Genomic DNA, 461,373 nt, shown 5'->3' on the forward strand with positions numbered 1-461,373 from the left:
TGCCGCCCTCGGCGATCAGGCATTTATCGACGATTGCGTGAGAAAAAACAATGAAGGGCTCAAACAGTACTACGATTTCTGTGATGAGCACGGGCTAACTTACTATCCTTCACAAACGAACTTTGTGCTGATCGATTTTAAACGGGATGCAGACGAACTTTTCCTCAAGCTGCTGAAAAAAGGCTATATCGTCAGATCGGGGAATGCGCTCGGCTTTCCGACATTCCTTAGAATATCGGTCGGTACGAAGGAACAGAACGAAGGCTTTTTGAAAACGTTAGCCGGCATGTTGTAAGAGGTGATGATTCAGTCACCTCTTTAGTCTATTGATGAACTAGGTGATAAAAAATGACTCAACCAAATGAAACGATTTTATTGGCCGGTTTGGGCTTAATCGGCGGTTCGATCGCCCTTGCCATCAAAAAGGAACACCCCGGCAAACGGATCATCGGGTTTGACGTGTCAGAAGAGCAGGCAAGAGCTGCACAAAAGCTTGGCGTTATTGATACTCCGGCTGCTTCTTTTTTAGAAGGGGTGAAGGAAGCGTCGACCGTTTTTTTAGCGGCGCCGGTCGAACAGACGCTTCACATGCTCGATGAACTTGCCGCTTCAGGCATCAAGAAAAAGCTGCTCATTACAGATGTCGGCAGCACAAAACAAAAGGTCGTCAGCCATGCCGAAAAAGTTTTGCCGAATGAATACAGGTTTATCGGGGGCCATCCGATGGCCGGCTCTCATAAATCGGGCGTCGCAGCCGCCAAAGACTTCCTTTTCGAGAACGCGTTTTATATTTTGACGCCTTCCGGCTCCGCCGGCAAAGAAGCGGTTGCTTCTTTAAAAGATCTGCTCAAAGGAACAAACGCAAAGTTTGTGGAAATGTCTCCGGCTGAACACGACGCCGTTACAAGCGTGATCAGCCATTTTCCGCATGTCGTGGCGGCGAGTCTCGTCCATCAGACCGTCAAATTCGAAGATCAGTACCCGCTCGTCAAGCGTTTTGCCGCAGGAGGCTTCCGCGATATCACGAGGATTGCCTCAAGCAGCCCGGCGATGTGGCGCGATATTCTTTTGCACAATAAAGATAAAATATTGGAGCGGTTTGACGAATGGAAACAAGAGCTGGACAGAATTCAGTCTTTTGTCGAAAATGAAGATGCAGACGGACTGTTTGAATTTTTTCGGCAAGCCAAGGAATACCGTGACGGTCTGCCTTTACGGCAAAAAGGCGCGATCCCTTCCTTTTACGATCTTTATGTCGATGTTCCGGACCATCCCGGGGTCATCTCGGAAATTACGGCGATCCTCGCCGACGAGCAAATCAGCATTACGAACATCCGGATTATTGAAACAAGGGAAGACATAAACGGTGTTCTCAGAATCAGCTTTCAATCCGATGAAGATCGAAAACGTGCCGAAAAATGCATTCAAATCCGCGCAAAATATGAAACATTTTATGCTGATTGAGGTGGAATACATGAAAAGAGGAAAAATCAGTTCACTAAAAGGAGAGCTTCATATTCCGGGAGATAAATCCATCTCTCATCGTTCTGTTATGTTCGGAGCCATAGCAGAAGGGAAAACGGTCATCAAAAACTTTTTGCCAGGAGCCGACTGCTTGAGCACGATCGCCTGCTTTCGGAAAATGGGCGTGGAAATCGAACAGAATGGCAGTGATGTCACCGTCCTCGGCAAAGGGCTCGATCAGCTGACTGAGCCTGCTGAACTCCTCGATGTAGGGAATTCCGGAACGACGATCAGGCTGATGCTCGGCATTTTGGCGGGACTCCCGTTTCACAGTACGGTCGCCGGCGATGAGAGCATCGCCAAAAGGCCGATGAAGCGTGTCACAGAACCGCTTCGAAAAATGGGAGCGAAAATCGACGGCCGCGCCGGAGGGGAATACACACCGCTTTCTGTCCGTGGCGGACATCTGACCGCGATCGATTTTCAGTCGCCTGTTGCAAGTGCGCAAATCAAATCGGCCGTTCTGCTTGCGGGTCTGCAGGCCGAAGGCACCACAACGGTGACGGAGCCTCATAAATCAAGAGACCATACGGAACGGATGCTGTCGATGTTCGGCGTCAGCCTTCAGGAAGATGAAACAAGCGTATCGATTGAGGGCGGGCAGCAGCTGAAAGCAGCCGAAGTCTTTGTGCCGGGTGATATTTCATCTGCTGCGTTTTTCCTGGCAGCGGCATCGCTTGTTCCTGACAGTGAAGTCGTGCTTCGCAATGTCGGACTCAACCCGACCAGGACGGGAATCATCGATGTCTTGAAAGAAATGGGCGCCGATCTTGAAATCGAAGAAAAAGACACCGGAAACGCTGAGCCGTACGGCGATCTGAGAATCAAAACGTCCTCTTTGAAAGCCGCTGAAATTTCAGGCGATTTGATTCCGCGCCTCATCGACGAAATACCGATCATCGCCCTTCTAGCTACACAGGCTGAAGGAACGACGGTCATCAAAGACGCGGCTGAGCTCAAAGTAAAAGAAACGAACCGAATCGATACCGTCGCCTCAGAGCTGAAAAAAATCGGTGCGAACATCGAGCCGACGGAAGACGGGATGAAGATTCACGGCAGGACGCCTCTTACAGGCGGTGCGAAGGTCTCAAGCCATGGGGACCACCGGATCGGAATGATGCTGGGGATCGCCGCCTGCATCTGCGAGCAGCCGATCGACATTTTACAGCCAGAAGCTGTGAGCGTCTCATATCCTTCATTTTTTGAACATATTGAAAAGCTTGCTGAAAAAGCCTGAAGCATTGTGCTCCAGGCTTTTTCAGCCCGGAAAATCATGAAAGCCGGGCGTTTGATCATAAAACGAATGTCTTCGGCATAGCTTGTCTTAACAGAATCAATCTGCTTCCATACAGCTGTGCGGGCAACATATTTGCCGGAAACCGCCGCGTGAATTATGATAGTAAGTAACTCACCGCGTTATCCCGGCTGATACGGCCGGCGATGAATTGACGAAAGAAAGGGACGTTTAGATTTGAATACTTCGATTCAAGAAGCCATAAAATTAGTTGAAGCAGGCCACCCGGAAAGCGGATTGAAAAAGCTTGCTGATATCGAGTCTGACCTTCATGATGAAGACAAAGCCATAGTAGCCCAGCTGTATTACGAATGGGGAATTGTCGATAAGGCTATCGCCATCGTGAATGACCTTCATGAACTGTATCCGGATGAAACGGAACTGACATGCTTTTATGCTGAACTCCTCATCGAAACCGACCAGGATGAAAAAGCGCTCAGCGTGCTCGAAACGATTCCGGAAACAGACGAAGCATACCCGCAGTGCCTGCTTTTAATGGCTGACCTCTATCAGATGCAGGGTCTGTTTGAAGTCAGCGAGCAAAAGCTGTTGAAGGCGCGAGCCATTTTGCCTGATGAGCCGGTCATCGATTTTGCTTTGGGAGAGCTGTATTTCACTCAGGGAGCTTACGGAAAAGCGGTCCGTCAATTCAAAAAAGCGGCCGAAGAAGAAGCCGTCATCGGTGGCGTGAATGTGTACCAAAGGCTGGCGGAATCATTGAGTTCATCCGGAGCGTTTGAAGAAGCGCTTGAATGGTATGAAAAAGCCGTCAAGGAGAACCCGGAGCCCAACACACTGTTCGGGTTTGGTTTTACGGCACTGAAAGCGGGGTATCCTAAAACTGCGATTAAACAGCTGACAGAGCTGAAGGAAATGGACCCTGCTTATTCTTCGCTTTACAAGCCTCTGGCAAACAGCTATGAAGCAGAAGGGCTTTATGAGGAGGCATTCGAAACGGCAAAAGAAGGAATCCGCGTCGATGAGTTCAACAAAGAGCTTTATCTTTCTGCTGCAAAATCAGCTTTAAAAACGAAAAGGCATTCGGAAGCGAAAGAACTGCTTCGTGAAGCGCTGGCGCTGGACCCCGGATATCTGGAAGCCGTCCATACCCTGCTTGCCCTGTTTCTTGAAGAAGATGATGATGAGAGCATCATTGAACTCGTTCAGGAAGTGCGCAAATACGGAGAGGATGATCCGAAGTTCAGCTGGCATGTGGCATCAGCATTCGCCCGGACCGAAGCGTACGACAAAGCCCGTGAGGAATATGAGAACGCATTTTTGCACTACCGGGATGACGCCGATTTCCTTTACGAATATTCCATGTTTCTGCTTGAAGAAGGACGGCAGAAAGAAGCGCTGCCTCTGCTGAAAAAACTGGCAGAGCTCGACCCGGCAAACGAGGAAGTCCAGGAGACGATTTTCAGAATCGAAGATGAAAATTCCTTTGAATAAGCAGGATATAATCGGTTTGTGTGGAATTTATAAAGTAATACACAAGATGCGATAGAGGAGGGAATAACATGCAGACCCCTGTTTCTGTCAATGAAAAAAAAGATTTTATCCGCTGGTTTCTCAACCATTATCAGCTGAAACGAAGAGAGTGTGTATGGATTCTGAATTATTTAATGAGCCATGACTCGCTGATGGAAAAAGTGCATTTTGTCGAGCAGGCCGAATTTTGTCCGAGGGGCATTATCATGTCTACCCACTGCGTTGAGGAAGTGCCTTTTCGTTTTTATAAAGAAAATGTCATGACGACCGATGCAGAAAAATCATTTCATGATATCAGGCTGAATAAGCAGCAGGATCTTTTTATCCAGCTGAACTTCCGCTCAGCCTATAATTCTCCGGAATATGCGGCTGTACTCGAAGCCAATCCGCATATTCCGAAAGACCTATATGAAAATGAAAAAGATAAAATTGTCGCTGAACAGATTTTGGAGCATTCCATTTCCACTTTTCAGAGACAAAAGCTGCTGCGGGAAATCGATGAAGCGCTTGACCGCCAGGATAAAGAAAGCTTCGAAAAACTAGCTAAACAACTGAGCCAGCTGCGATAATCCGCTGCCAATCAAGCCTTGCCGAGAGCAAGGCTTGTTCAGCTCCGGAGAAAGCGCTGTCATAACGAGGAGGCCGGGAGCCGTGAAATGGAATACGCACGATGCGGATGTTTACTTGAATGCGAAAGAATACATCGATACAGCTGTCATCCCTTTAATATCGGTTGATTTGGGAGATCAGTTTAAATCTGCCGTATCAAAAGGGGAATTTACGTCTATACTTGCAGAGGAACTCGAAAGGCAGCTGAAGGGCAGAATCTATCTGTTTCCGCCCTGTACATATTTGCAAGCGGATGAGAAATCGGCGCAGCATATCGCCGATTTAAAAGAAATGGCCGAAAAACATTTTCGCCACATCGTTTTTTTAACGACGGATGAACGCTGGAAGCAGGTGCTCGAAAGCGAGCAAAAGCTGCTGTGGGTTCCGGCGATTCCTCTCGAACATATGAAGGATTCGTTAAAGCAGAAGCTGCTTGAAGATCAAATCGAGCAAATATTGAACATTTTGTTACAATATTGGAACTCTTAATAAAAACACTTACATTTCCTTTGTATAATGATTTTGGGAATGTTGACCTTCCTAAAATATTGATATATTATGAGGGTGTCCTAGTTTCATGAATTTTTTTCTATTTCAGTTATATTGTAGCTGGGGACTTGAGGGGGGATATGAAGATGAGCGAAAAAAGACATCGGGTATCCAGACGTCAGTTTTTAAACTATACGCTGACCGGAGTCGGCGGCTTTATGGCGGCGGGGATGCTCATGCCTATGGTTCGCTTCGCGCTCGATCCGGTTTTAAGGCCGACTGAAGATCAGGACATGGTTCAGGTTGTCAGCGTTGATGAATTGACAAATGAACCGCAGCGCTTCGATTTTAAAATCAAACAAGTGGATGCCTGGTACGAATCGGAAGAATCGAGATCAGCGTGGGTTTTCAAAAGTGGGGACGAAATTGTAGCTTTATCACCGGTTTGTAAACATTTGGGGTGTACGGTCAACTGGAACAGCGATCCTAAAAATCCGAATAAGTTCTTTTGTCCGTGCCATTACGGACTTTATGAAAAGGATGGTACCAACGTGCCCGGAACTCCGCCGCTTGCTCCTTTGGATCACTATGAGCAAGAGGTTAAAGACGGCTACCTTTACTTAGGGAAAGCCAAGCCGAGGAAGGATGGGTGATCATGCTAAACAAAATTTATGACTGGGTGGATGAAAGACTTGACATTACGCCGCTCTGGCGGGACATCGCCGACCATGAAGTTCCTGAACACGTAAACCCGGCTCACCATTTTTCAGCTTTCGTGTACTGCTTCGGGGGGTTGACGTTTTTCGTAACGGTGATTCAGGTGCTGTCCGGCATGTTTTTGACGATGTATTACGTTCCGGATATTAAAAATGCCTGGGAATCTGTTTATTATTTGCAAAATGAAGTGGCGTTCGGACAGATTGTAAGGGGAATGCACCACTGGGGTGCGAGTTTGGTCATCGTGATGATGTTTCTTCATACGCTCAGGGTTTTCTTCCAGGGAGCTTATAAGAAACCTAGAGAGCTGAACTGGATTGTCGGCGTTTTGATTTTCTTTGTCATGCTCGGTTTAGGTTTTACAGGCTACCTTTTGCCTTGGGATATGAAAGCTCTGTTTGCGACAAAAGTAGGTTTGCAGATTGCTGAGGCGACGCCGCTGATCGGCTCGGAAATTAAAACATTGCTTGCCGGTCATCCGGATATTGTCGGCGCTCAGACGTTGACGCGCTTTTTTGCCATACACGTCTTTTTCCTGCCAGCCGCTCTGTTTGGACTGATGGCAGCACACTTTATCATGATTCGCAAGCAAGGAATTTCTGGGCCGCTGTAAACGAGCGACTCAATTGAGAAGGAGGGGATGGCATGAAAAGGGGAAAAGGGATGAAGTTTGTCGGTGATTCACGGATCCCGGCGGAAAGAAAACCGAATATTCCAAAAGATTATTCCGAATTTCCAGGGAAAACGGAAGCGTTCTGGCCGAATTTCCTGCTGAAAGAATGGATGGTCGGAGCGGTTTTCCTTGTCGGTTTTCTCGTGCTGACCATCGTCCATGAGCCTCCGCTCGAGCGGATGGCAGATCCGACTGATACCGGCTACATACCTTTGCCAGACTGGTATTTTCTATTTCTTTACCAATTGTTGAAATACGAATATGCTGCCGGACCGTATACGGTGGTCGGCGCGATTATTATCCCGACAATTGCATTCGGAGCGCTTTTATTGGCGCCGTTTCTTGACAGAGGCCCTGAGAGAAGGCCGTTTAAACGTCCGGTTGCCGTAGGGTTGATGCTTTTGGCAATTGCAGCGACTGTTTTCTTAACATGGCAGTCCGTTGCAACTCACGACTGGGCCGCTGCTGAAGAGCAGGGTAAAATCAAGGAAGAGGCCGATATTGATACGAGTGCAGCAGGGTATAAGATTTATCAGGAACAGGGCTGTATCTCGTGCCATGGAGACAACATGCAGGGAGGAGCGGCAGGCCCGTCTCTCGTTGACAACGGCTTGTCTCCGGAAGAGATTGCGAAAATCGCTAAAGAAGGAAAAGGCGAAATGCCTGCTGGCGTTTTTAAAGGATCTGACAAAGAGCTTAAAGAACTGTCTAAATTCATCTCTGAAACAACGGCGAAATAAAACGGTTGTCAAGTTGATGAAGGCAGGCTATACTCTTGATAGAGCTGAAGCTGACGCCAAGTCAGCCTCTCGGGCTGTCGACGATGTCGATGGCCTTTTCAATTTTGACCGCTGCTGATCGTGAACCGGCACGGAAGCTGGAAAGGCGCCGCTTCTTGGCATGCGTTTTGCGGTTAATCTATGAAGCTGACCCGGCGGCGGCTTTTTTTATTTAAAGAGACTGTGAGTTGATTGCTTTGAAACTGATTTGCTACATGCTCGCTCAAAAGCCGATGCTTCTGCTGCTTTTGATCATTAATTTCTTCGGTACGGTTTACGGGTATTACTGGTATCTTCCGCAGCTGATGAATACGCCTGTAAAATTTCTGATTTTCGTACCCGACAGCCCGACGGCGACATTGTTCTTTTTATTTGTTCTCATCGGACTTTTATTGGGAAGGAATGCTCCTCTCTTTGAAGCGCTTGCGCTGGTTACGCTTGTCAAATACGGGCTGTGGGCGGTTGTGATGAATATTCTCGTGCTTGTAGTGAGTGGAAGCCTTCATTGGACGGGGTATATGCTGATCGCGTCGCACTTCGCAATGGCTGTGCAAGGCGTGCTGTACGCCCCCCATTACCGGTTTAAAGGGTGGCATTTGGCGCTTGCGGCTGTTTGGACGCTGCATAACGATGTCATTGATTACTTGTTTGGAATGATGCCGAATTATTCAATGCTCGATCAATATATGCCGCAGATCGGCTATTTTACATTTTGGCTCAGCATCGCTTCGATCGGTCTGGCCTATTACCTGGTCTTGTCCCGAAAAGCTTTTAAGCTGTAACACTGCTTCACAATCTTGGTCTAACCTTGTCCCTCTCTTCATACGCTTTAATAGAAGGAGTGGGAGGGACCGTAATGATACGAAAGGTGATCCTTTGCATGATGCTTGCGCTTGTTTTTCCTGCGGCCGGTTTGAAAGCGAAAGAATCATCGGCTTTGCAGGAATTGACGGAACTGTCAGATACGGTATTCCAGCTAACAAGGCAGTCTCAATATGAGGAAGCGGTACAAATTCTTCAATACTTTGAAAAACGGCTGAAAGCAGCAGAGAAAGACGGAACAGAAGAGATGATGACGGGCTCGGAAATCCGCCAGGTCAGTCTGGCCTACCATGATACGCTGAAAAGGCTGGAAAGCGAAGAGGTCGCACAGCAGGAGAAATTTAAAGCCGCTGCCCAGTTTAGAATGCTGATGGACGCCATTGAATCTGACCATGATCCGCTGTGGAGCAGTTTGAAAAAACCGATCATGGATTCTTTCAGCGCTTTGAAGGCTGGGATTCAGAAGGAAGACAACTTGACATTCAGGGAAAAGTGGAATCATTTTTTATCCTTGTATGATACGATTTATCCAAGCTTAACGATTGATGTTTCGCCAAAGCAGTTAAAAAGCGTCTCCAACCATATTGCAGTCGTGGAAAACGGGGGCTTTCAGCAAATGACGGAAAGCAGCAAGCTGGAAAGGCTGACGCTTTTGGAAAAAGATTTGGAAGATGTGTTTGATCAAGTAGAAGAAGATGATGCAGACCCTTCCCTGTTATGGGTCATCCTGACGACGGGGAGCATTATCCTATCGACGCTGACATATGTCGGTTTCAGAAAGTATAAAGCCGAAGAGGACAGGCGCAGAAAAAGAGAAAAAGATTGGCCGAAATAAGAAGCTCCGCTGATCGCGAGCTTCTTTTTTGCTGATCTTCAATCAGCGTGTGATGGGATTTTTGTTCTCATCAAGCGTAAAACCTTCTCCAAGAACGTCGTGTACGTCGCTGACGGCTACAAAAGCGTGCGGATCGACCGAGGTAATCACGTTTTTCAGCTGGAAAACCTCATTTTTCGGAACGACGCAGTATAAAACGTCCCGCTCGGTTTTCGTATAAGACCCCTGACCTTTTAAAACCGTGACGCCTCTTTCCATTTCTTCAATGATTTTTCGCTGAATCTGGTCGTTCTTTTCAGAGATGATGGTTGCGCCTTTTGCGGCATAACCGCCTTCCTGCATAAAGTCGATGACCTTTGAGGCGACAAATACGGCAACAAGCGTGTACATCGCTTCCTTATAGGAAAGGTAAAAAATAAGGGATAATGTAATGACGCAGGCGTCAAACACAAACATGGCTTTGCCCATCGGCACTTGAAAATATTTGTTGATCAGCCGCACAATAATATCGACGCCGCCCGTTGTTCCGCCGTATCTGAAAATAATGCCCAATCCGGTGCCGATAAACACGCCTGCAAAAAGAGCCGCGAGCGCAAGATCGTTTTGAAGCGGCATATGAATCTGGAAGCGCTGAAAAATCCATAAAAACACCGACAGACTGACTGTGCCGAGAATGGTATATGAGAAGACTGTTCTGCCGAGGAGTTTCCAGCCGATGAAGAAGACCGGGATGTTCAGCACCAGATTGGATATGGAAGGATCGATGTTAAACAGGAAATAAAGCAGCAGGGTAATGCCGGTAAAACCGCCTTCCGACAAGTTGTTCTGCATATTAAAATGAACGAGTCCAAAGGAAAAAACAGCAGCGCCTGCTAAAATAAACAGGACGTTCTTCATTCTGATGTCTCCGAACATAAAAAAACTCCTTTCCTTCCATAAGCTGGCGTTAATATTATAGTGTATCCGTTTTAAAACAGCAAACCCGTCTTAAACATTTGTCAAACTTGTTTGAATTCGCTAACATGTAAGAGATGACAGGAGGTTTTGTCAGCATGACGAAAGAAAAAACGATGAAAGATATACAGCGTGAGGTTGACGAATATATCGGCCAGTTTAAAGAAGGCTATTTCAGTCCGCTTGCCATGATGGCCAGGCTGACGGAAGAGCTTGGCGAACTGGCGAGGGAGATCAACCATCATTACGGCGAAAAACCGAAGAAAAAAACCGAATCGGAAAAAAAGATCGATGAAGAAATCGGCGATGTATTGTTCGTTTTAGTTTGTCTTGCGAATTCGCTTCATATATCATTGGATGAAGCGCATGATATGGTCATGGAGAAGTTCAACACCCGTGACAAAGACCGCTGGACAAGAAAAGAAGAAGGAAAGTAGAGGAGAATCAAGATGCAAAAGGAGACCATTAAAATCGCAATAGCTGGACCGCGCGGAAGAATGGGAAGCGAAGCGGTCAAACTTGTTGAAGAAACCACACATTTTGAGCTTGTCGGTGCAATCGACCGTACATATAACCGTGAAAAGCTGTCAGATGTGATGATGTCAAGTTCAGATGCCGTCATTTACACCGACATCACCGAATGCTTTTCAGAAACGGCTCCGGACGTTCTGATTGATTTGACAACGCCGGAAATCGGCAAGCTACATACAAAAATCGCATTGGAGCACGGCGTCCGTCCTGTTGTGGGAACGACAGGATTTTCTGAGAGCGACTTGAACGAGCTTACGGAACTGACCGATGATAAGGGAATCGGAGCCATTATCGCACCAAACTTCGCGCTTGGAGCCGTGCTGATGATGAAGTTTTCACAAATGGCTGCCAACTATTTTACCGATGTCGAAATCATTGAACAGCACCATGATCAAAAACTTGACGCACCAAGCGGAACGGCCTTAAAAACGGCGGAAATGATTTCGGCTGTTCGCGAAGCGAAAACGCAGGGGCACCCGGATGAAAAGGAAATTCTGCCGGGAGCAAGAGGCGCCGATCAAAACGGAATCCGTCTCCACAGCGTTCGTCTGCCGGGATTGATCGCCCATCAGGAAGTGATGTTCGGCGGAGACGGCCAAACCCTGAAAATCCGTCATGATTCATACAATCGCACATCTTTTATGTCTGGTGTGAAACTGGCTGTTGAACAAGTAATGAAAATCGATCAGCTTGTCTACGGCCTTGAAAATATCATAGAGTAACAAAAAGGGGGAAATCGCTTTGAAAATCGCCTTAATTGCCCATGACCGAAAAAAACAGGATATGATTCAGCTGACGACCGCTTATAAAGACATTTTAAAAAAGCATGAGCTGTTTGCGACAGGAACGACAGGTTTAAAAATCACCGAAGCGACAGGGCTGCCTGTCGAGCGCTTTCAATCGGGGCCGCTTGGCGGAGACCAGCAGATCGGCGCTTTGATCGCGAAAAATGACATCGACCTTGTGATTTTTCTGAGAGACCCGCTGACGGCCCAGCCGCACGAACCTGACGTGTCAGCTCTTATCCGCTTGTCTGACGTTTATGCCATTCCGCTCGCCACCAACATGGGAACGGCGGAAATCTTAATCCGATCTGTCGAGGAAGGCGCGTTTGAATTCAGAAACATTATCCACGGCGGGGATCGCGATGCTTGATATACTGGCTTTCGGTGCGCACAGCGATGATGTAGAAATCGGCATGGGAGGAACCATTGCCAAATATACTAAAAAAGGCTTTCAAATTGGAATCTGCGATTTAACCCAAGCTGAACTGTCTTCAAACGGAACAGTCGAAACGAGAAAAAGCGAAGCGTCGCTGGCGGCCGAAATTCTCGGAGTTAGTCCGCGGATTTCCCTCACGCTGCCGGACAGGGGCCTGTTTCCCATCCAGGCGGCGATCAGGGAAGCGGTTGCCGTCATTCGGAAACATAAGCCGAAGCTTGTCTTTGTTCCTTATCCAAAGGACCGGCATCCCGATCACGGGCACGCAGCGGAAATCGTCGAAGAAGCGGTCTTTTCCGCTGGAATACATAAATACGAAGATGCAGAAAAACAGCCGGCCCATAAAGTCCAAAACGTGTACTACTATATGATCAACGGTTTTCACAAACCTGAATTTGTCATCGACATTTCCGAAACGATCAATCAAAAAAAGGAAAGCCTTGCTGCTTATCAGAGCCAGTTCACCCGTTCCCGGCAGTCGGTTGAAACACCGCTGACGAACGGATATATTGAAACGGTCGAAGCCAGGGAAAAGCTATTGGGAAAAGAGGTCGGCGTCGCATACGCGGAAGGGTTTTTTTCAAAGCGGACTCTTCTGTTAAACAACGATTTATTTGGGGGCGGATGATGAAACAGTTAAAAATCGGAATCACGTGTTATCCGAGTGTCGGCGGATCAGGAATTATCGCCACTGAGCTCGGCAAACTGCTTGCGGAAAAAGGACATGAAATTCATTTTATTACATCAAGTGTTCCGTACAGGCTCAATAAAGTGTATTCCAACATCTATTTTCACGAAGTCGAAGTCAATCAATATGCCGTGTTTAAGTACCCGCCGTATGATTTGGCTTTGGCCAGCAAAATGGCGGAGGTGGCAAAGCGGGAACAGCTTGATGTTCTGCATGCCCACTACGCGGTGCCTCACGCGATTTCCGCTTTTTTAGCGAAGCAAATGCTGAACGGAAACATTAAAACAGTCACAACGCTGCATGGCACAGATATAACCGTTCTCGGCTATGATCCGTCATTAAAAGACCTGATCAAGTTTGCGATCGAATCGTCTGACCGCGTTACCGCGGTCTCTTCGGCTCTTGCCGCGCAAACGTATGATCTGATCAAACCGAACAAAAAAATCGAAACGATCTATAATTTTGTGGATGAGCGCGTGTATTTAAAAAAACAGGAGTATCATTCGTTGAAAGAGCAGTACGGCATTGCCCCTGATGAAAAAGTGATCATCCACGTATCCAATTTCAGACAGGTAAAGCGCGTACAGGACGTCATCCATGTATTCAGCCGCATTGTCAAACGAATGAAATCGAAGCTGATTCTCGTCGGTGACGGGCCGGAAATGACCGTCATCTGTCAGCTTGTCAGACAGCTCGGATTAAAAGACGACGTTCTTTTCCTGGGCAAACAGGACAGCGTGGAAGAGCTTTACGCCATCAGCGATTTAAAGCTGCTTTTGTCCGAGAAGGAAAGCTTCGGTTTAGTGCTGCTGGAAGCGATGGCCTGCGGCGTTCCGTGCATCGGCACAAATATCGGGGGGATTCCTGAGGTGATCAAAAACGGTATATCCGGTTATTTGGTCGATGTAGGAGATATTGAAGGCGCGGCTAGTAAGGCGCTCCATTTGCTGACTGATGAAAGCCTGCAGCGCCGTTTTGCGGAAGCGGCTCTGCAAAGCATCAAGGAGCGCTTTTCTTCCGACAAAATCATCGCGCAATATGAGGAAATTTATCAACAATTAACAGACTGGGAGTGTGACAATGGAGGATCTCTTTTTGAAGGCTCTTCCTCTCCTTCGTGAGCTGAAAAAACACGGCCGGCAGGCCTACTTTGTAGGCGGAGCCGTCAGGGATGCCCAAATGAACCGGGATGTCGGTGATATTGACATCGCTACAGATGCATCCCCGGAAGAAATTGAAGCCATTTTTCCGAAAACCGTTGATGTCGGAAAGGAACACGGAACCATCATCGTCCTCTTTGAGGGAGAATCCTATGAGGTGACAACCTTTCGCGCTGAGCTTGAGTACGAGGATTACAGAAGGCCGAGCGGCGTTCAGTTTATCAAATCGCTGAAGGAAGACCTGAAGAGGCGGGACCTGACGATTAATGCCATGGCGATGGATGAACAAGGCAGACTGATCGACTATTTCGGCGGACTCCGCGACATACGGGAAAAATTGATTCAAACGGTCGGCGACCCGGCGGAGCGTTTTCACGAAGATGCGCTTCGCATGTTGCGGGCGCTTCGTTTTATGAGTCAGCTCGAGTTTGAGCTTTCTCCAAATACAAAAAAAGCGATTTGCGAAAACCGTCTGCTATTGGCCCATATTTCTACAGAGCGGAAAACGGTTGAATTCGAAAAGCTTTTAAAAGGAAAAGCAGCGGACCGGGCTCTGGAAGCAGCGGCCGAAACAGGGCTTTACAAGGAGCTTCCGGGGCTGGACGGCAAAAAGGAGCGCGTTCTGGCTGCCCGAGCTTTTCCTTTTCATCAACTTCAAAAAAGAGCTGATATATGGGCGGCTTTCATTCACATGATATCGATCGATTCCGCTGAAGCGCACCGATTTTTAAAAGGGTGGAAGCTACCGGGGAAAGTCGTAAAACAGGCGCTCCTGACGGCTGAACGGATCGATCAAAAATGGGATGCCGTCTCGATGTATGAGGCGGGGGAAGAGACGCTGCTGTCCGCTTCCGCCATTCGCAGCTTGAGGGACAAGCAGGCAATCGACCAACAGCGGCTGGCTGAAATCAGACAGTCGTACCGCGCGCTTCCGATTAAAAGCCTGAAAGACCTGGCGGTGTCTGGAAGCGATTTGCTGAATTTCAGAAACAAGCCGGCCGGGAAATGGGTCTCCGATGATTTGAAACGGATTGAGCGGGCCGTGTTAAACGGGGAGCTTGCCAATCAAAAAAAAGCCATAGAGGAGTGGCTGGATTCATGCAGTCAAATTTAAGAAAGAAACTCATTCAATTGTTTACAGAGGCCGACGGCGAATTCATTTCAGGCCAGAAAATCAGCGAAGAGCTTGGATGCTCGAGAACCGCCGTTTGGAAGCATATCGAAGATCTGAGAAAATCGGGATATGAACTTGAAGCGGTCCGAAAGCTCGGCTATAAAATGATAAAAAAACCTGACAAAATCACCGAAGATGAAATCAGGCTCGGGTTAAAAACGAAAAAAATGGGACAAACCATCCATTTTCAGGATGTCGTTTCATCAACACAAAAAATCGCTCATGAACTAGCAAACAACGGTGCGCCGGAAGGAACGATCATCGTTGCCGACAAGCAAACAGAAGGAAGGGGAAGAATGGCGAGAGCATGGCATTCACCGGAAGGAAACGGCATTTGGATGAGCATCATTTTAAGGCCTGAAATGCCCGTGCAAAAAACGCCGCAGCTGACGCTTTTAGCCGCTGTCGCGATCGTTCAGGCAATCGAAGAGCAAACCGGCATCGCAGCCGAAATTAAATGGCCGAACGATATTTTGATCAACGGCAAAAAAGTGGTCGGGATCTTAACCGAACTGCAGGCGGAAGCCGATCAGGTCCATTCCGTCATTGTCGGAACGGGGATCAACGTCAATCAGCTTGCTGGCGACTTTCCTGAAGAATTAAAAGAAACAGCGACAAGCCTTCGTCTCACAAGCGGTGAAAAAATCGACAGAGCGGCTTTGATTCAAACAATAATGGCAATTTTCGAAAAAAGGTATGAAGACTATCTCGCCTACGGTTTCGAACCGATCAAGCTTTTATGGGAGAGCTACGCTTTGTCCCTGAACCGCGAATTGACGGCCAGGACGCTGAACGGAACGTTTCACGGAAAAGCGCTGGGAATAGACGAAGAAGGCGTCTTGATCCTGGAAACGAGTGACGGCATCAAAAAAATATACTCTGCCGATATCGATATTAATCCGTCATAGTTGGAAGGACCCGAGCGTTTTTGGTATACTTCGGATGGGCAGTATCCTCTGGGAACTGCACCTGGAAAACATGCAACTCATAAAAAAACAGTCTGCCTTGATCCAAAAAGGACTGGGACAGAGGGATGATTCTTGCCGAACACGGACGATTTAAAATCCTTCTCCTTACCGGAAGGTTTTTTTGCTGTCCGAAAAGATGCAGATGCAAACACGGCAGCTCATCTCCTCTGAAAAAGAGGAGGAGAAAACATGAAGACAAAAATTGATTTTCTAAAAATGAAACAAGAGGGAGAGCCGATCGTCATGCTGACGGCCTACGACTATCCGGCGGCAAAGCTTGCCGAACAGGCCGGCGTCGATATGATCCTTGTCGGCGATTCGCTCGGCATGGTGGTGCTCGGCCTTGACTCGACCGTATCTGTGACGGTCGCTGATATGATCCACCATACAAAAGCCGTCAAACGCGGTGCAAAAGATACGTTTGTTGTAACAGATATGCCATTTATGTCTTACCACTGCTCTTTGGAAAGCGCACTGAATAATGCTGCGGCGATCGTTCAGGAAAGCGGTGCCGATGCTTTGAAGCTTGAAGGCGGCGACGGTGTGTTTGAGACGATCACGGCTTTAACACGCGGCGGTATACCTGTTGTCAGCCACTTAGGCTTGACTCCTCAATCCGTCGGTGTCCTGGGAGGCTATAAAGTTCAGGGGAAAGACGAAGAAAGCGCCCGCAAGCTGATTGAAGACAGCAGGCGCTGTGAAGAAGCAGGTGCGATTGCGCTTGTTCTCGAATGCGTCCCGGCAGCGCTCGCTGAACGCATTTCAAAGGAGCTCACGATTCCTGTCATCGGCATTGGAGCAGGAGCGGGTACGGACGGACAGGTTCTCGTTTACCACGATGTTGTCGGACACGGAGTGGGACGTACGCCTAAATTTGTAAAACAATATGCGCAAATCGATCAGCCGCTTGAAAAAGCGCTTCGGGGATATGTTGAGGATGTCAGAAGCCGTGTGTTTCCTGAAGATGCTCATTCGTTCCGTATCGATCATCAAGTTCTCGAAGGATTATACGGAGGGAAGTAGGCATGATTCAGATCCATACAGCAAAAGATATACAAAATGTAACGAAAAATTACCGCAAAGAAGGCAAAACTATCGGTTTTGTGCCGACAATGGGCTTCCTTCATGAAGGCCATATGTCGCTTGTGGAAAAAGCGCGAAAAGACAACGATATTGTCGTGATGAGCATTTTTGTCAATCCTATGCAGTTCGGTCCGGGAGAAGACTATGAAGCGTACCCGAGAGATATTGAAAGAGACCGGCAGCTTGCGGCCGACGGCGGAGTGGACGTTTTGTTCACCCCTGAGCCTGAAGAAATGTACGGCCAGGAGCCGACGGTTACCGCAAGCGTGAAAAAGCGGACGGATGTCCTTTGCGGCCGTTCAAGGGAAGGGCATTTCGACGGTGTTGCAACAGTGCTCACAAAGCTGTTCAATCTCACGTCTCCGACAAGGGTTTATTTCGGCATGAAGGATGCGCAGCAGGTTGCCGTTGTCGACGGGCTGATCAACGACTTTTTTATGGATATTGAGCTGATCCCGGTCGAAACAAAACGGGAAGAAGACGGGCTTGCCAAAAGCTCAAGAAATGTCAACCTGCGAGCTGAAGAACGGCAGGAAGCACCCGCTCTCTATCAGGCCCTTCAGCGCGGCGCCGAGCTGATCCGCGATGGAGAGAGGGACCCAGAGGCCGTTAAGCGAGAGGTTCGGAGCATTCTTGAAAAAACGAGCGGTGTCATTGATTATGCGGATATTTATTCATATCCCGATCTGGTGATCAGGGAACCATTGACTGGAAAGGTCATCATAGCGGTTGCCGTTCAGTTTTCCAAAGCCCGCTTAATTGATAATATCATCGTCGATATCCCGGCAGATCAAAAGGAGGATTTGTGATGTACCGTACGTTAATGAGCGCAAAACTTCACAGAGCGAGAGTGACGGAGGCCAATTTGAACTATGTCGGCAGCGTGACAATTGATGAAGATTTGCTGGATGCCGTCGGAATGATGGCAAATGAAAAAGTGCAAATTGTAAATAATAATAACGGGGCCCGGCTGGAAACGTACATTATTCCCGGTGAAAGGGGGAGCGGCGTCGTTTGTTTAAACGGAGCTGCCGCCCGCCTTGTCCAGGTAGGAGATGTCGTCATCATCGTTTCTTATGCCATGATGTCTGAAGAGGAAGCAAAGACCCATAAGCCGAAGGTTGCCGTTTTGAACGAGAGAAACGAAATCGAGGAAATGCTGGGTCAGGAGCCAGCCCGTACCATTCTGTAGCCCCCTTGCCTTTAGGGGGCTTTCATATCGTTTAGAAAGAGTAAAAGGTGAAGCTTTTCCCCCGCACCTTTCTAAAACGTGTTACACTTTTGTCGAAGGTATCGAAATTGAGGTGTCCATTGAATGAACAATCAACGATATGTGGTCATTGATGTGGAAACGACAGGGAATTCGCCGAAAAAAGGCGACAGAATCATTCAAATTGCAGCGGTTGTGATTGAAAATGGACAAATGACCGAACGTTTCTCCAAATATGTGAATCCCAATCAGCCGATTCCCGCTTTTATCGAGCAGCTGACGGGAATTTCGAATGAAATGGTTGAAAATGAAGAACCATTTTCGGCGATTGCCGAAGATATTTTTGAGCTGCTTCATGACAGCTGTTTTATCGCTCATAACATTCATTTTGATCTTGCTTTTGTAAAACATGAGCTGCAGCTGGCCGGCTTTGGTGAGCTTGAATGCAGCGTTCTCGATACGGTTGAGCTTTCGAGAATCGTTTTTCCGGGTTTTGACGGCTATAAATTAACTGAACTGAGCGAAGAGCTTCAGATTCGCCATGAAAACCCGCACAGGGCTGACAGCGATGCAGAAGTGACCGCTTTGATCTTTTTACATATGATGGACAGACTGAAAAGGCTGCCGATTCCTGTTTTGAAATCAATCAGACGTCTGTCTTGGCATTTGATCAGCGACGCGCAGGAGCTTTTTGACGGTTTGATTGCTGAAAAGGGCGCCGATGCTGAACTTGAGGCCGGCTTTATGAAGGTCGGTTCCTTTGTGATCAGGAACCCTGAAGGCGAGGATGAAGAGGCCGGTCATAAGAGCCCTGTCTCACAGACAGAGCCGCTCATTTGGGAAAAAGACGGCGGGCTTTCTTCATTGGACGACCGGTTTGACAGGAGAGAAGGACAGACAAAAATGATGCGGGAGGTCTGGACCGCTTTTCAAAATCATGAGCATGCTCTGATTGAAGCCGCTACTGGAATCGGAAAAACGCTCGGATATCTCGTGCCGGCTGCAATCCACGCCAAGCAAACAGGCAAGCCGGTCGTGATCAGCACATATACGACATTGCTTCAGCAGCAGATGATAAACCGCGATATCCCGCTTTTGGAAAAGATTTTTCCTTTCCCGATAAAAGCCGCGGTTTTAAAGGGCCGTTCCCATTATTTATCCATTCGCAAGTTCAAACATATTTTACAGGAAGATGATGACAATTATGATAGCGTCCTTGCAAAAGCGCAAATTCTCGTCTGGCTGACAGATACGGAAACGGGCGATTTATCCGAAATTAACCTTCCGTCAGGCGGAAAGCTTCTCTGGGACAGACTGGCATATGATTCGCATTCATATGCAGAAAACAGCAGCATAAGGAAATTGTGTTTTTATGAGAGAGCCAAAGCGCGGGCGCAGAAGGCTGATATCATCATTACCAATCATGCGCTTCTGTTGACTGACGAAGCCAATCAGCGAACCCATACCGGAGATGCCGATACGTTCGTTATTGATGAAGCTCATCATTTTGAACGCGCGGCGGGCGAACAATATGGAGCAAGAGCAGACTATGTCTTTCTCCATAAAAGATTGATGCGGCTCGGCACCCTCAAGCAAAGGGGGATTTTGAAAAAAGCCGAACGGCTCTACCGGTCCGCAGGTATTTCATCAGAATCCTTTTTCCAAATGGACGAATGGCTCGCTCAGCTTCTTGAAGAAAGTGATCTATTCTTTACGGCTGTTCATTCTTTTGTCAAGCGGAGGAAACCAAGAAACGATCTAAACCGTCTCTTATATAAGATCGGCGAAACCGGTGAAAGCAGAGCATGGAACAGGCTTGAAGAAGGAGCAAGAAGACTGTGTTCCATGCTGTATGACATGCATCGGCTGTTTACAGATCAAAAGAAAAGCCTCGCTGAAAAACAGGCTTCTTTCACCAGCCGTCAGGCGTTTTTGTTAGACGAATACGATTCGTGCATGAACGAACTTGAAGAATATCGAAAGACGCTCGGCCGCTTGATGTTTGACCCTGTCGAAGATGAGGTCGTCTGGATCGAAATTGACGCGAAGGGCGCAAAAAACGCCGCTGCCATTTACGCTCAACCGCTTGATACCGGCGAAATTCTGGCCGACCGGTTTTTCACCGAGAAAAAAAGCGTTGTGCTCACATCGGGGACGCTTGTCGTCGAAAACTCATTTGGCTATATGATCAAAAAGCTCGGTTTAAGCGATTTCTATCCGAGGACCTTGCAAATCGAGTCGCCTTTTTCTTATGATAAGCATATGAACATCATGATTCCGACGGATGTCAGCCCGATTCAAAACGATCCGGGAGACTATATTCAGGATGTCACGCGTTACGTCAAGGCGCTTGCAAAACAGAAATACGCTAAAGTGCTCGTCCTGTTTACGTCGCACGATATGCTGCGAGACGTCTACCATACAATAAAAAATGAGGAAGACTTTCCTTGTCAGCTCCTTGCTCAGGGGATTTCCGGCGGAAGTCCCGTCAAGGTCATGAAATTGTTTAAATCTTATCCCCATGCGGTTCTTCTCGGAACGAACCATTTTTGGGAGGGCGTTGACTTTCCGGGTGACGAGCTGACGACGCTGATCATCGCAAGACTGCCGTTCAGACCGCCTGACCATCCGGTTGAATCAGCCAAATGCGATCGGGCAAAGAGAAGGGGAGAAAGCCCGTTTCAAGCGGTATCTCTGCCGGAAGCTGTCTTGGCTTTCAGGCAGGGGATCGGCAGGCTGCTCCGCTCAGAGAAAGACAGCGGAACGGTCGTTATTCTTGACCGCCGCATCCGAACCTCTTCCTACGGCAAGGTGTTTATGAAGGCTCTGCCCCCTGCAAAAGTCATGGAGCCTACATTCCTTGAGCTTGAAGCCTACATAGCCGGGAAAAATAGCTAAAAGCCGCATAAAGCGGCTCTTAAATGGTGTGGATTAAGGTTTTATTTTTTGGCTGTTTATTTAAACGGTTATCCCGTTGTAACAACTAGTATGGCTTTTGGCACAAAGATTATGAATTACAATTATTGTTTCGTTCGGAGGTATTTGAAAAATGGAAAACAAAATCGAAATTCTATCTACCGTAAGCGTCGAGCATTCAGAAGACCTGTATAAAATCGTTGATCTTTTGAACCGTACGCTCAAACGTGATGATCTCATGTTCGGCCTTGCTCTCGATGAAGAAGATCAAAAACAGGCCATTTTTACGATTTATCGTACTTAGGAGCAGAAAATGGGCAAAAAAACATTAATTTTCATACTGATATTTGGTATTATCATTTTAACAGCACTTCTTGCGGGAGCGAATGTCTACCGTACGGCAATGGATCAGAAAGAAAGCGGCCACGAGCAGGCTGCCGAAACAGCCAAGCAGGAAGCAGGCTTAAAACAAGTTGACAGCGTGGAGACGTTTGTCGGAAAAGAAAAGCAGTACATTGTCACAGGGGCAGACAAAAAAGGCGGCAAAATGTATGTTTGGGTGCCTGCTGACAAAAAGCAGAAAACGATTTACAAAAAAGCATCAGACGGCATTACCGGCAGCAAAGCTGCAAAAGCGGTTCAGGATGAAGGCCTGATGTCTGAGCTTAAAGAGGTGCACCTTGCAAGGGAAGGCAATGTTCTATTGTGGGAAGTTACATACTTAAATAAAGACGGGCAGTACAGTTTAAGCTATGTGGACTTTATAAACGGAAAAATTCACAAAAATATTACGCCTTAGACGAAACAGGGGGAAATCGAGTTGAATCTAGCTAAAAGAGTATCAGCGTTAACACCATCTGCAACATTGGCAATCACTGCAAAAGCAAAAGATTTAAAAGCGGCAGGGCACGACGTCATCGGTCTTGGTGCAGGAGAGCCGGATTTTAATACGCCTGAGCACATCATTGAAGCAGCAGTCCGTTCGATGAATGAAGGACATACCAAATACACGCCTTCCGGCGGTCTTGCGGCACTGAAAGACAGCATCCGCGAAAAATTTAAGCGCGATCAGGGAATCGAATACCGCCAATCTGAAGTTATTGTGTGCACAGGTGCAAAGCATGCTCTTTACACCCTATTTCAAGTGCTCCTCGACGAAGGGGACGAAGTGATTATTCCGACTCCGTACTGGGTCAGCTATCCTGAACAAGTCAAGCTTGCAGGCGGCAAACCCGTGTTTGTTGAAGGCCTTGAGGAAAACAACTTTAAGATTTCTCCGGAACAGCTTGAAAAAGCCGTCACGGAAAAAACGAAGGCTGTGATCATCAATTCCCCAAGCAATCCGACAGGCATGATGTATACGGAAGAAGAGCTTAAAGCTCTTGGTGAAGTATGCCTTCGCCGCAACATTTTAATCGTATCTGATGAAATATATGAAAAGCTGATTTACGGCGGAAAAAAACATGTATCCATTGCACAGCTTTCTCCAGAACTTAAAAACCAAACCGTGATCATCAACGGGGTTTCCAAGTCACACAGCATGACCGGCTGGAGAATCGGGTATGCAGCAGGCAGCGAACCGATCATTAAAGCGATGACGAACCTTGCCAGCCACAGTACATCAAATCCGACATCTGTCGCTCAATATGGAGCCATTGCCGCTTACAATGGGCCAAACGAGCCTGTTGAAGAGATGAGAAGAGCTTTTGAAGAACGGCTGAACAAAGTGTATGAACTGCTTGTTGACATTCCGGGATTGACATGCCTGAAGCCTGAAGGGGCCTTCTACTTGTTCCCGAATGCAAAAAAAGCGGCAGAATTGTGCGGCTTTTCAAGCGTTGATGAATTCGCTGAAGCGCTTTTGGAAGAAGAAAAAGTTGCGATCGTTCCTGGTTCAGGGTTCGGTGCACCGGACAACATCCGTCTGTCGTACGCGACATCCCTGTCACTTTTGGAAGAAGCGGTCGAACGCATCCGCCGCTTTGTCGTGAATCGCAGCCGCTAGTTATAAAAAGCGTCCGCAGGCGGGCGCTTTTTTCATGCACGTCAGCTGCATTGACCTGATCGATTTAAAAAAGGTATAATATACGTTATGGACGTCAGAAAGAATGAGGTCTTAACCGAATTCTTTCGTGTTTTGGAGGGAAACGATAGTGAAAACAACAATAAACCAAGTGTACAAGCATGTTGGTGAAGAAGTAACAATCGGCGCTTGGATCGCCAACAAACGTTCAAGCGGCAAAATTGCGTTTTTGCAGCTTAGAGACGGGACAGGCTTTATCCAAGGAGTCGTCGTCAAAGCGGAAGTGGATGAAGAAACATTTCAAACCGCTAAATCTGTCACACAGGAAACATCATTATATGTAAAAGGCATCGTCAAAGAAGACGAGCGTTCGCCTCTCGGCTACGAGCTTGCTGTTACATCGCTTGAAGTCATTCATGAAGCGACAGATTATCCGATTACACCAAAAGAACACGGAACAGAATTTTTGATGGATCACAGACATTTGTGGCTCCGTTCAAAACGGCAGCATGCAACGATGAAAATCCGCAATGAGATCATTCGCGCTACATACGAATTTTTCAATAAGGAAGGCTTTGTTAAAGTCGATCCTCCGATTTTGACGGGAAGCGCACCTGAAGGAACGACAGAGCTTTTTGCGACAAAGTATTTTGACGAGGATGCCTATCTTTCACAAAGCGGCCAGCTGTACATGGAAGCTGCTGCAATGGCTTTGGGAAAAGTCTTTTCATTCGGACCGACTTTCAGAGCTGAGAAATCAAAAACGAAGCGCCATCTGATTGAATTCTGGATGATCGAACCGGAAATGGCGTTTGTCGAATTCAATGAAAACCTTGAAGTTCAAGAGAACTATGTTTCTTTTGTCGTCCAAAGCGTGCTTGAAAACTGCAAAATCGAACTGAATACGCTCGGCAGAGACACTTCCAAACTCGAGCTTATCAAAGCGCCTTTCCCAAGAATCACGTATGATGAAGCGCTTCAGTTCTTAAAAGAGAAAGGTTTTGACGATATTGAATGGGGCGATGATTTCGGCGCTCCTCACGAAACGGCGATCGCCGAAAGCTATGACAAGCCGGTATTTATTACACACTATCCGACTTCATTAAAGCCGTTTTATATGCAGCCTGCACCTGACAGGGAAGATGTCGTATTGTGTGCCGACTTGATTGCGCCTGAAGGCTACGGTGAAATTATCGGCGGATCTGAACGGATCCATGATCTTGAGCTTCTCGAAGCGCGCCTGAAAGAGCACGGTTTAGAATCTGATGCTTATCAATGGTATGCAGAGCTGAGAAAATACGGCTCAGTTCCGCATTCAGGATTCGGGCTCGGACTCGAACGGACGGTTGCCTGGATCTGCGGCTCTCCGCACGTCCGCGAAACGATTCCGTTCCCAAGGCTCTTAAATCGTTTATATCCTTAAGAAAAAAGTCTCCTGATTGCAGGAGACTTTTTCACAGTCATCCATGATATACTGGAAGGTAAGAGGTGTATCGAATGAAAAAACAGCACTTTATTAAGATGCAGGATATGGGATCTGTCACCATTCCGAATCTGCTTTTTTTGAACTATCGGGAGCTAGGCTTAAATGAGACAGAATTCATGCTGCTCTTAAACATTAAAATGCATGTTGAAAGAGGTTCATTTTTTCCGACGCCGGAGGAATTAAGCAAGACGATGTCGATTGAAACCGAACAATGTATGAACATGCTGAGAATGTTCATTCAAAAAGGCTTCATCTATATAGAAGAATGCGAAGACCAGAACGGCATTAAGTTTGAAAAATATTCGCTCGAACCTCTCTGGGGCAAGCTGTTTGAGCATCTTGAAATGGCCGAGCAGAAGACGCTCGCCGAACAAAATCAAGGCGAACAGAAAAGCCTTTATACGATCTTTGAAGAGGAATTTGCACGGCCGCTGTCACCATTGGAATGCGAGACGCTCAGCATCTGGCTTGACCAGGATCATCACGATGCACAATTGATCAAACAGGCTCTCAAAGAAGCTGTCATATCAGGAAAACTAAATTTCCGCTACATTGACCGGATTCTGTTTGAGTGGAAGAAAAACGGCGTTTCAACAGTCGAACAAGCCGTCAACTACAGCCAAAGATTCAGGCGGAAGACTGCTCCGCGGCAAAATGAGCAAAAGGAGTATACAAGACAAGTTCCTTTTTACAATTGGCTTGAACAATAAAGTGAAAGGTGAAGACATGCTAACAAAAAAACAGATCGAGTTTTGTTTAGAAACAATCGGTGAAATGTTTCCGGATGCAGAATGCGAATTAGTCCATGACAATCCGTTTGAACTTGTCATCGCCGTCGCTTTATCGGCCCAGTGCACAGACGCGCTTGTCAATAAAGTGACGAAAACGCTTTTCAAAAAATATAAAAAGCCTGAAGATTATCTTGCTGTTCCGCTTGAAGAGTTGCAGCAGGACATCAAATCGATCGGCTTATACCGCAACAAAGCAAAAAATATTCAAAAGCTCTGCAAAATGCTGCTGGAAGAATACGGCGGTGAAGTGCCGAAAGACCGCGATGAGCTGGTGAAACTTCCGGGCGTCGGGAGAAAAACCGCCAATGTCGTCGTTTCCGTAGCATTCGGCGTTCCTGCCATTGCCGTCGACACCCATGTAGAAAGGGTTTCAAAAAGGCTCGGTATTTGCAGATGGAAGGATTCGGTCACGGAAGTCGAGAAGACGCTGATGAAAAAAGTGCCTGAATCAGAGTGGTCCGTCACTCATCACCGCTTGATCTTTTTCGGACGCTATCATTGCAAGGCGCAAAGGCCGAAATGTGAAGAATGCCCGTTGTTTTCTCTGTGCAGGGAAGGGCAAAAACGATATAAAAAAGGGCTGGTGAAGCTGCCGTGACAAGCGTTTCACTGTTGGACGAATACGAAATAACGCTGCGGAAGAGAAGGCCGGAATCCGGCGAAAGGCTTGACGTTCTTTCGGAAAATCCGCTCTGCTATGATTTTTTTCAGGACGCTGAAGAGGACAAGCCGTGGGAGCATGCGGAAGAATGGGTCCCGCTTTTGTTTGCAGCATGGGAACGCACAAAAGAAAAGCTTCTGCCCGTCTTTAAAACGAGAAAGTCAAGGTGCAGCCAGGATGATATGCTGCACGGGGTGTGCTGCTTGATCGCAAGCTTCCACTGGACGATGGGGGAGCCTGTCAAAAGTCTCAACTGGGAGCTCATCACCCGTAAGGATTTTGGAGCCAAGCCGATGAACTGGACGGAACGCCTTGAGTTTATCCTGCTGAAACCGACGCAGTACCATTGTTTTATTCAGCTTGACGAATTGTTTACGGAAATGAAAAAGCAATTTTATAAATATATTGCCATCAATCATAAAAAAGCCACTCACTAAACTGTGAGTGGCTTTTTAGATTAATTGTTGCCGGTTGATTGACCGTTGGAATTTGTTTGATCACCTGTATTGCTGCCTGGATCCGGGTTTTTGTCTTTGTCTTTATTCTGATCTTTGTCTTGATCATCGGCGTCATCATCTTTTCTGCCGTTGTTTTGGTCTGTATTTCCCGGATTTTTATTGTTTTGATCCGTATTGCCTGAATTTTGATCATCCGGCTGATTTGAATTGCCGTTATTTTGTTTGTCTTTGTCTTGAGCATCATCAGCATCCTGTTTCTTCTCGTCATCCTCGTTTTTCTTTTCATCGTCCGCTTTTGACTCATCCTCTTCAGCCGCGTTGACTTTAAGCGTCACAGAAGCTGGATCGCTTTCACCATATTCGGTAACGGCCGTAACTTGGAATTTGTAGACGGATCCTTCTTTTGCATTCGGTATGACGGCTTCTTTCGCGCTGCTGTTTTGAATTTCGCTGTATCCGCCTCCGTCAACAGACTGTTTGACTTTAAAGGATACATCATCGTCTCCGGAGTATGACCATGAAAGTTTAATACTCTTAGATGCTTCATCATACTCTGCGCTCAAACCTGACGGCTTGTCGGCATCTTCTTTTTCCTCATATTTTTTCGAAACGGTCGTCGGCTGTGTGCCTTTTACAAAGTACTCAGTGACTTTTTTATCGCTAGGCGTGTTGCTGCTCGCGAGCACCGGCGGGTTCGAGCCTTTTAGAACAGTCGCTTCAACGACGCTGTCAGGCTTTTCAAATGAGCCGCTGCCGTTGTCAACCTTGGCAATCAGCTTTTTAAACAGGAGCTTGGCGACTTGCTGTTCGCTCGTGCTCAGCGAATTAAAGCCTTCTTTACCGGTCCAGACCGCTGCGGTATATTGCGGCGTATAGCCGACGAACCATGAATCTCTCGCTCCGTTTCGATTTATGCCGTGTTTTCTAATGTCGTCCTCGGTAAAGTTCGTCGTACCCGTTTTACCTGCTACAGTAACGCCATTGACTTGTGCGGCTGTTCCTGTTCCTCGCTGAACAGCACTTTTCAACATATCCGTTATCATAAATGCGGTATAATCGCTCATGGCTGCCTTTGATTCAGGCGTCAAATCAAGCTTTGTGCCATCATTGAATTCCACCGCGGTAACGGTATGAGGCTCATTGTAGTAGCCGTTGTTGCCGAAGGCGCTGTACGCTCCGGCCATTTGCAGAGGCGACACACCGTTTCCGAAGCCGCCGATTGCATAAGCTTCCACTAAATCATCTGAATTTATGTTAAGACCAAGGTTGCCTGCGAATTTTACAATATTGTCTTTGCCGGCTGCCTGGAACGCTTTTAAAGCCGGGATGTTTCGAGAATCGACCAGCGCCTCTCTCATCGATATCCAGCCTCTGTATCTTCTGTCATAGTTATTAATCGGATCTCCAGTTGAATACGTGTATGCTTCATCTTTAATCTGTTCATACGTCGACCATTTCTTGTTCTCAATGACAGGGCCGTAGTCAAGGATTGGCTTGATCGTTGAACCAGGTTGACGCTTCGTATCTACTGCATAGTTAAAGTCGCCTGCTTTCCGGTCGCGTCCGCCGCCGAGCGCGCGGATTTCTCCGGTTTTTGTATCAAGCAGGGTGAGGCCAGCTTGCATTTTTTCGGTATACTGAATAGAATCGCCGTCCATCAGCTCATCAACATAATCCTGTGCGTCTGTATCAATCGTCGTGTAAATCTTCAGTCCGTCCGTTCCCGGAGTGACGTTCGCTTTTTCTTTCACTTCGGCGACAGCCTGCTCGATAAACGCGCTGTATTTGTTGGACGTTGATTTTGCGTACTCCTTCGGAGAGACAAGGCCTTTTGTGACGGCTACATTTTTCGCTTTGTTGTATTCTGCGTCTGAGATAAAGCCGTGTTTATTCATCAGGCTCAACACGACGTTGCGCCGTTTCTCGGCTTTTTCCGGATGTTTGATCGGGTTGTAGTTATTCGGGCTTTGCGGCATGCCGGCAAGCGTTGCGGCCTGCTCGACCGTCAAGTCGTTTAGATCTGTAACCCCGTAGAACTGCTCAGCCGCTTTTCCGACACCGTAGGCCTGCGGCGAGAAGTAAATCCGGTTTAAATACATTTCAAGAATTTCGTCTTTTGAATATTTTCTTTCCAACTGGAACGACAGCCAGACTTCCTGGACTTTCCGTTTCAGCGTTTTTTCATGTGACAGAAGGGAGTTTTTGACGACCTGCTGTGTGATCGTACTTCCGCCTTCAGAACCGAATCCGCCTTCGAAGTTTGCCAGAAGCGCTCCTCCGATCCGGATCGGGTCCACGCCGTGGTGGTCATAGAAACGCGCGTCTTCCGTTGCAAGAAATGCGTTTTTAACGGAATCCGGGATGTCTTTAATTGACACGTATGTCCGTTTTTCCGAACCGATTTCGGCGATTTCTTTTCCGTTTTTGTCATAGATGGTAGAAGAGTACGGTGTTTTCAGTTTTGCTTCATCAAGGGACGGAGAGTCCGCTACCATCACCGCAAAAGTGACGCCCCCGGCAATCAAGCCGATAACACCGATGATTAAAATGGATAAAAGAATTTTCTTGAACAATCCTGCTTTTTTCTTTTTCTTGGGTTTAGAATGAGTATTAGACCTGCTTTTGCCCTGCTGGGCTTTTCGCCGTTCCTGGCGGCTGTTAAATTGATCTGACATAACATCTCAACCTTTCGTAGTTAAACCTTTCCGCTCACATGACTTTAAAATCATAATTTATGATGGCGAAAAATACAACTGATCAATAATCTTAATATAATCAATTCTTGGCGAGTATCCAAGTGAAATGGGGTGAGCGGCTTCCTGAAGCTCGTCTTTTCGGATCGATTTTCTTCCGTTTTGCTTTTTCCGCTCCCAGAAATAAAATAATTTTTCTGCTTCCAAAAAATAAATTTCTTCAAAAGCGGATATGATAACAAAACAAATGCCGTCTTGCGCCACAACCTGCTTCATATGCTCGATCTGATGATCGTGGAAATTCTGAAGCGGGAAGGAGGTCCGGCTCTTTGTTTCTTTCGCTTCAAAATCGATGTAGCGGCCTTTATAAACCCCATTATAATCAGTAGTTGATGACTGCTTGAAATATGCTTCCTTGATAACCGCAGCGCTTCGCTTCGGATAATCGACCTGGACAATCTGTACAGGTGTCGGTTTTTTATGGATGACCGCAATCGAATGAGATTGATAATACATATTCGTTTCATTCAGGTCATCTTCGAGGGTCATGCCGCGATTGGAATACGACGGCTTCTTTTGCAAGGATGAGGCAGCTGTTTTCGGCTGATAGGATTTGCCGTTCGGGTAACGAATCACTTTCTTCATCCTCCTTTTACAAAAAAATCTAGATACTAACGGAAGTGGCTGATCTTGCACAACACTTTTTCCGCGGCGGAGCTGACGAGCCGCATTCAAGAGCTGACCGCAAAACTGAACAAGGACAATATCTCACGGACAAATGCCTACAAACGCTACTTTGACCGCCATCCTGAAATCAAGTGGTCGCTTTTAGCTTCATTTGTTTCCCGGAATGCCGGCTGGTCGATGACCGATTTAAAAGGGCGCTTATTCGAGCTCGGACTTACGGCTTTTCAGCAGAAATGGCTGTTTTTAACGTATGAAAGAGCGAACTGGCTGATTTTTTCGGACGCCTATCCGCAGCTCCTGTTATACCATTGGTCCAAGCAGCTTGGCCAGCCGCTGTTTCATTTGCTCTCCTCATTTGGCGTGTCTTCATTTATGAAAACGGAGTGGGAGCGGTTCTGGCATGAGCGCGATCAAAAGCGGCTCATGTACGCTCTCATTATAAATGAACAAAACACTATCCAAACTCCTATTATACAAAATCCTTTGTTTAAAAAGAATGTTTTTCAGACGATTCCTTTTCAGCTATGTGAATGGTTTCACTTCAACACGGTCATTTTTCCGACGGTTGAAGGCGTTTTTTACGGCGTGTCTGTTAAACGCTTCACTAGTTTAAAGGAAAGGATCAAGCTCGGCAAGCAATTAAGCGAGCTGCTGTTTTCGCCCGAGCTTTTCCCCGGTTTTTTTCATTTTACATCATGTGTTCCGCATACCGGGTCGCGCTTTGATATGGAGCGCTGGGCAGGGGTTAAAATCAGAACCTCACCGTTTTTGAGAACGTGTTATCCCGTTGTTGCCCATTCATTAGACGGATTAAAATACGATTGGTTTCGCGGAGGAAAGAGAGAGGCGATGTTCAAGGATGAAAAACTCCCGAAAACGATTGAAATCACCGATTGGTATTTTCAAAAAAGAAGGCAGCTGCAGGCATTGTTTTCGCTGGAGCATTGGCTGAATAAGAGGTAAAACAGAAAAAAGCAAGGGTTCTCCTTGCTTTTTAAGTGGACGGGCGGTTAGGTCCGCCTAATTTCTTATCCAGTGTGTCTGTTTGTTTGGCATCAGGTTTCGTTTTCGCAGGTGATTTCTTTTTGTTGTTTTCCACAGCGGGCACCTCCTTACCCTTTTAGATTTTGCAAAAAAGCGCTGATCATACCATTTTTCGCAAGATCACTTGTCGAAAGCGGCGCGTTTGGCTGGAAAATGGGTTTCTTTGGCGGTTTGCTTCTAGTTTTGTCAGCTGTGGAGGAGAGGGGGCGCATAGAGGAGAATCCATAGAAGGGGATCAAAAAGGAGGGAAGCAAATGAATGGATTTGCAAGCAAAGACTCTGTCCTTCAAATGCTTTTGGAAACGGAATCAGACATGTCGTCTGCGGAGAAGGCTTTGACAGAAGCTGTACGCCGGACGGAGCATGAAAAGCAGGCTGCCTGGAACGAACGGCTAGATCTGATTGAAAAAGAACTGGCAGAGCTCTTGGCTTGTTTAAACAGCACGTTAATGGGAGTGGAGCCCGGGGTAGAGACGGCTTAAGCCGGATTCATTGTAACGGTCGTTTTCCTTTGGTACGATAAACCCGAGGTGAAAAAATTGGATACACAGACTCTTCTTGTACAGACACGGGAATTAATCCGCCTTGTAAAAGAAGCGGAAGAACGATACAGTAAGGGAAAAGAGGAAGGGACGGAATACGATTTTTTCGAAGTTGTCAAACCTTCTGTCGAGAGTTTCGAACAAACAGTGAAAAGCTGGCTGGCGGAAAGCCTGCCTTATATCAAGGCCAATCGGCCAAAATACATTTACGAAGAACAGCTCAACTCGGTTGAGGAAAATGCGAATGAAATTTTCATGCAGTCCTATTTCTGCAAAATTCATAAAAAACGCTTTAAAGATCTGACGGAATCCGTCCTCTACACGCTGAAAAACGTAGAAGACGATATATTAAAAGAAGACCGGGCCTAATTCCCGGTCTCTTTTTTATGAGGGCTGTTTGTTTAGCTGGCGTCCGTATTCATATCATAAGCAGGGTGCTGTGCGCCATTCGCTTCAAGAACTTTCATACTTGTGCGAAATTCGTTTAATGTCAGATGTCCTTGGATATACAAAAACTTGGCGAAATCCATCAGTTTGTTCATGCAGTCTGTCTCATACTGTTTCATCTCGGCAAAACAATTTCTTAAGTATGATACGTTCATATGGTGCATCCCCTCTCCTTTATATTAATAATATAGTACCATAACAATTCGACTTTTTTCTGTTTTTCAAATATTAAAATTTTCGACACTTTTTGACAAACTTGTGACAAAACCGTTGGAACGAGAAATGTTGCTATATCATACACTTATAAAAAAAGGGCTTTAGGAGGAGAGGAAAGATGGAAGAGAGGAGAGCCGCCGTATATCCTTATTCCGGCCCTGGTGCGTATGCTCAAGCCTATCAGCAAAATCATCAGGCCTATCATCCCGTTCAGCCGTACTACAGCCAGGAAACCGTCCCGTACGCCCATCCCGCTCAGCGGCCGCAGGCATATCAACAGCCGATTGAACAGAATTTGGACCCGTTTTCAGTCTATCATCAGCCTGTTCAGCAGCAAATGCAGCCGCTTCCGCCGTTTCAGGCATTTCCTTATCAGCATCCATATCCTTCGCCGCGGCCGAATCTTCACCAGCCATCACAATTTCAAAGCTTTCTGTCGCAATTCAAAAAAAAGAACGGGCAGTTTGATTTCAGCAAAATGATGGACACCGCAGGCCAGATGGTGAGCACGGTCAACCAGGTCGGAGCGCTGGCCAAAGGGTTTATGGGATTCTTCAAATAAAAAAAGCATGGATGAAGGTCATTCATGCTTTTTTTGCTCCGGAAATGAGACCGTGAGGACATTTCGGTTCCACGACGTCTTCATTGTTTCTTCACGGACGGGATATGGGAGCAGAACGGTTCTGGACAGGCTTGTAAATGATGAAGAACCGCCGCTTTCTTGTTTTTCCTTCAAGGCGACATGAAGATACCTCGATTTCGCTTCAATCATGATATCTCCGTTTTGAAACGATTCAGGAACGGCGATATCGATGTGAAGCGCCCCATCCTCCTCTCTGATGTGCATGGAAATGGTGGAGTTCTGAAGCTGATCTGATATCAGCTTTTGGAATGAATTTAAAATATCGTGAAAAGGTGAGTTGTAAAATAACTGTTCAACCGATTCTTGAATTTCGTCTTTCTTGTTGAGTGAGTGATTATCGTTTTCCTTGAAATCCATTCTTCATCACCCCCGATTTTTTTATTTTCAGCTTATGCAGGGGCTCTTGATATGGTTATTCATTGATGGGAATTTGAAAGTGTGGTTAAATAATGGGGAATCCAAAGATTTGATATTTAACCTGTTCCTCTTTTAATAGCCATCATAAAGAGGCGTTTTGAAAGGAGCCCAACTGTATTGCTGAAAAAATTATTCGGTATTGGTCAGAAACAAAATGAAGTGAAAGAAGAAACCGTTTTTTCACCGGTTGACGGACAAGTTTTAGAACTTTCAAAAGTCCCTGACCCCGTTTTCTCCCAAAAGATGATGGGCGACGGAATGGCTGTCGAGCCTTCCGCGGGCGAGATCGTGTCACCTGTCGACGGGGAAGTGATCCAGCTGTTCCACACAAAACATGCCATCGGCATTCGTTCATTGTCCGGTGTGGAGCTCTTGATTCACATCGGTCTGGAAACAGTAGCGATGGAAGGCGAAGGTTTCACAGCCCATGTCAAAGAAGGAGACAAAGTAAAAGTCGGCGATCCTTTAATAACGTGCGATTTGGAACTGATCAAGGAAAAAGCGAGCAGCACAATTACACCGATCGTCATTATGAACGGCGATGTGTTGGAGCGCGTCACAAAACATGAAGAGGCAGAAGCGAAAAAAAGCGAGACAAAGCTTATGGAGCTTAAAGTTAAGTAACAGCAAAAAGCAGAGAGCGATTCTCTGCTTTTTCATTTTGTCAGAAAATCACCTCTTTCAGAACGAACGGACATTCGCTAAAATAGAAAGGAGAGGTGACAGCGTTGTTTCAAAAACGAAATTTGATAGATATGATTCAGCTTCTGAAAGAAGACCAAGCTTTCAGCAGGCAAATTGTTCATTGGCATACAATCGAGGAAAAAGAAGCGGATTACCGCGATTTTCCTGAAGGTTTAGATAAGAGAATCGTGCATGCTTTACATCAAAGAGGGATAGAAAAGCTGTATTCCCATCAGGCTGACGCATTTCTGCACAGCACCGCCGGCAAAAACGTGACGCTTGTGACGCCGACGGCATCAGGCAAGACGCTTTGCTACAATCTGCCCGTCATTCAGCGGATCACAGAAGACCAAGATGCACGTAGCTTATACCTTTTTCCGACAAAGGCATTGTCGCAGGACCAAAAAAGCGAACTGAATGAATTAATCGATGAAATCGGTGCGTCGATCAACTGTTATACATATGACGGAGATACGTCGCCTTCGATCAGGCAGAAAGTCAGAAAAGCAGGCCATATCGTCATTACAAATCCAGATATGCTGCATTCGGCGATCTTGCCCCATCATACAAAATGGGTGTCATTGTTCGAAAACCTGAAATATATCGTCATCGATGAACTTCACGTATACAGGGGAGTCTTTGGCAGCCATGTAGCCAATGTCATCAGACGGCTGATGCGGATCGCTGAATTTTATGGAAGCAAGCCGCAGTTTATCTGTACATCCGCGACGATCGCCAATCCATTGGAGCTCGCTGAGACGCTCACGGGGCAGCCGATGCACCTGATTTCAAACAACGGTGCCCCGTCGGGAAGAAAGCACTTTTTATTTTACAACCCGCCGATGGTCAACCGTTCGCTTAACATCAGGAAAAGCGCGACCCTTGAAGTGAGAAGGCTCGCATCCGAATTTCTGAAAAACGGCATTCAGACGATTGTGTTTGCGAGAAGCAGAGTCCGGGTTGAAATTATATTGACATACTTGCAGGAAGTGATGAAACCGATTGTCGGCCCTCATTCGATTCAGGGATACAGGGGCGGCTATCTGCCGAACGAGCGGCGCGTCATTGAAAAAGGCCTTCGCAGCGGGGACATTAAAGGCGTTGTCAGCACGAATGCACTCGAACTGGGCGTTGACATCGGACAGCTGCAGACATGCATCATGACCGGATATCCGGGAACGATCTCGAGCGCCTGGCAGCAGGCCGGCCGCGCCGGAAGAAGGCACAACGAAGCGCTGATTGTCATGGTGGCAAGTTCAGCCCCGCTCGATCAGTACATCGTACAGAATCCGGATTATTTCTTTAAACAAAATCCCGAGACTGCCGTCATTAATCCGGACAACCTGGTCATTCTCGTCGATCATATCAAATGCGCAGCCTTTGAACTGCCCTTCAAAAGAACGGACACATTCGGCGGTGCCGAAATCGAGGATATTCTTGACTACTTGGCAGAAGAAAGGGTTCTCCACTTAACCGGGAACACGTATCACTGGATGAATGACGCTTTTCCGGCGCACGGCATCAGCTTGAGGTCGGCTTCTCAGGAAAATGTTGTCATTATTGATCAGTCAAGACGAGAGAAGGCGCTAGTGATTGGGGAAATGGACAGGTTCAGTGCCATGACACTTCTTCACGATGAAGCCATTTATTTGCATCAAGGCATCCAATACCAGGTGGAAAAGCTTGACTGGGAGGAGAAAAAGGCGTTTGTCCGCGAGGTTCAAGTTGATTACTATACGGATGCCAATCTTGCCGTCCTATTGAGAGTTCTCGAAGTTGACAAGGAGAAAAAGACGGAAACCGCAGCGTTCGGTTTTGGGGATGTGACCGTTCAGGCAAAAGCGACAATTTTTAAGAAAATAAAATTTGAAACGCATGAAAATATTGGTTCAGGACCGATTCATCTGCCGGAAGAGGAGCTGCATACCAATGCCGCTTGGGTGCAGGTGAACGATGATGAGCGGCAAAATTGGAACGACATCAAATTGGAAGAGGCTTTGCTTGGGACTGCAAACGTCCTGGGACATGTCGCTGCCTTAAAAGTGATGTGCGATCCATCTGACCTGCATGTTTTTCCGCAAATCAAAGCCGTTCATAACGAAAAGCCGACGATCTTTTTGTATGATCGCTATCCCGGCGGAGTGGGTCTGTCTCAGAAAGTGTATGAACAAATGCCCGAGATCATCAGTGAAGCGCACCGGCTGATTTCAAGATGTCCGTGTGAGTCAGGATGCCCTTCCTGCATAGGAGTGGGCGGCAGCGGCGAACAGACAAAAAACAATGCTCTGCGCCTTTTAAAAGGCTGGAAAGGTTGAGCGGCATGTCTTTAAAACGAAAACTTAATCGCTATAAGCATCACCTGGGAAATCAAGCGAAAGAAGAAAAAACGGAACCTCCGGCAGAAAAGCGGACTTCCATGTCCGTCGGTTTTGAGAAAGAATGGACCGAACTCGGTGTTAAACCATATGTGTTTGAGGAATGCTATTGCCTGATCAGGGAAGTCGTTTATCCGTTGACGTATGTTCATGGCCATTACGCGTTTTCTGAGCTTCATGAGACGGTTAGGCGATGGAACAATAGCACCGTTTCCCACTCGCTTTCAAGCAAAGGGTATACACCGAGCCAGCTTTTTTTCTTTGATACGGAAACGACCGGTCTCGGAGGAGGGGCTGGCAATGCGATCTTCTTGCTCGGCCATGCAAGGGTGTATGACGACCGCGTAGTCGTCAAACAGCATCTCCTGCCAAAGCCGGGGCACGAAGCGGCCCTTTATCACAGTTTTCTGAGTGAAGTCGATATTCAGTCTCTTGTCACCTATAACGGCAAAGCGTTCGACTGGCCCCAGGTGAAAACGAGGCACACGCTGATTCGCGACAGGGTCCCAAAGCTGCCGGATTTCGGCCACTTTGACCTGCTGCACGGATCCCGCCGCCTTTGGAAGCATAAATTTGACCGCGTCTCCTTGGGGACAGTGGAAAAGGAAGAGCTGGGCGTTGTAAGAACTGAAGATACGCCGGGCTACCTGGCGCCGATGATGTATTTTCATTTTTTAAAGGAGGAACGTCCGGAAATCATTGAAGGCGTTTTGCACCACAATGAGCTTGACGTGCTTTCTTTAATCTCTCTTTACATCCATTTATCGAAAAAAATCCTCACTCCGGAGCAGACAGCAGAAGCAAATGAAAAGTATGCGATGGCAAAATGGCTCCTCGCCAACCGGGAGACAGAGCTTGCGACAGCGCAATTGCAGGAGCTTGAAAAAAAGCCTTTTGAGCAGTCTGAACGCGCATCATTCGATTTATCCATGCAGTACAAAAAACAAGGCATGCTAAAAGAAGCCGCAGCTCTTTGGCTGAAGCTCCAAAATGGAGAAGACGGAAAAACCGCCTGGCGCGCAGGCATCGAACTCGCCAAATACCTTGAACATCGAAAGCGGGATATTCAGGCCGCTCTCGAAGTAACGGATAACCTGCTCAAACAGCACGGTTCACAAAAGTTTGAGTTGACCGAAAAAGAAATGGCCGGCCTCTTGAGACGGCGCGAGCGGCTGGAGAGGAAATACGGACGAAATATTCCCCGGGCAAGCGCAGAAAACGACGATCTTCGAAAGCCAAACATTTCAAGCACGTTATGAATTGTAGAAACCGATCGCTTCTTGTAAAATAACGTTAGAATGGTTTGAAGGGAGCGTCGATATGTATAAGGGGCTGTTTTATCTGTTTTTTGTCGTCGTATTGTTTATCGTATTGATCATGACGAATTTCAAGGAAAGCTTTATGGCTTACTTTTAAAATAGGTTTTTATATTAGTACATGTTTACCCCTTGCTTCATAGTTTAATAGTGTATATAGAAGCTTAAAGAAAGGGGAATTTTCATGCACTGTAAACCGCATGTAATGGCGCCGATTGTTCATCCTACTCAATGCTGCTACAATCATACGCAAAGCAAAACCGTCGTACCGCACATTCACCCGCAGCACACAACAAATGTCAACCATCAGCATTTTCAGCATGTTCATTACTACCCGCAAACTCAATCAGCTGTCAACCAGGCATCACACCAGCACTTCGTGAGCCCTGGAGCAGGAATGATGCCTGGGCCTGGAGGGATGCCAGGACCTGGAATGGGCATGGGACCTTACTAAAAAGGGTTTTCGGAAGTTTTGTCAGGATGAACGAGCGCCGGATTGAACGTGAGCAACAGAATATCTTTAAAAAAATGGGGCGGAATACGGCCCCATTTTTTAGCAGGTGATCATAATGAAAGTATTGGCCGTTACAGGGTACAAGCCGTTTGAACTCGGGATTTTCAAACAGGATGACAAGGCTCTGTTCTACATAAAAAAAGCGCTTGAAAACCGGATGATCGCCCTCCTTGAGGAAGGCCTGGAATGGATCCTTATCTCAGGCCAGCTTGGCACTGAACTATGGGCGGCTGAAGTCGCGTTTTCGCTGCAGGAAGAATATCCCGACTTGAAAGTGGCGGTTATCACTCCGTTTTTGGAACAGGAAAAGAAGTGGAATGAGAAAAACCAAGAGCAGTATGAAGCTGTGCTCGCAGCCAGCGATTTCACTGAAAGCTTGACACACAGGCCGTACGAAAGCCCGGTGCAATTTAAACAAAAAAACCGGTTCTTCATCGAAAAGGCGGATGGCTTATTGATTCTGTACGACGAAGAAATCGAAGGCTCGCCTGTGTATATGCTGAATGAAGCAAAAAAGGCTCAGGAAAAGCGCGATTTTCCGATCTACACGATTACGATGGATGACCTGAGAGTCACCGTTGAAGAATGCAGCTTTTACGAAGAGTAAAAAGTGCAAGAGAAAATTTGACATTGCACACGTTTTCTGAAAAAATATAAGATGATGATTCACGATATGAGGTGAAAAAGATGCTTGCTGATAAAGTGAAGCTTTCTGCTAAAGAAATTTTGGAAAAAGAATTCAAAACAGGAGTCAGAGGCTACAAGCAGGAAGACGTTGACAAATTCTTGGACATGGTCATTAAAGACTATGAAGCCTTCCATCAGGAGATCGAAGAATTGCAGCAGGAAAACCTGCAGTTGAAAAAACAGCTTGAAGAAGCCAACAAGAGACAGCCGGCTCAATCAAATACGACCAATTTTGATATTCTAAAACGACTTTCCAATTTGGAAAAACATGTGTTTGGAAGCAAATTATACGATTGATGAAAACCGCTTGCCCTTTAGAACAAACTAAGCTATAATAGTGGATGTCTTAACGTTCGGGTAATCGCTGCAGATTTTACATCTGTAGAGGAAAGTCCATGCTCGCACGGTGCTGAGATGCCCGTAGTGTTCGTGCCTAGCGAAGTCATAAGCTAGGGCAGCCTTGCAGAAGGCTGACGGCAGGAAAAAAGCCTACGTCCTTTATGGATATGGCTGAGTATCCTTGAAAGTGCCACAGTGACGAAGTCTCACTAGAAATGGTGAGAGTGGAACGCGGTAAACCCCTCGAGCGAGAAACCCAAATTTTGGTAGGGGAACCTTCTGGACGGAAATGAACGGAAGGAAGGACAGAGTTGACTCTGTAGATAGATGATTACCACCCGAGTACGAGGCTTCGCAGCCGACGGCAGTACGACGGAACAAAACATGGCTTACAGAACGTTACACACTATTATGATGATGACAATGTATAAGCTCTCCGCAGGTAGGAGAGCTTTTATCATGTAAAAAACATACATAAAAACAGGTGATATGATGAAAACCTATACACTAATCGCAACAGCGCCGATGGGAATTGAAGCGATCGTCGCCAAAGAGGTACGCGACCTTGGATATGATTGTACAGTTGACAACGGCAAAGTCGTGTTTGAAGGCGATGCCCTCGCCATCTGCAGAGCCAATCTGTGGCTGAGAACAGCTGACAGGGTGAAAGTTCAGGTTGCCGAATTTACAGCCAAGACTTTTGACGAATTATTCGAGAAGACAAAAGCGATCGACTGGAGCGCCTATCTTCCTGAACACGCGTCATTCCCTGTGACGGGAAAGTCTGTTAAATCAGTGCTAGCAAGCGTGCCGGACTGCCAGCGCATCGTCAAAAAAGCGATCGCCGAAAAGTTGAAATCAGAGTATCGAACACAAGGCGAGTGGCTTGAGGAAACAGGCCCGGAATACAAAATTGAGGTCTCTCTTTTAAAAGACAAAGCGGTCATAACGCTTGATTCATCCGGAGCCGGGCTCCATAAACGGGGATACCGAACCGGCCAAGGGGAAGCGCCGCTGAAAGAAACCCTTGCTGCAGCTTTGATTCTATTGACAAATTGGACGCCTGACAGGCCTTTTGTCGATCCGTTTTGCGGTTCGGGTACGATACCGATTGAAGCCGCTTTGATCGGCCAAAATATCGCGCCGGGTTTCAACAGGGATTTTGCATCTGAAAGATGGGAATGGATCGGCAAAGAAGTGTGGGATCAAGCGAGGCTGGAAGTCGAAGACAAAGCGAATTATGATCAGCCGCTTTTAATTTCGGGGTATGACCTCGATCATCGGATGATCGAGATCGCCAAGGCAAATGCCGAGGAAGCGGGACTCGCCGATTTCATCGAATTTAAGCAAATGCAGGTAAAGGATTTTCGGACGAAAGAGGAATACGGCGTGATCGTCGGAAATCCGCCGTACGGGGAACGCCTCGGTGAAAAGAAAGCAGTCGAAGCCATGTATAAAGATATGGGCAAAGCATTTGCCGAACTTGATACGTGGTCTGTTTATATGCTGACATCTAACGAGCGTTTTGAAGATTGCTACGGGAAAAAAGCAACAAAAAAACGGAAACTTTTTAACGGTTTTATTAAGACGGACTATTACCAGTATTGGGGGAAAAGGCCGCCAAAACCGAATAAAGAGAAGTAAAGTTTAAAGGCTGCCATGTAAAACGGCAGCCTTTTTTTCTTTCCATAGCTGGAAAGCCGCCGAACGGCGTTTATAAATTCGCGCCCCTCGAGGTTATCTTAGCCCCTTAAAAGCGCATGGCAAAACATCGACTCACTAATAAATCCATGAATCATTTTTCTTTTTATAAGACGAATCATAGCATTTTTTGCGCGGCTCATAGTAGCAGTCTTTTTTGCAAGGCTTGTGGTAATCATAATCTTTTTTACAAGGCTCATGGTAGTAGAAGTCCTTTTTACAGTAATCGTAATCCTTCTTGCAAGGCTTGTGGTAATCGTAGTCTTTTTTGTAATCCTCATGGTAGTAATAATCCTTTTTGCAATAATCGTAATCCTTCTTGCAAGGTTCATGGTAATAGAAGTCTTTTTTGCAAGGCTCATGATAATAATAATCCTTCTTGCAAGGCTCATGATAGTAGAAGTCCTTTTTGCAATAATCGTGATCCTTCTTGTAAGGATCATAATCATAATCCCAATAATCTTTCTTTGCCGGTTCATAATAGTACATAAACTCTCCACCTTTAGTCTATAAATTTTTAAGTCCCTACAGGATATGATAGAAAAACAGAATAGACTGGGTTTTTATGATGGATAAAGAGCACATTGTCTAACACAGTCCTTGTTATCTGATGTTAAGCTTTTATATGAATGAAAAAAGGGTGTTTGACCGCTGCGAAAACGGTCCGCCCCAAGAGTAAAGAAAGAAAAAACATAAAATCAGCCTGTATAAAAACGATTCATCCTGCATATACTCGGGATTATTCGATTTGAAAAGGGGTGATTTCATGTTGAACAGCGATCACATTCAAATGATTCAAAAAGCGCTGGAGACGTCAGAAAACCAGCTCGAGGACATTGGCGGAGAGCGCCTTACATATGCAAAGGAAGAATTGAAAAACGCGATCAGCCATATGGAATCGACAGATCATCCGTTTTTGACGCATTCGATTTACCGGAAATAGTTGAGAGAGGCTTCCTGCTCCTTTTTTCAAATCTTTCTTGTTGAATTTCCCGAATCATAGTGATAGGATAGAAGTTCTGAAAACTCGATAGTTGGGGGTTGGAGCAGGGTGACAGCATCTCGTCTGCCTTTTTCATTAACAAAAACAAAAAACTTTTATGAAGAACTGAACAATTGGATCGGTGATGTATTTTACGATATTCTTCCTGAAAAAGGCTTTGATTTGCGCGATGAGCAAATATTCATGGCTTTTCAATTAGAACGTGCATTTAAGGAAAAGAAGGTCATGTTTGCTGAAGCCGGAGTCGGAACCGGAAAAACGCTCGTCTATCTTCTGTTTGCCTTGAGCTATGCCAGGTATACGGGCAAGCCGGCGGTCATCGCTTGTGCGGATGAGACGCTGATCGAACAGCTCGTCAAAAAAGAAGGCGATATTTACAAAATTTCCGAGCATTTAGGCTTGACGATTGACGCAAGGCTCAGCAAGTCGCATGATCAATATTTATGTTTGAAAAAACTGGAGAAAACGATGCAGCGCTCTGATGATGAGAAATGGCTTGACCTTTACGAAAGTCTGCCGTCTTTCGTTCATGAATCGCAGGGCATGCAGACTTTTTATCCGTACGGAGATAGAAAAGAGTATTCGTCTTTATCAAATGATGAATGGTCTGAAATCGGTTACGATTCTTTTCAAGACTGCCTCACATGTGATATGAGGCATCGCTGCGGGCTCACACTGTCAAGAGACCATTATCGAAAATCAACCGATTTCATCATCTGTTCCCATGATTTCTATATGGAGCATGTTTGGACAGAAGAGGCGAGAAAACGGGAAGGTCAGCTTCCGCTTTTGCCGGATCACAGCGCAGTGGTTTTCGATGAAGGACATTTGCTCGAGTTTGCCGCGCAAAAAGCGCTGACGTACAGGGTGAAGCAATCGACGCTCGAAATGTTTCTCGAGCGCCTGCTCGGCAATGACATCAGAGAAGAATTTGCAGAGCTAGTCGAAGAAGCGCTTCGCGCCAACGACGAATTTTTCGGTTTGCTTTCGGAAAACGCCGAAAAAGCAGAAGGCTCTGAGCGCATGCGCATCAAAGATCATACCAATCTAAAAAAAGCAGCCGCCGAGCTGTATGATTTGCTTGAAAAAATCGGGGAGGCGCTCGTTTTTGAAGGCGAGCTGTACACGATCGATCAGTACGCTTTAACTGTTGTCGAAGAGTATCTCGAACAGATGGCTTACTCCCTTTCCCTCTACAGGAAAAATGCGATCAGCTGGCTTGAGCAAAAAGAGCTTGAGTCTACATTCGTCGTCATGCCGAGAACCGTTTCCGAAGTTCTCGGAGAAAAGGTGTTCTCCAAGCAGATTCCGTTTATTTTCTCATCGGCGACATTATCGGAAAACGGATCGTTCGATTATTTGGCGACAAGCCTAGGGATCCGCGACTACTTATCATTTACCGTTGATTCGCCGTACGATTATGAAGAGCAGATGAAAGTGTACATCCATCGAAACGAGGAAAGAGAAGCGAAAGAAAAAGTGGCAATCCGTGCGATCAAAGAATCGGGCGGGAAGACGCTGATCCTGTTTCCGTCTTTTGAGGAGCTTCTGTCCTTCAAGCGCCGGATTGTACAGGAATCATTTTCGTTTCCCGTTTACTTTGAAGGGGATGAAGAAATCAGTACAATCGTGGAAAAGTTTCAAACGGTAGAAGAATCCGTATTGTGCTCTGTACATCTATGGGAAGGGCTCGATATTCCCGGAGACCCGCTTCAAAATGTCATCATCTGGTCGCTTCCTTTTCCGCCGCATGATCCTGTGTTTGAAGCGAAGCGGGGCGGCATGGAAAACGCCTTTCGCGAAGTTGACCTTCCTTACATGCTGCTAAGGTTGCGCCAAGGCATCGGACGTCTGATCAGATCAAACAGCGACTCCGGCACGATCAGCATTTTTGCGGGCGATGAAAAAGAATGGAATGTGATAAAAGAAGTCGAATCTGTGCTTCCTGTTCAGCCAGTCTATGTATAAAGAAAAGCGGACATCCCGCTTTTCTTTTTTTTGGTCGCATAAAAGTTGACTTTCGTAAATATTTCCATTAGTCTGATTACAATTCGCATCATATACGGGAAGAGGAGGATGAATGATGTCGATCAATACATATGAAAAAGAGTTTTTAGAAACATTAAAGAAAATCAGCCGGTATGAGCAGGCGATTAACGTCATGTACTGGGATATGAGGACGGGCGCGCCGATAAAAGGGGAAGAAAGCCGCGCTGAAGCCATCGGCCAATTGTCGGCAGACGTCTTTCAGATGAGAACGTCCCCGCGGATGAAAGAACTATTGGATGCCCTCACCGAGCAAAAACAAGATCTGCCTTCCGATACACGGAAAGCGGTTGAGGAAGCGAAAAAAGAGTACGATTTAAACAGCAAGATTCCGGAAGAGGAGTTCAAAGAATATACGACGCTGACATCCAGAGCGGAATCCGCCTGGGAAAAAGCAAAAAAGGCGTCCGATTTTTCTCTCTTTGCTCCGTATTTAGAAAAAATCATCGACTTTAAAAAACGGTTTATCTCATACTGGGGATATGAAGGCCATCCTTATAATACGCTTCTGGATCAATACGAACCAGGCGTTACAGTCGAAAAGCTCGACGGCCTTTTTTCTGAATTGCGGGAGGCGATCGTTCCGCTTGTGCAAAAGATTGCCGCCAGTGATCAAAAGCCTGATACGGGCTTTGTGCATGAACGTTTCCCGAAAGAGCGGCAGCGCGATGTATGCCACTTCTTCTTAAAAGAACTGGGCTATGATTTTGAGGCGGGGCGCCTGGATGAGACGGTTCATCCTTTCCAGGTGACGATCAGCCAAGGAGATGCTCGGGTGACCACAGCATACAATGAAGACGATTTTCGCTCGGCTGTTTTCGGAACGATTCATGAATGCGGCCATGCCATTTATGAACAGAACATTGATGAAGCGCTGGGTGGAACCAATTTAGCAGACGGCGCATCAATGGGCATTCATGAATCCCAATCCCTTTTCTATGAGAATTTTATCGGCAGGCATCAAGGCTTTTGGACGCGGTATTTTGAGAAAATAAAAGAAGCAAGTCCTGACCAGTTTGCAGGCGTTACTGCCGAAGGGTTCTACAGGGCCGTTAATGAATCAAAGCCGTCGCTGATTCGGATTGAGGCTGATGAGCTGACATATCCGCTGCATATTATGATTCGCTACGAAATTGAAAAAGCGATTTTCAGCGGCGAAGTATCGGTCGGAGACCTTCCGAAACTATGGAATGACAAATATGAAGCATATCTGGGCATTACGCCTCCTGACGATGCTAAAGGGATTCTGCAGGATGTCCATTGGTCCGGCGGCGATTTCGGTTATTTCCCTTCATATGCGCTCGGATATATGTATGCAGCTCAACTGAAATCAAGCATGCTGAAAGACCTTCCGGAGTTTGACCGCCTGATTGAAAACGGAGATTTTCAACCGATTAGAAAGTGGCTGACAGAGCATGTTCACGTCCACGGCAAAAGAAAAAAACCGCTGGAAATCATCAAATCTGCAACAGGCGAAGAATTAAACGTCCGTCATTTAATCCGCTACCTGGAAGAAAAATATACAACACTCTATTTATAAAAGAACCCCCTCCCGTGTGCCTGGGAGGGGTTTTTGGGTCAGAATTTTCTGTTAAATACGAACGTTTAAACTGAAAAAATGTGTGCAGGTTCGTCTTTTTTTGTTTTAACCCTTTTCATTCGTGCCGAAAGTTGATATAATTTGATACATTATATCACTCATATAATCGCGTGGATATGGCACGCAAGTTTCTACCGGACACCGTAAATGTCCGACTATGAGTGGGCGATAAGAAAACGAACGTCTTTTAGTGAAACAGACGGAATTCGTCTTTTTAAGCATTGCCCGCTCGCATTCAATATCCGAGCGGACAATGCTTTTTTTAATGAAGGGCAATTGATGAACGGAGGGGTTTAATGGAAAAGCTAAAACGAAAAATTGCAGAGCAGGGCACGGTGTTGTCTGATGAAGTGCTGAAAGTTGATTCATTTTTAAATCATCAAATCGATCCGGAATTAATGCTTGCTGTCGGTGAAGAGTTTGCCACGCTTTTCCGGGAGGAAGGCGTCACGAAGATTGTGACGATTGAATCCTCGGGCATCGCACCTGCCGTGATGGCAGGCTTGAAGCTGGGCGTGCCGGTAGTATTTGCAAGAAAGCGTCAATCGCTTACCTTAACGGAAAATCTGTTGACGGCTTCTGTCTATTCATTTACAAAGAAAACGGAAAGTACGATTGCCGTATCAGCCAGCCACCTTTCAAAGGATGACAAAGTTCTGATCATCGACGACTTTTTGGCAAACGGACAAGCAGCGAAAGGACTCGTTTCCATCATTGAACAGGCCGGCGCAAAGGTGTGCGGAATCGGGATTGTCATCGAAAAATCATTCCAGACGGGCAGGGAGGAGCTTAACAATCTTGGAATCAGAGTCGAATCCCTTGCGCGTATTGCATCTCTTGCCGACGGAAAAGTTACCTTTTTACAGGAGGTTGGGTCATGAAACTTACGGCCGGTAAAACCGTTTCATTAAGCATTCAGCACGTCCTGGCCATGTATGCAGGAGCCGTTGTCGTACCGCTGATCGTCGGCGGCGCTCTCGGTCTGACGCCGGCTCAGCTGACATACCTTGTGTCTGCCGACATTTTAATGTGCGGTGTGGCGACGCTGCTGCAAGTTTGGAAAAACCGCTTTTTCGGAATCGGCTTGCCCGTTGTATTGGGATGTACGTTCACAGCCGTGTCCCCGATGATTTCGATCGCCGCGAAATACGGTATTCCAGCGATCTACGGAAGCATCATAGCAGGCGGTGTGATTGTCGTCATCGTTTCTTTTTTCTTCGGAAAGCTTGTTAAGTTTTTCCCTCCCGTTGTCACAGGATCGGTCGTCACGGTGATCGGTATCACCTTGATTCCGGTTGCGATGAACAACATGGCCGGCGGTGAAGGCAGCAGCGATTTCGGCGAGCTGTCCAATCTTGCTTTAGCTTTTTCCGTTTTACTGGTCATCGTTCTTTTATATCGTTTTACAACAGGATTTATCAAATCGATTTCCATTTTAATCGGCCTGATCGCAGGAACAGCCGGCGCCGCACTGATGGGAAAAGTTGATTTTACAGAAGTGGCAAACGCGGGCTGGGTGCAGATGATCCATCCGTTTTACTTCGGTGCCCCTGTTTTTGAGGTCACACCGATCTTGACGATGTCCCTCGTGCTGATCGTCAGCCTTGTCGAGTCTACAGGCGTCTACTTTGCATTGGGTGATTTGACGGATCGCCGGCTGACAGAAAAAGATTTAGCAAAAGGATATCGCGCCGAAGGGATTGCCGTGCTGCTGGGCGGGGTTTTCAATGCCTTCCCTTATACGGCCTATTCGCAAAACGTCGGTCTCGTTCAGCTGACAGGGGTTAAGAAAAACAGCGTGATCGCGCTTGCTGGAGCTTTTCTTATTCTGTTAGGGCTGTTTCCGAAAGCCGCTGCTTTAACGACGATCATTCCTAAACCTGTTCTCGGCGGCGCTATGGTAGCGATGTTCGGCATGGTGATCGCCTACGGGATCAAAATGCTGAGCAGGGTTGATTTCGGAAAGCAGGAGAACTTATTGATCGTAGCATGTTCAATCGGAATCGGCCTCGGCGTGACGGTTGTACCACAAATGTTTCAAAACCTTCCTGACGCCGTCAAACTTTTGACAGAGAACGGAATTGTCGCGGGAAGCTTTACCGCCATTCTCTTAAATGCGATCTTTCACATCCATCCGTTTTCGCGTCATGCTGAACAGCCTGAAGCAGTTCCAACTGAAAAATCCGCCGTTTAAAACCTCACAGATTGTGAGGTTTTTTTGTTGTGTTTTCTCATTGCGGATAAGCCATACTACCGGTATGAAGAGGAGGCGTAATCAATGGAAACTGTGAATGAGCTTGTCGAACGCATCAGTACGAAAGACGGCGGTGAAGCTGTCATCCGTCCCGTCAAAATGGAGGATGCGCCTGAAATCATTGAAGCGGTGAAAGATGTGATTCAAACGGGTGTTTACATCCAAAAAGAACAGCCGCGCACACTTGAGGAAGAGCGTCAATTCATCAGCGATATGATGGAAAAAGACAACATGTATGCGGCGATTGAAATCGATGGTAAGGTGTACGGAATTGCCCGGGTCATTCGCGGCGAACTCAAAATGAAGCGGCACACGGGGCTGTTCAGAACTTGGCTCCACAGCAAGGCGCAGGGGCTTGGGATCGGCAGGGAAATCATGTCCTACACTCTGAACTGGTGCAGGCTGCATCGTCTGCATAAGCTTTGTCTGACCGTATTTTCCGCAAATAAAGCAGCGCTGTCGCTCTATGAGAAAAGCGGCTTTATCATTGAAGGGGTTCAAAAGGAACAGGTTTTGACGGACGGGAAATATGAAGATGAAGTGCTGATGGCCTATTTTTTCGAGAGGTCCACATAAGGCCGCGCGATTCGGGAGACGCTGTAAATAGAGGTGGTGTTATGGCCTATGTCATTTCGGCGGGGACAAGCATTCCCCGCTGCCATGTCGATCAGAAGGAAGCAGCCGTTTTTGCGAAGGAGATGTTCAAAGATTCATTTAAAGACATTGACCGTCTGCTGGCAGCTTTTCAAAATGGAGAAATCGCTTCAAGACAATTTGTCATGCCTTTGGATTGGTATAAAGAAGCCAAGGGCTTCAAGGAAAAAAATCATGCGTACATTGATATGGCTGTCAGACACAGTGCTGAAGCCGTTTCGAATTGCCTGTCAGACGAACGGTTTTTGAAAAAAGAAATCCCTCTCGAAAAAATTGAAGCGATTTTTTTTATTTCTTCTACAGGTATTTCGACTCCCAGCATTGATGCGAGGCTCATGAACATTCTGCCTTTTTCAAAACGGACGAAGCGGATTCCGATTTGGGGGCTCGGCTGTGCAGGAGGGGCTTCAGGTATAGCGCGGGCATTCGAATACTGCAAAGCTTTTCCGGAAGCCCATGTCCTTGTGATCGCGGCGGAACTGTGCAGTTTAACATTTCAAAAGGATGATCAATCGAAAAGCAACCTTATCGGCACATCTTTATTTGGCGATGGAATCGCCGCACTCTTAATGTGCGGCAAGGAAGCGGATATTTCATCAGCCAGATTGGAGGTTCTTCCGGAAGTATTGAGCTCACAATCTGCCATCTTGGAAGATTCTGAAGATGTCATGGGCTGGGAAATCAATGACAACGGTTTTCGAGTCGTCTTCTCCAGAGACATTCCGACATTGATCAAAACACATTTAAAGAACGATGTCGAAGCATTCCTCCATAAGGAACAGATCGCTTTGGAGAACATCCAAGTATTTCTGGCCCACCCGGGCGGAAAAAAAGTTCTCGACGCTTATATGGAAAGCCTCGGCTTTTCTGAAGCGCACATCGACTGTTCACGAAAAATTTTAGCCAGGCACGGCAATATGTCATCGGCCACTGTGATGTATGTTTTAAAAGAATATTGCTTGCATCGCAGTCCCGTGCCGGAAAAATACGGTCTCTTAGGGGCACTCGGTCCGGGCTTTTCATCGGAGCTGCTGCTCTTGAGATGGACAAAAAGAGAGTGACTGACACATGTTTTGGACGATCTTAAGCATTTTTGCTGCCCAGCGCCTGCTTGAGCTGGCAGCCGCAAAGTTCAATGAAAAAAACGCTTTGAAAGAGGGAGCGGTCGAATACGGGAAACGCCATTACCCTTACATCGTCGCGCTGCATGTTTTATTTTTCGTATCTTTGATTTGGGAAACGATCGCTTTCCAACGCGGACCCCTTCCGATGGCGTTTGTCGTAGTAACAGGCCTCATCTTCACTCAGGCCCTCCGGTATTGGGCGCTCTTTTCACTGGGGAGATGCTGGAACACGAAAATCATTGTCATTCCTGGAACCAACCTTGTCCGAAAGGGGCCCTATCAATGGTTCAAACATCCGAATTATGTGGCGGTGGCTCTTGAATTTCTGCTTTTGCCCTTGCTTTTCCAGGCATATGCCACCGCACTTTTATTTACGGTGCTCAACGCTGCTGTCATGTACATCCGCATTCGTACAGAAGAACAGGCATTAGAAAAATTACACCATTGAAAATGATTATCATTTCATTTATAATGATGATAAACATTCTCATTATAGGATGGTGAGTCGCGTATGACGATGTTTTTTTTACTGGCGGCCGTCAGTACATACAGTTTATTGATCGGATATGTTTTAAAAGGAATCGCTGGAGCGAATCCGCAAAAATAAATAGATACACGTGCTGAAGCTGCCGAAACCGGCAGCTTTTTCTCGTTTTTTTCTTTCAGATTGTGAAGAAAAATACAGCAAGGTTGTGTAAAATGGGAGAAAGGGCTAAGATGGCAAACAACAAAGCATAAAAGGGGTAGGAAACATGGCACAAATAAACACGAAAGACGATCTGATGAAAAGAGCCGGAGCGGTTTTCGGGGAGCTCAGGAAAAACGGGGATGACAAGCGGTCGGCGCAGCTTGCGGGAATCATCCGAAAGTGGCTGAGAAAAGAAGTGTACATCGCGTTAACCGGACATTATTCAGCAGGAAAATCATCGCTCCTGAACGCGCTGCTTCAGGAAGACGTCCTGCCGACAAGTCCGATACCGACGAGCGCCAACCTCGTGCTGGTCCGCCGGGGAGAAATGAAAACAACACTCCATACGATCGATGGAAGGTACGCAGAGATGGATGGCTCTTATGATAAAGAAAAAGTGCAGGCGTACTGCAGGGACGGCAGCCAGATTGAAATGGTGGAAATCGAGGGGCCTTTTTCTGGAATTGCGCCTCAGGCTGTCTTAATCGACACGCCCGGAATTGATTCTACGGACGATGCCCATTTTCTATCGGCGTCTTCGATTCTTCACCAGGCAGATGCCTTGTTTTATGTCGTGCATTACAATCATGTCCATTCCGAAGAAAATGTGAAATTTCTTCGATCAATAAAAGATAAGATACTCAATATTTTTTTCATCGTGAATCAGATTGACCGCCACGACGAAGCAGAAACAGGCTTCCATGACTATAAAAAACAAGTGCTCGATATGCTGATGAAAGAAGGGATCAATGAAGATCATCTCTTTTTTACATCGGTCACTGCAGCCGATCATCCGCTGAACGAATTCAACCGGCTTCGCGCTGCGCTGGAAAGGCTGCAGCATCAATCCGAACAGCAGCTAAAGGTATACACGGAGCAAAAAATCAGCAGCCTGATTCACGAACATATCAAAATGCTGATCAGTGACGAAGATACGGCTCTGTCGGAAGAAACCGCTTCCTTAAGAGAAAACGTCGAGACTTTAAAAGCACAGCTTGCCGATTTGGCAGAACAGGAAAAACGGGCGGAGGAACACATTAAAAAAGACATCCAAACGATTGCCCAAAACGCAAATATAACGCCGTTTGAGATGAGAGAGCTTGCCAAATCGTATTTGGAATCAATCGAAAAGGGCTTTAAAAAAGGATTTCTATTCAGTAAGGCCAAAACGCTTGAAGAAAAACAAAAACGAAAAGAAGCTTTTCTTGCCGATGTCCAAAAAAGGGTTCAAGCCGAAATCGATTGGCATGTCATTGAAGCAATCAAGGCATTCATGAACCGCTTTAACGTCCAGAGTGATGAAATGCTTCGGGAAGTTCTTCAATTTCGGACGATGATCGATGAAAAGGAACTGCTTCGTTCCCAGAAAAAAGGGGCTGAGCTTACACCGGAATATGTGCTGAACTATACGAAAGAACTGGCTGAAAACATCAGAAGAAAGGCGAAGAGACAAGCACAGCCGCTTATCGACCAGCTCAAAACCTTCATCAAAGAAAGAAGCGACCTGCAGGCGGAAGCGATGAAAGCCGAATATGAAGCGGAACAAGCGAAGCTCGCCGAGCGCGAAAGCCGGTTGATCGAGCAGCAGAAGTCATATGAAAAAGCAAACCGTCTCTGGGATCAATGGGAACACGGCAATTTGAACGAGCTGCCAGCGAATTGGTATGCCGCCGAAAAAAAGCCTCTTGAAAAACCGCTTGATGCGGGACGGGCGGAACCGGTCCGTGCGCAAGGGGAGAACAGCAGCCGTAAAGACGAGGCGCTCCATCCGAAAAAGGGCGTTTCTGCTTATATTGAGCACTTTTTCGAACTTGCCCGGTTTTTGGCGGATATCCCGGTTTTGGAAAAGCAGCGAAAAGCATTCTTAGACAAAACGGAGCGCCTTCATACAAGGCAGTTTACCCTCGCGCTCTTCGGCGCATTCAGTTCCGGCAAATCGTCTTTTGCAAATGCGCTTTGCGGGAGGAAAGTGCTGCCGTCATCTCCGACGCCGACAACGGCAACGATTAATAAAATAACCAAACCGTCGGGAACCAAAAGGGACGGGACAGCAGAAGTCGCTTTTAAAACGGAAGGGGAAATCACAGCGGAACTGGATCAGCTTTTGGATGGGAAAATGGCTGCGACAAAAGGCTCCGTTTTTGGCGAAAAACTTGGAAACCTCTTGAAAAAAAGAGAACTGCACGATGATGAACGGCTGCTGATCAAGAACTTCCTCAAGGCTTATGAGCGCTATGGTTCATATATCAACGATCAGGAAATCCTGACGATTTCCGCTGACGATCTGCATCCGTATGTCGCTGAAGAACAAACGGCCTGTGCCGTCCGCGAAGTCACCGTTTATTTGAGCACGCCGGTCACGGAGAAAGGAATTACGATCGTCGACACACCGGGCGCCAGCAGCATGAATAAACGGCATACAGAGCTTGCGTTTCAATACATGAAAGATGCCGATGCCCTGCTTTACCTAACATACTACCAGCATGCATTTTCCAAAGCGGACCGGTCGTTTTTGCGCAAGCTCGGGCTCATTAAAGACGCTTTCAGCATGGATAAAATGTTTTTTATTTTAAATGCGGCTGACCTCGCGGAAAGCCCGGTCGAATTACAGACGGTTGAAGACTATGTAAGGGGAGAGCTCTTGAAAGAAGGCATTCAAAATCCGCACTTGTACCATGTATCGAGCAAACAGGAGCTCAGCCAAAAAGCTTCGCCGTACAACGACTTCAGCAGATTAAAGCGTGAGCTCGACGATTTTATCGAACACGGTTTGGCCAGAACAGCTGTCGAAGAACTGCTTGATGAAGGCAAAAAACTGTGTGAAACCGTCTTTCAGCTCCGCCGTTCACTGCACCGGTCCGCTGAAGAAACGGAAGCGGAGCAAAAGCGGATCGCCAAAGCTTATCAAGAGGCATTGGCTGCCATTGAAGAAGCAGAGAAGGGATCATCAATCCTTCAAATGACGGAAAAGGATGTGGAAGAGCAATTTTACCACATGAGGCAGCGCCTGGCCTTTTATGCACACGATTTATTTAAAGCTGCGATACATCCCGGGCTTCAGAACGGAGATTGGCGCGCCAATCTGCAAACGGCTTTGAAAAGCTGCTTAAAAGAGTATGAATTCGAATTTTTGCAGGAACTAAAAGCGCTTGATATCAGAATGGAAAACATGATGCTAAAATTTGCCGGCGAACAGTGGGCAAATGCCGTAAAAGAGCGGCTTGCCGGTAATTCTTATTTTTCGGTTCATATCCAAGCTGAACGGCCTGAGAACGACAATTGGGAAACGGCTGAAGCGTCAGCGGATGAAGGGGAGTTTACAGATGAACTGAAAATGTTCAAAACGCCTAAAACGTTTTTTCAGCAAAATGGCAAAGCCCGGCTTGTCGAGGCGTTTACTGCAAAGCTTTCGGCTATCACGGACAAATGGATTCAACGTGAAAAGCAGACATTTTTAAACCGCTGCAAAACGAGCGCCGGACAATTACAGAAAGCGGCTGTCCTGTCCGCAAAAGCTCAACTCGAAGAACAAAAAGAAGCATATTTTCATGAGCCGTTGGAAAGCGCAGAGCGTGAAAACATTGAAAAAGCGCATGCCTTGGCAGGCGAATGGCTCCGCTCATGTTGAATCAGATTGATATGGGTCTGGATATCTGGCTGGCAGGCATGATAGACTGAATAAAAAAGAAGGGAATTAGACGATGACAAACGTTCATGAAGCTATTACAGCACATTCGAAAAAACAGCACCAGCATATCAAGCAGTTCGTGCGTCTCGAACAGGAGAGGGAAAAAGCGATCGATGAAGCGGTCGATAAGTGCCGGCGAAACGAAGCATTTTCAACCGACCTCATCAACCACATTACAGTGCAGATGAACGAATTGGCCAAAAAAGGAATCGTTCCCACAAGACGGCTCGTTTCGAAAGAAATGGTCGCCGAATACGTCAGCCGAAAATATCCACAGGCCTAGCTGGTGGATCCTTCCGCGTGTGGTGTCATGTTTTTTTGCAAAACATAAACCTGACCCGCCCGCTGGAGGTGAAGTGTAATGGGAAGAACAAAGCTTGGCAACGCTAATGCACAGCGGAACAACAACGCTAAAAAGAAGAACGGCTTTAACACTGAATTTGCGACTGAATCCTATTCGCAAATGGAAGCCGCAAAATTAATTTCAAGCAAAAAACAGCACCAAAAATAGAAACAGCGTCGCTAGACGCTGTTTTCATCATTTTTGCTCCTGTGGTACAATAAGTGCATTGTATGATGAAAGGAAGTTTCCATAATGAACAAGAAGCTGCTGCTTATAGACGGGATGGCTTTATTATTCCGGTCTTTTTTTGCGACTGCGGTGCACCGCAATTTTATGCTGAATGACAAAGGCGTACCGACAAACGGGGTTCACGGCTTTTTAAAACACCTGTTAACCGCGGTGTCTGCGTTTGAACCGAGCCATATCGTCTGCTGTTGGGACATGGGAAGCAAAACGTACCGCAACGATTTATTTAAGGACTATAAAGCGAACCGGAGCGAGCCGCCTCTAGAATTGATTCCGCAATTTGACATGGCAAAGGAAGCGGCGGAAGAGCTCGGGATTTTAAATATCGGCCTTGCGGGCTATGAAGCCGATGACTGCATCGGCACGCTGTCAGCGATGTTCAGCGAAGAAGCGGAGATCACGATCGTCACCGGTGATAAAGATTTGCTTCAGCTTTTAACAGTCAATGTTAAAGTTGCTCTGCTTCAAAAAGGAATCGGCAATTATAAAGTATACACGGAAGAATCATTCAGTGAAGAGACCGGTGTCGAACCGAAGGCTTTGATTGACATCAAAGCGCTGATGGGTGATACAAGCGATAATTACCCGGGGGTAAAAGGCATCGGCGAAAAAACGGCCTACAAGCTGATCAAGGAATATTCAACTGTTGACCGGCTGCTGGAAAACATCGGTCAGTTGACGAAGGGCCAGCAGACGAAAATAACCGAATGTCTTGAAGACTTGAAGCTGTCCAGAATCCTTGCAGAAATCAAATGCGATGTACCGCTTTCCTGCTCATTGGACGATGCGGACTTCACCTTGATGCATGACAGGGCGAAGGAGATGCTGAGACTTCATCAAATACGGGGAATCGAACCGCTGCTGATGAAATTCGAAAAAAGAGAGATCGGATAAACCGATCTCTCTAATGTTTTGTATTGCTTTTTTTCGCCCGATTTTCAAGCTCAGTTTTTGGGTCTGTATGCCGATTATCCCGGTTCAATACAATATCTCCCTGGGGCGTGACACCGCCTGTCAGGCGGCCTCTTCCTGCTGAATGCTGTTTTTCCACATGAACCACCTCACTCGTTATGATGTGCAGCGGGAATGGATTTTACTCGGGGGCGTTCAGCAATATCGCTTTTTTCGCAAGCTTGTCAGCCGCCTGATTTGACTTCGAAGGAATCCACTTGATAAAAAATAAATCAAAATCCTTTTTTAAGCGGATGATTTCATCCAGATAAGGCTTAAAATCTTGATTTTTGACAAACTCCGAATCCGCCGTGCGCTCGACGATCTGCGAATCGGTCCGAAACGAAACGATCCGGTAGTTCCGTTCGGCGCACAGCTTCATTCCTTCGATCAGCGCCTTGAATTCTGCTTCATGGTTGCTCAGTGAGCCGGCGGGAAGAGAGAAGGACTCGGTCTTCTGACCGTCTTTGATGAAAATGCCAAGTCCGGACGGTCCGGGATCACCGGCGCTTGCCCCGTCGATATAGACCTCAACCGGCATTGTTTTCGCTCCTTTCATCCAAAGGGGTGATTCTTTTAGCGGCATAAGCGTACGGTGCTGCGAAAACAGCGACAACGAATTTCAAGACGTATGTCGTGATAAAAATCTGAATCCATACATCCAGCGGATAAGCGCCCATAAACGCGACGCTTGTAAAAATCAACGTATCGAGCAGCTGGCTTAGGGCTGTACTGCCGCTGTTGCGAAGCCATAGTGCCCGATCGGAAGGAAATAACCTTCTGATTCCCGAATATACATAAACATCAAGCGTTTGGCTGATGATATAGGCGAGCAGGCTGCCGAGCGCGACGCGGGGCAAGAAGCCGAAGATCGTCTCCAGCGCAGGCTGTGCGATGTCTTCAGGATGCGGCTTGAATAGGAGCGCTCCCTGCATGACGAGCGTCAAGGTAATCAGAATGAAAAAACCGATTGAAACGGCTTTTTTCGCTTCTTCCTTTCCGTATCTTTCATTGATGACGTCGGTCGCAAAAAATACGCTTCCGTACAGGATGTTGCCGAGTGTCGCAGTCAAACCGAACAGCTCGACCGTTTTGACCACCTCTATATTGGCGGCGGCTGTCGCAAAACCGATCCAGACAAATAAACCGGTTTTGCCAAATCGTTTAAAAAAGAAGAGAACAATGATAAAATTAATGATCGCAAAACTAATCCATAATAATTCGTTAAACAAGAACGGGTACTTCCTTTCTGAATAAACTGTTTTGATTATAGCATAACAAGCCATAATTTGAATAAAGGTGATTTTGTGAAACTGAGAGCAGGCATGAAAATTAAGATTAAAGGGTCTTCACCCATTCATTTTACAGCTGATGAATGGATCGAGGTGAAAGAGGCAGTGGCGTCCGGGCGTCAGCTTACTCAAAGTCCGTATGTCACTGAACTCGAGTTCGAAGATGAGAAGGGCAGCTTTTGGACCCTGAAAGAGCTGGAAAAGCTGAAAGAAGAACTTGCGGCTGAACCGGATGAGATCACCGTGTATTTTGACGGCAGCTATGATAAAGAAAGTCAGCTCGCCGGTTTAGGCATTGTGATATATTACTCCCTCGGCGGGGAGCGGTATCGATTGAGAAAGAACAAGAGCTTTCGGCTGACAACGAATAACGAGGCGGAATATGCGGCTCTCTCCGAAGCTGTTAAAGAGCTTAGAGATCTCGGGGCAAGCAGGAACTCCGTCGTCATTAAAGGAGATTCGCTTGTCGTGCTGAACCAGCTCGAAGGAAACTGGCCATGCTATGATCCCGTTCATTCGAAATGGCTGGACATAATTGAAAGCCAGCTTCAAAAATTAAAACTCACGCCTACCTATATTCAAATCAGCCGCAAAGACAACAAGGAAGCGGATCAGCTCGCAAAAAAAATGCTTGAGCATACCATTGTGGAAAGCAAAATCAAACTAGATGAATAACGGAGATGAACGTTTTGGATAAGAAAGAGATCTTTAAGGAACTGACACATTTGCAGGACACCTACTGTGAAGGGTGCTTCATCAAAAAACACTTCAGAAAAGAATACGGAAAAACGTATGCCCACGCATTTTGCATTTCAAAATGTACGGTCGGAGAAAAGCTCCGCACCTATGGAGACGTGCTGACAAACAAAAATTGATCCCTTAAAATTCCCCAATAGGCCATCATCCATGAAAACCGGGTTTTCGGGCCACGCTAAAAAACCGCTGAACGCGGTTTTTTTAATGCTGTGATTCGTCAAGCTGGTGCTGGCAATCATTTAATATGTTGAGCTGTTCGTTTAAAAAGGCTTCATCCAGTGCTGATAATTCCTCAGCCTGTGACAGCTGTCTGGCATCTTCAATGGATTGATACGCCGATTTCAGCAAAGTGGAGCTTTTTTGCCTCGTTGCCATTCCCGTCGTTTTTTGGGCTGTTTCTACGGCTATTTCAAGCTGCTTGCGCTGATTAAATCCCGTTTCGAGATCATCGTGATGTTCTGATGTCATGATCATACACCTCCGACAAGTATTTTTTCTAAAAAAGGCATTTTTATGTGTAAAATAGAAAAAATAAAGTAAAATTAATCCGATATAACTATTGAACCTAAAATATATAAGTCTTTATTACTAATTTAGGTAATCAGAAAAAAAGGAGTCTGAGGAACAGTGGAAAGCAATGAACTGCAAACCGTTCTTCACAAGACATTTGTGGAGGTATATAAAGATCTTGAACAGCTCGTTGATATTGCGAAAAAGGGGCGTCCATCTCTCGAGAAGAACATTGAGGAAATCGAGCAAAGACTGAAGCAAAATATACTGGCGATCGAAATTCAGCTGAAAATTAAATAGGAGAGGCAAAAAATGCCTCTCCTCTTATTTGAAGTCTCAATTTGTTCTGATTTTGTTAAAGCTTTACAACGTTAGATGCTTGAGGTCCACGATTACCTTCAACAATTTCGAAAGAAACTTCTTGTCCTTCTTCTAGAGATTTGTATCCGTCACCTTCGATTGCAGTGAAATGAACGAACACATCGTCTCCGCCTTCAACTTCGATGAAGCCGAAGCCTTTTTCATTGTTAAACCATTTTACTTTACCGTTTTGCATATTGCTTAATCCTCCTAGTACTGTAGCACAATGTGCTAAAAAAAATTTTCATCATTTAACGGTGTTCTGCTAAATGATGGTTTCACTATACACTATCTATGGAGGCTTCGTCAAGCTGTCAAGAGAAAAAAATGAACTTTAATGCTTTTTTAAGGAATTTCTTTGAAATCGTTTTCAATTTATGGTTATTCATCATCATTTTTCGCAAAGCGGATGAAACATTTTAAGCGTCAGTCCGTATATAATAAAACCAATATCAGGAATGTGAACAGGAGTGTTAATAGATGAGCCGTTATTCGGTTGATGAGTTTGTATCCAAAACCCAGCAGGAAGACAAAGGGGAGGGGCTGTTTGAAATGGAAACGCCCCGTCTCCTGGAAGTCAATCTTGACGGAAAAGTGTGGGCAAAGGCCGGTTCGATGGTTTCCTACAGAGGAAGAGTCAAATTTAAGCGTGAAGGGGTATTTGAACACGGAATTGGACGGATGATGAAAAAAGTGTTCAGCGGTGAAGGGGCTGCACTGATGAAAGCGGAAGGAAATGGAAAGGTGTACCTTGCGGATCAAGGAAAGAAGATATCCATTTTAAACTTAAATGAAGACTCCATATTTGTGAATGGGCACGATCTGCTCGCATTTGAGCCGTCGATTCATTGGGACATCAAACTGATGAAAAGAATTTCCGGCATGCTTGCCGGCGGACTGTTTAACATTAAGCTTGAGGGAACAGGAATGGCTGCAATCACAAGCCATTATGAGCCACTCACTTTGATCGTAACCCCGGAAAGCCCCGTCTATACCGATCCAAACGCAACGGTTGCCTGGTCTGGAAGCCTGCAGCCCGAATTTGTGACAGATGTCTCTTTTAAGACGTTCATCGGCAGGGGAAGCGGGGAATCGATCCAAATGAAGTTTTCAGGGAACGGGTTTGTCGTTGTGCAGCCGTTTGAAGAAGTTTATTACTCGGAATCTTAATATCAAACAAAAAAACACTTGCAGAGCAAGTGTTTTTTTCTGAATCGAACTTTTTTAGGACAGCGCCCGGACAGTCTGTTTTTTGTTCATGATGATTTCAGACTGCTCGATAATGTCCGTCAGGATGACTTCTGATGAATTGGATAAATGCAGACTTTTAATGTTTTTCTTCATTTCGTTTAATTTTTTCTCATCAGCCAACAGGGAAGAGACTGATTCAAGAATCTCCTCATGCCTGTTGACGACGATGGCAGCCCCTCTGTCTTCGAAGAACAGGGCATTTTCCTTTTCCTGCCCGGGAACAGGCTTGTAAAGGATGACGGGAACGCCGATTGCCGTGGCCTCTGTCAAGGTAATTCCGCCCGGCTTTGTGATCATGCAGTCAGCCACCCTGAACAGCTCGTCAATTCTTTCGATATAGCCGAGCGTTTTCAGCTTGTTTGGATAAAGGGTTTCAATTTCTTCCAATGAGGATTTCAGCATCGTATTTTTTCCGCACACAACGACGACTTGAACATCTTCTTCCGTCACCAGAGATTCGCACAGTTCTTTTACGTTTTTAAGAACCCCGTGTGCGCCTGCCATGATCAGCAATATCTTCTTGTCGGGAGACAGCTGATACTTCTCGTAGATCTTATCTTTGTCCATTTCTTCTTCAAACTGCCTGCGGATCGGAATGCCCGTAATCTTGACGTTGCTCGGGTGAGTGCCGATTTCGAGCAGTTTTTCTTTCACGTAATCAGTTGCTACGTAATATTTATCAATATGTTCGTGGACCCAGATTTTATGAAGACAGAAATCCGTCATGACGTTAAAAGTCGGAATGACTTTTCCCACTCTCCGTCTGTATTCGGGCACGACAATCATTGGAAACGTATTGATGATGATATCTGGCTGATGTTTTTTAACCAGTTGGTCCAGCCGTTTATTTCCCATTTTGAAATAAATATTAAACTTTCTTTTATTGTAAATTTTATCGACCCCATAGTAGAAAAGGCGATAAAACTGTTTACCGATTGAGAAGCTTTTCAGGTAGAGATACTGAGTGATCTCTGACACAATCGGATTTGATTCTTGATACAAATTCGAAACAGTTACATTCTTAAAACCGAGCCGTTCGCACTCTTGGTAGAGCGTTTTGGCTACTTGAACATGGCCATTTCCGTAATTTGCAGTCAAAATTAATATATTTTTATTGGTATTCAAGCATATTCACCTCAATTAATTCAAACAGCAAGAGCTAAAATGGTAAAAAAACAGGAGTCAATGTCCACACATACCATACCATAGATATTATTTTAATTATAAATGAAGAACAAAAATTAAGGTATTTTTAAAGTATGGATCGGCAGGAAAGCACTGGGTTCCTTATAATTCCTGCTTTCGCGGCAAAGCCGAAACCCCCTTATGGAAGACTAACCCAACTGTATTTTAACACATTTTGAATGTCTTGCATCAGACCAGGGCATGAGAATTTCATTTCCACTCATATGGTGTTTCCTGGTAAACGTAGTAGTTCAGCCAGTTCATGAACAAAAGAGTCGCATGGGCTTTCCAGCGGTTTACAGGCACCGCACCGTCCGGCCCGTCTTTAAAATAATTCACCGGCGAATCAATGTCCATGTTCCTGGCTAAATCTCTTTCATACTCTTCTTTAAGAGTATCTGTATCATACTCAGGATGTCCAGTTAAAAAAACTTGTTTTTCATCTTTTGAAGCAATTAAACAGACGCCCGCTTCATCGGATATGCTGAGCACTTTTAAGTGGGAAACGGCTTTTAAGTCATCCATATTTATATCTGTATGCCTCGAATGCGGGACATAGTAGAACTCTTCAAAGCCTCTGACCAGTCTTTCATTTTTCTCCATTATTCTGTGTTCAAAAACGCCAAATGTTTTTTTCGGCAGTTTGACTTTGCGAATCCCGTAGTGATGATACAGTCCTGCCTGCGCTCCCCAGCAGATGTGAAGCGTTGATGTGACATGCGTTTTGCTCCAGTCTAAAATCTCCTGGAGTTCTTCCCAATAGGATACCTCTTCGAACTCCAGGTGCTCGATCGGTGCACCGGTAATAATCATGCCGTCGAATTTTCGGTCCCTGATTGAAGAAAAAGTTGTATAAAACTGTTCCAAATGCTGCCTTGGTGTATGTTTTGGCGTGTGTGTAGACGGTATTAAAAAAGTGAAATATACCTGTAAAGGAGAATTTCCGAGCATCCTGAGCAGCTGTGTCTCGGTCTTAATTTTCTGCGGCATCAGATTAAGAATCACAATATTTAATGGTCTGATGTCCTGATGAAAAGCTCGTTTTTCATCCATGACAAAAATATTTTCACTTTCAAGAATCTGCTTAGCTGGCAAATTGATAGGTATGTTGATAGGCAACACGCCACCTCCGGTTTTCTCCGCTGATTTTTCTTCATTATAGGAACTTTTTGGCGATATTTCAATGTGTGAATTGTGTTACAATGAAAGAAGTGTGTGAAAAATATGGAAAATCATCGTGTGATGAACCAAAAGGAGGCTCCTCTTGCAAATGAAATCCCATTTATCAGACATAGAAATCGCCCAAAGTACGGAATTAAAACCGATTACCGAAATTGCACGGAAACTCAATATAAATGACGAAGAAATAGAGTGTTTTGGTTGCACAAAAGCGAAAATTTCTTTAAAAATTTTTGAGCGTTTAAAAGAAAAACCCGATGGACAGGTAATCTTGGTAACCTCCATCAACCCGACCCCGGCAGGCGAGGGGAAGTCGACTGTCACCGTCGGATTGAGCCAGGCGCTCTGGCAGATTGGCAAAAAATCGATCGTGGCGCTGAGGGAACCTTCACTTGGTCCGACAATGGGCCTGAAAGGCGGGGCTGCCGGAGGAGGATATTCCCAGGTTCTTCCGATGGAGGATATCAACCTTCACTTTACGGGAGATATGCATGCAATCACAACTGCAAACAACGCTTTGGCGGCTTTTATAGACAATCATATTCATCAGGGAAACGAATTAAACATCGATATCAGAAAAATCGTCTGGAAAAGGACGCTTGATCTCAATGACAGGGCGCTGCGCGAAACCGTTGTCGGCTTGGGCGGAAAAGCGAACGGATTTCCCCGGGAAGACGGCTTTGACATTACCGTCGCCTCGGAAATCATGGCCGTTTTATGCCTGGCCATCGCTTTGGCCGATTTAAAAAAGCGCCTGGCTGCAATGATCGTTGCCTACACCGTTGACGGACAGCCGGTGACGGCCGGCATGCTCGGTGTACAGGGAGCGCTTGCCCTCCTGTTAAAAGATGCAATCAAACCAAACCTTGTTCAAACTGTTGAAGGAACACCGGCGCTCGTCCACGGAGGCCCGTTTGCAAACATCGCTCACGGGGCAAACAGTCTGATCGCGACTAAAACGGCTGCGAAACTGGCTGATTATGTTGTGACTGAAGCGGGCTTTGGCGCTGATTTGGGTGCGGAAAAATTCATGCACATCAAAACGAGAGCCGGCGGGTTTACCCCGGGAGCGGTTGTGATCGTCGCCACCGTCAGAGCGCTGAAAATGCATGGCGGAACGCCTCTCGCCGATTTGAAGCAAAAAGACGTAAAAGCATTAAAAAGCGGAATTGCAAACCTTGCGAAGCATATCGAAACGATAGACGCGTTCGGTCTTCCATACGTTGTGGCCGTCAACAGATTCGTACAGGATACGGAGGACGAGCTTGAGACGGTTCTTGGCTGGTGCAGGGACAACGGGCATCCGGCTGCACTGTGCAATGTTTGGGAAGAGGGCGGAAAAGGCGGGATAGACCTGGCAAGGGAAGTCATTCATGTCATGGAACAAAAGGACAATCGTTTTTCTTATTTATACGAATTAACCGACTCGATCGAAGACAAATTAACCAAGGTTTCCCGCACCGTTTATGGAGCCGAAGGGGTAGAGTTTACCGAAAAGGCGAAAAAGCAGCTGCTTGAATTGAAAAAGAACGGGTTGGACGGACTGCCTGTCTGCGTGGCGAAAACTCAGTATTCTTTATCAGATGACCCGGGGAAAACCGGCAGGCCGCAAGGGTTTATCATCACCGTCCGCGAATTAAAACCATCGAGGGGCGCAGGATTTATCGTCGCTTTGACAGGCAGTATTTTAACAATGCCCGGACTGCCGAAACATCCTGCTGCACTTAAGATGGATGTCGACGAAAACGGCAAGGCTAAAGGTTTATTCTAAAAAGGAGGGACCGTCATGTCCATTTACGATATCAGCGTCAAGACGATTAAAGGCGAGGACACGACACTGAGGCCGTATAAAGGCAAAGTGCTTCTCATCGTCAACACGGCCTCAAAGTGCGGATTTACACCTCAATATCAACAGCTTCAAGACTTGTATGAAGCATATAAAGACCGGGGACTTGAGATTCTTGGCTTTCCCAGCAACCAATTCATGAATCAGGAGCCGGGCGATGAAAAAAGCATTGAAGAATTTTGCAGCGTCAATTACGGTGTCACGTTTCCGATGTTTTCGAAGGTGAATGTAAAAGGGGATCAAATCCACCCGCTGTTCCGTCACTTGACGAACAAGGCGAAGGGCATGCTTGGAACAAAAGCGGTCAAATGGAATTTCACAAAATTTCTCGTCGATCAAACCGGCGAGAACGTCGAGCGTTTTTCACCGCAAACCAATCCAAAGGAGATAGAGGAGACCATTCAGAAATGGCTGGGCTGAATCAGGAACAAACAGAACAGATCCGCTTGATGTCCGAATGGGTTAAAGAGAAGCTCGCAGCCGAAGGTACAGGACATGACTGGCTGCATATCGAAAGGGTGCGGAACGTAAGCCTTCAGATCGCAAAAGAAGAGGGTGCAGACCTTTTTATGACCGAAGCTTGCGCACTTCTCCATGATGTGATTGATGAAAAGCTGTCCGATGAACACCGGGTTCCGCTTCAGGAGCTGAAAAGGCGCCTGTCAGAAGACTGGAAGGTCGATCCGGAAGCGGTTGACGGGATTCTTGCCATCATCACAAGAATTTCATTCAGAGACAGAGAGAAATATAAAGACGACCCCCTTTCAAAAGAAGGAATGGCTGTCCAGGATGCCGATCGGCTTGATGCGATCGGCGCCGTCGGGATCGCCAGGGCTTTGATGTATGCAGGGGCAAAGGGCCATCTCCTCTACGGGAGCGCCAATGCACCTACTGCGGTCGGCCACTTTTACGAGAAGCTTCTCCTATTAAAAGATTTGATGAATACGAAAACGGGACGGATGCTCGCGGAAAAAAGGCATAAGCTGATGCTCGAATTCCTCGGCGAACTGGAAAATGAATGCGCCTTCTCTAGAGAAAGCCGCCTTGATAGATCAGGGCTGGGGGTTATGGTAGAATAGGACCGGATCTTTAAACAGAGGGGGACAATGATGAAAATTAAATCGATAGAACCGACACCGAGTCCGAATACAATGAAGGTGATTTTGACCGAAGAACTGCCGGGCGGTAAAAGCAATAATTATAAAAAGGATCATGCGGAAGGCGCGCCTCCCGTCATTCAAGAGGTTTTAAACATAGACGGAGTAAAAGGCGTCTACCATGTGGCCGATTTTATTGCTGTCGAGCGCAATGCGAGATTTGACTGGAAAGACATCCTCCCTGCGGTGCGCGCTGCATTCGGAATGGGCGAAGCCGAAGAGGCGGGGGGGGCGTTCCGAAGAAAAAGAATCGTTTGGCGAGGTTAAAGTCTTCGTGCAAATGTTCAGCGGGATACCGATGCAGGTGAAATTGACCGACGGCGAGCGCGAGGAGCGCTTTGGCCTTCCGGAACGTTTCCAGGAAGCGATCTTGAAGCTTAAAACAGCGTCTTCCAACGTCGTGCTCGAACGGTCATGGAAAGAGCAAGGCGTCAGATTCGGCGATTTTTCAGAAATCGGCCGCGAAGTAACGGAAGAGCTTGAGGCGGCTTACGATGAAGAGCGCCTGCGGAAGCTGACGGAATCAGCCGCCTCAAGCGATGCTGAGGATAAACGCGCGGCTGTGCAGCGAAAGTCTTACCGGGTAACGCTTGAAATGATGGATGAGGAAGATTGGCAAAAACGCTATGCCCATCTTGAACAAATGGATCCGACTGAAGAGGATATTCCCGTCCTCGAAAAAGCGCTCAATGACCCGAAAACATCGATCAGAAGGCTTGCTGTCGTTTATTTAGGCATGATCGAGACGCCTGCGGTGCTTCCTCTTTTATATAAAGCGCTCGAAGACAAAACGATCACGGTCAGAAGAACGGCCGGTGATTGTCTGTCAGATATCGGAAACCCGGAAGCGATTCCGGCGATGATCAAAGCGCTGAAGGACCCGAGCAAGCTTGTGCGCTGGAGAGCCGCCATGTTTCTGTACGAAGTCGGCGATGAAAGCGCGCTTCCCGCTTTAAAAGAAGCTGAAAACGATCCGGAATTTGAAGTCAGCCTTCAGGTCAAAATGGCGATCGAACGGATCGAATACGGTGAAGAAGCTAAAGGCTCCGTTTGGAAGCAAATGACGGAAAGCCGCAAAAAAGACAGCTGACAAGGACGCTGGAAACAGCGTCTTTTTTTATACCTCAAGCCCTCTGCTCCGAAGCTGCCAATCCTGGTATTTTGAAAAAAGTCACGCGCCTTGTTATAAAATATCACTTTTTCTATAAAAATATTTCGAATATTGTTGAAAAACACTCTGAAAATATATATAGTAGTTAGCAATCATATTGAATGTGGAGGTTCTGATTCATGGGGAATGATTTACAGATGAAGATCAAAACAGCCGTCATCTTGCGGATCAGTCCGGCAAGCGGTTAACAGACAGTTTTTTAAAACTGAATATTCAGAAAATACAGAATGTAAATACGAAGATGTTTAGGAGGATCACGATGACAGGTTTACGCAGTGACATGATTACAAAAGGGATCGACAGAGCACCGCACCGCAGTTTGCTGCGAGCGGCTGGGGTAAAAGAAGAGGACTTCGGCAAACCGTTTATTGCCGTTTGCAACTCATACATCGATATCGTACCGGGTCATGTCCATTTACAAGAGTTTGGAAAAATCGTCAAAGAGGCGATCAGAGAGGCCGGCGGTGTTCCGTTTGAATTTAATACAATCGGGGTTGACGACGGAATTGCGATGGGGCACATCGGAATGAGATATTCTCTCCCGAGCCGCGAAATCATCGCAGATTCAGTAGAAACGGTTGTATCGGCGCACTGGTTTGACGGAATGGTATGTATTCCAAACTGCGATAAAATCACACCGGGCATGATCATGGCGGCAATGCGGATCAACATTCCGACCGTGTTTGTCAGCGGAGGACCGATGGAAGCGGGAAGAACGAGCGACGGACGAAAAATCTCGCTTTCCTCTGTATTTGAAGGCGTTGGCGCTTATCAATCCGGCAAAATCGATGAGAAAGGACTCGAGGAGCTTGAACAGTTCGGCTGTCCGACTTGCGGATCATGCTCGGGCATGTTCACGGCCAACTCGATGAACTGTCTTTCTGAAGCTCTTGGCATCGCCATGCCGGGCAACGGCACCATTTTGGCGACATCACCCGACCGCAGGGAATTTGCCAAACAGTCGGCCCGCCAGCTGATGGAGCTGATCAAGGCGGATATCAAACCGCGCGACATCGTGACCGAAAAAGCGATCGACAACGCTTTCGCGTTAGACATGGCGCTCGGCGGATCAACGAATACGATCCTTCATACGCTTGCGATCGCCAATGAAGCGGGTGTAGACTATTCGCTTGAACGGATCAATGAGGTAGCAGCAAGGGTTCCGCATTTATCAAAGCTTGCACCGGCTTCCGATGTGTTTATTGAAGATTTGCATGAAGCAGGAGGCGTATCGGCAGTCTTAAACGAGCTGTCGAAAAAAGAAGGCGCGCTTCACTTGGATACACTGACTGTAACGGGAAAAACGCTTGGCGAAAATATTGCCGGGCGCGAAGTGAAAGATTACGAGGTCATTCATCCGATCGATCAGCCATTTTCAGAGCAAGGCGGACTCGCCGTCCTGTTCGGCAACCTGGCGCCTGACGGTGCAATCATTAAAACGGGCGGCGTTCAAGACGGGATTACCCGCCATGAAGGACCTGCGGTTGTCTTTGATTCACAGGAAGAAGCGCTTGACGGTATCATCAACCGTAAAGTAAAAGCGGGAGATGTCGTCATCATCCGCTATGAAGGTCCTAAAGGCGGACCGGGAATGCCTGAAATGCTTGCTCCGACTTCGCAGATCGTTGGAATGGGACTCGGTCCGAAAGTCGCCTTGATTACCGACGGACGCTTTTCTGGAGCCTCCCGCGGTCTTTCGATCGGCCACGTCTCGCCAGAAGCAGCCGAAGGCGGCCCTCTTGCTTTTGTAGAAAACGGCGACCATATCGTTGTCGATATTGAAAAGCGGATTTTAAACATCGAAATCTCCGATGAAGAATGGGAAAAAAGAAAAGCAAACTGGCCCGGATTTGAACCGAAAGTGAAAACAGGCTATCTCGCCCGATATTCAAAGCTTGTGACTTCTGCCAATACCGGCGGCATTATGAAAATCTAGCGGTTTTTTCGCCCGGTGTTTGAAATTCAGCCCCCTCTGTAGTATCCTTGACATCAGTAGTCAAGGTTTATAGAGGGGGCTTTTTAATATGTCAACAGCTTATGAAGAATACATGCGCCAGCTTGTTCTTCCGATGCGTCAGGAATTGGTGCAGGCCGGCTTTAAAGAGTTAACGACCGCGGAAGAAGTTGAGACATTCATGGAAGGTGCAGAAGGCACGACTTTCGTCGTCGTCAACTCAGTCTGCGGATGTGCCGCCGGGCTGGCGAGACCGGCAGCCGTTCAAGCCGTCTCCGGAAGCGAAAACGGGCCTGACGAGACCGTTACAGTCTTTGCTGGACAGGACCGTGAAGCAACGGCGAAAATGAGGGAATACTTCGAAGGATATGAACCGTCTTCACCTTCAATGGCACTGCTGAAAGGCAAAGAAGTCGTTCATTTCATTCCGCGTGAACAGATTGAAGGCCGTGAAATGACGGAGATTATGAAAAACATCACGGACGCTTTTGAAAAACATTGCTAAAATGCCCTTTGAAGGGCATTTTTTACGGAGAAAAACATGATTGTCACAACAAGCTACAGACCGACTGAAAGCACGATTTTAACGGCAGAAAAAATCAGCCAGACGCTCGGCGCCCGCTTTTCCGAACGGAGAAAACGGCCGATTCGTCAAATCCGGCAAACAGAGCAGGATGATGTTCTCGTGGTTGGAAAAGAGCGCTTCGAGCTGTATCATTCAGAAGGTGAAAAGTTTTTTTTTCACCCGAACTCTGCGATGTTCCGGGCCAAGCGCATGTTAAAAGGCGAACCGGACCCTTTTGTCGAAGCTGCACAAGTTGAACCGGGGGACAAGCTGCTCGATTGTACGCTCGGCCTTGGTTCAGACGCGATCATTGCGAGTCTTGCCGCAGGCGAACAAGGCGAAGTGCGCGGAATTGAAAAAAGTCAGCTCCTCGCTTTTCTTGTCGAGGCGGGGCTTCAATCGTGGGAGACAGGCCTTGACGCTTTGGATCAGGCGATGAAAAGGATTCGGGTTCATTCAGGCGACAGCATTGATTACCTGCTGGAACTTGATGATGATTCAGCAGATATCGTCTACTTCGACCCGATGTTTGATGATGGAATCAAAGAATCAGACGGCATCGCCCCTTTAAGAAAGTGGGCGCATTCCGAGTTTACGCTTGACGGTGCTTTACATGAAGCCCTTCGGGTCGCCAAAAAAAGAGTGGTCCTGAAAGACCACTGGAAGAGTCCACGCTTCGAAAAATACGGATTTCGCGTAAAAAAACGCAAAACGGCCCTGTTTCATTACGGTGTCCTCGAAAAATGAAAACCCAAGGTATATACCTTGGGTTTTTTTAATCTGCGATTTCCATGACGATAAAATAAGCAAGGGTAATCAATGAAGCGGCTATAAAAAGACCTTCAACCATGAACGATCACTCCCAGTTTTGGAATTTTCATCTTTGATTGTAAACGTTTTATCGCTAAAAGAAAAGGCGTTTTGTGTTTCTGCACATCCACTTTATGAATGACTGAAAATTCAACCTATGATAGAATAAGAGAAAACGAAAAAGCGATCAGAAGGGAACAAATCAGTCATGAAGATGTGGATGAGAAAAGCGCTTGTCGCATTATTTACAATTGCAACGTTCGGCCTTGTATCTCCTCCTGCGGCATTGATGGCGGACAAGCCGCAGGAGCATCAGAGCGTGAAAGAATCCGGGTATACAGCTGTTTATCTAAAGGATGAAGAGCCCGAGCTTGACGAAGACGGCGAATCCCAATCTTCATTTGACACCTACAAGGATGAACTGCTTAATGAAGCGGAAGATCTTTCATTCGTAAAATTCGGCAGCAGGATATCGCCGGTCATTGAAGACGAGTACAGGGAAGAAGTGCTTCCTAAGATCGAGGAGATCATCGTCAGCCATCTCATGACAATGCAGGACAATGACGCTTACCAGGATCTTGTCATTTCTAAAACGCCGACGGCGGGGAAGTCGGAGAAAATCTTCCACGTTTACAACCGGAAAACGGGGGAAGATGTGCTAAGGTTCCATGTGCGCAGGGACAAGCCGCCTCATAACGGCTACTGGTTTAACTTTCATTACCATACTGCCGAAGACGGCTTTCAAAAACATCACGATCTCGGAAGCATTTACTGGGATCGCAATACACCGCCTAACTGGATGAGTCACTAAAGGAGATTGATGCAGATGAAGAAGTATACGATGAATGAAATGGTGCACTTAACGAAAAATATGTTGAATGAGCGCGGGGTTACGATTGAGGATATCGCGCTGATCGTCCAAAAACTGCAGGAAAAATACCATCCTGATCTCCCGCTTGATGTATGCGTTGAGAATGTCGAAAAGGTCTTAAACAAAAGGGAAATCGTTCATGCCGTTCTAACGGGGATAGCGCTTGACCAGCTGGCCGAGAAAAAACTGTTGCCTGAACCGCTTCAATATTTGGTCGAAACGGATGAACCCCTTTATGGGATCGACGAGATTATTCCGCTTTCTATCGTAAACGTCTACGGTTCGATCGGCTTGACGAACTTCGGCTATCTGGATAAAGAAAAATTCGGCATCATTAAAGAACTGGACGACTGTCCGGACGATGAGGTTCATACGTTCCTTGATGATATCGTCGCTGCCTTGGCGGCAGCTGCGGCAAGCCGAATTGCCCATTCGCATCAGGATCTTGAGGATGAAGTGCAGGAAGAGAGAACAGACGGACAGAGCGTTGCGAAAAGCCGCTGAAAGGCTCAGCCGTTCCCGCCATCAGGCGGGGTTTTTTTATGCCGCATATTTTATGCCTTTTCTCGAAAAATATCTTGTTTTCGAAAGGTTAAACAAGATACACTACAAAAGGATGAAAAAAATGAAACATCATGCGGATATGTGCCGTCATATGTAAGAAAACCGGAAAAGAATAAAACGGGGAATGAGACCAATGCATTCGGGCGGTCTGATCAGAATGAAAACCTCGAAGAAAGGTTTCCTCTCATCACAGCTTTAACCTCCATCTTCATCATCATGTTCACAGATGATCACACAAAGAGATGAGTATCATCCGGCATTATTTCACTACAAACATCATAAGGGGGCTTTAAACAATGATTTCATTGATTGCTGCCATGGACAGAAACCGCCTGATCGGAAAAGACAATGATCTGCCATGGCATCTGCCGCAAGATTTGAAGTATTTTAAAGAAGTAACGAAAGGGCACGCCGTGATCATGGGGAGAAAGACGTTTGAATCCATCGGCAGACCTTTGCCACACCGGGAGAACATCATCGTCACATCCAATAAAGAACTGGATATCCCGAATTGTCAGGTGATGCATTCGACAGAGGAAGCGGTGCGGTTTGCGAAAAACCGAAATGAAGAATGTTTTGTCATCGGCGGTTCAACACTATACACGGAGATTCTGCCTTTTGCGGACAAGCTGTATGTGACAAAAATCGATGAAACCTTTGAAGGGGACCGGTATTTTCCTGAATTCAACGAAGCTGAGTGGGAAATCGTTTCGAGGCGGAAAGGCCTGAAAGATGACAAAAATCCTTATGACTACGAATTCCTCGTTTATCAAAGAAAAGGATAGAGGAGAGGTTTTTCATGTTTCGCTATTGTTTTTTATGGATTTATTCGGCCTATATGCTTATCAAGCATATCAAGCTCCTGCAGGCACTGCAGACACTTGACCCGCGCCTTTCGTATGCCAATCAGATGGAAGCTGTCTTTGATAAGCCAAAAGCTTTTTTGCGGGGGTGCATCGGCTTAACCGGTTCGACTGTTTCCATCCATCAGAATGGGGGATCGCCGGCGGGCCCCGTGCTTTACGTACACCCAAAGCTCGGCCTGTCAGAGCTCGCTGTGCTGCTTGGACACCTTGACAAAACCGCCTCGTTTTTTGCTGATCCGCGCGCCTTTCGTTATCCGCTGATCAACGGCTGGCTCAATAAAATGGCCGCGGTCAGAAAAAGCGCCGACAAGGAAGCAGCGCTTGAAGACGTGGAAGAAATCGTCCGGAGAGGGCAAAGCTTTATTCTGTCTGAAGATGACGGACTCGATTACAAAGCTTTATCCAAAAGGCTCGGCATTCCGATCGTTGCAGTCGAAACAGCCGGTACGGAAGACATGAAGAAAGGCACGTTGTTCAAGCGGCTGAGACCTGCTGATATCGATTTGACGATCCACCCGGCATACGTCATGACTGAAAACAAACAGCTTCGGGCATAAAAAAACCAGGCTCCCATATAGGAAGCCTGGTTTTCGCCATTTATGATACAAACGGCACCTTTGCCACGTAGAAAAGCACGCAGAAAAACATTGAGGCGCTGCCGCCGAGCACGAAAGTGTGCCAAATCGCATGATGATACGGGATCTTTCTCCATAAATAAAAGATGGTTCCGACGGAATACAAGATTCCTCCTAAAAGCAGCAGGGCGAATCCTTCTCCGGTCAAGGCCGTATAAAGCGGCTTGATCGCAATGATCGCCATCCATCCCATCACAAGATACACCAGCGTGCTGACCACGATAAATCGTTTCACAAAAAAGATTTTAAACACAACCCCGCCAATCGCAAGTCCCCAGACGACCGCCAGCATCGTATAGCCAAGCGCGCCTTTCAAAGGTCCGAGGAGCAGCGGTGTATATGTTCCCGCAATCAATACGTAGATGGCTGAGTGATCAATGATCTCAAGAATATCTTTCGTTTTTTGGTGCTGAATGCTGTGCAGAAGGGTCGAACTTAAATACAGGAACAGCATGGAAGCGCCGAAAATTGAAAAGCTGACAACATCCACCGGACTTCCGTAGCGGATCGCAAATATCACCAAAAATACGATGGCGGGAATTGACAGGAGGACGCCGAGTCCATGGGTTATTGCATTTGCAATTTCTTCTTTAATCGTGTACATACCAAGACACCCTTTCTAATCTTGAATAATGTGATGCTTTAAAGAGCTTAAAAAGCGGAGGCCTTCAAGCGTGATTTTTGTCCCGGCTCTTCCGCGGCCCTTTGTAATAAACTCTCTTTTTTCCAAATAATCCAATCTACTTCGCACTTGCTGGGGTGTAAGCTCCGACTTGCCGTTTTTGCTCAGCTCGGACAGAACCCTGCGGCTGGCAGGCTCTCCTTTTTCATTTAATTGCTTGATTGCATCGAGCAAAAACGCAAACTCCTCTTTTTCCATTAAGGTAAGTGATGTTGAAGCCGTTTTTTTGTCTTTTGGCTTCTTCTTTTCGATTTGTTCTCTTAACGCCGGCGGTGTGTCGTAAAGTTGAATCGTTTTTCCGTCTGAGACGGTTTTCATATAATCCGTCATGTTTTTGAGTTCTCTGACGTTCCCCTCAAACTCATGCTGCTCTAAAGCTTTCCAAACGACCGGTTCGACATATATGTCATGATCCCCGCTTTTTAAAAAATGATGCACGAGAAGGGGGATGTCGCTTCGCCGTTCAGCAAGGGAGGGAAGCGGAAGGTCGAGCACATTGAGCCTGTAGTACAGATCCTTGCGGAATTCGCTGCTTTCAATCCGTTCACCGAGAGGCACGCTTGAAGAGGTGATCAGTCTTTTGGGCATCCCTTTTTCAATCGCTGCCAAAAGCTTGCCCTGAAGAGGCAAGGAAAGGCCCCACACTTCGTCGAGAAACAGGGTTCCGGGTTCATTCATCTCTGAAAGAAAAAAGTCTTCAGCCGTTTCATCTTCATCCAGCGTGCTGCAGCTTACGCGTGTGAAGGGATCATGCTTGAAAGATGATCCGGAGTGAATGGCTTTGGCGAACAGCTCTTTGCCTGTGCCTGTTTCCCCATGAATCAGAATCGGATGGGAAGAGGCTGCGAATTGTATCGCTCTGTTTTTCGTTTGCAAAAAGGAATCGCATTCCCCGATCAGCTCCGAGAAGCCTACGGACGGATACGTGTGTTTAATCATGGCGGTTCTCCTTTTGGTTCTAATTGGTTCTATTATAACACCCAATTAGAACAAATAAAGAGTTTTTTGAAAAAAAGTGTATTTGGCTGCACATTAAGAATCGAAAAGAACTCGTATATATTGAGAAAGTGTATAATATTCTGTAAATAACAAAGAATTGCTCTTTAAATTTTGAATATTCATGATATAATGGCGTATTAAATAAAGCTTTAAAAAGAAAGGATCTTATACATGAAACCGTTGCTTAAAGAAAACTCTCTCATCCAAGTCAAAGACATTTTAAAAGCCCACCAAAATGTAAAAGATGTTGTTATTCATACCCCTCTCCAAAAAAATGAGAGGCTGTCCGAGAGGTACGATTGCAACGTATATTTAAAAAGAGAAGACCTGCAGGTTGTCCGCTCTTTTAAACTGAGAGGCGCCTATTATAAAATGAAGCAGCTTTCAAAAGAAACGACGAAAAACGGGGTGGTCTGCGCCAGTGCAGGAAACCATGCACAGGGGGTCGCTTTTTCCTGTAAACATCTCGGTATTCACGGAAAGATTTTTATGCCGTCGACGACCCCGAGGCAAAAAATTTCCCAAGTCGAATTGTTCGGCAAGGAATACGTTGAGATCATCCTGACAGGCGACACGTTCGATGATGCGTATCAAAGCGCTGTCGCCTGCTGCGAGGAAGAAAAACGCGCATTTATCCACCCGTTTGACGACCCTGCCGTCATGGCTGGCCAGGGAACGGTCGCGGTCGAAATCTTAAACGATATCGAAACTGAACCCCATTATTTATTCGCAAGCGTTGGCGGAGGCGGCCTGCTTTCAGGAGTGGGAACCTACATGAAAAACGTGTCCCCGGATACAAAGCTGATCGCGGTTGAACCTAAAGGCGCACCGGCTCTTTTTGAATCAAACAAAAAAGGCGAAGTCGTCACCCTCGAGAAAATCGATAAATTTGTAGACGGAGCCGCTGTCCAGAAAATCGGCGAAGAGACATTTAAAACGCTTGAAACCGTTGTAGATGATATTTTGCTCGTTCCTGAAGGAAAGGTATGCACCGCGATTCTGGAACTGTACAACCAATGCGCGATTGTCGCCGAACCTGCGGGAGCACTGCCGATCGCCGCTTTAGACCTTTACAGGGATGAAATTAAAGGGAAAAATGTCGTATGCATCGTGAGCGGAGGAAACAACGATATCGGCAGAATGCAGGAAATCAAAGACAGATCGATGATGTATGAAGGACTCCAGCATTATTTCATCGTGAACTTCCCGCAAAGGGCGGGAGCTTTGCGCGAATTTTTAGATGAAGTGCTCGGGCCGACCGACGATATCACCCGGTTTGAATATACGAAGAAAAATAATAAGAGCAGCGGCCCTGCGCTCGTCGGCATTGAATTAAAGCAGCGCGATGACTACGAGCCGCTGATCGCGAGGATGGACCGGAAAGGCTTCCGCTATGTCGAAGTCAATAAAGATGAAGGGCTCTTTCATTTGCTGATTTAAGAAATTTTTTTGAAAACACGCATAAATCACAGACAACTGCTCCTGAGATTATGTATAATAAAGAAAATATCTCATAAATGAGGATTGATAGCTTGTTACTTAAAAGCCTAGAGTTCAAACGTTCGGATGGACAGAAGGTGAAGGTGACGGAAATACCCCTGCTGAAGGAGGACGACCCGCATTTTTTCATGGCCAATCTGAGGCTCGAAATCTTTTTAAAGACGCTCTATTGCTCAAAGCGGAAAAAAAACGTCTACTCCTTTAGGGACTACTTAAAGAGAGCATTGAAATGGCAGGATTACCTGGCCATTTATCAACAGGAAGAATTGAAGCATAATGCATAAGAATTCATAGCATTCTTTGCCGGTCCATGAAGAGAGCCAAATCCGCTTTGAAAAGGGCGGAAGATGGCATTCGGCCGGCAAAGAATTTTTCATGCCGATTTGGCCTCACTAGGAAATACACCATTTGAACCGACAGGATGTGAAGGAGATTGACAAAGATTAAAATTGTAACGGACTCAACCGCTGACTTGAGCGAAGAACTGCTCAGAGAATATCATATTTCCGTTCTCCCGCTCTCGATATCGATCGACGGCACTGTATACAGAGACAGATTCGATATTCAGCCGGACGAATTTATTGAGAAAATGGAGAGAGCCGCAGAACTCCCGAAAAGTTCACAGCCGCCTTTAGGTGCTTTTATCGAACTGTATGAAGAGCTGACCGCTGACGGAAGCGAAGTGATCAGCATTCATCTCTCAAGCCAATTGAGCGGGACATACCAGACGGCTGTAAGCGCTTCAAATATGGTCGACGGGAAAATTACGGTGATTGATTCCATGTATATTTCAAAAGGCCTCGGTTTTCAGGTCGTGCGGGCCGCCTTGCTGGCCGAAGAGGGCATGACGGCCGAAGCGATTGTAAAAGACTTGGAGAACTTACGCAACCGGACATCCCTCTATGTGACAATTGATCATTTTGACAACTTGATCAAAGGCGGCCGCATCGGGAGGGGAAAAGCGCTGATCGGCTCGTTGCTCAAGGTTAAGCCGATCGCGAGGCTTGAGGACGGAATCTATACGCCTGAAAAAAATGTCCGGAGCAGCGGTCAGCTTATCCGTTATTTAACTGGTCAATTTCTTTCCACGGTTAAGGGAAGGACGGTGCAGGCGATCGGAATCGCCCATGCCGATGCACTTGACCTCGCCCATAGGCTGAAAGACTCTTTGCTTGAACATATCCCGGGAATCGATATTGATATTTCATACACAACGCCGATTATCTCGGTTCATACCGGAAAAGGAGCAATCGGTTTTACCTTTTACACCGATTGAAAAAGGGGATGGAAGGATTGAAAAACGTTTTTGGCATTTTCCTTGCAGGTATTCTCACAGTGTTTCTTTCGTCCTGCGGAACTAGCAAGATTGAAAATCCTTTAAACTATGATGTACAGTCTTTTTCTTTTCAAAATCAAGATGGGAAAGCGGTGTCTCTTGAAAGTTTAAAAGGCCAGGTCTGGGTGGCTGACTTTATATTTACGAACTGTGAAACGATCTGTCCGCCAATGACTTCACATATGGCTGAACTGCAAAAACAAATGGAAGAGGAAAAGCTGCAGGCCCGGATCGTCTCATTCAGCGTTGATCCTGAAAATGATACGCCTGAAAAATTGAAGAAATTTGCAGCCAACTATCCGCTCAGTTTTCAAAATTGGGATTTTTTAACCGGATACTCGCAGAAGGAAATCGAAAAGTTTGCGCTGAAAAGCTTCAAATCAATAGTAAAAAAACCTGAAGATGAAGATCAGGTGATACACCAATCGTCATTTTATCTAGTCGATCAAAACGGCAAAGTCGTCAAGGATTATGACGGTGCAAGAAATACGCCGTACGATGAAATCATCGCCGATATTAAGACGCTGGAAAACCGTTGATAAGAACGGGCGACCTGCAGCGAAAGCCTGTTTCCTGACCACCGGAAAACAGGCTTTTTTTTACACCGGCCAAATGATTTTCAAAAGAATCAAAACATGGTACACTTTTTTTTAGGTTATCTAGAAGGAAGGGGCATCATTATTGAACATACGGTTTATAACAGTCATGATGACCCTCGTCTGTCTGCTTTCAGCCTGTACGGAATGGAATGCGGGCGTTGAAAAAACATCGGTCTCCCCTAAGCGCGATATCGTGATTGCAGCAGTGGGCGATTCTCTGACAGAGGGGGTAGGCGATCAAGAGAAGAAAGGCTATGTCGGCATTGTAGCCGCCGAGCTTGAAAGCCGGAACGATGTGAAGTCCGTAACGGTCAAAAATTATGCCGTTAAAGGCTCCCGGACTGATCAGCTGCTTGAAAGATTAAAAGAAAAAGAAGTACAAGAGGGCCTAAAAGATGCAGACTACATTTTGTTTACAATCGGGGGCAACGACCTGATGAAAGTCGTCCGCCAAAACTTCGCGCACTTAACGCTCACACCTTTCCGTGCCGAACAAAAACTGTTTGAAAAGCGGTTTTCGAATATTTTAGCGGAAATCAGAGAGCAAAACGCCAGCGCTGAATTGATTTATGTCAGCATGTATAATCCGTTTAAGTTTACGCTGTCTGAACTGAGGGAAGTTGACCAAGTCGTAGACGAATGGAATGAAGGCGCAGAAAAAAGCCTGAAAAAGGTCTCCAATACGAAAATGGCGGATATCGCTGATATTTTTGAGGAATACAGCGATGAAAAGAAGATTTCAGAAGATGAGTTTCATCCTAATCAATATGGGTATTCTTTAATAGCGAAACGCGTTTACGAACAAATTAAAAACGAAGACCTCCCAGCAGAATAAGGTGAAAAAAATGAAGAAATGGAAGAGCTTATTTTTAATTTTAGCAGCAGTCAACGTCATCATACTTGCCGGGATTTTCATTCTCATATTCCTGCCCGGCGGTCAAAAGGAACCGCCGCGGCCGACTCCGAGTGAATACCAACTGAACGTGACGAGCACGAAAGAGTCATTGGCCGCATTCATCAACACGTATTTGGCGAAGGAGTCTTCGCCGGATCTTGACTATCAAATCGAAATCGATGATGAATTCCACATCGTCGGTGCGATCCGTGCCTTTTCCTCGACAGTCGATGCGAGGGTGTCCTTTCGGCCGACGGTGGAAAAAAACGGAGATGTGGTCCTTGACGTGACGAGATTTTCGATTGGCAAGTTAAATGTTCCGATATCGATGGTGCTGAACTACATGGATCAATTTTATGATCTTCCTGATTTTGTACACGTTCGTTCGGACGCTAAAGAAATTCAAGTTCGTCTGTCAGAGATGCCGCTTAAAAACGGAATGTATGTGAAAGCAAAAGACATTGATTTAGAAAAAGATCAAATCGAATTTGTTTATTATCAGCCTGCACAAAAAGATTCATAGATCGTGCAGCGGGATTTACAGGGGTGAACATATGGAACGTATCTACACATATTTCAGCTTGCTGTCTATGTTGTTTTCATTGTACTTCGGCGGTCTCGCCGCCTTCAGTTTCGTCGATGAAAACATGGACAAGATGTATTTGAACATCGGGTATTGTGCGTTGTTTTTAAGCATTATGATCTTTACGCTTGATGCGAAAAAACATAAAAAAACTGACCATCACAATCAATAATTGCCGGCAAAATCCTAAAACATGAGACCGTTTTAGGATTTTGTCGTCCCTGCATTCAGCAGACTGTAAAAGAGACATCGGGTCTCTTTTTTTTCGCTATGAAGGCGGAGCTTTGACAGGAAACGGCGCTGCTTTTATTTCGAGAGCAGGAGAGCCGTTGACGAAACCGAGGCCATACAAAGTTGCGGATTCGCCGGCATGAAGCGTGATTTTCGGGGATTTCAGCAGGACTGCTGTTGAACCGGCGGCCCTTAGCTCGACGTCGATTTTCTGTGAACGCACCGGGAGATACCGGGTAACCGCTTGAAAGGGGACGCCGGAAAACAGGACAGGTCCGTTTTGCACTGCAAAGTCAAGAGCTGGGGAGTCCGGCGAGAGATGGACGCATCGGATGCTGCGGCTTTCCGGATCAGCCGCAGGCTGGTCATACATTCCGACGGGAACGAGCTTTGCGGCTGTGCCTGTGACGGCAACCGTACAGTACCCGCCGTGGATCAGGTGATACCGTACCGTCAGCAGGGGACTATGCGCCCTGCCTCTCCGGAAAACATCGATTTGAATACGGCCGGCAGGAAACCGGACATAGGAAGATAAATCTGTATAGGAGACGTTTTGAAAAACGGATATCCCGTTTACGAATACGTCGAGATTGTCGGTGTGAGGAGCCGCGTGGAGCAGTCTGATCATCGCTGCTTTTCCGCTGTTTCGAAAATAATAGGGCGCCTCGGCAGGCGGAACATGATAGCAGCTCCTCCGAAAGCCTCCCGCCATTTGACGGGCATCATGAACTGTAGAGAACATCTTGTCACGCCCCTTTGCATGCTTTCTGACATCATATGAGGCTGCGAAGCCATCGGTCACATCGTGATCAAGACGACAGATTAAAGGAGAAAACAATGAAAACGGATTTTACATACGGAAATGTGTTTAAACAGCTGGTCTTTTTTTCTGGCCCGATCATTTTAGCCAACCTTTTACAGATTTCATTTCAATTCGTTGACAGCTTGTGGGTCGGAAATCTGCTCGGAGCAAAAGCTCTCGGTGCTGCGGCCGTCTCAGGGACGGTTTTCTTTACGGTGCTGTCGTTCGTATTGGGCGTTAACACTGCGGCGCTGACGATTCTTGCGCAGCAAAAAGGAAAAGGGGATAAAAAGGGACTTGCTTCATATGTCAACGCGTTTGTCGTTCTGATGACGGCGATGAGCGTATTGCTCGGGGTTATCGGCTATTTTTTCACAGAGCCTTTGCTTTCGCTTCTTCAAACGCCCGGCAATATGATGGATTTGGCTGCAAGCTATTTGAGCATTCATTTTATCGGGATTATATTTTTATTCGGCTATAATTTCATCAGTACAGTGTTAAGAGCGGTCGGCGACAGTCAAACACCTTTGCGTTTCGTCCTGTTGGCCGTCATCCTGAACCTGTTCATGGATCCGCTGTTTATCTCGGTATTCAACCTCGGAATTGCCGGAGCGGCCTATGCAACCGTCGTTTCCCAAGGGATTGCTTTCATTTACGGAGTGGTCTATACGGTGAGAAAGCGGCTTGTTCCATTTTCAAAGCCGGCGCTTCCCTCGCTGGAAGAGACGTCCGTCATTTTGAAACTCGGAGTGCCTGCCGGCTTGCAAATGATGGTGATTTCAGGCGGCTCGATGGCGATTATGAGCGTTGTCAATTCATTTGGAGAAAGTGTTGTGTCAGGGTTTGGCGCGGTACAGCGGCTTGACAGCCTGCTGATTCTCCCGGCGATGGCCATCGGCACGGCTGTCAACAGTATGGCTGGCCAAACCGTCGGCAGCGGCGACATGGAGCGTACGAAAAAAATCGCTCATTACGGCGTCATTTATGTCTTGCTGTTTATGGCTGCCGTCAGTACCGCGATATTTCTGACAGGCTATCATGCGGTCAGGCTGTTTATTTCGGAAGCCGATTCAGCCGCATTCGGGGAAGAGTATTTAAAAACAATTGCTTTTTTCTATCCGTTTATCGGGATTAACTTTGTGTTAAACGGTGTTGTAAGGGCAGCCGGAGCGATGTTTCAAATTTTGGTGCTGAACGTGATTTCTTTTTGGGTTTTGCGCTATCCGTTTACATACCTATTTTCAAAGTGGCTTGGCGAGAACGGCATAGCGCTTGGCATCGGAATGAGCTTTATGCTGAGCAGCCTGACTGCATTTTTATATTACCGCTACGGGAAGTGGAAGCACCTCGTTCTATTTGAAAAATGAAAGCAAGCTCCTGCGGCAAGCCCACAAAGCCAGCTCCCGCCGGGCGTCAGAAGCAAAGGAACAAAAATGCTTTTAACGTCTTAATAATTGACGATATATACAATATAAAATGAGTTTGGTGCTGGGGGCTTGTCATGTTTTTAATCGATTTATTTTTGAATTTGTGCATTTTAATTACTTCGCTCTTTATTTACACTCAGCTAAAGTGGAATATTTTTTCCCGAAAAGCTACAAGCAAACAACTTGATTGGATTGACGGCATTTTGGGCGGGTTGCTCGGAAATGTGCTCATGTTCTTTTCGATCCAGGCAACCGAGGAGACGATCGTTGATTTGCGTTATGTGCCCGTCATGATTTTGTTTTTATTTACAGGCGCCTTTCCGGCATTCATCTGTTCTCTGCTGATTATAGGAGGAAGGTTTGTTTACGGGGGGAGTACATCTTCGATTGCTGCGCTCATAGGAATGATCGTTATATTCATGGGATATTATCTCATCCTCCGAATCATGGATAAAGACGCTGACACTTATCGAAAGACATTTGCATTAGTCATTTTTGCCAATGTGGCGATTTCAATTGTGATCTTGATGCTCCTCCACGATTTCTTCTTAGTGAAAATTTTATTGACTTGGTTCTGGATTTTATCTACTATCGGCGGCTTTACGTCAGTATACGTTGTCTCATATTTAAGAAAATCTCATTTTCTGTTAAAAAAGTATGAAGAGGAATCGTCGATTGATTATTTAACGGGATTGAATAATGTCCGCCATTTTGATGCGATATGGAATGCTCATATTTCAAACGCAAAGGAGAAGAACGAGAAACTGTCTTTGCTTATGATCGATATCGATTATTTCAAAACGATTAATGATACGTACGGACATTCAAATGGAGACGTGATTTTAAAAGAATTAGGAACGATTTTAAAAAAGTCAACACGTACGGAGGATATTGTATCAAGAAACGGCGGAGAAGAGTTTTCAGTCATATTGCCGAACAGTTCCCATTCGCAGGCCGCAGAGATTGCTGAAAGGATACGCAAGGAAGTAGAGACACACACTTTTTTCATTTCTCATTCTAAAAAGATTCATATTACGGTTTCGATTGGAGTTGCGGCCTTTCCGGAGGTCATTCACAGTACGGACGAGTTGATTGAAAAAGCGGATCAATGTTTGTACAGGGCTAAACACCTTGGGAGAAACCGGGTGTGCACCTTCGTTTGAATGCACGTTAAGCTGAACGAAAAAGGATAGATGGAACGATGTCCATCTATCCTGTCTTTTTTATGTTCGTTTATCAAATTCAGCAAGTTTGATAAAAGTCTTCTCATCTTCAATTAATCCGCACGCGCCGCACTGCACTTTTATGGCAGGGCCGCTGTACGGCAGGTGAAATGGAGAAAGCTCGTCATCTGAATACGTTTCCATGATCTCCCCTGTTGCCGGAGCAATCTTAACGGATGTCGGGGACTGTTCGATTAAGTTGAACCGTGTTCGGTTTGTTTTGCAGTTTGGACAAAGATAAGGAGCTGTCATAAAGTCAGTACACCTCTTTTTTATTTTAAGGTGCACGAATTCAGGCCCATTTATGTAAAATCCGGGTCAGCGCTGTTCCCGTTTCTTGTCCAATTTGCTGAACAGTTCAATCAGCGTTTTCAGCTCTTCATCACTGTAGCTGCTGAACCGCTTGAAATAATATTCCGTTTTCTTTTCTTCGAAATATCTAATAATTTCTTTTCCTGCGTCTGTCAGATGGATTTTGATGATCCGTCTGTCTTCTTTTGACCGGACTCTCGTAATCCAGCCTTTTTCAACCAATGCATCGGTTACAGCTGTGATATGGCTCGCAGAAACGCCTAGAATCGTTGCAAACTCCGTGACTTTCTTCGGACCTTGCTCGCTCAGCAGGCGGAGAATCATGAATTCATTGCGGGACATCTCTTTTTCGAGCAGCTCATTTATTTCATCACGTATCTGTTTAAATACTGTGCGAAGCAGTGCTTCCATATCATACATCATTTGTTCTCTAACTTTCAAAATTTCGCCCCTCCATATAAGTAGCAAATTTCAGCTTTTTTAAAAAAGGAATGACCGAATCAGCATGAATATTATTTTTCATGAACATGATATCACTATGATACCATAATTTTTGCTTTTCAAGTGTATGTTTCAGAAGATTTTTAGTTCATTTGACCATCAATTGAACAACGGTCCATAGGCAATGATAGATGAATCCTGCTGTTTCTTAAAATACGGTGATGGCAATGACATATTATTGTCATTTTTTCTTTTTAGGCAGCAGCTGATTTTACGATGAGCGGGAGCTGCTTAAAAATGAGCATGCTGTGATATAATGGTTCCCAACAAGTGTTGAAGAGAAGGAGGCAGAACAGATGGCTGAAAAACGAGAACTCGCCACATTTGCCGGAGGCTGCTTTTGGTGTATGGTCAAGCCTTTTGACGAACAGCCGGGCATTATCAAAGTCGAATCCGGCTATACCGGCGGCCATACGGAAAATCCGACCTATGAAGAGGTTTGCAGCAATACAACGGGACACAGGGAAGCGGTGCAAATCACGTTTGATCCCGATGTCTTTCCATACGAAAAACTGCTGGAACTCTACTGGCAGCAAATCGACCCTACTGACAGTGGAGGACAATTCGCAGACCGCGGTGAGTCTTACCGGACAGCGATTTTTTACCATCATGACAAGCAGCGGAAACTCGCTGAGGAATCTAAGAAAAAGCTTGAAGAAAGCGGCATCTTTAAAGATCCGATCGCGACCGACATTCTGGAAGCCGGGCCATTTTATCCGGCTGAAGAGTATCACCAGGATTATCATAAAAAGCATCCTCAACGCTACACACAGTATCGGATCGGAAGCGGAAGAGAAGGATTTTTACAACAGCATTGGGGGCGAAAGCATGACGAACAATAAAGAAGAACGGCTGAAACAACTGACCCGGATGCAGTATGAAGTGACGCAAAAAAACGGGACGGAGCCTCCATTCCAAAACGAATACTGGGATCTGCGCGAAGACGGAATCTATGTCGATATCGTTTCGGGGAAACCGCTGTTTTCGTCGCTTGACAAATTTGACGCACATTGCGGCTGGCCAAGCTTTACAAAACCGGTAGATGCCGGGGAGATCGAAGAAAAACTTGATACTTCACACGGCATGATTCGGACTGAGGTGAGAAGCAAGTCTGCCGATTCCCATCTTGGACACGTTTTCCCAGACGGACCCGGACCGGACGGCCTGCGCTATTGCATCAATTCAGCGGCCCTCCGGTTTGTGCCGAAGGACGACCTTGAGAAAGAAGGGTACGGCGAATATATCAAGCTGTTTGAACGTGAAAAATAGGTCTTAAAGGCGCTCGTCGTGTACCTCAGATCTCACATCTACAAACGTATTTTGGTTCAAGTTGATTCAAACCCAGCTTGAACTTTACAAAAAACTTAACAGATTTAAAGCATCGGCATCTTGCTGATGCTTTTTTCTGGCATTAATTCGAGATAATAATTTTGTGTTGTTTGAATATTGATATGTCCTAATCGTTTTGATACATATGCTATATCTATATCTTGAGCAAATAAAAATGACGCATGTGTATCTCTTAAACCGTGAAATGTAGTTTTCTTTATGTTTATCTTCTTCAAATAATTCTACTAATAGTTCCGCTTGTTTAAATCCCCTAAAGCTAAAAATATAACCATCATTTGATTCCCAAACACAATACTAATTACATTTTTTGATAAAGGTTTCTTTTGTGTCTGTTATAATAAAATTAATGAAAATATAAAATTTTACAACAGAAAGAAGTGATTGTTTGAGGAAGTATAAAAATATAATTTCAACAATCGGTCGTAATAAGTTAAGTCGATGTACGGATGCTGAAGGAAGAACCTTCAATCGAGAAGAACTTATTAATAGTTGGAAAGAGTCATATCATGAGAGAGTTTCTCGAAATGAAGATGAGGTTGGTTTACGCTTGCCTCAATTTGGAGCATTATCTGCAATTCGTGCACATTGGGCTACATCAAATTCTCCAGCAACAATTGTCTTACCAACTGGAACAGGGAAGTCTGAAACAATGTATGCTACGATAATTTCTGAAAGAATAGCTTCATCACTTATCATTGTACCTTCTAATCTTTTGAGGGAACAAATTTTTGAAGGAGCAAGACATTTCGGGATACTTCCAAAATTAGAAATGATATCAGACGAAGTTATTTATCCAACGACTTTTCTTTATAAGTCAAAAGTTGAAGACGAGGAAGAAACAATTCTGATTGATGCTCTTGAAGAGGCTAATATAGTTGTTTCAACTCCTAGTATGATTAAAAAAATGCCTTCTCCTATGTTGGATACACTCGTTGAAAAGGTAGAGGTTGTAATATTTGATGAAGCGCACCATATCGTAGCTCCCGATTGGGGAACAGTAAGAGAAAGATTTTCAGGGAAAAAAATTCTGCAATTTACTGCTACTCCATTTAGAAATGATGGTAAAAAGATTGATGGTAAAATAATTTTTAATTATGGTTTGGCGCTGGCTCAAAAAGCTGGGTATTTCAAACCGATCGATTTTTTTCCAATTCAAGAATTTGATGAGCGAAAGTCTGACGAAGAAATTGCGAAAATTGCCATTAAACAATTAGAAAAAGATTTTTTGGAAAATGAATATGAGCATGTACTTTTAGCAAGAGCAAATACCCGAAAACGAGCTGATGAGTTGTATGAAAAAATTTACTCTAAGTATAAACTGTATAATCCAGTTGTGATTCACGGGGGCATTCCCCCTGTGAAGAGGAATAAATACTTACAGCAAGTTAAAGATGGTAAATCGAAAATTGTGGTATGTGTAGATATGTTTGGTGAAGGCATCGATATTCCAACTTTGAAAATTGCAGCAATTCATGACAAATATAAGTCGCTTCCGATTACACTTCAATTCATTGGACGATTTGCTCGAACGAGTGGAAATAAGTTAGGAAATGCAAAGCTCATCACGAATGTGGCAATGGATGATTTGAAAGTAGCAATTGATGAGTTGTACCATCAAGATGCCGATTGGAATCAACTTCTTAATATCCACTCAAATCGAGCTATCAATAAGGAAGTTGAGTTAGATGAATTCATTGGTAAGTTTAAAAAAGGTCATGTGAAGGAGATAGATTTATCCCAATTAAAAATGAAAGTAAGCACAAGGATGTTCCAGCACCCTTCAAAAAAATTTTCTGTTAATGGGTGGAAACAAGTTTTGGATCCAGATAGAACTACGTCATTAATAAATGAAGAAGATTTTGTTTATGTTTTCATTGAGGAAATTGAAACAAAGGTTGTCTGGTCAGATCAAAAGGATATAGTTCAATATGATTATGATTTCTTTGTGTTGTTCTTTGATAAGGATAATGGAATCGTTCATATAAACGAAACTGATGCTGGAAAAGGAAATCGGCTTGTGGATAGTATGTTTTCGGAAGCATCAGCAATTAAGGGAGATTCAATTTATCGGAGCTTAGATGGAATTAATAGATTAATGATTGGAACGTTGGGGTTAAAGCAAAAACCTAGCGGAAGGATTAGCTTTAGAATGTTTGCAGGTGCTGATATTAAGGCTGGAATTAGTGAGGCTGTTGCATCGGGTTCGATTAAGTCAAATTTATTCGGTTATGGCTATCGAGAAGGAGAACGAATTAGTATAGGCTGTTCATACAAAGGTAAAATTTGGATGCGTTGGGTAGAACGGATAAAATTTTGGACAGACTGGTGTCAAAAAATAGGGAAGAAGGTATTGGATAATTCCATTAATACAAATAATATATTGAATAATTCCCTTGCTTTAGAGGTTATTACGGAATTTCCAGAAGGCGTTCCTTATAAAATATCGATGCCAGAAATGATTGAAGTTTCCAATTCCTCTAGCAAACTGTTGTATATTTCTAAAGAACAAAAGACATTTCCGTTCTTTCAAACAATGTTAAAGAATCCACGTTTAGTTAATGGAAATCTTCGCTTTGAATTTTGGATAAATGAACGAAAATTTATCTTTGAGGAGATTATTAATGAGACTTCATATAGTTTCAATCAAATCGAAGGTGAAGAACTATTAGTGAAATTAGGTAATGGAACTGTTACAATGACTGATTATCTGTATGAACACTCACCGGAAGTATCATTCATACAAAGCGATGGAACTATTATTGTAGTACAAGAAAATTTACAAACAGTTATAAAACCAAAAAGTGGAATGGAAATACCACAGGACTCTTTCATTGCTATCGATTGGACTGAATTTAAAGTAGATATTAAATCTGAATCTCAAGGAAGAGGAAGAAAGGCTGATTCGATTCAATATGCTACAATACATAATATTGTAGATCAGAAATCAGATATTATTTTTGATGACGATGGAGCGGGAGAAATTGCAGATGTCGTTTCAATTAAAATTGATTCCAGAAATCAAAAGATTATATTTCATCTTTATCATTGTAAATATTCAGCCGAAAAACTTCCCGGAGCTCGTGTTAGTGACTTATATGAAGTATGTGGTCAAGCTGAAAAGTCAATTATGTGGAATGATAATGTCTTACAAATTATTCAGCGGATGATTGAACGAGAAAATATGAGGCAAAGAAAATATAATGAAACTCGGTTTGAGAAGGGAAACTTACGAACTCTGCATATGCTGAAAAAGATGGTGACATCTGGTTTTGAAACAGAATTTGAAATATCAATTGTTCAGCCAGGAGTCTCGATTATGAAAATTACAGATTCAATGAAACAAATTATTCTGGCAACTGATACTTACCTCAAAGATACTTACGGCTTACGTCTAACATGTTATTTTAGTCAATAGAAAAACTGGTTGTAGCAGTAAATGTTTTAGTCGTTTTAAAAGCAGCATGTTCAGATGATCTTTTTTTCAAAGGGTCATCTTTTTTTAGAGGATTTTCTACTCTGAAAGCGAAAAAACATTATAATAGAACATCTTGAGAAAAGAGGCAACTGTTGTGACCCCCATTACAAACACAGAAGACCGTTATTTAATGCTGACATGCAGCAAAAAAATTGAATCGCATTATCATATATACACAGATGACCAGATCCCGCAGATGTTTTCCTCTCATTTTCTGCAGCTGCAGGACGATTTTCCGCTGACAGAGCTGTATTCCCTGCTTGTTCGGGTACCCGAAATTTTAAAACGAAATTATGTTCATGTGAAAAGCTCTTTTAAGCGCGATCTCCCTTTTACGATGAAAAAGTCGCTCTTTGACCTTGGATATATTCTAGATGAAGAATTGTTTTATTCCATTAGGCTTGCAGATTGGAAAGGAGATTCCCCTGGTGTGCGGGCAGAGTGGGGGACGGAGAAATCGCTCATTGACGGCTGCCGGATGATGCAGGCTTATGATACATTGTCGATCAGTGAAGCGTTTGCGAAGGAAAAGCTGCTGCGCAAATATCCTTTTTACGAGGAAGGCATCATTCAGCTGTGTGTCTGCTACTCGGAAGAAGGAGAACCGATTGGATGTGCTGAGCTTTACCTCGATCAGAACGAAAACGTTGCTAAAATCGAAGAAGTCGCCATTTTGGAGCCTTACCAGCGGAAAGGCTATGGATCGGGCCTTATCAAGCAGATGCTCAACGCTGCCAAACAATCGGGCATGGAATCGTGCTATCTTGTAACTACGGGAAGCGATCAGGTGAAAACGTTTTATGAAAAGCTGGGTTTTAAGCAGGAGGAAAAGCTCACAACGATATTTAAGTATTTGTTTGAATAAAGTAGGCAGGTGCACATACCAATTGGGACTTGGCCTGCATAGGCTGGGGTGTAGACTTTATACGAAAGGATGATCGCCTGTGCATTACTCCCATTATTGCTGTCCTACTGGAGGATACGGCTACGGGTTTCACGGCAGAAACACATTTGTGCTCATCGTTGTCCTCTTTATTTTGCTCATCATTGTCGGTGCGGCTTTCATTTGTTAGCTAAAAGCCAACGCCCGGCGCTTGACATGCTCACAAAGCCTTCCATCCGGAAGGTTTTTGTTTTTGTTGTCAAATTTTGCATATATATGTAATATAATCATGAGGTGAAAATATCGGACAAGCGGGGGAGAAACTTTGAAATATGCTTGGGTCATAAAAGGGGATTTTTTCAGACTGTGGTCTGGAACATTTTTATCGCTCTTTAGTTCGGTTCTTTTCTATTATTCATTGGTATGGTGGTCCTTATCGGAAACCGGAAGCGCCCTTTCTGGAAGCATCGTGATCGGCATCGGGCTGACTGTCTCGATTTTGATATCTCCGTTTACAGGCTGGCTTTCCGACAGGTTTCACAGGGGGAAGCTGATTGCGGCTTCAGATATGATCATTTCAGCTGTATTTTTAATGATCGGATTTTTGGCGCTGTCAGGCATGAGTTCGGTTATTTTACTGGCGGCTGCAAGGGTGATTGTATCGGCATGTTTGACCGCAATCGAACCCGCGGCAAGATCACTCTTGCCAGATACACTGAGAAAACAACAAATTGAAAAAGGAATCGCATTTCAAGAAGTGATCACACAGTTCATCCAAGTGATTGTTCCGCTTGTCACAGGGGTTCTGTTTTCCTTTTTGCATTTCGGCTGGTTATGGGTGCTGTGCGGAAGCCTCTCCTTCTTATCCATCTTTTTGGAGTGGAGAATCAAAGATAAAAGGGGCAGCCAAAAGCGTATTCTTTTTACGAATAAACAATTGTTCAGCGGCTTTGCAAGCTTGTTTCAAAATAAGCCGCTCAAGTATTTGTTGTATGGGACAAGCATACAGCAGCTTGTATTCAGCGGTTTTCCGATATATATCGTCATTTGGACTTCGCTGCTTTTAAAAGATCAGGCTTGGCTGGGCGGCGCTTTTCAATCATTTTGGGCGTGCGGGACGCTGTGTGCGGCGCTTTTCTTGTCCTTTATCGCAAAACCGGAGCACGCTAAAGCAGCTGTGCCCGCTTTAATGCTGATTTTTGGCCTGCTTTTGTCTCCTCTCGGCTGGATTGATCATGTCGTGCTCGGCGCCGTAATTTTGATCGTCATCGGAATGATCAGCGGCGTAGTCAACATCTATATTGAAGGTTACTTACAAAGGGTAACGGAAGGTGAAAACAGAGGCAGGTCGCTGGGCGCTTTCTTTGCGGTCAACAGCTCTTTTATGCCGCTCGGCTATGCGGCCGCAGGAGTGTTGTCGGATGCCGTCAGTCCGGAATATTTATTCCTCATCGTCGCACTGCCCGCGCCGTTCGCTGCGTTTTCGATGATGAGATCATTTTATTTATGGGAAAAACAGACGAAAGAAACAGTTGCTTTGCAGGATAAAACGTCAATGTGAATAAGCGCGATTCGAGAAAAATAAAAGGACATGTCCTTTTATTTTTTTGTTTGCACTTACGGCGTTCGCTCCGAAATCAACCATTTCCGCTTGAAAAGAGAATGCCGCCTTTTCCCGCTTCATATAATGTAAAGAAAAACCTCTCATTGGGGAAGGGGGGATGTTTTCATGTCATTTTTGATTAAGCCGGATCTGCACGCAAGCTATCCGGTCGTTCAGTCTGCAAAAGGAAGCTGGATTGTCGACAATTCCGGAAAGCGATACCTTGACGGTTGTTCGGGGGCTGTTACCTGCAATCTTGGGCATGGTGTACAAGAAGTGATTGAGCCTCTTAAAGAGCAGCTTGATGCTGTTTCATTTGTCTACCGTTCACAGTTTACGAGTGAGCCGGCTGAACAGCTAGCCGAACTCCTTGCTGAATGGCTGCCGGGTGATCTGAATTGGTCTTTTTTTGTCAACAGCGGGTCGGAAGCTGTTGAAACCGCCATGAAAATCGCCGTTCAATACTGGCAGGAAAAAGGACAAAACGACAAAACGATTTTCCTTTCGAGATGGAACAGCTATCACGGAATTACAAACGGAGCCCTGTCGCTGTCGGGATTTTATGAGCGCCGCTACAGGTTTACGCACATGCTGCACAGGTATCCTGCTGCTTCAGCGCCAAACTGTTACAGATGCCGGCTTTCTCATCCCGAATGCCAAGAAGCGTGCGTGAAAGAAATCGAGCTCGCCGTTAAAAGGATCGGCAAACAATTCATCGCGGGCTTCGTTGCCGAACCCGTTATTGGGGCAGCTGGAGCAGCCATAACGGCACCTGATGGTTATTACAAAAAAGTAAAAGAGATTTGCGAAAAAAATGAAATTCTTTTTATCGCGGATGAAGTCATGAGCGGGATGGGCCGAACCGGACGGATGCTGGCGATTGAACATTGGGGTGTGACCCCGGATATTGCCGTACTCGGCAAGGGGATGAGCGCAGGATATTCACCGATTGCCGCAGCGGTCATATCCGACGGCATGATGGAAACGGTCAAAAACGGCTCAGGGGTCATCATGAGCGGGCATACGTACAGCGCAAACCCTTTTTCAGCCCGTGCGGCGCTCGCCGTTCTCCGCTACATCCTGAAACACGATCTTGTCAAACAAGCCGGGATAAAAGGGGAAAAGCTGAAAAGAATGCTGAAAGAAGTCATGAAACAGTCGAGCATCATTGGCGACGTTCGAGGCAAGGGGCTTCTTCTCGGGATTGAATTTGTCGCCGATCAAAAAAGCAAAAAGACATTTCCTTCATCAATGCCGGTGTCGTCTCTCGTCATTTCCGAAGCGAAAAAAAGAGGTCTGCTTCTTTATCCGTCCCAGGCGGGTATTGACGGCGGCGGGGGAGATGCTGTCATCATTGCGCCGCCCCTTACGATATCGGACAACGAGCTGGAAGAGCTCATTCATATATTTAAACATGTGGTACACGAGATTGAAAAACAAGCAGAAAAGGTGATGCACGAAAGATGACGGTGCTGAACAAACGTATTGCTGTTGAAGATGCAATTGCCGATTTGAAAGACGAAGCGACCGTCATGTTTGGCGGATTTGGGGGAGTCGGTTCACCGCCTTCTTTCATCAGTGCGATTTTGAAAAAAGGCGTAAAAAATTTAACGGTCATATGCAATGATGCAGGATTTCCCGGCATCGGCATCGGCCCTTTAATCGTCAATAACCGCGTAAGGCGGCTGATCGCTTCCCATATCGGTTCAAATCCCGTTGCTGGAAAACAAATGACTGACGGTTTTCTCGCCGTTGAATTTTCACCGCAAGGTACGCTGGCGGAAAGAATCCGTGCGGGCGGCACAGGTCTTGGCGGTATTTTGACCGATATCGGGATCGATAATGACATGGTGCGCCAAGGAAAGAAGATCGTTTCATTAAACGGACGCGCATACCTTGCCGAAGAAGCGCTGAGTGCGGAATACGCTTTTATTTATGGAAAAACCGCCGATGAATTCGGCAATATCATCTATGACAAAACGGCGCGTAACATGAACCCGCTTATGGCGATGGCGGCTGATCGGACATTTGCCGAAGTGGAGCGGATCGTTCCCCTTGGAGAGCTCGATGAAGAAGAAATTGTAACACCCGGTGTTTTTGTCGAAGGTGTCGCTGAAACGGAAGGGGTGAACTGGAAATGGGTTTGGGAGTCATAGAGCGGAAGAGAATTGCAAAACGGGCGGCCCGCGAAATCAAAAGCGGAATGATTGTCAACCTGGGCATCGGCATTCCGTCTTTAGTTCCCAATTTTTTAGATCCAGGCACTTCCGTCATGATCCAATCTGAAAACGGGCTTCTCGGCATCGGCGAGTCGCCTGAAAAAGGAAGGGAAGATGAGAATCTTTGCAATGCGGCAGGCTGGCCTGTCACCGTAGTAAAAGGCGCTTCTTATTTTGATTCAGCTCTGTCGTTCGGCATGATCAGAAAGGGCGCGATTGATGTCACGATTCTTGGTTCTCTGCAGGTCAGCCAGTCAGGGGATCTGGCCAACTGGATTGTCCCCGGCAAAAAGGTTCCTGGAATGGGAGGGGCGATGGAGCTTGCCCAAAAGGCGAAAAAAGTCATTGTTGTGATGAGCCATACCGATAAAAACGGCGCACCCAAACTTGTCGCCGACTGTACGCTGCCATTGACAGCAAAAGGCTGCGTCGACATGGTGATTACAGAAAAAGCCGTGATCACCATTGACAGCGGCGGTTTTGTATTAAAAGAGCTGATGAGTGAAGAGGATCTTGATGATGTGCTGCGGCTGACGGATGGAAAGATCCGGATCGACCTGCCGGTTTCGTAAGAGGAGGAATTGGATGGAGAACATAGAGAGAAAAGTGTGCGATTGGATCGATTCGCACGAGAAAAAAGCGGTTCGCCTTTTGAAAAAACTCGTCGGAGAAAAAAGCACAATGGGCAGTGAATTTAACGCCCAAGCCGTCGTCCTGGAGAAACTGAGGCAATTTGAAGCTGAAATCGATGTCTGGGAGCCGAGCATGAAACAATTGGAACAGCATCCGCTGTTTAAATCAGACAGAACAAGCTTTAAAGAAAGCCCGAATATCGCGGCTGTCAAAAGAGGAAAGGGCGGCGGGAAATCGCTGATCTTAAACGGACACATCGATGTTGTGCCTGAAGGAAACAAAAAAGACTGGGAGACGGAGCCTTTTCAGCCGGTCGTGAAGCAGGGACGGATATACGGCCGAGGCACAACTGACATGAAAGGCGGCAATACGGCTCTTTTATTTGCGATGGAAGCGCTGGAGCAATGCGGTGTTCAATTAAAAGGAGATCTTATTTTTCAAAGTGTCGTAGACGAGGAGTGTGGCGGGGCCGGGACGCTCGCGGCGGTCATGAGGGGCTACAAGGCAGACGGCGCTTTGATTCCCGAGCCGACAAACATGAAAATGTTTATTAAACAGCAGGGCTCGATGTGGTTCAGAATCACGGTCAAAGGGCTTTCTGCACACGGCGGCACAAGATATGAAGGCGTCAGCGCCATCGAAAAAAGCATGCTCGTCATCCAGTCGCTCCGCCAGCTTGAACAGGTCAGGAATAAGAGAATAACAGATTCTTTGTATAACAATATCCCGATTCCGGTCCCGATTAACATCGGCACGATCAACGGAGGCGCATGGCCTTCATCGGTTGCCGACACGGTGACACTGGAAGGAAGGTGCGGAATCGCTCCGAACGAAACCCCTGAAGCCGTCCAATCCGAGCTTGAAAACTGGCTCAATGATCTTCAATACCATGATGAATGGTTTAAACACTACCCTGTTGACTTGGAATGGTTCGGCGCCATGTGGCTCCCGAACGATTTAGCAGAAGACCATGAACTGACAAAAGTGCTGAAATCCGCCTATCAAACCATCATGGCAAAAGATCCCCTAATCGAAGCTTCCCCGTGGGCGACAGATGGCGGAATATTGTCGCACGCCGGAGGCACCCCTGTCATCGTCTTCGGACCGGGAGAGACGAAAATGGCCCACCAGGCAAACGAATACATTGAAAAGGACGCCCTGATCCAGTCAGCCAAAATCATCAGCCTGTTTATTATGAACTGGTGCGGCTATGCAGGTGAAAAGACCAGCCGTTTCGGAGGTTAAATCATGGAGAAAAAATGGAGCAATGACAGCTGCACGCTTGAAGCGGATGTCGACTTGTTCAGTAAAAGAATCAGAATCATCAATTATGAAGGCGATGTATGTTCATTTTTTCCTGCCATACTGAAAGAAGCAAAAAAACATGATATAGGGAAAATGATCGTTTTCACCAAAACAACTGACAGAGACGCTTTGCTTGAGCGGACGTTTGAACCGGAAGGGAAAATCGACGGATACTTTAACGGGCATGATGCTGACGTGTTCGTAAAATATGTAAAAGAAGACAGGCGAAAAACCGCTGACTGGCTTGCGCAGGACCAAATGCTGTCAGAGTTGTTCAGCACTCCCCGCATCGCGGAGGCCCAAAACGCTTCCTTTAAAATCAGGCGGGCCGCCTCAGTTGATGCGCCTGTTCTCGCCGATCTCTACAACTGCGTCTTTCCTGTATATCCCGCACCTGTTTCAGATCCGGCGTATCTTAAGGAAGCGATGGGAAAAGGGGCTGTTTATTACCTCGCTTTTGACGGGGAAAAAGTGATTGCATCAGCAGGTGCAGACGTTAATCCCGTTTTGGGGAATGCGGAAATAACCGACTGCGCTGTCCTGCCGGAATACAGGGGCTTTTCATTGACGAGGCGGCTGATTGCGGCACTCGAAACCGATTTGAAACAAGCGGGTATCTTTTACGTTTTTTCAATCGCAAGAGCGGCTTCTTTCGGAATGAACGCCAGTCTTTATCATTTATCATACTCATACAGGGGCCGGCTTTTGAACAATTGCCTCATTTATAAAAGCATTGAGAACATGAACATCTGGTGCAAAAATTTAAGCCGGTTTTAAAAAGCGGTCTTTCGCGGGTTTTACATTTGAAGAGACACTTTTCATGCCGGTCACATAACCTGAAAAGTATAGGGAAAATGCTGATAGGGGGATGAAAGATGGAAAACGGTCTGTTTAAGCCGAAAAGGCATTGGAAGGATATTGAGCTTTGGAAAGATGTTCCCGAAGAAAAATGGAACGACTGGATATGGCAGCTGACAAACACCGTCAGAACGCTTGACGATTTGAAAAAAGTCGTCAATCTTACGAAAGAGGAAGAAGAAGGAGTGCGAATCTCCACAAAGACGATCCCTTTAAATATTACACCGTATTACGCTTCACTGATGGATCCGGATGATCCGCGCTGTCCGATCAGAATGCAGTCGGTGCCGCTCGCAGAAGAAATGCACAAAACAAAATACGACCTTGAAGATCCCCTTCATGAGGATGAAGATTCGCCTGTCCCCGGCTTAACCCACCGCTATCCGGACCGGGTCTTGTTTCTCGTCACTAATCAATGCTCGATGTACTGCAGATACTGTACAAGGCGGCGTTTTTCCGGGCAAATCGGCATGGGCGTGCCGAAAAAGCAGCTCGATCAGGCGATCGGCTATATCCGGGATACGCCTGATGTCAGGGATGTGCTGATATCAGGCGGGGACGGCCTTCTCATTAACGACCAGATTCTTGAATATATTTTGAAAAACCTCCGCGCCATCCCGCACGTGGAAATCATCCGGATCGGCACGAGAGCCCCGGTCGTCTTCCCGCAGCGGATCACCGACAAGCTTTGCAGTATTTTGAAAAAGTATCATCCCGTTTGGCTGAATACGCATTTCAACACGAGCATCGAAATCACGAAGGAAGCGAAGGAAGCCTGTGAAAAGCTGGTCAATGCCGGGGTGCCGGTCGGCAATCAGGCCGTTATTTTGGCGGGTATAAATGACAGCGTTTCCATTATGAAAAAGCTGATGCATGATTTAGTAAAAATCAGAGTCCGGCCGTATTATATTTATCAATGCGATTTGTCTGAAGGAATCGGCCATTTCAGAGCGCCTGTATCAAAAGGTCTTGAAATCATTGAAGGCCTGCGCGGACACACGAGCGGCTATGCGGTGCCGACATTTGTGGTTGACGCGCCGGGCGGAGGCGGAAAAATCGCCATACAGCCGAATTACTTGATTTCGCAAAGCCACGATAAAGTCGTGCTCCGCAATTTTGAAGGCGTCATTACGTCGTATCCTGAGCCTGAAAACTACATTCCGGGAAGAGCGGACGACTATTTTGCCGAAATCTTCCCTGATGTGATGAAGGAAAAAGAGGAGATCGGCATATCGGCAATCTTTGCGGATCAAACGCTTTCATACACACCGGACGGCTTAAAACGGCTCGAGAGAAGGGAAAGCTATTCCACGAGGCCCGATCATGAAACATTGAAAAGCCGCCGGGCAAAGCGTGACGAATTGAAAGAAAAGAAATTCCTTGCTCAGCAAAAAAAAGAAGGCGAAGCTGAGGGGCGTGTGCAATGAAGAGGTGTGAATGGTGCAGTGAAGAAAAAGCCGGGGAAGCCCGCACGGCGGTTTATTGGGAGCTTCCTGACGGGACGAAAGCGATAGAAATCACTGATACACCTGCGGTGGAATGCGAAGGCTGCGGGATGGTCTATCAGGAGGACAGCGTCACCTGGGAAATTGAAAATCAACTGCTCTTGATCGATACAAAAAAACTGCCATCGTCCGTTTCGTATGATGCGCTGATGAAAACAGAGCGCATATTGAAGCGCAATTACTTTGATTTTTCTTCATAAAGCCGGCTTCTGCCGGTTTTTTTGCGTGTTTCAACGGGTTTTTTGTTTGTATTTTTTCAGACGGCCTGTATAATAGAACATCAAAAGAGGACAGGAGGGGAGACCGTGAAGTCTTTTTATCATTATTTAATGAAATACCGCCATCCGAAACCGAAGGACGCAATCAGCGAATTCGCGAACCATGCTTATCTTGATCACGGATTTCCCAAGGCGTCAACTCATTACGATGAAATCAGCTCTTACCTTGAGCTTAATGGGGATTATTTATCGTCAATGACGACATTTGATGAGGCTTGGGAACAATATATTTCGGAAACAAAGCGATAAAAAATCCGCAGTTATTCAGAACTGCGGATTTTTTTACGTTCGCCCGAGCCGGCTGGGCTTTTCGGAAAACTCATCGGGCTTTGTAACCTTAGCCCATGCGAATTGACAGCACTCAGCATACGATAAGCGTAACACGGAAGCTTCAAGGCAAGGGGGAATCCAAATGAAGTCAAACGCGCCTAAATTCAAAGTCGGGGATGTTGTCGTCGTCGTGATGTACGGGACGGTCGGAACGATTACAAAAGTTCATAAAATCGATAAGCATTTTTTGTATGAAGTCAATCATAATGAAGTGCTTTATTTTGAGACTTCTCTTCAACTTTACAAAGATTATGACGGGGTCATTGTCGATACGGAAAAGCTTGACATCGAATATGAATTTTTAATCGGGGATGTCGTCTATGTAAAAGATTACGGCAAAGAATTGTTTAAAATCACCGGGCACAGAACGGAAATTTGGAGATATGTGGAGGATGGCTGGGAAGATATCATTTACGAGCTGACCCGTTTAAAAGACGGAGAATGGCTTGAAACCGAAGAAGAGGATTTAACGCTCGTGCTCAGAACTTACGAAATGGACCAGTTCGTCCATCAGCTTCTGTTTGTTCATTATGTCGGCGAAGCCGGACAAGAGCTTGATGAACCGATATCTGAAAAGGTATTTTTGCCGTTTTCTGGGGATTTCGAGGAGCAGGAACATGAGCACAACATGGCAGTTGCTGTCGTGGATGAGCTGCTTGATATCTACAATGACTATAAAGTATTGTATGAAATGTTTCAGGATGCGGAATATAAAGAAATGATGGAGTTTGTGTTAAGCAGCCTGAAAGAATATTTCAAATGATAAACAACAAATATAAGAAATAAGGAAAACAGCCAAACACAATAAGAGCGAACATGGCTTTCAAGACCTTCCCCAAAACCAGGTCAAACCCTTCTCCGTCAAGTGCTTCAAGCGTTTTTTGGATCATTTTCTTTTCCCCTTCCGGCTTTTGTCTTGTTACGACATGTATATGACAGAGGACAAACATTATGACAAACCGGTTATAAAACCGAATGCCAGCTCATACATCAGAATAAGGAGGCGATCACAATGAAAGAAATTGAACTGATGATAGATACAGAAGAAATCGCTGATTTTTTTTATCTAGAGCTGACAAGAAGAGGCTACATACCGAGCGAGGACGAACTGTTCGAAATTGCCGATATCACCTTTGATTATCTGATTGCAAAATGTATGATAGATGAGCATATAGAGGATTGAAAAAAAGGGGACCGGGGCGCACCTGCTCCGGTTTTTCCTATATATTTGCCCGGCAGGGGAGCCGGGTGTAAAATGTTTAAAAACAATGTCAAGGAGGAACTGACTTTTTCAATGTATAAAGCACTATTTTCAGCCGCTGTCTTTGTCATCATGGCCATTCTTATCCGCATCCCGGCGGTTCAATCATTTGATGTGAGCGTGATACAGGCTCTCGAGTCAGTCAGACACCCGGTTCTCACAGCATTTTTTAAGGGGCTGACAGAGCTGGGGTCAAGCGGCTTCATGCTGCCGCTAATGCTGGCTATAACCCTGGTTCTTGCCGTCTATAAAAAAGCAGCGGCATCACTGTATCTTTATTTGCTGTTTTTTGTTGAAAGAACGGCCAATGAAGCTTTAAAAGACTGGATTGCCAGAGAGCGCCCTGCGATAAACCCGCTCGTGCATGAACCGTCACACAGCTTTCCAAGCGGCCATTCAATGAATGCGGCGAGCATATACCCGTTTATCGCATTTCTCCTTTTGCTCTGCATTCCTTTTTTTCAAAAACACAGCCGAGCGGTTTACATGTGGACGGGCCTTCTCGTCGGACTCATCGGAATCAGCCGCATGTATCTCGGCGTTCATTACATGACAGATGTCATCTCAGGATTTTCTCTCGGTCTGGCGCTGTTTTTCATCTTCAAAAAAATTGGCGAAAAGTACCCGCTTGTTCGACAAAAGTAGTCAAAGGGATTGAGCCGCGAAACGCCAATTGTATAAAAAAAGGAGGGATCTGTATTGCCGTTAATGTTTCAACTGTTTAAAAAAAAGCTGACACCTTATGATGTGACGATTTTTCAAACGCCTTGCTTTGGTGAAGATAAGGGATATGAGATGGTTTACAGAACGGAAATAAACGGCAGAACCCATGAAGATGTGCTGGAACGGACATTTTCCACTTTCAATGTTTATGACACGGTGCCGAATGATTATAAGGCGAGATTTCTTGCAACAGGCGACATCGTTTTAATTGATGAAGGAAGAAAGGGAAAAACCTATTATAAACTGCTGTCTACGGGATGGAGCAAAATCAACCGCATTTTGCTGCAGTCATCGTAAGACTGAAAAACTGCGGAAGCGCTGTCCGCAGTTTTTTTATGTTGTATTCTTTCGTTTTCTGGCGCTGAATTCCTTTTCGTGCGCATCCTCTGCCGCAATGACGTCCTTTGTCGGGATGTGGTTGTTCTTTTTCAGTCCGGTGACTCTGTTTCGCTGTTTTTTGCCCATCATTTATGACCTCCTTCCTAAAAAATAGGATGACTAAACGCCCCGCTATTTATCCAGGAGAAAGTCGTCTTTATTCTGTCATATTGATTGCAGCCGGGTAGACATACGGCTGCTCAGGTTCGCTGATCTCCTTCCATCGCTTCGCGCGGATGATCGGGATGACAGCGCCGTTATAAGATGCTTTGCCGAGCGTTCCTTCCAATTCAATCCATGTATCAGGCTGCAATTGCTCAGCGCCGTTCCATTCGGCAAGAAACCCGATCAGGCTGGCGTCTGCGATGCAGTGCGTGATCATAAATCGGGACAGCACGAGCTGGTGTGTGCTCAGCCCGGCTTCCTTATGGACGAAGCCTTTGACCGTGATCTCTTTTCCAATGTAATGATCAAGACTGCTTGTCACTTCATCATAGTAGTCTGCAAACATATCGTCATTCATGACAATCCGCTTTTCATGCTTAAATTGATCCATCTTCCGATCATAAGCCGACTTCGGCATCGCTGAATCGGCAAGCCCTTGCTGAATCTCCGGTGTCATGACATGTTCCTTTTCGCCTTCAGTTTGAGGGGCGATCTCCGTTTTGGTGAGCATAGTCCCTTTGTTGGCAGCGACAGACGAATTCAGTACAGCCGGGGAAAGGGTGAATCCGGTGATGAGGGGAAGAGCGATGACGGCATAATGCATCAGCCTGATAAAAAAAGGCTTTGACTCGCCATGATCATGTCCGCAGCCGCAATCTCCAGTGTGGTCATCCTTCACCGTCCAGATCCTTGTCAGCTGAATGATAAACAGAAACGCGAACACACCTGCGGCGATGAGGCTTGTGTAATCGTATTTCGGATTGATCAGCTTATCAATTTCCCCTGTGTAATGGAGCTTGAAAATAAAGACGGAAAAGGCAGCCAACACAAGTGCGCGCAAAAATTGCCGAAGCTGAAAAACCATTGGTAAAACCTCCTTTCTACAGCAAACTGACAACTTTGATACAAACATAGACAACAACGGTGATCAGGACAGACAAACAAATGACGAACTTTGGCTTAAACGCATGCAGCATCATGACCGTATTTTTTAAATCGAGCATCGGCCCGTAAACGAGAAAAGCAAGGATGGATGAGGAAGGAAACAAATTGGTGAAGGAAGCGCCGATAAATGCATCCGCTTCAGAGCACAGCGATAAAAAGTAAGCCAGCCCCATCATGACCAATGCCGAGTCAAGCATGCCCCCTCCGAACAGAAACAGCGATTTTAACGGGAGATAGGTTTGCACAAGTGCAGCAACTAAAGCGCCGATAATCAGAAACCTCCCCATATCAAAGAATTCGTCAACAGCATGTTTCAACATATCAAATAGCTTTTCCGAAAAAGGGGATCGTCTGCCGGAATGGGTGCAGTGTGCAGCTGTCTGCCGGCTTTCCGTTTTCAGCTGGCTTGAGCGGAACATCATGCTAATCGCAAAAGCGATGACGACCGCTGCGGCAAAACCGACAGCAACCCTTAAAACGGCCATTCGCAAGTCATTGCCAAATGCCATATAAGTGGATAAGATGACAATCGGATTGATCAGCGGTCCTGTCAACAGAAAGCCGACGCCGGCATAGATGGGAACGCCTTTTGACACGAGCCTTCTCACGATCGGGACAATCCCGCATTCGCAAGCCGGAAAACAAGCGCCGAGCAAACAGCTGACAATCACTCCTGAAAACCTGTTTTTCGGAAAAAGGGAGCGAATGTGCTCTTCAGTCACAAAGATCTGGATGAAACCGGCGATTAATACCCCGATTAACACAAAGGGAAGGGCTTCGATTAAAATGCTGATGAAAATCGTATTCAGCTGCTGAACGGAAGCCGGAATCTGGAAGGGGAGGCCTGCGGCGAGCGATCCGCCGGCTGACACAAGGCATACTAAAACACCGATGACAACAAGCCCGGTAAAGTCGATTAAATAACTGTTAAGTGAACGAAACATCGCTTTTCCTCCATCCTGAAATAGCTAATCGTAATGATTCTTTTTTAAAGGTATGCCTGTCCTTTTTTAAACATGACAAGAAAAGAATGATGCCGAAGCGGAGCAGGGCTTTGTTTTCTTTTTCCGCGATGTTGGTTTATAATACATATGCGAGTGGATGCTGCAATCATCATCACAAATCAGCTTTAAAAAGGCAGGAGGAATATTCATGAGCGTACATATTGGCGCAGAAAAAGGACAAATTGCAGAAACGGTGCTGCTTCCAGGAGACCCGCTGCGTGCAAAATATATCGCTGATACATATTTGGAAAACGTTGAATGTTATAACGAAGTACGGGGAATGTACGGCTTTACGGGCACTTATAAAGGAAAGCGTGTTTCCGTACAGGGGACGGGCATGGGTGTGCCGTCTATTTCAATTTATGTCAATGAACTGATCAGAAGCTATGATGTGAAAAACCTGATCCGCGTCGGATCATGCGGTGCGATCAGAAAAGACGTCAATGTAAGAGATGTCATTCTTGCGATGACTTCATCAACCGATTCGCAAATCAACAGAGTGGCATTCGGTTCGATCGACTTTGCGCCTTGCGCAGACTTTGGCCTGTTAAAAGCTGCTTATGACGCTGCAAGTGAGCGGAACATCCCGGTTACGGCAGGGAATGTGTTTACAGCGGATCAATTCTATAATGACGACAGCCAAATTGAGAAGCTTGCCAAACACGGAGTGCTTGCGGTCGAGATGGAAACAACGGCGCTTTATACATTAGCTGCGAAATTCGGCCGAAAAGCCCTCTCGATTTTAACGGTCAGCGATCACGTCATTACCGGCGAGGAAACAACAGCAGAAGAGAGGCAGACGACCTTTAATGATATGATTCTGCTGGCTCTGGATGCCGCTTTGTAAAAGCATACATGCACTGAAAAAGGATGGATTCGAATGAACGGAAAGTACAAATACGTGACGATTGCTTCATTGCTGAGTGCAGCGGTCCTGCTTGGCACAGGATGTACCATGACCGAACAGAAGCAAAATGACACGGCTAAAACACAGAACACTGCAAACGCAAGCAAGGATGCAAAAGACCAAAAGGCCGACAGCAATCTGGAAGATCAGGAATTCATACTCGAAAGCAAGTACTTTAATCAAATAAAAGATGTAGACGGGCTGCCGACGATTCAAAATCCGGAAAATATAATGGCGCTTGTAAATAAAGAATACGCGCTTCCCGGCAACTATGCACCGAGCGATCTGACAGTGCCTGATGTCGCGTTTTCTTTTACCGAGGATATCGACAAGCGTTATATCAGAAAAGAAGCTGCCAAAGCGCTTGAAGAGATGTTCAGCGCCGCTAAGAAAGAAGGCTATGAACTCGTTGCGGTGTCCGGCTACAGATCCTATGACAGACAAAAAGCGATCTATAACAACGAAGTCAGCCAAAAGGGAGAAGAAAAGGCGAAAGAAGCTGTGGCATATCCGGGCCAAAGCGAGCATCAGACAGGACTTGCGATGGATATTTCCAGCAAAAGCAACGGCTTCGCCTTATCAGAGGAGTTCGGCAATACGAAAGACGGACAATGGGTCGAGAAGAACGCTTACAAATACGGCTATATCATCCGTTATCCGAAAAATAAAGAAGACATCACGAAATATAAGTATGAACCTTGGCACCTGCGCTATGTAGGAAAAAAAGCGGCTAAAGTCATCCAAGAACACGACTTGACGCTTGAAGAGTATTTTAAACAAGTGAAAAAGATATAAAAGGGAAAGGGCCGATATCAATCGGCCTTTTCATGTTACCAAAAAAACAAGCCTGCAAGAGCCACACCGGCAATTAGACCGAGACCAAGTCCGTATACAGGGCCCCAACCCCACCCGCCTCCGTAATATCCGTAGGCGAATCCGCGGCCTCCCCGTCTGATCATCGGGGCGATATAAACTTTGCTTGGTGAAACACGGACGATTCTTCCGACATGGACGCGGCCTCCTTTGTCGGTGATTCTCGCAACTCTGCCAACATTTTGGTGGCAAAACCTATAATATCGGTCCACTTGAATGCTCCTTCCATCATCTTATATATTCCTAATCAGCTTATGACGAATTTAATAGAAAAGGTTGGACGAAAGAAGGAGGACAAAAGATGGTTTATAGATGTGATATAAAAATAATATGATCAAGAGAATCCCGGTATTTTTCCAGGTAATACAGGTGTTTTTCCATCGTTTCATAGTCTTTGTCGGAAATCGCAGGCGACAGTTCCATTTCAACGGCGTCATCAGGGTCTGCTGCATCTGCCAATACGACAGGGATGATGTCAATCTTTGAAAATCCTTCTTCTCGAAGGACATTGACCCACTCATCCTCAGCATATAAAGCGGTGAATCCATAAAAGTCCGTGATTTCCTTTTTTGCTTCGTCTGCCAGAGCGTTTCCTTCCTTAAGGCAGACTTCGATCGCGATCAGCATCCCTTCGGGTTTTAAAATCCGCCGGATTTCCTGTAAAGCTGACCGGATATCTGTGAAGCTCAGCACAGATTCAGTTAATACACAGGCAAAGCTTTCAGACTGAAACGGCATTTCCTCGAGGGGAGAGTGGACAACCGGAATGGAAAGCTGTTCTTTTTTAAAACGCTGTTGGGCTTTATCGATCATGACCGGGTCGGCATCAAGGGCAGTGACAGAAAACAGAAGCTGCCCCAAATAAGCGGCGGTCTGGCCGGTTCCGCAGCCTGCATCAAGAATCGGCTGCTCAGGGTCGATGCCGGCTTTGGCGAGCACTGCCTTTGACAGGGACATCCCGCCGGGATGAGCGGATGAGACGCCGAAACTGGCGAGCATGTCTAAATAATCGCTCAAATTGAGATCCCTCCTTTTTTGTATGCATATGCAAAAGCGGAATAATGGTTGAAAAACGATCGAATGCCAGCAGCCCGGAAAAATCGGTATTTAAGTGATTCGAGTTGACGAATAAAGATTCGTCCATGATAATATGGTAAGAAGAAAAGGTGGTGTTCGTTTGAAACAGCAGTTAAAACTCTTTTTGGCTGTATTGATTACGGCCGTCGCCGCCTCCGCACTGACGCTTTATCTGGTGGGCAAAGGCAGCGGCGGTTCAGTATATTCCGCTTCAGATTCCGAGAAATTCGAAAAGCTGATGGCGGCGTACGACAAAATCAAGAGCGACTATTATCAAAATGCAGACGATGAAAAGCTGACTGACGGGGCGATTAAAGGTATGCTTGGAGCTTTGGATGATCCATATTCAACATACATGGATAAGAAAGAAGCTAAAAGCTTTGAAGAAAGCATTACCTCTTCTTTTGAAGGAATCGGCGCCCAAGTAGAAGAAAAAAATGGACAAATTCTAATCGTCGCGCCTATTAAAGGATCTCCCGCAGAAAAAGCCGGCTTAAAGCCGCATGATGAAATTCAGAAAGTGGACGGCAAAAGCGTAAAAGGCAAGAACGTCAACGAAGCGACAGCAATGATCCGCGGCAAAAAAGGCACGAATGTCAAGCTTGTTCTCAACAGGGAAGGCGTCGGCCAAATCGATGTTACGATTAAGCGCGATACGATTCCGATTGAAACGGTTTATTCCAAAATGATCGACGGCAACATCGGTGAAATCCAAATTACGTCTTTCTCTGAAAATACCGCAAAGGAACTGACGAAAGCCATTGATGACTTGTCTGAAAAAGGTGCGGAACGATTCGTGCTAGATCTCAGAGGAAACCCCGGCGGCCTGATGGACCAAGCGATTATGATGAGCAACCTGTTTGTCGATAAAGGCAAAACCATTATGCAGGTTGAATCCAAAAACGGGAAAAAAGAAGTGTATAAAGCCGAGAAGGAACGAAAAGTGACCAAGCCGACCGTCGTTCTTGTCAACGGAGGAACGGCAAGCGCGGCTGAGATCATGGCCGCAGCACTTCACCAGTCCTCAGGCATCCCGATCGTCGGTGAAAATACGTTTGGAAAAGGAACGGTTCAAAATGCGGAGAGCTTCTCCGACGGATCGACCGTCAAGCTGACGATTGCCAAGTGGCTGACGCCAAATGGGGACTGGATTCACGAAAAAGGAATCAAACCTCAATATAAAGCGGAGCTCCCAAGCTATGCCAAACTGCCGTACCTGGATTCCAAAAAAGAGTATAAGGCAGGCAGCACCGGAGACGAAGTGAAAGCCGCCCAGCAAATGCTCCAAGCGCTCGGTTATAAGCTGGATGCGACGGGGGCATTCGACGCACAGACGGAGGCTGCCGTTAAGGCTTTTCAAAAAGACCAAAAGCTGGAAACGACAGGCGTCCTAACGGGCGAGACAACAATCAGCATGACAAGCAAGCTGCAGGAAAAGCTTTCCGACAATGATACGCAGTTGGATAAAGCGATTGAGATCTTAAAAAAAGAGAAATAAAAGAAACCCTTGCGCTCACTCGGAGCGTAAGGGTTTTTTGGTGATCAGGCGCTTTTTTGCACATTTTTCTTAGCATGAAACAAATAGTTGATCACAGAATTGCGCTTTACATTTTTTACAAAAAACGGATTCAACACGACAACAGTCAAAAGGTTGGCGGCAAGCCCCCAGAATCCTTCGTAAATGCCGAAAGTGGCTCCTGTCAAATAAACGGTAAATGTAACGGCAAGGCCGATGAGGAGACCGATGACCGTCGCTTCTTTCGTCTGGTTTTTCCAGAACAGGCTGATGACGATGGCAGGGAATATCTGCACCATGCCTGATACGCCGAGAAGCTGAAGCGTTACAAGCGCTGCCGGGAACAGCATTCCGAATAAAAGGGCCAGACCGATGACGACAAATACCATCGAGCGCGTGATGATCGTCAGTTTTTGTCCCGAAACGCGGGGGTTGATCAAATCGCGGTATAAATTGTTGGCGAACAAGTTCGACGCCCCGATCGCCATGATCGAACACGGGATCAGACTTGCGAGGGCGATCGTTGAATAGGCGAATCCTTGCGTGACGCCGCCGTAGGAACTTTGAATTAAATGCAGCAATGCAAATCTCGGATTAATGTCATCGGGAAGAACGAGAAATGCGATAAACCCTAAGAAAATGACTAAAATTAATACGATATTGTACAGCGGCAGAAACATGCTGTTCTTTCTGAGCGCATCCGCGCTGTTCGCCGTAAAAACGCCTGTCGCCGCATGGGCCCACATGAACAGGGCAAACGCGGAAACAATCGATGCCGTGATGAACCAGGCGATCCCGCGCGGTCCGTCAGAAGGGATCGTCAGCATATGCGGCGCTTCATTTGCCAGCTTGTCAATCATCGGCGCCCAGCCGTTAAAATGGATGAGCGGCAACGAAACGACCATAAACAGCATCATCACCCAAACTAAAATGTCTTTAATAATGGCGGTATATGTAGGACCTTTGATGCCGCTGAAAAACGTATAAAGCGCGACAAGGATGAACGAAATGATCACGACGACATTGACATTAATAAACCCTGTACCTGCGACTTGAAGCGTATCCTGGATTCCGCTGAGCTGCAGGCAGATATACGGGATCAGCATCAAGACACCGACAATGGCAACAAGCGAAGACAGCAGCTTGCTGCTGAAGCGTTCCCTTGCGTAATCGGCCAGCGTCGTCAGCTGATGTACTTTCGCCACCTTCCAAATTTTCGGCAGAAAAAAGTACGCGATAAAATAGGCCAAAACTGAATATGGAATCGCGAAAAAAGCGACGCTCCCGCTTGTAAAAGCGGTGCTTGTCAACCCTAAAAACGTGTAGGCTGTATATAAGTCGGCACCGACGAGAAACCAGACGAGCAGCCCGCCGAACCGCCTTCCGCCGACGGACCATTCTTCAACCGATTTCCGCGACTGTTTATTGCTGCCGGCGATAAATCCGATACAAACCACGGCCAAAATGATGCCGGCGGTAATGAGGAGCGCTGTTAAATTTCCCTGCATCACTCATAACCTCCGTTTCTTTTCTCAAATCTGTAAATCGCAAATGTAATCAGCGGTGTCAGCACAATCCACAGCACCAGCCAAAAATGAAAAAATGGAAGTCCGAAAACGATCGGATCGATCCGGTTTACAAACGGCAGCAAGGCAAGCTGTCCGATAAAAGGGATGATGAACAGAACCCATTTAAAAAGCTGTTGATTCACCTTTTTTCCTCCTTAGCCATTTTAATGTTCATAATCATAGCAGTTGTCAGATTTAATCACAAGATAATTATTAGAAAAAAGTGATTTTTTAAATTATTTAAACAATGGTTCTGCCTTGCATATTCGAAAACATAACTTTACAATAATTAATATCTTGAATTCAAGATAAAACGGAAGGGGGGTCACCATGTTTGCAGGAGACCCTAAAGTAAATGTATGGGTAAGAGATGGGCGGACCGGGCTTTTTGATTGGTGATCCGCTGGAAAGTCTCGGCGCGGAATTGAAGCTTCCAGAATGGCTTGACAGCATCGCGTGCAAATTGAAGGCATTTCTTCTAAAATGGGAAAAGGAGTGAATGAAAATGAATCATATATATGAAAAAGGGAACTCTGATCTCACCCTGTTGTTATTGCATGGAACAGGGGGAAACGAACACGATCTTCTGCTGATCGGCAGGATGATTGATCCCGATGCAAATTTGCTCGGGGTCAGGGGGAATGTGCTGGAAAACGGAATGCCCCGTTTTTTCAAACGGCTGAGAGAAGGGGTGTTTGACGAGAAAGATTTGATCGAACGGACAGATGAATTAAAAACGTTTCTAGATGAAGCTGCAAAAGAACTTCACTTTGACAGGAACCGGGTGGTCGCAATCGGCTATTCAAACGGCGCCAATATCGCGGGAAGTCTCCTGTTCCGACATGAACATGTACTGAAAGGGGCGATTTTGCATCATCCGATGGTTCCGTTTAGAAATCGCAAGCTCCCTGATATGACAGATTTGCCTGTGTTTATCGGGGCCGGCAAAACAGATCCGCTCTGTCCACCGGAGGAATCAAGCGAGCTTGCCGGCTATTTCACAAACGCCGGCGCCCAAGTGCTCCTTCACTGGGAAGGCGGCGGCCATCAGCTGACACACAGCGAGATCGAACAGGCGAAAATCTGGTATGAAAAGCATATAAAAGCATAAAAATAAACCTTAGTCCTTTTTTTGGGACTAAGGTTTTTTAACATGTTTACAACCATGTAGATACGTCAGACACATCAAAACGATTGCTTTTGTGCGCAGGTTTGACCGGTTTTCCGATCGAAATCAGCATGACCGGTACATAGCGTTCATCGATGTTGAATTCTTTCACGAACGCTTGCTTGTCAAAGCCGCCCATCGCGCATGTGTCATAGCCCATTGCTTTAGCTGCAATCATCAGCTGCATGGCAGCGAGCGATGCGTTTGTAAAAGCGGCATCTCTTGCAAACCCGCTGTTTTGATAAGCGCCGTTGATTTGTCCGAGCAGCGTGTTTTTGATGTCTTCGGTCATGTAACCTGCTTCTGTCAGAGGGCCGTATACGGCTTCACCGTTCAGGTTCGCTTGTAAGTCCCCGAGCACGGCTACGACCGCAGAGGCCTGACTGACTTGTTTTTGGTTGAATGCGATCGGAAGGAGCTTATCTTTTGATTCCTGGCTGTGAAAGACTGTAAAATGCCAGTGCTGCAGATTCCAGGCTGACGGAGCCTTTGTGGTGATGCTCAGCAGCTTTGTCAGCTCTTCTTTGGAAATGGAAACGCTTGTGTCATATTCTTTAATCGATGTACGCTCTTCCAGAATGTTAAGAGTAGTGTTTTCTTGTGAAGACATGTGACTTCCTCCTTTGGGCTAAACGTGTTATGATAGAGTCAGATAAAAAGTTAGAAACTTACTTTTTGTAACTTTATTGAGTATTTTAATGGTACACATTATATTTGTCAACTGGATATGGAGGGGTGAGAGAATTGGGGTTTACAATGTGTCCTAGAATGGAAGCCGCCTTTTCTTTACTCGGCAAACGATGGAATGGACTGATCATCCATGTATTATTGGATGGACCTAAACGATTTAAAGACTTGACTGAAATGATACCGATGATCAGCCAAAAAATGCTGGCTGAACGTTTAAAAGAGCTCGAACACTGCAAAATAGTCGAGCGTCAAGTGCTCCCGGAAACGCCGGTAAAAGTAATCTATCAATTGACAGACAAGGGGACGGCGCTAGAGCCTGTCCTCAAGGAGATACAAACCTGGGCCGAACATCATTGTGATCCGGAAGGGAGCTGACCGGATTGAACAGTAAAGAAACAGTCGTCATTACAGGCGGGGCCAAAGGCATCGGAAGAGACCTTGTGGCCGCCTATGCTCAAAAAGGTTTTATCGTTGTATTCGCCGACGTACTAAAGGAAGAGGGTGAACAGCTTGAAAAAGAGCTGACCGCTTCCGGAGCGCAGGTTCAGTTTGCAGCTTGTGATGTAGGTTCTGAAGAAGATGTGAAACGGCTGATGCAGGAAGCTTCCCGAAACGGCCGCTCAATATCGGCACTCATTAATAATGCGGGCAGATCAGTTTGGAAGTCCCCTTATGACTTGACCGCGGAAGAATGGGACAACGTCCTGAATACCAATTTGAAAGGCGCGTTTCTTTGCGCAAGAGAAGCGGCCCAAAAAATGAAAGAGGCGAAAACAGGCGGGGCCATCGTCAATATCGCTTCGACAAGGGCGTTTATGTCCGAGCCGGACTCAGAAGCTTATGCCGCGTCAAAAGGGGGCTTAATTGCTTTGACTCACGCATTGGCCGCGTCTTTAAGCAAAGATTCCATCGTGGTCAACAGCATTTCTCCGGGATGGATCGAAACCGGTGATTATACTGCCCTGCGGCCTATTGACCACGGGCAGCATTTGTCAAACAGGGTCGGGCGCCCTCAGGATATCGTCAAAGCATGCTTTTACTTGACCGATCCTGACAATCGCTTCGTCACCGGTACAAACATAACGGTGGACGGCGGAATGACAAAAAAAATGATTTATGAAGAATAGCCCAAACGTTTCCCGACTTTATGAATACCTTTACTATAGGCAGACATAAAGGAGGATAAAAGCCAATGAACCCTCATATGCTTTATTCGAGATCAGGTCCTGCCGGATACCCGGCCAGATTCCCGTTATTCTGGGGTTTTGGAGCGCCGCTTGTCGGCGGATTGCTGGGCGGATTTCTCGGAAGCGCGATTTTTAACTACCCAAGACCTTACGCTTACCCGCCGCCATACCCGGGACCTTACGGCGGTGCGCCTTATTACGGCTACGGAGCAGCTCCTGGGGCCGTTCCGTACGGGGGTGTTCCGGGCGCAGCTCCATACAGAGGGGCAGGACTGGGCTACTGATCAATAAGCCAATTGTTGCTGGCGTCTAAATGCCGGATGTCAATATGAAGCGGCGGCCAAAGCTTGCGAATCTTTTCGCCTTTGGCCGCCGTCTCATTCTTTCCGGATCGATCAGTCAGGGAACTGTACTTTTCCCGGTACGGTATATGCGCTTGATGTCCCGTTTTCCGGGAGTTTTTTTATCGTGTCTTTTACGACTTTTCCTCGGATATCTGTAATTCTGACTTTAAGCGGACTTGTCCCGAGATTGGTGCTGACGAAATGGTTGTAATCCGTTTTCTCCATGTTGATCCACTTTCCGTCTTTGTAATATTCCATTTTCATGACGGGATATTTGTGATTTCTGACTTGGATCGCCGCCCACCACTGGCTGCTGCCTTCTTTGATCCGGTAAGTGAAATTGCCGGTAATCGGCGCTTTGACTACACGCCATTTAATATCGATTTTGCCGTCTTTCATATCGCCGATCTCGCGAAAAGCGTTCGGAGAAAGGTCAAGGGCTCCCGGCGCTCCTTCAGGATACAGATCGGTAACATAGACAGTCGTTTTTCCTTTCGGCCCTTCAACTCGCAGATAGGCGCCGGCAAGAGCCGCTTTCACACCGCGGTAATTCATATCTGTCGGATTTAAAGCGGTGATCTTCATATTGGACGGAATCGGATCCAAAAGCAATGCACCGCCGGAGTAACCTGACCCAGTATAAGTGGCGTAGCCCGTATGCAGTGAGTTGTATGCAGCAGAAGCTTGAGGTGAAAAACAAAGGATCGTCAAAAACATTGCTGTGATCAATAGGCTGATTTTCTTTTTCATATACATCCTCCTGTTTTATAAATTGAGAACCATTATCATTATAAGGACAAACTGATAACAGCCGAAAGAGGAAATAGTTACAGAGACTTTTTAAGGAATAATGACTAACACTGTCAAAATTTAAAGGCGCAGGCAAATGAGATGATCATCCATGAGGACTAGTGTTAAGATGGTACAGGAAGAAAAAAAACAGCCTGCTTTTCCAAGCTGGCCGTTTTCAAAACGTGATGTCGATTTCAGACAGGTTAAAGTCCTCATTTTTTAAGAACATCACTTCCAAAATGCCGTCTTTAAATATTGCTTTCGTACCCTTTCTGCGCACTAGAGAGGGGAGAACGACTTTTTCCTGCCGCCCTTTTTCAGGGTAGTTTTCTATGATCAGGGTTTGTGAAGTATGTTTAATTTTCAGAAGGTTAAGCTGTTCTTTGGTGAGCGGTATTTTAACAAATACATGGCTTGTCGTTTCAAAAATATCAATCGGATCAAATTCATCTGCCGCCGGTGTTTCTTTTGAGAGAGGGTCACGAAAAGGAAATTGAACTGCATACCCCGGTCCGAAAACGCTTTTCATCATGTGGTGAATATATTGCTCCACATCTTTCGGGTCAGCGTTTTTTAATCCGTCCTTGGAAAACTGCTGAAATGGAAAAAAGCGTTGCCAATCAAACACGATCACACTTCCTTTCACATAGACGGTACAGTATATGCAAAAAAGTGCGGAAAGTGATGAAGAAGAAAGGAAAGAAACAGTCATGAATCATTCATCTCAAACGAAAGGAATCATTTACACGGCGCTTTCTTATTTGCTGTGGGGGCTCCTTCCTTTATATTGGAAAGTGCTCGATCAGACGGCAGCGCTCGATATACTGGCGCACCGGATTATTTGGTCATTTGTTTTCATGTGCGGCGTGCTTCTCGTTTTGCGGCAGTGGAAAAACGGAGTCAAAGCATTTCGCTCGCTTTCGGGAAACCGAAAGGAATTTGTTCCGCTCATTTTGTCGTCCGTTCTAATTTCGATCAATTGGTATGTCTACATATGGGCCGTCAGCAACGGCTATATTCTTGAAGCAAGCCTGGGCTACTACATCAATCCGCTCGTATCGATCGTGCTCGGAATTGTCTTTTTAAAGGAAAAACTAACGCGGATGCAGGGAGCGGCAGTTCTTCTCGCTGCCCTCGGCGTGCTTATTTCCGCTTTTCAGTACGGTTCCGTGCCGTACATCGCCCTGATGCTCGCATTCAGCTTCGGGCTCTACGGACTGGCGAAAAAGCGCACATCGCTCTCAAGCGCCATAGGACTTACTTTGGAAACGATGATGATCGCTCCGGTTGCAGCGATTTACCTGCTGTTCTTCAGCCATCCGGAAAAGGCTCAGGCCGCTTCAGGGAGCATCGACATGATGGTGCTGCTGTTTTTAGCGGGAGTGTTAACCGCGATTCCGCTGCTTTTATTTGCGGAAGGTGCGAAAAAACTTCCGCTTTATCAAGTCGGCATTTTGCAATATATCGCTCCGACCATTACATTATGCTTAGGCGTTTTCGTCTACCATGAACCGTTCAACAGCAGCAAGGGCTTTACGTTTGCCTGCATATGGGCGGCGCTGATATTGTTTACACTTTCGCAGTTTAAATGGAAGAAACCGGAGAAGGTATTTTTAAAAAGAAAAAATTCCTTTCATCCGTAAGCCCTTTTTCTTTTCAAGAAACACCGATTATGTATAATTAAACATTATTGAAGCAATTCGGAGGTTGTTCCGTCATGGCAGACGAACTAGAGCTTTTCCGGGCGTATAAAACCCTTTGGAAAAACCGGACGATGGACAGGGAAGGAAGTGAGGCGCTTCATCAGGCGATTGATGATGAGTTGAACGACCTCGGCACCCATCCAAGGCTCAGAAAGACTAAGCACGAAAAATACTATCAGTCAATCCGGCGCATTGTGAATTCACAATTGCAATCAGATATGAAGCTCAAGCTGATTGAATGTCATACGGAACGATTGGAGTTATTAACAAACGAAGAAAGCAGGGAGTAACATGAAAGCAATAAAAAAAGAAGATGTGCAGGCTTCTTTGGAAACATTTTTAAATCAGCCTGTTTACATTCATTTGGAGACGACAACCGGATCATATTCCGCGCATAAAGATGAGCAGAACATGACCGTGGTGGCGTATATCAGAAACGCGAAGGTGACCTGCTCCCGGGCTAAAATCACGGGTGAGGGACCATTTCGCGCCGGTTTGAAAACCGAAGATGGCTGGATCTACGCGGAAGGCCTGACGGATTATACGGTTGATGATGAAGGAAGGTTGCTTCTTGCCGGCTATTTGCCGGGCGGCAAACTCGCCATTTCGCTTCAAATCAGCAAAAAGCCATTTGCAGTCTAAAAAGAAGGTGTTATAAGATGAAAAAACATTTACTCGTGATCCTGCCGCACCCTGATGATGAATCTTTCGGAGTTGCCGGCTTGATTGCCTTAAACCGAAAAGAAGACATACCTGTAACATACGCGTGCCTCACGTTGGGCGAGATGGGAAGAAATATGGGAGACCCGCTTTTTGCCAACAGGGAAACCCTGCCGCTGCTCAGAAAGCAAGAGCTGATCGACGCCTGCAAGGAAATGGATGTACAGGATTTGCGCATGCTCGGATACCGCGACAAAACGCTCGAATTCGAGGATGAAGAAAAACTGGCCGATCAAATAGAGGCTGTCATCGATGATGTAAACCCGAGCCTTATTGTGACGTTCTACCCCGGACACGGTGTTCATCCAGACCACGATGCATGCGGTGCCGCGGTCATCAGTGCATTATCTCGGAAAAAGAAAGAAGACCGGCCGCGCGTCTTATGCATGGCAATCACTCACCATAGGGAAGAGATTCTTGGCAAGCCTGACGTCGTTCTTGATATCAAAGAAGTCGCAGATATTAAATTGAACGCGTTAAAAGCGCATAAATCCCAAACAGGCGGCCTTTTGAAAGAAATAGAGAAAAAACTTGCCAATGGCGAGCCGGTTGTTGAGACATGGTTTGAAAAAGAAACGTTTTGGACCTATCAATGGAATGATTAAAATGATCAAAAAAGGTGTCGGGAATATGAGCCCGGCACCTTTTTACATGCTTTGAGTGTGAATATAGCGGCTTTGAATGCGTTTGAGCCTGAAGAACAGCCCGACTGCACCGGCTGCGAGCCCCGTGATGAGCCCGATCCAGTATCCGAAAGCTCCGAATGAAGTATACGTTCCAATCACAAAACCGACCGGAAGTCCGATAATCCAATACGATACGAGAGCTGTGACAAGCGTGTAGTTGACATCCTTATATCCTCTGAGCGCTCCTTGAATCGGCGCGGCGATGGCATCTGACAGCTGAAAAAACAACGCATACAGCAGGAAATCCTTGGTCAGAAGCAGTACATCCCGGTCAGCCGCGTACAAACCGGCGATTTGCTCTCTGAACAGTAAAATGATGAGTGCCGTGAATAATGAAAAACCGACCGCTATTGAAATCCCGAGATAGCTGTAGGCTCTCGAGTCTTTAAACCGTTTGGCCCCGGCTTCAAAGCCGACGACAATCGTCAGCGTCATCGATACGCTCAATGGAAGCATGTAAAGAAGCGAAGCGAAATTCATTGCCGCCTGATGGGAAGCGATCGTGACCGTGTCAAAGTGGCTCATCAGCAAAGTGACAGCTGCGAATATACTCGTCTCAAAGAAGATGGCAAAACCGATCGGAATGCCGATCTTCAGCAGTTTCATACTTTCAGCAAAAGAAAATGAATAGAATGTTCCAAAAATCCTAAACTGGTGAAACGGCGTCTTCTTATGGACGATGTATAAAGAGATTAGACAAATGCACCAATATGTGATGGCGGAAGCCATACCGGCTCCTGCTCCTCCAAGCTTTGGAAACCCGAAGTTCCCGAAAATAAACAAATAATTCAAGACAAAATTTATGGGCAAAGAACAAAGCGTAATCAGCATCGTCACCCGCGTTTTTCCGAGTGAATCAATAAAGCAGCGCATTACATTGTAAACAAACAGCGGCAATATGCCGAGCCCGATGCAGATTAAATATTGCTTTGCGATGACCGCTACCTTCTGTTCAAGATCGAGGTTCTTCAGCACAGGATCAATCAGAAAATACCCGGAAACGATGACGGCAATGCCGATGATCCCGGCCACATAGATCGATTGAATAACAGTATAAGGGACATCCTTTTGCCGTTTAGCCCCCATCAGCTGGGCGACCATCGGTGTTACAGCCGTCAAAATGCCGGCAAGCCCTGTATAAACGGGGGTCCACAAACTCGAGCCGATTGCGACGCCGGCGAGGTCTGCGGCACTGACTTTGCCTGACATCACCGTGTCGAGAACCGTAATGAGCGACAGTCCCGCTTGCGTAATCAAAATCGGAATTAAAATCGTTAAAAACTGTCTTGTTTTCTCCCGCAAATCCTTTGTTTCCCTCATATCAGTTCCCCGTTTCTTTTGGATAACGAGAGAAATTATAACACGTTATGTATAAAATGCAATAAATGTCTGTTCAATCTTTTTTCGTCTGTTTTGTTTTTTTAAACATTTGCACATAAATAAAGGAAAGAGAAAGGATCCCTAAACACGTACATAAATATTGACATATTTTTTGAATAGCCAAGAAGATTCACCTCCATCTCTTAAAATGCGCCATAAAAGGAGGAAACATGCATGAAAGCGGCGGTAATAAATCACAAGCTTTTTTATGTGTTTTCTAATAGTCTATTAAGACTATTAATATACAAAAATGAATGAGTATTAAGTTTTACGTTTCTATTTATCGTTATACTAAGATAGGAAATAAGAATCTATTGATGAAATAGTAAAACGTCGTTCGATCTAAAAAAAAGATACTCCCAATTCCGGATGTTGGCAAAAAAAATGTATGATATAGTCAATTTATGGTTTCGTGGAGGAATTTGTGCTGAAATGTAGAAATGTATAAGTCATCCTGATCTTTGCTTTTCGATTAGGCAATAGATGAGGATTGATCGGCGATTTCCGGAAAACTAAAGAATATCAATACGCAGTTTTTACACCCTCAACTTGAACGCTGGCTTGCCCATCTGTTGACCGTTTGATCCGAGAGAAAGGGAAATCGGCTGTAAAACGGCACGGAAATCCGCATGTTACGGCGTCTATACAGGCTGTTTCGGCACATGCAGCATATCCAGTCAACTCCTTCTCGCTGTTTTTCACCATGAACCTCTGATTTTAGAGCAACTGATCATCGTATTTCCAAAAAAATTGAAACGCAAACCTTACGAAAAAAAGCATCCGGCATCTAGAGCACGTGAAAAAAAGTATTGATTTTTGTCAATATGTCTATCAGTCTGTATTTTTAACGGGGGATTTGTAAAAAAACAAAAAAACTATTAAAAAAATATAGAATAGGCCGATACAAATCATGAATTGCATTTTTTGCTTAAGAATATAAAAGGGGGCTTTCAGCCAAAGACCATACATATGGTGATCAGATCACCTGCCTGGTCGGCTGGATAAAGTCTTAAGCAATGGCAAATGTAATGGCATACATAGAGAGAACGAAAATGAAACGGGAGGTTAAGAGGTTATGAAGAAGAAGATAGCAGTAGGTTTGGCGGCCTCTGCAGTAGTTGGAACTTCATTGGCGGCGTCACCGGTAGAAGCCCAAACCATCAAGGTGAAAAGCGGAGACTCACTGTGGAAGCTTTCAACTGAGTACAATACCAGTGTTTCGGCACTTCAATCAGCCAACAATCTTTCATCTACGATTATTTATGTCGGACAAACTTTAAAAGTTCCGGACGGCAAGTCAAAAAGCAGCAGCTCACAGGCAAAATCCGCAAGTTCCAGCTCAAGCTCAAGCACTGCCAAATCAACTTACACGGTAAAATTGGGAGATTCCTTGTGGCTGATTGCCAAAGACCACAAAACAACCGTAAAAGAGATCAAAAACTTAAACGGGCTGAGCAGCGATATGATTTATCCGGGACAAAAACTGGTCATTAAAGGAAGCGCGAAAAGCACCGGTTCCAGCTCTGGCTCAAGTTCAAGTTCCAGTTCGAAATCATCAAGCTCAAGCTCGCAAAATGCAAGCAGTTCAAGCAGCACATACAAAGTCAAATTGGGCGATTCTTTATGGAAAATTGCCAATAATTTGAATATGACAGTTGCCGAACTCAAAACGCTGAACAACTTGAAGTCTGACACGATCTACCCGAACCAGGTTCTTAAAGTGAAAGGAACGGTTTCCAGCGGAAGCAAACCATCTTCTGGTTCGTCTTCAAGTTCTTCATCAAGTAAAACGAACACAAGCAGCAGTTCAAAAACGACCACTTACACGGTTAAACCGGGCGATTCTCTGTGGAAAATCGCGAATTCGATGAAGGTGACGGTACAGAGCATCAGAGAGGCTAATCAATTAAAAACAGATGTTTTGCAAGTCGGCCAGAAGCTTAAAATCTCCGGTGCATCGACTTCAGGATCATCTAGCAGCCCATCCTCCAGCTCGCCGAACTCTTCAGTTTCAACCGGCACTTCGACAAGCGCAAAAGTCGAGCGGATGATTGCGGAAGCAGAAAAGCATATCGGCGTGCCTTACAGATGGGGAGGCAACAATCCTTCCGGTTTTGACTGCAGCGGATACATCTATTATGTATTAAACAAAGTCACATCAGTCTCAAGATTGAGCGCAGCAGGGTACTGGAACATCATGTCGCCAGTCAGCCAGCCTTCAAGAGGTGATTTTGTTTTCTTCTCAACATATAAAGCAGGCCCTTCACACGTTGGTATTTATTTAGGAAACAACAAGTTTATCAATGCCAACGATTCCGGCGTCACCGTCAGCGACATGAACAATTCCTACTGGAAACAGCGCTATCTCGGCGCAAAACGATATTCATTTTAAAAAAGCCATTTTAAATGGCTTTTTTTTGCGTGATTTCAGGATGGGAAGGACAGGTTTAATGCCCCTCTTCGTTGTCTAAACTGAAAAGAAAAGTGAAGGGGGAAGCCATTTGAGAACATTACATTACATATTGCTCACATGTATGGCTGTTTGTTTGACAGCTGCATGCACACAGCAGAAAGAAATCGAGCAGAAAAATGCCGAACAGGAACATAAAGAAACCTTTGAAGCGATAACACAGCCAATAAAGGTACCGCTGATCAAACGCGACGGTACGGAGACCGGTTTTATAGAAGTGTCTGAATCTGCTGCAGAAGGCCTTGATATCAGAGTCAGCGCCCATGATCTGCCGCCTGGCATGCTTGCTTTTCATATTCATGAAACCGGCGTGTGCAAAAAACCTGATTTTGAGAGTGCGGGTGCTCATTTCAATCCTGATCAGAAGGAGCACGGCTTTCACAATCCGAAAGGGCCGCATGCCGGTGATTTGCCGAATATTGAAGTCGGAGCCGATGGCAAAGTCGACGTCATCGTAAATGCGCCGGCAGTTACCCTCGATCAGAAAAGCAAGTTCAGTCTGCTGGATCATGACGGAAGTGCTTTTATCATTCACGAGCATCAGGATGACGATTTGACAAATCCATCCGGAAACTCCGGAGCCCGGATGGTTTGCGGAGCGCTGACGAACAGTGGAAAAAAGTGAATCGGCGCCTGGAAGCCGTTTATATTGAGGGCAGTGCATCTTTTCTAGTATACTTAAATACAGAAGACGCTTTTAGAAAGGAATTTTACAACACATGAAATATGATCTGCACGAACTAGAGCTGCCTGAAAAGATAAAAGAGCGGCTGATTCAGTCTGCCGCTAAACCTGCTGACGCGGAATACCATTCATTGATTGGAAAGCCCGGCTATGAAGCGGAAGACAGCGCCATTCTCTATGACGCGATGATCGCGCTGTCACTCGGAAAAAACGTTTTGTTAAAAGGCCCGACAGGCTCAGGAAAAACAAAACTTGCCGAAACGCTCTCCGCTTATTTTCAAAAACCTATGCACAGTGTCAACTGTTCTGTGGACCTTGATGCAGAGGCGCTTGTCGGTTACAAAACGATTGAAAACACCGACGGGAACGCCTCTATTGAATTTATTGAAGGTCCCGTAACAAAAGCAATGAACAACGGCCATTTTCTATATATTGACGAAATCAACATGGCGAAACCGGAAACGCTGCCGATCTTAAACGGGGTGCTGGATTACCGGAAAATGATGACCAATCCGTTTACAGGGGAAGTCATCAAAGCGAAAGAGGGATTCGGCGTGATTGCGGCGATAAACGAAGGCTATGTCGGAACGGTTCCATTGAACGAAGCGCTGAAAAACCGGTTTGTCATTATCGACGTGCCATACATTAAAGGTGACCTGCTGAAACGGGTGCTTGAAACACAATCCGAACTGAAAGATCAGAAGCTGCTGGACCGGTTTGTCACCCTGTCATCGGACTTAATGACGCAAGCGCATAACGGTCAGGTATCTGAAGAGGCCGCTTCCATCAGAGCGCTTCTCGATACTTGCGACCTGTCGACGTATATTCCGCCGCTGCGAGCGATCGAACGAGGCATCGTTGAAAAGCTTGATGATGAACGCGAAAAAGCGGCGGTCCGAAATATTGCCCAAACTTTGTTCGAATGAGGGTTTTTTTATGAAGTTTATTAAATTCAATGACAGCAAGATTGACTCTTTGCTTTTTATGGAGCTGACAGATCTGGCAAAAACGCTCGCGAAAAGCGATCAGGTTGAAGTGGAGTACGGGGTTCAGTCTTATTACAATCCTTTTGAGAAAACGATCTACATGAGCCACTTTTGGAAAGACCGGAACCACCGTGATATGGTAGACGGTTTGAAGAGCGATGTGTACTTGCGGTCAATCGGCTCCCGCTACAGCTCGATGAAAGACTTTTCCCGCATGCTGGACTCGGCTCGGGAATATCAGTTTAAGAGTTTGGCAAAACAGTTGTTTATGCTTTTTGAGGATATCAGAATCGAAGAGTCCATCAAGAGGGAGCGTCCCGGCACAAAACCGGTATTTTCAAGCCGGAAATCGATGTACCGCAAACACTTTGCGACCCAGCTGACGCTGAATCTGGAGCGGAGCATTTTTACAGATGCTTTGTTTTGCGCTGTATATCTTAAGCTGACCGCAGAGTCACCGCTTGAAGAGATACCGGCTATCCATGAATCAATCGACCCGATGAAGGGGTTTATAGAAGCCGAGCTCGCCCGCGTATTCGAAGCGCGTTCAACTGCTGACATCGTTTCGATTGTAAACGGGTTAATGGAAGGTTTTGAAGAGGTGCTCGAAAAAGATATGCTGAATACGTACTTCTTTTTTCCGGAACTGGAATATGAACAAGTTGACGAAGAAGCGCTTTTTCAAGATTTGAAAGCAAAACCGAAGCTGAGCGAGGATCTGACGCTTGAAGAGAAAAGTGCGGGTGACGAGGAAGTTCATGAAGAAGAAATGCCGACTTGGCACAGAGAAACGGAAGCCCCGGCCAAAAGCTTTCTCCAGTTTGATTTGGAGCACGGCGCAAAAACCGATATTTCCGGCGGCGCTTTAAGAGAAGGAGAAGACGGCGACCAAGCGCTCGGGTCTGTTCAAGGTACGGCGAAGCAGACGAAAAGGAAAGACTATTCAAAACTTGAATCGCTTGAATCTGTTCAAGATGAACCGAACGCCGGAGCTGCCCAAGCCGGCAAAGAAAACCGCTATGCATTTTCGGTGATGAAGCTTCCGGAAAAACCTTCGAATGAAGACATATTAGACTACCAGGCTCAAGCCAAAACCATCGAATCATATCAAAAACGGCTCAAACAGATGATTCAAAAAACACTCGAGCATAAAAAAACGCTTCCGAGAACCGATTTGCATGCAGGCAGATTGAACAATAAACTGCTCCGTTACTTTACGGAGCGCAATCCGCGCCTGTTCTATAAAAAACAAGAGCCGTCTACAGAAATCGACGCCGTTTTTACATTGCTCGTCGACTGTTCAGCAAGCATGCATGACAAAATGGCAGAGACGAAACGGGGCATTGTGCTGTTTCATGAAGCGCTTAAATCTGTTGCTGTCCCACATCAAATCGTCGGTTTTTGGGAAGATACAAACGATGCGACAGAGATGAGCCAGCCCAACTATTTTCATACGGTCGTCTCTTTTACGGATTCCTTAAAAGCAGGCGCCGGACCGCATGTCATGCAGCTTGAACCGGAGGAAGACAACCGGGACGGATATGCGATCAGGCAGATGACGAAGATGCTTGTTCAAAGAAGCGAAGCTCAGAAGTTCCTGATCGTCTTTTCAGATGGGGAGCCGGCCGCATTCGATTATGAACAAAACGGGATTGTCGATACACATGAAGCGGTTATGGAAGCGCGGAAACGAAATATCGAAGTCATCAATGTATTTTTATCAAACAGCGAAATCGAAGAATCGCAAATGAAGACGATACAGGACATGTATGGAAAGTACAGCCTTTTCGTCCCGGATGTCGATCAGCTTCCCGATGTTCTGTACCCGCTTTTAAAAAAGCTGTTGAACAAAAGTATAAGATAGATGTGACAGATGGCAGCAATACTCGCGGCCATCTGTTTCTTATCGTAGAAATACAGTGAAATATTGAAATTTTTATTATTTTTATCAACTTAATTTTTTACGGAGCACATCCGGATGTTAAAAAATAGACGGTCAGGGGAAATATGTGAATAAATAAAGAGCCGGTTTAAGAGTAGACAATCTGAAAGTTCAAAATTATAAATTTTTTTATTTTTCAAGATGATTTTTTAATTTTATTTGAACAATCTGTGTAGAAACAAATGAGAAACAGTGGTAAAATATACGTGGAAGCGTTTTTATTACATATTTCTGGGCGCAAGGTTCAGAAGATATATTAAGATAGTGAATCATTCACTTGATTATTAGGTTGGGGGTAATGTTCAAATGTTTCAAAATAGTATGAAACAAAGAATGACTTGGGAAGAATTTCACGGTCCGAACCTCGGCTATGTGCTGGAGCTTTACGATCAGTACGTCAAGGATCCAGAAAGCTTGGATGCTGATTTAAAAGAGATGTTTGACGAACTTGGAGCTCCCCCGGGCGATATAAGGGCCGCCTCTCTAAAAAACGAAGAGGCAGATTTCACGGCTGGATCTATTCAAAAAATCGCATCAGCGATAAAACTTGCAGAAGATATTAGAACCTATGGCCATTTAAACGCTTCCGTCAATCCACTAAGAAAAACACAAGAAAAACAGGAGCTTTTTCCTCTTGCTGAGTACGGGTTAACTGAGCAGGATGTGAAAAAAATCCCGGCGTCTGTCCTATGCAAAGATGCCCCTAAAGAAGTAACGAACGGTTTAGAAGCCATCCAGTACTTAAAAAACACATACAAAAAATCGATTTCTTTTGAATTTGACCATGTGCACATTTTTGAAGAGCGCAACTGGCTGATGAAAAAGATTGAATCCGGGGAATTATTCACTCCGAAATCGAAAGAAAAGCTGGTGGAAGTTTTAAGAAGGCTGACAGAAGTTGAAAGCCTTGAACAGTTTCTCCACAAAACATTTGTCGGGCAAAAACGCTTTTCAATAGAAGGACTTGATGCGCTTGTGCCGATGCTGGATGATATTATCGCCAAGTCCGTTTCGGCAGGTACGACAAACGTTAATATCGGAATGGCGCACAGGGGCCGCCTGAACGTTCTTGCGCATGTGCTCGGAAAACCTTATGAAATCATTTTTTCTGAATTCCAGCATGCGCCGAACAAAGATCTCGTTCCGTCGGAAGGTTCGACAGGGATCAATTACGGCTGGACGGGTGACGTAAAATACCACCTCGGCGCCAACCGTCAGATTCAGGATGAGCATACGAAAACGGCGCGCATTGCGCTCGCGAACAATCCGAGCCACCTGGAGTTCATCGATCCGATCGTTGAGGGATCGACAAGAGCCGCCCAGGAAACGAGAACAGAGAGCGGCTATCCGGTTCAAGACGTCAAAAAATCGCTGGCGATTCTGATTCACGGCGATGCGGCATTCCCAGGGGAAGGCATTGTCGCGGAAACGCTGAATTTAAGCCAGCTTAAAGGCTATCAGGTGGGCGGAGCGATTCACATTATCGCCAATAACATGATCGGCTTTACGACGGAAAGCAATGAGTCAAGATCGACGAAATATGCAAGCGACCTTGCAAAAGGCTTTGAAATTCCGATCGTCCACGTTAATGCGGATGATCCTGAAGCATGCCTTTCAGCGGTTCAGCTCGCTGTTGAATACCGCATGACTTTCAACAAAGACTTTTTAATCGATCTGATCGGCTACCGCCGTTTTGGCCACAACGAAATGGATGAGCCGTCTGCAACGCAGCCGATGCTGTATGATGCGGTCAGAAAGCATCCGACCGTCAAAAACATCTTTGCTGAAAAGCTGATTCATACCGGGATCGTCGATAAAGAAACCGTCGACAAAATCAAGGACGCTGTCCTGAAGCGTTTAGAAGAAGCCTATCGCAAAGTGCCGGCCAAAAAGGAAGACATGACGCATGAAATCGTTCTTCCGGAGCCTGTTTCCAACGGTTTTCCTGATGTTGACACATCGGTTGATGTTGAAACTTTGCACAAAATCAATCAGGAGCTTGTTTCATGGCCTGAAAACTTCAACGTTTTCGATAAGCTAAAGCGAATCCTCGAAAGGCGCGCCAAAGCGTTCGACGATGACCGAAAAGTCGACTGGTCGCTTGCAGAGGCGATGGCGTTTGCATCCATTTTGAAAGACGGCACGCCTCTAAGGCTGACCGGGCAGGATTCAGAACGCGGCACATTCGCACACCGCAACCTTGTCCTTCACGACAGCAAGACAGGGGACGAATTCATCGCACTGCATCACCTTGCAGATACGAAAGCGTCATTTGCGGTTCACAACAGCCCGCTTTCTGAAGGGTCCGTCCTTGGCTTCGAATACGGATATAACGTGTCTTCGCCGGAAACGATGGTGATCTGGGAAGCGCAGTTTGGAGATTTTGCAAACGCGGCGCAAGTTTACTTTGATCAGTTCATTTCTGCAGGAAGAGCGAAGTGGGGACAAAAATCAGGGCTGGTTGTTCTCTTGCCGCACGGCTATGAAGGGCAGGGGCCTGAGCATTCAAGCGGAAGAACGGAACGCTTCCTTCAGCTGGCGGCGGAAAACAACTGGACTGTCGCCAACCTGACGAGCGCTGCCCAGTACTTCCATATTTTAAGAAGGCAGGCGAAGATGCTCCTTCGCGAGGAGATCCGCCCGCTGATCATCATGACGCCGAAAAGCCTGCTGAGAAATCCGAATACCGTGTCAGAAGTGCAGGAGCTAAGCGACAGCAGCTTTAAGCCGGTCTATGAAATGTCAGGACTTTCCCATCAGTATGACAAAGTGACGCGCCTCGTCCTTTCAAGCGGTAAAGTTTCGATTGACATCAGCGACCATTTCAATAAAATGGAAGTTGAAAAAGATTGGCTGCACATTGCACGGGTTGAAGAGCTGTATCCTTTCCCTGCAAAGCATATTAAAGCGATCTTCAGCAAACTCCCGAATTTGGAGGAGATTGTCTGGGTACAGGAAGAACCGCAAAATATGGGCGCATGGAACTATATCGAGCCTTATTTAAGAGAGGTTGCTCCAAAGGACGTGAAGGTCCGCTATATTGGCAGAAGAAGACGTTCAAGTCCGGCAGAAGGGGATCCGACGGTTCATAAAAAGGAACAGGAACGCATTGTATCTGATAGCTTGACTCGCAAAAATTAAGGGGGAACTAAAAAATGGCGGAAATTAAAGTACCTGAATTAGCGGAATCAATTTCAGAAGGAACGATAGCCCAATGGCTGAAACAACCGGGAGATTATGTAGAACAAGGGGAATTCCTGCTTGAGCTGGAGACTGATAAAGTCAACGTGGAATTGACGGCAGAAGAGTCCGGCGTTCTTCAGGAAGTGCTGAAAGATTCCGGTGACACAGTTCAGGTCGGCGAAGTAATCGGAACGATTTCAGAAGGCGAAGGAAAAGGAGGCAAATCAACGGCTCCTCAAGCTGACGCTCAAGAAAGCGGCGGCACTTCGGAAGAGAAGGCAGCTTCATCTGAAAAGACAGCCGAACCTCGCGAAAGCGCGAACGATGAGGCGGATGCAGCCAAAACAAGAACAATCGCTTCTCCGGCTGCCCGAAAGCTCGCCCGTGAAAAAGGCATCGATTTATCGGAAATTCCTACTGGTGATCCGCTCGGAAGGGTCAGAAAACAAGATGTTGAATCTTATCAGAAAAACGAGCAGCCGCCAAAAGCTCAGCCTGAACCAAAACGCGAAACACAGGCGCCGGCCGCTAAACAAACCGAAGATGCAGGTAAACCGGTAGAGCGTCAAAGAATGTCCCGCCGGAGACAGACGATTGCCAAACGCCTCGTTGAAGTTCAGCACACCGCCGCTATGCTGACGACATTCAACGAAGTGGACATGACGGCGGTCATGAACCTAAGGAAACGCCGAAAAGATCAATTCCTTGAGCAGCATGACGTGAAGCTCGGATTCATGTCATTCTTTACAAAAGCTGTTGTCGCCGCGCTGAAAAAATATCCGCTCCTCAACGCGGAAATTCAAGGCGACGAGCTTGTGATCAAAAAATTCTATGACATCGGAATCGCTGTTGCTGCGCCGGATGGCCTCGTCGTACCGGTCGTGCGCGATGCAGACCGCAAAACCTTTGCTGATATTGAAAGAGATATCGGAGAGCTTGCGAAGAAAGCGAGAAACAATAAACTGTCGCTCAACGAGCTTCAAGGCGGTTCCTTTACGATCACAAACGGAGGAACGTTCGGATCACTATTATCGACTCCGATTTTGAACAGCCCGCAAGTTGGTATTTTGGGCATGCATAAAATCCAGCTGCGTCCTGTAGCAATTGATGAAGAGCGCTTCGAAAACCGCCCGATGATGTACATTGCATTATCGTATGACCACCGGATCGTCGACGGTAAAGAGGCGGTCGGCTTCCTGGTCACGATAAAAAATCTGCTTGAAGATCCTGAACAGCTTCTGTTGGAAGGTTAAATCAAGAAAAAAGCTTTGGCCGCATGTACGGTCAAAGCTTTTTGTTTATCTTCTGCGGGGCAGGAGAATGATTGTCATTCTTCTGCTTCTTTGTTTTTTTGCCCCAATATGTCGCAAGCCATGAGCCTGAAAGGTTATGCCAGACGCTGAAAACAGCGCTCGGAACAGCGGAAAGAGGGGAGAAGTGCGCCGTCGCCAATGCCGCGCCGAGACCCGAATTCTGCATGCCGACCTCAATAGCCACGGCTTTTTGAGATGCATAATCCATTTTAAAGCACTTTGCCAAGATAAAGCCGAAGAAAAGTCCGAGGCCATTATGAAGAACAACAACCGCAAAAATCAACAGCCCCGATTGAATAATGTTTTCCCGATTGCCCCCGACGACCGCTGAGACGATGGCGACGATGCCGAGAACGGAGACGAGCGGAAGCACCTGAACAGCTTTTTTCACTTGTTTTTTAAAGAAAAATTGAACGATCAGACCGGCAATAATCGGAAGCAGCACGGCCTGCAAAATCGACACGAACAGCGAGTCCGGAGATACCGGAAGCCATTCTTTTGCGAAAAATAAAATGAGAAACGGCGTTAAAAAAGGCGCAAGCAATGTGGAAACCGTTGTGATCGCCACAGACAGGGCGATGTTTCCCTTCGCAAAAAATGTCATGACATTTGATGCCGTTCCCCCGGGGCAGCATCCCACTAAAATGACCCCTACCGCTATTTCGGGGGGAAGACCGAGGCCATAGGCCAGTCCAAAAGCGAGCAACGGCATGACCGTATATTGAATCAGCACACCGATCAGCACATGCAGGGGACGTCTCAGCAGCTCTTTAAAATCGTCCGCTGACAATGTCAATCCCATCCCAAACATAATCACGCCAAGCAGGATCGTAATGTAAGGGATGATCCAAGTGAACTGCGACGGAAAGGCAAAGCCGAGAACCGCAAATAGAATCACCCAAATGGCGAACGTTTTTCCTGCAAATTGACTGATTTTGATCAAATAACTCATAAGTCCAGCTCCTCACATCTGTAGAAAATGTAACATCCTCTTATTATAATTAATATTCTGAATAATTCAATACTAGTAAAATAAAGAATTGTTTAAAATAATATTATTATGTAAACTGAAAGAAATGTTTGAAAACCTTGACGAATTCGTTTATGCTTTTTAAAATGATAGTTTGTAGCCATGTGCAATTAGACCGAGAAGAAGAGGTGCTTAAGTGGAAAATAAACAAAATATATGGTCATCAAAGCTTGGATTTATCTTAGCTTCGGCCGGCTCGGCAATCGGGCTCGGCGCGATATGGAAGTTTCCTTATGTTGCCGGAACAAGCGGCGGCGGAGCATTTTTACTTATGTTTATTCTTTTTACTTTATTGATTGGGCTTCCTTTATTAATGGCGGAGTTCATTATCGGCAGAAAGACTCAAAAAGATGCCGTTGAATCCTACAAGGAGCTGGCTCCCGGCTCGCTTTGGCACTGGATTGGACGCCTCGGCATTATCACGTGTTTTATTCTGCTGTCTTTCTATAGTGTTGTCGGCGGCTGGATCATCATTTATATTGTCAAAGGGCTGACCGGTGAACTGTCAAGAAGTACGGATTATGCCGGGCTTTTCGGGGAGACGATTGCAAATCCGTATCTCGTTCTTGCGAGCCAATTTGCATTTATCATGCTAACGATCCTTGTCGTTGCAAAAGGAGTCAGAAGCGGAATTGAAAAAGCGAGCAAGTTTATGATGCCTGCTCTGTTCATTATTTTTCTGCTTTTGATCATCCGTTCGCTCACACTTCCCGGTTCAATGGAAGGCTTGGAGTTTTTCTTAAAACCTGATCTTTCCCATATCACAGCCAAAACGGTGCTGTTTGCGCTTGGACAATCCTTTTTCTCGCTGAGTGTCGGTGTTTCCGTTATGGTAACGTACAGCTCTTATTTATCGAAAAAAGAAAACCTTGTACAATCAGCCGTTTCAGTGACATTGCTCAATGTATCTGTAGCGATTCTTGCCGGGTTTGCAATTTTTCCGGCCGTTTTTTCATTCGGATTATCTCCTGATGCCGGCCCGATGCTGTTATTTAATGTGCTGCCGTCAGTCTTTCACAAGATGCCTTTAGGAATCATCTTTTTATTGGCGTTTCTGCTCTTATTTTTATTTGCTACACTGACGTCTGCATTTTCAATGCTTGAAATTCTTGTTTCTTCCTTGTCAAAAGGGGACCCTAAAAAAAGACAGGCTTTCGCTTGGGCGGGAGGAATTGCGATTTTCCTATTCGGAATCCCTTCAGCATTATCATACGGCGTGCTTCAGGATGTATCGATTTTTAATCTATCGATTTTTGATGCGGCGGATTATCTTGTCAGCAATATTTTAATGCCGCTCGGCGCTTTGCTCATCGCCGTTTTTGTGCCGCTTAAAATTCCGAAAGACGAGCTGTTTGCCGAATTGAAAGAGGGCTCTAAAATCAGCAGAAAATGGTTTGCAGCCTGGCTTCTGTTGATTCGCTACGCAGCTCCAATCGTCATTATTGTTGTCTTTTTGGACGTCATCGGCGTATTCTAAGATTGAATTGTTTATAAGCCGGATAAATCCGGCCTTTTTTTCATGCAGACAGTTGCGTGCCGGTAAAGATAAGCATCGCTTAGGTGAGCAGTGCAGTCTTTTTGGTCGGCTGTATGATCGGCAAGGCAAGTGTTTGATAAAAGGGGAGGAAGGGAAAAAGCGGCTGTTTTTCTGGGGCAGAAATATTAAAAAAGCCTGCCGGTGAATTCGCTTATACGATTTTACCGGCAAGCAGAAGAGGGGGATACCTTGACTTTGATTAAGGCTTACGGAATGTTACAGTTTGGCCGTTTCGATCAAACCAGCCTTTAAATGCCCAGTTAATCCAGCCGCCGTCTCCTTGGTTTGTAAATTGTCCGCTTTCAAATACCCAAATGCCGTAAATCACGCCATGATAGTTGGCAGATCCATAAAATTTAACTCCTCTTAAACCATTATGATAGCCTTGGCTTAAGTTGAACACCATGACATTGTATCTTTGGCCTGCAGAATAAAAAGCGGTTTCCATGCAGTTTTTGACGAAACCGCTGCGGTTATTGCTTTGAACGATAGCATCCCTAATCGAGTTTCCGATTCCTAAGAGATCGAGGCTGATGCTTAGATCAATAGCAGAAGTTTTAAACTGTTTTTCCTGGTTCAATGACTGATTGAGAGGTGTGGGTATAGACATAGAAGGTAAGGTTGTTACAGAACTGTCCGTATGTTTTGATTCTTTCGCTTCTGATAAGTACGGCAGACAAGTCAACCCGAGCATTAAGGCTGTAAAGAAAGCAAACATTTTTTTCATAATTAACCCTCCTAAAATAAATTGCCATTTTTCGAAAAACTGACCAGCTGAATCAGACAAACATCGACAGTTTGAACATTTATTCCCTCCCTTCTTGTAGAATAGCTAAACGATTTTTGAAATTAGAAGAATGAGGAAAAGTGACTATTTTCCAAATAAATCAAAAAATGTTCACATTTCATACTTAAGGCACAAATTTGGGATATATTGATAGAATGTTGCAGATTCGATATTTCATAAAGGCATGATCAAAATAGCGGATTCGGAAGGGTGCATGGTTGTGGGATTTCTCTCCCGACGCCGCCTCAGCAATCTCCGTGTTATCAGTTCTAACAACCCTCAAGATAAAATGGAATATTTAAACTTTTACTTGGCATCTTATTACATACGATAAAGGGTTTAAGAGAAATAGATACTTGTATGAGAGTGATAAGATATCGGCACTTTAGCTCGATTCGGCCAGTGTCGACGGTTGCCTGGCACCGAGAAGAGAAAGGTGTGAGAGGAAAGGCTCGTCCGCTTTTTGAGGCAAGTCTTTTTCATCTCTGATGACGGGGAGGCCGATGTCCGGTGCAACTATCGAAACAAAACAGGACTTCAATAGTTGAAGTCCCGCCATTGAATTTGAATCAGAACGGCTCCCATAGAACGCGCTTTGCTGTCGCAAATCGCCTTTCAGGTTCTCTCCAATCAACGACATTCCACCAATTATCGACGTATTTTGCCTTTTCATTTTTATATTGAAGGTAATATGCGTGCTCCCATACGTCGAGCGGGAGAAGGGGGATCACATCCCATTGGCTCATCAGCTGATGTTTTTCTGCGATCAGGATTTCCAAGCGGTGCGAGCGGGGCGCCCAGACGAGGATCGCCCAGCCCACGCCTTCCACCTTTTTCGCCGCTTCGGAAAATTGTTCTTTAAAGGCCGAATAGCTCCCGAAAGAACGGTTGATCATCTCCAGCAATTCGCCTGTCGGCCGCCTTTTTCCTTTTGGGTGCATCGCATACCAAAATATCGTGTGCAAATAGTGCCCGGCTCCGTGGAAGGCGAGCTCTCTTTCCCAATGGTTTACGAGGTCGAACTGTTTGGTTTGCCTCGCTTTCTGCAGTTCTTTTTCAGCTTTGTTTAAGCCGTCGACATAGCTTTGGTGATGTTTTGTATGATGAAGAAACATAATTTCTTTTGAAATATAAGGCTCAAGGGCTGAATACGAGTAGGGCAGGCTTGGCAGGCGATGGCCTCCGATCGGCACTGTTCTGAATGGCTGCCGGCCTGCTTGAGATGCATCACTGCGGGAGATGGCCTGATACACGGCTTCTGCCTGTTCATACCATTCCTGTTCGGTCGCACGAGGATCATCCAGTGATTGAAAAAGGTTTTCTAAATGGCTTTCTAAAGAAGTATCATCTTTCATCTGGTCTTTCAGGTTTTTGGCCCACGACGCTATTTTTTCTTTGTAAGCATCTCTGTTCAATATGTCTCCCTCATTTCCGCTTTTTTAATAAATGCGCTTGAAGCGAGCAATGAAAACACAAAAGGATAGCTGTGATAGCGGATGTAGAATTGTTTCGGCAGCCCGATTCCCGTCGGGTATTCGAGTCGCTCACGCGAGGTTTCGTGATCATCGATGAGAAAACGAATCCCTTTTATGATCTGTGGATCATCCGGACGCTCATATTGCAAAAGCGCCTCCAGCGCCCATGAAGATTGAACAACTGTTCCAAAGTGAAGAGGGACAAAACGCTTCGCTTCACAGCTTTTGCAAGATTCTCCCCAGCTTCCGTCTTCACGCTGGATCGATTTAAGCCAGGAGATCGCTTTTTTGACAGACGCGTGGTTGCCGGAAACCCCGACAGCTTTCATACCGGTGAGTGCGGCCCATGTACCGTAAATAAAGCAGACGCCCCATCTGCCATACCAAGAGCCGTCCGCTTTCTGATGATGATCAAGCCACCCGAGGGCGCGCCGGACCGCAGGATGGTTATCTGTGAACCGCCCTTTAAGCCCGAGCAGATGAAGAACGCGTCCAGTCAAGTCTGCCGTTGACGGATCGACTGCTGCGTCAGCTGCTGATTCGAGCGGCAGATTTCGGATGAGCGGATGGTCAACGTTTTTTTCAAATGCCGCAAACCCTCCGTCCTTGTTTTGCATGGATAAAAGCCAGGCGAGCCCCCGGTTCCATGCAGCCGGACGCCGTTGAAAAGGAATTGCTTTTAATGCCGCAGCGGTATCGTCCAAATCGGGATTGTTTGTATTGATGTGTGAAAAACCCCACCCGCCAGGGACCGCTTGAGGATTTGAGACAGCCCAGTCCGCTTTTTTCACATGCTGTCTTTTGAGAAGGTAGTCGGCTGCCGATGAGATGGAAGAATGTTGTTCAGGCATTCCGGATTCCTGCATGGCATAGCTGATGAGGGCCGTATCCCAGACGGTGGAAGTTGAGTTTTCCAGATGGGCGCCGTCTCCTCCGCATGATGAAATGAGACTTTTGATTCCGCTGACTGCTTTTTTGACAATGGGGGCGTTTTTTGCTATTCCCATCGCCAGCAGGCTGTAAATCATGAACATGGTCGCGCTCGCATAGCTGTATAGTGTTCCGTCTTCTTCGATTCTGTCCAGCATATATTTTTTGCCCGCTTCAAATCCGAGCTGATGGACGTAAGCCGGCCATTGAAAGAGCTGTTTCCATTGCAGATTGAAAGAATAGAAGGTTCTCTCGTCAAAAGAGCGGATGTTCAGCCAGTCGAGAGGGTTTTTTGACATGGCTTCATCCAGGTGCCGAAGCGAGCCGATTTGGCTGTTTTTTAAAGAGAATCGCCGATTAAACGTAATCGCCATCGGGACAAAATGAATTCTTGCATATGTGCTGAAATGGTAAAAATGCAGCGGGAAATAGGACGGGATCAGTAAAAATGAGAGCGGAATATAGGCTCTCGGCCATGGATACAGACCGTTGGCGGCGAGCATCCACTTCGTCATAAAGTGGACGTCCTTCAATCCGCCTGCGTCCTTAATAAAAGCCTCGGCTTTCTGCATATGCGCATCTCTCCGGTCATAGAGCCCCGAAGCCAGCATCCCGGTATAGCCCTGGACTGTCGCTGTTAAATTGCCCGCTTTTTCATCCGGGTGATTGCGAAACGCGCCGTCTTCGCTCTGCCTTGAACGGATTCGTTCAGCAAGACTTGTGATGAGAGAAGAGTCCTGATCGCCAAGTGAAGTCAGCATCAGAATGAAAAAACTGTCTGTCATCACGGGCCCTTCAAAACAAAAACGCCACGAACCATCTGGCTTCTGTCTATTTTGAAGCTCTGCGAGCGTTTTTTGTCTGAAAGCTTTCACGTCTTCTAGTAAAGAACGCAATCTTCTCATCTCCTTCATATTACTGTATTCATTTGGGAAATGTGTCATGCCAATCGGGTGAAAACAGAAGAACAGCGATTTTGAACAGGCGATGAAGATACAGGCATACGTCAGCAGGGGCTTGCCGGCTTTTGTTAGGCGGTGAGCATCATTAGGAAATCGTGAGCCTTCCGATTTTGTCTTTGAATAACTTCATTTACCTCCGTTCCAATTTCAGGTATTGTAAAAAGAGAGACATTAGTAACAATGTTTGGGGGATGGTGCTGAATGAATATTGAACAGATGCTGTATGATACAGCAGTCGACTTGATCAAAAAGAGGTATCCGACCGGATGGGGCGGGGCAGCCGCCATGTACACCGAAGACGGAAGAATCTTAACGAGCGTGGCTCCGGAAGTAATCAATGCTTCAACAGAATTATGCATTGAAACGGGCGCCATTCTCGAAGCCCATAAGTATCAGGCGAAAATTACGCACTCTGTTTGTGTTGCGAGAGACGATGAACATTCCGAATGCAAGGTATTAACGCCGTGCGGGGTATGCCAGGAAAGGCTTTTTTATTGGGGTCCGGATCTTAAAGCGGCTGTAACTGTACCGGATGGGCGTCTGGTTTATAAATCTTTAAAGGAAATACAGCCATACCATTGGTTTGCCGCGTATCAAAAGTAGCAAGGGAGGGGCGGTCGATGTTCGAGAGCTGCAAGGTTTATCTCAGGCCTATTGAAAAAGGCGATATGAAGAGCTTTTACAAAGCCGTTCAAAATGAAGACATCAGGTATATGACGGGCACGACGCGCGAATTTACGATGGAAGACCTTTATGAGCACTACGAGAGAATCTCGAGTGATGAGACGCGCTATGATTTTGCCGTCTGCTTAAAGGAGGACGATCGTTTGATAGGCGATCTGTCCATTATGGACATTGACCGGACGAATCGAAAAGCGGGATTTAGAATTGCTTTGCACAGCCCCGCTAATTTGAACAAAGGCTATGGCTTTGAAGCGGTGCGGCTGGCCATGCAGTTTGCTTTCGAAAGGCTCCGCCTTAACCGCCTCCAGCTCGAAGTCTTTTCACACAATATCCGCGCGCTGAAAGCATATGAAAAAGCGGGATTTAAAAGGGAAGGAACGGTCAGGGAGGCTCTTTATATGAATGAAAAATACTCAGATGAAATCATTATGGGAATATTGAAGCGGGAGTACGAAGAGCTGATATCCCGCTGAAGCGGAGGGCGCACAGCATTTTATTCTACTCCAGCGCCGCTTTGTGTATTCTTATTTTTCAATCTTTGCTGAACGGCTGCAAATGCCGCCGAAAACAGGCCGCTGGCGATCAGCGCCGCTGCATCGAATAAGCTTCTTTTATTTCTAAAACGATCACTCCAAATATACCGTTGATGAGAAAAATCCACAACAGCTTCATCCTTCTATTTCCCCTTTCGTCTGCTGCCTTGCAGACTGGCTGTACGTTCTCACATCCCGCACGAAAAATGTGACAGCGGCTGTTCCGGCATATAATACAGCGGCAGCGATAAATACGCTTTGCACCCCGATCAAGTCCGCCAAAGCCCCCATAATGGCGATTGTTAAGACAGACCATGCAGTCAAAATAGTATTTTTGGCGGCGGTGACCGGTGCACGCTCTTCATCTGTCAACGTATCTTGAAGGATAACCGTCTGGCTGACGTCTCTTACTTGATAAAGCGGACCCATCATGATACAGAGGATGACCGAAAGGAGGGGATTTGACGAATAGGCGAATAAAAGCGTTGTGATTCCCATTGAAACAGAACCCAAGACAATCATGAGGCCAAGCCTTTTTTTGAGCTGGTTGGAAAAGAGCACAGCGAGAATGCCGCCCAAAATCGCTCCCAAAAAATAACCGGCATTGATGAATCCCCACCAAGCCTCTCCTTTATTTAACACCTCTTTTGTAAAAGCCAGCAAAACGGCGGAAGTCCAGACCGCATTTGCTAAACCTTCTGACATGTCCATCATCGTAAGCAACAAAACAGTTTTCTTCCTGTATACAGTGCGCCAGACTGATTGTATACGGGTTTTTTGACGAGGGGGAACCGCTTTTTTGAAATCAGGCAATTTGATTAAAAGCCCTGATACGAAAAAGAGTCCTGCTGTAAACACTGTCAACGTATGAGTCTGGGCCAAAACAGTTAAATAGCCGCCGAGACCCCAGCCTGCTGCCTGAACAAACTGGTTGACCGTCACGATGCTTCCCGATGCCGCCACGTAATCGCGCTTTTTAATCGCTTGATACAGTAAACCTAATTGTGCGGGGGAATACCACGAGCCGACAAAGCTTTGCAAAAATAGCAGCATATAAATGATATAAGAGGGTAAGCCCAGCGATTGGCATAAGCCGATGCATAATGCGCAGACCGCTCTGAACCATGTTGAATAAGCGGCTGTTTGCAGCAGGTCGAGGCGCTGAATAGCAAAAGCAGCCATCGCTCCGCCTATTACACTGCCGAACGAGGATAAAGCCAAAACCAGACCGGATCCGAATACAGAGTTCGTTTCCTTAAACACATCGACCATGACGATGATCGTCATCAAAATCGACCCGACAGCCTGTGCTGTTTGTGACGCCCATATGTATCTAAAACTTTTTTGATTCCAGAGGGTTTTGCCAAGAGAGGAAGAATACACGGTTTTATCATTCCAGTCGACTTAAACTATCATCTATTTTACCATATGTATCTATAAATGTTTACTTCTATAAAAAAGAAAACCGCCCTGATCGACAGGGCGGCTGCAGAAACTCATGTCTTGCGTTATTCGCCTGTATGAATCCAGACGCTTTTTACTTCTGTATAGTTATCCAGAGCGTATGAGCCCATTTCACGTCCGAGTCCCGACTGTTTGTAGCCGCCGAATGGGGATGCGGCGTCAAAGGCATTATAGCAGTTGACCCAAACGGTACCGGCTTGCAGACGGTCGGCGATATAGTGGGCGTTTTTCAAATTTTCCGTCCATACGCCAGCAGCAAGGCCGTATTCGCTGCGATTGGCCCGTTCGATGACTTCATCTACCGTTTCATAAGGGATCGCCGCCAAAACAGGACCGAAGATTTCTTCTTTTGCTATTGTCATCTCGTCTTCGACATTGGTGAATACAGTCGGAGAAACAAAGTATCCCTGTTCATAAGGGCATGTTCCGCCGGCTGCGATTTTCGCACCTTCCTGGCGTCCTTTTTCAATATACGAGAGGACGCGTTCGTGCTGCTCTTTGCTGACAAGCGGTCCCATTTGCGTGTCTTCATGAAGGCCCGCACCTTGGCGGAGTGATTTGGAATAAGCGGCCATTTCTTCAACGACTTTGTCATATTGGTCTTTATGGATGAAAACGCGCGATCCCGCACAGCATACTTGGCCCTGATTGAACATGACGCCGGTTAGTGCGCCTGGAATCGCTTTCTTCAGATCGGCGTCAGGGAGGATGATATTCGGGGACTTTCCGCCGAGCTCAAGGGTAACCCGTTTGACCGATTTGGCCGCTTTCTCCATAATCTTTTTGCCGATTTCCGTTGACCCTGTGAATGCCAGTTTGTCAACAAGGGCGTGATCGGTCAGAGCTTCTCCGGCCGTCTCACCGAAGCCAGGAATGATGTTGATGACGCCTTTCGGGAAGCCTGCCTCATCGATCAGTTCCGCTAAATACAGAGCGGAAAGCGGCGTTTGTTCCGCCGGTTTTAAGACAACCGTACATCCGGCTGCAAGCGCGGCTCCCATTTTCCACATGGCCATCAGAAGCGGGAAGTTCCAAGGGATAATTTGCCCGACAACTCCGACAGGCTCATGTCGTGTATAGTTGAAATAAGGTCCGTTAACAGGAATCGTCTGCCCGGTTATTTTCGTCGCCCAGCCCGCATAATAGCGCATATGTTCAATTGACAGCGGAATATCGCCGGCGGTCGTTTCGCTGATCGGCTTCCCGTTATCCAGCGTTTCAAGCTGAGCCAGTTCCGTTTTGTGTTCCTCCATCAGATCGGCGAGTTTGTACATCAGCCGGCTTCTTTCGGCCGGGTTCATCGTCCGCCACTCACCGCGGTCAAAGGCTTCCCGCGCAGCTTTTACCGCTTTGTCGACATCCTCGGGACCTGCTTCATACAAGGTGGCGAGCGTTTCACCAGTCGCCGGGTTTGGGGTCTCAAACGTTTTGTTTGAGGCGCTGGCTACAAATTCCCCGTTAATATAGAGCTTCTTTGTTCCCTGCAAAAATGACTCCAGCTTCTTACTGACCTGCATCGTTAATGAACTCATGTTTGTCAAACAAACCTCCTTTAAAATTTTGGTCTGTCTTCAGGTGAGTTGTCTTGGTGCTGGTTTGTCTTTTGATTCGGTCATTACGCGGATGAAAGAGGGATATATTTCTGATTTTGGAACTATACACCACCATTCTATAACAGGGAATGAAACCAAATCAATATTCATGCTTGGCAAAATCACATTCGCCAGCAGAGCGCATTGCATTTCGGCGAAAAAACGCTACAATGGAAACTATACACGTATGAAAAAGGAGACATCCACATGATTCACGAAAAATGGCAGAACAATAAAACCATTAAAAAAGTAAAGTGCATACATACCGATGCCAAAAAGTACATCGTCAACAGAGCGCTGACCGTCGGTAACGTTTACGAGGTCAAAAACGAAACGGAAGAGTTTCTGTTTATTATCGATAATACAAACAAAGTCGGCGGCTATTACAAAGAATACTTTGAAGAAGTAAAAGCTTGAATTCATTCGCCTGGATCATCAAATCACACATGAAGGGTTGTTGAAGAAAAAAACACAGGCCTTCCTAAAAAATCGGCTGACTGAATCGGAAGCAGGAGCAAGTGCCTGATACGTACACAAAAGGCATGATAAAATCGTCAGAAGAGAACCGCAGAGAAGAAGAACATCTTGCTGCGGTTTTTTGTTATAACCGTTATGCACCTTTTGATTGATAGCAAACGAAAAATAAGCTGAAAAAACTGATAAAAAAGTTGAAACCTCACGCGTCCGCCGGGCGTATTAATTGATAGTAAAAACAAACATATAGAGTTAAAGAAATGTAATCTGCTCGTAATTGTTTATAAATCAGGGTTATCGTATCCTTATTAGTAACTGACAGCATACTTTGCCTTGTGCATAAACATAAATTGGACACATAGAAAGAGGGGTTTTGATTGGGCGTTTTTTCAGCAAGCAAAACAGCAGACGGCAAAAAATTTGAACCGCTGCTTATAGAAGGAGAAAAAATAGAATCGGTTTGCAGACTAAGAATAGATCAAATATGTTTTACGAACAAGCGGATTATTTTTTTTGATAATAAACTGTTTTCCAAAAAGAAAGTCCGCGTTTTCCTGCCGTACAGATCGATTGAAGGCTTTGCAATCAGAGAAGTCAGCATGTTCAATCCAGACAGTTCTCTTTCTCTGATGACCAGCAGCAAAATCTTTGACCTGGAATTTACGAAGGATACCGACATGCTTGAAATTCAAGCGCTGTTATCAAAATACTTATGTGCATAAACCGTAAAGGCTGTTCACCGCTTGTCCGCGTCTGAACGGCCTTTTTATTTTGGAAAGGCGGGTTTTTCTCCCACGAAATCGGGAAAGGAAGAAGAAAGGAGGAGGATCAGCCATGCCATTAACACAAAAACAAAAAGACCATCTCTACCATAAATTAATTGACTTAAAACAAAGCCTTTCCCCTGCAGAAGGAACAGATCAGTCGATGGCGGAAGAAACGGGCGAGCTTTCAAACGGAGTTGACAATCATCAGGCTGACCATGCCGGCGTTTATTTTGAACGAATGAGAGAGCAGACCTTCCGGCAGACGGACAGAAATTTATTAAAAGAAGTGGAAGACGCCCTCAAGCGATTGGAAGACGGCACATACGGAATATGTGAAGCAACAGGTCAAGAAATACCATATGAGCGCCTCGAAGCCGTTCCATATGCAAGAAAAACCGCGGAGACTCAAGCTGAAACAGAAAAAAGAAATCAAGAGGGGGAAGGATATGACGAGCAATTTACACGGCAAATGAAGGATTTGACAAACAGAGAAACGATGGATCAAAAGCGTTCATATGCTTACGAACGTCTTGATGAGGAGCAGGATTCAAAATAAGCACCCGCAAAAACAGGGTGCTTTTTTCTATGGCTCTGTTTGTTAAAAGAGATGTCCTACAACTGTCGACGGGGAGTCAAGTACTCGACACAATAAAACATTTATCAGTTATCGGAGGTTTAATTGCAGCTATTGATATTCTAGAGAAAAATCCGGACATCCAGGAAAAGTTACACGAAAACGAAAAGTACTTACTTAAGAGACGGCATTCAACAAATAGGTCTTAATGTATTACATAGTGAATCACCTATTATTCCAATTATTCTTCCAGATCGCGACACAACTTTACGTTTTGCAGACTCACTTCATCAAGAAGGTGTCTACGTTAACCCAATTCTCCTCTTCGCATACCTGTTTCTAAAGCTACTAAGACGAGCACATGAAATTCTTCCTCTGTGTGTGCTAGTAGATATGTTCTTAGCTTTTGGAAGTCCGTAATGGATAACGCTTTGTTTCGTTTCGATAACTCTTTCCCACGAGGTTTGACAAGTTCTGCGAAATCATTCGTGAGATAACCACGAGCGTAAGCGTCACGAAGTGCCATTTTGACTTTTATTAACAAGCTGCGAGTGGTACTGTGAGAACGCTTCTTTGCGTATTCATCAATTTTTCTTTGCACAACAATGTCATTCATATCTTTTAACTGAATATTTCCGAATAACTTTCTAATAATTCCTGACGCTTCTAGGTATCTTTGAAAGGTAGCTTTTTGTATATCATTTTTCTTCACAAGATATATCCAGTGTTAGTTGTTTAAAAGAATCTATGCCTAAGTCAAATCTCTTTGTTTCTTCCATCAATCTGATATAAAAGTCTTTTTTTATCCAATTCCTTGATATATCTCAAATGTCCGCCACAAAATTCCAGCACAGGACATCATTTCCCTTACCGTATCAACGGATTCCATACTATTATTCTCTATTTCCTACCTCCCTGTTAGATATGGGGAGGTAGAATGGTGTCGTTGCTACGCAACGACAAGCACACCGCTTCCACTTGCTCGCTTTTGCTGCCGCTTGCGGAAGCGGTGTGCTTCGGCTGTTTTTCATAATTTCTCCATGCACTCACTTCCATTGTGAAAAATGAAGCACTATTTCTATTTATCTCGCTAACCGTTCGTATTCGGTATCTCGGCGCTTATCAATCGCTCTGGAATAGGCTTCCATCATGGCGATATATAGTAGATTGTTTTTACAATCATTAGTCTACATAACAGCTTTTACGGTCAATACTGCTCGCTGTTTTATCAACTACAATGTTTAGAGACTGCTTGTATGTCTCGCTTGAAACAAGTCATCTTAGGTTTCCATTCATGAATGTAGTAGTTTCAAACATCTGTATTTAGTTGTATGGGAGTATTTTAAAATCATTCCTTTCAAAGACAGCTTATGAAGTGATTTTTCGAATGTAGAAAGGTTTTAGTATGGCTATTCTCACAAAATAATATCACGATATGCAATGTTGTTTTTCAAAAAAATAGCTCTTCATACATCGCTCTTTCTCATTTTTATTTTCTCGCTTGCTAAGTTTCTGTCTATATCTTTGTTACGGTTAATATCATATTACGATTTGTATTGGAGTTGTAGGGGGGCAAAATAAATCTTTATTTGTTCAATGTTATTATCGCATGATGAGTTGTGATATTGTGTAATATCCTTATCATATCAACTATTAGAGAGGGAGAAAAAAGTATCAAATTCTGCAATGAAATTCTTGCGGACATATTGTCATAGGGGCATAATCGATGTTGAGTGAGAGACAGAACGCCGATAAAGTATAATATCTGGATATAAAACGAAGAAACAATTGCTTGATGGATTGTAGACATTAAAAATCATGTGAAAGCATTGAATATACACCTATCAAAATCTTTTACATTAGCAGAAAAATAAGGAGATTTACATATAATCATGTTTAATATGTAAATTTCTCTATTATGTTTATCAAAGATAAGGTAATAGTTTTTACGTACTGCGCCATAACTCAATCTATCTTTTTCCATTTTATTAATCTCATTACATATTCAGAAATAACCTTTTCCCCTGTATAATCGGTATAATGTGTCTGCTTTGAAATGAAAAAATATAGTGGCATCATGATCACAGATAGCGAGTCAATATTTTATTACTGGGGGTTGTCTCATGAGAAGTAAGATGATAATTATAACAATAATCACAGTATTTATGTTGTTTGTTGGATTTAACACCTCAGCCTATGCATTGACAGAGGAAGAGTCTGTTGCAATCCAATCATTATTAGAAGATGCTAGGCGTATATCTGGCACACCGGGCATGTCAGTTTCAATACAATCAAGGGATGATACCTATTTCTTTTCATCCGGCTATGCAAACTCTGAGGAAGGGATTTTGACCAATGAAAACACCATATGGGAGTTAGCCTCCGTCAGCAAAGCTTTTACTGCTTTAGGAATTTTACTTTTGGAAGAGCAGGGATTTTTGTCTATGGACGATTCGGTTGTAGAGTATTTACCTTGGTTCTCATTGCGATATCAGGGACAGCCCGTTGACATGCAGAGTGTTACTTTGAATCATTTCCTTCATCATACTACAGGGTTAATCAATAGGTATCATACTCAGCATATCCCAGAGGGAAATACACCAGATATGTTGCAAAAGACCGTTGAAATGTTAATAGATGCCGAAGTGGTATTTCCACCTGGCGAAAGATATGAATATGGGACGGTAAATTATGATGTGCTGGGCTTGGTGATAGAAACCGTATCGGGACAAAGCTTTGAGGATTTTATGGAAGAACAAGTATTTCGACCACTGGGGTTGTATGAAACTTATGCGAATAGAGGTAAGGTACAAGCGACAGGTCAGTTGGCACAGGGCTATCGTTCCGCTTTTTTCATGACGCTGCCATATGATGCACCGGAATTTAGAGGAAACACACCTGCTGGGTATCTGTTTTCGTCCTCTCAAGACATAGCCCGTTGGATGGGAATTCAATTGGGAATTGTTGAAGATATTCCGGAAATCTTTCAAGGGCTGATTGCAAAATCACATGAGGGCAATAGGTCTGTTGCGGCTGTGGATGAACTGTACTATGGGGCGGGGTGGGTCGTGAATGCAGATCAGACATTCAGCCAACACGCAGGTGGTAATCCAACGTTTGCAACAAATATATTCTTATTCCCAGAAGAACAGCTAGGTATCTCTCTATTATCCAATAGTGCCAGTACAAATATTGACATGTTATATAATATTAAGGATATTTTAGACGGAAATATCTCCCAAAGCTATCAAATGAGTTTGATGCAGATTTCCGATATCGCCCTATCTTCCGCTACAATTGCTCTAACATTACTAGCAATTCTATTTTTCTTTTTAGGGGTGCGTAGAAAGAAACAGAATAGGAAATTACCGTTAACGAAAAAGAGATTGACACTCATAGCTTTTTGGCTTGTGACTACAATTTTTATAGGTATCCTATGCCTAATCCTCCCCACAATATTTGGGGCTAGTTGGAGGTCATTTCTAGTTTGGCAAACGTATAGTTATCTAACCGCACTGATTGCGTTGTCTTTACTAAGTGCAAGTATCACTTGGTTTGTATATTGTTATCGCTATAAATGTTCCTAATGAGATGTGCCATTGTAACCTAAACGAAAACTTTTTTATTTGCTTCGCAGCATATTCCGACCACGCATAAATATGCTACATAATATAATATTTTATGCTTGAACTTAAATAATGTTGTATTATCCGAACGAAAGTTCTTGCTGATATGAGCAATCGTTTGTTTTTTATCAAATATGAACAGGGCTTTTTTGATAGAAACATATTTTGGCATCAAAATAAATGAGTTGACTTTCTATTTAAATGAAAGTAACATACTATTTGTAAGTAAATATTAAAACGTTAGCAACGGGAGGAAAATAGAATGTCTAAAGTATTGTTTGTTAAAGCTAATGACCGTACAGTTGAAGAAGCTGTATCTGTTAAACTTTATGAAGCGTTTCTTAACAGCTATAAAGAAAATCATCCAAACGATGAAATTGTAGAGCTTGATCTTTACAAAGAAAACCCGCCGTACCTGGGCAGAAATGCCATTAACGGGACATTTAAAGCAGGAAAAGGCATGGAATTGAACGAGGATGAAAAAGCTGCTGCAGCTGTAGCGGATCGTTACTTGGACGAATTCGTCAAAGCCGATAAAGTTGTTTTTGCTTTCCCTTTGTGGAACTTCGCTGTTCCAGCTGTACTTCACACTTATGTGGACTACTTGTCCCGCGCAGGAGTGACATTTACATACACTCCTGAAGGACCTAAAGGTCTGATGGGAGACAAGAAGGTTGCTCTGTTAAATGCCAGAGGAGGCTTCTATTCTGAAGGACCGATGGCTGCAATGGAAATGTCATTGAACTACATGAAAACCGTCATGGGCTTCTTCGGTGTTCAAGACCTGCATACCGTTGTCATCGAAGGACACAACGCTGTTCCTGACGACGCTCAAAAGATTATTGAAAACGGCTTAGCAGAAGCTAAAAAGCTTGCAGCATCATTTTAATTACGAAACCCTTGTTCCCAAAGCGGAACAAGGGTTTTTTTACTTATGTCGTTTGCTTCATGCTTAATAAATAATAAACATAGTCCGTCGGCACACCTGCTTCACCCATTTGTCTCAACATCGCTGAAATGTTGCCTCTGTGATAAGTGCCGTGGTTGACCACGTGATGAAGGAGTTCGCTAATAGGCGTTTTGATTTCACCGAATGCTGGATGTGCAATCGTGATTTCATCATCGGGGTCTTCAAGATTTTCAAAAAACGTTTCATATTGAAGCGCCGTGTCATGAAAGATGGAAACGAAGTCATCGATCTTTTTTCCCTTTAATTCTTCTTTCAGCCGCATGCCTGTTTCCTTTGCTTCCTCGTAAGGGGCTCCGGATATAACCTTAAGCCATAAGGCGTCAGCAAAGCACATATGGGTAACAACCTCAGATACAGATTGAAAAACGCTTTTGATTTCCCGGGTAAACAGCTCTTCAGGCAGGCTTTTCAGGTGGCTGAGAACCCTTTGATTCGCCCAATTGTGATAGTCTAAATGCTTTAGTGCGTTATGTGTCATACTTTTTGTCCTCCTCACTTTTTTAATATCAATTCGTGAAAAAGACGCATATTCCTTTAATTAAGAAAAATACCCCGGGGCATAAAGAGTAAAAAACCTGCCAATCGGCAGGTTTTCGTGCTCATTCTTTGTCCTGTTTTTTGGATGGGGTAACCGGATAAAGCTCCTCAGATGCTTCGCTTTGATACTGCAATGAGCCTCGCTTTTCCCTGTTTTCCCGGTTTCCGTTTTTCGTTTCGTCCAAAACGTTGGCTTCCATATAGCGGTGGAAGAAATATTCGAACACGGTGACGCCGATCGCTGCTACGATTGAAGCTGCAGCAAGCGTACCATACGGCGGATTATTTTGCATCGCGAGAATCGCCCAGATCAATACGAGTGAAAGGCCAAAATCTCCCATTGTCGCAGTTGTATTGTTTGTTCGCGGCAGCAGCAGAAGATCTCCGATCAAATAGGATATCACACCCAAAAACAATGTCAAAACAAACATTTCGCCGAATGGAACGCCAAAAAACAGAGTTAGGACCACATATAAAAGGACAAGGCTCACAATGAATTTTAAACACAACGCTCTTACATGCTTCATTTCGTTTCCTCACCTTTCAGCTTATTTTAAAGCATTCCTGTTTTGTTGCTGTTTATTGCTTTTGTCATCCTGCTGGAATGCACTTTCTGTTTCGTGATCGTTTTTCAGCTGCTCGAGGCTGCTGTTTTGAATGCCTTTCTTCTGCATGGTCTCACCACCTTTTTCACTATATTTTGGATTGTTTTTGATTTCTTATACATTTCACGAAAAAAGCAAAAAAGAGGGTACATCCCTCTTTTGAAGCCAGTCATTTTTTTCTCAGTCCTGCCGCATATGCAGGGCCCATTCCAGTTATTTTTGATAAGATGAGCGCCATATCATGCGGCGACTCTTTCATGCCGTTTTCCAGCCATTGCTGCATGACGCTGATATGAGCGCCGGTTATGTAGGAAATCAAGTAGTCCTCCGGCACAATCGGATTCGTTCTGATCGCTGCTTTCAGCCGTTTTAAATTGATGCTCAAAACCGATTTAAATTTTAAACGGAAAGAACCCGGGCCTTTAGGGCCTAAAATGGCTTTCATAAAAACCTCGTTTTCTCTTATGTATTGAAAAATGTCGACGACGAATGTCAGCGGATGGTCAATCACATCCTGTTTTAATATGTCCATTGAGTGAATCGAGCGTTTAGCAATGTTATTGATCTCTTGGATGATTTCCTCCTCGCTTTGTTCCAGCAAATCGTATTTATCTTCGTAGTGCAAGTAAAACGTGCCGCGGTTAATATCGGCTTTCTTCGTAATGTCTGTGACGGATATCTCTTCAAACGTTTTATTTTTCATCAGTTCAGAGAGTGCGTCTCTGATCATTTTTTTCGTGCGCTGTACCCTGCGGTCCTGTTTTTGTTCAGTCATTCAAATCCTCCTGACGGTTCATGAAAATCAACAATTTCCATAATTGTGTTGAGAACTTAACATTTGCTGATTGATTGTTCATTGCGTTCTCCTTTTGCGCAATTATAATAAACATGATGAATATTAATCAACATAGTGTTCATTTTATACGTATAAAAAAAGGCATGCCGCGAAAGACAAAGTGTGTTGAAAGTCCTGGCCGGGGAAAAATAAATCGTCCAAACAGTCAAAACAGCTTATACAACCCGGAAAATGCGGCGTCAAATTGCTGCAAAAAGCGGTGTAAGGAGAGGATAGAATGGAGAAATACGTGCTGTATTTCAATGAAATCGATCAATTTGATTTGCCCGATGTCGGCGGAAAAGGGGCGAACCTCGGGGAAATGACAAAAGCGGGCTTTCCCGTTCCTCAGGGATTTTGCATATCAACTGCAGCCTACCGTGCGTTCATAAAAACAAGCGGCATCATCGACAGCCTGCTCGATCAGCTTGAACAGCTCAAGCATGATGATCTTGAACAGATTCGGACTGCGGGGAAACAGATTCGTGAACATCTTGCTCAGGTCCCCGTGCCTGACGAGATCAAATCGGCGATATTGGAGGGCATAGATACCACCGGCAAAGATAAAGCCTATGCCGTCCGCTCCAGTGCAACGGCTGAAGACCTGCCGACGGCTTCATTTGCGGGGCAACAGGACACCTTTTTGAACGTCTGCGGGAAAGATCAGCTTCTTGATGCGGTGAAACAATGCTGGTCCTCGCTGTTTACGGACAGGGCGATTTCCTACCGCGCGAAAAACGGTTTCGACCACCGCTCTGTCTTTCTGGCAGTCGTCGTTCAAGAGATGGTTTTTCCCGAGGTTTCCGGAATTATGTTCACGGCGGATCCGATCACGGGGCACCGCAAAACGATTTCCATCGATGCAAGCTTTGGCTTGGGTGAAGCGTTGGTGTCCGGAGTCGTCAGCGCTGATCTGTATCAGGTTCGGTCAGGTGAAATCGTCAAAAAACAACTCTCGAAGAAAGAATCGGCTATCTACTCAGTACCTGAAGGAGGAACCGTCCAGAAAACTCTCTCTCCGGAAAAACAACAAACACAGGCTTTGCCGGATCCAAAAATCGTCGAATTGGCAGAACTGGGGCGCAAAATCGAGGCCCACTACGGCAAGGAACAGGATATCGAGTGGGCTTTTGCCGGCGGTAGCTTTTACATTCTTCAAAGCCGGCCGATCACATCCCTATACCCGGTCATCCGCGTTTTTGATGATAAGCCGCACGTATTGATTAATTTTGGCTATATCCAAATGATGACCGATCCGTTGAAACCGCTGGGCGTATCGGTTATCAGTCAAGTCCTCCGATTTTTAAAAAAAGTTCCTTCGGCACAGCCGATTCTTCGCGAAGCGGGAGGAAGGGTGTTCGCCGATATTACGGGTGCTCTCTCCCTCAGATTCGTCCGAAGCCGGCTGCTTAAAGTATTAAGCGGCATGGATCAGTTGATGGCATCAGCTGTATCGGACGCAGTCAAGCGCAAAGAACATCAGCATTATTCCATCTCGAGAAAAGGTATGTTTCATATTGCCGGGAGTTTGGCGCCGATTTTGATTCCGGCAGCATTAAAAGTTGCCGGAATCCTGCTGATGAGAAACCCCGATAAAGCCGAGAAAAAATCGGAATTGATCATTGAAGCCATCGTGACGGACACCGAGGAGAAGCTTAGCCGGACTTCCGGTGCCGAGACGATCCGCTTCATCCAAAAGGGAATGGGAAATATACTCCAAGACGTGCTTTCAAAGGTCGCTGTATATGTCTTGAGCGGAATGATTGCAGCCGGATTGCTCGAAAAAAAGCTGAAAAAGAAGCTGGGGGACGAGAAGAGCGCTATTTTGCTGGCGAAATTGTATAAATCCCTGCCTCATAATGTTACAACGGAAATGGGTCTTGAGTTAGGAGATCTTTCCGATCAGGCGAGAAAGCATCCTGATGTCATTGACTATTTCAAGCGTGCAAACAGCGAAAACTTTATGGAAGAACTGCTCAAAATCCCCGGCGGCGCCGAATTGAAGCACGGTTTAGACGATTTTCTGAAAAAGTACGGGATGCGGTGCGTGGGAGAAATCGATATGACAAGGCCGAGATGGGCCGAGGCTCCGGTTCAGCTCGTTCCGTCCATACTCAGCCATATTCGGACGGCTGTTGCCGGGGAACACAGGAGGAAATTTAAACAAGGCGAAATGGAAGCTGAAGAGGCAAAAAAGGAGATCATCTCTCAATTTCGTTTTCCAGAAAAAAAGAGAATCTCCCGGCTCGTTCATATGTACCGAAGCCTGATGGGCATGCGGGAGCATCATAAATTTACACTTGTAAAACTAATGTTTTTATACAAAAAAGCCATTCTTAAAGAAGCCCACACCCTCGTTGAAAAAGGGATTCTCAATCGTGAAGAGGATGTCTTTTACTTTACGCTTGAGGAGCTTATCGCGCTATTGGAGAATCGCGGTATCGGGGATATTCCGGAATTGTTAACAGACAGAAAACGGCAGCATATGTTCAATCAAAAGCTCAAATCCCCCCGCGTGATGACGAGTGAAGGGGAGATCATTACAGGGAAGCTGCGAAACGCAAAAAGTCCTGAAGGAGCTCTCACAGGGACACCGGTTTCTGCGGGAATCATCGAAGGGACCGCCAGAGTTGTGAAGAGCCCTGAAGACGCGAAGCTGAATCAAGGGGACATTTTAGTGGCGCCGTATACTGATCCGGGCTGGACTCCGCTTTTTACTTCAGCGGTCGGACTGATTACGGAAGTGGGCGGTATGATGACTCATGGTTCAGTAGTAGCAAGGGAATACGGCATTCCTGCTGTCGTCGGGATCGACAAAGCGACAGAAATCATAGAAGACGGCGCTTACATCCGAGTCGACGGATCAAACGGGTTTGTTCAAATATTGGACGGTGACGGCTCGTGAGCTACTTAAATAAAGGCTCTGTTATAGGAAATGTTGATATTTGATACCTACTCGAATCCTTGATATAATCAAAATAGAAACAAGTGTTCGATTGAGTTGTCAAGGCGAGCAAAGTGTTTAGCAATTTTTAATGAACAAGGCAGGATATAATAGAGATAAATATCATTTCCAAAGGGAATTGAGGAGAAATGGATGTCGCAAAATGGAATTGTTTTAGTAGCCAGTGTATCAATCTTTAGCGATGATAAAGTCTTGATGATAAAAGAGAATAAACCTGCTGCTATTAATAAATGGAACTTTCCGAGTGGACGTATCGAATATGGAGAGGGCATTCTCTATTCAGCTCGAAGGGAAGTTAAAGAGGAAACAGGATTGGACGTAAACCTGATTGCCGCTACTGGTGTATATAATTTTATCAGTAGTACAAAGAATCAAGTTATTTTATTTCATTTTATTGGTGAAGTTACTGGAGGTTCTTTAAATCTCGAAGAAGATGAAATTGTAGACAGCAAGTGGATAAAAGTAAATGACCTTGTAACATTTAAAAACGAAGACTTACGAGAACCAAATGTAATAAAGCAAATCATTGATAACTTATTAAAAGAGAATTTACACTCAACTAGTGTGTATAATGAGCAACTGATTAAATAGTTCTTATTGAGCTAGGGGATGTTAGTTGAACAAACGTATCAACATTAAAATTTAACAGAGCCTAAATAAAAAAAGCCAGCCTTTTGGAAAGGCTGACGAAATCGTTCTTACCAGCTTGCTTTTTTAACGCCAGGGATATGCCCTTTGTAAGCAAGCTCGCGGAAGCAGATGCGGCACAATTTAAACTTCCGAATCACGGAATGCGGTCTGCCGCAGCGTTCACAGCGGGTGTACTCTCTGACTTTGAACTTTTGTTCCCGTTTTTGTTTGACAATCATTGAAGTCTTGGCCATCTTTTTTACCTCCTTTTAGCTATATTGATTTATATAAATAAAAATAGATTTTTATTTCTGTAAACAATTTATTATAACATTTAAAATATCATTTGTAAATAAATTGAAAAGACTCGATGTTCGAGTCTTTTTTGCTGATGAAAAGTGAAAATGAATCTCATTTTTTAAGCGAAACTTTGTAGCAGATATGCGACTCAAACGATCCCGTTTTACCTCAGGTAAACGGCAAATTCTATCAATAAAGACCCATGCTGATCGATTGACTGATCTGCCGTCCCTAAGATCGATGAGTCTGCTTCATTTAATCTGATCATTTGGATTGAGCGGAAAATAACCGATTTGCATCAATACGAAGCAGCGGGAAATTTGTATACTGGCTTCAAAGAAAGGGGGGAGTATAGAGAACAATAACACTTTAGATTTTTGTCTCATTGTCTGGCACTCCACTATGCAATGAAACGAAGGAGAAATCAAACACAGCAAGAAAGCGCTGTAGAATTTGACAGCCTTGTGATCTACTCCAGCTAAAGAAACAAATCACTTCGCTTCCGCAACACCGGCTCCCACTCAAAGATCAAGCTTGAAAACGAAAAATGGAATGCAGGGCTGTTCATTTTCACATGAACCTCGATGTTTTAGGGATGAAATTGCCGCCTTGTCCATGAAAGCGGCGCCGACGGCGGAAATGGTAAATGCGTCAAATGTTATAAGCGGCAAAATTGGAAAAAGGTGTGCAAGCTGCACACCTTTTTTTCAGCGGCGCTACCTTTGGCTGACCGCTATTTTAAGCCCGATTAAAGCGAATAAAGACCCTTCAAGCAAATGAACTTTTTTAGCGGCTTGCGGACTTCTGCGCAGCCGGTCTCCGACTTTTTCCGCAAACAGGCTGATCATCACAAAAATAACGAACGCTTGAATTAAAAATAACATGCCGTAAACGAGCATTTGCGTTGTCACATTGAAGGTGCCGGGGTGAGTAAATTGCGGAAGAAAGGCAATGAAGAACAATGAGACCTTCGGGTTTAACAGATTCATCACAACGCCTTTTTGATATAAAGCCCTGCGGTTCAATGAGTCTTTGGCTTCAAGGTTGAAGCCAGTGCTTTTTTGCCGAAAAGACTGGTAAGCTAAAAACAGCAGATAGGCTGCACCTGCATATTTCACGATCGAGAAGGCGACAGCTGATTGATAGATCGCAGCAGAAATGCCTGCTGCAGCCGCGATGATGTGGCCGATTAACCCTGTGCATAGTCCGCAAGCGGTTGCTACACCTGCCGATTTTCCCTTTGAGATGCTCTGTGCCAAAACGAACAGGTTGTCAGGGCCCGGCATAAGTGTAAGCAGTACGGCCGCACCCAAAAAAGAAACGATCGATATCACGTCCATCTGTCCAACTCCATTTTTATCAATATTTTCTATTATATCATCTGAGAAACTTTTTTTAGCGAAAAGGCGTGGAAAATGGACGGATTTTTAGTTTCTTGTATTAGTACAAGTTTGTGCTAATCAACATACTTTGATAGTGAAGAATGAAACTCAAGGAAGGGAGAAGTGCTTATGTCTTACTGCAAACCGCGCGTTCTGCCGCCAGTTGTGCATCCTACTAGATACTGTGAGGATCACAGATACTCTAAAACGATCGTTCCTCACATCCATCCGCAGCATATTAAAAAAGTGGATCATCACAAATACGATCATGTTCACTATTATCCGCACTCTTATTCAAGCTATAAGCCGGTTTATCATGACCACTCTTACTGCGGTAAACCTTGCGAACGCTACAAAAAATACTAACCTTTCCGGAAGAAAAAATTCTTCTCATGAAAAAAGGCCGTAAGGAGCGTCCTGATGGAGCTTTTACGGCCTTTTTTTGAGTTAGCCCCTGCATCCTTGCAACGTCCCCTGCAAAACAGCTTGGCCGGCTTTTTTCGTCTTTGAATTGAAAGGGCGCACTTCGACTCGGGTATTCACAGTCAGCTCCGACGATATTTCGTCAAACTTGCCCGTCCAAGGACTTCCGCCAAACCAGCTCGGCGCGTCTTCCTGGACTTGATGCATGGTAAAGCGCCAGCTGATCTGGCCCGGTATCCGGGCAATTCCTTCAAATTGATCATAATCTCCAAATGAAGCAGGGGCCGGAAGCCAATCAGCGTAGATGCCGACGCTCTGCCGTTCCCTGACAGGACTCGCGGGGTCTTCGGTATACGGTTTCTTCACTTTCGCAATTAAAGCCGTTCCGCGGGCATTGGGAATATCCTGGGCTGGATGAAGAACAACGCTGCATGGATAAGGTACTTGTCCGGCCGGCTGTGCTTGGATTGCTGCCGCAGGCAGCATAAGGACAAGCAATATCGCCAGACTTCTCAGCAGTGCCACCATTGAACCACCTCCGTATCTTGAAATAGTCTAACCAGTCAGCCTTTTCACATTCTTCACATTCAGCCATCGGAGACATTCACCTATTTATATCTTGGGAGTATCTTATGGTAAAGACATGATCGGGGGCGACGGCGTGGGATACTTTATTCAGGCAGAAACAGGCGTTAATCTGTACGTTGAAGACATCAATCCTCAAAGCGGCAAAGCAATTGTATTTTTGCACGGCTGGCCATTAAGCCATCTGCAGTTTGAATATCAATTTGACGATCTTTCGCGAAAGGGATACCGCTGTATCGGCATTGACTGGCGGGGATTCGGGCGTTCGGATAAGCCGGCGACGGGCTACAATTACAACCGTTTGGCTGATGATATCCGTGCTGTTGTTGAGGCGCTTCAATTAAACAACTTCACGCTTGCCGGTCATTCAACCGGCGGCGCCATAGCACTCCGCTATATGTCCCGATACAGGGGCTCTGGGGTTTCAAAGCTGGTTTTGATCGATGCGGCGGCACCTGTGGGATTTACTGAAGAGACGGCAGCCAAATTGCTTCAGCAAGCGTCTAACGATCGTCCTAAGATGATGCGTGAAGTGACCGACACATTTTTCTTTCAATATATTACACAACCGTTCTCGGACTGGTTTTTTCAATTGGGATTGCAGGCCGCAGGCTGGTCGACAAAAGCGGTCATCGAAATGCTGAGAGATGAGAAACTGTATGAAGATCTTGGAAAAGTCGCTGCTCCGACCTTAATTATTCACGGTATTCAAGACAAGGTGATTCCGTTTGCACAAGCAAAGGAACTCAGCCGTAAAATAAGAAATTCATATCTTGTTCCGTTTCAATACAGCGGACACGGCCCGTTCTGGGAGGAACGCGAAATGTTCAATCGGATTTTAACGCAATTTATCGGTTGATTTTATATGGAGGAGCTGCCGCCACATAATGTTCAAAAAGTAGAAAGGAATATTTTGGATAATCATGTTATCATGATAATCACCGGGACTGCTTCTACAGCCTGAAGCGTGAAAAATACCCGAAGTGCAAGTTTTTTACCGGGGTGAATTTCCGTTTAGCGCAGAAGCAGAGGGGGGAATGACGTTTCTGAGGGGGAATGGGATTAAATGAAGTCAATTCAAGCAATCACCGTTCATTCAAAGCATTATGTTGTAGGTGAGCCATGCCATCCGCCAGGATTTAGAGACGAAGCGACCGTTATGAAAATTAGCGAAAAAAACAAGTTCTATGGATTAATCAGGGGTTTTGTTGTTCATTTTGATACGAAAACAGAGCTGCATATTCATACAGAGCCCGTCAAGGTTCATTGGAGGTGAAGGACATTAAGCGAACATTAAAGTATGTTCGTTTAATGTCTTTTTTTACTCCGGAAATAAGGGTATTCAACCGGCCGATGCTTCAGTGTAATAAAGCAGATTTTCCAAAAATGGTCTTCAGAAAATGAACGGGCGAAAATAGGGACAAAGTATAGGTACTTATGCAGTCGGGCTTTAGCTTTTCAGCATAATGTACTAGTGAATCTATAAAATGAAGGGAAAGGAGAATGTACAAATGTATTGCAAACGTCATGAGCCGCATGTTTATCCTACGAAATATTGTGAGGATCATAACTACTCAAAATCTGTCGTTCCTCATATTCATCCACAGCATACAAAAAAAATAGACCACCACAAATATGAACATGTTCATTACTATCCGCACACTTACTCACATCATAAGGATGTTTCGCATGAACACTATCATTGCGGAAAACCTTGCAAAGGCTATGAAAAAAAGTCGGACTATGGCCATTGCTATTAATAAAACCTTGATTGTACCTTATTCTGATCGCAGTTAACGTTTCACTTATTTCCAGACCGTAGAAAATACCCGGAAGGGGCTTTTTATGGTCTGTTCCCATTTTGAGAGGTAGTAACCGTGTATATCAACATATTTAACATAGGCTATAGCGAACACATGAGAATTGAATATAGCAAAACGAAAGAATGCAGGCGGAGTTCCAAGTTGCGGAATGCTTATTAATATCATTTATACCTTTTTTATATTAAACTGGTACATATAGGATGATGTTTTCTGAGTTGGCTGGGAAGAAAGGAGAACCATTATGCAAAAAACACTTTTTCAAAACGCAACGATTGTGACGCTTGATCCGCAGCTTCAAACGATCGAAAAAGGGGACATGCTGATTGAAGGCTCCGTCATTCTGGACGTTGCCGAGTCGATTGAATCGGGAGACGCAGAGATTGTTGATGCCTCCAATATGCTGATCATGCCTGGATTTGTTGATACGCACCGCCACGTATGGGAATCTGTGATTCGCGGAATCGGAGCCGACTGGTCCCTGCAAACCTATTTAAACCGGATTTATTATGGGAATTATGGATCGATGAGAAGACCTGAGGATGATTGGGTCGCGAACTATTTAGGAGCGCTTGAGGCGCTCGATGCAGGCGTCACGACTTTGCTGGACTGGACGATGATTGAATCGCCTGATCATACGGACCAGCTGATTGCGGGACTAAAAGACGCCGGCATTCGCGCAGTATTCGCTTTCGGAACATCTGGTGACGCCGAATATTGGGACAGAGACAGCGATCTTTCGAATATGGACGAAGCGAAACGGGTAAAAAAAGCATATTTTCAATCGAAGGATCAGCTTCTGACGATGGGACTTGCAATTCGCGGTCCGGAGTTTTCTTCATGGAAGACATCTGTCTTTGAAATCGAAACGGCACGGGAACTGGATGCCTTATGCAGCATGCATATTGCGTTTGGCAACTGGGGAGCGAAAGATCGTTCGATTGAGAAGCTGAATCAAGCCGGGCTGCTCGGTCCCGATTTAAACATGGTGCATGCCAATGCGATGAGTGAAGAAGAAATGAAAATGCTTGCGGCTCACGGAAGCTCTATTTCTGTGACACCAGAAATAGAGATGATGATGGGGCACGGTTATCCTGTTACAGGGCTCGCCCTGAAAAACGGGGTTCGTCCCGCACTTGGGGTTGATGTTGTGACATCGACGGGAGGAGACCTTTTCGCACAGATGAAATTTGCCCTTCAAGCAGAACGCGCAAAGCACAATGAAGAACTGCTGAGAGAAGGGATCATGCCGGGTCCTGAATTGAGCATTTCGGCCGAACAAATCCTGAAAGCGGCCACCATTGACGGGGCGAGGGCCTTAAGGCTCGATCATAAAATCGGCTCGCTTTCGCCCGGCAAAGAAGCTGACTTTATCATGGTGAAAACGGACAGCTTCAATTTGCTCCCTTTCACTGATGCGGTGGGGGCAATCGTCCAAAGCACGCACACCGGAAACGTAGATTCCGTATATGTCGCAGGAAAAGCGCTGAAACGAAACGGCCGATTGGTTGATGCAGATCTTGAAAAGGTGAGACAAAAAGCACTGGAAGCAAGAGATCATATTTTATCCCGATCCCCTGAGGGCGCCTTTTAATCTTTCCTTTGAAATTTTCAGTGATAAACTTGCCCTTGCTGGACTTCAGAAAGCCGCTCCTTAGGAATTGTTTCTGTTTGAAGACCAGCTTTTTAGTTTAGTTTTCAGAGAAGAGTATGTATGGAAAAGGTTGTGATGATGTTATAACCTTTTCCTGTCGCTCATAAGTTTTGATTAAAAAGGGACATAACTCACGCCATTAAGCATTTCTCTCCACAAATGATCATTAGACTGCCAGATTTCACGATCTGGAAGTGTAACCGCGCATATTCTTTTTAATGGCCAATTCTGCTCGACGATTCCTTTAACTTTTGCGTGATTGATAAGGAGAACCCTGAAGTCTTTTTGTACTAAATCCGATAATACGGACTCCAGTTCTTCAGCTTCCTTGTAGGTTCCGTTCGTTCTGACAAAAAGGACCCGATTAGCGGTTGACATCTTCTCATAAAATCTGTTGATTCTTCTATTGAATTTTTCCATCACTTCATCGTATGTGGCAAGATGTTCGAGTGTGTTTTTATCTGCTTTAAAATCATGTGCTGAATCGACATGATAATAATCATCTGTTAAAGAGATATAACGGTCAGTGGTATAAACACCTGTTGAGTAGCCTGTTACCCTTAGATTTAGAGGTGCCATAAAATTTGAAAAACGATTCTTTAAAAGGCGGTTCAGTTCGGTCAGGGAAGAGGTACCGACCCAGTCTAAAGGGCCTGCGTACGGCCTTAAGTTGTTTTTTCTAAGCTGAAGAGCAGTTAAACAAAGGTGGCCTAATCCGAAAATGGCATTATAGTCTCCTTTTATATCATTCAAATTCATAATCTAAACTCCTTTTATGGATTATTTCTATTTAGTATTCTATGTTTCATAAAAGGGTTGAGTAACAACAGTTGCCTACATTGAGGTCTCGGAACAGGAGAGTTTATAGAATGGGGCGGAACATAAATAAAAAAACAACATAAAAGTTGTTTTTTTAAAGGGAATCTTTTATCTGTAATAAAAGTATGTCGATATCAGAGTCATTCAAATTCTTTAGAATAGCTGCAATGTCTAAGACCAGCCTTCTTGTTTGTTCATTATCAAGCGTTAAATCTTTATGGTAGGAAATAATGGATTCCAAAACAATGGCAAGTTCGACACCATTGTCAATATTTGCTGTCAAAGAGCTTTCTTTTATTTTTGTCAGGAGCCAATTTAAATCATTCAAACCTTCAATAGGGTAGTAAAGAATCTGATGCAGATCGGCTGCCGAATTTTCAGTCAGAATTTGTTCAGCTTCTTCTTTTGTGATGGCATCTTCCGGATAGACATAGGGAATATCTGCATTCTCAGGATGTATGCCTTCGATATGTTCGCAGCCGTCATCATCAATGGAGTCATCTGTATAAAGTTTAGAGAGAAATTCTCCAAATGAATCGGCTAATTTAAAATTTTCTTCAAATTCTGAGTCAAAATAGTGAACGGGCGGATTTTCTTTCGTCTCCCTGTAGTCAAGCGCTATCCACGTATGGCCGTCACCATGAATAAGGATTAGGTTGTCGGGCAGTCCCCATTCTTTAATAAAGGCTTTACTCTCGAGAATTCCTTCCTTTTTCCCTAAGCCTAATAAGTAGTCAAACTGGACATGATCTTTAGCCCAGGAGGTGGGCCGTTCAGAAGGGAAAGCATTAAAATTGATATAGCCGCCGTTTTGTTCAAGTATAAGCGCTTTGTATTCCTCGGGAAGTTTCACACCTAACTTTTTTTCAGCTTTCAGAATGCCTCTCTTTGAGACGCTTTTTAAAGTGTACGGATCTTCGTCTTCATATTTCCAAAAGTTTTTCAAATGATTCCCCCTCATCCGTTTGTTGTCAGTAACAATAATGCAAAATTGTACTGATCAGGCCTTTTAGCTTGTATTGCCGTCTTGTAGTCTTTTATAACGGCTATCTTTGGCTGAAGGCCGAGAAATAATCATAAGTTTGCGGAATAGCTCCGTATGTTCCTTTAATGCGGATATCCTTACATTCACCTTCGGTATTCTCAAAGTAAAGCCTGTAGGTCCGAGGCATTAACGTGATGACATCCTGAGCAGTTCGGTCAGGCCAGTCCCCTTCAAAATCTTTAATGCTTAAGCTCATAAATCTGCCGGAAAGGTGCATCATCTGAATTTTAATCGTTGTTTTGCAGTTTTCTGCATTAAAAATCGTAAACTTGTAGCCAATATGCCAGTGAGAAACGTTAGAGTCGCTATAGGGAATGTCCTCCACATGAGTTCCCGTAAACGTAAGATTCAGCTTGTGCGGGAACGAATAAGCTTCAGCGCTGCTTCCAAAACTGAAAAATCCACAAACCAACACCGTGATCAGCAAAAAGCGTTTCATTCAATACCCCCTCCTTTTTCCATTTTATTGTAGCATAGATGGATTAAAAAAACGGAAAATTGTGTGAAGGAAAAGCACAAACCGAAAACTAAATCACTCTGCACGTTTGTTCGGTTTCGTATCGTTCAGCTTTTGCTCGTTTCGATGATTCACCAGACAGAAGCTCTCAAAGCAATAAACATAACTCTTTATAAATAAATCGCAAACAAAACTGCTAAACAGTCTTCATAATGTAATCGTTGCTAGCCACTTTGTTACCATTTTGTGTAAACGTCTGCCGAGAAGAAGTAGATGGAGCCGGAATCACGGCCTCTTAAATATATGGTTTTAATTACCGTATATATATAAATTGATCCAAGGAAAAAATAGGATCAGACCTTGTTGAAGCCAGGCAAATTTCCTTGATTTTTTCATGTGAGGAGCGGAAACATGAAACAGAGCACTTATAAGATCTGCTTTTTATTCCCAATAATGATTCTTTTTTTAACTGGATGCTGGAGCAGCCATGAAATTGAAGATCTCGGTTTGACTTTTGCTATGGGATTTGATGAAGGCCGAGAGACGGCACTTGAAAAAAAATTTGATAAAATGGGTGGAGATTACCCCAAAAAAGACCAAATAACCTTGACATACCAATATGTCAATCCGTACACAGCAGGGACCCAGATTGCGGGGGGAAGCGGCAGCAGTCAAAAACCGTACATTAACATATATGAAACAGGCGATTCCTTTCAGCAAATAGGCACTGAAGTAGCACTCAGGCAGGACAGGCCGGTCTTCAGCTCCCACTTAAAGGTGATCGTCATTGCTGCGGATTTGCTTCGTCCATATTCACTGAAGGAATTGCTTGATCAGGCTCTTAGGGACAATGAAATCAGACTGAGCACGCTTGTCCTTGTAACAAGAGGAAGAGCAAGCGATGCACTTGAACTGAAAGACGGCACCGGTAAAATACCCGCGTTTCACCTTAGCAGAATTATTCACAATGACTTTAGGGCGAAAAAAATTCTGCCTCCGATCACTCTTGCCAAACTGCCGGGCATGATGAATGCCGGAACCAGCTATTTGCTTCAAAACATCATCGGTGTCAACGGGGAAATCAAATATGCAGGAGCTGTAGCCATTAACGGAAAAACAAATAAGCTCCTTGGTTTTTTAGATGAAAAAGATTTAGACGGGATCATGTGGATCAAAGGACAAGGGGTAGGTGGTACTGTCAAAAACTATGATCAAAAAACAAAAAAATTGACGGCCATGGCAGTAGATCATCTTAAGAGTGAGATCAAGCCAGTCGTCAAAGGAAACCGCCTTTCATTTAAAGTCAATATTAATTCAGAGGCACACCTGGCTGAAAACTGGAATACAGCCGACGCAGAAATTGACAAAAATTATTTAAAAAGAAAGGAAGCAAGTGCGTCACAAACAGTGAAACAGCTGGTTGAGCAGATCACAGAAAAAATGCAGAGGGAATATAAAGCTGACCTTGCAGGCTTCGGTGATGAAGTGAGGATTCAATATCCCTCTCTTTGGAGAAAGCTGAAGAAAAATTGGGATGAAGTATTCACGGAGATTCCCATTCAATATGATGTGAACATCACGATTGAAGAATTTGGATCACAAAGTAGACATTAGCTTTAACATGACTTTATAAAGGTGCACTAATGACAGTGAGGGGATAGAGGGAATGGGTGAGAACGCTAGGGGGGATGAATAAACTTTTTTTGCAGACGAATGATATATAGAAATGGGCTGTAAAAAGACATTCGTCATCTGATCAAACAGACGCATTTTTATAATCCGGCTATAGATTTTGGCGTTGAACGAATCATTGATTAGAGGACAGTCATTTTTTATTCATTTCAAACGGAACTAACTTTAAAGAGTTAGTTCCGTTTGAATGGCTAGTCCAAATTTTGATCGATCGTTCCTTCAAAATAGTCATCACTGACCTGTTCATGAGTTTCAGCTAATCCTTTTTCCAATTGAGTAGTCCCTTCATAATCCGAGGGATCGAAATATTTTCCGGCCACATCCGTGGTGTCATTTATGTTTTCTTTGTTATCAGTTTCAGTGTTTACGTTTTCTGTCTTAGCATTGCTGTCTAAAGATTGCTGAGAATCATATTTCTTGTCTAGTGAAGAAAATCTTTTGTAATCATCCGGTCTGTCTGCTCCATTTTTTTGCGTCACATTAACCACTCCATATCCGAATTTTAAAGTGAAAAACTTGTAACCGCGGTATTTAGGGTCATCTCTTCGATGTGCTTAGGTTCATGATCTTTGCTTTTTTATTCACTACCTAAATGTTGAATTAATTTTATTTCGTTCACTCCTTTACGAAATAAATTGAAATATTAACTCGTCTTATTCTGTCTAGTAAGAAGTTATTCAATTCGTTTTTTTGCACGGTTTTTTTCCATTAGTGAAGAAAGGGCTACACGTTAGTATCAAGTTGTCTATATTATCCATGAATGATAGACGGAAATTCATGTCATATGAGGTTGATAAGGGATTAAAGCTTGAGAAAATCAATAATTTAGTGAACATCTAATACAAGGGGAAAAGTATCTAGGTATCAAAATAAAAGGAGTATTTAGAATTACTTAATAATTAAGATTGCAGTGGAATCTAATGAGCCTTTTTGATCATCACTGACTTCTTATGCATAATTTTATGAATTTTTCTTGAATAAAATGTCCCTTTTTCACCATAATGTGATAAAATAAATCATATTAGATAAGATAGTAGGTGTTGCATATGAAGGGTTTTTTATATCTAAATGAAAAACGAACCAAACATGTAAAAGCAGATTCCAATATAAAGAAAATTAAAGAGATTTTTTCACGTTTTTTTGGAAGAAATCATGTTAATGTAAATGAATTTATCAATGACAATATTGCTTTTTATAATTTCTCTAACGAATCTGTACCTATAAAATACAATTTTCCTCCATATCACTTCGGAATATCAGGAGACTTTTTAGGGGATGAATCTGAAGTTTTTAAAGGATTTTTGTCTAGCAATAATAAAGATGAATACCTATCAAATACAGGAGGCATTTTTGCATTTTCGGCATTTCGGGAGCAGGATAAGCGATTTATAGCTTGGAATAACGTAACAAGAGCTGAGCCAATTTATTGGTGTGATACTCCTGAAAGAATTGTGGTTGGAACTAAAGCACTCATAGTGCATTTAATTGCATATGAAATAAACAAACCTCAGTATGACATCAGTTCTTTTACTTCTTTTATAAATAATGGGTTTTATTGTGATGAAGCAACACCATTTAAAGGCGTAAATGTGTTGGAACGAAACAGTCGTATAGAGGTAAAGGAACACAAAATAACTATAAAGCAAATAGATGACTTTGATGATCAAATGTATTCGGTAGAGCCGAGTAAAGAGTATTACGACGAGATTACAGAACTTTTTCTTGAAAGCTTTACTTTTTTAAAAAAACAAAATACAACTTATAAAATTGGTTTAACGGGAGGGAAAGATAGTCGTTTAGTAGTAGCAGCAATGAATAGATTAGGACTTGATTTAGAAGCGACTACTAATGGATTTGAAGATACTCCGGATGTTGTTATCGCTAAACAAATATCTGATAGTTTAGGAATTCCCCACCATACGAAACTCCCTTCGTACAAGCAAAATATTATGAATGTGGATTTATATACAAGGGCCGTAAATGTGATAAAAAATACCGAAGGTATGATATTTTCATATGAAAATATTAATGGGCTTAAAGACGGTTTTGATACAGACAAAATTATTTTAGGAGGACAAGGGGGGGAACTCTTAAGAGGTGGCTATGCGAAAAATGCAAACATCACATCTAAAGAATCTCTTCAAAACTACCTTTTGTCAAACTTTTTCAAATACGAAAATATAATAACAGAAGAAGCATCCTTACGATATAAGGAATTTTTATTTAATTTTATTGATAAACATCAAACCCATTTAAATTACCACGATATATTAAACAGTTTTTACTTAAGCTATAGGTGTGGAAGGTGGTCTGCAACATCAAGATCAGCATATGCAATGGGAATGAAAAACTACCCTCCATTGTTTGAAGCAAGATTAGTCAAAAAAGCGCAGATGCTAAAAACACAATATTGTAGAGACGAGTATTTAATATATAATATTTTAATGAGAATTGCACCTGAGTTAGTGAATATTCCGTTTGCGGAGGATCGGTGGTATTTTGAAAAGCATCATCCCTATAGTAAACGGGATCTTACAAAATGGATCAGCCGAAAGCCTATATATGCAACAACTAAAAGAAGCGGATTCAATTGGAGAACAAATGTTTTAAGTAATCATAAAAAACAATTTCAAGAAATTATATTTTCCAATGAAAGCTCTCCTTTATTTGATATAGTAAATAAAAACGAGTTGAAGAAACTTTTTAACAAAGAAGGTAATTTTCTTGGTAAGTATGACATACTTTTGTGGAGTCTTTATACTGCAAGTGTATTGTTGTCTGATCATTGGTTTACAGGAGAAAAAGAAAATTCTAGAATGAGAATTAACATTCCGGAAAGTTCTAAAGTTGTTAAAAAAGGTGTTTTAAACGACATCAAACACATACCAGCAGACGTTTTAACATCATTGCATAAAAAGGTTAGCATATTCCAGATTGATAAAGTTACAAATTATATACAATGGGTAGATGGGCAAGAAGAGGATCGGCTTTATTTTGAATTATTCGACAAGCCTTTTGCTGTTCCTCCTTCGAAAAAATTTGAAAATGTATCATCAACCAAGGGATCCCAGATGGAGTTTTATTTCGAACTAGAAAAATATTGTCCGAATGACTTTTCTCTCGACATTTATTTTATCCAGTATGATAATGAAAAACGAATTTTTTCAGAAAAGACCACATTTAGAATCTTAGATCGTCAGAAATTCTATAGTTATAAAGTGAATCGTCATTCAAAAGCAAAATTTTTTAAGATTGCTTTCAAAATAGCTGGTGCAGAAAAAGACGGCGACTTTTGTATAAATCAAATGAGGATGCATTTTTACAGTTAAAGATTTTGCTGAACTTTATTTTTGAATTAAGAAGGTTATAAATTATATTCCGAGTCTTACCGTCAAGAAAATCTTATTAACTTTTTATATCTGAAAAGAAACCCTTAGGTTAGCCTGACGTCAGGCAGAAGAAATAAAAAAGTTGTTGCATTTTGGAGGGGGGGTTTACAGATGGAAAATGTTGCTCAAACATGCTTTCACAATAAATTCAGGAAAATGCTACGGTAAAAGAGGACCAAAAAATAAGATGTTCACTCATAGAAACAACATATTTTACATGAGACCGCTAAAGGCCACAAATTATTTGAAAAGAAATGAAAACAAAAAATAAATGTCATTCCTAAAAGATTTATTTGGTACATAAAACGACTGAAAATTTGATCATGAAATAATGTTTTTAAACGCAGGGGTGGATTAAAAAATCCGCAACCCTGGTATCAGGACTGTGTTTATCGCCTTTTTCCTAAGTTATTAAATGTGTAGCAGTTTATATTATATATGCTTCTCATAAAACATGCCCATAAATATTCCTAGTTGTAAAAATGTCAGCTTGCCCTAAACGTTAGTGATGAATTTTGGATTTACTCATTCATTTATCACTAAAGTTACAGAAGTATGTCATAATTCATGAAATTCGTTTTTTAGTAAACTCAACAACCATTGATAAACACTTGTAAAGAAGAAGAAATGGTCTTGCCATTCTAACTGATCTCGAAAACAAAGGATAGTCTCATCATTGATCTATGCTCAAAAGCAAATTAAGGGCTATTTGTATGAAGTTTAAAATGAAGATCGGTTTAGGGATTATGATAATAGGACTCGGCTTTCTCAGTCATTTTTCGAACAACGATGAGATGAACACAGCTTCAAGAAACATCACAAGCGCACCCAGTCATGATTTTGTTGTTTAGCTTAAAAATAAGTTTTGAATTATCTTTTTGCAGCCGTTTAATTAGCGGCTTTTTTTCATGCGCTTCAAACTTTCAATTAAAGAATAGGTTTATTGACCTGATCTTTAAGATTCATTTTGTTGGATTGAAAGGATTTATTCACCAATTTCTTTCCGTATAGTGGTAAACTCTTAGTTGGTCATTACTTTTGTCATGCATTTTTCGGGAAGCGAGGTGTTGCAAATGATTGGTTCAATCCTGGGAGAAACGCTGGCTTTAGATATCATGAAAGTTGATTTATCGATGAAGAAAGAATTTTTGGCAGAGCTGAAAGCCTGCCGCAAAGAGCTAGAAAAAGACAAAACAGAGTTCTCTGACTCCAAAAAGACGATCACAGAACCACAGTTGTCGTCTCATACGTGGCAAGGCAGCCTTGCTGACTCCTTTGACCGTATTCGAGACCTAATGAAGACTGCCTACAATGACATCAGCGGAAAACAGCTTTCTGATGTTTTAAGTAAAATCGATGAACGAATCAAATCTTTACAAGAAGATATTCATTCGCTCAGCCAAGAAGTCCGTTCTTTAGAGAAAAAGATAGAGAACGCGAAGCGAGAAGCGCGAAATAAGGAGTAAATGAAAAATGGGTCAAGAAATAAAAGTAAATACCGGAGAAGCCAAACAAGCGCTTTCTAAATTGAAGCACTCCAGCCATTCAATGAATGCGTCGGTTCCGACAGATATCAAGGGCCGGAATCACCTTGATACGACGAAGAAGATAGAGGAATTGAATCAGACGATCAATATGATCGCTTCTTCCTATGCCTCTGCCTTCTCAAAACAAGTCGCCCAAACGGAATCGGCAGTTGACGCAATGATGGACACCGACAAACAGCTGGCTTCATCGATGAAAACAAAATAGAGGAGAATGCCATGAAGACTCTGGATGTTCAGGCGTTGCACAAAGCCATTGATCAAACGCTGGAACAATTAAAACACCAATCAGACGAAATCGTCACAGTCAAAAAAAGCGTTGAAGCCATCACATCGCTTAATGATGCTTTAAAAGGAAAAGGCGGCGATGCGATCCGCAACTTTTATAAAGAGTGCCACACCCCGTTCCTTCAGTTTTACGAAACTTTTATTGAGGAATATCAGTCAGCATTGAAAAAAATCAAACAAGCACTGAATTCCTTGGAACCGAATCACAACGGATTTATATCGCAAACCTTTCTCGAACACGAGCTGGAACAAGGGGTGAATGCAGCCGACCGCACAACGAAGCGTTTGGTATCTAAAACAAACGCCACGATCGCGAAGGTCAGTCATATTGTCGATTTGCCTGATTTGAATGACAGCGATTTTCACGAACAGAACAGGAAAGCCTTAAAGGAAATCAATCAGACAATTGAAAAGCTGCATGCTTTTGACCGCGAACAGACAAGCGCTCTTAAAACCGCTGAAAACGACCTGGAAACGATGCAAAGATACATAAGCCGGCTTGAAAAAATGTACACAGGGCCTAAAATTGAAATTACCGGCTATCAAAAAGGTTCGATTTTAAAACCGGATGAGATGGATGCTTTGCGCGGGGGCCAAGACACAGCGATGGGCGTCATGTTGGATAAGCTGGATAAGAGATCAAAGCTTGAAAAAGAAGTTAGCGAGGTTAGCAAACAGGATAATAAAATCGCTAAACTAAAGAAGAAGCTTGATGATTACAATTTTTCAACAGCTTCAGAGTTTTATGAGATGGCCACGGAAATTGGCTACGAAAACCTTTCCCCTCGGCAACAGCGGTATTTCAATCAAATTGAAGGCGCTCGAAATTTTGGCAACGCAATTAAAGGAAGCGCTGAAGGACTCAAAAATGCAGTTGTCGACACTGCTGTAGGCCTATGGGACATGGTCGTTCACGCAGACGAAACGATTGAGGGCATTAACTTTACGCTTCATCATCCTGATGTCACATTCAATATTATGAAAAAAGGAATTGAAGACTCGTATCAACGAGATGTCGTCAATGGTGATTCTTACACCCAAGCCAGATGGTTTAGCTATGCCATTGGAATGGTCGGTACATCGATTGTTGGCTCTAAAGGCGTTGACAAAGCAGCAAAAGCTGCCAAAGCGGGGAAGGTAGGGCAGGTCGCTGCCAAAGCAACTAAAGCTTCTAAAAAAGTATCGAAACAAGCTTTGGAAAAAAGCATAGCGTCTTTCAAGAAATCGATGCAAAGGGTTGCTTCAAACATAAAAGGGATTCAAATACACAACCCTTTTGCGCCGCAAATTCAGCTTGCAGGCGGGGGTAAAGTTCCTTATCATGCACTTAATGGGGAGCATATAAAAGACAGTCTTATTCAGTTTGCGAAGAAAGTCTCTGATATAAGCAGAAAACCGTTTACAGGAAAAAATATAAATGTACCTTGGTTAAATAAAGAAAGATTTGGCGCAGTAGAAATAGAAGGGGAAGTAAATGCAGCCGGAAAAAACAAGAATATTAACCGAAGAGTTTATACACTTAAGGATATTGACATAAACCAAAAGGACCGAAAAGGGAAAACCAACCTTCAGCGAATGAAAAAAGGAAATGCCCCTTATGCTAAAGATGGAACACTAGTCAACCTTCATCATTTAATTCAAGAAGAGCCAGGTCCAATGGTTGAAATCCCTTCCTCAGTACATCAGAACAATTTTAAAGTTCTACACGGTTTGAAAAAAGGTGGCGAGAGTTTTAGGAACGATAAAGAACTCCGGCTACAATATAACAACTTTAGAAAAAGGTATTGGAAATGGAGAGCAGAACAGTTTGAAAATTAAATTTGGTAGGTGTATAAAATGGATTACTCAAAAGTTCAAAATTTCATTGAAAAATATGCAGAAGAGGATGATTTTACAGGTGGCGTGAGTGAAGATAAGATAGCTGATATCGAGCATCACCTCAATGTTGTTCTTCCCGAAAGTTATAAATGGTTTTTAAAAAACTATGGCTCAGGTGGAATTTTCGGTGTGGAAATAATCGGATATGACCTTGAGGGGGCCTATGTTGTAGAGCAAACTGAGGACTATAGGAAATATTATGATTTACCCGATGGGATAGTTGTAATAGAGTATGTTGATGAGTTCTCCTATTGCCTCGATACAAATAAAATGGAAGACGGAGAGTGTCCTGTAATTGTATGGGCTAATGACGCAGGTTACGGAGATGTTGTTGCAAATAATTTTCTAGAGTTTTTCATGGAAGACCTGAAGGAGTCTAAAGAAAACTGGGAAGAAGACGAAGAGTGGGACGATGAAGAATAATTTAATATATTCAAGCACTTAATCTCTGATTGAGTGCTTTTTTTATATTCAAATCCGAGAAAAATCCGACAAAAAAGGGGATAAAATGGGGGACTTTTTCTATTCCATTTTGTCATACGATAGAGACAAGAAAAAAGAACGTGAATATTGAGTCCAAGAAGGAGGGCCTGCGGTCGCTTTTTTAACGCCGGAATGGGAGACACACCTATCCCTGATCAAATGATGTATCGAATGATGATGAAGGTCATCATGGTCACAGGAGAAGCGAATGGATTCTATGCAGTATTGCACGTGATCGTCATCACAGGGCGGTAAGATCCCGTTGATATTATAAGTCTTTCAATGCCTTCTTCTTTTCTTTTTTAAAATTATGTGTCATAGTACCGATATAATGATTAAGTAGAATTGAAAGAGTGATGTCCATTGTTATCTTTAGGAAATATTATAACAATAGAATTTGAAAACGAAATTCAGGAATATGTCCTTGCGAAAAGCAAAGTATTATCCATTGAAGAAAATGTTTTAAGAGTGCATTATCCTGTGGATGAAGAAACGGGGAGAACTGTTATTATTCCAACAAATACAGTAGCAACAGTTCATTTTATAAATGAGCAACAAGTCCCATATAAATTTAATAGTGTAATACAAGGCCGAGAGATCTATCAGGATATACCTGTATTAAATATGTATTTACCTGAAGAAGATCAAATGACAAAAATTCAAAGACGGCAATTTTTTAGAGTAAATACAACGATTCCTGTCACTGTTCGCCCATATGCATCTGGCTCAATGTTTAAAACATATACAGCAAATATCAGTGCTGGAGGCGCTGCGTTAATCATTGAAGAGACGCAAAAACACGAACCAGAAGAGGACTTGAATCTAAGTATCCATCTACCAAGTGAGGGGCATGATGAAACTGTGATTGACGTTCATGCTCAAGTCAAACGCACTTTCATAGATCGCAGAACAAACAAACAGATCATGACAGTTGAATTTATCAAGATGAGTGAACATGATGAACAAGCACTTGTACATTATTGTATAAAATTGCAATTGACAGAAAGAAGAAAATTGAAAACTGAATAAATGGAAGTCGAGGAAGACAGTGATCTGCCTAAAATCCCTTAATTAATTCAGAAGAGATGTTTCTTCCCCGCCATATACATTTATGAAAACCTGTTGGCGAGTTGGTATCATCAACTGCACTGAAGTGTAGTGACCCTTCACATGTAATAGATATTCTGCATGAAAACGGCAGATCGACAAGCAACATCGTCGGTGAAGCAGTGGAATCCTAGGTCGCGCCGGCCGATTTCAAAGTCAAAAAAGAAGCATGAGTTCTCGTCGCATAAGCCTTGAATGAGCTGTCAAAAAAGGTGACATTACCGGGTATTCAATGGCCGCGACCGCTGAAACAACGAAAAAAAGAGAAGCCTTTTTCCTTCTGCCAATGAAGAAAAAAGGCTTTTTAATTTACTGAAAAACTTCTTTTTTTAAGCAAAGCACAAAACACCAGTAGAAAAAGACGGTCGTAAGATTTCTGTGTCTAATTTAAATCAAAATACAACGGCTCATGCAGCTCTCGTCTGGCAGAAGCCAGTGAGAGGAATACGAATTGAGAAGATTGAGAAATTGCTTAATAACAAATTAAACCCGATCGAGACTTATTGAAAAAGAAACAGAATCGACGCCAGACGAGTCACAGGAGATATGATTATTGATTTCGAGAAACCAAGAATTGAAATTATATTTTGGCCAAATACGGCAGCGCGAGCGCGGTATTCCAATGGGGGATAGTCATGAAAGTGAACCAGGCAAATCTAAATTAGATAATTCTTTTTTGATATGGGCGCGGAAATTAGAGTCTTTTAGAAATTTCAACAGGAACCCATTCAAATTTCGAGAAAGTTTTGCTTTCTCGAATGCAGTTAAATCATCTGCAAAAAATGCAATTTCTGTATGGTTTCGATCTTTATCTGTCGCATATATTGCAATTGTAAGAATAAACGCAGTAGATCCTCCCTTTTGTCCCGCATGAACAAGCCATTCACGATTGTTTTGATTTCTCATTATTTGTTCCATAACAGGATCGAGATATTGATATACATCTGCACTAAAATATACTTTGCTGTTTAGCTTTTTCATAATGGATACATAGTCTCTAGTCGTTGATCGAGGCAAACGGTCGGACCAAATTTTTTGAAAATCCTTGTCCAAAGCTTTTCTTAATTGTTTTTTTTCTTGATCAGTTAGTGGCTGGCTCAGCCATCTATTATGAATTTCAACCGCTTTATTACGGTATTCATGCATGTCCATGTTTTTCATTACTTCTAGGACTTCTTTTTTCGATAAGTTCTTTTCATTCATCAGTTGGGCAGGTATATAGAGTGCACTTACAATGGGATACATAGGCTCATGCTTCAACATATCTAAGCTCTTTGGGACTTGATTGATGTTTTGAAGCCCCAACACCTCAATTAAGTATTCAGTATTTGCATTAGAACTGTAAGCAATCATCCCGTTGACTACCTCACATAATGGAACACGATCTATCTCTGTGCCTTTTTTCAATTGAGTAATCCAAGCCCTATGTGCACCGCCGTCTGTTTTCGGAATATAGAAATTCTCTAATTCCTTTAACCTTACTTCTTTTTGCGGATCGACTTTTCCTGCTGCTGCTTGTTGAGCATATTCAATGGCTAAGATGATTTTTACAGTACTTGCCAGAGGGAGTTGCTCGTTTACGTTAACATCAATCCAATTCTCATCATTGTGCTTTATGGATAATGAGACATTTCCGCTACCTGATTTTGCTTTAACAAACTGTACAATATACTCAGGATTTAACTTTTTTATTTCCCTCCGAAACATGAGAATACCGATTGCTATTACTAAACCAAGAGAAATTATTATACCGGCGATAATCCATAGTGCAATCTTCAATTTAACACTCCCTATAATGTTCAAATTACTATAGATACGAATTAAATAATGTTAGGTTTCAATTTCCTTCAGACCAGCTCTTATGATACACAGTCCAGAAACCTCTTCTCAGGATTTCTGAGCTTGATTACTTTGATACTTGAGCCGGAATCATAAGACCAGCGCTTTTAAGCAAGAGCAAACGTCATTTCTGCCTTTTTGATAATCTCCAGGTTTCTCATCGTAATCTTCCTTTTAAAATAAGCCGTCCCAAAAGGGGTTTAGAAGGGCTCACCAGGCATTATGATAAAAGAGCCGCCCCCTCCCGGATAATCGATATGAAACCGGGGCAAGAAAAGCTCATCAAAAACAGGAAGATCTTGCGAGCTGGCAATTGTAATGAAAAAGTGCTGGATGCCGGTAGCACATTTGTAAAAAAATCAGAGGAAGTATCAAATGGGTGTCAATGATTTTACCGGAACACGCGGTGGCTGATTGGTTTGTGTTTTCAGAGAGCGAGGTTGTTTGAGTTACGGCGTTTGCCGGTGTTGAAAAGGACGCCGCCCCAAAGCAGGAAAGAGAGCCTGTCAGTGCTGCTGCCGCGGTTAGAACAGACATTGTTTTTTTCATGCTGAACCCTCCATTTTCATCTACCCTCTCGTTTCCCGGTGATGATGCAATACAACATGTGAGTGCGCTTTGTATGTTTTATTGATCCCTTGTAAGGGAAGAGAAATGGGTAATTCGGTATATACACAAGCAAGAAAGGGGAATGGAGATGGCTGAACAGAAAAAAATCACAATAAACGGCGTTGAAATGGAAGCGTCTGAGGAACAGACGGTGCTGCAGCTTTTGAATAACAGTTCAATTGAAGTGCCGCAAGTTTGCTATCATCCAAGCTTAGGGCCGATTGAAACATGCGATACGTGCATCGTCAGCATCAATGGCGAGCTGAAGAGGTCGTGCTCCGCTGAATTAAAGGATGGCGACGTCATTGATACGCTTTCGTCTGATGTGAAAAAAGCGCAGGTCATCGGGATGGACAAGATTTTATATAATCATGAGCTTTATTGTACAGTTTGCGATTACAACAACGGGGGATGCGAAATACATAATACGGTGAAAGAAATGAAAGTCAATCACCAAAGCATCCCGTTTGACCAGAAGCCTTACCATAAGGATGAATCTCATCCGTTTTACCGGTATGATCCAGATCAATGTATTTTGTGCGGCCGTTGTGTCGAAGCGTGCCAGGACGTTCAGGTGACTGAAACGCTGACCATTGACTGGGAGCGAAAACGCCCGCGCGTCATTTGGGATAATGATGTGCCGATCAATGAGTCATCTTGTGTATCATGCGGCCACTGTTCTACCGTCTGTCCATGTAACGCGATGATGGAAAAAGGAATGGAGGGGGAAGCCGGATATTTAACAGGCATCAATAACGAAACACTGCGTCCGATGATTGAGATCACGAAAGGTGTAGAGACAGGTTACGGCTCGATCCTCGCCATTTCTGATATGGAATCCGCCATGCGTGATGAGCGAATCAAAAAAACGAAAACCGTCTGCACCTATTGCGGCGTCGGCTGCAGCTTTGATGTCTGGACAAAGGGCAGAGACATTCTGAAAGTTGAGCCGCAGGAGGAAGCACCGGCCAACGGCATTTCTACTTGTGTAAAAGGAAAGTTCGGCTGGGATTTCGTCAATAGCGAGGAGCGCTTGACAAAGCCGCTGATCCGCGAAGGAGACCATTTCCGTGAAGCGGAATGGGAGGAGGCGTTAACGCTGATCGCCAGCAAGTTCACGGATTTAAAAGAGGAGTTTGGCCCGGATTCACTTGCCTTTATTACATCTTCTAAATGTACAAACGAAGAATCCTACCTCATGCAAAAGCTGGCGAGAGGGATCATTGGCACAAATAATGTCGACAACTGTTCGCGCTATTGCCAATCTCCTGCAACTGCCGGCCTGTTCCGGACAGTCGGCTATGGCGGTGACTCAGGGTCGATTACAGATATCGCGGAAGCGGACCTTGTGTTGATTATCGGTTCGAACACTTCTGAGTCGCATCCGGTCTTGTCCACTCGCATTAAACGGGCTCATAAGCTGAGAGGGCAGAAAGTGATCGTAGCGGATATCAGAAAACACGAAATGGCAGAGCGCTCTGATTTATTTGTCCAGCCGCGTGCCGGATCAGATATCGTCTGGCTGAATGCGATCGCCAAATATTTAATTGAAAACGGCAAGGCCGATGAACGCTTTTTGCAGGAAAGAGTGAACGGACGGGACGAATATGTGAAAAGTCTCACGCCGTATACCCTTGAATATGCCGAGGAGAAAACCGGAATTGATCAAGAAACCCTCATCCAAATGGCAGAGATGATTGGTCAGGCTGACAGTGTATGCGCATTGTGGGCAATGGGGGTGACACAGCATATTGGCGGAAGTGACACGAGCACAGCAATTTCTAATCTGCTGCTTGTGACAGGAAACTACGGAAAACCGGGAGCAGGCTCTTACCCATTGCGCGGCCATAACAACGTGCAGGGAGCAAGTGACTTCGGAAGCATGCCTGACAGAATGCCGGGGTATGAAAAAGTGACGGACGAACAAGTCCGCCAAAAATACGAGCGGGCGTGGGGTGTGCCGCTGCCGAAGGAGCCGGGCATGACCAACCACGAAATGATCGAAAAAATCCATTCCGGCCAGCTGAAAGCGATGTATGTAAAAGGCGAAGAAATGGGTCTGGTCGATTCCAATATCAATCATGTACACGCCGCATATGAAAAGCTTGATTTCTTTGTGGTGCAGGATATTTTCCTTTCACGTACAGCCGAGTTTGCTGATGTTGTTCTTCCTGCGAGCCCGAGCCTTGAAAAAGAGGGAACCTTTACAAACACAGAACGCCGGATTCAGCGGCTATATCAGGTGTTTGAACCGCTGGGTGAATCAAAGCCGGACTGGCAGATTATTATGGAGGTTGCCAATAAGCTCGGTGCTGACTGGCACTATGAGCACCCTGGGGACATTATGGAGGAAGCAGCCATGCTGTCGCCGATTTATGCCGGCGTCACCTATGAGCGCCTTGAAGGCTACAACTCCCTGCAATGGCCTGTAAGCGCTGATGGAAAGGATTCGCCTTTACTTTTTACTGAGCGCTTCCCATTCCCAGACGGCAAAGCCATTCTCTATCCTGTTCAGTGGACAGAACCTGAAGAGTTCGGTGAGGAATATGATATCCACGTCAACAATGGGCGGCTCTTGGAGCATTTCCACGAAGGGAACCTGACCTACAAATCAAAAGGCATTTCGAAGAAAACACCGGAAGTGTTCTTAGAAATTTCTCCTGAACTCGCGGCAGAAAGAGGGATTCAGGACGGAACCCTTGTCAGACTCACATCGCCTTTCGGAAATGTCAAAGTGAAGTGCTTGATCACTGATCGTGTCAAAGGGAAGGAAGTGTATCTGCCAATGAACGATTCAGGGGCAGCAGCGATCAACCTGTTAACAGGCAGCCATGCTGATAAGGATACCGATACGCCTGCATACAAAGAAACATCAGCCAAGATAGAAATTTTGAAGCACGACGGAAGCAATCCGCTGCCTAAGATCAATCACCGCAACGGCAATCCGCAGCCGCAAATCGGTGTGCAGGTACAAAAGAAATGGGCGCGGAAGGATTATATTTTCCCTGGCGACGCTGTGAAAAGGGGGATTGGGCATAATGGCTAAAGCGATTAAACGAATTCAGAAAATCGAGATAACCGAAGAGGATCAGAGAAAGCGTGATATGAAAGAAATAGAAGATGCATTAGTCGAAAATAAGGAAGCCATTCTTGAAACGCTGCATATGATTGGCCACATGAACGAGCGTGGTGTTTTGCCATTGCTCCGCGGTCTTTTTGGTCAAGGAGATAAAGTTCTTGACATCTTAGTGAAAAAGGCAGATACAGAGGAAACGGCCAATACACTGAAAAATCTGCTTCTTCTGTTCGGTACGCTTGGCATGCTGGATGTAAAGAAGCTGGAACCTCTCATTTTGAAAGTGAATGCGGGTGTGGCAAACGCGGTGGAACAGAAGGACAGCGAAGAGAAAACAGGTTATTTTGATATCATTCGTTCGCTCAAAGACCCGGAAATCAACAAAGCAGTTACACTGCTTTTCTCCTTTTTAAAAGGAATGGGACAAGATACAAAGGAGCTGGAACGCACGACTCAGCCTCCAGAGCATCAAAAACATCATCAGGAACCCCGAGAGAAAAGGGGAATGAATAAGAGGGATTGACCACCCGCCCGAGCCGGCTGCTGCCAGCTCGGGTTTTTTGGTGAAAAGGTTTAATGAACTATTTAAAAATGTTCAAATACTAGGAAAAAGTAAGTTTGTGATGAATGAGATAGAAATAATCGTTGCTTTCTTACCTGTTAAGAAAAGGGGAAATATAAAAATCGATTACTTTAGATGGGGGAACAGCCTTGAAAAAAGTCTTATTCTATTGTTTGTCTTGATGATCGGGTTTGCGCATTCTGCGTGCAGCCAATCGAGTGATGCGTCAGAAAAGGAAAAACCCGAAAGAGAAAAAATCGCAAGAAGAGCTTGAAAAGGAACTTGGTTAGGAATTGAAAGAAGGTAATGTACCGAAGGCTAAGATGGATGATAAAATACATAAAATAGAGAAACATTTACAGGAGGACATACGAATTTAACAGTGAATAAAATTCACCATTGTTCCATCTGGGATCGGCAAATGCCGAAAATCTATTTAAGTTGTTGGAGGAATGATTCAGTATGTTAACAAGAGAAGATATCTTTAAGCACGTCAAAGAAAAATTCGGGACATCGCCAGATTACCCATTTCAAAAATTTCCAAACTATGCCGCTTTAAGACATGAATCTAACGAAAAATGGTTTGGTCTTGTAATGAATGTTTTTCCAGAAAAGTTAGGATTAGATGGAAATGACGAAATAGATATTCTGAATTTAAAATGCCCTCCCGAAATAAGTGGCAGTTTAAGAAATGGAAAGAGTATTTTACCTGGATATCATATGGATAAGGAAAATTGGATATCACTTGTTTTAGAACGTATAGATTCAGAAGAAGAAGTTTATAACTTAATTGAGCAAAGCTTTAATTTAACCAAGTAAATCGTGAAATTATCTTTCGCAAAAGTAACCAGAAAATGTTCAAACTTTTTTATAAAACCGAAACTTAAATTCGTTGGATAAGAATCCTTTTTGATTAATCTTTTTTTCAAAACGGGTTCTTTCTATAATATGTGGGTTCCAATGATGTTTTTGATCAACTTTATTTTAAAGCAACACAACACGGAAATTAACAAAAGAGGCAAACCCTTACGTACCAAGGGTTTGCCTCTTTACATTTAAAACGTCCCAGGAGAGATTCGAACTCCCGACACACAGCTTAGGAGGCTGTTGCTCTATCCACCTGAGCTACTGGGACACAGAACAATATTATAGTACAAAAACCTGAAAAAATAAAGAGGTTGCAGCGGTTTTTTCGAAAATTTCTTCGGGAAAACATACATCCGGCAGACTTCGCAGCCTGCTGAATGTATGTTTCGGTCTTAACCTTTCAGGTCAATATGATGTCCTGAAACGGGATGTGGGGCCTGCACCATGTCTACGAGCTGCTGTGCGCTTTGTTCGGCGGTGTCCAAAGCCGTCTTTGTCAGCGACATTTGCACGTTTTGATAAAGAGCGGCCTGACTCATGGCCATTGATAAAACAGCAATATCCAACATAACCACCTCCTTAACATGTGTATCGGTTAGAGAGGTGAGGACTTTACTCATATTTACTAATCTGACTATTCAATTTAATATAATTGTAAACCGATCCAGCGGCATCTTAAACCACATAAAAAAGAAGCCGTCTCTCAATACGGCCAATGATCGGTTCCTTGTTTGTCTCCGAATAAGGAAGATAGCTTGTTTTTCAGTTCGTTTGTATCTTCTGTGATTTCTCCACTTCCTGAGCATTGTCTAATGTTTTTTGTTGATTTCATTCTCAAAGAGGCTGATGATTCTATCATTCTGCTTGACAAGCGTTCGCAACATGGCAACGATGTTTCCTGCAAATCCGATCAATATGATCATCAGTATGATGATGATCCACATGGTAAACCACACCCCTTAATGCACAAAATTTTCCTTTCGATTCAACATTACCACCTGGTCTTTCACAAAACAACTTTCCTTTTGAAACGGAGGCTGATTTTATGGATTGGCTTGAATTTGTTTCTGCGATGGTTCAATCATTGGCATGGCCAGCTACCTTGATGATTTGCGTTTTGCTGCTAAAGGAGCCTTTGTCCGAACGGATGAAGGAATTGATCAAACTGAAATACAAGGATTTTGAATTGGAGTTTGACAAAAGGCTTCAGGAACTCGTCTCCGTACGGGAAAAAAGGTTATCGGGACTAACATCTGTACGGTCAGCATCGGCAGGGGAAAACATGATCGAAAGCGCTTGGTCTGATGTTCACAATGTTCTGCGGGAAACAGCCTCAACATTTGATCAAGATGCGATCCGCCTTGAAGGCGATGAGTTGATTCAAATGCTGCATGACCGCGGAGTTATAAAAGATGACGCGGCATCTGTGCTATCAGAGCTTTCCGCTCTGCGCCGGGATGCATCGGACGGAGCGAGCATTACCGGAGCCTTGGCATACAAAACGCTTTGCCTGGAGGAAGCGAAGCGCTTGCGGTTATTAGCTGAACAACAGACCGGGATTTAATGAACGGCGAACCTATTCATTTGATACTCTGACGCTTTACATCAGCGCCGGAGTTTTTTGCATTTGAGCTAAAAATGAATTTTCTTTATCGATTAGACGATTTTACGGGGAGAGACTGATTGCCGGTTGAAATATGATATCATGGGGGACAGGAAGAAGTTTATGATAAGAGAGGGTTTCATTTATATGCTAGAGAAAGCTGAAGCATTATTGCAGCACTATTATGGCTATCCTTCACTGCGTCCGGGGCAGAAGAAAGCCATTCAATCGGTCGTTTCTGAAAAACGAGATACAGCTTGCATTATGCCGACGGGCGGAGGCAAATCAATCTGCTACCAAATTCCCGCGCTCCTTATGGAGGGGACAACCATTGTGATCTCTCCTTTAATTTCCTTGATGAAGGACCAGGTGGATGCTTTAAATCAGCTTGGAATTCAAGCTGCGTACGTGAACAGTTCTTTAGGCCATGGCGAAATCGCTGAGCGGCTTTCCGTTTTAAAAGAAGGCGGCTACAAGCTGTTTTATGTCACACCTGAGCGGCTGACGTCTCCCGAATTTATTCGCGTGATTTCCCACCTTCATATCCCGCTGGCAGCGATTGATGAAGCTCATTGCATTTCACAGTGGGGCCACGATTTCAGGCCGAGCTACAGACATATTGAAGGCTTTTTAAATAGCCTCGGCACCCGTCCGGTCGTATTGGCTTTGACGGCTACCGCAACGCCCGAGGTTCATGAGGATATTTGCACACAGCTCGGGATCGAAAAAGAGAACACGGTTTTCACCGGTTTTTCACGGGATAATTTGACGTTTAAAATTTTAAAAGGCGAAAATAAGGATCGTTTTATTGAATCATATGTGGAGAAAAACCGCTCAGAGGCGGGAATTATCTATACAGCGACAAGAAAGGAAGCCGAAAGAATATCAAGCCGCCTCTCTCAAAAAGGAATTGCGGCCGGGTGCTATCACGGCGGGATGAATGATGAAGAAAGGGACCGGCAGCAGGATCTCTTTTTAAATGACGAGATCAGTGTGATGACAGCGACCTCAGCGTTCGGAATGGGCATCGATAAATCCAATATCCGCTATGTGATTCATGCTCAACTTCCAAAGAACATGGAGAGCTATTATCAGGAAGCAGGACGAGCCGGACGCGACGGTCTTGACAGCGAGTGTATTCTGCTATTTTCTCCTCAGGACATCCGGCTTCAGCGGTTTTTAATCGAACAGTCGACAGAAGATGAAGACATTCGGGCGCAAGACGTGAAAAAGCTGAGGCAAATGGTTGACTTTTGCCATACTGAGGGCTGTCTTGAACGGTTTATTCTTTCTTATTTTGGCGAAGTTCCGACTGAAGACTGCGGCAGGTGCGGCAGCTGTCTCGACACCCGCAGCATCACCGATGTGACGAAGGAAGCACAGATGGTACTGTCCTGCATCATCCGCATGGGAGAAAGATTCGGGAAAACCATGGTGGCGCAAGTTTTGGCAGGTTCGAAAAATAAGAAAGTGGCCGAAAACGGCTTCCAGCAATTATCGACTTACGGAATTTTAAAGAACCGGTCTATTGCCGACATCAGCGATTTTATAGAGTTTTTAATCGCAGATGAGTACATCCAGATGTCCGACGGAACATATCCTGTTCTTTTTGTCGCCAACAAGGGGCGAAACGTTTTGCTCGGCCAGGAAGCGGTGATGCGCAAAGAAAAAATGCAAACAAATCAAATCGTTAAAGATGACGAATTGTTTGAACGGTTAAGGGTGCTGCGCAGAAAGCTTGCCCAGGAACAAGGCGTGCCTCCTTTTGTTGTATTCTCTGACGAAACGCTGCGGGAAATGAGCGGGAAAGTCCCTCTGACAGACGAAGAACTATTGTCAGTCAAAGGAGTGGGAGAACAAAAAAGAGTAAAATACGGAGCGGTATTTCTACAGGAGCTTCAAGCCTATAAAACTGAGAAAGAAGCATAAAAACCCAAAATCATCATATGTAAAAAAAAATTTTTAGTAAATCTCCTATTGCAGTAAGAAAAAGATTGAAACCCTTGATACATCTGAATTTCGGCCGATTTTCGGGCGGCTGAAAATCGTTCTCGTAAAATAACTGTAATCAAAAACAAATTGTTTTGTTATTGATTTGACATTTTCATATGTTACGATTGCTCCTGTTAGCCGGACAATAAAAAGCTAACAAGGGAGGATTTACTTATGAAGAAGACGTTTATGTCCTTTGTTGCAGTTGCAGCATTATCTTCAACTGCATTCGGAGCGAGTGCCTCTGCAAAAGAAGTAACAGTCCAAAAAGGTGACACCCTTTGGGGAATCTCGCAAAAACAAGGGGTAAATCTGCAGGACTTAAAAGAATGGAATCAGCTTTCCTCAGACTTGATTATTCCAGGACAAAAGCTGAACGTTTCTGAAAAACAGACAGAAGAAAAGAAACAATATACCATTAAAAAGGGAGACACTCTCTGGAAAATCGCCCAACAATTCGGCGTTTCCGTGAACGACCTTAAAAATTGGAACAACATAAAATCAGATATCATTTACCCGAATACATCCATAACTGTTGACGGACAGGCGACGGTTCAAGCTGCTGCTGCGCAGCCTGCAGAAACAAAGCCTGCCGTACAGAAAGAAGCAAAAGTTGAGCAAGCTGCGCCTGCACCTAAGCAGGAAAAAGAAACGGCTTCCCGTTCAAACGATTCTCAAAGCGCTGCCAAAGAACTGAGGGTTACCGCGACGGCATACACTGCCAATGACGGTGGAATGACAGGCGTGACAGCTACGGGTTTTGATCTGAACGCCAATAAAAACGCCAAGATTATTGCGGTTGATCCAAACGTGATCCCGCTTGGATCCAAGGTGTATGTTGAAGGCTACGGAGAAGCGACTGCTGCCGACACCGGCGGTGCGATCAAAGGGAACAAAATCGACGTGTTTGTTCCGAGCAAATCCGCAGCAAAAAACTGGGGCGTTAAAACGGTTAAAGTAAAAGTTTTAAAATAATAGGTTTACCATTGATGGACACTGACCATGGAAGATGATCAGTGTCTTTTTTCTGTTTTCTGCATCTTTTTTTCTATTTTGATGTTTTTTTAGATCGGCAAATGGGTAGTTCAATAGATAAATACATATCAGCTGATCTAAAAAGGAGATGTAGAAGTATTGCTTTGGATTATCATGACATTTTTATTGATTAATGCAGGGATTTTTATTTTTTCTTATCTGAGGACAAAAGATATTAATTTGAAAACGTCAGACGGTTATTTTCTCGGCGGGCGCAGCCTCACTGCTCTCTATATCGGAAGTTCGCTGCTTTTAACCAATTTGTCGACGGAACAAATGGTTGGGTTAAACGGACAAAGTTATTCGGGAACGATGAGTGCCATGGCTTGGGAAGTTACAGCACCGCTTGCGCTCATTATGCTGGCATTTGTCTTTTTACCGAGGTATCTCAGTTCCGGAGTCACGACAATACCCGACTTTCTTGAAAAGCGCTATGATCAAAGAACGCGGCAAATCGTCTCGATCCTTCTGCTTCTGGGATATGCGACCTCGTTTCTGCCAACCGTTTTGTACTCCGGGGCGCTCGTTCTCGATCAAGTGTTCAACATTTCATCTGCGCTCGGAATCAATACGTTTACGACTGTTTTTTTAATCTCGCTTGTGATCGGGGCCGCAAGCTGCTGCTACATATTTTTCGGGGGACTCAAAGCTGCGGCCTCGGCTGATGCCATTTATGGCGTCGGTTTAATTGTTGGCGGTCTGTTCATCTTTGTGCTCGGAATCATGGCAATAGGCGATGGCAGCCTCTTGAACGGCTATACGGAGCTGACGAGTGTACATAAGGAAAAGCTGAATGCCATTACAGCGGACAACGCCGCAGAAGTCCCGTGGCCGACGATTTTTACGGGACTGCTTGTGAACAACTTATTTTATTGGGCTGTTAATCAGTCGATCGTTCAGCGGGCGCTCGGGGCCAAAAACTTGGCTGAAGGGCAGAAAGGCGCATTGCTGGCCGGTGTATTTAAAACGATCGGTGTGTTTTATCTCGTTCTTCCCGGCGTTATTGCTTATCATCTTTACGGAGGCCATATTCAAAACGCTGACACCGTTTATCCTAAGCTGATCGTTGATTTGCTGCCGACTGCACTTATCGGCGTCTTTGCCGCGATTTTATTCGGAGCGATTCTCAGCTCATTTAACGGTTCGTTGAACAGCACGATCACCTTGTTTACATTGGATTTGTACAAACCGCTCTTCAAGCCTGAGGCAAAAGAGGAAGAGCTTGTGAAAACGGGAAGGGTCTTTGTGGTGATCCTGGCCGCGGTATCGATTATCATCGCACCTTTTATTCTGTTTGCACCGTCTGGCCTTTACAATTATCTGCAGGAAATGTTCGGATTTTTCAATGTCCCTGTATTGGCTGCCGTCGTCGTTGGATTCTTTACAAAAAAAGTGCCGGCGCTTGCCGTGAAATGGGCGATATTTGCACACATTGTGTTGTATACCATCTCAAAATTCTATTTCGGCCATATTCATTTTCTCTATATATTGGCCGTTCTGTTTCCGTTTTCCGTCCTCTTGATGCTTTTCATCGGAAAATTAAAGCCAAGGCGGTCGGAATTCAAGCTTGAGAAAAATGCAAAAGTTGATTTGCAGCCATGGAAGTATGCCAAACTTGCTTCTGTTCTTGTAATTTGCCTGATGGCCTGCATTTATCTGTTATTTTCGCCTTGGGGTCTTGCCAAATAAAAAAGGCAGGGGATGTGCATTCATCCTCTGCCTTAATATGTTTTGTCCTTTTGCGTTATTTGCCTCTATTTTACCTTAAAGATCCTGCCACTGAATTTCGCCGGATTTTGAACTGGGATCGATCGTTACTTCAAAATGATGCTTTTCATAAAAATGGATCAGCCGGTCCACATGGTCCCAATCCCTTTCAGCGATGTCCCCAGTGATGACCGGAATGTTATGCTCGCGGGCTTTTTCTTTTAAATACTTCATACAGATTGAACCATACCCGTAGCCTGCCGGTCCTTTAATATCCCCGATATGAATCGCGCGTTTTTCTTCTGTGTAGGAAGCGACAAGAGAAAAATCACACCTCCCGCGGTACGGCGACTGGCAATCGCTTAACATGATCTTGCATGTCCGGCCATCATCAATCGAATGGACAATCATCCATTCATCGTCTTTCGATTGATCAATACCGAGCACTCGCGAATCTTTGGAGATATCCTTCATATTTTCACGCATCCGAAACAGTTGAAATTGCAGGTCGTTCAATTCCTTCTGCAAGCCGGAGCTGTCTTTTTGCAGTTCTTCATCCGTTATCATATAACTTGCTCCTTTCTATTAAAACATACAGTTTTCGATTATAGTAAAAAGAACGGCAATTTGCAAATGGGTTGCTAGAATTAAATTTTAATGTAATTTTAAACAAATTTTTCACATTCTCCGATTTTTTTGTGATAGAATTCTTATGACTTCTGGTACATTTACCTAGGATACGAGACAATTGATCCTCTTAAATCCCAGAAAAATCATGACAAAAGGAGCGTACGATTTTGAAGAAAAGAATTTTTTCTCTATTGATGCTGATGTCAGCTTTTGTTCTTGTATTAGCTGCATGTCAGCAGGCTGATCCAAAAGGATCTTACGCAGCAGCTTATAAAAAGCTGATTTCTGCGAAATCATACGAATTTTCAAGTGATATCGGCTTGAAAGTTGACGCATCCAACCTTGGAGCGGAAGATAAGCAAGTCGCTGATATGCTGAACGATGCAACATTAACGATCAGCGGAAAAACAAATGCTGAAACGAAGCAGTCTGAGGCTGTCATTAAAGCGAAGCTGAAAGTCCAAAACATGTCGCTTGATTTCGATATCCCGGTTTATATGGACGAAAAGAAACAAGTCGGCTACATCAAAATTGACAGCGTTCTCGACAGCTTCGGCTTGTTCCTTGGAACAGCCGGCATGAATTTTGACAGCGTCAAAGGTAAATACCTAGAATTCCCGCTTGAAGATGACAAAACTTCATCTCAAGACACGGATGAACTTCAAAAACAATTGATGGAATCCATCAAAGAAGCTGCGGACAATCTGCCTGCAGATAAGTTTGAAAAAGCTGATCTGACGGATAAAGAAAAAGAGCAGGGTGCTTCTCAAAAAGTCGCTTTCAGCTTTAGTGACAAAGAAATTAAAGCTGCGGTCGTCAAGTTCATCGAAATCGCCGGAAAAGCGAGCGGAGAAGCTGTTCCGAAGAGCGAGCTGAACAAGATTAAAGACGGACTGAAAGACGTTACATTCAAAAAATTTGATGTGACATCGACAATTGATGATAAAGAAAATCTTCTGACTGAAAATGCGGATATCTCTTTGTCTGTTGACAGCAAAAAAGCCCCTCAATCTTTCGGCATCACGGCATCTACGACTTACAAAAATATCGATGGTGACGTAAAGTTTGAGCATAAACCGAATAAAGAAGATATCGTAACTGAAGAAGAATTCGAAAAATTAATGGCTCAAGATGCTATGAATTTCTAAGGCATCCGCCTGTGTTCCCTTCCTCGTTTAAGAGGAGGGGAATTTTTGTATATTCTGTGACTAAATTCTGACGAAAAGCCGAAAACGTTGACATTCCTCCTGAATTTGAATACGATTTTGATAGCTTGCACAAATAGGAGAGATTGCCCGATATGACTCATAAACAAAAAAATAAAAACTACACAGGCATTGTGGTTGCTCTGACGATTATGATAAACGGCGTCATTGCCCTCTTGTTTTTCATGCCGAAAAGCGACAAATTCGCTCATTTGGATTTGACTTTTCTGCCGCTTTTGAACGCTGTCTGCAACAGTTTCACATTCATTTTTCTAGTGGCTGCACTGATCATGATTAAACAGAAAAACATTAAAGCGCACAAACGGTTTATTTTTGCCGCTTTTACGACAACGTTCATCTTTCTCGTTTCATACTTAACTTATCATTCCTTGATGCCTGACACTCATTTTGGCGGGGAAGGGATCATAAGACCGATCTACTTTTTTATTTTGATCACACACATTGTCTTGTCGGCATTAATCGTTCCCTTGGCACTGTTTACGCTGTTCAGAGGCCTGAGCATGCAGGTGGAACGCCACCGCAAAATCGCCCGCTGGACGATGCCGCTTTGGCTGTATGTCAGCCTGACAGGTGTTCTCGTCTATATGATGATTTCCCCATACTATTAAAAGCCGGAGAATCCGGCTTTTTTTTGTTCCCGCAACATTCTTCTCTTTTAAAAGCGATTTTCCTCTGGTACAAAAATATATCCTGAAATAGATGATCGTCTACACAAGATATGGAAATAGGAATATAAATAATTAGAGCTTTTTATAGAAATGAAAAAGGGAGATGGATATGAAAATTTTGCTTGCCACTTATTGGAATATACCCCATGTAGGTGGTGTATGGACATATATGGAGCAATTAAAAGAAAAGCTGGAGTCCTTAGGACATGAAGTGGATTTGCTCGGATATGGAGAAGAGAGCAGTATCGTTCATATCGTAGATGAAAACCGCAGCGTCAAAAAAGATGAGCTGCTTCCATTAGTTAAAGCGATGATGAGCGAAGAGAAGTATCCGGAAATATACGCAAATCAATTGGTCAGCTATACTGAGCTTCAGCGTTATGTCTATGAGCTGGGCGCTGCCTATTTGGGACTTGACAAATATGATCTAATTCATGCACAGGATATCATTTCAAGTACATGTATCAAGCGTGTTATGCCTAAAGATCAATTGCTTGTCACGTCGCTTCACGGCAGTGTCGCATATGAAATCAGAGATCAGCTCAACACCATCCACAGATCGTCGACTTCCTATGTTGCAAAGGCATATTTTGACCACCTAGAAACAATAGGTGCGATGTCTGGCGATACGGCGATTGTTGCAAACAACTGGCTTAAAGATATTTTGACGGAAGAATTTGAAGTGCCGGAAGAAAAAATCCTTGTTTCTCAGTACGGCTATGATATTGACGGATTTCTGGGACGGATGAACACAAAGGCAGCTGATATGCCTTTAACAGATAAGAAAGTGATCCTTTTTACCGGAAGAATGATTGAAAATAAAGGTATACATCACTTAATTGAATCACTAGCTCTATTAAAAAACCGTCGAGACGATTGGGTATGCTGGCTGGCAGGAGAAGGGGAAAAGCTCGCCGGACTCAGAATTCAAAGCGAGCAGCAGGGGCTTGATGATAGCGTCGAATTTCTGAGAAATCGGAAAGATGTGCCTTACTTGTTATCCCTCGCTGATATATATGTTCTTCCAAGTCTTTTGGATAACCAGCCTTTATCTTTAATTGAAGCTCAAATTGCCGGGGTTCCTGCAATTGTCAGTGATGCGGGAGGTTTGCCGGAAATGGTAGAGCATGAAGTGACCGGCCTTATCGTGTCAAAGGGAGATGTGAATGCACTGGCAAATAGTTTAGAACGATTGCTGGAAGACGATGATTTTAGAAATCAATTGGGGAATAACGCCAGGGAGTTTGCTAGGAAGCATTGGGATATGGATGAAGCCGTCACTAGGGTCCTTGATATTTATCAAAATGAGAAATAAGGAGTGAAATTGAATGAAATCTTTAATTATTAATCACTTGTTTGAGGGTTTAAATAAAGAAATAGATGCTGAATGGTGGGCAAAATATGTGGATCTGCTGGTCGAATTCACCGAAGAGCGGAATAGTCAGACGCAAGATAGCTCAACGGCATCCGCAGAATCAGATACAGATGTGAGTGAATCTGTCGATGAGAGCCTTAAACCTTTAATAGCAGAGCTAAAAGATATTTTTGAAGATATGAATAGCAGCATTTTGGAGAATAATAATAAAGTTTTAAAGGATATTCTAGGGGCTGCAGCTCAAGGAATTGATCGCAATGTTTTAGAGGAAATCATCGAGTCAGTGCGTAAAGAAGTCAGAGTGTCTGATCCCGAAACGGCAGAGTCTTTAGAAACGTTTAAAGAGTCGACTGACAATAATACGGTTACTAGCTCTACTGAAAGTTTGGAACGGTCAGTTGTAGAAACACTTACAGAATCACTGCCCGAAGACCACACAATCCCAAGCCCCGAAACTGTAAAGGTGCTTAAAGCAGTTCAAGAAAATCGTAATGAAAGTGAAAACAATTAAAAATAAAAAGCCTTCGCAATCCGAAGGCTTTTTATTTTTTTGTATTCTTATTATTTCAAATTGAAATTAAATGCAGTAGGTAGCTGTCTTTTACCTTTTTCCGTTACGAGGCATACAATACTATCAGCAGTATATCTTTTTCCTATTAATGAAGAACATAAAATAGGAGGGGAACGATGAGGTGTTAGATAGATGAATTTAAAAGACATTAAAGGTCAATATGATGCCGTCTTTAGTCTGGGACATCTTTGTTTAGCGGCCATTCAGCTGAGAAATAATGATTTAAGGCCGTTTGCAGGCCCTCTGGACTGGGTTACCACGAATTCTCTCTCAGATCTCAATCGGCTTCTTAGAAATCGCTTTACCGGCTTTATGGATTCTAAAAATATCAGAGTCATTGGCTATAATACAGGTGAAAAAAAAGAAGAGGGATCTACTATCTATGTTTCAGATGACTTTTATAACATTGGCTCTGTTCACGATTTTGACGCGGATCAAAATACGCTTGATCAATTGATCACTTATCCTGAAGTGATGGAGAAGTACAACAGAAGGATTAACCGCTTTCTGAAGAAAGTTTCAACAGGCAATCGCATCCTATTTGTCAGGACAGAAGGAGAAGGCAGCTTTGAAGAAGCACAGGAACTTGAACTTGTTTTGTCAGATTTGGTTCAGCATGACTTTAACGTACTTCTGGTGAAGCACTCGAAGGTGGATGGGATTGTAGAGAAAAATTGGCCATTAGAAAAGACTTGCACTGTTGAACTGCCGGACAAAGAGATATGGGAGTCAAACAATGATCTATGGGCATCGTTGTTTCAAGGAATCACTCTCGTTTAAACCGGATTTTTTTGGAGTTTACCAGAGGAGGAAAAGAAATGTTTGAAAATAAAACGATATTCATTACTGGAGGAACAGGCTCATGGGGCCAGGAACTCATACTTCAGCTGCTATCCTTAAACCCTAAAAAGCTCATTATATTTTCCAGAAATGAAGAAAGACAAGTTCAAATGAGAAGGCAGATTGAAGATCCGAGATTGACGTTTTTCATCGGGGATATCAGAGATCGGAAAGCGCTGAATACAGGATTAAAAGGTGTCGACTATGTCTTCCATTTAGCAGCGCTGAAGCATGTGCCGGTTTGTGAAGAACAGCCGCTCGAAGCATTAAAAACGAATGTCACGGGGACGGAAAACGTCATTGAAGCAGCGATCGAAAACGGCGTTAAAAAAGTCATCAACGTCTCGACTGACAAAGCGGCTGACCCTGCCAACTTCTACGGAATGACGAAAGCGATCGGCGAGAAGCTGATCGTATACGCAAACCATCTGTATTCAGACACGGGTTTTATTTGTGTAAGGGGAGGAAATGTGCTCGGAAGCAGCGGAAGCGTTCTTCAGCTTTTTAAAGACCAGATCAGGGAAAAGAACCAGGTCGCCATCACAGACAAAAGAATGACCCGTTTCTTCCTCACGAAGGAAAAAACGATCCAGCTTTTATTAAAAGCGGCTGAAAGCGGTCAAGGCGGGGAAATTTTCATTATGAATTCGCCGGCCTGCAGAATTTTAGACATGGCTGAAGTGCTGATCGAAGCTTACGGAAACGACAAAACGGCCATCGCAGAAACGGGGGCAAGGCCGGGGGAAAAGCTTCATGAACTGTTGATTTCACCTCATGAACGGCAGCATGCTGTTTCATTTACAGATGACCTCGCGGTGGTGCTTCCTGCAATCAAAATGCCTGAACTTCATAAAAAGTATGCGGGTTGTCAGCGTTTAGAAACAGATCACTTGAGCTCAAAAGACTTTTTAATCTCAAAAGAGGAAGTAAAAGAAATGCTGAAAGAAGGCGGTTTTTTGGAGTAGAAGGATTGACCAAAGCGTTAAGAGGAATACGCGAACTGATGACAAGCATGGCATGCGGCTGCAGGCGATGCTTACGTTCGCTCCTCTAAAACAGGACAAGCCGGGCGAAAAATCACCCGGCCTGCCGTTTTGTCAATGTTCAAGTGTTAATCCTTCGATATGTTCTTCGACTTTTTTTGTGCGTTCCATTACTTTTTCCGAGTAAGAGTAATCCCCGTAGCAATAAGGGTAGCGGAAATTGTTTGTATCTCCGCCGCAATTATACAGGTCGGGGTTCTTTTTGACTTGTTCTTCGGAAAATGCCTTTGCCAGCTTCTCTGAGTGCTTTCCGCCGTGTTTTGAGACATAGTCGATATAACCCGATCCCATGTTATAGCTTTGGATGATCGTTTCAATATCGACACCTTTTTTCTGTCCCTTTTTATACATTGCTGTAAAATGGCGCACACCTTGCTTAATGCTTGCTTTTGGATCGTCAATCTCATTTCGCTTCATACCGAGAGATTCCGACGACTGCATCGGATCACCGCCTCTGCCTTTTGACTCTTGATACATCATGCCCAATAAAAGAGCGGTGTATTGTGAAAGACCCTGTTCATCGAGTTCTTCTTCAACAAGAGGCTTGTAATCTTTTAATCTTTCAAGAATATTAGATTCAGTGTCAAGAGGAAGCCATTTTAATTGTTCCAGACCGGAGATGGCAAAGAAAATGATCAAGGGAACAAACACAAAAAAAGACAAACAGCCAGCTCCGGCTAAACATCCTGATTTCTTTTTCTTCAATGGTTTCACCTCTGTAGCGCCCTGATGCAAAACAGTATACAGCCTCATTTATTATGACATATATCTTCAAGAAGACCAAGCGATATATCTATCTTGGATCGCGGTCAAAGCCGAATGTGACGTCAGGAAGAGAACGGATCCTGAACAAAAAGTATATAAAACCGGCGATCAGCCAGCCGGCTCCAATCATGAGCGCATTTTTGCTGATGCTAAGCAGCAGCCAGCCGCAGAAAGAGGCCCCCAAAAAGGGCAGAACCAAATAGCGAAGCGTTTTTAAAAATCCTCTTTCCTGTTTTCGAATGTAGTAATGGCCGATGACAGACAGGTGGACAAAAATAAATCCGATCAGCGCGCCGAAACTGATGAATGAATAGATGACCTCTAATTCCCCGATCATGGCCGTCAAAGAAATCAGCCCGATGAACATAATATTAAACACCGGCGTCTTTAAAGTTGGATGCACATAGCCGAAAAAGCGTTTCGGAAGAGAGCTGTCCCGCCCCATTGCATACAAAAGCCGCGAAGCGCTCGCATGCGAAGAGAGCGAGGATGAAATGACCGCGACCATCGTTCCGGCCAGAAAGAAGGACTTTAAAAAAGCGCCTCCTGTATATAGGGCTATTTCCAGCGATGCCGAATCTGCATGCCGGAAGTTATCATAGGACGGATAAATTTGCTGCATCAAATAAGAAATCGCCGTAAACAGCGTTCCGCCGACCGCCACTGTTAAAAAGATTGCTAACGGAATATTTTTCTTCGGGTTGACCGTTTCTTCAGACATTGTGGAGATCGCATCAAAGCCAAGAAACGAAAAACACAAAATCGTCGCACCTGATACAATCAGGGAAGGTTCGATGTCAGAACGGAAAAACGGATCGGCTGAAATCAGCTCGCCCGTCCCGAGGCCGTCTGCCAGCCCGGCGATCATAAATCCGGCAAAAGTCAGGGCGACGATTACTTGAAAAGCGACGAACAGCCCTGTAATATTAGCGGTTAGTCTGATGCCTAAAATATTGACGACGGTAATGGATAAAGCGAGCAGAACGACCCAAAAACCATGCGGCACTTCAGGAAAAGCCGCCGTCAAATAAGCGCTCCCGATCGCAAAGTTGACCATCGGCAAAAATAAATAGTCCAGCATGATCGTCCAGCCGGCTAAAAATCCCGCATGCGGATGAATGCTTTCATATGCATATGTATAAACCGATCCCGCTTTTGGATAAGCCTTGACCATGCTGCCGTAGCTCAAAGCGGTCAAAAGGAGTGCGGCAACAGTGAATACGTATGCCGCCGGAACGTGCCCCTTTGTCAGTTGTGCGACCACTCCGTATGAATCAAATACGACGAGCGGGTCCATATATGCAAGGCCGATCACAACGAGCGGGCCGAGTGTAAGACTTCGTTTAAGCGCAGTTTCGTTTTTCAATGACTTCTAAATCTCCTTATGTAAAAAATACAGAAATTAAGACATATTTTATATGTTTTTTTGCGCTTGAGCAACCGTATAAAACCTCTTTTTTACGTATAAAAATAACAAATGTTGCAAACCCTTTGAAAAAAGGCAAGGAGTATGAAGACATGGATATATTGAGAGGCTATGTTGAAGCCGTCAAAAGAAATATGGAAACGATGAATGCATCTGATTATGATGGAAAAGAAGAGGATTTAAGAAGACAGCAGGAAGAGCTCGAACGCTATGAACAACGGTTAAAAGAGAAAAGCGCTTCGGCCGATCGCTTTGATCAGGTAGTCGATGCCGCTGTAGATTGTGCGGCCGGCGACATTTCATTTTCACAGCTTGAACATATGTATCAACAAAAAGGCAACTAGCGTCCGGATCACCGGACGCTTTTTTATTCGCGTTTCTGCACAAAAGTTGCCGGATACAGATCGGATAGCGCAAAGGTGCGTTCAGGAATAATAGACTGCGCGTTTTTAAGAAAAGAAGAAGATGGTAAAATATAGTTTGAAAGGGGAGGAACAACTTTGACTAACTATATTTGCACGACGTGCGGCGTTCAATATGACGCTGCTCCGAAAGAGCCGGCGGAATGCATCATTTGCGATGAAGAAAGACAGTATGTCAGTCTCTCAGGGCAAGCTTGGACAACGCTGGAAGAAATGAAGCAAAGCGGGAGGTTTCAAAACGAGATCACCTTTGAAGAAGAGCGCCTATACAAGTTTGACGACAACGCCCACATTCGGCATCGGTCAATCGGCATACCTGATACAGGAGCCCGGCTTTAACTTGCTGTGGGATTGTATTACATACCTGGATCAGCATACGATTGAGAACATCGAGCGGCTGGGCGGAATCGAGGCGATTGCTTTATCACATCCGCATTATTATTCTGCACAGGTGGAATGGGCAGAAATGTTTGATGCTCCGATCTATATTCATGAAGATGACAAACAATGGGTGCAGCAGCCGAGCAGCCGGATTGTTTTTTGGTCCGGCGATTCCCTCAAGCTATCAAGCGGATTGACCTTGCACAGGCTCGGCGGCCATTTTAAAGGGGGAGCGGTCTGCCATTGGGCAAACGGAAACAAAGGCAAGGGAATCCTCCTTTCAGGAGACATTATCCAAGTCGTTCAAGATCGCAGGTGGGTGAGTTTTATGTACAGCTATCCGAATTTGATTCCTCTTCCCGCCGGCAAAGTGCAGCAAATGGCTGATCAAATAAAAAATGTTCCATTCAACAGGCTTTATAACGCTTTTCGTCGCTCAGTGGAAACAAGCGCCGGAGAGCGTGTGCAGCTGTCTGCCGCAAGGTATGTAGAAGCGCTTCAGGGGACGCTGTTTTCAACTTGATCCTTACCTGGTGATAAAACTTTTCAACCGGTATGTTTTGGTATATGATATGAAGGTAAAAGTCGCGCGGAAAAGGTGAAAAGCATGAGTGAGCACAATCAGGAAACAACAGAAAAACAGGTGCGGGCCGAGTTAGATGAAGAAACTTTATTTCTCGTTTCACAGACGTTTAAAGCGCTCTCAGACCCAACGAGAATCAAAATTCTTCATCTGCTCTCACAAGGCGAGCATTCGGTCAATGAAATAGCAGAGAAGCTGAGTCTTCTGCAGTCAACCGTTTCTCACCAGCTCAGGTTTTTAAAAAACCTTCGTCTCGTCAAATCAAGAAGGGCCGGGACTTCCATTTTTTATTCTCCTGAAGACCAGCATGTCCTCGATGTACTTCAGCAGATGATCGATCATACACAGCATGACTAAAGCTTATGAAAAGGCAAACTCCACTTCCCGAGTTTGCCTTTTACGCTGAGCGTTTTTCTTCGCTCCTGCCCTTTTTTAAAACAAAAAAAGAGAAACCGACATAATAAACGGCCAGTACAAAAAAACCGATCATCGTCGCCGGGTCCTGCGCAAAAAGGGCGCCGTACGCTGCTGAACCCCCGTCTGAAACCGCAGTCTGGAGCTGGCCGATCTCGGCGATCCGGTAGAGAAACCGGTATAAAAATAACAAGAGTACGAGCAATTCAATCCATAAATGTGTTCTGAAATAAAGGACGCCGTCCCGATTTTCGATCGACACATGCTTCAGCGCATAGGCGGTCAAGATGAGCCCGAGCGCGATCCCAATCAGATCATAAAAGTATGATAAAGGGTGAAGTGCGCTCATCGTCAGCAGAAACACGAAAATTCCCGAAAAGAGGAAGATCCGGAACAACATGCGTGCCGGCTTTAAAGGCTGAAAGCCGACCGATCGTTTGAACTTGATATAGACGATGGACACAATGGCGAAAAACTGTAAAAAATAAAATATGATGTTTTCAAAACCTCCTTTTTTAAGGAGTATATGTCCAAACTGTATAAATCGTAACCTGAAAAGTGATTTTCTAGATAAATGGGTGAAGGGTTCCTCTTTTTTGTCATGATATTCCAAAATGGTGTGTGCTATAGAATGAAAATAGCCGAAAAAGAGGCTGCGCAAAATGAATGTGAGGGATCTGCGGTGAAAATTGACCGGCTATTGGCCATCGTGATTTTATTGATTAATAAACGCCAGGTGCAGGCAAAGGAGCTTGCCGGCATGTTCGAAGTCTCTGTCAGAACGATTTACCGGGATATCGAGGCGATCAACCAGGCGGGCATTCCGATTGTCACCTCACAGGGAGCAGGAGGCGGGATCAGTATCATGGAGCGGTTTCGGCTCGAAAATAAACTGCTTTCTGCAGACGAACTGGCTGCCATTACGACGGCTTTGGAAAGCGTTTCTTCGACGTATGAAGTGCTCCATCACGGCTCTGCTCTTGAAAAAATCCGGTTTCTCGTTTCCGAAGAAGAAATGCCGGAATTCCGCAAGAAAACGGAAAAATGGTTTGTTGACATCTCTTCTTGGGGAGAAAGTCCTGTTATCAAAGAAAAGATCCGCTTGTTAGATGAAGCGGCAGACAGCACGCGGACGGTCTCCTTTACATATGTGAACAGAGAGGGGCAAACCGGAACAAGAAAAGCGGAGCCGCATACCCTCGTCTTAAAGGGAAGGCACTGGTATTTGTATGCGTTCTGCCTGAAGAGACAGGCGTTTCGCTTCTTTAAACTGTTGCGTATGAAAGACGTGCGGATGCTTGAAGAAAAATTTGAAAGAAAGGAAGTCGATCTGTCTTCACTTCCTTGGGAGACATCATGGTACAAACCGGAAAATATGACCGAGTTAACCCTTCTCATTAAGCCGTCGGGAGAGTCTTTGGCGAGAGAATGGTTTGGCTCAGAATCTCTCACTTATGAAAACGGACAATGCGCGGCAACCGTTTCTTATCCGGAAGATCAATGGCTGTACGGATTTCTGCTCCAATTTGGAACACATATCGAAGTTCTTGATCCTCCCCGCATCCGTCAAAAAATAAAAGACTTGGCAAAACAAATTGTACATTTATACGAAACCTGACACGATGCTGTCAGGTTTCTTTTTGTATGATGAAGAAAAAAGGAGGAATGAAACATGGAACATCATTTTTGCCAAAGCTGCGGCATGCCGATGACAAGCGAACTTTTCGGCACAGAAAAAGACGGGGGGAATAATCGAAACTACTGCATTTACTGCTATGAAAACGGAGCATATACACATCCAGATGCGACATTGAAAGATATGATCGAGATCTGTGTGCCTTACATAAAAGAAGAGGGAAAAACCGAGACCGAAGCGAGAGCGCTCTTAGAGCGGACGCTCCCTCATTTAAAACGATGGGCGTCGGAAACGCAAACGGAAGGCGGGCAGGGAAGATGAACTTTTCTCATTTCGAAAAACAGAAGGCAAAGTTATTCAGCGGGATATCGACCGTGACTAGCAACCGGGATGAAGCATCCGAAAAAGGTAAAATTCCTTCCATGTGGAGTTTATACCGTGAAAAATTCCCGCATAAGGAACGCCAGGACACGAAGAGAGATACGATTGCCCTTTATTCAGATTATGAGACGGACGAACATGGGGCGTATACATTTTCAATCGGAACGTTTGTTGATCAGCATGAAAAAGTGGCCAATCTCATTTCGCTCCCTGCATCCGAATATGCCGTTTTTGTTTCAAGGCGGGGGAGGATCGAAGAGGTCGTGCTTGAGACTTGGCAGGAGATTTGGACATGGGATGAAAAAAATCTCCGTACTTACACCGGAGATTTTGAAGTTTATGATGAACAAGCAGAGAATCCGGAAAACGCTCAAGTTACCGTCTATGTTGCTGTCGATCGAAAAAAATAAAGCTTGCAAAACTAATACCATTAGTTTTAAAATGAAAACTAACGGTATTAGTTTTTTTATTTTGATGGAAGAGGTGAAAGCAATGAGGATTACCCGGTTTGAATCGGTCTACCAGCTGACTTTTTTTCCACACATATTTCCTGTCAACTGTTATTTAGCTGATGAAGAAGACGGCCTAACATTAATTGATACAGGGATTCCAATCAGCAAAACAGGGATTTTAAAGGCTGCGGATCATCTCCGCAAGCCGATTAAACGGATTTCGTTGACCCATGCCCACAGCGACCATGTCGGTTCGCTTGACGCGCTGTACCACAGCCTTCCCGGTGTGAAGGTGTCAATATCTGAACGGGATGCACGTTTGTTAAAAGGTGATACAGAGATGCTGGAAGGGGAGCGCGGAACAATCAAAGGAGGCGTTCCGAAAAACATCAAGACAAATCCTGATATCCTTTTAAAGGAAGGAGACAGGATCGGTTCATTGCTGACCGTTTCATCACCCGGGCATACGCCTGGCAGCATTTCGTTTTTTGATGAAAGAAGCGGCCTCCTCATAGTCGGTGACGCGTACCATACGCGAAGCGGCATGACGGTATCGGGGCATTTAAAGCTTTCATTTCCTTTTCCGGCTTTGGCCACATGGGACAAAGAAATCGCTTTAGAAAGCGCGCAAAAGCTGTTAGATTTAAAACCAAAGGCGCTTGCCGCCGGCCACGGCGATCTTGTCCATGATCCGGCTCAAGCGATGAAAATAGCGGTAAACGAAGCACACATCAAATTAAACAGGAAAGGATGAAGGAATCGTGTCTCCACGAATCGGTTTGAATAAAGATGCAGTATTGGAAGCTGCGGCATCTCTTGCTGATGAGCAAGGCATTCATGAAGTGACGCTTGCTTCTCTTTCCAAAAGGCTGAATGTCAAATCTCCGTCTCTGTACAATCATATAAAAGGATTGAACGACTTACGGAAAGAACTCGCACTTTACGGCTTGACGATTCTTTATGAAAACATGGCTTCGGCTATCCAGGGAGCCGAAGAGAATCAGGCTGTCAGCAGAATGGCTCATGCATATGTCGCTTTTGCCAAAAACAGACCGGGGCTTTATGAAGCAACTTTTATTGCAATGCCTGATGAAGATGGACGGCTTGACGAAGCAGGAGACAGAATCCTCGCCTTGGTACTTTCCGTTATGAAAGACTATCGTTTAGATGACGACTCCGCGATTCATGCGGTCAGAGGCTTGAGAAGCATCCTGCATGGATTTGCTGCACTCAGGCAACACGATGCGTTCGGTCTTCCTTATGATGTAGAAGAAAGTCTTGATCTGACAATCCGCGTCTTCTTAAAAGGCATTGCTGTCTATCAGGCCGAATGAACAAGGGGATTTCCTCTTAATTGTTTACATTTTTTCGAAAATTTAGTATGATTGTCGTATGGCTCTTCCATTTTTTGAGTCATAGGTATGAGAAGGCTTAACCAGCCACTAATTGCCTTGGCCTAACAGCCGAGGATTTTTTTATGTCGGCAAAGAGAAACTTCATATGCAAAAATTGGTTCACACATGGTGTGTTCCATGTTATGCTATCATTGTGAATATATTCACAAAAGGGCGTGCGCAATGAAAAAAACTCCGATTTATGTAGAAATATCTATCCAGACAGAAATGGGGCGGCTATGGCGCTATACCCAAGACCCAACCCTCCATCGGCAATGGGACTTGCGATTTACGGACATTACCTATTTAAAACGCAGACCGGGTGAACCGCAAAGGTTTCTATACGAAACGAGAATCGGCTTCGGCTTAAAAATTTCCGGCACAGGAGAGTCTGCCGGGAACGTATATCAAGACACGGGAGACAGAGTCTCGTCACTCAAGTTCGCTACAAACCACCCGCTTTCTGTCATTCGCGAAGGAAGAGGATATTGGAAGTACAGCGAGAGCGAAACCGGGATCAAGTTTATGACACAGTACGATTATGACACCCGTTACGGCAAGCTAGGCCGGCTTGCAGATATGGCATTCAGGCCGCTCCTCGGCTGGGCGACGGCCTGGAGTTTTGATGCACTGAAGATTTGGCTTGAAAAAGGGCTCCATCCAAGGCTGCTTTTTCAAAAAACATTGATTTATTGGCTCGTTTGTCTGTTGTTTTCTTTCATCTGGATTTACCAAGGGCTTGTTCCAAAGCTCATCATGGCTCACCCTGAGGAAATCAGCATGCTTTCGACTTTCACGGGCGGCCGTTTTCATCCCGAAACACTCCTGAAGCTTATCGGTTTGGCCGAGGTGATGGTCGGTGTGTTATGGCTTTATCCCGTTCGGAAAAGGAAGTGGTTCCTTCTGCATATTGCCCTGCTTGTGCTGCTTTCGGCATCCGCGGGAATGGCTGATATCGCATCTTTTGCCCAACCTTTTAACCCGATCGTGCTTAATGCCGCGCTTATCATCTTGTCCGTTATCGGCTATGTGAGCGCTTGCGGCATTCCAAACGCGGGAAATACGATCAGAAAGAGGCGTTGATTTGATTTCGATGTATGAACGGGTGATCGAGGATTTTCACCTTCTTCACCCAAAACTCAAGGAACGGTATCACTTCACTCAAGAAAACGCGTTCAGAGGAAAAGGAGTGATGACGGAAATTTCCGGCGGTTCGTACTGGATCAGGCTGTTGTTTCAAGCGGGAACGGTGTTCCGCTGTTTTTTTCCCGAAAGAGGGAGGAACGTTCCGTTCACGATTGAAAATCACATTCGGCTGACGAAAAATGATACACCGGCAGCCGTTTGGAACAGGACTTTCTTTTTTCATGATAAACAAAGGCATTTCGATGCTGTCATGGTCTATGATGAAAGCCGTGCTGAAATCATCGACTATTTCGGGCGTCCACCAATCTTAATCTCCAGTCTGCGGTTTAAGTCGGAAGCCGACGGATCATTGTCGATTACTTCTGCCAAACAATGGCTGCCTTTATTCAGTAGAAAGCTGCCCCTTCCAAAGTGCTTATACGGGATTTCCAGCGTGAATGAATCGTATGACGAAGAAAAAGGCTGTTTTACGATTGATGTTCATGTGAAAAACCCGCTGTTCGGAACGCTGTTTGCCTACAGAGGAACATTTAGCAGGGAGGGGGAGACGATATGAAAGCCCGCCGCTTTTTTGTAAGTGTTCTTTGCTATGCGGTTTTTTTCATCGGCAAAGCGCCGGACATCCCGGCGGCAGAGGCGCTTCTTTTATTATCGATACTGTTTTTTGTTCCGGCTGCGCTCGATCTCATTCAGCATGAAAATGGGATGTTTCGGCTGATCAGCGTCTGTTTTCCTTATGCGGCTTGTTCGGCTTCGTTATCCCTGTTGTTCCATTCCCCGCTTTTTTCATCGGTTTGGCTATGCTATACGGGGATGATCGCGTTATACGGGGCCCTTCGCCTCTGGGAAAGAGGAGGAAGAGGCCTTGAAGAGGCATCGATTGACAGCGGCCTGCTATACCTTCCTTTCGGAGGGGGTTGGCTTTTTGCTTATACGCTGAATCTACAGGTCATGGATTTCAGCCCGCTGATCGTGCTGCTGACAGCGGTACATTTTCATTATTCTGCATTTCTCATTCCGATTTTTAATGGAATGCTCGGAAGGAAGCTGAAAAAGAAAGGCCTCCTTTATGCGGCGGTGACATGGCTCATCATGCTGTCTCCGCTTTTCATTGCGGTCGGCATATCGTTTTCGAAAACCATTGATGTCTTCGCCGTTGCGCTGTATTTGGCGGCCATATACGGCAGCGGCTTTCTCGTCTCGATTACGGCCTTCAAAAACAGCGCGGCTCGGCGCTTTGTCATCTTTTCGTCGTTTACATTGATGATCACCATTGCTTTTTCACTCATTTACTCATACGGCGTGTTTCGCGGCCGGCCGACTTTTACAATCCAGGAAATGATTTGGATTCACGGGCTTGTCAACGCTTTAGGCGTCATCATTCCAGCGCTGACCGGCTGGCGTCTTGAATCTCCTGAGCCAGACTGCAAAAGAAGGCAAGACGAAACGATGAGCAACATTTACGGGACATGGAGGATCGGAGCTGATTTTTTACACCGGCACCGATTACAGACCGATTCGTCTTACCAAGGACTTGCCGATGATATGAGCGCATTTCAGAGAAACGGATTTCAGCCTGAGGCGGTTTCTCCTCTTATTCTCGATTTCTATGAACATACTTCCGATTATTCGTTAACAGCGGAGATCGGCTGGCGTCCATGGTTTAAGCCGCTCGCGCACATGTACCAGCTGATTTCAAAAAAGACAGGTCAAATTCATTTGGGAACAAAGACCGGTCGGCAAACGATGGACGGCGAGATTATCGGTGTTGATTCAGCAAAAGACGGAAGGAAGAATGTGCGCGCCTGGGTCAGAACGAACGAGGAAGGCGAGACTGTGTTCTTGGCGCTTTATTCTGCTCATACACATGATCACATCACATATATGAATATTGCGCTGCCATTGCCGTTTTCCAATATGACAGGCATTTTAAAGCCGAAAGCAGAGAACGGCTGCCTGATTTTGACGAGCAGTGACAAAGGATCTGACCGGGGTGATGAAGGTATTTTCCTTTCCACCGGAATAGGAACGTTTAAACTGCCGCTTGCCGAACGCTTTATAATCAAAGAGCAGGAACGAAAGAGGCTCTGCGCCTATCACCGCATGTGGCTGTTCGGCATACGATTTCTCGACATTCAATATCATATTGAAAAAAAGGATTCTGCCATGAAAAGGGCGAAAATAGCAAATGAAAGCTAAAATCGAATCGAACTGGAGGGTATTTATGCTAAAAAACGTTTTGCTTGAACAGTTTAAAGCATGTTATAACGAAACGACTTGGTTTGTTTGTTTTCAAACGGCTGCCGCTGATCTCACGGAAAGCCAGGCAAGGCAAAAAGGGGAAGGTTCGGAAAATTCGATTTTAGAAATTGCCAACCACTTGATTTTTTACAACGAGCGCTATTTAAAGCGGTTTAAAGGAATTCCCGTCCCGGCTTTTGATTATACGATCGATGATACGTTTTTAAACAAAAGCGGACTTGGCTGGGAAGAAAGCCGGCAGGAACTGAATACGATCTATGACGAATGGATCGATGCGCTTTCGGCATGCGAAGAGGAGATGCTGAAACAGCCGGCGCAGCACGATCCGCATTCCACCTGGGCGGAGATTTTGTCCTGCCTCATTCTTCATAATGCTTATCATCTGGGGCAAATCGTCCATATGAGAAAGCAGCTGAAAACTTGGGATGCTTCAAAAGGCGTGAACTAACGGAGTTACAAGTAAGATTGCGGCTTAAGGCGGTCACCTCGCCAAGCCGTAATCTTGCCTGAGGTCAAGCTTCGATTTTCGCTTTTAGGTGATAATAGGCATCTTTTAGCCAGGGATGGACAACTTTCAGTTTATCTTTTTGTTTCCACAAATACTGAATATAAACAAACGCCCCATGCTCCAGAGAAACTTCAAGCGCTTCATGAAGCTCCAAGATGTAAGGAGGAGTTCCCGTCTGATCCCATTCTATTTTGTCCGCCGAAAACAGGACAAGGTCGAGCTGTGAGGGATTTTTTTTAAGCGTTGTATGGCATTCTATTGCATTTAAAATATCTTGATCCGCCACCTGAAACAGGTCTCGCGCCATCACTTTCGACAGTTTTTGATGGATGATCATCGGGAATATCCGTTCTTCGGGCAGAATATCAATACCGAGCGCTTCAGCAGCCGCAATTCTTTTTTCATTAGGGATGACACCGCTGATGTCATGCATAATCCCGGCTATTCCAGCTTTTTGTGCAGGAACATGAAAACGATTTGCCAATCTTTCTGCCGCTTTTTTCACCCTTATCGAATGTTCGGCTGTTTTTTCGTGGTTATGGCGTCTCAAAAATTCAAGGGCATCTGAACATACATCGCCTGTGCAGCAAACTTCCATCTCTATTCCTTCAATATTCATCAGCGATTCTCCTTTTTGATGTTGTTTCATGATAAACAAAACACATTTCTTATCTGATTTTACCTTATCATAACATTGACAAACCCTAAAACAGACAATTAAAATATTTTGTTAACCGGAAAATAAAAAGAAGGGACTGTCCATTGACTATGTCTGAACTGACAAAACAGCTGATCTATGATATGTATGTTAAACTCCTGCACTTGAACGAACAAAAAGCAGATACAGATCTCAAGGCATTTTTAAAGCAGGCGGCAGAATCTGATGTTAAAAGGCTCCCGGGGAATATGACAACCATCCATGTCATCAGTTGTATCGGTCATGATGAACCGATCAATAACACCGGCATCGCAAAAAAAATGAATTTATCAAAAGCAAATATTACAAAAATCAGTTCAAAGCTGTTAAAAGAAGGCCTCATCAAAAGGTTTCAATTGACGGACAACAAAAAAGAGATATACTTCAGACTGACGCCCAGCGGAAAACAAGTGTTTGAGCTTCATGAAAAGCTTCATCAGCAAAAAGCGGAACAGTTTGGCAGGTTTCTCGATTCGTTTTCAACAGCAGAACAGGGAGCTATTTTGAAATTCCTTCAAGGGCTGACGCTTATGACAGAAACGGACAAGAAGCAATAATTCAAGTTAACAATAATAACATTATGTCAACTTGAAGTTACTATGGCTAGAATGAGAAAACCGATTGACTAGAAAACCTTCCCAGATTATAGTTAAACTATTGAGTTAGTTATTCAAATAACTAAGAGGTGAAGTGAATGGCAAGGCCGAATGTGACATCAAAAGAAACGTTGATTGAGGCGGCTAAGCGCCGCATTGCCGGACATGGTCTTGACAAACTGACATTAAAGGCGGTTGCTGAAGAAGCAAAGGTCACACAGGGAACAGTTTACTATCATTTTCGGACAAAAGAGCAGCTTGTTTTTGAAGTGGTCCGTGACCTTTGCCGCGCGTCGTGGGAGCAATTGAAAGCAAATGAAAAGCCCGCTGTCGAAAGGATAAAAGACGGATTGTCATCCGCGAAATCGAGAACGCAGAAAGATGCGTATTATCATCAGCTTTTTTTAGAATTGGCCGTTTTAGGTTTTCGAAATGAAAAGATAAGCGAACAGCTTGGAGAACTTCTCGAAGAGGAAAATGCGGTGTTGGCAAAAGAGCTTTCCGAGATGTGGAAGCGTTCTCCTATTGATGGGGTTTCTTTCAGCACGTGGGGCATTCTTTTAAACGCACTAATCGACGGTCTTGCACTTCAGTCGCTTATGTCTTCGGGATTTGCCTCTGAAAAGGTCTACGGGGAATTAGAGGCGGTGCTGCAGATGCTGACGGAAACCGCTGTAAAACAGCATGGAGGGGAGTAAAAGGGGATGGATATGTTGACTGAAAAACTGGGTTTGGCTCTTGTCTTTTCGATCGTCGTCTGGCTAGGTGCGACCGTGTTTTTTATGTTGTTCGGCAGTGCGGTTCTTGCCGAACCCGGCCAAGATGCTTTTATGCTCCGCTTTTTGCTTCTTGAAGCCGGAACCTTTGCCCTTTTATATGCCGTGATGCTTGTTTACCAGCGCGTTGACAAATCGAGGTTTGCGGCAGTTAAGCTTGGCATTGTGGGCTCGGTAGTCGGTTTGTTTCTCGACGCTTTTTCTTTATGGAATCGTTCGCTGATCTTCCCGGCGCTTTCAGATGGCCAGGTGATTGGATTTGCGGTTTGGATGGTCTTCGCGTATGCCATGTATTTGACGATCCCGCTCATGCTTGTAAAAAGAAGGTCTGCAGTTTAAATATTTTATGTAAGATTCGCCCGCTTTTTGCAAAACGGGCGAACGGTCTTTAATCTTGCGGGACCGATTGTTCTGCGTTGATGTACCCTGCACCGTAAACATTTGGATCGCGATCTTTCCATAAATCGGTTCCGTCGATTAGCAGCCGTTTGACTTCATCAGGTTCTGTGCCTGGGGCTTGCTGAAGGATAAGTGCTGCAATTCCTGCACAGATCGGCGTAGCCATCGAGGTTCCTGACAAGATCATATAATTCGTGCCGACTCTGTTTGCTTTTTGCAGCTTATCGAGAAAAGATCCGGGTGAACGAAGCGACGTAATATTTGTGCCCGGTGCCAGCAAGTCCGGTTTGACTTGACCGTAGATCGTCGGCCCTCTGCTTGAATAAGAGGCGACATCGTCATCCTCCCGGCTGACTGTATCCCGGTCATCCAAGGCTCCGACTGTAATAATCTTGCTGCTGACGCCCGGGCTGGCAATCGTTTGCGCATCAGGACCCGAATTTCCGGCTGCCGCACATACAACAATGCCTGCGTCCCATGCTGCATGAACAGCTTTAACGACTGGATCTTCTTCTTCATTCTCGTAGCGTAACGCTTCTGCGCCTAATGACATTGAAATAATGTCGATCGGATCATCAGGGTTTTCCTCATTGAATTGAATGCACCAATCTACTCCTTGAATGACGGTTTCCAGCGTACCGGATCCCATTTTGTCCAATACTTTTACACCGACAAGGTCTGCTTCAGGAGCAGATCCGCGGTACTGACCCGATGAGGCTGCTCCGTTTCCGCAAGCATCGCCGGCGCAGTGTGTGCCATGGCCATTGTCATCATACGGTTCTGTTCTCTGGTTGATAAAGTCTTGAAAAGCCCTGATCCTGCCTTCAAGATCTTCGTGAGGGTATATGCCCGTATCAATGACAGCGACTGTCACTCCTTTGCCTGTCAGCGTCTGATTGTTTCTGATCACTTCTATGGCATTGCTTGATTCAACCGCTACGTCGAGGAGCGCTTTTACTTTGCGATTTAAATAAATTTTGCGAATGTCGCCGCACTGAGATAGAAGCGATTGCAAAGAAGAAGGGGTGACTTCAGCGCTGCAGCAGTTAACGCTGGAGAAGCGATGCTTGATTTTGTTTCTTCTTTTGCTGTCAATCATTTCATTGACTAATTGATAGCCTTTATGCTGACAGTCTTTTTCAAATTCGATAATGACTGGTATTTTTTTATTTTTCATTAATATTTTTTCGAAAAACCCGTGTAAAAAGCAAGGCGTCCATTTAAAAGGTTTATAGAGTTTCAGCACGCTTTCTCTCAGCGGCCGGTCCAGCTTATGGGCGTTGGACCTTACCATTTGAACCATAAAGGAACCGAACATCCTAGCTCCACCTCATCTCTTATAGTTTATTCTTCCTCTTAATCTATGAATGAGAGGCGTTTCCCGTAAAGTTGGCTGTCCTAAAACGGCGGCAAAAGAGGCCTGTTTACTACTCGGTTCTATAAAAGGCAAGGGAAGTCCAGGCTTTAAACAAATCAAAATACATGATATTCTAGTCATGTCAATAACACCCTTTAGAAAGCGGCCAAAGGAGCTGAATTCATGGCAACAATCGAAGATTTTTTAAAGCTTGACATTCGGGTTGGAACGGTTTTAAAAGCAGAACAGTTTCCGGAAGCGAAAGTGCCGGCCATTAAGCTTGAGATCGATTTTGGAGAAGAGATTGGCGTCAAGCGTTCGAGCGCGCAAATTACAAAGCGTTATACGCCTGAAAAGCTTGTAGGCCGGCAGGTGACGGCAGTCGTCAATTTTCCGCCGCGGCGGATTGCCGGGTTTAAATCGGAAGTTCTTGTTCTTGGAGGCGTGCCGGAAAAAGGCGACGTTATATTGCTGGCCCCTGATCAGGAAGCGCCAAATGGAACGAAGATCAGCTGATACATAAAAGAGAGGCTCCCTCTAAAAGAAGGAAGCCTCTTTTTTTATTTCACCTTGAATTTTTTCGTCAATTCTCGCAGATCTTCCGCCATCTGCTCAAGCGTGGCAGAGGATGTGCTGATTTCTTCCATTGAAGCGAGCTGTTCTTCCGCTGATGCTGCAATATCCTGAATTCCAGCTGTACTTTCCCTTGAAACATCGGCGATTTCCTGAACGGCACCCGAGACTTTCTGCGAGCCTTTCGACAATTGTTCAACCGCAGCATTGAGCGTTTGCAGCTTGCCTGCGATCTCATTCGTCATGCCGCTGATTTCGTGAAAGCTCGATTCTGTTTTCTCGGTAATTTTGAGTCCGGACTGCACTTCATGGTTGACCGATTGAAACATGTTGAGAGAATGTTCGATTTCTTTGACGATTTCCTGAATCAACGCTTCGATTTCTTTTGCCGAGTCCGCTGATTGGGCAGCAAGTTTTCGCACTTCTTCGGCAACGACGGAAAATCCTCTGCCTGACTCGCCGGCGCGGGCTGCTTCAATCGCAGCGTTCAATGCCAATAGATTCGTTTGATCGGCAATTCCGTTAATCACCCTGAGGATTGACGTGATATCCTTTGATTTGCCTTCGAGACCTTTGACGACGCTCTCAGCTTGCTTGACGGATTGGTCGATGGAGTTCATCTGACCGACCGTTTTCTGAACAAGTTCCCCGCCGGTTTCGGCGATTTCTGTCGATTTGATCGATGATTCAGTGATCGATTCTGACACCTCGGTCATTTCGCTCAAATGATCATTCATTTGGCTGAGCTGTTGCGAGCTGGTTTCGACTTTTTCATTCTGGCTTTCAGCTCCGTTAGAGAACTGTTCGATCGCAGATGTAATATGTTCTGTCGCTTGGCTCGTCTGTTCTGCGCTTGCTGTCAGCTGCTCAGAGGAGGAGGCGACATTCTCAACCGATTCCTGAATGGTGCCGATCAGTGTGCGGAGCGATTCCGCCATGTCATTGAAGCTTTTGCCGAGCTGCCCGAATTCGTCATTTGAACGCACTTCGATTTGCTGTGTCAAATCGCCGCTGCTGATGTTCTTTGCAGATAGAACGAGTTGATTCAATGGTTTGCTAATCGCGCGGACAATAAAGAAAATGAGAATTCCGCCAAGCACCAAAGCCCCTGAAAAGACGATGAGTGCCATATAAAAGACGGGCTTTGTTGCGTTTGTTATCTCATCGGAAAACATTGTCCCGGCGATTTTCCAGCCTGTTAATTGATTTGTGGCAAACGCCATTTGCTTTTCTTTTCCTTCAAAAGTATATTTGAATTCGCCTTTTTCTTTGCCGTAAACTTGGTCAACCCAGCCGCCATCGCCTTCAGTTCCAGCTTTAATCTTCGGATGGGCGATATATTTTTTTGATGCACTTGAAATAAAAGCAAAGCCGTCTTTTCCGACTTTGACATCGTTTGTTGCTTTAATCAGCTCGTCGATATTCAAGCTGAGCGCCGCGACGCCCGACCCGTCTTTATTTTGTTTGGCGATGGTAATGACCGTGTTGCCGGTGGCGGCAGATGTGTATGGATCAGTGACGATGATTTCGCCTTTTTTCTCAACCGCTTCTTTAAACCAGGGCCTTTCCGCCGGATTATAGCCGTCAGGCATTTTCGTATAAGGATGCTGCACGTATACACCGTCTTCAGAGCCTGTGAACACGGCTTCTACATCCTTGTTTTGTCTGGCGTATTGTTCAAACTTCTGTTTTAACGAAGTCTGGCCTTTTTCCTTGTATGTTTTTTCTTTGATCTCTTCACTGAAATATGTAACAGCATCCGCTTTTTTCTCAATATTTTGATCGATCATTTCGTTTAATTGATCCACGCTGTTTCTTGCGCTTCTCATGATTTCATCTTCAATCGACCCGCCTGCCGTATAATAGGAAACACCTGAAAGGATTAAAACAGGGAGCGTTAAAATCAATAAAAATGAGACCGCTAATCTTTTTGAAAGAGATGGATGCTTGAACCAGTCCAATATTTTTTTCATTCGCCAAAACTCCTTTTTCTAGGTTACGAGATTAATATCGGACAATTTTCACACTTTTGCATTAAATTTTAAAATTTTGGATTCGAAACAAAATCCTCAACTAAGTCGAAAGGCAACCGTTTTTCGGTATCGGCCGAAAAACGGGCTGCATAACTGTTGACAAAGTTTCCCTCCGTTTATATACTAATCGGTAAATACAGTGAAAGGAATAGGTATAGGGGACATGAAGCAGTAATCTTATTTTCCATCGTTTTTTTAATATGAAAAAACGGAAACTTGGAGAATAGGATGAGTATGCCCTTTTATACCTTGCATCAATTTCTGAATTTGCATGTTTTTTGTCGTGCAAAGGAATGGGATCGGTTTATACCGCTTTCACGATGCATATTTTGGCATGATATCCTCTCCGGGTTTCCGCGAGAGGTTTTTTGTTGTCAGCCAAAACAAAAACAGAGGTGAGCGGTATGACGATTTTAATGAAAATAAGAGGCTTGCAAAAAAGCTTTGGAGAACAATCGATTTTAAAAAACATCGATTTTGACATTTCCAATCAAGAGCGGATTGGTTTGGTCGGATACAATGGAGCGGGGAAAACAACGCTTGCAAATATATTGAGCGGTCATATAGAAGCCGACAAAGGCACTGTTCAAACAGACCGGACGCTTAAGATCGGCTATCTGCTCCAGTCGATTGAGTACTCCGTTCATGATTTTAACAGCATCTTAACAGGCGATGAGGGCGGGAAATTATATCAGTTGACCAGCAGTCTTGGCTTATCAAAGGTTCAAAGCTGGAATTCCGAGCGGCTCAGCCATTTGAGCGGGGGAGAAAAACTGAAGCTTGCACTGGCACACGTCTGGAAAACGATGCCTGACCTCCTCATCTTAGATGAGCCGACCAATCACTTGGATTTAAAAGGGATCAGCTGGCTCCTTGAAGAACTGCAACAATATCAAGGGGCTGTATTGATTATTTCTCATGACCGCTATTTCCTGGATCAATCCGTCTCTAAAATACTTGAACTGGAAGATGGGAAATTACACACCTATCAAGGAAACTATAGTGCATACCGGCGGGAGAAAAAACGGTTATATGAAGAACGCCTGCACCAATATGAAGTTCAGCAGAAGCAAAAAGATAGGATCGAGTCACAAATTGCGACTCTTCAAAATTGGTCGCAGAAAGCCCACCGTGACTCAACAAAACAGGGATCACAGTCAGAACGAAGGCAGCTCGGTTTTAAAGAATACCACCGGGTAAAAGCCAAAAAGCTCGACAACCAAGTCAAATCAAAACTTAAACGCCTTGAACAAGAGCTCGAAAAAAACAAAGCGGAAAAGCCAAAGGAATCAGCATCTGTCAATTTTCAATTTTCATCGGGAGAAAAAAGGGGCAAGCGGATTATCGAAGCAAAAGACCTGACAAAAGCGTTTGACGGACGTACTTTATTCAAAGACAGCCACTTTTACGTCAAACATGGCGAGAGAATAGCGCTTATCGGAGACAATGGCTGCGGCAAAACGACCCTTGTCAAGATGATGTTGGATGCTGAACCTGCGACAGCCGGAACGCTGTGGAAAAGCCGTTCTGTAAAGGCCGCATATTTAAGCCAGGATGTCAGTGATTTAAGGGTTGATCAAACAGTGGCTGAAGTGCTGAATTTGTCTGACAGAGCCGAAATCGCAAATGTGCGGACTATTTTGGCCAATATGGGGATCAAAGAAAACCGCTTTCATGATGAAATAAAGACGTTCAGTCTCGGGGAGCGGACCCGGATCAAACTGGCAGGCATGATTTTAAAGGATTATGATCTGCTGGTATTGGATGAACCGACCAATCACCTTGATTTGCCAAGCAGAGAGCAGCTTGAGCAGACATTGCTTGAGTTTCAAGGCACGATTATCATTGTGTCGCATGACCTGTACTTTACAGATCAACTGTGTAACAAACTCCTTGTGTTTGAAAATGATCGTATCATCCGCGTCGAAACCGGATTGAAAGATTATCGGAACAGAAAAAAACAGCGCCATCCAAAACGAGATGAAGAGGAGCGGCTTCGCATCGAAAATCGGATGACTGCCGTTCTTGGAGAATTGGCCGGACTCACGCCCCAAGACCCGAGATATCATGAATTGGATCAGGAATTTTCAGAGCTTGCCAAACGCAAACGGGCGTTTTTAGAAAAAGAATAAATGAAAAGAACCATCTGTGTTTTTAACGCAGATGGTTCTTTTTTGTTGGTCGTGGTTTAAATTACCACCAATTATAGATGTCACCCAAGGTAATAATAGGATAAAAATGATGACTTTACTACAGCAATGAAAAAGGGTGATCAACATGTGGAAAACCATTGTTTCCTATTTTCCGGACTGGCTGGTCCTGATGCAGGCCTTTTTTGTCTTTTTCGTCCCGTTTGCCATATCAAAAGTCTTTCTGTGGCTTCGCACGGCAGGGGATGAGTGAGTGACATGAGATGGTGGAAAGCGAAGACGCGAAGAATGATACAGTCATCCAACAAGCCGGAAAAACCTAAAAATGAAGTGCCGTCAGTGGAGTCAACGGGGTATTTTACCGGCGATTTTGATCACGATCTGAAAATGGCCAAAACAGCCTTGGAGAATAACTCAGACGTTCATTTTCGAGAATTCAACTTAGGGCGCGCCGGCATCCGCGCGGCGATTGTATTTGTCGAAACGCTTGCGGATAAAGATTTGATTGACAAGCATATTATGAAATCCCTTATGGATGATTTTTCCAAAGAATATAACATTGAGCTTTCTTCATTAAGCAGCAATGTACCTGACTTAATCAAAAAGCAGATTTTATCAATCAGCGAAGTATCAGAGGCAAAGCATGTCAGCGAAGTGGTGCCGGAAGTGTTGATGGGTACGGCCATGCTGCTGATCGACGGTGCAGCGGAAGTTTTATTGCTGGGAACCGTTAAAAGAAATACAAGGAACATTGAAGAGCCCGTATCAGAATCCTTGGTCAGAGGGGCGCGCGTCGGCTTTACGGAAACGATCGGCACAAATACAGCACTTTTGCGGCAGCACGGCAAAAATCAAAATTTGTCCATGCTTCAATTTCAAGTTGGGAAGCGAGCAGTCAAGAATCTTGTCGTCGCCTATATCAAAGACGTTGCTGAACCAGGGCTTGTGGAAGAAGTCAAAAAAAGAATCGAAAAGATTGATATAGATGATGTGCTCGAATCCGGTTTTGTCGAGCAGCTGATCGAAGACAATTATCTCAGTCCATTTCCTCAGGTGCAAAGCACTGAACGCCTTGACAGAGTGATGAGTGCGTTAATGGAGGGAAGAGTGGCCATTTTATTGGACGGGACGCCTTTTGTTTTAATCGTTCCGGTTACATTCAGCATGCTCCTGCAATCGCCCGAGGATTATTATGAACGCTGGCTCCCGAGTTCACTGATCCGAATCATGCGGATCGGCGCAGCCATGATCTCGCTGCTTGGGCCTGCTTTATATATTTCCTTTATATCGTTTCATCCCGGGCTGATTCCGAGTGAACTGGCAATTTCCATTACCGGAACGAGGGTAGGCGTACCTTTTCCATCACTGATCGAAGCGCTCATTATGGAAGTGGCAATCGAAATTTTGCGCGAGGCCGGCCTGCGGCTTCCAAAACCAATCGGTCCGGCAATGGGAATCGTCGGCGGTATCATCATCGGGGAGGCCGCCGTGCAGGCTGGCATCGTCAGCCCGATTATGGTCATCGTCGTTGCTGTTACCGCGATTTCTTCATTCGCCATTCCGCAATACAGCGCTGGTATTTCGCTGCGCATGCTGAGGTTTGTGGCGATGTTTTGCGCCGCTGTATTCGGATTGTACGGGGTGATTATGTTTTTCCTCATGCTTGCCAGCCATGCGGTGAAGCTGAAAAGCTTTGGCGTTCCATATGCGAGCCCTGCTGTTCCTTATCGTTTGCGCGATTGGAAAGATTTCATTGTTCGCATGCCGATACAGATCATGAAAAAACGGCCGAAGATGTTAAAAACAGACGATTCGACACGCCAATAGCATAGAAAGGAGGAAGACGCTCATGATGGTCAGTCACGAAGAGCGCATCACCACCTCGCAAACAGCAGTTATCATCACCAATTTCCTGCTTGGAACAGGGATTCTGACGCTCCCGCGAACGTCTGTTGACGAGGTGGGAACGCCTGATGTTTGGATCACGCTTGTAATAGGCGGCTTGGTCGCTCTGACGGCCGCGATCATTATGGTAAAGCTCAACCATCAATATCCTGATAAAACCTTTTATGAGTACAGTCAGGACATCATCGGCAAATGGATCGGCAGCTTGATCAGCCTGTTTTTCATTTGTTACCTATTGGCCCATTCCGGTTTTCAGGTCCGCTCAACGCTTGAAATCATCCGCTTTTTTTTACTGGAAGGGACCCCGCGCTGGGCAATTGCGATGGTTTTTTTGTGGGTGGGATTATACTTGATCGTTGGCGGCTTAAGTTCGATCGCCCGATTGTTCCAAATCGTTTTCCCGATCACATTCATTCTTTTTCTGCTGGTCGTGTTTATGAGTGTCGGTATTTTTGATGTGGACAACTTGCGTCCTGTAATGGGAGAGGGAATAGGACCAGTCTTAAAAGGAATAAAGGTGACCGCATTGTCTTTTTCAGGTATTGAAATCATTTTGATCCTGATGCCCTTCATGAATCAGCCTCGGAAGGCCATTCAAACGGTTACGATCGGGATCGCCATCCCTCTGCTTTTCTATATGATCACCGTCGTTATGGTGATCGGCGCCCTTTCTATAGACGGAGTGGTTTCACGGACATGGCCGACAATTGATTTGATGCGAAGCTTTGAGATACCGGGTCTGATCTTTGAACGGTTTGAATCCTTGCTGCTGGTCATCTGGATCATGCAGCTGTTCAATACCTTTGCAATTTCTTTTTACGGCGCGGCATTAGGCCTGGCCCAGCTCTTTAAAACAAATATTCGGCCGATGCTGTTTGCTTTGCTTCCGGTAATTTATCTCATGGCCATGATCCCGAAAAATATTAACGCCATGTTTGAATTTGGAGACTTTATTGGAAACAGCGGCGTTTATTTAGGCGGCTTGACCCCGCTCGTGCTGCTGGTGATTTCAAAAATAAGAAGGAGGAAACAGGGAACTGATAGAGGCTGATGATTGAAAAAGGAAAGGGGGGATTTCTCCATGATGGTGAGTCAGCAAGACAAAATTACCGTTTCACAAACCGGCATCGTCATCACGAATTTTCTGTTGGGAACCGGTATTTTGACGCTGCCGCGGACCTCTGTGGAAGCGGTCAAGACGCCGGATGTCTGGCTGTCTGTTGCATTTGGAGGACTGGTTGCCATCTTAGCAGGTTTCATCATGGTGAAATTAAGCATGAAGTACCCCGAAAAAACGTTATATCAATACAGCCGGGATCTCATTGGCAAGTGGCCGGGAGGACTTTTCAGCCTGCTTTTGATTTGTTACTTTCTCGCCACGTCAGGTTTCCAAGTCCGCTCTGTTACAGAGGTTATGGGATTTTACTTACTGGAAGACACGCCGCTTTGGGCGATGGCGATGGTTTTTTTATGGAGCGGGATCTATTTATTAACCGGCGGTATCAATCCGATTGCCCGACTTTATGAAATCATCTTTCCGATTACAGTTCTCATTTTTCTGATCGTCATTTTTATGAGCGCAAGCATATTCGATATGGACAATTTGCGTCCGGTTCTCGGGAAAGGGATCGTGCCGGTGTTGCAAGGAGTCAAGACAACGTCTTTTGCATATACAGGCATAGAAGTCATGCTGATCATCGTTCCTTTTATGAAAAATCCCGAGCAAGCATTAAAAGCTACTTTGATCGGGATTTCTTTTCCGATTGTCTTTTATATGATCACCGTTATTATGGTCATCGGTGCACTGTCGATCGATGGAGTGACATCACGGACATGGCCGACCATTGATCTGATGAGAAGCTTTGAAATACCGGGGTTGATTTTTGAACGTTTTGAGTCCTTGCTGCTAGTCATCTGGATCATGCAAATGTTCTCCAGTTTTACGATCAGCTATTTTGCTGCTGCTTTAGGTCTGTCGCAACTCTTGAAGAAGAGGATGGAACCGATATTATTCAGCTTGCTTCCGGTCATTTATCTGATTGCGATGGCACCTAAAAATATCAATCAGCTTTTTCAACTGGGAGATCTAATCGGCAACAGCGCCATCTATTTGGTCGGTCTCATCCCGCTAATGCTTCTGGTCATATCGAAAGCGAGGAGGAAAAAGTTTGAAAAAAACTAACACCATCCGTTATTTAACGAGTGTTTTACTATTGTTTCTATTAACCGGATGCTGGAGCAGCCACGAAATTGAAGAGCTCGGCTTAACATTTGCAATGGGGATTGACAAAGGCAAGGAAACGGAACTTGAAAAAAAGTTTGACGAAGCGGGGGGTGATTTCCCGAAAAAAGACCGGATCACGATGGTCTATCAATACGTGAACGAACAAGCTGCCGGTTCAAAATCGACCGGAGGAAGCACTGATCAAAAATCGTATATCAATGTTTATGAAACTGGAGACTCGCTTCAGCAAATTAACTCTGAAGTAGCATTAAGACAGGACAGGCCTGTATTCAGTCCTCATTTAAAGGTGATTGTCATCGCCGCTGAGCTTCTTCGCACCTATTCGCTGGCTGAACTGCTTGATCAGCCTCTCCGCGATAATGAAATCAGACCGAGCAGTATGGTGCTGGTCACAAGAGGGCGTGCGAGAGACACGCTTGAGCTGAAGGAAACCGGCGAGATGCCGGCGTTTCGTCTGCGCAAAATCGTCGAAAATGAGTATAAGACGAAAAAAATTCTTCCTCCTGTAACGCTTGCCAAACTGACAGGCAAAATGAGGTCAGGAACAAGCTATCTGCTTCAAAATGTTATCGGTACCGATGGAGAAGTCAAATATGCGGGAGCAGCCGCGATCAATGGAAAAACCAATAAGCTGATCGGCTATTTGGATGAAAAAGATTTAGAAGGTGTGATGTGGATCACCGGAAAGGGAATTGGAGGCACGGTTAAAAGTTATGATCCAAAAGAAAAGAAGGTGACCGCATTTGGCGTTGAATCCATTAAAAGCAACATCAAGCCCATCGTCAAAGGAAACCGCCTTTATTTTGAAGTTAATGTAAAATCAGACGGATATCTGGCAGAAAACTGGAACACAAAGGAAAAAGCGTTTGATGACAAATTTTTAGAAAAAGTCGAGAAAACAACCGCGAAAACGGTGAAAAAATCGATGGAGGACATTACAAAAAAAATGAAAACCGAATACAAAGCAGATCTTGCCGGATTCGGAAACGAGCTGAGGATCAAGCATCCGAGGCTTTGGGAAAAACTAAAGAAAAATTGGGATGAGACCTTTACCGACATACCGATTTCATTTCATGTTCAAATCGCGATTAAAGATTACGGAACCGTTGGGGATCAGTAACAGAAGAATTTCTAATCACGAAAGGCGGAGAAACGCGCAATGATCCGTTCCGAAGATAAAATCACGAATTCTCAGGCAATCGTTGTCTTAGTCAGTTATATTATGGCGGCCGGGATTCTCATCCTGCCAAGAACCGCTGTAGAGGAAGCAGGCACGCCGGATGTATGGATTTCCGTCCTTTTAGGCGGACTTGTCACAACGGCAGCCGGAGTGGTTATGACAAAATTAAGCCAGGATTATCCCGGGCAAACATTTTTTCAATATGGGAAAGACATTGTCGGAAAGTGGCTCAGTATTGTGATCAGCCTGCTTTTCATTGAGCATTTTGTAGCGATTGCGGCTTTTGAAGCCAGAATCATGGCAGAAGTCATCACCTTTTTTTTGCTGCAGCAAACACCGATTTGGGCGATCGTCATGTCGATGATGTGGGTCGGATTTTATTCGATAAAAGACGGAATGGGGTCGCTTGCCCGTTTGTTTGAAATCATCTTTCCGATTACAATCCTTTTCTTTTTAACCGTGGTTTTTATGAGCTTTGGCATATTTGAACTGGATAACCTGCGGCCTGTCCTTGGGAAAGGCATCATGCCGGCATTAAAGGGGACAAAAGCGACAACGCTTTCGTTTATCAGCGCAGAAGTGATGGTGTTCCTTTTGGCGTTTATGAAAAAGCCGAAAGATGGTGTCAAAGTCGTTGTCATGGGAATCGGCATTGCGATGCTCTTTTATTTAACAACGGTCGTATTCGTGATCGGAGGGCTGTCAGTTGACGGGGTGACCGCGATGACATGGCCGTCGCTCGACCTGATCCGCAGTTTTGAAATGCCCGGTTTGATATTTGAACGTTTTGAATCGCTGCTCCTTGTCATCTGGATTATGCAGCTGTTTGCGACTTTTTCCGTCTCATTTTACGCTGCATCCCTGGGGCTTTCGCAAATTTTCAAGAAAAAGAGCAGACCGATCATGTTCGGCCTGCTTCCGGTGATGTATTTGCTCGCGATGACGCCCAAAAATGTCGAAGATGTATTTTCTCTCGGCGACATGATCGGCTATATTGCGGCCGTTTTATTCGGCATTGTGCCGATTCCACTTTTATTGATTTCAAAAATGAGAAAAAAGAAACCTTTGCAAAGCTAGATATTCAGCCCGCTTTGTTCACTTGCTTATTTGCTCTCGCTTTCACCCTGTCGTTCGGCATGAAAAACACCAGCAAAAAGGCGGCCGCTGCGGGGAAAATCGCCCAAGTAAACGTATGAACAATCGAATTTGACAGCGCATCTGTAATGCGATTTAAAACATCCGGCGGTATGGATGCCCGGGCACTTGATAAAATCTGGTTGGCATCATTCGGTGAAACGGGATTTGAAGCGCCGGTGTTTTTAAACATATTTTCCATCTGTTCTGAAAAGTGGTTTTTTTGAATCATCCCGAACATACTGGCGCCGATCGTCATGCCGAGAGAGCGCATAAAGTTGCTCGTAGAAGTCGCTGAGCCGCGCTGCTCCGGACCGAAATGATGGATAGCTGCCATGCTTAATACAGAGAAAGAAAAACCGACTCCCAAGCCGACGACGATCATATAAATGGTTAATAATAAACGCGGAGTGTCCATGTTAAGCGTGCTTAATAAAGAAAATCCGCTGACGAGAACCAGTCCGGAGATAAGCATAATGTTCCGATAGCTCATTTTTGTCGTTAAAAATCCGCCAAGCTGGGCTGATACGACAGAGCCGAGCATCATCGGCAAAAGAACCAGTCCGGAGTTTGTCGCCGAATCTCCGTAAACACCTTGAACAAAGATCGGAATCTGGATGGTCGCCGAAATAAAAGTCCCTCCGTAAAATAAGGCGACAAGCGTGCTGCCAGCAAACAACCGGTTTTTAAACATATGAAACGAAATGATCGGTTCACTGGCCTTGCGTTCGATCATGAGGAAGCAAACCAATAAGACGGCTGCACTTCCGAAAAGGGTAAGGATGACATTCGAATCCCAGGCGTATTTCTCGCCGCCAAGCTCCAACGCAAACATGAGGCATACGACCGCCCCTATGAGTGTGATCGCCCCGAGCCAATCAATGCGATGCTTTTCATGCTGTTTCGTCTCTTTGTAAAATAGAAGAATGAAAACAAAAGAAACCATACCGAGCGGCAGATTCATATAAAAAATCCAGTGCCAGCTGATGTAGTCAGTGACATAGGCGCCGATGAGCGGTCCGAAAATGCTTGAGAGGCCAAAGACTGCGCCGAAAAGTCCTGTGATCTTGCCGCGCTTTTCCAGCGGGAAAATGTCAAAGATGATCGTAAAAGCAATCGGAATAAGCGCCCCTCCGCCAATTCCCTGGATCGCGCGGTAAATGCTGAGCTGCTCAATGGTTGTAGCCGTTCCGCACAATGCTGATCCCGCCATGAAAACGATGCTGCCAAAGAGAAAAAAACGTTTTCTGCCATACATATCCGACAGCTTGCCGAATATCGGCATACCGGCCATTTCAGCGACCATAAAGGCAGATACAACCCAGACAAAGCTGTCGAGTCCGCCTAGATCGCCGACGATTGTTCCCATTGCCGTGACAACGATGGTATTGTCCATCGAGGCCATCAGAATGGCAAGCAAAAGTCCTGCTACAACAAATCCTAATTTTTGATTTTGAGTTTGTGACAAATCAATCTATTCTCCTTTAAATAAATTCGTTCTAAAGCAGCGTTTGGCATAGACGCTTCATCCTGTTATGATTATTTATATCAGGAAATAAATATCTTAGCTGCTAAGACATAATGATTTTATAGAAGGGTGTTACCAATGTCAAGAACAAATCATATTGAAGGAGAAGGGCTGGTCAACGAGCTGATACAGCAGTTGAGATTTCACAGCACCGCAACCATTTTTCTGCACCAGGCGATCGGAGAGAAAATCGGACTGAACGGAACGGATCATAAATGCCTTGAGATCATCTCGCGGGAAGGTAAAGTAACAGCGGGGGAGCTTGCCGCAAAAAGCGGACTGACAACGGGAGCGATCACAGGAGTGATCGACCGTCTTGAGAAAGCGGGCTATGTCAGACGCACCAGGGATTCGTCTGACAGAAGGCGTCTTCTAGTCGAACTGATCCCGGAAAATCTGGAGAAGATCTCCTATATATTTCAAGACTTGGCGCAAGAATCTGCCGGATTTTTAAGTCGATATTCAGAGGAAGAACTGCAAACCATTATCAAGTTTTTGAAAAACAGCACGGCGTTTGCCGCCGATTATGCCAAAACTTTAAAGAAGACAAAGTGAAAAAAGACCGGTTTTGTTACAACCGGTCTTTTGTACACGTTCATATTTTTTCAATTTGAACTCTTCCAGAAAAGAAAGTTGCACCACCGCCCATATCAGCTAAACGATCGGGCGTCAGCGCATTGACGAGATAATGTTTCCCTTCTGCATCCGCCCATAACCCTTGGCTGACAGCCACGCCCGGAAGGACGTTTTCTCCGACGGCAGCGGGCAGGATGCATGATCCGCGGTCATTCCAAACTTTCACCAAATCTCCATTTTCGATGCCTTTTTCTTCGGCATCCTTTATATTTAAGTGAAGTTTCGGCTCCTTTTCTAATTTGATATGCTTTTCATTGTTTGAAAAGGTCGAATTTAAAAAATTGTGATTCGGTCCGGGCACAAATAAAAATGGATACTCGTCTGTTTCAACAAGCGGGGTATGAGTCGGCAGACCCGGATAGCCGTGCTGCTCCATCATTTTTGAATACAATTCAATTTTTCCGCTAGGCGTTGGCAGTTTATCAGGAAAAATCGTTTTCCGATTTGCTTTGACAAAATGCTTTTCAGTCAGGCTGTCGTAGTCAATGCCATCGAGCCACGGATTATCAGGGTAGTCAAGCGCCTGTCTGATCATCTCTTCGTCGGAATCTTTCAGCGGCTCATCATTAAAACCCATCGCCTCAGCCAAAAGCCTGAATACTTCTGTATTTGACTTGCTCTCACCGTATTTCTCAATAACAGGCTGCTGAATTTGTGCATAATGGTGCCAATATGATGTATAGAAATCCGTATTTTCGAAAGCGGAAGAAGCCGGAAGAACGATATCGGCATAACGTGCCGTTTCCGTCAGGAATAAATCGTGAACAACCGTGAATAAATCTTCGCGCTCAAGCCCTTTTCTGACTTTGTTTGCCTCAGGCGCGACAACGGCCGGATTGCTGCTGTACACAAACAGCGAACGGATCGGAGGTTCGGTTTCTAAGAGAGCTTTGCCGAGCTGATTCATGTTGATGACTCTCGGCGTTCTGCCTTTTAATAAATCGGGGCGCTGCAAAGCTTTTGTATTATAGGCCAAAAATGCCGTGTTGCCTTTGATCGCTCCGCCTCCTTTTTTCGTCCATTGGCCCGTGATCGCGGGCAGGCACGCGATGGTGCGAACGATCATTCCTCCATTATCATGATGCTGAAGACCGTTGCCGATCCGGATCAGTGAAGGGGAGGTGCGGCCGTACAGGCGGGCGAGCTCGATGATATCATTCCGGGATACGCCGGTGACCGCCTCTACTGTGGCGGGGTCGTATTGCCGCACATGGCGGCGCAGTTCTTCATGGCCGACTGTAAATTCTTTCAGAAATGATTCATCAGCCAAATTTTCCTCGAATAAGACATTCATGATGCCAAGCGCAAGCGCGCTGTCCGTGCCGGGGCGAATCGGAATAAACCAGTCTGCCATCCGGCCGGTCTGATTTTTATGAACGTCGATCACAACGATTTTTGCACCGTTTTTACGGGCTTTTTGAGCAATGGTTATTTGATGCATGTTGGTTGAGACCGCATTGATCCCCCAAAAGATAAACAGTTTTGTCTCCGTTGTATCTTCAGGGTCGGTGCCAATGCTTCCGCCCATCGTGTATTTATAGCCGACAGAACCGGCGGGGGTGCAAATCGCCCGGTCAAGCTGACTCGATCCGAGGCGGTGGAAAAAGCGCCTGTCCATCCCTTCAGCCGTCAAGTTCCCCATATTGCCGTAAAAGCTGTAGGGCAGAATGCTTTCGGGCCCTTCCTGTTCAATGAGCGACTGCCAGCGGGTGCGAATCGTTTCAATCGCTTCATCCCAGCTGATCGGTTCAAATATCCCGTCTCCTTTTGGACCCGTCCGTTTCAGCGGGGTTTCCAGCCGTTTGGGGTCATAAATACGCTCCGTCATATTGCGGACTTTATTGCAAATATTGCCCTGTGTGACCGGATGGTCCGGGTCGCCCTGTATTTTAACGATTTTTCCGTCTTTTTTATGAACGAGCAGCCCGCATTGATCCGGGCAGTCGAGCGAACATACGGATTTGAAAATCCCGTCTTTTTGATCAACATATGACTCCATGGAATCCGTTCCTTTCCGATAAAATGAATATGATTCTAGCATTATATCACAAAATCTCGTCAATTCTGAAAATAAGAGCCGGAAGAATCGCGGCAGAAAAAACGATAAAAAAGGATGCCCCTAGAAAGGACATCCTTTAAGTTTCTGTTTATTCTTGATCAAAATCAGGCGCGACCGCTTTTTTAATAAATAAAGCGGTAAAGAAAGCGATACAGCATAAAGCGAGCGCAAACCAGTAGGCATGGTGAACACCGTGAGTCATCGCTTCATGCACGACTTGTTTGCTGACGGCTTCTTGCCCGGCAAGATAGCTTTTCTGACCCTGGCTCATGATGCTGACGAACACCGAAACACCGAGTGCGCCTGCAACAGGCTGAAGTGTATTGGAAATTGCCGTTCCGTGAGGATATAAATGCTTCGGCAATTCGTTTAATGCATTCGTCTGCGCAGGCATCATGATAGCTGAGATGGACAGCATCAAGATGATGTACACAATAATGAACGCCCAAACCGGCACCGAAGGATTGATCCTGCTGAAGAAAAACATCACGCCGACGAGAACGATCGTACCCGGAATGATGAGTTTTCTCGGCCCGAACTTATCGAATAAAGCGCCCATGGCCGGTGACATGAGCCCGTTTAGCAAGGCCCCAGGCAAAAGCAAAAGACCTGCTGCTTTTGCTGAAAAGCCAAGCGGTCCTTGCAAATACATCGGCATCACAATTTCGGAAGCGAACATCGCCATAATGACAATTACAAAAAGGCAGACCCCGCGCGTGTAATTTTTATAGGCGAACACACGCACATCCAGCAATGGTTCTTCAAGCTTCAACTGACGAAGCACGAACAACACGATACTGATCAGGCTGATGATGATCACACCGATGATCAGAGGGGACTGAAATCCTTCCGGAGCCTCCCCGGCACTGCTGAATCCGTATACGATTCCGCCGATCCCGATGGTTGAGAGAATGATCGATAAAAAATCAGCCCGCGGGCGCGTCACTTCTCCGACATTTTGCAAATACTTCATCGCAAACAGAATTGAAAATACTGCAAAAGGAATGACGATGATAAACAGCCAGCGCCAGCCGAGGATGTCAACAATAACACCCGAAAGAGTAGGTCCGATCGCCGGAGCGAACATGATGACCAGCCCGAACGTCCCCATGATTTTCCCGCGGACTTCAGGCCGATAAATCAGCAAGAGGGCGTTCATAATAATGGGGATCAAGAGCCCCGTACCGACTGCCTGAATCATGCGCCCCGTCAAGAGCATCGGAAAATTCACTGCACAAGCGGCGATGACGGTTCCCACTAAAAAGGTCGACATAACACCGATAAACATTTGTCTTGTCGTGAACCATTGAATCAGTAAAGCGGAAATAGGCATTAAAACACCCATGACAAGCATAAATCCGGTTGCCAGCCATTGAACAGTCGGGGCATCAACGTGAAAGACTTCCATCAGCTCTGTTAATGCTATGTTCAACAGCGTTTCGTTTAATATTGCAAAAAATGCACCAATCATGAAGGTGACTAATATTGCTTTTGAATTAAACTTTTTCTCCATATCAAACCTCCTGTAATACAATTTACCCAAAAACATGACGACAAATTATATGTAGGACTCCCGAATATCCGGGGTCCTAATTTGCTTCTCTCGTTTTTCATCTTATATAATAACGTGTCTCCACCGCCGTTCATCGTTTTTCTTCATGATTGGCAACTATATGAGTATACTCGGTTTCACCCATATTTACAATAAAATTGTCAGGTTCATCTTTTGAAGTTAACGTATGGATGATTATGAAATGGCAGGGAAGTGCCGTGAGAAAAGGCGGGGAGGGGAGGGAAGGGGATTGATGATCCTTTCGGTCAAGTCATTTCGTTATTATAGGTATATATCCCCTGTTTCGCCGGCGGGTGTTCTGACTGAAAAGAATCATGCCCGAATCCTTTCCCTGATGGATAAAAAGGTAAGAACTCTCCAAATCTGAGGAGTTCTTTTAATGCATCATAGACTCCCGTATTTCTTTATGGGCAGCGGACAGCATTACAATATTTCGATATACCCTTCTGTGCCATGCACGCGAATTTGTTGTCCGTCTTTTATCAGCCCAGTAGCATTCTCCACTCCGACAACTGCCGGCAGGCCATATTCGCGTGCGATAACTGCTCCGTGGGTCATCAGTCCGCCAACTTCGGTGACCAGGCCTTTTATGGATACAAATAATGGTGTCCAGCCAGGGTCGGTAAAGGAGGTGACTAATATATCTCCATCTTCCAGATTGGCATTTTCCATGTTTAAAATAACACGCGCTCTTCCTTCTATCACTCCGGAAGAAACAGGTAGACCTACAATCGCATTAGCCGGCAAATTTTCTCGTTTGTACTCACCTGTAATGATTTCACCATCAGACGTAATAACACGTGGCGGAGTTAGTTTTTCATATAGTTTGTACTCGTCTTTTCGTATGCTGATGATCTGGTCATCTATTTTTTTTGTGCGTGCGGCTTCGTGAAGTTCTTCAAAAGTGAGGTAGTATATATCTTCTTTTTCATGAATAACGCCCGCTTGTACGAGTTGTTCGGCTTCTTTCAGCAAAGCCTGCTTATAAACGAAGTAGCGACTGACTATGCCGTATTTTGGATATTCCCGGTAGCCGATGAAATTCCGGATGAGGCCGATCATTCGTTTTGTTTCTTTGGCTTTTTGTTCACCATCCGGTAATAGTTTCAATCGCTCTATTAACTCTTGTTCTTTTTCCAAAGCAACACGCCGCCCTTGCTCAAACTTTCGATTGCCGGCATTGGGCTCAAAGTTCTTGATGTTTTTAAGAATCACGGGAACAAGTGTCATTGGTTTTTCACTCCAACGAGTTCTTGTAATATCGATTTCTCCGGTACATCGCATTCCGTATTTGCTGAGAAAATCATAGATAGCGTCTCGGGTTTCCCTTCCTCCATCAAACTTAACTATTTCATCCAGAAAGTTATCTTCTTTTGCATGCTCCAAATAATCAATCACTTCTGGGTAAGGGCGAATCACATCCGCGACATCCATTAGCGCCAGACCCATTTCCGAAGTAATATTGTTGGGTACAGATAGAGAAAGAGTATCTGCTGCATTTTTTTCACCTAACCACTCGTTCATGTTTTCATTGATCCATGATGTAGCATTTATAGCAGCCATAAATACTGCCGTACTTTGCGGGTCAAATAAGATTTTCTTTAATTGCTGGATATCTTCCAGAATAAAATCAAACAAATCCAATCCCGATTTTGCTTGGATGTTTTGTTTTAACTCTTCTATCGATGTTTGACTGCGCTTAATCAAATCAGAAACGATTGTCGGATCGTTCTCGAATTGTGCCAGGATATCCGTATTCCTTCTGTCCGGAATCGGTGCTGTTTGATCATTTGGTAACAATTTTATAAAATCTCGCTTTATTACGGTCATGAGTGCGCCTTTTATGAGCGGATCGGATCCGAGGCTATTTAATAAAGTTTCGCGGCCGACACGTGTAGTCAGCCTAGGTGCAACATCAACAAACAACCTCCCACCGGCCTTACGCATAGGTGCAGGAGTAATTAACAGGTAAAAAGACAATCCCAATGGTTTTATGGGATCAGTCATCATTTGTTGATGACCAACAGATAGATAGACGTGATTTTCTTGATCATTCGCTTCAGGGATCGGGTATAAAGTCGTGATCGGCCGGCTCTGGACAATATAAAATGTATCATCAGCCAAACACCATTCAATATCTTGCGGCTGGCCGAAATGAGTTTCGATCTGTCTTCCGATGCGTTCCAGTTGTAAAATTTGCCCGTCAGTGAGTGTTTGAGACATCTGCTGATCAGGATCGATCTGCTTTGTCTCTGTTCCGCCTTGTTTTCGCCCATAGATCGCCAATTTCTTGGCTTCTATTCTCTTATCGATTATTTGCCCGTTTTGCACTTTATAACAATCGGCAGAGACCAAGCCGGAGACCAGTGCTTCCCCAAGTCCAAAACCGGCATCGATTGAAAGCAGTTTTCGGTTGGAAGTGATCGGATCAGCGGTAAATAAAATCCCTGAAGCCTGCGGGAAAACCATTCTTTGAATGATAACGGATGAATAAACTTGACGATGGTCAAATCCATTTTGCATGCGGTAGATGACCGCGCGCTCCGTGAACAGGGAAGCCCAACATTTGCTGATATGCTGCAAGATTGCTTCTTTTCCGATGATATTTAAATAGGTGTCTTGTTGACCGGCAAAAGAGGCATATGGTAAATCTTCAGCAGTCGCACTAGATCGTACGGCATAAGCATGTTCATCGCTAAACCGGGAGAGATAGCGAGTCACTTCTTTCACAACATTGGAAGGAATTTCGACTTCCATAATGGTATGTCGAATCTTCCTGCTGATTTCACCAATTTGATCTCGATCCTCAACTTTAAGCATTGCCAGTTGATCCAACAAGGCTTGGAACGTTTCGTTTTGTTTGATGGCTTTTTGAAATCCTGCTGTTGTGACACAAAATCCTTCTGGTACTTGTATTCCTTGAATTTTTGCTAATTCTCCTAAATTTAACCCTTTTCCCCCGACAAGCAAAAGCTGTGTTTTTTCCATTTCGTGAAAACCGAGAACCAAATGACTCATTCTGCATCTCTCCTTCGAAAAAAATTTGACAAGAGCTTTTCGATATGGTAGACTTAAAATGTAAGATGGGATATCTATGGCATTTAAATCAAAACATACGTGATCTGATTATATCATCGCGTCTGTTTTTGTGCAATATTAAAAGATCCTGGTAAAACCATCCAGGTTCTTTTTTCATTTCCTCATGCGAGCAGAGAATCCCTCGATGTTGGCTGTAACAAGCTGCACAATTCGAATATTACGAGGGGCGATTTAATTCCGTACGGTTTGCGGATGGTGCCAGCTGCGCCGGCCAGTCATTCTTCGCAAGTCGTAATATTTGCAAAAGCGTATTTTATTTTCCTATAATTTAAAATGTGTGATACATAGAGAAAGGAAGTTTTTCATATGCAATCTTTACAAAACAAAACCGCTCTGATTACAGGAGGGGGTAGAGGGATCGGCCGCGCAACAGCGATTGCCCTTGCAAAAGAAGGCGTACATATCGGCCTGATCGGCCGTACAGCTGCAAATCTTGAAAAAGCGGCAGAGGAATTGAAGGCGTTCGGAGTAAAAGTATCTGTAGCCGCAGCTGACGTAAAGGATTTATCAGCTGTAGAACGTGCAGTCCAATCCGTAAAAGAAGAGCTTGGACAAATTGACATTCTCATTAACAATGCCGGGATCGGCGGGTTTGCAGGATTTCTTGAGCAATCTCCTGAAGAGTGGGAAAATATTATCCAGGTTAATCTGATGGGGGTTTACAATGTAACACGCGCCGTCCTTCCTGAAATGATCGAAAGAAAAGCCGGCGATATTATTAATATTTCTTCTACAGCAGGCCAAAGGGGAGCAGCCGGCACAAGCGCCTACAGCGCGTCTAAGTTCGCTGTACTGGGGCTGACCGAATCGCTGATGCAGGAAGTCAGAAAGCACAATATCCGCGTGAGCGCCCTTACACCAAGCACGGTTGCGACGGATCTAGCAATCGATTCCAAATTAACAGACGGCAATCCGGAACGCGTCATGCAGCCTGAAGATCTGGCGGAATATATGGTTGCCCAGCTCAAACTGCATCCGCGCATTTTCATTAAATCAGCGGGCATGTGGTCTACAAATCCTTAAACAATAGGGAAAGGACAGGTTTGAAACAGCCTGTCCTTTTTTCGTGCTATTTTTGTGAAAGGCGTACGGGGAGATGGCGGACGCCGAAGACAAACGGACTTTGAATCGCTTCAAGCTCCTCTGAGCTTTCCCTTTCCATGTATGCATGCCGCAGCAAGTAATCGAGTGCGACTTTCGCTTCAAGCCGGGCAAGGGGAGCGCCGAGGCAAAAATGGATGCCGAAGCCGAAGCTCATATGAGGGTTTGATTTACGATCGAGCTTAAAGCTGTCAGGATTGTCAAACTTAAGTTCGTCACGATTCGCTGAAGCGACCCAGTTGATTACCGTGGAACCTTTTTCAATCCGAACGCCTCTGATGTCAATGTCTTCAGCTGCCGTGCGGCCGATCGCTTGCACGGGCGGATAATAACGCAGTGTTTCCTCAACAAAGACAGGAACGAGGGACAGATTTTGTCTTACGGCTTCCTGTACGGCTTTATCTTCAGTGAGATAGCGGACGCTGTTTGCGATCAGATTGGTTGTCGTTTCGTTGCCTGCAACCAAAAGAATGATGCAAAAATGCAGCAGCTCTTCTTCTGTCAGCGACTTGCCGTCAACTTCCGCCTGCAGCAAAAGCGAAATCAGGTCGTCTTTCGGCTCTTTTTTGCGCTGCTTGATAATGTTTTTAAAATAATCCGCTAAAAACCGATTGCCTTCTTCACGTCGTTTGTACATCTGTTCGGCGGCTTCAGCCGAGCGGTCTTCCGCACCTGCGACAAGGATGTCTGAATAATGTTTAAACATGAGGCGGTCTTCAGACGGAACGCCTAAAAGTTCAGCAATGATAATGACGGGAAGAGGAGCAGCCAAGTCATCCACCACATCAAACAAATCTTTCTGTTTCGCTTCGTTAAATAAAAAAGCCGTCACTTCTTCGATATGCGGCTCAAGCTCTTTCACCGCTTTCGGCGTAAAAGCTTTATTAATGATGGCCCTCATTTTTGTGTGCCTCGGCGGGTCCATTGTTAATATACTTTTTCCTTCCATATTACCGCCGCGTTTTGAAGAGAAAAGCTTCGGGTTTTTTAACACGAATTGAACGTCTTCATACGAAAAGATATCCCAGCATTTTCGCTCATCATCGTAACGCACAGGAGACGTCTTTCTGATCCGGTTATAAATCGGGAACGGAAACAGCCGGTCATTACTGGAGCTGATTTCTTTCATCGGAATCCAATTGGCATAGTGCTTGCTTGATTGAAGTGAATTTGAATTTGCCACAGTCAACTCTCTCCTTTAAATGAATCGTAGATACATGATGAACCGGTTCAATCTTTACGTTATCACTATTTTTATAACGGTTTCAACGGACACATAATGAAAAAATTGTCAATTGGCCGAAAGTATCGGATCTAAAAAAGGAAAAAAGGCGAGGTATGCTGAAAAACTGCGGGAACATCAGCTCAGAGATGGATGAAAAAAATGAGGCCGCACCTGATCAGGTACGGCCTCAATCTTTTAGCTGACGGCTTCTTCCCGGGAGAACTGGCTGTTATACAAATCGGCGTAAAATCCGTTCTCGCGGAGAAGCTCTTCATGGCTGCCTTTTTCAATAATATTTCCGTTTTTCATCACAAGAATCAGGTCGGCATCTTTAATGGTAGAAAGGCGGTGGGCGATGACAAAGCTTGTACGGTTAGCCATCAGTTTGCTCATCGCTTTTTGAATATTCATTTCCGTCCGGGTGTCGACACTGCTTGTCGCTTCATCCAATATTAAAATCTTCGGATCAGCTAAAATGGCTCTCGCGATCGTCAAGAGCTGCCGTTGCCCTTGCGAGATGTTTTGGGCATCTTCGCCCAGTACCGTATCATAGCCGTCCGGCAAGGTGCGGATAAAATCGTCGGCATAGGCGGCTTTTGCCGCTCTGATGATGTCTTCATCTGTCGCGCCTTCACGCCCGTAAGCGATGTTTTCGCGGATGGTGCCGTTGAACAGCCATGTGTCCTGCAAAACCATCGCAAACATGCTTCTTGCCTGTTCGCGCGACAGCTCGCTGATATCTGTGCCGCCGACCTTGATGCTGCCTTTGTTTAATTCATAAAACCGCATCAGCAAATTGATGATCGTCGTTTTTCCTGCGCCGGTCGGTCCGACGATCGCAATCGTCTGCCCTTCTTTGGCATGGAGGCTTAAATCGCGGATGACCGGAACGTTTTCATCATAACCGAAGGCGACACGTTCAAACGATACATCGCCTTTTAATATGCCGGTATCGATGGAAGCCGGCGTCTCCTCAGTTTCCTCTTCTTCGTCTAAAAGACTGAACACCCTTTCGGCGGATGCGATTGCCGATTGGATTGTATTCGCAATTCCGGCAGCTTGAACGAGCGGCTGGGAAAATTGCTGCGTGTATTGGATAAAAGCCTGCACGCCTCCGATCAAAAGGGTGCCGTTAAGAACAAAAATACCGCCGGTAATGCTGACAAACACATAGCCGAGGTTGCCGATGAATGTCATCATCGGCATCATCAGACCGGAAATAAACTGCGCTTTCCAGCCTGACTGGTAAAGACGCTCATTCACTTCATCGAATTGCTGAATCGCTTTTTCTTCATGCCCGAATGCCTTTACTTCCTGATGTCCTGTAAACATCTCTTCAACATGTCCGTTGATGTCGCCGAGTTCTTTTTGCTGCGCGCCGAAGTGTTTCTGCGAAAATGAGGCTATAAACCGGACAGCGAGCATGCTGAGCGGAACCGTGATGAAGACGACGAGCGTCAGCACAGGGCTGATCAGGAGCATCATGACGATGATTCCGACTATCGTAATGACGGATGTAATCATTTGCGTCAGCGCCTGCTGCAATGACGTATTGATATTGTCAATATCATTGACGGCGCGGCTGAGCGTGTCGCCGTGTGAATGCTTGTCATAATATTTTAAAGGGAGCCGTGTCAGCTTTTCATTCACTTCCTGGCGCATTTCGTATATCGTTTTCTGGGCTACGCCGGCCATCAGGTAATGCTGCAAGAACGTAAAGAGAGCAGAAAGCAGATACAGCCCTGCCAGGATCATCGTAATCCGGCCGAGAAAACCGAATTGAACACCGGTGCCTTCTGTAAAGCTTGCGAAAAGGGAAGAGGTCGCATCCCCGAGAAGTTTTGGACTAATGACATTAAACAACGTCGCAAATATTGCAGCAAAAACAACGAGCACCAGCTGGAAGGTCCGCGGTTTTAAATAGCGGGCCAATCTCAAGAGGGTCTTTTTAAATTCTTTCGGCTTTGTCTTATGCATTCCTTTGGGTATAGAGCCGTGATGCTTTTGTTGTTGGCTCATGCGCTTTCCTCCTCAGCCTGCTGTGATGCCACGATTTCCTGGTAAATGCTGTTTTCAGCAAGCAATTGTTGATGGGTGCCGATGCCGGCTATTTTTCCTTCATTTAATACGATGATTTGATCTGCATCCGTAATCGTGCTCACCCTTTGGGCAACGATGATGACAGCGGCATCAGCGGTTGTTTTCTTCAGGGCTTTTCTCAGCTTTTGATCCGTTTTGTAATCAAGCGCCGAAAAGCTGTCGTCAAATAAATAAATTTCCGGTTTTCTGACTAATGCCCGGGCGATGGAAAGCCGCTGTTTCTGGCCGCCTGAAAGATTGGCTCCGGCCTGCTCGATATCTGATTCAATTCCGTTTTCCTTGCCTTCCACAAATTCGGCAGCCTGTGCCGTTTCAAGTGCTTCCAAAATTTCTTCATCTGTTGCATCTTCTTTACCAAATCGGATATTGTCCTTAATCGTCCCGCTGAATATTGAAGCTTTTTGCGGGACATAGCCGATTTTCGCGCGAAGTTCCTTTTGCGCCATCTTTCTGACATCTGTTCCGTTGACAAGCACTGTCCCTTTTTCAATATCGAAAAATCTCGGGATCAATTGAAGAATCGTTGTTTTTCCCGCTCCTGTGCTACCGATGATCGCAGTCGTTTCACCCGGCTTTGCTTTGAACGTGATATCTTCGAGAACGGGCTTTTCGGCTCCGGCATAACGAAAAGTCACATTCTGAAATTCAACATAACCGCGCAAGCCGCTGTCTTTCTGCGGCTCTTTCGGATCGGTAATCGAAGGCAATGTTAACAGCACTTCGTTAATGCGGTCGGCAGATGCCTGAGCCCTTGGGATCATCACGAATGTCATCGCAAGCATGATCAGCGCGATTAAAATCATGGATGCATATTGAAGGAAAGCCATTAAGTTCCCGACCTGCATGCTGCCTTGATCGATGCGAATGCCTCCGAACCAGATAATCGCGATGTTCGTGAAATTCATCATAATCATCATGACAGGGAATAGAAAAGCCATGATTCTGTTGACAGCGATGCCTGTATCGCGAAATTCTTCGTTCGCCTTTTGAAACCGGGCTTTTTCTTGATCAACGCGGTTAAACGCGCGAATGACGCGAACGCCCGTTAAACCTTCCCTGAGAACAAGGTTGAGACGATCCGTCTTTTTTTGAAGGACGCCGAATAAGGGGACAGCTTTTCTTGTAATGAGAAAAATCAGCCCCGCAAGTATCGGGAGAGCGGCCAGAAATATAATCGACAGCTTGGCATCTCTGGAAACGGCAAGCACAATACCGCCGACCAGCATTAACGGCGCTCTCGTCATCAACGAAAGCATCATGTTGAGCACATCTTGGACTTGCTTGACATCATTTGTGGTACGGGTAATGAGAGAAGCAGAACCGATTTTTCCGAATTCATCCATTGAATAGTGTTCAACTTTGACAAACAGCTTGCGCCTGATATCTCTTCCAAAGCCGAGGGCTGTTTTCGAAGCGAAAAACGCTTTTCCGACAGTCATATTAATAGCCAGAAGGGAGCAGGCGATCATCCAGCCGCCGGTTCTCATAATGAATGACATGTCGCCGTTCACGATTCCGACATCAACGACATCAGCCATTAACGTCGGCAAATAAAGCTCAAGCACACTGCTCAGCAAAGTGAAAACAGCGACAAGAATCACTTGCAGCTTATAGGGCTTTAAATATTTTAAGAGTGAGATCATTTTTCAACCTTCTTTTCACTTGTTTTTTCTCCGTGTTCGATAAACTCGGATAACTTATAAATCAAATCGGCGAACTGCCTGCTTTCATCCTCGCCCAGAAATCGAGTGAGCTGCAAGAACCATCGGTTCAGCCCTTTAAGCGCATCGTCCGCCGCTTTTTTTCCTTCATCGGTTAGAAAAATCCGGACGATCCGCCTGTCATCCTCATCCATGCGCCGCGAAACGAGTCCTTTTTTCTCCATTCTGTTCAACAGCTGCGTGACGAAGGGGGAGGTGACATGCAGAGCGCGGCTGATTTCAGATGCCATTTTTCCTTCACCGTTTGCTTCATTTAAAAACATCAGCGCTTTTGCCTCAGTCTTTTTCCATTCAACTGAAGGAAAAGACTGTTTCATTTCCGCATACCGCAGCCGGCTGAAAGCTTCGATCAACTGCTCAACGGTCTCGCGGCCGACTTTATCTTGTTTCATAAAAGCACCTGCTTCTCCATTTTAATTAATTAAGTAAATAAACTAAAACACGATATTATCATACATAGAACAATAAAAGAATGTCAAAGAAGAAACTTAGGAAAAAGAAAAAACCCGATCATTGATGACATGACCGGGTCATTGTACGAGCTTCATAAAAAAATCCTTCAATTCAAGGTGGCGAAGATGTGCTGGAACCTCTTCCGAACCGACGATGATCATCGGAGCCAAGCTATCCGTTTTATAAAGTGAGCCATGGCCGCCTCCACCAAAATGGAGGGGAGACTTTTCGCCGGCAAATTGGAATCCGGGTTTCGCATCGGCAATCACAAACCGTCCGCGATGCGAATGCATGGCGCTGTACAGGCGGGCAAGAGCATCCGGGTAATCGCCATACCGGATCGATGTGCCGTCTGCTTTAAGGTCCAATAAAGAAAAATCTCCGCTGATCGTCCATGACTGCCCGTAAGGATCTTGATAACCGCCTTCTGGACGAAACCGCAGCGGTTTTAAGGAACGCTTCGAATCGACGTATATCCAGCCGTCTTTTTTCCATGCTGTGAAAGCGATCCGTTCGTCTTTTTTCAATTCATTGACGGCATCCTGCAGCTGCCTGTTTCGATCCGTTACATAAATGTATGCCATTCTGTCGTTTACCGCAAAAAGAAGCTGGTCTTTTCGATCAGGGCCTTCGTTTATTTTAGCGATCCGGTATCCTTTAAAAAGCGAATGGAGCCGGATGGCTGCCTTGTCTTTATCGCGTCCGATCGATGTCTGCCCACCGTCTCCCATGACGACCCAAACCGCTTTTTCGGCCGCATCACGCCAAGAATCATATGCACTCAATATACGCTGCAACTGCTGGTCCATTTTTTCGAGGCCTTTCATATCCATCGGCCCTTTTTTGTGTGCATCGTGGTCGAAATTGGGCAAGTAGGCGACAGTCAGCGCAGGAAGCTTTTTCTTTTTAATTAAATAGGCCATTTCCTGTGCCGTGAACTTGTCGTTAACCCCATAACCCTGCCAAATATGGTGGTAAGGGTTGTCAGGATCAAGCTGGGCAAAGCGCCCAAACGAAAAAAGAGCCGGCCCGTTTACCGTCATTTGTTCGGACATCAATTTAAGCTTCTTGAGCGGGGGCGGGATGTTTAATTCGCGGCGGTCAGGTCCCCTGTATATGAGCCCGTTGATGGATGCCGACTGTTTTCCTTGCTTTTGCAAATCTTCATGTACCGTTGTCACCTTTCGGTTTAAATGGCGGTGATTGAGAGAATATATCCCGTCTTCGATCGTTTGTTTTATGCCGAGCGCAGCGATTTCTTTTTTATCGCTCCCGTAATTTACAATTCTCTTTTCGCCCTGGTTATACCAGACGAGCCCGGGAACGCGGTGGATATTCGGATAAGTTCCGGTGAGCAACGTGCTGTCAATCGTGACAGACATGGTCGGATACGCGCTCACCACTTCAGGTTCATAATGACCGTTTTCAAGAAAGAATTTCAATGCCGGGGCGCGGCCTTCTTGAATCGCTTTTTTCAAAGGCTGATCCATCAAAGAGTCGATGATGAGGACAATGACCGGTTTTTTGGAGGGTTTGACGGCCTCCGCTTCTTCATCCGAGAGCCCCAATTTTTCATCCCCGGCATTCAGCCATATGATGAATGAAACCAGCGCACATATGAAAATGACAAATACAATGCTTAGCTTTTTCAAAATGGCCTCATTCCTTTAATTCCATCGTATGCATATTCTGGCATGGGGCGCCTGAAGTTATAGCTGGTAATACGTTCTAAATGAATCCCGCCTGTTCTTGGGAAGCCTATTTAATTAGAAAGGGGGGAAAATGATGAAGAAACATAAATGGTTAGCCGCATTTGCTATCATCGCAATTTTAGCCGTTATTGGCTATATCACGGTCAGACACCTTCAACCGGAATATGCATATATGCCTCCTAAAGAAAAAGTTATCTCAAAAGAAAAACGATTTCACGGATACGATCTATGGGGGACATTTACTTCGGACAAGCCCGCGTCCGCAGGGAAGGGGGCTGTAAAGGTTGATGACCGTCTTCTCGACTTGGGACGGGAGACATTTTATAAAGAAACATTCGGTAATGAAATGTTTTTAACAGATATCGTCGGACTGCTTGATGGTCCCATTACAGCTGCCAACATGACAAAAGCCATTGCTGGATTGAAAGGCAAAGGGACGACGAACTTGCGCATCGAATTGGCGGAAACCGTTAAGGTCGGCGGGAAAACCTTTAAAAAAGGCGAGAAGATCGACACCGGCATTGATGTTGCAAAAGGGGCTTATGCACCCCTCGGCATGCCTTTCAAATACGCTGACGGAAAAATCAAAGCCGGCATCAGCTGTGCGGCCTGCCACGCCACAGTCGATCCAAAAACGATGAAGGTGATGGAAGGCGTGACAAACCCAGATTTAAATACAGGACTGATGCTGGCGCTGGCGACGAATTCAGCGGCATATTTTACACATGCCGAAATTGATAACATTAAACAATTTATGAATGATAAAAGCCCTGTGATCACCGCGAGAAACGGCAAAAAAGAACGCCTTCCCGATCCGGACCGCCTCGAAGATGCAGTCGATCGTATCTTCCTGAAGTGGCCGAGAGGTTTTTTCGACTCGACGATCGATATGAAAAGCAATCCCACGCAGATTCCGGATGCCTATACATTGGGCGACCATCCGTACAGCTGGAGCGGTGCGGCAATGGCCGGTCCGTTTAAAGGCTTGACTGTGTTCAGCAATAATGTTCATGCGCAAAATTCGGACAGCCTGTCACAAGCCTCGGCAAGCCGGGCGCTTTTCGGCATGAGCGAAGATGTTTATATCGGGACGATCCTGCAAAGGGCTCCCGCCTCAACATACAGGTATCAGCCGAAAAAAGGGGAAAGTCCGACTGCTTTTTTCAAAAAAGCCGATCCCACTCCCGGAGTGCCGGGCGTCAACCAAATGGTCAAGCCTCCGAGCTTTCCTAACATCACATTGGCGGCGCCCGACGGCGTGCTTGTGAGCTCGTCCGGACGCAAAGTAAATGAAGAAAACAACGCTGTGTCTGCCTGGCAAAATACACTTAGACCGCCTGATCCGCGGCAAAAAACCGACAGCCAAACCGTCAGGCGCGGCAGGCGCGTTTTTGAACAAGCGGGCTGCATATCCTGCCATGCCGGCCGGTATTTGACGAACAACAAGGTCATCTCGGTTGAAAAAGTCGGAACCGAGCCAACAAGAGCGCAGTCTTTTAAGAAAACGGAAAACATTTTTGGGGAAAGCCTCATTCATTCGCCTGACACACCGGTGCCTCTGCCGCGCAAGCCGAAGATTCTGAAAGTCCCGACAGTCGGGTTTGACCCCGAACAGATCAAGCTTTCGTGGGCGCAGGGAGATTCCAAAGGCGGGTACAAAGTGCCGAGTCTGATCGGCGTTTACTGGCGCGCTCCTTATTTGCACGACGGAGGGGTTGCAGTGGGAAGCTCATTAAAAGAGACAGGCATACCAAAGACGATCATGAAAGGCAAGCAGGCGGACCCTTATAACAGCTTGCTGGCGATGATCGACAGAGACTTAAGACAGCAGGTTGTTAAAAGCAATTCAGAATCGCCCGACTTAAAAGCGGTCAGAGTAACTGGCAAAGGGCATGAATTCTGGATCGACGCCAAAAGCGGCTTTTCCGAACAGGAGCAAAAAGCGTTGATTCATTATTTAATCCATGCCGATATGCCGAAAGATAAGGAATAAAATGAAACGAAAAGCCGCCTGACAGGCGGCCTTTTTTAACCCTCGTCACCGCGACGGCGCTTGGACGCGGAATATGATCGCCTTTTCGGTCCTTTGTGACGGAGCCGATAGGGAAGACCCGGCTGATGAAACATACTTTTCGCCTCAGCGATTCAGGACAATCAATTTGAAAATCAACATAAAAAAGGGGATGAACATACATATGTAAGATGCGCTTTTTATAATAGAAGAGACGCGGCCGCAGGTTTAAAGTACAGAAAATTCAGACATTTATCTGTATTTATGATAAAATAAAATCAGCCAAGCTTTTGCGCCCGGCTGGATTCGTTGTAAAACTGCTATTGATATTGCTGAAGGCGAGAAAAAAACTTCTTTACGAACTGATAAAAGACTTTTGCGGAAGGGGAAAGCTCCCTGTTTTTAGGGGTGATGATACCGACCGTGCGCTTTACCTGCGGATAATCAATCGGAATCTTCTTTGTAAAACGTGGAGCCGTTTCATTAAAGGCGCTTTCCGGCAAAAGCGTCACTCCCATATCAGCAGAAACCAGCCCTTTGATCGCATCCAAATCTTCGCCCTCTGAAGAAATTTTAGGCGTATATCCCACTTGCTTGCATGCATCAACAGCCATTTTTCGAAGGATGTATCCGTCTGGAAACAGCACATACTGATCATTTCTGAGATCGCCGAGATGAAGGCTTTTCTGGCCTGATAGCGGATGATTGACCGGCACGAGTGCCAAAAGGCTTTCTGAAAACAAAATGTCTCCTTTAATCTCGGCAATATTTGACGGAACGGGACCGAGAAAAGCCAAATCGATATCCCTGTTTTTCACCGCTTCGATCAAAAATTTATAAGATCCCTGCCTTAAAAGAAAAGCGACATGAGGATGCTCCTCTTTAAAAGCGGAAATGACTGTCGGGAGGAACTGGCCCGCAAGGCTTGTCGGGAAACCGATTTTAACGGTCCCGCGATTCGGGTCCAAATACTCGTCGATTTGTTCCTTCGCGAAATCGATCGCTTTCATCGCCGTTTTAATATGATCTAAAAACTGTCTCCCGATCGGAGTCAGCTTCACATTCCGGCCTTCGCGCTCAAACAAATCAACGCCGAGCTCTTCCTCGAGATTGGCGATCTGCCTGCTGATCGCCGACTGAGCGACATGAAGGTGCATGGCCGCTTCCGATACGTGCTCTCTTTCTGCAACTTCCATAAAGTAATGCAATTGGCGTAATTCCATTGTTGTTTCACCTGCTCATCTCAAAATGAGATAGTTTTAATCTAAATTATATATTGTTTGTATAGATTTGAAAACCTACAATAGGATTAGAGTTTGTAAGATTTTATGACCGGGGACAAACGGGAAAAATGAACGGGGGAGAGGAACAATGACTTATAATCAATTACCAAAGGCACAAGGTCTCTACCGTCCTGAATTTGAACATGATGCATGCGGAATCGGCCTTTACGCTCATTTGAAGGGCCTTCCTACTCATGATATTGTCAAAAAAGGATTGCAAATGCTTTGCCAATTAGACCACCGGGGCGGTCAGGGCAGTGACCCGCATACCGGAGACGGGGCAGGCATCATGATGCAGATTCCGGATGCGTTTTTCAAAAAAATCTGCGCCGGTTTCAACTTGCCTGAAAAAGGACGCTACGGCGTCGGGATGATCTTCTTTTCGAAAGATGACAGCGGGCGCGAGAAAACCGAAGCGCGCATTAACGAGCTGATCGAACAGGAAGGGCAGGCGGTGCTCGGCTGGCGAACTGTACCTGTAAATGTCGGAAAAATCGGAACAGTCGCACAGGAAAGCGCACCAGTCGTCCGCCAGGTATTCATCGGAGCAAATGAAGCGCTGAAAGACAATCTGGCATTCGAACGCAAGTTGTACATCATTCGCAAACAGGCCGAAAATTGGGCAAAAGAACACGAAAAAACGTTCTATTTCGTCAGCCTCTCAAGCAATACCATCGTATATAAAGGACTTTTAACGCCCGAGCAGGTTGATGCTTTCTATGAAGATTTGCAAGACGAGGACTTCGTCTCAGCTTTTGCATTGGTTCACTCCCGTTTCAGCACCAACACGTTTCCGAGCTGGGAAAGGGCGCATCCGAACCGCTATCTGATCCACAACGGGGAAATCAATACGCTGCGCGGCAATATGAACTGGATGAAAGCGAGGGAACAGCAGTTTGTTTCTGAAGCGTTTGGTGAAGACTTGCCGAAGGTTTTGCCGATTCTCGATGAAAACGGAAGCGACTCCTCGATACTGGATAACGCTTTTGAATTCTTTGTACTGGCTGGAAGGAAGCCGGCCCATGCTGCAATGATGCTGATTCCGGAGCCGTGGAACGAGAACCCGTACATGTCAAAAGAAAAGAAGGCATTTTACGAATATCACAGCTCTTTAATGGAGCCGTGGGACGGCCCGACTGCGATTTCTTTTACAAACGGAAAACAGATCGGAGCCATTTTAGACCGGAACGGGCTCAGACCCGCTCGCTATTATGTCACTAAAGACGACTACCTTATTTTTTCCTCCGAAGTCGGCGTGATTGAAGTCGAACAGGAAAACATTTTATATAAAGACCGGCTGGATCCCGGAAAAATGCTGCTTGTTGATCTTGAAGAAGGACGGATTATCTCCGATGAAGAAGTCAAATCCGAAATCGCCGGAGAGTTTCCGTACCAGGAATGGCTCAGTAAAGAACTGGTTCATGTCTCAAACGACATTGAGGAAACCGAAGAAAAATCTGTGCCTGACCTGCTGACGCGCCAAAAAGCATTCGGTTTTACGTACGAAGATATTCACAAGTATTTAATTCCTGTCATTACAGAAGGCAAAGACCCGCTCGGTTCAATGGGCCACGATGTCCCGCTGGCGGTGTTGTCAGACCGTCCGCAATCGCTGTTCAACTATTTTAAACAGCTGTTTGCACAGGTTACCAACCCGCCGATTGATGCAATCCGCGAGCAGATTGTGACATCGACATTAACATGGCTCGGAGCGGAAGGCGATATTCTCCATCCGAACGAAAGCAGCTGCCGCCGGATCAAATTGTATACACCGGTCTTGACGAACGCACAGTTCAATTCTTTAAAAGGACTTGTTCACAAGGATTTCAAAAGCAAGACGATTCATACGCTCTTTACAGACGATTTGAAGAGCGGACTCGAAGATATGTTTAAAGAAGTGGACAGAGCGATCGCCAAAGGCGTGACACTCCTTATTTTATCCGACCGCAAAATGGACGGTCAGAAAGCGCCGATTCCTGCGCTGTTAGCCGTCAGTGCCTTGCATCAGTATTTGGTCCGTGCAGGAAAACGTACGAAAGTCAGCATTATCGCCCAATCCGGTGAAGCGCGCGAAGTCCATCATTTTGCCGCCTTGATCGGCTACGGAGCGGATGCCATTCATCCGTACCTCACGTATGCGACATACAAACAGGCGATTGAAGACGGAGCGCTCTCCATCAGCTATGAAGAAGCCGTTACAAAATACAGCAAAAGCGTGACAGAGGGCGTCGTAAAAGTGATGTCCAAAATGGGTATTTCCACTGTCCAAAGCTACAGGGGCGCACAGATTTTTGAAGCGGTCGGGATCAGCAAAGACGTCATAGACAGCTATTTCACAGGAACAGCATCACAGCTCGGCGGAATCGGCTTGGACACGATTGCCGAAGAAGCGAAGCGCCGCCACAGGGAAGCTTATGAAGATACATTCAGTGAAACGCTTGATTCGGGAAGCGATTTTCAATGGAGAAAAGGCGGGGAACACCACGCTTTTAACCCGAAAACGATTCACACGCTGCAATGGGCATGCCGCAAAGGTGATTACAGCCTGTTTAAACAATATTCGAAAGCAGCTGATGAAGAAAGAATCGGTTTTCTCCGCAATCTCTTCTCGTTTGATGAAAACCGGAAGCCGCTGCCGCTTGAAGAAGTCGAATCTGCTGAATCGATTGTGCGCCGCTTTAAAACAGGGGCGATGTCATTCGGCTCTCTAAGCAAGGAAGCCCATGAAGCGCTGGCGATTGCAATGAACCGTCTCGGCGGAAAAAGCAACAGCGGGGAAGGCGGAGAAGATCCGGCGCGCTTTACGCCTGACGCGAATGGTGATAACCGCCGCAGCGCGATCAAGCAAATTGCTTCAGGCCGTTTCGGTGTGAAAAGCCACTATCTCGTCAATGCCGACGAGCTGCAAATTAAAATGGCGCAGGGTGCAAAACCTGGGGAAGGCGGACAGCTCCCTGGCAATAAAGTGTATCCATGGGTTGCCAACGTTCGCGGATCTACGCCTGGGGTCGGCTTGATTTCACCGCCGCCGCACCACGATATCTACTCGATTGAAGATTTGGCGCAGTTGATCCATGACTTGAAAAACGCCAACCGCGATGCACGGATCAGCGTAAAGCTTGTCGCTAAAGCCGGTGTCGGCACGATTGCAGCCGGTGTCGCCAAAGCGACTGCCGATGTCATCGTCATCAGCGGCTATGACGGAGGCACTGGAGCATCACCGAAAACAAGTATTAAGCATACCGGCCTCCCATGGGAGCTTGGACTCGCTGAAGCTCATCAAACACTGATGATGAACGGTTTGCGCGAACGCGTTGTATTGGAAACAGACGGCAAATTAATGACTGGCAGAGATGTTGTCATGGCTGCGCTTTTAGGAGCTGAAGAATTCGGTTTTGCCACAGCACCGCTCGTTGTTCTCGGCTGCGTCATGATGAGAGCCTGCCATTTGGATACGTGCCCTGTCGGGGTAGCGACGCAAAACCCTGAGCTTCGCAAAAAGTTCATGGGCGATCCGGATCACATCGTGAATTACATGCTCTTTGTCGCAGAAGAAGTACGCGAATTGATGGCCCAGCTTGGTTTTAGAACAGTTGATGAAATGGTGGGCCGCACGGATGTCCTTCGTGTCAGCGAACGGGCCAAAGCGCATTGGAAAGCGGGGCAGCTCGATTTATCAAACCTGCTTTATCAGCCGGAAGGCGCACGTACATTCCGTACGCCGCAAAACCATAAAATCGATGAATCGCTCGATATTACGCAAATCTTACCGACCGTCCAGTCAGCTGTTGAAAACGGCACGCCTGCGGAAGCATCTTTTGAAATCCGAAACATCAACCGTGTCACAGGAGCCATAACCGGAAGCGAAATTTCTAAGCGCTACGGTGAAGAAGGTCTCCCTGAAGATACGATTACGCTCCGATTCACAGGTTCGGCGGGGCAAAGCTTTGGAGCGTTCGTACCAAAAGGAATGACGATGTATTTGACAGGAGATGCCAATGATTACATCGGCAAAGGTCTTTCAGGCGGAAAAATCGCCGTCAAAGCGCCTGACGGATTCAATCCTGCATTCCGTGAAAATGTTATTGTCGGAAACGTCGCATTTTACGGTGCTACAAGCGGAGAAGCTTATATTAACGGACTCGCCGGCGAACGGTTTGCCGTCAGAAACAGCGGAGTCAGCGTTGTCGTTGAAGGCATCGGTGACCATGGATGCGAATACATGACCGGCGGACGCGTCGCCATTCTCGGCGACGTCGGCAAAAACTTTGCCGCGGGCATGTCAGGAGGAATCGCCTACGTGTACGCCGAAGACAAAAAAGCCTTTAAACGGAAATGCAATCCTGAAATGATCGAGTTTGAAACACTTGAAGCACCTGAGGAAATCGCGGAACTGAAAACGATGATCGAAAACCATTACAGATATACTGAAAGCTCAAAAGCAGCTTCGATACTCGATCATTGGGAAGAGGCCGTCGGTCGATTTGTGAAAGTGATTCCGAAAGACTTCAAACAAATGATAGAGCGGATTAAAGAGCAGAAAGAAGCCGGCTTGTCTGATGAAGAGGCGTTGATGTACGCGTTTGAAGCCGGTACGAAGCAAAAGATTGAACCATCTGCGGCTGCTTCATCAAAAGAAGCGGTGGCACAGTAAGAAAGGGGAGGGGAAAATGGGCAAAGCAACAGGATTTATGGAATTCAAGCGGGAAAAGCCTGCTGAACGCGATCCTCTCACACGGATAAACGACTGGAACGAATATTCGTCTCCATTTTCTGAGGAAGCATCAAAAAGACAGGGAGCACGCTGCATGGACTGCGGCACCCCCTTTTGCCAAATCGGCATGGATATAGGCGGTTATACGTCAGGATGTCCGATTCACAATTTAATCCCTGAATGGAACGACCTCGTTTACAAGGGAAGGTGGAAAGAAGCGCTTGACCGCCTTCTAAAAACAAATAACTTCCCTGAATTTACGGGACGGGTTTGTCCGGCGCCTTGTGAGGGTTCTTGTACGGTGGCGATTTCCGATCCGGCCGTATCCATCAAAGGGATCGAACGGACGATTATTGACAAAGGGTTTGAAAACGGATGGATTCAGCCGCGAATTCCGAAAAAACGGAGCGGCAAGAAAATTGCGATAGTCGGCTCAGGGCCTGCCGGTCTCGCAAGCGCCGATCAATTGAATCAAGCGGGGCATTCGGTCACCGTTTATGAGCGGAGCGACCGCCCGGGCGGCCTGTTAATGTACGGCATTCCAAGCATGAAGCTTGAAAAAAGCGTTGTCGAACGCCGCATCAAGCTATTGACGCAGGAAGGCATCGACTTTGTCATAAATACGGAAATCGGCAAAGATATTACAGCCGACGAACTTAAAGAACAGTACGATGCGGTTATCCTTTGCACAGGGGCCCAAAAACAGCGCGATCTCTTGATTGAAGGCCGTGAAGCAAAAGGTGTCCACTTTGCCATGGACTATTTAACAGGCACCATTAAAAGCATGCTCGATTCGAATTTTAAAGATAAGCAGTTTATCAATACGAAAAATAAAGACGTCATCGTCATCGGCGGCGGGGACACGGGGGCAGACTGCGTTGCAACGGCTCTGCGCCAAAAAGCGCGAAGCGTCGTCCAGTTCGGCAAACATCCGAAGCTGCCCGATACAAGAACAGCCGAAAATATGTGGCCGGAATTGCCGCATGTCCATTCGCTGGACTATGCTTATGAAGAGGCGCAAGCAGCATTCGGCAGCGATCCGAGGCAATATTCGATCCAAACGAAAAAGCTTGTCGCAGACAAAAACGGCCATTTGAAAGAACTGCATACGATTCAAATGAAAAAAGTAAAGAATGACCAAGGAAAATTTGAGTTTCACGAAATTCCGGGAACGGAAAAAGTATGGCCTGCTCAATACGTCTTTATCGCCATCGGCTTTGAAGGAACGGAACAGCCGCTACTTGAGCAATTCGGGGTAAATACGGTGAGAAATAAAGTTGACGCAGCATACGGGGAATATAGAACGAATGTCGATGGAGTCTTCGCAGCAGGGGATGCGAGAAGAGGGCAAAGCCTGATCGTTTGGGCGATTCACGAGGGACGCGAAGTCGCCCGTGAAGTTGACAAATATTTAATGGGGAGTTCTGTACTGCCGTAAAACAAAGGGGTATTTACATTATATAAATGAAAGCCTGTCTCGCGACCTTCTTTTAGGTTGATGGGGCAGGCTGTTTTTCTTTTGATTCACTGTTTTTAGCTTGCTGACTAGACTTGCCTTATATTATTGTTCGGATTGATATACAAAGGTATTTTATAAAAAAATTGTGTACGTACTCCATTTTATGGGATACAGCATAACCTAAAGTATGCAAAGCAATCAAAGGAGGCTATAACAGTGGAAGAGACTTATCAATATCAAGATGACTGGGAGGATGCGAATAGACAGCAGCCTTTTACTTATGGCGGTTACCCTTATCCGAGGCCGAGACCTCGCCCTAGACCGAGGCCGCCGTTTTATCCGTATCCATTCTTCTATCCATTCTTTCCTTTTTATCCATATTACCCTTACTACCCGTACCCTTGGTAATGGGTAAAGCGAAGCTGTCTGGTGAAACAGACAGCTTTTTTCATTTTGATGAATTTTTCAAAACGCTTCCACGAATAATAACAGCGATATGATAAAAGCTCTATATTTCTAAAAGAGAACAAATTGGATGTGGTATTCGTGTCGTTATTCGTCAAAAAGTTGAGCAGAGAAAAGCGATATTTGATTTTCGCATTCAGTGTCATTCTTCTCTATGTCCTTCCGCTTTACATATTAAATGAAAACGCTCATATCCGCGTGCATGACAACCTGGATTCCAACATCGCCTGGTATAAGGTGCTGGCCGAAAGCGGACAACTGCTCGGCGGCGTTAAAGCGGTCATTCCGCAAATCATCAACGGACTGCCGCGGGATGCTTACGGAACGGAATGGAGCGGCATTGTCTGGCTTCATGCCTTGTTTCCCTCGATGACCGCATATGCTTTAAGCCAGACGATCACGAGGGTGTTTGCCTTTGTCGGGATGTACCTGCTGCTGAAAAGCCATGTGATTCGCGATGAAAAAGCGTATTTCATCAGAATCGCGGTATCGCTTGCTTTTGCCCTGACACCCTTTTGGCCTTCGGGAATGCTCAGCACGCTTGGTCATCCTTTGGCTTTATGGGCTTTTTTAAACATCAGGGCAGGGAACGACTCATGGAAAGAGTGGGCAACCCTTGCACTTTTGCCGCTTTACTCAAGCTTTGTGCTCGGTTTCTTCTTTTTCCTTGCCGCCGTTTCGCTGATTTGGTTTTATGATGTGGTCACAAAGCGTAGCTTTAACCTTCGCTTTCTCGGAAGTATCGCCCTTATGACAGGCATTTTTCTGGCGATAGAATACCGGCTTGTTTATTCGGTTTTTGCTTCAGGTGAAACGATGCATCGCGTTGAATTTATTTCGTCGAGGCATGACATCCTTCATTCGTTCCGGTTGTCCTTTAAAAATTTCGTGCTCGGCCACAATCATGTTATGACCGTTCATACGGCAGTGATACTGCCTTTGATTGTGCTCACTTTCGGGCTCGTCGTTGCAAGACAACGCGAAAAGCGACCAAGAGAAGAAAAGCTGTTTATCTTTTTATTCATTTTAAATTATGTGCTTTCTTTATGGTATGCCTTCTGGTTCAACAAGCTGTGGGCGCTTCCAAAGGAAAAGATCAGCCTGCTTTCGGCATTCAATTTCGCGCGTTTTCACTTTTTGCGCCCTCTTGTGATATACGCAAGCTTTGCAGTTGCATGCTACATATTGTGGAAAATGGGGAAGAGGTGTCGGCGCTTCGTGCATGCCGCGCTGGTCGCCCAGCTGCTCGTGCTTATTCCGTTTCACGAAGAGCTGACTTACGGCGCATACCACCACGCCCCGACATTTCGGGAATTTTATGCATCAGATCAGTTTAAACAAATCAAACGATTCATCGGTCAGCCGCCCGACTCCTACCGGGTGGCGAGTATCGGCCTGCATCCTGCGATTGCGCAGTATAACGGCTTCTACACACTTGATACGTATGCCAATATTTATCCGCTCAAATACAAGTATCAATTCCGGAAAATCATCGCCAAAGAGCTTGATAAAAATCCGGCCTTGAAGCGCTATTTCGATGAGTGGGGGAGCCGCTGCTACTTGTTTGTTGACGAGCTTGGAAAACATTACGCGTTCAAAAAGAACACGAAGAAAAAAATCACGAACCTGGAATTAAACACTGAAGCGTTCAAAAAAATGGGGGGACGATATATTTTTTCTTCCGTTCCGATTATGAATGCAGAACAAAACAAGCTTGCTTTTTTAAAGCGGTTCAGCCACCCGCAGTCCGCTTGGAACATCTATGTATATGAAGCCAAATAAGCATCGATAAGGAGGAAGCAAATTGAATCTTCAACAGCCTTTGCTGACGATCGTCGTACCCTGTTATAACGAAGAAGACGTGTTTGCCGAAACCGCAAAACAGCTGACTGCGGTATTGGATGATCTCACAGCAGACAAACTGATCTCTTCAGAGAGCAAGCTTTTATTTGTCGATGACGGATCGACGGACCGCACATGGCCGCTGATTGCCATGGAAAGCACAAAAAACCGCTATGTGACAGGCTTGAAGCTGGCCCGTAATTCAGGACATCAAAAAGCCCTCTTAGCCGGACTCGATAAAGCGAAGCAAAAATCGGATTGCGTGATTTCAATCGATGCCGACCTTCAGGATGACATTTCGGCGATTCGCCGGTTTATCGAAAAATATCATGAGGGCTATGAAATCGTCTACGGTGTACGCCGAAGCCGAAAAACAGATACATGGTTTAAACGAACGACAGCCGCATGGTTTTACCGGATCATGAATAAGCTTGGCATCCAGCTGGTCGATAACCATGCCGATTTTCGGCTTTTGAATAAACGGGCGCTTGAGGAGCTCAGCCGCTATGCAGAAGCAAATGTTTTCCTGCGCGGTCTGGTGCCCCTGATCGGCCTTCGGTCGGCCAAAGTGTTCTATGATCGAAAAGAGCGGCTGGCTGGAGAAACGAAATATCCGCTGAAAAAAATGCTTTCTTTCGCTTTTCATGGGATTACGTCTTTCAGTGTCGCTCCGATCCGTTTTTTTACCCTGATTGGCTTCTTCTTATTTTTCCTAAGCTGCATCGCGGGTATATATGCAATGATACAAAAACTGCTCGGCTACACGAATGCAGGCTGGGCTTCGCTGATCATTTCGATATGGTTTTTAGGCGGTCTGCAATTGATGGGGATCGGCATTATCGGCGAATATATCGGAACGATTTTCACCGAAGTGAAAAGAAGGCCGAGGTATGCGGTGGATATCGATTTGTATACTGAACGGCTCGGCCGGCGCGAACCTGAAAAACGGTCAGGAACGAAGCTAAGCTGATGACGGATGTTAACGGATCACTTAACTCAAATTTTACAGTTCATCATGAATAGGAAGGATGTACAAACTTATGGCAGAAAAACAAACCTCTGGCATGACGGTTGTCGCTATCGGGTCGATCCCGTTGATTATGACGTTGGGAAATTCGATGCTGATTCCGATTTTGCCGAAGATGAAATCCGAACTCAATTTATCGCAATTTCAAGTCAGCCTTGTCATTACCGTGTTTTCGATCACTGCAGCGCTCTTTATTCCGCTGCTGGGTTACTTGGCGGACCGCTTCTCAAGGAAAGTGGTGATTATTCCGTGCCTGTTCCTTTACGGGGCAGGCGGGATTCTTGCAGGCTTTGCATCGACGACCTTTGAGAACGCCTTCCCGTGGGTGCTTTTCGGGAGAGGACTGCAGGGGCTCGGGGCAGCCGGTACAGCGCCGATCGCAATGGCGCTGACAGGAGACCTTTTTAAAGGGTCTGACGAAAGCCGGGTGCTCGGTCTTGTTGAAGCCTCGAACGGCTTCGGAAAAGTGCTGTCTCCGATTTTAGGATCGTTGATTGCATTGATCGCTTGGTTTTGGGTGTTTTTTGCATTTCCGGCTTTCTGTATTGCACCGATCATTTTGACTTGGATTTTTATCAAAGAAAAAGACAAGAAAAAAGATCCGCCGCCTCTTGGAAAATATGTAAAAGGGCTGACAAGCGTTTTTAAACATGAGGGCAGATGGCTTTTCACCGCATATCTCGCAGGAGCCGTCTGTTTGTTTACTCTGTTTGGCATCCTCTTTTACTTATCTGATATTTTGGAAAAAGAATTTCATACAGACGGTGTAAAGAAAGGTCTGATTTTGGCGATTCCTCTGCTTGTGATGTGTACAACATCATATATTACGGGTAGCAAAATCGGACAAAATCAGCAGCTGATGAAAAAAATGATGGTCATCGGGCTCGCTCTGATTACGATTTCCTATGGCACACTGTCTTTTTTCTCCGCGCTCATTCCTTTTATTTCGATCCTTGTCATCAGCAGCATCGGTACAGGCTTTGTTCTGCCGTGTGTTAACAGCTTCATAACCGGGGCTGTCGGAAAAGAGAGGCGCGGCTTTGTGACATCTCTGTACGGATCGGTCAGGTTTTTAGGAGTCGCCATCGGTCCGCCGATTTTCGGGAGACTGATGGAATGGTCGAAACTCGGCATGTTTATGTCCATTGCGGGCCTGACATTAGTCGTTGGTGTGCTTGTGCTGACCATGATTCATGTCAAAAAGGAAGACACCAAAAAAGGGGACAAAGGGCTGCAGCCGGCTGACGCTAGATAGGAGGAAAGGAAAAAAACATGCGCATAGAAAAGGTTGACACATTTCCGCTGTTCCACAAGCTTTCCTCCCCTTACGGCGATGCGAACGGATTGAAAAGCTACAGAACGTGCTATCTGATTCGGATCACGACAGCTTCAGGACTGACGGGATGGGGAGAATGCGCGGATTGGCTGCCTGCTTTGGATACAGGCTTTAAAAAACGAATCATTCCTTATTTAATTGGAAAAGAAGCGAGCAATCGCACGGAGCTTCTCACCGTCATCAAAAAGTGGCATCAGCGGGCCGCATCTGCCGTAAGCATGGCTTTAACGGACATCACGGCGAAAAAAGCAGGTCTTTCTGTATGCGAATTATGGGGAGGAAAACTGAGGGAGCAGATCCCGGTATATGCATCATTCCAATCGTATTCAAACAGACCGGATTGGAGCCGTCATTCCCTCCGACTCATCGAAAAGGCTGTACGGGACGGATTTAAAACCGTCAAGCTGAAAGCGGGAGGCAAGGTGTTTTCAGAAGACTTGGCACATATTCAGGCGTTCCAGGAGATGACAGGGCAAAATACCGGACTGATTCTCGATGCAAACCAGAGTTATGATCAGGCCGCCGCGCGCAAATGGGAAACGTGGTTTTCCGGCTGGCGCAATGTGCTTTGGTTTGAAGAGCCCATGCCGTTTGACGACCCCGCTGAATACCGGATGCTGCGCTCAGCGCTTTCTGTTCCGGTTGCCGGAGGAGAAAACGTAAAAGGCGCAAAACCGTTTTTGCCGATTTTTCTGGAGAACGCAGTCGATATTGCTCAGCCCGATGTTATGCACTGTGACGGCACAGACGATTTTCAAACCGTTCTGAAGCTCGCCAGGCATTTCGGAAAAAGGGTCTCTCCTCACAGCTATGACGGCGGACTTTCAAGAATATACGCCATTTTCGGACAAGCCTGTTTACCGCCTTGGACCAAAATGGACGGAGAAGATATCGAACCGCTCGAATGGGATGCGATGGAGAATCCATTCACACAACTCGTGCCCGCCAGCATAAAAGACGGCTGCATCCAAGTCCCCGACAAAATCGAAATCGATACAGAGCTCGTAGAAGCGTATGTGTGGGACGGATCGACTTACATCTGATCAGCGCCACCCCGAAAAAATGTGATATTTTTCATTTCCCCTTACATATAGTAGGAAAGAGGACAAGTTTCTTTAAAGGGGATTATATCCGTATGGGAAGAAAACTCAAAATCGTACATGCTATTGTGTTGGGCAGCGTGTTACAAGGTCTCGGTATGGCGCTGTTTTTGTTTCCAAACCATATTCCTTCAGGGGGCGCAGCCGGCATCGCTGTTTTACTCAATTTTTGGTTTCAGGTTCCGCACGGATTAACCGTCTGGGCTGTCAACTTCTCGCTGCTTTTGACGGCCGTTAAATGGCTGGAACCCGTGACAGTCTTCGGGACGATGGGGGCGATTACCATGACGTCCGTTTCGGTGCAGATCTTCGAATCCTGCATGCCCGTCATGACGACGAACAATATCTGGCTGGATTTATTTTACGGCTCCGTCCTTTTGGGAACGGGGGTTGGACTGCTATATAAATACAATATTTCTAACGGCGGTTTTGGCGCCTTGGCTTTAATGATATCGATTTACCGCGGCGGAAAACCGGGAACTGCGCTGTTTATAATGAACGCTTTCATTTTCCTTTTGACGGCGTCTGTCATCGCCTGGGGAATCGTTATCCAAGCCCTGATCTGCCAATGGATTTCGACGAGGATCATCGATGCGATTTATCAGATTCGCTTCCGTCCGTTATTGATGCCTATCGCCGGTTTCCGCAACAAAAAATAGGCCGCTTTTTAAGCGAACCTAATCAAATAAATAAAATGTATCTGATCGAAGTCCCAGTCTTAGCGTTTCAAGCGGAATGGCATCCTGAAACGGAATATTAGCCAAATTGGCGTCAGGACCGATTTTTTCAATGAAACACGTCTGCAGCTGTTTTGTCGGCGCTTCAAAAATTAAATCCCCAGAAGCGATACCGGAATGAAGAATCTCCTCAATAAGCTGGGACCGCATTTCTCCATCGCTTTTGCACAGCCCGCTCGTGCCGCTTTCCCTCGTTTCCGTGATCACTTTCTCGGCTCCAGCTTCAAGATCTTCGAGGATGTAATCGATCCATTCGGCTGACTCCAGCTCACTGCTGAGGGTGCTGTCTTTGCTGCCGACTTCGCTGAACACGTGAAACTCTTTCGAAAAATCGGAAATAAAGCTTGCTTTATCTTTATTAGAGAGACGGATCGTCCCGTTTGATATTTCCACATAACGACATCCATATAATTTGCAGTAGCGGTAGTAATCTTCAATTTTATCCTGGCTTAAAAACTTCTCAAACAACGTTCCTCCAAAAAAGAATTGAACGTCATTCTGCTTCAGACAATCGATTTTTTCCTCCAAATACTTCGTAATTAAAGACGTTCCCCATCCAAATTTCACAAAATCTATATAATCTGCCGCTCCGTGAATCGTATCTTTAAAAAAGCTCAAGGGAACCCCGTTATCGATCAGGATGGTGATCCCTTTCATTCTTGGTTTAAGCTGCCTGTCGGGCAGTATCAGTTCAGAAGAAATCATTGATTACCCCTCACAATCTACTGTATCTTTCATATTTTTAGGTAAATGTCTGTTGGCCATTATTCAGCTGTCACGATAAGAATTCACCTTTCCCCGTTTATCGTTTTTCCCATTCATGTGTTGCCGTTCGGCAAGGAGTGATCTTCGCCCACCTCCCCATTAGGCAGCATGTTAGCCCCTCAACCTAGGTATCTATCCATTTTTTGAAGTCAAAGTAAGTATATTCGCCGTCCTTTCATATGGTTCCTCACTAGTTCTTTCCAATGAACACTGACGTAAACAGAAGGCCCGCAACAGATTTGTGAAACACTTACTTAGCAGCTGAAAATATATCAGCATATTAGATCCGGCTCTTTTCCCGTCAATTTTAACCGGTTTGTTTCAGTTATATTGTACGCTGATCATTCGGATATTCACAAAATTGCTGAAATCATAACATTTTCCAGATCACATTTAGTTTGAAAAGTGAATAATCTGCCTATATGTTCTTTCAGTTCATGTTTCGTATCACTTTAGGACGTATTGGGGGAAAATCGATGAACGATGTTTTAACGTATAACAGATGGGATGAAAAAGCTTCTGAAGAGGTGATGGATACCTTCAGCGGCGAGATGGATGTTTTGAAATGGGCGTACAGCACGTATCAGAAAATCGTTTATGCCTGCAGTTTCGGTGCGGAAGGAATCGTTTTGATCGACTTGATTTCAAAGGTAGTGAAAGAAGCGGATATCGTGTTTTTAGATACTGGACTGCATTTTCCGGAAACGTATGAGCTGATCAATGAAGTGAAAGATCGCTACCCAGGTCTGTCGATCCGCTTTTTGAAACCCGGCCTCTCGCTTGAAGAGCAGGAAAAACGCTATGGCAGCGAACTTTGGAAGCACCGACCGGACCATTGTTGCCGCCTTCGCAAAATCGAGCCGCTCAGGGAGCATCTATCAGGCATGGAGGCCTGGATTACCGGGCTGAGGCGGGAGCAGTCGGAAACACGGAAACATGTCCGATATCTCAACAAGGACGACAATTTTAAACTGATTAAAATCTGCCCCCTTATTCACTGGACATGGGAAGATGTCTGGACTTACATTAAGCTGAATCAGCTGACGTATCACAAGCTACATGATCAAGATTATCCGAGCATCGGGTGTGAGGTGTGTACGCTTCCCGTAGCAGACGGCGGCAATTTAAGAGCGGGAAGGTGGGCCCACCAGGAAAAAACAGAATGCGGGCTGCATCAATTCCGGTAGGAGCTGGGTAAAAAATGACGATTACCATTTTGGCATTCATTATCGCTTTGTTTTTTGCCATGAACATAGGAGCGAGCGGAGCAGCAGCGTCGATGGGAATAGCATATGGCGCAGGTGCCGTCCGGAAAAGGCAGGCGGCCTTGTGGATCAGCGGAATTGGCGTATTTCTGGGCGCCATGATAGGCGGAGGAGAGGTTGTGAAAACAATCGGTTCAGGCATCATTCCCACGTCTATTCTCAATGTGCATATTGTCGTAATTATACTTGGGGCATCTGCGATCTCGCTGTTTATCGCGAACATCGCGGGAATTCCCCTTTCAACGAGCGAGGTGACGGTCGGCTCGATTGTTGGGGTCGGCGTCGCGTTTCAGGCGGTATTTACCGATAAGCTGTTGGTGATTGTTATGTATTGGCTGATCATTCCGATTGCCGCTTTTTTTCTCGCTTTTTTAATTGGACAATTGCTGAAAAAAGCTGAGGCGAAGCTGCGGTGGCTCAAACAGCAAAAATGGGCGCGGCTGCTCACCGCACTGGTGATTTTAACCGGTTTTTTAGAAGCCTTTTCGGCGGGAATGAACAATGTCGCCAATTCCGTTGGACCTCTCGTTGGAGCAGGCCTCTTGTCAGTCAGCAGCGGAACGTTTCTTGGGGGGCTGTTCGTGGCTATCGGAGCCATTTGCCTTGGCAGCAGAGTCATTGAGACGAACGGAAAAAAAATCACCGAGTTTTCGCTTTTGCAAGGGTCATGTGTTTCCGGACTCGGTGCTTCCCTGGTCATCGGCGCTTCGCTATTCGGCATTCCCGTGCCGCAAACCCAGATTACGACTTGCAGCATTATCGGGATTGGCCTTTCTGAAAAGGGAAGGGCAATCTTTCGTAAAAGTGTCATTTTAAAATTAATGAAAGTATGGGTTGTTTCGCCGGTTTTTTCACTTGTCATTTCGTATAGTCTCGTGAAAATCTTTCTTGATTTTGATTTATATTCAGTGACAGTTGTTTTATGTGTTTTTCTTGCCACTCTTGGATCAGTAAGCCTCATGAAACATGCCAGGCAGAAACAATCAGATACCCGAAGAAGCAGGGATCATGTAAAATCAATCGTTGGAGGAAGAGGACGTAAAAGAGAACCTGCCGCATGGAGGGACTTTAGTTAACCTGGCCGCCATATGGAGCTAGCGTTCAGACGGATACAAGTCTGTCACTGTAATGCACCTTTCCACCAGGGTATGCCGTTCACATTGAGAAAAGGCGCCCGTGCCGCTGTATCTTTTCATTGCCGGGCGTGATCACGGCACTTAACAGCGGTTTGACCGAAGAAGAACACGGCAGATGCCGCTCTTTTTTGGGCTGATCCCGTTCCGGTGGCGCAGCAGACGGTCCTTTTTCTCAGGAAAAGTATTCCTCTGGTTTAAACTGCATCCCGATTGTTAACAATGAAGAGAGAGATTCGGGAGGGAACCTTGATGGAATATGTACACTTGGTAGTCGAACTGACGATAGGGTTTGCAGCCTTGTTTCTGATGACGAAAATTCTGGGAAAAACCCAATTTGCCCAAATTACGCCGTTTGATTTTATTTCCGCTTTAATATTGGGGGAGATGGTTGGAAACGCGATTTTCGATGAGGATGTGACCATCTGGAAAGTCCTTTTCGCCATCCTCGTTTGGGCCATCCTGATCTATTCAATAGAAGTTTTATCACAAAAAGTGCAAAACACGAGAGGTTTTCTCGAAGGCAGGCCGAGCATTGTCATCAATAAAGGAAAAATTGATTACAACGCCCTTAAAAAGAACAAATTGGATCTGAACCAGCTGCAGACATTGGCACGTGAGAAAGGCTGTTTTTCCTTAAATGAGATTCAATATGCCATCCTGGAAACAGACGGTTCGATCAGCGTCCTCCCAAAACACAAATACGGGATGCCGACAAAAGAAGACTTAAACATCCCTTACAAACCGGTTCAGCTCCCGGTGCCGGTAATCCTCGACGGCCAGCTCGAAAAGAACAATCTGCATGAAGCCGGCTTTGATGAGCTTTGGTTGCAAAATCAATTATCAAGTCAGGGTATCACTCAGTATCAAGATGTACTGTATGCGGAATGGCGCGGTGATGAAGGGCAGCTTTACATTACAACATATTGATATTGGCAAGCGCGGGTTCGACAAGCTTCGAGCCCGCGCTTTTCCAGTTGCATTCACACGGCTTGAGGATCATACTTTTTTACCGGTCCGAAAGGCTGTTGTTCTCCAAAAAATTCCGTTAAATCATTCAAACGACCTTCAAATGGATGGAAGACAAACGACAAAAGGTGCAAATGAAGATGAAGAATCTGCCTTCAGCCTCCTTTTCTTTTCCTTTTTTCTTCAAAAATCTCCATTTTTCACATACCCTGCGCCGTCCAATCAAAACATGCAAACTTGACATAAATATCTAAAGTGTTAATATACTAACCGTGTTCGAAAAATACGAACAGAAATGCGAACAAAGGGAGATGTTAAAGATCTTTAATCAAAAAAACGTAGCTTTTATAGGGGCAGGATCAATGGCAGAGGGAATGATCTCAGGCATCGTTCAATCCAAAAAACTGCCTGCTTCGCAAATTTATGTTACAAACTACACGAATCACCGGCGTTTAGAAGAACTCCAGCAGAAATATGGAATACAAGGTGTCAGAAAAGAAGAAATTGACTATCAGAACATCGATTGCTTCATCTTGGCGATGAAGCCGAAAGATGCAGAAAGTGCTCTTATTTCCATAAAACCGCATATTCAACCCCATCAGCTTATCGTGTCAGTTTTAGCTGGCATATCAATTTCATTTATTGAAAACGCGCTGCACGACATGCAGCCGGTCATCAGAATCATGCCTAACACCTCAAGTGCAATCGGCGCATCTGCAACCGCCATGGCCGAAGGAAGCCATGTAACAGCCGATCTGTCAAAAACCGCGAAACAACTGCTTCAATGCATGGGAGAAGTCTATTCCATTGAAGAAAGCAAAATGGACATTTTCACCGGTATTGCCGGCAGCGGGCCTGCTTACTTTTATTATTTAATGGAGCACATCGAAAAAGCGGGAGCCGAAGCTGGATTAAGCCAAAAATTAACGAGGGAAATCGGCGCACAGACATTGTTAGGCGCCGCCAAAATGCTGTTGGAAAGCCCTGAAGATACAGCTGTTCTCAAAGACAACATCACTTCCCCTAACGGTACGACAGCCGCCGGTTTAAAGGCCTTGAAAGAAAGCGGCGGAGGCGAAGCGATTGAACAGGCGGTCAAACAAGCCGCAAAACGATCCAAAACCATCAGTCTGGAACTTGAACAATTAGTCGCAGCAAAGTAAATACCCGTTACGAAGAAAAAGACTACAGGAGTGATAAAATGACCTCTAATCAACAGAGGGTAGTTGTCAAAGTGGGAAGCAGTTCTCTAACAAGTCTTCACGGCGAAATAAGCAGCAAAAAGCTCGAAAAGCTCGTTGAGCAGATCGTCCGCCTCAAAGATGAAGGACACGAAGTGCTCCTTGTTTCATCAGGCGCTGTAGCCGCCGGTTACCGGAAGCTGGGCTTCATCAACAGGCCGGATACATTGCCTGAAAAACAAGCATCCGCTTCTGTCGGCCAAGGCTTATTAATCGAAGCGTATTCCAAGCTTTTTTTATCCCACGGCTATATCGCTTCACAAATTTTAATCACAAAAAGCGATTTTTCAGATGAAAAACGGTACAACAATGTGAGAAATACGATGAACGTGCTGCTGAAACGCGGCATTATTCCGATCATCAATGAAAATGATACGGTTACCGTCAACCGGCTCAAATTCGGAGACAATGACACGCTTTCTGCTAAAGTGGCGGGTCTGATCGACGCCGACCTACTGACCATCCTCTCTGATATAGACGGCCTTTATGACGCGAATCCGCGAAAAACGCCGGACGCCGCACTCGTCCGGGAAGTAAACGAAATCACGCCGGAGATAGAAGCTTCAGCAGGGGATGCCGGAAGCGAAGTCGGAACCGGCGGCATGAAATCCAAACTGGACGCTTTTAAAATTACAATGGCTTCAGGCATCAAAGGATTTTTAGGGCGCGCTGACACACCCGGCCTTTTGCACGAAGCAATCAGCGGGACTGCCAAGGGAACCTATTTTATTCCGAATGCGGATTCACACACCCTCAACCATAAAGAGCAATGGATAGCATTTAACTCTGGACCCGAAGGAGATATCGTCGTCCACAACGAAAGCAAAGAGTTTATTATCGACCGTAAAAAAAGCCTGTATCCTTCTAGTATTTACGAAATCAACGGCCGTTTCAGCAACGGTTCCGTCGTTCGAATCCTTGATCAGGAAGGAGAGGAAATCGGCCTCGGCGTCGTCAACTTTTCCTCATCCCAGCTTCGTAAATGGAAGAAGGATACGAATCAGGAAACAGCCGCTTCCTCACAGGCTGTCGTTGACAGAGAAGCGTTTGTCTGTCATTTAGAGCTATCCGTTCCGCTTTAAAACAAATCAAAGGAGGAATTGACATGACTGTGACGAGCGAGAGCATCAGGGCACAAATCGAAGAAAAAGCGATAAAGGCAAAAATGGCCGCAAAATCTTTGCGGCTGACAACTGAAAAAGAAAAGAACGAGGCGCTTGCTGCATTGGCCGAACACCTGAAACAAAACATGAGCTATATCCTCACTGAAAATGCCAAAGATATCGAAGCGGGACGAAAAAAAGGCTATGATGCAGCATACATCGACCGCCTGTCGCTCAATGAAGACAGGGTTCTGGATTTTGCCGATGGGCTGCTGGAAGTCGCGGAACTGGATGATCCGGTCGGAGAAACGCTATCAAGCTGGACGCTCGACAACGGGCTAAAGGCGGAAAAAATCAGCGTTCCTCTCGGCGTCATCGGCATGATCTATGAAGCGCGTCCGAACGTAACGGTCGATGCGACCGGGCTCGCCTTAAAGTCGGGCAATGCGATCGTTTTAAAAGGCGGCTCTTCCGCCATTCATTCGAATACAGCGATCGTCTCTGTCATGCATCAAGCGCTGGAGACTACAAACATCTCCCGCGATGCCGTACAATTTATCGAAAGCACGGACCGAAGCGCCACGAAGCAGCTCTTCAAGATGAAAGAACATATCGATGTACTCATACCCCGGGGAGGCGGCGCCCTCATTCAGGAAGTCGTTGAGAACGCAACCGTTCCGGTCCTTGAAACGGGAGTCGGCAACTGCCACATCTATATTGACCGGGAAGCAGACCCTGAAAAAGCGATCAATGTCATGATCAATGCGAAAACAGACCGCCCCGCCGTCTGCAATGCGCTTGAAACGCTGATCGTTCACGAAAAATGGCTTGAGGAAAACAGCGCCGCGCTCATCAATGCTTTAAACGAACACGGGATTCAAGTTCACGGGGACGAAAAGGCGGTTCAATGGATTCCAGGCGCAAAACCAGCGGGGGAAGCCGATTGGCAGAACGAATATTTAAGCCTTGATCTCGCGGTTAAAGTCGCAGGAAGTCTTGAAGAAGCCTGCGATCATATCGAAACATACGGAACAAAGCATTCAGAAGCGATTATCACCGAAAATCCGGAAACAGCCAAGGCTTTTCTGAATGCAGTTGATGCGGCTGCATTGTATCACAATGCCTCAACCCGATTCACCGACGGCGGCGCACTCGGCTTCGGCGCGGAAATCGGGATTTCTACACAGAAGCTTCACGCCCGCGGACCTATGGGTCTGAAAGAATTGACCACATGCAAATATATCATGAGAGGCGACGGCCATATCAGAAAATAAATAAAGAAGCCTGCATTGAAACTGCACCTGCATTGTCAGACTTAGGGTGCAGTTTTTTCTTCCGGCAAAATATACATCCCCGGAAACATACAGGCGCAGAGGTTTTTCACAAAGCATTCTTCAACATCCTCCCTTTACATCCTTTCAATCAGATTACATAATGATCTATGATATAGGAGTCAGAAGGAGAGTGTACGTTATGCAAACCCCATCCGGAAAAACCTGCGTTCCGACCGGTGTGGAACTTAAAGATACCGGCTTTGGATATACGTTGTCATTGATAAGCGGCAAATATAAAATCGTCATTCTATATTGGCTGTCTGAACGTGAAGTGATGCGGCATAATGAGCTGAAGCGAAGTATCGGCACCATTTCCTTCAAAACGCTAAGCATCATGTTAAAAGAGCTGGAGGCAGACGGCCTTATCATTCGCAAGGAATTTCCCCAAATCCCCCCAAAGGTGGAGTATTCATTATCTGAACGCGGACGTTCCCTCCTACCTTTGTTCAATATGATGTGTGAGTGGGGAGAGAAAAACAGGCTGGGCTGACAGCCTGCTCCCTGCTACAGATGATCAATAAAATGCAAATAATCTCGTGCGCTTTTTTCCAATTCTCCTGCACCCGGCTCAGTTTCTTCTTCCTCGTTTCCGCCGGGCGCATTTTCCTTGCCGTAAAATGCAAAAAATGAACGATAATCCGCATGACAATACCGGAATGTCGTTTCAAATGGAACTAATATTTGTTCAAGCGTATAGCGGTACCTTCCGTCTTCACGATAATCTTCTTCTTTAATTCCGGCGGATACACCTAATCCCACTTTACGATTATTTAATTGATCTCCTCCTGAACCATAAGCCCATCCGTAAGCTAATACATCATCAAGCCATTTTTTAAGAAGAGGCGGACAGTTAAACCAATAGATAGGGAATTGCAAAACAAGATTGCCGTGCGATTCCACCAATTTTTGTTCTTTTACCGCGTCTATGTTTCCATCCGGGTAAACGTCGGACAATTCGTGAACCGTATACTTTTCCGGATATTTCCTGAGTTCCTCTACCCAGCGTTTATTAATAACTGATGTTTCTAAACTTGGGTGTGCAACGATAACTAGCGTTTTCAAAGATTTGTCCTCCTTTAGCATGTTTTCATCCTGAGTATAAAGTTCACACTTCAAATTTGTAAGTATGCACTTTTAGTTCAGGTACTTACGTAAAGGTAAGTATCAGTTGGTCATCAAACGGTGCAATTTTGCCTGTCCCAAATACTCTGGCATGAAAAATGCACTTTTTTAATATAATGTTACAAAGCTCTGCTGCCTAAGGAATTTGAGATCCAAAAAGGGGGTCACTTTATGAATTTTGAACTAACCAGAGAACAGCAAATGGTACGCGAACTCGCAAGAGATTTTGCGAAACAGGAAATTGCACCGCATGCCGAACATGTTGACAGAACGGGAGAATTTCCGATTGAGACATTTAAAAAAATGGGGGAGCTCGGCCTCTTGGGGATTCCGTTTCCGGAAAGCTACGGCGGTTCAGGGGGGGATACGATTTCCTATGCGCTTAGCGTCGAAGAAATCGGCAAAGTGTGCGGAAGCACCGGTCTAAGCTATGCTGCTGCTGTATCGCTCGGGGCTGCACCGATTTATTATTTCGGCACTGAAGAACAAAAACAAGAGTACCTCGTGCCGCTTGCGACGGGCCGGGCGCTCGGAGCGTTTGGGCTAACCGAACCGAATGCGGGTTCCGATGCGGGCGGCACCCGGACAAAAGCCCGCTCGGAAGGGGACAGCTATGTGATCAGCGGTGAGAAGTGCTGGATCACAAATGCCGGATATGCCCGGACCGTCATCGTCACCGCCGTCACCGGAAAAGATGACAGCGGAAAAAACATCATCTCCGCCATCATCGTTCCGACAGATTCGGAAGGCTTCACCATTAAAAGCGAATATGACAAAATGGGTGTCCGCGGCTCCAATACATCACAGCTTATATTGGACAATGTCCGCGTTCCAAAGCAAAATCTATTGGGGAGCCCGGAAAAAGGGTTTAAACAATTTCTCAATACACTTGACGGCGGCAGAATTTCGATCGCCGCGCTGGCTGTTGGTATTGCCCAAGGTGCATTTGAGGCGGCGCTTGCATACGCCAGCGAACGAAAACAATTCGGCCGGCCGATCTCCTATTTCCAGGCGATTCAGTTCAAGCTTGCCGACATGGCCATGGAAATTGAGCTCGCCCGCAATATGGTGCTGAAGGCCGCCTGGCTGAAAGATCAAGGCCGGCCGTTTACAAAAGAAGCGGCTTTTGCCAAGCTTTATGCCTCAGAAATGGCGTTCAGGACATGCAATCAGTCCATTCAAATACACGGAGGATACGGGTATATGAAAGAGTATGGAGTCGAGCGCATGCTACGGGATGCAAAATTAATGGAAATCGGTGAAGGGACTTCAGAAATTCAACGGCTCGTCATCGCAAGGCAACTCGGCATAGGCAAACAAGCGCTGGAATGAAAACGCTTTCCATCAGGAGGGAGGGACAACGTTGGCAGAGCTGCTCCATTTGACAATTGGAAAGTTGTTGGAGAAAACCGCGGTAAACTCACCTGATCACGAGGCTGTCGTCTATCCGGACCGCGGCCTCCGCTATACGTACAGGCAGTTTGACCAGTTGTGCAGAAAAGTCGCAAAAGGACTGATGGCGCTCGGTATTGATAAAGGTGAACATGTCGCAATTTGGGCTTCCAATACTCCGGAATGGCTCACCGCCCAGTTTGCGTCGGCAAAAACGGGAGCGGTGCTTGTCACAGTCAACACGAACTATCAATTATCAGAGCTTGAATATGTGCTGAAACAGTCAGATGCCACAACCCTCATTTTAATGGAATCATACCGGGGCACTTCATACATTGATATCCTTTACAAGCTGATTCCTGAATTGAAGGAGTCCGAACCGGGCAAGCTTGCATCTGAAAGGCTGCCTTTCTTAAAAAATATTATTTTGATGGGAAATAAAAGGCATCCAGGCATGTATCTTTGGGATGACCTATTAAAACTCTCCGGATCGGTAAGCGAAAAAGCGCTTGATCGCAGGATGGAACGACTCGAAGAGCATGATGTCATCAATATGCAATATACATCAGGTACGACCGGCTTTCCGAAAGGCGTGATGCTCACCCATTCCAATTTGGCAAACAATGCGGCTAATATTGCAGAATGCATGAATTTATCGAAAAAAGACAGAATGTGCATCCCTGTTCCTTTTTTCCACTGCTTTGGCTGTGTGCTGGGAAACCTGGCTTGTGTCACGGCCGGCGCGACGATGGTGCCGGTACAAGAATTTAGTCCGAAAGAAGTGCTTTCCGCCGTCGAAACGGAAAAATGCACGGCGCTTCATGGTGTACCGACCATGTTTATTGCTGAACTGAACGATCAAGATTTCGCATCATATGACCTGTCTTCTTTAAGAACGGGTATCATGGCCGGTTCAAACTGTCCGATTGAAGTCATGAAAAAAGTGATCGATAACATGGGAATGTCTGAAATAACGATTGCATACGGACAGACGGAAGCATCACCGGTCATTACCCAGACGAGGGCCAACGATTCGCTCAAAAGAAGGGTCGAAACCGTAGGTCGCGCCTTGCCGAATGTAGAAGTCAAAATAACTGAACCGGGCACGAACCAGGAGGTTGCAAGAGGCGGTCAAGGCGAGTTGTGCACACGCGGCTATCATGTTATGAAAGGCTATTACAAAAACCCTGAGGCCACGGCAGCGGTGATCGATGAGGAAGGATTTTTGCATACGGGTGATTTAGCCGTAATGGATGAAGAAGGCTACTGCCGGATTACCGGGAGATTAAAAGACATGATCATCAGAGGCGGTGAAAACATATATCCGCGGGAAATAGAAGAGTTTTTATACAAGCATCCCAACATTCTCGACGTCCAAATTGTCGGAGTACCTGACGAAACATTCGGCGAAGAGGTATCGGCCTGGATCAAACTGAAAAGCGGAGTATCCATGACGGCTGAAGAATTAAAAGCATACTGCAAAGGTAAAATCGCCCGCTATAAGATTCCGCGCTATATCGCATTTGTAGAAGAGTTCCCGATGACGGCATCAGGAAAAGTGCAAAAATTCAAGTTAAGGGAGCAGGCGCTTGAGCATTTTCAATTGTAATTTTCACTTTCAAGCGCGACTAACATAAAAAGGGGCGTAATTGCTTATCGCCAACCGGGGAGAAATCGCCCTCCGGATCATCCGAACTTGTCAACGGCTCGGTATTCAGACGGCTGTCGTGTAGCCAGAAGCTCAAATCAGACAAAATGAGGCAAGAAACTGTATCTTACCAATCAAGATACAGTTTTTTTATGAGGTTTTTCAAAAAAACACATGAGACGATATCTTTTTTTATGAATAAATGATGACAATTTTCCATTTCGATCACGGTGCTTTGGATCGTTATCACTGTTTTTTGAATAAAATGGTATAAACAACAGTAGAGACAAGGATTCTGCAAATGAGATAAAATAACCATTTTCTAAAAAATTATTGAATTTATTGTAAACATTGTTGTATTTTATCGAATTTGTATTACAATGATTCTCATACGTATGATTTAGCCATATATTGTCATATAAACTGTAATTATTTTACTTATTTATTCTCTTATATTTGAAATGGAGGGGTTCCATTGAACACAACCTACACTTTGACCCATGCTCAAAGGAGAGTATGGTTTACCGAGTTGCTAGATCCGGGTACAAGTATCTGCAATCTTGCAGCCTGTGTCAAATTCAGGGGAGCTATCGACCTTGATGTGCTGCGGCGGGCTTTGGACTTTTCAGTTTCCCTGCATGATTCACTTCATTTTCAGCTGACAGAAGGGAAAGGGGAAGAGCCTGATCTTTATCTCGTTGAACATCGCCCACTTTCTATAGAGACAATTGATTTTACAAAGGCCGGCAAGTCCGAACGGAACAAGTGGATTGACGATCAGACTTCGATTCCGTTTAAGCTGTTTCATTCACCGCTTTATCAATTCACTCTGCTGGCGATTTCGAGCGAAGAAGTTTGGCTCTATGCAAAATTCCATCATATCATAATGGACGGTATTTCTCTTAATCTGCTAGGCAATCAGCTGATTGAGATGTATCAAAAAATGATTCGGAATGAACCCTTACCTCAACATCATGAACCTTCCTACCTCACCTATATCGAAAAAGAGAAGCAGTACTTGCAATCTTCCAGGTTTGAAAAAGACCGCTTATTTTGGACAAACACCTACCACACCATTCCAGAACATTTCCCACTAACAGAAAAAGCCTTGCCTCAACAACAAAGCACCGCCGCTATAAGAGAAACCCTGACTCTTTCACATCCCTTGGCAGAATCAATCCGACACTTTTGCGAAAAGAACCAAATCAGCATTCTTTCTCTGTTTATGGCTTCGTTTTACATATGCATCAGCAGGCTGACCTCCAGCAAAGATATTGTGATTGGAACCTATTACGGAAACCGCACCTCTAGGCTGGAAAAAGACATGCTCGGTATGTTTGTGAGCACACTGCCAATCAGAATGGAAGTTGATCCTGATTGTGATTTTCTTTCCTTTGTCACAAGCATCGGGAAAGAACAGCTGTCAGTCATGCGTCATCAAAGATATCCCTACAATCTGCTGATGAACGAATTAAGGCATCAGCATGGTGATCTGCAAAATTTAATCATCACTTCCATACAGTATCAGCCGCTTCAATGGCAACAAGCGGATGGCTTTGAGTATGAAACGGCCATGTATTTCAGCGGGCGCACTGCAAATCAGCTGTCTGTTTCGATTAAAGAGCGCCTTGACACCGGTATCATACAGTTAAATTTTGATTATCAAACCGCTTTGTTTACTGAACATGATATTAAACGGATTCAATCCCATCTTTTAACCGTTGTAGAGAAGGCGCTCGAGAAGCCGGATCAGCTGATTAAAAATATCGATATGGTAGAGTCCAACGAAAAGGAGCGGATTTTGTTTGCTTTTAACCAAACAGATTCTGTCAAACCTTTGGCGCCGACGCTGCATGGTTTTTTTAACCGCCGCGCGGCTCTTTCGCCGCACCTGCCGGCGCTTCGTTTTTCCGGCGGTATCTTGACGTACCGAGAGCTTGATCAGTACACAAATCAGCTTGCTGTCCGTCTGAAGAAAAAAGGCGTCGCCGAAGAAAGCGTCATCGGCGTGCTCGCCGATCGTTCACCGGAGATGGTGATCGCGGTGCTGGCTGTTTTGAAAGCCGGCGGCGCTTACGTGCCGCTTGATCCGGACTATCCTGAAGAACGGCTCAGGTACATGCTCGCTGACAGCGGCGCCACGCTCCTCATCACAGGGCCGGGGTTATCCGTCTCCGGCTTTTCCGGTGAGGCACTTGAGGTCAATCTGTCATCGCTTCAAGCGGGACCAAAGGAGACAGAACCGGTTTGCGCTCATACGGATGGCGGCTCACTCGCCTATGTCATCTATACATCCGGCTCAACCGGGACACCGAAGGGGGTCGCGGTTGAACACCGCCAGGCTGTCGCCTTTTTGTCCGGGATGCAGCGGCAGTTCCCATTAACTGAAGATGATGTCATCGTAATGAAGTCATCGTTTTCATTTGATGCTTCGATCTGGCAGTTGTTTTGGTGGATGATACCCGGCGCCTCCATGTATTTGCTTCCGCCGGGCTGGGAGAAAGATCCCGCTTTGATGACAGAAGCCTTCGTCAATGAAGGGGTGACGACGGCTCATTTTATCCCGGCGATGGCGAACAGCTTTTTAGACCAGGTGGAGATGGAAACAGATGAGAAAATGACAAGCCTTGCGAAAACCCTTAAACGTGTATTCGCCGGAGGTGAAGCGCTTGCTCCCCAGACAGCCGCGCGATTTGCCCGCTCTTTGCCGGAGACTGCGGTCATTCACGGCTACGGGCCGACAGAAGCTACGGTGGATGCCGCATTTTATCTGTACGATCACGAAAAAGACAGGAAACGGATAAGGCTTCCGATCGGAAAACCTGTACCAGGGGCGCGCCTTTATATTTTAGACAGTGAGAAAGCCGTCCAGCCAGCCGGAGTAGCTGGAGAACTGTATATCGCAGGCGCGGGGGTCGCGAGGGGCTACTTGAACCGTCCGGAACTGACGAAAGAACGGTTTCTCGATGACCCGTTTTATCCAGGCGAACGCATGTATCAAACAGGCGATCTGGCAAGATGGCTTCCGGACGGCACCGTTGAATGGCTGGGCCGCACGGACGGCCAGGTGAAAATCCGTGGCTACCGGATCGAACCGGGTGAAGTCGAAGCGGTGCTTCGACAAATCGACGGTGTGCGGGAAGCGGCGGTTATCGCCCGGACAGAAGGGGAGGAAACCGAGCTTTGCGCCTATATTGAAGGTCAGGATCAACAGACCGTAAGGACAGAGCTGGGCAAACGCCTGCCGGCCTATATGATGCCTTCGTCCTTCATCGAGATGAAAGAGTGGCCTGTCACTCCGAGCGGAAAGCTTGACCGCAAGGCGCTGCCCGCTCCCGCCGGAGCGGCTGAACGACGCGCTTACACCGCGCCGCGAACCATCACGGAAATGAAGGTAGCCAAGCTTTGGGAAGAGGTGCTGAAATACGGCCCTGCCGGCATTCGCGACCACTTTTTCGAACAAGGCGGCCACTCGCTGAAGGCGACTGCGCTCGTCTCCCGCATCGCCAAAGCGTTTGGCGTACAGGTGCCGCTGAAGGAGATTTTCGCCAAGCCGACACTGGAAGAGCTCGCTGCCGTGATTCAGGAATTGGATGAAAGCCCGCATGCGGCGATTGAACCGGCGGAAAAACAGGACACCTACCCGGTGTCCTCAGCGCAAAAGCGGATGTATGTGCTTCAGCAGCTGGAAGACGGCGGTGTCGGCTACAATATGCCGGCGGCGCTTAAGCTGACAGGTCCGCTCGACCGCGCCCGGCTTGATGAGGTTTTCAGGCAGCTGATCCGCCGCCACGAATCGCTCAGGACGTCGTTTGAAACCGGGGCAGATGGCGAGCCTGTCCAGCGCATCCATGACGTTGTCCCGTTTCAGCTCATGGAGTTGGCGGCGGCTGAAGACTTTGTCCGTCCGTTCCGCCTTCAAGAAGCGCCGCTTTTCCGCGCCGCTCTTGTGAAGGAAGCGGGGGAGAGCCATCTGTTGTTGGTTGACATGCATCACATCATTTCCGACGGGGTATCTGTCGGCACCTTGATCCATGAATTCAGCGAGCTGTACGCCAACCGGACGCTGGCCCCGCTGCGGATTCAATATAAAGACTACGCCGTCTGGCAACAGGCCTTCAAACAAGGGGAGGTGTACAAAAGACAGGAGGCCTATTGGCTGAAGCAGCTCGACGGCGAGCTGCCGGTTCTGGATCTGCCGGCCGACAACGCCCGCCCGGCGGTGCGAAGCTTTGCGGGTGATACAGTGTCCTGCACGCTTGATGCAAAAACGACGGCTGGCCTTTACAAGATCGCCCGTGACAACGGCTGCACCCTGTATATGGTTCTTCTCGCCGCGTACAGCACGCTTCTTGCCCGTCTCAGCGGACAGGAGGATATCATCATCGGTTCGCCGATCGCAGGAAGGCCGCACAAAGACTTAGAACCTGTCATCGGCATGTTTGTCAACACGCTGGCGATCAGATCGCAGCCGGCAGAAAACAAACGTTTCCCTGATTTCTTAAGGGAGGTACGCCAAACGGCGCTTGAGGCATTCGAGCATCAGGATTATCCGTTTGAAGAGCTTGTCGACCGGCTCGGCGTCGTCCGTGATATGAGCCGCAATCCGCTGTTTGACGCCATGTTTATTTTGCAAAACACGGAACAGCACGATATGCAATTAGCCGGTCTTCAAGTCAATCGCGTTCAAACATTTGCCCATCAAGTATCTATTTTTGACCTTACATTGACCGCTTGCGAATCTAACGGAAACATCCATTTCGACATGGAATTTAGCACTGATCTTTTCTTGAAAACAACCATTGAGCGCTGGATGAAACATTTGCTTGTACTTTTGCGCCATATCGCCCATCAGCCCGAGACAGAGCTTGCGCGCTTCAATCTTCTGAACGATGAAGATCAACACCAAATTCTTGTTGAATTTAATCACAAACACCTTCAACTTCCAGAACGATCAGGAGTGTTTCACGAACTGTTTGAAGAAACAACAGTGAATAATCCTCAGCAAATCGCAGTCATTGAGGGCTCGAAACAGATCAGCTATCACCGGTTGAATGGTCGCGCCAATCGACTGGCGCGGACGCTTCAAACAGCCGGAATCGGTCCTGAAAAACGAGTTGCGATTTTGGCCAATCGTTCGATTGAAGCCATCATAGGTGTTTTGGCCGTGCTGAAAGCGGGAGGAGCGTATATCCCGATAGATTCCCATTATCCAGAAGAAAGAATTCGGTTTTTATTAAAAGACAGCGAAGCATCTGCGCTGCTGGCCCAGGCTGATTATATAGACACCGCTTCACTTTTGACAGATGGCAGTATGCCTTGCATCCATCTTGACCATGAACATAATGGCCTACTCGAAGAGAATATTGTTTCAACCGCAACTCCAAAAGATACTGCCTATGTCATCTATACTTCAGGAACAACAGGAGCGCCAAAAGGAGTTGAAGTCAGACATCGCAATTTCACACATGCAGCGTTTGCTTGGCGAAGCATCTATGAGCTTGACCGCACACCAGCGCGAGTGCTGCAAATGGCCAGTTTCTCGTTTGATGTCTTTTCAGGAGACATAGCCCGGGCATTCTTAAACGGGGGAACGCTTGTGATTTGCCCGGATGATGTCAGAATTGAGCCTGAACTGTTATGTAAGCTGATGAATCAACAGCAGATTACATTAATGGAATCAACACCTTCCCTAATTATTCCCTTTATGGAATATGTTTATCGGCGAAAATATCGATTACCGAGCCTAAAGGTGCTGATCCTAGGTTCAGATATTGTCAGTGCCCAGGATTTTTATGCACTCAATGAACGGTTCGGGAAAGAGATGCGGATCATCAACAGCTATGGTGTAACAGAAGCAACTATTGATTCAAGCTATTATGAAATCACGATGAGTAAAGAGCCTTATCGTGATTTTGTACCGATCGGCATGCCGCTCCCAAATGTACAAATGTATGTCCTTAATAAGGACAATCAAGTTCAGCCCATCGGTGTTCCAGGGGAACTTTTTATTGGGGGAGAAGGCGTGGCCAAAGGTTATTGGCGAATAGCTGAATTAACAAAAGCCAAATTCAGCGATCCTTTAGGGCAAGGTCAGCCGCTGTATCAAACCGGAGATCAGGCCTGCTGGCTTCCGGACGGCACCCTTCGTCTTTATGGGCGTCTTGATCAACAAGTCAAAATAAAGGGCTACAGAATTGAGCTCGAAGAAATAGAAAATGCGCTTTTGAAGAACGAGCAAGTCAAAGAAGCGGCAGTCGCCGTTCAAAAAGATATCGAAGGGAAAACCTATTTGGCGGCATACATCGTTCCTAAAGAAGCAGACATCATCGATCTGCGTTTAGACTTGGCGAAAAGGCTTCCGGCTTACATGATTCCGGCTCATTTTGTCGGTTTAGAGAAAATGCCGCTTACATTTAACGGAAAGCTGAATAAAGATGCCTTGCCTGCTGCACATGTTCAGCGCTCGCAAACCTACCATGCCCCGAAAAATGAAAAACAAGCATTGCTATGCCGGATTTGGGAGGATGTGCTCCATGTCCGGCAAGCCGGCATTTCCGACTCTTTCTTTCAGCTTGGAGGAGACTCCATAAAAGCGCTGCAAGTGTCGGCTCGTCTTGCCGCTGAAGGATGGGATATGACGATTCGGGATTTATTTCAATTTCCAACCATTGAAGAACTGGCAAGTCATCTGACTCCGACCGTATCAATTGCCGATCAGGGACCTGTTGAAGGAAATGCCAGCCTAACACCTGTCCAGCGAAGGTTTTTCGCCTATCCTGGCGCTTTTGAACATCATTATAATCAAGCAGTCATGCTCACGAGTGAAAAAAGATTGAACGAGACTGCACTGCGCCGGGCCGTTACCGCCTTAATCAAGCATCATGACACACTGCGGATGATGTTTAAGAAAGACGATAGCGGACGTGTCCTTCAATATAACCGCGGAATCAGTCAAACGGATGGGGATGGATTTAGCTTTAAGACCATAGACCTCGCCGACGAGACGCAGATTGCCGACCGCATAGAAGCGGAAGAAAAACGAATACAACGGGCTATGCGTTTGGACGAAGGACTCCTTTTTCACATCGGATTGTTCAGATTGCGGGATGCAGATCATCTGCTGATCGCGATTCATCATCTGATTGTGGATGGTGTATCATGGAGAATTTTGCTTGAGGATTTACAAACAGCTTATCAGCAAGCTTTAGCAGACAAAAAAATCAAATTGCCGCAGAAAAGCGACTCTTACGTAACATATGCAAACAGGCTGCATCCATTGTCAACAAGTAACGAACTGCTTGAGGAAGCGGCATATTGGGAGCATGTGATATCTTTTGAAACGGCCGCATTGCCAAAAGACGGTCACAGGAATGCGGAAAGGCTGCAAAAAAAGACGCTCACCGCCTCTCGCATGTTAAGCGTGAAACTGACAAACCAGCTGCTGTTTCAAACAAAACAGGCATACGGCACAGAGGTGAATGAACTGATGCTGGCGGCCTTAGGAATGGCGCTTGCCGATTGGACGAAACATGAGCAATTCCTTGTCAGTGTTGAGGGGCATGGCAGGGAAGGGCATGTTCCAGACATCGATATTTCCAGAACCGTAGGATGGTTCACCGCGATTTATCCGGTTCTTCTGAATATGAGCGCGCCGGGGAATTCAAGCGAAAAAACCGCTTGTCGTATAAAAACTGTGAAAGACATGATGAGACGCGTGCCGAACCATGGAACAGGATACGGGCTCTTGCAATCGTCCCAACGACTTCAGCATCGTGATCCTGAAGTCTGCTTTAATTATCTCGGACAGTTCGACGGTCTTGAGGGAATGATGCGGATGTCTCCTTATCAGCCGCGCCATAACATTGCAGAAGAGCGGCCCAGGGAATTTGATTTGGACATCAATGCCATGGTCATCAATCATCAGCTTGATATTCAGGCTGTCTATACCGACGTCTTTTCCCGGCATACGATTGAAACATTTATGGATGGCTTCCGTGACCGCCTTTGTGAGGTGATCGAGCATTGTTCCACTAAGAAAAAACGCGAAAAAACTTTGAGCGATTTCAGCAATAAACAATTGACTTCCGCTTCATTATCAAGCATTGCCAATCTCGTAAAAGATCTTTAATTTCACCGGAAAGGTGTGTGGCATTCATGGCGCAAGAGACAGAAATTCAAGATATTTATCCATTGTCATATATGCAGGAAGGAATGCTGTTTCATTCACTGCTTCATCCCGATTCAAACGCCTATGTTGAACAAATTTCCTTCACCATTAGTGGTGATTTGTGTCTGGATTCATTTCAGAAGAGTCTGGATCTATTGATTGACCGGTATGACATTTTCAGAACGATTTATATAAAAGAGGTGCCTGATCTGGACGGGCCGCAGCAAGTCGTTCTGTCACACCGAAAAGTACCGGTTCAGACGGAGGATATTTCCGCCTTGACGGCTGAACAGCAGCAAACGTTGATAAAGAGCCGCAAACGAGCAGATCGGCTTCGAGGATTCGACCTGCAAAAAGGCCCATTAATGCGACTGACCCTTTATCAAACAGGAGAAAGGCGACACACATGCGTCTGGACCCACCACCACATCATGATGGATGGATGGAGCTTAGGTATTGTGCTGCAAGATTTTTTCCACATGTACTACGCTCTTAGAGACGGCCGGGCTATCCGTCTTGGGAAGCCGGCGCCTTACAGCACATATATGACATGGCTTCGCAGTCAGAATAGAGAAAAAACAGCAGCCTTCTGGTCCGATTATCTGGAAGGGTACGGGGAGTCTGTCTCAGTCCCCGGCACAAAAAGCAAAACAACAGAAGGCGTTTATACGCCGAAGCACCTTCAATTTTCACTAAAGCCGGAAACCACTGAAAAACTTTCCGATTTAGCAAGGCGATTGGGTGTAACGTTAAACACGTTGTTTACAAGTATATGGGGCTTGCTTCTGCACCGCTACAACGCGACTGATGATGCTGTATTCGGCGCGGTTGTTTCAGGGAGGCCTTCCGCCATTGACGGAATTGAATCAATGGCCGGACTGTTCATTAACACGGTGCCTGTCCGGATTCGTTCTTCCGCAGACATGTCATTTTCTTCGCTCGCCAAACAGGTGCAAAAAGACATCCTGACTTGTGAAGATCACGGCTATTATCCACTCTATGAGATTCAAAACGAAAGCGGCTTAAATAAGGACCTGATCAATCATATCCTTGTATTTGAGAATTATCCCGTCCAAATGCAGAAAGCGGTAAACGGCTGGCAGGAATCAGAGAAAAACGCGCTTGATCTTGACCATTTTTCCATGTCCGAGGAAACCAATTATGACTTGAACGTCGTCATTGTGCCGGGTGAGACGTTCTATATGAAATTCAGCTACAATGCCGAGGTCTATGATACAAAAGACATACTTCGGGTTCAAGGTCATGTAAACGAAGTGATCAAATGTGTACTGTCAGATCCCGATCGATTGATCACAAGCATTGATCCCGTTCCATTTGATGAAAAAAAACTGATTCATTCCTTTCACGGCAAACAGCGATCTTACCCGGATCAAACAGTTTATGAGCTGTTTGAAGAGCAAGCTGCCAAAACGCCGGAACAAGAGGCGCTCAGATTGAATGAAACAAGCTGGAGCTACCGTCAATTAGATCAACGAGCCAATCAAATCGCTCGTGCGCTAAGGGAAACAAATCAAGTTGCAGCTGTCATGCTGCGCCGCTCAAAAGAAACAGTCGCAGCTCTTCTCGGCATCTGGAAGTCAGGCAGCGCGTATATGCCGCTTGATCCGGATCATCCGCCTGAGCGGCTTTCATTTCTCTTGCATGACAGCCAATCCTCTTTGCTGGTTACGGAACAAGAACTGCTGCCGTTCGTTCCTGCGGATTACAAGGGGATGATTGTCACAATGGAAGAAACATCTGTTCAACCGACAGATTCTCTTTCAATACAGCCGGGCAGCGGACATTGGGCTTACATCATTTATACATCGGGGACAACGGGGCGGCCGAAAGGTGTGCTCGTCAGCCATGAAAGCATTTCCAATACATTGCAATGGAGACGGGAAGAATACAGCATGACGGACCGTGATATCGCGCTCCAACTCTTATCATATGTGTTTGACGGGTCTGTAACAAGTCTGTTCACACCGCTTCTGTCAGGTGCCTGCGTCTTGCTGACCGATGAAAATGACGCAAAAGATACCCTGGCGATTCAACAAATCATCGCCCGGCACGGCGTCAGCCATCTGCTCATCGTTCCTTCCTTATACCGCGTACTGCTGGAGACCTTGACAAAAAAAGACGCGGAAACACTTCGGGCTGTGACATTCGCCGGGGAAGCCGTGACACCTGATTTAATCACCTTAAGCCGCGACATTTGCAGCAACGCCGAACTGATAAACGAATACGGACCGACAGAAAACAGCGTGTCGACGACGGTGCTGCGAGATCTTCAGAAAAGTGAGCGATTGACAATCGGCCGTCCGGTTGATAATACATCTGTCTATATTATGCACGGGAACCTCCTTCAGCCGATCGGCGCTGTCGGTGAATTATGCATCTCAGGAAAAGGCCTGGCTGAAGGGTACTTTCAGCAAAAGGAATTGACAGTTCAAGCCTTTACCGCCCACCCCTTTCATGAAGGAGAACGGCTGTACAGGACAGGGGATAAGGCGCGCTTTTTGCCGGATGGAACGATCGAATACCTTGGGCGCTTGGATCACCAAGTGAAAGTCAGAGGATTCAGAATAGAACTAGGAGAAATTGAATCTGCGCTCCGCAGCATCTCCGGGGTGAAAGACGCGGCGGCAATCGTACGCACCACAGCCGATGGAGAACAGGAGCTTGCGGCTTATGTTGTATTGCAAAAGGAAACAGGGCGCTTGGACCTGCATAGAACCCTTGCCGGTAAATTGCCGGCCTATATGATGCCTGACAGCTTTACAATACTGCCCAACATGCCGCTTACAACGAGCGGAAAGCTGGATCGCTCCGGTCTTCCAGAGCCGGCACATTCAGGCAGGGCAGACGTCACGCCGAAAGCTCCCCGCACATTGCTTGAAACAGAGCTTGTTTTGATTTGGCAGGAAGTGTTGAAACGGGAGCGGATCGGCATACGAGATGATTTCTTTCAATTGGGCGGACAGTCTCTTAAAGCGGCAGCGTTTGTCTCAAAAATCTATCAGCGGCTGCATGTTCAGCTGCCCATTCGCGATGTCTTTTCATATCCGACGATTGAAAGCATGGCTGGTGCAATAGAGCAGATGACAAGGGATATCTGTCCAGAGATACAGCCAGCGCCGGAAAAAGATCTGTATCCTTTATCTTTCGCGCAAAAAAGGCTTTATGCCCTTCATCAGCTGGCAAAAGACAGTACAAGCTACAACATGCCCGCTGCTTTGGAACTGCGCGGAAAACTGTGCCGGAAGCGTTTAAAAGAAGCTTTTGCAACATTAATCGACAGACATGAGGCACTGCGCACTTCGTTTGTTTTACAGAACGGGGAGCCAATGCAAAGAATCGCATCAGCTGCCGAAGTGAAATGGACAGAGCTGCACATCCAATCCGAGGACTCGCTTAATGAAGTGATGGAATCGTTCGTTCAGCCGTTTGATCTTGAAAGAGCTCCGCTGATCAGAGTCTGCTTAGCCGCGTTGAACAAAGACCGGCATTTCTTTCTGCTTGATATGCATCATCTTATTGCTGACGGAATGTCAATGAGCACGTTTATTCGTGAATTCACGGACATTTACAGCGGGAAAGAGCCGCCTCCATTGACACTGCAATATAAAGATTTCGCTGTATGGCAAAATGAACAGTTTTCAGCCGGGGCATTCGGCAGCCAAAAACAGTACTGGCTGGAAGTGCTGAAGGGAACGCTGCCGGTGCTGGACTTGCCGCTTGATCAAAAACGGCCGCTTCTTCCCGATTTTAGCGGAGACACTTTGACCACGCATATTGACAGGGAAACAGGGGCAAAGCTGCGTCAGTTAATGGATGAGACCGGTTCAACGTTATATATGGTGTTGCTGGCTGGCTTCTCAATCTTTCTTTCTAAACTGAGCGGCCAAGAGGATATTGTCATCGGTTCGCCCGCACATGGCCGAGAACGCGCAGAACTTGATGGCGTGATCGGGATGTTTGTCAATACAATGGCGATGCGAAGCAAGCCTGAAGGGAATAAAACAGTCCGTACATATTTGAAAGAGATCAAAACGCTGACACTTGAGGCTGTTGATAACCAATATTATCCGTTTGAGGAGCTCGTCCAACACCTTGACGCCCCACGAGAAGTGAACCGCAACCCGCTTTTTGACGCTATGCTGGTGCTTGAAAACAGCGATGATTTCAAGATGGAATTACCGGAACTGACGCTTTTATCACATAAACTGCCGTATCACTCGTCAAAGTTTGATTTGACTTTGCATGCCGAAGAACAAGATGACGGTACGATCAGCTGTCATTTCGAGTACAGTACCGCCTTATTTGAAAAGGCAACGGTCGCGCGCTGGTCTGATCATTTTAAAACGCTAATCGGCAGCATGTCGGCCAATCATGACATGAAACTGTCCGACATGCAAATGCTGACTGCGAAAGAACAGGACATGCTAGTAGATGCTGCCGGGCAGACGGCTGAATACCCGAGACACGAGAACATCGCGAGTCTATTTGAAAAACAGGCAATAGCCACTCCGGATCAAATAGCTGCCGTGATGAAGGAACGGCAGCTGTCTTACCGGGAACTTGATGAAAAGGCTGAACAGACAGCGGCAATGCTAAATGAAAATGGAATCGGTTCAGGGCAAGTGGTTGGTTTAATGACAGAGCGTTCACTAGATATGTTGGTTGGCATTCTCGGCATTTTAAAAGCGGGAGGCGCTTATTTGCCGATTGACCCTGATTACCCAGCTGAGCGGATTCGCTTTATGCTCGATGACAGCGGGGCCAAACTGCTGCTTATCCAATCAGGACAACAATGGGACGAAACCATTGACCTGCCTGTTTTATATATTGACGAGGCAGAAAAAGGCGCGGCGGAAAGGCGGCACCAGCCGATATCAGCCGAACAGCCGGCATATGTGATCTACACATCAGGAACAACAGGAAAGCCGAAAGGTGTAGTGATTGAACACCGCAATGTGGTCAGCTTGATCAAACATGATGACCTGCCTTTTTCATTCGGATCTCAGGACGTCTGGACGCTGTTCCACTCCTATTGTTTTGACTTCTCGGTGTGGGAGATATTCGGCGCTCTCTTACACGGCGGAAAAATTGTCATTGTACCAAAAGAAACCGCCCGCGATCCCCATGCCTACCGGCTGCTTTTACAAAAAGAAGGCGTGACTGTGCTAAACCAGACGCCTACAGCTTTTCACGGGCTTATCGATGAAGATTTACGGCATCCGGACCGCTTACAGCTCCGCTATGTCATCTTCGGCGGAGAAGCCCTGCAGCCCGGGATGCTGATGAACTGGAATGAGAAATATCCAGAAACGGATCTCATCAATATGTACGGCATTACCGAAATAACGGTGCACGCCACGTATAAAAAGCTGTCTCGAACCGACATGAAACACAATAAAAGCAATATCGGAAAACCTCTGGCAACCCTTCAAGCCTATGTCGCGGACGCCTATATGAACCTGCAGCCCGTCGGTGTGCCGGGGGAACTGTATATCGCAGGAGCCGGAGTCGCAAGAGGATATATCAACAGAGATGAGCTGACTGCTTCCCGGTTCATCACAAATCCATATGTTCGGGGACAACGCCTTTATCGTACGGGAGACATCGTCAAAAGACTGCCTAACGGCGAGCTGGAGTATGTCGGCAGAAAAGATGCCCAAGTGAAAATCAGGGGATACCGGATTGAATTGGGGGAAATCAGGAGTGCCCTTCAAGAACTGCCTCTAATCAAGGAAGCAGCAGTTATAACAAGACATGACAAAGCCGGACGGCAATCGATCTATGGGTATGCGATAACGGCGCAAAACCTGAATGAAAACGACATTCGCGCCTCTCTCAGAACGATCCTTCCAGAATATATGATACCCGCGCGAATCATACAGGTCGACGAACTGCCGCTGACGGCTAACGGCAAGCTCGACGAAAATGCGCTGCCAGAACCGGCTGTGAATGAGAGCGCTGGCGAAGGTATAAATCCAAGAAACGAGATTGAACAGATGATGGCTGAGATTTGGGAAGAGCTCTTAGGAATGGAGGGGCTCGGTGTGGACGCTCACTTCTTTAACCTTGGCGGAGATTCTATTAAAGCGCTGCAAGTATGTGCAAGACTAAAGCAGCAAGGCTATGAAACTACAGTTCGCGAGCTGTTTCAGTATCAGACGCTTGGCGAGTTGTCAAAGCGGGTAACGAAAGTCCGGCGCGAGATTGATCAAGCTCCCGTCAGCGGCGAAGTGCCGCTGACGCCTGTGCAGCACTGGTTTTTCTCACAATCTTTGTCACATGATCACTTTCATCAATCTGTCATGCTGTACAGCACAACGCGATTTGATGAAACAGCTCTGCAAACAGCGCTCGCCCATATCGTGATCCATCATGACGCATTGCGGATGGTATGCGGATATCAAGACGGAGCTTTAGTACAGTACAACAGAGCCGAAGAGCTTGCCAAAGAGGAGCTGTTTTCGTTTGAACTGCTTGATGTAAGAGGAGCAGGATCATTAGCTCAAGAGCATGTGATGATTGAAAGGGCGGCGGAACATATTCAGAAATCGATTCAGCTTCAGACAGGGCCGCTTGTTGCAGCCGGCGTTTTTCGCGCATCGGACGGCGATCATTTGCTGCTTGTCATTCATCACCTTGTCATCGACGGAGTATCATGGCGTATCCTCTTCGAAGATTTGACCGCCGGATACAAACAGGCGCTGGCGGGAAAAGAAATCGTGTTTCCGGAAAAGACAGATTCCTATCAAAACTATGCCAAGCAGCTGACTGATTATGCAACAAGCCAACAGCTATTACGGGAAATAGATTACTGGATTGAAAGGGAACAAGCGATAGTTGAACCGCTTCCGAAAGATGCCGAAACCCTTACGAATCTGCTGCAAGATACAGACGCCATAGACATTCGGCTGACAAAACAAGAAACAGAGCGTCTGTTAACGGCCGTAAACAAGCCGTATACGACAGATACAAATGACATATTACTCGCCGCGTTAGGCCTTGCGCTTCACAAATGGACCGGCAATGATCGATTCAAAATCAGCTTGGAAGGCCACGGAAGAGAAGCGCATTTGGAGGATATCGATATCAGCCGGACGGTCGGCTGGTTTACCTCGATTTATCCTGTTTTACTCGATACAAGCCTTCCAGAGTCCACAGATGATCATGAGCGTTTCGGCTACCACATCAAACGGACAAAAGACATGCTGCGCCGTATTCCGTATAAGGGCGTTGGCTACGGGGTGCTGAAATACATCAGCGGCATGTGGGAACCTGCAGATTCCCAGTGTCCCGACATCAGCTTTAACTATTTGGGACAGTTTGACGAAGAGATCAAATCGAGCGGGTTTCGCGTTTCCCCGGTCAAAGCGGGGCATGAGATCAGTCCAGATTGGGAGCGGCCTCATCTCATCGATATCAGCGGCGCCGTATCTTCAGAATGTCTCGTCATGCACTTTGTCTATAACCGGCTTCAATATAAAAAAGAAACAGTACAAGCTCTGGCAGACCATGTTCAATTTTTTCTTAAAACGATCATCAAGCACTGCACAGAAAAAGAAACCCATGAAAGAAGTGCAACAGACTTCACTGATGAAGATTTAACATTGGAGGAGTTAAGCGACATTATGGGAGCCTTCAATAAACTATAGAAAAGGAGAGTCGCTGATGGTGCAGCAACCGGAAATACAAGATATCTATCCTTTATCTTTCATGCAGGAGGGCATGCTGTTTCATTCGCTGTTGGATCAGGAGTCTAGAGCCTACTTTGAACAGGCATCGTTTACGATAAACGGCTCGCTCGATACAGAACGGTTTCAAAAAAGTTTAGACGCGCTGATTGAACGCTATGATATTTTCCGCACTGCGTTTATACACAAAAATGTGGCAAAGCCGCGTCAAGTCGTTTTGAAAAGACGGCCAATCCGCCTTCAATTTATTGATATTTCTCATCTAGACGAGGCGGCTAAAGAAGCATTTGTCGATCAATTCAAACAAGACGACAAGAAAAAAGGATTTGATTTGCAAACAGACCCTCTTATGAGAGTATCCATCTTAAAAAGGGCACATGAGCAATATAATTGTATTTGGAGCCATCACCACATTTTAATGGATGGCTGGTGCTTCGGAATTGTGATGAAAGAATTTTTGGCCATTTACAAGGCTTTAGGAAAGGGACAGCTTCCTTATTTAGAACCGGTTCAACCGTTCAGCAAGTATATTAAATGGCTGATGCGCCAAGATCGAAAAGAAGCAGAGACATTCTGGAAAACAAGACTTTCAAGCGTCAAACAAACGACATCACTGCCCAAAAAATCGACATCCTCAAAAGGAACGCTGCAACAGATGGCATTTACAGTATCTAAAGAGCAGACTGATGGGCTGCGTAAATTGGCCACGAACGCAGGCGCGACGCTGAACACGGTTTTTCAGGCATTATGGGGAATCGTGCTGCAAAAGATCAACCGCTGTGATGACGCAGTCTTCGGCTCAGTTATTTCCGGGAGGCCGTCTGATCTTGATGACGTAGAAAAAATGGTCGGTCTTTTTATTAACACCATTCCCGTCCGGGTCAAAAGCGGGTCGAATTCCTTTGCGGAACTGGTCAGCTGCTTACAGCAGGAAACACTGAAAGCAGAAGCGTACAATTATTATCCTTTATATGATATTCAGGCGCAAAGCACGCTGAAACAGGAGCTGTTTGACCATATTGTCGTATTTGAAAACATACCGACCCAGCGCGAGATTGAAAGCCTGAATCAAGCCGATGCGTTCGATTTCACAGTCGAAGATTTTCAAATGGAGGAAGTCACCAACTATGGATGCAGCATTAAAATCATTCCGGGAAGCTCGCTTTATATTCGCATAAATTTTGATATCGGACAGTATGATCCAGCCATGATGAAAAAAATCGAACTGTATTTGCGCCATATCATCGGCTCTGTCATCGCTGATCCCAATCAGCAAATCGCGCAAATTTCATTGCTTGGCGAAGAGACCGCCAAAGAGATGCTGTACAAATTCAATCAAACAGAGTCCGCCGCACCTTTGGCGCCGACGCTGAACGGTCTATTCACCCGCCGTGTCGCCCTTTCGCCGCACCTGCCGGCGCTTCGTTTTTCCGGCGGTATCTTAACGTACCGAGAGCTTGATCAGTACACAAATCAGCTTGCTGTCCGTCTGAAGAAAAAAGGCGTCGCCGAAGAAAGCGTCATCGGTGTGCTCGCCGATCGTTCACCGGAGATGGTGATCGCGGTGCTGGCTGTTTTGAAAGCCGGCGGCGCTTACGTGCCGCTTGATCCGGACTATCCTGAAGAACGGCTCAGGTACATGTTGAGCGACAGCGGTGCCAAGCTTCTCGTCACAGGACCGGGGTTATCCGTCTCCGGTTTTTCCGGTGAGGCACTTGAGGTCAATCTGTCATCTCTTCAAGCTAAACCAGCGGAGACAGAACCGGTTCGTGCTCATACAGATGGCGGCTCACTCGCCTATGTCATCTATACATCCGGTTCAACCGGGACACCGAAGGGGGTTGCGGTTGAACATCGCCAGGCTGTCGCCTTTTTGTCCGGCATGCAGCGGCAGTTCCCATTAACTGAAGATGATGTCATCGTGCTGAAGTCGTCGTTTTCATTTGATGCTTCGATCTGGCAGTTGTTTTGGTGGATGATACCCGGCGCCTCCATGTATCTGCTTCCGCCGGGCTGGGAGAAAGATCCCGCTTTGATGACAGAAGCCTTCGTCAATGAAGGGGTGACGACGGCTCATTTTATCCCGGCGATGGCGAACAGCTTTTTAGACCAGGTGGAAATGGAAACAGATGAGAAAATGACAACCCTTGCGAAAACCTTGAAACGTGTATTCGCCGGAGGTGAAGCGCTCGCTCCCCAGACAGCCGCGCGATTTGCCCGCTCTTTGCCGGAGACTGCGGTCATTCACGGCTACGGGCCGACAGAAGCTACGGTGGATGCCGCATTTTATCTGTACGATCATGAAAAAGACAAGGAACGGATGCGGCTTCCGATCGGAAAACCTGTACCAGGGGCGCGCCTTTATATTTTAGACAGTGAGAAAGCCGTCCAGCCAGCCGGAGTAGCCGGAGAACTGTATATCGCAGGCGCGGGGGTCACGAGGGGCTACTTGAACCGTCCGGAACTGACAAAAGAACGGTTTCTCGATGACCCGTTTTATCCGGGCGAACGCATGTATCAAACAGGCGATCTGGCAAGATGGCTTCCGGACGGTGTCGTTGAATGGCTGGGCCGCACGGACGGCCAAGTGAAAATCCGCGGCTACCGGATCGAACCAGGTGAAGTCGAAGCGGCGCTTCGACAAATCGACGGTGTGCGGGAATCGGCGGTTATCGCTCGGACAGAAGGGGAGGAAACGAAGCTTTATGCCTATATTGAAGGTCACGATCAACAGACCGTAAGGGCAGAACTGACTAAGCGCCTGCCGGCCTATATGATGCCTTCATCATTCATCGAGATGCGTGACTGGCCTGTCACCCCGAGCGGAAAGCTCGACCGCAAGGCGCTGCCCGCTCCCGCTGAAGCGGCCGAATGCCGCGCTTACACCGCGCCGCGAACCATCACGGAAATGAAGCTCGCCAAGCTATGGGAAGAGGTGCTGAAAAACGGCCCTGCCGGCATTCGCGACCACTTTTTCGAACAAGGCGGCCACTCCCTGAAGGCGACAGCGCTCGTCTCCCGCATTTCCAAGGAGTTTGGCGTGCAGGTGCCGCTGAAGGAGATCTTTGCCAAGCCGACACTGGAAGAGATCGCAGCCGTGATTCAGGAACTGGATGAAAGCCCATATGCGGCGATTGAACCGGCGGGCAAACAGGACACCTATCCGGTGTCCTCGGCGCAAAAGCGAATGTACGTGCTTCAGCAGCTGGAAGACGGCGGTGTCGGCTACAATATGCCGGCAGCGCTTAAGCTGACAGGACCTCTCGACCGCGCGCGGCTTGATGAGGTATTCAGACAGCTGATCCGCCGCCACGATTCGCTCAGGACATCGTTTGAAACCGGGGCTGACGGTGAGCCTGTCCAGCGCATCCATGACGATGTCCCATTTCAGCTCATGGAGTTGGCATCGGCTGAAGACTTTGTCCGTCCGTTCCAGCTTCAAGAAGCGCCGCTTTTCCGCGCCGCTCTTGTGAAGGAAGCGGAGGACCGCCACCTGTTGTTGGTGGACATGCATCACATCATTTCCGACGGGGTGTCTGTCGGCACCTTGATCCATGAATTCAGCGAGGTGTACGCCAACCGGACGCTGGCCCCGCTGCGGATTCAATATAAAGACTACGCCGTCTGGCAACAGGCATTCAAACAAGGGGAGGTGTACAAAAGACAGGAGGCCTATTGGCTGAAGCAGCTCGACGGCGAGCTGCCGGTTCTGGATCTGCCGGCCGACAACGCCCGCCCGGCGGTGCGGAGCTTTACCGGAGATCATGTGTCCTGCACGCTTGATGCGGAAACGACGGCCGGCCTTTACAAGATCGCCCGCGAAAACGGGTGTACTCTGTATATGGTTCTTATCGCCGCATACAGCACACTTCTTGCCCGTCTCAGCAGGCAGGAAGACATCATCATCGGTTCGCCGATCGCCGGGCGGCCGCACAAAGACTTAGAACCTGTCATCGGGATGTTTGTCAACACATTGGCGATCAGATCGCAGCCGGCAGAAAACAAACGTTTCACTGATTTCTTAAGGGATATCCGCCAAACGGCGCTTGAGGCATTCGAGCATCAGGATTATCCGTTTGAAGAGCTTGTCGACCGGCTCGGCGTCGTCCGTGATATGAGCCGCAATCCGCTGTTTGACGTCATGTTCGTTCTGCAAAATATGGAACGGGAATCACTCACTCTGCATGACTTGCATTTGGCGACTGTAGCTCATAACGCGCATAAAGTCTCTAAGTTTGATATGACTCTTTATGCAGCTGAAGAAGATCAAGGGACAATCCGTTTTGATGTTGAATTCAACACAGACATCTATCAAAAACAGACGATCAAGAAATGGGTTTCCTACTATATTCGTATTCTCAAACATGTGATCGAACATCAGAACATTCATCTCGGTGACATCCATGTATTGGATAAACATGAGACAAACGTATTGATTGACACATTTAATCAGACAAATCAAGACTATCCAAAACACGAAACGATCAGCCGTTTATTTGAACAGCAAGCTGCCAAAACACCTCATGCATTGGCTGTTATACATGATAGACAAACCTTGACTTACCGGGAATTAAACGAACGGGCCAACAGAATAGCCGCTGCGCTTCGAGCAAATGGCGTCGGTTCAGAAAGTGTTGTCGCACTATTAACAAATCGCACGCCTGAACTTGCAGTCGGAATTCTCGGCATTTTAAAAGCCGGCGGAGCCTATCTTCCCGTCACTGAAGACATGCCGACAGAACGGCTGGAATGGATGCTGTCTGACAGCAAAGCAGATATTCTCCTTCAATCAGATCAATTAGAATGTCCTGTTGCTGGAAAACGGTTATTCATAGAAAACATCCAGCTTGAGACTGGAATTTCAGCAAGCAATCCCGAACAGCAGGGCGGTCCTGATTCTCTCGCTTATATCATGTATACATCCGGATCAACCGGCACGCCAAAAGGCGTAATGGTTGAACAGCGCGGTATCGTCCGCCTCGTGAAAAACACCGATATGGCGTTTACACCTGAAGACAGGCTTTTATTGACAGCCTCGTTAGGATTTGACGCGATGACATTTGAAATATTCGGACCGCTTTTAAACGGTGCTCGTTTATACATCAGTAACAAAGAAACCTATTTAGATTCCGATCAGCTCAAAGCATTCATACAGCATAACGGAATCACGACCTTATGGCTGACATCATCCTTATTTAATCAATTATCAGAACAAAATGAGCGAACATTTTCCGACCTGTCCAGATTGATTATCGGCGGAGAAGCACTGTCGCCAAACCATGTCAACCGCGTACACAACGCGTCGCCGGATCTCGCGCTATGGAATGGTTACGGTCCAACGGAAAATACAACATTCTCAACGTGCTTCCGGATCGAACACGAGTATAGGCATTCCATTCCGATCGGCCGTCCAATCGCTAATTCAACCGCCTATATTGTCAACAGCCGCGGGACATTGCAGCCCATTGGTGTAATCGGAGAATTATGCGTTGGCGGGGATGGACTAGCCAGAGGCTACTTCGGAAGACCTGAACTGACGAAAGAAAAATTTGTGCCAAATCCCTTCGCACCTGGTGAACGAATGTACCGGACCGGTGATTTGGCCCGCTGGCTGCCAGATGGGACGATTGAATATATCGGCCGGATGGACGATCAAGTAAAAATTCGCGGCTACCGGATTGAGCTGGGAGAAATTGAAGCAGCATTGCGGCAGATTGACGGTGTCAAAGAAGCCGCCGTTATCGTGAGAACCGGTCCCTCGGGACACAAAGAACTCCTTGCCTATATGAGTCTGCAAGTGGAAATGGATATCGAGAAAGTCAGATCTCTTCTTTCTCAACAATTGCCTGGGTTTATGGTTCCGGCGCATTTGGTTGAGCTTGCCGCCTTGCCTCTGACACAAAACGGAAAGCTCGACAGAAGAGCACTGCCTGAACCGGAGACCACAACGATCAACACAGCATATGCCCCTCCGCGCAATCAGCTGGAGGAACAGCTTGCCGTGATCTGGCAAGAGGTTCTCGGCGTTGAGAAAGTCGGTATAGAAGATTCGTTTTTTGAACTGGGAGGCGATTCGATTAAAGCCCTCCAAGTATCTGCTCGTCTTGGACGTTTTGACTTGAAAATCACGGCAAGCGACTTATTCCGCCATCCAACTATTAAAGAAGCCGCACCTTTCATCCGCAAGACTGAGAGAAGTATAGATCAGCGGCCGATTGAAGGAGAAGTTCCTTGGACGCCCGTTCAGCGCTGGTTCCTCGCGCAGCATATCGAAGAGCGGCAGCATTTCAACCAATCTGTCATGCTTCACAGCTCAGAAGGATTTCAGGAACAGCCGCTGCGGACGGCTTTACAGCATCTTGTTATCCATCATGATGCCCTCCGCATGACAATCAGCGATGACGGCGGACGACTGCAGCAATTTAACAGAGGGATTCATGGAGAACTTTACAGTCTGAACATAAGAGACCTTTCTAAAACAGCACAATGGGAGAACATGATTGAAGACGAAGTCGCTGGTTTGCAGCGCAGTATCCATTTGCAAAAAGGCCCACTGCTAAAAGCAGGCTTGTTCAACACAAGGTCGGGAGCTTATTTATTTCTCACCATTCATCACCTGGTCGTCGACGGGGTCTCATGGCGGATTTTGCTTGAGGATTTATCGGCAGCATACAGTCAGGCGGTCGCAGGACAACCGGTCCAGCTTCCGCGGAAAACGGACTCATACCAATATTTCGCAAATCGGCTTTCGGAATACGCAGAGAGCAGCAAGATCATTCGTGAACAATCGTATTGGCGCACTGTTGAAGAAGAAAAAGCGGCTTTGCTTCCTTGTGAAAAACCGCAAAGCGCTGCGGACAACATTCGGAAAACGGTAAGCTTTACCCTTTCAGAAGAAGACACGCACGTTTTAATCCACAAGGTCAACAGCGCCTACAGCACAGACACCCAGGATATTCTGCTGACGGCCGTATCATTAGCTCTGTGTGATTGGCTGGGAGAAAGAAAACTGCGCATTGCGATGGAAGGACACGGAAGGGAACAGATCCTTCCTGAATTGGACATCAGCCGGACGGTCGGCTGGTTCACTTCAATGTATCCTGTATTGATTGATTTACACGCAGCTGAAGGCGAACTGGGGCTGGCGATAAAAGCAGTCAAAGATACGCTCGGCAGAATACCGGACAAAGGAATTGGATACGGCATTTTAAAATATTTAACAGCACCTGAAAACAAAACAATTCAGTTTGGCAAAGCGCCTGAAATCGGTTTTAACTATTTAGGGCAATTCAATGATACAGAACGCCAACAAATGTTCAGCTTTTCGGGGCTTGCAAGCGGGAAAGACATTACACCTACATGGCAGCGCGAACAAACGCTGGAGATGAGCGCCATGGTAAGGCAAAATCAGCTGTATTTCAATTTGAGCTATCCGCCAAGCCGCTTCCAAACAACAACAATGAAACAGCTGTTGCATACGTTGAAACAATATTTGCACCAAATCATCAATCATTGCGCCGGGAAACAAGAAACAGAAAAAACGGTCAGCGATTTTAGCAGCCAATCGTTAACAGCGGAAGATTTGGGCAGTATTGCGAGCTTTGTCGAAGAACTGTAGAAACAGGAGGCAGGGAGAAAATATGACAAAAAAGCATGAGATTCAGGATATTTATCCGCTTTCTTATATGCAGGAAGGCATGCTATTTCACAACCTTCTCAAAAAGGACTCACAGGCATACGTCGAACAAGCCTCATTTTCAATAACAGGAAAGGTTGACACAGACATTTTTCAGAAAAGCATCGCTGTTCTGTGCGCCCGGCACGACATTTTCAGAACGATTTTTGTCAGTCAAAATGTATCCGTTCCACAGCAGGTCGTCTTAAAAGAACGGACGATCACCGTTGAAGAAAAAGATCTGACTCATTTGGACCGATCCAGCCAGCTCGCATTGATCGATGAGGTCAAAAAAACAGACAGGGCTAAAGGGTTTCATTTGCAAAAAGATGGACTGATGCGCGTCATTCTTTTCAAAACAGGGGAACGCGAATTCACATGCATTTGGAGCTTCCATCACATCATTATGGACGGCTGGTGCCTCGGGATTGTCCTGAAGGAGTTTTTCCATATATACGCTTCCCTTTTGCACCAAGCACCATTAAAGCTTGAGCCTGCTGTGCCTTACGGGACTTATATTCAATGGCTGATGGAGCAGGACAAAGAAGCAGCCGCCCGATACTGGGAGCAATATCTTGAAGGATATGACCAGCAGAGCGGGCTGCCAAAGCTAAAAAAAGCGGGCGCCAAAAACAGACAAGAAGAAGTCACCTTTTCCCTTTCTAAAACAGTTACGGCCAAGCTGAAAGAGCTGGCCGCAAAGGAAGAAGTCACACTGAGCACCATTTTTCACACGCTTTGGGGAATTTTGCTGCAAGCTTATAATCAGACGGATGATGCGGTTTTCGGTTCAGTTATTTCCGGCAGGCCGTCTGAAATTGCAGGAATAGAGCGGATGATCGGCCTTTTCATTAACACGGTGCCGGTGCGGGTTACCGGTACAAAAGTGCCTTTTGTGAAACTGATCAAACAAGTGCAAAAAGATGCGCTCAATGGGCAGCCGTACAGCTACCACCCACTATATGAGATACAGGCGGAATCCGCCGTCAAACAAGGCTTAATCGACCATATTCTTGTTTTTGAAAATTATCCTGTTGAAAAAGAAATCGCACTGCTGAACAACGGACAAAATGCAGATGATCTGTTTCACATTCATGATTTCAACATGGAAGACGAGACCAACTACAGCTTTTATCTGATGGTGGCACCAGGAGAAGACATTCATCTCAAAATGAGATTTGATTCCGGCATCCATGAACGTTCTTTCATCGAAAGCGTCAAAGGCCACTTGCAGCATATTATCGCACAAGTGCTGCAAAATCCGAATTTGCCCCCGGAGGAATTGACAATCACAACAAAGCAGGAACATGAAAACCTGCTCAGCACATTGAAAATAGAGACGAAGCCGCGCAAATATGAAACGATCCAGTCGATGTTCGAACTTCAGGTGGCACAATCACCTGATGAAAAAGCCATTCACTACGAAGGGCAGTCGATCACCTATCAAGAGCTGAATGAAACGGCCAACAAACTTGCGCGCCTTCTCCGTAAACGGGGTGTCAAACGCCAGGAGCCGGTGGCGATCATGGTCGAACGATCTCCCGCTTTAGCGGCGGGAGTCCTCGGCATTATAAAAGCGGGTGCGGCTTTTGTTCCGATTGACCTGAACCATCCTGCTGAACGCATTCGCTATTGTATAGAAAACAGCGGCTGTCAGCACATTGTATCGCAGCGCAATTTGGCGGCTGTTGCAAAATCAGTCGGAACAGAGTGCAGTGTGACATTTATAGAAGAAGCAGATGCAGAAAGAGACGGAAGCAATGTCGAGACGGTAAACACAGCGGAGGATTTGCTTTACATCATGTATACATCAGGGACAACGGGAAAACCGAAGGGCGTTTTATTTGAACATCGAAATATGGCCAACTTGCTTGAAGACCAATTTAAAAACTCACGTATTGATTTCAAAACAAATGTGCTGCAGTATGCATCTTGTGCGTTTGACGTCTGCTATCAAGAACTGTTTACCACCTTGCTTAGCGGCGGCACGCTTTGCATCGCGCCTGAATCAATCAAACGTGACCCAGCTCAGTTGTTTTTGTTGATCAATACGCAGCAAACAGAAGTCGTCTTTTTCCCGACGGCTTTTGTGAAAATGCTTTTTAACGAAGAACACTATGCGAACAATTTTCCAAGCTGTGTCAAGCATGTCATTACAGCGGGAGAGCAATTGACGGTCTCGCATATTTTTAAGGCTCTGCTAAAGCAGCGAGACATACGCTTGCATAATCATTACGGGCCGGCGGAAACCCATGTCGTCTCGACATGCACCATTCATCCTGAGGGCGACATCCCGGATGCTCCGCCGATCGGTAAACCGATCAGCCATACCGCCATGTATATTCTTGACAAACACAAACGGCTTCAGCCCCGCGGTGTAGCAGGAGAGCTTTATATATCCGGCGCGAGCGTCGGGAGAGGATATGTCAACAATCCAGACTTGACAAAACAGAAGTTTTTGCCCGATCCGTTTAGAGCGGGAGCCGTCATGTATCGAACAGGAGATATCGCAAGGCTTCGCACAGACGGACAAATCGACTATATCGGCCGGACTGATGATCAAGTGAAAATCAGGGGTTACCGGGTCGAACCGAAGGAAATTGAGGTGACATTGACGAATCATCCTGCTGTTAAGGAAGCGGTTGTCCTTGTTCAGAAAGACAGTGAAGGGGAACATGAATTGTGCGCATACTACAGCACGCGAAAACCGATCGACCCTTCTGCATTACGTCACGATTTGGCCGACGTCATCCCTGACTACATGATGCCTGTAAAATGGACTGACGTGCAAACGATTCCGCTTACCGCAAATGGAAAAGTCGACAAAAGCGCCCTCCCAGAACCAACATCATCTGCTTCGCTTCAGTCATATGCCGCACCTCGCAATTTGAATGAGCTCAGGCTTTCACAGCTTTGGGAAGATGTACTGAAAAGGGGGCCAGTCGGCATCCGCGACAACTTTTTTGAACTGGGCGGCCATTCTTTAAAAGCAACATCGCTCATCTCTCGCATCGCCAAAGAATGGAACGTTCAGATTCCATTAAGCGATGTCTTTGCTCATCCGACCGTAGAAGGGTTGGCAGCTGTCATCAGTGAAGCGGAGGAAAACCCGTTTGCCTCGATTCAGCAAGTACGGACAAAGGAGACATATCCGGTTTCTTCCGCACAAAAACGGATGTATGTTCTGCACCAGCTTGATAGCGGAGGAGTCAGCTACAACATTCCGGCCGTTTTGGAGCTGACAGGCGAGCTCGACCGACTGAGGGTAGAAGCTGTATTTCGAGAACTGATCCGCCGGCATGAGCCCCTTAGGACATCATTCGAGGCAGGAGAAGACGGCGAGCCGGTGCAGCGGATTCATGAAAAGGTGCCGTTTGAATTTCTGAGCGAATCTTCATCTGAATCATTTATCCGGCCGTTTGATCTTGGAAAAGCTCCGCTTTTCAGGGCAGGCTTTGTGACTATTGAAAAAGGACGATATCTGCTTTTAGTGGACATGCACCATATTATTTCAGACGGTGTCTCCATCCAATTGCTCATGCGGGAATTTAGCGAGCTGTATAAAGGACATGAACTGGCCCCGTTACGCATTCAATATAAAGACTATGCCGCATGGCAGGAAACATTCAAAACAAGTGACATATACAAGCGGCAAGAATCATATTGGCTCAAACAACTGGCCGGGGAGCTGCCAGTGCTCGAATTGCCAACGGATAAACCGCGTCCCGCGGCAAAAAGCTTTGCAGGTGACAGGGTACCGTTTGTAATCAGTCAAGAGCTTACATCACGTTTAAAACAGCTCGCAGGAGAAAACAGGTGCACGCTGTATATGACGCTTCTTGGAATATACAACGTTTTATTATCACGGCTAAGCGGTCAGGAAGAGATCATCGTCGGTTCGCCGATCGCGGGCAGACCGCATGCTGATCTTGAATCCGTGCTCGGAATGTTTGTGAACACATTGGCTTTTCGAACACGTCCGGTGAGCGGAATATCTTTCAAAAAATATTTACAGGACATTCGAGGAACAGCTCTTGAAGCCTATGAACATCAAGATTATCCGTTAGAGGAGCTGGTTGACCGTCTCGCTGTTCAGCGGGAGATGAGCCGAAACCCGCTTTTTGACACAACGTTTGCACTGCAAAATATGGAGCGGCAAGAGCTGTTGATGGATGGCATTGAGCTTCGACAGAAAGATATCAGCCATCCAATTTCTAAATTCGACCTGTCACTGTATATGGCCGAAAGCGGCGGACAATTATACTGTCAGTTTGAATACAGTACAGATTTGTTTGAACGGGAAACGATCCAAAAATGGGCCGACTTTTTTAAAACTTTGGCCCAAAACGCAGCACAGCATCCTGAGTTGGAACTGGATCAGTTATCAATACTGTCGAAAAAGGAACAAAGCGCACTTCTGCAAAACTTCAGCCCGATGAAAAAAATCGATTTCCCACTGGATCAGCCGCTTTATTATCAGCTCGAACAGCAGGCGGAAAAGACGCCTGATCGTCCGGCCGTTTTGGCAGATGGCGTCTCCATCTCCTATAGAGAACTGAATGAACGAGCCAATCAAATCGCTTGGAAGCTGATAGACCGCGGTATTCAACAGGAAGATGTGATTGCCATAATGGGGAGACGTTCACCAGAGATGCTGATTGGGATTTATGGCATTTTAAAAGCGGGAGCTGCTTATTTGCCGATCGACCCGGACTATCCTAAAGAACGGATCCATTTTTTAATAGAGGACAGCGGCGCAAAGATCCTGCTTGCAGAATCTAATCTTGCCGAAGCATCGATGTTTGAGGGAACCATTTTGCCGCTTGATGACGGCCGCGTGAATCACAGAGAAGCGGTAGCCAATCCGAAACTCCCGGTGCCGCCCGATGCCTTAGCCTATATCATCTATACATCCGGCTCAACGGGACGCCCAAAAGGCGTCATGGTGGAACACAGGTCCGCGGTCAACTTTTTATACTCACTGCAAACCCGCTACCGGCTGAACGACTCGGACATGATTCTGCATAAAACGTCTTACTCGTTTGACGCTTCAATATGGGAGCTGTTCTGGTGGCCGTTTGCCGGGGCTTCTGTTTATCTGCTTCCTCAAGGAGGGGAAAAAGATCCTGAAATCATCTTAAAAGCGCTGGAGGAAAAGCGAATGACAGCGGCTCATTTTGTCCCTTCTATGCTCCACTCATTCTTGGAATATATGAATCATAGAAAAAAACCGGCCGACATCGGACATTTAAAAGGAGTCTTTGCAGGCGGAGAGCAGCTGGGAGCGCACCTCGTCTCCCGTTTTCATGAGCTTCTGCCGGGGGTGGAATTGACAAATTCCTATGGACCGACGGAAGCGACGGTAGAAGCAGCATACTTTGATGTTCCTAAAAGGAAAGTGCTTCACCATGTTCCGATCGGCCGATCAGGACACAATATGAGACTCTATATTTTAAATAAAAAGCGGCAGCTTCTGCCGTTCGGATGTCGAGGAGAATTGTATATCGCAGGCGCTGGCGTCGCAAGGGGCTACTTGAATCGGCCGGAACTGACAAAAGAACGGTTTCTCGAAGATCCGTTTTATCCAGGGGAACGCATGTATCAAACAGGGGATCTAGCAAGATGGCTACCGGACGGCACCGTTGAATGGCTGGGCCGCACGGACGGCCAAGTGAAAATCCGCGGCTACCGGATCGAACCGGGAGAAATCGAAGCGGTAATTCGACAAATCGACGGTGTGCGGGAAGCGGCGGTTGTCGCCCGGACAGAAGAGGAGGAAACCGCGCTTTATGCCTATATTGAAGGGCAAGATCAACAGACTGTAAAGGCAGAGCTGGCCAAGCGACTGCCAACCTACATGATGCCTTCGTCCTTCATCGAGATGCGTGACTGGCCTGTCACCCCGAGCGGAAAGCTTGACCGCAAGGCATTGCCTGCTCCCGCCGGAGCGGCTGAACGACGCGCTTACACCGCGCCGCGAACCATCACGGAAATGAAGCTCGCCCAGCTATGGGAAGAGGTGCTGAAAAACGGCCCTGCCGGCATTCGCGACCACTTTTTCGAACAAGGCGGCCACTCCCTGAAGGCGACTGCGCTCGTCTCCCGCATCGCCAAAGAGTTTGGCGTGCAGGTGCCGCTGAAGGAGATCTTTGCCAAGCCGACACTGGAAGAGCTCGCAGCCGTGATTCAGGAATTGGATGAGAGCCCATATGCGGCGATTGAACCGGCGGAAAAACAGGACACCTATCCGGTGTCCTCGGCGCAAAAGCGAATGTACGTGCTTCAGCAGCTTGACGAAGACGGCACAGGCTACAATATGCCTGCAGCGCTTAAGTTGACAGGTCCGCTCGTCCACGCCCGGCTTGCTGAGGTTTTCAGGCAGCTGATCAGCCGCCACGAATCGCTCAGGACGTCGTTTGAAACCGGGGCAGACGGTGAGCCCGTTCAGCTCATCCATGACGATGTCCCATTTCAGCTCATGGAGTTGGCATCGGCTAAAGACTTTATTCGTCCGTTCCAGCTTCAAGAAGCGCCGCTTTTCCGCGCCGCTCTTGTGAAGGAAGCGGAGGACCGCCACCTGTTGTTGGTGGACATGCATCACATCATTTCCGACGGGGTGTCTGTCGGCACTTTGATCCGCGAATTCAGCGAGTTGTACGCCAACCGGACGCTTGACCCGCTGCGGATTCAATATAAAGACTACGCCGTCTGGCAACAGGCATTCAAACAAGGGGAGGTGTACAAAAGACAGCAGGCCTATTGGCTGAAGCAGTTTGACGTTGAGCTGCCGGTGCTGGATCTGCCGGCTGACAACGCCCGCCCGGCGGTGCGGAGCTTTACCGGAGACCACGTGTCATTTTCACTTGATGCGGACACTTCAGCCGGCCTTTACAAGATCGCCTGCGACAACGGGTGCACCCTTTATATGGTTCTTCTTGCCGCATACAGCACACTTCTTGCCCGTCTCAGCGGACAGGAAGACATCATCATCGGTTCGCCGATCGCCGGGCGGCCGCACAAAGACTTAGAGCCAGTCATGGGGATGTTTGTCAACACAATGGCGATGAGAACCTATCCGACAGAAAACAAACGTTTCACTGATTTCTTAAGAGAGATCCGCCAAACGGCACTTGAGGCATTCGAGCATCAGGATTATCCGTTTGAGGAGCTTGTCGACCGGATCGACGTCGTCCGTGATATGAGCCGCAATCCGCTGTTTGACGCTATGCTTGTCGTACAAAATATGGAGCATCAAGAGTTTCTCCTGGATGGACTGCATATTCAGCCTGCCGATATGTCTCAGACCGTGTCAAAGTTTGATCTGACACTGCAAGTTTCAGAAGGGGATGAACGCATACATTTTCGGTTTGAATATGCATCATCCTTGTTTAAACAAGAAACGATCGAGCGCTGGATATCTCATTTCATGACAATGCTTCAGCACATTGTCCATGCGCCGCATACAGCACTGCAAGCGATCAGCATGCTGACAGCTAATGAACAACAGCTGCTGATGACGAGCTTCAACAGGATCACAGAACGACACCGCCCTAACACAACCGTTCATGAATTGTTCGCCCGCCAGGCGGCAAAATCGCCGAGGGCAACAGCTCTCATCACTCGGGAAGGCGCGCTCACTTATCAAGAATTAGACGAATGGTCAAATAAAATAGCGAGAACTTTGCAAGACCGCGGGATTGGTCCGGATCTCGCTGTAGGTATCATGATTCCCAAATCAACGGGCTTAATCGCGGCCATCCTCGGGACTTGGAAATCCGGAGGCGCCTATGTCCCAATTGACCTTGCATATCCGGACGAACGCAAACGGTATGTATTGGCCGACAGCGGAGCAAAACTGCTGATCACCGATCGCAAGGCATATCATCAAGTACCTGATGGTTTTAAAGGTGAAGTACTGCTGATTGAAGATGTACGGGAACAGGACACCACACCTATTCTATCTGCTGCTGAACCTGAACATTTGGCCTATATCATCTATACATCCGGTACGACGGGCGAGCCAAAAGGCGTCATGGGGGAACACAGGGGAGTTGCTCATACACTCCAGTGGCGAAGCGCTTTTTATGAATTTCATGACAATGATATCGCACTTCAGCTTTCCTCTTTTTCCTTTGACGCATTTGTCACAAGTATGTTTGCACCGCTTATATCAGGAGCGCAAATCGTCATCCCGACTGAAGAAGAAGCGAAAGACATTCTTGCCATTAAACAATACCTGGCCCATTACGGCATTACACATATGAATCTCATTCCGATTCTGTATCGGACACTGCTTGACGTATTGCAGCCAGAAGATACACAAACACTGCAAGTTGTCGCATTAGGGGGAGAAGCGATTGACCGGAATTTGCTGGATCGAAGCTTCTCGATCTGCCCCGGCACAGAAATTGCCAATGAATACGGACCGACAGAAAACAGCATCACGACCACTGCGGCCAGACAGTTAAAACGTCAGGAAAACGTCACGATCGGCAGGCCGATTGATCATACACATGTTTATATTTTAAAAGGAAATCACTTGCAGCCTATCGGTGTGACCGGAGAACTTTGCATTACAGGTCCGGGGCTTGCAAGAGGCTATATCAATCTTCCTAAGCAAACGGCTCAAGCTTTCGTTCAAGATCCGTTCCATCCAGATCAGCGTATGTATCGGACGGGGGATTTGGCGAAATGGCTGCCGGACGGCACATTGCAGTATGTCGGCAGGATGGATGAACAAGTCAAAATCAGAGGCCACCGGATAGAGATAAAAGAAGTGGAGGCGGCTCTCTCCGGCCTTGCCGGAGTAAAAAAAGCAGCTGTGGTCGATTCTGTTACCGCAGCGGGGTATAAGGAACTCTGCGCTTATCTTGTTGTTGAAGGCGGCACAGATTGTGGTATGCTGCGCAAAGCGTTGGCAAAAAAAGTGCCGGCTTACATGGTTCCGGCGTTTTTCCAAACGCTTGATGCATTGCCTACCATGCCAAACGGGAAGCTGGATAAGCGCGCACTAGCAAAGATCCCGCACAAGGCACAGATTAGACAAACATTTACTGCTCCGTCCACTGATATTGAAAAAGAATTGGCTGCCATCTGGTGCGGGGTGCTTGGTGTTGACAAGATCGGAATTGATGAGTCATTTTTTGAGCTTGGCGGAGATTCCATTAAGGCATTGCAAGTCTCAGCGAGATTGCATCAATCAGGAAAACAATTGGCCGTAAAAGATATCTTCAGCCATTCGACAATCCAAGAATTGGCGCCATATGTCCGTTCATCGCAACAACCGATCAGCCAAGCATCTGTTGAAGGCGAGGTTAAGTGGTCACCGGTGCAAAAATGGTTCCTGTCTCAAGATATGAAAGAAGCGCACCATTTTAATCAGTCGGTTATGCTGCATCGGGCAAATCCGTTAGATGAAGATGCATTGAGAAAAACGCTAAAAGCGATAACCGTCCATCACGATGTACTGCGGCTGATATTTGCCAAAGATGAACGAGGGGACTTGTGCCTGTACAATCGTCCGGCGAGCATCGGGGAGGATCAGCTTTACAACCTGCGAATCATCAATCTGACTGGCGCGTCAACAGACAATGAACACATCATCAAACACCAAGTTCGTGAACTGCAAAAAGCAATGGACTTGGAAAACGGACCGCAGGTGCAAGCTGGGCTTTTCCGCTCGAGTGAAGGAGATGACTTATTTCTTTCTATCCATCACCTGGCCGTCGACGGCATATCATGGCGAATTATCCTGGAAGACTTGGCATCCGGCTATGAGCAGGCGATTCGCGGAGATGACATAGCACTCCCGCCAAAAACCGCATCATTCCAAACATATACCGAACAATTAGCCAAGTATGCTGAAAGCCGGCGACTATTACAGCAAGCAGACTATTGGCGCGCCATCGAACAACATGAAACAGTTGCACTGCCAAAAGAGCAGACACATATCGACAAATCCGCTTTGAAAAAACGAAACACCGTATCATTTACTTTGGCTCAACAAGAAACAGACGCGCTCCTAAAAGATGTGCACAATGCTTACAATACGGATACCCAGGACTTGCTTTTGGCGTCAGCCGTACTCGCTATTCAGCAATGGGCGCCGCAGCAGGCGCTAAAAATCGCGCTTGAAGGGCACGGTCGTCAATCTGAGGCGGGACATCACGATATCAGCAGAACCGTAGGGTGGTTTACCGCCATATATCCAGTCTTGCTTCAACTTGAACCCAATACATGGGATGACCATCATGAAGAATATATGATCCGCACATTAAAAATAACAAAAGACACATTAAGACGGATACCTGACAAAGGATTTGGATACGGGGTTCTCAAATATATGACACCGCCCGAAAAAGCAAAGATCGAATTCGGCAAAGCACCTGATATCACCTTTAACTATCTAGGGCAATTTGAAATCGCAAACCGGGTGCAAACCGAAACAGAACAGCTTGATGCGTTTACATTTTCTCCTTTGGGGGGCGGCGAGGATATCACCGGCACTTGGAAGCGAGAACAGTCGCTTGACATCAGCGCACTCGTAGCTGAAGGCAAACTGACCGTAAACATGACATATGAAACCAATCGTTTTCAAAAAGAAACCATTGAACGGCTTTCCCAAGATTGCCAGTACTTTCTCAGAAAGCTGATGAACCATTGTCTCAGTAAGACTGAAACAGAGAAAACCGTCAGCGACTTTGATGATCGCGAGCTGACCGAGGAAGCTTTAAAAAATATAACCGACTTACTCGGATTCCATTAAACGAGCGGAGGGAAACAATGGGTCATACACAAAAAATCCAAAACATTTATCCTTTAAGCCACATGCAGGAAGGAATGCTTTTTCATTCTTTCCTGCAAGACGAAGGAGCCGCATATATAGAACAGTCCGTCTTCACAATAAGAGGTCAGCTTCATTTAGACTGGTTCCAACAAAGTGTACAATCGATCATCGACCGCCACGACATTTTCAGAACGGTTTTTTTGCCCCATGTTGCTGGGCTGAAAGAGCCGCGCCAGGTCGTTTTACGCGATCGATCCTTTCAGTTGCATGCTGAAGACTTGACCGGAATGCCGGAAACTGATCAAACCGCATATATCAGCCAGTTTAAAGAGCGGGACAGACGGAAAGGCTTCGATCTGCAAAAAGATATGCTGATGCGGATTTCTCTGTTCAAAACGGCGCCGGAAAAACATGTGTGTGTATGGAGCCATCACCACATCTTAATGGACGGCTGGTGTCTCGGGATCGTGCTGCAAGAATTTATGCAGTTGTACGAATCCATCTATAAGGGTGAATCTGTGCCTTTAGAACCTGTCCAGCCATACAGCGCATATATTTCCTGGTTGTATGATCAGGACAAAGACAAAGCCAAGGAATACTGGAAAAACTACTTAACAGACTTCAATGCGCCAACAGGGCTTCCGAGAGTGTCAGCAAAACCTGTGGAAAAGGGATATCGGCAAAAAGAGCTGATGTTTTCATTAGACCGAAAGTTGACGACGAGACTCAAAACAATCGCCAAACAGCATGAAGCCACACTCGCCACTCTCATACAAACCGTGTGGGGCTTGATGCTTCAGCGCTATAACCGGACAGATGATGTCGTCTTCGGCTCTGTCGTTTCCGGCCGTCCTTCCGTGATTCCGGGTGTTGAGAAAATGATCGGATTATTTATCAATACTGTTCCGGTGCGTATCAAGGCCGAGAGCGAAAATGAAACCTTCTCAGAGCTGCTTCGCCGCTCCCAGAAAGAAAGGCTTGCTCAAGACATGTTCAGTTTTTATCCATTGGCTGACATTCAGTCGCATACCGCATTCAAACAGAATGTCATCGACCATATTTTCGTTTTTGAAAACTACCCTTTGCAGCAGCAAATGCAAGACTCGGCAAACCGCGCCGAATCACCGCTTCAGATCGAAAATGTCAAAGTTTCGGAGCAATCAGGCTACAACTTCAACCTCATGATTGCGCCGGATGATGAACTCGTCATCAAGTTCAGCTACAATGCAAACGTTTATGATGAATCATGGATTGACTGTGTGAGGGGCCACTTGCTAGAAGCCTTGCGAAGAGCGGCGGAGGACACCGATATCCCCGCTTCCAGGCTGCCGATGCTCGCGCCTGACGAAAAAGCCCGGATCATCGGGGAATTCAACGATACAAAAACAGATTACGACACGAACAAAACAATCGCTGACTTTTTTTCCAATCAAGTTGAGAAAACGCCGGAGCATATCGCACTACATGCCGGCGGCTTGACGATGACATACAGGGAGCTGGATCAAACATCTACTGCATGGGCCCGCATCTTCCAAGAACAAGGCTTAAAGAAAAACGGAATTGCCGGAATTTTAGCAGAGCATTCACCTGAATTCATCATCGGTGTTCTTGCCGTTTTAAAAGCAGGCGGCGCCTATCTCCCGCTTGATGCCGAACTGCCCCCTGAACGGATCAGCTACATGCTGAAAGAAAGCGGAGCGGACGTATTGGCCGTTCAGAAAGGACTCAAGACTGACATTGATTTTCCGAAAAAAGTGGTGATATCCAATAAAGCGCAATTGGCATCCAGCCGGAATTTAAACATCGATACCCGCCCGGATGATTTGGCCTATATCATGTATACATCGGGTTCGACAGGGAAGCCAAAGGGCGTGATGATCTCGCACCGCAATGTCGTATCACTTATCTCAAACAGCAATTACACATCAGCCAATACAAATGACAGATTAATCCTAACCGGTTCACTCGGCTTTGACGCCATCACGTTTGAAATATTCGGAGCGCTCCTGAAAGGAGCTTGCCTCCATGTCATTGACCGCTCGACGATGTTGACTCCTGCCCGTTTTGGCAATTATTTGCTTAGTCATGATATCACAGTGCTGTTTTTAACAACGGCGCTCTTTAACCAGCTGGCACAAGCCCAGCCGGACATGTTTTCAGGACTTACCACTTTATATGTCGGCGGGGAAGCTTTGACGCCTGCACTGATGAATACGGTCAGACATCGGTGTCCAAACTTGAAGCTTTATAACATATATGGTCCGACGGAAAATACAACATTCTCTACATTTTATGAAATCAAGCAAGATTTTTCACAAGCGATTCCAATCGGGAAACCAATCAGCAATTCAAATGCCTTTATTGTTGACGAGAGCGGGCAGCTCGCGCCGATCGGCGTTCCTGGCGAACTTTGCGTCGGCGGCGATGGGGTTGCAAAAGGATATTTGCACAGACCAGATTTGACGAGTGAAGCATTTGTACAGCATCCGTTTCAACCAGGGGAAAAAATGTACAAAACCGGCGATCTGGTACGATGGTTGCCAGACGGCAACTTAGAATATATCAGCCGGATGGACCGGCAAATCAAAATTCGCGGCAAACGAACAGAACCGGCTGAAATAGAAGCGCGGCTCATCGAGATTGAAGGCGTTCAAGAAGCAGCTGTCATCATTGAAGAAAAAAACGAAGAAGCGCTCCTTATCGCATACTATGTAAGCGATGATCAAACAGAGGAAAAAACGATCCGTTCATTACTATCAAGGCAGCTTCCCGACTATATGATTCCCCATGATTGGGTTAAACTGGACCGCATGCCTCTCACGGCAAACGGCAAAATCGACCGCCGTGCGCTTCCCGCACCTGATCAAAAAACGGTTTTGAAACAGATCGTTCCGCCAAGAAATTGGGTCGAAACGGAATTGATTGACATCTGGAAACCTATCCTCGGCGTGAAGGAACTCGGTATTGAAGATGACTTTTTCGAACTTGGCGGTCATTCGCTAAAGGCTCTGCAAGTCATTCACCAGCTGAAAAACAGCCAGGGGATCGATATTCCGATTGAATTATTATTCGAGAATCCGACAATTGAACAATTGGCCGAAAAGCTGTTTTCACATGAGCTGCGCGCATCAGCCGTGCAGCATGTCAGCAGACTGAATCCGCCGACCGGAGTGAACCTTTTCTGTTTTCCTCCCATTTCGGGCTTCGGCATATTTTATAAAGATCTCGCAGCAAAGCTAAACGGCAAAGCGACCGTGTACGGATTTAACTTTATTGAAGAAGACAGCCGAATAGAACAGTACATGAACAACTTCATTGAAATCCAGCCTCAAGGTCCATATATCCTGCTGGGATATTCAGCGGGAGGCAACACGGCATTTGAGATTGTAAAAGAAATGGAAAATCGCGATTTAGAGGTCAGCGATCTTATTATTGTCGATGCGTATCAAAAGAAACAAGCATTGCCGCCTCAGCCAAGCAGCGCCTTGGCAGAAAATGTTCCCGCTCACCTCAGGGAAGCAGTCATCAAAAAGACGACAAACTATCAAAAATATTGGGCACAAATAATCAATGACGGCCATATCAACGCAAACATTCATTTTATTGAAGCCGGCGTTCAAACGGATCAAATTGACAGATTCACATTGCAAAAATGGGCTGACGCCACAACAAGAAACTATCAAGAGTATAAGGGAGGCGGGCCTCATCAAGATATGTTCGAAACTGCCTTTCTGTCAAAAAACGCCGAGATCATTCAACATATCCTCACAAACAGCGGCAAACATGCAGAGCATTCTCGGTAAAAGCCGTCCGAACGCCAACAGGCCTGAGCCAAAACATTGAGAGTTCTAAAGCGATTTCTTCAGCTTTAGGACTTTTTTCTTTTGAATCATCATAAGCTGTAAAGAACAGACAAGACCCGGCTGAACCTATGGCAGGAAACAGGATAAGCTGCTACTTAACTTTCGGATTCGCAAAAAAAATAAATGAAGACGCTTTCAAATTCCATTTCAGACGCTGATGAATATGAAAGGGGGCATTTTTTTGTTTCAAAAATTGCTTATCGCCAATCGCGGAGAAATCGCACTTCGGATCATCCGCACTTGTCAACGGCTCGGTATTCAGACAGTTGCCGTCTACTCTGAAGCCGATGCGGACTCCCTGCATGTTAAAGCTGCAGATGAAGCCTGGCTGATCGGCAAACCGCGGGTCAGTGAAAGCTATTTAAATATCGAAAAAATCATCGAAACCGCTAAAAAAGCGGGGGTCTGTGCCATCCATCCGGGATACGGCCTGCTTTCCGAGAACAGCCGTTTTGCCGAAAGGTGCCGAGAGGAAAATATCACGTTTATCGGTCCGCCGCCTGATGTGATCGCCAAAATGGGAAGCAAAATTGAAGCGAGACAAGCGATGGAACAAGCCGGGGTTCCTGTCGTTCCCGGCGTGACAAAAAGCTTGTCCGGTCTGAATGAGGCCCTGGCTCTTGCCGAATCCATCGGCTATCCCGTGATGCTCAAAGCTTCTTTTGGAGGCGGCGGCATCGGAATGCAGCTGATCCGTAATGAAAGCGAATTAGAAAAAGCATATGAAGGCAGCCAAAAACGAGCCGCCGATTTTTTCGGAGACGGGGCTATGTACATCGAGAAATATATCGAGCATGCAAGACATATCGAGATTCAAATTTTAACAGACGAATACGGAAATGCCGTCTATCTTTGGGAACGGGACTGTTCGATTCAGAGACGTCAGCAAAAAATCATCGAAGAAGCACCCGCTCCGTTATTCGATGAAAACATGCGCGCGAAGCTCGGTGAAGCGGCCGTCAAAGCCGCGCTGTCGATCGGCTATGCCAACGCCGGGACAATCGAGTTTTTAGTAGACAAGGAGAACCATTTTTATTTTCTCGAGATGAATACCCGCCTGCAAGTCGAACACCCGGTAACAGAGGAAATTACAGGGCTCGACCTTGTCGAAGAACAGCTCAATATCGCAGCAGGAAAACCAATTTCGCATAAGCAGAAAGACATTCGGCGGGACGGACATGCGATCGAAGTCAGAATCTGTGCAGAAGATCCGAAAACATTTTTCCCTTCGCCGGGGCGGATCACTGACCTTAAGCTGCCTGAGCAACCGAATGTCCGTCATGAATGCGCAGCAGCCCCAGGTATGAACATCACACCGTATTACGACCCGATGATCGCCAAGATGATCGTCAAAGGAAGTAGCAGAGACGAAGCTATCCGCACTTTGACCGAAGCGCTCTCACAATATCAAGTGAAAGGCATTAAAACAAATATTCCGCTGCTTGAAGACATCGTACGTTCTGACGAATTCCGAAAAGGCGGGGTCCAAACCGATTTTATCAATCGCTATCAGTCAAAATGAAATCAAGGAGGCGTGCCATGAATACTGTTGTCACCAATATGGCGGGAAACGTATGGAAAATATTAGTGAAGGCAGGAGACAAAATCGAAAAGGGGCAAGAAGTCGCCATTTTAGAATCGATGAAGATGGAGATTCCGATTGTCGCCGAAACGGCCGGCACCGTCAAAACCGTCAGAAAGAACGAAGGGGATTTTGCCGATGAAGGGGACGTCTTATTGGAGCTTCAATAAGGTCTGGAGGATGGCAAATGAACGTACCGAAGAAAATTTTCATTAAAGAAGTCGGACCGCGCGACGGTCTGCAAAATGAACAAACCGCACTCTCGACAGCCGATAAAATAACCTGGATTGACATGCTATCCCAAACAGGGATTTCATATATCGAAATCACTTCATTCGTCCATCCTAAGTGGATTCCTACACTGTCTGATGCCCTTGATGTTGCCAAAGGAATCAACCGAAAGCCGGGCGTCACCTACGCAGCACTCATTCCGAACCGAAAAGGGCTGGAACGGGCTCTTGATGGAGGGATCGATGAAGCTTCTGTTTTCATGTCGGCAAGCGAGACACACAACCGGAAAAACATTAACAAATCGATCGGTGAAACGCTTCCCGTCTTACAGGAAGTCACCGGGGCAGCGAAACAAGCAGGCCTCACCGCCAGAGCCTACCTGTCCACCGTATTTGGCTGTCCTTATGAGCATCAAGTGCCATTGGAGCAAATCGTACGCATCTCTGAAGCGCTGTTCGACATGGGGATCGACGAACTTTCTCTCGGAGATACGATCGGCGCAGCAAATCCCGTACAGGTTCAAAGGGTGCTTGACGTACTCTTAAAGCGCTTTCCGAAAGAGAATATCGCCCTTCATTTTCATGATACGAGGGGGATGGCGCTCGCCAACATGATCGCAGCGATGGATATGGGAATCACCGTATTTGACGCATCATGCGGCGGGCTGGGCGGCTGTCCTTATGCACCGGGAGCCACGGGAAATGCGGCAACTGATGATTTGATTTACATGTGCGCCCAGATGGGCATCGAAACCGGAGTTGATCTCAGCAAGCTGCTTTCAGCTGCCAAATGGATCGAAGACAAAACCGGAAGAGAGCTGCCAAGCCGAAATTTGCAGGCGGCTAAATCAAAGAACTGTTTTTCATAGATAAAGAGGAGGAAGATCGAATGGAGCCCAATGTTCTTTATTCCATCAACGAGCAGGCTGTTGCCGTGTTGACGTTGAACAGACCGCAGGCTGCCAATGCCCTCTCGCTCGGGCTTCTCGACGACTTTCAGCGCATCCTTTGCGATATCCGTTCAAACCCGGCCATCCGCTGTGTCATTATAACAGGAGTAGGGGACAGGACGTTTTGTGCAGGTGCCGATTTAAAGGAAAGAGCCCGCATGAGCCGTACAGAAGCGAAGCAGGCCGTTTCCCTGATTCAACAAGTGGTCAGCGAAACGGAAAAACTGCCGCAGCCCGTCATCGCTGCATTAAACGGAAGCGCTTTGGGAGGGGGGCTGGAGCTTGCATTGGCGTGCGATATCAGGATTGCAGCCGAACATATTGAACTCGGCCTCCCCGAAACAACGCTCGCGATCATTCCCGGGGCAGGGGGAACACAGCGGCTGCCCCGCTTAATCGGCAGGGGAAAGGCGAAAGAAATGATCTATACCGGCGGCCGCATCAGCGCCGAAGAAGCGCAAAAGATCAGCCTAGTTGAACATGTCGTTCCGCTTTCGAAGTTAAAGGAAACAACCGAAAGTATCGCAGCGAACATCGCAGCGAACGGACCGGTTGCCGTCAGACAGGCGAAGTTCGCCATCAATCAAGGGCTTGAGACAGATATCGAAACTGGACTTGCGATTGAACAAAAAGCCTATGAACTGACGATCCCGACGAAAGACAGGACAGAAGGGCTGAAAGCTTTTACAGAAAAGCGGAAGCCGTATTATACGGGAGAATAAAACGAACGGGGGGACAGCCGATGCCGGCCGAAAAGGAATTGTATGAACGCATCCGCCGGATTCAGGAAGGCGGAGCGCAAAAATACCATGAAGCCAATGAGAAAAAAGGGAAATTATTTGTCAGAGACCGATTAAAGCTGCTGCTTGACGAAGGCCTCGACCTTGAGGACGCGTTTTTTGCCAATTGCATGGCTGACGGGCTTCCGGCAGATGGAGTCGTCACGGGAATCGGAAAAATCGACGGCCGAACCGTTTGCGTCATGGCTAATGATTCAACTGTCAAAGCAGGATCATGGGGAGCGAGAACCGTCGAAAAAATCATCCGCATCCAAGAAACAGCCGAAAAACTGAATTGCCCGCTTCTATATTTGGTCGATTCGGCAGGCGCAAGGATTACGGATCAAGTTGACATGTTTCCGGGGCGAAGAGGAGCAGGGCGGATTTTTTATCAGCAAGTCAAATTATCCGGGCGCATTCCGCAAATCTGTCTCTTGTTCGGCCCTTCAGCGGCTGGAGGCGCCTACATACCGGCTTTTTGCGACATCGTCATCATGGTCGAAGGTAACGCCTCAATGTATTTAGGCTCACCGCGCATGGCGGAAATGGTGATCGGCGAAAAAGTGTCGCTTGAAGAAATGGGCGGCGCGCGAATGCACTGTTCTGTTTCAGGCTGCGGAGACATTCTTGCCGAAACGGAAGAGGAGGCAATCAAGTCGGCGCGCCGGTATCTTTCCTACTTTCCGCCGAACTACACCGAAAAAGCGCCTGTCATTGAAGCAAAATCCGCCCGTCCGTTTGACCGGTCATTGGAGGAGATCATTCCGAAAAACCAAAACGCACCGTTTCAAATGATGGATTTAATCGATCGGATCATTGATGAAGCGTCTTTTTATGAGATCAAGAAATTGTTTGCTCCAGAGCTGATTACCGGTTTGGCAAGAATTCACGGACAGCCTGTCGGCATCATCGCCAATCAGCCGCGGGTCAAAGGCGGTGTTCTGTTTCACGATTCGGCAGACAAAGCAGCAAAGTTTATCAATTTGTGCGATGCCTATCATATCCCGCTGCTGTTTCTGGCTGATATCCCCGGCTTTATGATTGGAACGAAAGTCGAGAGGGCGGGTATTATCAGACACGGTGCGAAAATGATTTCAGCGATGGCCGAAGCAACCGTACCGAAAATATCCGTCATTGTCAGGAAAGCTTATGGCGCAGGCTTGTATGCGATGGCAGGGCCGGCCTTTGAGCCTGACTGCTGTCTGGCGCTGCCGACGGCGCAAATTGCCGTCATGGGTCCGGAAGCAGCGGTAAATGCCGTTTATGCCAAAAAAATCGCAGAATTGCCTGAAGAAGAGCGGTCCGCCTTCATCGCCGAAAAACGGGAAGCGTACCAAAAAGATATCGACATTTACCGGCTTGCTTCAGAAATGATTGTCGACGGGATCATTCCGGCCGATTCGCTGCGTACAGAACTCATCAAACGTCTGAATGCATATATGACCAAATACATGACATTTACGGAACGGAAGCATCCTGTTTATCCCGTCTAAAGGCCAATGAAACGAAAAGGGGGAAACGGTATGGCCGAAAAAGCGGTTTGGCAGCCTGATCCGGAATTTGTAAAAACGACCCGGCTGTTTCAATGGATGACAGCCCTCGGTTTTTCCGACTATGATGATTTTTTGAAAGCAAGTACAGACGATATCGCATGGTTCTGGGAAGAGGCCGAAAAAGCGCTCGGCATCAGCTGGTACAAGCGGTACAGCCAAACATTGAATCTCGGTAAAGGCATAAAATGGCCGAAATGGTTTTCCGACGGACGCTTAAATGCCGTTTACAACGCCGTGGAAAAATGGTCCCGCCGGCCTGATACGGCCGACAGGACAGCCCTCATCTGGGAAAGTGAAGACGGAAAAACAGAACGGATCACCTATTCTTCTTTACATCAAAAAGTCGCCCGTGCGTCGGCGGGCTTTAAAAAGCAAGGCATAGCAAAAGGGGATGTCATTGCGATTTACATGCCGATGATCCCGGAAACGGTCATCGCCATGCTGGCCGCCGCTAAAATCGGCGCGGTATTTTTACCGGTTTTTTCAGGCTACGGCGCCCATGCGGCAGCCGCGAGACTTAGCGCCGCCGAAGCAAAAATCCTTGTCACAGCAGATGGCTTTTTGCGAAGGGGAAAGAAGGTCTGCATGAAGAAAGAAGCTGACAAAGCCGCGGACCGTTCCCCCTCCGTCCAAAAAGTCGTCGTCTGCAGGCTTCACGATGGCGATCAAACTTGGAATCATAAGAGAGATATAGACTGGAATGAATTAATGAAAAGCGATCCCCTGCAGAACACAGAAGAAATGGACAGTTCAGATCCGCTCATGCTGCTTTACACATCGGGTACGACAGGACAGCCGAAGGGAGCGGTTCATACCCATGCCGGTTTTCCGCTGAAAGCTGCATTTGATGCGGGCTTCGGGATGGATGTCAAACAGGGGGACACGTTTTTCTGGTTTACAGACATGGGCTGGATGATGGGGCCGTTTTTAATATTCGGGGGCCTCATAAACGGAGCGGCTGTTTTGCTGTATGACGGAGCACCGGACTTCCCGGCCCCGGATCGGCTGTGGGAGCTTGTCAGCAGACATCGGGTGACACATCTCGGCGTCTCTCCGACGCTCATTCGCTCACTGATGCAGCACGGCGAAGATTTTCTCTATCAATACGACCTGAGCAGTCTGAAGGCAATCGGCTCAACGGGCGAACCATGGAATTATGAACCGTGGATGTGGCTGTTCCGCCATGCTGGAAAAGAACGGATTCCTATATTTAATTATTCAGGAGGAACGGAGATCTCAGGCGGTATTTTGGGCAATGTGCTCCTGCGGCCGATCACGCCGATGACATTTAATTCGCCTCTTCCCGGCATGGCGGCCAATGTCTTCAACGAAAAAGGGGAGGAAGTCGTCAATGAAGTCGGGGAGCTTGTCCTGACAAAGCCGTGGGTCGGCATGACGAACGGTTTTTGGAAGGAGCCGTCCAGATACGAAAAAGCATATTGGAGCCGCTGGACTGACGTCTGGGTGCACGGCGATTGGGCAAAACGGGATGAAAACGGCTACTGGACGATCAGCGGACGTTCTGATGATGTGATCAATGCTGCCGGGAAAAGAATCGGCCCCGCCGAAATAGAGTCCGTACTGGTCGGCCATCCAGCGGTGGCAGAAGCAGGCGTCATCGGCGTTCCGGATAAGCTCAAAGGTCAGGCAGCCGTCTGCTTCATCGTCCTCAGACAGTCGGAAAAGCCGTCAGAAGAACTAAAAGATGATTTGCTGAACCTTGCATCTGATGCGATCGGTAAAGCAATCAAGCCAAAAGCGGTTTACTTTGTCAGCGGTTTGCCGAAGACGAGAAATGCAAAAGTGATGAGACGGTTGATCAGAGCTGCCTATTTGAACGAACCGGCAGGCGATTTGTCAACATTAGAAAACCGTGAAACATACGATGAAATTGCCGGCCTTTCAGCGCGAAAAAATCTGTAGTATACTGGATAAGACTTTCAAACAAAGAAGAAGGACGCGTCCTTCCTCTTTTTATTTTGATGAAGTTCGATTGATCAAAACTCACATTCTGACGATGACCGAACCGCCGCCGGCCGTGCAGACGCGATTCTGCTGCTCTTCAATCGAACGCAGCAGCTGATTGTTGCTTTCCATGAGCTTGATCAGCAATTCCATTTGATCTTCGAGATTTTTCAGCCTTTGATTCATCTGCTGCGAAGATTGACCGGTATGCATTTGCGGGGCTGAAGGCGGATAAAACGTTTCAGAGTTCCATTTTGAATACATAGAATAGGCCTCCATCATCTAAACTGATATATCTTATCGTATGATCCTAAAAACGCAACGTTCGCCTAAATCAAAACGAGAGGAAGCAAAACATGTACTTGACGATAAAGGAAACCGCAGAATATTTAACGCTTTCAGAAGCATATGTTGAACAGCTTGTCAGAGAAAAGAAAATCCGCACCGTCTTTGACGGACAGCAGCATTTAATTAACAAAGAGCAATTCAATACGCATATGGAACAGATGGAAAAGTATAAAGCGTGGGCGGAATCCGTTCTGAACGAACCCATCCCCGAAGATCCGGATGTCAAAGATGAAGATTAACCAGAGGTAACGATAACTTTATTATGTAAACTAAATGCGATTCTATGAAATGTTCGCACGACTCTATCATGACGTGTGAACGGGGCGTTTCGTAAAAAAAGACACAATATAGGAAATGAAAGGGATGAAAGAAGCCCTATATATAAAGTTTTCTATGATTTTATTTCATTTCCGAAACAATCACGTTCATTTTTTGTTCAAAAAGTGTTATCATTTAGTAGTAAAAAATACAGCGTGTTTTGAGATTGCGGGTTTTCGGGAATTCCAGACTGAAAACAGCAAAACAAACACAAAAGGGGAGAACCTTTTTGCGGACTAGTTTGTGCATAAATTCACAAACTATAGAAAAAGGGCTTCCTTCAAAAAACAGCACATCGCTTATTGAAAAGGAGAATTGGTTATGCCGGAAACAATCGATCAAACAGCTGATCAAACAAACGAATCTGTAAGCCAAAGCCAACGCGATCTTATCGATCAACTGCTAAAACCTGAAGTACAGGAGTCTTTGACTACTTTAGTCGACCAGCTTCCAAAGCTGACAGAACTGGTCAACATTTTGACAAAGTCTTACGATTTCGCACAATCTGTTGCAACTGATGAAGTATTAAAAAATGATACGGTCGGTGCCATTACAGAAATTCTTGAGCCTGTCAAAGATACGGCAAAAGAAATCGCGGCTACCGCCATTGAAGCAAAAGACCGCGCTGACGAAAGCAATGAAGTCATCGGACTTTTCGGTTTGCTGAAAATGCTTAAAGATCCGCAGGCCCAAAAGCTGTTCCGCTTTGTTCAAAGCTACCTGCAAATCATGTCAGAACGCGAAAAACAAAAATAATCACTATACATTCAGAATAAGGACGGAGGATTCACGATGTCAAAACATATCGTCATTTTAGGCGCTGGTTACGGCGGATTACTGTCTGCTTTAACAGTTCGCAAACACTACACAAAAGAAGAAGCAAAAGTCACAGTGGTTAACCAATACCCGACACACCAAATCATCACAGAATTGCATCGCCTTGCTGCGGGCAACGTGTCAGAACAGGCAGTTGCGATGCCGCTTGCAAAGCTTTTCAAAGGAAAAGACATCGATCTTAAAATCGCCAAAGTCAACTCTTTCTCAGTTGATAAAAAAGAAGTCGCTCTTTCTGACGGCTCTACCCTAACGTATGACGCGCTTGTCGTCGGTCTTGGTTCTGTTACTGCTTACTTCGGCATTCCGGGACTTGCAGAAAACAGCATGGTGCTTAAATCAGCAAACGATGCAAACAAAATCTTCAAGCATGTTGAAGAGCGCGTGCGCGAATATGCTAAAACGAAAAACGAAGCTGATGCTACAATCTTAATCGGCGGCGGCGGACTCACAGGCGTCGAGCTTGTCGGTGAACTTGCCGATATCATGCCGAACCTTGCGAGAAGCTACGGTGTCGATCCGAAAGAAATCAAGCTGAAGCTTGTTGAAGCCGGTCCGAAAATCCTGCCGGTTCTTCCAGATGAGCTGATCGAACGTGCGACAAAGAGCCTTGAAAAACGCGGCGTTGAATTCTTGACAGGACTGCCTGTCACAAATGTAGAAGGAAACGTTGTTGATTTAAAAGACGGGCAAAAAATCGTCACAAATACATTTGTCTGGACCGGCGGTGTTCAAGGCAATCCGCTTATCGGCGAATCAGGTCTTGAAGTCAACCGCGGACGCGCAACTGTAAGTGACTTCCTTCAATCTACATCACATGAAGACGTATTTGTTGCAGGAGACAGCGCCGTTGTCTTCGGTCCGGATGGCCGTCCGTACCCTCCGACAGCTCAAATCGCATGGCAAATGGGCGAGCTGATCGGCTACAACCTGTATGCATACTTAGAAAACAAATCAATGGAAACGTTCAGCCCTGTCAACTCAGGTACGCTTGCAAGCCTTGGCCGCAAAGACGCAGTTGCCGTAATCGGCGCGAACAGCACATCTCTTAAAGGCCTGCCTGCTTCATTGATGAAAGAAGCGAGCAACGTCCGCTACCTGAGCCATATTAAAGGTCTGTTCAGCCTGGCTTATTAATGGAAAATGAAGCGCTACTTATAGTTTAAACTATAAGTGGTGCTTTTTTTTGCTTTAAATTTGACGGGCAAATGAAAATATTGTGGTAAATTTGAACCAAAATACATTGACAACAGGGAAGTCGTAGCTCATTATATGAATATAAAATAAAATTATTCATATATTTATGAATGGAGGAGAGATGTCTATGCCGAAATTTACCGAAAAAGAAAAGGAAGCAATCCGTTCAGCATTAGTGCAAAGCGGAAGAAAGCTTTTTGCGCAGCTTGGATTGAAGAAAACGAGCGTCGGTGAATTAACAGCCTCGGCAGGGATTGCCCAAGGCTCATTTTATACATTTTTCGATTCGAAAGAGGAGCTTTATTTTGAGATTTTGCAGCAGGAAGAACAAAAGATCCGCTCTCAGCTTGAAGCCTCATTTTCTGAAAGCGGGAAAACATTTGGACAGTTTTTGCGTGAAGCACTGGCGGTGATGGAACATAACCCGTACATTCGCCAAGTTTATGATGAAAACTTAATGGAGACGCTCTTCCGCAAACTCCCCGAAGAAAAGCTGCAGGCGCATTTCGCCAGCGACGAAGATTTTTTCAAGCCTTTAATTGAAATGGGTCAGGAAAAAGGCTGGCTTGTCAGAAAAAAACCGGAGACGATCATCAGCGTGATTCGCGCCGTTGTTCTTTTATCCTTTCAAAAAACAAACATTGGGGAAGACCGCTACGAAGAAACGATGGATTTGCTTATCGAATTGATCGGACAGGGGCTTTCGGCCAAGGAGGATGCAGCTCATGATTGAAGTCAGAGGGCTTCGCTTCACATATCCCGGACAAAAAACGCCTGTATTGAAAGGGATCGATTTTTCGATTCAAAAGGGGGAAATTTTTGGGTTTCTCGGGCCGTCCGGCGCCGGAAAAAGCACGATTCAAAAAATATTAATCGGTATTTTAAAGCAATATGAAGGCCGGGTCACTGTGATGGGAAAAGAACTGAACCAAGCCGGCAGCTCCTTTTATGAGAAAATCGGCGTCGCCTTTGAATTTCCGAATTTTTATCAACGATTGACTGCACTGGAAAATTTAAGTTTATTCCGTGCCTTGTATGCATCTGAAACCGAGGAGCCGGAAGCGCTGCTCGCTTTAACGGGTCTTGAAGATTACGGCCGGACAAAAGTATCCGCTTACTCAAAAGGCATGAAAATGAGGCTGAATTTTTCGAGAGCCCTGATCAATCAGCCTGATCTTTTATTTCTAGACGAACCGACCTCAGGGCTCGATCCCGTTCATGCCAAAAAATTAAAACAGCTCATCCTGAACAAAAAGGCGGAGGGGAAGACGATCCTGATCACGACGCACCACATGCAAACAGCTGAAGAAATCTGCGACCGCGTGGCTTTCATCGTTGACGGCAAGGTGGCTTTGATTGATTCTCCGCGCGCTTTGAAAGTGCAAAAAGGAAAAAAGCATGTAAAAGTGGAGTACCGCAGTCATGGACAGTTGGAAACCGCTCAATTCGACCTTGATCAAATCGGCAGCAGCCCGGAATTTTTGAACTTGATTAAGGAGCATCCTGTGGAAACAATCCATTCCCAAGAAGCGTCGCTTGAAGACATATTTATCGAGGTGACGGGGAGGCGTTTAAGTTGAGGATCTTATCAGCGATTTCCCACGATATCAAACTTCAGTTCAAACATGGTTTTTATTATGCCTATTTGCTGATCAGCACGGTGTATATCGCGGTATTGCAGTTTCTTCCGGTTGAATACAGGGAGGCGGCCAACATTGCCTTGACATTTTCAGATCCGAGCGTTCTGGGGTTTTTCTTCATCGGGGGCCTTGTTTTACTGGAGAAAGGGCAAAATATCCATGACAGCCTGTTTGTCACGCCGCTAAGTGCAAGTGAGTATATTCTTTCCAAAACGGCGTCCTTGTCCGTTTTGTCTCTCGGATCGAGCATTTTCATCCACAGCAGCGTATTTGGCTTTGGAACACATTCCGGTTTGTTCGCTTGCGGCGTGCTTTTCACTTCATTTTTCTTCACGATGATCGGCTTAGGTTTGGCGGTGCGGTGCGAAACCTTAAACGGATTTTTCTTTTTGTCTTCTTTGAGCACCTTTGTGTTCGTTCTGCCTTTGTTTGAAGCAGCGGGCATTTGGAGCAACCCGCTGTTTTACGCTCTCCCGTCAAAGGCCTCATTAATGCTGTTAGGTTCGGCGTTTACCGGTCTTCAGCAGCGGGAGCTCATCTACGCGATTTCCATCCTCTTGTTATGGAACGGAGCCGCGTATTTGTGGGCGAGGCATTCACTCCAAACATTCATCACTTTAAAGCTTGGCGGAGGTGATACACGATGATGAAAATCATTCAGCTGATACGCGGGGATATGAAACAGATCAGGCGTGATTCAATGCTCGCTTTTTACGGGCTGGCGCCTTTTCTGCTCATCATCGTAACTGCAGCAGTCGTTCCTTTGTCAGCGGAATTGACGGAATTCAATTTCACCACATACCGTCATTTGATCATGAGCCTTGCCATGCTTTTCATCCCCCTGATTCTCGGTGTCATGTCGGGGTTCATCCTGCTTGACGAGCGCGACGAAAATATGATTCAGTATTTTGCCGTGACGCCCATGTCGAAGCGCGGATATGTCATGGTCCGTCTCATCCTGCCGATGGCGCTCACTTTATGCTACAGCACTTTGTTGTTTGCGTCCGGCGGTTTAATGGCGCCTGATGCTGCGCACCTTTTGTTCGTCCTGATCATGGTCACGCTTGAAGCCCCGATTTATACGCTGCTTTTGGCCGCCTATGCTTCGAACAAAGTGGAAGGGCTTGCTTTAATGAAAGGATTCAGCCTGCTTACTCTCATGCCGGCCGCGGTTTATTTTATTCCTTTACCGTGGCAGCTTTTCGGCGTTTTCACGCCAACTTATTGGACAGCGAAAACGTACTTGGCGGGAACTTCTCATGAAGGGTTTGTTCTCGTTTTCGGGATCATCGGAGTTGTGCTACACATGATGATACTGCTATTTTTATACCGTAGGTTTTTGGTGAAAACCGACCAATAGGAGTATAACCCGCCGCGCTTTGCAATAAAGTATTAAAACATAAGCGGGAGGCGGGATATCCGATGAAGAAAAATATGAAGCTTTGCCTGTGTATGATGATGATCTTTGTATTGACTTTGGTCGGCAGCATGGACGGCTTAGCCGTCGAGGAAAAAGGCGGGCTCAAAGAGCAAATCGATCAGCTGTTAAAGACCGAACCTGATTTAAAAGGAGCACTCGCAGGCATCAGCGTCAGGTCTGCGAAAAGCGGAAAAATGATATACGGCCATATGGGCGATACACGGATGAGGCCGGCGTCCAATCTGAAGCTTTTAACGGCAGCAGCTGCCTTTTCCGTCCTGGGCGAAGACTATACCTTTCCTACAGAGGTGTTGGCAGACGGCGCGCGAGCCGGCAGCACACTCAAAGGCAGCCTTTATATAAAAGGAAAAGGCGATCCGACGCTTTTGACAGCGGACTTTCAGCAAATGGCCGAAGCACTCCGAAAACAAGGGATCACAGTTATCAAGGGAGACTTGGTCGGTGACGATTCCTGGTACGATGAAATCCGCTACTCTCCAGACCTTTCCTGGACCGATGAAGACGCATACTACGGAGCGCAGATCTCAGCTTTAACGGCTTCGCCAAATGAAGACTATGATGCCGGAACGGTCATAATCGACGTGAATCCTGACGGCAAAGCCGGAAAAAAACCAGCTGTATCGCTCACCCCGCAAACAAACCATGTCAAAATCGAAAACGATGCCAAGACCGTTGCTGCAGACGGAAAAAAAGATATTACGATTAAAAGGGAACACGGCGGAAATACGATCCAAATCAAAGGGACGATTCCACAAGGCGCTTCAAGGGTCAGACAATGGGTTGCGGTTTGGGAGCCGTCAGAATATGCAATCGATTTATTTAAACAGGCTTTACATCAACAAGGCATTCGAATCATAGGAAAGACTAAAACCGGCAAAGCGCCAAAAAAAGCGCGCCGCATCACCGCACATCAATCCATGCCGCTGTCAGAGCTGATGATTCCCTTTATGAAGCTCAGCAACAACGGCCATGGCGAAACACTGCTCAAGGAAATGGGAAAGGCCGTGAGACGTGAAGGAAGCTGGGATCAAGGTCTGGAAGTATTAAATACAGAACTGCAGGGATTTGGAATGGACACAGAAAAAATCGTTCTCAGAGACGGCTCAGGAATCTCGCATATCAATTTGATTTCTGCCGACCAGATCACAAAGCTATTGTATTCCGTTCAAGAAGAGAAATGGTTTCCGTCGTTTGCCCGTTCACTCCCGGTTGCAGGGGAAAGCGACAGAATGGTCGGCGGCACATTAAGAAACCGGCTGAAAGACCCGGCTTTAAATGGCAAAGTCAGGGCGAAAACAGGTTCACTTTCAACCGTCAGTTCATTGTCGGGCTATGTTGATACTGCTAGCGGAAAGACATTGATTTTCTCCATTCTCCTCAATCAGCTCGTGGATGATGAGAATGGAAAGGATATTGAAGACAAAATCGTTCAAATATTAGCTTCTTCATGACATCTCCCATTGCGACAGGCAATGGGTTTTCTTATTGATAAGGCTTCCATTCACTGCGTACTTTTTTCAGCTTTGGCCATATAATGCTAAGAGATTCATTTTCTATAAGTTTAACAGCAGGCAGGGGGAAATATATGAACATTTTGCTGGCTTATTATCGATACTCTCCACATACAAACGGCCCGTCTACCTATATTGATATACTTCGAAAAAGCTTGGAAGGAAAAGGGCATTCTGTCGATTTAATGTCGCACGATACCCGGTGGCTCAACATTCAGGTCGCTGATCAGCAGCCAGCCGATAAACACCGGTTAAAAAATGAGCTGATATACCGTCTTCAAACGGCTTACACCGCAAAATATCCCCTGTGGATATATTGGCGTGAAATAGAGCGCTACAGTTTGGAACAAGCTGTTAAACAGTTTGATCTAGAAAAGTATGACTTGATCCACTGCCACGATTTTATGACGGCAAGAGCACTGGCCCGTTCCAAACCTCAGCACACGCCTTTAATCGTTTCCCTCCATAACTTTAAATATCACGAAGCAAAGATTACCGGGGAATATGGCGAGAAAAGCGGCCAGGAACAACAATATATGAAAATCGAAGAATGTTTGGGCGCAATGTCTGGAAACGTTGTGGCCGTTCCGTGCGAATGGCTGAAACACGAGCTGACTCAAATTGGTGTGACGCCTTCGAACATCCGAGTCATCCCGTATGGAATTGTAAAAGCACCCTTTATCGAAAAGAAAAGTCATCTCCCAAAAAGCCGTCGGCATCAAGGAAAAAAGATCATTCTCTGTCCGGCGCGGCTCGTGCCGGTGAAAGGACACCGCTACTTGATCGAAGCGCTTTATAAACTGCGGTTCGAAAGGGATGATTTTCACTGCCTTCTCGCAGGCGAGGGTCCGGAGCTCGAAACTTTGCAAAGCCTGTCCGAAAAGCTTGGTATCGCGTCGGCGGTCTCTTTTCTCGGAAAGCGAAAAGATATGCCCCGCTTAATGAAAATTAGTGATGTCATTGTTTTGCCGTCGCTTCACGATACATTTCCGCTCGTCATCCTGGAAGGGCAGTTCTCCGCAAAACCTGTTCTGGCGGCAAGCGTAGGCGGGATAAAAGAAATCATTGACGACGGTGCGGACGGATTGCTTGTTCCTCCGGCAGACAGCGAAGTGCTTGCTGAAAAGCTGAGCCTGCTGCTCGACGATGACAGAACCCGGCAAAAATTGGGCCGCCAAGCGTTTCAAAAAGCTATGAAACTTTGGGATATCAGCGTTCACATGAGGTCGATCGAAAACCTGTATCAAACATTTGAAACACAAAAACGCGGAGAGCGAACCCGCAAAAATCATCGAAAAGAACAGGGACTGGACCTGGAAATCCTCGATCAAATCGGTGAAAGGAAAACGTCAGAAGCGGAGTACACGATAGCCGGGGAAATCCCTGAACACCTCAAAAGCCAACTTGAAAAAGAGGAACATTACATTCATGTTTATGATATGTCAGGCGTTTTGCTGCAGACAAAAGCGGTCGATTCGAAAGGGTGCTATGAATTTCACAAGCTCCCCCGAGGCCGCTACGTCTTGAAAAGCACCATCGATGCATTCGGCAATCAGACCGTATCCATCGGCTGATGATAAATACTTTGTGAAAGCCGGCTATTTTGCCGGCTTTTTTATATAACAGTTTTCATTTTATTTGATTTTATTATAATACAGATTTAAATAAGAAAAATTGCTTCAAACAACATCCTATATTAGGAAAAACGCAATGTTCAAAGAACTTCCTCAAATTTGTTAACTATTTCACAAAATATGTGATATTTATCACATTCAAACCTGTTATATTCAACATAAGATATAAATGCAACAACTGTTATATCATTTCAACTTGAAAAAGAGGGGGATTTAAATGGAACAATGGAAAGGTTTCACCACAAACGTTTGGCAAAAAGAAGTCAATGTCCGCGATTTTATTCTCTCGAACTTTGAGCCATATCAAGGTGACGAATCGTTTCTCGAACCTCCGACGGAAGCTACATCGGCATTATGGGATCATGTAATGGATTTGACAAAAAAAGAGCGTGAAAACGGAGGCGTCCTTGATATGGATACAGAGATCGTCTCAACGATCACCTCGCACGGTCCCGGATATTTGGATAAAGGCTTGGAAAAAGTCGTCGGCGTTCAAACCGATGAGCCGTTTAAACGGTCGCTTCAGCCTTTCGGCGGCATTCGCATGGCAAAACAGGCATGTGAATCCTATGGTTTTGAACTGAATGACGAAGTGGAAAGGATCTTTACCGATTACCGCAAAACCCATAATCAAGGCGTGTTTGACGCGTATACGGACGAAATGAAGCTCGCCCGAAAAGTCGGAATCATTACCGGACTGCCTGATGCTTACGGGCGCGGACGCATCATCGGTGATTACCGGAGAGTGGCACTTTACGGCGTGGATTTTTTGATCGATGAAAAGAAAAAAGATGCGGCCGGCGCCTCTCGGGTGATGTCTGAAGAAAACATCCGCCTTCGTGAAGAACTGTCAGAACAAATCCGAGCATTGGACGAACTTAAAGCGCTTGCAGCAAGCTATGGATTTGACATTTCCGAGCCTGCGGCAAATGCAAGAGAAGCATTTCAATGGCTGTATTTCGCCTATTTGGCTGCCATTAAAGAGCAAAACGGAGCAGCAATGAGCCTTGGCCGCGTATCCACGTTCCTTGATATTTACATCGAAAGAGATTTAAAAACGGGCGTATTAACAGAACGGGAAGCCCAAGAGCTTGTCGACCATTTCGTTATGAAGCTGCGCTTGGTCAAATTTGCGCGCACACCTGACTACAATGAACTGTTCAGCGGCGATCCGACATGGGTGACAGAATCAATCGGCGGAATGGCGCACGACGGACGCGCCCTAGTCACGAAAAATTCGTTCCGCTTCCTGCATACGCTTGACAATTTAGGTCCGGCGCCTGAACCGAATTTAACCGTTCTTTGGTCTGTCAGACTGCCGCAAAAGTTTAAAAACTACTGTGCCAAAATGTCGATTAAAACAAGCTCGATCCAGTACGAAAATGACGATATCATGCGTCCTGAATACGGAGATGACTACGGAATCGCCTGCTGTGTATCAGCAATGACAATCGGCAAACAAATGCAGTTCTTCGGAGCACGCGCCAACTTGGCGAAAGCGCTTCTTTATGCGATTAACGGCGGAAAAGACGAAAAGCATAAAATTCAAGTCGGTCCGGAAACGCCGCCGGTGGCTTCCGAAGTACTGGACTATGACGAGGTCATGCATAAATTCGATCAGACGATGGAATGGCTCGCAGGCTTGTACATCAATACGCTCAATGTCATTCACTACATGCATGATAAATATTGCTATGAAAGAATTGAAATGGCTCTGCACGACACGGAAATTTTGCGGACGATGGCCACCGGGATCGCCGGCTTGAGCGTTGTGGCCGATTCGTTAAGCGCTGTCAAATATGCCAAAGTCAACGTGATCCGCGATGAAAACGGCATTGCGGTCGATTTTGAAACAGAAGGCGATTTTCCTAAGTACGGAAATAATGATGACCGCGTCGACGCGATCGCCGTTGACATTGTCAAGCGCTTTATGAAAAAACTGCGCAAGCACCAGACATATCGTCAGTCCGTTCATACAATGTCAATTTTAACGATCACGTCAAACGTCGTTTACGGCAAGAAAACCGGAAATACGCCGGATGGACGCCGCGCGGGAGAACCGTTTGCTCCAGGCGCGAATCCGATGCACGGCCGCGATACTAAAGGGACGCTTGCATCGCTGTCTTCAGTGGCAAAGCTGCCTTACAGCTATGCGCTCGACGGCATATCCAACACCTTTTCCATCGTCCCGAAAGCGCTTGGCAAAGATGAAGAGAGCCGCGCCGCCAATTTATCAAGCATCCTTGACGGATATGCCGCAAAAACAGGGCATCACTTAAATGTTAACGTATTTAACAGGGAGACATTGCTCGACGCCATGGAACATCCAGAGGAATATCCGCAGTTAACGATTCGCGTCTCAGGCTATGCGGTCAACTTTATTAAGCTGACGAAAGAACAGCAGTTAGACGTCATCAGCCGAACCTTCCATGAATCGATGTAACGAGTAAAAAGCGGAGCGCGACCGAGGCGCTCCGCCTCCATAAAAAGAGGTGATCTTCATCATGGATGGAAATATTCATTCGATCGAAACATTCGGTACTGTCGACGGCCCAGGCATCAGATATGTCGTCTTCACACAAGGCTGCCTGATGCGCTGTCAATTTTGCCATAACGCTGATACTTGGGAAATCGGAACCGGAAAACAAATGACGGTTTCCGAAATCGTTCAGGATGTTCAGCACTATCTCCCGTTTATTCAATCATCAGGCGGAGGCATTACCGTGAGCGGAGGGGAGCCGCTTTTACAACTGCCATTTTTAATCGAGCTGTTCAAAGCATGCAAAAGCCTAGGCATTCACACGGCACTCGATTCGTCCGGCGGTTGCTATTCGGCTGCGCCGGCATTTCAAGAGCAGATCAAAGAGCTGATCCAGTATACAGACCTTGTTTTGCTTGATCTCAAGCATATCAACAGAAAAAAACATATCAACCTGACAGGAATGCCGAATGACCACATATTGGATTTTGCCCGGTTTCTCGCTGATCATCAAGTTCCCGTCTGGATCCGTCACGTACTGGTTCCGGGTATCTCCGATATCGATGACGATTTAACAGCCCTCGGCACGTTTATCGGCACGCTGGCAAACGTTCAGAAGGTGGAGGTTCTTCCTTATCACAAGCTCGGCGTCTACAAATGGGAAGCGCTCGGCCTGGATTATCCGTTAAATGGGGTTGAACCGCCAAGTGCCGACAGGGTCGAAAATGCATACAGACTGCTCACCGCACACTTGCAATGCGGAGCCTTGCTGCAAGAGACATAACCGCTTTTAACCGGACAGACTTTTTCTAACAAGAAGCTGTCCTTTTTGTCTTACCGCACAACTGTATAAAAAATCCGCTTTTTTACAATAGTAAAATGAGAAAGATGCGCCTGCTGCGGCAGGCGGACAATAAAACAGCAAGGTGGGCGGGAAGCATGTATCATTTGTATTCTCACAACGACTTGGACGGAGTCGGCTGCGGAATCCTCGCAAAGGTGGCTTTTGGCGAACGGGTCGAGGTCCGCTACAATTCGGTCACCGGACTTGACATGCAAGTCGGACGTTTTTTGGAGCGGACAAAAGGCAAAGAAAAACAGCATGAAGGCCTGTTTATCACAGACTTGTCTGTTCATCAAGAAAATGAAGAAAGGCTGAACCAATATGCGGAAGCGGGCGGAAAGGTCAAACTCATCGACCACCATAAAACTGCGCTTCATTTGAATGAACGCCCTTGGGGCATGGTAAAAGTTCAATATGAGGACGGCAGGCTCGCTTCAGCGACTTCTCTTTTTTATGAATACTTAATAGACAACGGCCACATTCGAGAGACAAACGCGATGGATCAGTTCGTCGAACTCATACGCCTCTATGATACATGGGAATGGGAACAGACGGGCGCGCTCGAAGCGAAACGCCTGAATGACCTGTTTTTTATGGTATCAATCGACGAATTTGAGGAAAAAATGGTCCGGCGCCTTAAAGAAAGCGACGCGTTTTCATTTGACGAATTCGAAGAAAAAATCTTGGATATGGAAGAAGAAAAAATTGAACGGTATATTCGCAGGAAACGGCGGGAAATCGTTCAGACCTTCATCAATGCACACTGCGTCGGCATCGTGCATGCGGAATCCTATCATTCGGAGGTGGGGAACGAACTTGGGAAAACATATCCGCACCTTGACTATATCGCCATCTTAAATATGGGCGGCAAAAAAGTGAGCCTGCGCACCATCCATGATGAAACAGATGTATCAGAAATCGCCGGCACGTTCGGCGGAGGCGGCCATGCCAAAGCAGCGGGGTGCCCGCTGACAGATGAAGCGTTCAAGCTGTATGTAACTGAACCGTTTCCGCTGGAGCCCTTGAGAGCGGATGCCTTTAAAAATGTCTATAATATAAAAGAGTCCGACTACGGCAGCCTTTATATCAACAGGGATGAAGACCAGTTTTTTCTCTTTCCTGGCGAACACGGCTGGAACATTCAATTAAACGGCGTAACTCAGCATGAGACATTTACTTCATTCGAAGAGGCAGAGCGGTTTATTAAAAGGAATTACGCTGCATGGCTCGCAAGGGATGAAGCATTTGTCCAATATTTGATGCAGCAGGTGAAACAGGCGATACAGACGACAGGCTAAAGACAGCAACATGTCTTGGCCTGTTTTTTCATATACAAAAAAGAATAACCGGCATATAATAACAGAAAGTTCTGATTTTTCCAAAGGGGAGATGTTCATGAAAGAAAAGAGCGCAAATTGCGAAACAAAAGAATTTCGGGCAGTGTGGATCGCCACCGTCACAAACATTGACTGGCCTTCGAAAAAAGGACTGACAATCGAAGAGCAAAAAACAGAGTATGTGAAGCTTTTGGATGATGTGACAGCGATGGGGATGAACGCGGTTGTCGTTCAAATTAAGCCGGCGGCGGATGCGTTTTATCCTTCCGCATACGGGCCGTGGTCGGAATACTTAACAGGTGTTCAAGGAAAAGACCCTGGATATGATCCGCTGTCATTTTTGCTCGAAGAAACCCACCGGAGAAAGCTTGAATTTCATGCATGGTTCAACCCTTATCGGATCACGATGAATCATACCGATTTGAACAGGCTGTCACACGATCACCCGGCCAGAACGCACCCCGACTGGGTCGTTGCCTACGGCAGACAGCTGTATTACAATCCCGGCATCCCTGAGGCCCAGGAATTCATTGTCCAAGGCATAGCGGAAGTCGTCAAGAATTACCCAGTCGACGCCGTTCATATGGATGACTATTTTTATCCATATAAAATTGCGGGCGTCGAATTTCCCGACTTGAGCACGTATGAACAATATGGAAAGGACCGGTTTTCAAATATTGAAGATTGGCGGAGGGACAACGTCAACCAGCTTGTCAAACAGATCAACGCTGCCGTCAAAAAAGAGAGAGCATCGGTCAAATTTGGAATCAGCCCCTTCGGTGTATGGCGAAATATAGCAGATGATCCGACGGGATCGAATACAGCCGCCGGAATGACAAACTATGACGACCTTTACGCTGACACGAGGGAATGGATCAGACAGGGATACATCGATTACATCGCCCCGCAAATCTACTGGAGCATCGGCTTTGCCCCGGCTTCCTACGACATTTTAGTGGACTGGTGGAAAAATGAAGTCAGCCAACGCCCCGTTCATTTATACATCGGACAAGCAGCCTATAAAATCAATCAAAACTCAGATCCCGCCTGGTCAGATCCTGAAGAATATCCGCGACAGATCGCCTTAAACCGCGCCTCAAATGTGATGGGAAGCATCCATTTCAGCCTGAAAGATTTAAACCGGAACCCGCTTGGCATAAAAGACAGGCTGATTCAGGACTTGTACAAAAAACCGGCAGTTATACCAGGTATGCCTTGGCTTGGCAGTGTAAACAGCAAACAGTGAAAACTGATATTTTAGTGATACGGGCCGCCGATAACAGTACCAATCCATTTTGACAACGTTCAAAATGGATTTTTTGTGTTAAAAATCGCATGTATAGTGCACCTTAATAGATAAAAACAAGGAAAGAAAGGTTTAAATCAAATGGACATTTTCTTAGCGATTTTACCAGCGATTTTCTGGGGAAGCATCGTGCTCTTTAATGTAAAGCTTGGGGGCGGACCGTACAGCCAGGTGCTCGGTACGACATTCGGCGCTTTAATTTTTTCAATCGGAATCTATTTCGTCGTCCAGCCTGAATTATCCCCCCGTATATTTGCCGTCGGCGTCGTCTCCGGACTATTTTGGGCACTCGGCCAGACCAATCAGCTGAAAAGCATCAAGCTGATCGGCGTATCTAAAACGATGCCGATCTCGACAGGGCTTCAGCTCGTATCCACTTCTTTGTTCGGCGTGCTTGTTTTTCGCGAGTGGGCAACGACAATCTCGATCATTCTCGGCGTTTTGGCGCTGATTTTTATCATCGTGGGAATCGTGCTGACATCGCTGGAAGACCGCAGCCAAAAAACGGAGGAAAAAACCGGCGACATGAAAAAGGGAATCGTGATTTTGCTGATTTCAACATTCGGCTATCTCGTATATGTTGTCGTCGTCCGGCTTTTTGATGTCAGCGGCTGGGCGGCTCTTTTTCCTCAGGCTATCGGCATGGTTGCCGGCGGCTTGATCTTGACATTCAGGCATAAGCCGTTTAATTTTTACGTCATCAAAAATATCATTCCGGGTTTAATCTGGGCAGCGGGAAACATGTTTTTATTCATTTCCCAGCCGCGGGTCGGCGTAGCGACCAGCTTTTCGCTATCGCAGATGGGGATCGTCATCTCAACGCTCGGCGGCATTATTTTACTCGGCGAAAAGAAAACGAAGCGGCAGCTGATCGGTATCGCCATCGGCATCATCCTGATTGTCGCAGCCGGCGTTTTACTGGGCATTGCAAAAGCATAAGGACGGCTTCTGAAGCCGTCCTTTAATATGTGACGCTGCCCTTAAGCGGCAGATGGTCGGAAGTGCTCGGATCAACGGCGACAACTTCAGCCGCTGTCACATGAAAAAACGGACTGAGAAAGATGTAGTCCAAGCGCCGTCTCGGGCGGTGGGAAGGGTAGGTGAACCCCTGTCCGTATTGACTTTCCTCCCACAGGTCGGCCAGTTTTTCCGCGACCTTTGTCCATCCCCGTGAATAAGGTTTCATATTAAAGTCTCCCATGACGATCACAGGCAGATCGCTCTCTTGGACCCTCTCGATTAAAAAATCCGTCTGCTTGCCGTGAAGCCACGGATTCAGACTCAGATGCGTAACAAAGACGCGAAAGAGCCGATCGCCGATCCGGACATCAGCCTCAAGAAGAGACCTTCCTTCGACCAACCCTTTGACAAAGTTAAATGAATGATGCTGTTCTTTCACAATCGGAAAACGCGTTAATAGGGCATTCCCGTATTGCCTTTTCACAGAAGAATCATCAGAACTCAATGAAAGGGAGGGGCAGTACGCATAGTGCATGTTCAATTGTTCTGCAAGCCGGCCGATTTGGTCTTCGTAATCGCTTCTCTTGGAGTAATGCCGATCCACTTCATTAAGGCCGATGATGTCGCAGCCGCTTTGAGCGATCACACCAGCCGTTCTTTCTAAATCAACGCGACGGTCCCTTCCCTTTCCATGATGGATATTAAACGTCATGATGCCAAATTTCATAATCATCCCGCCTCTTCTTTAAGCTAAGCATATTGTCTCTCCGGAACGATTAAAATATTTCAGCTGTCGGCGGAGCGAGATTAGGTTAAAATGACATTATGACATAAAGAGGAGTGTTCCTTGATGACAAATAGCAGAACGAATCCAAAGGTTGATGAATTTTTAAACAAAACCGAAAAGTGGAAGGAAGAGTTTGAGAAGCTGCGTCAAATCGTTCTTGACTGTGGGCTGAACGAAGACTTCAAGTGGAAGCATCCTTGTTACACGTTTGAGAAAAAAAACATCGTATTAATCCATGGATTTAAAGAATATTGTGCACTTCTGTTTCACAAAGGCGCATTGTTAAAGGACCCCAACGGGATTCTCATCCAGCAAACGGAGAATGTACAAGCCGCGCGGCAGATTCGATTCACCAATGTACAAGAAATAGCTGAAATGGAAACCATCTTGAAAGCTTATATAAATGAAGCCATTGAAGTTGAAAAAGCCGGTTTGCAAGTGAATTTTAAAAAGGGTGCAGAATATACAATTCCGGAAGAGCTTCAAAAAAAATTCGCTGAAATCCCGGCTTTAAAAACGGCTTTTGAAGAATTGACGCCGGGACGGCAAAGAGCATATATTCTTTATTTTTCTAAACCAAAACAATCCAAAACCCGAGAGTCGAGGATTGAAAAATATACACAGCAAATTCTCGATGGAAAGGGATTGAATGACTAGTCTACCGTTTTCATGGGAGAGGCGAATCTTAACCATATGGCCGAAGAAGCGGCGAAATGATTTGAGAAAAAGCCTCCGAGTCCTCAAAGGCTTTTCCTGTTCACAGTATGATGCTGTCACAAGCTCCATGCCTTGGTGATCACCGCTTGATTATATAAAAAGACATTTATATAATGGATGCAATATACCGGCTGCAAAGCGCCTGAGATTGGAGGGAGTGTCATGACCGTACAAACGAAGCTTGATTCGAAAAGCACTGTGAGCTGCATGAAAATATTGAGCGATTCTACCCGGCTCTTGATTCTGAAGCTGCTCCAGGAGAAACCATATTGCGTCTGCCAGTTTGTCGATATGTTTGAAACAAGCCAGCCCGCAATAAGCCAGCATTTACGAAAGCTGAAAAGTGCAAATATGATCAAGGAAGAAAGAAGGGAGCAATGGCGTTTTTATTCGCTTCATGACGACTTTCCGGAGCGCGAATTGGTCCTTGCCATTCTCAATCAGATCGATGAACACGATGAGGTTCTTCAAACCATTAAAAGAAAAGAAAGGCCTGTTTCGTGCAGTTAAAAAAGAAGAGGGAGGACGGTTCCCTCTTTTTCATTTGCATTTCTTATATAAGCATTGACTTATATAAAGATTTTATTATAAGATATGTCCGGAGAGGAAACCTATGAAGGGGGCGTATAGACGATGATGACGGTCTTAGCCATTTTGATTTTTCTGCTGACCCTTACACTTGTCATTTGGCAGCCGAAAAATCTTTCCATCGGCTGGTCGGCCTGCGGAGGTGCGGTGCTGGCTTTAATCGCCGGGGTCGTCAATTTTCAGGATGTATTAGATGTGACGGGAATCGTATGGAATGCGACTTTGGCATTTGTCGCGATCATCATCATCTCCCTGATTCTTGATGAAATCGGATTTTTCGAATGGGCCGCCCTGCACATGGCCAAGGCGGCCAAAGGGAACGGCATTCGGATGTTTGTCTATGTCTCCCTGCTGGGAGCTGTAGTAGCCGCGCTGTTTGCCAATGACGGAGCTGCTTTAATTTTGACGCCGATCGTGCTTGCGATGGTACGCGCGTTAAACTTTCAAGAAAAGCTCGTTTTTCCTTTTATTATCGCAAGCGGATTTATCGCGGATACGACATCGCTGCCGCTTGTCGTCAGCAACCTTGTCAATATTGTCTCAGCGGACTTTTTCAACATCGGATTTATCGAATATGCAACAAGAATGATTGTTCCAAACCTGTTTTCGCTTATTGCAAGCATCATCGTGCTTTTTTTGTTTTTTAGAAAAAGCATTCCGCGGCATTATGACATGACAAATGTAAAACAACCGGCAGAAGCGATTAAAGACAGGAAAATGTTTCGCTTGTCATGGCTGATATTAGCCGTTTTGCTGGCAGGTTACTTTATCAGCGAGCTGTTCTCAATCCCCGTCTCGATCATCGCAGGCGTGATCGCCGTCATTTTCTTAATCACGGCGACAAACAGCCCCGCGGTGCAGACAAAGAAAGTGCTGAAGGGAGCGCCTTGGGCGATTGTTTTCTTCTCACTCGGGATGTATGTCGTCGTATACGGTTTAAGAAACGCCGGCTTAACAGATGTTCTCTCACAGGTCATACAGACTGTTAGCGATCAAGGGCTGTTTGCCGGAACAATCGGAATGGGCTTTATCGCGGCCATCCTGTCTTCATTCATGAACAATATGCCGACGGTGATGATTGATGCGCTTGCGATTCAGAATACCGACACACACGGGATTCTCAGAGAAGCGCTGATTTACGCCAATGTCATCGGCTCTGATCTCGGTCCGAAAATCACGCCGATCGGCTCCCTGGCGACGCTTTTGTGGCTTCACGTCCTTTCACTGAAAGGCGTAAAGATTTCTTGGGGAACCTATTTTAAAACAGGCGTCATTTTGACCATTCCAACCCTCTTCATCACGCTTGCCGGACTTTATGTGTGGCTGTTGATCATTCATTAAACATGATAGGAGACGATGACCAATGTCAAAAAAGACCATCTATTTTTTATGCACAGGCAACTCCTGCCGCAGCCAAATGGCTGAAGGCTGGGCGAAGAAACACCTCGGAGACGAGTGGAACGTCCACAGTGCAGGGATTGAAGCGCACGGTTTAAACCCGAACGCGGTCAAAGCCATGAGAGAAGCAGGCATCGATATTTCTGAGCAGACGTCCGATATTATTGATCCCGATATCTTACACAACGCAGACCTCGTCATTACGCTGTGCGGGGATGCGGCTGATAAATGCCCGATGACACCTCCGCATGTCAAGCGCGAGCATTGGGGTTTTGACGATCCCGCTAAAGCAGAAGGGACAGAAGAAGAGAAATGGGCATTCTTTCAGCGCGTACGCGATGAAATTGGAGAGCGGATCAAGCGTTTTGCGGAGACAGGAGAATAAATACAAAGCTCAGGTATTGTTACCTGAGCTTTGTATTTATTAGAAACATATAAAAACACGTCTGCAACATATATTTTCTATAAAGAAAGAACGTACCCTAAGGCATGCGGCCGTTCATGTAAAAATTCAGAAATCAATGTACCGAGGAATTCTGTAAAATCCATTGCCATCAGCTTTTAAAAGAAAAGATGACCTGAAAAACTCGTCTTAAATGTTACTTGTTTTCTTCACCTAAAACTGCTGGAGAAGCGCATGACATTCTTACGTTTAATTCAGGGTCCATTTTTTGAGTTAATGGTATTGAGCCCGGCTCACGAATAAGAGACAGCAGAGAATCGACCATTTTGTGAGCCAATTGATCGATTGGAACCCCTACGCTCGTCAGCGGGGTTTCAAGGCTTGCCATTTGAGGAATATTATCATAAGAAATTAAAGATAGGTCTTCGGGTATACTGAGCTGTTGTTCCTTTACGGCTCGTAAAATCCCTACACTGATATCGTAGCTTCCGCTAATGATTGCTGTAGGTTTTGGGGTTTGTTGTAATAGTTTTTTCGCAGCGGTGTAACCGTTATACCAGCTTAACCCATTAGTATTTAAAATACTGTTTCGACTTAATTTCAAACCGGCTTCCATCATAACCTCTTCAAACCCTTTGCTTTTTTCAACCTGACGCTTGTCGGCAGGGGAGAGGTCGCCGACGTAGCTAATGTTTTTGTGGCCAAGTTGATACAGATACGCAACGGCTTTGTAAATTGCTTTTTTATGATTGACATCAATAATAGGATGTGTATGTTCACCTGACACTCCATAAGATAAGATAGGAATAGTTAATCCAGTATCATCACTAAGCTGAGTTTCGCCGCCTTCTTCAAAAATCATAATTCCATCCACGCGAAAACTCTTAAACAATTCCACTGCCTCTTTAGCTCTGTTAACAGATAAAATCATTGAATAGTTGTTCTTTTCGACCACTTCATTTATTTTAGTAACAAGTGCTGATAAAGCGATTCTCTCAATGGTAGGCCAGACAAGACCGATCGTTTGACTTTTTTTAGATGCCAAGCTTCTCGCTGCAAAATTCGGACTATACCCTAATTGTTCGGCAACTTGCAAGACCTTTTTCTTTGTATCCGGTTTTACAAGAGGGCTGTTTCTTAAAGCCTTTGAGACTGTTGAATAGCTTACTCCGGAAGCATTGGCGATGTCTTTAATGGTTACAGTCATTTTGGACCCTCCAAAACATCTTTAAAAATATAATATTGCAAATTTTCAAAAATAATTTTATGATAATAAATAACAACGTTGTTATTATAAATGATACATCATAAAATAACAATCATATACATCTTCCGAAGAAAATAACAACGTTGTTAAAGAACTTTTTGGATGATGAAACAACGTTTATTTTTAACAACGTTGTTAAACTTATCGTAAAGGGGGAGAAGTCTGAGAAAAACGATCATCTAATGCACTAAAATATTACACAAATTGTTACAGAACATAATTGGAAACGGGATTCAGGGGATAAACCGAAATATACAATGCAAAAATTTCACATATTCGTTCCCTATTCGAGCAGAATTGTAAACGCTACCAAAAAAATATGGCGATGAAAGAAAACATGAATCGCAATCAATCATTGGTTAGAAAGCAACGGTTATGAGATTCAAGGAGGGTAGTTCATGAGAAAAATGCTATCCGTGTTTTTTGTATGCGCTTTAATCTTTGGAATGCTTACGGGGTGTAAAAGCAGCGATGTAATAGGCGTCGATAAAACCGTAACGTTACGGCTTGCTCACAACCATAATGAGGAACACCCCGTCCACAAGTCTTTACTCAAATTTTCAAAAGACGTAGAAAAGAAAACTAATGGCACCGTTAAAGTGCAAGTGTATCCAAATGCTCAGCTCGGTTCAGAACGTGAAGTGATTGAATTGACGCAGACCGGGGCTGTCGATCTGGCTAAAGTAAGTGCAAGCGCTTTAGAAAGTTTTTCAGAGGTCTACTCCATCTTCAGCTTGCCTTATTTATTTGACAGCAAACATCATTTCTATGAAGCCATGGACAGTGATATTGCAAAAGAAATGTATGATACAACGAAAAACATAGGGTTTATTGGATTAACCTACTATGATGCCGGTTCGCGGAACTTTTACACAAAGAACAAACCGATTATGCACCCAAATGACCTTAAAGGTTTAAAAATTCGTGTGCAGCCGAGTGCTACAGCGATTCGAATGGTGGAACTCATGGGTGGAGCACCTACTCCAATGGCTTATGGAGAAGTATATACAGCATTGCAGTCAAGTGTAATCGATGGCACCGAAAACAACGAAATGGCTTTAACAAGCAGCAATCACGGGGAAGTGGCAAAAGAATATTCATACTCAGAACATGCGATCGTTCCGGATATTTTGATCATGAATTTGGACAAAAAGGATCAATTAAGCGAAGAGCAGCAGAATGCGGTGATCGAAGCGGCGAAAGAGTCTACTGAGTATCACAAAATCGTTTGGGCTGAAGAAACTGAAAATGCGGTTAAGAAAGCAAAGGAAATGGGAGTGAAGTTCCACAAGCCAGACAAGACTCCATTCCGGGATGCGGTAAGCCCGCTTCATGATGAGTTTGCCAAAAAAGAATTGATCGGAAAATACTATAGGGAAATTCGTGCGAAAGCTAAAAAGGTAAAATGACTCTGGATGAATGAGCGACTCGAATATTTTTCGATAAGGGAGGGATGTATATGCTAGCTTTAAAAAAAGCAGTGAATAAAACGATTGAATGTTTGACTTGCACACTAATGGCCATCATGGTTTTGGTTGCGATATGGCAAGTATTTACTCGATATATACTAAATTCTCCCAGTACGTTTTCAGAAGAATTTTTACGCTATTCACTGATATGGATTTCTATGTTGGGCGGTGCCTATGCATTTTGGAAAAAAAAGCACTTGGCGATTGAATTTATCGTTCGAAAACTTCCAATAAAAGCAGCTGTTTTCGTTCATACTTTCATTCAGATTCTTTTGATTGCTTTTGCTCTGATTGTGTTGGTGTTAGGAGGTTCGAAAGCAGTGATCACCACAATGGAGCAATCTTCAGCAGCATTAGGGATACCAGTGGGATTTGTTTATCTATCACTTCCTGTTGCAGGCATACTCATCATTGGCTACAGCTTGGCCGGTTTATATGAATCTTTACATGAATTCAATTCAAAACAAAAGTCAGGTGATGATGTAAAAAAAGCAGAAAAGATGTGACTGAGGCTTTTTAAAAACTAAAAAAGAGGTGAAATGATATGGCCATAGCAGCAGGTCTCATTTTATCGGCAGTATTCTTCATATTATTGTTTCTCGGCGTTCCGATTTCTGTAAGTATTGCGGCGGCATCCATTGTGACAATGCTTACCATTTTTCCTTTTGATGTTGCCATTTTCACTTCGGCGCAAAAAATGGTCACTGGAATCGACAGCTTTTCTTTATTAGCGGTGCCGTTCTTCATTTTATCAGGCATTATTATGAATAATGGCGGTATTGCAATGCGGCTCATTAACTTCGCAAAATTGATCAGCGGCAGGCTGCCCGGTTCTCTGGCCCATACAAATGTTGTCGGAAACATGTTATTCGGTTCCATTTCCGGTTCGTCTGTAGCTGCTGCTGCTGCGATCGGCGGGGTCATGTCGCCGCTGCAAGAAAAGGAAGGATATGACCGGACTTACTCTGCCGCAGTAAATATTGCTTCTGCACCAACTGGTTTGCTTATTCCGCCTAGCGGTCTTTTGATCATTTTCTCATTAGTCAGCGGCGGAACATCTGTAGCCGCTTTATTTATGGCGGGTTATTTGCCCGGAATCTTGTGGGGGCTGGCTACGATGGTTGTCTCCTGTATTATTGCAAAAAAGAAAAAATACCCTGTTGCGCCAAAGATTACGATTAGTCAAGGTTTTAAAGTGCTTTTCGATGCGATTCCAAGCCTGTTGCTCATTGTAATCGTAATCGGGGGTATTATCGCCGGTGTATTTACAGCAACTGAAGGAGCAGCAATAGCGGTGGCTTATTCCTTAATGTTATCGCTCTTTTATAGGACATTGAAATGGAAACAGCTCCCCAAAATGCTGCTGGAAACGGTAGAAATCACAGCCGTTATTATGTTTTTGGTTGGGACATCAACGATGCTGTCATTGGTCATGGCGTTTACAGGCATACCGACGGCAATCAGCAATGGAATTTTAGGGATTACAGATAACCCAGTTTTGATCCTGCTGATGATGAATATCATCTTATTAATAATCGGTACATTTATGGACATAACACCGGCTGTATTAATTTTCACTCCAATCTTTCTGCCAATTGTTCAAAGCTTCGGAATGGATCCCGTGCATTTTGGAATTATGATTGTATTTAACCTTTGTATCGGTAATATCACTCCTCCTGTAGGAAGTGCTCTGTTTGTGGGATGCAGCATAGGTAAAGTTGATATTGAACGAGTGGTTATACCGATTCTGCCATTTTATGCTGCGATCATGATCGTCCTTTTAATTGTTACCTACATTCCACAAATCAGCTTAATGCTGCCTCAATTATTTGGTCTTTAAGATAGGAGGCGTCTGTTTAATGTCAATTAAAGAAACCTACATGTTTACATTTATAAAAGACGAGAAAAATGTGCTGTATTTTCATTTAAATGACGGCTATGCACATGCGAAAATATTCATTCTTGAAGAAGATATAATTCGGATTTTGCTGACGGAGGGAGAAGCGTTAACGCTTGAAAAAACGTGGAGTGTAGCGCCTGGACAGATCGATGTGCCATGGGAGGGACGCCATCGTTTAGACATGAGTGGATTTACATTGCCTCAATACGAATTCCAGCAAGTCAAAGATGTTTTTATTGTGAAAACCGGCAAGGTCAAGCTTCATGTTCAATTGAACGGCTTTAGAATCAGCTGGTTTTATCACAATGATTCTGAATGGATCAATGTTGCAAGCGATCGACAAACACAAGGGTATAATTTTGAAGGGGCTTTTGGAAAGGGGGTATACCACTATTTACAACGTGATTTACAGGAACAATATTTTGGATTTGGCGAGAAAACGGGAAACGTCGATAAACACGGGAAACGCTACCGGATGTTAAATATCGATGCGATGGGGTACGACGCAGAGTGGTCAGATCCCCTATACAAACATATCCCATTTTATATTACACGTCATAAGAAAACAGGCATCTCCTATGGAATGTTCTATGATAATCTATCAGCTTCCATTTTTGATATGGGTTCAGAGCTTGATAACTATCATGGACTGTACCGCTATTATCAGGCTGAAAAGGGGGATTTAGACTACTACTTCATAGCCGGTCCGAAAATAAAAGATGTAGTCGAAACATTCTCTTGGCTGACAGGCAAAACGATCTTGCCGCCAAAATGGAGTCTTGGCTATTCAGGCTCTACGATGAGCTATACCGATGCGCCAAATGCACAGGAACAATTAAAAAATTTCGTTCATCTCTGTGAAAAACATGATATGTTATGCGATTCGTTCCAATTATCGTCAGGATACACATCTATCGGTGATAAACGTTATGTCTTTAACTGGGATAAGAACAAAATCCCTTCTCCAAAAGAGATGGTGCAACACTTCCATGAAAAGGACGTCCGTTTATGCGCCAACATTAAACCGTGCTTGTTAAAGGATCATCCGAAATTTGATGAACTAAAAGAAAAAGAAATGTTCATTGTAAACAGAGAAACACAAAAACCGGAAATGGCCCAATTTTGGGATGATATCGGAGCCTATTTAGACTTCACGAAGCGCCAAACGTTCGACTGGTGGAAGGCTCAAGTAACAGAAAAGCTGCTGGAATACGGAATTGATTCAACTTGGAACGACAATAACGAATTTGAAATATGGAGTCAAAATGCCAAGTGTCACGGCTTCGGCAAAGAAGTGGAATTTGAACTGATCCGCGCGCTTCACCCGCTTTTGATGATGAAAGCGTCTTTCGAAGCTCAGCTAGAATACAACCCGGAATTACGCCCGTACCTGATCTCAAGATCCGGCTGTCCCGGGATGCACCGTTATGCACAAACTTGGACCGGTGACAACCGAACAAGCTGGAAAACATTAAAATTTAACATTAAAACAGGCATCGGTCTAAGTTTATCAGGCATTTACAATTTCGGCCATGATGTCGGCGGATTTTCAGGACCGGCCCCTGAACCGGAGCTATTCGTAAGATGGATTCAAAACGGCATCATGTACCCAAGATTTACAATTCACTCGTGGAACGATGACGGGACAGTAAATGAACCATGGATGTTTCCTGAAACAATCGATGAAATCCGTGAACTCATTAAGTTTAGACATAAGATCATCCCTTACATTTACACCGCGCTATATGAGGCGCACAAACATTATCAGCCGATCATTCGACCGACATTTTATGATTTTGAACATGATGAGAAAACATTTGAAGAAAACGATGAATTTATACTTGGTGAATCTTTGCTGGTTGCATCTGTCGTCGAAAAAGGAATGAGGGAGCGGGAAGTGTATTTACCGAACCATGAAAAAGGCTGGTACGATTTCCATACGGGAACATGGTATGAAGGAGGAAAGACGGTCGTTCTGCCGGCACCATTACATTATACTCCGCTATTAGCGAAAGCGGGAGCGATCGTTCCAGTAAATGATGCAAACTTGACATTCCAAACAAAGAATCAAGACGAAAGAGGATTTTTGTTATTCCCATTCAAAGGAAAAGGAAAATCGACTTATCGTTTGTACGAAGATGATGGGTTAACAAATGAGTATACTCATACATTTGCCTTTATTCATGTCGATATGGAGACAACAGAAGACGGGATTAAACTTTCAATAAAAAAAGAAGGAACATACGAGTTATCGTATGATCAACTCACTTTTCACGTACCAAATGGAGAAAAGAGAAAACTGATCGTAAATGGCACAGAGCTGGAAAGCAAGAACAGAAAGTTTTCTTACAGTTTGCCGTGTGATTAAAATATTAAGGCCACATGATGATGATGTTTCCATTACTTGTGCAAGAATCATTGTCCGCAATTACATCCTGGCAAGCTGAATTTTGTCAACTAGAACGATACATGAATCATTATCACGAAAATTTATGTAAGCGGATACTAATCGGCAAATTCTTCTGAAAAAATCGGTCCAATATATTGTTATAGTCATGCGAAATTCTAATATCGAATGTTAAATAATAAGAGGGAAGAGGATGGAAGAACCATGCAAATGACGTTTCGATGGTATGGAGACAGCGATCCGGTCACATTAGAGTATATTCGCCAAATTCCCGGCGTTACTGGAATTGTTTCGGCCATTTATGATATTCCTGTAGGGGAAGCATGGCCTTATGAGAAAATTGTAGAATTAAAAGAAAAAATTGAAAATCATGGTTTATCGTTAAGTGTCATTGAAAGTGTACCTGTCCATGAAGATATTAAATTAGGTCTTCCGACAAGAGATCAATATATTGAAAACTACAAAACGACGATACGGAACTTGGCAAAAGCGGGTGTTAAAATCGTTTGTTATAATTTCATGCCTGTCTTTGACTGGACTCGTTCTTCTTTAGACTATGCACTTGAAGACGGTTCTACAGCGTTAATTTATGAAGAGGAAAAAGTTAGACAAATGAATCCATTACATGGTGAATTAAAACTTCCCGGCTGGGACACAAGCTATGAAGATGGACAGTTAAAGAATCTTTTTCAACAATATCAGCACATTACGGAAGAGGATTTATGGGAAAATCTTTCGTATTTTATTAAAGCGGTTATACCCGTGGCAGAAAATGAACAAGTCAAAATGGCGATTCACCCAGATGATCCGCCATGGCCTATCTTTGAACTGCCTCGAATCATAACGAACAAAGAGAATTTGGAGCGATTGATTAATCTCTATGACAGCTCCTTTAACGGCTTGTGTTTATGCAGCGGGTCGCTGGGTGTGAATTCAACAAATGATATTCCAGAATTGATTCGTTATTTCGGAAAAAAAGGAAAAGTCAACTTTGTTCACCTGAGAAACATTAAGATCATTGGGGAAAAGTCATTTCAAGAATCATCCCACCGTTCAGAAGACGGGTCTTTAGATATGTATGAAATCGTAAGAGCATTAAGAGATATTGACTTCGCCGGACCAGCCAGACCGGATCATGGGAGAATGATTTGGGGAGAGACCGGTAAACCGGGTTATGGTTTATATGATCGGGCGCTGGGTGCAGTGTATTTAAATGGAATGTGGGAAACATTAACGAAAGAAAAAAAGCGGATAGCCTTTGAATGCAATAAATGAACAAGCACTAACTAAAATGCAGAGACGAGGGATGAATGTGCAGATTCCTTTTCATGTAAACTTGAAAGATAAGGTGGCTGTAGTGACAGGGGGAGGCGGTATTTTATGCAGCTGTTTCGCTAAAGCATTGGCTCAATGCGGGGCAAAAGTAGCTGTAGTCAGCCGAAGAGCTGAATCGGCAGACAGAGTAGCGAAAGAGATCCAAGAAAACGGAGGCGAAGCACTTGCCCTTACAGCAAACGTCCTTGATAAACAAAGCCTTGAACAAGCGAAACAACTAATTAACAGAACCTTCGGCAGATGCAATATTCTAATTAACGGTGCAGGCGGCAACCATCCAAAGGGAACAACAGATAAAGAATATTTATATAAAAAAGACTTGAATACTAAAGAATTGACTACGTTTTTTGATTTAGAAATAGAGGGTGTAAGGTCCGTATTTGATTTAAACTTTCTTGGCACACTGTTAACCACTCAAGTATTTGCAAAAGACATGGCTGATCACGACGGAAGTGTCATCGTTAACATCTCATCCATGAACGCCTATACGCCGCTGACGAAAATTCCCGCCTACAGCGGTGCAAAAGCGGCCGTAAGTAACTTTACCCAATGGCTTGCCGTGCATATGTCAAAAGTCGGAATTCGTGTTAACGCCATTGCCCCAGGCTTTTTTCTTACTGCCCAAAATAGAAGCCTATTACTAAATGAAGATGGAACGTATACGGAGCGAGCACAAAAAATTATCAATCAGACGCCGTTGGATAGATTTGGGGTTCCGGAAGATCTAATCGGAACGTTATTATGGTTGGTAAGCGATAAAGCCTCGCGATTTGTCACTGGAACCATCATACCGGTCGATGGAGGATTCTCCGCCTATTCTGGAGTATAACTAAGGGGGTTAGCTCCAAAAAGCTGATTTTCAACACTGATAAAAATCCCAATTTCTCTGTGTCACATTGAGAAATTGGGATTTATTATTTCAACTTTTCCTTCTTACAAAGAAGAAGATAAACAACATTTTGTATGATCTGCCATGCAGGAAACAGGAGGTTTTCTGCTGCTACGTAATACAAAACCATCGCAAATAATATGCATTGTTTTGTGATTGTTTGACAACAGTGTTATAACTGTTTATATTGTATATATACAGTTATAACGAATAGAGGGATGTTATGCTTTGAATATCATCATTTCAAATTCATCTGATGAACCGATTTATTTGCAGATCGTCAACCAATTAAAAGATCAAATCGTCAAGGGAGAACTCTCGGAGTCTGAGGCGCTCCCATCGATCAGAAACCTAGCCAAAGAGCTTAAAATCAGCGTGATTACAACAAAAAGAGCCTATGACGAGCTGGAAAGAGAAGGGTTTATCGTCACAGTCGCGGGAAAGGGCTCGTATGTTGCAGCCATCAACAAAGACATGCTTCGAGAAACAAAAGTCAAATTGATCGAAGAACACATAGCAGATGCCGTCGCTGAAGCGAAACAAATCGGCTTAACATACGAGGAACTCCAAGAGATGCTCAAACTGGTTTATGAGGAGTGGTAAAAGTGACCAGCATACTGGAATTAAAAAATGTAACAAAACATTATCAAGATTTCTCTTTAGAAAACATCAACTTCTCGCTTGAAAAAGGATATATTATGGGTTTTATCGGCCCGAACGGAGCCGGAAAAAGCACGACCATCAAGCTGATCATGAACCTGATTAAAAAAGATGAAGGGGACATCAGCATTTTCGGTCTCAACAATGAAAAGCACAATATAGAGATCAAGCAGAGAATCGGCTTTGTATACGATGAAAATCATTTTTACGAAGAACTGACGCCGAACGAAATGAAAGGAATCATCAGACCGTTTTACAAAAAATGGGACGAGGCTGTTTTTCAGCGGTACGCAAAAGACTTCCAGCTCCCTTTAAACAAACAGATCAAAAACTTGTCAAAAGGGATGAAGATGAAATTCTCACTGGCGGTCGCACTATCCCATCATGCCGAATTATTGATCATGGATGAACCGACATCAGGACTCGATCCTCTTGTCAGGTCCGAGCTCCTTGACGTGCTGCAAACATTGCTGCAGGACGAAAACAAGTCGATTTTCTTTTCGACGCATATTACCTCTGATTTAGAAAAAGTAGCGGACTATATCACTTTCATTCATAACGGCCGGCTCGTGCTGAGCAAGACAAAGGATGAGCTGTTGGAAGAGTACTGCATTGTAAAAGGAGACCTCGATACGCTGCGCAAAGGGAACGAAGACGCCTTAATCGGCATCAAGAAAAACCGCTATGGTTTTGAAGCGCTCTCCAGAGATAAGCGAAAAGTCGTTCAGCATTTCGGGGATTCCGTCATGATAGAAAAACCGACTTTGGAAGATATTCTGGTATTTTCAACCGGCAGGAGTGATCAACATGTATCATCTAATTAAAAAAGATATTTTAATGCAGAAAAGGGCAATGAAGCTATCGCTGTTATTGATGATTTTTTTCACTTTTACATTGTCGCAGCTTGAGCTTGTCGGATATACAGTCGCAGTTTTGGCTGTCACGTATCAGCTGGCATTAGGCGCAAGCTCCTTAGAAGACAAAAACAACAGTGATAAAATCCTGATCAGCTTGCCTATTAAAAGAAACATCATCGTTTTATCGAAATATGTATCGGTTTATGTCTATACGGCTTATGCCATTCTCTTCTATACTTTGATCAATGCGATCGGACATTTGCTGCACTTGCCGCTTGATTTCCCATTGACATTTTCAGGGGCCATGGGTGCTGTAGTGGCAGTCACTTTATTTAGCTCGATCTCATTTCCGCTGATTTTTAAGTACGGCTATTTGAAGTCCAAAATGGCGAATATCATTATATTTTTCGCCATTATATTTGGAGGGACTGCCTTTTTTAAATTTATAGATGCGGGGGAGAACCTTGCATTGAGCCAAAAACTAACGGCTTTTCTAAGCGAAATGTCAAATACGGGTACATTCATCCTTTTGGTTGGTGTACTGCTCGTGATGATCTCCGTTTCATATGCGATATCGCTCAGCTTTTATAATAAAAGAGAATTTTAATGTTTAAGGATCGGCGGGAGCAGCTCTGCTGATCCTTTTTCCGTTTCAGAACCGTACAGCTGTTTTACTTCCCCTCACTATCATCTATTATAAAAAATTCCTATAAAAGAAAAAATTCCGAGTTGATAAAAGCATTTTTTCCGGAAGTTTCGGTAAAAAACGAAACTTTTGGCCCTTTTATTTCATTGTATAATGTAAACGGTTACGTATGTAGTATACTTATACTATCATTTCTTTTAAGTGAAACTGACGGGAAGGATAGAAAAACAGGTGAGAAAGATATGAATACGAGGCAAAAAGACATTCTGAATCTGTTGTTATCTGAACCTGATGACTATTTAGTCGTACAAGATTTCGCAGACAGGGTAAAGTGTTCTGAAAAAACGATCAGAAATGATCTGAAAACGATTGAAGATTATCTCAATCAGCATTCTCATGCTCAATTGATTCGCAAACCGGGACTGGGCGTTTATTTGAATATCGAAGATCATGAAAGGGCCCGTTTAAGCCGGCAATTATATACCGAACATCACGCCGCAAAGCAGCAATCTGATGAAGAAAGAATGCTGCAAATCGCTTATCAGTTATTAATGAATCCAAAGCCGGTTTCTGCAAAAGAAATGGCTGCCGAGCACTTCTTAAATAAATCTTCCATCAAAAGGGATTTGAATCAAATCGAAGGTTGGCTCCAGCGGTTTGGCCTCACACTGGTGTCCAAGCAGCGCCTCGGTTTAAAGATCGAAGGAAGTGAAAAAAATAAGAGAAAAGCGCTGGCGCGCATCTCGGAGTTGATTGACAACCCGGAGTTTACAAGCCGATTTATTAAAAGCCAATTTTTAAGTCACGAAGTGGAATTTGTTAAGAATGAAATCAGATCATTACAAAAGCGCCATTCTTTATATTTCACTGATGAAACGTTCGAAAATTTACTGTTGCATACACTGCTGATGATCCGCCGCATCAAAATGAAACAGCCGATTACCATTTCGCCGGGGGAATTAGATGCAGTCAAAAAGAAAAAAGAATTTCAGTGGACGTTTGCATGTTTAAAACGGCTTGAAGCGGTTTTTGCGATCCGCTTTCCTGAAGAAGAGGCCGTCTATTTAACATTGCATATATTAGGCGGGAAAGTCCGTTACCCATTGCGGAAAGAAGGGGAGAGCGGACTGGAAAACCCTTTGCTTCCAAAGGTTGTCGAATATTTAATCCATCGTGTCTCAGAGTTGAAAATGATGGATTTCCGCGAGGACCGGGTTTTGATCAACGGATTGAAAATTCACCTTAATACCGTTTTAAACCGGCTGAACTATGACCTTTCCGTATCAAATCCAATGCTCAACGATATCAAAAAAATGTACCCTTATCTGTTTCATATTGTCATTGATGTCCTTGAAGACATCAACCAAACGTTTTCACTTTCGATTCCCGAGGAAGAAGCCGCCTATCTGACATTGCATTTCCAAGCGGCGATCGAACGCTTCAGCTATGGAAAAGACAAGCATAAAAAAGCGATCATCGTCTGTCACATGGGCATCGGGATGTCACAGCTGCTGCGGACAAAAATTGAACGGAAATTCCACCAAATTGCCGTGATGGACTGCATCGCGAAAGCTGATTTGGCGGACTATACTTCACAACATGAAGATATCGAGCTTGTGATATCAACAGTCAGTCTGGAGGATTTATCAATTCCCCATATCGTTGTATCACCGCTGCTCGAGTCGGCCGATGAGAAAAAGCTCGCCGCTTTTATGAATCAGCTCGGTGAATCGTCCCGGCAAACACAAAAAACGTTTAAAGTGCTGAATGACACGACTCCTTTCCTCGTCTTCCTGCAGCAGGAGTCAGAACACCGCTACAAGCTGATTGAACAGCTGGCAATGGCTTTGTACGAGAAAGGCTATGTAGAAAAAGAATATGCTGTACACGCAGTCATGAGAGAAAAAATGTCGGCGACAAACATCGGAGCGGGCATCGCCATTCCTCACGCGAACGCCAAATTGATTAAACAATCAGCCATTGCGATCGCCACATTAAAAGAGCCGCTTGACTGGGGCTCTGAAAAAGTATCGCTCGTCTTTATGCTCGCTGTCAAACACGAGGATCAAAACATGACAAAACAATTGTTTCAAGAGCTGTCCAGCTTAAGCGAGCAACCGGCTTTCATCCAAAAGCTGACGAAAGAAACAAATGTGATGAAATTCTTATCTTATTTGGATTATTAAAAGCGGGGCGGAGCCCTGCTTTTTTATTTATAGGAAAAAAAGCCGATTTTTCCGGAGCCTGCGGTAAAAAACAACGCTTTTACACACGGGTTTTTATTATAAAGTAATGACAAGAGCTGCTTATTACTTTAGTTTCAGAAGGAGGATTCGCATGAAACTGTTAGCGATTACATCATGTCCAAACGGAATTGCCCATACGTATATGGCTGCGGAAAATTTGCAAAAAGCGGCCGAGCGAATGGGCGTTCAAATGAAAGTCGAAACACAAGGCGGCATCGGAGTGGAAAATGAGCTGACCGAGCAGGAAATCCGCGAGGCAGACGCGATTATTATTGCCGCAGACCGCTCGGTCAACAAAGACCGTTTTATAGGAAAAAAACTTCTGGCTGTCGGTGTTCAGGAAGGCATCCGAAAACCGGAAGAATTGATACAAAAAGCGATCAATGGCGATATACCTGTCTATCGTCCGGCTGCGAAAACGGAAGCTTCCGCTCAAACTGAGAAAAAGCAAAATCCGATTTACCGGCATTTAATGAACGGTGTATCGTTTATGGTTCCTTTCATTGTCGTCGGCGGATTATTGATTGCGGTCGCATTGACGCTTGGGGGTGAAAAGACGCCGAAAGGGTTAGTGATCCCTGATGATTCTTTTTGGAAAACGATTGAGCAAATCGGAGCTGCCTCATTCTCATTCATGATCCCGATTTTAGCCGGTTATATTGCCTACAGCATCGCGGATAAACCGGGGCTTGTGCCGGGAATGATCGGCGGATATATTGCAGCGACGGGAAGCTTTTACGGAAGCGGGAGCGGTGCAGGGTTCCTCGGCGGCATTATCGCGGGCTTTTTAGCCGGATATGCAGCACTGGCCATCAAAAAATTAAAAGTGCCAAAAGCCATTCAGCCGATCATGCCAATCATCGTGATCCCGGTGGTTTCCTCGCTCATTGTCGGCTTGGCGTTCGTATTGCTGATCGGCGCGCCTGTCGCGCAAATCTTTGAATCATTGACGGTTTGGCTGGCTGGTATGCAGGGCTCAAGCTCGATTCTTCTGGCATTAATTTTAGGGGCGATGATTTCGTTTGATATGGGCGGCCCCGTCAATAAAGTGGCATTCTTGTTTGGTTCTGCCATGATCGGTGAAGGAAACTATGAAATTATGGGTCCGATCGCCGTTGCCATTTGTATTCCTCCGATCGGGCTTGGCATTGCAACGTTTTTAGGAAAAAGAAAATTTCAGGCGCAAGAAAGAGAAATGGGAAAAGCAGCATTTACAATGGGATTATTCGGCATTACTGAAGGCGCTATACCGTTTGCTGCACAGGACCCGCTTCGCGTCATACCAAGTATTATGGCGGGTTCAATGACAGGTTCCGTGATCGCCATGATCGGTCATGTAGGGGACAGAGTCGCCCACGGCGGACCGATCGTAGCGGTGCTTGGCGCTGTCGATCATGTGTTGATGTTCTTTATCGCCGTTATTGCCGGATCTCTGGTCACCGCTCTTTTGGTCAATGTGCTCAAAAAAGAGGTCACAGCTGCACCCGCAGGAGTAAGTGAAGCTGCTGCAGCGAATGACATTCCGCAGCCGAACATCGAAATCGAAGCAAAAAGCAAAAAATCCGACATGCCGGAAATCAAAAAGCTCACAGACATCATCGATACGGAACTGATCGAACCGCATTTATCAGGGGATACGAGAGACGACATTATCGATGAAATGATTCAAAAATTGGCCCGGAAAGGCGCACTGCATTCGGAAAGCGAATTTAAACAAGCGATCATGAATCGCGAACAAGAGGGGACAACGGCGATCGGCATGAATATCGCGATCCCGCACGGGAAGTCTGACGCCGTCAAGAAGCCGAGTGTAGCATTCGGCATTAAACGTTCGGGCGTCGACTGGAAGAGTCTTGACGGAACTGACGCCAAACTGATTTTTATGATCGCCGTCCCGAAAGAAAGCGGAGGAAACGAGCATCTGAAGCTTCTGCAAATGCTCTCCAGAAAACTGATGGATGACACCTACCGGGACAAGCTTCTCTCTGCCCAAACAAAAGAAGAAGCATACAAACTTCTGGATGAAATCATCTAAAAAAGGGGGACGCCTGTCATGACTGAACCATTATTTTTCGAGCCTGTTTTTAAAGAAAGAATATGGGGCGGCACAGCTTTAGCCTCTTTCGGCTATGAGATTCCATCAGAACAAACGGGGGAGTGCTGGGCTTTCGCCGCACATCAAAATGGACAAAGCGTCGTAAAAAACGGCTTGTATAAAGGGCTCACACTCAGCGAATTATGGAATGAACACCGTCATTTATTCGGACATATAAAGGGAGACCGCTTTCCTCTTCTGACAAAAATTTTGGACGCCGACCAAGACCTATCCGTACAAGTGCATCCAAACGATGAATATGCAAAGCTGCACGAAAACGGGGAGCTTGGAAAAACGGAATGCTGGTATATCATTGATTGCAAAGAAGATGCGGAGATCATTTACGGCCACCATGCCAAGACGCGCGAAGAACTGGTCTCAATGATCGAACACGGAAAATGGAATGAGCTTTTGCGCCGCGTCAAAGTGAAGCCGGGAGATTTCTTCTATGTGCCGAGCGGAACCGTCCATGCGATCGGAAAAGGCATTTTGATTTTGGAGACGCAGCAGAATTCAGACACAACCTACAGACTATATGATTATGACAGAAAAGATGCTGAAGGAAACCTGCGCGAGCTCCATTTGCAAAAAAGCATAGAAGTGATCGATGTCCCGTCTTCGCCTGATCGCGAAACTGTTCAATATGAAACATCGGGTGCTGTCAAGACTGCCGCACTGATTGAGTGTCCATATTTCTCAGTAGAAAAATGGAATGTAAAAGGATCGGCCTGTTTCAAACAGGATAAACCGTTTCTTCTTGTCAGCGCTATAGAAGGGGAAGGGCGCATCGCGGCTGGCGGCCATGACTTTTCTTTTAAAAAAGGAGATCACATGCTACTGCCTGCGGGCTTTGGAGAATTTACGCTCGCCGGCCATGCAGAATGTATCGTTTCAAGCTTGTCAATCGAATAAGCGATCAATGGTACCCTTTCTGAACAGACCATCAAAACGATGGTCTGTTTTATTTTTGCGAAAAAAGAATGCCGGCTTGCCAAAACGCGTTCACCACAAGGCTGACAATGCATATTCCCAAGCTTCACAAGTAAAATAGAGTAAACCAAAAAAACATTTGGAAATCTTCCAATTATTTGATAAGCTGATATTAAAAGCTTCATATCTTAAACATCAGCTGCACTGCCCAGGGCTTTTCGCGGAACAGCTGCTTCATGAAACAAAAAGCGGTTCTATGTTCCGGCGACAGGCAAAAGAAAAGCCTGCTAAATGACCGAAACAACCGTGCCCTTCATAATTGGTTGGTCCTTATCTGGATGAGAAAATTGACGATGATTCGTATCAGGAAAAATGTAAGCGGATTCATCGTCTTTTTATCTCGGTTTATCACTCTATTTAGCGGAAGCGAGGAGGAATGCAATGGGGAAAGCAAAACTTCGATGGAATGAACCCTTGATTTCTCAACACGAATCGGCTGCTGAAGGATTTACGCCGGAAGATTTCACAGAGGAAGAGCGACTGATTTCAAAAACGACAGAATCATTTGTCAAAAACGAAGTCATGCCCCTTCTTGAATCGATCGATCAGCAGGATCACGAAAGCGTGAAAAAATTGTTTCAAAAAGCGGGAGAGCTCGGCTTACTCAGTATCGAAGTTCCGGAGGAATACGGCGGCCTTTCACTCAGCAAGAAGCTTTCCGGGTTAGTCGCAGAGAAAATGGGAGCCGGCGGATCGTTCAGCGTCTCCTTTAATATTCATGCGGGAGTCGGGACATTGCCCTATATTTATTATGGAACAGAAGAACAAAAACGAAAATACCTTTCGAAACTGGCATCAGGCGAATGGATCGGAGCATATGCTCTGACAGAGCCGGGCGCAGGTTCGGATGCTTTAAACGCAAAGACAACGGCCGTCTTGAATGGGGATCGAACAGCCTGGATTTTAAATGGGGAAAAACAATGGATTACGAACGCGCAAGTAGCTGATGTATATGTTGTCTTTGCAAAAACGGCGGAAGGCATGACAGCATTTATCGTCGAACGTTCGTTTAAAGGCGTTTCCATCGGACCTGAAGAGAAGAAGATGGGAATCAAAGGGTCTTCGACAGCAACCTTAATCCTGGAGGAAGTCGAGGTGCCGAGCAACAATGTTCTAGGTCATGTCGGGAAAGGACATCATGTCGCATTGAACATTTTAAACATGGCCCGCTTAAAGCTCGCATTTTCGAACATTGGAATGGCAAAACAAGCATTGAACCTTGCCGTTAGCTACGCTAAACAACGCAAACAATTTCACAAGCCGATCATCGGTTTTTCAATGATTCAAGAAAAGATTGCCGACATGGCGATTTCGATTTTCGGCGCGGAAAGCGCTGCTTACAGAACGGCAGATGGCTTGGACAATGTTTTAGATTCGGCTGAGCCATTAGACGATAGACTGAGAGAACTGGCAAACTATGCATCCGAATGTGCGATCAATAAAGTTCACTGTTCCGAAATACTCGACCGGATTGCAGACGAGGCGGTGCAGATTCATGGCGGCTACGGATACATGCAGGAGTACGAAGTCGAACGATTGTACCGGGATGCACGGATCAGCCGGATTTTTGAGGGGACAAACGAGATAAACCGCTTGACGATCGCCAAACTGATGATGAAAGAAGCGCAGCAAAACGGCATCTCAGAGCAGGAAGCTCAATTAAGCAGCGAGGGGAACCGAAACCGGCGGTTTATTCAGCTGTCCAACAGGCTTTTCGGCAAAACATTAAAAGCGCTTATACGCTCTCGCGTGAACATTCAGGAGGAGCAGGAATACGCCCGGCTTCTCGCCGACATGAAAAAAGAAATCTATGTGATGGAATCCGTCGCCCGCCGGACTGAAAAAGCACTCCAAAGAAGCGGAAGCGAAAAAGCACGGTTGAAAGAAATGATGACGAACGTCATTTGTGAAGAAGGCTTCCGCAGAATCGAAGAAATGGCGGTGACCGCCTTATCAGGCATAGCATCTGATGAAACCGAAAGAAAGCTCGCATTTGAAGAGGCTCGCAGCCTTCCTTTGCCCCTTTTCAGCAATCTGTTTGCTCAAAAACGCGAAATCGCAGAGAAAATAGCGGCTCATGAAAAATATACGGTGTGATCGGAGGGAAACTGTGTGAAAAAAATCGGATTTATCGGTTTGGGCAATATGGGTCTGCCCATGTCTAAAAATTTGCTTCAGGAGAACTTTACGGTGTATGGAATGGACCTGAACAAAGAAGCTGAATTGGCCTTGCATCATGCAGGGGGAACAATCGGGATTTCAGTTGAAAAGATGGTTGATGAGTGTGACGCCATCCTGACAAGCCTTCCTTCATCAAACGCTGCAGAGGAGGTTTTTCTGGGGAAAAAGGGGCTTGTACACCAGGCTAAACCAGGCGTCCTCCTGATCGATACAAGCACGGTCGCTCCTGAACTGAATATCCGGATTGCGGAGGAAGCGAAAAGAAAAGGGATCGATTTTCTTGCGGCGCCGGTCAGCGGAGGTGTGATCGGGGCGGTCAACCGGACGCTTACCTTTATGGTCGGGGGTCCGAAGTCCGTTTTTAATAAAGCGTTACCTGTTTTCAACGCATTGGGTGAGAATATTTTTCATGTGAACGAAAACATCGACAGCGGAACGAATACGAAGCTGATCAACAACCTCTTAATCGGTTTTTATACAGCAGGCGTCAGTGAGGCCCTGCACCTTGCCAAAAACAACAATCTGGATCTCGACCAATTGTTTGAGATGCTGAACGTCAGCTATGGGCAGAGCCGGATCTATGAGCGCAACTATAAAAGTTTCATAGCGAATGAAAACTATGAACCTGGCTTTTCTTTGAAGCTGCTGCTGAAAGACCTTGGCTTTGCACTGGATTTGGCTGAGAAAAACGAGGTTGAACTGCCGGTGAGCAAGATTCTCTTCGGCATTTATGAAGACGCCGATCAGAACGGATACGGCGACAAAGATATGTCTGTTTTATACAAAAAAATAAGTGAACAAAAGACAACTTATCAGTAAGGAGAGGTGAGAAAGCAAATGATCACAACCAATGCAAAAAAAATGATGAACCATATCGACGGGAAATGGGTGAATTCTCTAGGTACGGAATCTGAAGAAGTCGTCAATCCTGCAAACGGAAACGTCATCGCTTATGCGCCTCTATCTGTGAGAGCGGATGTAGATCGTGCCGTGCAGGCTGCCAAGCACGCTTATCAGACCTGGTCGCTTGTGCCTGTCCCCAATCGGGCAAGACTTTTATACAAATATTTGCAGCTTCTTCAAGAGCAAAAAGAACAATTGGCAGACATCATTACGGCGGAAAACGGCAAAACGTTAAAAGACGCCCGAGGCGAAGTGCAACGAGGAATCGAAGTTGTTGAGCTTGCGACAGCCACACCTACTTTAATGATGGGAGAATCCCTGCCCACAATAGCAGGGGGCATCGATGGATCGATTTGGCGCTATCCTTTAGGGGTCGTCGCCGGTATTACGCCGTTTAACTTTCCAATGATGGTTCCTCTGTGGATGTTTCCGCTCGCCATCGCCTGCGGAAACACGTTCGTCCTGAAACCTTCGGAACGGACTCCCATTCTTGCCGGGAAGCTTGTTGAGCTGTTCTATGAAGCCGGGTTTCCAAAAGGTGTGTTAAACCTCGTCCATGGAGGAAAGGATGTTGTAAACGGAATATTGGAGAACGATGATATTAAAGCCGTCTCCTTCGTTGGTTCAGAACCGGTCGCAAAATATGTGTATCAAACAGGCACAGCTAACGGGAAACGCGTTCAGGCGCTTGCCGGCGCTAAAAACCATGCGATTGTTATGCCGGATTGCCATCTTGAAAAGTCGGTTCAAGGCATCATCGGGGCGGCATTCGGAAGCAGCGGGGAACGCTGTATGGCCTGCTCCGTTGCGGCGGTGGTTGATGACATCGCCGATGACTTCATGGAAATGCTCGTCTCTGAAACACGGAAGCTGAAGACAGGAGACGGGAGATCCGAGGATCACTTTGTCGGTCCGCTGATCCGCGAAGTCCATAAACAACGCGTCCTTGACTATATCGACACAGGAATTAAAGAAGGGGCAGCACTCGCCGTGGACGGCCGCAATCCGGATGTTCAGGAAGGATACTTTGTGGGAGCCACGATTTTCGATCATGTGACATCGGAGATGAAAATCTGGCAGGACGAAATCTTCGCACCGGTCTTGAGCGTTGTCCGTGTACAAGACCTTGATGAGGGGATCGAGCTCGCCAATCAATCGAAGTTTGCCAACGGCGCTGTCATCTACACATCGAGCGGGAAAAGCGCCCAGCAGTTCCGCGATAAAATTGATGCCGGAATGATCGGCGTCAATGTCAACGTACCGGCTCCGATGGCGTTCTTCTCCTTCGCAGGGAACAAAGCCTCTTTCTATGGAGATCTTGGGACAAACGGAAAGGACGGCGTCCAGTTTTACACGCGTAAAAAGGTCGTCACCGAACGCTGGTTCTAATCTTGAACATAAGGCTCCCTCTCATGCACAACTGATTTTTTTTCAGAGGGGCCTTTTTTATTTAAACAGGGAGGGATCAATATTGAACTTGAAATATGCCACACTTAAAACAGAACATGGCATCACAACCGTCACGTTGAACAATCCGCCGGCAAATACACTCTCTTCTTCCTGTATCACCGAATTGCGTTCTCTTTTTCGGGAATTGGCCCGTGACGAGGAGACAAAAGCGATCATTATCACAGGAGAAGGCCGCTTTTTTGTGGCGGGAGCGGATATAAAAGAATTCGTTTCAAAACTTGGGGACCAAAAACAAGGATTGGCGCTCGCACAAGGGGGCCAGGCGCTCTGCGATGAAATCGAAGCTTCCAAAAAACCCGTCATTGCGGCGATAAACGGACCGGCTCTTGGCGGAGGCCTGGAACTCGCGATGAGCTGCCACTTCAGAATCGTATCAGACGATGCAACAGTCGGTCTTCCCGAATTAAAGCTCGGCTTGATTCCAGCGTTTGGTGGTACACAGCGGCTTCGCAACATAACGGACACAGCTACAGCACTCGACCTTATCCTGACGGGCCGATCGCTTTCAGCTCAAGAGGCGGTAGAGCTGAAAATTGCACAGATGGCCGTAAAGGGAGAGGAACTGATGAAGACGGCAGCACGTGTCGCTTTGTCCTTTATCGAAGGAAAAAGCATGACCAGCGTGAGGCGCGCCGTCGAATGTGTCGTACAGGGTGCCAGCGAAAGCATGGAACAAGCACTGGAGAGGGAGCGAAACAGATTCGCCGAGCTGTTTGTCACTTCAGATGCCAAAGAAGGAATTCACGCATTTGTCGAAAAGCGCAAACCAGACTTTCATCATTCATAAAAGGAGTGGATCAAGATGTCCGATGACGTGCTGTTTTCCGTCAATCAAAACGGCGCCGCAGCGATTGTTCTGAATCGCCCGAAAGCGCTCAACTCACTCACATACGACATGGTCCGTCTGATTGGTGAAAAGTTAAACGAGTGGGAGACAGATCAAAACGTTTCTATCGTGGTCATCAAAGGTGCAGGACCAAAAGGACTATGTGCCGGAGGGGATATTAAGGCACTCTATGAAGCTCGTTCGTCAAAACAGGCCCTGCAAGATGCCGAGCGCTTTTTTGAAACAGAGTACGAAGTCGATATGGCAGTCCATCGATTTTCGAAACCGATCATCGCCTGCTTGGACGGGATCGTCATGGGGGGAGGCGTCGGCCTGACATACGGGGCCAGCCACCGAATCGTCACGGAGAGGACAAAATGGGCGATGCCTGAAATGAATATCGGATTCTTTCCGGATGTCGGCGCAGCCTATTTTTTAAACAAAGCCCCGGGCCGCTTAGGGCGGTATCTTGGATTAACAGCGTCTGTCATCCATGCAGCCGACGTGCTGTATATCAATGGGGCAGACGCCTACATGGAGAGCGGCGCTTTAGAACGATTACTTCAAGCAGTGGAACAAACCGATTGGCGCCTTGCAAGCGTTGAAGAAAAGCTCGATCAGCTGATCCGCGAATCGAAAACGGAGCCCTCCCAGGAGAGCACGCTCGCCCGTGATCAGCAAGCAATTGACCGTCATTTTAAGTATGATAAGCTGGAAGAGATCCTTCAATCGCTCGAAAGCGAGGGAAGCACCTTTAGCTCGAATGTGAAAAAAACGATGCTTTCCAAATCACCATTTTCATTAAAAATCACATTGAAACAGCTGGCGGACGGACGTCAAAAAACACTGGAAGAATGCTTTGCCACGGATCTGGTGCTGGCAAAGAACTTTTTGAAGCACAATGATTTCTTCGAAGGCGTCAGGTCCGTCCTGATCGACCGTGATCAATCACCGAACTATAAGTACCGGCACGTTTCAGATGTAACCGATGAAGCGGTGGACCGGTTTTTCCACCCCTCTGAATCTGTCCGGTTTTAAAAGCGGGAGCTGACCATTAATGTCAGCTCTTTTTTTGTAAGCTCTTATGGAAGAGGTATATATTTCTATCTGGAGAATATGTATACTAACAATATTTGGTTGGAGGCTGACAATATGAAGATCGGGAAATTAAGCAAGTATTTCTTGTCACTTGCCATTGCCCTCGCGACGATTCTGTCCTTTCATGCCATCTCTGTAAATGCTGCATCAGTTGGTACCATTAAACCAAGCGAATGCTCAACTCACATCCTCACCGTATACGACGAAACTGTCGGCATTGACGGTTCCGGCCGTGCACATTTCTATTGCGGCAGTATAAATGGAGGTCCTCAAATTGAATTTTCGAACGACGATTTAGAGGTTGCGGTCGATGATCCCTTTATTCTTCATGCATTTGCTAATCCGATCTTGAACTCGGTAGACTATAAAGGACGCCAAAAGGGAGATGCGGAGGTAACGATTTATTGGAAAAACAAGCCGGAGGGCACCAAATACACATTTTTATTGGTGCAAATCAAATAATTGCTGCATTCCGCATGTAGTGAGTACATGATCGCCCATGAAAAAGAACTCTCCAAATTCGGAGGGTTCTTTACATTTTTATTCATTGTTTGGTTGCGCGTGGTGTCCAACTACGATGGCAATAATCATATCCAGCAGCGTTACACTGGCGATGATGCAGGTATAATCGGTAGAATAAGAGGAAGCAAGAGATCATCCTAAAAAGGAAGGAACAATGAAAAAAATCATGATGTTTTTATTCATTTTTATCATCGTATTATGTGCGGCTGTTTTGTTATTCATCAATTTACACCCCGTGTTTGGGGGCAATCCAAGCAAAGAACAAAAAAAGCTGTATCAAAGCTTTGACAATTATGCCGATGGCAAATTTGTCAACCAAGCTCCGGCAAAGATGGATATGGGCGGAATCTCCGGGGTTCTCTCGATGATGAGAGACGCTGTTTCCGGCGGCAAGGAGCGCAATCCTTCCGGTCAAATCCCTGTTTCTGAGATTGATTGGAACATCGTTAAAAGTAACGAAGACAGCTTAACATGGTTTGGACATTCCGCTTTTTTATTGAGCATCGATCGCAAAAAAATACTCGTAGACCCTATGCTGGGCCTAATTGCTTCACCCGTATCATTTATCGGAAGCAGACGCTACAGCGAAGACATCCTGCATATGGTAAACGATATGCCGCCGATTGACGCCGTCTTGATTACACATGATCATTACGATCACTTAGATTATCCATCCATCTTAAAGCTGAAGGAAAAGGCCGGTCATTTCTTCGTTCCTTACGGAGTCAGCACACACTTGATTCGGTGGGGAGTTGAGAAAGAAAAAATCACGGAACTCAATTGGTGGGATGAAACGGGGTTTCAAGGTTTGACAATAGCCTTGACACCGTCGAAACACTTTTCCGGAAGAGGCATGTTGAATCGAAATACGACCCTGTGGGGCGGCTGGGTCATCCTCGGAAAACATACGCGTTTTTATACGAGCGGTGACGGGGGATATGATGAACACTTTAAGGAAATCGGCAAAAAATACGGCCCTTTCGATATGACATTAATGGAGGGAGGTCAGTATGACAGACGCTGGTCCGAGATTCATATGACACCTGAACAATCTGTACAGGCCCACAAAGATGTAAAAGGAAGGAATATGATGTTGATTCATTGGGGGGCCTTTACCCTCGCATACCACGGCTGGAAAGAGCCGATTGAACGCGCATTGAAAGAGGCCGAGAAAAAAGACGCCAACATGATCGCTCCAGCGATTGGCGAAACGGTTCTGTTAAATGGACAATACTCGCTTCCCGAGTCCTTTTGGTGGGATATGTAAGCAGGTCGTTTATCCGTCTATAAGGCATTCTCTTTGCAAATCTAAAAAAAGCCGTTTCCAAAGCAGACTGGTGACGGCTTTTTCTCTGTTTTATTTGACTGCAAATTTTTTAGTCTGCATCCCTTTAATCAATGACTGAATTTTTTTGAAAGAAACTTGATTATGTTAAATATCCAATAGGCAATTGCCCCTGTTACGATGCCATATAATACACTCACTACAAGGATTGCTGTTATAACACTTACATACCCCATAGCTGTTTGTTCTGGTATTACAGCTATATTCCACAAGTGAACTAGAGCAAGCAATCCTGTGATTATACTACTCACCCAAACAAAAATCTTAGACTTGAACAAAACTATTTCACCCTCCCGCTTCTTTCAACTTTTCCTTTGTTATTACAAGTGATTGTGTTTGTGATATGCCATTCCTGTATAATAATATCAAAGCCCTTGAATGCGAATCCTGTAAAAAAATTTCCTTCGGCATAGGCTTGCGCTTTATTGCCTGGAACACTTCTGGTTCCTTTTTTCCAGTTCTCAACTCTCCACAACGATGTTGTCCCTCGTTTATAATATGCAGAAGTCTGATGTGCTCTTGGAGATTTGCCGCCATACGTGAAATATGCGGCATTATGAACCTTAAACAATTCTATTCCAAACATGTTTTTTGCTCTGTAAACTAGCTTATGTTCTTTTGTCCTCGCCTTGACCTGAAACTTGTTTTCATCAATTGGGGTTTCGCTCACTGAAGTAATAAAATAGGTTGGAGAATCAGTAAGGACAAGTTTTATGCCATTTCCTAAATCTTGCTCACTGAAGTTTCCCTCATCAATATTACTCTGTATGTAGTTGTCAATATCTATTGTATCACCGGAGGTTGCATTAGGGAGCACAGTTTTTTCTTTTTTATAAAAATTTATCAAGTGTTCTTCGTTAACCGGATTATCTTTGAAGTATTGAGTGGAAAATTCATCTGCTTCATCATCGTTTTTAGGAGATAGTTTTTTCATAGATTGTATGAATTCTTCTTGAGTTTTCAATATTACTTCCTTTGCCACAACATATTTGTCTTTCCCCTCTACTGCTGATGCGTAAGGAATCATTGAAAAAATCAGCACGACACCTAAGAACATAGCAACACACTTTTTAAACACAAAACCACTCCTTTGTTTTATGAATCATTACCATGATAACACTTGCAAATTCAAAATCAAGGGTTAATTTACAAAATATTACATTCGAGACCGACATCTATAACCTGTTTTGAGCTTCAACAAATTCATGCTAAAAAAATGATTTCAAAGGGTCTTGCATCACGTTTTTGGTCTGTTCGGATTAATGCCTGTCAAAGACAACAGGCAGGGGCGAAACCCCACATAGCGTCTCTTACTCTCTTACATTAGAAATCAAAAAAACGTCTTAGGACGGCAGGGACGGCGGTTTGGCAGGTAAAATAGTAAGAACAAGCCGGATAGTCTAATACCTCGTTTTGGGTCTGTCCGGCTTGGCGGCATGCCTACACCTGCCAAAACCTTGTCGGTCGGGTAGCTTTATTTTCAATGTATTTACATTCATCTTTCTATTTTCGTGAGGATTGGTGTCTCCAAGAAACCATTATTAGAAAACGAGAATTTGAAGAAGGTGACTTCCTAGTGGTCAAAGAAGATTTCGTTGTCCGCATTCCGGATAACCTAAACTTGGAATAAAAAGGAAAAACCTTCCGTATTCACTGAACTGGCCGGCCGTTTTGACCTCATTTTAAACACGGTGTCCGCCAATCTGGACGTTGATGCATATTTATCGCTTCTTCGTGTAGATGGAACACTTGTTAACGTCGGCGCACCGGCAGAACGGGATCAGTACAGTGTGTTTTCCTTAATCATGGGCCGCCGCAGCATTGCAGGTTCACTTGTCGGCGGCATACGGGAGACACAAGAGATGCTTGATTTCGCTGCTGAACACAGCATAGCTCCGCAAATTGAGGTCATCGGAGCTGACCAAGTAGATGAAGCGTATGAGCGCGTCCTCACAAGTGATGTGCGTTATCGATTCGTGATTGATATCTCTACTTTGTAAATCATATTTAACCCAAAAAAGGCCAGTCATTTTATTTGACTGGCCTTTTTTCTTAGCTTTTGCCACGCATGACCCGGCAATTTCAGCCGAGCGGATGGACAAACAGCTTCATTCTATATGCCTCCTTGTTCAATAAAGAGCAGAGCACCGAACGGGGAAGCAGCATATGCGACAAAGGAGCGAGGCCGAGGCGTCCTGCCATCAATTAGATTTCCTTACCGCTCTCATAATGACATATACGATGCCGAATACTATTAATACCGAAATGATTGCAGGTCCTAATGGCATTTCACAACCTCCCAAATGTGAATTTCCTTTCCGTTATTATTTTTACATGTTATAACAAACTTGTAAATCAATTTCAAAGAAAGAGCATGCCGTAATTGTTATACAGACTTAACCTTTGACAATACGAGCAACAGCTACTATAGTAGGATAGTACTTTTATTTAATATTTACTGATAATTCAGGACATTTATTTTGAAAATTTTTATTGTACTACACTGCTGACTACTAAAAACGCACCAATAGCTTAACCCGAATCGGAGGACTCATGATGGCAAAAAAAATTCCTTTTTCATTTATCCTAATCATAGGATTAATGCTGTTTGCATTATTTTTCGGTGCAGGAAATCTAATTTTCCCGCCTATGCTTGGTCAGATGGCCGGAGAGAATGTATGGACAGCCAATGCAGGATTCTTAGTGACCGGAGTCGGATTGCCATTACTCGCCATTACGGCATTCGTTTTTTCAGGAAAAAATGATTTGCAGTCTCTGGCCAGTCGTGTGCATCCGTTGTTCGGGATTGTATTTACGACGGTTCTCTATTTAGCAATCGGCCCTTTTTTCGCGATTCCCAGATCCGGTAATGTGTCGTTTGAAATAGGGGTTAAACCTTTTTTATCAAATGATGCGGGCCCTGTTGCCTTAATCATATTTACCGTATTATTTTTCACAGTGGCATGCTTGCTGTCCCTGAATCCAACCAAAATTATCGATGTAATCGGAAAATTTCTAACTCCTATTAAATTAACATTTATCGGATTGCTCGTTGTTACGGCTATTCTTCACCCAATCGGAAGCTTTCAAGCTCCGTCTGAAGGATATGCATCACACGTATTTTTTAAAGGGTTTAAAGAAGGTTACTTTACACTTGATGCCCTTGTCGCTTTTGTATTTGGAATCATCATTGTGAACGCCATGAAAGAGAAGGGAGCGGTCTCCAAAAAACAGCTCATGATCGTTTGTGCAAAATCAACGGCGATTGCAGCGGCACTCTTGGCTCTGATCTATTCAGCGCTTTCATATATGGGGGCTTCCAGCGTTGAAAAACTCGGTCTTTTAGAAAATGGAGCCGAGGTTTTGGCAAAGGTTTCATCCTATTATTTCGGACCATATGGTTCCGTTTTTTTGGGCTTAATGATTACGGTAGCATGTCTGACAACAAGTGTGGGACTCATCACAGCATGCTCTTCATTTTTCCACGGCTTGTTTCCAAACATCGCCTATAAAAAAATTGCTGTCATCTTATCAATGTTCAGCACCCTTGTAGCAAATATAGGATTAACACAGCTGATTAACGTTTCAATGCCGGTTTTAACAACTTTGTATCCCATTGCGATTTCTTTAATATTCTTAACATTTTTACATCCCATATTTAAGGGGAAGAGGGAAGTGTATCAAGGCAGTCTGATATTGACCTTTATCATCAGCCTGTTTGACGGCCTGAATGCTGCCGGACTAAAAATTGCAGCTATTAATCATTTTTTCAATCAGTTTCTCCCGATGTATGACATCGGATTAGGATGGGTGCTTCCGGCGATTTTAGGAGGAATAGGCGGCTATCTCATTCATAGACTGCGGACGAAAAATCATACAAGCTACGCGGAAAAGCTGAATTAACTTATAAACATGGAGGCAACCCTGGATGATAGGGTTGCCTTTTTCTTTTCACGGACGATTTTCATTTAAAAATTCCTGGCCGGCTAAATGCTTTCGAATATTTGCGATGGTTTTCCATAAATGGATATTCTATAATTGAGTTAGTTATCCATTTTCAATAGAAAAGAGTGCTGAGTATGAGAATATGGTATTTTATTTTATCAGCGTGTATTTTGGTTTCTATTATCATCGCTTTTAATTACGATAAGACCGGAGCAAAAGAAGCAGAACCGGCTAACAGCTTGTATGTTTCCCCAAATGGAAATGATCAAAATGAAGGAACGAAAGAAAAACCGTTTCGAACTCTGAAACAGGCAGCAAAAAAGGCTGTCCCCGGCACAACTGTCATGATTCGGGAAGGTACGTATCATGAAACGCTTGATGTAAAAGAGAGCGGGTCGGCTGAAAAGCCTATCACCTTTCAAAACTATGAGAATGAAAAAGTCGTCATCAGCGGAGAATCTGTTAAGGACGCGGAATATGAAACACCGCTCATTCATATTCACAATCAACAGTACATCACAATCAGCGGACTGACGATTCAAGACCTTTCCGTTTCATCGGAAGAAGCAACCGCCATGGGAATTTATGTTTCAGGCTCCAGCAGCCATATTACCATTAAGAACAATCACGTCCGGGATATAAAAACAACAGCGGATGATGGCAATGCCCACGGGATTGCCGTCTATGGCTCCGGCAGCATGAAAGACATTAAGATCGAGGACAATACGGTTGAAAAACTGACACTCGGAGCGAGTGAAGCGGTTGTGCTGAACGGCAACATTGACGGTTTCACGATCAGAGGCAATGTGGTTCGCGACAATAACAACATTGGAATTGATCTGATCGGTTATGAAGGAACGGCCGCTCAAAACGATTTTGTCCGCAACGGGACCGTAGAAAACAACACGGTTTACAATAACTCCACTTACGGAAATCCTGCCTATGGAGATGACTACTCTGCGGGCGGAATATATGTTGATGGAGGCCGAAGTATTGATATTAAGAAAAACACAGTCTACGGCAACGATATCGGGATTGAAGCAACGTCTGAACATAAAGGGAAATATGCTGATGATATTCAAATAACCGACAACACGGTTTATGAGAATGCGTACACGGGCATTTCTATCGGCGGATACGACCAAAAGCGGGGAGGCACCAGCCATTCTGTTATTGCGCACAATATTATTTACCGCAATGATACAAAGGGGCTGGATGGCGGACAGCTTTTGCTCCAGTATGATACAAAAAACAATACAATCGAAAAGAACATCATAACGGCAAGCGATTCGCGAATCTTTATCGCAAACGATTTTACGAAAAATGAAGGAAACAAAGTGAATCATAACGTTTACCACAAGGAAGCCGGAAAAGACGGCTTATGGATTTGGAAAAAGAATGAATACGACTCGTTTTCGTCGTATCAAAACGCAACAAATCAAGATCATGAGTCGATTTATGCCGATCCGATGTATCGCGACGAGAAGTCTTATGACTTTACATTAGATCCGGATTCACCGGCTTGGCCGGTCATTAAATAAATCCATTTGAAAACAGGCTTAATTTACAAAGCGTAGGGAAGTTTCCGGTCGCTTAAGCACTAAATGCCTGCCCGCACCTCAAAGCTACTCTCACAGAGTAGCTTTTTTATTGGAAGATCCCCTTTGAATGATTCAACTTCTATCTGTCAATAGTCAGTTTAATCAAGTGTTATTTTTTCAATTCCGCTTATTAATAGCTTTAATTCTATAAAATTATGTTTACAAACTGACCATGGTCAGTTAAAGTGAATGCGTGAGAAGAAAAATAAAAACAGTGAGTGAGAGGTAGCCAAATGGAATTAAATGTAGAAAAAATACATACTGCAAAAATGTGGTCATTGTCATTTGTTTTTGTGACGTTTGCAAATGCTTTCTTGTTTATGATATTTGAAATGTTATTGCCGACTTTGCCTTTGTTTGTGACGGCTATTGGAGGAGGGGCAAAACAAGTCGGGTATGTTACAGGTATTTTTATGATCTCTGCAATTGCTGTTCGTCCTTTTGCAGGGGCATTGGCTTTACGGTTCAATAAAAAATATTTGCTCATTTTTGGACTTGTGATCAGCGCTTTCTCAACAGGCGCATATTACCTGGCGTCTGATGTCACCGCTTTATTACTGATTCGCTTAATACATGGCGCCGGGTTTGGATTAGCGACGACCTATTTTGCGACAATAGCAGCCGAAATTATTCCTAAAGACCGCAGGGGTGAAGGAATTGGATATTTTGGAGTAGGTGAGACAATTGCTGTTTCCGTCGGACCGATGATCGGTATCGCAACTCTGGAGCTTTATGATTTTCAAAGGCTTTTTTTAGGCGGGATGTCCGTTCTTTTACTGGCGGCACTTATGGCTGTTTTCGTGCGCAGACAGCCGGAAACAACAGGCACTGGCGGAAAGGGAACTGTAAAGTTAAAAGTATTGGAAAAACGTGTGCTGTTTCCGTCAATTCTTATTTTATTCGTTGGTATTGCTGCATCTGGAATTATGTCTTTCTTTTCGCTCTATGCAATTGAAAAGGGGTTTCATAGTGTCGGGATGTTTTTCTTTTTGATTGCAGGAGCCAGTTTTTTTATACGGCTTATTTCCGGCAGGGTATTTGACCGATACGGAGCTGCCGCCATCCTTATTCCCGCCTCGCTGTTTTCAATAGCAGGGCTGTCAATATTATATTTCGCACAAACAAATGCAATGTTTTTTATAGCGGCTATATGCTACGGTTTTGGTTTCGGCTCAATATTTCCTGCCATCCAAACATGGTGTATAAATCTTGTGGAAGAGCATGAACATGAGGATGCAATGGGAACGTTCTTTAACTTTTTCGATATGGGAATTGGCGGAGGCTCCTTATTATTAGGTTTGGTTGCGACGGTTTATTCCTATCGGGAGATCTATATTGCCGCCATTTTCATGTACCTGCTGTTTGTTTTATTATATATTTTATATATCTGTTTGAAGAGAAAAACAGCCTGAAAATGGGGAGGACAGTATATTGACCAGAGAGAATATAAAGCGTACTGCGGTTCGCCAATTTAATGAATTTGGCTTTGAGGGAGTCAAAATGTCGCATATTGCAAAAGAATTGGGAATCAGAAAACAATCTCTCGCTTATCATTTTTCGTCAAAAAAGGAGATGCTGATGGAAATATACCCCGAGATTGTAGAAGAAGAAATTTCATTTATCAACGAATTCTTCGATTCAAGAAAACATACGCCTGCAAAGAGTCAAATATATGAATTTTTAAAAGAAACCCAAGTCCGTTTTCATGCATTGCCAAATGTAGCTTTTTTGCAGGCAATGTCCTTTAAGGCGCCTGCTGAAGTAAGCGATTTTATTTCAGCCCAATACCTTTTATATCTGCATACTTTAAAAGAACGGGTAGCGAATGTTTTTAAGGAATCGGATGTGAACTGTCCGCCGGAGAAATGCGCGATAGGATTTATTACGCTTTATGACGGGCTTAACATTCAACTGGTGTACGAAAACAAACAATCATTTGAACGGTCTTTAGAGATTTCATTTGATATTTTTTGGCGCGGACTGTTGTAGGTGCATCTGATTTAATTTAGAGAGTTGGAATCCATAGTTGAAAGGCAGATGTGTATTGCGATTTCACAACAGCCGTAGAGAAATATATAGCTTTTATTTTATAATAAGATTGCAGATGCTTCCGCAGCTGCAAGGAAATTCACAAAGGCCGACAAGCTTTAAACTTTTATATATAATGGTTTTTCTACTATATATTATAAAATAAGAGGGGGAGGCCGCTTGTCTGGAGTTATTTTTGGAATAGTATGCTTCTTTCTTGTGTTTTATTTGCTAAACTATATCGGTCAAAAGTTAATATCTAGAAAATCACCTGTGAATCATAAGATTATCATTTCGATTTCATTTGTAGAAGCTCTCATTTCACTAACTTTAGTCTATTACCGTCCCCCATTTTTATAATAACCAATTAATTTTAAGTTGCCTCCATTAAGAAGTCTCTATGTCTAATTGTGGCTTTTATGTATTTCACATTCGCCACTTTTATTAATTAAGGGGGAACAAGAAAATGAAAACTTATGACGCATTTCCAGAACCAATTGGCGGCTATACTGTCGGTCGAACCCAGATGGATTTTGAGTACACGGCATCAGATCACTCAAAAAGAGAACTGACGGCGTTTGTGTACTATCCGTCCGACAGTAGCGAAGGTAAGACTACATCAACGTACATGTTTCCTGAAGTCTACGAGATGTTTAATGAGCAGCCACTTGTCACTGCGTATCTTAAAGGGATGGATGTTTTCTCTATAGATATCAAGACCCAGTGTTACGACGACCTTGCTCTCTCCGGGAAGGAAAAGCGCTATCCGGTGTTATTCTATGTTTGCGGCGGGGGCGGTTCTCCAGAATGGGGTACAGTGATCTGTACAGACTTGGCAAGCATGGGATATGTTGTGGTAAGCATCGGCCATCAGAATAGCACGATGTATAAGCGTAAAGATGGGCGCCTGTTTAATGTATCAAAGGATTTTTCGGATGTCATTATGGCGTTTTCTGAAGATCCGGAGATGCTGGCGTTGGCTGGTAAGATGGAGATGCGGCCTGACGATGAAACTGCCATTGAGATGTGCCATAACGTGCTTACACTGCCGATACTTGCCAAGTTAACAGAGTATAGTGAATTACAGGCAGAAGATGTAAGGTATGTAGCCGATTATCTTTACAAACTGGACTCTGGAGAACTGAATTCCATCTTTAAGGGCAGATTGTTGCTTGACATCGGCATGGGCATAGTCGGACATTCTTATGGAGGGCCTACGACGGCGATTGTTTGCCGGGACGACGACCGGTTCGCCTGCGGGATTGGCTTGGATAGCGGTGCGTTCGGCCTTCTCGATAGCGACCTTAAGAAACCCTTTTTGCTACTGTTTTGTGAACCTAACTATAACATGAATGCGATAATTGGCGCTAACAATAGCATGGAAACCTATTATTTCTCTGTTGATCGTGTTGCGCATTTAGATTACTGCGACATCGTGTTTACCAGTGTTAATGAGGAACTCAGAGGCGAACGGGATGCTATGGAGATGCGAAATCTTGTTACAGACTATACGAAGAACTTTTTTGATCATTACATACTGCAGAAGGCTGTAAGTGTGGAAAGTCTGGCATACGATGGCGTGGACTTGATCAAGAAGACCGGCAACAAGTGACATATGAAGATGTTAGAAATTGGCTGGATTCTAGAACAGACATTGAGATTACAAACCTATCAACAGACTTAACCAAGAAAAAGAAGCTAAAATTAGACACGCTTGGAAACAAACTTCTCATACCAAATGAATTTATACTATTGAATCTAAAACATCTTTTTTGTGAATAATTATATTATTTCAAAAAGGCACATTATTGACATGAGTGCGAGAAGAAAGTAAGTGAACATGGGCTTTTAAATTATCTTCCGAATGGATCCACATTTACCTTCTAGTACAAAAGGGGAGGCGCTTAACTTATTGCCTCTCTTTTTCAGATTTTATTCTAGTTTACATAATATATATTCTCGGAAGTTAAAGATTGAAAAGAAAATCTGTCTCAATATCAAAGTATACTCAAGTTAGTGAGACAGAATGAAAAATTCAGCAATAAACTGAATATACGGCAATTTCTTTTCCCAATTTATGTATCGTTTTTTCTAAAGTCATCCCGATTCGTTCGGCTACTTTTCTGGACGGCAGATTTTTCGCATCGGGTAAAGATACGATTTTTTTCAGATGAAATGACTCAAATCCATATTGTTTGCATGCTGATGCTGCTTCGGTTGCATAGCCGTTTTTCCAGACGCTTCGTTTAAACAAATAGCCGATTTCCATTTCATTCGATCCTTCGACTTCCTGTGGCACGATGCCGCATTGGCCTAAAAATTCGCCCGTTTGTTTATGTTCTGCAACCCACAGACCGGTTCCGTGTTTTTCATAGTTTTCAATCGTCCAGTCGATCCATTGCAATGTCTGTTTTTCATTCTTTGTCGATGGATAGTATTCCATGGCTGTCTGGTCAGAAAAGATTTCGAGCAGGTTTTCGGCGTCATTGCGCCTCATTTTTCGCAAAATAAGCCGGTCTGTCTTCATGATCATGTCTTTCATGCTCCTCCTCCCCCTTATTTTATTGATTATGGAGACGTTAATTCCCGATAAACCGTTTCTAATTCTTCCATCGTCAGATCTCCGTATGCGCATTTAATCACGGCATCTGCGAATTCATCATAGTCGTCATCTGTTGAAAAGCCTTGCTGGAGTGTTTTGGCGTAAAGCTCGATTTGTTCCTTCCGCTTTTCAATGTCTTCCTCTTTGCCTGTGTAATCCGGTCCATTGATCGTGTCATAGTTTTCTTTGACAAGCATCATGTATTGCTGCAATGTTTCATTCATACATCCATCTCCTTTCATGTTTACAAAAATATTCCTCATTCCTTCCATTATAATATATACGAAAACGGACACCAAATCCGGTGTCCGTCAAAGTGCCGTTATTTAGGTTCAGTACCCCAAATCAGCTTTCCGTTCTCATACAACGTGATTTTTTTCGTATTTTTAAACGTGTTTGAATTTAAAAATGAATAGTCGCTGCTTTGGGCATAATTGCTCCAGTCGTCATTGTGAAGACGGATCTGGATTTCACCTGTACTTGCACCCGGCGCCAATGTACCATTTTTAAACCCTGCTTCAAGATACGTGTCTGCTCCGTTTACCGCTTTTTTTAATTGGACGAATTTGTGTGTGATTTTGCTGCAGCCGATTTGAGCATAGTCACAGTCAAAATTTTGTCCTTTGTGATTCGTTTTATACCAGTAGCGGACAGTGATTCGATTTAAAGACACGGTTTTTTTGCTGTTGTTTTTAATGTTGAGCTGAGGGCGGATTTGGTTGCCGTTTACATTGTTGTCCCCCGCTCTGTATTGTACTGCTATCGTGTTGGCTGCAGCACCGCTGTCTTGACCTGGTTTATCCTGATCCTTTTTTTGGTCTTTTTGATCTGACCCTTTCGAATTCGACCCAGAGTCTCCTGACGAACCGTTTGATCCGCTGCGGATGTTTTCCCTGACGAATTTACCTGATGGGGACAAGTCGGATTGCGACCATCCTCCCTTTTTAGAGGCGCCGGGGTTTAAAGCTGCTGATGATTCTTGTTTGTCAGACAAGTTCCAGTTTACCCAGCTGATTTTTTTGCTGTCCAAATATTTCAGCCACTCCCTGGATTGGTCAAGGTAGACCCCGCCGTTTCCGGAAGCGTCGCTCGTTCCCCATTCTGTGACGAAAATCGGCGCTCCTTTGCTGAGTGCATAATCGGCTTTATCCCGCAAAGACTGACCGTGCGTACCCGCATAAAAATGGAGCGCGTACATGACATTGCCGTCTTTCAGCTGATTGTCCGCCGCATCGTTGACATCCTGGCTCCAAGTGCCTGTCCCGACAATCACAATATTTTTCGGGGAATTTTTGCGGATCACGGACAAGATTTCTTCGGCGTAAGGTTTAATGTCACGGTTCCAGTTGACATCGCCGTTCGGCTCGTTGGCAATTTCAAAAATGACGTTTGGCGTCTTGCCGTAAAGGCTCGACATTTCGTTGAAAAACTCTTTAGCTTTCGCTTTGTTTTGGTTTGGATTGCCATCGCTCAGTATGTGCCAGTCAATGATCACATAGATTCCGAGTTCTTTTGCCGCTTCGACGGCTTCCTTCACTTTGTTTTTAACCGACGGATTGTCAATATAGCCGCCTTCAGCTGTATACATGGCCGCGCGGAAAACATTGATGCCCCAGTCGTCTCTCAGCCATTTTAAGGAGTCTTTGTTGACATAATCGCCATACCACTGCAGACCGTGAGAGCTGATTCCTTTCAGTTGAACCGCTTTTCCGTTTTGATTGACGAGCTTCGTACCTTTCAAGGTGAGCTGCCCGTTTACAGCAACGGGTGTTTTAGAAGCGGCAGACGCTTTAGGTGCTATGATACCGCTGATGCCGAGTGCCGCTACCATGAAACAAGCGATGAAGACAGAAATGGAACGTTTCATATATGACATTCTTTTTCCTCCAATGATGTTATTTTCCAAAAACACTTTTTCTGACAGACATTTTTCACTCCTTTCTTGGCCTGTAGCACAACTGATTGTAAAAAAACTATTCATCGATTGTCTATCAACCATATTTCTTGTTTTTTACCGCTTTAAAAATCTATCTATTTCCTCTTTTCGAATGAAATGGAAGGTCTGAGCGCTAATGATTAAAAGCTTAAAAAGTATGACCGGGGACTTTGCACATTCTTTTTCTCTCAATTCGAAATTTTAAAAACTGAAATCACTTCAATATGACGCCTCCTCTCTGCCTAACATGCGGCAGCCGGGAAAAAATCGCTGTAAAAAGTTCATAAAACCGACACGTTCTTCTCTGCTGTTTGTGTCACTTTATTGACAAAAAAATAAAACCATCCGCTTGGAATGGTTTACTTCTTTAAATCGGAGAAAAAGCCGACAAGTTTTGTTGCGACACCGACAAACGTTTCAAGAATTGCCTGCCCCCCGGCGACCGCCAAAATCAAAATCAACGGGAATATCGTTTTTGGGACAATCAGATATCCGACAGCAATGATCAAAGCGCACCATATCCCTGCGCACCAATAGCAATTCAGCAAATAGCCGAAGTTTGATTTCGGCACTTTTTTCGTTTCTACATGCCCTTGTTCATCAATCGTCTGCTTTTTCTTCATGAACGGTTTCCGGATAAACTCCGTGATCTTATCAAAAACAATCAAATGAGTTAACCGGTAACTGGCGAGAATCAGCATCGTAAATGTAAGCCAGGATATATGCTCCATTGCGGGCCTCCAACATGAAAAGTTATCTATAGCTATTTCCCGATTTCTTCTGACTTATTGCTTTTTCTGTCATTTTTTCAGAATGTGATGTAGATCACGATTTTCCTTCGGTGAACCCGTTACATTTAACCCATAGCATAAAAAACACTTCAGGAGGTTTTACAAATGGAAGCAGTTTTTAATCAAAACACAAAAACGGGTGATATTGTTACACGTTTTCCTAGAGCCAGCCGGCTGCTGAAAGAATATCGGATCGACTTTTGCTGCGGGGGTAACCGTCCGATCGGTGAAGCGATAAAAGAGCAGAATTTAAATGAAGAAGAGATTTTAGCTAGAATCAATACATTATATCAAGAGACAAAGGCATTAAACGAAAAAGAAACGAACTGGAGTGAAGCCCCGTATTCACAGCTGATCGACCATGTGATTCATACGCACCATGCTTACCTGTATGAGGTGCTTCCTGAACTGTCAGGCTTTGTTACAAAAGTATACCGAGTTCACGGCATCCATCATCCGGAGCTCGCCCAGGTCCATCAATTGTTCCATCAGCTGAAAACAGAACTCGAACATCACCTCTTCCAGGAAGAGGAACATATTTTCCCGAAAGTGATAGCCTATGAAGAGACGCGATCAATGGACCGCATAGCGGAAGCAGTTCAGGCGATCGACATCCTTGAACAAGAGCATGAAACCGCAGGCAAGATCCTCAAGGAACTGAGAAAAGTGACCAATGACTATACCCTTCCTGAAGGGGCATGCACAACATATACACTGACTTACTTAAAGCTTGATGAATTGGAAACTGATCTTTTTCAGCACATTCACCTGGAAAACAATATTTTGTTCCCGCGGCTTGAAGCGGAAGCTAATCAATAAAACAAAAAGACAGAGGATTTTACTTCCTCTGTCTTTTTGTTTATCTATTCATCTGAAGCAATGTCTTTAACAGGCAGCGCTTCTCCTTCCTGATGCGTCGGTTTGCGAAGATGGAATAATGCTCTGATGCTGAATATCACCAAAATCACGATTCCGGCTAAAAAGATCGTATCTGGCACGGCCCTCCAAGTCAGCAGCGTTTGCACCGCATCCTGCTGTAAAAACTCAGGCGCCCTTGAGCTCCAGTACCCGTCTTCAAACGCTTTTTTCAATTGAAGAAAACCGACAGGCAGCAAATTGATAAACACCATTCCGAACAGGCCGATGTTCAGCGACCAGCAGGCTATTTTCAGCCATTTATCATTCCATGCTTCTTTTTTGGTGATATTGCGCAGCGTATACAGCCAGACGGCAATGGCAAACATGCCGTACACGCCCATCATCGCCCCGTGCCCGTGAGCAGGTGTCAAGAACTGCCCGTGCTCAAAATAGCTGACGGCAGGCAGGTTAATCAAGAAGCCCAATACCCCTGCACCGACCAGATTCCAGATCGCCGTTGAAATCAAGAACCAGAACGTTGCTTTATACGGGAAGTGATGTCCGCCGTCTTTCATCATCTTGTATTGTTCGTAAGCTTCTAATACAAGCAGGGTAAGCGGGATAACTTCCAGACATGAGAAGACGGAACCGAGGCCGATCCAGACTTCGGAAGACCCGTTGTAATAGTAATGGTGCCCAATTCCGATGACTCCGCTCCCCAGCAGGATCGTCAATTGAAAATAGAGCGTTCTGACGGTCGACTTTTTCGTCACAAGGTTCATTTGCACGAGCAAAAAGCCGATGACCACGACGGCAAAAACTTCAAAAATCCCTTCCACCCAAAGATGGATGATCCACCACCGCCAAAAATCCGACATTGTAATATTAGTGCCGGGATTAAAGAAAAAGGCTGCACCGTAAAACAGCGGAATGGCGATCGAAGAATAAAACAGCAGATGAATCAAACCGCCTTTATCAGACTCCCGCTTGAGGCCGCTCTTAATGCCTCTGAAGACGATAAACAGCCAAATCAGCATGCCGAGCGCAAGAATGACCTGCCAGAAGCGGCCAAGTTCAATATATTCCATTCCTTGGTGACCGAATAAGAACCAGTTGTTTCCTAAAAATCCTTTCGCTCCGAGCCATTCGCCGACCATGCTTCCGCCGACAAGGACGATCAGCGCCCAAAACAGAATGTCGACAAGCAGCCCCTGCCTTTTTGGCTCGCGTCCTCCGACAAGCGGCGCCGCATAAATTCCCATGCCGAGCCATGAAGTCGCAATCCAGAAGATCGCCAGCTGGAGGTGAAATCCCTTAGATATGCTGAATGGCAACAGCTCCCTGATCCAATCGATCCCAAAAAAGCTGTCCGGCTCAATATAATAGTGGGCAAGCAAAGCTCCAAACATCGCCTGAACAAAAAACAGCAGCGACACAACGGCGAAATATTTTCCGGTTTTAACCTGTGAAGCCGTTAGCGGCTGTTTATCCAGATCAAATACCGGAAACGCCCCTTCCTGGTAAGCCTCTTTCATTCCAAGCTTGTAACGGTAAAACACGAATAAAATAATACCGACAAATAAAATAAGGATGGTGACGCTTGCGCCGCTCCACCAAACGGCGGCGAATGACATCGTGTTGCCGGCATCTTCATCGTACGGCCAGTTGTTCGTGTACGTAATGTCGTCGCCCGGCCTTAATGTACTGGAGAGCCATGCCGTCCAAAAGATAAAATCGGAGATCTGCGTGATTTGGTCTTCGCTGTCAACCCACGCTCTGTCACGTTCGGGCATATGGCTTTCTTTAATTAAACCGGACTCAAGCCCCCAGCCGTCTCCTTTTGTAAAGACTTTACGGTAATGATCGCGCACTTGATGCAAACCGTAGACCTGCGCGTCTGTCAGCTTCAATGTATCTGATGCGCGATCATAACGGTTTTTTCTCATTTCGCGGATGACTTGATTCCGGATGATGGACTGCTGTTCATCTGAAAGATGTTTAAAGCGTTTGCCGTATTTTCCTTCCGCCTTAAAATCCTGCATCCCTTCCGTATAGATTTTCAGGGCTTCGGCCGTGTAATCAGGACCCATGTAAGATCCGTGCCCCAAAATCGTTCCATAGTCCATCAGCGCGTATTTTTGAAATACGGCCTGACCGCCTGAAATGGACGATTTTGTCATGAGCACCTCTCCGTTTGGCCCGGACACTTCAACAGGTCTTGGTGCAAGTCCTTTGAAGATCCAATAGCCTCCCAAAAGCAGCACCGAAAAACTTACGAGTAAAGTAAAGACGAGAACAGATTTCAAAAAACCGTTTTTTGATGCTTTTTTAACGGGCACCGTCTTTCTTTGAACTTCCATTGCGGTTCACTCCTTTTTTGATTTTGCATGTCCTAAGATACTGGATATGCAGCATACCGGTTGTGAACCAGATCACTTAAATAATGGCGGATTTGTGAACAAAATAAAAAACAGGCCTTCCATTTGTCGTTCAATGGAAAGCCTTAAACGCATGCCTTAATTGCAGCCGTTCAGCCAGTCTGTATCATGAATGAAAATCCCGCTCCTGTCAGCCGTCAGCAGATTTTTCTTTTTCATTTCATTTAATGTGCGGTTAATCGTTTCCCTTGACGTTCCGACCATGTTCGCAAAATCCTGATTGGTAATGGGCAGGCTGATGTAGACCCCTTTTTCTTGCGGAATGCCGTGTTCGGCAGCAAGTTTCATTAATACATGTGTCAAGCGGTGCTGGACGTCTTTTGAGATGAAACCTTGGATCCGCTCTTGCAAATCGAGAATCTTTTTCCCCATGATTTGCATCACTTTTATCGTCATTTCCGGATATTTCATCAAAAGTTCATTAAAATCGGCGATGCGGATTACAATCAATTCCGTTTCTTGAACAGCTTCGGCTGTTGCCGGGTATGGGGAGCGGTCAAAAAAGCCGACATGGGGAAACATATCCCCGTTTTGCAAAATCGAAATCACTTGTTCATTGCCGTCTTCATCGATTTTAAAGGCTTTAACAAGACCGGATTTGATGAAAAATACCGCTTCCCTCTCTTCCCCTTCCATAAAAACAAACATTCTCGGCTGATAGGTGCGCTTGACCGCGATCCGCTCGATTTGCTTGAACTCTTCATCATTCAGCCCGCTGAAAATCATAAATTGCTTCAGAAACTCCATTGATCTTTCAATCCCTTCGGTTGTGCTAAAGGAGAGCGGTTTGTCACAGGCGGCGCTCCAGCGCAAAGAGCTCTTCTTCAATCGCCGCTGCCTTCTCTTCCACCACTCTGCGGCTGTCCTTCAGCGCCTGATTGTAAAAGTAAGGTCCGAGCTTTTCCTTTACGAATTCGAACATTTGAATCGCCGCAATGTCTCCAACCTCTTCTCCTCTTTCTTCAACATAAAAGCGTTTGATTTCATCGATGATCGCTTGTTTTTCTTCTTGGGTAAGCTTTATAAACATAAAAGCGGCACTCCTTTTTTTATTTCCATGATAAACGATAATGTCCGCAAATGAACAATTTAATTTTTAATGGCCGTTTATTCTCCGTCACTTACCGATATTAAACCCGAATCAAGCGACTGACCGTGTGACGTAATTCACAATGTTTTAAAAAGACTTTTTGTAAGATAAACATGCTGATTGATTTATTCATTTTTCCCTTTGAAAGGAGCAAAACCGCAATGGTAAATCGTCAAAAAATACAATTACCGCTGCAGTCATTTAGTTTAGTCGCAGGATTTATGGTTTGGGTATTGATTTCCTCATTAATGCCCCACATTAAGCAGGACATCGCTCTGACAGACAGCGAGATATCCCTTGTCACGGCCATTCCGGTCATACTCGGGTCGCTTCTCAGGATTCCGCTGGGCTACTACACGAACAGATTCGGAGCAAGAATTACGTTCATGATCAGCTTTTTGCTGCTTCTGTTTCCGGTTTTTTGGATTAGCACAGCCGATTCGCTGTTCGACTTGATCCTTGGCGGATTCTTCCTCGGCATCGGCGGAGCGGTCTTTTCCATCGGGGTCACATCACTGCCGAAATACTACCCTAAAGAAAAGCACGGGTTTGTCAATGGGATCTACGGCGCTGGGAACGTCGGTACAGCGATTACCACTTTTGCCGCTCCTGTTGTGGCAAAGACCGCCGGGTGGGAAAATACGGTGCGGATGTACATCGTGTTAGTCGCCGTATTCGCTTTATTGAACTTTATCCTTGGAGATCGAAAAGAAAGAAAAGTTACGGTATCTGTAAAAGAGCAAATGAAGGCAGTCTACCGAAATCAGACATTATGGTTTTTAAGCTTGTTTTACTTCATTACATTCGGATCTTTCGTCGCGTTTACGATTTATCTTCCGAACTTTCTTGTTAATCACTTCGGGCTTGATCCCGTCGATTCAGGGCTTAGAACCGCCGGATTTATCGCTGTCGCCACTTTTCTGAGGCCTGTCGGCGGCTGGCTGGCAGACAAATTCAACCCGCTGAAGCTGTTGATGTATGTATTTGCCGGCTGTACCTTGTCAGGGATTTTATTGGCCTTTTCGCCCAGCCTCGGACTTTACGGGTTTGGGGTATTGACTGTTGCCGTTTGCGCCGGCCTCGGAAACGGGATCATCTTTAAGCTCGTGCCGCTTTATTTTTCAAATCAGGCCGGCATCGTCAATGGGATCGTATCAGCGATGGGCGGCTTGGGAGGATTCTTCCCGCCTCTCATCCTGTCAAGCGTTTTTCAGGTTACCGGCCATTACGCGATCGGATTCATGGCGCTGTCAGAAGCGGCCCTTGCAAGCTTTGTGATCGTGGTCTGGATGTATTTTCAGGAAGTGAACAAAACATCGTCCAAAACATCATCCAAAACGAAGGCGAACCATTTATAAATCCATCCTGCAAAAAGAGCTTGAGTCGATGTGCTCAGGCTCTTTTTTGGGACTATATTCATATGTTCACAATATTGTTTATATTTAAAAGGTCACTCAGCCTTATTTAACGTTAAAATAAGAACTGCAAAAGGGGTGACGCTCAATGAACATTTCTGTTAGAAAATCAGACACAGATTTGCTCTCAGACGATCTGCATCACTTGCTGGAATCGATCAGTACGCGACGAAAAATCAGGCAGGACACATTCCTTTTTCAAGAAGGGATGGATGCGGAGGAACTGTATCTTATTCAGTCAGGACTTGTCCAGATCGGCAAATTGACGTCCGATGGCAAAGAACTGACACTTAGAATGTGCAAAAGAAATGATATTGTCGGGGAGCTTACGCTTTTTACAGAAGATGCGAAATATATGCTGAGCGCAAAGATCCTCTCTGATGGCGAAGTGTTGGTCATCAATAAAGATAAGCTTGAAAAAGAACTCATTCAAAACGGTGCGCTGACGTTTGAGTTTATGAAATGGATGAGCACGCATTTGCGAAAGATTCAATCGAAAATCCGCGACCTTTTGCTGAATGGTAAAAAAGGCGCGCTCTACTCCACCTTGATCCGTCTCGCAAACAGCTACGGCATCACAAGAAGCGACGGGATTCTCATCAATATTGTGCTGACGAACCAGGATCTGGCGAAATTTTGTGCCGCTGCAAGAGAGAGCATCAACCGCATGCTGAGCGACCTCCGGAAGAACGGTGTCATTTCAATTGAGGACTCGGGAAAAATCGTCATCCACCAGCTCAACTATTTAAAACGCGAAATCGACTGTGAAAACTGCCCGCTCGAAATCTGCAATATCGACTGAAAAAGCGAAAACAAACAAGGACATGAAGCACAGTGTCCTTGTTTTTTACGTTTGCAGCAGAAAAACGATCAACACGGCCATAAAGAAACAGGCATTCACCAGCTCAGAGATTCCGATTGTCTTAATCGACAATTTCCTCCCGTGGAAAAACCACGCTCTGAGACTGCTCGGCACTACGCCAAGCACCGCCCATTCTGCCCCTGCGGCCAGCGAGACGAACGGCAGGAAAACGTGGTAGCCCCATGAATAAAGTTTAAACCGATTGTTTTTCTTTTCGCGGATCATTGACTTGACATAAAAGGCGCTCCCTGTGAAAAACAAAGCGGACTGGATAAAAACAAACAATGCCTCACCATCCAGTTTCCCCGCTCCCATCCAGAAGCTCGCCAGCCCGCCCGCGCTGAAAACAAGGATTGCCGCAATATCATTTAAAAGCGCCCTGTCGTTGTTTCTTTTCGCATAATAAAGATTGATGAGAAAGAGCGGAAACAGCGGCAGACCGAGAAAAACGAGCCGCGGCTCCAGCCAGACCGAAATGAGCAGGAAAACGACGGCCGGAATGCCGTAGACAAGAACCCATTTTTGATAGTAAACGATATTTTTCTTCTTCACCATCATCGTAGCCGGAAATGCCGCAAGATATAGAAACAGCCATCCGCAGAACAGCGGAATATGCTTTACATCCGCGCCCCCGGCGAACATGCCGAGAATAAACGGGATCACAAGCATCGCCCAGGCGCCGTGCTGCTTCGGTATGAACACTTTCATCACACATCCTCCCTTCTTTTCTAGTACATTATAAAAGTTTCGTCTTTCTTACACAGTGACATTTTGCATACAGTCGTGTGAACTAAATCACTGCGCCCTGCAGCCCGGCGCTTTATACTAAAAGCTAATATAGAGAAGGAGGATATACCATGGACCGGTTTGACTACTTATTGTTTCTGAAAAATCTTCCTATGTTTTTCGGGGTGCCCCTTCCGATCATCAAAAAGCTGCTGAAGAACGGTAAGGTGATCGATATCCAACCATCTCAGCATTCGCGATCGTTCCTTCATTCGCAATCCGTCTATTTTGTTTTAAAAGGAGAAGTGCATTTTTCTGACAGAAGGCTTCCGGAAGAATCTCGGACGATCGCCGAGTGGGAAAAAGGCGATGTTTTTCCTATCGATCAAAAAGGCGAACCTTTCTTATCTCCGTTTATTTCAGTCAACACTGCCTCTGAAACCGCCGTGCTTGAAATACCATTTCATAATTTCAAAAAAATGATGACTTATAACCGCCAATTACAGACGAACTTTCTCATGCTGCTCCAGCAGAATTTATTTTTTTCCTACCAGCTTTTTTTGCGTTACCTCAACTCCTCCGCAGAAGACGACGTGTGAGAAGGGCCTCTCCCCTTCTTTCTCTTCTTTTCTCCAAATGTGATCTACTTAACTTTTTTTCTCTTACATATCCGCTACGATACACATGAATGCAAACGAAAGGACAGATGAAAGATGATACATTGCGATTTCGACAAGTCTCCGTTTATCGTCATTTGGGAGCTGACAAGGGCTTGCGAGCTCAAGTGCCTTCATTGCCGGGCATCTGCTCAAAATAAACGCGATCCGCGGGAGCTTTCCCTGAAAGAGGGAAAAGATTTAATCGATCAAATTCATGCGATGGACAATCCGCTCCTCGTGCTTACAGGTGGTGATCCCTTAATGAGAGACGATGTATTCGCCATTATTGAGTATGCCGTCGAAAAAGGGGTTCGCGTCTCCATGACCCCGAGTGCCACACCGAATGTTACAAGAGAAGCGATTCAATCAGCAAAAGAAATTGGCTTATCCCGATGGGCGTTCAGCTTGGACGGCCCGACCCGGGAGATTCATGATCATTTTCGGGGAACGGACGGTTCCTTTGACCTGACCATGAAAGCGATTCGCTACATCCATGAATGTCATCTGCCTCTGCAGATTAATACCGTCATATCCGCTTATAACATCGATTACCTGGATGAAATGGCAAAGCTGATCGAAGAATTGAACTGCGTATTATGGAGTGTGTTTTTTCTCGTCCCGACAGGCCGTGCGAAGCGGGAAGATATGATTTCTCCTGTGGACCATGAAAAAGTCTTCCTCTGGCTCAGCCGTTTGGCAAAAGAAGCGCCTTTTGACATCAAAACGACAGCAGCCCAGCACTACCGGCGGGTCGTCATTCAGCAAAAAATGCGGGAAGCGAAAGACCCCAACATGAAAATCCGCTATGAACACGCATTGCAGAAAGGGAAAATGGATGTGATCGGCGGATTGGGGCGGGCCCCGAAAGGTGTGAATGATGGCAACGGGTTCATGTTTATCTCCCATATCGGTGATGTATATCCAAGCGGACTTCTGCCGGTTAAAGTCGGAAACATCCGCGAACAGCCGCTGGCTGAGATTTATCGCGAATCACCGATCTTTAAGGATTTGCGAAATCCGGACGGATTTAAAGGGAAATGCGGCGTCTGTGAATTCCGCCATGTGTGCGGCGGTTCGCGCTCGCGTGCCTATGCTCTGACGGGCGATTACCTGGAAAGCGACCCGAGCTGCATTTATATTCCGAAGGCTTTGCGCTGAAAAATGTGATGTACGTCACATTTTTTTCAGCATACTTGTATTACGGTATAGATGAGAATGATCATCACTATCAAAGGATGTGATCCCTCTGCATAAAAAAATTGATTTGAACGATTCCGTATACGAACTTTGCACATTGCATCCTGAACTAAAAGCCGTGATGAAGGAAGCCGGGTTTAAAAACATTACAAAGCCCGGCATGCTGGAAACGGCCGGGCGCATCATGACAATTCCAAAAGGCGCGCGAATGATGCAAATCGAATGGTCCTATATCTTAGATATATTGGAAGCACACGGATTTGACCCCGTTTGGAAAGGAGAAAAACAATGAGTGAAATCATTAACAACCGGGAAACACAGCAAGGTCTGCCAGAGGAAAAGAAGCAGCTTCTGAAAGAGATCATCATCGACCTTCATAAAGGAAAACCGCTTGCCGACGTCAAAAAACGGTTTGAAAAGGCATTCAGTTCAGTCAATGCCGAAGAAATCGCTCAGCTGGAACAGGCGTTAATGAAGGAAGAAGGCATTACACCTGAAGAAATCCAAGAGCTCTGTTCCGTTCACGCCGCTGTGTTTAAAGGATCGATTGAAGACATTCACCGCGCTGACGCCGACAAGCAGCCGGGCCATCCCGTTCATACATTTATGAAAGAAAATAAAGAAATCGACCTCCTTTTGAACTTTAAAATGCAGCTTCATTTGGAACGCTTCGAAAAAGATGATCATCGCGACAACATTCTCAAACTGCTCGCAGACTTAAACTTGCTCGCTGACGTCGACAAACATTACAGCAGAAAAGAAAATCTTCTGTTCCCCTATTTAGAAAAGTACGGAATTACAGGGCCCAGCCAGGTGATGTGGGCTGTCGACGATTTTATCCGCAAGAGCATTAAAGAAGTGAAGCGTTTGTTGGAGGAATATACGCCGGACAAAAAAGATGAGGTCATCCGTGAACTAACGTTTATCATTCAAGAAGGCACAGAAATGATTTATAAAGAAGAAAATATCCTCTTGCCGATGGCGCTCAGAACGCTGACAGAAGATGAATGGCTGAAAATCGCGGCAGAAAGCGACGAGATCGGATATTGCCTGACTGCTCCGGAAACGGTGTGGCAGCCTGAACGCCATCAGCTCAAAACAAGCGAAGAGGCGGCTGACGGATATGTCAGGCTCCCTACAGGTATTCTGTCCGTGGTTCAGCTTGAGCACATGATGAACCATCTTCCAGTCGATATCACCTTCATCGATGAAAACGATGTCGTCCGCTATTTTTCACACGGAAAGGAACGGATTTTCGCCCGGACAAAAGCCGTTATCGGCCGGACCGTCCAAAACTGCCATCCGCCGGCAAGCGTCCACATCGTCAATAAACTTCTTGACGACTTTAAATCAGGCAAAAAAGACGTTGAAGACTTTTGGATCAAATTTAAAGACAAATACGTGTTCATCCGCTATTTTGCCGTACGCGATGAAAACGGCCGCTATATCGGCACTTTGGAATTCACCCAGAACATCGCCCCGATTCAGGAGATTACCGGGGAAAAGAGAATTTTGAACACGAGCGATTGAACCATTCGACAGCCCGCTTCCATGCAGGCTGTTTTTTTGTCCTCCCTCTCCCCCTCCTAAAAATGTGACAAATTTGTGAAAAGCCGAAACCATGTGACAAATTTAACAAGGTACATTGCCTCCTCCATATATAGTGAGGGTAGCATCAATGACTCAGAAGGAGTGAACCAGCAATGAAAAAAAAGAAAAAGAGTCCCATTTCCAGGAGATTAAATTATTTCTCCCCTATTGAACACCATTCCAATCAACACAGCCAAACCACATATGAAGACCGGGATTGGGAAGATGTATACAGAAATAGATGGCAGCATGATAAAGTGGTTCGCTCTACCCATGGGGTGAACTGTACAGGATCCTGCAGCTGGAATATCTACGTCAAAAACGGGATCGTCACATGGGAAGGGCAGCGACTCGATTACCCTTCGACAGGCCCTGATATGCCGGACTTTGAACCGCGCGGCTGTCCGCGGGGAGCCAGCTTTTCCTGGTATATATACAGCCCGCTCCGCGTGAAATACCCGTATGTCCGCGGTGTGCTGATCCAGATGTGGCGCGAGGCGCTAAACAGCAGCAAAAATCCGCTGGAAGCATGGAAATCGATTGTCGAAAACCCTGAAAAAGCGAAAGCCTATAAACAGGCGCGCGGAAAAGGCGGATTTGTCCGCGCCGAATGGAGCGAAGTGCTGAAGCTGATTTCAGCTTCCCTTCTGTACACCATTGCCAAATACGGTCCTGACCGCAATGTCGGTTTCTCGCCGATTCCGGCCATGTCGATGCTCAGCCATGCAGCAGGATCACGCTTCATGTCCCTGATCGGCGGGCCGATGCTGAGCTTCTATGACTGGTATGCCGACCTCCCCCCTGCTTCACCGCAAATTTGGGGAGATCAAACCGACGTTCCGGAAAGCAGCGACTGGTACAATTCAGGCTACATCATGACATGGGGTTCTAATGTGCCGCTTACCAGAACGCCTGACGCTCACTTTTTAGCCGAAGCCCGCTATAAAGGAGCAAAAGTGATTTCGATCAGCCCGGACTTTGCCGAGTCCTCAAAGTTTTCCGATGATTGGCTGAGCATCAGACAAGGCACCGACGGCGCACTGGCCATGGCGATGGGCCATGTCATTCTGCAAGACTTTTATGTCAACCAGAAGACAGAACGTTTTATTGATTATGCAAAACAATATACCGATTTCCCATTTTTGGTGACTTTGAAAGAGGAAAACGGAACGTTCACAGCAGGCCGCTTCCTCCACGCTAAAGATATCGGGCGTGCGACAGAGCATGATGAATGGAAGCCTGCCGTTTGGGACGAAGACACAGATGGATTTGCAATTCCGCAGGGCACGATGGGCTCCCGCTGGGACGGCCAAGGTAAATGGAACTTGCGCATGGTTGATGAGGATTCAGAAAAACCGATCACACCTCGGCTTTCCATGCTTGGACATGAAGATATGATCGGCACGGTCAACATTCCTTACTTCTCACATAAAGGCAATAAAGTGCTTGAAAGACCGCTTCCGATCAAAAAAGTCATCCTGGACGGTGAGGAAGTCTTTGTTTCCACCGTTTTCGACCTGACTCTCGCCAACTATGGCGTCAACCGCGGAATCGGCGGACAGACGCCGGCATCATTTGATGATCCTGAACCGTTTACACCGGCTTGGCAAGAGCCGATTACTGGAATTAAAAGTGAAATGGTGATCAAGATCGCAAGGGAATTCGCGCAAAATGCGATTGACACAGAGGGCCGCTCAATGATCATTGTCGGCGCCGGGATTAACCATTGGTTCAATTCAGACACCATTTACAGAGCTGTGCTGAATCTTGTGCTTCTCGTCGGAGCCCAAGGGGTTAACGGAGGCGGCTGGGCCCACTATGTCGGCCAGGAAAAACTCCGGCCGGCCGAAGGATGGCAGACGATCGCGATGGCCAAAGACTGGGGAGGCCCTGCCAAACTGCAAAACGGCACATCATTTTTCTACTTCGCTACCGACCAGTGGCGCTATGAAGATCAGGAAATCAGCGGGCTCGCTTCACCAATCGCAAAAACATCGCGCTACAAGCACCACGCCGATTACAATGTGCTGGCAGCGAGACTCGGATGGCTTCCATCGTATCCGACGTTTGAGAAAAACGGCATCGACTTATATAAAGAAGCAGAAAAAGCAGGCGCTGAGAACGCTCAGCAAGTCGGAAGCTATATTGCCAGACAGCTTGAAGAGAAAAAGCTCAAGTTTTCGATTGAAGATCCTGACAATGAAAAGAACTTCCCAAGAAACCTATTTGTTTGGAGAGCCAACTTAATCTCGAGCTCCGGCAAAGGTCATGAATATTTTCTGAAGCACTTGCTCGGTACGACAAACGGATTGATGAACGATGATCAGGACAGCGTTCGTCCTGAAGAAATCACATGGCGTGACAAAGCGCCTGAAGGCAAACTCGATTTACTGGTCAATCTCGATTTCCGGATGGCGGGAACAGCCCTTTATTCAGACATCGTGCTCCCTGCGGCCACCTGGTACGAAAAACACGATCTCAGCAGCACGGATATGCATCCGTTCATCCACCCGTTTAACCCGGCAATCAGCGCGCCGTGGGAATCAAAGTCTGACTGGGATATTTTTAAAGCATTGGCAAAAGCGGTTTCCGATCTGGCTGAAGAAGTTGACATGGAACCTGTAAAAGAGGCTGTTGCGACTCCTCTTCTCCATGACACTCCACAAGAAATGGCGCAGCCGCTCGGGAAAATCAAAGATTGGAGCAAAGGCGACTGCCCTGCCGTTCCAGGTAAAACAATGCCGCAAATTCACGTCGTGGAACGGGATTACAAGCAGATTTTCAATAAGATGACATCGCTCGGGCCGAATGTTGTCAAACAGCCGTTTGGTACGAAAGGTATGAACTGGTCTGTTGAAGCGGAATATGATTCTCTCAAAAAAACGCTCGGCGTCGTAAAAGACGACACAATCGCCAAAGGCTGTCCTGACATCAGTGATGCAAGACAAGCTGCTGAAGCGGTATTGACTCTCTCTTCCACTTCAAACGGGAAAGTAGCCGTTAAAGCGTGGGAATCGCTTGAAAAAATAACGAATCTTGAGTTGAAAGATTTAGCTGAAGAACGGGAAGAGGAATGCTTCACATTTGAGCAAATTTCGGCTCAGCCGAAAACGGTAATCACCTCCCCTGCTTTCAGCGGTTCTGAAAAAGGCGGACGGCGCTATTCTCCGTTTACGACGAACGTTGAAAAACTGATTCCGTGGAGAACGCTGACCGGCAGACAGTCTTTTTACCTTGATCATGAAATGATGACAGAATTCGGCGAAAACATGGCGACATTCAAGCCGATCCTGATCCACCGCCCTTTCTTGAACAAGCGTCCGGATCAGGAAGGAAAAGAAATCGTTTTAAACTACTTAACACCGCATAATAAATGGTCAGTTCACAGCATGTATTTTGATTCCCTGCCGATGCTTACCCTTTTCAGAGGCGGGCCGACAGTCTGGATGAATAAAGACGATGCGGAAGAAACCGATATTCAGGACAACGATTGGATCGAGTGCTTCAACCGAAACGGAGTTGTCGTCGCACGGGCCGTGACATCACACCGGATTCCAAAAGGAATGGCGTTTATGCACCATGCCCAAGACCGGCATATCAATGTGCCGGGAACAAAGCTGACGAATAACCGCGGAGGAACCCATAACAGCCCGACCCGCATCCATGTCAAGCCGACGCAGATGATCGGAGGCTACGGACAGCTCAGCTACGGATTCAACTACTACGGGCCGACAGGAAATCAGCGCGACCTCAATGTCGTGATCAGAAAATTGAAGGAGGTCGATTGGCTTGAAGATTAAAGCGCAAATCGGAATGGTAATGAACCTTGATAAATGCATCGGCTGCCATACATGCAGCGTCACATGCAAAAACACTTGGACAAACCGTTCCGGTGCAGAATATATGTACTTCAACAACGTCGAAACAAAACCGGGCATCGGCTACCCTAAACAATGGGAGGACCAGGATAAATACAAAGGCGGCTGGGAGCTGAAAAAAGGCAAGCTCCAGCTCAAATCAGGAGCGAAAACTACGCGGCTCATGAATTTATTCTACAACCCGTATCAGCCGACAATCGATGACTACTATGAACCTTGGAACTATGATTATGAAACGCTGACAAACAGTCCGGAGAAAAAACACCAGCCTGTTGCAAGGCCGAAGTCTTCCATTACGGGAGACTTCATGAACCTTGAATGGGGTCCGAACTGGGAAGACGATCTTGCCGGCGGCCACATTACAGGCCTTCAAGATCCAAACGTCAAAAAAATGGAAGAATCGATTAAGACTGAATTTGAAGACGTCTTTATGATGTATCTGCCAAGGATATGCGAACACTGCATCAATCCTTCCTGCGTCTCCTCCTGTCCGTCAGGAGCGATGTACAAACGCGAAGAAGACGGGATCGTTCTCGTCGATCAAAATGCGTGCCGCTCATGGAGACACTGTGTATCATCATGCCCTTATAAAAAAGTGTATTTCAACTGGCAGACAAACAAGGCGGAAAAATGCACATTGTGCTTCCCTCGCCTTGAAGCAGGACTGCCGACAATCTGCTCTGAGACATGCGTGGGCAGAATCCGCTATCTCGGGGTCATGCTTTATGACGCAGATAAAGTCGAAGAAGCGGCTTCAGCCGAAAATGAAAAAGATTTATATCACTCACAGCTGGAGATTTTCCTTGACCCGAATGATCCCGCTGTCGCAGAAGAAGCAAAAGCTCAAGGCATTCCGCTGGAGTGGATCGAAGCAGCGCAAAAATCTCCGATCTACAAAATGATCATCGATTGGAAAATCGCTCTGCCGCTGCATCCTGAATACCGGACATTGCCGATGGTATGGTACATTCCTCCGCTCAGTCCGATTATGAATATGTTCGAAGGAAAAGGAACAGCCCAATCAGCGGAAGATATCTTCCCGGCCATTGATGAAATGCGGATTCCGATCGAATATTTGGCCAATTTGCTGACTGCCGGTGATACACACCATATTAGAACGACATTGAAGAAAATGTCTGTGATGCGTATGTACATGCGAGCGACCCAAACGAACAAACAGATCGATTCAGCTCTGATTCAAGATACCGGATTGACTGAAGAGCAGATTGAAGATATGTACCGTCTGCTTGCGATCGCCAAATACGATGACCGATTTGTCATTCCGCAAACCCATCGCGAAGAAGTCGCGGATCTGTACATGGAACAAGGAAGCTGCGGATTATCGTTTGCCGGAGGACCCGGCTCTTGCCAAAACATATAACACTGGAGGGAAGCTTCATGGATGGAACAGACAAACAAACCGTTTTTGCCGCTCTTTCTTACCTCCTCTCCTACCCTGATGAAGAGTGGAGAAAAGAACGTTCCGAATGGCAGCAGATCATCGGCGAAATCGAGCATGAAGCGCTGAGAGGGCATCTGCTTGCCTTCTTGGAAAGCGCGGCTTCCTATTCGTCTGAGGAATTGATCGAAACCTACGTATATACGTTTGATTTCGGCAAAAAAACAAACCTTTATGTCACCTATTTCAACTCCGGTGAACAAAGGGAGCGCGGAATTGAATTGCTGCAGCTGAAAGATCTGTATCAGCAGTCCGGTTTTCAGCCGACAGACAAAGAGCTGCCGGATTATCTGCCGCTTATGCTTGAATTTGCTGCAGTCGCCGATCATGAAAAAGCTGCGGCTGTCTTCCAAAAATACGCAGCAAACCTGGAAGAATTGAGATTGCAGCTTTCAGAAAATGAAAGCATCTATACGCCGCTATTGGACGGATTAATGTTGATTTTAGAGGAAATTGGTGTTGAAAGGAATGTACAGCCATGATCGAACAAATACTGTGGGTCATCCTCCCCTATATCGTCATCACCATTTTTATCGGAGGGCATATATACCGTTATCAACATGATCAGTTTGGCTGGACGGCCAAATCAAGCGAAATGCTCGAAAAGAAAAAATTGGCGCTTGGCAGCAGCCTTTTTCACTGGGGAATCTTTTTTGTCATCGGCGGGCATGTGATGGGAATTTTAATTCCGGAAAGCCTTTATCAGGCGCTCGGCGTATCAGAGCATATGTACCATAAAATCGCGATCGGCTTCGGACTGCCCGCAGGCATCGCCGCGCTGTCAGGGCTTCTCATATTGACCTACCGCCGATTCACGGACAAACGGATTCGAAAAACGAGCTCTGCCGGAGATTTCATCACGCTGGTCGCTTTGTTATTCGTCATGACGACGGGGCTTGCGGCAACCTTCTTGAACATCGATTCAAAAGGATTCGACTACAGGACAACAATCGGCCCGTGGTTTCGCAACATTTTCTTATTCAAGCCGGATGCCGGGCTTATGGCGAGCGTGCCCCTCTGGTTTAAGCTTCACATTATCATGGGCTACGTCATTTTCATCGTCTGGCCGTTCACTCGGCTCGTCCACGTATTCAGCATGCCGCTAAAATATTTGACAAGAAGCTATGTTGTTTACCGTAAACGGGCGCCCCGCAAAAGCATGTAAACATCTTCCCTAAAGCCAAAACGGCTTTAGGGATTTTTTTCTCTATAGGCAAGCTACCCTTATTCCCCATCCATCATACGATAAAGCAAACCATCAGAAAGGAGCGTTTTTATTGTATCCATACGATCCTTCACTATATGATCCGTATCGCCAGCAATTTCCGCCGGGTCCGCCTCCGGGAGCAGGAGGACAGCAGCAACAGCAGTTTCTCCCCCCGCCGCCGAGCCAATTTCCGCAAGACACCGGCCCTTCGGTATTTGCCGTTGATCCTGGCGGAATCAGAAGATGCCTGTTCAAATACACGTTCATCCGCTTGAGAAACGGCAGCCGCTTTTGGTTCTTCCCGGTTTTCGTCGGACGTTATTCGATTGCGGGCTACCGCTGGAGACCGCGTCAATTCCGCTGGGTTTACTTCGGTGTTGACCTGAACGAAATCACTTCTTTCAGCTGTCAGTAAAAATAAGAAAAAGGCGCCCCCAAGGACGCCTTTTTTCATATTGTTTATTTCGATTGCAATGTTTCCTTCTCGTCTTCCCAAGCCTCTGTGTTTTTCAGACCTGGAATCGAGCTTGCCTTAAAGACAGGGTTCTTCCCTGTTTTACGCTGATCAGTATAGTCTTTCAGCACTTTCGCAGCAATTCCGGAAAGAAGCAGAATCGCAATCAGGTTAATGATTGCCATTAATCCCATAAATAAATCCGCCATGTCCCACACAAGCTGGAAACCGGAGACCGATCCGAAGATAACCATTGCAACAACGGCTGTACGGTAAACAGCAAGCGCCGTCTTGCTCTTTTTAATAAACTCAATGTTCGTCTCACCATAATAGTAGTTTCCGACGATCGAGCTGAAAGCGAACAGGAAAATCGCCACTGCGACAAATGCAGGCGCCCAGCTTCCAATGTGATGCTGCATGGCTGCTTGTGTAATCTGAATGCCGTCAAGCTCTTTGCCCGGCGTCAGATTGAACAGCAGGATCATAAAGGCTGTCGCACTGCAGATGACCATCGTATCAAAGAATACGCCAAGCGTTTGGATAAAGCCTTGCTTCGCCGGATGAGAGACATTGGCAGTCGCAGCTGCGTTCGGCGCGCTTCCCATTCCGGCTTCGTTTGAAAACAAGCCGCGCTTCGCACCGATAATAATGATGCTGCCGAGCGTACCCCCTGCAATCTGCTCGATCCCGAAAGCATCTTTCACAATCATCGCGAAAACGGCCGGTATTTGAGAGATATTTGTCAGCACGACAAATAAAGCAAGTGCAAGATAAATGACCGCCATAACCGGAACGATCAATTGCGTAACTGTCACGACGCGTTTCAAACCGCCGAAAATGATAAATCCGGTCAATACCGCCAAAACAATGCCGACCGTTGTTTTATCAAGGTTGAAAGCCCCTTGCATCGAACCGACGATCGTATTGGCTTGCACCGCATTAAAGATCAATCCGAATGTAATCGTAATTAAAACGGCAAAGATAATGCCCATCCATCTGGCGCCCAGCGCTTTTTCCATGTAATAAGCAGGGCCCCCTCTAAAATGATCGCCGTCTTTGACCTTGTAGACTTGAGCCAGCGTACTCTCTACAAAGCTGGAAGCCATTCCGACAAGCGCGACGACCCACATCCAAAAGACCGCTCCCGGTCCGCCTGTTGCAACAGCAAGCGCCACACCGGTCAGGTTCCCCGTACCGACACGCGAAGCGGCGGAAATAAAGAAAGCCTGCAAAGACGAGACGCCTTTTCCTTTCTCCTCCCTTTGTCCGACGATACGAAACATCTCGAAGAAATAGCGGAATTGAACGAATTTCAATTTAAACGTAAAGAACAGGCCTATTCCTATTAATATATAGACTAAATAAGTCCAAATAAAACCGCTCGGGACATTGATGATTTCGCTTAAAATTTCTTCCATAGCACCCTCCTGAAACAAACGAATTTTGTTTTGATGTTAAGTTTTCTAACATGATAGGATTATATCATAATAATGACGCAAGAAAAACTAGATAGAATTTTCTGTTTTTTAATTATAAAGGCTGGTGGCATCATTATTACTTTAGTCCCAATGCTCATTATAGCAGAGTATCATCTTTATTCATATATAAAAATGCGCTTTCATTCCGAATGCGCCGCGAAAAATCTAACGTTGTCAATAAATATTTGCAAACTGTCACAAAATAATCATCTTTTATTATATAATAAAATATGCTAAGATGATGAGATACTAAGGGGATGAGATCAAATGAAAAAGACATTGTTTCTGCAACTGTCCATATTCTTTTTAGTCATTGCGAGCCTTCATTCGTTCTCAATGCCCCAGATGCCGGCAAATCACCATGCGCAAAAAGCCGCTGTTTCAGGAGACGAACTCCATGAACTGACAGCAGGCAAATATGGTGAAGAAAAGGCGAAATCATTATGGAATTCACCCGGTTTTGGAGCTGAATCCATCCTTCTCTTAATCTTAGCTGCCGCTTCCGGCCAAGCGTTCATGATGAACAGGCGGAAAGAGCATCTGAAGGCATTTATGCTCGCGGTGTTCTATCACTCTTCTTATTTCGATAAAGCGCATGTTTTAAAACCATAACCATACAAAAAAACGGGAGGTTTTAACATGTTATATATCATAAGAATGGTGATTATCGGACTATTTTCATTGACAGCAATCAATTTGTTTGTTTTTCAAGGAATTGAATTCATGCACGCGATTACCGATCTTTTCAATCGCCAGGACAGCTGAATTTGAAGCGATCTTAAAACTAGACAATAAAATTTTATGAAACAGTTTGATTGGCATGAGTCCGGCATTGCACATTGTACGGACTCATGCCTTTTCATTTGGTCCTCCTTCGTCTTTAATTCCTTTTATAGTCTTAAATACAGTTTTCCCATCTTCTACAAAAACTATTAAATTTTTTCGAAAAATTTTAAACATTTTTTCAACAAATGCCGGGGGTTTACTCCAAATCTACAAATATAAGATATAATATCCCTGTACCAATTAAATACCAATTACTTATAGAAAGAAGATGTTCATATGAGTAAAGTATCTGGAAAAATTGCTTTTGTTACTGGCGGAGGCCAAGGAATTGGCGAAGCAATCTGCAAACGCTTGGCAGAAGACGGATTCGCTGTTGCAGTTGCCGATTATAATGTAGAAACTGCAACACAAGTTGCTGAGGACATTAACAAACTTAACGGGAAAGCAATTGCGGTTAAAGTGGATGTTGCTGATCGTGATGATGTTTTTAAAGCTGTCGATGAAACAGTAAAACGTCTTGGCGGTCTTGATGTGGTGATCAACAATGCAGGTCTTGGACCAACCACCCCTATTGAAAGCATTACATATGAAGATTATCGTAAAGTCTATGATGTTAACGTCGGCGGTACTTATTGGGGAATACAAGCAGCTGTAAAAGCCTTTAAAGAACTTGGACACGGCGGGAAAATCATTAATGCTTCTTCTCAAGCCGGTCAAGTCGGAAACCCGGGCTTGGCAGTTTACGGCGGAACAAAGTTCGCTGTTCGCGGGATTACCCAAACGGCGGCAAAAGATCTAGCTGAATTAGGCATTACTGTTAACGCCTTTTGTCCGGGTATCGTTAAAACTCCTATGATGATGGGGATTGCACAGCAAACCGCTGATGAAGCAGGCAAGCCATTTGAATGGGGAATGGAACAATTCGCTAAAAATATTGCATTAAAACGCTTATCCGAGCCGGAAGATGTAGCAGCATGCGTTTCTTACCTTGCAGGGCCAGATTCAGATTATATGACCGGCCAGTCTCTTATCATTGATGGCGGCATGGTATTTAATTAATTTTAAAATCATATTCAATATGGAGGGCGGAATTTTCCACCTCCATATTGAATAACAAGCTAGAGCTGATATAGTCACGGTTCGTCCAACCACGCCCCGTTTGAAAATTTTGACCAAAGAGCGTCTTCCCTTTGAAACCCCTGTTGCACTAGTGCAAAGATTTCTCCTGCGATAAGCGGCAACCAAGATAGCTCCTTTCTATTCCGCTCTAAACCTCATAGGTTTATTTGCGCGCTTTTTCCGCCAATTTGTTTATTTTCTCCATTTTTTTCAATTTCTTCTAAACTGCGACCTCGAGTTTCAGGGACGCGTGTCCGGATAAATACAACTCCAAGTAAACAAATCACACCGAAGATTGCAAACACAGCTTCTTGAGACATCGAAGCGGTCATAATAGGAAATAGCAATCCAACCAAGAAAGAACCAATCCAGTTAAATGATGAAGCTAAACCAGACGCACGCCCGCGAATTGCCAGCGGGAAAATTTCTCCAACTATGACCCAAGTTAAAGGGGCCCATGTGAATGAATAAAGTGCTACATAGATACTTAAAAAGACAACCATCATCATCGGATTCGCATTAGGAAGTAATATATTCAATATTGCCGGCAAAATAAAGGATAGCCCCATAATTGTTCCGCCTACTGTTAATAAAGTACGGCGATTAAATTTATCAGCAATCACTAAGAATATTAATGAACCTAGAACGAGAATAATTCCTTGAATAATCGGCCACATCAAAGCTGAACTTGCTGCATTCCCTGTGGCTTTTTCTACAATCAAAGGAATGTAATAAAAGATTGCGTTTGCACCCTGAAATTGTTGAAAAGCAGCAACGCCCACACCGGCAATTAATAAAAAACGATATTTATCGCTTAAGAGTGTAGCCCATGATGCTTTTTGATTTGCCTTTGCCTCCTCTTTGGCAGTTTCTTGAATTTGTGTTATTTCAGAATCAATCTCTCCTTTGTTAGAGCGAAGATAGCTCAACACCTTGCGAGCTTCATCAAGTTTATTGTTCTTTATTAAAAAACGTGGTGATTCGGGTAACTTTAACATTCCAACAAATAAGATCAAAGCAGGTACGGCAGCCAAACCAAGCATCAACCGCCATGCCATTGTTTCCGGTAAATCTTTCAATAGAAAATCAACAATGTAAGAAAGCAACATTCCAGAACAAATCATTGTTTGATTAATTCCTGACAGCCGTCCACGTAAACGTGCAGGCGCCATTTCCGACATATAGGCTGGGACCAATGCAGAAGCAGCACCAACGGCCAATCCCAATAAAACCCGAGAAACAATCAAAAATAGTATCCCATTATGAGGTGCTATTCCTGACAAAATGGATCCAACAACAAAAATGATAGCGGAAATTAAAATCATTTTGCGCCGTCCCAAACGATCAGAAAGTTGTCCGGCCAGGGCGCCTCCAAAAATAGCGCCTAACATTACCGAAGAGGTAATCCAGCCAATAACCCCGGCGTTGTCTTGAAGGTTCCAATCATGTTGCAGAAAAGGCAAAGCACCCGTCATAACGCCGATATCATAACCGAAAAGAATACCGGCAAAAGCCCCAAAAAAATAAATGAAGCCACTTGAGATTTTCTTTTCATTAACCATTAAAGTTCCCTCCTCAAGGTTGAATAAAAATCACACCACTAAAAATATTGATGGCTTTTTAAGAAATAATAAAAGCGTTTTCAAATCGCAAATACATGCTAGGATATTATTTGTTGGGATTTCTCCCTAAATCTCATGATTTTTATTCGCCTATTATTAAACGCTTTCAATTTTTCCTGAACATCACGATAACGCTTACAAAATCATAAATATTTTGAAATCTGATATACCTATTTTTCACCTCCAAGGAAGCAGGACCTCCTCGGAGGTTAGAGGCATTACTTAATCACTACATATTCCAAGTCAACGAGCTTTGCATAAGTGATCATTTGGTCTGTTGTTAAATTCAATGAAACGACTGTATGGTGACCGCCGCCATTCTCAAGCCATGCTTTCACTCCATCTTGGAAGTTAGGCTTCACTTCCCAAAGTACCCGTGCCACTGGAAGGTTTGGTGCTGGAACAGTTGGTTCAAATGCAGAAACTTCGTTAATCAACAGTTTGTAGTGGGTACCAAAGTCTGCCATTGAAACAACCACACCATCTCCTGCTTTTCCGTCGAACACTAGGCGTGCTGGGTCTTCACGATCACCAATACCTAATGGAGATACGATAATTTTTGGTTTGTTGCTTGCTAAAGATGGGTCAACTTCAAGCATATGCGATTGAAGGATTGATTCTTGACCGGCAGCTAATTCATATGTGTAATCTTCCATAAAACCAGTTGATTGGTTACGGCTCATCACTTTGAGCAAGCGATCGAGCGCTGCGGTTTTCCAATCTCCTTCACCAGCAAAGCCATATCCTTGCGCCATCAAACGTTGGACAGCAAGACCCGGAAGCTGTTTCATTCCATATAAATCTTCAAAATTAGTTGTGAAGGCATTGTAACCACCATCATCCAGGAAACGTTTAATAGCGATTTCATAGCTTGCTTGTACTTTTACGCTCTTCTCCCAATCTTCCCGACTGTAAGTGCCATAATCAAATTCATAAAGGTCTGCGTATTCTGCAAACAAATGATTAATTTCTTCATCTGTAACCGCATTCACGTATTGAACAAGATCACCAATACCAAAGTAATCAACTGTCCAGCCAAATTGAATTTGTGCTTCAATCTTATCCCCTTCAGTTACAGCAACGTTACGCATGTTGTCACCAAATCGAGCGACCTTGATGTTGAAGCTTTCGTTATAAGCAACCGCTACGTCCATCCATTCTGCAATTTGCTGTTGCACTTCAGGGCGCTCCCAATAACCTACGACAACTTTATTTTGTTTTTTCAAACGGGCATTGATAAAACCGTATTCACGGTCACCATGAGCAGATTGGTTGAGGTTCATAAAGTCCATGTCAATCGTTGTCCATGGAATACTTTCATTAAATTGTGTCGCCAAATGAAGTAATGGTTTTTGCAATAATTTTGTTCCGCGAATCCACATTTTCGCAGGTGAGAAAGTATGCATCCAAGTGATAACACCGGCTACTTCGTCACGATAATTTACTTCTTTCATGATGCTTGTGATTTTATCTGCATTAACAGCTAAATCTTGCAATACAAGCGGGTATGGCAAAACAGCGCTTTCATTTAATGCATCGGTCATGGCTTGCGCGTGCGCTCTGACTTCTGCCAACGTTTCTTCCCCATAAAGATGTTGTGAACCTACGACAAACCAAAATTCTTTTTTTTCTGTTGTTAACATCATAACCCTCTTTTCTTAAATTAATGGGATAGCTGATAGTTTGATAGAATTGATATTACTTTTGACCATAATAAGCATTTTTACCGTGTTTTCGTAGATAATGTTTATCTAAAATGCGTTGTGGTAATTCTTTTGCAAATAGATTTAATTCTCGTGTAAATAAATTCATTTTCGCAACTTCCTCCAACACCACACTATTCAATACTGCTGATTTTACATCTTTGCCCCAAGTAAATGGACCATGACCATGAAGTAAGACACCAGGAACAGCTAAAATATCTAACCCGCGCTCTTCAAATGTTTCGATAATCACATGACCTGTTTCTGCTTCGTAACCACGATCAACCTCCTCTTGTGTCAAGTAACGGGCACATGGCACGGAACCATAGAATGTGTCTGCATGAGTGGTCCCCATCGCCGGAACATCAAGGCCTGCTTGAGCCCAGATTGTCGCCCAAGTTGAATGAGTGTGTACGATTCCTCCAATTTCAGAGTAATGCTTATAAAGAACCGCGTGAGTCGCTGTATCTGATGAAGGCCTCAGCTCTCCTTCAACAACATTGCCATCTAAATCAACAACCACCATATCCCTGGCTTTCATTGTTTCATAGTCAACACCGCTCGGTTTGATAACGAATAAACCAGTTTCACGGTCAATGGCACTTGCATTTCCCCATGTGTATTTCACGAGGCCATATTTAGGCAGGTCCAAATTTGCTTGTAATACTTCTTCTTTCAGTTGTTCCAGCACGTCAATCCCTCCATTAAATCAAATGATCCACAGCGGCCTGCTCAATCATTAATCCTTTTTTGTACCGTTCGATAAATGCTTCAAATCCTTCTACATCTAATTGATCAGGGTAAATTTCCTGCCCGGCATCCTCTTCAAAGACTTTTTTGTCGAGGAAGTCTTCTAAGCTTTCTTCTTGATCTTTGTTCATCATGTAAGAAGCAAGAATAGCCATACCCCACGCACCGCCTTCTCCGGCTGTTGCCATAACTGATACTGGCGTATTCATTGCAGCTGCAACAATTTTTTGTCCGACAAGAGGGGTTTTGAATAAACCGCCGTGAGCTAAAATGCTATCGATTTCAATTTTTTCCTCTTTGGTCAAAATATCCATTCCGATTTTCAAGGCAGCAAAAGCTGTAAAAAGGTGTGTCCGCATGAAGTTTGCTAAATTGAAACGACTCTCTGGTGAGCGGACAAATAATGGCCGGCCTTTTTCTAATCCTGTAATATTTTCACCGGAGAAATAACCGTAGCTTAGTAAACCACCGCCATCTGAGTCAGCTTCCAAAGCTTTATTTAACATCACTTCGAATAATTTATCCGCTTCAACCTTTTGTCCCATTGCCTCGAAAAATTCACGAAACAAGCCTAGCCAAGCATTAATATCACTTGAGCAGTTATTCGCATGAACCATTCCAACCGGACTACCGTTTGGCGTTGTTACCAAATCAATTTCTGGATATACTTTTGAAAGTTCTTTCTCTAATACAATCATGGCAAAAACTGAAGTTCCTACTGAGATGTTTCCAGTGCGTTTCCTCACACTATTCGTAGCAACCATTCCTGTTCCGGCATCGCCTTCCGGTGGACAAATTGGAATGCCCGGTTGTAAATTTTTTGATCGATCCAGAATTTTCGCGCCAATTTCGGTTAATTCGCCAGCTTGCTCGCCTGAAATATAAACTTTAGGAAGAATATCCTTTATCCTCCAAGGATAGCCTTTGTTTGAAATCAGTTCATCAAACTGCTTGACCATCGATTCATTGTAATTTTGCGTTGATTCATCAATTGGGAACATGCCCGAAGCATCTCCAATGCCAATTGCTTTATTGCCAGTCAGCAACCAGTGAATGTACCCGGCTAAAGTGGTGATATAATCAATGCGAGGCAAATGCTTCTCTTCATTTAATATCGCTTGATATAAATGAGCAATACTCCACCGTTCAGGGATATTGAATTGAAATTGATCAGTTAATTCTTTTGCTGCAGCACCGGTTGTTGAGTTACGCCAAGTTCGAAACGGAACAAGCAGCTCCCCTGTGTTGTCAAAAGCCATATATCCATGCATCATTGCAGAAAATCCAATAGAACCGATTTTGCGAATGGTGATGCCATAATTTCGTTCAACTTCATTCTTCATTTCACTATAAGCTGTTTGCAACCCAGTGATAATATCCACTAAGTTGTACGTCCAAAATCCATCTTCCAAACGGTTTTCCCACTCATAACTTCCAGATGCGATTGTTTCAAAACTGCTATCAATCAACACTGCTTTAATACGTGTGGATCCGAATTCAATTCCAAGTGATGTTTCTCCCTCAGTTATCGCCTGCTTGATGTTTACTTGATTCGCTTTCACGTTATCCCCCCTCTGATAGCGATTTCAATATTATTCGAAAGAAGGCATTTCCCTTTTCGCTTAACTTAATTACAGACTTAGTATATTTTTTGTACGTACATTTGTCAATCTGTAATATAATATGTTCATATAAATATCACAACGATATTTCTGTTCCTTTTTCTCTTAATGCTTATAATAAAAGGTATTTGTATAACATAAAATCTAAAGAAAAAAATTATAATTACTTGTTCATTTTCACGAAAATAAGGCGGAATCTTTTCATTCATTGAAAGCCATGATAAAATATGTCCACACAAATCATTCAATTAAAAAAATTAGAATGCGAACAACTGCGAAAGAAGTGAGTGAAATGAAACCAAAGTATAAGGTCATCATTAATGACATAAAAAGTAAAATCCTTTCAGGAGTTTACAGGGTAGGAGAACAAATTCCTACTGAATCCGCCATACAGGAAGAGTACAAAGTCAGCCGCCACACTGTTCGAAAAGCCATTTTAGAGCTGGCGAACGAGGGGTTTTTAAGAAGTGAAAAAGGGTCTGGCACTTATGTAAGTAACCAGTATCAATCAAAACCTGGGGGGAATTCCAATAATAAAATAATCGGTGTAATCACGACCTACATTTCAGATTACATTTTCCCCTCCATTATCCGTGGAATTGAAGGGAGATTGAATGAGGCTAATTATTCGTTACTATTAGCTAGTACAAATAATGATGTCGAACAAGAAAAAAAAGCTTTGGAAATGATGTTGTCATTTGGCGTAGATGGTTTAATTGTTGAACCTACGAAAAGCAATCTATACAATCCCAATATCGCCTACTATCTTTCGTTTAAGGAACAGGATATTCCTTTCATCATGATCAATGCTTATTATGAAGAATTAGATGTTCCTTTTCTTTGTCTCGATGACGTGCAGTCAAGCTATCTTGCAACAAAAGAATTAATATCAAAAGGACATACACAAATTGGTCTCATTTCAAAAATGGATGATTTACAAGGAAAGTATCGAATGAAGGGGTATATAAAAGCGCTTGGTGAAGCCAAATTACGATTTCACCCAGAGCATGTGCTTTCGTACAATACAGAGACAAAGCTGGACCTATACACAAACCTGAAGAAGTTTCTTAATGAAAAAAGAGACATGTTGACTGCAATCGTCTGCTACAACGACGAAGTCGGGCTGGAAGTAGCAAATGTATGCAGACAACTTAATATTTCTATCCCGGACAAATTGTCAATTATTGGTCAGGACAATTCGTATATTGCCAAAAATGCGAATATCAAACTAACAACATTGACACACCCTCAAGAACAAATGGGACACGATGCAGCTGATTGGGTCATTAAGAAATTACAAGGAAAGAAAGATTTACCAAATGAAACCTACTATCAACCTGTGTTAATTGAAGGCGAAACCGTAAAGGAGTTAGACATACAATAATCTTGGTGTGATTAAGAAAAACCCAGTCCATGTTCACTAAAGGCGCGAACACGGACTGGGTTGTTTTACTCTGTTATCAATTATGCAGCAAAGAAGCCCCGCAATGGTTATCACGATTTAATTTTGAATCAGAAAAACGGGCGAAAATCTCACCGAAGAGAAAAAGGCAGTCTTTGATATATTAGGTGCTGTCTACTTGTGTCACAGAAAGTAGCATCGTGCTGTTTAAGGTTTATCCGGCATGCTATTTTTCTTTAGCATTCACCGTTATCTTGCAGAAACGGCTTGATAGGCATGTGGTGATACCCCTAGATGAATGATAATCGGGGTGCAGGTCGATTTCACTCCCGTTCATGTTTGCTGATCCATACATCCGTTACTTCTCCTGCCTCATCTTCGTCGATGATGAAAGAACCGTTGCTGTACCGATCATGAAGCTTGATTTCTTTGACAAGCATCTCCTCTGTGATGCCTTTTTCGGTTTGAAGCGTGATTTGATCATGATATGAACATGCGAGCAGCCCGGCGATGCGGTGAGGTTTTTTCTTCAGTTCCCTCAGCATGAGGACCCCTCGTTTCGCCCTTGACGTTTTTTCAAATTCGGTGCGGTTCATCCGCTTAATAGATCCGCGCTGGGTCACGAGCACGAGCACGTCCGATTCATCTAACACCTGGCCGCTGGCGACAAAGTCGCCGTCTTTTAAATTGACACCTTTGACACCGGCCGCCCTTGCGCCGACAACGCTGACCTCATCTTCTGAGAACCACAGGCCGTAGCCGGAATGTGTCGCGATAAACAAATCTTTCGTTCCGTCCGTTACATGAACATCAACCACTTCATCGTCGCCTTTTAAATTAAGGGCAACCAATGCTTTTGAATAGCGCTGTGCTTTATACTGCATCAGCTGAGTTCTTTTCGCCATTCCGTTTTTCGTAAAGAACAGCAGATATTCAGATTCGGTAAACTCTCTGACAGGGATCGCCTTGACGATGGATTCATCGCTATCAATCGATATGATATTCGTTATATGCTGACCCAAATCTTTCCATCTGATATCAGGAAGCTGGTGAACCGGACAATACACATAGCTCCCCTTATTTGTAAACAGGAGCAGAACGTCTGTCGTATTCATTTCCAGCTGGCAGAGCAGACGGTCGGTATCTTTCATGCCGAAGTCCTGGCCGTTTGATGCAGCAAAAGACCGCTGACTCGTTCGTTTAATATAACCGTCTTTCGTCACGGTCACATAAACGTCTTCAGACGCCACCATCACTTCAAGGTTGATTTTGATTTCTTCGATTTTTTCTTCGATGACAGAGCGCCTTTGACCGGCATAGGTTTTTTTCACTTTTTTCAAGCTGTCTTTGATCACTTTCAAGAGTTTTTTGTCATTGGAAAGGATCTCTTCCAGCTCTTTGATCTTCTGATCGAGTTCTTTTGCTTCTTGTTGAAGGGCCGTAATATCTGTGTTTGTCAGCCTGTACAGCTGCAATGAAACGATCGCTTCAGCCTGCGGCTCTGTAAATGCGAACTTTTCGATCAGATTGTTTTTGGCATCACGCTTGTCATTGGAGGAGCGGATCGTCGCAATGACTTCATCCAAAATGGACAGTGCTTTCATCAATCCTTCTACGATATGATGCCTTTCCTTCGCTTTTTTCAGCTCATACTGAGAACGGTTGGTGATGACTTCTTTTTGGTGGCCGATATAAGCGTCCAAAATCGATGTGAGATTCATCAGCATCGGTCTTCTGTTATGAATGGCGACCATGTTAAAGTTGTACGGAATCTGTAGGTCCGTGTTTTTGTACAAGAAATTTAAAATGCCTTGTGCATCCGCTTCTTTTTTCAGCTCAATCACGATTCTGAGACCTGTCCGGTCGGTCTCGTCACGGACTTCGGAAATTCCTTCGACTTTCCGTTCAATCCTGAATTCGTCCATTTTTTTCACTAAATTCGCTTTGTTGACTTCAAACGGAATTTCAGTAATGACAATTTGCTGGCGGCCGCCTCTGATCGTTTCGATCTCGGCTTTGCCCCTGATGATGATTTTTCCTTTTCCGGTTTCATAGGCTTTTTTTATGCCTTCTTTCCCCTGGATGATTCCTCCGGTCGGAAAGTCCGGACCCTTTACGAGCTCCATCAGGTCATCCACACTGCAGTTCGGAGAGTCGATCCGCTTTATCACGGCATCGATCACTTCCCCGAGATGATGCGGCGGAATGTCAGTCGCATACCCGGCGGAAATCCCTGTCGATCCGTTGACAAGCAGGTTCGGGAACATCGCCGGAAGGACGACAGGCTCCTTGCTCGTATCATCAAAGTTTGGTACAAACTCGACCGTTTCTTTGTCAATATCCCGCAAAAGCTCTGAAGCGATCGCCGCGAGCCTTGCTTCTGTATAACGCATCGCAGCCGGCGGGTCACCGTCGATGCTTCCGTTGTTTCCGTGCATTTCAATCAGCACGTTGCGAACCTTCCAGTCCTGGCTCATCCGCACCATCGCTTCGTAGACCGAACTGTCTCCGTGAGGATGATAGTTCCCGATCACATTACCGACCGTTTTTGCGGCCTTGCGGAAGTTCTTATCGTGTGTGTTCCCTTCCGCATGCATGGCGTATAAGATTCTTCTTTGAACAGGCTTCAGGCCGTCCCTTGCATCAGGGAGCGCACGATCCTGAATAATGTATTTGCTGTATCGGCCGAAACGGTCGCCGATCACGTCTTCCAATGGTAAATCATGATAAATCTCTGGCTGTGCCATTTATTTAAACCTCCTCAGCGACCGATAAATTCTCGTTTTCCAAAATATTGCTTTCTTCATCAAGTCCGAAGGCGACGTTTTTCTCAATCCATTTTCGTCTCGGCTCAACTTTGTCGCCCATCAATGTCGTCACGCGCCGTTCCACACGGGCCGCGTCATCGATTTTAACCCTGACAAGTGTTCTTGATTCGGGGTTCATTGTCGTTTCCCAAAGCTGATCAGCATTCATTTCGCCGAGACCTTTATAGCGCTGGATCGTATATCCTTTTCCGACTTTTTTGAGGACGTCGTCCATTTCTTCATCAGACCAGGCATATTCAATGATTTCTTTTTTGCCCGATCCTTTGCTCACTTTATAGAGCGGCGGCAGTGCGATAAACACTTTACCATGCTCGATCAGCGGCTTCATATAGCGGTAGAAAAAGGTCAGGAGCAACACTTGAATATGAGCGCCGTCTGTATCCGCATCTGTCATGATGATGACTTTGTCATAATTGATGTCCTCAATGTCAAAATCGGCGCCGACCCCTCCGCCGATCGCATGAATGATCGTATTGATCTCTTCATTTTTAAAAATATCGGCCAGCTTCGCTTTTTCCGTATTGATAACCTTTCCGCGGAGCGGCAGGACAGCCTGGAATTTCCGGTCTCTTCCCTGCTTTGCTGATCCTCCGGCAGAGTCACCCTCCACGAGATACAATTCGTTTTTGGACGGATTCCTTGATTGTGCAGGCGTCAGCTTGCCGGAGAGCGTCGCTTCGGATTTCTTTCTTTTCTTTCCGCTTCTTGCCTCTTCTCTTGCTTTTCTCGCAGCTTCTCTTGCCTGGGAAGCTTTAATCGCTTTTTTGACGAGCAATGTTGCCGTTTCCCTGTTTTCTTCAAGGAAATAAGCGAGCTGCTCAGAGACGATCGCATCAACGGCTGACCTTGCTTCACTTGTGCCGAGCTTTCCTTTTGTCTGTCCTTCAAATTGGAGAAGCTCTTCCGGAATCCGGACGGAAACGATTGCTGACAGGCCTTCCCTGATATCCGTTCCTTCAAGGTTTTTGTCCTTTTCTTTTAAAAGGGCCACCTTTCTCGCATACTCGTTGAATGCTCTCGTCATCGCCGTTTTGGCACCGGACTCATGGGTTCCTCCGTCTTTCGTTCTGACATTATTGACGAACGACAGGATGTTTTCGGAATAGCCGTCATTAAACTGAAACGCGAAGTCAACCTCGATGCCGTTGTGCTCTCCTTCAAATGAGACTACTTCAGAAAACGCGTCTTTCTCCTCATTTAAATAAGCGACAAAAGCTTCGATTCCGTTTTCATATAAAAACGTTTCTTTTGTATGATCGCGCTCATCGATCAATTCGATTTTTAGTCCTTTTAATAAAAAGGCTGATTCTCTCAGACGCTCTGAAAGCGTTTCAAAGTTAAACGTCGTCGTGCTGAACATCGTAGGATCAGGCTTGAAATGAATCAGGGTGCCGGTCTTTTTGGTCGTTCCGATTTTATCAAGGGATGTCACCGGTTTGCCGCCGTTTTCAAAACGCTGCCTGTAAACATTTCCGTCCCGCTCAATCGTGACTGTCAGCCACTCGGACAGGGCGTTTACAACGGATGCACCGACGCCGTGCAGCCCTCCGCTCGTTTTATAGCCGCCTTGGCCGAACTTTCCTCCGGCATGCAGCACTGTCAAAATAATTTCGGGAGTCGGTTTGCCGAGCTTATGCATTCCTGTTGGCATTCCCCGGCCTCTGTCTTGCACCGATATGCTGTTATCTTTATGTATCTTTACTATAATGTGATCCCCATGGCCCGCAAGGACTTCATCGACGGAATTATCGACGATTTCATATACGAGATGGTGCAGGCCCCGGCTGTCTGTCGAACCGATGTACATACCGGGGCGTTTTCTGACCGCTTCCAGGCCTTCGAGCACCTGTATGGAATCATCATTATAGTCAACTTGCTGTTTCTTAACCAAATGCATAAACCCCTTTCAAAAATCAAACATTGCTTATAAAGAATAATACACACTCTGTCATGTAAAGCAAAGTATTATCCGATTCTTTTCCAATCGCTTCAATCATTGGCAGTAAATGTTAAAATGAAAGCCGCTATTTTGCACAGCCGTCATTTTACACGATTCGTCCCCCGCAGGACAAGGCTATCCCAATCGCAATTGGAAAATCATTCTTAAAAAAACTGTCCAAGACTTATTGTAGCCGTTTTTCACAGCAATTCGCAAACATATTCTCGCATAAAAAAGACAAAAACCCTTGAAAAAACAAGGATTTTTGTCTTTTTTATGCCGATTTTGTTAACGCGTGCGCCACTTTTATGCACAAATCCATAATCACCGTATAGCCTTTTTCGCTCAGAAGCCGATAAGCTTCTTCGTTGACAAGTCCCTGCTGCGCCCAAAACACATCTGCGTCTATCTCCAGAAATTCATTTGCGACATCAGGCAGATGCTCGGATCTTCTGAACACGTTGACGATATCAACGTGTCCTTCAATGTCTTTTAAGGATGCGACAGCCTTGACGCCCAGCGCCTCATCTATGGTCGGATTGACAGGGATGATGTCATATCCCGCGTCCTGCATCGCTTTTGACACCATGTACGATGTTCTTTCAGGGTTGTCGGACAAGCCGACTACCGCGATTCGTTTGCTGTTTTCAAGAATGTTTTTGATTTCCTGTTTAGAAGGGTTTTCCATGCCGATCACTCCTTTTACGTTCAGTTTACACGAAAACAGAGGCGATAATCAAAATTTTCATATGATTAGAGCGCATTATTTTGTATGATATATACGGTACTTTTAAGAAAAGCCGTCATGAAAGGCGCCTCTCATGTTAAAATAAAGAGAAGGGATCATCTAAAAAGGAGAAATGAAATGTTAATTGCTTTATTATTTGTTTTAGCCTATCTACTCGGCAGCATTCCGTCCGGCTTGATTGTCGGAAAGGCCGCCAAAGGAATCGACATCAGAGAACACGGCAGCGGCAATCTTGGCGCCACCAACGCATTCCGGACACTCGGCGTGAAAGCCGGCTCCATCGTTGTGGCTGCGGATATTTTGAAAGGGACGCTCGCCGCCTTTCTGCCTGCCATCCTGCACATCGGCGTACACCCTTTGTTGGCCGGTGTAGCCGCAGTCTTCGGGCATATGTTCCCTGTGTTCGCAAAATTTAAAGGCGGAAAAGCTGTCGCTACTTCCGGAGGCGTATTGCTTTGCTATCAGCCTCTTCTGTTTCTCACAATGATTGCGGTGTTCTTTCTGTTTTTGTATATCACAAAATATGTATCGCTTTCTTCCATTTTAACCGGCTTGTATACAACGGTTTACAGCCTGTTTACGAAAGACCTTTTATTGGTGGCAGTCGTCGCCTTTCTTACGGCGTTTGTCGTATACAGACACAGAACGAATATTAAACGCATCATCGATAAAACCGAGCCTAAAATCAAGTGGATGTCCGGCAAAAAATGAGCCTATCCGAAAAACATTATATTTTCATGATCGGACATAAACGTTATATACTATAAATAGATTCAGCATGCTTTGAACAAATGATGAAGGAGTGCTTGCCCGTGAATTTGAAAATTAATGAAAAGGCGCTTAAATGGTATAAGGACGAGCTTGATTTAAAAGAAGGAGATCAGGTTCGCTTCTTTGTCCGCTACGGAGGATGCAGCAATGTTCAAAAAGGCTTCTCCCTTGGGGTTTCAAAAGATGAGCCGCAGCAAATTGGTGTGAGCGCGGAAAAAGACGGAATTACGTTTTTCGTGGAAGAAAGCGATGTATGGTATTTCGACGGCCATGATCTGCTTGTTTCCTATAATGAATCATCTGAAGAACCGACTTTTGAATATCAGTAAAAAAGAGCATTTTTTTCAACTTGTAGAAAAACTTTTGTTTTTCTGCAAGTTTTTTTATTTTTTACCTTAATTAAGGAGCCGAAGGCTTGGCTGAGTGTGCGGCAAATGCACACGCAATATTTCTCCGTGAGCTCGTACACCTCCATTTTCAATAGTCAGGGACAAGTATATCCGGGGCAGCAAGCACGAATAACTGAGTGAGTATAGATCCTGTATATCTAAAATACAGTTCGTCTAAAATAAAGCGGCAAGGATTTCCCCATTCAATAAAGATTTTTAAACACTCTTATATTATACAGAGTCATTTACATCGAGGTGTTTGAACATGGTTTACGGTGTGACAACCTTTATTTTACTAGCTGTTTTTCTGATCTTTTATTTAACGGACCGAAGAAGGATCATCAACGGTTTTTTATTTAATCTATTTTTTTGTTCATTTCTTGTTCTTTCCTACTATCTGGCCTACGTTGTCGGAATTGGCTTTTTTAGACTGTTCGTCATTGTACCGCTGCTGATCTTTTTCTTTATCCTAACGTTTGGTCTATTTGCTTTAATGATCGGGTTATTTCTGAATGCGAGAATTCTTATCAAAAGAGAAGGACGACGATTGTCTAATTGTTTGACTTTAATTTCCGGGCTAGGCATTATCATATATTTTCTATTGTCAGTGATTGACCCCGCTCGTTTTTTATCGCCAAATGTTCAGCCATTGTTTGCAGGATCATCGCTTATTGCGGTCTACTTCTTTTTTCATTTAACAAATTTCTTAACAGCTTATTTTCTATATCAATTTAACAGACCGAAACTTAATCAGGATTACATCATCGTTCTCGGGAGTGGATTAATTAATGATACAGTACCGCCGCTTTTAGCAAGCAGGATCAATAAGGCTGTCGATTTTTATCGGAAACAAGCAGCTGTTGCTTCTCCGCCGAACATTATTTTCTCCGGCGGGCAAGGACCTGATGAAAACCTTTCTGAAGCAGAAGCCATGCAAAGATATGCTTTAAAAAAAGGGATACCTGAAGAGCACACTTTGAAAGAAGACCGTTCTGTAAATACATATCAAAATATGCTTTTCTCCAAACAACTGATGGACTCATTAACAGACGGCAAATACAACAGCATCTTCACAACAAACAATTTCCATCTGTTCCGCGCCAGCCTATATGCAAAACGAGCAGTGTTAAAGAGCGATGGGATCGGTTCAAAAACCGCTTTTTATTATTGGCCGAACGCCATGATCCGGGAATATATCGCTGTTGTTGTAATGAATCGTAAACGGCATAGCATTGTCCTAGGAACTATTTTGGGTTTTTCTATAATTTTAACTGCACTTAATTTTTTCATTGATTAAAACTTCAAAAATGCGTCTTAAAATTTTGGTTTGTCCGGATGGCACACTTTCTATTACAGTCATCCCCAACAAGGTGCAGAGATTTATTAGATTATGATGGGTATTTTCAAAGGACATCTTCACCGGAAAGATGTCCTTTTGCTTGGAAAATATAATTTCATTACACCGTCATGTTGATGATTCTAATGCTTTCTGAGGAATGGACAACTTCCCTGCTCCAAGTAGCTGTTTTTTGATGCGCTTGGACTTTTATTGCTTACAAAAGTGAAAGGAATATGTAAGATAAATCAATGGTTTCGTTGGGAGGTTTTATATATGATGGGTTCGAGGTGATAAATGATGAAATGGTTTTTAGGAATTTTAACGGTAGGACTGATGATATTGGGCGCGGGCTACTTTTTATATTCCGGATATTATTCAACGGAAGATTATTACGTCAAAATTACAACAGATCCAAAAGTCGTTAAAGAAAAAGCAAGTGATGGATACACATATATAAATTATAACTATGATGTTACGGGTTATGATAAAGATGGAAAACCCAAAAACCTAAAGCTCTCTTCTCAAGACAAAATGCAGAAAGGTCAGTATTATATTATTCATTGGGAAGATAGAAGAGAAATAATATCCAGCAAGGAAAAAGCAAGCGAGAAGCAAATAGATAAAGACATCCTGGATAAATTAAACGATCAAATTTAATTAGCCGCTCACTCTGTCATCCCTAAAACTCCTTGTTTTAGGGATTTTTTTATGAAAAATAAAATGACTGCGGCCATGAAAAGCGATACCGTAACACTGAGGTAAAGAACTGAAACAGATTTTTTTCCATCAATTTTTGCAAACCTTAGCAATAAGGACAGTGAAAAGAACGAGCAATTTGATCATCAAAATGAAATAAGCAAGAACAATGCTTGCTTATTTCAAGGATGTCCGGGTTTCTCTAAAAGCGTTCTTTTTTATTGTGCACCGGATGATTCAAGCCGGAATCGTTCAATATGGCTAGAGAGCTTTTCTCGTTTTAAAATCTCGACCTGCTTCTCTCCCAATAAATCAAAGTGGGGAAATTTGCTTCTTTTATCGATCCACTCTTTTTTCAGTCCGTACTGTTTCCCCCACTCTGCAAGCTTATCAATGTTCCCGCATCCTGCTTTTGTCACCGTTTTGATATCCGGATACCTGTCATCGAGCCAGTAATGCGTAAGAAACGCGATTTCGCTGTTTAAAACGGCGCGCTTCCATTCGTTCAGCTCGTTTCTTTTAATACCGAACGCCATTACTTTTTGGCCTCTTCATAAGCTTCATGCCACTTTGGATAAAGCTTACGGAACTGAACCGGTTTGAAGCTGTCCCCGTCAACGCAAATATGGGACGATGTTCCTTTCACAGCGGTTTCACCAGCGGAATTAAAGATTTCATACCCATATACCGTTTTAAAGCCGTTGTAATCTTCAATCCACGTATGTACCGTTGCTGTTTCACCGTAGCGAAGAGGTTTGACATAGCGGACATTGATATCCACGACAGGCGACAGGATGCCGTCTTTCTCCATTTCGGCGTAAGAGAAGCCGAGTTCTTTAATTAAAGCCGTCCGTCCTACCTCCATCCAAATCAAATAATTGGCGTGATAGACGACACCCATTTGGTCTGTTTCGGCATAGCGGACTTCTATTTCTTTTTTTGAGACGTACAAATTCCCTCTACTCCCTTTTCACAATGTATATAATCCAATTCTAGCATATACAATGGGCAAAAACACGACGGACGGCTTCATGCAAAAAAACCAGGTCGCCCTGGTTTATTGATGATATCCGTTTTTGCGGGCTTCCGCCTCGTCATGGATTTCATTGCGCATCGCCTCAATGCTTTCATTTCGGCGTTCATTTTTTTCGCGGATCTGCTCCTGTTCCGCCTCGCTGGCAAAAGACAGCTGCTCTTCAGACTCCTCGATGTTTTCGATTGTGTTCTGCACCATGTCTTGAAGCTTCTCCACGTTGTCTGATCTGTCATCCGGATGATGTTTTTGGTGTGTCATTCGGGTCTCTGCCTCCTTTTGATGTTTACTCGCCTTTTGTCTGCATAATGATCGGCGTTTCTCCTGATTTATCGTGCATTTTTTTTCCTTTGTTGCGTTTATATTCTACCGGTTTTGTCCCAAGGTGGCTCGGGGCAAATTTAGACTGTTTGTCATGTTCTCTCGGCATGTCTATCCCTCCTTTTCAGCATTAGGATTCTCAAAAAGGAGCGTAAACATGAATCGATTTTTACTTCAGCCTAAATTTCTCTTCAAGCTTATCTTCCAGCCGATCAAGAAACTCTTGGTTGGTCATGAGCTCCTTTTTGTTTTCCGAGACAAGTTCTTCAAATGTTCGCCTTTTCGCTTTTTTCATGTTGAATCACCTCCAGCTTGTTTTCATTTTCACCATTTTTTGGTCAATATAAGCAAAAAAGCCGGGATTTTTTATAATCCCAGCTTTTCTTCCATATCTTTTTTTGTCATCGTCCCAAGGACGATATCTTTAATGATTCCGTTTTCATCAATGATAAATGTCGTCGGGTACGAAAAAATCTCGTATTTCGCATTGATGCCCGTTCGGTCTAAGACGATGGGGAAATGTAAGCCGTGCCTTTCGGCAAACGTTTTGACCGATTTCTCGTTTTTCTCGGAAGATGTAAAGTTGACGGCCAAAACGGCAATGTCCTGATTTTCGTTTTGGAGTTCTTCCATTGCAGGCATTTCTATTTCACACGGTTTACACCAGGTGGCCCAAAAATTTAACAGCACTTTTTTTCCTTTAAAGTCTGACAACGATACATCGTTTCCATCTTTTAATGACGGAAGCGTAAAATCAGGCGCCTTGTCTCCTTTCGCAATGCCGATTTCGGCTTCTTTTTTCCCTGTAAAGTTCCATACCGCAAGACCGGCCAAAACTAAAAGAAACGCGGCAGCCAGCACTTTTTTCATCATCGGCATCCTCCACATACATGATCACGCTGAAAAAAGAAGAGAAAGCTAAAGGCTCTCTCTTCCTCATTCAATTACTGCTTCATTTTATTGCGGAGCACCATTTGCAGGATCCCGCCGTGACGGTAATAATCGATTTCCACTTCGCTGTCAAAGCGGACAACAGCTTCAAACGACTTGACTGTGCCGTCTTCGGCAATCGCTTTGACTTGAACGAGATCGCGCGGGCGCACCGTCTCACTCACGTCCACTTCAATCGTTTCTTTCCCTGTCAAACCGAGCGTTTCAGCGTTTTCTCCCTCTTTAAATTGCAGCGGAAGAACGCCCATCAGCACAAGGTTGCTTCTGTGAATTCTTTCGAAGCTTTCTGCAATGACGGTTTTGATGCCGAGCAGATTTGTTCCTTTTGCCGCCCAGTCGCGGGAAGAACCCATTCCGTAGTCTTTTCCGGCAATGACGACCAGACCTGTGCCGTCTTCTTTATACTTCATGCAGGCATCATAAATGGACATCACTTCTCCGGTCGGCCAATACGTTGTATAACCGCCTTCTGTGCCCGGAGCGATCTGGTTTTTGATTCTGATGTTGGCGAATGTTCCCCTCATCATGACTTCATGGTTTCCTCGTCTTGAACCATATGAGTTGAAGTCTCTAGGAGAAACACCTTTTTCCTGCAGGTATTTTCCGGCCGGCGTGTCTTTGCCGATCGCTCCCGCCGGAGAAATATGGTCTGTCGTGACAGAGTCTCCGAATTTGCCGACAATGCGCAAGCCTTTAAGCGGTTCAACCGTACCAGGCTCAACTGACATGTCTTCAAAGAACGGAGGGTTTTGAATGTAAGTGGACTCTTCATCCCATTTATACAGAGCTTCATCCGTTGTTTTAATCGCATTCCAGCGTTCGTTGTCATCAAATACGCGCTCGTATTCTTTTCTGAACAGCTCAGGAGTAACGGTTTGCTTCACGACGGAGTTGATTTCGTCCATCGTCGGCCAAATATCGTTGAAGTACACGTTTTGACCGTCTTTGCCGACGCCGATCGGTTCGTTTTTCAAGTCAATATCTACCGTACCTGCCAATGCATAGGCGACGACAAGCGGCGGAGACGCCAGGTAGTTTCCTTTGACAAGCGGATGAATCCGGCCTTCAAAGTTACGGTTTCCGGAAAGGACAGACGTAATCAGCAGGTCGTTTTCGGCAACCGCTTTTTCGATCTCAGGCGCAAGCGGTCCGGAGTTCCCGATACATGTCGTACAGCCGTAGCCGACGATGTTAAATCCAAGCTCGCGCATATACGGAAGCAGGCCTGAATTGACCAAGTAACCTGTTACGACTTTTGAACCCGGAGCCAGGGATGTTTTCACATAGTTCGGTACTTTCAATCCCAGTTCAACCGCTTTTTTAGCGACAAGTCCTGCACCAATTAAGACATAAGGGTTTGATGTATTTGTACAGCTGGTAATCGCCGCAATTGCGATCGCACCCGTTTTCATGACGGCTTCTTCGCCGTTTTCAAGCTTAAATTTGATTTCTTTGTCAGCCTCACTCGCGTTTAAACCGAATCCCTGGTTGCCCGCAGGGCTTGCCAAATGCTTGTGGAACGTCTCTTTCATGTCAGTCAGCGGAATGAGATCCTGAGGACGCTTCGGACCTGAAAGGTTCGCTTCAACTTTTGACAAGTCAATTTCAACGACATCGGTAAATGCAGGATCTTCCTGATCAGGCGTGTAGAACAGTCCGTTTTGACGGCAATATTCTTTCACAACAGCGATATGTTCTTCATCACGGCCTGTTAAACGCATGTATGCCAGCGCTTCCTCATCGACAGGGAAGAAACCGCAAGTCGCGCCGTATTCAGGAGCCATATTTGCGATTGTCGCACGGTCTGCAAGCGGAAGTTCTGCAACACCCGGTCCGAAGAATTCGACGAACTTTCCGACAACGCCTTTTTGACGCAGCACCTGTGTCACTTTAAGCGCCAGGTCCGTCGCCGTCGTGCCGTTCGGCAGCTTTCCGACAAGCTTCGCTCCGATTACTTCAGGTACAGGGAAATACGAAGGCTGGCCGAGCATGCCTGCTTCAGCTTCAATTCCGCCGACGCCCCAGCCGAGAACGCCGATTCCGTTGATCATCGTTGTATGGGAGTCAGTACCGACAAGCGTGTCAGGATAAGCGACAATCTCGCCGTCTTCTTCCACAGCATGGACAACGTTTGCCAAATACTCAAGGTTCACCTGGTGAACAATACCTGTAGCAGGTGGAACAGCTTGATAGTTATTAAACGCTTTCTTAGCCCAGCTTAAAAATTTGTAACGCTCTGCATTTCGTTGGAATTCAAGGTCCATATTAATTGTCAATGCATCTTCCGTACCCGCTTTGTCAACTTGTACGGAGTGGTCGATGACAAGGTCTACCGGTATTTCAGGATTGATTTTATCCGGATCTCCGCCGACTGATGCCATCGCTTTTCTTAATGAAGCAAGGTCTACAACGGCTGGAACGCCGGTAAAGTCCTGCAAAATAACGCGGGATGGTTTGAAAGGAACGTCAATATCTTTTAATTCGGCAGTGCCCCATTTTGCCAAGTTTTCAACATGTTCCTCTGTAATGACTCTCCCGTCTACTTGACGAAGAACGGATTCGAGCAAAACTTTAATGGAATAAGGCAGTTTTGATACGTTTCCGATTCCTTGATCCTCTAATGCTTTTAAAGAATAATAGCTGTACGTTTTGCCTTGTACTGTAAACGTTTTTCTTGATTGAAAAGCGTCTTTTTTTGCGACTTGTTGCTGATTCGCCATTTCTCCAAAATCCCCCTTTAAAGATCAAGATCATACGCCAGAAAAATCGGCATATTTCACCACAATTTTCTCACAATTTAATCTTAAAACAATTTTAAACATAAGTAAATATCAATGTTTTTATTAAATTCAATAAGAATGCCTTATATACGGAAAAAAGTTTATTTTACTGGAAATACATTTTTTTATACAATACACTCGCTGAGGCTATACTACAGTCTGAGGTGATCGAAATTGTCCAAACGAAAAGCAAATCATGTAATCAATGGAATGAACAATGCTAAACGCCAAGGAAACGGCGCGGGATATATTGAAGATGATCAGCACATTCTCACTGAGGCGGAACGCCAAAACAATAAAAAACGGAAAACCAATCAATAAATATTAAAGATCCTTCATGAATGCCTTAGGAGGTTAAGACATTGACAAATAAAAACGACGGCAAAGATATGCGCAAAAATGCACCGAAAGGAGCTCAGCCGGGGCAGCCAGAGCCCTTGAGCGGAAGCAAAAAAGTTAAAAACCGGAACCATACGAGACAAAAACACAATTCCAGTCACGATATGTAACACTTTCCGCGTCTTTCACGGCGCGGATTTTTGCTTTACCGCGGATCACCCTCAGGCGTTGTAACCCCCTTCGAATCACCTCCTTCACATGAATTCACAGCTGTGCATAATCTAATGGTAAGGCTAGGTATGGAGGAATGCTCCAATGACAAATACAAAACGTTTCGATTCCACAGATTTTGACAAAGAATGGATGAAACAGTTTGTTGATGACCCTTTTCTCCTCTATGATGAAACTTTACCGATTGACCTTTACGAAACGAGCACTGAATATATAATTGAAGCAGATTTAAACCACTTGAATACCCGGCATCTTGATTTGACGTTTTCAGGCTACGATTTCAAGCTTGCGGTTAAAACCGATGAACAGCTTTACGAAAAATCGCTGATGCTTCCTTTCTTTTTGAATGACAAACACATCGAAGCGGAATGCGAAAACAACATTCTTGCAGTTAAAATCAATAAGGAAGCAAGCAAAGATGACGTTTCGCTTTCAATCAATATTCCTTTTACATCATACCTGCACAACAAGCAGAACCCGGACAGCGCGTAAAACACTTTGCCATCCGGGTTTTTTCCGTTCGTTCGTCAAATATCCTCTAGCAATTCTCTATGGCCGATTAGGGAATTGCTATACAATAGATTATGTTCTAGCATCTCTTTTGACCAGGCCGTTGTCCCATTTTATATTATTTTTTCTATGTTCTTCTAAAACGCCTTCATGTAAAATAGGTTATAGACAAAGGAGTGATGAGAGATGCTGGAAGGATGGTTTTTATGGCTGATGCTCGCTTGGATCGTCATCATGATCGTCCTCTTGTCGATCGGCGGTTTTTTCATGTTTCGCAAATTTTTAAAAAGGCTGCCTAAAGAAGATGGGAAATCTGAGCTGGACTGGCAGGATTATTATATTGAACAGACAAGGCATTTGTGGAATGACGAAGAAAAAGAACTGCTTGAAGAATTGGTTTCACCCGTACCAGAGCTGTTTCGCGATGTAGCAAAAGCGAAAATTGCCGGAAAGATCGGAGAGCTTGCATTGCAAGAAAAAGCGGGCGCAATCGACCGGGATTTAATCGTCAGAGGCTATATTATGGCCACACCGAAAAGAGACCATAAGTTCCTCGTGAAGCGTTTAAAAGAAAAGAATATTGATCACTCTTCATATCAAGAGCTTTTTAAATAAACAAAACCTTTCCTTCTTTCAGGAAAGGTTTTGTTTTAATTGACCTGTATGTGATTTGACGCTTCAATCTGGCTTGAAAGCTTTCTGAACGATAAATACATGGCGATTCGCCAAGGAACGATCATCCCGAAAGCCAGAATCCAAAACATTCCGCTCAGTGCGCCGTAATCGATCGTTGTGCTTAATATGCTCTTCATCACGATCCGGATGACGAGCAGCGCAATTAAAATAAACACAAACGATTTGGAGCGTTTAATATAGATTTTATCATCGCGGATTTCAAATTTTGAGGTTTTAATTAAGAAAATAGAAAAGATCATGCCCACGGTGAGAGCTTCCAAAAATTCAGCACCGGTAACGTGGAACATCGGAAATAAAAACATGAGAGCACCGGTGCTCATAAAAATCGGAGGCAGTATAATTTTTTTGGCCGTAGCCGGTTTTTCAGATGACTTGATTCTGACAGCCATGACAATGACGGCCATCACGACGGCAAGTATAGATGAAACGACGATCATCATACATATCATCCCTTTTTCTAAAGCTAATTTCTCTACTTGTTACTATACTCCAAAACGAAGAAAAATACCATGTTCAGGTTTATCAGCTGCAAGGATTTCCGAGCACGTGCCGAATCGCTTCGACGACTTTCGTTTCCTCGAAAGGCTTGACGATAAAGTCCTTGGCCCCGGCCTCGATCGCCTCAACGACGATTCGCTTTTGCCGCATGGCCGTACACATGATCACTTTCACTTTCGGGTTCAGCTGGATCATGTCCTTTAAAGCTTCAATCCCGTTTTTCACAGGCATTGTAATATCCATGATAACCAAGTCCGGCTGAAGCTTTTGATAAAGCAAAACAGCTTCTTCCCCATTCTCGGCTTCACCCGCGACTTGCAAGTCTTCTGTTTCAAGTATTTCTCTAATTTTATCTCTCATAAATTTTGCATCATCAACAATTAAAACCCTTGTCATACTCCCCTCCAACATCATTATTCAATTTTGCTGTGAATAAGTCCTATTGTAACAAAAAAACTAGGCGGTTCTTAGCCAAGTTTCTAAAAGCCTCTAAAATCGCCGAACAGGCCTGACAATACGATAATGATTTTCGTCATCCAGTCAAAGAACAGCAGGATTCCGACTACAATCATCGCAACTCCGCCGATCTTCATGATAATGAGCTGATGCTTCCGAAGCCATTTCATCTTTGTAATGAAAAAAGACAGGAGCAGAAACGGCAGGCTGAATCCGAGTGCATAAAGCACCATATACGGCACAGCCGACATCGGGTTCGTTCCGGCGAGTGCGATGACCGCTGCAAGAATCGGACCGGTACAGGGCGTCCAGCCGGCGGCAAATGCCATTCCGATTCCGACAGAACCGAGCAGACCGCCGGGCCTGTTTTTAAAATGAAGGCGCCTTTCTTTCATTAAAAATTCGGGCTTAAAAATCCCCAGTGTGACAAAACCGAAAAAGATGATAAAAACCGCGCCAAGCTGCCTGATGAGCTGATGATAATCCTTAAAAAAGGACCCGACAAGCGATGTGCTGTAGCCGAGAGCCACAAAGATCATCGAAAAGCCGATGAGGAAAAAGACGGTATGTATCAGGCTCCTCTTTTGAAACTTAAGTTTGTCAGAATGGATGTCACTCATGCTGACACCGGTAATATATGATAAAAAAGCGGGATAAAGCGGCAGGCAGCATGGCGAAATAAACGATAGAAACCCTGCACCGAAAGCGAGAATATAATTGATATCAGCCATCTCTTTCTCCCTTCTATTTTATGGAATACCATGAAAGAAAATCATTTGATATGACAATTACATTTCAATTTCCTAACATATCACAAAAAAGGATGTTGATTTCACGAAATTCTTTATATAATCAATTTTGACAATTTACCCTTATCACCTTCAGAATTGAAAAGGAACCTATATATGGATATAATAGCATTTAGTAGGCAACAAAAAGATGATTTTTACAGAAGAAAGGATAAATTCCTGTGATGAAAGAAAATCTGCTTCATGAAATTGAGGAAAAAAGAAAAGAGCTGCTAAAAATCGTCATGACAAACGGCATGACTTCACATATCACCATTCAGCACAGCCAGCAGCTGGATATCCTTCTCTTGGAATACCAAAAACTATCTCTCGGAAATACACAATAATCATAGATCAAAATAAAAAACCCGGAAGCGGGTTTTTTATTTTATAACCATGTTCCTTCTATGTCATAATCGCATTCGTATTATTTCGTTTGATTTTCCATGGCTTTCATCATTTGATTAATTTTCTTCTGGGATGGTTTCATACCCATCTGCATCATCATCATGCGCAGCATTTGTTCATTAATTGGCGGATTTTTTTTCAAATAGTTCATCATATATTTACGAGCAATAAAAAATCCGAGTGCAACACCTGCGAGCAATGCTAAAACGCCCACTAGGATGACAACCCACAAATCCATTTAATTTCCTCCTTCATGTTGTCTCGTATAAAGTGTACTAAACCAAACGCTATTATACAACATTTACAGTCCAAATTCTTTCTTTTATACAAAATTTCTTTCTTTCACAGGGTTCAGCCAGCCGTAACGTTTCATATTAAAATCCATGGCAAGGAAACACGGGCTTACTTTCCGCAAAACTTCAAAGAAAACCGTTTCGGCATCGAATGGACCCTTCGCCAAAATCTCAATATGACGGTCTTTGATAATAAAAGAAGCGCTTCCTTTTGGAACAATCAATCTGTATACATAGTCAACCTGTGTATAGTCTTCCCGGCAGAGGTTCATTTTCATTCTTTTGTGTATATGGGCAGCGGGAATCGGCTTTGTAATAAACTCGATCTGTTTCGCGGCTAATTGAGACTTTTGATCGGGGCTCGTCCAATGATAATCGTAAAAAAGCTTGAACATGACAGACTCTCTTCCAAAATAATGGCCGGCAAATTCCTCTTCTATCAAATACGTATAATAATGACGTTCCATCACTGTCTCATCCCCCTGTTTCGAAGAATATATGCTTTCTATTATACAAAAGGGGGTTAGAGATAATTGTCTGATGATGATAAAAGAAGCGACTAATTTTGTCGAAACGAAAAAAAGAGAATGATCCGCAGATCATTCTCTTTCATATGCCCGATTAGCGATTTAACAGTTTTTTCACCCGGTCAACTACATTCGCAGGCGTAAAACCGTATTCTTTCATGATCGTTTCGCCAGGAGCTGATGCACCGAACTGGTCGATTCCGAGAATGTCCCCGTCAATGCCGGTATATCTCTCCCATCCGAGCGGCGATCCCATTTCAATTGCGAGACGCTTTGTCACATCAGTTGGAAGAACAGCGTTTTTATATTCAGCCGGCTGCTTGTCAAAACGATCCCAAGACGGAACGCTGACAACGGATACGTCAATGCCTTCTTTTTGCAGCTCGCTTTGTGCATCAAGCGCAAGGCCGACTTCAGATCCGCTCGCAAGCAAGATCGCTTCCGGTTTTTCGTTTTGGCTTTTCGACACGACATATGCACCCTTTTTAACGCCTTCATAAGCCGTTTCAGCAGACTGATCGATTGTCGGCAAGTTTTGGCGAGTCAATACAAGCGCAGTCGGCTGATCTTTTGATTGAAGCGCCAGCTTCCAGGCTGCTGCTGTTTCATTTCCGTCGGCAGGTCTAATGACGGACAAGTTCGGCAGCGCACGAAGTGATGCCAGCTGTTCAATCGGCTCATGAGTCGGTCCGTCTTCTCCGACGGCAATGCTGTCATGTGTAAACACATATGTGACAGGAAGCCCCATTAATGCAGCAAGACGGATCGCAGGTCTCAGGTAATCAGAGAAAACGAAGAACGTTCCGCCGAATACGCGGAGGCCTCCATGGAGAGCCATTCCGTTCAAAGCTGCTCCCATCGCAAATTCCCGTACACCGAACCAGATATTTCTGCCGGCGTAATCCTTCGCTGAAACATCTCCGCCATTTTTGATTGTCGTCTTGTTAGAACCGGCCAAGTCCGCGGATCCGCCAAAGAAAAACGGCACTTGTTGAGCGATTCCGTTTAACACTTCACCTGAAGATGCACGTGAAGCAAGGCTGCTTCCTTTCTCATATGCAGGTACTTTCTGATCCCATCCTTCTGGAAGCTCACCTTTCATCGCCAGTTCAAGCTCTTCGGCAAGTTCCGGATGGGCTTTCTTGTATGCGGCGAACAGTTCGTTCCATTCCGCCTCTTTTTTCTTGCCCGCTTCCTTCACTGTTTCGTTAAAGTGTTCGTACACTTCGGAAGGAACATAAAAATCTTCTTCGTATGTCCACTCATACGCTTCCTTCGTTAATTTCGCCTCTTCTAAGCCGAGCGGAGCGCCGTGAACGCCGGATGTCCCCGCACGGTTTGGAGAACCGAAACCGATCGTTGTTTTCACTTCAATTAATGTCGGCTGCTTGTCATTTTGTTTCGCTTTCTCGACGGCGGCCGTAATTTCGGCAATGTTGTTGCCGTCTTCAACATAAAGCACTTCCCAATTCATCGCTTCAAAGCGCTGCTTCACATTTTCAGAGAATGAGCGGTTTAATTCACCGTCAAGCGAAATGTCATTTGAATCATAAAGGACGATGAGACGGCCGAGGTTCAAATGTCCCGCAAGCGAAGCCGCTTCCGATGAAATTCCCTCCATCAAGTCTCCGTCACCGCAAATGCTGTATGTATAATGATCAACAACCCGATAGTCGTCACGGTTGTAAGTTTCCGCAAGGTGACGTTCAGCAAGCGCCATTCCGACAGCCATTCCGATTCCTTGGCCAAGCGGACCTGTAGTCGCATCTACACCCGGAGTATGTCCGAATTCCGGATGCCCGGGAGTTTTGCTTCCCCATTGGCGGAAATTCTTGAGGTCTTCAATTGAAACGTCATATCCGCTTAAGTGAAGCATGCTGTACAGAAGCATTGATCCGTGACCGGCAGACAGCACAAAACGGTCCCTGTTAAACCAATTCGGATTTTCAGGGCTGACATTCATCATTTTTGTCCAAAGCGCATAAGCCATCGGAGCAGTCCCCATCGGCATGCCCGGGTGACCGGATTTAGCTTTTTCAATCGCGTCTATGGAGAGTGTTCGTATTGTTGCGACAGATTTTAATTCAATCGTTTTCATTATGATCCCCTTCCTGTATGGACTCTACTTTCTTATCATAAATCTACCCATCGGTTTTCACAACTATTTCAGCTCAAAAGCTGAGTGAAAAATGACGAATCTTTGCCTTCATTTTAAATTGTAGTATATACAAAAAGGGAATACGATATCGACGTATTCCCTAAAATTAATGCAATCGGCGGTTTCTTTTTTCCTGTTTGAGCTTTTCAGGAGTCACATCATTACCTTCAGGGTCAACAATCGTCACAGTTTTCAACGTGTTTTTCATAGACGCGCGGACGCCTTGAAGGTATTCCTGGCGAAGCTTCTGCTGTTCAGCTTTTTCTTCGTCTGTTAAAGATCCGCTCTTTGCTTTTTTGGCAAGCTCGTTAATTCTGGCTATTTTTTCTTTAGAAATCATAAAATACTCCTTTGATTCGGTATATATCCATCATACTACTAAATCAGCTTTCGTTTGACAACAGATTAGTCTGCAAGGCCGTCCTTATACTCCTGGTAGCGGCGGTGAACGGTTGCTTTTGAAATGCTGTATCCGAACCCTCTCAACACGGCTGCAATCTCCGCAAACGTCAGCTTGTTCTCCCTGAGTCTGACGATTTCTGAAAGAGGCGCTTCGATTCGCTCTCTCCCGCCGCCTTCATTGCGGTGTTTCAGGTTCCTCTCCGGGCGGTAGCCGTTTTCGACCGCCTTCTTCATTCCCCGTTTAATCTTCAAGTTATGTATTTTCCGCTGGTATTCCTCAACAATGCCGACAATCTCCAAAACCATCGAGTCCGCTTCGGAAAGCTCAAGCTTTCCGCGGTGAGCCAGCGTGTAGATTTGAACGCCTTCTTTATATAAACAGTGAAGAAGGGCAATTTTGGCATTCCCTCTGCCAAGCCGCGTATCATCCTGTATTAAAACCGCGTCAATATCTGATGTTTTGATTTCCTCGAGCAGATCGAAGACGCCGTCGCGGTCCATTTCATATCCGCTCGCCTGCTCGGAAATGACGTTCACGACGTTCATCCCGTGTTCGGCGGCAAGCGACTGAAGCTCTTCTTCCTGCCGCTTTAATGAGGTTTCCTGCTGCTCCTTCGCAGTGCTTACCCTGGTGTAAATAATCGCATTCATGGAAATCCCCTCAATCTTTTATTCTACAACTGCAAGCTGATATTGATCGGAGTGCTGTTTGGCTAACGGCAGGATCAAGACATCACCTGGCTTAATGACAGAGGTCGGCAGATTGTTTTTATCGGCGACCCACTCAATGAATTTTTGTTTGTCTGCGGGTTTTCCGCCTTTGATCCGGTCGGCCAGCTCCCACAATGTATCGCCATCTTGCACTTCTATTTTAACATATTGCTTTCTTTCTTCGATTTTACCGGCAAAAGACACAAACAGAATACAGCAGCTGATCACAGCAGTAAACAGACTGACAAAAATCAATGATTCACTTTTCATATCCATCACCCCAGAATGTTTGTTCGGTTTTATGATTTCAGTATACATACGAACAAATGTTTCTGTCAATTGTTTTTTTCGAACCTATGTTTGTACTCAAAGGAAAAACATGCTATAATCTAGCTAAAATCGACGTTTTGAGGTGCAAAAAATGACGAAGCTATCAAAAAGACAACTTGATATTTTGCGTTTCATTAAAGAAGAAGTGAAGCGCAAAGGCTATCCGCCTTCCGTCAGGGAGATCGGAGAAGCGGTCGGCCTGGCGTCAAGTTCGACGGTACACGGCCACTTGGCAAGGCTTGAAACGAAGGGATTGATCAGAAGGGATCCGACGAAGCCGAGAGCGATCGAAATTCTCGATACAGAGGAAGAAATTCACATTCCGAAAAACCAGGTTGTCAATGTTCCGGTCATCGGAAAGGTGACGGCCGGTACACCGATTACCGCAGTCGAAAACATTGAGGAATACTTTCCGCTTCCCGACCGCCTGGTGCCGCCGGATGAGCACGTCTTCATGCTGGAGATCATGGGAGAAAGCATGATCGATGCCGGAATTCTTGATCAAGATTATGTGATCGTCAAGCAGCAGAACACCGCAAACAACGGAGATATCGTCGTTGCGATGACCGAAGACGACGAAGCGACTGTTAAGCGGTTTTACAAAGAAGAAACCCATATCCGCCTTCAGCCGGAAAACCCGACGATGGAGCCGATCATCCTTCAGAATGTGACGATTCTCGGAAAAGTCATCGGCGTTTTCCGCACCGTTCATTAAAAATCGGACTCATCAGCAAAACCGCCGACCGGCGGTTTTTTTTCACGAAAAAACAGGCTCACATCCATTTGGCAATGAAGGATGCGAACCTGAAACAGAGGGATTGATAATATGCTTACATTACCATTATCCCCCATAAAGGTTTTTACGTCAACAAAAAATGTTTCCCTAAGGAAATATTTTTGTTGTTTGCCTGTTATTGAACGATAAACAAAATTCTGGTCCCGTCGGCGTAACCGCTCAGCCTGTTCCCGACCCAGGAGCCGGCTCCGCGGTTATCCGATGAGCTTACATATCTGACCGACGCTCCTTTGCCACCTTCTTCACACATGGCCATCGGCCATTCATCACGGTCAAAGCCCGGCTTAGTCGGAATCCCCTTCAATGATTCCTGGCGGCGCTTATCCGCTCCCGATCTTTCAATCGTGCAGACATCTGAATGCCCCGCTTTGATTGCATCGCTTATATGAGCGCCGGTTTCTGGATAGCGCGATGCCGGAAAATACAATATGTCATCATACCTTGCAGCACCTTCGGCTTGCTGAGGAGAATATGCGGCGCCTCCCGAAAGCCCAAGCAGTACCAATGCGGAAAACAGCAGATGAACCGCCCATTTTTTGATCATGACAAAAACAACCTCCCCTTGTATATGCTGGTTTCATTAACAGATTAAGAGAGAATTGTTTTTGCTTTTCGGGTTCTTTGTGAAAAAGACGTTTAGATTGTGTAAATGAACGTTTAGACGAAAATCTCTCCGGTGTTTGCATTTCTGCTCCGTCATAACCTTGAAAAAGCTCGATTTCGAGCTTTTTTAAACTGCACGTACTTTTGGCATCCGCTCTAAACGTCAACACGGCTGCCGTCAGTATACATGCGGCAGCCGGATACGCAACGTATTTTCAGAAAATGATTCATTCCCCCAACAAAAAAACAGGCGGCAAATCCGCCTGTTCATACGGCAACTTCAAATGTCAGCTTGTCGCCGTGCTTATAGTCAATTAATTTAAAATCATCGATTGTAAAGTCATAAAAGTTTTTGATGTCCGGGTTGATCCACAGCTTAGGCGCTTCATACTGCTCGCGTTTCATCTGAATGTTTAAATTGTCGATGTGACGGGTATAGATGTGGCAGTCACCTATATTGAAGATGTATTCGCCCAGCTCATAACCGAGGACCTGAGCGATCATGCGCTGCAAGACATTATATTGGAACACGTTGAACGGGTTGCCGAGCGCCATGTCATTGCTTCTCGCTCTTACTTCCAAAGAAAGCTTTCCTTCCTTCACATACCATTGCGTTTCATAGACGCAGGGCGTCAAGGCCATGCCGTCCAAGTCATCGGGATTCCACAGCATGGTCAAATGCCTGCGTGAAGACGGGTTATGCTGCAACTGATGGAGTAAATAGTCCACTTGATCGACTTTCTGACCGTTAACCGCTCTATTTTTCTTCCCTAATTGATAGCCGTACGCTGCTCCGATTGTGCCGTCTTCAAGCCGCCATTGATCCCAAATATGAACCCCCATATCGTTCAGAACTTGAACATCATTGGATTTCAGCTGCCAAATCCAAAGCAGCTCTTTAATGGCCGTTTTCCACGCCACCTTCTTCGTCGTCAAAATCGGCACTTCTGAATTGTCAAACCGCATTTTTTCGCTCATGATGCTCAGCGTATGAGCCGGCGTTCCGTCTGAATCCCACTTCGTCCGAACCTGATATTCTTCATCGGAGATCCCTGATTCAATAATTTTTTGAATGATTGCATTGTATTGCTGGTCATAATGGCTCATCTAATCCTCTCCTCTTTCCACATGATATGTATAAAATGAGTTTTTTTCAAGGTTTAAGATCATGTGCGGGTTTGATAAATCTCCAATGCTTTCTTAAGCACATTTTTATCGTATCCTGAGACATCATGGATTTTCTCAGTCCAGCCTTCAATTGTGTCCGGCTTCGCTTCTCTGTATAATCCTTGGCTCGTGCTAAGATATATGTCCCAGCCGCTGAATTCCCAATGCGCGATTTCATATTGAAACGGAATTCTGCATTCCAGTAAAGGCGCAGGCTTCAATGCCGCTTGCGAGTATTCAGCCGCCTCCAAGAAAACGGACATGTCAACAGGGTCTGTTGAGTAGACTTGAGTTGACACCTTTCCGTTCGGCCGATGGTAAAGGACCTCAACTCCGCCGGCTGTCGGCATGACTTGAACTTGTGCAGCCGGGAAAAAGCCGTCCAGCTTTTCATTGGTATAATCTTCACATTCGCAGTCGATCAGAATCGGCTGCAGCCATTGGTCTCCCAGATCACACAAAAAGCGCCGCCCTCTCTCATCAAGAGCGATGACTGCGGCATGGGCGCGTTCTGTTTTGAACAAACGGCCGATCGGAAAAGCTTCCACTCCGTCTTTTGTAAACTCATCCAGCAGCCAAATCGAAAGGTCAAAGCAATTGCCGGCAATGCCGTACTCTTGATAGTGTTCCTTCATCATCGATACATTCCGCTGTTTCTTATTCCCAGCCTGATGATAAAACCATGCCTTTGTCAGCGTTTCCATCGGAAAAGCATCGAATTTTCTCCACGTACGGAGAATGGCGTCCGGAGCAAACATCATCTTCCCCCCTGTCCAGAAGCGATTGTTAACACCATTATATACGGGTGCCCGAGATGAAAAAAATCCCTTGGCAAGGGATTTTTTCGTTTTATTTTCCTTTCTCATCGGTCGGAATCTGGATCAGGGAATTCGATCCGGTCGCTTTAGGCATTTTTCCGTCCCATTTTTGAATCCATTGATACTTGATCATTTCATCTGACATCGACTTTTTAATAATTTCGTTGTACTCGGCAATACCTTGGGCTTCGATCTTTTTCTTTTTCGCTTCCGCTTCGGCGATCTTCAGCTCTGTCTGCGTTCTTTCCAGTTCCTGCGAAGACTTCACCCGCGCGTCAATCGCTTCCTGGGTCGCTTTATCAGGCTTTGGCACACCGAGTGTTAAATCGTCAATGACAAAGCCGAGTCCCTTCATATCATCTGCAAATGTTTTTTGGATTTCTGCAGCAGCATCAGATGATTTTTGACCGTATGTATCAATGACGGAGTATTTGGAAATCGACTTTCTTGCAGCGTCCCACAGCCTTGTTTTCAAGTAGCTGTTTTCGATTGATTCAATATCCACCGCTCCGAATTTATTAAACAATTCTACAACTTTATCAGGCTGAACGACATAGTTGTAGGCGATGTCCATTGAGATGTTTTTGCCGTCAGAAGTAGCCACTTGAATATCCTGATTGTTTACCGTTTGCATCCGCACCGGATATCTTGTGACTTTGTCAAACAGCCCCACTAAATGCCAGCCTTGATCCAGCGTTTCTGATTTCACCCCGCCATTCGGGGAATAAACGACGCCGACATATCCGTTCGGAATTTTCTCGATGAACAGGGAAGCCGTGAATCCTCCAATAATTAAAGCGGCAGCGACAATGATTCCGCCGAGCAGCGTTTTGTTTTTATTTTTCTTTGGTTGTTTTTCATTCATCTTTGTCATCCTCCAGCGTTTTCTTTATTTTGCTCGCCCCGCTTCCGACTTTTTTAAAAAGCGGGCTTAACATAAGCCATACGCCAAACCCTATAATGGATAGCAATATGATCGAACCAATCATGACCTTCACTTTTGTTTCACCCCTTTTGCATTTGTTGATTGATCGTATGACTAAATAAAATGATTTCACTTATGTTTACGTTCATATGAACTTAAAGTTTCATTTTTTTAAAATTTAATAGAAAAAAATTTTAACATCGCGAAATCAGCAGTTATTCCTCCTACATGGCATCGTTATAGGATATGTCGGATATCTTACTCTTTATGCCGCGTATATCATGGCGCGTTCGCACAAATAAGAGAAGCGGCATGCTGCCTTTATTCAGCGGAACCAACTATAAGCTGAGCACATACTAAAAAAAAGAGCCAATCATTTGGCTCTTTTAAATTTCAATTATTCTTGATTGCCCTTTTTAACCCATTCAGCTACTGTCACTGTGCGTTTTGCTTGATGTTTCACTGCAGCTTCTACGTCTTCAATCATCTTCCCGTTTTGATCGACTGTAACACTCGTTCCATATGGATTTCCGCCAGCCCCAAATAGGACAGGATCAGTGTATCCAGGAGAAGCAATAATAGCTCCCCAGTGCATCATAGAAGTATATAAGGACAAGATCGTTGCTTCTTGACCACCATGTGGATTTTGAGCGGAGGACATTGCACTTACAACCTTATTAACTGTCTTGCCATTTGCCCAAAGTCCACCTTGTGTATCAAGAAACTGTTTCATTTGGGATGCCATATTACCAAAACGTGTTGGTGTACTGAATATAATAGCATCTGCCCACTCTATATCTTCTGAGGTTACAACTGGAATGTCTTTTGTTGCATCAACAGTTGATTTCCACACTTCATTTCCCTCAATGACTGATTGCGGAGCCAATTCTTGTACTTTTAATACTTTGACCTCAGCACCTGCTTCTTTTGCTCCTTCTGCAGCCCATTTGGCTAATTGATAGTTTGTTCCGCCCATACTATAAAAAACTACAGCTAATTTTACATTTGACATATGATCCATCTCCTTTGATTTTCTAAATAATTTGTCTAAAAACCCCATATTTTCACACCCGCTTTTTTGTTTTCTTTTTGGTAAACCTTTTAAGGACCACCCCCTTGAAAGTGTTTCGCTGCCATTATTATTCCTTACTAGAATAAACTTAAAACATTTCAATTTAATAAATCTCAATTTCGAGATATTATAGGTGATTTATTACTTAGGTCTTTTCCTGGTGAAGATTTCACCAATCTTTGCGTAATCATGTCCGGCCAAGCGACTGATGGCACCGAGGCCTCTTGGATCGATTTTTCCATTTTCATAAATACCGCTTTTGATATGATATTGAACGACTCTGCCTATTATCAAATCGCAGCCGGGGGAATATTTATCTCCCAACTCTAATGAATATTCGAGAACACATTCCATACGCACTTTTGCCTCTTTAACGCCCGGTACCGAGACTTTCACACTTTCAACAGGGGTTAACTCCGCTAACTGAACTTCACTTTGATTTGGAGGTAAGCTTGCGGCCGTTGTATTTATTTTTTCAACATTTTGTTCATCAACGATATGAACCACAAATTCTTTGCTGTTCAAAATATTTCTTGCTGTATCCTTTTGGCTCCCTTCAGAACGTTGAATAGACAGGGAGATCATCGGAGGATTTGAAGATACAATATTAAAATAACTGAAAGGAGCTCCGTTTAAGACGCCCTCCTCTGATACACTTGTAACAAACGCAACAGGTCTCGGTATAATACTCCCGATTAAAAACTTGTAGTTCTCTCTTTCTGTTTTTGTATGCGGATCAATGGACAGCATTGAATCACTTCCTTACAAAATTAATCCAGCGCCTTCACTGTTATAGGAATTAACCTTCTTTCTAACTGCTCTCTGTAGTGTTCATACTGAGCTGGCAGCATTAACTGTTCTCCCATTGTTTGATGTGATTCATCATGGGCGAATCCTGGAGGATCTGTGGCTATTTCAAATAAGATCTCCCCGTGCTCTCTAAAATAAATCGCGTTAAAATAATTTCTGTCTTGCACAGGTGTAACACGATAACCATTTTCCGCAACATATTTTTGCCATTCTAATTGATCATTGTCATCAATAGCTCTCCAGGCAATATGATGAACTGTACCAGTCCCCATTTGCCCGCTGCCTATAGTTGTTAATTTCAAATCAATCATATTTCCTATGTCACCAGAAGAACGAAAACGTACAAAATCTCCTTCTTCCCCAACTTTTTCAAGCCCCATGACCTTCTCTAATAATTCAGCCGTTTTTTCCGGTTGTTTAGATAAAAGTGTGGCTCCGCCAAATCCTTTGATTGCATTATCCGGTGTTATTTCTCCTATCTTCCAGTTGTTCTTTTCCCCTTCTTCTCTTTCGACAATTTCCAGATGAAGTCCATGCGGATCATCGAATTCCAAGTATTCCTCTCCAAAACGGTTCATTTTTGTATAAGGCACATTGAATTTTGCTAATCTGTTTTCCCAAAATGCCATTGCACCTTTAGGAACGATGTAAGAAGTAACTCCCACCTGACCATCTCCGATTACTCCTCGACGGGCACCTACCCATGGAAAGAATGTAATAATCGTTCCCGGTTTTCCGCCTTCATTGCCGAAATACAGGTGGTATGTTCCCGGATCATCAAAATTAACGGTTTTTTTCACTAAACGTAAACCTAGAACGCCAGCGTAAAAATCCACATTCTCTTGAGGATGGCCGACAATCGCTGTAATGTGATGGATTCCGCTTGTTTTCTTTTTCATTTTATTTCACTCCTCTTTCAAGAAACTTAGCTTTATTATGAGATATAGGTTACAAATTCATTTACAGGTTTTCTAAATCCCCGTGGTTTTCTGCTTTCTATTTTTTCTTTCCCGAGGGTGATCATCATGACAACCTCATATTGTTCACTTATATTCAATACCTCTTTCACCTTTAGAGGATCAAAGCCAATCATGGGACAAGTATCCCAACCTTTTTCTTTAGCAGCCATCATCAAGAGCATAGAAGATAATGAACCGTTCCTGATGGCTTCATCCCTTTGAAATTCTTCTCCTCTGGATTGATAGAAAGAAACAGTATCATGAACCATATCATCGAATTCTTGTTTATTGAGGACTCCGAGCAGTTTTAAACCTTCGTAGATGTCTTTTGCTTGATGAAAGGCCCTTTTGTCACCCAAAACGATGATGACTGCCGACGAGCTTAGGATCTTGTATTGGCCATTAGCTGCTTTATGTAACATGTTCTTCTTTTCTTTATCTAATACGGTAATATAGTTTGTATGCTGCAAATTAAAAGCAGAGGGGGCCAATTTAACGATCTCAAATATCTCATTTAGCTCCTGTTCGGAAATAGAATACCCGGGAAGAAAATTACCTGCTGATCGTCTTTCTTTTACTAATTCTAAAAATTCGGTCATCACCACTAACCTCACAATCGATAATTATTATGAATTCATATATTTCGAATTCGAGATATTATCATAAAAAAATTTACATGCTTTGGGCATGGAAGCCCAGTTTTTTTAATTTTTCAATTAGAACCTCTTTTTCTTTTATGTCTAACCCGCCGAAAATGCCTTTCATAGCTGTTTTATGTTTTGGAAATAGATTGTTCATCAGCGCAGTTCCTTCATTCGTTAAGACAGCGTATGTTATACGGCGATCTTTAGGACAAGGCCTTCTCACTATTAAATTTTTCTTCTCCAGCTTATCTACAACATAGGTAATACTGCTGCTTGCGATTAATACCTTTTCGCCTATCTTTTGTATCGGCTGATCACCTTTACTATAGATTAATTCTAAAACAGCAAACTCAGTTGGGTTTAATCCTAAACATTTAATGTCTTCTTCCACGCGCTTTTTAATCGATTGTAATGCTCGAGACAAGACAATAAATGCCTTTAAAGACAACTCCTCTTCGTATCTCTCCATATCCTGACTGCCCATGGTATTCATCCTTTTTGATTATCTCGAATTCGAGATAATTGTATAATAACGATTTGCTTGTGTCAACTATATTAAACAGATGCATTTGATTTGCTTTGTTTTGCGGCGTACCGAAGTGCAAAAAACCGCCGACTCAAGGTCGGCAGCGCCGGCTGTTTCAAAAGTTTATCATGTATTTAATAGCTTATCTTTTATCTGGAGATGCAGCTTCGGATTCAGCAAGAAAATAATGGACTGAAGCTGTTCCTGTTTATTAATCGACGGATCCGCGTGGTGTTGATGGTTGTAGCCGTTAAATATCGCAATCAGCGTAGACGCCATCACCTTCGGATTGAGCTGTTTCTGAACGATGCCTTCTTCCTGCAGCTGCTCGATCATTTCGACAAAAAACTCCCTCCACTGCTCATACAGAAGGGCTACTTTTCTTTGAATCTCAGGATATCTATGACTATTTGCCATAAATTCCAAAAATAAAGCTGTCGAATGCTCTTTATTTGATGTTTGAATCAAGTGTTCAATCCCTGCGAGCAATCCCCTCAGCGTCTTTTTTCGAAAACAATTCATGCTGGTTTGAAAGCGATCTTCCATCTGCTCATTCATAATATGGAGAAACAGCATCTCCTTTGACTTAAAATACAAATAAAACGTAGCTTTAGAAAAACCGGCTTCTTTCATAATTTCATCTACAGAGGTTGCCGAATATCCATTTTGGGCGAACAGATGATATCCGGCTTCTACGATCTTTTGAACCGTATTCTGTTTCTTCTTTTTCATTAAGCTGTCCTGTCCTCTCTACTTCTCTAATTAAGTTAAACCGCCTATGTATTTAGATACACTGGGAACGTCAAGGACTCGTTATGTTAAAGAAAATTGGAAAAAGACGCTTAAAATCTTTTGCTCAAACATACACTTGCAGCCTAAGCGGACGTTCTTTCATCAAGCATAGCAGTGACATATAAACACCGCCAAGTGACATAAGCCCGGTAAGTCAACAAGGCCAATCGCCCTAACAGGCCGGTATGTTTCTTCCCTTGCAAAATTCCCAACATTCATTCTAGCATTTACTGCTAAAAACTTCATATATATTGCAATTTATTTAATTGGATTTTTCTGTTTTTTAAAAGCCTCAATGAAATACCCGGGGTCAACGTTCACTTCATAAGCAAATACCCCCTGGTTCGTATGGAGGTAAAGCAAACCGGCCTCGGAAAAAGGTCTGTATGAAACGTCATAGACGTGCTCCAAACGATACTGGCGGCTTGCTGTTAAAATTTTATCGTTGTACAAGTACATTTGATTCTGCTTTTTTGTATAAGTTTGCCGGTTAAAATCAATCGTCCGTTCTGTTTTGTAATAGCTGACAGCAGCAATGGCCTGATGGCACCCGTCATTCATTTGAAACCTCCCTTTGCTGTTCGTCGATTAATTTGGACATGACATATTCATCAACATATTGCCCTTTTACTTTCAAAGCATGCTTTTTAGTGCCTTCAATGATAAAGCCCGTTTTTTTGTATAAACGAACGGCAGCTGTATGATGAGTCATAACAGTCAGTTCAAGTCTGTGAAGCTTTTCTTCACAGGCCCATTTTTCCAATGCCTGAAAAAGCTTTACTCCAATACCTTGTCCGATATACGCTTGGCGTATGCCGATCACCACATGGGCGCGGTGGCGAGCTCTCTGAACCTGCCCCCCTAGCTGCTGCAACATACCCGATTAAGCTTCCGTCGTCAGCCGCACAAACAAAAACTTCGCACATTCCGGATTCGATCTGTTTGATTTGCCGTTGTGCTTGAAGCTTTCGTTCACCTGGTTCAAACAGCATGAATTCAGATTTTTCATCGATCGTTTCACAAAGTTTCAGATAGCTTTCTGCATCTGAAGCTTTTATTTTTCTGACTTGCACGAAAAGGCCCTCCAAACAGTCTTTAGGTTATCTATATATTCTGAATTATAACCGCATGAAAAAGGCTGTGCAAACCTAGCAGGTACCAAATCGATTCGCAGCTTCATCAAAAAAATAGCAAAACCGCCGGCATTACTTTTCAAGCAGCCTCGGTTTTGCAGGGTCGCACGCAGGTTTTTGCGTATTTGTCGATTCGGCGATTTTCATTAAATAATAGCATTCTTCCCTCATCATATGGTCTGCCATCAGTGCAGAGAACGTACCGAGCATCTGATCTGTAAGCTCCAACTCCTCCACTTCTTTCAAAAAGGTACGGAACAGTTCGATCTCAAGCTTCACGTCTTTGTTCATCCTTCTGAGAGCGGGAAAAGATTCAACATTCGCTCTGAGATACCCCGTCAATTCAACGGATTTAATGTAGAACTGATCAAAGTGTTTGACAAACTCCCTGCTCTTTTCTTTCAAACGTTTTTCAACCGCATCCAAGTCATCGGCAATTGCACCAGCATGTCCGGCGGCATCCATCAGCCACAGCATATGGTGGTGCAGCTCGTGGAAAACAGGCGGCACTTCCCGCTTTTTCAAGTATTTGAGCACAAGCAAATATTCCTCAAGTTCATTTACCATATGGTTGATAAAAGTCGGAGAAAGGTGAATTTTAATATCGCCTGTCAGGTGCCTTTTAATGATGGAGAGTTTAAATTTCCTGAACTGAAGGGCATATTCTTCAGCTTCAAGCGTTAATGAATACAAATCAGGCGAAGCATTCACTTTTTTCAGCAAAACATCAAACGTCTGCTTGAACTGCTTCGCCTTTTGAATATCTTCTTTTTCCCTTTCGGCCAAAGAGTCCAAAATAAAACGCGCATGATCACCTAAAACCTGAAGCCAAAATTTATGTTCAAAAACGGCTGTCTCCTTATAAGTTTTCAAGCTTGCGCCTCCCTTTAAATACCATTCTTCAATATGGCTATTCGCTGCAAGCCCGAAATATGATCATACGAATTGAACCTGATCAATAAAGATTCGGAGGCAGTACGTCATCCCGGGGATGTTGGATGACTGATGGCGGCGTATCATGAATATATGGAGGCGCAGGTCTTAACACCGGTTTTTTCGCAAGGGGCTGAGGATGTTCAACATACTGAAAAACGCCTTCCCCATCCATGCTCGGTCCCTTCGCCCATCTGCCTGCAGCGCTCTCGTTGCCTCTTGAAAAATTAAATAATACATGGGAGACTTCCCTTTTTTCCAGATTGCGCGGAAACGTGCTTGGGACGACGACATTTTCTTTCGCTTCCAGTTCTTTAATGGCTGCAAGCCACTGGTTTTGATGCATCGTATCCCTTGCAATCAGCCAGGACAGCATATCTTTAACACCGCGGTCCGTCGTCTCTTCATAAAGACGGACGGCCTGCAGGCGTCCCTGCGATTCCGCGTTTAAATTTGCCCGAAAGTCAGCAAGTAAATTTCCGCTTGCAATAATATAATCGGCGGTCCAGCGGTTTCCCACACTGTCGGCCGGCATCGCTCCTAATCCTGATACGATGGCATGCTGCGGATTCATCCCTCCGAGAATGGCACCGATCACAGGATCTTTTGCCGCTTTTTCTAGATCGCCGACCGGCGCACCGTCCAAAAGCCTTGCAATCATCGTCGCCAGCATCTCGATATGGGCGAGCTCTTCAGCTCCAGTATCCATCAGCAGATCTTTGTACTTGCCGTTTCCTCTGACACTCCAGCCTTGAAAAAGATATTGCAGAGCTACTGATATTTCCCCGAACTGTCCTCCCAGTATTTCCTGTAGCTTTTTCGCAAATAATGGATCGGGTTTTTCAGGCTTTGCATGATACTGCAGTTCTTTAATATGAAAAAACATAAGATCGCTCCTCTCCTGAGCTACCTTATGAACGATTAGAACAATAGGTGTTTGTCTATCCCTTTTAAATGAGTTTCTATGAACCGCTAAGAAGGTCTTCAATCCACATATCAACTTGCCGCTCAGACATTCCTCCGACATACATCCGCTCTGGTCTTCCTTCCCGATTAATGAATATACTTGTAGGCAAATAATAAATTTCCCAAGAACGGTAAACTTCAGCCGCTTGATCCAAAGCGACCGGAAAAGTTAAGCCGTGGCGGTCGACAAAGCTCTTTACCGCACCTTTCGATTCACGCACATTGACAGCGATGATTTCAAAACCGTCTCCTTTAAAACGGTCATAAGCTTTTTGCATGACCGGCATCTCCTCTTTGCACGGTGTACAAAAAGTCCCCCAAAAGTTGACAAGTACCGCCTTTCCCCGTAATTTTTTCAGTTCGATGTCACCGCCCTCTAAAGTCGATAATTTAAAATGTAATGCCTGCTGATGAAGAGCGGCGCCTGCCTGTTCATTCCGGTCTCCGGCAACATGCTGATAAAGAGCATAACCAGCCGCAGAACATAGGAGCAAGAGGATGACGCCTCTCAATAAAAGCAGCGTTTGTTTTTTCATTTTTTTCTCCCGATATGTAACGTTTTTTAACCCTGATATGAAAAAAGGACTCTGGAAAAGTCCTCTCCTGGGCTTTCTTTATGATGAGTAGCCCGGCATTTGATGCTCAAAGCCGTAAAAACCTGTAATTCCAACATCTCCGCAGCCCGTCACTTTTGTGACATCCAAGAAATGATTTCGGTTCGGCGTCCCGCTCACTTTATCCGCAGCACTTAAATGAAGATGATTTCCCGTAAACTCTTTCTCGCTTAAAGTGATCGCATGTCCTGTTAAAGTGATTCTCTGCAGCTTGATGTTGAGTGTACAGCCTTCTGCATTAAAAATCGTAAACTTATAATATAGCCATGTCGGGTAGTAATTTACATTGGTGCTGTCCGCCATAAAAAATCCCACATGTTCTTCAGTCATTGTCATGGTCATCTTTTTTTCATCTTTTATAACCGCAGCTTCAGCAGGCTGAATATGAAAACCGAAGGCCGTCATAATTGAAAACACCATCAAACATAAGATTTTTTTCATTGGCGCTCCTCCCTTTTTCCATATTATAAACTTTATTGAATAAAAAGGATATCGAAATTTAATTTGCGTGAGTGTGCTAAAACGATCCCTTACAAAAGTGTAATGTTGATGTCACGTTATTCGATTTTTTTATCAGACTATGAATCTTATCATCTTAGACAGAATCATAAATGAGGTGAAAAAGTGAAAAAGCATATCGCATGGATCAGCCTGATGATCATATTTGCCGCATTATTAAGCGGATGCAACTTAAACCGTGTGGGGACAGACGAATATTATGTTCACATTACCGGAAACGGGAAGGAAGACACGTCGAATTTTGACGACGGCGAGGAATACTCCGTCTTCAAATATGAACTGACTGGTTTTGATGAAGACGGTCAAGAAAAAACAATGGAATTCACAGCTGATAAAAACCTTCGCATAGGCGCGTTTTTGCGGCTTTTCTATTCTGAAAATAAAGGTGTGAAGTCATGGGAAGAGGTTGAAAAAGACGATATTCCCGACAAAGCCAAAGCGCAATTAGGTGTGAAAAATTAAAAAAGCATGCAGGGAGATGGCGCCGCCATCTCTTTTGTTTATCCCTGCATACCTTCCTCTTTGCTTTTTTTAAGTGATAAAAACTCATCCTGAAAAATGCACATTCTAATAGCGTTACGGTAATAACCGTCGACGAAAAATTCATCCTGCAGCTCGCTCTCGATTGTGAATCCTGCCTTTTTATACAAGTGAATGGCTTTTGCATTATCTTCGTCGACGATCAAATACAATTTGTGCAAATTCAAGACGGAAAATGCGTAGTTCATCGCCAAATACGTTGCGCTTGACGAATAACCGTTCCCTTGATGCTCGGGATCAATGATGATTTGAAACTCCGCCCGCCTGTGAATATAATCAATTTCGACCAGTTCAACCAATCCGATCATCTCAGTCTCTTTCTCTATGATAAAGCGCCGTTCGCTTTGGTCGTGGATGTGTTTGTCAAATAAATCCTGCAGCTCAACAAAAGTCTCATACGGTTCTTCAAACCAATACGACATAATCTTCGCATCGTTGTTAAGACGGTGGACAAACGGAAGGTCTTCTCTTTCGAGCGGACGCAATTTAAGCTGATTTAACATATCAGCAACCTCCAATGTAAATTAAAATTTAAGATGAAGTAAGGCGCAGGCCGATCACCCCGACAATAATAAAGCCAAGCGAGATCAGCTGCGGAGCACGAATACGCTCCTTAAACCAAAATAAACTGACTGCCGTAATGCCGATGCTGCCGATCCCGGTCCAAACCGCATACGCAACACCGGCTGATAGCACCTGCATTGCTTTTGAAAGGCAGAAAAAAGACAAACCAAACCCCAACACCATGACGACGATCGGCCATTTTTTTCTTGTGCCGTCTACATATTTCATAGCGATGGCTGCAATAACCTCTTCGATTCCGGAAATCACCAAAAACATCCATGGCATCATCAATCACCTCCTGATTGGGTATTGTTCTCTTTTGTAAACATCTTCATGCCAATAATGCCTCCCAATAGCACGATTAAAAAAAATATTTGCCCTCCTGAAAAGGGTTCGCCCATAAAAATACCTGTCACATATGTGCCGGCCGTTCCGATCCCGACAAATACGGTATAAGCCGACGCCATCGGAATGTTCCTGTAAGATCGTATCAGCATGATAAAGCTTACCGCGATCAGTACAAAGATCATCAGCCAATCGGCGAATGAATCCGCATGTTTAAGACCTGAGGCCCACACCACTTCCAAAAAACCCGCAACAATTACGAGGAGCCAACTCAATGATAACACCCTTCCTGTTGTGAATGAACGTCAGTCATTTTTAGACCGATAAAAAATGAACAGCTGCAGCCGGTCATTTTTTACTTGGTTCCTATGCTTCTCTTCAGAAAAGTAAATATTTCTTTTTTGAACACACTGATCTCTTCGTCTTTTTCCGCCCCGATGTAATAACGTTCCGCTATGTTTTCGACAAAGTTGATAATCGTTCTGGCCGTCCAGCGCACATTGATGTCAGGAATGACCTCGTTTTTCTCAACTGCTTTTTCGATAAGTCCTTCAAGCCAGGAATAATAAGGCTGATAGATAGCCTCCCATTTTTCCATTGAATGGTCAAAGGCAAGACCTGAGTAGCAAAGAACGATAATATCCTGATGAAGTTCCGTCATGTTGAACGTTTCATCGATCATGATGTTCAAGGCGGTCCAGAAAGACATGGTTCCGTCGACCTTGCTCTTAATATGGTCCAAAGTATGTGTCAGAAGATTTTCCGCGATCGCAGGAATCAGCGCATTTTTGGATGAGAAATAAAGATAAAAAGTGCCTTGCGCAGTACCTGCCTTTTTCACGATATCTGAAATCGACGCTTTATCCAGCCCCTTTTCAGAAATGACTTCAATGGCCGCCTGCAAAATCTTTTCATATTTCCCGGACGTTTGCTTTGGCATATTGCAGACCTCCCTAAAAATGAATGACTATCATTCATTTTAGGTGATCGGCTTTTCATTGTCAACCAGGCGGCACAGGACTTATTTCCTTAAAATTTCTTTAAAATCTTAAGAATACACTGTCTTTGGATATGAATTACTTTTATACTTTACACATATACCGCAACAGATGGAGTTGATATTGTTGAAACCGCTGATTAAGCTGGCATGCGGAGCTGCCTCTCTTATCGCAGCCGTCCTCGCTGTATGTTTTGCAGTGAAACGGAACAAAGACAAACAATAGGAATTGAGGAAAGTCCTCAGCAAAGCTTTTCTTTTGCTAAAAGTTCTTGTCATTCAATTCTTGAACTTACTGGTTTTTTCTTGAGCGTTTAAGATCTTTCAACATCCGATTGCGCGATAAAGCGCCTTACTGAAAGGTTCATTTGGATAAAGGTTCCCAATCGGTTGGTGATATTTGATACCACGCCTCTTTGTCGAGCATTTTAAATTTTTTGTTGATCTCCCTGTTCCGTTTAAAGGGAAATGCAATGACAAGCGGTTAGACCTCCTATAGATTTCTATTAATCTTTTTGGACTTTTGTAACACATGAAAATATATACACAAAATATAACACTTGGAAAATAAATATGATATAATCATTAGGCTAATGAGTAAATAAAGAGCTTTTTTACCTTTTTAATATAAAAACCACGAAGGGGCTATAGAATGGAACTTACGATCACCAGAGCACTAAGCGAACTCAAAATGTTGGATAAAAGAATCAAGCGGGCCGTAAATGAGGCCACATTCGGAGGCTTGATGATCGGAAAGAAACTTCCGAACGGATTTCGGACAACCGAAGACTTGGAAACTAGGGCAAAAGCCGATCATCAATCAATCGAAGCCTTAATCAAAAGGCGAAATGCCATTAAGTCCGCCATTGTTGTATCCAACGCGACGACCAAAATCGAAGTGGCCGGAGTCAAGATGACCGTGGCTGAAGCCATCGAAAGAAAAACCTCCATCAGCTACGACATTCAGCTTTTGGATAAGCTGAAAGAAGTGTACGCTGATTTAGTCGACGAAGCCGACAGCGTCAATCAAAAAGTAACGGAAAGACTGGACAAGCATCTGGAGACTCTTTTCGGAAAAGACGGCAAAGTAAAAGCGGCTGAAAACCAGGAAATCGTCAAATCTTTCCTCGCTGAAAATGAAGCAAAAATCATCGATCCGCTGAATCTAAAAGAGAAGATCGATTCCTTAGCAAAAAAGATCGAGGACTTTGAAATGGAAGTAGACTTTGCATTGTCCGAGAGCAATACACTCACCAAAATCAAAATCGATTAAAGCCGATTGTTAGTCAACCGAAAACCGATAAAACTAAACACCTTCCGAGGGAAAGGTAACTCCCTCCTTTTATTTCATCAGCACAGCCAAAGAGACGCTGTGCCAACAATGAGATAAAAGCTCAAAGCTCAGCGCTCAGCGTTTAAAGCTTAAGTATCAAAGCTCTTAACAGTTCAAAGCTTACGCCTTAAAGTTAAAAGATCGATAAAACCTGGGAGAAACGGCTGTTTGAGCATTTGTTTACCGGCTCAGTCGGTTGCCGCCCAGCAGGTTGGCTAACAATGGATATCAATAACAAAAAAACGTCTATATAGACGTTTTTTTTATGATGTTCAAACCTTATAAACATTAATTTTTCGTTTTGTCCTTTTCTTTATATATCCAAAAATAATAAATCACCCAGCCTGCCAATATAAATAACATCCCGACCCAATACCCTTGTTCTCTGGGGACTAAATAACTAGATATAATTGCTAATATTAAAGCCGGTACCATAATGATAAAGTATTTCTTTTTATTCAACGTCACTAACACCCTTGTCATTTATTTTAAACATATATACGATATGAACGCTGTTTGGTTTCAGGTTCTTTCACTGTTTATATATCATAAGGACTCAACAACATCACATTTGAAAACTTGAGTTTGCTGTAATTCCCCGATATCTGCAAAAACCCAAAAGTCGGCTAAAGGCTTTTGGGTTTTTGCAAAATATAATGGCCGCGGGCAGGTTTTTTAATTTCTGGACGATGTTTCATCAAGCTCTTCATAAATGTCGTCATATTTTTAATCGGAAAGCCGGTTTCTTTCTCGATTTCACTTTTAAGCTTAATACCCCTCAAGCCTTCTTCATGGCGGATTAAAATGTTTAAGGCAGCCTCACGCTGTATCGTTGTTTTTGATTGGAAAATAGTATGAGATGGAGTCTTGATGGGCGGATGTTTGTCAGCGGCATGTTGGGATTGTTTTAATTCCTCTGCGGCAGCACTTGCCAAGTCGATTAATGAAGATTTTTTGTTAATTGCAGGATCACTCTCCCGATCCAATTCACGCAGCTTCGAATAAATGTCCTGTCGTTCTTTTCGCAATTCCCGCATCACCTGAATCTCCGCATCACCTAGCTGTTCAAGTGTCAAACGCAACGCTTCTCTTTCGTTGAACATATCTCCCACATCCTAAAATTAAGATTCCATTATAGTTTATAGGACTTTTTTAACTTTAACAATTTATTTAAAAATAAATTCAAGAAAAGTTCTTTTTATCATTAAAACATATATGGAATATAAAGGATGATTATGTTCATGATTCCTCTATTGGCAGCACCGACGGCATGATTGATGTTCTTGTATCAATCGGCATATCCTTCGTCCGTCTCCTCCAAATCATATGATCATATCCCTTCCCCCAATAATCCTCCAGCACATAGTCAGGCTCGCCGAATTTCTTCTTCCATATTCTCTGTGCACCGGGATAGCCGCTATCCAAACAAAATTCCTTCACTCCCCGTTTCAGAAAGGTCAAAAACATGACGTTGAACAGCAAAGTCCCGATTCCTCGTCTTTGATAATCCGGGTGGACAAATACCGTTCCTACCTCATATAAATCCTTTAAAGCCCCATCCGTACAAATATCGATCAATTCGCTGGCAGAACCATATTCGATTGTACCGATGATTTTATTCAGACGTTGATCTGAAGCGATAAAAAAGTGCCGGCTCTTCCCCTTGCTGTCTAAATCTGCTTTCAAGTATTGCCTCTTACTTTCAATTTCACTTTCTTGATCATCAAGCAGATCGGATAGCCCCTCTTTAGCAAAAGTATCCTCGACCACGATTCTGAAAAACTGATTCAGCTCTTCAACGTCGTCAATTTGCGGCCTTCTGATCTCAATTTCATTCATTTTAAATCACTTCCTTATTCAGTGATTGTCGTTTCATTTATACCACGGAATCTTGTGTAATTTCATGATTTCCGTGTCCTCTTCATCTCCGGTTCTCCACTCCACTTTAACTGATAACGCATGCCCGATGACATCCTCTTCAGGCATAAAATCAAAAGTCGCGATATGATCTTCCATATGGCCTCCGCCATCCATTTCCTCTCCGGTATACTCAGAAAGATCGTATTCTCCTCTGTCATCATACTTTTTGCCGTCTATGTATAAGGTGATTGTTTTCACAATCGTTCTTTTCGCATCTTCTTGGCTGCCATCCCAATATAAATTCAAAAAATAATTAGGCCCGATTGATGTTTTACCTGATTTCTCAATCGAAGCATGCCACAGACCGCTTTCCCCCTTTCCTTCATACACCACTTTCTTTCCGAAGATCATTGCACTGACATATCCCCCGCCAACTAAAAGCAGAATTAAACTGATTATCAGCAGCCGCTTGAGTCCATTATTGTTTTTCATCGTTTCCCCCGCTTTCACTACATTAGTAGTGATAACGGTGAAAAGGTTACGCAAAAAAAGCGCCATGAACGGCGCCTTTTTAAAATCAGATTTCCCTGGCAGTATTCATTGTTTTTGCCCAATAAATTGAATGACGTGGGACAGACCGTTGTGCGAATCCCCTTCATGACGAACGACTTCCCCCATAAAAAAGTGGACAATACGCCAATCTGAAAAGGTTTGTAAAAATTCTTCCGGTGTATATAAAAGTTCCAGATCCTGCGGCCCGCCGCTTTTGTAAGGGATTTGGTGCGTCGAATACACTTCCGTCACGAAAAATCCCCCGGGCTTCACGGCTTCTTTTACTCCCAGAAGCGTTTTTCGGCGCAGCTCTTCTGGAAAATGTCCAAAAATACATACAATCTCGTCCCACTGATCTTGATTCCAAGACGCTTCATTTAAATCAACAAGCTCCGTCTTCACCGATACACGACGGTTTTCAGCAAGCTTTTTCGTTTTCTTCAACCCAGACTCAGCATAATCCCATGAGGTGACGTTCATCCCTTGTTCTGCTAAAAAAACCGCATTGCGCCCCTCGCCTTCTGCAATGGCTAAAGCATCACCCGACAATTGAAGTTTTTTCTGCGAATCTGCCAAAAACGCATTCGGTTCTGTTCCATACACATAGTTCTCATCTTGAAAGCGCTTGTGCCAAAAGTTCATCGTTTTTGTTCTCCTTTTTTTAGATGCTTTCATATCAATGATATACCCGCTTCTTTTAGATGATGCATCTCATTTTCGCTTCGCAGTCAAACTCGATACTCTCCTTCGAATTAATCCTTATCATTTGTTCGAAAATGAACAATAATCATGATGACGCCTAAAATGAGAAGCAATACAGGATAAAACTAGACAGATGATTGAAAATAAACTGAAGCTTCACTATTGCCATCTGCATCGGTTATATCATGAGGAAAAGCGACAGATAACACCTGTAAGAAAAATAGCGTTAATAGACCCGGCAAAATTGAAACAAATCCGGAAACAAAGTACATAAAAAACCTTCTGTGAAATGAACTTTCTATTTGCAAATTTTGATTAAAGAAATTAATTATGAAGCTGCTTTAATTTTTTTCGGATGAAAGAAATTGTATCTAATGCCAGTTTTTTGCGACAAAGAACAATTCCGGCATGGCCGCAATTGTAAAGATGTCTTTCCGGTTTCCCCCACCTTTCCCACAAATCATCAGCATCCTCGATGTGAACATATTGATCATGTGCGGCGGAAATCAGTAAAATATTATCTTTATTAACTTTCGGCACAGCCTGGCTGGGATCTGTAATTTCCCAATATGTTTGTAAATTTTCATATGTCACACCGTGCTGTTCCAATTCTTCTCTAATGAATTTACCCGGGATGGTATTCCATATCGAATAAGAAAGACGATTGGCATAAAAAATCGAGACCACTATGTCGATTTGAGTCTCAAGGGTAGCCAGTAAATTTGTCATCCACCCGCCTAAACTGACGCCCACTATAATAACAGGGCCGGTTTTATTTGCTTTGATCCAGTGAATGAGTGCCCGTAAATCGACGATAGCTTGTCTCGTCGAATCAACCGTACGATTCAAATTCGCACTTATCATCAATTCTCCGCTGTAACGCGAATGTTCCGGCTCTCTTTCAAAATGATACGGAAGAGAATAGTAGTACATGTTCCAGCCTAAATCGTTCATGATACGATCATGAAATATCTTTTTTATTCTGTCGTATGAATCCATTCGCCAGCCGTGCACAAAAATAACATTAGGTTGATCCATATCATTTTTATTTAAAAAAACCTCGCCTTTTAAAGTATCATTGACAGGGTCCCCTGATGGAATTAGAGATTCATAGCTGAAATGTCCAGCCAAATAGTTTTTTCTTGATTCATGTAGCATGATGGCGACATCAGCCGCTTTTACTTTATAGAATTCGTCTCTGTCAATCGGATTCAATGAAAAAGCGGAAAAATGTTTATCTTTACTTCTTTTTCTGTGCAAATCATATAAAGCTAAACGATCGATGATCTTTGCAAAAAACACTTTTTGCCCTCCTGATTGGTATAAGTAATGGTGCTTTTTTGGACGTTCAGCCAAAAGAGGAGCTTCTGTCAGTTTCATCAACTTTTAAAAAGGGGCACAAGCTACTTTTAAATTTTTACCGCTTGCCTTTTCACAACTTTCAATACTGCAATTTTTTATGTAGAGTAACGACGTTACTTAAGATCCTTAACGATATGCCAGACAAATTGTTATGATTAAAGCAATTGGATACAAAGCCGATGCTAATTTTTGCTTCTTTTCATCAATATGAATGAAGTTTTTACGAGATAAAAATTTGCGAATTTCGGGTAAGAATATCAAAATAACTTGTAATAAGAAAGACAGCTTTTGCATGAGGGTAAGCGGACTAAACGTAAACCCGAATCCCGCATTACCTCCTATCGTTGACCAATACATATAAAAATTAAGGAAAGGTATGACAAAGCAAAATATAAGTCTATATTGATTAATATAATAATCGCATTTTTCAGCATTAATGCCTTTAGAAGAAAATCTAAATCCGTAGATGAAAAGAAAAAGTGTCCCGAAACTTAATATCGGCTGCTTGATAAAATACGCGAATACAAAAGCTATTAATAACATAATTTACTCCCTTGCACCCATTGTTAATCATCACCATTATACAACAAAGGGAAGAATTACTGAGGCCGAAATGATGAATCCAGCAAAACCCGCACTAAAACAAAAATTAACTCTCTTTCCACTTTTAAAGTTCTGGTACGATCTTTTCCCCTCATCTCCCTACAATCTTTTTCCATATCGAAAATAAGTTACTCTTCTTAGCTGCAGTAAAGTCGGTGTTTAATTTGAATTCAAACTTTTCATTCATGTGTCTCGGTATGACATGAAAATGCAGGTGTTTAATTTCTTGCTGAGCAAAGTGACCGTTGTCTGAGAGTATAGTGTAATCATCACAAATGCCTGAATGAATTAATATTTGAGGTACTTTAATTAAAGAATCCATTATTTCATTAGATAGATGGGGATCGTTTATATGATCCAGTCTTTCAATATGCTTATTTGGTATGATTAATGTATGGCCATTTGTAACAGGATTTATATCAAGAAATGCTGTTACATAGTCATTTTTATAAACCTCAAAACTTGAAATTTTCCGACTAACGATTTCACAAAATATACATTTGTCCATTTCACTATTCATACTTGTTAAGTGTCCCTCTCTTTCTGGAGTTTTTTTCGGATGCACCGGACGGCTCTAGCTGTTTCCATCAGGACGACCTTCGCAGTAGATGTCTTCATCAATATCATATTGAAATTTCTCGTCCCGAATTGCATCTCTGTCTTCACGTGAACACTCACAATCCGTTAAGAAGCAACGTTCAAGCATATTCCTTTGAGTCGCATTCTCTTTGCTGTCTTACTGCAATTCGTTGAGATCCTCTATAAACTAGAGACCTTTGAGAAAATGATCTAACTCACGTTTAATCCAAAATTCAAAAATTGAGATGCATCATCTATACTTAAATCCTTACTTGCTATGGAGAATATTTTGCAACCAAAAGGGTTGACTTTTGAAAATAAACGTCCCACATATCAACATCTAGTCGCTTCAATCCTATTGCCTCAAGATCTAATCCCTTTTTATTGTAACTGATATGTAGATGTTTTGTTTTCATCATAATTCATTAGGAAACCTTCCTTTTTAGAAATTGCTTAATTTTCAATGTTTGACGGAGCGTGATATTTAAATTAATAAAGGTCTTCTAATCTGAAAATCGCCTCTTCACAAGAACTAGCCTAAACACAATAACAATGAGACAGATAAAACTAGGCAGCACAATCAATATTTTTTGATTTCCTTGTTTAACGTTATGACTTACCTTCCTTTATTAACCCAAAGATATTTTCCCGCATTTTATAAAAATGAGAAAGAGACCGAACTTTATCAATCGGTCTCTTTACTGTTGGTTTCTTTTTCTTATTAACATTCCCAAAATACACCCCACAATAGCCGCAGCAACATTGAGTATAAGCTTATTTCCTAGGGATAAATTTTTAGAAGAATACTCAATATAAAAAGTCATTAAAAATACGGCAATACCTGCGAAAACTGGCGGCAAAAATTTAATAACAATCTCCCTTTCTAATGCATATTCACTTTTAATTTTTTATCCTCCAATAGGGGATATCATAACCAAAGGAACCTTTTTTGTATATATAACAGCTCCACAGATCATCCTTCAAATTCTTTCATTAAATCCAATTATTTTTTCGGTAGCTTAGCAGCCTCCTTGATTCTCTTTTGTTAACGCGGTTCTAAACCGGCGCTGCAAGATATTGGTGTTATCCAATATCAATTTCTTTTCACATGTAATATTATACAAATAATAACATATCAATCTATATATATACAGCTCGATTGATATTTTGCACCTTTCAAGAAGTGTTGATTATTCTGCTATTTGCTTATAGAATTGAACAAAGATTCAGCCTCCTCTTACCTTTCATGCATGAGATTCTTTCCTCAAGTGATACAAACAATACCGAGAGGAATAGCTTTTGAAGTTGCAAAATTGAAAAACAGAAATTTTTATTGCACAGTAATGATCGAAATCTTTAAAGATCTGTGTTTTTTTAACTTCATTAATATCACTATAATTTTAAGGAGTCAGTTGGATGTTTATAAAATATAATGAATATGATTTACTGGAACTTTTTGAGAGCGAGCCGGTCAGTATAGCTGATGATCCAGAGGCCGGCGAATTGGTTTATACTTTTAAAGATAATCAAAACTTCAAGTTAATTTTAACGCTGGATGTTTATCAACTAACTTGTAGCCTGGATATAACCTATAAAGATTTCTCAGTATTTACAGGTGTTTTTCATAACGTAACTAGCATTAAGAAAATTGAAGATTTCATGGTTGTAAGTATTGAAGAAGAAGAGAGAATAAAAGTAAAATTCACTAAGCAAATTGGAGTAGAGTTACTTTAAGCTTTTAAGTTGTATTGAAAAAAATTTCCTTAGCGGGATGAGATTGCATTTATCGAGTGCTGTTATTTTTCTTCGTCTTTCTTTAGACTCTTCTTTTTAATAACGTCTTTAACTTAATAAAACGAAATCTCCTCATAGTCAATATCGTTGATCAGGTGTCCAATAGTTGCAATGCGCTCATCTTCTAATTGTTTAATAAATTTAATATAATATGTTTCCCACTCGCTCTTTGCTTCAGCGCAGTCAGCAACAATGTCAATGAAATTGAGAATTCCCCCTCTTAATTCTTCATAAAATACAATTTTCGCAAAAATAGCCAATTCAAAATTCCCAAACGTAGCAAAAAGTGCGTTATATTCGTCGTCAAACAGACATCCCGAATTTAGCAAATCCAAATAATCATGTAGTGAAACAAAATGATCGCGGATCAGTGATATCTTTTCTGCTGTGTTTTTTATTTCCATGATGCAATCCACCAATTTCCGCAATTCAATATCACTCATGCGATCATTTTCATTTAATATTAACGCTATTGGTTTTTCTCTCTCTTCAATTTCTCTGATGATCAACATTTTGAAGCCATCAATTTCCGCAGCGTTATTTACCCTTTGAATAAATTCATTGCGATACAAATTGATATAATCAGTAATCGTTTGATCCGTTTTTAAATCCCGCTGTAACCGATCAAATGCTTCGTTAATTAAGTTTGCCCTTTTATCAGTATGGCAATCACTTAACAAGCGATTTAACCTGTCATATTGAACTTCAGAAATTCTGACTTGATTGGCCTCGCCCCCGGATAGCAGTGAAAAAACAGCATTGTTTATCATTAACTCAAAAATATTAAAAAGTTCTATGCGATAATTAAAGCGAGATATTCTTCCGAAGTTTGTCAAGACATACATTAAATCGTGATGGTTAAAAAATTGACAGAATCTCGTTTCTATCAGCAGTCGCTCTAAATACTGTTTAATATAAAAAACACCTTGCAGTTCCATGTTGTCAATGGCTAAAGGATAGTCAATGCTCGCCATGGTATTTTGAGCTTCAAAAATAATATTATAATGATTCATAAATACAGGTAACGATTCGTCAATGGTTAAAGTATAAGCATCAACAGGCACATCTAATTTTATTTTTTTTACGTCTTGATATAATTGTTTAGCTTCTTCAAAATAACAGTGAAGTAATTCGACACCTTTTGTATATATTTTTTTTATACTATCAGAATGTAAATGTACTATAACCTCTTCAGGTTTCTCAAAATGGAGAGCATAAGCATCTATTGCATACATGAGGGAAACCATAATCCCTTCCGCCGTTTCCGTTGTAACCGACGTACTTTCCCCTTTGGTGTACTGGCCTATCAATCGTTGCAGAATTTGCATAATCTCTACCTGTATCTTGTAAGCTTTCTCGCTGGTAATAACTCCAACATTTTGGCCTTCTTTTAGAAGTGACAACATATATTGGCTTTGCTTTAACTTTGATTTATCAATCGTAAAATTTGAAACCAAATCATAGCGATTTAAAGTGTTTTCTTTGTCCATGTTATTCATCACCTTTATATAAAGACTCACTTCTCATCGTATCTCTTCTGAAACTCTCCGCGAGTTCCTCCATTTTACTTCTTAATATCTCTAAAGACCCGGCAGAAGGCCCGTTAAAACACTCCATCATCTGATGAATTAGTTTCATGTCCCCTATCTTATCTTCTGTTTCATTTCTGAGATAATAAAAAATCTCCTGAAGCTCGATTAACGTTTCGACATCATTATCCTCATCCATATAGGGTGAAGCAGCAAACACCTCAATTAATTCCTTTAGTACTTCAATCCCCAGCTCTATACGTCCATGATCATGAAGCACTTTATTTCTATAAACGATTAACGTTTTTATATCACTGGGTGTTAAGATCAGACCATGCTCTTTTGTTTTTTCATTTAATTCAAGTAGCTCCATCATAGGTTTTGATTGTGGGGATAATTGAATGGAATTCAAAAAACGAGATAAGTTCATAAACCTCTCTTCCTTTCAAAAGCATCTTTTTTTAAAAAAACATTGACTTTTTATAACTTCTGTGTTATGATAAAATAATGTTTTTTTATTAACAATCAATAATTTATTCTATTTACTTGCATATGTCAATAGTTGTTTTTCAACGGTATTGTTTCTTCCCCTCTTAAATCAGCTCTTTATTCCTCAAGACCAATTCAACTCAACAGATTTCTTTCAAAATTTTTATCTACGTATACTTCATTCTGTTAAAATTGTTGTATTACTTAACTTTTCTATTTTTTGTCTTAGACCCGTACATACCATCAGTAGACGGTCCCGCCGCTTTCTGGCCGTATAGCCGTCTATGCCTTGCTCTCTTGGCGCCCAAAGAACAGCCAACGTTTCCCGAACCTGACGTACAGCCGCTTCTTTCACTTAATTCGCTTGTCACCTTAAAGATGCCGTACAGCAGCGTGTTGGATGATTTCTTTCCATTTGTACTGACTTTTTTCAAACTAAAAAGGCTGCAGCTTGCAACCTCATTTTGTTAACCTTTTTTGTTGTATAGTCTCTTTGTTATGGCTATAAAAGGTTTCCATTTCATTTTCGACAACAAAAGCAATAAAGACATTTCAATAAGGAACTCTATACTAGAGAGTAAGTGAATGCCAGTGTTCATAGTGAGAACTTTGAAGGAAATATAATGTCCGCGTTGAAAATAAACGGTTTTGTTCTTCAGTAAAAGAATGAAATAGACCTGAAGAAATCAAATCTATAAGAGTTAAAATGAAATAAAGATGCTTATTTCATCGACATCTCAATCCTAAATGTGGTAAAATTGATGACAATGTTAACCATAAAAAGGAGAATTATGCGTATATGAGTATTATTATTTTGGCATCCATGCTTTTATGGGGTGCATTAATATATGAACTAAGTAAATCTTCAAAAAAGCAAAACAACCGAAAAATTGTATCTTTGATATCTTTGGGCTCTTTATCAACTTTAGTTATTACTATTTCGCTTTTTCAAAACCTCCCGTTTTAAAATTTGTTTATAACTAAATCCATCGTATATGTCGTCGGTGTGGAATTGTTATAAAAAAATCCTTCTTACAAGAAGGGTTTTTTATTTATTATCCTTTTCATCATTATCTAATTCTGGAAAATCCTCAATCATTGATCGAATATCTTCAACAAATTCTTTCTCTGTATATTGACCACCCGCGTGTTTTAGATTATCCAGTTTTCCGCAAATAATCTTAAGGATTCCCTTTGCGTGCTCTTCTTTAAGGCCGTTTACTTTGTTTATCATCTTATCCAACTCAAGCATTTAATAGTTTCCTCCTTCTGCTTATTGTTCACCCTAATATAACAGTCCACTCCACTTAGTATTTAGTCCTTTAGGTCACTTTTGCCGCGGCATTCCAAGCTGACCACACTTTGCGTCTTAAACACGTGGTTTTGCTCTTGGAATCCAGGCGAAGACATGAAATTTATCAAGAAAAGCAGCTGATGTTTACTCCCATATCGGTAAGAAACACAACCAAGATAGAATCGAAGATTACGAGGATTATGTCTCAGCGATTATGGAGTTAGATTAATAACTTCAAATTTTTTTGGTCATATTTTGGTCAAAGACCAAAAAGAAGACCACTTACATTCTTTTGACCAAAAATAAAAAACCCCCTGACACCGCTGGTGCCAAGGGATTCCTAGATTAATACTGAGACATATACTGCTCGCGCTCCCAAGGATGGACTTGTGTACGGATTATAACCTATATTACCTTTATATATCATATTGGGTCATGAACGTTGATATATAAGGGGTTCATTTTTTATGTAGGATAAAATATCAAGAAATATTTTTTGATTGTGGGTGTTTTGTGGGTGTTCACTTCTTAACTGTTAACACATTGGATAATCCCCCTCATTTGTTTTAAAATGTAAATGTTCGTTTTAAACAAGAGGGGGATCATTATGAAAAAGATATTACTGGTTTTATTTTTGGTGTTAGCAGGGTGCAGCAGTGCACCACAAAATAAAGCGGACAACCAAAAAGCTACAGCTGAAGAAAAGACAGAAACAAATGATAGGTCTACTGAGGATTTATTTAAAACCGAGGATACAAAGCTCAAAAAAATTGTTTCTGAATACAATCAAAAAATTGATGACCTTAACTGGAAGGATACTAGACCACAAAAAATTAAGTTAACTGATATTGGTGAACCTATCAAAGAGGGTAACGGAGATTACACAAGAGAATTAATTTCTGAAAAAGATAATTCTGATACTGCGATTTATACTGTAAGAGCTATAAATGAAGAAGACGGGTCTTTTAAAGGTATTAGAGTTTTCACTTCAAGTGATAACGGCAAAGCTTCTCCTAAAGGCATGGGTAGTATGATGACATTTTTATTAATATCCGACTCATCCATTGATGACCTAACAAATTTTTTAAATTCTTCAGAAACAGAAAAAGATCTTTCTAATGACAATTATGACATAAATATCTCAATTGACTCATCTTTAAATGCTTTCACATTAAAAATCAACCCAAAATAAAAACCCTTCTCTTCGGAGTTGGGTTTTTTAATGGCTAATTTTTCTTGTTGAGAATAGAACAAATGTTCCCTTATAATCATCTCAAGGAGATGAACACCATGAAAGATGACAACTTGAAAGATCGAGGATCAATCAAATGGACGGCCATGATGCTGCCGGAGCATGTCAGTCTGCTTCGCGAGTTAGAAAGCAGACAGGACAAAGTGAAAAGACCGGTTCTTAACCTTTCTCAGATCGAAGATATGGAAATGGTCATAAGTGAAGCAATGGAGTTTAATCATCCAGTTCAGTTTTCTGTACTTAAGCCGCTGCCAATGCTTAACGGACCGGAAACCGGGGAGATCGTTCAAATAGAGGGCCATATCCATTACATAAACCAACTGCGCAAGCTGTTCCATGTCGTGGATTCAAAAGGAGACACCAACCTCATTAAATTTGAAGATGTGGTCGAAATTCAGACAATATGAAAAGCTCACAAAAAGTGAGCTTTAAAAATTATACATGTTCATTTTTCTTTCGATAATTAAATCGATAATTTAATATTGATGCTATGGAAAGAATTATTGCGCCTATCAATACAACAAAAAAGTTTGACATAAACATCCCTATCAAAAAACACACAATAAAGATTGCAGTAAACAGCATATTTAACCCTTTGTATAAACTCACAAGGTATCAATCCTTTCCAAGACTAATCAATTTTCATCTCTAACCCTAACAGTCTGCTTTCCCCTATAATTAGTATACTCATAGTATACAGTTTTTATCCTCATTTTTTTATTTTTTAAAGGGCTTCTCTTAATATATGTTTTATAAGACAGATTACCATAATAAATTTCTCTATAACTAAAAGCAGCCCCACCTAAAAAAGCAGCTACAGCACCAGGAGTTCCACCTAAAAATCCAAGCCCTCCAATTACAATTCCACCAGCATAAGAGCCTGCACGCCTATCTGGATTTTTGTAATAAAGCGTATAGTTTTTAGGTAAAGAAGATTTAAGATAGCACTTATAGGCAGGATAACAAGCTTCGGCTTTTTTCGTATTAGCCACTATTCCAGTGTCCAAGAGTGTTACAACAAAAACAAAAGCAATTAAAACTTTAACAATTTTTTTCATCATATCCAGGATTCCTCTCTTTTTTTATTACTATTTTAACAGAAAAACAAGGAAAGTAAACCATATATTTCATGTACCGTACTAAAAAAGCGGAAACCAAACGAACGGATAGTCTTTATTACCCAAATCTAAAGATCCATTTTTAGTAATCCGCAGGATTTATTGTCCAACTCTTTTCCGTATAGTGGTAAACTCTATACTGATTGTAACCAAAAGGATTAGAGGAGAATGCCATGAAGACTCTGGATGTTCAGGCGTTGCACAATGCAATTGATCAAACGCTGGAACAATTAAAACAACAATCAGACGAATTCTCTAAAGTCAAAAAAGCTGTTGAGGGCATCAACATCACTTGATGATGCTTTAAAAGGAAAAGGCGGCGACGCGATCCGCGTCTTTTATGAGGAATGTCACACCCCTTTTCTACAGTTCTATGATAGTTTCATAGAAGAATACAGTTCCACGCTGAAGAAAATAAAAAGCGCGCTGAATTCCTTGGAACCAAACCATAACGGATTGATTTCTCAGTCCTTTCTCGAACACGAGTTGGAGAATGGCTTAAATGCGGCTGATCGAACAACGAAACATTTGGTTTCTAAGACCAACGCGACGATCGCAAAAGTCAGCCATATCGTTGATTTACCGGATTTGAATGACAGCGGTTTTCATGAACAGAATCAGAAAGCATTAAAGGAAATCAGCACGACCCTTGAAAAGCTGCATGCGTTTGACCGCAAGCAAACCAACGCCCTCAAAACGGCTGAAAACGATCTTGAGACGATGCAGAAATACATAGCGCGGCTCGAAAAGATGTATACCGGGCCCAAAATTGAGATCACCAGTTATCAAAAAGGTGCGATTTTAAAGCCGGATGAGATGGATAACCTGAGTGGAAATCAAGAAACAGCGATGGGTACCATGCTGAAAAAAGTCGGAGACAAAGAAGATGCCGAAATTAACACTCTCGCCGACCCAGATCGATTAAAAAAATTGGCTACGCAAAAGGTTTCCACCAAAGAGTACACTCAAGAGGAATTGAATAAACTTAAAAAAGATTATAGAGTATTTAACGATACGCTTTACAGGGCATACATAGATGGTGATACAATCGTCAAGATAGAACCCGCCTACACTCTTCCAGAGAATGTGGAAAAAAGCGACTTTGCTAAATATTTCGATACCGCGATGGAATTTACAGGTGTGTATGATGCAGTAAGAGCAGCGTTTGGATACGACCTTGCGACAGGCGAAATCGTTAAAGGTAGTGGTGACCGTTTGATGGCCGCATTGAATGTCACCCCTTTTGGAAAGGCATTTAAGTACGGAAAGCGCGGCTTCAAGTTATTTAAAGGTGAAGAAGCTGGAAAGAAAGTTGCAAAGGTAGATAAAACGCCTTCCTACGGCAAACAATCCGTACCAAAAGGCCCGTATCGTAAAGTGTATGGATTCCCTGCAAAAGTAAAACCAGGTGCTCAAGAAAAACATATTCCTGGAACACCAAACTACAAACAAGAAATAGCTAATGGTCGTAAAAACAAAAGCATCTTCTACGGAGATAATAAAAAAGCACAAGAATTGCTTGATAAGTTTGCGGGAAAAGGTGATCTGTTCAGAAAAGATAGGGAAAGAATAAAGTGTGGTCAAGTAATAGGAAAATACTATGATCATGATGCCAAAAAGTATGTAGAGACTACAAGAGGGATTATACACTATGGAAAAAACGGAGCTCATATAGTACCATCACACCCATAAGAAAAGGAGAATATTCATGGGATACGATTCTTTAATAAAAACATTAAAACATTATAAAGATTGTGATTTAATCATAGAATGGAAAAGTGGATTTAAGATTACGGGTAACGTTGATACAATCTTTGAAACAGACAACGGATTAGAAGATGACGATGTGAATTACACAGAATACCATGCAGCGGTATTTAAAGTAGATAATATGTTGGCTCATCCCGCTAACCGTGAAGGCAGTGTTTATAATTGGTTAAGAGAAGGGAAAAGTTCGTTTGTTGAAATTTCACTATATGATGATCCGCCAAATGCAGTATATTTAGCAGACGGTCAGAAAGTATGGGAAATGGATAGTGATGAATAACAATTGACAAGTTGGAATTTATAAAATCTAAGCCCCCTTTCAAGAGGTCCTTTTTGTGTTAATTCAATAGCGATTCAAGTTTCGCTTTAGTCTTCGGCCGTAAATTTCATCGGGAGACAGCCCGTGCATCAGCTGGCGTTTGACCGCAACAAAGTCGCGGACCTGGAATCGGGGAGATCGTTCAAATAGAGGGCATATCCTACATAAATCATATCCGCAAGATTTTACATGTCGTTGATTAAGAAGGCAATTTCATTAAATTTGAGAATGTTGTCCCGTGGAAATAAAGTAAGACTATTATTCAAAGAGCAACGTAGTTACCTCATGACGTCCTTCATCTTAATCACTTTTTTTCTTCTTAAATTAGCCCTCCAATATTCTAATTCATTTTATCTAGTATAATTTCATTACACACAAGATTTCAGATGGTTCTTTTTTACTGTTATACACATAATGCCCCAAATTACCTTGTTTTTCAAGTAAAATGAGGTTGAATTATAATAAGAAGGGTGGCATTATCGTGAAAGAAAAGAAGCACAATGGTTTTAAGACATTTGTTATGGTACTGACATTAATATTGGTTTCACCTGTATTTTCAATATCAGTATCAGCGTCAGAACTAACTGACAACGAAAAACTACATACTGAAACTACTGGAGCATCTAAAGGAAATTCTGTACCCGATCAAAAACTGAACAGCGAAGAATTTAAGAATGTAAAGGTGAGTATGAATGATGTAAAGAAATTAGAAGCTTATCTTAAATTAAACGCAGATGGAACTCTTACCTTAGATCCATCTTATACTAAACTAGATATTTCACGTTCTGTCACCAACGAAGTTCAAGAATGGATTAAATACTTGAACGGTTTAGTAAAACAAAAAGAAGCTGTCATTAACTCTGATTTTAGTGTGAAAATTTTAGACAAAGACGGTAGTGTATTGACACTAGAGAATGGAAACAATAATAAAATGAAAGTAGCGAAAAAAGGCTGCGGTCGATCTGGTCATGATGTCTACTGGTGGGGATATAATCTTTATTTTGACTGTAATGAAACAAGAACACTATATCAATCATTTAAAGCAGGCGGTGGAGCAACCTCTGGTATTGCTTTAATATCAAGGGTTATTCCAGTACCTCCTACACAATTAGCAAGCGTAATTTCCGGAGTAATCGGAGGCGGACTAGTTGGTTTTGGTCAAATGATTCAAGACGAACATGAAGGGCATGGTGTTAGAATACGTTTTACTGGACTCGGATATGCAGCTGTTCCAACTGGGGTTTTTCCACAATAAAAATGAAAGAGGGGAAACTATGACTTTCTTAGTTTTAATGGCAGGGTTATTTCTTTTCATTTACATGAAAGAACCATTCAGCAAAAAAGTGTATGCTTATGTTTACGTGGCTTTTTATTTAATGGTTTTAACCCTATATATTATTAACACTACATTTGTAAATTTAATATCTAGCAGACTATTATTAATTGTAACAGTAATTGTCATTTCACCATTGTTCATCAGTTTCCTTAAATCCTCAAATGAATCTCGTTAGTTTCAAGATAGAGGAGCAGGCATAATGCCTGCTCCTTTTCGTTACTTCAATAAAGCTTCAATTTTCGCTTTAGTTTTCGGTCCGTAAATACCGTCGGCAAACAGTCTTATTTAACTCGAATTTATCGAATATAGTTCGTGTTGCTGGACACATTTTCCACAACCACCTCAACAGTCAACCTAAAGAGCAGCCTCGCCACCTGCGTGGTCCCCGACTCTATTTGGATACAACCCATATCGCGAATTGGCCGCAATAAAAAGCTGAAAGTCCGTCAGCTCAATCGGCTCACCCGCAAGTATCCCCTAAACATGTCTGAACTGCCGCGCCCATTCATAAAAATCTAGCACTGCTTCAGCTTCATAGTAAAAGGGGCAATCCGGGTCCGCTAACGCCCCAACATCTTTAAAAAATCGCTGCACAGCACATTTATGCTTTTGACAAGCCTTTATCTCACCGGAAAGTATTTTTTCGCAATAGGCCCATACACGCTCAATCAGAATTTCAGCGGTGACCTCTTGCATTACATCCGGCCCCCAAACCGCTCTTCCTCTTTTGATTTCGGCTTGTCGTCATCCTTTTTAGGAATCACGAGCTTGCAGCGCGAGGAAATGGTTAAGCCCAAATCACTGGAAGCCTGCCGACATTGTTTGAATAGTTTATCTTGATTGATAAGTAAGTCCGAATACGCTTCATTGACTACCGTTTTTTCTTTTTCCCCCACGATATTTCCCTGTTCGTCCACATCTTTTACGACTATTGTTTTCATTGGCCCCTGCTCAAGCAGCTGGTCCGTCACCTGAAGGTAAAGCTTCCGCGAATATAAAAAACGGGCGAGCGCATCAACATCTAAATTCGTCATAATTCCGATGTTTTTCAACTCGTCCGCTATTTTTTTGAACTCCCTTTTTAAGTCTTTCGGTAAATAAGAAGGCGCCTTTACCTTGTCGCTTGGCGCCTTGATCTCCTGCTTTCTTCGTTCCTCAATCTCCTGTTTTGTCAGGTTTTTCTTACCTTTCACAAGCAATAAGTCAACTGGTTGCCTTGGTCTTGCCATTCCCTCACCTCCTTCCGAAATTTCATTTAGGGAATTTTTCAAAATGTGGAGGGGAGCGCGGTCTCCGGCGAATCCTTTCCAGAGATTTAAGGGCGGGGGGCCTCCATTTCCTCCCGCAGCTGCAGCATGGCCGTTTCTAATTCCTCTCGAGCTTGCGTATATTTTTGTTTGTATACGTCAATTCCTTTATGAGCTTGTGCTTTAAGACGCAGCATGGTTAGTTTCTTTACCTTCTGTTGCATGTGCCTGATCGTCTCGTTCGTGTAGTAGGACGTGTATTCAGTCTGACACCGTGGACACTTAATGTAATGCTGCCGCACTCCGTTGTCATGCTTCCTAACCTTCGAACATCCTTTGATATGGAACTTGGTTCCACAGCGATCACATACGCAGGTTTGATGTTCTGTTGCCAAAGCCTCCATCCTCCTTCGCGGTCTTCCTACTGTGGCAGGGCGCACACAGCGGCTGCCAGTTGGAAGAATCCCAAAATAGTTTTTTATCCCCTTTATGCGGAACAATATGGTCAACGACTGTCGCTGGAACCCTCCTGCCCTCTTTCATGCATGAAGCACAGAAAGGATGTTTTGACAGATATCCCCGTCTTGCCTTCCGCCATTTGCTGTCATACCCCCGGCGGGCGGCTGATTCACGGTATTGATCATAGACTGGCTTTGTCCGCTTGTGCTGTTTGCAGTAACCTTCCCGGGTAAGAGTCGGGCAGCCTGGTTCATTGCAGGGCTTTAAAGGTTTATTCATTATGACTCCCCCAAATATAAAAAGCCCACACGGTAAAAATCCGTTGGACTTTAAATGTTCTAACTCCATATTTGCATCCTCAAATTCTCATGAATTCCAAATAAATCACGTAGAAAATTCTCTACTGTTTTAATAAACTCAAAACAAAATTCTTTGTTCAATACGACGAAATTTATATGATTTAATGATACGTTTTGTAATTCGTTTACTGCCTCTATTACTTGTATCTTATTATTTGTTTTGTCAATATCCCCTTGACAATGAACAATACAATTTCTTATTAAACCTGCTTTTTTTATATAATTCCATTCCTTGGATTGATCGGGAAAACTTTTTCTTAATACTTTTTTTATAAACAATGCAGCCCTCGGAATCCCTTGTCCTTTTAGATCGTTTAGTTTTATACAAGTTTCATTATCATTAGACGTACAATATTCTACAACTTTATCTTCTAAAAAAGAATATATACTTATAAATAGAGATTTTCTCATAATAGCTGGAAAATGATCTCTATACTGAATCATTTCATCATAATATAAATCAGCAAATACATCTAAATCGTTCTCATCAAGTTCTTTAAAAGACGTATTGAACTCATCCAATTTTTTTTTCATAGAATATTCTATGTACTCAGCATATTCTTTAAACGTATCCAATTGATGAATTATGAGTAAAAAGTTCATCTTCTTAGCATCCAAAGACTTCCCTCTCCTAACTAAAAATGATACTAATTATTATAACTTATTTTATACCTCCTAATCTTTGAAAATAACTGACGATTACATTGATTATTCTTTCTAAACCGGACCCACACTCAGAGGCTCTCATTGGCCGCCAATCGTTTATTCTGAGATTCACTGGATCCGGTTTACAGAGAATATAAAAAAGCATCCCGAAGGATGCTAAATTTTAGCTTTCTTTTACTGCTTTTAATACTCCGAGAATTGCATTAGCCTTGTCGTAGCCATCTTTTTTCAAGTCTTTTGCATCATCGTTTAATCTTTGAATTAAATACATACTCTCAAAATTTTGCTCAGCATAGATCACACTTTTCATCGCCCATGTTTCTAGTTCTGCACCTTTAAGAATCATTTTTCCAGTCATGTCATGTTTAACGGCTGTACTTATAACTCTTTCACCTTCACTAATCAATTGATCCAAATCCATCATTCTCACCTCCCGCCTTCTTATCGGACAGGAAGTGGAAAATTAAACAATTTGCGAAATTTGTCGAACGATTCCCCCCTTACGCTAAACGCTTACTAAAATTGCGTCTCACACATACTCCGGGAGGAAGCCAAGCATTGTAAGACGCATGTCCAAAAAACATGCTGCTTACAATCTCCCGATACCAAAGCCGCAAGACTAGCGCGATCCGGCTCAGAATGTTCCTCCCGTTTGGCTTCATTCTTCATCGCCTTAATTTGAGTATCCTAATTCACCTTGATAAGGGAATGGTGCGTCTCCCATTATTTCTTGATAAGTAAATCTTATCGATAAATCACACATAAAAATTCCCCCTCTTTATCCCCCCGATTATCGGAAAAATGTCGGGATTTTAACAGCTTTAGCTCGTAACAAAAATTAAAAGCACCCTATTAGAGTGCTTGAGTTAAATCAAGATTTCTTATTTTGTCATTATCCTTAGACCGCTTAAATCTTCTAAATCAAAAATTTGTATGTAATCCTTCAGATTATCAATATGAATTTTCATACTTTCTTTTTTTACTGGTCGATCTGTGATAATCCTATATTCTCTTTGATTTTGATACGATTTACGTTTATAAAAAAATGACGCAATCATGTTTCTTTCAAACACTTCTTCTGTCAGAGGCGTTTCATTGTCAGGATCAAAATAATTAACTGTCCCATGATAAATGCCTAGGCCCATTTCTTTAGCACTCTTATCTAAATGATGGAAAAATGCTTTTTCATTGTGAATAAGAATAGCTTTCCGACCTTCAAAGTCTTTTCTTAATCCCTCAATAACATCTTCTTTAATATTATAAATTTTATCTTCTTTTAAGATGAAATCGCTGTCAAGTTCTAATTGGACAAAACAAGATAATTGAAAATCTTGAGCCGCATCATAACGTTGTGTCATAAACCCTTTACTCACTTTTAATGGAACAAACTTCCCATCGATTTTTATTGCTACACTTTCATTTTTAGGATCATAATGTCTAAAATGAGATCCCTCATATCTATCACCAATTACTTTATCACCAGAATTTTTTTCTAATTCGATAAAATAGCCGGTTCTTCTAAAAAATACATTACCGTTTAAAAAATCAGATAAAAATTGTGGTTCAATAAACTTAAAAAGAATTCTTCTCAATTAAACATCCCCCCTTTTTGTTTACATACATTCACATTATAACACTATTTTACTATTTGAGAATTAAAAGCAGCCCTCAGATAATTCCGAGAGCTGTCGCTATGCGGTTTATTGCCCGTTGCTTTATTTCATAATAGGTATCCTTTTTCATCCCGAGTTCCATATAAATATTAATGTCTTTCAACCTGGCAGCCGTCAGGTATTTCTTTTCGATAATCAAACGTTCTTCATCGTCCAAGCTGTTTTTTAAAGCCCGTTCCATCTGTTTGACCTTGAGCTCGTTCACTGTAAATGAATCCCGGAGGGAAGGGAAAATGTTAATGCCGGCAGACGAACATTCTTTTTTATTCTCTAATTGGACTTTAAGCGCGCGGTAATTTTTTAGTTCTTTGATGACTATTTTTCGGACGGCTTTTTCGTCCACATCATCGAGAAATGATAGCTGTTCCTTTGACATCCTTTCCCTCCATTCGTTCATTTTTCTTTTTCCCATTCTTGGATCCGTCTTTCCGCAATCTCCATCCAGATGAATGGAGCAATAAGAATGACGATTCCTATAATTAGATATATCATGATTACCTCCATATTAGTTCTGTTCCATCGTTTTTTTTAGTTTTACCTTCCATAAGTCTCTTTTCCGATTCCATACTTTTCTGCACAACACTCTTCCCCAACTCGTTAAATTTCTGTATTATAAAATATGGTTATTAAAGGAGGATTTGAAAATGAATAATGATAATGTTGTTTTACGTGTACATAGGCTAATAGAATCGGCTTATAATAAAGGTGAAGGTTCATATGGTGCCTCTTACACAAGGACCTGGGAAAAAGTATTTGATATAGACAAAGATGATACACCTTCATTGTTAAACTCACTTTCATTACTTTTTGAATCTGTGAGGACATGTAGATCAATCATTGAATCTCATCCCCGCTTAAACACAGAAAAAAATATTGGTTTTTTAAACAAGATTGAAATAGCAGTTTATGATATTAATTTAAAAAACGGCAAAATGGATCATTTTTATCGAAATATTGATAAGGAAACAATTACCGCCTTTGGTTATATAGGTGAGGCTCTATCTTTACTAAATGAATTTTCGACAACTGAACTTGACTCTGAGCAAATTAACTCTCTAATTTCAGAAATTGAAGAGTTAACTCATAATTTTAGTATTTCTACTCTTCCTGAAAAGCTAAAACTAATTGCTACAAACAAATTAAATTTGATTAGAGAAGTTTTAACACGATATGCAATTACCGGATCAGATGCAATTGAAGAAGTTCTTGAACAAACAATTGGTTCAATATTCTTAAATGCAAATTCTTTTAAAACCGAATCAAGTTCACGCGAAGTTAAAGGTTTCTTTAAAGTAATTGATAAATTAATTAAACTATTAGGTCTTGGAAATTCAGCTGGTCAATTCCTAGAACACATAAATAAACTTTTACCTCCTAAAGAGTAAGGAGCAAAATAGCTCCTTGCTTCTTTTTCACTTCACCCTTTGAAGCAGCTGTTCTCTGTTCACATCATCAATATTCATTTGATAGTCAGCTTCCCGGACGGCAGCAGCAAATGATTCAATCCCTTTTTCCCAAAGGCCATGACGCTCAATGATTTCTGAAAACTCTTCAACATCATGCTCGCGGATCCCCCAACTGTCAGGATCTTCTGTGGGCCCGTACATAGTAACCCATTTGCTTGAATCATTCGGATCCGGTTCCTCCCATTCCGCGCGGGTAAAATGACAAAGCTCATGATCGACCAGGGCGGTGCGCTGCTCTTGGTTCATCGTCTTCCAGGCTTCTTTATTGATGAATACAAAAAGCATGTAATCAGTCATATGGCGCTCAAAGGCCGTGCATTTTTTCGCCTTCCCAGCCCATTTACTGTTACCTTCCCGAATGTAAAAACCGATGTGTTCCTTTGCATCTTTTAAATGTGGGTGATGCTTATCAATTAAACTTTCGGCCAGCTGCCGCACCTCTTGTGATTCTTCAAAACCTACAAATGCCATGATCATTTTCCCCTTTCAATTAATTTCTTTTTGAATATTTCGTCTAATTCAGTCAATGAAAGCTCGTACAGCTGCCGACCGTCAGGCGTTTTAAAAAATCCCATTTTGAGCAGCCGTGCTTTAAGCTCGTCCTTTTTCCTTTCACAATAAAGGACCTTCATTAATTCATTCACACAAGGCCCCCCTTTAACAGCTCCCGTGCCATATAATGAAAATGGTGATAGATATAGTTTCCGGTAGCGTTCGGATTAATAAAAACGGTTGAGAAATTGTAACGGACTTCAAACGTTTTTAAGCTGCCAAGCAGAGACTGCGGCTTATATTGTGAGCGATATTTTCCGTTTAGTATTTTTTGATAGCCTTCCAGATCCTCCACAAGAAGAGTGAAGGGGTGTTTGGCTGCACGAATCAATTCGTTTTCAAACCGGGAACGGTCCTTAATGGATTGAACAAGCTCATCAACTCCGTTTTTCCGTTCGATAGCGGCGTTCAAATACATGTCCCGGTTGATCCCATATTCTTCTTTTTTGGGATCATGGCGGAATAGTCGCCCGTCTTCATCCCTTTGAATTTAATTGATACGTTCTTTTTGTCAAGAACATGCTGGTTCTTCTGCTCCCTCGCATCCACAATAATGATCATGCTGTCGAGAATATTTTTCATTTCAGTATCCGAATAGTGATAGTAAATAATCGTTATGCTTTCTTCCCCTTAAAATAAACATAGCCCTTTCATAGATTTCTAAAAAGAGCTTGTCCGTTTCTTCATTCTCAAAATTCGCAACGGAGCTGTTCAGATCTCTTCAGCCGTGTTCAAGAGCGACTCGGTCACAAAAGTCTATAAGTTATGCCCGATATTTATTTCCATGTCAGCAAAAAAGATCGACATGGATTCAATGAATAGATATGAAGAGTATATCTCCACGATAATGGGGTGATTTTTTGTGGGTGATTTGTGGGTGATTTGTGGGTGATTAATGTTCCCTCTTAAAATATTAGAAACACCCACAAAAACAAAAACCCCCTGACACCGCTGGTGCCAAGGGATTCCTAGATTAATACTGAGACATATACTGCTCGCGCTCCCAAGGATGGACTTGTGTGCGGAACATATCCCATTCGATTTCTTTTGCTTCGACGAAGTGTTCGAATAGGTGGTCGCCGAGGGCTTTGACCATGACTTCGTTTGATTTGAATTCTTCGAGAGCGTCTGCCAGTGTCGCAGGAAGGTCGACGATTCCGTTTTCGAGGCGCTCTTCTTTTGTCATGACATAGATGTTGCGGTCGATCGGAGCCGGTGCTTCCAGCTTGTTTTTGATGCCGTCAAGTCCTGCTGCAAGGAGTACGCTCAAGGCAAGGTACGGGTTCGCAGAAGGGTCTACGCTTCTGACTTCTACGCGCGTGCTGATGCCGCGGGAAGCCGGGATACGGATTAACGGGCTTCTGTTTTGCGCGCTCCATGCCACATAGCAAGGTGCTTCATAGCCTGGAACAAGGCGCTTGTAAGAGTTGACAGTCGGGTTTGTCACGGCTGTAAAGCTTGTTGCGTGTTTGACGATGCCGGCGATGAATTGCTTTGCCGTTTCACTCAGCTGAAGGTCAGCGTCTTTGTCAAAGAAGGCGTTGGCGCCGTTTCGGAAGAGTGATAGATTGCAGTGCATGCCTGATCCGTTTACGCCGAACAATGGTTTTGGCATGAATGTTGCGTGCAGGCCGTGTTTGCGCGCGATTGTTTTAACAACGAGCTTGAACGTTTGGATATCATCGCAAGCGCGGATGGCTCCGGCGTATTTGAAGTCGATTTCGTGCTGTCCAGGTGCAACTTCGTGGTGAGACGCTTCGATTTCAAAGCCCATTTCTTCGAGCTCAAGTACGATGTCTCGGCGGCAGTTTTCGCCAAGGTCAGTCGGCGCAAGGTCAAAGTATCCGCCTTTGTCGTTCAGTTCAAGCGTTGGCTCGCCTTTTTCGTCAAGCTTGAACAGGAAGAATTCAGGCTCTGGTCCAAGATTGAAATCTGAGAAGCCCATGTCTTCCATTTCTTTCAAAATACGTTTTAAGTTGTTGCGCGGATCACCTTCAAACGGCGTGCCGTCCGGATTATAAATATCGCAGATGAAGCGGGCTACTTTACCTTTTTCGGCGGTCCATGGGAAAATCACAAATGTATCTAAGTCAGGGTACAAGTACATATCGGATTCTTCAATGCGGACGAATCCTTCGATTGAAGAGCCGTCGAACATGACTTTATTATCAAGTGCTTTCTCCAGCTGGCTCACAGGAATTTCAACGTTTTTAATCGTTCCAAGAATGTCTGTAAACTGAAGGCGAATATATTTTACATTCTCCTCATTTACTAGTTTAACAATGTCGTCTCTTGTATACTTTGCCATTCGTAAAACTCCTCCTCTAAAAGGTAAATGTATATAGCAATGCAGTTGCTAACAAATTAATGAAAAAACCTGGACATGTCTCCCTGGCGGAATGTCGTCCCTCTTTGGAAACGGCCTGCTTGGATAAGCTCGTTTTTCAGCAGTTTTCTCAGTTCTTCATCCGACAAGTTGTGCTTCTCTGCTTTTTTCGGCTTGTCTTGTTTGTCTTCTTTTTGTTCGTTTTCTGTTTTGGCGAAAATTTGTTTAATCCCCGCCATGTTTACACCTTGTTCGATCAAATCTTTAATTTCGAGCAGCTTATCTACATCATGGAATGAAAATAAACGTCTGTTCCCTTCGCTTCTTGCAGGAAATACCAGTCCATTTTCCTCATAATACCGAATTTGTCTTGCGGACAGTTCAGTCAGCTGCATGACGATACCTATCGGAAATAAGGGCATTGAGCGGCGAATTTTATCACTCATCTCAATTTCCTCCTTTTCTTATATAAATTTATTATATGTGATGTTATATAATGTGTCAACATGATGTAAGGAATCTTTACATGAAAATATTCTTTATTTTCTTTACATTAATCCCTGCTTCATGAGCGCATCCACAGCACTGCATATCGCATTTTTCACATGGGAATAGGTTAATCCGCCTTGGACATATGCCACATAAGGCGGTCTTATAGGGCCATCCGCTGATAGTTCAATGCTTGCTCCCTGTACAAAAGTGCCGGCCGCCATAATGACATCATCTTCATAGCCCGGCATATAGCTCGGATACGGCGTCACATGAGCATTGACAGGAGAAGCGTACTGAATCGCCTGACAAAACGCGATCATCTGCTCCGGGTTCGAAAATTCGACAGACTGGATCAAATCAGTCCGCTTGCTGTCCCATGAAGGATTCGTCCTAAAGCCGAGCTTTTCGAGGAAGCGGGCTGTGAACACGGCTCCTTTTAATGCCTGGGAGACGACATGCGGCGCAAGGAAAAAGCCCTGATACATCTCCTGGAGCGTGTACAACGATGCACCGGCTTCACTGCCAATTCCCGGTGAAGTCATTCTGTAGGAGCAGGCTTTCACCCATTTTTCCTTGCCGGTGATATAGCCGCCTGTTTTGGCCAGGCCGCCTCCAGGGTTTTTAATCAGCGAACCTGCCATCAGATCCGCTCCAACATGGCACGGTTCACGCTCTTCTACAAACTCGCCGTAGCAGTTGTCGACGAAAACGATGATGTTTTCGTTTATTTCTTTAACAAAGCGAATCATCTTCTCAATCTCATCAATTGTAAAAGACGGACGATCGGCGTATCCTTTTGAGCGCTGGATTCCGACGACCTTTGTCTGCGGTGTGATGGAAGCTGCCACCCGGTCAAAATCAACGGCTCCCTCTTCTGTCAGCTCGACATGGCTGTATCCGATCTGAAAATCCTTCAAAGACCCCGAGTTTTCCTCACCTCTGACGCCGACGATCTCTTCGAGGGTATCGTACGGTTTGCCGGTGATGTAAAGAAGTTCATCCCCCGGGCGGAGAACGCCGAATAAAGCAATTGATATCGCATGGGTTCCCGAGATGATCTGCGGTCTAACAAGGGCCGCTTCACCGCCGAAGACGTCGGCATAGACTTTTTCCAGCGTATCACGGCCGATATCATCGTAGCCGTAGCCTGTCGATGGTGTGAAATGAGTGTCCGATACTTTGTGTTTTCTGTAGCTTTCAAGCACCCTCCACTCATTTCGTTCACTGATTTCATCAATTGTTTTGTGAATCTGTGCGATGTCGGTTTCAGCCTCAACCGCCGTTTTCTTTAGTAGATCTCCGTGTTTTAATGTCTCAAACATGTTCTGCCGTGTCCTTTCCTACATATACTTCTTCAGCTCTCCCAAAATGTTTTGGTCAGGGAGAATATATCCATTCACTTCATATGCTTCGCGATCTTCGTCAAAAATGGTGCTGTTCGTCATTGTCTCAGACTTGATTCTCGACAACAGCCTTCCTTCTGAAGCGGGAATCCTTACGTCATACGGAACGAGCAGTTCCTTTTTCAGATAGTCTTCAACCGCCTGCTTAAACAGCGGCAAGTCTCCGTCTATTTTGGCGCTCGTCATGATATGACCTCTCCCTGAAGAAGGGATGAAATCCGGCCGCTTCCGGTCTCTTTTGTTATAGACGGTTAAAACGGGAATATCATCTGCTTCAAGTTCCTCGAGAAGGCGCTTGACTGTCGCCTCGTGGCCTTCGTAGTCTTCGTGAGAAGAATCAATCATATGAAGAATCAGATCGGCTTCTTTCACCTCTTCGAGCGTCGACCTGAAAGCCGCGATCAAAGTCGTTGGCAGATCCTGAATAAACCCGACCGTATCCGAGAGCAATACGCTGTATCCGCTCGGGAGCGTCATTTTGCGGGTCATCGGATCAAGTGTTGCAAACAGCAGGTTTTCTTCATAGCTGTCGGCGTCTGTAAGCCTGTTAAACCATGTCGATTTCCCTGCATTGGTGTAGCCGACAAGCGCGATTTGCAGTACACCGTTTTTCTTTCTTCTTTCTCTGTATCTGCTTCTGTGGCGAATGACGGTAGACAGCTGCACATTGATTTCATGAATCCGGTTTCTGATATGGCGCCGGTCGGTTTCAAGCTTTGTCTCCCCTGGGCCTCTTGTTCCGATCCCGCCGCCTTGCCTTGACAGGTTGATTCCCTGACCGCTTAACCGCGGGAGGGCGTATTGCAGCTGCGCAAGCTCAATTTGCAGCTTTCCTTCCCTTGTCCGCGCGCGTTTGGCGAAAATATCGAGGATCAACTGCGTCCGGTCGATGATTTTCACGTCAAGCGTTGTGACAAGCGCTTTCAGCTGACTCGGCGACAATTCATCATTAAAAATTAAAACATCGGGCGACAGCTCTTCACAGAGCACCGCCAATTCATCTACTTTTCCTTTTCCGATATATGTAGCAGCATCCACACGGTTCCGCTTCTGCGTGACCGTGGAAACAACCGTTCCATCGGCCGTTTTCGTCAGCGCGGCGAGCTCTTCCATCGAGTATGAAAAACGCTCATCAGACACGTGCGGAAGCTGGCATCCGACTAATATGGCTTTCTCTTTCATGACTTCCTGTTCGTTCAAGTGATCATGTTCCTTTCTTAACGTTAGTCAATAAGCAGTACTATCATAACAAACGAAGGGAGCGGTTGCCAGAAATCCTCGAAAATAAAAAAAGAACGCGCCATTATACGTGCGGCGCGTCTTCTTTCAAGTCGAGATCCTGGCTTTTGATGGTTATCAGGTCATTCTTTAAATAGCAGTCTCCCATCAGCAGTCTCATCGCCTGCGACCGGATGGATTTTTCAATCAGGTTGCGGACGAAGCGGCCATTGCTGAACTTCGCGGGGCTGACCGTGCTTTTGACGGCCATCAGATGGTCTTTCAGCTTCCATTCGGCCTCAGGGCTGAACTGATATTCCCTTTCTGCCATCATCCGTTTTGCAATGTCCATCAGCTGGCTGACTGAGTAATCGGGAAAATCGATGCTGATCGGAAACCTTGACTGAAGGCCCGGGTTTAATGAAAGAAAATGATCCATTTCCCGCGAATATCCGGCGAGGATTAAAATAAATTCGTTGCGCTTATCCTCCATATGTTTGACTAATGTATCGATTGCCTCCTTGCCGAAGTCTTTTTCTCCGCCTCTGGCAAGGGAATAAGCTTCATCGATGAACAGGATTCCGCCCATCGCTTTTTTGATTAAATCCCTCGTTTTTTGCGCCGTATGGCCGATGTACTCACCGACGAGATCGGCGCGCTCCGCCTCGATCAAATGGCCTTTTGAGAGAACATTCATTTCGTAAAAAAGCCTGCCGATTAGCCTGGCGACGGTCGTTTTTCCGGTTCCCGGATTTCCTTTGAACATCATGTGTAGCGCCTGTTTTCCAGCCTTAAGGCCTTGTTCTTCGCGCTTTTTATTGACGAAAATCCAGGCGTAGATTTCCTTGATATTGCGCTTCATTTCCTCCATTCCGACCAGCGTGTTCATTTCCCTTTCAATTTCCTTCAGAATGCTGTGTTTGGCTTCATTTTTTTGCAGTGCAGCCTGATATTCGGCTTCAGCCTCTGAATTGGCCAAAACCTGCTTTTGACCGTTCAATATGATATTGATTTGTCCGTTGTTTTTATAAGTAACAGCCCTTTCCAACACACTCACCTCACCATTCTCTCTTTATATCCTATTCATGGCGCGCTTAAGCCGTGACAGACGCCCACATGACTGCACAATCCGATGCTTTTTGACAAAACCGGGGCAGGTCTTGTTGATACCTGCGCTTTCCCGAGAAATACTTTATTTCTTATTGTATTCAGGTAAGCTGTGCGGACAAACCAATTTTTTATTTCTGTTTGCCTTTTCGGTAATTGCTTAACGGGGTTGACATGGTAAATCGGAAGAAAATGATGAGTGACGAGGTCCTTTGGGAAATGAGCCAATCCGCCGGAATAAAAA

Annotated in this window: 431 protein-coding genes, 1 tRNA gene, 1 other RNA gene, 10 pseudogenes and 1 riboswitch (1 of these 444 only partly in view); of the genes and pseudogenes, 284 read left to right on the forward strand and 159 right to left on the reverse strand. The window is 44.8% G+C overall.

The annotated features are described in order from the left end of the window. The 12 genes from hisC to ypjB form a co-directional block, all read left to right on the forward strand. A protein-coding gene (gene hisC, locus H2R00_RS03460; RefSeq protein ID WP_154998189.1) for a histidinol-phosphate transaminase crosses the window boundary here: on the forward strand, positions 1 to 295 show its 3' end. Its footprint begins 788 nt before the window's first position; 295 of the gene's 1,083 nt are visible here — the last part of the coding sequence; the start codon falls outside the window, past its left edge; it ends in the stop codon at positions 293 to 295. A 53-nt stretch (positions 296 to 348) separates the two neighbouring features. Continuing rightward, positions 349 to 1,464, forward strand: a complete 1,116-nt coding sequence (locus H2R00_RS03465; protein WP_176274746.1) for a prephenate dehydrogenase — start codon at positions 349 to 351, stop codon at positions 1,462 to 1,464. Between the two features lie 10 nt (positions 1,465 to 1,474). After that, positions 1,475 to 2,761: a 3-phosphoshikimate 1-carboxyvinyltransferase gene (gene aroA, locus H2R00_RS03470; RefSeq protein ID WP_182070466.1), complete on the forward strand. Its 1,287-nt coding sequence runs from the start codon at positions 1,475 to 1,477 to the stop codon at positions 2,759 to 2,761. Positions 2,762 to 2,995: 234 nt separating this feature from the next. Continuing rightward, complete coding sequence (locus tag H2R00_RS03475) at positions 2,996 to 4,270, forward strand: tetratricopeptide repeat protein (RefSeq protein ID WP_182070467.1); 1,275 nt, start codon at positions 2,996 to 2,998, stop codon at positions 4,268 to 4,270. Positions 4,271 to 4,338: 68 nt separating this feature from the next. Beyond that, positions 4,339 to 4,878, forward strand: a complete 540-nt coding sequence (locus tag H2R00_RS03480) for a ReoY family proteolytic degradation factor (RefSeq protein ID WP_020451944.1) — start codon at positions 4,339 to 4,341, stop codon at positions 4,876 to 4,878. Positions 4,879 to 4,960: 82 nt separating this feature from the next. Further along, entirely contained in the window at positions 4,961 to 5,407 is a 447-nt protein-coding gene (locus tag H2R00_RS03485) for a YpiF family protein (protein WP_182070468.1), read from the forward strand. A 146-nt stretch (positions 5,408 to 5,553) separates the two neighbouring features. Continuing rightward, a complete protein-coding gene (locus tag H2R00_RS03490; RefSeq protein WP_154997876.1) occupies positions 5,554 to 6,060 on the forward strand; it encodes a QcrA and Rieske domain-containing protein in 507 nt (168 codons plus the stop codon). Between the two features lie 2 nt (positions 6,061 to 6,062). Next, positions 6,063 to 6,737, forward strand: coding sequence for a menaquinol-cytochrome c reductase cytochrome b subunit (qcrB, locus tag H2R00_RS03495; RefSeq protein WP_003182952.1), 675 nt, complete (start codon positions 6,063 to 6,065; stop codon positions 6,735 to 6,737). 32 nt (positions 6,738 to 6,769) lie between these two features. Further along, a complete protein-coding gene (locus H2R00_RS03500; protein ID WP_154997878.1) occupies positions 6,770 to 7,537 on the forward strand; it encodes a menaquinol-cytochrome c reductase cytochrome b/c subunit in 768 nt (255 codons plus the stop codon). A gap of 35 nt (positions 7,538 to 7,572) precedes the next feature. Continuing rightward, a complete protein-coding gene (locus H2R00_RS03505; protein WP_182071126.1) occupies positions 7,573 to 7,752 on the forward strand; it encodes a hypothetical protein in 180 nt (59 codons plus the stop codon). 39 nt (positions 7,753 to 7,791) lie between these two features. After that, positions 7,792 to 8,358: a lipoprotein heptaprenylglyceryl N-acetyltransferase LhaT gene (gene lhaT / locus H2R00_RS03510; RefSeq protein ID WP_411810444.1), complete on the forward strand. Its 567-nt coding sequence runs from the start codon at positions 7,792 to 7,794 to the stop codon at positions 8,356 to 8,358. Positions 8,359 to 8,432: 74 nt separating this feature from the next. Further along, on the forward strand, positions 8,433 to 9,233 hold the full coding sequence (ypjB, locus tag H2R00_RS03515) for a sporulation protein YpjB (RefSeq protein ID WP_154997882.1): 801 nt from the start codon (positions 8,433 to 8,435) through the stop codon (positions 9,231 to 9,233). 42 nt (positions 9,234 to 9,275) lie between these two features. Here ypjB and H2R00_RS03520 read toward each other — a convergent pair whose 3' ends face one another. Further along, positions 9,276 to 10,148, reverse strand: coding sequence for a YitT family protein (locus H2R00_RS03520; protein ID WP_023857433.1), 873 nt, complete (start codon positions 10,146 to 10,148; stop codon positions 9,276 to 9,278). A 137-nt stretch (positions 10,149 to 10,285) separates the two neighbouring features. On the opposite strand from H2R00_RS03520, the gene H2R00_RS03525 reads away from it, so the two are divergent. The 18 genes from H2R00_RS03525 to H2R00_RS03610 all read left to right on the forward strand — a co-directional run bounded on the left by H2R00_RS03525 (position 10,286) and on the right by H2R00_RS03610 (position 26,536). Next, entirely contained in the window at positions 10,286 to 10,624 is a 339-nt protein-coding gene (locus H2R00_RS03525) for a nucleotide pyrophosphohydrolase (RefSeq protein ID WP_023857432.1), read from the forward strand. Positions 10,625 to 10,636: 12 nt separating this feature from the next. Further along, complete coding sequence (gene dapB, locus H2R00_RS03530; RefSeq protein WP_154997884.1) at positions 10,637 to 11,440, forward strand: 4-hydroxy-tetrahydrodipicolinate reductase; 804 nt, start codon at positions 10,637 to 10,639, stop codon at positions 11,438 to 11,440. 19 nt (positions 11,441 to 11,459) lie between these two features. Next, entirely contained in the window at positions 11,460 to 11,873 is a 414-nt protein-coding gene (gene mgsA, locus H2R00_RS03535; RefSeq protein ID WP_154997886.1) for a methylglyoxal synthase, read from the forward strand. Further along, positions 11,866 to 12,567: a bacillithiol biosynthesis deacetylase BshB1 gene (gene bshB1 / locus H2R00_RS03540; RefSeq protein ID WP_182071016.1), complete on the forward strand. Its 702-nt coding sequence runs from the start codon at positions 11,866 to 11,868 to the stop codon at positions 12,565 to 12,567. Before mgsA ends, bshB1 begins: the two co-directional genes overlap by 8 nt. Next, the gene (gene bshA, locus H2R00_RS03545) at positions 12,567 to 13,748 is read left to right on the forward strand and encodes an N-acetyl-alpha-D-glucosaminyl L-malate synthase BshA (RefSeq protein ID WP_154997888.1); all 1,182 of its coding nucleotides are present in this window, start codon (positions 12,567 to 12,569) and stop codon (positions 13,746 to 13,748) included. Before bshB1 ends, bshA begins: the two co-directional genes overlap by 1 nt. Continuing rightward, entirely contained in the window at positions 13,708 to 14,901 is a 1,194-nt protein-coding gene (locus tag H2R00_RS03550; protein WP_182070469.1) for a CCA tRNA nucleotidyltransferase, read from the forward strand. The genes bshA and H2R00_RS03550 overlap by 41 nt, the downstream gene beginning before the upstream one ends. Continuing rightward, positions 14,886 to 15,869: a biotin--[acetyl-CoA-carboxylase] ligase gene (locus tag H2R00_RS03555; RefSeq protein WP_076792582.1), complete on the forward strand. Its 984-nt coding sequence runs from the start codon at positions 14,886 to 14,888 to the stop codon at positions 15,867 to 15,869. Before H2R00_RS03550 ends, H2R00_RS03555 begins: the two co-directional genes overlap by 16 nt. A gap of 249 nt (positions 15,870 to 16,118) precedes the next feature. Further along, positions 16,119 to 16,952 carry a 3-methyl-2-oxobutanoate hydroxymethyltransferase gene (gene panB, locus H2R00_RS03560; protein WP_154997895.1) on the forward strand — a complete coding sequence of 278 codons (834 nt, stop codon included), beginning with the start codon at positions 16,119 to 16,121 and terminating at the stop codon, positions 16,950 to 16,952. A gap of 2 nt (positions 16,953 to 16,954) precedes the next feature. Continuing rightward, positions 16,955 to 17,821, forward strand: a complete 867-nt coding sequence (panC, locus tag H2R00_RS03565; protein ID WP_182070470.1) for a pantoate--beta-alanine ligase — start codon at positions 16,955 to 16,957, stop codon at positions 17,819 to 17,821. Beyond that, positions 17,821 to 18,204 (forward strand): aspartate 1-decarboxylase, encoded by a 384-nt coding sequence (panD, locus tag H2R00_RS03570; protein WP_003182918.1) that lies wholly within the window; start codon positions 17,821 to 17,823, stop codon positions 18,202 to 18,204. Before panC ends, panD begins: the two co-directional genes overlap by 1 nt. A 123-nt stretch (positions 18,205 to 18,327) precedes the next feature. Beyond that, the gene (gene dinG / locus H2R00_RS03575) at positions 18,328 to 21,120 is read left to right on the forward strand and encodes an ATP-dependent DNA helicase DinG (protein ID WP_182070471.1); all 2,793 of its coding nucleotides are present in this window, start codon (positions 18,328 to 18,330) and stop codon (positions 21,118 to 21,120) included. 151 nt (positions 21,121 to 21,271) lie between these two features. Then, complete coding sequence (locus H2R00_RS03580) at positions 21,272 to 21,442, forward strand: YpmA family protein (RefSeq protein WP_003182913.1); 171 nt, start codon at positions 21,272 to 21,274, stop codon at positions 21,440 to 21,442. 9 nt (positions 21,443 to 21,451) lie between these two features. Continuing rightward, positions 21,452 to 21,937 carry a cell wall elongation/penicillin-binding protein regulator TseB gene (gene tseB, locus H2R00_RS03585; RefSeq protein WP_154994761.1) on the forward strand — a complete coding sequence of 162 codons (486 nt, stop codon included), beginning with the start codon at positions 21,452 to 21,454 and terminating at the stop codon, positions 21,935 to 21,937. Between the two features lie 21 nt (positions 21,938 to 21,958). Then, complete coding sequence (locus H2R00_RS03590) at positions 21,959 to 23,143, forward strand: pyridoxal phosphate-dependent aminotransferase (RefSeq protein ID WP_154994763.1); 1,185 nt, start codon at positions 21,959 to 21,961, stop codon at positions 23,141 to 23,143. Positions 23,144 to 23,291: 148 nt separating this feature from the next. Beyond that, positions 23,292 to 24,584 carry an asparagine--tRNA ligase gene (gene asnS, locus H2R00_RS03595; RefSeq protein ID WP_154994765.1) on the forward strand — a complete coding sequence of 431 codons (1,293 nt, stop codon included), beginning with the start codon at positions 23,292 to 23,294 and terminating at the stop codon, positions 24,582 to 24,584. 74 nt (positions 24,585 to 24,658) lie between these two features. Beyond that, a complete protein-coding gene (locus H2R00_RS03600; RefSeq protein ID WP_182070472.1) occupies positions 24,659 to 25,357 on the forward strand; it encodes a DnaD domain-containing protein in 699 nt (232 codons plus the stop codon). 16 nt (positions 25,358 to 25,373) lie between these two features. After that, entirely contained in the window at positions 25,374 to 26,036 is a 663-nt protein-coding gene (gene nth, locus H2R00_RS03605) for an endonuclease III (RefSeq protein WP_023857420.1), read from the forward strand. Beyond that, complete coding sequence (locus H2R00_RS03610; protein ID WP_182070473.1) at positions 26,033 to 26,536, forward strand: YpoC family protein; 504 nt, start codon at positions 26,033 to 26,035, stop codon at positions 26,534 to 26,536. Before nth ends, H2R00_RS03610 begins: the two co-directional genes overlap by 4 nt. A 20-nt stretch (positions 26,537 to 26,556) precedes the next feature. Here the strand turns inward: H2R00_RS03610 and H2R00_RS03615 are convergent, their stop codons facing one another. Together H2R00_RS03615 and recU are read right to left on the reverse strand one after the other, a co-directional pair. Continuing rightward, positions 26,557 to 29,232, reverse strand: a complete 2,676-nt coding sequence (locus H2R00_RS03615; protein WP_182070474.1) for a PBP1A family penicillin-binding protein — start codon at positions 29,230 to 29,232, stop codon at positions 26,557 to 26,559. A 57-nt stretch (positions 29,233 to 29,289) separates the two neighbouring features. Beyond that, positions 29,290 to 29,886 carry a Holliday junction resolvase RecU gene (gene recU, locus H2R00_RS03620; RefSeq protein WP_003182896.1) on the reverse strand — a complete coding sequence of 199 codons (597 nt, stop codon included), beginning with the start codon at positions 29,884 to 29,886 and terminating at the stop codon, positions 29,290 to 29,292. 54 nt (positions 29,887 to 29,940) lie between these two features. Between recU and H2R00_RS03625 the strand changes: the two genes are divergently transcribed. Continuing rightward, positions 29,941 to 30,900 (forward strand): DUF2515 domain-containing protein, encoded by a 960-nt coding sequence (locus tag H2R00_RS03625; protein WP_154994774.1) that lies wholly within the window; start codon positions 29,941 to 29,943, stop codon positions 30,898 to 30,900. A gap of 31 nt (positions 30,901 to 30,931) precedes the next feature. Here H2R00_RS03625 and sspM read toward each other — a convergent pair whose 3' ends face one another. After that, positions 30,932 to 31,036, reverse strand: coding sequence for an acid-soluble spore protein SspM (sspM, locus tag H2R00_RS03630; RefSeq protein WP_009328007.1), 105 nt, complete (start codon positions 31,034 to 31,036; stop codon positions 30,932 to 30,934). Positions 31,037 to 31,235: 199 nt separating this feature from the next. On the opposite strand from sspM, the gene H2R00_RS03635 reads away from it, so the two are divergent. Beyond that, complete coding sequence (locus H2R00_RS03635; protein ID WP_154994776.1) at positions 31,236 to 31,463, forward strand: YppD family protein; 228 nt, start codon at positions 31,236 to 31,238, stop codon at positions 31,461 to 31,463. A gap of 57 nt (positions 31,464 to 31,520) precedes the next feature. Next, positions 31,521 to 31,892 (forward strand): YppE family protein, encoded by a 372-nt coding sequence (locus H2R00_RS03640; protein WP_154994778.1) that lies wholly within the window; start codon positions 31,521 to 31,523, stop codon positions 31,890 to 31,892. A gap of 32 nt (positions 31,893 to 31,924) precedes the next feature. Here the strand turns inward: H2R00_RS03640 and H2R00_RS03645 are convergent, their stop codons facing one another. After that, on the reverse strand, positions 31,925 to 32,125 hold the full coding sequence (locus tag H2R00_RS03645; protein ID WP_011198064.1) for a YppF family protein: 201 nt from the start codon (positions 32,123 to 32,125) through the stop codon (positions 31,925 to 31,927). Between the two features lie 179 nt (positions 32,126 to 32,304). Here H2R00_RS03645 and H2R00_RS03650 point away from each other — a divergent pair, with 179 nt between their 5' ends. Beyond that, complete coding sequence (locus tag H2R00_RS03650; protein ID WP_154994779.1) at positions 32,305 to 32,748, forward strand: YppG family protein; 444 nt, start codon at positions 32,305 to 32,307, stop codon at positions 32,746 to 32,748. Positions 32,749 to 32,766: 18 nt separating this feature from the next. On the opposite strand, the gene H2R00_RS03655 is transcribed toward H2R00_RS03650, so the two are convergent. Then, positions 32,767 to 33,186 carry an Hsp20/alpha crystallin family protein gene (locus H2R00_RS03655; RefSeq protein ID WP_154994781.1) on the reverse strand — a complete coding sequence of 140 codons (420 nt, stop codon included), beginning with the start codon at positions 33,184 to 33,186 and terminating at the stop codon, positions 32,767 to 32,769. Between the two features lie 177 nt (positions 33,187 to 33,363). Between H2R00_RS03655 and H2R00_RS03660 the strand changes: the two genes are divergently transcribed. From H2R00_RS03660 to H2R00_RS03695, 8 genes are all read left to right on the forward strand, one after another. Next, positions 33,364 to 33,870, forward strand: a complete 507-nt coding sequence (locus H2R00_RS03660; protein WP_043926959.1) for a PTS sugar transporter subunit IIA — start codon at positions 33,364 to 33,366, stop codon at positions 33,868 to 33,870. A gap of 131 nt (positions 33,871 to 34,001) precedes the next feature. Further along, entirely contained in the window at positions 34,002 to 36,245 is a 2,244-nt protein-coding gene (locus tag H2R00_RS03665; protein ID WP_220462697.1) for a DEAD/DEAH box helicase, read from the forward strand. Positions 36,246 to 36,250: 5 nt separating this feature from the next. Then, on the forward strand, positions 36,251 to 37,564 hold the full coding sequence (locus H2R00_RS03670) for a ribonuclease H-like domain-containing protein (RefSeq protein ID WP_182070476.1): 1,314 nt from the start codon (positions 36,251 to 36,253) through the stop codon (positions 37,562 to 37,564). A 241-nt stretch (positions 37,565 to 37,805) separates the two neighbouring features. After that, complete coding sequence (locus H2R00_RS03675) at positions 37,806 to 38,075, forward strand: CotD family spore coat protein (RefSeq protein ID WP_176274719.1); 270 nt, start codon at positions 37,806 to 37,808, stop codon at positions 38,073 to 38,075. Positions 38,076 to 38,190: 115 nt separating this feature from the next. Next, the gene (locus H2R00_RS03680; protein WP_154999432.1) at positions 38,191 to 38,742 is read left to right on the forward strand and encodes an SLOG family protein; all 552 of its coding nucleotides are present in this window, start codon (positions 38,191 to 38,193) and stop codon (positions 38,740 to 38,742) included. Positions 38,743 to 38,822: 80 nt separating this feature from the next. After that, positions 38,823 to 39,119, forward strand: coding sequence for a cell division regulator GpsB (gene gpsB, locus H2R00_RS03685; protein ID WP_003182873.1), 297 nt, complete (start codon positions 38,823 to 38,825; stop codon positions 39,117 to 39,119). Between the two features lie 52 nt (positions 39,120 to 39,171). Next, an RNA gene (rnpB, locus tag H2R00_RS03690) (RNase P RNA component class B) lies at positions 39,172 to 39,558 on the forward strand. Between the two features lie 95 nt (positions 39,559 to 39,653). Next, positions 39,654 to 40,805, forward strand: coding sequence for a THUMP domain-containing class I SAM-dependent RNA methyltransferase (locus H2R00_RS03695; RefSeq protein WP_182071017.1), 1,152 nt, complete (start codon positions 39,654 to 39,656; stop codon positions 40,803 to 40,805). A gap of 135 nt (positions 40,806 to 40,940) precedes the next feature. On the opposite strand, the gene H2R00_RS03700 is transcribed toward H2R00_RS03695, so the two are convergent. Continuing rightward, on the reverse strand, positions 40,941 to 41,351 hold the full coding sequence (locus tag H2R00_RS03700) for a hypothetical protein (RefSeq protein WP_154999431.1): 411 nt from the start codon (positions 41,349 to 41,351) through the stop codon (positions 40,941 to 40,943). A 277-nt stretch (positions 41,352 to 41,628) separates the two neighbouring features. Here H2R00_RS03700 and H2R00_RS03705 point away from each other — a divergent pair, with 277 nt between their 5' ends. The 13 genes from H2R00_RS03705 (at position 41,629) to H2R00_RS03765 (ending at position 55,402) form a co-directional block, all read left to right on the forward strand. Further along, positions 41,629 to 41,805 carry a hypothetical protein gene (locus H2R00_RS03705; protein ID WP_176274717.1) on the forward strand — a complete coding sequence of 59 codons (177 nt, stop codon included), beginning with the start codon at positions 41,629 to 41,631 and terminating at the stop codon, positions 41,803 to 41,805. Between the two features lie 108 nt (positions 41,806 to 41,913). Next, positions 41,914 to 43,833: an ATP-dependent DNA helicase gene (locus H2R00_RS03710; protein WP_182070477.1), complete on the forward strand. Its 1,920-nt coding sequence runs from the start codon at positions 41,914 to 41,916 to the stop codon at positions 43,831 to 43,833. A gap of 115 nt (positions 43,834 to 43,948) precedes the next feature. Continuing rightward, the gene (locus tag H2R00_RS03715; protein WP_182071018.1) at positions 43,949 to 45,451 is read left to right on the forward strand and encodes a carboxypeptidase M32; all 1,503 of its coding nucleotides are present in this window, start codon (positions 43,949 to 43,951) and stop codon (positions 45,449 to 45,451) included. A 138-nt stretch (positions 45,452 to 45,589) separates the two neighbouring features. Further along, a riboswitch (purine riboswitch) is annotated at positions 45,590 to 45,689 on the forward strand. Between the two features lie 118 nt (positions 45,690 to 45,807). Further along, positions 45,808 to 46,392: a xanthine phosphoribosyltransferase gene (gene xpt / locus H2R00_RS03720; RefSeq protein WP_182070478.1), complete on the forward strand. Its 585-nt coding sequence runs from the start codon at positions 45,808 to 45,810 to the stop codon at positions 46,390 to 46,392. Beyond that, complete coding sequence (locus H2R00_RS03725) at positions 46,389 to 47,705, forward strand: nucleobase:cation symporter-2 family protein (protein WP_154999427.1); 1,317 nt, start codon at positions 46,389 to 46,391, stop codon at positions 47,703 to 47,705. The genes xpt and H2R00_RS03725 overlap by 4 nt, the downstream gene beginning before the upstream one ends. 84 nt (positions 47,706 to 47,789) lie before the next feature. Further along, positions 47,790 to 48,341: a GNAT family N-acetyltransferase gene (locus tag H2R00_RS03730; RefSeq protein ID WP_154999426.1), complete on the forward strand. Its 552-nt coding sequence runs from the start codon at positions 47,790 to 47,792 to the stop codon at positions 48,339 to 48,341. A gap of 41 nt (positions 48,342 to 48,382) precedes the next feature. Then, positions 48,383 to 49,480 (forward strand): type III polyketide synthase, encoded by a 1,098-nt coding sequence (locus H2R00_RS03735; RefSeq protein WP_182070479.1) that lies wholly within the window; start codon positions 48,383 to 48,385, stop codon positions 49,478 to 49,480. A gap of 7 nt (positions 49,481 to 49,487) precedes the next feature. Beyond that, complete coding sequence (locus tag H2R00_RS03740; protein WP_182070480.1) at positions 49,488 to 49,991, forward strand: isoprenylcysteine carboxyl methyltransferase family protein; 504 nt, start codon at positions 49,488 to 49,490, stop codon at positions 49,989 to 49,991. Between the two features lie 63 nt (positions 49,992 to 50,054). After that, positions 50,055 to 50,150, forward strand: a complete 96-nt coding sequence (gene fbpC / locus H2R00_RS03745; protein WP_003182857.1) for a Fur-regulated basic protein FbpC — start codon at positions 50,055 to 50,057, stop codon at positions 50,148 to 50,150. 145 nt (positions 50,151 to 50,295) lie between these two features. Next, positions 50,296 to 53,859 (forward strand): dynamin GTPase, encoded by a 3,564-nt coding sequence (gene dynA / locus H2R00_RS03750; protein ID WP_182070481.1) that lies wholly within the window; start codon positions 50,296 to 50,298, stop codon positions 53,857 to 53,859. 73 nt (positions 53,860 to 53,932) lie between these two features. Further along, positions 53,933 to 54,202: a YpbS family protein gene (locus H2R00_RS03755; RefSeq protein WP_154999422.1), complete on the forward strand. Its 270-nt coding sequence runs from the start codon at positions 53,933 to 53,935 to the stop codon at positions 54,200 to 54,202. Between the two features lie 78 nt (positions 54,203 to 54,280). Next, a complete protein-coding gene (locus tag H2R00_RS03760; protein WP_003182852.1) occupies positions 54,281 to 54,430 on the forward strand; it encodes a protein YpzF in 150 nt (49 codons plus the stop codon). Between the two features lie 84 nt (positions 54,431 to 54,514). After that, entirely contained in the window at positions 54,515 to 55,402 is an 888-nt protein-coding gene (locus H2R00_RS03765; protein WP_254115378.1) for a 5'-3' exonuclease, read from the forward strand. A 10-nt stretch (positions 55,403 to 55,412) separates the two neighbouring features. Here H2R00_RS03765 and sspL read toward each other — a convergent pair whose 3' ends face one another. Genes sspL through H2R00_RS03780 form a run of 3 tightly spaced genes read right to left on the reverse strand, consistent with a single transcriptional unit; the run spans position 55,413 to position 56,691 of the window. After that, the gene (gene sspL / locus H2R00_RS03770; RefSeq protein WP_003182847.1) at positions 55,413 to 55,559 is read right to left on the reverse strand and encodes a small, acid-soluble spore protein L; all 147 of its coding nucleotides are present in this window, start codon (positions 55,557 to 55,559) and stop codon (positions 55,413 to 55,415) included. A gap of 42 nt (positions 55,560 to 55,601) precedes the next feature. After that, complete coding sequence (locus tag H2R00_RS03775; protein WP_182070482.1) at positions 55,602 to 56,000, reverse strand: reverse transcriptase-like protein; 399 nt, start codon at positions 55,998 to 56,000, stop codon at positions 55,602 to 55,604. Continuing rightward, on the reverse strand, positions 55,990 to 56,691 hold the full coding sequence (locus H2R00_RS03780; RefSeq protein ID WP_154999419.1) for a queuosine precursor transporter: 702 nt from the start codon (positions 56,689 to 56,691) through the stop codon (positions 55,990 to 55,992). Before H2R00_RS03780 ends, H2R00_RS03775 begins: the two co-directional genes overlap by 11 nt. A gap of 75 nt (positions 56,692 to 56,766) precedes the next feature. Here H2R00_RS03780 and H2R00_RS03785 point away from each other — a divergent pair, with 75 nt between their 5' ends. Both H2R00_RS03785 and H2R00_RS03790 read left to right on the forward strand, forming a co-directional pair. Continuing rightward, positions 56,767 to 57,426, forward strand: coding sequence for a reverse transcriptase-like protein (locus H2R00_RS03785; protein WP_154999418.1), 660 nt, complete (start codon positions 56,767 to 56,769; stop codon positions 57,424 to 57,426). A 14-nt stretch (positions 57,427 to 57,440) separates the two neighbouring features. Next, on the forward strand, positions 57,441 to 57,626 hold the full coding sequence (locus H2R00_RS03790) for a zinc-finger domain-containing protein (RefSeq protein ID WP_003182841.1): 186 nt from the start codon (positions 57,441 to 57,443) through the stop codon (positions 57,624 to 57,626). 82 nt (positions 57,627 to 57,708) lie between these two features. Here H2R00_RS03790 and H2R00_RS03795 read toward each other — a convergent pair whose 3' ends face one another. Further along, positions 57,709 to 57,975 (reverse strand): DUF2564 family protein, encoded by a 267-nt coding sequence (locus H2R00_RS03795; RefSeq protein WP_154999417.1) that lies wholly within the window; start codon positions 57,973 to 57,975, stop codon positions 57,709 to 57,711. 159 nt (positions 57,976 to 58,134) lie between these two features. Between H2R00_RS03795 and H2R00_RS03800 the strand changes: the two genes are divergently transcribed. Further along, positions 58,135 to 58,317 carry a hypothetical protein gene (locus H2R00_RS03800; RefSeq protein WP_003182837.1) on the forward strand — a complete coding sequence of 61 codons (183 nt, stop codon included), beginning with the start codon at positions 58,135 to 58,137 and terminating at the stop codon, positions 58,315 to 58,317. 55 nt (positions 58,318 to 58,372) lie between these two features. On the opposite strand, the gene cspD is transcribed toward H2R00_RS03800, so the two are convergent. Next, a complete protein-coding gene (gene cspD, locus H2R00_RS03805; protein ID WP_003230776.1) occupies positions 58,373 to 58,573 on the reverse strand; it encodes a cold-shock protein CspD in 201 nt (66 codons plus the stop codon). Positions 58,574 to 58,857: 284 nt separating this feature from the next. Between cspD and H2R00_RS03810 the strand changes: the two genes are divergently transcribed. After that, the gene (locus H2R00_RS03810; RefSeq protein WP_154999416.1) at positions 58,858 to 59,547 is read left to right on the forward strand and encodes an AIM24 family protein; all 690 of its coding nucleotides are present in this window, start codon (positions 58,858 to 58,860) and stop codon (positions 59,545 to 59,547) included. A gap of 54 nt (positions 59,548 to 59,601) precedes the next feature. Here H2R00_RS03810 and H2R00_RS03815 read toward each other — a convergent pair whose 3' ends face one another. Both H2R00_RS03815 and metA read right to left on the reverse strand, forming a co-directional pair. Then, positions 59,602 to 60,753 carry a diglucosyl diacylglycerol synthase gene (locus H2R00_RS03815; RefSeq protein ID WP_182070483.1) on the reverse strand — a complete coding sequence of 384 codons (1,152 nt, stop codon included), beginning with the start codon at positions 60,751 to 60,753 and terminating at the stop codon, positions 59,602 to 59,604. A gap of 270 nt (positions 60,754 to 61,023) precedes the next feature. Further along, positions 61,024 to 61,932 (reverse strand): homoserine O-acetyltransferase MetA, encoded by a 909-nt coding sequence (gene metA / locus H2R00_RS03820; protein WP_154994755.1) that lies wholly within the window; start codon positions 61,930 to 61,932, stop codon positions 61,024 to 61,026. A gap of 151 nt (positions 61,933 to 62,083) precedes the next feature. Between metA and H2R00_RS03825 the strand changes: the two genes are divergently transcribed. From H2R00_RS03825 to H2R00_RS03875, 11 genes and pseudogenes are all read left to right on the forward strand, one after another. After that, complete coding sequence (locus H2R00_RS03825) at positions 62,084 to 63,763, forward strand: formate--tetrahydrofolate ligase (RefSeq protein WP_182071019.1); 1,680 nt, start codon at positions 62,084 to 62,086, stop codon at positions 63,761 to 63,763. 15 nt (positions 63,764 to 63,778) lie between these two features. Then, a complete protein-coding gene (locus tag H2R00_RS03830; RefSeq protein WP_154994751.1) occupies positions 63,779 to 64,258 on the forward strand; it encodes a glutathione peroxidase in 480 nt (159 codons plus the stop codon). Further along, entirely contained in the window at positions 64,246 to 64,917 is a 672-nt protein-coding gene (locus H2R00_RS03835) for an HD domain-containing protein (RefSeq protein ID WP_176274702.1), read from the forward strand. The genes H2R00_RS03830 and H2R00_RS03835 overlap by 13 nt, the downstream gene beginning before the upstream one ends. A 30-nt stretch (positions 64,918 to 64,947) precedes the next feature. Beyond that, positions 64,948 to 66,085, forward strand: a pseudogene (locus tag H2R00_RS03840) (conserved virulence factor C family protein). A gap of 340 nt (positions 66,086 to 66,425) precedes the next feature. After that, positions 66,426 to 68,102, forward strand: a complete 1,677-nt coding sequence (gene ilvD, locus H2R00_RS03845; RefSeq protein WP_154994747.1) for a dihydroxy-acid dehydratase — start codon at positions 66,426 to 66,428, stop codon at positions 68,100 to 68,102. 88 nt (positions 68,103 to 68,190) lie between these two features. After that, complete coding sequence (locus H2R00_RS03850; protein ID WP_043926931.1) at positions 68,191 to 68,625, forward strand: BrxA/BrxB family bacilliredoxin; 435 nt, start codon at positions 68,191 to 68,193, stop codon at positions 68,623 to 68,625. Between the two features lie 36 nt (positions 68,626 to 68,661). Then, positions 68,662 to 69,432, forward strand: a complete 771-nt coding sequence (locus H2R00_RS03855; protein ID WP_182070484.1) for a class I SAM-dependent methyltransferase — start codon at positions 68,662 to 68,664, stop codon at positions 69,430 to 69,432. Between the two features lie 271 nt (positions 69,433 to 69,703). Continuing rightward, complete coding sequence (locus H2R00_RS03860) at positions 69,704 to 70,306, forward strand: YpjP family protein (protein WP_182070485.1); 603 nt, start codon at positions 69,704 to 69,706, stop codon at positions 70,304 to 70,306. A 15-nt stretch (positions 70,307 to 70,321) separates the two neighbouring features. Further along, positions 70,322 to 70,870 (forward strand): phosphatidylglycerophosphatase A family protein, encoded by a 549-nt coding sequence (locus H2R00_RS03865; RefSeq protein ID WP_154994741.1) that lies wholly within the window; start codon positions 70,322 to 70,324, stop codon positions 70,868 to 70,870. 356 nt (positions 70,871 to 71,226) lie between these two features. Then, a complete protein-coding gene (locus H2R00_RS03870; protein ID WP_182070486.1) occupies positions 71,227 to 71,715 on the forward strand; it encodes a dihydrofolate reductase in 489 nt (162 codons plus the stop codon). Positions 71,716 to 71,729: 14 nt separating this feature from the next. Next, positions 71,730 to 72,353 (forward strand): 1-acyl-sn-glycerol-3-phosphate acyltransferase, encoded by a 624-nt coding sequence (locus tag H2R00_RS03875; RefSeq protein ID WP_154994737.1) that lies wholly within the window; start codon positions 71,730 to 71,732, stop codon positions 72,351 to 72,353. A 40-nt stretch (positions 72,354 to 72,393) separates the two neighbouring features. Here the strand turns inward: H2R00_RS03875 and trhA are convergent, their stop codons facing one another. Both trhA and H2R00_RS03885 read right to left on the reverse strand, forming a co-directional pair. Beyond that, a complete protein-coding gene (trhA, locus tag H2R00_RS03880; protein ID WP_003182805.1) occupies positions 72,394 to 73,035 on the reverse strand; it encodes a PAQR family membrane homeostasis protein TrhA in 642 nt (213 codons plus the stop codon). Between the two features lie 15 nt (positions 73,036 to 73,050). Further along, positions 73,051 to 74,052 (reverse strand): sigma 54-interacting transcriptional regulator, encoded by a 1,002-nt coding sequence (locus tag H2R00_RS03885; RefSeq protein ID WP_182070487.1) that lies wholly within the window; start codon positions 74,050 to 74,052, stop codon positions 73,051 to 73,053. A gap of 231 nt (positions 74,053 to 74,283) precedes the next feature. On the opposite strand from H2R00_RS03885, the gene ilvA reads away from it, so the two are divergent. The 7 genes from ilvA to ypmT all read left to right on the forward strand — a co-directional run bounded on the left by ilvA (position 74,284) and on the right by ypmT (position 79,197). Further along, the gene (gene ilvA, locus H2R00_RS03890; protein WP_043926922.1) at positions 74,284 to 75,552 is read left to right on the forward strand and encodes a threonine ammonia-lyase IlvA; all 1,269 of its coding nucleotides are present in this window, start codon (positions 74,284 to 74,286) and stop codon (positions 75,550 to 75,552) included. A 92-nt stretch (positions 75,553 to 75,644) separates the two neighbouring features. Next, positions 75,645 to 75,896, forward strand: a complete 252-nt coding sequence (locus H2R00_RS03895) for a YpmP family protein (RefSeq protein ID WP_145624890.1) — start codon at positions 75,645 to 75,647, stop codon at positions 75,894 to 75,896. Positions 75,897 to 76,045: 149 nt separating this feature from the next. Then, positions 76,046 to 76,888 (forward strand): DegV family protein, encoded by an 843-nt coding sequence (locus H2R00_RS03900; protein WP_154994733.1) that lies wholly within the window; start codon positions 76,046 to 76,048, stop codon positions 76,886 to 76,888. 8 nt (positions 76,889 to 76,896) lie between these two features. Continuing rightward, a complete protein-coding gene (locus H2R00_RS03905) occupies positions 76,897 to 77,487 on the forward strand; it encodes a cytochrome c oxidase assembly accessory protein ScuA (protein WP_280527945.1) in 591 nt (196 codons plus the stop codon). Positions 77,488 to 77,629: 142 nt separating this feature from the next. Continuing rightward, entirely contained in the window at positions 77,630 to 78,382 is a 753-nt protein-coding gene (locus H2R00_RS03910; protein WP_182070489.1) for an SGNH/GDSL hydrolase family protein, read from the forward strand. A gap of 10 nt (positions 78,383 to 78,392) precedes the next feature. Continuing rightward, complete coding sequence (locus H2R00_RS03915; RefSeq protein WP_154994727.1) at positions 78,393 to 78,965, forward strand: YpmS family protein; 573 nt, start codon at positions 78,393 to 78,395, stop codon at positions 78,963 to 78,965. 31 nt (positions 78,966 to 78,996) lie between these two features. Continuing rightward, a complete protein-coding gene (gene ypmT, locus H2R00_RS03920; protein ID WP_003182792.1) occupies positions 78,997 to 79,197 on the forward strand; it encodes a protein YpmT in 201 nt (66 codons plus the stop codon). 96 nt (positions 79,198 to 79,293) lie between these two features. Here the strand turns inward: ypmT and H2R00_RS03925 are convergent, their stop codons facing one another. Further along, positions 79,294 to 79,998, reverse strand: a complete 705-nt coding sequence (locus tag H2R00_RS03925; RefSeq protein WP_154994726.1) for a DUF4397 domain-containing protein — start codon at positions 79,996 to 79,998, stop codon at positions 79,294 to 79,296. 95 nt (positions 79,999 to 80,093) lie between these two features. Between H2R00_RS03925 and H2R00_RS03930 the strand changes: the two genes are divergently transcribed. Beyond that, on the forward strand, positions 80,094 to 81,425 hold the full coding sequence (locus H2R00_RS03930) for an MATE family efflux transporter (RefSeq protein WP_182070490.1): 1,332 nt from the start codon (positions 80,094 to 80,096) through the stop codon (positions 81,423 to 81,425). A 134-nt stretch (positions 81,426 to 81,559) separates the two neighbouring features. Next, positions 81,560 to 82,648, forward strand: a complete 1,089-nt coding sequence (locus H2R00_RS03935) for a GGDEF domain-containing protein (protein WP_154994019.1) — start codon at positions 81,560 to 81,562, stop codon at positions 82,646 to 82,648. A 60-nt stretch (positions 82,649 to 82,708) separates the two neighbouring features. Here the strand turns inward: H2R00_RS03935 and H2R00_RS03940 are convergent, their stop codons facing one another. Both H2R00_RS03940 and H2R00_RS03945 read right to left on the reverse strand, forming a co-directional pair. After that, complete coding sequence (locus H2R00_RS03940) at positions 82,709 to 82,960, reverse strand: DNA alkylation repair protein (RefSeq protein ID WP_182070491.1); 252 nt, start codon at positions 82,958 to 82,960, stop codon at positions 82,709 to 82,711. Positions 82,961 to 83,026: 66 nt separating this feature from the next. Beyond that, positions 83,027 to 83,461 (reverse strand): MarR family transcriptional regulator, encoded by a 435-nt coding sequence (locus H2R00_RS03945; protein ID WP_003182782.1) that lies wholly within the window; start codon positions 83,459 to 83,461, stop codon positions 83,027 to 83,029. Positions 83,462 to 83,817: 356 nt separating this feature from the next. Between H2R00_RS03945 and msrA the strand changes: the two genes are divergently transcribed. Further along, positions 83,818 to 84,363, forward strand: coding sequence for a peptide-methionine (S)-S-oxide reductase MsrA (gene msrA, locus H2R00_RS03950; protein WP_154994017.1), 546 nt, complete (start codon positions 83,818 to 83,820; stop codon positions 84,361 to 84,363). Continuing rightward, on the forward strand, positions 84,350 to 84,790 hold the full coding sequence (gene msrB, locus H2R00_RS03955) for a peptide-methionine (R)-S-oxide reductase MsrB (protein ID WP_154994015.1): 441 nt from the start codon (positions 84,350 to 84,352) through the stop codon (positions 84,788 to 84,790). The genes msrA and msrB overlap by 14 nt, the downstream gene beginning before the upstream one ends. A 104-nt stretch (positions 84,791 to 84,894) precedes the next feature. Here the strand turns inward: msrB and H2R00_RS03960 are convergent, their stop codons facing one another. After that, positions 84,895 to 85,086, reverse strand: a complete 192-nt coding sequence (locus H2R00_RS03960; protein WP_244958278.1) for a tyrosine-type recombinase/integrase — start codon at positions 85,084 to 85,086, stop codon at positions 84,895 to 84,897. A 170-nt stretch (positions 85,087 to 85,256) separates the two neighbouring features. Between H2R00_RS03960 and H2R00_RS03965 the strand changes: the two genes are divergently transcribed. The 13 genes from H2R00_RS03965 to H2R00_RS04025 all read left to right on the forward strand — a co-directional run bounded on the left by H2R00_RS03965 (position 85,257) and on the right by H2R00_RS04025 (position 98,723). Further along, on the forward strand, positions 85,257 to 88,286 hold the full coding sequence (locus tag H2R00_RS03965; RefSeq protein ID WP_182070492.1) for a DEAD/DEAH box helicase: 3,030 nt from the start codon (positions 85,257 to 85,259) through the stop codon (positions 88,284 to 88,286). Positions 88,287 to 88,440: 154 nt separating this feature from the next. Further along, positions 88,441 to 89,211, forward strand: a complete 771-nt coding sequence (locus H2R00_RS03970) for a GNAT family N-acetyltransferase (RefSeq protein ID WP_182070493.1) — start codon at positions 88,441 to 88,443, stop codon at positions 89,209 to 89,211. Between the two features lie 79 nt (positions 89,212 to 89,290). Continuing rightward, a complete protein-coding gene (locus H2R00_RS03975) occupies positions 89,291 to 89,419 on the forward strand; it encodes a YjcZ family sporulation protein (RefSeq protein ID WP_003182774.1) in 129 nt (42 codons plus the stop codon). A gap of 135 nt (positions 89,420 to 89,554) precedes the next feature. Then, positions 89,555 to 90,790, forward strand: a complete 1,236-nt coding sequence (locus H2R00_RS03980) for an MFS transporter (protein ID WP_182070494.1) — start codon at positions 89,555 to 89,557, stop codon at positions 90,788 to 90,790. A gap of 168 nt (positions 90,791 to 90,958) precedes the next feature. Further along, on the forward strand, positions 90,959 to 92,299 hold the full coding sequence (locus H2R00_RS03985) for an aspartate aminotransferase family protein (RefSeq protein ID WP_182070495.1): 1,341 nt from the start codon (positions 90,959 to 90,961) through the stop codon (positions 92,297 to 92,299). After that, positions 92,296 to 92,988, forward strand: coding sequence for a CoA transferase subunit A (locus H2R00_RS03990; RefSeq protein WP_020451855.1), 693 nt, complete (start codon positions 92,296 to 92,298; stop codon positions 92,986 to 92,988). The genes H2R00_RS03985 and H2R00_RS03990 overlap by 4 nt, the downstream gene beginning before the upstream one ends. Then, the gene (locus tag H2R00_RS03995) at positions 92,970 to 93,623 is read left to right on the forward strand and encodes a 3-oxoacid CoA-transferase subunit B (RefSeq protein WP_154994661.1); all 654 of its coding nucleotides are present in this window, start codon (positions 92,970 to 92,972) and stop codon (positions 93,621 to 93,623) included. Before H2R00_RS03990 ends, H2R00_RS03995 begins: the two co-directional genes overlap by 19 nt. A gap of 13 nt (positions 93,624 to 93,636) precedes the next feature. Next, positions 93,637 to 94,929, forward strand: a complete 1,293-nt coding sequence (locus tag H2R00_RS04000) for a peptidase (protein WP_182070496.1) — start codon at positions 93,637 to 93,639, stop codon at positions 94,927 to 94,929. 3 nt (positions 94,930 to 94,932) lie between these two features. After that, positions 94,933 to 95,766 (forward strand): putative beta-lysine N-acetyltransferase, encoded by an 834-nt coding sequence (ablB, locus tag H2R00_RS04005; RefSeq protein WP_154994657.1) that lies wholly within the window; start codon positions 94,933 to 94,935, stop codon positions 95,764 to 95,766. 98 nt (positions 95,767 to 95,864) lie between these two features. Further along, positions 95,865 to 97,274 carry a lysine 2,3-aminomutase gene (gene kamA, locus H2R00_RS04010; RefSeq protein ID WP_154994655.1) on the forward strand — a complete coding sequence of 470 codons (1,410 nt, stop codon included), beginning with the start codon at positions 95,865 to 95,867 and terminating at the stop codon, positions 97,272 to 97,274. Further along, positions 97,271 to 97,552, forward strand: a complete 282-nt coding sequence (locus H2R00_RS04015; protein ID WP_182070497.1) for a YokU family protein — start codon at positions 97,271 to 97,273, stop codon at positions 97,550 to 97,552. The genes kamA and H2R00_RS04015 overlap by 4 nt, the downstream gene beginning before the upstream one ends. Positions 97,553 to 97,657: 105 nt before the next feature. Continuing rightward, positions 97,658 to 97,879, forward strand: a complete 222-nt coding sequence (locus H2R00_RS04020; RefSeq protein ID WP_154994651.1) for a YozE family protein — start codon at positions 97,658 to 97,660, stop codon at positions 97,877 to 97,879. A 163-nt stretch (positions 97,880 to 98,042) separates the two neighbouring features. Continuing rightward, the gene (locus H2R00_RS04025) at positions 98,043 to 98,723 is read left to right on the forward strand and encodes a germination protein YodN (protein WP_182070498.1); all 681 of its coding nucleotides are present in this window, start codon (positions 98,043 to 98,045) and stop codon (positions 98,721 to 98,723) included. On the opposite strand, the gene H2R00_RS21130 is transcribed toward H2R00_RS04025, so the two are convergent. After that, a complete protein-coding gene (locus H2R00_RS21130; RefSeq protein ID WP_003182756.1) occupies positions 98,716 to 98,850 on the reverse strand; it encodes a hypothetical protein in 135 nt (44 codons plus the stop codon). The genes H2R00_RS04025 and H2R00_RS21130 overlap by 8 nt on opposite strands. A gap of 122 nt (positions 98,851 to 98,972) precedes the next feature. Between H2R00_RS21130 and H2R00_RS04030 the strand changes: the two genes are divergently transcribed. The 3 genes from H2R00_RS04030 (at position 98,973) to H2R00_RS04040 (ending at position 100,241) form a co-directional block, all read left to right on the forward strand. Next, complete coding sequence (locus tag H2R00_RS04030) at positions 98,973 to 99,143, forward strand: YozD family protein (RefSeq protein WP_020451846.1); 171 nt, start codon at positions 98,973 to 98,975, stop codon at positions 99,141 to 99,143. A 111-nt stretch (positions 99,144 to 99,254) separates the two neighbouring features. Further along, the gene (locus tag H2R00_RS04035) at positions 99,255 to 99,866 is read left to right on the forward strand and encodes a phosphatase PAP2 family protein (protein WP_244958279.1); all 612 of its coding nucleotides are present in this window, start codon (positions 99,255 to 99,257) and stop codon (positions 99,864 to 99,866) included. A 63-nt stretch (positions 99,867 to 99,929) separates the two neighbouring features. After that, positions 99,930 to 100,241, forward strand: a complete 312-nt coding sequence (locus H2R00_RS04040; RefSeq protein ID WP_173636688.1) for a YodL domain-containing protein — start codon at positions 99,930 to 99,932, stop codon at positions 100,239 to 100,241. A 36-nt stretch (positions 100,242 to 100,277) separates the two neighbouring features. Here H2R00_RS04040 and H2R00_RS04045 read toward each other — a convergent pair whose 3' ends face one another. The 3 genes from H2R00_RS04045 to H2R00_RS04055 form a co-directional block, all read right to left on the reverse strand. Then, entirely contained in the window at positions 100,278 to 100,409 is a 132-nt protein-coding gene (locus H2R00_RS04045) for a protein YoyE (protein ID WP_023857374.1), read from the reverse strand. A 70-nt stretch (positions 100,410 to 100,479) separates the two neighbouring features. Continuing rightward, complete coding sequence (locus tag H2R00_RS04050; protein ID WP_182070499.1) at positions 100,480 to 101,352, reverse strand: TIGR03943 family putative permease subunit; 873 nt, start codon at positions 101,350 to 101,352, stop codon at positions 100,480 to 100,482. A 16-nt stretch (positions 101,353 to 101,368) separates the two neighbouring features. Beyond that, complete coding sequence (locus H2R00_RS04055; protein WP_182070500.1) at positions 101,369 to 102,376, reverse strand: permease; 1,008 nt, start codon at positions 102,374 to 102,376, stop codon at positions 101,369 to 101,371. A 208-nt stretch (positions 102,377 to 102,584) separates the two neighbouring features. On the opposite strand from H2R00_RS04055, the gene deoD reads away from it, so the two are divergent. Beyond that, positions 102,585 to 103,283, forward strand: a complete 699-nt coding sequence (gene deoD, locus H2R00_RS04060; RefSeq protein WP_154997945.1) for a purine-nucleoside phosphorylase — start codon at positions 102,585 to 102,587, stop codon at positions 103,281 to 103,283. Positions 103,284 to 103,316: 33 nt separating this feature from the next. Beyond that, entirely contained in the window at positions 103,317 to 104,138 is an 822-nt protein-coding gene (locus H2R00_RS04065; RefSeq protein ID WP_154997943.1) for a M15 family metallopeptidase, read from the forward strand. 35 nt (positions 104,139 to 104,173) lie between these two features. On the opposite strand, the gene H2R00_RS04070 is transcribed toward H2R00_RS04065, so the two are convergent. Together H2R00_RS04070 and H2R00_RS04075 are read right to left on the reverse strand one after the other, a co-directional pair. Further along, positions 104,174 to 104,428 carry a hypothetical protein gene (locus H2R00_RS04070; RefSeq protein ID WP_020451839.1) on the reverse strand — a complete coding sequence of 85 codons (255 nt, stop codon included), beginning with the start codon at positions 104,426 to 104,428 and terminating at the stop codon, positions 104,174 to 104,176. A gap of 94 nt (positions 104,429 to 104,522) precedes the next feature. Next, positions 104,523 to 105,233 (reverse strand): class I SAM-dependent methyltransferase, encoded by a 711-nt coding sequence (locus tag H2R00_RS04075; RefSeq protein ID WP_182070501.1) that lies wholly within the window; start codon positions 105,231 to 105,233, stop codon positions 104,523 to 104,525. 160 nt (positions 105,234 to 105,393) lie between these two features. Between H2R00_RS04075 and H2R00_RS04080 the strand changes: the two genes are divergently transcribed. Continuing rightward, positions 105,394 to 106,791 carry a S41 family peptidase gene (locus H2R00_RS04080; RefSeq protein WP_182070502.1) on the forward strand — a complete coding sequence of 466 codons (1,398 nt, stop codon included), beginning with the start codon at positions 105,394 to 105,396 and terminating at the stop codon, positions 106,789 to 106,791. Between the two features lie 44 nt (positions 106,792 to 106,835). On the opposite strand, the gene H2R00_RS04085 is transcribed toward H2R00_RS04080, so the two are convergent. After that, a complete protein-coding gene (locus tag H2R00_RS04085; protein ID WP_182070503.1) occupies positions 106,836 to 108,317 on the reverse strand; it encodes a sodium:solute symporter family protein in 1,482 nt (493 codons plus the stop codon). After that, positions 108,317 to 108,520, reverse strand: coding sequence for a DUF3311 domain-containing protein (locus H2R00_RS04090; protein ID WP_003182729.1), 204 nt, complete (start codon positions 108,518 to 108,520; stop codon positions 108,317 to 108,319). Before H2R00_RS04090 ends, H2R00_RS04085 begins: the two co-directional genes overlap by 1 nt. 362 nt (positions 108,521 to 108,882) lie before the next feature. Here H2R00_RS04090 and H2R00_RS04095 point away from each other — a divergent pair, with 362 nt between their 5' ends. Next, on the forward strand, positions 108,883 to 109,488 hold the full coding sequence (locus H2R00_RS04095; protein ID WP_182070504.1) for an alpha/beta hydrolase: 606 nt from the start codon (positions 108,883 to 108,885) through the stop codon (positions 109,486 to 109,488). A gap of 46 nt (positions 109,489 to 109,534) precedes the next feature. Here H2R00_RS04095 and H2R00_RS04100 read toward each other — a convergent pair whose 3' ends face one another. Then, on the reverse strand, positions 109,535 to 110,155 hold the full coding sequence (locus H2R00_RS04100; RefSeq protein ID WP_182070505.1) for a nitroreductase family protein: 621 nt from the start codon (positions 110,153 to 110,155) through the stop codon (positions 109,535 to 109,537). 134 nt (positions 110,156 to 110,289) lie between these two features. On the opposite strand from H2R00_RS04100, the gene yodB reads away from it, so the two are divergent. The 3 genes from yodB (at position 110,290) to H2R00_RS04115 (ending at position 111,706) form a co-directional block, all read left to right on the forward strand. Beyond that, positions 110,290 to 110,610, forward strand: a complete 321-nt coding sequence (gene yodB / locus H2R00_RS04105; RefSeq protein ID WP_043928089.1) for a transcriptional regulator YodB — start codon at positions 110,290 to 110,292, stop codon at positions 110,608 to 110,610. 5 nt (positions 110,611 to 110,615) lie between these two features. Next, positions 110,616 to 111,362 (forward strand): SDR family oxidoreductase, encoded by a 747-nt coding sequence (locus H2R00_RS04110; RefSeq protein WP_154996589.1) that lies wholly within the window; start codon positions 110,616 to 110,618, stop codon positions 111,360 to 111,362. A 65-nt stretch (positions 111,363 to 111,427) separates the two neighbouring features. Beyond that, a complete protein-coding gene (locus tag H2R00_RS04115) occupies positions 111,428 to 111,706 on the forward strand; it encodes a hypothetical protein (protein WP_154996591.1) in 279 nt (92 codons plus the stop codon). A 111-nt stretch (positions 111,707 to 111,817) separates the two neighbouring features. Here H2R00_RS04115 and exlX read toward each other — a convergent pair whose 3' ends face one another. After that, on the reverse strand, positions 111,818 to 112,516 hold the full coding sequence (gene exlX, locus H2R00_RS04120; RefSeq protein ID WP_176274664.1) for an expansin ExlX: 699 nt from the start codon (positions 112,514 to 112,516) through the stop codon (positions 111,818 to 111,820). 217 nt (positions 112,517 to 112,733) lie between these two features. Next, entirely contained in the window at positions 112,734 to 113,186 is a 453-nt protein-coding gene (locus H2R00_RS04125) for a spore gernimation protein GerT (RefSeq protein ID WP_182070506.1), read from the reverse strand. A gap of 82 nt (positions 113,187 to 113,268) precedes the next feature. On the opposite strand from H2R00_RS04125, the gene rarD reads away from it, so the two are divergent. The 4 genes from rarD to bshB2 all read left to right on the forward strand — a co-directional run bounded on the left by rarD (position 113,269) and on the right by bshB2 (position 115,586). Continuing rightward, a complete protein-coding gene (gene rarD, locus H2R00_RS04130; protein ID WP_182070507.1) occupies positions 113,269 to 114,201 on the forward strand; it encodes an EamA family transporter RarD in 933 nt (310 codons plus the stop codon). A 74-nt stretch (positions 114,202 to 114,275) separates the two neighbouring features. Beyond that, positions 114,276 to 114,551, forward strand: a complete 276-nt coding sequence (locus H2R00_RS04135; protein ID WP_154996597.1) for a protein YoyC — start codon at positions 114,276 to 114,278, stop codon at positions 114,549 to 114,551. A 1-nt stretch (position 114,552) separates the two neighbouring features. Beyond that, a complete protein-coding gene (locus tag H2R00_RS04140) occupies positions 114,553 to 114,903 on the forward strand; it encodes a YojF family protein (RefSeq protein ID WP_043928095.1) in 351 nt (116 codons plus the stop codon). Positions 114,904 to 114,920: 17 nt separating this feature from the next. After that, complete coding sequence (bshB2, locus tag H2R00_RS04145) at positions 114,921 to 115,586, forward strand: bacillithiol biosynthesis deacetylase BshB2 (protein WP_154996599.1); 666 nt, start codon at positions 114,921 to 114,923, stop codon at positions 115,584 to 115,586. A gap of 42 nt (positions 115,587 to 115,628) precedes the next feature. On the opposite strand, the gene H2R00_RS04150 is transcribed toward bshB2, so the two are convergent. Continuing rightward, a complete protein-coding gene (locus H2R00_RS04150; protein WP_182070508.1) occupies positions 115,629 to 116,987 on the reverse strand; it encodes an MATE family efflux transporter in 1,359 nt (452 codons plus the stop codon). 1,135 nt (positions 116,988 to 118,122) lie between these two features. On the opposite strand from H2R00_RS04150, the gene H2R00_RS04155 reads away from it, so the two are divergent. The 6 genes from H2R00_RS04155 (at position 118,123) to odhB (ending at position 127,565) form a co-directional block, all read left to right on the forward strand. Beyond that, positions 118,123 to 119,439, forward strand: a complete 1,317-nt coding sequence (locus H2R00_RS04155) for a C40 family peptidase (protein WP_182070509.1) — start codon at positions 118,123 to 118,125, stop codon at positions 119,437 to 119,439. Positions 119,440 to 119,581: 142 nt separating this feature from the next. Then, the gene (locus tag H2R00_RS04160) at positions 119,582 to 120,142 is read left to right on the forward strand and encodes a superoxide dismutase family protein (protein WP_411810443.1); all 561 of its coding nucleotides are present in this window, start codon (positions 119,582 to 119,584) and stop codon (positions 120,140 to 120,142) included. A 94-nt stretch (positions 120,143 to 120,236) separates the two neighbouring features. Continuing rightward, positions 120,237 to 121,127 (forward strand): ATP-binding protein, encoded by an 891-nt coding sequence (locus H2R00_RS04165; RefSeq protein WP_154996608.1) that lies wholly within the window; start codon positions 120,237 to 120,239, stop codon positions 121,125 to 121,127. Positions 121,128 to 121,137: 10 nt separating this feature from the next. Next, the gene (locus H2R00_RS04170; RefSeq protein WP_182070511.1) at positions 121,138 to 123,051 is read left to right on the forward strand and encodes a nitric oxide reductase activation protein NorD; all 1,914 of its coding nucleotides are present in this window, start codon (positions 121,138 to 121,140) and stop codon (positions 123,049 to 123,051) included. 384 nt (positions 123,052 to 123,435) lie between these two features. Further along, the gene (gene sucA / locus H2R00_RS04175) at positions 123,436 to 126,270 is read left to right on the forward strand and encodes a 2-oxoglutarate dehydrogenase E1 component (RefSeq protein ID WP_182070512.1); all 2,835 of its coding nucleotides are present in this window, start codon (positions 123,436 to 123,438) and stop codon (positions 126,268 to 126,270) included. Positions 126,271 to 126,284: 14 nt separating this feature from the next. Next, positions 126,285 to 127,565, forward strand: coding sequence for a 2-oxoglutarate dehydrogenase complex dihydrolipoyllysine-residue succinyltransferase (odhB, locus tag H2R00_RS04180; protein ID WP_154996612.1), 1,281 nt, complete (start codon positions 126,285 to 126,287; stop codon positions 127,563 to 127,565). 31 nt (positions 127,566 to 127,596) lie between these two features. Here the strand turns inward: odhB and H2R00_RS04185 are convergent, their stop codons facing one another. Beyond that, entirely contained in the window at positions 127,597 to 128,577 is a 981-nt protein-coding gene (locus tag H2R00_RS04185; protein ID WP_182070513.1) for a bile acid:sodium symporter family protein, read from the reverse strand. A gap of 214 nt (positions 128,578 to 128,791) precedes the next feature. On the opposite strand from H2R00_RS04185, the gene H2R00_RS04190 reads away from it, so the two are divergent. Next, positions 128,792 to 130,132, forward strand: coding sequence for a sodium-dependent transporter (locus H2R00_RS04190; protein ID WP_154998251.1), 1,341 nt, complete (start codon positions 128,792 to 128,794; stop codon positions 130,130 to 130,132). A gap of 259 nt (positions 130,133 to 130,391) precedes the next feature. Here the strand turns inward: H2R00_RS04190 and H2R00_RS04195 are convergent, their stop codons facing one another. The 3 genes from H2R00_RS04195 to H2R00_RS04205 form a co-directional block, all read right to left on the reverse strand. Beyond that, positions 130,392 to 130,919 (reverse strand): stress response protein YvgO, encoded by a 528-nt coding sequence (locus H2R00_RS04195; protein WP_154998249.1) that lies wholly within the window; start codon positions 130,917 to 130,919, stop codon positions 130,392 to 130,394. A 629-nt stretch (positions 130,920 to 131,548) separates the two neighbouring features. Further along, on the reverse strand, positions 131,549 to 132,394 hold the full coding sequence (locus tag H2R00_RS04200) for a superoxide dismutase (RefSeq protein WP_182070514.1): 846 nt from the start codon (positions 132,392 to 132,394) through the stop codon (positions 131,549 to 131,551). Next, the gene (locus H2R00_RS04205) at positions 132,391 to 134,280 is read right to left on the reverse strand and encodes a terpene cyclase/mutase family protein (protein ID WP_182070515.1); all 1,890 of its coding nucleotides are present in this window, start codon (positions 134,278 to 134,280) and stop codon (positions 132,391 to 132,393) included. The genes H2R00_RS04200 and H2R00_RS04205 overlap by 4 nt, the downstream gene beginning before the upstream one ends. A 267-nt stretch (positions 134,281 to 134,547) precedes the next feature. Here H2R00_RS04205 and H2R00_RS04210 point away from each other — a divergent pair, with 267 nt between their 5' ends. Next, entirely contained in the window at positions 134,548 to 134,949 is a 402-nt protein-coding gene (locus tag H2R00_RS04210) for a cytidine deaminase (protein ID WP_182070516.1), read from the forward strand. Positions 134,950 to 134,966: 17 nt separating this feature from the next. Continuing rightward, positions 134,967 to 135,503 (forward strand): GNAT family N-acetyltransferase, encoded by a 537-nt coding sequence (locus H2R00_RS04215; RefSeq protein WP_182070517.1) that lies wholly within the window; start codon positions 134,967 to 134,969, stop codon positions 135,501 to 135,503. 20 nt (positions 135,504 to 135,523) lie between these two features. Here H2R00_RS04215 and H2R00_RS04220 read toward each other — a convergent pair whose 3' ends face one another. From H2R00_RS04220 to H2R00_RS04230, 3 genes are all read right to left on the reverse strand, one after another. Beyond that, positions 135,524 to 135,691, reverse strand: coding sequence for a hypothetical protein (locus H2R00_RS04220; protein WP_182070518.1), 168 nt, complete (start codon positions 135,689 to 135,691; stop codon positions 135,524 to 135,526). 7 nt (positions 135,692 to 135,698) lie between these two features. After that, complete coding sequence (locus H2R00_RS04225) at positions 135,699 to 136,946, reverse strand: MFS transporter (RefSeq protein WP_244958280.1); 1,248 nt, start codon at positions 136,944 to 136,946, stop codon at positions 135,699 to 135,701. Positions 136,947 to 137,071: 125 nt separating this feature from the next. Continuing rightward, complete coding sequence (locus H2R00_RS04230) at positions 137,072 to 138,559, reverse strand: aldehyde dehydrogenase family protein (protein ID WP_182070519.1); 1,488 nt, start codon at positions 138,557 to 138,559, stop codon at positions 137,072 to 137,074. Between the two features lie 267 nt (positions 138,560 to 138,826). On the opposite strand from H2R00_RS04230, the gene H2R00_RS04235 reads away from it, so the two are divergent. The 4 genes from H2R00_RS04235 (at position 138,827) to H2R00_RS21470 (ending at position 140,854) form a co-directional block, all read left to right on the forward strand. After that, the gene (locus tag H2R00_RS04235; RefSeq protein ID WP_043928038.1) at positions 138,827 to 139,036 is read left to right on the forward strand and encodes a DUF6501 family protein; all 210 of its coding nucleotides are present in this window, start codon (positions 138,827 to 138,829) and stop codon (positions 139,034 to 139,036) included. 434 nt (positions 139,037 to 139,470) lie between these two features. Beyond that, complete coding sequence (locus H2R00_RS04240) at positions 139,471 to 139,815, forward strand: PH domain-containing protein (protein WP_020451808.1); 345 nt, start codon at positions 139,471 to 139,473, stop codon at positions 139,813 to 139,815. 112 nt (positions 139,816 to 139,927) lie between these two features. Next, on the forward strand, positions 139,928 to 140,416 hold the full coding sequence (locus tag H2R00_RS04245; RefSeq protein WP_043928037.1) for a TraR/DksA family transcriptional regulator: 489 nt from the start codon (positions 139,928 to 139,930) through the stop codon (positions 140,414 to 140,416). Between the two features lie 207 nt (positions 140,417 to 140,623). After that, complete coding sequence (locus H2R00_RS21470) at positions 140,624 to 140,854, forward strand: hypothetical protein (RefSeq protein WP_367304831.1); 231 nt, start codon at positions 140,624 to 140,626, stop codon at positions 140,852 to 140,854. Here the strand turns inward: H2R00_RS21470 and H2R00_RS04255 are convergent. Next, the gene (locus H2R00_RS04255; RefSeq protein ID WP_182070520.1) at positions 140,742 to 141,146 is read right to left on the reverse strand and encodes a site-specific integrase; all 405 of its coding nucleotides are present in this window, start codon (positions 141,144 to 141,146) and stop codon (positions 140,742 to 140,744) included. The genes H2R00_RS21470 and H2R00_RS04255 overlap by 113 nt on opposite strands. Before the next feature lie 1,411 nt (positions 141,147 to 142,557). Here H2R00_RS04255 and H2R00_RS04260 point away from each other — a divergent pair. Both H2R00_RS04260 and H2R00_RS04265 read left to right on the forward strand, forming a co-directional pair. Beyond that, positions 142,558 to 144,021 carry a serine hydrolase domain-containing protein gene (locus H2R00_RS04260; protein ID WP_182070521.1) on the forward strand — a complete coding sequence of 488 codons (1,464 nt, stop codon included), beginning with the start codon at positions 142,558 to 142,560 and terminating at the stop codon, positions 144,019 to 144,021. 301 nt (positions 144,022 to 144,322) lie between these two features. After that, positions 144,323 to 144,949, forward strand: coding sequence for an FMN-dependent NADH-azoreductase (locus H2R00_RS04265; RefSeq protein WP_154996747.1), 627 nt, complete (start codon positions 144,323 to 144,325; stop codon positions 144,947 to 144,949). A 43-nt stretch (positions 144,950 to 144,992) separates the two neighbouring features. Here the strand turns inward: H2R00_RS04265 and H2R00_RS04270 are convergent, their stop codons facing one another. The 4 genes from H2R00_RS04270 to H2R00_RS04285 form a co-directional block, all read right to left on the reverse strand. Further along, positions 144,993 to 145,508 carry a DinB family protein gene (locus tag H2R00_RS04270; RefSeq protein ID WP_182070522.1) on the reverse strand — a complete coding sequence of 172 codons (516 nt, stop codon included), beginning with the start codon at positions 145,506 to 145,508 and terminating at the stop codon, positions 144,993 to 144,995. Positions 145,509 to 145,629: 121 nt separating this feature from the next. Continuing rightward, a complete protein-coding gene (locus H2R00_RS04275; protein ID WP_182070523.1) occupies positions 145,630 to 146,094 on the reverse strand; it encodes a YndM family protein in 465 nt (154 codons plus the stop codon). Positions 146,095 to 146,115: 21 nt separating this feature from the next. Then, complete coding sequence (locus H2R00_RS04280) at positions 146,116 to 146,241, reverse strand: biofilm-forming protein (protein WP_154999747.1); 126 nt, start codon at positions 146,239 to 146,241, stop codon at positions 146,116 to 146,118. 100 nt (positions 146,242 to 146,341) lie between these two features. Further along, on the reverse strand, positions 146,342 to 146,947 hold the full coding sequence (locus tag H2R00_RS04285; protein ID WP_182070524.1) for a TetR/AcrR family transcriptional regulator: 606 nt from the start codon (positions 146,945 to 146,947) through the stop codon (positions 146,342 to 146,344). Positions 146,948 to 147,245: 298 nt separating this feature from the next. Here H2R00_RS04285 and H2R00_RS04290 point away from each other — a divergent pair, with 298 nt between their 5' ends. Together H2R00_RS04290 and H2R00_RS04295 are read left to right on the forward strand one after the other, a co-directional pair. Beyond that, the gene (locus tag H2R00_RS04290) at positions 147,246 to 149,912 is read left to right on the forward strand and encodes a phosphoenolpyruvate synthase (protein WP_182070525.1); all 2,667 of its coding nucleotides are present in this window, start codon (positions 147,246 to 147,248) and stop codon (positions 149,910 to 149,912) included. A 192-nt stretch (positions 149,913 to 150,104) separates the two neighbouring features. Beyond that, positions 150,105 to 150,563, forward strand: a complete 459-nt coding sequence (locus H2R00_RS04295; protein WP_182070526.1) for an NUDIX hydrolase — start codon at positions 150,105 to 150,107, stop codon at positions 150,561 to 150,563. 107 nt (positions 150,564 to 150,670) lie between these two features. Here the strand turns inward: H2R00_RS04295 and H2R00_RS04300 are convergent, their stop codons facing one another. Together H2R00_RS04300 and H2R00_RS04305 are read right to left on the reverse strand one after the other, a co-directional pair. Continuing rightward, positions 150,671 to 150,856, reverse strand: coding sequence for a type Z 30S ribosomal protein S14 (locus H2R00_RS04300; RefSeq protein ID WP_003182651.1), 186 nt, complete (start codon positions 150,854 to 150,856; stop codon positions 150,671 to 150,673). 762 nt (positions 150,857 to 151,618) lie between these two features. Beyond that, a complete protein-coding gene (locus tag H2R00_RS04305) occupies positions 151,619 to 152,242 on the reverse strand; it encodes a LysE family translocator (RefSeq protein WP_182070527.1) in 624 nt (207 codons plus the stop codon). A 171-nt stretch (positions 152,243 to 152,413) separates the two neighbouring features. Here H2R00_RS04305 and H2R00_RS04310 point away from each other — a divergent pair, with 171 nt between their 5' ends. After that, positions 152,414 to 152,650: a CotD family spore coat protein gene (locus H2R00_RS04310; RefSeq protein ID WP_154999752.1), complete on the forward strand. Its 237-nt coding sequence runs from the start codon at positions 152,414 to 152,416 to the stop codon at positions 152,648 to 152,650. Positions 152,651 to 152,731: 81 nt separating this feature from the next. Here the strand turns inward: H2R00_RS04310 and H2R00_RS04315 are convergent, their stop codons facing one another. After that, positions 152,732 to 153,235: a YoqH family protein gene (locus H2R00_RS04315; RefSeq protein WP_182070528.1), complete on the reverse strand. Its 504-nt coding sequence runs from the start codon at positions 153,233 to 153,235 to the stop codon at positions 152,732 to 152,734. A 115-nt stretch (positions 153,236 to 153,350) separates the two neighbouring features. On the opposite strand from H2R00_RS04315, the gene H2R00_RS04320 reads away from it, so the two are divergent. The 4 genes from H2R00_RS04320 to H2R00_RS04335 all read left to right on the forward strand — a co-directional run bounded on the left by H2R00_RS04320 (position 153,351) and on the right by H2R00_RS04335 (position 156,706). Continuing rightward, positions 153,351 to 154,151, forward strand: a complete 801-nt coding sequence (locus H2R00_RS04320) for an alpha/beta fold hydrolase (RefSeq protein ID WP_154999817.1) — start codon at positions 153,351 to 153,353, stop codon at positions 154,149 to 154,151. 207 nt (positions 154,152 to 154,358) lie between these two features. Then, entirely contained in the window at positions 154,359 to 154,568 is a 210-nt protein-coding gene (locus H2R00_RS04325) for a hypothetical protein (RefSeq protein WP_154999754.1), read from the forward strand. A 235-nt stretch (positions 154,569 to 154,803) separates the two neighbouring features. Continuing rightward, positions 154,804 to 155,052 (forward strand): CotD family spore coat protein, encoded by a 249-nt coding sequence (locus tag H2R00_RS04330; protein ID WP_154999755.1) that lies wholly within the window; start codon positions 154,804 to 154,806, stop codon positions 155,050 to 155,052. Positions 155,053 to 155,356: 304 nt separating this feature from the next. Further along, a complete protein-coding gene (locus H2R00_RS04335) occupies positions 155,357 to 156,706 on the forward strand; it encodes an amidohydrolase family protein (protein WP_182070529.1) in 1,350 nt (449 codons plus the stop codon). Between the two features lie 174 nt (positions 156,707 to 156,880). Here H2R00_RS04335 and H2R00_RS04340 read toward each other — a convergent pair whose 3' ends face one another. From H2R00_RS04340 to H2R00_RS04350, 3 genes are all read right to left on the reverse strand, one after another. Next, a complete protein-coding gene (locus tag H2R00_RS04340; RefSeq protein ID WP_182070530.1) occupies positions 156,881 to 157,525 on the reverse strand; it encodes a DUF1796 family putative cysteine peptidase in 645 nt (214 codons plus the stop codon). Between the two features lie 154 nt (positions 157,526 to 157,679). After that, positions 157,680 to 158,531: an SMI1/KNR4 family protein gene (locus H2R00_RS04345; protein WP_154999758.1), complete on the reverse strand. Its 852-nt coding sequence runs from the start codon at positions 158,529 to 158,531 to the stop codon at positions 157,680 to 157,682. Positions 158,532 to 158,631: 100 nt separating this feature from the next. Further along, positions 158,632 to 159,069 carry a hypothetical protein gene (locus tag H2R00_RS04350; protein WP_154999759.1) on the reverse strand — a complete coding sequence of 146 codons (438 nt, stop codon included), beginning with the start codon at positions 159,067 to 159,069 and terminating at the stop codon, positions 158,632 to 158,634. A gap of 429 nt (positions 159,070 to 159,498) precedes the next feature. Here H2R00_RS04350 and H2R00_RS04355 point away from each other — a divergent pair, with 429 nt between their 5' ends. Continuing rightward, positions 159,499 to 160,701 (forward strand): Ger(x)C family spore germination protein, encoded by a 1,203-nt coding sequence (locus H2R00_RS04355; protein ID WP_182070531.1) that lies wholly within the window; start codon positions 159,499 to 159,501, stop codon positions 160,699 to 160,701. Positions 160,702 to 160,970: 269 nt separating this feature from the next. On the opposite strand, the gene H2R00_RS04360 is transcribed toward H2R00_RS04355, so the two are convergent. Further along, on the reverse strand, positions 160,971 to 161,258 hold the full coding sequence (locus H2R00_RS04360; RefSeq protein WP_182070532.1) for a YozQ family protein: 288 nt from the start codon (positions 161,256 to 161,258) through the stop codon (positions 160,971 to 160,973). A gap of 567 nt (positions 161,259 to 161,825) precedes the next feature. Between H2R00_RS04360 and H2R00_RS04365 the strand changes: the two genes are divergently transcribed. From H2R00_RS04365 to H2R00_RS04395, 7 genes are all read left to right on the forward strand, one after another. Next, positions 161,826 to 164,108: an asparagine synthase-related protein gene (locus H2R00_RS04365; protein WP_182070533.1), complete on the forward strand. Its 2,283-nt coding sequence runs from the start codon at positions 161,826 to 161,828 to the stop codon at positions 164,106 to 164,108. A gap of 1,133 nt (positions 164,109 to 165,241) precedes the next feature. Beyond that, positions 165,242 to 165,634, forward strand: a complete 393-nt coding sequence (locus H2R00_RS04370) for a YwqH-like family protein (RefSeq protein WP_176274627.1) — start codon at positions 165,242 to 165,244, stop codon at positions 165,632 to 165,634. A gap of 7 nt (positions 165,635 to 165,641) precedes the next feature. Next, on the forward strand, positions 165,642 to 165,920 hold the full coding sequence (locus tag H2R00_RS04375; protein WP_182070534.1) for a YwqI/YxiC family protein: 279 nt from the start codon (positions 165,642 to 165,644) through the stop codon (positions 165,918 to 165,920). A gap of 11 nt (positions 165,921 to 165,931) precedes the next feature. After that, a complete protein-coding gene (locus H2R00_RS04380) occupies positions 165,932 to 167,818 on the forward strand; it encodes a T7SS effector LXG polymorphic toxin (protein ID WP_182070535.1) in 1,887 nt (628 codons plus the stop codon). 18 nt (positions 167,819 to 167,836) lie between these two features. Continuing rightward, complete coding sequence (locus H2R00_RS04385; RefSeq protein WP_146874879.1) at positions 167,837 to 168,301, forward strand: SMI1/KNR4 family protein; 465 nt, start codon at positions 167,837 to 167,839, stop codon at positions 168,299 to 168,301. Positions 168,302 to 168,448: 147 nt separating this feature from the next. Then, a complete protein-coding gene (locus H2R00_RS04390; protein ID WP_182070536.1) occupies positions 168,449 to 168,616 on the forward strand; it encodes a hypothetical protein in 168 nt (55 codons plus the stop codon). A gap of 108 nt (positions 168,617 to 168,724) precedes the next feature. Beyond that, the gene (locus H2R00_RS04395) at positions 168,725 to 169,390 is read left to right on the forward strand and encodes a flagellar brake protein (RefSeq protein WP_182070537.1); all 666 of its coding nucleotides are present in this window, start codon (positions 168,725 to 168,727) and stop codon (positions 169,388 to 169,390) included. Positions 169,391 to 170,101: 711 nt separating this feature from the next. Here the strand turns inward: H2R00_RS04395 and H2R00_RS04400 are convergent. Together H2R00_RS04400 and H2R00_RS21475 are read right to left on the reverse strand one after the other, a co-directional pair. After that, a complete protein-coding gene (locus H2R00_RS04400; protein ID WP_182070538.1) occupies positions 170,102 to 171,247 on the reverse strand; it encodes a serine hydrolase in 1,146 nt (381 codons plus the stop codon). 342 nt (positions 171,248 to 171,589) lie between these two features. Continuing rightward, positions 171,590 to 171,856, reverse strand: coding sequence for a hypothetical protein (locus H2R00_RS21475; RefSeq protein ID WP_182071127.1), 267 nt, complete (start codon positions 171,854 to 171,856; stop codon positions 171,590 to 171,592). 148 nt (positions 171,857 to 172,004) lie between these two features. On the opposite strand from H2R00_RS21475, the gene fdhF reads away from it, so the two are divergent. The 4 genes and pseudogenes from fdhF (at position 172,005) to H2R00_RS04425 (ending at position 176,373) form a co-directional block, all read left to right on the forward strand. Further along, on the forward strand, positions 172,005 to 174,962 hold the full coding sequence (gene fdhF / locus H2R00_RS04410) for a formate dehydrogenase subunit alpha (protein ID WP_182070539.1): 2,958 nt from the start codon (positions 172,005 to 172,007) through the stop codon (positions 174,960 to 174,962). Beyond that, entirely contained in the window at positions 174,955 to 175,515 is a 561-nt protein-coding gene (locus H2R00_RS04415) for a helical membrane plugin domain-containing protein (protein ID WP_154999770.1), read from the forward strand. The genes fdhF and H2R00_RS04415 overlap by 8 nt, the downstream gene beginning before the upstream one ends. A 220-nt stretch (positions 175,516 to 175,735) precedes the next feature. Then, positions 175,736 to 175,948 (forward strand): annotated as a pseudogene (locus H2R00_RS04420) (DUF4352 domain-containing protein); the annotation flags it as partial. Positions 175,949 to 176,016: 68 nt separating this feature from the next. Then, entirely contained in the window at positions 176,017 to 176,373 is a 357-nt protein-coding gene (locus tag H2R00_RS04425) for an MmcQ/YjbR family DNA-binding protein (protein ID WP_154999771.1), read from the forward strand. Positions 176,374 to 176,615: 242 nt separating this feature from the next. On the opposite strand, the gene H2R00_RS04430 is transcribed toward H2R00_RS04425, so the two are convergent. From H2R00_RS04430 to H2R00_RS21350, 3 genes are all read right to left on the reverse strand, one after another. Next, positions 176,616 to 176,689: transfer RNA gene (locus H2R00_RS04430), tRNA-Arg, on the reverse strand. Between the two features lie 124 nt (positions 176,690 to 176,813). Then, positions 176,814 to 176,990 carry a YjfB family protein gene (locus tag H2R00_RS04435; protein WP_003182594.1) on the reverse strand — a complete coding sequence of 59 codons (177 nt, stop codon included), beginning with the start codon at positions 176,988 to 176,990 and terminating at the stop codon, positions 176,814 to 176,816. 240 nt (positions 176,991 to 177,230) lie between these two features. Next, positions 177,231 to 177,365 carry a hypothetical protein gene (locus H2R00_RS21350; RefSeq protein ID WP_255204346.1) on the reverse strand — a complete coding sequence of 45 codons (135 nt, stop codon included), beginning with the start codon at positions 177,363 to 177,365 and terminating at the stop codon, positions 177,231 to 177,233. Between the two features lie 101 nt (positions 177,366 to 177,466). Between H2R00_RS21350 and H2R00_RS04440 the strand changes: the two genes are divergently transcribed. The 4 genes from H2R00_RS04440 (at position 177,467) to H2R00_RS04455 (ending at position 182,740) form a co-directional block, all read left to right on the forward strand. Continuing rightward, on the forward strand, positions 177,467 to 177,985 hold the full coding sequence (locus H2R00_RS04440) for a hypothetical protein (RefSeq protein ID WP_154999772.1): 519 nt from the start codon (positions 177,467 to 177,469) through the stop codon (positions 177,983 to 177,985). Between the two features lie 186 nt (positions 177,986 to 178,171). Beyond that, positions 178,172 to 179,953, forward strand: a complete 1,782-nt coding sequence (recQ, locus tag H2R00_RS04445) for a DNA helicase RecQ (RefSeq protein WP_182070540.1) — start codon at positions 178,172 to 178,174, stop codon at positions 179,951 to 179,953. A gap of 237 nt (positions 179,954 to 180,190) precedes the next feature. Continuing rightward, complete coding sequence (locus H2R00_RS04450) at positions 180,191 to 180,991, forward strand: 3D domain-containing protein (RefSeq protein ID WP_182070541.1); 801 nt, start codon at positions 180,191 to 180,193, stop codon at positions 180,989 to 180,991. 159 nt (positions 180,992 to 181,150) lie between these two features. Beyond that, a complete protein-coding gene (locus tag H2R00_RS04455; protein WP_154999775.1) occupies positions 181,151 to 182,740 on the forward strand; it encodes a solute:sodium symporter family transporter in 1,590 nt (529 codons plus the stop codon). A 75-nt stretch (positions 182,741 to 182,815) separates the two neighbouring features. On the opposite strand, the gene H2R00_RS04460 is transcribed toward H2R00_RS04455, so the two are convergent. Beyond that, entirely contained in the window at positions 182,816 to 183,325 is a 510-nt protein-coding gene (locus tag H2R00_RS04460) for a GNAT family protein (RefSeq protein ID WP_154999776.1), read from the reverse strand. 230 nt (positions 183,326 to 183,555) lie between these two features. Between H2R00_RS04460 and H2R00_RS04465 the strand changes: the two genes are divergently transcribed. The 6 genes from H2R00_RS04465 to H2R00_RS04490 all read left to right on the forward strand — a co-directional run bounded on the left by H2R00_RS04465 (position 183,556) and on the right by H2R00_RS04490 (position 189,033). Continuing rightward, positions 183,556 to 184,536 carry a hypothetical protein gene (locus tag H2R00_RS04465; RefSeq protein WP_154999777.1) on the forward strand — a complete coding sequence of 327 codons (981 nt, stop codon included), beginning with the start codon at positions 183,556 to 183,558 and terminating at the stop codon, positions 184,534 to 184,536. Positions 184,537 to 184,688: 152 nt separating this feature from the next. Continuing rightward, positions 184,689 to 185,222 carry a DUF420 domain-containing protein gene (locus tag H2R00_RS04470; protein ID WP_154999778.1) on the forward strand — a complete coding sequence of 178 codons (534 nt, stop codon included), beginning with the start codon at positions 184,689 to 184,691 and terminating at the stop codon, positions 185,220 to 185,222. Positions 185,223 to 185,391: 169 nt separating this feature from the next. After that, positions 185,392 to 186,597 (forward strand): glycosyltransferase family 4 protein, encoded by a 1,206-nt coding sequence (locus H2R00_RS04475; RefSeq protein ID WP_154999779.1) that lies wholly within the window; start codon positions 185,392 to 185,394, stop codon positions 186,595 to 186,597. Between the two features lie 13 nt (positions 186,598 to 186,610). Beyond that, complete coding sequence (locus H2R00_RS04480; RefSeq protein WP_154999780.1) at positions 186,611 to 187,168, forward strand: hypothetical protein; 558 nt, start codon at positions 186,611 to 186,613, stop codon at positions 187,166 to 187,168. Positions 187,169 to 187,360: 192 nt separating this feature from the next. Then, complete coding sequence (locus H2R00_RS04485) at positions 187,361 to 188,008, forward strand: DUF1796 family putative cysteine peptidase (RefSeq protein ID WP_154999781.1); 648 nt, start codon at positions 187,361 to 187,363, stop codon at positions 188,006 to 188,008. 38 nt (positions 188,009 to 188,046) lie between these two features. Next, positions 188,047 to 189,033 (forward strand): polysaccharide biosynthesis protein, encoded by a 987-nt coding sequence (locus tag H2R00_RS04490; RefSeq protein WP_154999782.1) that lies wholly within the window; start codon positions 188,047 to 188,049, stop codon positions 189,031 to 189,033. A gap of 132 nt (positions 189,034 to 189,165) precedes the next feature. Here H2R00_RS04490 and H2R00_RS04495 read toward each other — a convergent pair whose 3' ends face one another. Then, positions 189,166 to 189,816: a lysozyme family protein gene (locus tag H2R00_RS04495; protein WP_234111866.1), complete on the reverse strand. Its 651-nt coding sequence runs from the start codon at positions 189,814 to 189,816 to the stop codon at positions 189,166 to 189,168. Between the two features lie 88 nt (positions 189,817 to 189,904). Next, positions 189,905 to 191,242 carry an APC family permease gene (locus H2R00_RS04500; protein ID WP_154999784.1) on the reverse strand — a complete coding sequence of 446 codons (1,338 nt, stop codon included), beginning with the start codon at positions 191,240 to 191,242 and terminating at the stop codon, positions 189,905 to 189,907. Between the two features lie 152 nt (positions 191,243 to 191,394). Here H2R00_RS04500 and H2R00_RS21140 point away from each other — a divergent pair, with 152 nt between their 5' ends. The 3 genes and pseudogenes from H2R00_RS21140 (at position 191,395) to czrA (ending at position 193,045) form a co-directional block, all read left to right on the forward strand. After that, the gene (locus H2R00_RS21140) at positions 191,395 to 191,646 is read left to right on the forward strand and encodes a YnfE family protein (RefSeq protein ID WP_234111865.1); all 252 of its coding nucleotides are present in this window, start codon (positions 191,395 to 191,397) and stop codon (positions 191,644 to 191,646) included. Positions 191,647 to 191,802: 156 nt separating this feature from the next. Beyond that, positions 191,803 to 192,628: pseudogene (locus tag H2R00_RS04510) on the forward strand (hypothetical protein). Positions 192,629 to 192,712: 84 nt separating this feature from the next. Beyond that, the gene (czrA, locus tag H2R00_RS04515) at positions 192,713 to 193,045 is read left to right on the forward strand and encodes a Zn(II)-responsive metalloregulatory transcriptional repressor CzrA (RefSeq protein WP_003182557.1); all 333 of its coding nucleotides are present in this window, start codon (positions 192,713 to 192,715) and stop codon (positions 193,043 to 193,045) included. Positions 193,046 to 193,085: 40 nt separating this feature from the next. Here the strand turns inward: czrA and H2R00_RS04520 are convergent, their stop codons facing one another. Beyond that, on the reverse strand, positions 193,086 to 193,565 hold the full coding sequence (locus H2R00_RS04520; RefSeq protein ID WP_182070542.1) for a CcdC protein domain-containing protein: 480 nt from the start codon (positions 193,563 to 193,565) through the stop codon (positions 193,086 to 193,088). A gap of 219 nt (positions 193,566 to 193,784) precedes the next feature. Here H2R00_RS04520 and H2R00_RS04525 point away from each other — a divergent pair, with 219 nt between their 5' ends. From H2R00_RS04525 to H2R00_RS04565, 9 genes are all read left to right on the forward strand, one after another. Further along, positions 193,785 to 194,720 (forward strand): helix-turn-helix transcriptional regulator, encoded by a 936-nt coding sequence (locus tag H2R00_RS04525; protein ID WP_182071020.1) that lies wholly within the window; start codon positions 193,785 to 193,787, stop codon positions 194,718 to 194,720. 54 nt (positions 194,721 to 194,774) lie between these two features. Beyond that, positions 194,775 to 195,059 carry a zinc ribbon domain-containing protein gene (locus H2R00_RS04530; RefSeq protein ID WP_182070543.1) on the forward strand — a complete coding sequence of 95 codons (285 nt, stop codon included), beginning with the start codon at positions 194,775 to 194,777 and terminating at the stop codon, positions 195,057 to 195,059. Further along, positions 195,056 to 195,529: a GyrI-like domain-containing protein gene (locus H2R00_RS04535; RefSeq protein WP_154999788.1), complete on the forward strand. Its 474-nt coding sequence runs from the start codon at positions 195,056 to 195,058 to the stop codon at positions 195,527 to 195,529. The genes H2R00_RS04530 and H2R00_RS04535 overlap by 4 nt, the downstream gene beginning before the upstream one ends. Before the next feature lie 82 nt (positions 195,530 to 195,611). Beyond that, a complete protein-coding gene (locus H2R00_RS04540) occupies positions 195,612 to 196,325 on the forward strand; it encodes an MBL fold metallo-hydrolase (RefSeq protein ID WP_154999789.1) in 714 nt (237 codons plus the stop codon). A 7-nt stretch (positions 196,326 to 196,332) separates the two neighbouring features. After that, entirely contained in the window at positions 196,333 to 196,905 is a 573-nt protein-coding gene (locus H2R00_RS04545; protein ID WP_182070544.1) for a TetR/AcrR family transcriptional regulator, read from the forward strand. A 243-nt stretch (positions 196,906 to 197,148) separates the two neighbouring features. Beyond that, positions 197,149 to 198,048: a DoxX-like family protein gene (locus H2R00_RS04550; protein WP_182070545.1), complete on the forward strand. Its 900-nt coding sequence runs from the start codon at positions 197,149 to 197,151 to the stop codon at positions 198,046 to 198,048. 1 nt (position 198,049) lies between these two features. Continuing rightward, positions 198,050 to 198,667: a DUF4166 domain-containing protein gene (locus tag H2R00_RS04555; protein WP_182070546.1), complete on the forward strand. Its 618-nt coding sequence runs from the start codon at positions 198,050 to 198,052 to the stop codon at positions 198,665 to 198,667. Next, a complete protein-coding gene (locus H2R00_RS04560; RefSeq protein ID WP_182070547.1) occupies positions 198,664 to 200,310 on the forward strand; it encodes a YndJ family protein in 1,647 nt (548 codons plus the stop codon). The genes H2R00_RS04555 and H2R00_RS04560 overlap by 4 nt, the downstream gene beginning before the upstream one ends. Positions 200,311 to 200,335: 25 nt before the next feature. Continuing rightward, on the forward strand, positions 200,336 to 200,821 hold the full coding sequence (locus tag H2R00_RS04565) for a DinB family protein (RefSeq protein WP_154999794.1): 486 nt from the start codon (positions 200,336 to 200,338) through the stop codon (positions 200,819 to 200,821). Between the two features lie 64 nt (positions 200,822 to 200,885). Here the strand turns inward: H2R00_RS04565 and yqeK are convergent, their stop codons facing one another. Beyond that, positions 200,886 to 201,500, reverse strand: a complete 615-nt coding sequence (yqeK, locus tag H2R00_RS04570) for a bis(5'-nucleosyl)-tetraphosphatase (symmetrical) YqeK (RefSeq protein ID WP_411802202.1) — start codon at positions 201,498 to 201,500, stop codon at positions 200,886 to 200,888. A 149-nt stretch (positions 201,501 to 201,649) separates the two neighbouring features. Between yqeK and H2R00_RS04575 the strand changes: the two genes are divergently transcribed. The 3 genes from H2R00_RS04575 (at position 201,650) to H2R00_RS04585 (ending at position 203,289) form a co-directional block, all read left to right on the forward strand. Beyond that, entirely contained in the window at positions 201,650 to 202,135 is a 486-nt protein-coding gene (locus tag H2R00_RS04575; RefSeq protein WP_043927940.1) for a MarR family transcriptional regulator, read from the forward strand. A gap of 137 nt (positions 202,136 to 202,272) precedes the next feature. Then, positions 202,273 to 202,872 (forward strand): TetR/AcrR family transcriptional regulator, encoded by a 600-nt coding sequence (locus H2R00_RS04580; protein WP_154999796.1) that lies wholly within the window; start codon positions 202,273 to 202,275, stop codon positions 202,870 to 202,872. 6 nt (positions 202,873 to 202,878) lie between these two features. Next, complete coding sequence (locus H2R00_RS04585; protein WP_182070548.1) at positions 202,879 to 203,289, forward strand: DUF5367 family protein; 411 nt, start codon at positions 202,879 to 202,881, stop codon at positions 203,287 to 203,289. 49 nt (positions 203,290 to 203,338) lie between these two features. Here H2R00_RS04585 and H2R00_RS04590 read toward each other — a convergent pair whose 3' ends face one another. Continuing rightward, a complete protein-coding gene (locus tag H2R00_RS04590) occupies positions 203,339 to 204,667 on the reverse strand; it encodes a serine protease AprX (RefSeq protein WP_182070549.1) in 1,329 nt (442 codons plus the stop codon). Between the two features lie 222 nt (positions 204,668 to 204,889). Here H2R00_RS04590 and csaA point away from each other — a divergent pair, with 222 nt between their 5' ends. Beyond that, complete coding sequence (csaA, locus tag H2R00_RS04595) at positions 204,890 to 205,222, forward strand: chaperone CsaA (RefSeq protein WP_182070550.1); 333 nt, start codon at positions 204,890 to 204,892, stop codon at positions 205,220 to 205,222. A gap of 44 nt (positions 205,223 to 205,266) precedes the next feature. On the opposite strand, the gene H2R00_RS21480 is transcribed toward csaA, so the two are convergent. Together H2R00_RS21480 and H2R00_RS21485 are read right to left on the reverse strand one after the other, a co-directional pair. After that, a complete protein-coding gene (locus tag H2R00_RS21480) occupies positions 205,267 to 206,217 on the reverse strand; it encodes a methyl-accepting chemotaxis protein (RefSeq protein WP_411802206.1) in 951 nt (316 codons plus the stop codon). A 42-nt stretch (positions 206,218 to 206,259) separates the two neighbouring features. After that, positions 206,260 to 207,252, reverse strand: a pseudogene (locus tag H2R00_RS21485) (cache domain-containing protein); the annotation flags it as partial. A gap of 464 nt (positions 207,253 to 207,716) precedes the next feature. Here H2R00_RS21485 and abc-f point away from each other — a divergent pair. The 7 genes from abc-f (at position 207,717) to H2R00_RS04630 (ending at position 215,869) form a co-directional block, all read left to right on the forward strand. After that, a complete protein-coding gene (gene abc-f, locus H2R00_RS04605; RefSeq protein ID WP_182071022.1) occupies positions 207,717 to 209,444 on the forward strand; it encodes a ribosomal protection-like ABC-F family protein in 1,728 nt (575 codons plus the stop codon). A 145-nt stretch (positions 209,445 to 209,589) separates the two neighbouring features. Beyond that, positions 209,590 to 209,715 (forward strand): hypothetical protein, encoded by a 126-nt coding sequence (locus H2R00_RS21355; protein WP_003182518.1) that lies wholly within the window; start codon positions 209,590 to 209,592, stop codon positions 209,713 to 209,715. Positions 209,716 to 209,720: 5 nt separating this feature from the next. Next, positions 209,721 to 211,289, forward strand: coding sequence for a spore germination protein (locus H2R00_RS04610; protein WP_182070552.1), 1,569 nt, complete (start codon positions 209,721 to 209,723; stop codon positions 211,287 to 211,289). Positions 211,290 to 211,311: 22 nt separating this feature from the next. Then, positions 211,312 to 212,418, forward strand: coding sequence for a spore germination protein (locus H2R00_RS04615; protein WP_154999801.1), 1,107 nt, complete (start codon positions 211,312 to 211,314; stop codon positions 212,416 to 212,418). Between the two features lie 30 nt (positions 212,419 to 212,448). Continuing rightward, positions 212,449 to 213,549, forward strand: a complete 1,101-nt coding sequence (locus tag H2R00_RS04620) for a spore germination protein (protein WP_182070553.1) — start codon at positions 212,449 to 212,451, stop codon at positions 213,547 to 213,549. Beyond that, positions 213,536 to 214,732, forward strand: coding sequence for a Ger(x)C family spore germination protein (locus H2R00_RS04625; RefSeq protein ID WP_182070554.1), 1,197 nt, complete (start codon positions 213,536 to 213,538; stop codon positions 214,730 to 214,732). The genes H2R00_RS04620 and H2R00_RS04625 overlap by 14 nt, the downstream gene beginning before the upstream one ends. Before the next feature lie 39 nt (positions 214,733 to 214,771). Next, entirely contained in the window at positions 214,772 to 215,869 is a 1,098-nt protein-coding gene (locus H2R00_RS04630) for a GerAB/ArcD/ProY family transporter (protein WP_182070555.1), read from the forward strand. A gap of 4 nt (positions 215,870 to 215,873) precedes the next feature. Here H2R00_RS04630 and H2R00_RS04635 read toward each other — a convergent pair whose 3' ends face one another. Continuing rightward, complete coding sequence (locus H2R00_RS04635; protein ID WP_244958314.1) at positions 215,874 to 217,331, reverse strand: MDR family MFS transporter; 1,458 nt, start codon at positions 217,329 to 217,331, stop codon at positions 215,874 to 215,876. A gap of 201 nt (positions 217,332 to 217,532) precedes the next feature. On the opposite strand from H2R00_RS04635, the gene H2R00_RS04640 reads away from it, so the two are divergent. Then, positions 217,533 to 218,009 (forward strand): MarR family winged helix-turn-helix transcriptional regulator, encoded by a 477-nt coding sequence (locus H2R00_RS04640; RefSeq protein WP_154999806.1) that lies wholly within the window; start codon positions 217,533 to 217,535, stop codon positions 218,007 to 218,009. A 40-nt stretch (positions 218,010 to 218,049) separates the two neighbouring features. On the opposite strand, the gene H2R00_RS04645 is transcribed toward H2R00_RS04640, so the two are convergent. The 3 genes from H2R00_RS04645 to ppsA form a co-directional block, all read right to left on the reverse strand. Further along, on the reverse strand, positions 218,050 to 220,089 hold the full coding sequence (locus H2R00_RS04645; RefSeq protein ID WP_182070557.1) for a molybdopterin-containing oxidoreductase family protein: 2,040 nt from the start codon (positions 220,087 to 220,089) through the stop codon (positions 218,050 to 218,052). 148 nt (positions 220,090 to 220,237) lie between these two features. Further along, on the reverse strand, positions 220,238 to 221,662 hold the full coding sequence (locus H2R00_RS04650) for an MDR family MFS transporter (RefSeq protein ID WP_182070558.1): 1,425 nt from the start codon (positions 221,660 to 221,662) through the stop codon (positions 220,238 to 220,240). Between the two features lie 483 nt (positions 221,663 to 222,145). Next, positions 222,146 to 224,740, reverse strand: coding sequence for a phosphoenolpyruvate synthase (gene ppsA, locus H2R00_RS04655; RefSeq protein ID WP_182070559.1), 2,595 nt, complete (start codon positions 224,738 to 224,740; stop codon positions 222,146 to 222,148). Between the two features lie 387 nt (positions 224,741 to 225,127). Here ppsA and H2R00_RS04660 point away from each other — a divergent pair, with 387 nt between their 5' ends. Further along, positions 225,128 to 225,844: a 3-ketoacyl-ACP reductase gene (locus H2R00_RS04660; RefSeq protein ID WP_154999811.1), complete on the forward strand. Its 717-nt coding sequence runs from the start codon at positions 225,128 to 225,130 to the stop codon at positions 225,842 to 225,844. 46 nt (positions 225,845 to 225,890) lie between these two features. Here the strand turns inward: H2R00_RS04660 and H2R00_RS04665 are convergent, their stop codons facing one another. The 5 genes from H2R00_RS04665 to H2R00_RS04685 form a co-directional block, all read right to left on the reverse strand. Next, positions 225,891 to 227,105 (reverse strand): cytochrome P450, encoded by a 1,215-nt coding sequence (locus tag H2R00_RS04665; protein WP_182070560.1) that lies wholly within the window; start codon positions 227,103 to 227,105, stop codon positions 225,891 to 225,893. Positions 227,106 to 227,342: 237 nt separating this feature from the next. Further along, positions 227,343 to 229,166, reverse strand: coding sequence for an ABC transporter ATP-binding protein (locus H2R00_RS04670; protein ID WP_154999813.1), 1,824 nt, complete (start codon positions 229,164 to 229,166; stop codon positions 227,343 to 227,345). Beyond that, positions 229,163 to 230,890, reverse strand: coding sequence for an ABC transporter ATP-binding protein (locus H2R00_RS04675; RefSeq protein WP_182070561.1), 1,728 nt, complete (start codon positions 230,888 to 230,890; stop codon positions 229,163 to 229,165). Before H2R00_RS04675 ends, H2R00_RS04670 begins: the two co-directional genes overlap by 4 nt. After that, complete coding sequence (locus tag H2R00_RS04680; protein WP_154999815.1) at positions 230,887 to 231,360, reverse strand: MarR family winged helix-turn-helix transcriptional regulator; 474 nt, start codon at positions 231,358 to 231,360, stop codon at positions 230,887 to 230,889. The genes H2R00_RS04675 and H2R00_RS04680 overlap by 4 nt, the downstream gene beginning before the upstream one ends. A 138-nt stretch (positions 231,361 to 231,498) precedes the next feature. After that, positions 231,499 to 233,073 carry an alkaline phosphatase family protein gene (locus H2R00_RS04685; protein ID WP_182070562.1) on the reverse strand — a complete coding sequence of 525 codons (1,575 nt, stop codon included), beginning with the start codon at positions 233,071 to 233,073 and terminating at the stop codon, positions 231,499 to 231,501. 130 nt (positions 233,074 to 233,203) lie between these two features. Between H2R00_RS04685 and H2R00_RS04690 the strand changes: the two genes are divergently transcribed. Next, positions 233,204 to 235,126, forward strand: a complete 1,923-nt coding sequence (locus tag H2R00_RS04690; protein WP_182070563.1) for a di-heme oxidoredictase family protein — start codon at positions 233,204 to 233,206, stop codon at positions 235,124 to 235,126. Between the two features lie 338 nt (positions 235,127 to 235,464). Here the strand turns inward: H2R00_RS04690 and gltC are convergent, their stop codons facing one another. Continuing rightward, positions 235,465 to 236,367 (reverse strand): glutamate biosynthesis transcriptional regulator GltC, encoded by a 903-nt coding sequence (gene gltC, locus H2R00_RS04695; RefSeq protein WP_154996760.1) that lies wholly within the window; start codon positions 236,365 to 236,367, stop codon positions 235,465 to 235,467. A 148-nt stretch (positions 236,368 to 236,515) separates the two neighbouring features. Between gltC and gltB the strand changes: the two genes are divergently transcribed. From gltB to H2R00_RS04730, 7 genes are all read left to right on the forward strand, one after another. Continuing rightward, positions 236,516 to 241,081, forward strand: coding sequence for a glutamate synthase large subunit (gene gltB / locus H2R00_RS04700; RefSeq protein WP_182070564.1), 4,566 nt, complete (start codon positions 236,516 to 236,518; stop codon positions 241,079 to 241,081). 16 nt (positions 241,082 to 241,097) lie between these two features. Further along, on the forward strand, positions 241,098 to 242,579 hold the full coding sequence (gltD, locus tag H2R00_RS04705; RefSeq protein WP_154996764.1) for a glutamate synthase small subunit: 1,482 nt from the start codon (positions 241,098 to 241,100) through the stop codon (positions 242,577 to 242,579). A gap of 567 nt (positions 242,580 to 243,146) precedes the next feature. Then, a complete protein-coding gene (locus H2R00_RS04710) occupies positions 243,147 to 244,847 on the forward strand; it encodes a DUF6044 family protein (protein WP_244958315.1) in 1,701 nt (566 codons plus the stop codon). Positions 244,848 to 244,869: 22 nt separating this feature from the next. Beyond that, entirely contained in the window at positions 244,870 to 245,877 is a 1,008-nt protein-coding gene (locus tag H2R00_RS04715; RefSeq protein ID WP_154996770.1) for a glycosyltransferase family 2 protein, read from the forward strand. A 70-nt stretch (positions 245,878 to 245,947) separates the two neighbouring features. After that, complete coding sequence (locus tag H2R00_RS04720; protein WP_154996772.1) at positions 245,948 to 247,189, forward strand: MFS transporter; 1,242 nt, start codon at positions 245,948 to 245,950, stop codon at positions 247,187 to 247,189. A 17-nt stretch (positions 247,190 to 247,206) separates the two neighbouring features. Next, positions 247,207 to 248,313: a mandelate racemase/muconate lactonizing enzyme family protein gene (locus H2R00_RS04725; protein ID WP_182070566.1), complete on the forward strand. Its 1,107-nt coding sequence runs from the start codon at positions 247,207 to 247,209 to the stop codon at positions 248,311 to 248,313. 92 nt (positions 248,314 to 248,405) lie between these two features. Then, positions 248,406 to 249,029, forward strand: coding sequence for a YitT family protein (locus tag H2R00_RS04730; RefSeq protein WP_154996775.1), 624 nt, complete (start codon positions 248,406 to 248,408; stop codon positions 249,027 to 249,029). An 18-nt stretch (positions 249,030 to 249,047) separates the two neighbouring features. Here the strand turns inward: H2R00_RS04730 and H2R00_RS04735 are convergent, their stop codons facing one another. After that, complete coding sequence (locus H2R00_RS04735) at positions 249,048 to 249,812, reverse strand: phosphosulfolactate synthase (RefSeq protein ID WP_043927648.1); 765 nt, start codon at positions 249,810 to 249,812, stop codon at positions 249,048 to 249,050. A 536-nt stretch (positions 249,813 to 250,348) separates the two neighbouring features. On the opposite strand from H2R00_RS04735, the gene H2R00_RS04740 reads away from it, so the two are divergent. From H2R00_RS04740 to H2R00_RS04770, 7 genes are all read left to right on the forward strand, one after another. Then, positions 250,349 to 251,059, forward strand: a complete 711-nt coding sequence (locus H2R00_RS04740) for a phosphoadenylyl-sulfate reductase (protein WP_076792193.1) — start codon at positions 250,349 to 250,351, stop codon at positions 251,057 to 251,059. Positions 251,060 to 251,073: 14 nt separating this feature from the next. Further along, positions 251,074 to 252,213, forward strand: a complete 1,140-nt coding sequence (locus tag H2R00_RS04745; RefSeq protein WP_154996778.1) for a sulfate permease — start codon at positions 251,074 to 251,076, stop codon at positions 252,211 to 252,213. 309 nt (positions 252,214 to 252,522) lie between these two features. Further along, a complete protein-coding gene (locus H2R00_RS04750; protein ID WP_154996779.1) occupies positions 252,523 to 253,200 on the forward strand; it encodes a YetF domain-containing protein in 678 nt (225 codons plus the stop codon). Positions 253,201 to 253,550: 350 nt separating this feature from the next. After that, complete coding sequence (proC, locus tag H2R00_RS04755; RefSeq protein ID WP_182070567.1) at positions 253,551 to 254,402, forward strand: pyrroline-5-carboxylate reductase; 852 nt, start codon at positions 253,551 to 253,553, stop codon at positions 254,400 to 254,402. A gap of 38 nt (positions 254,403 to 254,440) precedes the next feature. Further along, positions 254,441 to 255,562, forward strand: a complete 1,122-nt coding sequence (gene proB / locus H2R00_RS04760; RefSeq protein ID WP_154996783.1) for a glutamate 5-kinase — start codon at positions 254,441 to 254,443, stop codon at positions 255,560 to 255,562. A 23-nt stretch (positions 255,563 to 255,585) separates the two neighbouring features. Then, the gene (locus H2R00_RS04765; protein ID WP_182070568.1) at positions 255,586 to 256,857 is read left to right on the forward strand and encodes a glutamate-5-semialdehyde dehydrogenase; all 1,272 of its coding nucleotides are present in this window, start codon (positions 255,586 to 255,588) and stop codon (positions 256,855 to 256,857) included. A gap of 199 nt (positions 256,858 to 257,056) precedes the next feature. Continuing rightward, positions 257,057 to 257,407, forward strand: coding sequence for a winged helix-turn-helix transcriptional regulator (locus H2R00_RS04770; RefSeq protein ID WP_154998262.1), 351 nt, complete (start codon positions 257,057 to 257,059; stop codon positions 257,405 to 257,407). 14 nt (positions 257,408 to 257,421) lie between these two features. Here the strand turns inward: H2R00_RS04770 and H2R00_RS04775 are convergent, their stop codons facing one another. After that, positions 257,422 to 257,979 (reverse strand): NAD(P)H-dependent oxidoreductase, encoded by a 558-nt coding sequence (locus H2R00_RS04775; RefSeq protein WP_154998254.1) that lies wholly within the window; start codon positions 257,977 to 257,979, stop codon positions 257,422 to 257,424. Between the two features lie 231 nt (positions 257,980 to 258,210). On the opposite strand from H2R00_RS04775, the gene H2R00_RS04780 reads away from it, so the two are divergent. The 14 genes and pseudogenes from H2R00_RS04780 (at position 258,211) to H2R00_RS04845 (ending at position 306,299) form a co-directional block, all read left to right on the forward strand. Beyond that, positions 258,211 to 259,371, forward strand: a complete 1,161-nt coding sequence (locus H2R00_RS04780) for an acyl-CoA dehydrogenase family protein (protein ID WP_182070569.1) — start codon at positions 258,211 to 258,213, stop codon at positions 259,369 to 259,371. A 31-nt stretch (positions 259,372 to 259,402) separates the two neighbouring features. Next, positions 259,403 to 261,040 carry an AMP-binding protein gene (locus H2R00_RS04785; RefSeq protein WP_182070570.1) on the forward strand — a complete coding sequence of 546 codons (1,638 nt, stop codon included), beginning with the start codon at positions 259,403 to 259,405 and terminating at the stop codon, positions 261,038 to 261,040. 40 nt (positions 261,041 to 261,080) lie between these two features. After that, a pseudogene (locus H2R00_RS04790) lies at positions 261,081 to 261,161 on the forward strand (biotin carboxylase N-terminal domain-containing protein); the annotation flags it as partial. 393 nt (positions 261,162 to 261,554) lie between these two features. After that, positions 261,555 to 269,210, forward strand: coding sequence for a non-ribosomal peptide synthetase (locus tag H2R00_RS04795; protein ID WP_182070571.1), 7,656 nt, complete (start codon positions 261,555 to 261,557; stop codon positions 269,208 to 269,210). Positions 269,211 to 269,236: 26 nt separating this feature from the next. Further along, positions 269,237 to 276,919 carry a non-ribosomal peptide synthetase gene (locus H2R00_RS04800; RefSeq protein WP_182070572.1) on the forward strand — a complete coding sequence of 2,561 codons (7,683 nt, stop codon included), beginning with the start codon at positions 269,237 to 269,239 and terminating at the stop codon, positions 276,917 to 276,919. A gap of 16 nt (positions 276,920 to 276,935) precedes the next feature. Beyond that, positions 276,936 to 284,576 (forward strand): non-ribosomal peptide synthetase, encoded by a 7,641-nt coding sequence (locus H2R00_RS04805; protein WP_182070573.1) that lies wholly within the window; start codon positions 276,936 to 276,938, stop codon positions 284,574 to 284,576. A 22-nt stretch (positions 284,577 to 284,598) separates the two neighbouring features. Continuing rightward, the gene (locus H2R00_RS04810) at positions 284,599 to 295,398 is read left to right on the forward strand and encodes a non-ribosomal peptide synthetase (protein WP_182070574.1); all 10,800 of its coding nucleotides are present in this window, start codon (positions 284,599 to 284,601) and stop codon (positions 295,396 to 295,398) included. Between the two features lie 17 nt (positions 295,399 to 295,415). Further along, the gene (locus H2R00_RS04815) at positions 295,416 to 299,222 is read left to right on the forward strand and encodes a non-ribosomal peptide synthetase (protein WP_182070575.1); all 3,807 of its coding nucleotides are present in this window, start codon (positions 295,416 to 295,418) and stop codon (positions 299,220 to 299,222) included. A 241-nt stretch (positions 299,223 to 299,463) separates the two neighbouring features. Beyond that, positions 299,464 to 300,804 carry an acetyl-CoA carboxylase biotin carboxylase subunit gene (locus tag H2R00_RS04820; protein WP_154998985.1) on the forward strand — a complete coding sequence of 447 codons (1,341 nt, stop codon included), beginning with the start codon at positions 299,464 to 299,466 and terminating at the stop codon, positions 300,802 to 300,804. 17 nt (positions 300,805 to 300,821) lie between these two features. Then, positions 300,822 to 301,034: an acetyl-CoA carboxylase biotin carboxyl carrier protein subunit gene (locus H2R00_RS04825; protein WP_003182452.1), complete on the forward strand. Its 213-nt coding sequence runs from the start codon at positions 300,822 to 300,824 to the stop codon at positions 301,032 to 301,034. A 17-nt stretch (positions 301,035 to 301,051) separates the two neighbouring features. Further along, positions 301,052 to 301,963, forward strand: coding sequence for a hydroxymethylglutaryl-CoA lyase (locus tag H2R00_RS04830; RefSeq protein ID WP_154998982.1), 912 nt, complete (start codon positions 301,052 to 301,054; stop codon positions 301,961 to 301,963). A gap of 20 nt (positions 301,964 to 301,983) precedes the next feature. After that, positions 301,984 to 302,766, forward strand: a complete 783-nt coding sequence (locus H2R00_RS04835) for an enoyl-CoA hydratase (RefSeq protein ID WP_154998980.1) — start codon at positions 301,984 to 301,986, stop codon at positions 302,764 to 302,766. Between the two features lie 20 nt (positions 302,767 to 302,786). Then, positions 302,787 to 304,316 carry an acyl-CoA carboxylase subunit beta gene (locus H2R00_RS04840; protein ID WP_154998978.1) on the forward strand — a complete coding sequence of 510 codons (1,530 nt, stop codon included), beginning with the start codon at positions 302,787 to 302,789 and terminating at the stop codon, positions 304,314 to 304,316. Between the two features lie 30 nt (positions 304,317 to 304,346). Continuing rightward, a complete protein-coding gene (locus tag H2R00_RS04845) occupies positions 304,347 to 306,299 on the forward strand; it encodes an AMP-binding protein (RefSeq protein WP_182070576.1) in 1,953 nt (650 codons plus the stop codon). Positions 306,300 to 306,380: 81 nt separating this feature from the next. On the opposite strand, the gene H2R00_RS04850 is transcribed toward H2R00_RS04845, so the two are convergent. Next, on the reverse strand, positions 306,381 to 306,605 hold the full coding sequence (locus H2R00_RS04850) for a hypothetical protein (RefSeq protein WP_154998974.1): 225 nt from the start codon (positions 306,603 to 306,605) through the stop codon (positions 306,381 to 306,383). A gap of 92 nt (positions 306,606 to 306,697) precedes the next feature. Between H2R00_RS04850 and H2R00_RS04855 the strand changes: the two genes are divergently transcribed. The 14 genes and pseudogenes from H2R00_RS04855 (at position 306,698) to H2R00_RS04920 (ending at position 322,169) form a co-directional block, all read left to right on the forward strand. After that, the gene (locus tag H2R00_RS04855; RefSeq protein WP_145651984.1) at positions 306,698 to 306,928 is read left to right on the forward strand and encodes an excisionase family DNA-binding protein; all 231 of its coding nucleotides are present in this window, start codon (positions 306,698 to 306,700) and stop codon (positions 306,926 to 306,928) included. Between the two features lie 400 nt (positions 306,929 to 307,328). Beyond that, positions 307,329 to 307,763, forward strand: coding sequence for a helical membrane plugin domain-containing protein (locus H2R00_RS04860; protein ID WP_043929066.1), 435 nt, complete (start codon positions 307,329 to 307,331; stop codon positions 307,761 to 307,763). 36 nt (positions 307,764 to 307,799) lie between these two features. Then, positions 307,800 to 308,978: an NAD(P)/FAD-dependent oxidoreductase gene (locus tag H2R00_RS04865; RefSeq protein WP_182070577.1), complete on the forward strand. Its 1,179-nt coding sequence runs from the start codon at positions 307,800 to 307,802 to the stop codon at positions 308,976 to 308,978. Between the two features lie 187 nt (positions 308,979 to 309,165). Beyond that, on the forward strand, positions 309,166 to 309,771 hold the full coding sequence (locus H2R00_RS04870) for a TetR/AcrR family transcriptional regulator (protein ID WP_182070578.1): 606 nt from the start codon (positions 309,166 to 309,168) through the stop codon (positions 309,769 to 309,771). Then, on the forward strand, positions 309,764 to 310,618 hold the full coding sequence (locus H2R00_RS04875; protein WP_182070579.1) for an ABC transporter ATP-binding protein: 855 nt from the start codon (positions 309,764 to 309,766) through the stop codon (positions 310,616 to 310,618). Before H2R00_RS04870 ends, H2R00_RS04875 begins: the two co-directional genes overlap by 8 nt. Beyond that, complete coding sequence (locus H2R00_RS04880) at positions 310,615 to 311,325, forward strand: fluoroquinolone export ABC transporter permease subunit (protein ID WP_182070580.1); 711 nt, start codon at positions 310,615 to 310,617, stop codon at positions 311,323 to 311,325. The genes H2R00_RS04875 and H2R00_RS04880 overlap by 4 nt, the downstream gene beginning before the upstream one ends. After that, the gene (locus H2R00_RS04885; RefSeq protein ID WP_182070581.1) at positions 311,322 to 312,038 is read left to right on the forward strand and encodes an Rv2686c family ABC transporter permease subunit; all 717 of its coding nucleotides are present in this window, start codon (positions 311,322 to 311,324) and stop codon (positions 312,036 to 312,038) included. Before H2R00_RS04880 ends, H2R00_RS04885 begins: the two co-directional genes overlap by 4 nt. 62 nt (positions 312,039 to 312,100) lie before the next feature. After that, positions 312,101 to 313,570, forward strand: a complete 1,470-nt coding sequence (gene dacB, locus H2R00_RS04890; protein WP_182070582.1) for a D-alanyl-D-alanine carboxypeptidase/D-alanyl-D-alanine endopeptidase — start codon at positions 312,101 to 312,103, stop codon at positions 313,568 to 313,570. 134 nt (positions 313,571 to 313,704) lie between these two features. Continuing rightward, entirely contained in the window at positions 313,705 to 315,204 is a 1,500-nt protein-coding gene (locus H2R00_RS04895; protein WP_182070583.1) for a glycosyltransferase family 4 protein, read from the forward strand. Positions 315,205 to 315,481: 277 nt separating this feature from the next. Next, complete coding sequence (gene pflB, locus H2R00_RS04900) at positions 315,482 to 317,707, forward strand: formate C-acetyltransferase (protein ID WP_182070584.1); 2,226 nt, start codon at positions 315,482 to 315,484, stop codon at positions 317,705 to 317,707. A 61-nt stretch (positions 317,708 to 317,768) separates the two neighbouring features. After that, complete coding sequence (pflA, locus tag H2R00_RS04905) at positions 317,769 to 318,527, forward strand: pyruvate formate-lyase-activating protein (RefSeq protein WP_154998957.1); 759 nt, start codon at positions 317,769 to 317,771, stop codon at positions 318,525 to 318,527. Between the two features lie 155 nt (positions 318,528 to 318,682). Beyond that, a complete protein-coding gene (locus H2R00_RS04910; RefSeq protein WP_154998955.1) occupies positions 318,683 to 319,885 on the forward strand; it encodes a DHH family phosphoesterase in 1,203 nt (400 codons plus the stop codon). Positions 319,886 to 320,015: 130 nt separating this feature from the next. Further along, positions 320,016 to 321,167, forward strand: a pseudogene (locus tag H2R00_RS04915) (glycoside hydrolase family 10-like protein); the annotation flags it as partial. 144 nt (positions 321,168 to 321,311) lie between these two features. Further along, positions 321,312 to 322,169: a RhaT/GlcU family sugar-proton symporter gene (locus H2R00_RS04920; protein WP_154998951.1), complete on the forward strand. Its 858-nt coding sequence runs from the start codon at positions 321,312 to 321,314 to the stop codon at positions 322,167 to 322,169. A 22-nt stretch (positions 322,170 to 322,191) separates the two neighbouring features. On the opposite strand, the gene H2R00_RS04925 is transcribed toward H2R00_RS04920, so the two are convergent. After that, complete coding sequence (locus H2R00_RS04925) at positions 322,192 to 322,917, reverse strand: endonuclease/exonuclease/phosphatase family protein (RefSeq protein WP_182070586.1); 726 nt, start codon at positions 322,915 to 322,917, stop codon at positions 322,192 to 322,194. 123 nt (positions 322,918 to 323,040) lie between these two features. On the opposite strand from H2R00_RS04925, the gene H2R00_RS04930 reads away from it, so the two are divergent. The 4 genes from H2R00_RS04930 (at position 323,041) to arsC (ending at position 326,065) form a co-directional block, all read left to right on the forward strand. Further along, positions 323,041 to 323,634: a YdeI/OmpD-associated family protein gene (locus H2R00_RS04930; protein WP_182070587.1), complete on the forward strand. Its 594-nt coding sequence runs from the start codon at positions 323,041 to 323,043 to the stop codon at positions 323,632 to 323,634. Between the two features lie 222 nt (positions 323,635 to 323,856). Continuing rightward, positions 323,857 to 324,204 carry an ArsR/SmtB family transcription factor gene (locus H2R00_RS04935; RefSeq protein ID WP_154998945.1) on the forward strand — a complete coding sequence of 116 codons (348 nt, stop codon included), beginning with the start codon at positions 323,857 to 323,859 and terminating at the stop codon, positions 324,202 to 324,204. Positions 324,205 to 324,327: 123 nt separating this feature from the next. Continuing rightward, on the forward strand, positions 324,328 to 325,623 hold the full coding sequence (locus H2R00_RS04940) for an arsenic transporter (protein ID WP_411802388.1): 1,296 nt from the start codon (positions 324,328 to 324,330) through the stop codon (positions 325,621 to 325,623). Between the two features lie 22 nt (positions 325,624 to 325,645). Next, a complete protein-coding gene (gene arsC, locus H2R00_RS04945; protein ID WP_154998943.1) occupies positions 325,646 to 326,065 on the forward strand; it encodes an arsenate reductase (thioredoxin) in 420 nt (139 codons plus the stop codon). Positions 326,066 to 326,279: 214 nt separating this feature from the next. Here the strand turns inward: arsC and H2R00_RS04950 are convergent, their stop codons facing one another. Next, a complete protein-coding gene (locus H2R00_RS04950; protein ID WP_154998941.1) occupies positions 326,280 to 327,290 on the reverse strand; it encodes a LacI family DNA-binding transcriptional regulator in 1,011 nt (336 codons plus the stop codon). 458 nt (positions 327,291 to 327,748) lie between these two features. Here H2R00_RS04950 and H2R00_RS04955 point away from each other — a divergent pair, with 458 nt between their 5' ends. From H2R00_RS04955 to H2R00_RS05045, 19 genes are all read left to right on the forward strand, one after another. Further along, the gene (locus tag H2R00_RS04955; RefSeq protein WP_154998939.1) at positions 327,749 to 328,759 is read left to right on the forward strand and encodes a TRAP transporter substrate-binding protein; all 1,011 of its coding nucleotides are present in this window, start codon (positions 327,749 to 327,751) and stop codon (positions 328,757 to 328,759) included. A 50-nt stretch (positions 328,760 to 328,809) separates the two neighbouring features. After that, positions 328,810 to 329,325, forward strand: coding sequence for a TRAP transporter small permease (locus H2R00_RS04960; protein ID WP_182070588.1), 516 nt, complete (start codon positions 328,810 to 328,812; stop codon positions 329,323 to 329,325). A gap of 38 nt (positions 329,326 to 329,363) precedes the next feature. Then, on the forward strand, positions 329,364 to 330,659 hold the full coding sequence (locus tag H2R00_RS04965; protein WP_182070589.1) for a TRAP transporter large permease: 1,296 nt from the start codon (positions 329,364 to 329,366) through the stop codon (positions 330,657 to 330,659). Positions 330,660 to 330,678: 19 nt separating this feature from the next. After that, positions 330,679 to 333,087, forward strand: coding sequence for a glycoside hydrolase family 31 protein (locus H2R00_RS04970; protein ID WP_182070590.1), 2,409 nt, complete (start codon positions 330,679 to 330,681; stop codon positions 333,085 to 333,087). A gap of 243 nt (positions 333,088 to 333,330) precedes the next feature. Next, entirely contained in the window at positions 333,331 to 334,401 is a 1,071-nt protein-coding gene (gene uxuA, locus H2R00_RS04975) for a mannonate dehydratase (protein WP_182070591.1), read from the forward strand. 37 nt (positions 334,402 to 334,438) lie between these two features. Further along, positions 334,439 to 335,290 (forward strand): SDR family oxidoreductase, encoded by an 852-nt coding sequence (locus H2R00_RS04980; RefSeq protein WP_044790253.1) that lies wholly within the window; start codon positions 334,439 to 334,441, stop codon positions 335,288 to 335,290. A 288-nt stretch (positions 335,291 to 335,578) separates the two neighbouring features. After that, positions 335,579 to 335,953 carry a GntR family transcriptional regulator gene (locus H2R00_RS04985; RefSeq protein WP_154995424.1) on the forward strand — a complete coding sequence of 125 codons (375 nt, stop codon included), beginning with the start codon at positions 335,579 to 335,581 and terminating at the stop codon, positions 335,951 to 335,953. A 2-nt stretch (positions 335,954 to 335,955) separates the two neighbouring features. Beyond that, a complete protein-coding gene (locus H2R00_RS04990; RefSeq protein ID WP_154995422.1) occupies positions 335,956 to 336,834 on the forward strand; it encodes an ABC transporter ATP-binding protein in 879 nt (292 codons plus the stop codon). Continuing rightward, entirely contained in the window at positions 336,818 to 337,474 is a 657-nt protein-coding gene (locus tag H2R00_RS04995) for an ABC-2 transporter permease (protein ID WP_182070592.1), read from the forward strand. The genes H2R00_RS04990 and H2R00_RS04995 overlap by 17 nt, the downstream gene beginning before the upstream one ends. 281 nt (positions 337,475 to 337,755) lie before the next feature. After that, positions 337,756 to 339,699: a mannose transport/utilization transcriptional regulator ManR gene (manR, locus tag H2R00_RS05000; protein WP_154995038.1), complete on the forward strand. Its 1,944-nt coding sequence runs from the start codon at positions 337,756 to 337,758 to the stop codon at positions 339,697 to 339,699. A 151-nt stretch (positions 339,700 to 339,850) separates the two neighbouring features. Continuing rightward, on the forward strand, positions 339,851 to 341,794 hold the full coding sequence (locus H2R00_RS05005) for a PTS fructose transporter subunit IIABC (protein WP_182070593.1): 1,944 nt from the start codon (positions 339,851 to 339,853) through the stop codon (positions 341,792 to 341,794). 18 nt (positions 341,795 to 341,812) lie between these two features. Then, the gene (gene manA, locus H2R00_RS05010; protein ID WP_154995042.1) at positions 341,813 to 342,766 is read left to right on the forward strand and encodes a mannose-6-phosphate isomerase, class I; all 954 of its coding nucleotides are present in this window, start codon (positions 341,813 to 341,815) and stop codon (positions 342,764 to 342,766) included. Positions 342,767 to 343,225: 459 nt separating this feature from the next. After that, positions 343,226 to 344,941 carry an acyl-CoA dehydrogenase FadE gene (locus tag H2R00_RS05015; RefSeq protein ID WP_182070594.1) on the forward strand — a complete coding sequence of 572 codons (1,716 nt, stop codon included), beginning with the start codon at positions 343,226 to 343,228 and terminating at the stop codon, positions 344,939 to 344,941. A 15-nt stretch (positions 344,942 to 344,956) separates the two neighbouring features. Beyond that, positions 344,957 to 345,844 (forward strand): NAD(P)-dependent oxidoreductase, encoded by an 888-nt coding sequence (locus H2R00_RS05020; RefSeq protein WP_182070595.1) that lies wholly within the window; start codon positions 344,957 to 344,959, stop codon positions 345,842 to 345,844. Positions 345,845 to 345,862: 18 nt separating this feature from the next. Beyond that, the gene (locus tag H2R00_RS05025) at positions 345,863 to 347,317 is read left to right on the forward strand and encodes a CoA-acylating methylmalonate-semialdehyde dehydrogenase (protein ID WP_182070596.1); all 1,455 of its coding nucleotides are present in this window, start codon (positions 345,863 to 345,865) and stop codon (positions 347,315 to 347,317) included. Between the two features lie 82 nt (positions 347,318 to 347,399). Then, positions 347,400 to 348,185 (forward strand): enoyl-CoA hydratase-related protein, encoded by a 786-nt coding sequence (locus H2R00_RS05030; RefSeq protein ID WP_154995050.1) that lies wholly within the window; start codon positions 347,400 to 347,402, stop codon positions 348,183 to 348,185. 15 nt (positions 348,186 to 348,200) lie between these two features. Then, on the forward strand, positions 348,201 to 349,262 hold the full coding sequence (locus tag H2R00_RS05035; RefSeq protein ID WP_182070597.1) for an enoyl-CoA hydratase/isomerase family protein: 1,062 nt from the start codon (positions 348,201 to 348,203) through the stop codon (positions 349,260 to 349,262). 114 nt (positions 349,263 to 349,376) lie between these two features. Then, on the forward strand, positions 349,377 to 349,784 hold the full coding sequence (locus H2R00_RS05040; RefSeq protein WP_244958283.1) for a hypothetical protein: 408 nt from the start codon (positions 349,377 to 349,379) through the stop codon (positions 349,782 to 349,784). Positions 349,785 to 350,010: 226 nt separating this feature from the next. After that, a complete protein-coding gene (locus H2R00_RS05045) occupies positions 350,011 to 351,111 on the forward strand; it encodes an MBL fold metallo-hydrolase (protein ID WP_182071023.1) in 1,101 nt (366 codons plus the stop codon). 358 nt (positions 351,112 to 351,469) lie between these two features. Here H2R00_RS05045 and H2R00_RS05050 read toward each other — a convergent pair whose 3' ends face one another. After that, positions 351,470 to 352,267, reverse strand: coding sequence for a hypothetical protein (locus H2R00_RS05050; protein ID WP_182070598.1), 798 nt, complete (start codon positions 352,265 to 352,267; stop codon positions 351,470 to 351,472). A 562-nt stretch (positions 352,268 to 352,829) separates the two neighbouring features. Between H2R00_RS05050 and H2R00_RS05055 the strand changes: the two are divergent. The 6 genes and pseudogenes from H2R00_RS05055 to H2R00_RS05080 form a co-directional block, all read left to right on the forward strand. Further along, positions 352,830 to 353,189, forward strand: a pseudogene (locus H2R00_RS05055) (zinc-binding dehydrogenase); the annotation flags it as partial. Between the two features lie 556 nt (positions 353,190 to 353,745). After that, entirely contained in the window at positions 353,746 to 355,092 is a 1,347-nt protein-coding gene (gene brnQ, locus H2R00_RS05060; protein ID WP_182071024.1) for a branched-chain amino acid transport system II carrier protein, read from the forward strand. 176 nt (positions 355,093 to 355,268) lie between these two features. Next, entirely contained in the window at positions 355,269 to 356,675 is a 1,407-nt protein-coding gene (locus H2R00_RS05065; protein ID WP_154995060.1) for a right-handed parallel beta-helix repeat-containing protein, read from the forward strand. Between the two features lie 293 nt (positions 356,676 to 356,968). Then, positions 356,969 to 358,147 (forward strand): MFS transporter, encoded by a 1,179-nt coding sequence (locus tag H2R00_RS05070; RefSeq protein ID WP_182070599.1) that lies wholly within the window; start codon positions 356,969 to 356,971, stop codon positions 358,145 to 358,147. 19 nt (positions 358,148 to 358,166) lie between these two features. Further along, on the forward strand, positions 358,167 to 358,724 hold the full coding sequence (locus tag H2R00_RS05075; RefSeq protein WP_182070600.1) for a TetR/AcrR family transcriptional regulator: 558 nt from the start codon (positions 358,167 to 358,169) through the stop codon (positions 358,722 to 358,724). A gap of 505 nt (positions 358,725 to 359,229) precedes the next feature. Further along, a complete protein-coding gene (locus tag H2R00_RS05080; protein WP_182070601.1) occupies positions 359,230 to 360,375 on the forward strand; it encodes an alpha/beta hydrolase in 1,146 nt (381 codons plus the stop codon). Positions 360,376 to 360,798: 423 nt separating this feature from the next. Here H2R00_RS05080 and H2R00_RS05085 read toward each other — a convergent pair whose 3' ends face one another. From H2R00_RS05085 to H2R00_RS05100, 4 genes are all read right to left on the reverse strand, one after another. Further along, positions 360,799 to 361,305 (reverse strand): GNAT family N-acetyltransferase, encoded by a 507-nt coding sequence (locus tag H2R00_RS05085; protein WP_182070602.1) that lies wholly within the window; start codon positions 361,303 to 361,305, stop codon positions 360,799 to 360,801. Between the two features lie 26 nt (positions 361,306 to 361,331). Further along, the gene (locus H2R00_RS05090; RefSeq protein WP_154995070.1) at positions 361,332 to 361,589 is read right to left on the reverse strand and encodes a YnfE family protein; all 258 of its coding nucleotides are present in this window, start codon (positions 361,587 to 361,589) and stop codon (positions 361,332 to 361,334) included. A gap of 98 nt (positions 361,590 to 361,687) precedes the next feature. Beyond that, positions 361,688 to 363,232 carry a cellulase family glycosylhydrolase gene (locus H2R00_RS05095; RefSeq protein ID WP_154995183.1) on the reverse strand — a complete coding sequence of 515 codons (1,545 nt, stop codon included), beginning with the start codon at positions 363,230 to 363,232 and terminating at the stop codon, positions 361,688 to 361,690. Between the two features lie 428 nt (positions 363,233 to 363,660). Continuing rightward, positions 363,661 to 364,032, reverse strand: a complete 372-nt coding sequence (locus H2R00_RS05100) for a DUF1360 domain-containing protein (RefSeq protein WP_154995072.1) — start codon at positions 364,030 to 364,032, stop codon at positions 363,661 to 363,663. Between the two features lie 165 nt (positions 364,033 to 364,197). On the opposite strand from H2R00_RS05100, the gene ric reads away from it, so the two are divergent. Then, complete coding sequence (gene ric / locus H2R00_RS05105) at positions 364,198 to 364,911, forward strand: iron-sulfur cluster repair di-iron protein (protein WP_182070603.1); 714 nt, start codon at positions 364,198 to 364,200, stop codon at positions 364,909 to 364,911. A 44-nt stretch (positions 364,912 to 364,955) separates the two neighbouring features. Here ric and H2R00_RS05110 read toward each other — a convergent pair whose 3' ends face one another. The 3 genes from H2R00_RS05110 to H2R00_RS05120 all read right to left on the reverse strand — a co-directional run bounded on the left by H2R00_RS05110 (position 364,956) and on the right by H2R00_RS05120 (position 368,418). After that, positions 364,956 to 367,310, reverse strand: a complete 2,355-nt coding sequence (locus H2R00_RS05110) for a nitric-oxide reductase large subunit (RefSeq protein WP_182070604.1) — start codon at positions 367,308 to 367,310, stop codon at positions 364,956 to 364,958. A 156-nt stretch (positions 367,311 to 367,466) separates the two neighbouring features. Beyond that, a complete protein-coding gene (locus H2R00_RS05115; RefSeq protein ID WP_244958284.1) occupies positions 367,467 to 368,216 on the reverse strand; it encodes a Crp/Fnr family transcriptional regulator in 750 nt (249 codons plus the stop codon). Beyond that, a complete protein-coding gene (locus tag H2R00_RS05120; RefSeq protein ID WP_003182328.1) occupies positions 368,179 to 368,418 on the reverse strand; it encodes a DUF2164 domain-containing protein in 240 nt (79 codons plus the stop codon). Before H2R00_RS05120 ends, H2R00_RS05115 begins: the two co-directional genes overlap by 38 nt. Before the next feature lie 221 nt (positions 368,419 to 368,639). On the opposite strand from H2R00_RS05120, the gene H2R00_RS05125 reads away from it, so the two are divergent. After that, a complete protein-coding gene (locus H2R00_RS05125) occupies positions 368,640 to 369,836 on the forward strand; it encodes a nitrate/nitrite transporter (RefSeq protein WP_182070605.1) in 1,197 nt (398 codons plus the stop codon). A 145-nt stretch (positions 369,837 to 369,981) separates the two neighbouring features. Then, positions 369,982 to 370,695: a fumarate/nitrate reduction transcriptional regulator Fnr gene (locus H2R00_RS05130; RefSeq protein ID WP_154995084.1), complete on the forward strand. Its 714-nt coding sequence runs from the start codon at positions 369,982 to 369,984 to the stop codon at positions 370,693 to 370,695. A 45-nt stretch (positions 370,696 to 370,740) separates the two neighbouring features. Here H2R00_RS05130 and H2R00_RS05135 read toward each other — a convergent pair whose 3' ends face one another. Continuing rightward, positions 370,741 to 371,463 (reverse strand): YwiC-like family protein, encoded by a 723-nt coding sequence (locus tag H2R00_RS05135; RefSeq protein ID WP_154995086.1) that lies wholly within the window; start codon positions 371,461 to 371,463, stop codon positions 370,741 to 370,743. A gap of 149 nt (positions 371,464 to 371,612) precedes the next feature. Between H2R00_RS05135 and H2R00_RS05140 the strand changes: the two genes are divergently transcribed. The 9 genes from H2R00_RS05140 (at position 371,613) to H2R00_RS05180 (ending at position 381,886) form a co-directional block, all read left to right on the forward strand. Then, positions 371,613 to 372,080, forward strand: a complete 468-nt coding sequence (locus H2R00_RS05140) for a cyclic nucleotide-binding domain-containing protein (protein ID WP_003182320.1) — start codon at positions 371,613 to 371,615, stop codon at positions 372,078 to 372,080. A gap of 114 nt (positions 372,081 to 372,194) precedes the next feature. Next, positions 372,195 to 373,298, forward strand: coding sequence for a TIGR04053 family radical SAM/SPASM domain-containing protein (locus H2R00_RS05145; protein ID WP_154995088.1), 1,104 nt, complete (start codon positions 372,195 to 372,197; stop codon positions 373,296 to 373,298). A gap of 88 nt (positions 373,299 to 373,386) precedes the next feature. Next, entirely contained in the window at positions 373,387 to 373,629 is a 243-nt protein-coding gene (locus H2R00_RS05150; protein WP_154995185.1) for a DUF1858 domain-containing protein, read from the forward strand. After that, entirely contained in the window at positions 373,626 to 374,867 is a 1,242-nt protein-coding gene (locus H2R00_RS05155) for a DUF438 domain-containing protein (RefSeq protein ID WP_154995090.1), read from the forward strand. Before H2R00_RS05150 ends, H2R00_RS05155 begins: the two co-directional genes overlap by 4 nt. Before the next feature lie 173 nt (positions 374,868 to 375,040). Continuing rightward, the gene (locus H2R00_RS05160; protein ID WP_182070606.1) at positions 375,041 to 378,727 is read left to right on the forward strand and encodes a nitrate reductase subunit alpha; all 3,687 of its coding nucleotides are present in this window, start codon (positions 375,041 to 375,043) and stop codon (positions 378,725 to 378,727) included. Further along, a complete protein-coding gene (gene narH / locus H2R00_RS05165; protein WP_182070607.1) occupies positions 378,717 to 380,186 on the forward strand; it encodes a nitrate reductase subunit beta in 1,470 nt (489 codons plus the stop codon). The genes H2R00_RS05160 and narH overlap by 11 nt, the downstream gene beginning before the upstream one ends. 17 nt (positions 380,187 to 380,203) lie before the next feature. Then, positions 380,204 to 380,746: a nitrate reductase molybdenum cofactor assembly chaperone gene (gene narJ / locus H2R00_RS05170; RefSeq protein WP_154995097.1), complete on the forward strand. Its 543-nt coding sequence runs from the start codon at positions 380,204 to 380,206 to the stop codon at positions 380,744 to 380,746. Continuing rightward, a complete protein-coding gene (gene narI, locus H2R00_RS05175; RefSeq protein ID WP_182070608.1) occupies positions 380,743 to 381,429 on the forward strand; it encodes a respiratory nitrate reductase subunit gamma in 687 nt (228 codons plus the stop codon). Before narJ ends, narI begins: the two co-directional genes overlap by 4 nt. Before the next feature lie 112 nt (positions 381,430 to 381,541). Next, positions 381,542 to 381,886, forward strand: coding sequence for a transporter (locus tag H2R00_RS05180; protein ID WP_154995102.1), 345 nt, complete (start codon positions 381,542 to 381,544; stop codon positions 381,884 to 381,886). Positions 381,887 to 381,930: 44 nt separating this feature from the next. Here the strand turns inward: H2R00_RS05180 and H2R00_RS05185 are convergent, their stop codons facing one another. Continuing rightward, positions 381,931 to 383,343 (reverse strand): alanine/glycine:cation symporter family protein, encoded by a 1,413-nt coding sequence (locus H2R00_RS05185; protein WP_154995104.1) that lies wholly within the window; start codon positions 383,341 to 383,343, stop codon positions 381,931 to 381,933. 327 nt (positions 383,344 to 383,670) lie between these two features. Here H2R00_RS05185 and H2R00_RS05190 point away from each other — a divergent pair, with 327 nt between their 5' ends. The 3 genes from H2R00_RS05190 to H2R00_RS05195 all read left to right on the forward strand — a co-directional run bounded on the left by H2R00_RS05190 (position 383,671) and on the right by H2R00_RS05195 (position 385,248). Continuing rightward, a complete protein-coding gene (locus H2R00_RS05190; RefSeq protein ID WP_154995106.1) occupies positions 383,671 to 384,015 on the forward strand; it encodes a hypothetical protein in 345 nt (114 codons plus the stop codon). Between the two features lie 27 nt (positions 384,016 to 384,042). Further along, positions 384,043 to 384,168: a hypothetical protein gene (locus tag H2R00_RS21360; protein ID WP_255204407.1), complete on the forward strand. Its 126-nt coding sequence runs from the start codon at positions 384,043 to 384,045 to the stop codon at positions 384,166 to 384,168. A gap of 297 nt (positions 384,169 to 384,465) precedes the next feature. After that, positions 384,466 to 385,248, forward strand: a complete 783-nt coding sequence (locus H2R00_RS05195; protein ID WP_154995107.1) for a (S)-acetoin forming diacetyl reductase — start codon at positions 384,466 to 384,468, stop codon at positions 385,246 to 385,248. Positions 385,249 to 385,463: 215 nt separating this feature from the next. Here H2R00_RS05195 and H2R00_RS05200 read toward each other — a convergent pair whose 3' ends face one another. The 4 genes from H2R00_RS05200 to H2R00_RS05215 form a co-directional block, all read right to left on the reverse strand. Continuing rightward, positions 385,464 to 386,870 carry a sugar porter family MFS transporter gene (locus H2R00_RS05200; RefSeq protein WP_182070609.1) on the reverse strand — a complete coding sequence of 469 codons (1,407 nt, stop codon included), beginning with the start codon at positions 386,868 to 386,870 and terminating at the stop codon, positions 385,464 to 385,466. 278 nt (positions 386,871 to 387,148) lie between these two features. Beyond that, on the reverse strand, positions 387,149 to 388,573 hold the full coding sequence (araA, locus tag H2R00_RS05205; RefSeq protein WP_154995111.1) for an L-arabinose isomerase: 1,425 nt from the start codon (positions 388,571 to 388,573) through the stop codon (positions 387,149 to 387,151). A gap of 55 nt (positions 388,574 to 388,628) precedes the next feature. Continuing rightward, positions 388,629 to 389,324 (reverse strand): L-ribulose-5-phosphate 4-epimerase, encoded by a 696-nt coding sequence (locus tag H2R00_RS05210; protein WP_182070610.1) that lies wholly within the window; start codon positions 389,322 to 389,324, stop codon positions 388,629 to 388,631. 13 nt (positions 389,325 to 389,337) lie between these two features. Then, positions 389,338 to 390,945: a xylulokinase gene (locus H2R00_RS05215; RefSeq protein ID WP_154995115.1), complete on the reverse strand. Its 1,608-nt coding sequence runs from the start codon at positions 390,943 to 390,945 to the stop codon at positions 389,338 to 389,340. Positions 390,946 to 391,297: 352 nt separating this feature from the next. Between H2R00_RS05215 and H2R00_RS05220 the strand changes: the two genes are divergently transcribed. Further along, entirely contained in the window at positions 391,298 to 392,389 is a 1,092-nt protein-coding gene (locus H2R00_RS05220; RefSeq protein ID WP_154995187.1) for a GntR family transcriptional regulator, read from the forward strand. Between the two features lie 341 nt (positions 392,390 to 392,730). Here the strand turns inward: H2R00_RS05220 and parC are convergent, their stop codons facing one another. The 3 genes from parC to H2R00_RS05235 all read right to left on the reverse strand — a co-directional run bounded on the left by parC (position 392,731) and on the right by H2R00_RS05235 (position 397,862). Continuing rightward, a complete protein-coding gene (gene parC, locus H2R00_RS05225; RefSeq protein ID WP_182070611.1) occupies positions 392,731 to 395,154 on the reverse strand; it encodes a DNA topoisomerase IV subunit A in 2,424 nt (807 codons plus the stop codon). A gap of 4 nt (positions 395,155 to 395,158) precedes the next feature. Then, complete coding sequence (gene parE, locus H2R00_RS05230) at positions 395,159 to 397,126, reverse strand: DNA topoisomerase IV subunit B (RefSeq protein WP_154995119.1); 1,968 nt, start codon at positions 397,124 to 397,126, stop codon at positions 395,159 to 395,161. A 322-nt stretch (positions 397,127 to 397,448) separates the two neighbouring features. Continuing rightward, positions 397,449 to 397,862, reverse strand: coding sequence for a CoA-binding protein (locus tag H2R00_RS05235; RefSeq protein WP_154995121.1), 414 nt, complete (start codon positions 397,860 to 397,862; stop codon positions 397,449 to 397,451). A gap of 177 nt (positions 397,863 to 398,039) precedes the next feature. On the opposite strand from H2R00_RS05235, the gene plsY reads away from it, so the two are divergent. From plsY to H2R00_RS05255, 4 genes are all read left to right on the forward strand, one after another. Beyond that, entirely contained in the window at positions 398,040 to 398,633 is a 594-nt protein-coding gene (gene plsY / locus H2R00_RS05240) for a glycerol-3-phosphate 1-O-acyltransferase PlsY (RefSeq protein WP_154995123.1), read from the forward strand. Between the two features lie 101 nt (positions 398,634 to 398,734). Continuing rightward, positions 398,735 to 399,022 carry a HesB/YadR/YfhF family protein gene (locus H2R00_RS05245; RefSeq protein ID WP_154995125.1) on the forward strand — a complete coding sequence of 96 codons (288 nt, stop codon included), beginning with the start codon at positions 398,735 to 398,737 and terminating at the stop codon, positions 399,020 to 399,022. Positions 399,023 to 399,347: 325 nt separating this feature from the next. Next, on the forward strand, positions 399,348 to 400,379 hold the full coding sequence (locus H2R00_RS05250; protein WP_182070612.1) for a YdcF family protein: 1,032 nt from the start codon (positions 399,348 to 399,350) through the stop codon (positions 400,377 to 400,379). 339 nt (positions 400,380 to 400,718) lie between these two features. Further along, a complete protein-coding gene (locus H2R00_RS05255; protein ID WP_182071025.1) occupies positions 400,719 to 401,078 on the forward strand; it encodes a YxeA family protein in 360 nt (119 codons plus the stop codon). Between the two features lie 257 nt (positions 401,079 to 401,335). Here H2R00_RS05255 and H2R00_RS05260 read toward each other — a convergent pair whose 3' ends face one another. The 7 genes from H2R00_RS05260 to acnA form a co-directional block, all read right to left on the reverse strand. Further along, positions 401,336 to 401,653, reverse strand: coding sequence for a hypothetical protein (locus H2R00_RS05260; RefSeq protein WP_182070613.1), 318 nt, complete (start codon positions 401,651 to 401,653; stop codon positions 401,336 to 401,338). Next, positions 401,653 to 402,069 (reverse strand): YbgC/FadM family acyl-CoA thioesterase, encoded by a 417-nt coding sequence (locus tag H2R00_RS05265; RefSeq protein ID WP_003182265.1) that lies wholly within the window; start codon positions 402,067 to 402,069, stop codon positions 401,653 to 401,655. Before H2R00_RS05265 ends, H2R00_RS05260 begins: the two co-directional genes overlap by 1 nt. 105 nt (positions 402,070 to 402,174) lie before the next feature. After that, entirely contained in the window at positions 402,175 to 402,411 is a 237-nt protein-coding gene (gene tlp, locus H2R00_RS05270) for a small acid-soluble spore protein Tlp (protein WP_003182262.1), read from the reverse strand. Between the two features lie 25 nt (positions 402,412 to 402,436). After that, the gene (locus H2R00_RS05275; RefSeq protein ID WP_003182261.1) at positions 402,437 to 402,580 is read right to left on the reverse strand and encodes an acid-soluble spore protein N; all 144 of its coding nucleotides are present in this window, start codon (positions 402,578 to 402,580) and stop codon (positions 402,437 to 402,439) included. Positions 402,581 to 402,640: 60 nt separating this feature from the next. After that, positions 402,641 to 402,766, reverse strand: a complete 126-nt coding sequence (locus H2R00_RS05280) for an FbpB family small basic protein (protein WP_182070614.1) — start codon at positions 402,764 to 402,766, stop codon at positions 402,641 to 402,643. Between the two features lie 71 nt (positions 402,767 to 402,837). Then, positions 402,838 to 403,344 (reverse strand): redoxin domain-containing protein, encoded by a 507-nt coding sequence (locus tag H2R00_RS05285; protein ID WP_154995131.1) that lies wholly within the window; start codon positions 403,342 to 403,344, stop codon positions 402,838 to 402,840. 71 nt (positions 403,345 to 403,415) lie between these two features. Then, positions 403,416 to 406,142: an aconitate hydratase AcnA gene (acnA, locus tag H2R00_RS05290; RefSeq protein ID WP_154995133.1), complete on the reverse strand. Its 2,727-nt coding sequence runs from the start codon at positions 406,140 to 406,142 to the stop codon at positions 403,416 to 403,418. 234 nt (positions 406,143 to 406,376) lie between these two features. Here acnA and sspO point away from each other — a divergent pair, with 234 nt between their 5' ends. The 4 genes from sspO (at position 406,377) to H2R00_RS05310 (ending at position 407,897) form a co-directional block, all read left to right on the forward strand. Then, positions 406,377 to 406,523, forward strand: coding sequence for a small acid-soluble spore protein SspO (gene sspO / locus H2R00_RS05295; protein ID WP_043926452.1), 147 nt, complete (start codon positions 406,377 to 406,379; stop codon positions 406,521 to 406,523). Between the two features lie 41 nt (positions 406,524 to 406,564). Continuing rightward, positions 406,565 to 406,711 carry a small acid-soluble spore protein P gene (locus H2R00_RS05300; protein ID WP_003182250.1) on the forward strand — a complete coding sequence of 49 codons (147 nt, stop codon included), beginning with the start codon at positions 406,565 to 406,567 and terminating at the stop codon, positions 406,709 to 406,711. 145 nt (positions 406,712 to 406,856) lie between these two features. Further along, positions 406,857 to 407,264 (forward strand): Hsp20/alpha crystallin family protein, encoded by a 408-nt coding sequence (locus H2R00_RS05305; RefSeq protein ID WP_182070615.1) that lies wholly within the window; start codon positions 406,857 to 406,859, stop codon positions 407,262 to 407,264. Between the two features lie 204 nt (positions 407,265 to 407,468). After that, positions 407,469 to 407,897, forward strand: a complete 429-nt coding sequence (locus H2R00_RS05310) for a DUF2621 family protein (protein WP_154995137.1) — start codon at positions 407,469 to 407,471, stop codon at positions 407,895 to 407,897. A gap of 35 nt (positions 407,898 to 407,932) precedes the next feature. Here H2R00_RS05310 and H2R00_RS05315 read toward each other — a convergent pair whose 3' ends face one another. The 3 genes from H2R00_RS05315 to H2R00_RS05325 form a co-directional block, all read right to left on the reverse strand. Then, complete coding sequence (locus H2R00_RS05315; protein WP_094777448.1) at positions 407,933 to 408,427, reverse strand: CcdC family protein; 495 nt, start codon at positions 408,425 to 408,427, stop codon at positions 407,933 to 407,935. Positions 408,428 to 408,500: 73 nt separating this feature from the next. Continuing rightward, positions 408,501 to 408,872, reverse strand: a complete 372-nt coding sequence (locus H2R00_RS05320) for a response regulator (RefSeq protein WP_154995139.1) — start codon at positions 408,870 to 408,872, stop codon at positions 408,501 to 408,503. An 83-nt stretch (positions 408,873 to 408,955) separates the two neighbouring features. Continuing rightward, complete coding sequence (locus H2R00_RS05325; protein WP_154995141.1) at positions 408,956 to 409,663, reverse strand: cytochrome c biogenesis protein CcdA; 708 nt, start codon at positions 409,661 to 409,663, stop codon at positions 408,956 to 408,958. Between the two features lie 242 nt (positions 409,664 to 409,905). On the opposite strand from H2R00_RS05325, the gene H2R00_RS05330 reads away from it, so the two are divergent. Next, complete coding sequence (locus H2R00_RS05330) at positions 409,906 to 410,067, forward strand: aspartyl-phosphate phosphatase Spo0E family protein (protein ID WP_202604361.1); 162 nt, start codon at positions 409,906 to 409,908, stop codon at positions 410,065 to 410,067. Positions 410,068 to 410,147: 80 nt separating this feature from the next. Here H2R00_RS05330 and H2R00_RS05335 read toward each other — a convergent pair whose 3' ends face one another. From H2R00_RS05335 to yneA, 6 genes are all read right to left on the reverse strand, one after another. Beyond that, positions 410,148 to 410,366, reverse strand: a complete 219-nt coding sequence (locus H2R00_RS05335; protein WP_003182236.1) for a YneF family protein — start codon at positions 410,364 to 410,366, stop codon at positions 410,148 to 410,150. 84 nt (positions 410,367 to 410,450) lie between these two features. Next, positions 410,451 to 410,888, reverse strand: a complete 438-nt coding sequence (sirA, locus tag H2R00_RS05340) for a sporulation inhibitor of replication protein SirA (protein ID WP_043926445.1) — start codon at positions 410,886 to 410,888, stop codon at positions 410,451 to 410,453. A gap of 154 nt (positions 410,889 to 411,042) precedes the next feature. Further along, positions 411,043 to 413,046: a transketolase gene (tkt, locus tag H2R00_RS05345; protein ID WP_182070616.1), complete on the reverse strand. Its 2,004-nt coding sequence runs from the start codon at positions 413,044 to 413,046 to the stop codon at positions 411,043 to 411,045. Between the two features lie 166 nt (positions 413,047 to 413,212). Continuing rightward, entirely contained in the window at positions 413,213 to 413,446 is a 234-nt protein-coding gene (locus tag H2R00_RS05350; RefSeq protein ID WP_003182231.1) for a DUF896 domain-containing protein, read from the reverse strand. A gap of 65 nt (positions 413,447 to 413,511) precedes the next feature. Further along, the gene (locus H2R00_RS05355; protein ID WP_043926443.1) at positions 413,512 to 414,159 is read right to left on the reverse strand and encodes a YneB family resolvase-like protein; all 648 of its coding nucleotides are present in this window, start codon (positions 414,157 to 414,159) and stop codon (positions 413,512 to 413,514) included. Between the two features lie 18 nt (positions 414,160 to 414,177). Then, entirely contained in the window at positions 414,178 to 414,489 is a 312-nt protein-coding gene (gene yneA, locus H2R00_RS05360; RefSeq protein WP_154995147.1) for a cell division suppressor protein YneA, read from the reverse strand. Positions 414,490 to 414,640: 151 nt separating this feature from the next. On the opposite strand from yneA, the gene lexA reads away from it, so the two are divergent. Beyond that, positions 414,641 to 415,264 carry a transcriptional repressor LexA gene (gene lexA, locus H2R00_RS05365; protein WP_154995148.1) on the forward strand — a complete coding sequence of 208 codons (624 nt, stop codon included), beginning with the start codon at positions 414,641 to 414,643 and terminating at the stop codon, positions 415,262 to 415,264. 196 nt (positions 415,265 to 415,460) lie between these two features. Here the strand turns inward: lexA and H2R00_RS05370 are convergent, their stop codons facing one another. The 17 genes from H2R00_RS05370 to H2R00_RS05450 all read right to left on the reverse strand — a co-directional run bounded on the left by H2R00_RS05370 (position 415,461) and on the right by H2R00_RS05450 (position 427,748). Continuing rightward, positions 415,461 to 415,889 (reverse strand): NucA/NucB deoxyribonuclease domain-containing protein, encoded by a 429-nt coding sequence (locus tag H2R00_RS05370; RefSeq protein ID WP_154995150.1) that lies wholly within the window; start codon positions 415,887 to 415,889, stop codon positions 415,461 to 415,463. A 326-nt stretch (positions 415,890 to 416,215) separates the two neighbouring features. Next, a complete protein-coding gene (locus H2R00_RS05375) occupies positions 416,216 to 417,055 on the reverse strand; it encodes a thymidylate synthase (protein WP_154995152.1) in 840 nt (279 codons plus the stop codon). Between the two features lie 59 nt (positions 417,056 to 417,114). Beyond that, complete coding sequence (locus tag H2R00_RS05380) at positions 417,115 to 417,876, reverse strand: hypothetical protein (RefSeq protein WP_182070617.1); 762 nt, start codon at positions 417,874 to 417,876, stop codon at positions 417,115 to 417,117. A gap of 88 nt (positions 417,877 to 417,964) precedes the next feature. Beyond that, positions 417,965 to 418,798 (reverse strand): prohibitin family protein, encoded by an 834-nt coding sequence (locus tag H2R00_RS05385; protein WP_003182213.1) that lies wholly within the window; start codon positions 418,796 to 418,798, stop codon positions 417,965 to 417,967. Then, positions 418,791 to 418,931: a DUF8570 family protein gene (locus H2R00_RS05390; RefSeq protein WP_023857597.1), complete on the reverse strand. Its 141-nt coding sequence runs from the start codon at positions 418,929 to 418,931 to the stop codon at positions 418,791 to 418,793. The genes H2R00_RS05385 and H2R00_RS05390 overlap by 8 nt, the downstream gene beginning before the upstream one ends. 324 nt (positions 418,932 to 419,255) lie before the next feature. After that, positions 419,256 to 419,870 carry an NAD(P)H:quinone oxidoreductase gene (gene wrbA / locus H2R00_RS05395; RefSeq protein WP_043926462.1) on the reverse strand — a complete coding sequence of 205 codons (615 nt, stop codon included), beginning with the start codon at positions 419,868 to 419,870 and terminating at the stop codon, positions 419,256 to 419,258. A gap of 201 nt (positions 419,871 to 420,071) precedes the next feature. Continuing rightward, on the reverse strand, positions 420,072 to 420,680 hold the full coding sequence (locus tag H2R00_RS05400) for a flavin reductase family protein (protein ID WP_182070618.1): 609 nt from the start codon (positions 420,678 to 420,680) through the stop codon (positions 420,072 to 420,074). Between the two features lie 20 nt (positions 420,681 to 420,700). Next, positions 420,701 to 421,639: a ring-cleaving dioxygenase gene (locus tag H2R00_RS05405; RefSeq protein ID WP_182070619.1), complete on the reverse strand. Its 939-nt coding sequence runs from the start codon at positions 421,637 to 421,639 to the stop codon at positions 420,701 to 420,703. Between the two features lie 35 nt (positions 421,640 to 421,674). Further along, positions 421,675 to 422,298, reverse strand: coding sequence for a nitroreductase family protein (locus H2R00_RS05410; protein WP_154995161.1), 624 nt, complete (start codon positions 422,296 to 422,298; stop codon positions 421,675 to 421,677). Positions 422,299 to 422,371: 73 nt separating this feature from the next. After that, positions 422,372 to 422,827, reverse strand: coding sequence for a MarR family winged helix-turn-helix transcriptional regulator (locus tag H2R00_RS05415; protein WP_154995163.1), 456 nt, complete (start codon positions 422,825 to 422,827; stop codon positions 422,372 to 422,374). 168 nt (positions 422,828 to 422,995) lie between these two features. Continuing rightward, a complete protein-coding gene (locus H2R00_RS05420) occupies positions 422,996 to 423,601 on the reverse strand; it encodes a TetR/AcrR family transcriptional regulator (RefSeq protein WP_154995165.1) in 606 nt (201 codons plus the stop codon). A 318-nt stretch (positions 423,602 to 423,919) separates the two neighbouring features. After that, positions 423,920 to 424,222, reverse strand: coding sequence for a hypothetical protein (locus H2R00_RS05425; protein WP_009328240.1), 303 nt, complete (start codon positions 424,220 to 424,222; stop codon positions 423,920 to 423,922). Next, complete coding sequence (locus H2R00_RS21145) at positions 424,215 to 424,538, reverse strand: GNAT family N-acetyltransferase (protein WP_244958285.1); 324 nt, start codon at positions 424,536 to 424,538, stop codon at positions 424,215 to 424,217. Before H2R00_RS21145 ends, H2R00_RS05425 begins: the two co-directional genes overlap by 8 nt. 328 nt (positions 424,539 to 424,866) lie before the next feature. Continuing rightward, positions 424,867 to 425,667 (reverse strand): DUF2935 domain-containing protein, encoded by an 801-nt coding sequence (locus tag H2R00_RS05435; RefSeq protein WP_182070620.1) that lies wholly within the window; start codon positions 425,665 to 425,667, stop codon positions 424,867 to 424,869. An 82-nt stretch (positions 425,668 to 425,749) separates the two neighbouring features. Next, positions 425,750 to 426,613, reverse strand: a complete 864-nt coding sequence (locus H2R00_RS05440) for a manganese catalase (protein ID WP_154995168.1) — start codon at positions 426,611 to 426,613, stop codon at positions 425,750 to 425,752. Positions 426,614 to 426,689: 76 nt separating this feature from the next. Next, positions 426,690 to 427,229: a thiol-disulfide oxidoreductase ResA gene (gene resA / locus H2R00_RS05445; protein ID WP_154995169.1), complete on the reverse strand. Its 540-nt coding sequence runs from the start codon at positions 427,227 to 427,229 to the stop codon at positions 426,690 to 426,692. A 78-nt stretch (positions 427,230 to 427,307) separates the two neighbouring features. Further along, positions 427,308 to 427,748: a hypothetical protein gene (locus H2R00_RS05450; RefSeq protein WP_154995171.1), complete on the reverse strand. Its 441-nt coding sequence runs from the start codon at positions 427,746 to 427,748 to the stop codon at positions 427,308 to 427,310. A gap of 183 nt (positions 427,749 to 427,931) precedes the next feature. Here H2R00_RS05450 and H2R00_RS05455 point away from each other — a divergent pair, with 183 nt between their 5' ends. After that, positions 427,932 to 428,288 carry a YxeA family protein gene (locus H2R00_RS05455; protein WP_154995173.1) on the forward strand — a complete coding sequence of 119 codons (357 nt, stop codon included), beginning with the start codon at positions 427,932 to 427,934 and terminating at the stop codon, positions 428,286 to 428,288. A 38-nt stretch (positions 428,289 to 428,326) separates the two neighbouring features. Here the strand turns inward: H2R00_RS05455 and speG are convergent, their stop codons facing one another. From speG to H2R00_RS05475, 4 genes are all read right to left on the reverse strand, one after another. Next, positions 428,327 to 428,869, reverse strand: a complete 543-nt coding sequence (gene speG / locus H2R00_RS05460; protein WP_154995175.1) for a spermidine N1-acetyltransferase — start codon at positions 428,867 to 428,869, stop codon at positions 428,327 to 428,329. Between the two features lie 28 nt (positions 428,870 to 428,897). Beyond that, a complete protein-coding gene (locus H2R00_RS05465) occupies positions 428,898 to 429,215 on the reverse strand; it encodes a DMT family transporter (protein ID WP_154995191.1) in 318 nt (105 codons plus the stop codon). Positions 429,216 to 429,217: 2 nt separating this feature from the next. Further along, the gene (locus H2R00_RS05470; protein WP_076791210.1) at positions 429,218 to 429,550 is read right to left on the reverse strand and encodes a DMT family transporter; all 333 of its coding nucleotides are present in this window, start codon (positions 429,548 to 429,550) and stop codon (positions 429,218 to 429,220) included. Positions 429,551 to 429,630: 80 nt separating this feature from the next. After that, positions 429,631 to 430,215 carry a TetR/AcrR family transcriptional regulator gene (locus tag H2R00_RS05475; RefSeq protein ID WP_154995177.1) on the reverse strand — a complete coding sequence of 195 codons (585 nt, stop codon included), beginning with the start codon at positions 430,213 to 430,215 and terminating at the stop codon, positions 429,631 to 429,633. Positions 430,216 to 430,924: 709 nt separating this feature from the next. Here H2R00_RS05475 and H2R00_RS05480 point away from each other — a divergent pair. Continuing rightward, entirely contained in the window at positions 430,925 to 431,545 is a 621-nt protein-coding gene (locus H2R00_RS05480; RefSeq protein ID WP_154995179.1) for a hypothetical protein, read from the forward strand. A 686-nt stretch (positions 431,546 to 432,231) separates the two neighbouring features. Here H2R00_RS05480 and H2R00_RS05485 read toward each other — a convergent pair. From H2R00_RS05485 to H2R00_RS21150, 7 genes and pseudogenes are all read right to left on the reverse strand, one after another. After that, positions 432,232 to 432,708: a Rok-like winged helix domain-containing protein gene (locus tag H2R00_RS05485; protein ID WP_182070621.1), complete on the reverse strand. Its 477-nt coding sequence runs from the start codon at positions 432,706 to 432,708 to the stop codon at positions 432,232 to 432,234. Between the two features lie 136 nt (positions 432,709 to 432,844). Further along, positions 432,845 to 433,444 carry a GNAT family N-acetyltransferase gene (locus H2R00_RS05490; RefSeq protein WP_154998844.1) on the reverse strand — a complete coding sequence of 200 codons (600 nt, stop codon included), beginning with the start codon at positions 433,442 to 433,444 and terminating at the stop codon, positions 432,845 to 432,847. A 33-nt stretch (positions 433,445 to 433,477) separates the two neighbouring features. After that, the gene (locus H2R00_RS05495; RefSeq protein ID WP_154998842.1) at positions 433,478 to 433,957 is read right to left on the reverse strand and encodes a DUF4944 domain-containing protein; all 480 of its coding nucleotides are present in this window, start codon (positions 433,955 to 433,957) and stop codon (positions 433,478 to 433,480) included. Positions 433,958 to 434,062: 105 nt separating this feature from the next. Continuing rightward, a complete protein-coding gene (locus tag H2R00_RS05500; protein WP_182070622.1) occupies positions 434,063 to 434,659 on the reverse strand; it encodes an SAM-dependent methyltransferase in 597 nt (198 codons plus the stop codon). Between the two features lie 384 nt (positions 434,660 to 435,043). Next, on the reverse strand, positions 435,044 to 436,021 hold the full coding sequence (locus tag H2R00_RS05505) for an alpha/beta hydrolase family protein (RefSeq protein ID WP_182070623.1): 978 nt from the start codon (positions 436,019 to 436,021) through the stop codon (positions 435,044 to 435,046). 754 nt (positions 436,022 to 436,775) lie between these two features. Next, on the reverse strand, positions 436,776 to 437,204 hold the full coding sequence (locus tag H2R00_RS05510) for an HIT domain-containing protein (RefSeq protein ID WP_154998836.1): 429 nt from the start codon (positions 437,202 to 437,204) through the stop codon (positions 436,776 to 436,778). 269 nt (positions 437,205 to 437,473) lie between these two features. Then, positions 437,474 to 437,682 (reverse strand): annotated as a pseudogene (locus tag H2R00_RS21150) (DUF3986 family protein). Between the two features lie 997 nt (positions 437,683 to 438,679). Here H2R00_RS21150 and H2R00_RS05520 point away from each other — a divergent pair. Further along, positions 438,680 to 438,997 (forward strand): hypothetical protein, encoded by a 318-nt coding sequence (locus H2R00_RS05520; RefSeq protein WP_154998834.1) that lies wholly within the window; start codon positions 438,680 to 438,682, stop codon positions 438,995 to 438,997. Between the two features lie 113 nt (positions 438,998 to 439,110). On the opposite strand, the gene H2R00_RS05525 is transcribed toward H2R00_RS05520, so the two are convergent. The 3 genes from H2R00_RS05525 to H2R00_RS05535 all read right to left on the reverse strand — a co-directional run bounded on the left by H2R00_RS05525 (position 439,111) and on the right by H2R00_RS05535 (position 442,327). Then, positions 439,111 to 440,547, reverse strand: coding sequence for a DUF6179 domain-containing protein (locus H2R00_RS05525; protein WP_182070624.1), 1,437 nt, complete (start codon positions 440,545 to 440,547; stop codon positions 439,111 to 439,113). A gap of 1 nt (position 440,548) precedes the next feature. Then, positions 440,549 to 441,016 (reverse strand): DUF6323 family protein, encoded by a 468-nt coding sequence (locus H2R00_RS05530; protein WP_154998830.1) that lies wholly within the window; start codon positions 441,014 to 441,016, stop codon positions 440,549 to 440,551. 1,107 nt (positions 441,017 to 442,123) lie between these two features. Continuing rightward, complete coding sequence (locus H2R00_RS05535) at positions 442,124 to 442,327, reverse strand: hypothetical protein (RefSeq protein WP_154998828.1); 204 nt, start codon at positions 442,325 to 442,327, stop codon at positions 442,124 to 442,126. A 649-nt stretch (positions 442,328 to 442,976) separates the two neighbouring features. Here H2R00_RS05535 and H2R00_RS05540 point away from each other — a divergent pair. Together H2R00_RS05540 and H2R00_RS05545 are read left to right on the forward strand one after the other, a co-directional pair. Continuing rightward, complete coding sequence (locus tag H2R00_RS05540; RefSeq protein ID WP_182070625.1) at positions 442,977 to 443,561, forward strand: hypothetical protein; 585 nt, start codon at positions 442,977 to 442,979, stop codon at positions 443,559 to 443,561. A 98-nt stretch (positions 443,562 to 443,659) separates the two neighbouring features. Continuing rightward, a complete protein-coding gene (locus tag H2R00_RS05545) occupies positions 443,660 to 444,028 on the forward strand; it encodes a YolD-like family protein (RefSeq protein WP_182070626.1) in 369 nt (122 codons plus the stop codon). A gap of 228 nt (positions 444,029 to 444,256) precedes the next feature. Here H2R00_RS05545 and H2R00_RS05550 read toward each other — a convergent pair whose 3' ends face one another. After that, positions 444,257 to 444,682, reverse strand: coding sequence for a hypothetical protein (locus H2R00_RS05550; RefSeq protein ID WP_073461374.1), 426 nt, complete (start codon positions 444,680 to 444,682; stop codon positions 444,257 to 444,259). A 230-nt stretch (positions 444,683 to 444,912) separates the two neighbouring features. On the opposite strand from H2R00_RS05550, the pseudogene H2R00_RS05555 reads away from it, so the two are divergent. From H2R00_RS05555 to H2R00_RS05565, 3 genes and pseudogenes are all read left to right on the forward strand, one after another. Further along, positions 444,913 to 446,431 (forward strand): annotated as a pseudogene (locus H2R00_RS05555) (T7SS effector LXG polymorphic toxin). 16 nt (positions 446,432 to 446,447) lie between these two features. After that, on the forward strand, positions 446,448 to 446,786 hold the full coding sequence (locus H2R00_RS05560; RefSeq protein ID WP_182070627.1) for a YxxD family cognate immunity protein YxxD: 339 nt from the start codon (positions 446,448 to 446,450) through the stop codon (positions 446,784 to 446,786). 520 nt (positions 446,787 to 447,306) lie between these two features. After that, positions 447,307 to 448,080, forward strand: a complete 774-nt coding sequence (locus H2R00_RS05565; RefSeq protein ID WP_231006472.1) for a hypothetical protein — start codon at positions 447,307 to 447,309, stop codon at positions 448,078 to 448,080. Between the two features lie 558 nt (positions 448,081 to 448,638). On the opposite strand, the gene H2R00_RS05570 is transcribed toward H2R00_RS05565, so the two are convergent. From H2R00_RS05570 to H2R00_RS05600, 7 genes are all read right to left on the reverse strand, one after another. After that, positions 448,639 to 448,857, reverse strand: coding sequence for a hypothetical protein (locus H2R00_RS05570; protein WP_182070628.1), 219 nt, complete (start codon positions 448,855 to 448,857; stop codon positions 448,639 to 448,641). Next, complete coding sequence (locus tag H2R00_RS05575; protein WP_182070629.1) at positions 448,857 to 449,390, reverse strand: phage terminase small subunit P27 family; 534 nt, start codon at positions 449,388 to 449,390, stop codon at positions 448,857 to 448,859. Before H2R00_RS05575 ends, H2R00_RS05570 begins: the two co-directional genes overlap by 1 nt. Positions 449,391 to 449,771: 381 nt before the next feature. Continuing rightward, positions 449,772 to 450,146 (reverse strand): HNH endonuclease signature motif containing protein, encoded by a 375-nt coding sequence (locus tag H2R00_RS05580; protein ID WP_182070630.1) that lies wholly within the window; start codon positions 450,144 to 450,146, stop codon positions 449,772 to 449,774. 59 nt (positions 450,147 to 450,205) lie between these two features. After that, positions 450,206 to 450,844, reverse strand: coding sequence for a hypothetical protein (locus tag H2R00_RS05585; protein WP_244958287.1), 639 nt, complete (start codon positions 450,842 to 450,844; stop codon positions 450,206 to 450,208). Positions 450,845 to 451,055: 211 nt separating this feature from the next. After that, positions 451,056 to 451,316 (reverse strand): hypothetical protein, encoded by a 261-nt coding sequence (locus H2R00_RS05590; protein ID WP_182070631.1) that lies wholly within the window; start codon positions 451,314 to 451,316, stop codon positions 451,056 to 451,058. 457 nt (positions 451,317 to 451,773) lie between these two features. Next, positions 451,774 to 452,484: a hypothetical protein gene (locus H2R00_RS05595; protein WP_182070632.1), complete on the reverse strand. Its 711-nt coding sequence runs from the start codon at positions 452,482 to 452,484 to the stop codon at positions 451,774 to 451,776. Between the two features lie 76 nt (positions 452,485 to 452,560). Then, positions 452,561 to 452,941 (reverse strand): ArpU family phage packaging/lysis transcriptional regulator, encoded by a 381-nt coding sequence (locus H2R00_RS05600; protein WP_182070633.1) that lies wholly within the window; start codon positions 452,939 to 452,941, stop codon positions 452,561 to 452,563. A 268-nt stretch (positions 452,942 to 453,209) separates the two neighbouring features. On the opposite strand from H2R00_RS05600, the gene H2R00_RS05605 reads away from it, so the two are divergent. Further along, entirely contained in the window at positions 453,210 to 453,950 is a 741-nt protein-coding gene (locus H2R00_RS05605; protein ID WP_182070634.1) for a hypothetical protein, read from the forward strand. 27 nt (positions 453,951 to 453,977) lie between these two features. On the opposite strand, the gene H2R00_RS05610 is transcribed toward H2R00_RS05605, so the two are convergent. The 8 genes and pseudogenes from H2R00_RS05610 to spoVK all read right to left on the reverse strand — a co-directional run bounded on the left by H2R00_RS05610 (position 453,978) and on the right by spoVK (position 461,073). Beyond that, positions 453,978 to 454,502 carry a putative metallopeptidase gene (locus tag H2R00_RS05610; protein ID WP_182070635.1) on the reverse strand — a complete coding sequence of 175 codons (525 nt, stop codon included), beginning with the start codon at positions 454,500 to 454,502 and terminating at the stop codon, positions 453,978 to 453,980. Positions 454,503 to 454,504: 2 nt separating this feature from the next. Further along, entirely contained in the window at positions 454,505 to 454,675 is a 171-nt protein-coding gene (locus H2R00_RS05615) for a Fur-regulated basic protein FbpA (RefSeq protein WP_182070636.1), read from the reverse strand. Next, positions 454,672 to 455,201 (reverse strand): annotated as a pseudogene (locus H2R00_RS05620) (ERCC4 domain-containing protein). The gene H2R00_RS05615 and the pseudogene H2R00_RS05620 overlap by 4 nt, the downstream one beginning before the upstream one ends. A 355-nt stretch (positions 455,202 to 455,556) precedes the next feature. Then, a complete protein-coding gene (gene glnA, locus H2R00_RS05625) occupies positions 455,557 to 456,891 on the reverse strand; it encodes a type I glutamate--ammonia ligase (protein WP_003182145.1) in 1,335 nt (444 codons plus the stop codon). A gap of 56 nt (positions 456,892 to 456,947) precedes the next feature. Further along, positions 456,948 to 457,355: a MerR family transcriptional regulator gene (locus H2R00_RS05630; RefSeq protein ID WP_003182143.1), complete on the reverse strand. Its 408-nt coding sequence runs from the start codon at positions 457,353 to 457,355 to the stop codon at positions 456,948 to 456,950. 102 nt (positions 457,356 to 457,457) lie between these two features. After that, positions 457,458 to 458,723, reverse strand: coding sequence for a methionine gamma-lyase family protein (locus H2R00_RS05635; protein WP_182070637.1), 1,266 nt, complete (start codon positions 458,721 to 458,723; stop codon positions 457,458 to 457,460). Positions 458,724 to 458,741: 18 nt separating this feature from the next. Further along, positions 458,742 to 460,004, reverse strand: a complete 1,263-nt coding sequence (gene hflX, locus H2R00_RS05640; protein WP_154998823.1) for a GTPase HflX — start codon at positions 460,002 to 460,004, stop codon at positions 458,742 to 458,744. A gap of 103 nt (positions 460,005 to 460,107) precedes the next feature. After that, positions 460,108 to 461,073 carry a stage V sporulation protein K gene (spoVK, locus tag H2R00_RS05645; protein WP_003182136.1) on the reverse strand — a complete coding sequence of 322 codons (966 nt, stop codon included), beginning with the start codon at positions 461,071 to 461,073 and terminating at the stop codon, positions 460,108 to 460,110. Positions 461,074 to 461,373: the final 300 nt, after the last annotated feature.

Origin of the sequence: Bacillus haynesii (assembly GCF_014042035.1) — a bacterium.
GTDB classification, from domain to species: Bacteria; Bacillota; Bacilli; order Bacillales; family Bacillaceae; genus Bacillus; species Bacillus haynesii.

What these genes read in the sequence shown, in the direction of transcription:
- H2R00_RS03465 (WP_176274746.1), top strand. Translation starts at nt 349, where the DNA reads ATGACTCAACCAAATGAAACGATTTTATTGGCCGGTTTGGGCTTAATC.
- aroA (WP_182070466.1), top strand. Translation starts at nt 1,475, where the DNA reads ATGAAAAGAGGAAAAATCAGTTCACTAAAAGGAGAGCTTCATATTCCG.
- H2R00_RS03480 (WP_020451944.1), top strand. Translation starts at nt 4,339, where the DNA reads ATGCAGACCCCTGTTTCTGTCAATGAAAAAAAAGATTTTATCCGCTGG.
- H2R00_RS03490 (WP_154997876.1), top strand. Translation starts at nt 5,554, where the DNA reads ATGAGCGAAAAAAGACATCGGGTATCCAGACGTCAGTTTTTAAACTAT.
- qcrB (WP_003182952.1), top strand. Translation starts at nt 6,063, where the DNA reads ATGCTAAACAAAATTTATGACTGGGTGGATGAAAGACTTGACATTACG.
- H2R00_RS03500 (WP_154997878.1), top strand. Translation starts at nt 6,770, where the DNA reads ATGAAAAGGGGAAAAGGGATGAAGTTTGTCGGTGATTCACGGATCCCG.
- lhaT (WP_411810444.1), top strand. Translation starts at nt 7,792, where the DNA reads ATGCTCGCTCAAAAGCCGATGCTTCTGCTGCTTTTGATCATTAATTTC.
- ypjB (WP_154997882.1), top strand. Translation starts at nt 8,433, where the DNA reads ATGATACGAAAGGTGATCCTTTGCATGATGCTTGCGCTTGTTTTTCCT.
- H2R00_RS03520 (WP_023857433.1), bottom strand. Translation starts at nt 10,148, where the DNA reads ATGTTCGGAGACATCAGAATGAAGAACGTCCTGTTTATTTTAGCAGGC.
- H2R00_RS03525 (WP_023857432.1), top strand. Translation starts at nt 10,286, where the DNA reads ATGACGAAAGAAAAAACGATGAAAGATATACAGCGTGAGGTTGACGAA.
- dapB (WP_154997884.1), top strand. Translation starts at nt 10,637, where the DNA reads ATGCAAAAGGAGACCATTAAAATCGCAATAGCTGGACCGCGCGGAAGA.
- bshB1 (WP_182071016.1), top strand. Translation starts at nt 11,866, where the DNA reads ATGCTTGATATACTGGCTTTCGGTGCGCACAGCGATGATGTAGAAATC.
- bshA (WP_154997888.1), top strand. Translation starts at nt 12,567, where the DNA reads ATGAAACAGTTAAAAATCGGAATCACGTGTTATCCGAGTGTCGGCGGA.
- H2R00_RS03550 (WP_182070469.1), top strand. Translation starts at nt 13,708, where the DNA reads ATGGAGGATCTCTTTTTGAAGGCTCTTCCTCTCCTTCGTGAGCTGAAA.
- H2R00_RS03555 (WP_076792582.1), top strand. Translation starts at nt 14,886, where the DNA reads ATGCAGTCAAATTTAAGAAAGAAACTCATTCAATTGTTTACAGAGGCC.
- panB (WP_154997895.1), top strand. Translation starts at nt 16,119, where the DNA reads ATGAAGACAAAAATTGATTTTCTAAAAATGAAACAAGAGGGAGAGCCG.
- panC (WP_182070470.1), top strand. Translation starts at nt 16,955, where the DNA reads ATGATTCAGATCCATACAGCAAAAGATATACAAAATGTAACGAAAAAT.
- panD (WP_003182918.1), top strand. Translation starts at nt 17,821, where the DNA reads ATGTACCGTACGTTAATGAGCGCAAAACTTCACAGAGCGAGAGTGACG.
- dinG (WP_182070471.1), top strand. Translation starts at nt 18,328, where the DNA reads ATGAACAATCAACGATATGTGGTCATTGATGTGGAAACGACAGGGAAT.
- H2R00_RS03580 (WP_003182913.1), top strand. Translation starts at nt 21,272, where the DNA reads ATGGAAAACAAAATCGAAATTCTATCTACCGTAAGCGTCGAGCATTCA.
- tseB (WP_154994761.1), top strand. Translation starts at nt 21,452, where the DNA reads ATGGGCAAAAAAACATTAATTTTCATACTGATATTTGGTATTATCATT.
- H2R00_RS03600 (WP_182070472.1), top strand. Translation starts at nt 24,659, where the DNA reads ATGAAAAAACAGCACTTTATTAAGATGCAGGATATGGGATCTGTCACC.
- nth (WP_023857420.1), top strand. Translation starts at nt 25,374, where the DNA reads ATGCTAACAAAAAAACAGATCGAGTTTTGTTTAGAAACAATCGGTGAA.
- H2R00_RS03615 (WP_182070474.1), bottom strand. Translation starts at nt 29,232, where the DNA reads ATGTCAGATCAATTTAACAGCCGCCAGGAACGGCGAAAAGCCCAGCAG.
- H2R00_RS03635 (WP_154994776.1), top strand. Translation starts at nt 31,236, where the DNA reads ATGAATGGATTTGCAAGCAAAGACTCTGTCCTTCAAATGCTTTTGGAA.
- H2R00_RS03645 (WP_011198064.1), bottom strand. Translation starts at nt 32,125, where the DNA reads ATGAACGTATCATACTTAAGAAATTGTTTTGCCGAGATGAAACAGTAT.
- H2R00_RS03650 (WP_154994779.1), top strand. Translation starts at nt 32,305, where the DNA reads ATGGAAGAGAGGAGAGCCGCCGTATATCCTTATTCCGGCCCTGGTGCG.
- H2R00_RS03655 (WP_154994781.1), bottom strand. Translation starts at nt 33,186, where the DNA reads ATGGATTTCAAGGAAAACGATAATCACTCACTCAACAAGAAAGACGAA.
- H2R00_RS03665 (WP_220462697.1), top strand. Translation starts at nt 34,002, where the DNA reads ATGATTCAGCTTCTGAAAGAAGACCAAGCTTTCAGCAGGCAAATTGTT.
- H2R00_RS03670 (WP_182070476.1), top strand. Translation starts at nt 36,251, where the DNA reads ATGTCTTTAAAACGAAAACTTAATCGCTATAAGCATCACCTGGGAAAT.
- H2R00_RS03675 (WP_176274719.1), top strand. Translation starts at nt 37,806, where the DNA reads ATGCACTGTAAACCGCATGTAATGGCGCCGATTGTTCATCCTACTCAA.
- H2R00_RS03680 (WP_154999432.1), top strand. Translation starts at nt 38,191, where the DNA reads ATGAAAGTATTGGCCGTTACAGGGTACAAGCCGTTTGAACTCGGGATT.
- gpsB (WP_003182873.1), top strand. Translation starts at nt 38,823, where the DNA reads ATGCTTGCTGATAAAGTGAAGCTTTCTGCTAAAGAAATTTTGGAAAAA.
- H2R00_RS03695 (WP_182071017.1), top strand. Translation starts at nt 39,654, where the DNA reads ATGAAAACCTATACACTAATCGCAACAGCGCCGATGGGAATTGAAGCG.
- H2R00_RS03700 (WP_154999431.1), bottom strand. Translation starts at nt 41,351, where the DNA reads ATGTACTATTATGAACCGGCAAAGAAAGATTATTGGGATTATGATTAT.
- H2R00_RS03705 (WP_176274717.1), top strand. Translation starts at nt 41,629, where the DNA reads ATGTTGAACAGCGATCACATTCAAATGATTCAAAAAGCGCTGGAGACG.
- H2R00_RS03715 (WP_182071018.1), top strand. Translation starts at nt 43,949, where the DNA reads ATGTCGATCAATACATATGAAAAAGAGTTTTTAGAAACATTAAAGAAA.
- xpt (WP_182070478.1), top strand. Translation starts at nt 45,808, where the DNA reads ATGGAAAAGCTAAAACGAAAAATTGCAGAGCAGGGCACGGTGTTGTCT.
- H2R00_RS03725 (WP_154999427.1), top strand. Translation starts at nt 46,389, where the DNA reads ATGAAACTTACGGCCGGTAAAACCGTTTCATTAAGCATTCAGCACGTC.
- H2R00_RS03730 (WP_154999426.1), top strand. Translation starts at nt 47,790, where the DNA reads ATGGAAACTGTGAATGAGCTTGTCGAACGCATCAGTACGAAAGACGGC.
- H2R00_RS03735 (WP_182070479.1), top strand. Translation starts at nt 48,383, where the DNA reads ATGGCCTATGTCATTTCGGCGGGGACAAGCATTCCCCGCTGCCATGTC.
- H2R00_RS03740 (WP_182070480.1), top strand. Translation starts at nt 49,488, where the DNA reads ATGTTTTGGACGATCTTAAGCATTTTTGCTGCCCAGCGCCTGCTTGAG.
- fbpC (WP_003182857.1), top strand. Translation starts at nt 50,055, where the DNA reads ATGACGATGTTTTTTTTACTGGCGGCCGTCAGTACATACAGTTTATTG.
- dynA (WP_182070481.1), top strand. Translation starts at nt 50,296, where the DNA reads ATGGCACAAATAAACACGAAAGACGATCTGATGAAAAGAGCCGGAGCG.
- H2R00_RS03755 (WP_154999422.1), top strand. Translation starts at nt 53,933, where the DNA reads ATGACAAACGTTCATGAAGCTATTACAGCACATTCGAAAAAACAGCAC.
- H2R00_RS03760 (WP_003182852.1), top strand. Translation starts at nt 54,281, where the DNA reads ATGGGAAGAACAAAGCTTGGCAACGCTAATGCACAGCGGAACAACAAC.
- H2R00_RS03765 (WP_254115378.1), top strand. Translation starts at nt 54,515, where the DNA reads ATGAACAAGAAGCTGCTGCTTATAGACGGGATGGCTTTATTATTCCGG.
- H2R00_RS03775 (WP_182070482.1), bottom strand. Translation starts at nt 56,000, where the DNA reads ATGCCGGTTGAGGTCTATATCGACGGGGCAAGCGCCGGTGATCCCGGA.
- H2R00_RS03795 (WP_154999417.1), bottom strand. Translation starts at nt 57,975, where the DNA reads ATGACATCAGAACATCACGATGATCTCGAAACGGGATTTAATCAGCGC.
- cspD (WP_003230776.1), bottom strand. Translation starts at nt 58,573, where the DNA reads ATGCAAAACGGTAAAGTAAAATGGTTTAACAATGAAAAAGGCTTCGGC.
- H2R00_RS03810 (WP_154999416.1), top strand. Translation starts at nt 58,858, where the DNA reads ATGAGCCGTTATTCGGTTGATGAGTTTGTATCCAAAACCCAGCAGGAA.
- H2R00_RS03825 (WP_182071019.1), top strand. Translation starts at nt 62,084, where the DNA reads ATGAAATCCCATTTATCAGACATAGAAATCGCCCAAAGTACGGAATTA.
- H2R00_RS03830 (WP_154994751.1), top strand. Translation starts at nt 63,779, where the DNA reads ATGTCCATTTACGATATCAGCGTCAAGACGATTAAAGGCGAGGACACG.
- H2R00_RS03835 (WP_176274702.1), top strand. Translation starts at nt 64,246, where the DNA reads ATGGCTGGGCTGAATCAGGAACAAACAGAACAGATCCGCTTGATGTCC.
- ilvD (WP_154994747.1), top strand. Translation starts at nt 66,426, where the DNA reads ATGACAGGTTTACGCAGTGACATGATTACAAAAGGGATCGACAGAGCA.
- H2R00_RS03850 (WP_043926931.1), top strand. Translation starts at nt 68,191, where the DNA reads ATGTCAACAGCTTATGAAGAATACATGCGCCAGCTTGTTCTTCCGATG.
- H2R00_RS03855 (WP_182070484.1), top strand. Translation starts at nt 68,662, where the DNA reads ATGATTGTCACAACAAGCTACAGACCGACTGAAAGCACGATTTTAACG.
- H2R00_RS03860 (WP_182070485.1), top strand. Translation starts at nt 69,704, where the DNA reads ATGAAGATGTGGATGAGAAAAGCGCTTGTCGCATTATTTACAATTGCA.
- H2R00_RS03865 (WP_154994741.1), top strand. Translation starts at nt 70,322, where the DNA reads ATGAAGAAGTATACGATGAATGAAATGGTGCACTTAACGAAAAATATG.
- H2R00_RS03870 (WP_182070486.1), top strand. Translation starts at nt 71,227, where the DNA reads ATGATTTCATTGATTGCTGCCATGGACAGAAACCGCCTGATCGGAAAA.
- H2R00_RS03875 (WP_154994737.1), top strand. Translation starts at nt 71,730, where the DNA reads ATGTTTCGCTATTGTTTTTTATGGATTTATTCGGCCTATATGCTTATC.
- trhA (WP_003182805.1), bottom strand. Translation starts at nt 73,035, where the DNA reads ATGTACACGATTAAAGAAGAAATTGCAAATGCAATAACCCATGGACTC.
- H2R00_RS03885 (WP_182070487.1), bottom strand. Translation starts at nt 74,052, where the DNA reads ATGATTAAACACACGTATCCGTCCGTAGGCTTCTCGGAGCTGATCGGG.
- ilvA (WP_043926922.1), top strand. Translation starts at nt 74,284, where the DNA reads ATGAAACCGTTGCTTAAAGAAAACTCTCTCATCCAAGTCAAAGACATT.
- H2R00_RS03905 (WP_280527945.1), top strand. Translation starts at nt 76,897, where the DNA reads ATGGAAGGATTGAAAAACGTTTTTGGCATTTTCCTTGCAGGTATTCTC.
- H2R00_RS03915 (WP_154994727.1), top strand. Translation starts at nt 78,393, where the DNA reads ATGAAGAAATGGAAGAGCTTATTTTTAATTTTAGCAGCAGTCAACGTC.
- ypmT (WP_003182792.1), top strand. Translation starts at nt 78,997, where the DNA reads ATGGAACGTATCTACACATATTTCAGCTTGCTGTCTATGTTGTTTTCA.
- H2R00_RS03925 (WP_154994726.1), bottom strand. Translation starts at nt 79,998, where the DNA reads ATGTTCTCTACAGTTCATGATGCCCGTCAAATGGCGGGAGGCTTTCGG.
- H2R00_RS03930 (WP_182070490.1), top strand. Translation starts at nt 80,094, where the DNA reads ATGAAAACGGATTTTACATACGGAAATGTGTTTAAACAGCTGGTCTTT.
- H2R00_RS03935 (WP_154994019.1), top strand. Translation starts at nt 81,560, where the DNA reads ATGTTTTTAATCGATTTATTTTTGAATTTGTGCATTTTAATTACTTCG.
- H2R00_RS03940 (WP_182070491.1), bottom strand. Translation starts at nt 82,960, where the DNA reads ATGACAGCTCCTTATCTTTGTCCAAACTGCAAAACAAACCGAACACGG.
- msrA (WP_154994017.1), top strand. Translation starts at nt 83,818, where the DNA reads ATGGCTGAAAAACGAGAACTCGCCACATTTGCCGGAGGCTGCTTTTGG.
- msrB (WP_154994015.1), top strand. Translation starts at nt 84,350, where the DNA reads ATGACGAACAATAAAGAAGAACGGCTGAAACAACTGACCCGGATGCAG.
- H2R00_RS03985 (WP_182070495.1), top strand. Translation starts at nt 90,959, where the DNA reads ATGTCATTTTTGATTAAGCCGGATCTGCACGCAAGCTATCCGGTCGTT.
- H2R00_RS03990 (WP_020451855.1), top strand. Translation starts at nt 92,296, where the DNA reads ATGACGGTGCTGAACAAACGTATTGCTGTTGAAGATGCAATTGCCGAT.
- H2R00_RS03995 (WP_154994661.1), top strand. Translation starts at nt 92,970, where the DNA reads ATGGGTTTGGGAGTCATAGAGCGGAAGAGAATTGCAAAACGGGCGGCC.
- H2R00_RS04000 (WP_182070496.1), top strand. Translation starts at nt 93,637, where the DNA reads ATGGAGAACATAGAGAGAAAAGTGTGCGATTGGATCGATTCGCACGAG.
- ablB (WP_154994657.1), top strand. Translation starts at nt 94,933, where the DNA reads ATGGAGAAAAAATGGAGCAATGACAGCTGCACGCTTGAAGCGGATGTC.
- kamA (WP_154994655.1), top strand. Translation starts at nt 95,865, where the DNA reads ATGGAAAACGGTCTGTTTAAGCCGAAAAGGCATTGGAAGGATATTGAG.
- H2R00_RS04015 (WP_182070497.1), top strand. Translation starts at nt 97,271, where the DNA reads ATGAAGAGGTGTGAATGGTGCAGTGAAGAAAAAGCCGGGGAAGCCCGC.
- H2R00_RS04025 (WP_182070498.1), top strand. Translation starts at nt 98,043, where the DNA reads ATGAAGTCAAACGCGCCTAAATTCAAAGTCGGGGATGTTGTCGTCGTC.
- H2R00_RS21130 (WP_003182756.1), bottom strand. Translation starts at nt 98,850, where the DNA reads ATGATCCAAAAAACGCTTGAAGCACTTGACGGAGAAGGGTTTGACCTG.
- H2R00_RS04030 (WP_020451846.1), top strand. Translation starts at nt 98,973, where the DNA reads ATGAAAGAAATTGAACTGATGATAGATACAGAAGAAATCGCTGATTTT.
- H2R00_RS04035 (WP_244958279.1), top strand. Translation starts at nt 99,255, where the DNA reads ATGTATAAAGCACTATTTTCAGCCGCTGTCTTTGTCATCATGGCCATT.
- H2R00_RS04040 (WP_173636688.1), top strand. Translation starts at nt 99,930, where the DNA reads ATGTTTCAACTGTTTAAAAAAAAGCTGACACCTTATGATGTGACGATT.
- H2R00_RS04045 (WP_023857374.1), bottom strand. Translation starts at nt 100,409, where the DNA reads ATGGGCAAAAAACAGCGAAACAGAGTCACCGGACTGAAAAAGAACAAC.
- H2R00_RS04050 (WP_182070499.1), bottom strand. Translation starts at nt 101,352, where the DNA reads ATGGTTTTTCAGCTTCGGCAATTTTTGCGCGCACTTGTGTTGGCTGCC.
- H2R00_RS04055 (WP_182070500.1), bottom strand. Translation starts at nt 102,376, where the DNA reads ATGTTTCGTTCACTTAACAGTTATTTAATCGACTTTACCGGGCTTGTT.
- deoD (WP_154997945.1), top strand. Translation starts at nt 102,585, where the DNA reads ATGAGCGTACATATTGGCGCAGAAAAAGGACAAATTGCAGAAACGGTG.
- H2R00_RS04065 (WP_154997943.1), top strand. Translation starts at nt 103,317, where the DNA reads ATGAACGGAAAGTACAAATACGTGACGATTGCTTCATTGCTGAGTGCA.
- H2R00_RS04085 (WP_182070503.1), bottom strand. Translation starts at nt 108,317, where the DNA reads ATGCAGGGAAATTTAACAGCGCTCCTCATTACCGCCGGCATCATTTTG.
- H2R00_RS04095 (WP_182070504.1), top strand. Translation starts at nt 108,883, where the DNA reads ATGAATCATATATATGAAAAAGGGAACTCTGATCTCACCCTGTTGTTA.
- H2R00_RS04100 (WP_182070505.1), bottom strand. Translation starts at nt 110,155, where the DNA reads ATGTCTTCACAAGAAAACACTACTCTTAACATTCTGGAAGAGCGTACA.
- H2R00_RS04115 (WP_154996591.1), top strand. Translation starts at nt 111,428, where the DNA reads ATGAACCCTCATATGCTTTATTCGAGATCAGGTCCTGCCGGATACCCG.
- exlX (WP_176274664.1), bottom strand. Translation starts at nt 112,516, where the DNA reads ATGAAAAAGAAAATCAGCCTATTGATCACAGCAATGTTTTTGACGATC.
- rarD (WP_182070507.1), top strand. Translation starts at nt 113,269, where the DNA reads ATGAATCATTCATCTCAAACGAAAGGAATCATTTACACGGCGCTTTCT.
- H2R00_RS04135 (WP_154996597.1), top strand. Translation starts at nt 114,276, where the DNA reads ATGGCAGACGAACTAGAGCTTTTCCGGGCGTATAAAACCCTTTGGAAA.
- H2R00_RS04140 (WP_043928095.1), top strand. Translation starts at nt 114,553, where the DNA reads ATGAAAGCAATAAAAAAAGAAGATGTGCAGGCTTCTTTGGAAACATTT.
- bshB2 (WP_154996599.1), top strand. Translation starts at nt 114,921, where the DNA reads ATGAAAAAACATTTACTCGTGATCCTGCCGCACCCTGATGATGAATCT.
- H2R00_RS04150 (WP_182070508.1), bottom strand. Translation starts at nt 116,987, where the DNA reads ATGAGGGAAACAAAGGATTTGCGGGAGAAAACAAGACAGTTTTTAACG.
- H2R00_RS04155 (WP_182070509.1), top strand. Translation starts at nt 118,123, where the DNA reads ATGAAGAAGAAGATAGCAGTAGGTTTGGCGGCCTCTGCAGTAGTTGGA.
- H2R00_RS04160 (WP_411810443.1), top strand. Translation starts at nt 119,582, where the DNA reads ATGGCTGTTTGTTTGACAGCTGCATGCACACAGCAGAAAGAAATCGAG.
- H2R00_RS04165 (WP_154996608.1), top strand. Translation starts at nt 120,237, where the DNA reads ATGAAATATGATCTGCACGAACTAGAGCTGCCTGAAAAGATAAAAGAG.
- H2R00_RS04170 (WP_182070511.1), top strand. Translation starts at nt 121,138, where the DNA reads ATGAAGTTTATTAAATTCAATGACAGCAAGATTGACTCTTTGCTTTTT.
- sucA (WP_182070512.1), top strand. Translation starts at nt 123,436, where the DNA reads ATGTTTCAAAATAGTATGAAACAAAGAATGACTTGGGAAGAATTTCAC.
- odhB (WP_154996612.1), top strand. Translation starts at nt 126,285, where the DNA reads ATGGCGGAAATTAAAGTACCTGAATTAGCGGAATCAATTTCAGAAGGA.
- H2R00_RS04185 (WP_182070513.1), bottom strand. Translation starts at nt 128,577, where the DNA reads ATGAGTTATTTGATCAAAATCAGTCAATTTGCAGGAAAAACGTTCGCC.
- H2R00_RS04195 (WP_154998249.1), bottom strand. Translation starts at nt 130,919, where the DNA reads ATGAAAAAAATGTTTGCTTTCTTTACAGCCTTAATGCTCGGGTTGACT.
- H2R00_RS04210 (WP_182070516.1), top strand. Translation starts at nt 134,548, where the DNA reads ATGAATATTGAACAGATGCTGTATGATACAGCAGTCGACTTGATCAAA.
- H2R00_RS04215 (WP_182070517.1), top strand. Translation starts at nt 134,967, where the DNA reads ATGTTCGAGAGCTGCAAGGTTTATCTCAGGCCTATTGAAAAAGGCGAT.
- H2R00_RS04230 (WP_182070519.1), bottom strand. Translation starts at nt 138,559, where the DNA reads ATGAGTTCATTAACGATGCAGGTCAGTAAGAAGCTGGAGTCATTTTTG.
- H2R00_RS04235 (WP_043928038.1), top strand. Translation starts at nt 138,827, where the DNA reads ATGATTCACGAAAAATGGCAGAACAATAAAACCATTAAAAAAGTAAAG.
- H2R00_RS04245 (WP_043928037.1), top strand. Translation starts at nt 139,928, where the DNA reads ATGCCATTAACACAAAAACAAAAAGACCATCTCTACCATAAATTAATT.
- H2R00_RS04260 (WP_182070521.1), top strand. Translation starts at nt 142,558, where the DNA reads ATGAGAAGTAAGATGATAATTATAACAATAATCACAGTATTTATGTTG.
- H2R00_RS04265 (WP_154996747.1), top strand. Translation starts at nt 144,323, where the DNA reads ATGTCTAAAGTATTGTTTGTTAAAGCTAATGACCGTACAGTTGAAGAA.
- H2R00_RS04270 (WP_182070522.1), bottom strand. Translation starts at nt 145,508, where the DNA reads ATGACACATAACGCACTAAAGCATTTAGACTATCACAATTGGGCGAAT.
- H2R00_RS04275 (WP_182070523.1), bottom strand. Translation starts at nt 146,094, where the DNA reads ATGAAGCATGTAAGAGCGTTGTGTTTAAAATTCATTGTGAGCCTTGTC.
- H2R00_RS04280 (WP_154999747.1), bottom strand. Translation starts at nt 146,241, where the DNA reads ATGCAGAAGAAAGGCATTCAAAACAGCAGCCTCGAGCAGCTGAAAAAC.
- H2R00_RS04285 (WP_182070524.1), bottom strand. Translation starts at nt 146,947, where the DNA reads ATGACTGAACAAAAACAGGACCGCAGGGTACAGCGCACGAAAAAAATG.
- H2R00_RS04290 (WP_182070525.1), top strand. Translation starts at nt 147,246, where the DNA reads ATGGAGAAATACGTGCTGTATTTCAATGAAATCGATCAATTTGATTTG.
- H2R00_RS04295 (WP_182070526.1), top strand. Translation starts at nt 150,105, where the DNA reads ATGTCGCAAAATGGAATTGTTTTAGTAGCCAGTGTATCAATCTTTAGC.
- H2R00_RS04300 (WP_003182651.1), bottom strand. Translation starts at nt 150,856, where the DNA reads ATGGCCAAGACTTCAATGATTGTCAAACAAAAACGGGAACAAAAGTTC.
- H2R00_RS04305 (WP_182070527.1), bottom strand. Translation starts at nt 152,242, where the DNA reads ATGGACGTGATATCGATCGTTTCTTTTTTGGGTGCGGCCGTACTGCTT.
- H2R00_RS04310 (WP_154999752.1), top strand. Translation starts at nt 152,414, where the DNA reads ATGTCTTACTGCAAACCGCGCGTTCTGCCGCCAGTTGTGCATCCTACT.
- H2R00_RS04315 (WP_182070528.1), bottom strand. Translation starts at nt 153,235, where the DNA reads ATGGTGGCACTGCTGAGAAGTCTGGCGATATTGCTTGTCCTTATGCTG.
- H2R00_RS04320 (WP_154999817.1), top strand. Translation starts at nt 153,351, where the DNA reads ATGATCGGGGGCGACGGCGTGGGATACTTTATTCAGGCAGAAACAGGC.
- H2R00_RS04325 (WP_154999754.1), top strand. Translation starts at nt 154,359, where the DNA reads ATGAAGTCAATTCAAGCAATCACCGTTCATTCAAAGCATTATGTTGTA.
- H2R00_RS04330 (WP_154999755.1), top strand. Translation starts at nt 154,804, where the DNA reads ATGTATTGCAAACGTCATGAGCCGCATGTTTATCCTACGAAATATTGT.
- H2R00_RS04335 (WP_182070529.1), top strand. Translation starts at nt 155,357, where the DNA reads ATGCAAAAAACACTTTTTCAAAACGCAACGATTGTGACGCTTGATCCG.
- H2R00_RS04340 (WP_182070530.1), bottom strand. Translation starts at nt 157,525, where the DNA reads ATGAATTTGAATGATATAAAAGGAGACTATAATGCCATTTTCGGATTA.
- H2R00_RS04350 (WP_154999759.1), bottom strand. Translation starts at nt 159,069, where the DNA reads ATGAAACGCTTTTTGCTGATCACGGTGTTGGTTTGTGGATTTTTCAGT.
- H2R00_RS04355 (WP_182070531.1), top strand. Translation starts at nt 159,499, where the DNA reads ATGAAACAGAGCACTTATAAGATCTGCTTTTTATTCCCAATAATGATT.
- H2R00_RS04365 (WP_182070533.1), top strand. Translation starts at nt 161,826, where the DNA reads ATGAAGGGTTTTTTATATCTAAATGAAAAACGAACCAAACATGTAAAA.
- H2R00_RS04370 (WP_176274627.1), top strand. Translation starts at nt 165,242, where the DNA reads ATGATTGGTTCAATCCTGGGAGAAACGCTGGCTTTAGATATCATGAAA.
- H2R00_RS04375 (WP_182070534.1), top strand. Translation starts at nt 165,642, where the DNA reads ATGGGTCAAGAAATAAAAGTAAATACCGGAGAAGCCAAACAAGCGCTT.
- H2R00_RS04380 (WP_182070535.1), top strand. Translation starts at nt 165,932, where the DNA reads ATGAAGACTCTGGATGTTCAGGCGTTGCACAAAGCCATTGATCAAACG.
- H2R00_RS04385 (WP_146874879.1), top strand. Translation starts at nt 167,837, where the DNA reads ATGGATTACTCAAAAGTTCAAAATTTCATTGAAAAATATGCAGAAGAG.
- H2R00_RS21475 (WP_182071127.1), bottom strand. Translation starts at nt 171,856, where the DNA reads ATGAAAAAAACAATGTCTGTTCTAACCGCGGCAGCAGCACTGACAGGC.
- fdhF (WP_182070539.1), top strand. Translation starts at nt 172,005, where the DNA reads ATGGCTGAACAGAAAAAAATCACAATAAACGGCGTTGAAATGGAAGCG.
- H2R00_RS04415 (WP_154999770.1), top strand. Translation starts at nt 174,955, where the DNA reads ATGGCTAAAGCGATTAAACGAATTCAGAAAATCGAGATAACCGAAGAG.
- H2R00_RS04425 (WP_154999771.1), top strand. Translation starts at nt 176,017, where the DNA reads ATGTTAACAAGAGAAGATATCTTTAAGCACGTCAAAGAAAAATTCGGG.
- H2R00_RS04435 (WP_003182594.1), bottom strand. Translation starts at nt 176,990, where the DNA reads ATGTTGGATATTGCTGTTTTATCAATGGCCATGAGTCAGGCCGCTCTT.
- H2R00_RS21350 (WP_255204346.1), bottom strand. Translation starts at nt 177,365, where the DNA reads ATGTGGATCATCATCATACTGATGATCATATTGATCGGATTTGCAGGA.
- H2R00_RS04440 (WP_154999772.1), top strand. Translation starts at nt 177,467, where the DNA reads ATGGATTGGCTTGAATTTGTTTCTGCGATGGTTCAATCATTGGCATGG.
- recQ (WP_182070540.1), top strand. Translation starts at nt 178,172, where the DNA reads ATGCTAGAGAAAGCTGAAGCATTATTGCAGCACTATTATGGCTATCCT.
- H2R00_RS04450 (WP_182070541.1), top strand. Translation starts at nt 180,191, where the DNA reads ATGAAGAAGACGTTTATGTCCTTTGTTGCAGTTGCAGCATTATCTTCA.
- H2R00_RS04460 (WP_154999776.1), bottom strand. Translation starts at nt 183,325, where the DNA reads ATGATAACGGATGAAGAACTGCAAAAAGACAGCTCCGGCTTGCAGAAG.
- H2R00_RS04470 (WP_154999778.1), top strand. Translation starts at nt 184,689, where the DNA reads ATGACTCATAAACAAAAAAATAAAAACTACACAGGCATTGTGGTTGCT.
- H2R00_RS04475 (WP_154999779.1), top strand. Translation starts at nt 185,392, where the DNA reads ATGAAAATTTTGCTTGCCACTTATTGGAATATACCCCATGTAGGTGGT.
- H2R00_RS04480 (WP_154999780.1), top strand. Translation starts at nt 186,611, where the DNA reads ATGAAATCTTTAATTATTAATCACTTGTTTGAGGGTTTAAATAAAGAA.
- H2R00_RS04485 (WP_154999781.1), top strand. Translation starts at nt 187,361, where the DNA reads ATGAATTTAAAAGACATTAAAGGTCAATATGATGCCGTCTTTAGTCTG.
- H2R00_RS04490 (WP_154999782.1), top strand. Translation starts at nt 188,047, where the DNA reads ATGTTTGAAAATAAAACGATATTCATTACTGGAGGAACAGGCTCATGG.
- H2R00_RS21140 (WP_234111865.1), top strand. Translation starts at nt 191,395, where the DNA reads ATGGATATATTGAGAGGCTATGTTGAAGCCGTCAAAAGAAATATGGAA.
- czrA (WP_003182557.1), top strand. Translation starts at nt 192,713, where the DNA reads ATGAGTGAGCACAATCAGGAAACAACAGAAAAACAGGTGCGGGCCGAG.
- H2R00_RS04530 (WP_182070543.1), top strand. Translation starts at nt 194,775, where the DNA reads ATGGAACATCATTTTTGCCAAAGCTGCGGCATGCCGATGACAAGCGAA.
- H2R00_RS04535 (WP_154999788.1), top strand. Translation starts at nt 195,056, where the DNA reads ATGAACTTTTCTCATTTCGAAAAACAGAAGGCAAAGTTATTCAGCGGG.
- H2R00_RS04540 (WP_154999789.1), top strand. Translation starts at nt 195,612, where the DNA reads ATGAGGATTACCCGGTTTGAATCGGTCTACCAGCTGACTTTTTTTCCA.
- H2R00_RS04550 (WP_182070545.1), top strand. Translation starts at nt 197,149, where the DNA reads ATGAAAAAAACTCCGATTTATGTAGAAATATCTATCCAGACAGAAATG.
- H2R00_RS04560 (WP_182070547.1), top strand. Translation starts at nt 198,664, where the DNA reads ATGAAAGCCCGCCGCTTTTTTGTAAGTGTTCTTTGCTATGCGGTTTTT.
- H2R00_RS04565 (WP_154999794.1), top strand. Translation starts at nt 200,336, where the DNA reads ATGCTAAAAAACGTTTTGCTTGAACAGTTTAAAGCATGTTATAACGAA.
- yqeK (WP_411802202.1), bottom strand. Translation starts at nt 201,500, where the DNA reads ATGAATATTGAAGGAATAGAGATGGAAGTTTGCTGCACAGGCGATGTA.
- H2R00_RS04575 (WP_043927940.1), top strand. Translation starts at nt 201,650, where the DNA reads ATGTCTGAACTGACAAAACAGCTGATCTATGATATGTATGTTAAACTC.
- H2R00_RS04580 (WP_154999796.1), top strand. Translation starts at nt 202,273, where the DNA reads ATGGCAAGGCCGAATGTGACATCAAAAGAAACGTTGATTGAGGCGGCT.
- H2R00_RS04585 (WP_182070548.1), top strand. Translation starts at nt 202,879, where the DNA reads ATGGATATGTTGACTGAAAAACTGGGTTTGGCTCTTGTCTTTTCGATC.
- H2R00_RS04590 (WP_182070549.1), bottom strand. Translation starts at nt 204,667, where the DNA reads ATGTTCGGTTCCTTTATGGTTCAAATGGTAAGGTCCAACGCCCATAAG.
- csaA (WP_182070550.1), top strand. Translation starts at nt 204,890, where the DNA reads ATGGCAACAATCGAAGATTTTTTAAAGCTTGACATTCGGGTTGGAACG.
- H2R00_RS21480 (WP_411802206.1), bottom strand. Translation starts at nt 206,217, where the DNA reads ATGGCGGAATCGCTCCGCACACTGATCGGCACCATTCAGGAATCGGTT.
- abc-f (WP_182071022.1), top strand. Translation starts at nt 207,717, where the DNA reads ATGACGATTTTAATGAAAATAAGAGGCTTGCAAAAAAGCTTTGGAGAA.
- H2R00_RS21355 (WP_003182518.1), top strand. Translation starts at nt 209,590, where the DNA reads ATGTGGAAAACCATTGTTTCCTATTTTCCGGACTGGCTGGTCCTGATG.
- H2R00_RS04610 (WP_182070552.1), top strand. Translation starts at nt 209,721, where the DNA reads ATGAGATGGTGGAAAGCGAAGACGCGAAGAATGATACAGTCATCCAAC.
- H2R00_RS04615 (WP_154999801.1), top strand. Translation starts at nt 211,312, where the DNA reads ATGATGGTCAGTCACGAAGAGCGCATCACCACCTCGCAAACAGCAGTT.
- H2R00_RS04620 (WP_182070553.1), top strand. Translation starts at nt 212,449, where the DNA reads ATGATGGTGAGTCAGCAAGACAAAATTACCGTTTCACAAACCGGCATC.
- H2R00_RS04630 (WP_182070555.1), top strand. Translation starts at nt 214,772, where the DNA reads ATGATCCGTTCCGAAGATAAAATCACGAATTCTCAGGCAATCGTTGTC.
- H2R00_RS04635 (WP_244958314.1), bottom strand. Translation starts at nt 217,331, where the DNA reads ATGGCCTCGATGGACAATACCATCGTTGTCACGGCAATGGGAACAATC.
- H2R00_RS04640 (WP_154999806.1), top strand. Translation starts at nt 217,533, where the DNA reads ATGTCAAGAACAAATCATATTGAAGGAGAAGGGCTGGTCAACGAGCTG.
- H2R00_RS04645 (WP_182070557.1), bottom strand. Translation starts at nt 220,089, where the DNA reads ATGGAGTCATATGTTGATCAAAAAGACGGGATTTTCAAATCCGTATGT.
- H2R00_RS04650 (WP_182070558.1), bottom strand. Translation starts at nt 221,662, where the DNA reads ATGGAGAAAAAGTTTAATTCAAAAGCAATATTAGTCACCTTCATGATT.
- ppsA (WP_182070559.1), bottom strand. Translation starts at nt 224,740, where the DNA reads ATGAGTCATTTGGTTCTCGGTTTTCACGAAATGGAAAAAACACAGCTT.
- H2R00_RS04660 (WP_154999811.1), top strand. Translation starts at nt 225,128, where the DNA reads ATGCAATCTTTACAAAACAAAACCGCTCTGATTACAGGAGGGGGTAGA.
- H2R00_RS04670 (WP_154999813.1), bottom strand. Translation starts at nt 229,166, where the DNA reads ATGAGCCAACAACAAAAGCATCACGGCTCTATACCCAAAGGAATGCAT.
- H2R00_RS04675 (WP_182070561.1), bottom strand. Translation starts at nt 230,890, where the DNA reads ATGATCTCACTCTTAAAATATTTAAAGCCCTATAAGCTGCAAGTGATT.
- H2R00_RS04680 (WP_154999815.1), bottom strand. Translation starts at nt 231,360, where the DNA reads ATGAAACAAGATAAAGTCGGCCGCGAGACCGTTGAGCAGTTGATCGAA.
- H2R00_RS04690 (WP_182070563.1), top strand. Translation starts at nt 233,204, where the DNA reads ATGATGAAGAAACATAAATGGTTAGCCGCATTTGCTATCATCGCAATT.
- gltC (WP_154996760.1), bottom strand. Translation starts at nt 236,367, where the DNA reads ATGGAATTACGCCAATTGCATTACTTTATGGAAGTTGCAGAAAGAGAG.
- gltB (WP_182070564.1), top strand. Translation starts at nt 236,516, where the DNA reads ATGACTTATAATCAATTACCAAAGGCACAAGGTCTCTACCGTCCTGAA.
- gltD (WP_154996764.1), top strand. Translation starts at nt 241,098, where the DNA reads ATGGGCAAAGCAACAGGATTTATGGAATTCAAGCGGGAAAAGCCTGCT.
- H2R00_RS04720 (WP_154996772.1), top strand. Translation starts at nt 245,948, where the DNA reads ATGGCAGAAAAACAAACCTCTGGCATGACGGTTGTCGCTATCGGGTCG.
- H2R00_RS04725 (WP_182070566.1), top strand. Translation starts at nt 247,207, where the DNA reads ATGCGCATAGAAAAGGTTGACACATTTCCGCTGTTCCACAAGCTTTCC.
- H2R00_RS04730 (WP_154996775.1), top strand. Translation starts at nt 248,406, where the DNA reads ATGGGAAGAAAACTCAAAATCGTACATGCTATTGTGTTGGGCAGCGTG.
- H2R00_RS04735 (WP_043927648.1), bottom strand. Translation starts at nt 249,812, where the DNA reads ATGATTTCTTCTGAACTGATACTGCCCGACAGGCAGCTTAAACCAAGA.
- H2R00_RS04740 (WP_076792193.1), top strand. Translation starts at nt 250,349, where the DNA reads ATGAACGATGTTTTAACGTATAACAGATGGGATGAAAAAGCTTCTGAA.
- H2R00_RS04745 (WP_154996778.1), top strand. Translation starts at nt 251,074, where the DNA reads ATGACGATTACCATTTTGGCATTCATTATCGCTTTGTTTTTTGCCATG.
- H2R00_RS04750 (WP_154996779.1), top strand. Translation starts at nt 252,523, where the DNA reads ATGGAATATGTACACTTGGTAGTCGAACTGACGATAGGGTTTGCAGCC.
- proC (WP_182070567.1), top strand. Translation starts at nt 253,551, where the DNA reads ATGTTAAAGATCTTTAATCAAAAAAACGTAGCTTTTATAGGGGCAGGA.
- proB (WP_154996783.1), top strand. Translation starts at nt 254,441, where the DNA reads ATGACCTCTAATCAACAGAGGGTAGTTGTCAAAGTGGGAAGCAGTTCT.
- H2R00_RS04765 (WP_182070568.1), top strand. Translation starts at nt 255,586, where the DNA reads ATGACTGTGACGAGCGAGAGCATCAGGGCACAAATCGAAGAAAAAGCG.
- H2R00_RS04770 (WP_154998262.1), top strand. Translation starts at nt 257,057, where the DNA reads ATGCAAACCCCATCCGGAAAAACCTGCGTTCCGACCGGTGTGGAACTT.
- H2R00_RS04780 (WP_182070569.1), top strand. Translation starts at nt 258,211, where the DNA reads ATGAATTTTGAACTAACCAGAGAACAGCAAATGGTACGCGAACTCGCA.
- H2R00_RS04800 (WP_182070572.1), top strand. Translation starts at nt 269,237, where the DNA reads ATGGCGCAAGAGACAGAAATTCAAGATATTTATCCATTGTCATATATG.
- H2R00_RS04805 (WP_182070573.1), top strand. Translation starts at nt 276,936, where the DNA reads ATGGTGCAGCAACCGGAAATACAAGATATCTATCCTTTATCTTTCATG.
- H2R00_RS04810 (WP_182070574.1), top strand. Translation starts at nt 284,599, where the DNA reads ATGACAAAAAAGCATGAGATTCAGGATATTTATCCGCTTTCTTATATG.
- H2R00_RS04815 (WP_182070575.1), top strand. Translation starts at nt 295,416, where the DNA reads ATGGGTCATACACAAAAAATCCAAAACATTTATCCTTTAAGCCACATG.
- H2R00_RS04825 (WP_003182452.1), top strand. Translation starts at nt 300,822, where the DNA reads ATGAATACTGTTGTCACCAATATGGCGGGAAACGTATGGAAAATATTA.
- H2R00_RS04830 (WP_154998982.1), top strand. Translation starts at nt 301,052, where the DNA reads ATGAACGTACCGAAGAAAATTTTCATTAAAGAAGTCGGACCGCGCGAC.
- H2R00_RS04835 (WP_154998980.1), top strand. Translation starts at nt 301,984, where the DNA reads ATGGAGCCCAATGTTCTTTATTCCATCAACGAGCAGGCTGTTGCCGTG.
- H2R00_RS04840 (WP_154998978.1), top strand. Translation starts at nt 302,787, where the DNA reads ATGCCGGCCGAAAAGGAATTGTATGAACGCATCCGCCGGATTCAGGAA.
- H2R00_RS04845 (WP_182070576.1), top strand. Translation starts at nt 304,347, where the DNA reads ATGGCCGAAAAAGCGGTTTGGCAGCCTGATCCGGAATTTGTAAAAACG.
- H2R00_RS04850 (WP_154998974.1), bottom strand. Translation starts at nt 306,605, where the DNA reads ATGTATTCAAAATGGAACTCTGAAACGTTTTATCCGCCTTCAGCCCCG.
- H2R00_RS04855 (WP_145651984.1), top strand. Translation starts at nt 306,698, where the DNA reads ATGTACTTGACGATAAAGGAAACCGCAGAATATTTAACGCTTTCAGAA.
- H2R00_RS04860 (WP_043929066.1), top strand. Translation starts at nt 307,329, where the DNA reads ATGCCGGAAACAATCGATCAAACAGCTGATCAAACAAACGAATCTGTA.
- H2R00_RS04865 (WP_182070577.1), top strand. Translation starts at nt 307,800, where the DNA reads ATGTCAAAACATATCGTCATTTTAGGCGCTGGTTACGGCGGATTACTG.
- H2R00_RS04870 (WP_182070578.1), top strand. Translation starts at nt 309,166, where the DNA reads ATGCCGAAATTTACCGAAAAAGAAAAGGAAGCAATCCGTTCAGCATTA.
- H2R00_RS04875 (WP_182070579.1), top strand. Translation starts at nt 309,764, where the DNA reads ATGATTGAAGTCAGAGGGCTTCGCTTCACATATCCCGGACAAAAAACG.
- H2R00_RS04885 (WP_182070581.1), top strand. Translation starts at nt 311,322, where the DNA reads ATGATGAAAATCATTCAGCTGATACGCGGGGATATGAAACAGATCAGG.
- dacB (WP_182070582.1), top strand. Translation starts at nt 312,101, where the DNA reads ATGAAGAAAAATATGAAGCTTTGCCTGTGTATGATGATGATCTTTGTA.
- H2R00_RS04895 (WP_182070583.1), top strand. Translation starts at nt 313,705, where the DNA reads ATGAACATTTTGCTGGCTTATTATCGATACTCTCCACATACAAACGGC.
- pflB (WP_182070584.1), top strand. Translation starts at nt 315,482, where the DNA reads ATGGAACAATGGAAAGGTTTCACCACAAACGTTTGGCAAAAAGAAGTC.
- pflA (WP_154998957.1), top strand. Translation starts at nt 317,769, where the DNA reads ATGGATGGAAATATTCATTCGATCGAAACATTCGGTACTGTCGACGGC.
- H2R00_RS04910 (WP_154998955.1), top strand. Translation starts at nt 318,683, where the DNA reads ATGTATCATTTGTATTCTCACAACGACTTGGACGGAGTCGGCTGCGGA.
- H2R00_RS04920 (WP_154998951.1), top strand. Translation starts at nt 321,312, where the DNA reads ATGGACATTTTCTTAGCGATTTTACCAGCGATTTTCTGGGGAAGCATC.
- H2R00_RS04925 (WP_182070586.1), bottom strand. Translation starts at nt 322,917, where the DNA reads ATGAAATTTGGCATCATGACGTTTAATATCCATCATGGAAAGGGAAGG.
- H2R00_RS04930 (WP_182070587.1), top strand. Translation starts at nt 323,041, where the DNA reads ATGACAAATAGCAGAACGAATCCAAAGGTTGATGAATTTTTAAACAAA.
- H2R00_RS04935 (WP_154998945.1), top strand. Translation starts at nt 323,857, where the DNA reads ATGACCGTACAAACGAAGCTTGATTCGAAAAGCACTGTGAGCTGCATG.
- H2R00_RS04940 (WP_411802388.1), top strand. Translation starts at nt 324,328, where the DNA reads ATGATGACGGTCTTAGCCATTTTGATTTTTCTGCTGACCCTTACACTT.
- arsC (WP_154998943.1), top strand. Translation starts at nt 325,646, where the DNA reads ATGTCAAAAAAGACCATCTATTTTTTATGCACAGGCAACTCCTGCCGC.
- H2R00_RS04950 (WP_154998941.1), bottom strand. Translation starts at nt 327,290, where the DNA reads ATGACTGTAACCATTAAAGACATCGCCAATGCTTCCGGAGTAAGCTAT.
- H2R00_RS04955 (WP_154998939.1), top strand. Translation starts at nt 327,749, where the DNA reads ATGAGAAAAATGCTATCCGTGTTTTTTGTATGCGCTTTAATCTTTGGA.
- H2R00_RS04960 (WP_182070588.1), top strand. Translation starts at nt 328,810, where the DNA reads ATGCTAGCTTTAAAAAAAGCAGTGAATAAAACGATTGAATGTTTGACT.
- H2R00_RS04965 (WP_182070589.1), top strand. Translation starts at nt 329,364, where the DNA reads ATGGCCATAGCAGCAGGTCTCATTTTATCGGCAGTATTCTTCATATTA.
- H2R00_RS04970 (WP_182070590.1), top strand. Translation starts at nt 330,679, where the DNA reads ATGTCAATTAAAGAAACCTACATGTTTACATTTATAAAAGACGAGAAA.
- uxuA (WP_182070591.1), top strand. Translation starts at nt 333,331, where the DNA reads ATGCAAATGACGTTTCGATGGTATGGAGACAGCGATCCGGTCACATTA.
- H2R00_RS04995 (WP_182070592.1), top strand. Translation starts at nt 336,818, where the DNA reads ATGTATCATCTAATTAAAAAAGATATTTTAATGCAGAAAAGGGCAATG.
- manR (WP_154995038.1), top strand. Translation starts at nt 337,756, where the DNA reads ATGAATACGAGGCAAAAAGACATTCTGAATCTGTTGTTATCTGAACCT.
- H2R00_RS05005 (WP_182070593.1), top strand. Translation starts at nt 339,851, where the DNA reads ATGAAACTGTTAGCGATTACATCATGTCCAAACGGAATTGCCCATACG.
- manA (WP_154995042.1), top strand. Translation starts at nt 341,813, where the DNA reads ATGACTGAACCATTATTTTTCGAGCCTGTTTTTAAAGAAAGAATATGG.
- H2R00_RS05015 (WP_182070594.1), top strand. Translation starts at nt 343,226, where the DNA reads ATGGGGAAAGCAAAACTTCGATGGAATGAACCCTTGATTTCTCAACAC.
- H2R00_RS05025 (WP_182070596.1), top strand. Translation starts at nt 345,863, where the DNA reads ATGATCACAACCAATGCAAAAAAAATGATGAACCATATCGACGGGAAA.
- H2R00_RS05035 (WP_182070597.1), top strand. Translation starts at nt 348,201, where the DNA reads ATGTCCGATGACGTGCTGTTTTCCGTCAATCAAAACGGCGCCGCAGCG.
- H2R00_RS05040 (WP_244958283.1), top strand. Translation starts at nt 349,377, where the DNA reads ATGAAGATCGGGAAATTAAGCAAGTATTTCTTGTCACTTGCCATTGCC.
- H2R00_RS05045 (WP_182071023.1), top strand. Translation starts at nt 350,011, where the DNA reads ATGATGTTTTTATTCATTTTTATCATCGTATTATGTGCGGCTGTTTTG.
- brnQ (WP_182071024.1), top strand. Translation starts at nt 353,746, where the DNA reads ATGGCAAAAAAAATTCCTTTTTCATTTATCCTAATCATAGGATTAATG.
- H2R00_RS05065 (WP_154995060.1), top strand. Translation starts at nt 355,269, where the DNA reads ATGAGAATATGGTATTTTATTTTATCAGCGTGTATTTTGGTTTCTATT.
- H2R00_RS05070 (WP_182070599.1), top strand. Translation starts at nt 356,969, where the DNA reads ATGGAATTAAATGTAGAAAAAATACATACTGCAAAAATGTGGTCATTG.
- H2R00_RS05080 (WP_182070601.1), top strand. Translation starts at nt 359,230, where the DNA reads ATGAAAACTTATGACGCATTTCCAGAACCAATTGGCGGCTATACTGTC.
- H2R00_RS05085 (WP_182070602.1), bottom strand. Translation starts at nt 361,305, where the DNA reads ATGAAAGACATGATCATGAAGACAGACCGGCTTATTTTGCGAAAAATG.
- H2R00_RS05090 (WP_154995070.1), bottom strand. Translation starts at nt 361,589, where the DNA reads ATGAATGAAACATTGCAGCAATACATGATGCTTGTCAAAGAAAACTAT.
- H2R00_RS05095 (WP_154995183.1), bottom strand. Translation starts at nt 363,232, where the DNA reads ATGAAACGTTCCATTTCTGTCTTCATCGCTTGTTTCATGGTAGCGGCA.
- H2R00_RS05100 (WP_154995072.1), bottom strand. Translation starts at nt 364,032, where the DNA reads ATGGAGCATATATCCTGGCTTACATTTACGATGCTGATTCTCGCCAGT.
- ric (WP_182070603.1), top strand. Translation starts at nt 364,198, where the DNA reads ATGGAAGCAGTTTTTAATCAAAACACAAAAACGGGTGATATTGTTACA.
- H2R00_RS05110 (WP_182070604.1), bottom strand. Translation starts at nt 367,310, where the DNA reads ATGGAAGTTCAAAGAAAGACGGTGCCCGTTAAAAAAGCATCAAAAAAC.
- H2R00_RS05120 (WP_003182328.1), bottom strand. Translation starts at nt 368,418, where the DNA reads ATGTTTATAAAGCTTACCCAAGAAGAAAAACAAGCGATCATCGATGAA.
- H2R00_RS05125 (WP_182070605.1), top strand. Translation starts at nt 368,640, where the DNA reads ATGGTAAATCGTCAAAAAATACAATTACCGCTGCAGTCATTTAGTTTA.
- H2R00_RS05130 (WP_154995084.1), top strand. Translation starts at nt 369,982, where the DNA reads ATGAACATTTCTGTTAGAAAATCAGACACAGATTTGCTCTCAGACGAT.
- H2R00_RS05135 (WP_154995086.1), bottom strand. Translation starts at nt 371,463, where the DNA reads ATGAAAGTGTTCATACCGAAGCAGCACGGCGCCTGGGCGATGCTTGTG.
- H2R00_RS05140 (WP_003182320.1), top strand. Translation starts at nt 371,613, where the DNA reads ATGGACCGGTTTGACTACTTATTGTTTCTGAAAAATCTTCCTATGTTT.
- H2R00_RS05145 (WP_154995088.1), top strand. Translation starts at nt 372,195, where the DNA reads ATGATACATTGCGATTTCGACAAGTCTCCGTTTATCGTCATTTGGGAG.
- H2R00_RS05155 (WP_154995090.1), top strand. Translation starts at nt 373,626, where the DNA reads ATGAGTGAAATCATTAACAACCGGGAAACACAGCAAGGTCTGCCAGAG.
- H2R00_RS05160 (WP_182070606.1), top strand. Translation starts at nt 375,041, where the DNA reads ATGAAAAAAAAGAAAAAGAGTCCCATTTCCAGGAGATTAAATTATTTC.
- narJ (WP_154995097.1), top strand. Translation starts at nt 380,204, where the DNA reads ATGGATGGAACAGACAAACAAACCGTTTTTGCCGCTCTTTCTTACCTC.
- narI (WP_182070608.1), top strand. Translation starts at nt 380,743, where the DNA reads ATGATCGAACAAATACTGTGGGTCATCCTCCCCTATATCGTCATCACC.
- H2R00_RS05185 (WP_154995104.1), bottom strand. Translation starts at nt 383,343, where the DNA reads ATGGAAGAAATTTTAAGCGAAATCATCAATGTCCCGAGCGGTTTTATT.
- H2R00_RS05190 (WP_154995106.1), top strand. Translation starts at nt 383,671, where the DNA reads ATGAAAAAGACATTGTTTCTGCAACTGTCCATATTCTTTTTAGTCATT.
- H2R00_RS21360 (WP_255204407.1), top strand. Translation starts at nt 384,043, where the DNA reads ATGTTATATATCATAAGAATGGTGATTATCGGACTATTTTCATTGACA.
- H2R00_RS05195 (WP_154995107.1), top strand. Translation starts at nt 384,466, where the DNA reads ATGAGTAAAGTATCTGGAAAAATTGCTTTTGTTACTGGCGGAGGCCAA.
- H2R00_RS05200 (WP_182070609.1), bottom strand. Translation starts at nt 386,870, where the DNA reads ATGGTTAATGAAAAGAAAATCTCAAGTGGCTTCATTTATTTTTTTGGG.
- araA (WP_154995111.1), bottom strand. Translation starts at nt 388,573, where the DNA reads ATGTTAACAACAGAAAAAAAAGAATTTTGGTTTGTCGTAGGTTCACAA.
- H2R00_RS05220 (WP_154995187.1), top strand. Translation starts at nt 391,298, where the DNA reads ATGAAACCAAAGTATAAGGTCATCATTAATGACATAAAAAGTAAAATC.
- parC (WP_182070611.1), bottom strand. Translation starts at nt 395,154, where the DNA reads ATGGCACAGCCAGAGATTTATCATGATTTACCATTGGAAGACGTGATC.
- H2R00_RS05235 (WP_154995121.1), bottom strand. Translation starts at nt 397,862, where the DNA reads ATGGAAAACCCTTCTAAACAGGAAATCAAAAACATTCTTGAAAACAGC.
- plsY (WP_154995123.1), top strand. Translation starts at nt 398,040, where the DNA reads ATGTTAATTGCTTTATTATTTGTTTTAGCCTATCTACTCGGCAGCATT.
- H2R00_RS05250 (WP_182070612.1), top strand. Translation starts at nt 399,348, where the DNA reads ATGGTTTACGGTGTGACAACCTTTATTTTACTAGCTGTTTTTCTGATC.
- H2R00_RS05255 (WP_182071025.1), top strand. Translation starts at nt 400,719, where the DNA reads ATGAAATGGTTTTTAGGAATTTTAACGGTAGGACTGATGATATTGGGC.
- H2R00_RS05260 (WP_182070613.1), bottom strand. Translation starts at nt 401,653, where the DNA reads ATGGCGTTCGGTATTAAAAGAAACGAGCTGAACGAATGGAAGCGCGCC.
- tlp (WP_003182262.1), bottom strand. Translation starts at nt 402,411, where the DNA reads ATGACACACCAAAAACATCATCCGGATGACAGATCAGACAACGTGGAG.
- H2R00_RS05275 (WP_003182261.1), bottom strand. Translation starts at nt 402,580, where the DNA reads ATGCCGAGAGAACATGACAAACAGTCTAAATTTGCCCCGAGCCACCTT.
- H2R00_RS05280 (WP_182070614.1), bottom strand. Translation starts at nt 402,766, where the DNA reads ATGAAAAAAGCGAAAAGGCGAACATTTGAAGAACTTGTCTCGGAAAAC.
- H2R00_RS05285 (WP_154995131.1), bottom strand. Translation starts at nt 403,344, where the DNA reads ATGATGAAAAAAGTGCTGGCTGCCGCGTTTCTTTTAGTTTTGGCCGGT.
- acnA (WP_154995133.1), bottom strand. Translation starts at nt 406,142, where the DNA reads ATGGCGAATCAGCAACAAGTCGCAAAAAAAGACGCTTTTCAATCAAGA.
- H2R00_RS05305 (WP_182070615.1), top strand. Translation starts at nt 406,857, where the DNA reads ATGACAAATACAAAACGTTTCGATTCCACAGATTTTGACAAAGAATGG.
- H2R00_RS05310 (WP_154995137.1), top strand. Translation starts at nt 407,469, where the DNA reads ATGCTGGAAGGATGGTTTTTATGGCTGATGCTCGCTTGGATCGTCATC.
- H2R00_RS05315 (WP_094777448.1), bottom strand. Translation starts at nt 408,427, where the DNA reads ATGATATGTATGATGATCGTCGTTTCATCTATACTTGCCGTCGTGATG.
- H2R00_RS05320 (WP_154995139.1), bottom strand. Translation starts at nt 408,872, where the DNA reads ATGACAAGGGTTTTAATTGTTGATGATGCAAAATTTATGAGAGATAAA.
- H2R00_RS05325 (WP_154995141.1), bottom strand. Translation starts at nt 409,663, where the DNA reads ATGGCTGATATCAATTATATTCTCGCTTTCGGTGCAGGGTTTCTATCG.
- H2R00_RS05330 (WP_202604361.1), top strand. Translation starts at nt 409,906, where the DNA reads ATGAAAGAAAATCTGCTTCATGAAATTGAGGAAAAAAGAAAAGAGCTG.
- H2R00_RS05335 (WP_003182236.1), bottom strand. Translation starts at nt 410,366, where the DNA reads ATGGATTTGTGGGTTGTCATCCTAGTGGGCGTTTTAGCATTGCTCGCA.
- sirA (WP_043926445.1), bottom strand. Translation starts at nt 410,888, where the DNA reads ATGGAACGTCATTATTATACGTATTTGATAGAAGAGGAATTTGCCGGC.
- tkt (WP_182070616.1), bottom strand. Translation starts at nt 413,046, where the DNA reads ATGAAAACGATTGAATTAAAATCTGTCGCAACAATACGAACACTCTCC.
- H2R00_RS05350 (WP_003182231.1), bottom strand. Translation starts at nt 413,446, where the DNA reads ATGATTTCTAAAGAAAAAATAGCCAGAATTAACGAGCTTGCCAAAAAA.
- H2R00_RS05355 (WP_043926443.1), bottom strand. Translation starts at nt 414,159, where the DNA reads ATGAATGCGATTATTTACACCAGGGTAAGCACTGCGAAGGAGCAGCAG.
- yneA (WP_154995147.1), bottom strand. Translation starts at nt 414,489, where the DNA reads ATGAAAAGTGAATCATTGATTTTTGTCAGTCTGTTTACTGCTGTGATC.
- lexA (WP_154995148.1), top strand. Translation starts at nt 414,641, where the DNA reads ATGACGAAGCTATCAAAAAGACAACTTGATATTTTGCGTTTCATTAAA.
- H2R00_RS05370 (WP_154995150.1), bottom strand. Translation starts at nt 415,889, where the DNA reads ATGATCAAAAAATGGGCGGTTCATCTGCTGTTTTCCGCATTGGTACTG.
- H2R00_RS05375 (WP_154995152.1), bottom strand. Translation starts at nt 417,055, where the DNA reads ATGAGCCATTATGACCAGCAATACAATGCAATCATTCAAAAAATTATT.
- H2R00_RS05380 (WP_182070617.1), bottom strand. Translation starts at nt 417,876, where the DNA reads ATGATGTTTGCTCCGGACGCCATTCTCCGTACGTGGAGAAAATTCGAT.
- H2R00_RS05385 (WP_003182213.1), bottom strand. Translation starts at nt 418,798, where the DNA reads ATGAATGAAAAACAACCAAAGAAAAATAAAAACAAAACGCTGCTCGGC.
- wrbA (WP_043926462.1), bottom strand. Translation starts at nt 419,870, where the DNA reads ATGTCAAATGTAAAATTAGCTGTAGTTTTTTATAGTATGGGCGGAACA.
- H2R00_RS05400 (WP_182070618.1), bottom strand. Translation starts at nt 420,680, where the DNA reads ATGCTGTCCATTGATCCGCATACAAAAACAGAAAGAGAGAACTACAAG.
- H2R00_RS05405 (WP_182070619.1), bottom strand. Translation starts at nt 421,639, where the DNA reads ATGAAAAAGAAAACAAGCGGAATCCATCACATTACAGCGATTGTCGGC.
- H2R00_RS05410 (WP_154995161.1), bottom strand. Translation starts at nt 422,298, where the DNA reads ATGACCGAATTTTTAGAATTAGTAAAAGAAAGACGATCAGCAGGTAAT.
- H2R00_RS05415 (WP_154995163.1), bottom strand. Translation starts at nt 422,827, where the DNA reads ATGGGCAGTCAGGATATGGAGAGATACGAAGAGGAGTTGTCTTTAAAG.
- H2R00_RS05420 (WP_154995165.1), bottom strand. Translation starts at nt 423,601, where the DNA reads ATGAAAAAGAAGAAACAGAATACGGTTCAAAAGATCGTAGAAGCCGGA.
- H2R00_RS05425 (WP_009328240.1), bottom strand. Translation starts at nt 424,222, where the DNA reads ATGAATGACGGGTGCCATCAGGCCATTGCTGCTGTCAGCTATTACAAA.
- H2R00_RS21145 (WP_244958285.1), bottom strand. Translation starts at nt 424,538, where the DNA reads ATGTTGCAGCAGCTAGGGGGGCAGGTTCAGAGAGCTCGCCACCGCGCC.
- H2R00_RS05440 (WP_154995168.1), bottom strand. Translation starts at nt 426,613, where the DNA reads ATGTTTTTTCATATTAAAGAACTGCAGTATCATGCAAAGCCTGAAAAA.
- resA (WP_154995169.1), bottom strand. Translation starts at nt 427,229, where the DNA reads ATGAAAAAACAAACGCTGCTTTTATTGAGAGGCGTCATCCTCTTGCTC.
- H2R00_RS05450 (WP_154995171.1), bottom strand. Translation starts at nt 427,748, where the DNA reads ATGAAAAAAATCTTATGTTTGATGGTGTTTTCAATTATGACGGCCTTC.
- speG (WP_154995175.1), bottom strand. Translation starts at nt 428,869, where the DNA reads ATGTTAAATCAGCTTAAATTGCGTCCGCTCGAAAGAGAAGACCTTCCG.
- H2R00_RS05465 (WP_154995191.1), bottom strand. Translation starts at nt 429,215, where the DNA reads ATGCCATGGATGTTTTTGGTGATTTCCGGAATCGAAGAGGTTATTGCA.
- H2R00_RS05475 (WP_154995177.1), bottom strand. Translation starts at nt 430,215, where the DNA reads ATGCCAAAGCAAACGTCCGGGAAATATGAAAAGATTTTGCAGGCGGCC.
- H2R00_RS05480 (WP_154995179.1), top strand. Translation starts at nt 430,925, where the DNA reads ATGGAACTTACGATCACCAGAGCACTAAGCGAACTCAAAATGTTGGAT.
- H2R00_RS05485 (WP_182070621.1), bottom strand. Translation starts at nt 432,708, where the DNA reads ATGTTCAACGAAAGAGAAGCGTTGCGTTTGACACTTGAACAGCTAGGT.
- H2R00_RS05490 (WP_154998844.1), bottom strand. Translation starts at nt 433,444, where the DNA reads ATGAATGAAATTGAGATCAGAAGGCCGCAAATTGACGACGTTGAAGAG.
- H2R00_RS05495 (WP_154998842.1), bottom strand. Translation starts at nt 433,957, where the DNA reads ATGAAAAACAATAATGGACTCAAGCGGCTGCTGATAATCAGTTTAATT.
- H2R00_RS05500 (WP_182070622.1), bottom strand. Translation starts at nt 434,659, where the DNA reads ATGAACTTTTGGCACAAGCGCTTTCAAGATGAGAACTATGTGTATGGA.
- H2R00_RS05510 (WP_154998836.1), bottom strand. Translation starts at nt 437,204, where the DNA reads ATGAATAGTGAAATGGACAAATGTATATTTTGTGAAATCGTTAGTCGG.
- H2R00_RS05520 (WP_154998834.1), top strand. Translation starts at nt 438,680, where the DNA reads ATGTTTATAAAATATAATGAATATGATTTACTGGAACTTTTTGAGAGC.
- H2R00_RS05525 (WP_182070624.1), bottom strand. Translation starts at nt 440,547, where the DNA reads ATGGACAAAGAAAACACTTTAAATCGCTATGATTTGGTTTCAAATTTT.
- H2R00_RS05530 (WP_154998830.1), bottom strand. Translation starts at nt 441,016, where the DNA reads ATGAACTTATCTCGTTTTTTGAATTCCATTCAATTATCCCCACAATCA.
- H2R00_RS05535 (WP_154998828.1), bottom strand. Translation starts at nt 442,327, where the DNA reads ATGCTTGAGTTGGATAAGATGATAAACAAAGTAAACGGCCTTAAAGAA.
- H2R00_RS05540 (WP_182070625.1), top strand. Translation starts at nt 442,977, where the DNA reads ATGAAAAAGATATTACTGGTTTTATTTTTGGTGTTAGCAGGGTGCAGC.
- H2R00_RS05545 (WP_182070626.1), top strand. Translation starts at nt 443,660, where the DNA reads ATGAAAGATGACAACTTGAAAGATCGAGGATCAATCAAATGGACGGCC.
- H2R00_RS05550 (WP_073461374.1), bottom strand. Translation starts at nt 444,682, where the DNA reads ATGATGAAAAAAATTGTTAAAGTTTTAATTGCTTTTGTTTTTGTTGTA.
- H2R00_RS05560 (WP_182070627.1), top strand. Translation starts at nt 446,448, where the DNA reads ATGGGATACGATTCTTTAATAAAAACATTAAAACATTATAAAGATTGT.
- H2R00_RS05570 (WP_182070628.1), bottom strand. Translation starts at nt 448,857, where the DNA reads ATGCAAGAGGTCACCGCTGAAATTCTGATTGAGCGTGTATGGGCCTAT.
- H2R00_RS05575 (WP_182070629.1), bottom strand. Translation starts at nt 449,390, where the DNA reads ATGGCAAGACCAAGGCAACCAGTTGACTTATTGCTTGTGAAAGGTAAG.
- H2R00_RS05580 (WP_182070630.1), bottom strand. Translation starts at nt 450,146, where the DNA reads ATGAATAAACCTTTAAAGCCCTGCAATGAACCAGGCTGCCCGACTCTT.
- H2R00_RS05590 (WP_182070631.1), bottom strand. Translation starts at nt 451,316, where the DNA reads ATGATGGATTTGGATCAATTGATTAGTGAAGGTGAAAGAGTTATAAGT.
- H2R00_RS05600 (WP_182070633.1), bottom strand. Translation starts at nt 452,941, where the DNA reads ATGTCAAAGGAACAGCTATCATTTCTCGATGATGTGGACGAAAAAGCC.
- H2R00_RS05605 (WP_182070634.1), top strand. Translation starts at nt 453,210, where the DNA reads ATGAATAATGATAATGTTGTTTTACGTGTACATAGGCTAATAGAATCG.
- H2R00_RS05610 (WP_182070635.1), bottom strand. Translation starts at nt 454,502, where the DNA reads ATGGCATTTGTAGGTTTTGAAGAATCACAAGAGGTGCGGCAGCTGGCC.
- glnA (WP_003182145.1), bottom strand. Translation starts at nt 456,891, where the DNA reads ATGGCAAAGTATACAAGAGACGACATTGTTAAACTAGTAAATGAGGAG.
- H2R00_RS05630 (WP_003182143.1), bottom strand. Translation starts at nt 457,355, where the DNA reads ATGAGTGATAAAATTCGCCGCTCAATGCCCTTATTTCCGATAGGTATC.
- H2R00_RS05635 (WP_182070637.1), bottom strand. Translation starts at nt 458,723, where the DNA reads ATGTTTGAGACATTAAAACACGGAGATCTACTAAAGAAAACGGCGGTT.